At 59.5% G+C, this 452,568-nt stretch carries 421 protein-coding genes, 7 tRNA genes, 16 pseudogenes and 1 riboswitch (2 of these 445 only partly in view); of the genes and pseudogenes, 209 read left to right on the forward strand and 235 right to left on the reverse strand.

The window, feature by feature from the left end; all coding sequences use genetic code 11:
- A protein-coding gene (locus CGZ77_RS07245) for an acetyl-CoA hydrolase/transferase family protein (RefSeq protein WP_009426583.1) crosses the window boundary here: on the reverse strand, nt 1-1,091 show its 5' portion. The gene continues 433 nt to the left of window position 1, outside the view; 1,091 of the gene's 1,524 nt are visible here — the first part of the coding sequence; it begins with the start codon at nt 1,089-1,091; its stop codon lies beyond the left edge, outside the window.
- Nucleotides 1,092-1,369: 278 nt separating this feature from the next.
- Between CGZ77_RS07245 and CGZ77_RS07250 the strand changes: the two genes are divergently transcribed.
- The 3 genes from CGZ77_RS07250 to CGZ77_RS12680 all read left to right on the forward strand — a co-directional run bounded on the left by CGZ77_RS07250 (nt 1,370) and on the right by CGZ77_RS12680 (nt 11,471).
- Nucleotides 1,370-2,188, forward strand: coding sequence for an FKBP-type peptidyl-prolyl cis-trans isomerase (locus tag CGZ77_RS07250; protein ID WP_009426581.1), 819 nt, complete (start codon nt 1,370-1,372; stop codon nt 2,186-2,188).
- 109 nt (nt 2,189-2,297) lie between these two features.
- Nucleotides 2,298-3,335 carry a 2Fe-2S iron-sulfur cluster-binding protein gene (locus CGZ77_RS07255; RefSeq protein ID WP_009426580.1) on the forward strand — a complete coding sequence of 346 codons (1,038 nt, stop codon included), beginning with the start codon at nt 2,298-2,300 and terminating at the stop codon, nt 3,333-3,335.
- A 279-nt stretch (nt 3,336-3,614) separates the two neighbouring features.
- Entirely contained in the window at nt 3,615-11,471 is a 7,857-nt protein-coding gene (locus CGZ77_RS12680) for a YadA-like family protein (RefSeq protein WP_094031073.1), read from the forward strand.
- Nucleotides 11,472-11,866: 395 nt separating this feature from the next.
- Here the strand turns inward: CGZ77_RS12680 and CGZ77_RS07270 are convergent.
- The 10 genes from CGZ77_RS07270 to rfbD all read right to left on the reverse strand — a co-directional run bounded on the left by CGZ77_RS07270 (nt 11,867) and on the right by rfbD (nt 18,123).
- Nucleotides 11,867-11,956: transfer RNA gene (locus CGZ77_RS07270), tRNA-Ser, on the reverse strand.
- Between the two features lie 27 nt (nt 11,957-11,983).
- Nucleotides 11,984-12,074 (reverse strand) — tRNA-Ser (locus tag CGZ77_RS07275).
- A 59-nt stretch (nt 12,075-12,133) separates the two neighbouring features.
- Nucleotides 12,134-12,910 carry a peroxide stress protein YaaA gene (gene yaaA / locus CGZ77_RS07280; protein WP_009426576.1) on the reverse strand — a complete coding sequence of 259 codons (777 nt, stop codon included), beginning with the start codon at nt 12,908-12,910 and terminating at the stop codon, nt 12,134-12,136.
- 165 nt (nt 12,911-13,075) lie between these two features.
- Nucleotides 13,076-13,642, reverse strand: a complete 567-nt coding sequence (dcd, locus tag CGZ77_RS07285; RefSeq protein ID WP_009426575.1) for a dCTP deaminase — start codon at nt 13,640-13,642, stop codon at nt 13,076-13,078.
- An 80-nt stretch (nt 13,643-13,722) separates the two neighbouring features.
- Nucleotides 13,723-14,136 carry an MORN repeat protein gene (locus CGZ77_RS07290; RefSeq protein WP_009426574.1) on the reverse strand — a complete coding sequence of 138 codons (414 nt, stop codon included), beginning with the start codon at nt 14,134-14,136 and terminating at the stop codon, nt 13,723-13,725.
- Between the two features lie 73 nt (nt 14,137-14,209).
- A complete protein-coding gene (locus CGZ77_RS07295; RefSeq protein WP_036496303.1) occupies nt 14,210-15,109 on the reverse strand; it encodes a recombination-associated protein RdgC in 900 nt (299 codons plus the stop codon).
- 340 nt (nt 15,110-15,449) lie between these two features.
- A tRNA-Glu gene (locus CGZ77_RS07300) sits at nt 15,450-15,524 on the reverse strand.
- Between the two features lie 16 nt (nt 15,525-15,540).
- Nucleotides 15,541-15,617, reverse strand: a tRNA-Arg gene (locus CGZ77_RS07305).
- 193 nt (nt 15,618-15,810) lie between these two features.
- A complete protein-coding gene (locus CGZ77_RS07310; RefSeq protein WP_009426570.1) occupies nt 15,811-17,154 on the reverse strand; it encodes a deoxyguanosinetriphosphate triphosphohydrolase in 1,344 nt (447 codons plus the stop codon).
- A gap of 102 nt (nt 17,155-17,256) precedes the next feature.
- Nucleotides 17,257-18,123 carry a dTDP-4-dehydrorhamnose reductase gene (gene rfbD / locus CGZ77_RS07315; RefSeq protein ID WP_094031075.1) on the reverse strand — a complete coding sequence of 289 codons (867 nt, stop codon included), beginning with the start codon at nt 18,121-18,123 and terminating at the stop codon, nt 17,257-17,259.
- A gap of 234 nt (nt 18,124-18,357) precedes the next feature.
- On the opposite strand from rfbD, the gene CGZ77_RS07320 reads away from it, so the two are divergent.
- The 5 genes from CGZ77_RS07320 (at nt 18,358) to CGZ77_RS07340 (ending at nt 21,866) form a co-directional block, all read left to right on the forward strand.
- Nucleotides 18,358-18,588, forward strand: coding sequence for a YdcH family protein (locus CGZ77_RS07320; protein WP_009426567.1), 231 nt, complete (start codon nt 18,358-18,360; stop codon nt 18,586-18,588).
- A gap of 125 nt (nt 18,589-18,713) precedes the next feature.
- Nucleotides 18,714-19,565 carry a diaminopimelate epimerase gene (dapF, locus tag CGZ77_RS07325; protein WP_009426566.1) on the forward strand — a complete coding sequence of 284 codons (852 nt, stop codon included), beginning with the start codon at nt 18,714-18,716 and terminating at the stop codon, nt 19,563-19,565.
- 11 nt (nt 19,566-19,576) lie between these two features.
- Entirely contained in the window at nt 19,577-20,167 is a 591-nt protein-coding gene (locus CGZ77_RS07330) for a hypothetical protein (protein WP_009426565.1), read from the forward strand.
- 123 nt (nt 20,168-20,290) lie between these two features.
- Nucleotides 20,291-21,223, forward strand: a complete 933-nt coding sequence (gene cysK, locus CGZ77_RS07335) for a cysteine synthase A (protein WP_009426564.1) — start codon at nt 20,291-20,293, stop codon at nt 21,221-21,223.
- Between the two features lie 166 nt (nt 21,224-21,389).
- A complete protein-coding gene (locus tag CGZ77_RS07340; protein ID WP_009426563.1) occupies nt 21,390-21,866 on the forward strand; it encodes a hypothetical protein in 477 nt (158 codons plus the stop codon).
- A gap of 245 nt (nt 21,867-22,111) precedes the next feature.
- Here CGZ77_RS07340 and CGZ77_RS07345 read toward each other — a convergent pair whose 3' ends face one another.
- Nucleotides 22,112-23,107, reverse strand: coding sequence for a pentapeptide repeat-containing protein (locus CGZ77_RS07345; RefSeq protein ID WP_009426562.1), 996 nt, complete (start codon nt 23,105-23,107; stop codon nt 22,112-22,114).
- Between the two features lie 260 nt (nt 23,108-23,367).
- Nucleotides 23,368-25,578: a YccS family putative transporter gene (gene yccS / locus CGZ77_RS07350; protein ID WP_094031076.1), complete on the reverse strand. Its 2,211-nt coding sequence runs from the start codon at nt 25,576-25,578 to the stop codon at nt 23,368-23,370.
- A 291-nt stretch (nt 25,579-25,869) separates the two neighbouring features.
- On the opposite strand from yccS, the gene pyrB reads away from it, so the two are divergent.
- Together pyrB and pyrI are read left to right on the forward strand one after the other, a co-directional pair.
- Nucleotides 25,870-26,790, forward strand: a complete 921-nt coding sequence (gene pyrB / locus CGZ77_RS07355) for an aspartate carbamoyltransferase (protein ID WP_009426559.1) — start codon at nt 25,870-25,872, stop codon at nt 26,788-26,790.
- Nucleotides 26,791-26,800: 10 nt separating this feature from the next.
- Entirely contained in the window at nt 26,801-27,259 is a 459-nt protein-coding gene (gene pyrI, locus CGZ77_RS07360; protein ID WP_009426558.1) for an aspartate carbamoyltransferase regulatory subunit, read from the forward strand.
- A 754-nt stretch (nt 27,260-28,013) separates the two neighbouring features.
- Here pyrI and CGZ77_RS07365 read toward each other — a convergent pair.
- Together CGZ77_RS07365 and CGZ77_RS07370 are read right to left on the reverse strand one after the other, a co-directional pair.
- Nucleotides 28,014-28,241 (reverse strand): CsbD family protein, encoded by a 228-nt coding sequence (locus CGZ77_RS07365; RefSeq protein ID WP_009426554.1) that lies wholly within the window; start codon nt 28,239-28,241, stop codon nt 28,014-28,016.
- Nucleotides 28,242-28,410: 169 nt separating this feature from the next.
- Nucleotides 28,411-30,204 carry a Na/Pi cotransporter family protein gene (locus CGZ77_RS07370; RefSeq protein ID WP_036496300.1) on the reverse strand — a complete coding sequence of 598 codons (1,794 nt, stop codon included), beginning with the start codon at nt 30,202-30,204 and terminating at the stop codon, nt 28,411-28,413.
- A 204-nt stretch (nt 30,205-30,408) separates the two neighbouring features.
- On the opposite strand from CGZ77_RS07370, the gene CGZ77_RS07375 reads away from it, so the two are divergent.
- A complete protein-coding gene (locus tag CGZ77_RS07375; protein ID WP_036496298.1) occupies nt 30,409-30,852 on the forward strand; it encodes a four-helix bundle copper-binding protein in 444 nt (147 codons plus the stop codon).
- A gap of 121 nt (nt 30,853-30,973) precedes the next feature.
- Here CGZ77_RS07375 and CGZ77_RS07380 read toward each other — a convergent pair whose 3' ends face one another.
- From CGZ77_RS07380 to CGZ77_RS12080, 4 genes are all read right to left on the reverse strand, one after another.
- Nucleotides 30,974-31,234 carry a YhjD/YihY/BrkB family envelope integrity protein gene (locus CGZ77_RS07380; RefSeq protein WP_009426550.1) on the reverse strand — a complete coding sequence of 87 codons (261 nt, stop codon included), beginning with the start codon at nt 31,232-31,234 and terminating at the stop codon, nt 30,974-30,976.
- Between the two features lie 135 nt (nt 31,235-31,369).
- Nucleotides 31,370-31,528: a DUF1328 domain-containing protein gene (locus tag CGZ77_RS07385; protein WP_009426549.1), complete on the reverse strand. Its 159-nt coding sequence runs from the start codon at nt 31,526-31,528 to the stop codon at nt 31,370-31,372.
- Between the two features lie 72 nt (nt 31,529-31,600).
- Nucleotides 31,601-31,795: a CsbD family protein gene (locus CGZ77_RS07390; RefSeq protein WP_009426548.1), complete on the reverse strand. Its 195-nt coding sequence runs from the start codon at nt 31,793-31,795 to the stop codon at nt 31,601-31,603.
- A 187-nt stretch (nt 31,796-31,982) separates the two neighbouring features.
- Entirely contained in the window at nt 31,983-32,210 is a 228-nt protein-coding gene (locus CGZ77_RS12080) for a hypothetical protein (RefSeq protein WP_009426547.1), read from the reverse strand.
- A 126-nt stretch (nt 32,211-32,336) separates the two neighbouring features.
- On the opposite strand from CGZ77_RS12080, the gene CGZ77_RS07395 reads away from it, so the two are divergent.
- Nucleotides 32,337-33,551 carry a uracil-xanthine permease family protein gene (locus tag CGZ77_RS07395; RefSeq protein ID WP_009426546.1) on the forward strand — a complete coding sequence of 405 codons (1,215 nt, stop codon included), beginning with the start codon at nt 32,337-32,339 and terminating at the stop codon, nt 33,549-33,551.
- 103 nt (nt 33,552-33,654) lie between these two features.
- Here CGZ77_RS07395 and hflX read toward each other — a convergent pair whose 3' ends face one another.
- From hflX to CGZ77_RS07420, 5 genes are all read right to left on the reverse strand, one after another.
- Nucleotides 33,655-34,815 carry a GTPase HflX gene (hflX, locus tag CGZ77_RS07400; RefSeq protein ID WP_009426545.1) on the reverse strand — a complete coding sequence of 387 codons (1,161 nt, stop codon included), beginning with the start codon at nt 34,813-34,815 and terminating at the stop codon, nt 33,655-33,657.
- Between the two features lie 51 nt (nt 34,816-34,866).
- Entirely contained in the window at nt 34,867-35,100 is a 234-nt protein-coding gene (locus CGZ77_RS07405) for a hypothetical protein (RefSeq protein WP_009426544.1), read from the reverse strand.
- Between the two features lie 139 nt (nt 35,101-35,239).
- Nucleotides 35,240-36,595 carry a tRNA 5-hydroxyuridine modification protein YegQ gene (yegQ, locus tag CGZ77_RS07410; RefSeq protein ID WP_009426543.1) on the reverse strand — a complete coding sequence of 452 codons (1,356 nt, stop codon included), beginning with the start codon at nt 36,593-36,595 and terminating at the stop codon, nt 35,240-35,242.
- Nucleotides 36,596-36,815: 220 nt separating this feature from the next.
- Nucleotides 36,816-37,193 (reverse strand): hypothetical protein, encoded by a 378-nt coding sequence (locus tag CGZ77_RS07415; RefSeq protein ID WP_009426542.1) that lies wholly within the window; start codon nt 37,191-37,193, stop codon nt 36,816-36,818.
- A 139-nt stretch (nt 37,194-37,332) separates the two neighbouring features.
- Nucleotides 37,333-38,100: a ThiF family adenylyltransferase gene (locus CGZ77_RS07420; RefSeq protein ID WP_094031077.1), complete on the reverse strand. Its 768-nt coding sequence runs from the start codon at nt 38,098-38,100 to the stop codon at nt 37,333-37,335.
- Nucleotides 38,101-38,219: 119 nt separating this feature from the next.
- On the opposite strand from CGZ77_RS07420, the gene CGZ77_RS07425 reads away from it, so the two are divergent.
- Nucleotides 38,220-38,693: a universal stress protein gene (locus CGZ77_RS07425; protein ID WP_009426538.1), complete on the forward strand. Its 474-nt coding sequence runs from the start codon at nt 38,220-38,222 to the stop codon at nt 38,691-38,693.
- 335 nt (nt 38,694-39,028) lie between these two features.
- Nucleotides 39,029-39,844, forward strand: coding sequence for an undecaprenyl-diphosphate phosphatase (locus CGZ77_RS07430; protein ID WP_094031078.1), 816 nt, complete (start codon nt 39,029-39,031; stop codon nt 39,842-39,844).
- A 229-nt stretch (nt 39,845-40,073) separates the two neighbouring features.
- Here CGZ77_RS07430 and CGZ77_RS07435 read toward each other — a convergent pair whose 3' ends face one another.
- The 7 genes from CGZ77_RS07435 to rpe all read right to left on the reverse strand — a co-directional run bounded on the left by CGZ77_RS07435 (nt 40,074) and on the right by rpe (nt 48,137).
- Nucleotides 40,074-41,051 (reverse strand): tRNA-dihydrouridine synthase, encoded by a 978-nt coding sequence (locus tag CGZ77_RS07435; RefSeq protein ID WP_036496293.1) that lies wholly within the window; start codon nt 41,049-41,051, stop codon nt 40,074-40,076.
- 426 nt (nt 41,052-41,477) lie between these two features.
- The gene (locus tag CGZ77_RS07440; RefSeq protein ID WP_009426530.1) at nt 41,478-42,086 is read right to left on the reverse strand and encodes a hypothetical protein; all 609 of its coding nucleotides are present in this window, start codon (nt 42,084-42,086) and stop codon (nt 41,478-41,480) included.
- Between the two features lie 120 nt (nt 42,087-42,206).
- Nucleotides 42,207-43,745, reverse strand: a complete 1,539-nt coding sequence (purF, locus tag CGZ77_RS07445; RefSeq protein WP_094031079.1) for an amidophosphoribosyltransferase — start codon at nt 43,743-43,745, stop codon at nt 42,207-42,209.
- Nucleotides 43,746-43,763: 18 nt separating this feature from the next.
- Nucleotides 43,764-44,252, reverse strand: a complete 489-nt coding sequence (locus tag CGZ77_RS07450) for a CvpA family protein (RefSeq protein ID WP_009426528.1) — start codon at nt 44,250-44,252, stop codon at nt 43,764-43,766.
- A 70-nt stretch (nt 44,253-44,322) separates the two neighbouring features.
- Nucleotides 44,323-46,059, reverse strand: coding sequence for an SPOR domain-containing protein (locus CGZ77_RS07455; protein WP_094031080.1), 1,737 nt, complete (start codon nt 46,057-46,059; stop codon nt 44,323-44,325).
- Between the two features lie 18 nt (nt 46,060-46,077).
- On the reverse strand, nt 46,078-47,394 hold the full coding sequence (gene folC / locus CGZ77_RS07460; RefSeq protein ID WP_009426673.1) for a bifunctional tetrahydrofolate synthase/dihydrofolate synthase: 1,317 nt from the start codon (nt 47,392-47,394) through the stop codon (nt 46,078-46,080).
- A 62-nt stretch (nt 47,395-47,456) separates the two neighbouring features.
- Nucleotides 47,457-48,137 carry a ribulose-phosphate 3-epimerase gene (rpe, locus tag CGZ77_RS07465; protein ID WP_036496385.1) on the reverse strand — a complete coding sequence of 227 codons (681 nt, stop codon included), beginning with the start codon at nt 48,135-48,137 and terminating at the stop codon, nt 47,457-47,459.
- 246 nt (nt 48,138-48,383) lie between these two features.
- On the opposite strand from rpe, the gene CGZ77_RS07470 reads away from it, so the two are divergent.
- The gene (locus CGZ77_RS07470; protein WP_009426675.1) at nt 48,384-48,803 is read left to right on the forward strand and encodes a Spy/CpxP family protein refolding chaperone; all 420 of its coding nucleotides are present in this window, start codon (nt 48,384-48,386) and stop codon (nt 48,801-48,803) included.
- An 82-nt stretch (nt 48,804-48,885) separates the two neighbouring features.
- Here the strand turns inward: CGZ77_RS07470 and lipA are convergent, their stop codons facing one another.
- From lipA to CGZ77_RS07485, 3 genes are read right to left on the reverse strand one after another with little or no spacing between them, the layout of a single operon-like run.
- A complete protein-coding gene (gene lipA, locus CGZ77_RS07475; RefSeq protein ID WP_009426676.1) occupies nt 48,886-49,884 on the reverse strand; it encodes a lipoyl synthase in 999 nt (332 codons plus the stop codon).
- A gap of 24 nt (nt 49,885-49,908) precedes the next feature.
- Nucleotides 49,909-50,523, reverse strand: a complete 615-nt coding sequence (gene lipB / locus CGZ77_RS07480; protein WP_009426677.1) for a lipoyl(octanoyl) transferase LipB — start codon at nt 50,521-50,523, stop codon at nt 49,909-49,911.
- Nucleotides 50,523-50,792: a YbeD family protein gene (locus tag CGZ77_RS07485; RefSeq protein WP_036496371.1), complete on the reverse strand. Its 270-nt coding sequence runs from the start codon at nt 50,790-50,792 to the stop codon at nt 50,523-50,525. The genes lipB and CGZ77_RS07485 overlap by 1 nt, the downstream gene beginning before the upstream one ends.
- Before the next feature lie 195 nt (nt 50,793-50,987).
- Here CGZ77_RS07485 and lon point away from each other — a divergent pair, with 195 nt between their 5' ends.
- A complete protein-coding gene (gene lon / locus CGZ77_RS07490; protein WP_094031081.1) occupies nt 50,988-53,420 on the forward strand; it encodes an endopeptidase La in 2,433 nt (810 codons plus the stop codon).
- 191 nt (nt 53,421-53,611) lie between these two features.
- The gene (locus CGZ77_RS07495; protein ID WP_036496375.1) at nt 53,612-53,881 is read left to right on the forward strand and encodes an HU family DNA-binding protein; all 270 of its coding nucleotides are present in this window, start codon (nt 53,612-53,614) and stop codon (nt 53,879-53,881) included.
- A gap of 167 nt (nt 53,882-54,048) precedes the next feature.
- Here CGZ77_RS07495 and CGZ77_RS07500 read toward each other — a convergent pair whose 3' ends face one another.
- On the reverse strand, nt 54,049-54,291 hold the full coding sequence (locus tag CGZ77_RS07500) for a glutaredoxin family protein (protein WP_009426681.1): 243 nt from the start codon (nt 54,289-54,291) through the stop codon (nt 54,049-54,051).
- Nucleotides 54,292-54,435: 144 nt separating this feature from the next.
- Between CGZ77_RS07500 and CGZ77_RS07505 the strand changes: the two genes are divergently transcribed.
- From CGZ77_RS07505 to CGZ77_RS07535, 7 genes are all read left to right on the forward strand, one after another.
- The gene (locus CGZ77_RS07505) at nt 54,436-55,566 is read left to right on the forward strand and encodes a M14-type cytosolic carboxypeptidase (protein ID WP_036496388.1); all 1,131 of its coding nucleotides are present in this window, start codon (nt 54,436-54,438) and stop codon (nt 55,564-55,566) included.
- A 99-nt stretch (nt 55,567-55,665) separates the two neighbouring features.
- On the forward strand, nt 55,666-56,538 hold the full coding sequence (locus CGZ77_RS07510) for a DMT family transporter (RefSeq protein ID WP_009426683.1): 873 nt from the start codon (nt 55,666-55,668) through the stop codon (nt 56,536-56,538).
- 492 nt (nt 56,539-57,030) lie between these two features.
- Nucleotides 57,031-57,462, forward strand: coding sequence for an ester cyclase (locus CGZ77_RS07515; RefSeq protein WP_009426685.1), 432 nt, complete (start codon nt 57,031-57,033; stop codon nt 57,460-57,462).
- Nucleotides 57,463-57,617: 155 nt separating this feature from the next.
- A complete protein-coding gene (pheA, locus tag CGZ77_RS07520; RefSeq protein WP_009426687.1) occupies nt 57,618-58,700 on the forward strand; it encodes a prephenate dehydratase in 1,083 nt (360 codons plus the stop codon).
- A gap of 57 nt (nt 58,701-58,757) precedes the next feature.
- Nucleotides 58,758-59,396, forward strand: a complete 639-nt coding sequence (locus tag CGZ77_RS07525; RefSeq protein WP_009426688.1) for a TIGR00730 family Rossman fold protein — start codon at nt 58,758-58,760, stop codon at nt 59,394-59,396.
- Nucleotides 59,393-60,187: a hypothetical protein gene (locus tag CGZ77_RS07530; RefSeq protein ID WP_009426689.1), complete on the forward strand. Its 795-nt coding sequence runs from the start codon at nt 59,393-59,395 to the stop codon at nt 60,185-60,187. The genes CGZ77_RS07525 and CGZ77_RS07530 overlap by 4 nt, the downstream gene beginning before the upstream one ends.
- Before the next feature lie 146 nt (nt 60,188-60,333).
- Nucleotides 60,334-60,864: a hypothetical protein gene (locus CGZ77_RS07535; protein WP_009426690.1), complete on the forward strand. Its 531-nt coding sequence runs from the start codon at nt 60,334-60,336 to the stop codon at nt 60,862-60,864.
- A 240-nt stretch (nt 60,865-61,104) separates the two neighbouring features.
- On the opposite strand, the gene CGZ77_RS07540 is transcribed toward CGZ77_RS07535, so the two are convergent.
- Both CGZ77_RS07540 and CGZ77_RS07545 read right to left on the reverse strand, forming a co-directional pair.
- A complete protein-coding gene (locus tag CGZ77_RS07540; RefSeq protein ID WP_036496377.1) occupies nt 61,105-62,427 on the reverse strand; it encodes a paraquat-inducible protein A in 1,323 nt (440 codons plus the stop codon).
- A gap of 139 nt (nt 62,428-62,566) precedes the next feature.
- On the reverse strand, nt 62,567-62,953 hold the full coding sequence (locus CGZ77_RS07545) for an MAPEG family protein (RefSeq protein WP_009426693.1): 387 nt from the start codon (nt 62,951-62,953) through the stop codon (nt 62,567-62,569).
- Nucleotides 62,954-63,170: 217 nt separating this feature from the next.
- Here CGZ77_RS07545 and CGZ77_RS07550 point away from each other — a divergent pair, with 217 nt between their 5' ends.
- A complete protein-coding gene (locus CGZ77_RS07550) occupies nt 63,171-64,130 on the forward strand; it encodes a phosphatidate cytidylyltransferase (RefSeq protein ID WP_009426695.1) in 960 nt (319 codons plus the stop codon).
- Nucleotides 64,131-64,212: 82 nt separating this feature from the next.
- Here CGZ77_RS07550 and recB read toward each other — a convergent pair whose 3' ends face one another.
- Together recB and serS are read right to left on the reverse strand one after the other, a co-directional pair.
- Nucleotides 64,213-67,779 carry an exodeoxyribonuclease V subunit beta gene (gene recB / locus CGZ77_RS07555; protein WP_036496379.1) on the reverse strand — a complete coding sequence of 1,189 codons (3,567 nt, stop codon included), beginning with the start codon at nt 67,777-67,779 and terminating at the stop codon, nt 64,213-64,215.
- Between the two features lie 438 nt (nt 67,780-68,217).
- Complete coding sequence (gene serS / locus CGZ77_RS07560) at nt 68,218-69,510, reverse strand: serine--tRNA ligase (protein WP_009426157.1); 1,293 nt, start codon at nt 69,508-69,510, stop codon at nt 68,218-68,220.
- A 217-nt stretch (nt 69,511-69,727) separates the two neighbouring features.
- Between serS and CGZ77_RS07565 the strand changes: the two genes are divergently transcribed.
- Complete coding sequence (locus CGZ77_RS07565) at nt 69,728-70,309, forward strand: superoxide dismutase (protein WP_036496129.1); 582 nt, start codon at nt 69,728-69,730, stop codon at nt 70,307-70,309.
- Between the two features lie 248 nt (nt 70,310-70,557).
- Here CGZ77_RS07565 and CGZ77_RS07570 read toward each other — a convergent pair whose 3' ends face one another.
- On the reverse strand, nt 70,558-71,256 hold the full coding sequence (locus tag CGZ77_RS07570) for a 7-cyano-7-deazaguanine/7-aminomethyl-7-deazaguanine transporter (protein WP_009426153.1): 699 nt from the start codon (nt 71,254-71,256) through the stop codon (nt 70,558-70,560).
- Between the two features lie 10 nt (nt 71,257-71,266).
- Nucleotides 71,267-71,740 (reverse strand): preQ(1) synthase, encoded by a 474-nt coding sequence (queF, locus tag CGZ77_RS07575; protein WP_009426152.1) that lies wholly within the window; start codon nt 71,738-71,740, stop codon nt 71,267-71,269.
- Between the two features lie 5 nt (nt 71,741-71,745).
- Nucleotides 71,746-71,790: riboswitch (PreQ1 riboswitch) on the reverse strand.
- A 318-nt stretch (nt 71,791-72,108) separates the two neighbouring features.
- Between queF and CGZ77_RS12085 the strand changes: the two genes are divergently transcribed.
- The 3 genes from CGZ77_RS12085 (at nt 72,109) to trxA (ending at nt 74,591) form a co-directional block, all read left to right on the forward strand.
- The gene (locus CGZ77_RS12085; RefSeq protein ID WP_157058129.1) at nt 72,109-72,264 is read left to right on the forward strand and encodes a hypothetical protein; all 156 of its coding nucleotides are present in this window, start codon (nt 72,109-72,111) and stop codon (nt 72,262-72,264) included.
- Nucleotides 72,257-73,855: an isocitrate lyase gene (locus CGZ77_RS07580; protein WP_009426149.1), complete on the forward strand. Its 1,599-nt coding sequence runs from the start codon at nt 72,257-72,259 to the stop codon at nt 73,853-73,855. The genes CGZ77_RS12085 and CGZ77_RS07580 overlap by 8 nt, the downstream gene beginning before the upstream one ends.
- Nucleotides 73,856-74,261: 406 nt before the next feature.
- Entirely contained in the window at nt 74,262-74,591 is a 330-nt protein-coding gene (trxA, locus tag CGZ77_RS07585; protein ID WP_009426148.1) for a thioredoxin TrxA, read from the forward strand.
- 111 nt (nt 74,592-74,702) lie between these two features.
- On the opposite strand, the gene fabB is transcribed toward trxA, so the two are convergent.
- The 11 genes and pseudogenes from fabB to CGZ77_RS07640 form a co-directional block, all read right to left on the reverse strand.
- On the reverse strand, nt 74,703-75,917 hold the full coding sequence (gene fabB / locus CGZ77_RS07590; RefSeq protein ID WP_094031082.1) for a beta-ketoacyl-ACP synthase I: 1,215 nt from the start codon (nt 75,915-75,917) through the stop codon (nt 74,703-74,705).
- A 180-nt stretch (nt 75,918-76,097) separates the two neighbouring features.
- Nucleotides 76,098-76,622 carry a 3-hydroxyacyl-[acyl-carrier-protein] dehydratase FabA gene (fabA, locus tag CGZ77_RS07595; protein WP_009426145.1) on the reverse strand — a complete coding sequence of 175 codons (525 nt, stop codon included), beginning with the start codon at nt 76,620-76,622 and terminating at the stop codon, nt 76,098-76,100.
- A gap of 289 nt (nt 76,623-76,911) precedes the next feature.
- Nucleotides 76,912-77,772, reverse strand: a complete 861-nt coding sequence (locus CGZ77_RS07600; RefSeq protein ID WP_094031083.1) for a phosphoribosylaminoimidazolesuccinocarboxamide synthase — start codon at nt 77,770-77,772, stop codon at nt 76,912-76,914.
- Between the two features lie 73 nt (nt 77,773-77,845).
- Entirely contained in the window at nt 77,846-78,346 is a 501-nt protein-coding gene (locus CGZ77_RS07605; protein WP_009426143.1) for a DUF1841 family protein, read from the reverse strand.
- A 73-nt stretch (nt 78,347-78,419) separates the two neighbouring features.
- Nucleotides 78,420-78,878: a hypothetical protein gene (locus CGZ77_RS07610; RefSeq protein ID WP_009426142.1), complete on the reverse strand. Its 459-nt coding sequence runs from the start codon at nt 78,876-78,878 to the stop codon at nt 78,420-78,422.
- 147 nt (nt 78,879-79,025) lie between these two features.
- On the reverse strand, nt 79,026-80,027 hold the full coding sequence (gene holA, locus CGZ77_RS07615; protein WP_009426140.1) for a DNA polymerase III subunit delta: 1,002 nt from the start codon (nt 80,025-80,027) through the stop codon (nt 79,026-79,028).
- A 79-nt stretch (nt 80,028-80,106) separates the two neighbouring features.
- Nucleotides 80,107-80,574, reverse strand: coding sequence for an LPS assembly lipoprotein LptE (gene lptE, locus CGZ77_RS07620; RefSeq protein WP_009426139.1), 468 nt, complete (start codon nt 80,572-80,574; stop codon nt 80,107-80,109).
- Nucleotides 80,575-80,729: 155 nt separating this feature from the next.
- Nucleotides 80,730-80,936: pseudogene (locus CGZ77_RS07625) on the reverse strand (transposase); the annotation flags it as partial.
- 305 nt (nt 80,937-81,241) lie between these two features.
- Entirely contained in the window at nt 81,242-81,832 is a 591-nt protein-coding gene (locus CGZ77_RS07630) for an SMC-Scp complex subunit ScpB (RefSeq protein ID WP_009425098.1), read from the reverse strand.
- A complete protein-coding gene (gene recO, locus CGZ77_RS07635) occupies nt 81,829-82,635 on the reverse strand; it encodes a DNA repair protein RecO (RefSeq protein ID WP_009425097.1) in 807 nt (268 codons plus the stop codon). Before recO ends, CGZ77_RS07630 begins: the two co-directional genes overlap by 4 nt.
- 75 nt (nt 82,636-82,710) lie before the next feature.
- Nucleotides 82,711-83,418: a hypothetical protein gene (locus tag CGZ77_RS07640; protein ID WP_009425096.1), complete on the reverse strand. Its 708-nt coding sequence runs from the start codon at nt 83,416-83,418 to the stop codon at nt 82,711-82,713.
- Nucleotides 83,419-83,485: 67 nt separating this feature from the next.
- Between CGZ77_RS07640 and CGZ77_RS07645 the strand changes: the two genes are divergently transcribed.
- Nucleotides 83,486-83,734 carry a hypothetical protein gene (locus CGZ77_RS07645; RefSeq protein ID WP_036495453.1) on the forward strand — a complete coding sequence of 83 codons (249 nt, stop codon included), beginning with the start codon at nt 83,486-83,488 and terminating at the stop codon, nt 83,732-83,734.
- Between the two features lie 60 nt (nt 83,735-83,794).
- On the forward strand, nt 83,795-84,601 hold the full coding sequence (locus CGZ77_RS07650) for a basic amino acid ABC transporter substrate-binding protein (RefSeq protein WP_009425094.1): 807 nt from the start codon (nt 83,795-83,797) through the stop codon (nt 84,599-84,601).
- A gap of 137 nt (nt 84,602-84,738) precedes the next feature.
- Here the strand turns inward: CGZ77_RS07650 and CGZ77_RS07655 are convergent, their stop codons facing one another.
- Nucleotides 84,739-84,948 carry a hypothetical protein gene (locus tag CGZ77_RS07655; RefSeq protein ID WP_036495452.1) on the reverse strand — a complete coding sequence of 70 codons (210 nt, stop codon included), beginning with the start codon at nt 84,946-84,948 and terminating at the stop codon, nt 84,739-84,741.
- A gap of 194 nt (nt 84,949-85,142) precedes the next feature.
- Here CGZ77_RS07655 and nrdG point away from each other — a divergent pair, with 194 nt between their 5' ends.
- Both nrdG and nrdD read left to right on the forward strand, forming a co-directional pair.
- On the forward strand, nt 85,143-85,709 hold the full coding sequence (gene nrdG / locus CGZ77_RS07660) for an anaerobic ribonucleoside-triphosphate reductase activating protein (protein ID WP_009425092.1): 567 nt from the start codon (nt 85,143-85,145) through the stop codon (nt 85,707-85,709).
- A gap of 91 nt (nt 85,710-85,800) precedes the next feature.
- On the forward strand, nt 85,801-87,582 hold the full coding sequence (gene nrdD / locus CGZ77_RS07665; RefSeq protein ID WP_009425091.1) for an anaerobic ribonucleoside-triphosphate reductase: 1,782 nt from the start codon (nt 85,801-85,803) through the stop codon (nt 87,580-87,582).
- A gap of 237 nt (nt 87,583-87,819) precedes the next feature.
- On the opposite strand, the gene CGZ77_RS07670 is transcribed toward nrdD, so the two are convergent.
- The 5 genes from CGZ77_RS07670 to CGZ77_RS07690 form a co-directional block, all read right to left on the reverse strand.
- Nucleotides 87,820-88,932 (reverse strand): ABC transporter permease, encoded by a 1,113-nt coding sequence (locus CGZ77_RS07670; protein WP_009425090.1) that lies wholly within the window; start codon nt 88,930-88,932, stop codon nt 87,820-87,822.
- 64 nt (nt 88,933-88,996) lie between these two features.
- Complete coding sequence (locus CGZ77_RS07675) at nt 88,997-90,454, reverse strand: TrkH family potassium uptake protein (protein ID WP_009425089.1); 1,458 nt, start codon at nt 90,452-90,454, stop codon at nt 88,997-88,999.
- A gap of 196 nt (nt 90,455-90,650) precedes the next feature.
- Nucleotides 90,651-91,172 carry a hypothetical protein gene (locus CGZ77_RS07680; protein ID WP_009425088.1) on the reverse strand — a complete coding sequence of 174 codons (522 nt, stop codon included), beginning with the start codon at nt 91,170-91,172 and terminating at the stop codon, nt 90,651-90,653.
- A gap of 167 nt (nt 91,173-91,339) precedes the next feature.
- On the reverse strand, nt 91,340-92,734 hold the full coding sequence (gene trkA, locus CGZ77_RS07685; protein WP_009425087.1) for a Trk system potassium transporter TrkA: 1,395 nt from the start codon (nt 92,732-92,734) through the stop codon (nt 91,340-91,342).
- A 164-nt stretch (nt 92,735-92,898) separates the two neighbouring features.
- Nucleotides 92,899-93,771 (reverse strand): YicC/YloC family endoribonuclease, encoded by an 873-nt coding sequence (locus tag CGZ77_RS07690; protein ID WP_198344874.1) that lies wholly within the window; start codon nt 93,769-93,771, stop codon nt 92,899-92,901.
- 95 nt (nt 93,772-93,866) lie between these two features.
- Between CGZ77_RS07690 and rph the strand changes: the two genes are divergently transcribed.
- Nucleotides 93,867-94,595, forward strand: a complete 729-nt coding sequence (gene rph, locus CGZ77_RS07695; protein WP_009425085.1) for a ribonuclease PH — start codon at nt 93,867-93,869, stop codon at nt 94,593-94,595.
- A 353-nt stretch (nt 94,596-94,948) separates the two neighbouring features.
- Here the strand turns inward: rph and argC are convergent, their stop codons facing one another.
- Nucleotides 94,949-96,007 carry an N-acetyl-gamma-glutamyl-phosphate reductase gene (gene argC, locus CGZ77_RS07700; protein WP_009425083.1) on the reverse strand — a complete coding sequence of 353 codons (1,059 nt, stop codon included), beginning with the start codon at nt 96,005-96,007 and terminating at the stop codon, nt 94,949-94,951.
- A 129-nt stretch (nt 96,008-96,136) separates the two neighbouring features.
- Entirely contained in the window at nt 96,137-97,174 is a 1,038-nt protein-coding gene (gene adhP, locus CGZ77_RS07705; RefSeq protein ID WP_009425082.1) for an alcohol dehydrogenase AdhP, read from the reverse strand.
- Nucleotides 97,175-97,539: 365 nt separating this feature from the next.
- On the opposite strand from adhP, the gene dut reads away from it, so the two are divergent.
- A complete protein-coding gene (gene dut / locus CGZ77_RS07710; protein ID WP_094031085.1) occupies nt 97,540-97,992 on the forward strand; it encodes a dUTP diphosphatase in 453 nt (150 codons plus the stop codon).
- Nucleotides 97,993-98,055: 63 nt separating this feature from the next.
- Complete coding sequence (locus CGZ77_RS07715; protein WP_009425079.1) at nt 98,056-99,132, forward strand: AI-2E family transporter; 1,077 nt, start codon at nt 98,056-98,058, stop codon at nt 99,130-99,132.
- Nucleotides 99,133-99,213: 81 nt separating this feature from the next.
- Here the strand turns inward: CGZ77_RS07715 and mltB are convergent, their stop codons facing one another.
- The 4 genes from mltB to ilvE all read right to left on the reverse strand — a co-directional run bounded on the left by mltB (nt 99,214) and on the right by ilvE (nt 102,234).
- Nucleotides 99,214-100,293 carry a lytic murein transglycosylase B gene (gene mltB / locus CGZ77_RS07720; RefSeq protein WP_009425078.1) on the reverse strand — a complete coding sequence of 360 codons (1,080 nt, stop codon included), beginning with the start codon at nt 100,291-100,293 and terminating at the stop codon, nt 99,214-99,216.
- Complete coding sequence (locus tag CGZ77_RS07725; RefSeq protein WP_009425077.1) at nt 100,290-100,712, reverse strand: protein YgfX; 423 nt, start codon at nt 100,710-100,712, stop codon at nt 100,290-100,292. Before CGZ77_RS07725 ends, mltB begins: the two co-directional genes overlap by 4 nt.
- Nucleotides 100,713-100,716: 4 nt before the next feature.
- Nucleotides 100,717-101,076: a hypothetical protein gene (locus CGZ77_RS07730; RefSeq protein WP_009425076.1), complete on the reverse strand. Its 360-nt coding sequence runs from the start codon at nt 101,074-101,076 to the stop codon at nt 100,717-100,719.
- A 159-nt stretch (nt 101,077-101,235) separates the two neighbouring features.
- Nucleotides 101,236-102,234: a branched-chain-amino-acid transaminase gene (ilvE, locus tag CGZ77_RS07735; protein ID WP_036495451.1), complete on the reverse strand. Its 999-nt coding sequence runs from the start codon at nt 102,232-102,234 to the stop codon at nt 101,236-101,238.
- 232 nt (nt 102,235-102,466) lie between these two features.
- Between ilvE and CGZ77_RS07740 the strand changes: the two genes are divergently transcribed.
- The 13 genes from CGZ77_RS07740 to ylqF all read left to right on the forward strand — a co-directional run bounded on the left by CGZ77_RS07740 (nt 102,467) and on the right by ylqF (nt 113,130).
- Nucleotides 102,467-102,808, forward strand: a complete 342-nt coding sequence (locus tag CGZ77_RS07740; protein WP_009425074.1) for a lipopolysaccharide assembly LapA domain-containing protein — start codon at nt 102,467-102,469, stop codon at nt 102,806-102,808.
- A 7-nt stretch (nt 102,809-102,815) separates the two neighbouring features.
- Nucleotides 102,816-103,988, forward strand: coding sequence for a lipopolysaccharide assembly protein LapB (gene lapB, locus CGZ77_RS07745; protein ID WP_009425073.1), 1,173 nt, complete (start codon nt 102,816-102,818; stop codon nt 103,986-103,988).
- A 110-nt stretch (nt 103,989-104,098) separates the two neighbouring features.
- Nucleotides 104,099-104,584: a DMP19 family protein gene (locus CGZ77_RS07750; RefSeq protein ID WP_009425072.1), complete on the forward strand. Its 486-nt coding sequence runs from the start codon at nt 104,099-104,101 to the stop codon at nt 104,582-104,584.
- 67 nt (nt 104,585-104,651) lie between these two features.
- A complete protein-coding gene (locus CGZ77_RS07755) occupies nt 104,652-105,281 on the forward strand; it encodes a nuclear transport factor 2 family protein (protein ID WP_009425071.1) in 630 nt (209 codons plus the stop codon).
- 205 nt (nt 105,282-105,486) lie between these two features.
- Nucleotides 105,487-106,224, forward strand: coding sequence for an orotidine-5'-phosphate decarboxylase (gene pyrF / locus CGZ77_RS07760; RefSeq protein ID WP_009425070.1), 738 nt, complete (start codon nt 105,487-105,489; stop codon nt 106,222-106,224).
- A 95-nt stretch (nt 106,225-106,319) separates the two neighbouring features.
- Nucleotides 106,320-107,303 (forward strand): hypothetical protein, encoded by a 984-nt coding sequence (locus CGZ77_RS07765; protein ID WP_036495450.1) that lies wholly within the window; start codon nt 106,320-106,322, stop codon nt 107,301-107,303.
- Nucleotides 107,300-108,049, forward strand: coding sequence for a hypothetical protein (locus CGZ77_RS07770; RefSeq protein WP_009425067.1), 750 nt, complete (start codon nt 107,300-107,302; stop codon nt 108,047-108,049). The genes CGZ77_RS07765 and CGZ77_RS07770 overlap by 4 nt, the downstream gene beginning before the upstream one ends.
- A 137-nt stretch (nt 108,050-108,186) precedes the next feature.
- Nucleotides 108,187-109,128: a D-glycero-beta-D-manno-heptose-7-phosphate kinase gene (rfaE1, locus tag CGZ77_RS07775; RefSeq protein ID WP_094031086.1), complete on the forward strand. Its 942-nt coding sequence runs from the start codon at nt 108,187-108,189 to the stop codon at nt 109,126-109,128.
- 143 nt (nt 109,129-109,271) lie between these two features.
- Nucleotides 109,272-109,661: a hypothetical protein gene (locus CGZ77_RS07780; RefSeq protein ID WP_232304365.1), complete on the forward strand. Its 390-nt coding sequence runs from the start codon at nt 109,272-109,274 to the stop codon at nt 109,659-109,661.
- 181 nt (nt 109,662-109,842) lie between these two features.
- Nucleotides 109,843-110,292: a PTS IIA-like nitrogen regulatory protein PtsN gene (gene ptsN / locus CGZ77_RS07785; protein ID WP_009425064.1), complete on the forward strand. Its 450-nt coding sequence runs from the start codon at nt 109,843-109,845 to the stop codon at nt 110,290-110,292.
- Nucleotides 110,292-111,254 carry an HPr(Ser) kinase/phosphatase gene (hprK, locus tag CGZ77_RS07790; protein WP_036495449.1) on the forward strand — a complete coding sequence of 321 codons (963 nt, stop codon included), beginning with the start codon at nt 110,292-110,294 and terminating at the stop codon, nt 111,252-111,254. Before ptsN ends, hprK begins: the two co-directional genes overlap by 1 nt.
- Nucleotides 111,235-112,080, forward strand: a complete 846-nt coding sequence (gene rapZ / locus CGZ77_RS07795; protein WP_009425062.1) for an RNase adapter RapZ — start codon at nt 111,235-111,237, stop codon at nt 112,078-112,080. The genes hprK and rapZ overlap by 20 nt, the downstream gene beginning before the upstream one ends.
- Before the next feature lie 117 nt (nt 112,081-112,197).
- Complete coding sequence (ylqF, locus tag CGZ77_RS07800; RefSeq protein ID WP_009425061.1) at nt 112,198-113,130, forward strand: ribosome biogenesis GTPase YlqF; 933 nt, start codon at nt 112,198-112,200, stop codon at nt 113,128-113,130.
- Nucleotides 113,131-113,397: 267 nt separating this feature from the next.
- Here ylqF and CGZ77_RS07805 read toward each other — a convergent pair whose 3' ends face one another.
- Nucleotides 113,398-114,717: a murein hydrolase activator EnvC gene (locus tag CGZ77_RS07805; protein WP_009425059.1), complete on the reverse strand. Its 1,320-nt coding sequence runs from the start codon at nt 114,715-114,717 to the stop codon at nt 113,398-113,400.
- A gap of 158 nt (nt 114,718-114,875) precedes the next feature.
- Nucleotides 114,876-118,085, reverse strand: coding sequence for an exodeoxyribonuclease V subunit gamma (gene recC, locus CGZ77_RS07810; protein ID WP_094031087.1), 3,210 nt, complete (start codon nt 118,083-118,085; stop codon nt 114,876-114,878).
- Nucleotides 118,086-118,301: 216 nt separating this feature from the next.
- On the opposite strand from recC, the gene CGZ77_RS07815 reads away from it, so the two are divergent.
- Both CGZ77_RS07815 and CGZ77_RS07820 read left to right on the forward strand, forming a co-directional pair.
- The gene (locus tag CGZ77_RS07815) at nt 118,302-118,604 is read left to right on the forward strand and encodes a TM2 domain-containing protein (RefSeq protein ID WP_009425056.1); all 303 of its coding nucleotides are present in this window, start codon (nt 118,302-118,304) and stop codon (nt 118,602-118,604) included.
- A 76-nt stretch (nt 118,605-118,680) separates the two neighbouring features.
- A complete protein-coding gene (locus CGZ77_RS07820; protein WP_009425055.1) occupies nt 118,681-119,355 on the forward strand; it encodes a cytochrome b/b6 domain-containing protein in 675 nt (224 codons plus the stop codon).
- 92 nt (nt 119,356-119,447) lie between these two features.
- On the opposite strand, the gene CGZ77_RS07825 is transcribed toward CGZ77_RS07820, so the two are convergent.
- Nucleotides 119,448-120,539, reverse strand: a complete 1,092-nt coding sequence (locus CGZ77_RS07825; protein ID WP_009425054.1) for a hypothetical protein — start codon at nt 120,537-120,539, stop codon at nt 119,448-119,450.
- 167 nt (nt 120,540-120,706) lie between these two features.
- Between CGZ77_RS07825 and CGZ77_RS07830 the strand changes: the two genes are divergently transcribed.
- Nucleotides 120,707-122,446, forward strand: a complete 1,740-nt coding sequence (locus CGZ77_RS07830) for a potassium/proton antiporter (RefSeq protein WP_036495448.1) — start codon at nt 120,707-120,709, stop codon at nt 122,444-122,446.
- A gap of 322 nt (nt 122,447-122,768) precedes the next feature.
- On the opposite strand, the gene CGZ77_RS07835 is transcribed toward CGZ77_RS07830, so the two are convergent.
- Together CGZ77_RS07835 and ppx are read right to left on the reverse strand one after the other, a co-directional pair.
- Nucleotides 122,769-123,455, reverse strand: coding sequence for a DUF6348 family protein (locus tag CGZ77_RS07835; protein WP_009425051.1), 687 nt, complete (start codon nt 123,453-123,455; stop codon nt 122,769-122,771).
- Nucleotides 123,456-123,497: 42 nt separating this feature from the next.
- Nucleotides 123,498-125,003, reverse strand: coding sequence for an exopolyphosphatase (gene ppx, locus CGZ77_RS07840; RefSeq protein ID WP_009425050.1), 1,506 nt, complete (start codon nt 125,001-125,003; stop codon nt 123,498-123,500).
- Between the two features lie 341 nt (nt 125,004-125,344).
- Between ppx and CGZ77_RS07845 the strand changes: the two genes are divergently transcribed.
- From CGZ77_RS07845 to leuB, 8 genes are all read left to right on the forward strand, one after another.
- Nucleotides 125,345-126,241 (forward strand): BPSS1780 family membrane protein, encoded by an 897-nt coding sequence (locus tag CGZ77_RS07845; protein WP_009425048.1) that lies wholly within the window; start codon nt 125,345-125,347, stop codon nt 126,239-126,241.
- 232 nt (nt 126,242-126,473) lie between these two features.
- On the forward strand, nt 126,474-127,889 hold the full coding sequence (gene leuC, locus CGZ77_RS07850; protein WP_036495458.1) for a 3-isopropylmalate dehydratase large subunit: 1,416 nt from the start codon (nt 126,474-126,476) through the stop codon (nt 127,887-127,889).
- A gap of 441 nt (nt 127,890-128,330) precedes the next feature.
- Complete coding sequence (locus tag CGZ77_RS07855; protein WP_009425044.1) at nt 128,331-128,696, forward strand: VOC family protein; 366 nt, start codon at nt 128,331-128,333, stop codon at nt 128,694-128,696.
- A gap of 125 nt (nt 128,697-128,821) precedes the next feature.
- Nucleotides 128,822-129,043 (forward strand): hypothetical protein, encoded by a 222-nt coding sequence (locus CGZ77_RS07860; RefSeq protein ID WP_009425043.1) that lies wholly within the window; start codon nt 128,822-128,824, stop codon nt 129,041-129,043.
- Between the two features lie 76 nt (nt 129,044-129,119).
- Nucleotides 129,120-129,761, forward strand: coding sequence for a 3-isopropylmalate dehydratase small subunit (gene leuD, locus CGZ77_RS07865; protein ID WP_009425042.1), 642 nt, complete (start codon nt 129,120-129,122; stop codon nt 129,759-129,761).
- A gap of 256 nt (nt 129,762-130,017) precedes the next feature.
- A complete protein-coding gene (locus CGZ77_RS07870; RefSeq protein WP_009425040.1) occupies nt 130,018-130,464 on the forward strand; it encodes a YhcH/YjgK/YiaL family protein in 447 nt (148 codons plus the stop codon).
- A gap of 71 nt (nt 130,465-130,535) precedes the next feature.
- On the forward strand, nt 130,536-131,006 hold the full coding sequence (locus tag CGZ77_RS07875) for a hypothetical protein (protein WP_009425039.1): 471 nt from the start codon (nt 130,536-130,538) through the stop codon (nt 131,004-131,006).
- A gap of 51 nt (nt 131,007-131,057) precedes the next feature.
- Entirely contained in the window at nt 131,058-132,128 is a 1,071-nt protein-coding gene (gene leuB / locus CGZ77_RS07880) for a 3-isopropylmalate dehydrogenase (RefSeq protein ID WP_009425038.1), read from the forward strand.
- A 127-nt stretch (nt 132,129-132,255) separates the two neighbouring features.
- On the opposite strand, the gene CGZ77_RS07885 is transcribed toward leuB, so the two are convergent.
- Together CGZ77_RS07885 and CGZ77_RS07890 are read right to left on the reverse strand one after the other, a co-directional pair.
- A complete protein-coding gene (locus tag CGZ77_RS07885) occupies nt 132,256-132,723 on the reverse strand; it encodes a type IV pilin protein (RefSeq protein WP_009425037.1) in 468 nt (155 codons plus the stop codon).
- A gap of 73 nt (nt 132,724-132,796) precedes the next feature.
- Nucleotides 132,797-133,216 (reverse strand): type IV pilin protein, encoded by a 420-nt coding sequence (locus CGZ77_RS07890; RefSeq protein ID WP_009425036.1) that lies wholly within the window; start codon nt 133,214-133,216, stop codon nt 132,797-132,799.
- Nucleotides 133,217-133,513: 297 nt separating this feature from the next.
- On the opposite strand from CGZ77_RS07890, the gene CGZ77_RS07895 reads away from it, so the two are divergent.
- From CGZ77_RS07895 to CGZ77_RS07905, 3 genes are all read left to right on the forward strand, one after another.
- Nucleotides 133,514-134,689 (forward strand): efflux RND transporter periplasmic adaptor subunit, encoded by a 1,176-nt coding sequence (locus CGZ77_RS07895; protein WP_009425035.1) that lies wholly within the window; start codon nt 133,514-133,516, stop codon nt 134,687-134,689.
- 73 nt (nt 134,690-134,762) lie between these two features.
- Nucleotides 134,763-136,700, forward strand: coding sequence for a MacB family efflux pump subunit (locus CGZ77_RS07900; RefSeq protein WP_036495447.1), 1,938 nt, complete (start codon nt 134,763-134,765; stop codon nt 136,698-136,700).
- Between the two features lie 67 nt (nt 136,701-136,767).
- On the forward strand, nt 136,768-138,150 hold the full coding sequence (locus CGZ77_RS07905) for a TolC family protein (RefSeq protein ID WP_009425033.1): 1,383 nt from the start codon (nt 136,768-136,770) through the stop codon (nt 138,148-138,150).
- A gap of 217 nt (nt 138,151-138,367) precedes the next feature.
- Here CGZ77_RS07905 and murB read toward each other — a convergent pair whose 3' ends face one another.
- The 6 genes from murB to CGZ77_RS07940 form a co-directional block, all read right to left on the reverse strand.
- Nucleotides 138,368-139,387 carry a UDP-N-acetylmuramate dehydrogenase gene (gene murB, locus CGZ77_RS07910; protein ID WP_009425032.1) on the reverse strand — a complete coding sequence of 340 codons (1,020 nt, stop codon included), beginning with the start codon at nt 139,385-139,387 and terminating at the stop codon, nt 138,368-138,370.
- Nucleotides 139,384-140,766: an MATE family efflux transporter gene (locus CGZ77_RS07915; protein WP_009425031.1), complete on the reverse strand. Its 1,383-nt coding sequence runs from the start codon at nt 140,764-140,766 to the stop codon at nt 139,384-139,386. Before CGZ77_RS07915 ends, murB begins: the two co-directional genes overlap by 4 nt.
- 351 nt (nt 140,767-141,117) lie before the next feature.
- Entirely contained in the window at nt 141,118-143,685 is a 2,568-nt protein-coding gene (gene glnD, locus CGZ77_RS07925) for a [protein-PII] uridylyltransferase (RefSeq protein ID WP_094031089.1), read from the reverse strand.
- 293 nt (nt 143,686-143,978) lie between these two features.
- Entirely contained in the window at nt 143,979-144,716 is a 738-nt protein-coding gene (gene ubiE, locus CGZ77_RS07930; RefSeq protein ID WP_094031090.1) for a bifunctional demethylmenaquinone methyltransferase/2-methoxy-6-polyprenyl-1,4-benzoquinol methylase UbiE, read from the reverse strand.
- 39 nt (nt 144,717-144,755) lie between these two features.
- Entirely contained in the window at nt 144,756-145,184 is a 429-nt protein-coding gene (locus CGZ77_RS07935; protein WP_094031091.1) for a gamma-butyrobetaine hydroxylase-like domain-containing protein, read from the reverse strand.
- Between the two features lie 25 nt (nt 145,185-145,209).
- Nucleotides 145,210-146,133 (reverse strand): AEC family transporter, encoded by a 924-nt coding sequence (locus CGZ77_RS07940; protein WP_094031092.1) that lies wholly within the window; start codon nt 146,131-146,133, stop codon nt 145,210-145,212.
- Between the two features lie 363 nt (nt 146,134-146,496).
- Here CGZ77_RS07940 and nadE point away from each other — a divergent pair, with 363 nt between their 5' ends.
- The 4 genes from nadE (at nt 146,497) to rep (ending at nt 154,243) form a co-directional block, all read left to right on the forward strand.
- Nucleotides 146,497-147,291: an NAD(+) synthase gene (nadE, locus tag CGZ77_RS07950; protein ID WP_094031094.1), complete on the forward strand. Its 795-nt coding sequence runs from the start codon at nt 146,497-146,499 to the stop codon at nt 147,289-147,291.
- A gap of 242 nt (nt 147,292-147,533) precedes the next feature.
- Nucleotides 147,534-148,883, forward strand: coding sequence for a glutamate--cysteine ligase (gene gshA / locus CGZ77_RS07955; protein ID WP_094031095.1), 1,350 nt, complete (start codon nt 147,534-147,536; stop codon nt 148,881-148,883).
- A 214-nt stretch (nt 148,884-149,097) separates the two neighbouring features.
- The gene (gene rbbA / locus CGZ77_RS07960) at nt 149,098-152,097 is read left to right on the forward strand and encodes a ribosome-associated ATPase/putative transporter RbbA (protein WP_094031096.1); all 3,000 of its coding nucleotides are present in this window, start codon (nt 149,098-149,100) and stop codon (nt 152,095-152,097) included.
- A 133-nt stretch (nt 152,098-152,230) separates the two neighbouring features.
- Nucleotides 152,231-154,243, forward strand: a complete 2,013-nt coding sequence (gene rep / locus CGZ77_RS07965; protein ID WP_036495446.1) for a DNA helicase Rep — start codon at nt 152,231-152,233, stop codon at nt 154,241-154,243.
- A gap of 186 nt (nt 154,244-154,429) precedes the next feature.
- Here rep and CGZ77_RS07970 read toward each other — a convergent pair whose 3' ends face one another.
- A complete protein-coding gene (locus CGZ77_RS07970; protein WP_036495456.1) occupies nt 154,430-154,627 on the reverse strand; it encodes a zinc-finger domain-containing protein in 198 nt (65 codons plus the stop codon).
- Between the two features lie 147 nt (nt 154,628-154,774).
- On the opposite strand from CGZ77_RS07970, the gene queA reads away from it, so the two are divergent.
- From queA to CGZ77_RS07985, 3 genes are read left to right on the forward strand one after another with little or no spacing between them, the layout of a single operon-like run.
- On the forward strand, nt 154,775-155,815 hold the full coding sequence (gene queA, locus CGZ77_RS07975) for a tRNA preQ1(34) S-adenosylmethionine ribosyltransferase-isomerase QueA (RefSeq protein ID WP_094031097.1): 1,041 nt from the start codon (nt 154,775-154,777) through the stop codon (nt 155,813-155,815).
- 57 nt (nt 155,816-155,872) lie between these two features.
- Nucleotides 155,873-156,751 (forward strand): DMT family transporter, encoded by an 879-nt coding sequence (locus tag CGZ77_RS07980; RefSeq protein ID WP_009425016.1) that lies wholly within the window; start codon nt 155,873-155,875, stop codon nt 156,749-156,751.
- Between the two features lie 33 nt (nt 156,752-156,784).
- Nucleotides 156,785-157,144 (forward strand): STAS/SEC14 domain-containing protein, encoded by a 360-nt coding sequence (locus CGZ77_RS07985; RefSeq protein ID WP_009425015.1) that lies wholly within the window; start codon nt 156,785-156,787, stop codon nt 157,142-157,144.
- 79 nt (nt 157,145-157,223) lie between these two features.
- On the opposite strand, the gene CGZ77_RS07990 is transcribed toward CGZ77_RS07985, so the two are convergent.
- Nucleotides 157,224-157,976, reverse strand: coding sequence for an endonuclease/exonuclease/phosphatase family protein (locus CGZ77_RS07990; RefSeq protein ID WP_009425014.1), 753 nt, complete (start codon nt 157,974-157,976; stop codon nt 157,224-157,226).
- A gap of 170 nt (nt 157,977-158,146) precedes the next feature.
- Between CGZ77_RS07990 and tsaD the strand changes: the two genes are divergently transcribed.
- Nucleotides 158,147-159,214 (forward strand): tRNA (adenosine(37)-N6)-threonylcarbamoyltransferase complex transferase subunit TsaD, encoded by a 1,068-nt coding sequence (gene tsaD / locus CGZ77_RS07995; protein ID WP_009425012.1) that lies wholly within the window; start codon nt 158,147-158,149, stop codon nt 159,212-159,214.
- Here the strand turns inward: tsaD and CGZ77_RS12280 are convergent.
- Together CGZ77_RS12280 and CGZ77_RS08000 are read right to left on the reverse strand one after the other, a co-directional pair.
- Nucleotides 159,162-159,584, reverse strand: a complete 423-nt coding sequence (locus CGZ77_RS12280; protein ID WP_198344887.1) for a hypothetical protein — start codon at nt 159,582-159,584, stop codon at nt 159,162-159,164. The two genes, tsaD and CGZ77_RS12280, sit on opposite strands and share 53 nt — an antisense overlap.
- Before the next feature lie 25 nt (nt 159,585-159,609).
- Nucleotides 159,610-159,786: pseudogene (locus CGZ77_RS08000) on the reverse strand (IS1595 family transposase); the annotation flags it as partial.
- Between the two features lie 30 nt (nt 159,787-159,816).
- On the opposite strand from CGZ77_RS08000, the pseudogene CGZ77_RS08005 reads away from it, so the two are divergent.
- The 4 genes and pseudogenes from CGZ77_RS08005 to CGZ77_RS08025 all read left to right on the forward strand — a co-directional run.
- Nucleotides 159,817-160,028, forward strand: a pseudogene (locus tag CGZ77_RS08005) (IS1595 family transposase); the annotation flags it as partial.
- A 146-nt stretch (nt 160,029-160,174) separates the two neighbouring features.
- Nucleotides 160,175-160,537: a hypothetical protein gene (locus tag CGZ77_RS08010; protein ID WP_009425108.1), complete on the forward strand. Its 363-nt coding sequence runs from the start codon at nt 160,175-160,177 to the stop codon at nt 160,535-160,537.
- Between the two features lie 350 nt (nt 160,538-160,887).
- Nucleotides 160,888-161,277: a VOC family protein gene (locus CGZ77_RS08020; RefSeq protein WP_009425105.1), complete on the forward strand. Its 390-nt coding sequence runs from the start codon at nt 160,888-160,890 to the stop codon at nt 161,275-161,277.
- A 110-nt stretch (nt 161,278-161,387) separates the two neighbouring features.
- Nucleotides 161,388-161,894 carry a GNAT family N-acetyltransferase gene (locus CGZ77_RS08025; RefSeq protein WP_009425104.1) on the forward strand — a complete coding sequence of 169 codons (507 nt, stop codon included), beginning with the start codon at nt 161,388-161,390 and terminating at the stop codon, nt 161,892-161,894.
- A gap of 253 nt (nt 161,895-162,147) precedes the next feature.
- Here CGZ77_RS08025 and CGZ77_RS12635 read toward each other — a convergent pair whose 3' ends face one another.
- Together CGZ77_RS12635 and CGZ77_RS08035 are read right to left on the reverse strand one after the other, a co-directional pair.
- Nucleotides 162,148-163,473, reverse strand: coding sequence for a CAP domain-containing protein (locus CGZ77_RS12635; protein WP_094031098.1), 1,326 nt, complete (start codon nt 163,471-163,473; stop codon nt 162,148-162,150).
- A gap of 261 nt (nt 163,474-163,734) precedes the next feature.
- Nucleotides 163,735-164,985, reverse strand: a complete 1,251-nt coding sequence (locus tag CGZ77_RS08035; protein WP_094031219.1) for a D-alanyl-D-alanine carboxypeptidase family protein — start codon at nt 164,983-164,985, stop codon at nt 163,735-163,737.
- A 193-nt stretch (nt 164,986-165,178) separates the two neighbouring features.
- Here CGZ77_RS08035 and ilvA point away from each other — a divergent pair, with 193 nt between their 5' ends.
- Nucleotides 165,179-166,702 (forward strand): threonine ammonia-lyase, biosynthetic, encoded by a 1,524-nt coding sequence (ilvA, locus tag CGZ77_RS08040; RefSeq protein WP_009425100.1) that lies wholly within the window; start codon nt 165,179-165,181, stop codon nt 166,700-166,702.
- 77 nt (nt 166,703-166,779) lie between these two features.
- On the opposite strand, the gene orn is transcribed toward ilvA, so the two are convergent.
- From orn to CGZ77_RS08080, 9 genes are all read right to left on the reverse strand, one after another.
- Nucleotides 166,780-167,337, reverse strand: coding sequence for an oligoribonuclease (gene orn, locus CGZ77_RS08045; protein ID WP_036496338.1), 558 nt, complete (start codon nt 167,335-167,337; stop codon nt 166,780-166,782).
- 175 nt (nt 167,338-167,512) lie between these two features.
- Nucleotides 167,513-167,845, reverse strand: coding sequence for a hypothetical protein (locus CGZ77_RS08050; protein WP_009426612.1), 333 nt, complete (start codon nt 167,843-167,845; stop codon nt 167,513-167,515).
- Nucleotides 167,846-167,988: 143 nt separating this feature from the next.
- Nucleotides 167,989-168,384: a hypothetical protein gene (locus CGZ77_RS08055; RefSeq protein ID WP_198344888.1), complete on the reverse strand. Its 396-nt coding sequence runs from the start codon at nt 168,382-168,384 to the stop codon at nt 167,989-167,991.
- On the reverse strand, nt 168,341-168,835 hold the full coding sequence (locus tag CGZ77_RS12285; protein ID WP_198344875.1) for a hypothetical protein: 495 nt from the start codon (nt 168,833-168,835) through the stop codon (nt 168,341-168,343). The genes CGZ77_RS08055 and CGZ77_RS12285 overlap by 44 nt, the downstream gene beginning before the upstream one ends.
- Nucleotides 168,836-168,873: 38 nt before the next feature.
- Nucleotides 168,874-169,989: a rod shape-determining protein RodA gene (gene rodA / locus CGZ77_RS08060; protein ID WP_009425326.1), complete on the reverse strand. Its 1,116-nt coding sequence runs from the start codon at nt 169,987-169,989 to the stop codon at nt 168,874-168,876.
- A complete protein-coding gene (mrdA, locus tag CGZ77_RS08065; protein ID WP_009425327.1) occupies nt 169,986-172,076 on the reverse strand; it encodes a penicillin-binding protein 2 in 2,091 nt (696 codons plus the stop codon). Before mrdA ends, rodA begins: the two co-directional genes overlap by 4 nt.
- On the reverse strand, nt 172,073-172,573 hold the full coding sequence (gene mreD / locus CGZ77_RS08070) for a rod shape-determining protein MreD (RefSeq protein WP_009425328.1): 501 nt from the start codon (nt 172,571-172,573) through the stop codon (nt 172,073-172,075). Before mreD ends, mrdA begins: the two co-directional genes overlap by 4 nt.
- The gene (gene mreC, locus CGZ77_RS08075; RefSeq protein WP_009425329.1) at nt 172,570-173,445 is read right to left on the reverse strand and encodes a rod shape-determining protein MreC; all 876 of its coding nucleotides are present in this window, start codon (nt 173,443-173,445) and stop codon (nt 172,570-172,572) included. Before mreC ends, mreD begins: the two co-directional genes overlap by 4 nt.
- A 21-nt stretch (nt 173,446-173,466) precedes the next feature.
- A complete protein-coding gene (locus CGZ77_RS08080; protein ID WP_094031100.1) occupies nt 173,467-174,510 on the reverse strand; it encodes a rod shape-determining protein in 1,044 nt (347 codons plus the stop codon).
- A 241-nt stretch (nt 174,511-174,751) separates the two neighbouring features.
- Here CGZ77_RS08080 and gatC point away from each other — a divergent pair, with 241 nt between their 5' ends.
- The 4 genes from gatC (at nt 174,752) to CGZ77_RS08100 (ending at nt 178,606) form a co-directional block, all read left to right on the forward strand.
- Nucleotides 174,752-175,042 carry an Asp-tRNA(Asn)/Glu-tRNA(Gln) amidotransferase subunit GatC gene (gene gatC, locus CGZ77_RS08085; RefSeq protein WP_009425332.1) on the forward strand — a complete coding sequence of 97 codons (291 nt, stop codon included), beginning with the start codon at nt 174,752-174,754 and terminating at the stop codon, nt 175,040-175,042.
- A gap of 130 nt (nt 175,043-175,172) precedes the next feature.
- Nucleotides 175,173-176,624, forward strand: coding sequence for an Asp-tRNA(Asn)/Glu-tRNA(Gln) amidotransferase subunit GatA (gatA, locus tag CGZ77_RS08090; protein WP_009425334.1), 1,452 nt, complete (start codon nt 175,173-175,175; stop codon nt 176,622-176,624).
- Between the two features lie 76 nt (nt 176,625-176,700).
- Entirely contained in the window at nt 176,701-177,600 is a 900-nt protein-coding gene (locus CGZ77_RS08095) for a DUF535 family protein (protein WP_009425335.1), read from the forward strand.
- Nucleotides 177,601-177,973: 373 nt separating this feature from the next.
- Nucleotides 177,974-178,606, forward strand: a complete 633-nt coding sequence (locus CGZ77_RS08100; protein ID WP_009425338.1) for a trimeric intracellular cation channel family protein — start codon at nt 177,974-177,976, stop codon at nt 178,604-178,606.
- Nucleotides 178,607-179,099: 493 nt separating this feature from the next.
- On the opposite strand, the gene CGZ77_RS08105 is transcribed toward CGZ77_RS08100, so the two are convergent.
- From CGZ77_RS08105 to CGZ77_RS08185, 17 genes and pseudogenes are all read right to left on the reverse strand, one after another.
- Entirely contained in the window at nt 179,100-179,447 is a 348-nt protein-coding gene (locus tag CGZ77_RS08105; protein ID WP_036495555.1) for a hypothetical protein, read from the reverse strand.
- A 157-nt stretch (nt 179,448-179,604) separates the two neighbouring features.
- Nucleotides 179,605-179,916: a DNA-binding transcriptional regulator gene (locus CGZ77_RS08110; RefSeq protein ID WP_009425341.1), complete on the reverse strand. Its 312-nt coding sequence runs from the start codon at nt 179,914-179,916 to the stop codon at nt 179,605-179,607.
- The gene (locus tag CGZ77_RS08115) at nt 179,913-180,281 is read right to left on the reverse strand and encodes a type II toxin-antitoxin system RelE/ParE family toxin (protein WP_009425342.1); all 369 of its coding nucleotides are present in this window, start codon (nt 180,279-180,281) and stop codon (nt 179,913-179,915) included. The genes CGZ77_RS08110 and CGZ77_RS08115 overlap by 4 nt, the downstream gene beginning before the upstream one ends.
- Before the next feature lie 168 nt (nt 180,282-180,449).
- A complete protein-coding gene (locus CGZ77_RS08120; protein ID WP_232504831.1) occupies nt 180,450-182,183 on the reverse strand; it encodes a DUF927 domain-containing protein in 1,734 nt (577 codons plus the stop codon).
- A gap of 12 nt (nt 182,184-182,195) precedes the next feature.
- Nucleotides 182,196-183,260: a toprim domain-containing protein gene (locus CGZ77_RS08125; protein WP_009424860.1), complete on the reverse strand. Its 1,065-nt coding sequence runs from the start codon at nt 183,258-183,260 to the stop codon at nt 182,196-182,198.
- Nucleotides 183,257-183,511 (reverse strand): hypothetical protein, encoded by a 255-nt coding sequence (locus tag CGZ77_RS08130; RefSeq protein ID WP_009424861.1) that lies wholly within the window; start codon nt 183,509-183,511, stop codon nt 183,257-183,259. The genes CGZ77_RS08125 and CGZ77_RS08130 overlap by 4 nt, the downstream gene beginning before the upstream one ends.
- Nucleotides 183,512-183,660: 149 nt before the next feature.
- The gene (locus tag CGZ77_RS08135) at nt 183,661-183,933 is read right to left on the reverse strand and encodes a hypothetical protein (RefSeq protein WP_009424862.1); all 273 of its coding nucleotides are present in this window, start codon (nt 183,931-183,933) and stop codon (nt 183,661-183,663) included.
- A gap of 277 nt (nt 183,934-184,210) precedes the next feature.
- Complete coding sequence (locus CGZ77_RS08140; protein ID WP_009424864.1) at nt 184,211-184,879, reverse strand: KilA-N domain-containing protein; 669 nt, start codon at nt 184,877-184,879, stop codon at nt 184,211-184,213.
- Nucleotides 184,876-185,279 (reverse strand): annotated as a pseudogene (locus tag CGZ77_RS12795) (hypothetical protein). The gene CGZ77_RS08140 and the pseudogene CGZ77_RS12795 overlap by 4 nt, the downstream one beginning before the upstream one ends.
- Nucleotides 185,276-185,587 (reverse strand): hypothetical protein, encoded by a 312-nt coding sequence (locus tag CGZ77_RS08150; protein WP_009424866.1) that lies wholly within the window; start codon nt 185,585-185,587, stop codon nt 185,276-185,278. Before CGZ77_RS08150 ends, CGZ77_RS12795 begins: the two are co-directional and overlap by 4 nt.
- A gap of 41 nt (nt 185,588-185,628) precedes the next feature.
- Entirely contained in the window at nt 185,629-185,913 is a 285-nt protein-coding gene (locus CGZ77_RS08155) for a helix-turn-helix domain-containing protein (RefSeq protein ID WP_009424867.1), read from the reverse strand.
- Nucleotides 185,910-186,128 (reverse strand): AlpA family transcriptional regulator, encoded by a 219-nt coding sequence (locus tag CGZ77_RS08160; RefSeq protein ID WP_094031101.1) that lies wholly within the window; start codon nt 186,126-186,128, stop codon nt 185,910-185,912. The genes CGZ77_RS08155 and CGZ77_RS08160 overlap by 4 nt, the downstream gene beginning before the upstream one ends.
- A 120-nt stretch (nt 186,129-186,248) precedes the next feature.
- A complete protein-coding gene (locus CGZ77_RS08165; RefSeq protein WP_009424869.1) occupies nt 186,249-187,052 on the reverse strand; it encodes a hypothetical protein in 804 nt (267 codons plus the stop codon).
- A 184-nt stretch (nt 187,053-187,236) separates the two neighbouring features.
- The gene (locus CGZ77_RS08170; RefSeq protein ID WP_009424870.1) at nt 187,237-187,650 is read right to left on the reverse strand and encodes a type II toxin-antitoxin system VapC family toxin; all 414 of its coding nucleotides are present in this window, start codon (nt 187,648-187,650) and stop codon (nt 187,237-187,239) included.
- Entirely contained in the window at nt 187,650-187,904 is a 255-nt protein-coding gene (locus tag CGZ77_RS08175; protein WP_009424871.1) for a type II toxin-antitoxin system prevent-host-death family antitoxin, read from the reverse strand. Before CGZ77_RS08175 ends, CGZ77_RS08170 begins: the two co-directional genes overlap by 1 nt.
- Nucleotides 187,905-188,416: 512 nt before the next feature.
- A pseudogene (locus tag CGZ77_RS08180) lies at nt 188,417-189,264 on the reverse strand (tyrosine-type recombinase/integrase).
- Nucleotides 189,265-189,471: 207 nt separating this feature from the next.
- A tRNA-Leu gene (locus tag CGZ77_RS08185) sits at nt 189,472-189,556 on the reverse strand.
- A 194-nt stretch (nt 189,557-189,750) separates the two neighbouring features.
- On the opposite strand from CGZ77_RS08185, the gene CGZ77_RS08190 reads away from it, so the two are divergent.
- From CGZ77_RS08190 to tatC, 7 genes are all read left to right on the forward strand, one after another.
- The gene (locus CGZ77_RS08190) at nt 189,751-190,404 is read left to right on the forward strand and encodes a GAF domain-containing protein (protein ID WP_094031102.1); all 654 of its coding nucleotides are present in this window, start codon (nt 189,751-189,753) and stop codon (nt 190,402-190,404) included.
- Nucleotides 190,397-190,981 carry a GTP cyclohydrolase II gene (ribA, locus tag CGZ77_RS08195; RefSeq protein WP_009426701.1) on the forward strand — a complete coding sequence of 195 codons (585 nt, stop codon included), beginning with the start codon at nt 190,397-190,399 and terminating at the stop codon, nt 190,979-190,981. The genes CGZ77_RS08190 and ribA overlap by 8 nt, the downstream gene beginning before the upstream one ends.
- A gap of 495 nt (nt 190,982-191,476) precedes the next feature.
- Complete coding sequence (locus CGZ77_RS08200; RefSeq protein WP_036496400.1) at nt 191,477-192,955, forward strand: YdiU family protein; 1,479 nt, start codon at nt 191,477-191,479, stop codon at nt 192,953-192,955.
- Between the two features lie 138 nt (nt 192,956-193,093).
- Nucleotides 193,094-193,426 carry a histidine triad nucleotide-binding protein gene (locus CGZ77_RS08205; RefSeq protein ID WP_009426707.1) on the forward strand — a complete coding sequence of 111 codons (333 nt, stop codon included), beginning with the start codon at nt 193,094-193,096 and terminating at the stop codon, nt 193,424-193,426.
- Between the two features lie 38 nt (nt 193,427-193,464).
- Entirely contained in the window at nt 193,465-193,671 is a 207-nt protein-coding gene (tatA, locus tag CGZ77_RS08210) for a Sec-independent protein translocase subunit TatA (protein ID WP_009426708.1), read from the forward strand.
- A 3-nt stretch (nt 193,672-193,674) separates the two neighbouring features.
- The gene (gene tatB / locus CGZ77_RS08215) at nt 193,675-194,196 is read left to right on the forward strand and encodes a Sec-independent protein translocase protein TatB (RefSeq protein ID WP_009426714.1); all 522 of its coding nucleotides are present in this window, start codon (nt 193,675-193,677) and stop codon (nt 194,194-194,196) included.
- A complete protein-coding gene (tatC, locus tag CGZ77_RS08220) occupies nt 194,193-194,939 on the forward strand; it encodes a twin-arginine translocase subunit TatC (protein ID WP_009426715.1) in 747 nt (248 codons plus the stop codon). The genes tatB and tatC overlap by 4 nt, the downstream gene beginning before the upstream one ends.
- A gap of 224 nt (nt 194,940-195,163) precedes the next feature.
- On the opposite strand, the gene efp is transcribed toward tatC, so the two are convergent.
- Together efp and earP are read right to left on the reverse strand one after the other, a co-directional pair.
- On the reverse strand, nt 195,164-195,724 hold the full coding sequence (gene efp / locus CGZ77_RS08225) for an elongation factor P (protein ID WP_009426716.1): 561 nt from the start codon (nt 195,722-195,724) through the stop codon (nt 195,164-195,166).
- A 45-nt stretch (nt 195,725-195,769) separates the two neighbouring features.
- Complete coding sequence (gene earP / locus CGZ77_RS08230; protein WP_157697527.1) at nt 195,770-196,906, reverse strand: elongation factor P maturation arginine rhamnosyltransferase EarP; 1,137 nt, start codon at nt 196,904-196,906, stop codon at nt 195,770-195,772.
- Between the two features lie 606 nt (nt 196,907-197,512).
- Between earP and CGZ77_RS08235 the strand changes: the two genes are divergently transcribed.
- Nucleotides 197,513-197,588, forward strand: a tRNA-Thr gene (locus tag CGZ77_RS08235).
- Between the two features lie 59 nt (nt 197,589-197,647).
- On the opposite strand, the gene CGZ77_RS08240 is transcribed toward CGZ77_RS08235, so the two are convergent.
- From CGZ77_RS08240 to CGZ77_RS08250, 3 genes are all read right to left on the reverse strand, one after another.
- Nucleotides 197,648-198,106: a hypothetical protein gene (locus tag CGZ77_RS08240; protein ID WP_009426721.1), complete on the reverse strand. Its 459-nt coding sequence runs from the start codon at nt 198,104-198,106 to the stop codon at nt 197,648-197,650.
- A gap of 211 nt (nt 198,107-198,317) precedes the next feature.
- Nucleotides 198,318-199,487: an LD-carboxypeptidase gene (locus tag CGZ77_RS08245; protein WP_009426722.1), complete on the reverse strand. Its 1,170-nt coding sequence runs from the start codon at nt 199,485-199,487 to the stop codon at nt 198,318-198,320.
- 82 nt (nt 199,488-199,569) lie between these two features.
- Nucleotides 199,570-199,986: an HIT family protein gene (locus CGZ77_RS08250; protein WP_094031104.1), complete on the reverse strand. Its 417-nt coding sequence runs from the start codon at nt 199,984-199,986 to the stop codon at nt 199,570-199,572.
- Nucleotides 199,987-200,401: 415 nt separating this feature from the next.
- On the opposite strand from CGZ77_RS08250, the pseudogene CGZ77_RS12290 reads away from it, so the two are divergent.
- From CGZ77_RS12290 to CGZ77_RS12090, 5 genes and pseudogenes are all read left to right on the forward strand, one after another.
- Nucleotides 200,402-200,944 (forward strand): annotated as a pseudogene (locus tag CGZ77_RS12290) (TonB-dependent receptor plug domain-containing protein); the annotation flags it as partial.
- A 174-nt stretch (nt 200,945-201,118) separates the two neighbouring features.
- A pseudogene (locus tag CGZ77_RS12295) lies at nt 201,119-201,298 on the forward strand (hypothetical protein); the annotation flags it as partial.
- A 434-nt stretch (nt 201,299-201,732) separates the two neighbouring features.
- Nucleotides 201,733-201,942, forward strand: a pseudogene (locus CGZ77_RS08260) (transposase); the annotation flags it as partial.
- A 118-nt stretch (nt 201,943-202,060) separates the two neighbouring features.
- Nucleotides 202,061-202,741, forward strand: a complete 681-nt coding sequence (locus tag CGZ77_RS08265) for an IS1595 family transposase (RefSeq protein WP_094031106.1) — start codon at nt 202,061-202,063, stop codon at nt 202,739-202,741.
- Nucleotides 202,742-202,760: 19 nt separating this feature from the next.
- A complete protein-coding gene (locus CGZ77_RS12090; protein WP_157697529.1) occupies nt 202,761-203,336 on the forward strand; it encodes a hypothetical protein in 576 nt (191 codons plus the stop codon).
- Between the two features lie 311 nt (nt 203,337-203,647).
- Here CGZ77_RS12090 and CGZ77_RS08270 read toward each other — a convergent pair whose 3' ends face one another.
- The 5 genes from CGZ77_RS08270 to gdhA all read right to left on the reverse strand — a co-directional run bounded on the left by CGZ77_RS08270 (nt 203,648) and on the right by gdhA (nt 208,481).
- On the reverse strand, nt 203,648-204,145 hold the full coding sequence (locus tag CGZ77_RS08270) for a hypothetical protein (protein ID WP_009425915.1): 498 nt from the start codon (nt 204,143-204,145) through the stop codon (nt 203,648-203,650).
- A gap of 311 nt (nt 204,146-204,456) precedes the next feature.
- On the reverse strand, nt 204,457-205,674 hold the full coding sequence (locus CGZ77_RS08275) for an endoribonuclease L-PSP (protein ID WP_009425917.1): 1,218 nt from the start codon (nt 205,672-205,674) through the stop codon (nt 204,457-204,459).
- 27 nt (nt 205,675-205,701) lie between these two features.
- Nucleotides 205,702-206,193 (reverse strand): hypothetical protein, encoded by a 492-nt coding sequence (locus tag CGZ77_RS08280; RefSeq protein WP_009425918.1) that lies wholly within the window; start codon nt 206,191-206,193, stop codon nt 205,702-205,704.
- Between the two features lie 309 nt (nt 206,194-206,502).
- Nucleotides 206,503-206,865 carry an MliC family protein gene (locus CGZ77_RS08285; protein ID WP_009425919.1) on the reverse strand — a complete coding sequence of 121 codons (363 nt, stop codon included), beginning with the start codon at nt 206,863-206,865 and terminating at the stop codon, nt 206,503-206,505.
- A gap of 272 nt (nt 206,866-207,137) precedes the next feature.
- Nucleotides 207,138-208,481: an NADP-specific glutamate dehydrogenase gene (gdhA, locus tag CGZ77_RS08290; RefSeq protein ID WP_009425920.1), complete on the reverse strand. Its 1,344-nt coding sequence runs from the start codon at nt 208,479-208,481 to the stop codon at nt 207,138-207,140.
- 588 nt (nt 208,482-209,069) lie between these two features.
- Here gdhA and CGZ77_RS08295 point away from each other — a divergent pair.
- The 11 genes from CGZ77_RS08295 to xth all read left to right on the forward strand — a co-directional run bounded on the left by CGZ77_RS08295 (nt 209,070) and on the right by xth (nt 219,044).
- A complete protein-coding gene (locus CGZ77_RS08295) occupies nt 209,070-209,342 on the forward strand; it encodes an ACT domain-containing protein (RefSeq protein ID WP_009425922.1) in 273 nt (90 codons plus the stop codon).
- Nucleotides 209,343-209,510: 168 nt separating this feature from the next.
- Nucleotides 209,511-210,875: a PFL family protein gene (locus CGZ77_RS08300; protein WP_009425923.1), complete on the forward strand. Its 1,365-nt coding sequence runs from the start codon at nt 209,511-209,513 to the stop codon at nt 210,873-210,875.
- A gap of 180 nt (nt 210,876-211,055) precedes the next feature.
- A complete protein-coding gene (gene trpA, locus CGZ77_RS08305) occupies nt 211,056-211,847 on the forward strand; it encodes a tryptophan synthase subunit alpha (RefSeq protein ID WP_009425925.1) in 792 nt (263 codons plus the stop codon).
- Between the two features lie 158 nt (nt 211,848-212,005).
- Nucleotides 212,006-212,869: an acetyl-CoA carboxylase, carboxyltransferase subunit beta gene (gene accD / locus CGZ77_RS08310; protein WP_009425927.1), complete on the forward strand. Its 864-nt coding sequence runs from the start codon at nt 212,006-212,008 to the stop codon at nt 212,867-212,869.
- A gap of 210 nt (nt 212,870-213,079) precedes the next feature.
- Nucleotides 213,080-213,856, forward strand: coding sequence for a ferredoxin--NADP reductase (locus CGZ77_RS08315; RefSeq protein WP_009425928.1), 777 nt, complete (start codon nt 213,080-213,082; stop codon nt 213,854-213,856).
- A 203-nt stretch (nt 213,857-214,059) separates the two neighbouring features.
- Complete coding sequence (gene tig / locus CGZ77_RS08320) at nt 214,060-215,370, forward strand: trigger factor (protein WP_009425929.1); 1,311 nt, start codon at nt 214,060-214,062, stop codon at nt 215,368-215,370.
- Between the two features lie 81 nt (nt 215,371-215,451).
- Nucleotides 215,452-216,087, forward strand: coding sequence for an ATP-dependent Clp endopeptidase proteolytic subunit ClpP (gene clpP, locus CGZ77_RS08325; protein ID WP_009425930.1), 636 nt, complete (start codon nt 215,452-215,454; stop codon nt 216,085-216,087).
- A 75-nt stretch (nt 216,088-216,162) separates the two neighbouring features.
- A complete protein-coding gene (locus CGZ77_RS08330) occupies nt 216,163-216,777 on the forward strand; it encodes a lytic transglycosylase domain-containing protein (RefSeq protein ID WP_009425931.1) in 615 nt (204 codons plus the stop codon).
- Between the two features lie 52 nt (nt 216,778-216,829).
- Complete coding sequence (locus CGZ77_RS12095) at nt 216,830-217,489, forward strand: DUF4190 domain-containing protein (protein WP_009425932.1); 660 nt, start codon at nt 216,830-216,832, stop codon at nt 217,487-217,489.
- A gap of 311 nt (nt 217,490-217,800) precedes the next feature.
- The gene (locus CGZ77_RS08340) at nt 217,801-218,124 is read left to right on the forward strand and encodes a helix-turn-helix transcriptional regulator (RefSeq protein WP_051040418.1); all 324 of its coding nucleotides are present in this window, start codon (nt 217,801-217,803) and stop codon (nt 218,122-218,124) included.
- Between the two features lie 149 nt (nt 218,125-218,273).
- Complete coding sequence (xth, locus tag CGZ77_RS08345; RefSeq protein ID WP_009425935.1) at nt 218,274-219,044, forward strand: exodeoxyribonuclease III; 771 nt, start codon at nt 218,274-218,276, stop codon at nt 219,042-219,044.
- A 92-nt stretch (nt 219,045-219,136) separates the two neighbouring features.
- Here xth and CGZ77_RS08350 read toward each other — a convergent pair whose 3' ends face one another.
- Nucleotides 219,137-221,032 carry a TonB-dependent receptor domain-containing protein gene (locus CGZ77_RS08350; RefSeq protein ID WP_009425936.1) on the reverse strand — a complete coding sequence of 632 codons (1,896 nt, stop codon included), beginning with the start codon at nt 221,030-221,032 and terminating at the stop codon, nt 219,137-219,139.
- Nucleotides 221,033-221,093: 61 nt separating this feature from the next.
- Here CGZ77_RS08350 and CGZ77_RS12500 point away from each other — a divergent pair.
- From CGZ77_RS12500 to CGZ77_RS08365, 3 genes and pseudogenes are all read left to right on the forward strand, one after another.
- Nucleotides 221,094-222,018 (forward strand): annotated as a pseudogene (locus tag CGZ77_RS12500) (FecCD family ABC transporter permease).
- Nucleotides 222,019-222,381: 363 nt separating this feature from the next.
- Complete coding sequence (locus tag CGZ77_RS08360) at nt 222,382-223,185, forward strand: ABC transporter ATP-binding protein (protein WP_009425940.1); 804 nt, start codon at nt 222,382-222,384, stop codon at nt 223,183-223,185.
- Nucleotides 223,186-223,286: 101 nt separating this feature from the next.
- Nucleotides 223,287-223,916, forward strand: coding sequence for a bifunctional 2-polyprenyl-6-hydroxyphenol methylase/3-demethylubiquinol 3-O-methyltransferase UbiG (locus CGZ77_RS08365; protein ID WP_009425941.1), 630 nt, complete (start codon nt 223,287-223,289; stop codon nt 223,914-223,916).
- 369 nt (nt 223,917-224,285) lie between these two features.
- Here the strand turns inward: CGZ77_RS08365 and CGZ77_RS08370 are convergent, their stop codons facing one another.
- Nucleotides 224,286-225,254, reverse strand: a complete 969-nt coding sequence (locus CGZ77_RS08370) for an AraC family transcriptional regulator (protein WP_009425943.1) — start codon at nt 225,252-225,254, stop codon at nt 224,286-224,288.
- A gap of 233 nt (nt 225,255-225,487) precedes the next feature.
- Here CGZ77_RS08370 and CGZ77_RS08375 point away from each other — a divergent pair, with 233 nt between their 5' ends.
- The 5 genes from CGZ77_RS08375 to CGZ77_RS08400 all read left to right on the forward strand — a co-directional run bounded on the left by CGZ77_RS08375 (nt 225,488) and on the right by CGZ77_RS08400 (nt 231,424).
- Nucleotides 225,488-226,459 (forward strand): siderophore ABC transporter substrate-binding protein, encoded by a 972-nt coding sequence (locus CGZ77_RS08375; protein WP_036495944.1) that lies wholly within the window; start codon nt 225,488-225,490, stop codon nt 226,457-226,459.
- A 323-nt stretch (nt 226,460-226,782) separates the two neighbouring features.
- Nucleotides 226,783-227,106, forward strand: a complete 324-nt coding sequence (locus CGZ77_RS08385) for a cupin domain-containing protein (RefSeq protein WP_009425946.1) — start codon at nt 226,783-226,785, stop codon at nt 227,104-227,106.
- 135 nt (nt 227,107-227,241) lie between these two features.
- The gene (tdfF, locus tag CGZ77_RS08390) at nt 227,242-229,422 is read left to right on the forward strand and encodes a TonB-dependent iron piracy receptor TdfF (RefSeq protein ID WP_009425947.1); all 2,181 of its coding nucleotides are present in this window, start codon (nt 227,242-227,244) and stop codon (nt 229,420-229,422) included.
- Nucleotides 229,423-229,657: 235 nt separating this feature from the next.
- Nucleotides 229,658-230,008 (forward strand): cupin domain-containing protein, encoded by a 351-nt coding sequence (locus CGZ77_RS08395; protein ID WP_009425948.1) that lies wholly within the window; start codon nt 229,658-229,660, stop codon nt 230,006-230,008.
- 390 nt (nt 230,009-230,398) lie between these two features.
- Nucleotides 230,399-231,424 carry an ABC transporter substrate-binding protein gene (locus CGZ77_RS08400; RefSeq protein ID WP_094031108.1) on the forward strand — a complete coding sequence of 342 codons (1,026 nt, stop codon included), beginning with the start codon at nt 230,399-230,401 and terminating at the stop codon, nt 231,422-231,424.
- 221 nt (nt 231,425-231,645) lie between these two features.
- Here the strand turns inward: CGZ77_RS08400 and CGZ77_RS08405 are convergent, their stop codons facing one another.
- From CGZ77_RS08405 to CGZ77_RS08440, 8 genes are all read right to left on the reverse strand, one after another.
- Nucleotides 231,646-232,074 carry a molybdopterin-binding protein gene (locus CGZ77_RS08405; protein ID WP_009751874.1) on the reverse strand — a complete coding sequence of 143 codons (429 nt, stop codon included), beginning with the start codon at nt 232,072-232,074 and terminating at the stop codon, nt 231,646-231,648.
- A 168-nt stretch (nt 232,075-232,242) separates the two neighbouring features.
- Nucleotides 232,243-232,851, reverse strand: a complete 609-nt coding sequence (locus CGZ77_RS08410; protein WP_094031109.1) for a molybdenum cofactor guanylyltransferase — start codon at nt 232,849-232,851, stop codon at nt 232,243-232,245.
- A gap of 352 nt (nt 232,852-233,203) precedes the next feature.
- A complete protein-coding gene (locus CGZ77_RS08415) occupies nt 233,204-233,974 on the reverse strand; it encodes a hypothetical protein (protein WP_157058127.1) in 771 nt (256 codons plus the stop codon).
- 50 nt (nt 233,975-234,024) lie between these two features.
- Nucleotides 234,025-234,546 carry a molybdenum cofactor biosynthesis protein B gene (moaB, locus tag CGZ77_RS08420; protein WP_009751870.1) on the reverse strand — a complete coding sequence of 174 codons (522 nt, stop codon included), beginning with the start codon at nt 234,544-234,546 and terminating at the stop codon, nt 234,025-234,027.
- 3 nt (nt 234,547-234,549) lie between these two features.
- On the reverse strand, nt 234,550-235,536 hold the full coding sequence (gene moaA, locus CGZ77_RS08425) for a GTP 3',8-cyclase MoaA (protein ID WP_009751869.1): 987 nt from the start codon (nt 235,534-235,536) through the stop codon (nt 234,550-234,552).
- Between the two features lie 189 nt (nt 235,537-235,725).
- Nucleotides 235,726-236,955, reverse strand: coding sequence for a gephyrin-like molybdotransferase Glp (gene glp, locus CGZ77_RS08430; protein WP_009751868.1), 1,230 nt, complete (start codon nt 236,953-236,955; stop codon nt 235,726-235,728).
- 725 nt (nt 236,956-237,680) lie between these two features.
- Entirely contained in the window at nt 237,681-239,054 is a 1,374-nt protein-coding gene (locus tag CGZ77_RS08435; RefSeq protein ID WP_009751865.1) for a NarK family nitrate/nitrite MFS transporter, read from the reverse strand.
- 146 nt (nt 239,055-239,200) lie between these two features.
- Nucleotides 239,201-240,448, reverse strand: coding sequence for a nitrate/nitrite transporter (locus tag CGZ77_RS08440; RefSeq protein WP_036496118.1), 1,248 nt, complete (start codon nt 240,446-240,448; stop codon nt 239,201-239,203).
- A 511-nt stretch (nt 240,449-240,959) separates the two neighbouring features.
- Here CGZ77_RS08440 and moaC point away from each other — a divergent pair.
- The 3 genes from moaC to CGZ77_RS08455 are packed head-to-tail and all read left to right on the forward strand — an operon-like array spanning nt 240,960 to nt 242,107.
- Complete coding sequence (gene moaC / locus CGZ77_RS08445) at nt 240,960-241,433, forward strand: cyclic pyranopterin monophosphate synthase MoaC (RefSeq protein ID WP_009751862.1); 474 nt, start codon at nt 240,960-240,962, stop codon at nt 241,431-241,433.
- On the forward strand, nt 241,417-241,671 hold the full coding sequence (moaD, locus tag CGZ77_RS08450; protein ID WP_009751861.1) for a molybdopterin converting factor subunit 1: 255 nt from the start codon (nt 241,417-241,419) through the stop codon (nt 241,669-241,671). Before moaC ends, moaD begins: the two co-directional genes overlap by 17 nt.
- 1 nt (nt 241,672) lies before the next feature.
- On the forward strand, nt 241,673-242,107 hold the full coding sequence (locus tag CGZ77_RS08455) for a molybdenum cofactor biosynthesis protein MoaE (RefSeq protein ID WP_009751860.1): 435 nt from the start codon (nt 241,673-241,675) through the stop codon (nt 242,105-242,107).
- A 149-nt stretch (nt 242,108-242,256) separates the two neighbouring features.
- Here CGZ77_RS08455 and CGZ77_RS08460 read toward each other — a convergent pair.
- Both CGZ77_RS08460 and CGZ77_RS08465 read right to left on the reverse strand, forming a co-directional pair.
- Nucleotides 242,257-242,332 (reverse strand) — tRNA-Asn (locus CGZ77_RS08460).
- Nucleotides 242,333-242,423: 91 nt separating this feature from the next.
- The gene (locus CGZ77_RS08465; protein WP_036496115.1) at nt 242,424-242,963 is read right to left on the reverse strand and encodes a hypothetical protein; all 540 of its coding nucleotides are present in this window, start codon (nt 242,961-242,963) and stop codon (nt 242,424-242,426) included.
- A 157-nt stretch (nt 242,964-243,120) separates the two neighbouring features.
- Between CGZ77_RS08465 and CGZ77_RS08470 the strand changes: the two genes are divergently transcribed.
- The 4 genes from CGZ77_RS08470 (at nt 243,121) to CGZ77_RS08480 (ending at nt 246,178) form a co-directional block, all read left to right on the forward strand.
- Nucleotides 243,121-244,473: a DUF3482 domain-containing protein gene (locus tag CGZ77_RS08470; RefSeq protein ID WP_009751858.1), complete on the forward strand. Its 1,353-nt coding sequence runs from the start codon at nt 243,121-243,123 to the stop codon at nt 244,471-244,473.
- A gap of 209 nt (nt 244,474-244,682) precedes the next feature.
- Entirely contained in the window at nt 244,683-245,348 is a 666-nt protein-coding gene (locus CGZ77_RS08475; RefSeq protein WP_009751857.1) for a hypothetical protein, read from the forward strand.
- 178 nt (nt 245,349-245,526) lie between these two features.
- Nucleotides 245,527-245,667, forward strand: a complete 141-nt coding sequence (locus CGZ77_RS12100) for a hypothetical protein (RefSeq protein ID WP_009751855.1) — start codon at nt 245,527-245,529, stop codon at nt 245,665-245,667.
- Between the two features lie 10 nt (nt 245,668-245,677).
- Entirely contained in the window at nt 245,678-246,178 is a 501-nt protein-coding gene (locus CGZ77_RS08480; RefSeq protein ID WP_009751854.1) for a hypothetical protein, read from the forward strand.
- Between the two features lie 236 nt (nt 246,179-246,414).
- Here CGZ77_RS08480 and CGZ77_RS08485 read toward each other — a convergent pair whose 3' ends face one another.
- The 3 genes from CGZ77_RS08485 to CGZ77_RS08495 all read right to left on the reverse strand — a co-directional run bounded on the left by CGZ77_RS08485 (nt 246,415) and on the right by CGZ77_RS08495 (nt 247,964).
- Nucleotides 246,415-246,897, reverse strand: coding sequence for a hypothetical protein (locus CGZ77_RS08485; RefSeq protein WP_009751852.1), 483 nt, complete (start codon nt 246,895-246,897; stop codon nt 246,415-246,417).
- Between the two features lie 148 nt (nt 246,898-247,045).
- The gene (locus tag CGZ77_RS08490; RefSeq protein ID WP_009751851.1) at nt 247,046-247,405 is read right to left on the reverse strand and encodes a hypothetical protein; all 360 of its coding nucleotides are present in this window, start codon (nt 247,403-247,405) and stop codon (nt 247,046-247,048) included.
- Between the two features lie 130 nt (nt 247,406-247,535).
- Entirely contained in the window at nt 247,536-247,964 is a 429-nt protein-coding gene (locus CGZ77_RS08495) for a hypothetical protein (protein ID WP_009751850.1), read from the reverse strand.
- Between CGZ77_RS08495 and smpB the strand changes: the two genes are divergently transcribed.
- The 11 genes from smpB to CGZ77_RS08550 all read left to right on the forward strand — a co-directional run bounded on the left by smpB (nt 247,884) and on the right by CGZ77_RS08550 (nt 264,716).
- Complete coding sequence (gene smpB / locus CGZ77_RS08500) at nt 247,884-248,513, forward strand: SsrA-binding protein SmpB (RefSeq protein WP_255351473.1); 630 nt, start codon at nt 247,884-247,886, stop codon at nt 248,511-248,513. The genes CGZ77_RS08495 and smpB overlap by 81 nt on opposite strands.
- A 292-nt stretch (nt 248,514-248,805) precedes the next feature.
- A complete protein-coding gene (locus tag CGZ77_RS08505; RefSeq protein WP_094031111.1) occupies nt 248,806-250,458 on the forward strand; it encodes an electron transfer flavoprotein-ubiquinone oxidoreductase in 1,653 nt (550 codons plus the stop codon).
- 237 nt (nt 250,459-250,695) lie between these two features.
- Complete coding sequence (locus CGZ77_RS08510; protein WP_036496125.1) at nt 250,696-252,606, forward strand: type IV pili methyl-accepting chemotaxis transducer N-terminal domain-containing protein; 1,911 nt, start codon at nt 250,696-250,698, stop codon at nt 252,604-252,606.
- The gene (locus CGZ77_RS08515) at nt 252,603-253,274 is read left to right on the forward strand and encodes a response regulator transcription factor (protein WP_009751843.1); all 672 of its coding nucleotides are present in this window, start codon (nt 252,603-252,605) and stop codon (nt 253,272-253,274) included. The genes CGZ77_RS08510 and CGZ77_RS08515 overlap by 4 nt, the downstream gene beginning before the upstream one ends.
- Nucleotides 253,275-253,841: 567 nt before the next feature.
- The gene (locus tag CGZ77_RS08520; RefSeq protein WP_009751840.1) at nt 253,842-257,552 is read left to right on the forward strand and encodes a nitrate reductase subunit alpha; all 3,711 of its coding nucleotides are present in this window, start codon (nt 253,842-253,844) and stop codon (nt 257,550-257,552) included.
- Between the two features lie 81 nt (nt 257,553-257,633).
- Entirely contained in the window at nt 257,634-257,990 is a 357-nt protein-coding gene (locus tag CGZ77_RS08525) for a cupin domain-containing protein (RefSeq protein WP_009751839.1), read from the forward strand.
- A gap of 73 nt (nt 257,991-258,063) precedes the next feature.
- Entirely contained in the window at nt 258,064-259,635 is a 1,572-nt protein-coding gene (narH, locus tag CGZ77_RS08530) for a nitrate reductase subunit beta (RefSeq protein WP_094031112.1), read from the forward strand.
- On the forward strand, nt 259,635-260,288 hold the full coding sequence (narJ, locus tag CGZ77_RS08535) for a nitrate reductase molybdenum cofactor assembly chaperone (RefSeq protein ID WP_009751837.1): 654 nt from the start codon (nt 259,635-259,637) through the stop codon (nt 260,286-260,288). Before narH ends, narJ begins: the two co-directional genes overlap by 1 nt.
- 22 nt (nt 260,289-260,310) lie before the next feature.
- The gene (narI, locus tag CGZ77_RS08540) at nt 260,311-261,015 is read left to right on the forward strand and encodes a respiratory nitrate reductase subunit gamma (protein ID WP_009751836.1); all 705 of its coding nucleotides are present in this window, start codon (nt 260,311-260,313) and stop codon (nt 261,013-261,015) included.
- A gap of 409 nt (nt 261,016-261,424) precedes the next feature.
- Nucleotides 261,425-262,186 (forward strand): molybdate ABC transporter substrate-binding protein, encoded by a 762-nt coding sequence (modA, locus tag CGZ77_RS08545; protein ID WP_036496107.1) that lies wholly within the window; start codon nt 261,425-261,427, stop codon nt 262,184-262,186.
- 559 nt (nt 262,187-262,745) lie between these two features.
- Nucleotides 262,746-264,716 (forward strand): ABC transporter ATP-binding protein/permease, encoded by a 1,971-nt coding sequence (locus CGZ77_RS08550; protein ID WP_009751830.1) that lies wholly within the window; start codon nt 262,746-262,748, stop codon nt 264,714-264,716.
- 115 nt (nt 264,717-264,831) lie between these two features.
- Here the strand turns inward: CGZ77_RS08550 and CGZ77_RS12640 are convergent, their stop codons facing one another.
- Complete coding sequence (locus CGZ77_RS12640; RefSeq protein ID WP_255377816.1) at nt 264,832-264,963, reverse strand: hypothetical protein; 132 nt, start codon at nt 264,961-264,963, stop codon at nt 264,832-264,834.
- On the opposite strand from CGZ77_RS12640, the pseudogene CGZ77_RS08555 reads away from it, so the two are divergent.
- A pseudogene (locus tag CGZ77_RS08555) lies at nt 264,925-265,131 on the forward strand (transposase); the annotation flags it as partial. The gene CGZ77_RS12640 and the pseudogene CGZ77_RS08555 overlap by 39 nt on opposite strands.
- 20 nt (nt 265,132-265,151) lie before the next feature.
- On the opposite strand, the pseudogene cas1 reads toward CGZ77_RS08555, so the two are convergent.
- From cas1 to CGZ77_RS08575, 4 genes and pseudogenes are all read right to left on the reverse strand, one after another.
- Nucleotides 265,152-265,766, reverse strand: a pseudogene (gene cas1 / locus CGZ77_RS08560) (type II CRISPR-associated endonuclease Cas1); the annotation flags it as partial.
- 78 nt (nt 265,767-265,844) lie between these two features.
- Nucleotides 265,845-269,082: pseudogene (cas9, locus tag CGZ77_RS08565) on the reverse strand (type II CRISPR RNA-guided endonuclease Cas9).
- A 338-nt stretch (nt 269,083-269,420) separates the two neighbouring features.
- Entirely contained in the window at nt 269,421-270,764 is a 1,344-nt protein-coding gene (locus tag CGZ77_RS08570; RefSeq protein ID WP_009425955.1) for an NCS2 family permease, read from the reverse strand.
- Nucleotides 270,765-270,874: 110 nt separating this feature from the next.
- Nucleotides 270,875-271,861, reverse strand: coding sequence for an RluA family pseudouridine synthase (locus CGZ77_RS08575; protein WP_009425956.1), 987 nt, complete (start codon nt 271,859-271,861; stop codon nt 270,875-270,877).
- 466 nt (nt 271,862-272,327) lie between these two features.
- Here CGZ77_RS08575 and CGZ77_RS08580 point away from each other — a divergent pair, with 466 nt between their 5' ends.
- The 5 genes from CGZ77_RS08580 to CGZ77_RS12645 all read left to right on the forward strand — a co-directional run bounded on the left by CGZ77_RS08580 (nt 272,328) and on the right by CGZ77_RS12645 (nt 279,291).
- On the forward strand, nt 272,328-275,102 hold the full coding sequence (locus CGZ77_RS08580) for an Rne/Rng family ribonuclease (protein ID WP_094031113.1): 2,775 nt from the start codon (nt 272,328-272,330) through the stop codon (nt 275,100-275,102).
- 214 nt (nt 275,103-275,316) lie between these two features.
- Entirely contained in the window at nt 275,317-275,955 is a 639-nt protein-coding gene (locus CGZ77_RS08585) for a hypothetical protein (protein WP_009425961.1), read from the forward strand.
- A gap of 74 nt (nt 275,956-276,029) precedes the next feature.
- Nucleotides 276,030-276,509 carry a hypothetical protein gene (locus CGZ77_RS08590; protein WP_009425962.1) on the forward strand — a complete coding sequence of 160 codons (480 nt, stop codon included), beginning with the start codon at nt 276,030-276,032 and terminating at the stop codon, nt 276,507-276,509.
- Nucleotides 276,510-276,724: 215 nt separating this feature from the next.
- Nucleotides 276,725-278,917: a primosomal protein N' gene (locus tag CGZ77_RS08595; RefSeq protein WP_036495963.1), complete on the forward strand. Its 2,193-nt coding sequence runs from the start codon at nt 276,725-276,727 to the stop codon at nt 278,915-278,917.
- A 245-nt stretch (nt 278,918-279,162) separates the two neighbouring features.
- Nucleotides 279,163-279,291: a hypothetical protein gene (locus CGZ77_RS12645; RefSeq protein WP_255351469.1), complete on the forward strand. Its 129-nt coding sequence runs from the start codon at nt 279,163-279,165 to the stop codon at nt 279,289-279,291.
- 137 nt (nt 279,292-279,428) lie between these two features.
- On the opposite strand, the gene CGZ77_RS08600 is transcribed toward CGZ77_RS12645, so the two are convergent.
- Nucleotides 279,429-281,204 carry a tetratricopeptide repeat protein gene (locus CGZ77_RS08600; RefSeq protein ID WP_009425966.1) on the reverse strand — a complete coding sequence of 592 codons (1,776 nt, stop codon included), beginning with the start codon at nt 281,202-281,204 and terminating at the stop codon, nt 279,429-279,431.
- Between the two features lie 104 nt (nt 281,205-281,308).
- Nucleotides 281,309-281,734, reverse strand: coding sequence for a DUF5339 family protein (locus tag CGZ77_RS08605; RefSeq protein WP_009425967.1), 426 nt, complete (start codon nt 281,732-281,734; stop codon nt 281,309-281,311).
- A 184-nt stretch (nt 281,735-281,918) separates the two neighbouring features.
- Between CGZ77_RS08605 and ubiB the strand changes: the two genes are divergently transcribed.
- From ubiB to CGZ77_RS08625, 4 genes are all read left to right on the forward strand, one after another.
- The gene (gene ubiB, locus CGZ77_RS08610) at nt 281,919-283,430 is read left to right on the forward strand and encodes a ubiquinone biosynthesis regulatory protein kinase UbiB (RefSeq protein WP_036495966.1); all 1,512 of its coding nucleotides are present in this window, start codon (nt 281,919-281,921) and stop codon (nt 283,428-283,430) included.
- 58 nt (nt 283,431-283,488) lie between these two features.
- On the forward strand, nt 283,489-284,982 hold the full coding sequence (locus CGZ77_RS08615; RefSeq protein WP_036495968.1) for a YifB family Mg chelatase-like AAA ATPase: 1,494 nt from the start codon (nt 283,489-283,491) through the stop codon (nt 284,980-284,982).
- 151 nt (nt 284,983-285,133) lie between these two features.
- The gene (locus CGZ77_RS08620; protein WP_036495970.1) at nt 285,134-285,892 is read left to right on the forward strand and encodes an SPOR domain-containing protein; all 759 of its coding nucleotides are present in this window, start codon (nt 285,134-285,136) and stop codon (nt 285,890-285,892) included.
- A gap of 28 nt (nt 285,893-285,920) precedes the next feature.
- On the forward strand, nt 285,921-286,616 hold the full coding sequence (locus tag CGZ77_RS08625; RefSeq protein ID WP_009425972.1) for a thiol:disulfide interchange protein DsbA/DsbL: 696 nt from the start codon (nt 285,921-285,923) through the stop codon (nt 286,614-286,616).
- A 113-nt stretch (nt 286,617-286,729) separates the two neighbouring features.
- Here CGZ77_RS08625 and CGZ77_RS08630 read toward each other — a convergent pair.
- A pseudogene (locus tag CGZ77_RS08630) lies at nt 286,730-286,996 on the reverse strand (transposase); the annotation flags it as partial.
- A 79-nt stretch (nt 286,997-287,075) separates the two neighbouring features.
- Here CGZ77_RS08630 and CGZ77_RS12105 point away from each other — a divergent pair.
- The 5 genes from CGZ77_RS12105 to CGZ77_RS08660 all read left to right on the forward strand — a co-directional run bounded on the left by CGZ77_RS12105 (nt 287,076) and on the right by CGZ77_RS08660 (nt 291,567).
- Entirely contained in the window at nt 287,076-287,873 is a 798-nt protein-coding gene (locus CGZ77_RS12105) for a hypothetical protein (RefSeq protein WP_369830578.1), read from the forward strand.
- A gap of 246 nt (nt 287,874-288,119) precedes the next feature.
- On the forward strand, nt 288,120-289,100 hold the full coding sequence (locus CGZ77_RS08640) for a ribose-phosphate pyrophosphokinase (protein ID WP_094031220.1): 981 nt from the start codon (nt 288,120-288,122) through the stop codon (nt 289,098-289,100).
- 70 nt (nt 289,101-289,170) lie between these two features.
- A complete protein-coding gene (locus CGZ77_RS08645; RefSeq protein ID WP_036496134.1) occupies nt 289,171-289,743 on the forward strand; it encodes a 50S ribosomal protein L25/general stress protein Ctc in 573 nt (190 codons plus the stop codon).
- Nucleotides 289,744-290,180: 437 nt separating this feature from the next.
- On the forward strand, nt 290,181-291,077 hold the full coding sequence (gene hslO, locus CGZ77_RS08655; RefSeq protein ID WP_009426159.1) for an Hsp33 family molecular chaperone HslO: 897 nt from the start codon (nt 290,181-290,183) through the stop codon (nt 291,075-291,077).
- Between the two features lie 73 nt (nt 291,078-291,150).
- The gene (locus CGZ77_RS08660; RefSeq protein WP_009426158.1) at nt 291,151-291,567 is read left to right on the forward strand and encodes a hypothetical protein; all 417 of its coding nucleotides are present in this window, start codon (nt 291,151-291,153) and stop codon (nt 291,565-291,567) included.
- 577 nt (nt 291,568-292,144) lie between these two features.
- On the opposite strand, the gene pntB is transcribed toward CGZ77_RS08660, so the two are convergent.
- The 4 genes from pntB to CGZ77_RS08680 form a co-directional block, all read right to left on the reverse strand.
- Entirely contained in the window at nt 292,145-293,530 is a 1,386-nt protein-coding gene (gene pntB / locus CGZ77_RS08665) for a Re/Si-specific NAD(P)(+) transhydrogenase subunit beta (protein ID WP_009425301.1), read from the reverse strand.
- A gap of 71 nt (nt 293,531-293,601) precedes the next feature.
- Nucleotides 293,602-293,985, reverse strand: coding sequence for a VOC family protein (locus CGZ77_RS08670; protein WP_009425302.1), 384 nt, complete (start codon nt 293,983-293,985; stop codon nt 293,602-293,604).
- A 73-nt stretch (nt 293,986-294,058) separates the two neighbouring features.
- Nucleotides 294,059-294,679: a hypothetical protein gene (locus CGZ77_RS08675; protein ID WP_009425303.1), complete on the reverse strand. Its 621-nt coding sequence runs from the start codon at nt 294,677-294,679 to the stop codon at nt 294,059-294,061.
- Between the two features lie 71 nt (nt 294,680-294,750).
- A complete protein-coding gene (locus CGZ77_RS08680) occupies nt 294,751-296,292 on the reverse strand; it encodes a Re/Si-specific NAD(P)(+) transhydrogenase subunit alpha (protein WP_036495535.1) in 1,542 nt (513 codons plus the stop codon).
- A 193-nt stretch (nt 296,293-296,485) separates the two neighbouring features.
- Between CGZ77_RS08680 and gloA the strand changes: the two genes are divergently transcribed.
- Nucleotides 296,486-296,893 carry a lactoylglutathione lyase gene (gene gloA / locus CGZ77_RS08685; RefSeq protein ID WP_009425306.1) on the forward strand — a complete coding sequence of 136 codons (408 nt, stop codon included), beginning with the start codon at nt 296,486-296,488 and terminating at the stop codon, nt 296,891-296,893.
- 240 nt (nt 296,894-297,133) lie between these two features.
- Nucleotides 297,134-299,668, forward strand: coding sequence for a TonB-dependent receptor (locus CGZ77_RS08690; protein ID WP_009425307.1), 2,535 nt, complete (start codon nt 297,134-297,136; stop codon nt 299,666-299,668).
- 423 nt (nt 299,669-300,091) lie between these two features.
- Here CGZ77_RS08690 and CGZ77_RS08695 read toward each other — a convergent pair whose 3' ends face one another.
- The 6 genes and pseudogenes from CGZ77_RS08695 to CGZ77_RS08720 form a co-directional block, all read right to left on the reverse strand.
- Entirely contained in the window at nt 300,092-300,724 is a 633-nt protein-coding gene (locus CGZ77_RS08695; protein WP_009425309.1) for a glutathione S-transferase family protein, read from the reverse strand.
- A gap of 119 nt (nt 300,725-300,843) precedes the next feature.
- Nucleotides 300,844-301,548 (reverse strand): YafY family protein, encoded by a 705-nt coding sequence (locus CGZ77_RS08700; RefSeq protein ID WP_009425310.1) that lies wholly within the window; start codon nt 301,546-301,548, stop codon nt 300,844-300,846.
- A gap of 184 nt (nt 301,549-301,732) precedes the next feature.
- Nucleotides 301,733-302,794, reverse strand: coding sequence for a signal peptidase I (gene lepB, locus CGZ77_RS08705; protein ID WP_009425312.1), 1,062 nt, complete (start codon nt 302,792-302,794; stop codon nt 301,733-301,735).
- Nucleotides 302,795-302,867: 73 nt separating this feature from the next.
- Nucleotides 302,868-303,431 (reverse strand): annotated as a pseudogene (locus CGZ77_RS08710) (GTP pyrophosphokinase).
- A 79-nt stretch (nt 303,432-303,510) separates the two neighbouring features.
- The gene (lepA, locus tag CGZ77_RS08715; protein WP_009425314.1) at nt 303,511-305,304 is read right to left on the reverse strand and encodes a translation elongation factor 4; all 1,794 of its coding nucleotides are present in this window, start codon (nt 305,302-305,304) and stop codon (nt 303,511-303,513) included.
- A 181-nt stretch (nt 305,305-305,485) separates the two neighbouring features.
- Nucleotides 305,486-308,473 (reverse strand): efflux RND transporter permease subunit, encoded by a 2,988-nt coding sequence (locus tag CGZ77_RS08720; protein WP_304528799.1) that lies wholly within the window; start codon nt 308,471-308,473, stop codon nt 305,486-305,488.
- Between the two features lie 306 nt (nt 308,474-308,779).
- Between CGZ77_RS08720 and leuS the strand changes: the two genes are divergently transcribed.
- From leuS to CGZ77_RS08735, 3 genes are all read left to right on the forward strand, one after another.
- A complete protein-coding gene (gene leuS, locus CGZ77_RS08725) occupies nt 308,780-311,407 on the forward strand; it encodes a leucine--tRNA ligase (protein ID WP_094031117.1) in 2,628 nt (875 codons plus the stop codon).
- 86 nt (nt 311,408-311,493) lie between these two features.
- Nucleotides 311,494-312,072 (forward strand): acyltransferase, encoded by a 579-nt coding sequence (locus tag CGZ77_RS08730; protein ID WP_003770384.1) that lies wholly within the window; start codon nt 311,494-311,496, stop codon nt 312,070-312,072.
- A 39-nt stretch (nt 312,073-312,111) separates the two neighbouring features.
- Nucleotides 312,112-313,197, forward strand: coding sequence for a DegT/DnrJ/EryC1/StrS aminotransferase family protein (locus CGZ77_RS08735; protein WP_036495541.1), 1,086 nt, complete (start codon nt 312,112-312,114; stop codon nt 313,195-313,197).
- A 202-nt stretch (nt 313,198-313,399) separates the two neighbouring features.
- Here the strand turns inward: CGZ77_RS08735 and CGZ77_RS08740 are convergent, their stop codons facing one another.
- From CGZ77_RS08740 to CGZ77_RS08755, 4 genes are all read right to left on the reverse strand, one after another.
- Nucleotides 313,400-314,599, reverse strand: a complete 1,200-nt coding sequence (locus CGZ77_RS08740) for a sugar transporter (RefSeq protein WP_009425318.1) — start codon at nt 314,597-314,599, stop codon at nt 313,400-313,402.
- 381 nt (nt 314,600-314,980) lie between these two features.
- On the reverse strand, nt 314,981-316,276 hold the full coding sequence (locus tag CGZ77_RS08745) for an adenylosuccinate synthase (RefSeq protein ID WP_009425321.1): 1,296 nt from the start codon (nt 316,274-316,276) through the stop codon (nt 314,981-314,983).
- A gap of 141 nt (nt 316,277-316,417) precedes the next feature.
- The gene (locus tag CGZ77_RS08750) at nt 316,418-317,566 is read right to left on the reverse strand and encodes an ATP phosphoribosyltransferase regulatory subunit (protein ID WP_009425323.1); all 1,149 of its coding nucleotides are present in this window, start codon (nt 317,564-317,566) and stop codon (nt 316,418-316,420) included.
- Between the two features lie 309 nt (nt 317,567-317,875).
- On the reverse strand, nt 317,876-318,253 hold the full coding sequence (locus CGZ77_RS08755) for a hypothetical protein (protein WP_157058103.1): 378 nt from the start codon (nt 318,251-318,253) through the stop codon (nt 317,876-317,878).
- A gap of 166 nt (nt 318,254-318,419) precedes the next feature.
- Between CGZ77_RS08755 and CGZ77_RS08760 the strand changes: the two are divergent.
- A pseudogene (locus CGZ77_RS08760) lies at nt 318,420-318,662 on the forward strand (IS1595 family transposase); the annotation flags it as partial.
- 361 nt (nt 318,663-319,023) lie between these two features.
- Here CGZ77_RS08760 and CGZ77_RS08765 read toward each other — a convergent pair.
- The 4 genes from CGZ77_RS08765 to CGZ77_RS08780 form a co-directional block, all read right to left on the reverse strand.
- On the reverse strand, nt 319,024-319,299 hold the full coding sequence (locus tag CGZ77_RS08765; protein WP_009426831.1) for a hypothetical protein: 276 nt from the start codon (nt 319,297-319,299) through the stop codon (nt 319,024-319,026).
- Nucleotides 319,300-319,376: 77 nt separating this feature from the next.
- Nucleotides 319,377-319,895 carry a gluconokinase gene (locus CGZ77_RS08770; protein ID WP_009426832.1) on the reverse strand — a complete coding sequence of 173 codons (519 nt, stop codon included), beginning with the start codon at nt 319,893-319,895 and terminating at the stop codon, nt 319,377-319,379.
- Between the two features lie 9 nt (nt 319,896-319,904).
- Nucleotides 319,905-321,290, reverse strand: a complete 1,386-nt coding sequence (locus tag CGZ77_RS08775) for a GntP family permease (RefSeq protein WP_009426833.1) — start codon at nt 321,288-321,290, stop codon at nt 319,905-319,907.
- A 245-nt stretch (nt 321,291-321,535) separates the two neighbouring features.
- Nucleotides 321,536-322,945 (reverse strand): hypothetical protein, encoded by a 1,410-nt coding sequence (locus tag CGZ77_RS08780; protein ID WP_009426834.1) that lies wholly within the window; start codon nt 322,943-322,945, stop codon nt 321,536-321,538.
- A gap of 144 nt (nt 322,946-323,089) precedes the next feature.
- On the opposite strand from CGZ77_RS08780, the gene prmB reads away from it, so the two are divergent.
- The 9 genes from prmB to CGZ77_RS08820 all read left to right on the forward strand — a co-directional run bounded on the left by prmB (nt 323,090) and on the right by CGZ77_RS08820 (nt 331,788).
- Nucleotides 323,090-323,989 carry a 50S ribosomal protein L3 N(5)-glutamine methyltransferase gene (prmB, locus tag CGZ77_RS08785; RefSeq protein WP_009426835.1) on the forward strand — a complete coding sequence of 300 codons (900 nt, stop codon included), beginning with the start codon at nt 323,090-323,092 and terminating at the stop codon, nt 323,987-323,989.
- A gap of 423 nt (nt 323,990-324,412) precedes the next feature.
- Nucleotides 324,413-326,227, forward strand: a complete 1,815-nt coding sequence (locus CGZ77_RS08790) for a SurA N-terminal domain-containing protein (RefSeq protein ID WP_009426838.1) — start codon at nt 324,413-324,415, stop codon at nt 326,225-326,227.
- 120 nt (nt 326,228-326,347) lie between these two features.
- Nucleotides 326,348-326,911 carry a hypothetical protein gene (locus CGZ77_RS08795; protein WP_009426839.1) on the forward strand — a complete coding sequence of 188 codons (564 nt, stop codon included), beginning with the start codon at nt 326,348-326,350 and terminating at the stop codon, nt 326,909-326,911.
- A gap of 104 nt (nt 326,912-327,015) precedes the next feature.
- Entirely contained in the window at nt 327,016-327,963 is a 948-nt protein-coding gene (trxB, locus tag CGZ77_RS08800) for a thioredoxin-disulfide reductase (protein WP_009426840.1), read from the forward strand.
- 237 nt (nt 327,964-328,200) lie between these two features.
- Nucleotides 328,201-328,692 (forward strand): peptidylprolyl isomerase, encoded by a 492-nt coding sequence (locus CGZ77_RS08805; RefSeq protein ID WP_009426841.1) that lies wholly within the window; start codon nt 328,201-328,203, stop codon nt 328,690-328,692.
- Between the two features lie 112 nt (nt 328,693-328,804).
- The gene (gene recA, locus CGZ77_RS08810) at nt 328,805-329,854 is read left to right on the forward strand and encodes a recombinase RecA (RefSeq protein ID WP_009426842.1); all 1,050 of its coding nucleotides are present in this window, start codon (nt 328,805-328,807) and stop codon (nt 329,852-329,854) included.
- A 76-nt stretch (nt 329,855-329,930) separates the two neighbouring features.
- On the forward strand, nt 329,931-330,059 hold the full coding sequence (locus CGZ77_RS12650; RefSeq protein WP_009426843.1) for a hypothetical protein: 129 nt from the start codon (nt 329,931-329,933) through the stop codon (nt 330,057-330,059).
- Nucleotides 330,060-330,120: 61 nt separating this feature from the next.
- The gene (locus CGZ77_RS08815) at nt 330,121-330,882 is read left to right on the forward strand and encodes a glycosyltransferase family 2 protein (RefSeq protein WP_009426844.1); all 762 of its coding nucleotides are present in this window, start codon (nt 330,121-330,123) and stop codon (nt 330,880-330,882) included.
- Nucleotides 330,883-330,972: 90 nt separating this feature from the next.
- Nucleotides 330,973-331,788 (forward strand): sulfite exporter TauE/SafE family protein, encoded by an 816-nt coding sequence (locus tag CGZ77_RS08820; protein WP_094031118.1) that lies wholly within the window; start codon nt 330,973-330,975, stop codon nt 331,786-331,788.
- A gap of 167 nt (nt 331,789-331,955) precedes the next feature.
- On the opposite strand, the gene CGZ77_RS08825 is transcribed toward CGZ77_RS08820, so the two are convergent.
- The 13 genes from CGZ77_RS08825 to glyQ form a co-directional block, all read right to left on the reverse strand.
- A complete protein-coding gene (locus CGZ77_RS08825; RefSeq protein WP_094031119.1) occupies nt 331,956-332,324 on the reverse strand; it encodes a hypothetical protein in 369 nt (122 codons plus the stop codon).
- Nucleotides 332,325-332,443: 119 nt separating this feature from the next.
- On the reverse strand, nt 332,444-332,707 hold the full coding sequence (locus CGZ77_RS08830) for a hypothetical protein (protein WP_157697533.1): 264 nt from the start codon (nt 332,705-332,707) through the stop codon (nt 332,444-332,446).
- A gap of 365 nt (nt 332,708-333,072) precedes the next feature.
- Nucleotides 333,073-333,393 (reverse strand): hypothetical protein, encoded by a 321-nt coding sequence (locus CGZ77_RS08835; protein WP_094031121.1) that lies wholly within the window; start codon nt 333,391-333,393, stop codon nt 333,073-333,075.
- 85 nt (nt 333,394-333,478) lie between these two features.
- On the reverse strand, nt 333,479-334,543 hold the full coding sequence (rfbB, locus tag CGZ77_RS08840; RefSeq protein WP_094031122.1) for a dTDP-glucose 4,6-dehydratase: 1,065 nt from the start codon (nt 334,541-334,543) through the stop codon (nt 333,479-333,481).
- A 45-nt stretch (nt 334,544-334,588) separates the two neighbouring features.
- The gene (locus CGZ77_RS08845) at nt 334,589-335,662 is read right to left on the reverse strand and encodes a hypothetical protein (protein ID WP_094031123.1); all 1,074 of its coding nucleotides are present in this window, start codon (nt 335,660-335,662) and stop codon (nt 334,589-334,591) included.
- Nucleotides 335,659-336,747, reverse strand: coding sequence for a hypothetical protein (locus CGZ77_RS08850; RefSeq protein ID WP_232504833.1), 1,089 nt, complete (start codon nt 336,745-336,747; stop codon nt 335,659-335,661). Before CGZ77_RS08850 ends, CGZ77_RS08845 begins: the two co-directional genes overlap by 4 nt.
- Nucleotides 336,748-336,810: 63 nt before the next feature.
- A complete protein-coding gene (locus tag CGZ77_RS08855) occupies nt 336,811-337,836 on the reverse strand; it encodes a hypothetical protein (protein WP_094031124.1) in 1,026 nt (341 codons plus the stop codon).
- A complete protein-coding gene (locus CGZ77_RS08860; protein ID WP_094031125.1) occupies nt 337,837-338,916 on the reverse strand; it encodes a glycosyltransferase family 9 protein in 1,080 nt (359 codons plus the stop codon).
- Nucleotides 338,917-339,093: 177 nt separating this feature from the next.
- Entirely contained in the window at nt 339,094-339,582 is a 489-nt protein-coding gene (locus CGZ77_RS08865; RefSeq protein WP_009426857.1) for a GNAT family N-acetyltransferase, read from the reverse strand.
- Nucleotides 339,583-339,734: 152 nt separating this feature from the next.
- Nucleotides 339,735-341,795 (reverse strand): glycine--tRNA ligase subunit beta, encoded by a 2,061-nt coding sequence (gene glyS, locus CGZ77_RS08870; RefSeq protein ID WP_009426858.1) that lies wholly within the window; start codon nt 341,793-341,795, stop codon nt 339,735-339,737.
- Nucleotides 341,796-342,038: 243 nt separating this feature from the next.
- Entirely contained in the window at nt 342,039-343,886 is a 1,848-nt protein-coding gene (msbA, locus tag CGZ77_RS08875; protein ID WP_009426861.1) for a lipid A export permease/ATP-binding protein MsbA, read from the reverse strand.
- Between the two features lie 103 nt (nt 343,887-343,989).
- Nucleotides 343,990-344,976, reverse strand: a complete 987-nt coding sequence (gene rhuM, locus CGZ77_RS08880; protein WP_009426863.1) for a RhuM family protein — start codon at nt 344,974-344,976, stop codon at nt 343,990-343,992.
- 159 nt (nt 344,977-345,135) lie between these two features.
- Nucleotides 345,136-346,047: a glycine--tRNA ligase subunit alpha gene (gene glyQ / locus CGZ77_RS08885; protein WP_036496516.1), complete on the reverse strand. Its 912-nt coding sequence runs from the start codon at nt 346,045-346,047 to the stop codon at nt 345,136-345,138.
- 128 nt (nt 346,048-346,175) lie between these two features.
- On the opposite strand from glyQ, the gene CGZ77_RS08890 reads away from it, so the two are divergent.
- The 3 genes from CGZ77_RS08890 (at nt 346,176) to CGZ77_RS08900 (ending at nt 348,790) form a co-directional block, all read left to right on the forward strand.
- Nucleotides 346,176-346,832, forward strand: coding sequence for an OmpA family protein (locus tag CGZ77_RS08890; protein WP_009426865.1), 657 nt, complete (start codon nt 346,176-346,178; stop codon nt 346,830-346,832).
- Nucleotides 346,833-347,117: 285 nt separating this feature from the next.
- Entirely contained in the window at nt 347,118-347,813 is a 696-nt protein-coding gene (gene pgl, locus CGZ77_RS08895; RefSeq protein WP_009426866.1) for a 6-phosphogluconolactonase, read from the forward strand.
- A gap of 110 nt (nt 347,814-347,923) precedes the next feature.
- A complete protein-coding gene (locus CGZ77_RS08900; RefSeq protein WP_036496477.1) occupies nt 347,924-348,790 on the forward strand; it encodes an SIS domain-containing protein in 867 nt (288 codons plus the stop codon).
- 242 nt (nt 348,791-349,032) lie between these two features.
- Here the strand turns inward: CGZ77_RS08900 and CGZ77_RS08905 are convergent, their stop codons facing one another.
- The 9 genes from CGZ77_RS08905 to bfr (CGZ77_RS08945) form a co-directional block, all read right to left on the reverse strand.
- On the reverse strand, nt 349,033-351,267 hold the full coding sequence (locus CGZ77_RS08905) for a DNA internalization-related competence protein ComEC/Rec2 (RefSeq protein WP_009426868.1): 2,235 nt from the start codon (nt 351,265-351,267) through the stop codon (nt 349,033-349,035).
- 406 nt (nt 351,268-351,673) lie between these two features.
- Complete coding sequence (locus CGZ77_RS08910; protein WP_009426870.1) at nt 351,674-353,017, reverse strand: FAD-dependent oxidoreductase; 1,344 nt, start codon at nt 353,015-353,017, stop codon at nt 351,674-351,676.
- A gap of 275 nt (nt 353,018-353,292) precedes the next feature.
- Nucleotides 353,293-354,747: a hypothetical protein gene (locus tag CGZ77_RS08915; protein ID WP_051040457.1), complete on the reverse strand. Its 1,455-nt coding sequence runs from the start codon at nt 354,745-354,747 to the stop codon at nt 353,293-353,295.
- Between the two features lie 196 nt (nt 354,748-354,943).
- Nucleotides 354,944-356,812, reverse strand: coding sequence for a tetratricopeptide repeat protein (locus tag CGZ77_RS08920; RefSeq protein ID WP_009426874.1), 1,869 nt, complete (start codon nt 356,810-356,812; stop codon nt 354,944-354,946).
- A gap of 253 nt (nt 356,813-357,065) precedes the next feature.
- Nucleotides 357,066-359,834 carry a preprotein translocase subunit SecA gene (gene secA, locus CGZ77_RS08925; RefSeq protein WP_094031126.1) on the reverse strand — a complete coding sequence of 923 codons (2,769 nt, stop codon included), beginning with the start codon at nt 359,832-359,834 and terminating at the stop codon, nt 357,066-357,068.
- An 18-nt stretch (nt 359,835-359,852) separates the two neighbouring features.
- Nucleotides 359,853-360,050, reverse strand: a complete 198-nt coding sequence (locus CGZ77_RS08930) for a hypothetical protein (RefSeq protein ID WP_094031127.1) — start codon at nt 360,048-360,050, stop codon at nt 359,853-359,855.
- Nucleotides 360,047-360,721, reverse strand: coding sequence for a fumarylacetoacetate hydrolase family protein (locus CGZ77_RS08935; RefSeq protein ID WP_009426877.1), 675 nt, complete (start codon nt 360,719-360,721; stop codon nt 360,047-360,049). The genes CGZ77_RS08930 and CGZ77_RS08935 overlap by 4 nt, the downstream gene beginning before the upstream one ends.
- Nucleotides 360,722-360,949: 228 nt before the next feature.
- Complete coding sequence (bfr, locus tag CGZ77_RS08940; RefSeq protein ID WP_009426878.1) at nt 360,950-361,423, reverse strand: bacterioferritin; 474 nt, start codon at nt 361,421-361,423, stop codon at nt 360,950-360,952.
- Between the two features lie 30 nt (nt 361,424-361,453).
- The gene (bfr, locus tag CGZ77_RS08945) at nt 361,454-361,918 is read right to left on the reverse strand and encodes a bacterioferritin (protein ID WP_036496521.1); all 465 of its coding nucleotides are present in this window, start codon (nt 361,916-361,918) and stop codon (nt 361,454-361,456) included.
- 401 nt (nt 361,919-362,319) lie between these two features.
- On the opposite strand from bfr (CGZ77_RS08945), the gene typA reads away from it, so the two are divergent.
- Complete coding sequence (typA, locus tag CGZ77_RS08950) at nt 362,320-364,131, forward strand: translational GTPase TypA (protein WP_009426881.1); 1,812 nt, start codon at nt 362,320-362,322, stop codon at nt 364,129-364,131.
- Nucleotides 364,132-364,271: 140 nt separating this feature from the next.
- Here the strand turns inward: typA and prfH are convergent, their stop codons facing one another.
- From prfH to CGZ77_RS08980, 6 genes are all read right to left on the reverse strand, one after another.
- Nucleotides 364,272-364,886, reverse strand: coding sequence for a peptide chain release factor H (prfH, locus tag CGZ77_RS08955; protein ID WP_009426882.1), 615 nt, complete (start codon nt 364,884-364,886; stop codon nt 364,272-364,274).
- On the reverse strand, nt 364,883-365,269 hold the full coding sequence (locus CGZ77_RS08960; protein WP_009426883.1) for a hypothetical protein: 387 nt from the start codon (nt 365,267-365,269) through the stop codon (nt 364,883-364,885). Before CGZ77_RS08960 ends, prfH begins: the two co-directional genes overlap by 4 nt.
- Nucleotides 365,270-365,290: 21 nt before the next feature.
- Nucleotides 365,291-365,998, reverse strand: a complete 708-nt coding sequence (locus tag CGZ77_RS08965; protein ID WP_009426884.1) for a hypothetical protein — start codon at nt 365,996-365,998, stop codon at nt 365,291-365,293.
- Nucleotides 365,999-366,001: 3 nt separating this feature from the next.
- Nucleotides 366,002-367,117 (reverse strand): RNA ligase RtcB family protein, encoded by a 1,116-nt coding sequence (locus tag CGZ77_RS08970; RefSeq protein WP_009426885.1) that lies wholly within the window; start codon nt 367,115-367,117, stop codon nt 366,002-366,004.
- Nucleotides 367,118-367,482: 365 nt separating this feature from the next.
- Nucleotides 367,483-368,244 (reverse strand): hydroxyacylglutathione hydrolase, encoded by a 762-nt coding sequence (gene gloB / locus CGZ77_RS08975; protein WP_009426887.1) that lies wholly within the window; start codon nt 368,242-368,244, stop codon nt 367,483-367,485.
- 7 nt (nt 368,245-368,251) lie between these two features.
- Nucleotides 368,252-371,488, reverse strand: a complete 3,237-nt coding sequence (locus tag CGZ77_RS08980; RefSeq protein WP_094031128.1) for a DUF2339 domain-containing protein — start codon at nt 371,486-371,488, stop codon at nt 368,252-368,254.
- 204 nt (nt 371,489-371,692) lie between these two features.
- Here CGZ77_RS08980 and cls point away from each other — a divergent pair, with 204 nt between their 5' ends.
- The 11 genes from cls to CGZ77_RS09040 all read left to right on the forward strand — a co-directional run bounded on the left by cls (nt 371,693) and on the right by CGZ77_RS09040 (nt 380,369).
- Nucleotides 371,693-373,186: a cardiolipin synthase gene (gene cls / locus CGZ77_RS08985; protein WP_094031129.1), complete on the forward strand. Its 1,494-nt coding sequence runs from the start codon at nt 371,693-371,695 to the stop codon at nt 373,184-373,186.
- Between the two features lie 30 nt (nt 373,187-373,216).
- On the forward strand, nt 373,217-373,636 hold the full coding sequence (locus CGZ77_RS08990; protein ID WP_009426891.1) for an SUKH-3 domain-containing protein: 420 nt from the start codon (nt 373,217-373,219) through the stop codon (nt 373,634-373,636).
- A gap of 111 nt (nt 373,637-373,747) precedes the next feature.
- Entirely contained in the window at nt 373,748-374,332 is a 585-nt protein-coding gene (locus CGZ77_RS08995; RefSeq protein WP_009426892.1) for a class I SAM-dependent methyltransferase, read from the forward strand.
- Nucleotides 374,329-374,700 (forward strand): SirB2 family protein, encoded by a 372-nt coding sequence (locus CGZ77_RS09000; protein ID WP_009426893.1) that lies wholly within the window; start codon nt 374,329-374,331, stop codon nt 374,698-374,700. Before CGZ77_RS08995 ends, CGZ77_RS09000 begins: the two co-directional genes overlap by 4 nt.
- 102 nt (nt 374,701-374,802) lie before the next feature.
- Nucleotides 374,803-375,915 (forward strand): PilT/PilU family type 4a pilus ATPase, encoded by a 1,113-nt coding sequence (locus tag CGZ77_RS09005; protein WP_198344885.1) that lies wholly within the window; start codon nt 374,803-374,805, stop codon nt 375,913-375,915.
- Between the two features lie 96 nt (nt 375,916-376,011).
- Complete coding sequence (locus tag CGZ77_RS09010) at nt 376,012-376,329, forward strand: hypothetical protein (protein ID WP_009426895.1); 318 nt, start codon at nt 376,012-376,014, stop codon at nt 376,327-376,329.
- Nucleotides 376,329-376,538: a cbb3-type cytochrome oxidase assembly protein CcoS gene (ccoS, locus tag CGZ77_RS09015; protein ID WP_009426896.1), complete on the forward strand. Its 210-nt coding sequence runs from the start codon at nt 376,329-376,331 to the stop codon at nt 376,536-376,538. The genes CGZ77_RS09010 and ccoS overlap by 1 nt, the downstream gene beginning before the upstream one ends.
- The gene (locus tag CGZ77_RS09020) at nt 376,535-377,830 is read left to right on the forward strand and encodes an MFS transporter (RefSeq protein WP_009426897.1); all 1,296 of its coding nucleotides are present in this window, start codon (nt 376,535-376,537) and stop codon (nt 377,828-377,830) included. Before ccoS ends, CGZ77_RS09020 begins: the two co-directional genes overlap by 4 nt.
- Before the next feature lie 114 nt (nt 377,831-377,944).
- Nucleotides 377,945-378,295, forward strand: coding sequence for a YkvA family protein (locus CGZ77_RS09025; protein WP_009426898.1), 351 nt, complete (start codon nt 377,945-377,947; stop codon nt 378,293-378,295).
- A 385-nt stretch (nt 378,296-378,680) separates the two neighbouring features.
- A complete protein-coding gene (locus CGZ77_RS09035; RefSeq protein WP_009426900.1) occupies nt 378,681-379,619 on the forward strand; it encodes an iron ABC transporter permease in 939 nt (312 codons plus the stop codon).
- 21 nt (nt 379,620-379,640) lie between these two features.
- The gene (locus CGZ77_RS09040; protein ID WP_094031131.1) at nt 379,641-380,369 is read left to right on the forward strand and encodes an ABC transporter ATP-binding protein; all 729 of its coding nucleotides are present in this window, start codon (nt 379,641-379,643) and stop codon (nt 380,367-380,369) included.
- A gap of 160 nt (nt 380,370-380,529) precedes the next feature.
- Here CGZ77_RS09040 and CGZ77_RS09045 read toward each other — a convergent pair whose 3' ends face one another.
- Nucleotides 380,530-382,068 (reverse strand): OFA family MFS transporter, encoded by a 1,539-nt coding sequence (locus CGZ77_RS09045; protein WP_009426902.1) that lies wholly within the window; start codon nt 382,066-382,068, stop codon nt 380,530-380,532.
- A 219-nt stretch (nt 382,069-382,287) separates the two neighbouring features.
- Nucleotides 382,288-382,674 carry a helix-turn-helix domain-containing protein gene (locus tag CGZ77_RS09050; RefSeq protein ID WP_036496487.1) on the reverse strand — a complete coding sequence of 129 codons (387 nt, stop codon included), beginning with the start codon at nt 382,672-382,674 and terminating at the stop codon, nt 382,288-382,290.
- A 93-nt stretch (nt 382,675-382,767) separates the two neighbouring features.
- Between CGZ77_RS09050 and CGZ77_RS09055 the strand changes: the two genes are divergently transcribed.
- Nucleotides 382,768-383,322, forward strand: a complete 555-nt coding sequence (locus CGZ77_RS09055) for an NAD(P)H-dependent oxidoreductase (RefSeq protein WP_036496525.1) — start codon at nt 382,768-382,770, stop codon at nt 383,320-383,322.
- A gap of 81 nt (nt 383,323-383,403) precedes the next feature.
- Here CGZ77_RS09055 and CGZ77_RS09060 read toward each other — a convergent pair whose 3' ends face one another.
- The gene (locus tag CGZ77_RS09060) at nt 383,404-384,204 is read right to left on the reverse strand and encodes an NUDIX domain-containing protein (RefSeq protein WP_009426904.1); all 801 of its coding nucleotides are present in this window, start codon (nt 384,202-384,204) and stop codon (nt 383,404-383,406) included.
- A 301-nt stretch (nt 384,205-384,505) separates the two neighbouring features.
- Here CGZ77_RS09060 and CGZ77_RS09065 point away from each other — a divergent pair, with 301 nt between their 5' ends.
- The 3 genes from CGZ77_RS09065 to CGZ77_RS09075 are packed head-to-tail and all read left to right on the forward strand — an operon-like array spanning nt 384,506 to nt 386,887.
- Entirely contained in the window at nt 384,506-385,513 is a 1,008-nt protein-coding gene (locus CGZ77_RS09065; RefSeq protein ID WP_036496489.1) for a peptidase U32 family protein, read from the forward strand.
- A gap of 14 nt (nt 385,514-385,527) precedes the next feature.
- A complete protein-coding gene (locus tag CGZ77_RS09070; RefSeq protein ID WP_036496491.1) occupies nt 385,528-386,460 on the forward strand; it encodes a U32 family peptidase in 933 nt (310 codons plus the stop codon).
- A complete protein-coding gene (locus CGZ77_RS09075) occupies nt 386,447-386,887 on the forward strand; it encodes an SCP2 domain-containing protein (RefSeq protein WP_009426908.1) in 441 nt (146 codons plus the stop codon). The genes CGZ77_RS09070 and CGZ77_RS09075 overlap by 14 nt, the downstream gene beginning before the upstream one ends.
- Nucleotides 386,888-387,043: 156 nt before the next feature.
- Here the strand turns inward: CGZ77_RS09075 and CGZ77_RS09080 are convergent, their stop codons facing one another.
- The 3 genes from CGZ77_RS09080 to CGZ77_RS09090 all read right to left on the reverse strand — a co-directional run bounded on the left by CGZ77_RS09080 (nt 387,044) and on the right by CGZ77_RS09090 (nt 392,054).
- Nucleotides 387,044-389,566 (reverse strand): prolyl oligopeptidase family serine peptidase, encoded by a 2,523-nt coding sequence (locus tag CGZ77_RS09080; RefSeq protein WP_094031132.1) that lies wholly within the window; start codon nt 389,564-389,566, stop codon nt 387,044-387,046.
- A 123-nt stretch (nt 389,567-389,689) separates the two neighbouring features.
- Nucleotides 389,690-390,880: a porin gene (locus CGZ77_RS09085; protein ID WP_009426910.1), complete on the reverse strand. Its 1,191-nt coding sequence runs from the start codon at nt 390,878-390,880 to the stop codon at nt 389,690-389,692.
- 352 nt (nt 390,881-391,232) lie between these two features.
- Nucleotides 391,233-392,054: a CoA ester lyase gene (locus tag CGZ77_RS09090; protein WP_009426911.1), complete on the reverse strand. Its 822-nt coding sequence runs from the start codon at nt 392,052-392,054 to the stop codon at nt 391,233-391,235.
- Between the two features lie 185 nt (nt 392,055-392,239).
- Between CGZ77_RS09090 and CGZ77_RS09095 the strand changes: the two genes are divergently transcribed.
- Nucleotides 392,240-392,626, forward strand: a complete 387-nt coding sequence (locus CGZ77_RS09095) for a RidA family protein (protein ID WP_036496494.1) — start codon at nt 392,240-392,242, stop codon at nt 392,624-392,626.
- A 49-nt stretch (nt 392,627-392,675) separates the two neighbouring features.
- Here CGZ77_RS09095 and CGZ77_RS09100 read toward each other — a convergent pair whose 3' ends face one another.
- A complete protein-coding gene (locus tag CGZ77_RS09100) occupies nt 392,676-393,434 on the reverse strand; it encodes a TatD family hydrolase (RefSeq protein ID WP_009426913.1) in 759 nt (252 codons plus the stop codon).
- Between the two features lie 325 nt (nt 393,435-393,759).
- On the opposite strand from CGZ77_RS09100, the gene CGZ77_RS09105 reads away from it, so the two are divergent.
- Nucleotides 393,760-394,395, forward strand: a complete 636-nt coding sequence (locus CGZ77_RS09105; protein WP_009426914.1) for a glutathione S-transferase family protein — start codon at nt 393,760-393,762, stop codon at nt 394,393-394,395.
- Between the two features lie 202 nt (nt 394,396-394,597).
- Here CGZ77_RS09105 and CGZ77_RS09110 read toward each other — a convergent pair whose 3' ends face one another.
- The 4 genes from CGZ77_RS09110 to CGZ77_RS09125 all read right to left on the reverse strand — a co-directional run bounded on the left by CGZ77_RS09110 (nt 394,598) and on the right by CGZ77_RS09125 (nt 399,981).
- Nucleotides 394,598-395,500 (reverse strand): Dyp-type peroxidase, encoded by a 903-nt coding sequence (locus tag CGZ77_RS09110; protein WP_009426915.1) that lies wholly within the window; start codon nt 395,498-395,500, stop codon nt 394,598-394,600.
- Nucleotides 395,501-395,634: 134 nt separating this feature from the next.
- Complete coding sequence (dld, locus tag CGZ77_RS09115; protein ID WP_009426916.1) at nt 395,635-397,326, reverse strand: D-lactate dehydrogenase; 1,692 nt, start codon at nt 397,324-397,326, stop codon at nt 395,635-395,637.
- Nucleotides 397,327-397,412: 86 nt separating this feature from the next.
- Nucleotides 397,413-399,395 carry a transketolase gene (tkt, locus tag CGZ77_RS09120; RefSeq protein WP_009426917.1) on the reverse strand — a complete coding sequence of 661 codons (1,983 nt, stop codon included), beginning with the start codon at nt 399,393-399,395 and terminating at the stop codon, nt 397,413-397,415.
- Between the two features lie 139 nt (nt 399,396-399,534).
- The gene (locus tag CGZ77_RS09125; protein WP_009426918.1) at nt 399,535-399,981 is read right to left on the reverse strand and encodes a cytochrome c; all 447 of its coding nucleotides are present in this window, start codon (nt 399,979-399,981) and stop codon (nt 399,535-399,537) included.
- An 86-nt stretch (nt 399,982-400,067) separates the two neighbouring features.
- Between CGZ77_RS09125 and CGZ77_RS09130 the strand changes: the two genes are divergently transcribed.
- Nucleotides 400,068-400,817 carry an SDR family oxidoreductase gene (locus CGZ77_RS09130; protein WP_009426919.1) on the forward strand — a complete coding sequence of 250 codons (750 nt, stop codon included), beginning with the start codon at nt 400,068-400,070 and terminating at the stop codon, nt 400,815-400,817.
- Nucleotides 400,818-401,006: 189 nt separating this feature from the next.
- Nucleotides 401,007-401,294 carry a hypothetical protein gene (locus CGZ77_RS09135; protein WP_009426921.1) on the forward strand — a complete coding sequence of 96 codons (288 nt, stop codon included), beginning with the start codon at nt 401,007-401,009 and terminating at the stop codon, nt 401,292-401,294.
- Between the two features lie 64 nt (nt 401,295-401,358).
- Here CGZ77_RS09135 and CGZ77_RS09140 read toward each other — a convergent pair whose 3' ends face one another.
- Nucleotides 401,359-402,015 (reverse strand): MarC family protein, encoded by a 657-nt coding sequence (locus CGZ77_RS09140; RefSeq protein ID WP_094031133.1) that lies wholly within the window; start codon nt 402,013-402,015, stop codon nt 401,359-401,361.
- On the opposite strand from CGZ77_RS09140, the gene CGZ77_RS12110 reads away from it, so the two are divergent.
- The 6 genes from CGZ77_RS12110 (at nt 401,995) to CGZ77_RS09165 (ending at nt 408,447) form a co-directional block, all read left to right on the forward strand.
- On the forward strand, nt 401,995-402,171 hold the full coding sequence (locus CGZ77_RS12110) for a hypothetical protein (protein WP_157058145.1): 177 nt from the start codon (nt 401,995-401,997) through the stop codon (nt 402,169-402,171). The two genes, CGZ77_RS09140 and CGZ77_RS12110, sit on opposite strands and share 21 nt — an antisense overlap.
- Before the next feature lie 9 nt (nt 402,172-402,180).
- Complete coding sequence (locus tag CGZ77_RS09145) at nt 402,181-402,816, forward strand: alpha/beta hydrolase (protein WP_009426924.1); 636 nt, start codon at nt 402,181-402,183, stop codon at nt 402,814-402,816.
- 373 nt (nt 402,817-403,189) lie between these two features.
- A complete protein-coding gene (locus CGZ77_RS09150) occupies nt 403,190-404,821 on the forward strand; it encodes a Pycsar system effector family protein (protein ID WP_232304406.1) in 1,632 nt (543 codons plus the stop codon).
- A gap of 88 nt (nt 404,822-404,909) precedes the next feature.
- Nucleotides 404,910-406,649, forward strand: a complete 1,740-nt coding sequence (locus CGZ77_RS09155) for a bifunctional alpha/beta hydrolase/class I SAM-dependent methyltransferase (protein ID WP_094031222.1) — start codon at nt 404,910-404,912, stop codon at nt 406,647-406,649.
- 76 nt (nt 406,650-406,725) lie between these two features.
- A complete protein-coding gene (locus tag CGZ77_RS09160; protein WP_036496532.1) occupies nt 406,726-408,027 on the forward strand; it encodes a phosphatase PAP2/dual specificity phosphatase family protein in 1,302 nt (433 codons plus the stop codon).
- A gap of 39 nt (nt 408,028-408,066) precedes the next feature.
- Nucleotides 408,067-408,447, forward strand: a complete 381-nt coding sequence (locus CGZ77_RS09165) for a hypothetical protein (protein WP_009426930.1) — start codon at nt 408,067-408,069, stop codon at nt 408,445-408,447.
- 338 nt (nt 408,448-408,785) lie between these two features.
- On the opposite strand, the gene CGZ77_RS12655 is transcribed toward CGZ77_RS09165, so the two are convergent.
- Nucleotides 408,786-409,841 (reverse strand): HlyD family secretion protein, encoded by a 1,056-nt coding sequence (locus CGZ77_RS12655; RefSeq protein WP_036496503.1) that lies wholly within the window; start codon nt 409,839-409,841, stop codon nt 408,786-408,788.
- Nucleotides 409,842-410,040: 199 nt separating this feature from the next.
- On the opposite strand from CGZ77_RS12655, the gene CGZ77_RS09175 reads away from it, so the two are divergent.
- The 8 genes from CGZ77_RS09175 to CGZ77_RS09210 all read left to right on the forward strand — a co-directional run bounded on the left by CGZ77_RS09175 (nt 410,041) and on the right by CGZ77_RS09210 (nt 418,358).
- A complete protein-coding gene (locus tag CGZ77_RS09175) occupies nt 410,041-410,637 on the forward strand; it encodes a phospholipid-binding protein MlaC (RefSeq protein WP_009426934.1) in 597 nt (198 codons plus the stop codon).
- A gap of 154 nt (nt 410,638-410,791) precedes the next feature.
- Nucleotides 410,792-411,406 (forward strand): bacteriohemerythrin, encoded by a 615-nt coding sequence (locus CGZ77_RS09180; protein WP_036496534.1) that lies wholly within the window; start codon nt 410,792-410,794, stop codon nt 411,404-411,406.
- A gap of 382 nt (nt 411,407-411,788) precedes the next feature.
- The gene (locus CGZ77_RS09185; RefSeq protein ID WP_036496506.1) at nt 411,789-412,907 is read left to right on the forward strand and encodes an ABC transporter ATP-binding protein; all 1,119 of its coding nucleotides are present in this window, start codon (nt 411,789-411,791) and stop codon (nt 412,905-412,907) included.
- 13 nt (nt 412,908-412,920) lie between these two features.
- Entirely contained in the window at nt 412,921-413,895 is a 975-nt protein-coding gene (locus tag CGZ77_RS09190; RefSeq protein WP_094031134.1) for an ABC transporter permease subunit, read from the forward strand.
- Nucleotides 413,888-414,781, forward strand: coding sequence for an ABC transporter permease subunit (locus CGZ77_RS09195; protein WP_009426942.1), 894 nt, complete (start codon nt 413,888-413,890; stop codon nt 414,779-414,781). The genes CGZ77_RS09190 and CGZ77_RS09195 overlap by 8 nt, the downstream gene beginning before the upstream one ends.
- 384 nt (nt 414,782-415,165) lie before the next feature.
- On the forward strand, nt 415,166-416,011 hold the full coding sequence (gene ppk2, locus CGZ77_RS09200) for a polyphosphate kinase 2 (protein WP_051040459.1): 846 nt from the start codon (nt 415,166-415,168) through the stop codon (nt 416,009-416,011).
- A 121-nt stretch (nt 416,012-416,132) separates the two neighbouring features.
- On the forward strand, nt 416,133-416,747 hold the full coding sequence (locus tag CGZ77_RS09205; RefSeq protein ID WP_036496509.1) for a hypothetical protein: 615 nt from the start codon (nt 416,133-416,135) through the stop codon (nt 416,745-416,747).
- Between the two features lie 168 nt (nt 416,748-416,915).
- Nucleotides 416,916-418,358: an efflux transporter outer membrane subunit gene (locus CGZ77_RS09210; protein WP_009426947.1), complete on the forward strand. Its 1,443-nt coding sequence runs from the start codon at nt 416,916-416,918 to the stop codon at nt 418,356-418,358.
- Nucleotides 418,359-418,923: 565 nt separating this feature from the next.
- On the opposite strand, the gene CGZ77_RS09215 is transcribed toward CGZ77_RS09210, so the two are convergent.
- Nucleotides 418,924-419,994, reverse strand: a complete 1,071-nt coding sequence (locus CGZ77_RS09215; RefSeq protein ID WP_094031135.1) for a zinc ribbon domain-containing protein — start codon at nt 419,992-419,994, stop codon at nt 418,924-418,926.
- Nucleotides 419,995-420,288: 294 nt separating this feature from the next.
- Here CGZ77_RS09215 and dsbD point away from each other — a divergent pair, with 294 nt between their 5' ends.
- The gene (gene dsbD / locus CGZ77_RS09220; RefSeq protein WP_009426952.1) at nt 420,289-422,082 is read left to right on the forward strand and encodes a protein-disulfide reductase DsbD; all 1,794 of its coding nucleotides are present in this window, start codon (nt 420,289-420,291) and stop codon (nt 422,080-422,082) included.
- Between the two features lie 198 nt (nt 422,083-422,280).
- Here dsbD and nusB read toward each other — a convergent pair whose 3' ends face one another.
- The 4 genes from nusB to CGZ77_RS09240 all read right to left on the reverse strand — a co-directional run bounded on the left by nusB (nt 422,281) and on the right by CGZ77_RS09240 (nt 424,579).
- Entirely contained in the window at nt 422,281-422,712 is a 432-nt protein-coding gene (gene nusB / locus CGZ77_RS09225) for a transcription antitermination factor NusB (protein ID WP_009426953.1), read from the reverse strand.
- A 44-nt stretch (nt 422,713-422,756) separates the two neighbouring features.
- Nucleotides 422,757-423,224 carry a 6,7-dimethyl-8-ribityllumazine synthase gene (ribH, locus tag CGZ77_RS09230; protein ID WP_009426954.1) on the reverse strand — a complete coding sequence of 156 codons (468 nt, stop codon included), beginning with the start codon at nt 423,222-423,224 and terminating at the stop codon, nt 422,757-422,759.
- Between the two features lie 70 nt (nt 423,225-423,294).
- Nucleotides 423,295-423,612: a DUF2185 domain-containing protein gene (locus tag CGZ77_RS09235; RefSeq protein ID WP_036496511.1), complete on the reverse strand. Its 318-nt coding sequence runs from the start codon at nt 423,610-423,612 to the stop codon at nt 423,295-423,297.
- Between the two features lie 76 nt (nt 423,613-423,688).
- The gene (locus tag CGZ77_RS09240; protein WP_009426956.1) at nt 423,689-424,579 is read right to left on the reverse strand and encodes a DMT family transporter; all 891 of its coding nucleotides are present in this window, start codon (nt 424,577-424,579) and stop codon (nt 423,689-423,691) included.
- 153 nt (nt 424,580-424,732) lie between these two features.
- Between CGZ77_RS09240 and CGZ77_RS09245 the strand changes: the two genes are divergently transcribed.
- From CGZ77_RS09245 to CGZ77_RS09255, 3 genes are read left to right on the forward strand one after another with little or no spacing between them, the layout of a single operon-like run.
- The gene (locus CGZ77_RS09245) at nt 424,733-425,452 is read left to right on the forward strand and encodes an S-methyl-5'-thioinosine phosphorylase (protein ID WP_009426957.1); all 720 of its coding nucleotides are present in this window, start codon (nt 424,733-424,735) and stop codon (nt 425,450-425,452) included.
- Entirely contained in the window at nt 425,449-426,276 is an 828-nt protein-coding gene (locus CGZ77_RS09250; protein ID WP_009426958.1) for a ScpA family protein, read from the forward strand. The genes CGZ77_RS09245 and CGZ77_RS09250 overlap by 4 nt, the downstream gene beginning before the upstream one ends.
- 53 nt (nt 426,277-426,329) lie before the next feature.
- Nucleotides 426,330-426,662, forward strand: coding sequence for a hypothetical protein (locus tag CGZ77_RS09255; protein WP_009426959.1), 333 nt, complete (start codon nt 426,330-426,332; stop codon nt 426,660-426,662).
- A gap of 491 nt (nt 426,663-427,153) precedes the next feature.
- On the opposite strand, the gene CGZ77_RS09260 is transcribed toward CGZ77_RS09255, so the two are convergent.
- The 4 genes from CGZ77_RS09260 to CGZ77_RS09275 all read right to left on the reverse strand — a co-directional run bounded on the left by CGZ77_RS09260 (nt 427,154) and on the right by CGZ77_RS09275 (nt 431,116).
- Nucleotides 427,154-427,879: a hypothetical protein gene (locus tag CGZ77_RS09260; protein WP_094031136.1), complete on the reverse strand. Its 726-nt coding sequence runs from the start codon at nt 427,877-427,879 to the stop codon at nt 427,154-427,156.
- Complete coding sequence (locus CGZ77_RS09265; protein WP_009426961.1) at nt 427,876-428,454, reverse strand: hypothetical protein; 579 nt, start codon at nt 428,452-428,454, stop codon at nt 427,876-427,878. The genes CGZ77_RS09260 and CGZ77_RS09265 overlap by 4 nt, the downstream gene beginning before the upstream one ends.
- Entirely contained in the window at nt 428,451-429,488 is a 1,038-nt protein-coding gene (locus CGZ77_RS09270; RefSeq protein ID WP_094031137.1) for a Rieske 2Fe-2S domain-containing protein, read from the reverse strand. Before CGZ77_RS09270 ends, CGZ77_RS09265 begins: the two co-directional genes overlap by 4 nt.
- Before the next feature lie 65 nt (nt 429,489-429,553).
- On the reverse strand, nt 429,554-431,116 hold the full coding sequence (locus CGZ77_RS09275) for a GH3 auxin-responsive promoter family protein (protein WP_094031138.1): 1,563 nt from the start codon (nt 431,114-431,116) through the stop codon (nt 429,554-429,556).
- Between the two features lie 394 nt (nt 431,117-431,510).
- Between CGZ77_RS09275 and waaA the strand changes: the two genes are divergently transcribed.
- A complete protein-coding gene (gene waaA, locus CGZ77_RS09285; RefSeq protein WP_036495629.1) occupies nt 431,511-432,767 on the forward strand; it encodes a lipid IV(A) 3-deoxy-D-manno-octulosonic acid transferase in 1,257 nt (418 codons plus the stop codon).
- Between the two features lie 342 nt (nt 432,768-433,109).
- On the opposite strand, the gene CGZ77_RS09290 is transcribed toward waaA, so the two are convergent.
- From CGZ77_RS09290 to CGZ77_RS09310, 5 genes are read right to left on the reverse strand one after another with little or no spacing between them, the layout of a single operon-like run.
- Complete coding sequence (locus CGZ77_RS09290; RefSeq protein ID WP_009425454.1) at nt 433,110-433,856, reverse strand: peptidyl-prolyl cis-trans isomerase; 747 nt, start codon at nt 433,854-433,856, stop codon at nt 433,110-433,112.
- 16 nt (nt 433,857-433,872) lie between these two features.
- The gene (locus CGZ77_RS09295; RefSeq protein ID WP_094031139.1) at nt 433,873-434,745 is read right to left on the reverse strand and encodes a peptidyl-prolyl cis-trans isomerase; all 873 of its coding nucleotides are present in this window, start codon (nt 434,743-434,745) and stop codon (nt 433,873-433,875) included.
- A 21-nt stretch (nt 434,746-434,766) separates the two neighbouring features.
- Nucleotides 434,767-435,030, reverse strand: coding sequence for a BolA family transcriptional regulator (locus CGZ77_RS09300; RefSeq protein ID WP_009425452.1), 264 nt, complete (start codon nt 435,028-435,030; stop codon nt 434,767-434,769).
- A gap of 10 nt (nt 435,031-435,040) precedes the next feature.
- Nucleotides 435,041-435,337 carry a YciI family protein gene (locus CGZ77_RS09305; protein ID WP_009425451.1) on the reverse strand — a complete coding sequence of 99 codons (297 nt, stop codon included), beginning with the start codon at nt 435,335-435,337 and terminating at the stop codon, nt 435,041-435,043.
- Complete coding sequence (locus tag CGZ77_RS09310; RefSeq protein WP_036495635.1) at nt 435,330-435,881, reverse strand: septation protein A; 552 nt, start codon at nt 435,879-435,881, stop codon at nt 435,330-435,332. The genes CGZ77_RS09305 and CGZ77_RS09310 overlap by 8 nt, the downstream gene beginning before the upstream one ends.
- 261 nt (nt 435,882-436,142) lie before the next feature.
- Here CGZ77_RS09310 and CGZ77_RS09315 point away from each other — a divergent pair, with 261 nt between their 5' ends.
- The 7 genes from CGZ77_RS09315 to CGZ77_RS12115 all read left to right on the forward strand — a co-directional run bounded on the left by CGZ77_RS09315 (nt 436,143) and on the right by CGZ77_RS12115 (nt 443,002).
- Nucleotides 436,143-439,001 (forward strand): FimV/HubP family polar landmark protein, encoded by a 2,859-nt coding sequence (locus CGZ77_RS09315; protein ID WP_157697534.1) that lies wholly within the window; start codon nt 436,143-436,145, stop codon nt 438,999-439,001.
- 339 nt (nt 439,002-439,340) lie between these two features.
- Nucleotides 439,341-439,799, forward strand: coding sequence for a DoxX family protein (locus CGZ77_RS09320; protein WP_009425447.1), 459 nt, complete (start codon nt 439,341-439,343; stop codon nt 439,797-439,799).
- 140 nt (nt 439,800-439,939) lie between these two features.
- Complete coding sequence (locus CGZ77_RS09325; RefSeq protein ID WP_036495623.1) at nt 439,940-440,245, forward strand: periplasmic protein; 306 nt, start codon at nt 439,940-439,942, stop codon at nt 440,243-440,245.
- Nucleotides 440,246-440,365: 120 nt separating this feature from the next.
- Nucleotides 440,366-441,223, forward strand: a complete 858-nt coding sequence (locus tag CGZ77_RS09330; RefSeq protein ID WP_009425445.1) for a DUF692 domain-containing protein — start codon at nt 440,366-440,368, stop codon at nt 441,221-441,223.
- Complete coding sequence (locus CGZ77_RS09335) at nt 441,204-441,956, forward strand: putative DNA-binding domain-containing protein (protein WP_009425444.1); 753 nt, start codon at nt 441,204-441,206, stop codon at nt 441,954-441,956. The genes CGZ77_RS09330 and CGZ77_RS09335 overlap by 20 nt, the downstream gene beginning before the upstream one ends.
- The gene (locus tag CGZ77_RS09340) at nt 441,953-442,540 is read left to right on the forward strand and encodes a sigma-70 family RNA polymerase sigma factor (RefSeq protein WP_009425443.1); all 588 of its coding nucleotides are present in this window, start codon (nt 441,953-441,955) and stop codon (nt 442,538-442,540) included. Before CGZ77_RS09335 ends, CGZ77_RS09340 begins: the two co-directional genes overlap by 4 nt.
- 285 nt (nt 442,541-442,825) lie before the next feature.
- Nucleotides 442,826-443,002: a zf-HC2 domain-containing protein gene (locus CGZ77_RS12115; RefSeq protein WP_157058108.1), complete on the forward strand. Its 177-nt coding sequence runs from the start codon at nt 442,826-442,828 to the stop codon at nt 443,000-443,002.
- Between the two features lie 152 nt (nt 443,003-443,154).
- On the opposite strand, the pseudogene CGZ77_RS09345 reads toward CGZ77_RS12115, so the two are convergent.
- The 20 genes and pseudogenes from CGZ77_RS09345 to rplN all read right to left on the reverse strand — a co-directional run.
- Nucleotides 443,155-443,364 (reverse strand): annotated as a pseudogene (locus tag CGZ77_RS09345) (transporter associated domain-containing protein); the annotation flags it as partial.
- Nucleotides 443,365-443,549: 185 nt separating this feature from the next.
- Nucleotides 443,550-443,921, reverse strand: a complete 372-nt coding sequence (locus CGZ77_RS09350) for a hypothetical protein (RefSeq protein WP_009426101.1) — start codon at nt 443,919-443,921, stop codon at nt 443,550-443,552.
- Nucleotides 443,922-444,053: 132 nt separating this feature from the next.
- Nucleotides 444,054-444,428 carry a 50S ribosomal protein L17 gene (rplQ, locus tag CGZ77_RS09355; protein WP_083479445.1) on the reverse strand — a complete coding sequence of 125 codons (375 nt, stop codon included), beginning with the start codon at nt 444,426-444,428 and terminating at the stop codon, nt 444,054-444,056.
- Nucleotides 444,429-444,452: 24 nt separating this feature from the next.
- A complete protein-coding gene (gene rpoA, locus CGZ77_RS09360; protein WP_036496082.1) occupies nt 444,453-445,436 on the reverse strand; it encodes a DNA-directed RNA polymerase subunit alpha in 984 nt (327 codons plus the stop codon).
- 26 nt (nt 445,437-445,462) lie between these two features.
- Nucleotides 445,463-446,083, reverse strand: a complete 621-nt coding sequence (gene rpsD, locus CGZ77_RS09365) for a 30S ribosomal protein S4 (RefSeq protein WP_036496071.1) — start codon at nt 446,081-446,083, stop codon at nt 445,463-445,465.
- Between the two features lie 20 nt (nt 446,084-446,103).
- Entirely contained in the window at nt 446,104-446,499 is a 396-nt protein-coding gene (rpsK, locus tag CGZ77_RS09370) for a 30S ribosomal protein S11 (RefSeq protein ID WP_009426098.1), read from the reverse strand.
- Nucleotides 446,500-446,518: 19 nt separating this feature from the next.
- Complete coding sequence (gene rpsM, locus CGZ77_RS09375) at nt 446,519-446,881, reverse strand: 30S ribosomal protein S13 (protein WP_009426097.1); 363 nt, start codon at nt 446,879-446,881, stop codon at nt 446,519-446,521.
- 51 nt (nt 446,882-446,932) lie between these two features.
- The gene (gene rpmJ, locus CGZ77_RS09380; protein WP_003697674.1) at nt 446,933-447,046 is read right to left on the reverse strand and encodes a 50S ribosomal protein L36; all 114 of its coding nucleotides are present in this window, start codon (nt 447,044-447,046) and stop codon (nt 446,933-446,935) included.
- A gap of 20 nt (nt 447,047-447,066) precedes the next feature.
- Complete coding sequence (infA, locus tag CGZ77_RS09385; RefSeq protein WP_083479444.1) at nt 447,067-447,285, reverse strand: translation initiation factor IF-1; 219 nt, start codon at nt 447,283-447,285, stop codon at nt 447,067-447,069.
- A gap of 15 nt (nt 447,286-447,300) precedes the next feature.
- Nucleotides 447,301-448,581, reverse strand: a complete 1,281-nt coding sequence (gene secY, locus CGZ77_RS09390) for a preprotein translocase subunit SecY (RefSeq protein WP_009426096.1) — start codon at nt 448,579-448,581, stop codon at nt 447,301-447,303.
- Nucleotides 448,582-448,590: 9 nt separating this feature from the next.
- On the reverse strand, nt 448,591-449,022 hold the full coding sequence (gene rplO, locus CGZ77_RS09395; RefSeq protein WP_083479443.1) for a 50S ribosomal protein L15: 432 nt from the start codon (nt 449,020-449,022) through the stop codon (nt 448,591-448,593).
- On the reverse strand, nt 449,023-449,208 hold the full coding sequence (rpmD, locus tag CGZ77_RS09400; RefSeq protein ID WP_083479442.1) for a 50S ribosomal protein L30: 186 nt from the start codon (nt 449,206-449,208) through the stop codon (nt 449,023-449,025).
- A gap of 2 nt (nt 449,209-449,210) precedes the next feature.
- Nucleotides 449,211-449,723: a 30S ribosomal protein S5 gene (rpsE, locus tag CGZ77_RS09405; protein WP_009426094.1), complete on the reverse strand. Its 513-nt coding sequence runs from the start codon at nt 449,721-449,723 to the stop codon at nt 449,211-449,213.
- Nucleotides 449,724-449,753: 30 nt separating this feature from the next.
- Complete coding sequence (gene rplR / locus CGZ77_RS09410; protein WP_036496068.1) at nt 449,754-450,107, reverse strand: 50S ribosomal protein L18; 354 nt, start codon at nt 450,105-450,107, stop codon at nt 449,754-449,756.
- A gap of 9 nt (nt 450,108-450,116) precedes the next feature.
- Nucleotides 450,117-450,650 carry a 50S ribosomal protein L6 gene (gene rplF, locus CGZ77_RS09415; protein WP_009426093.1) on the reverse strand — a complete coding sequence of 178 codons (534 nt, stop codon included), beginning with the start codon at nt 450,648-450,650 and terminating at the stop codon, nt 450,117-450,119.
- 13 nt (nt 450,651-450,663) lie between these two features.
- On the reverse strand, nt 450,664-451,056 hold the full coding sequence (gene rpsH / locus CGZ77_RS09420; protein WP_009426092.1) for a 30S ribosomal protein S8: 393 nt from the start codon (nt 451,054-451,056) through the stop codon (nt 450,664-450,666).
- Nucleotides 451,057-451,069: 13 nt separating this feature from the next.
- Nucleotides 451,070-451,375, reverse strand: a complete 306-nt coding sequence (gene rpsN, locus CGZ77_RS09425; RefSeq protein ID WP_083479441.1) for a 30S ribosomal protein S14 — start codon at nt 451,373-451,375, stop codon at nt 451,070-451,072.
- 2 nt (nt 451,376-451,377) lie between these two features.
- Nucleotides 451,378-451,917 (reverse strand): 50S ribosomal protein L5, encoded by a 540-nt coding sequence (rplE, locus tag CGZ77_RS09430; protein ID WP_009426091.1) that lies wholly within the window; start codon nt 451,915-451,917, stop codon nt 451,378-451,380.
- Nucleotides 451,918-451,919: 2 nt separating this feature from the next.
- Nucleotides 451,920-452,255 (reverse strand): 50S ribosomal protein L24, encoded by a 336-nt coding sequence (gene rplX, locus CGZ77_RS09435; protein ID WP_009426090.1) that lies wholly within the window; start codon nt 452,253-452,255, stop codon nt 451,920-451,922.
- A gap of 11 nt (nt 452,256-452,266) precedes the next feature.
- On the reverse strand, nt 452,267-452,568 hold the 3' portion of the coding sequence (gene rplN / locus CGZ77_RS09440; protein WP_009426089.1) for a 50S ribosomal protein L14. The gene runs 67 nt beyond the window's last position; only the last 302 of its 369 coding nucleotides appear in the window; its start codon lies beyond the right edge, outside the window — the gene reads right to left on this strand; its stop codon occupies nt 452,267-452,269.

Raw genomic sequence — 452,568 nt, forward strand, 5'->3', positions numbered from 1 at the left:
GCGTTCATGCCGATGATGCCGAGGCGGCGGATCAGCTCGGGGTTGTTGGTGATTTCCTGCGGGCGCAGGATGATTTTGCTGCGCAGCGCGTCGATGTTGTTGTTGAAGCGCTCGAGTGCGTCGGGGCTGAACGACAGGGCGGTGGCGGATGCGGAAAGCATTTTGCCGCTCAGAATCAGGTCGAGCATGCCGTCCTGCAATACTTCGGTGTAGCCGACCAAATCATCGAAGGGGCTGTCCTGCAAACCGGCCAGTACGGCGTTGGCAACGTTGCCGACACCCGATTGCAGCGGCAGCAGGTTTTTCGGCAGGCGTCCCATTTTGACTTCGTGCGAGAAGAAGTCGATGATTTGCGCGGCAATGCTCTTGGACATTTCGTCCGGCTCGGCGAATTTGCTGTTGCGGTCGGAGGCGTCGGTCAGCACGATGCCGACGACTTTGTCCAAGTCGCAAGTCATATAGGGCGAGCCGATGCGCTGGCCGGCTTCGGTCAGCATCAGCGGCTGGCGATTGGGCGGCAGGCCGAGGCTGTCGTAGATGTCGGCCATGCCTTCGAGTTTGGCATTTTGCTGCGCGTTGACTTCAATGATGATTTTTTTCGCGTATTGCAGCCAGGTAACGTTGGTGCCGACTGCCAGCGAGGGGATCAGTTTGCCGTCGGCGGTGATGCCCGCCACTTCGATAACGGCCACGTCCATGTCGCCGAAAAAGCCGGCGCGAACCTGCGGCTCGATGTGCGACAGGTGCACGTCTATGTAATAGGCGTCGCCTGCGTTAATCTGGTTGCGCATGGTGGGATCGGACTGGAAGGGGCTGCGGAAAGAAACGGCCTCGGCGCGGGCAAGCACGCCGTCGCATTCGTCGGCAGTAGAGGCACCGGTAATCATGCGGATTTTGTAGGGTTGTCCGGCCTGGTGGGCTGCCTGTGCTTTTTCGGCGATGGCAGTGGGAACGGCTTTGGGGTAGCCCGCGCCTGTAAAGCCGCTGATGCCGACGGTCATGCCGTTTTCGATAAAGGCGGCCGCCTGTTCGGCGGAAATGATTTTTTGGCGCAAGCCTTCGTGTTGCACACGTTCTGCTGCTTGGGTCATGAGGTTTTCTCCTTCAAATACATATAAGAAACCGCCCGTAAGGCGCGGGGTTGGAACAAATCCGGCCGCACGCGGGCAGGCCGGATGCTTCGGAATATATAGTAAAGGTTTGCCAGTGTAAAGTTTCCGCAAACATATGCCGCGCAGCATGGTTCGGCTTTAAAAAAACGCAAAGACTGCCGCCCTCCGCAGCCGATTTTTTCAGACGGCCTTTCTTTTGCCGGACAAGCTTGTATAATCCGCCCTTTCGTTTTTTCCGTTTCCCGCAAAGGAACTTTATGAAGCACACTCTGAAACTGAGTCTGACCGTATTGGCCGCCGCCTGCGCGCTGGCCGCCTGCAAACAGGAAACCGGCGCTCCCGCCGCCTCCGCCGCGCAAAGCGCTTCCGCCGCCCAATCCGGCGCGAAAGATCCTGCGGCATTGGGTACGCCCGAGCAGCAGGCCAGCTACGCCATCGGTATGGACATCGGCCGCAACCTCAAAAACCTGAAAGACCAGGGCGTGAGCCTCGATTTGAAAATGTTCAGCGAAGCCGTGCAGACTGTCGTAGAAGGCAAAGAAACCCGCATCAGCCCGCAGCAGGCCGAAGAAGTGCTGGTGGCATTCATTCAGAAAGAACAGGAAAAAGCCCAGGCCGCCGCTCAGAAAGAAGCGCAGCCCGCCTTGGAAAAAGCCAAAGCATGGCTGGCCGAAAACGGCAAAAAAGAAGGCGTGAAAACCACAGCCTCCGGCCTGCAATATAAAGTAATCAAAGAAGGCACGGGCAAACAGCCCAAGCCCGATTCCATGGTCAGCGTCACCTACACCGGCAAGCTCACCGACGGCACTGTGTTCGACAGCAACGCCGATGCCAAAGAGCCGATGGCCTTCCCGCTGCCCGTGATGATCAAAGGCTGGCAGGAAGCCCTGCCGATGATGAAAGAGGGCGCGGAATACACCCTCTACATCCCGCCCGAACTGGGCTACGGCGATATGCCCCCGCCCAACTCCAAAATCCCGAAAAACGCCGTGCTGGTGTTTGACGTGAAACTGGCGGCCACCGGCGAAATGCCGAAAGACGCGATGGTCGGCATGCCGCCGCCGGAAAGCAGATAAAGGCCGTCTGAAAAAACGTCCGGCTCCGTGCCGCAAAAGGCCGTCTGAAAGCCCCGCCGCGCTTTCAGACGGCCTCCCTTATCCGTTTTTCCCCGCGCACCATAACAACATGAAACACAACATTACCCTGTCTCCCGACAACGAAACTTTTGAGGCGGACGACGGCGAAAGCATACTCGCTGCCGCCCGCCGGCAGGGCTTCAACCTGCCGCACTCCTGCCAGAACGGTATCTGCGGCCAATGCAAAGCCCGCGTCCTCTCCGGCCGCTTCGACCAGGCCGAACACGCCGAACAGGCGCTGCCCGCCGAAGAGGCCGCGCAAAACCACATCCTCATGTGCTGCTGCTTCGCCCAGAGCGACATCAGCCTCGAAGTGCCCGGCTACCGCAGCGGCAAAACCCCGCCCGTCAAAACCCTGCCCGCCCGCGTCGCTTCCGTCGACTACATCGGCGACACCGCTATCGTCCGCCTCGACATGCCGAAAAAGCCGCCCTTTGTTTTTCTTGCCGGGCAATACATCGACATCCTGCTCAAAGACGGCCGCAGCCGCAGCTACTCCCTCGCCAACAGCCCCTCGCAAACCGCGCAGCTCGAACTGCACATCCGCCGCCGCGAAGGCGGCCTGTTCAGCGGCCTGCTGTTCGGCAACGACCCCGCCGTCCGTGAGAAAACCGTCATGCGCGTGCGCGGGCCGCTGGGCACGTTCGCCTTGCAGGAAGACGACGGTTCCCCGCTCATCCTCCTGGCTACCGGCACCGGCTACGCCCCCGTGCAAAGCATCCTGCACCGCCTGGCCGAACAGCAGTCGCCGCGTCCCGTCCACCTCTACTGGGGCGGCCGCACCGAAAGCGAACTCTACTTTGCCCGCGAAGCCGCAGCGCTTATAGGCCGTCTGAAAAACGCCCGTTTCACTCCCGTCCTCTCCCGCGCACCCGAAAACCGGCAGGGCGCGCGCGGTTACGTCTGGCAGCAGGCGCTGGCCGACTATCCCGACCTGTCCGGGCATCAGGTATACGCCTGCGGCTCCCCCGCCATGATTGCCGACGCGCAGCGCGTGTTATGCGAAAAAGGCCGTCTAAAAAGAGAAGCCTTCTTCTCTGACGCTTTTTCGCCCGCGCAGGCCGATACTGCCGCAGAGGCCGTCTGAAAGCGCAGCTTCGGCAAAACCGAAACCGCACGCACGTTTTTTCAGACGGCCTCCAAACCGCATAAGGCCGTCTGAAAGCATTTCTGACGCGGTAAAAATTGCCCGTCCTATGCGCTGCACCGCCACGCCCAAACAGGTATAATGCCGCCAACCCAATGATTCGGCGGATAAATGCTGCGATAAGCGTTTGCATCGCCCTCCCGCAAAGAGGCCGTCTGAAAGCACGGCACCCGATGCGGCCGCCCCGAACCGTTCAAATACAGACAGAAGGAAACCGAAATGAACCGTATCTATAAAGTTATCTGGAATCACGAAACCGCCACATGGGTGGCCGCTTCCGAGCTGGCGCACGCCAAAGGCAAAAGCAAGTCCAAATCGGGCAGGTTGAAAACGCTGGCAGTTTTTGCGGCAGTAGGCCTGGCAACGGCTTCGCCATCTTTGGCGGCAATCACAGAAGGATCGGCAACAGGCACAGATGCCGTTGCCATCGGTACGAATTCTCAGGCATCAAGCGATTCTGCCGTGGCCGTCGGTATGAACGCCAAAGCCAACGGCAACCGTGCTGTAGCCGTCGGCAGCGGCGCTTCTGCTGCAAAAGATGATGCCACCGCTTTCGGCAACGCTGCCGAAGCATCAACGCAGAACTCGGTTGCCATCGGCAAAGCCGCCGCTGTGCGTGAAGCGAAGCCGGAAGAGCTGACAGCCGCCGGTGTCAATGCGCAGACGGCAGGCACAACCACAGGCAGCGGCTCGGTAGCCATCGGTGCGAACAGTAAAGCCTTCGGAACAAACGCCACCGCCGTCGGCCAGTCGTCCAATGCTTTGGGACAAAATTCATTTGCCGGAGGACAAGCCGCCAAAGCCTACGGCAAGTCGAGCACCGCCGTGGGCGACGGCGCGTCTGCCACCAATGACGCAGCCGTGTCTGTGGGTGCATTCTCCAAGGCCACGGCAGGCGGCGCGGCTGCATTCGGTTACAACGCCAATGCCGGTGCATTCGCCGCAGTAGCTGTCGGCCGTCAGGCAGAGGCGCTGAATAACGACGACATTTCGATAGGTGACGGCGCAGGTAAAGGCCGCAAAGACCAGGGTACGAGCTACGGCGGCACAGGTTTGTATTATGCAGACGGCCAACTTGCTGCCACTCCTGCCGCATCCATCGCCACCAACACCAATATCGCCGTCGGCAAAGACTCGGCCGTCAATTCGCTCGGTCTGCGCAATATCGCCATCGGCAACGCCGCCGGCACGTCGCACTTTGGTGAAGACAGCATCAGCATCGGCACAAACGCCAACAATTTCAAAGCCAACGGCGCGGCCGACGGCACCAAAACCGACACGCCCACCCGTGCGCGGCACACCATCGCCGTCGGCCAAAACGCGATGACCTACGGCGAAAACTCCATCGCCCTGGGCAACGGCGCGAAAACCACCAATTTCAAATACAACACCGGCGCGGCCACACCGTCCTACACCAGTGCCAGCCGGGCAATGGCCATCGGCGAATCCTCCGACGCCTCGGGTACGTTTGCCACCGCGTTCGGCTTCCAGGCCAAAACCGAGCGCAACGATTCCACCGCCATCGGCAAGCAGGCGAAAATCCTCGCCAATCCGGCGGGCAATGCCGCCACCCTCGGCAACCATCTGGCCATCGGCAACGAATCGCTGGTGGGTCAGAACGTCGGCAGCCATGCGACAGTGGTCGGCTATCAGGCGCAGGCCGTGGGCGCGGGCAACAACAAGCTGGCCGTCGGCACGCGGGCCGTTTCCAGCGGCACGATTGCCTCCGCCGTCGGCGTGGGCGCGAAGGCGCACGGCGACACCACTTCGGCCTACGGCTCTTACACGCAGGTGAGCGGCGGCTTCGACAGCATGGCTGCCGGATCGAGCGCGGCAGTGGTCAGCGGCAGCGGCAGCAGCACAGCCTCCTCGCAGGCCGCCATCGGCTCGGGCAGCATCACCGCCGCCAAAGGCGCAGTGTCCGTCGGCACGGGCACGATGGTGTTCGGCGAAAACTCCGCCTCCATTGGTGCGAACGGCGGCGGCAGTGCCGCGCGCATGGTTCAGGCTCTGGCCAACGGCAAGATGGACGACACCGTGTTCAGCATCATCGGCGGCAAAAACAACCAGTCGGTCGGCAACCGCAACCTGATCGGCAGCACGTCCAACAACAACACGGTGTTCGGCAACGACATCAAAGTCGGCGCGAGCGCGGCCAGCGTTACCAGTGGGGAAGTGGAAATCGACACCGCCGACGGCAAAGTCAAACACATCAACTACAAACCCGCGTTTACCAACACCAAAAACATCGACAGCGCGGTTGCCGTCGGCAACGCGGCCAAAGTGGGCGACAGCAACACCGTCGCCGTGGGCAAAGCGGCCGAAGCGGCGGGCTTGTCGTCCACCGCCATCGGAGAGACCGCAGCCGCCCTCAAACAAAACGGCATCGCCATCGGCAAAAACGCCAAAGCGGGCACGAGTGCCGCCACAGCAAGCAGCGACTCGGACGCCGTCGCCATCGGCACCGACAGCACGGCATACGAAAAAGACACCGTCGCCCTGGGTAACACCGCCAAAGCCACGGCGGACAGTGCCACCGCCTTGGGCAAAGGCGCGAAAGCCTCACAGGTTTACGCCACCGCCGTCGGCCTCGACACCGTCGCCGACGGCAACAGCGCGCTGGCGGCAGGCTCGGGTGCGGCGGCGCGGGCAAACAGCGCGACCGCCGTCGGCAACGACGCCCAAGCACTGGGCACCGACGCTTCGGCCTTCGGCCGCGACGCGCAGGCGGCAGAAGAACACACGGTTGCCGTCGGTTCGTCCACCCGCGCCGCCGCCGCCGGCGCAATCGCTGTCGGCAACGACGCGCAGGCCGCCGCCGCAGACGCGGCCGCCATCGGCAAACACAGCCGCGCTTCGTCCACCCGCGCCACCGCCGTCGGCAATTCCGCCAACGCGGCGGGCGTGTCGTCCGTTGCCGTCGGCGACAACGCCCAAGCCCAAAACGATTACGCCGTTTCCATCGGCGCGGGCTCGGCCGCTTCGGCCATCGCAGCCGCCGCCATCGGCAACGACGCCAAAGCCAAACAGTGGAGCTCGGTTGCCCTCGGTCGCGCCTCGGAAACCGCTGACGCAGTCGCCACCACCGCCGCCACAGTCGGCGGCATCAGCTACAACGGCTTCGCCGGCACCGCCCCCGAAGCCACCGTCAGCATCGGCAGCGACAGCGTCAAACGCACCCTCACCAACCTTGCCGCAGGCCGCATCGCTGCCGACTCCACCGACGCCATCAACGGTAGTCAGCTCTACGCCGTGGCCGACACTTTGGGCGGCAAGCTCACCCACTATTACAGCGTCAAATCCGCCGAAACAGGCGCAGGCAGCAACTACGACAACGACGGCGCGACCGGCAGCAACGCGCTGGCGGCGGGCGTGAAAGCCTCCGCCTCCGCCCTGAACACCGTCGCCGTCGGCTTCAACGCGCAGGCGGGCAAAGACGGCGCGGTATCCGTCGGCGCGGACACGCAGGCTTCCAACGCCTCCACCGCCCTGGGCAACAAAGCCACGGCGACGGGCGAAAATTCCACCGCACTGGGCTGGGGCGCGAATGCCGCCGGACGCGCCGACGTGTTCATCGGCAAACAGTCGGGCGCGGGTACGGAAAACGCCAATAATTTCAGCAATATCGGCATCGGCGAAGGCGCGGTAAAAAACGCAGGCAAAAACGCCTCGGTCACCAACATCGTCGGCATCGGTACGGGCGCAGCCGCAGGCATCGAAGGCAGCCACAACATCGCCATCGGCGCATACGCCAACGGCACGGGCAACGGAGCGGGCGCAGTCACCACCGACAACAACATCGCCATCGGCCAGCGGAGCGTGGCCAGCGGCGGCGGCTCGATTGCCGTCGGCAACAAGGCGCAGGCTTCCGTGCTCTCCGCCGTGGCCGTCGGCCTCAATGCCGCCGCCACCGGCGCGCAGGCCGTGGCCGTCGGCCGCAACACCCAAGCCGCAGGCGCGGGTTCGGTGGCCGTTGGCGGCTCGGCCAACGACGGCAAAGGCGCGGCCGCCAAGGGCTCGCAGTCGGTCGCCATCGGCCAGTTGAGCAACGCGTCGAACACCGGTGCCGCCGCCTTGGGCGTGAACGCGCAGGCCACTCATCAAAAAGGCGTCGCCCTCGGCTACGAATCCGAAACCGACACCAACGTTACCACCACTCAGGCCACAGTAAACGGCATCGCCTATTCGGGCTTTGCCGGTGCGGCCAATGCCAACGTCAGCATCGGCAAAAGCGGCTTCACCCGCACCCTCACCAACCTTGCCGCAGGCCGCATCTCCGCCACCAGCACCGACGCCGTCAACGGCAGCCAGCTCTACGCCGTGGCCGACACGCTGGGCGGCAAGCTCACCCACTATTACAGCGTCAATTCCACCGCCATGGGCGCGGGCAGCAACTACAACAACGACGGCGCAAGCGGCACGGACGCGCTGGCGGCGGGCGCGGGCGCGTCGGCCAAACAAATGAGTTCCGTCGCCATCGGCAAAAACGCCGTTGCGGACGGCGACAACAGCCAGTCCGACTCCGTCGCCATCGGCACAGCCGCGAAAGCCTCCGGCAACGCGTCGCTGGCCATCGGCCCGGGCGCATCCACTTCCGGCAGCGACAGCCTCGGCGGCATCGCCATCGGCGCGGCCGCCAGCTCGCAAAACGGCGGCCTGTCGCTGGGCAGCGGCGCGGATTCGGGCAACGGCACGGCACTGATCCCCGGCCTGCCCGTGCGTCTGAACAACAACGTGGCCTTGGGCGACAGTGCCACCGTTAAAAACGACACCAACTTCCGCGTCTCCTTGGGCTCGATGTCGATTGCAGGCGTGTCGGATTTGGGCACCGACCCCTACAAACCCTCGGCCAATGCAAACGTCAAAGGCATCGCCGAATCCGGCGTAACGCTGGGCGAAGTGTCCGTCGGCGGCGACAACCGCGCAGGCCAAGGCGAAATCCTCTACCGCCGCATCACCAACCTTGCCGCCGGTTCGGCCGACACCGACGCCGTCAACGTCAGCCAGCTCAAAGCCCTTGCCGACGCGCGCAGCAAAGTGGCCGGCAGCGGGCTGGCCAGCGTCAGCTCCGCCACCGACAGCGCGGGCGCGACCACCTACACCGTCAACGTCGCCCAAGCCGCCGCCCCCACCGTAACGCGCGGCAATGTTGCCGTTGCGGCGGCCGACGCGGGCAAAGTGATGACCGCAGGCGACGTGGCCGCCGCCATCAACAACTCCGAAAAAACCTCCTCGGTTGTTGCCGGATCGACCGCCGTTTCCGTCAGCGCGGGCAGCGAAGACGCCGCCGGCAACACGCAGTACACCGTCGATCTGGGCACGGCCGCCAAAGCCAGCCTGGGCAAGGCCGACAGCGCGCTGCAGAACATCCGCAGCGGCAGCCCCAACCTCAGCGTCGCCAAAAACGGCGACACCGTAACCGTTGGCATGAGCACAACCCCCGCCTTCACCAGCGTAACCACCGGCGACACCGTCCTCAACAGCGGCGGCCTCACCATCGCCCCCGCCGGCAAAACCCCCGTCGTCCTCAATTCAGACGGCCTCAACAACGGCGGCAACAAAATCACCAACGTCGCCGCCGGCAACATCAGTGCCGCCAGCACCGACGCCGTAAACGGCAGCCAGCTCTACGCCCTCGGCGAAAAACCGCTCACCTTCACCGGCGACAGCGGCAGCGTCCGCCGCAAACTCGGCGAAACCCTCGCCGTCAAAGGCGACGGCACCTATGTTTCCACCAAAGCCGAAAACGGCGGCGTCAACATCAGCGTATCCGAAAACGCCGTGCGCGACACCGCCCGCAAAGCGGTGGACGTGAAAGGCGAAGGCGTCATCACCGTTACCCCGAGCCAAGACAACACCGCCCACACCACCACCTACACCGTCAAATACGACGGCGGCAAAGCGGCGGCGGCCACCGACATCGCCTACACCGCCAACGGCGGCACGGCGCGTAAAACCAGCCTGGCCAAAGGCTTCAATTTCAGCAACGGCGCGAACACCACCGCCGAAGTCGGCGCGGACGGCGTGGTGAAATTCAACGCCGTAACCGGCAGCATCGCCATCACCGACGGCAAAGCGGCCGTAACCGCCGCCGACGCGGGCAAACTCGCCACCGCAGGCGACGTGGCCGAGGCCGTCAACAACGCCGCATGGAAGGTAACCGCCAAAGCCGACGGCGGCGAACTGGAAAGCGGTGCGAACGTCGAAAGCGTCAAAGCGGGCGACCAGGTCGGCCTGCAAGTGGGCAAAAACCTGAAACTGAAACAAAACGGCAAAAACTTCACCTACCTGCTGAACGACACCCTCACCGGCCTGAACAGCGCGTCCTTCGGCGGCGGCGCGGGCAAACCGGCTGCCGTAATCGACGGCACGGGCGTCAAAATCACCCCCGCAGGCGGCGGTAAATCCGTATCGCTCACTTCAGACGGCCTAGACAACGGCGGCAAGCAAATCACCAACGTTGCCAGCGGCGGCGACACCGACAGCAACGCCGCCAATATCGGCGATGTGAAAAAAGCCGCTGCCGCCGCGAAAAACACCGTATCGGCAGGCGACAGCAATGTCCTTGTCACCCCGACAACCCATGCAGACGGCCACACCGACTACGCCGTCAAACTGGCCGACAAAGTGGCGCTGGGCAACGGCAAAGTCTCGCTCGACGGCACAACGGGCAATATTGCCGCCGCAGGCAACGTCACGGCGGGCAACACCGTCACCGCCGGAACGGGCGCAAACGCCGTCACTCTTGACGGCACGAAAGCGCAGGTGAAAGCGGGCAGCGTCGTCGTCGACGGCAAAGCGGGCACCGTCACCGGCTTGGGCAACAAAACCTGGGTCAGCGGCAGCACGCAGCCCGTCAGCGGCCGCGCCGCCACCGAAGACCAGCTCAAAGCCGTCGACAACCAAGTGGCGCAAAACAAAACCGACATCGCCAACCTCAGCGGCAATATCGGCAAGGGTCTCAATTTCGCGGGCAACACCGGTTCGACGAACAAAAAACTCGGCCAAACCGTAAACATCGTCGGCGAGGGTAAAAAAGACGACAGCCGCTATTCGGGCGAAAACATCAAAACCATGGTGGACGCGCAAGGCAATCTGGTCGTCAAAACCGACAAAGACCTGAAAGCCGAAAGCCTCACCATCGGCAAAGACGGCCAAACCGGCCTCACCCTGTCCGCCGACAACGGCGCGGGACAAATCACCGTCAACGGCAAAGACGGCGCCAAAGCCAGCATCGGCACAGCCAAAGGCCAGGCCGTGCTCGGCAACACACAACAGGCCGACCGTCTGCGCTATGCCGACTCCGCCGGCACGCCGCGCGAACTGGCAACCATGGACGACGGCCTCAGCTACGGTGGCGACAACCTCGCCGACGACGGCACCATCGCCAAAAAACTCAACCAGCGCCTCGATATTGTCGGCGGAGCGGACAAAAACAAACTGTCCGACAACAACATCGGCGTCAACAAAGACAGCCAAGGCCGTCTGAAAGTGCAGCTGGCCAAAGAGCTGAACGGCCTGACTAGCGCGTCTTTTGCCGACGGCAGCGGCAACACCAACGTCGTCAACGGCGCGGGCCATACCGTGCGCGACAGCGCGGGCAACCAAACCGCCGTGAACGCGGGCGGCGTCACCGTTACCCCGTCAGGCGCGGGTAAAGCCCCTGTTTCGCTGACTGCGGGCGGACTGGACAACGGCGGCAACCAAATCAGCAACGTTGCCGCGGGCACGAAAGCCACCGACGCGGTGAATGTCGGCCAGCTCAATGCCAAACTCGGCGCGCTGACCGATGCCGCCAACCTGAACTTCAACGCCTTGGAGCGCAAAATCAACGATATCGGCGACAACGCCAATGCGGGCGTGGCCGGTGCGATTGCCCAAGGCTCGATTCCGCAGGTTACCCGCCCGGGCGCATCCGGCCTCGGCGTGGGCAGCGGCTACTACGGCGGTCAGTCTGCTCTGGCAGTCGGCATGTCCTCGATGAGCGACGGCGGCAACTGGATTGTGAAAGGCAATGTTTCCGTCAACACCCAAGGCCGCGTCGGCGCGGGCGCGGGCGCGCTGTACCAGTGGTAGGCGGAATGGGTTTTCAGACGGCCTGATGCCGTCTGAAAACTGCCCGCCCTCCATGCGGCGCATGGCAAAAGGCCGTCTGAAATGTTTCAGACGGCCTTTTTTGTTGCCGGTTGCAGGCGAAAAACCGTATTTTATAGTGAGCCAACACAAAAAGATATAGTGAGTCAAAATAAAAAAGATACAAGGCAGCAAGCCAAAGACAGTACAGATAGTACGGCGAGGCGCAGCAACGCTGTAGATTTTTTATTTTGGTTCACTATACAAGGCAGCAAGCCGTAGACAGTACAAGTAGTACGGCAAGGCGCAGCAACGCTGTAGATTTTTGTGTTGGCTCACTATATGCGGCATAAAAAACAGGCCGGACAAAATGTCCGGCCTGTTTTCAAATATTCTCTTGGCGGAAACGGTGGGATTCGAACCCACGAAGGACTTGCGCCCTTAGCGGATTTCGAGTCCGCTGCATTCAGCCTCTCTGCCACGTTTCCTGTTATGCAAACAAAAAATTTCAAGACTGGCGGAAGCGGTGAGATTCGAACTCACGGAGGGCTATCAACCCTCGACGGTTTTCAAGACCGTTGCATTAAACCGCTCTGCCACGCTTCCGTTTCTTGAAAGACGCGCATCATAGCCAAAGTGCGGGGTTTTGGCAAGCGTTTCAGCCTTTATTTTCGGGCATCGCGCAGGAAGACCCATTCGTTTTCCGACGAGGCGGCGGCGTTGTAGGCGTAGCCTTCGCTGTCGAAGTGTTTGAGCTGTTCGGGGTCGGTGATGCGGTGCTCTGCAGCGTGGCGCGCCATCAGGCCGCGCGCGCGTTTGGCGTGGAAGCTGATGATTTTGTACGCGCCGTTTTTTTCGTCTTTGAACACGGGGGTGATGATGCGGGCGGGCAGTCTGTCGGGCTGCACGGCTTTGAAGTATTCCTGCGAGGCGAGGTTGACGACGGTGTCGGCGTGTTGCGCGCGCAGGGTGTCGGCGAGCAGGGCTGTGATGCGGCCGCCCCAGTATTCGTAGAGGTTTTTGCCGCGCCGGTTGGCGAGGGGGGTGCCCATCTCGAGGCGGTAGGCTTGGATGAGGTCGAGCGGGCGCAGGAGGCCGTAGAGGCCGGAGAGGATGCGCAGATGCTGTTGCAGGTAGTCGAGGCTGTCGGGGGCGAGGGTGGCGGCGGCCAGTCCTTCGTAAACGTCGCCGTTAAAGAGGAAAACGGCCTGTTTGGCATTTTCGGGTGTGAACGGGATGTGCCAGACGGCGTTGCGTTCGGCGTTTAAGAGGGCGATTTTGTCGGAAACGTGCATCAGTTCGGCGATTTGCTGCGGGGCGAGTTGTTTTACTTCGTCCATCAGTTGCGCGGCCTGGTCGATCAGGGCGGGTTGGCTGTATTGCGGAACGGGCGCGGGGTCTTTTTCGTTGAGGTTTTTGGCGGGTGAGACAAGAAAGAGCATGGTGTTTCCGTTGATGGGTTTTCACTTTGTTGAAGCTTTGTTTTCAGACGGCCTTTATGCCGCGCTTTGCGGCCGTCTGAAAATTGTGCTTGGCGTTTCAGACGGCCTTTGAGCATCGGAGGCCGTTCCCGCCTACTCGGGAATGACGTTTCTGAAAATCGCGGGTCAGGTTTTCGGCAGGGTGACGCCGGTCTGCCCCATGTATTTGCCGTTGCGGTCTTTGTAGGAGGTTTCACAGACTTCGTCACTCTCGAAAAACAGTACCTGCGCCACGCCTTCGCCGGCGTAGATTTTGGCGGGCAGGGGGGTGGTGTTGGAAAATTCGAGGGTAACGTAGCCTTCCCATTCCGGCTCAAACGGCGTTACGTTCACGATGATGCCGCAGCGGGCGTAAGTCGATTTGCCCAGACACACGGTAAGCACGTTGCGCGGGATGCGGAAATATTCCACCGTACGGGCGAGGGCGAACGAATTGGGCGGGATGATGCAGCAGTCGTCTTCTACCGTGACGAAGTTTTTCGGGTCGAAGTTTTTCGGGTCGACGATAGTGCTGTTGATATTGGTGAAGATCTTGAATTCGTTGGCGCAACGGATGTCGTAGCCGTAGCTCGATGTGCCGTAGGAGATGATTTTTTTGCCGTCGGTTTCTTTCACCTGGTTCGGCTCGAAGGGTTCGATCATGCCGAACTCTTCGCTCATGCGGCGTATCCATTTGTCGGATTTGATGCTCATCTCGTTGTCCTGTCGGGTGGGGTTGTGCGGGGTCGGGTGTTTTCAGACGGCCTTTTGCGGCAAGGCCGTCTGAAAGCGGCTTATTTTTTCTTTTTCGGCAGCTTGGCTTCTTTCATGATGCCTTTGTCGTAGGTGAGGGTGAAGATATGGTCGCTGTCTTCGTATGCTTGGATAATGCCGTTGGCGCGGCCGTTTTGGAAGCTGCCTTCCATGCGCATGCCTTTAAAACGGGAGCTGTATGCGCCGAATGGTTCGAGGAAGACATTGTCAGCGCGGCTGACGGTGAATTTGCCTTTACCGTTGAATTTGCCGTGTTTAAACGTGCCTTCGTAGCGGTTGCCGTTGTCGCACGACCATACGCCTTGCCCCTGTGGCAAATCTTCTTTTACCGCGCCTTCGTAGCGGCAGCCTTTGCCCTGATAGGGATCAATCACTTTGGCGGCGGCGTGCGGCAGCAGCGCGGCCAGCAGGGCGGCGGCTAGAAATTTCGTCATATCCAATCCTTTCGTTCTCTTTTTATGTTTTCAGACGGCCTCTGTAACAAGAGGCCGTCTGAAAACGGCGGGCTTATTCCTGCCAACCACCCAGCAGGCCGACCAGCTCGTCCAGCATCGTGCCCAGCGATTCGGCCATCAAAACCTGCGACGCGAAGGCGAGGCTGGCGGCATCGTCGCCGTGGCTTTCCGCCTCTTCCTGCAAAACGTCGAGATATTGGATGCGTTTGAGCGTGAAATCCTGCGTCAGCACAAAAGCAATCTGTTCGCGCCATACCAAACCGAGCTGGGTGACGGTCTTGCCCATTTTCACATGCTGTACCACTTCGTCGGCGGTCAGATCCTGTTTCGATACTTTCACCACGGGCACAACATCGCCCGCGCCTTTGAGTTCGCAATCGCTGTCGAGCTCGAAGCCGCCGTCGCAATGCCCTTGCAGCAGCCATTGGGTCATCAGGCTCGAAGGCGACTGCTTGGTGTGCGGCAGCGAGGCTTCCAAGCCGCCCAAGGCTTCGCGCAGCTTGGTGAGTATGTTTTCCGCTTTGGAGGCGGAGGCGCTGTTCACCAAAAGATAGCCGTGCTTCGTGTCGAACACCGCCTGCGTGCGGCCGCTGCGGGTAAAGGCGCGTGGCAGCAGATCGTCGGTAATCTGCTTTTTTAATTCCTGTTTTTCCTTGCGGCCGACAGTGCGCGCTTCGTTATTCTGAATTTCGGCGACTTTCTCGTCCAAAATATCGCGGATAACGCCCGCGGGCAGCACTTTTTCCTCTTTTTTCAGCGCCACGCCCCAAGTGAAATCGGCGGGGAAAACCGCTTCCGGCGAAAACGGCACCGGCGCGGCGAAACCTTCGCTGAACCAGTCCAGCCCCTGACAGGGCGCGAACGGTAGTTCCGCCAGCTTGGCCGAGAGCATGTCCGCATCGGGCAGCTTGTTTTTGTCGAGCGGATAGAAACTGATCTGCTTAAACCACATAAAGCATTCCTTGCTGTAAAACCGCGGCATTATACATGAAACGCCCGCGCCGCCGAGGCCGTCTGAAAGCCCTTGCCGCGTGACGGAATGCGGTGTGTGGCAGAGTAGACGCGCTTTCAGACGGCCTCTGCTGCAACGGAGCGCCGCCTGCCCAAATGCCTGGCGGGAAAAGATGGGAGGCCGTCCCCGCCTGCGCGGGGATGACGTTTCTGAAAGCGGAGCTTCAACGAAGTCAGTAAAGCGTCAGGGTACAGAGGGCTTGTCTCAATGCATGTAAAAACGAAAATCTGACATACATAAAGAAAAAAACCCCCCGTTACAAAACGGAGGGTTTGAATATTGGCACGCCCACGGGGAATCGAACCCCGGTTACCGCCGTGAAAGGGCGATGTCCTAACCGCTAGACGATGGGCGCGGCGATTTGAGTTGTTTGGCGCACCCGGAGCGATTCGAACGCCCGACCCTCTGGTTCGTAGCCAGATACTCTATCCAACTGAGCTACGGGTGCGAGAAAAACGAGGATTATAGGGAGGCCGGCGGGTGGTGTCCAGCGTTTTTTGCCGGGAAAAACCGGGTTTGCGGCAGTTTGTTCAAAACACTGGAAATTATTTTTCAGACGGCCTGTGCTGTTTGCAGTTGCAGCGGCTTTGAGGCCGTCCCCGCCTTCGCGGGGATGACGTTTCTGAAAACTTCTGTCGGGGTCAGATCATGCCGATGCCGGAGAGTTCGCGTGCCATTTTGGCAGCGGCGTTGTCGGTCATGCCGCCGACGAAGTCGAGGATTTTCATGTAGGCGGTGTAGAGGGTGTCGTCGCGGCTGACGGGGTGGGCGTTTTTGAGCAGTTCGAGGGCGAGGCTCTGGCGGGTGCCGGCGCGGCCTTCGGTGAGGTATTGGCAGGCGGCGGGGACGAGCAGGCCGAGGATGGAGCCGAGGCAGGGGAAGGAGGCGATTTCGGTCATCAGTTTGCTTTGGTGGCGGAAGATGCGGGTGCGGGCGAGTTCTTTGGCGTTTTCGAGGGTGTCCTGCACTTCTGGGCTGCACAGGGCGAGGAGGTCGCGGCCTTTGAAGCTGCCGTTGAGGAGGTCGGCCTGGTGGGTGATGAAGGTTTGGGCGACGTCTTCGATGGCGCGGCCGATGGCGATGCCGCGCAGCATGGCGCAGCGCTGGCGGCTCGATTGGGCGTGGAAGGTGGGTTCGACGAAGGTAAGGCCGGAGAGGACGGTTTCGACTTCGGTGTCGCTGAGCAGTTCGAGGTCGACGGCGTCTTCGAGGTCGAGCAGGGCGTAGCAGATGTCGTCGGCGGCTTCCATCAGGTAGGAAAGGGGGTGACGCACCCAGTGGTCGCGGCCGTGGCTGACGAGGCCGAGGGTGTCGGCGACGCGGCGGATGTAGGGCAGCTCGGTTTGGTAGATGTTGAATTTTTTTGTGCCGTTGGGGTGTTGCGTGGTCCAGGGGTATTTGAGCAGCGCGCCGATGGTGGCGGCGGTGAGGCGCATGCCGCCTTTGCCGGGGTACATTTCGAGGCTGGCGAGGATGCGCAGGCTGTGGGCGTTGCCTTCGTAGGTTTGCACGTCGTTGCGCTCGGCAGGGCTGAGGTTTTGCAGGTAGGCGGCGTGTTGCGGGTTGCGGAACCAGTCGCGCAGGGCGTCTTCGCCGGTGTGGCCGAAAGGCGGGTTGCCGAGGTCGTGGGCGAGACAGGCGACTTGGACGACGGCGCCGATGTCGCTCGGGGTGTTGTTTGCGGGGAGGAAGCCGCCTGCCTGCATCATGACGCCGACGCGGTTGCCGATGCTGCGGCCGACGCTGGCGACTTCGACGCTGTGGGTGAGGCGGTTGTGGGTGAGGTCGTGTTCGGCGAAGGGGTGGACTTGGGTTTTGCGGCCGAGGCGGCGGAAGGCGCCGGAGAAGACGACGCGGTCGTAGTCGATGTGGAAGTCGGTGCGCAGGGCGTCGGCGCCTTCTTGGGTGGAGGGGGTGACGGTGGGGACGATTTCGCCGTCTTTGTTGCGGAAGCGTTGGGTGCTCAGAAGCTGCGGCCAGTTCATCTGTGTCATGTACGGGTTCTCCTTGTTTTTGATATGGTTTGAGGCCGTCTGGAAAGCCGCCGAGGCTTTTCAGACGGCCTTTGGGTGGCGTCCGGTTCGGGTTTATGCGCCGAAGTGCTGTTCCAAAACGGTGGCGGCGTGTTTGTGCCAGCTGCCGGGGATGAAGCCGAGGCTGCGGGCTTTGTCGCAGTTGAGCACGGAATAGAGCGGGGCGTTGCGCTCTTTGTGCAGCACAGACGAGGGAGTGGGAACAAGTGTGGGCATGACGAACGCGGGGTTGCGTTCGGCGGCGGTTTGCAAAACGGCTTGGGCGAAGGTGTAGTCGCTGAACGCTTTGCCGCCGCAGTAATGCAGCAGCCCCTGCGGGAAGCGCGGCAGTTGCAGCAGGCCGATAACGGTGTCGGCCAAATCGCCTGCGAAGGTGGGGCAGCCGGCGTTGTCGTCGGCCAGGGCGATTTCGCCGCCTTCGGCCGCGCGTTCGAGCAGGCCGGTGACGAAGTTGCGGCCGATGCCGCTGTATATCCACGAGCTGCGGACGACGACGGTGTCCGGTTCGGCCGCCAGCGCCAGCAATTCGCCCGCCAGTTTGGATTGGGCGTAGAGGTTTTTCGGATTGGGCGGATCGTCTTCGGTGTAGGGGATGCGGCTGTTGCCGCCGAAAACGTAATCGGTGGAGATGTGGACGAATTTCGCGCCCACGGCGTAGGCGGCCTGCGCCAGATTGCGCGTACCGGCGGCGTTGACGGCAAACACGCGCTCGGCGTTGTCTTCGGCTTTGGCCGCGCCGGTGTAGGCGGCGGTGTTGATAACGGCGTCGGGCTGGAAGTTTTCCGCCATGCTGAGCACGGCGTCGCGGTCGGTGATGTCGAGCGTTTTCGAGTCGGTGGCGATCAGTTCCCAATCTTCGGGCAGGCGGCTGCGGACGTATTGGCCGAGCTGGCCTTTCGAACCGGTAAGCAGGATGCGCATGGTTGTTCCTTTACGGTGGAATGTCGAAGGTGAAGCGGTTGCGCAGTTTACCTTGTCGGCGGCGGGTTTGAAAGACAAAAGGCCGTCTGAAAAAACGCCGTGCGGGCGTCTTGCGGTATGTCAAGCTGCGTTAAAATTTGTCTGCGGCGCGCGGAAGGTTTGTTATATAATCCGACCGAACCCGCAAAACGGGTTGTTCCCCCGTTAACCATCAATTAATTAAGAGGACGAGCTATGTTTCCCGAATACCGTGATCTGATTTCCAAACTGAAACAGGAAGACACCCATTTTGCCCGCCTGTTCGACGAGCACAACGAGCTGGATGACAAAATCTCCGGTTTGGAAAACGACCCCGTCGCCAGCGTGTCCGCGCAGGACGAAATCGACGCGCTGAAAATCAAAAAACTGGCGCTGAAAGACCAGCTTTTCGCTCTGCTGAAAAAAGCCGAAGCCGAAGGCAAATAAGCCGCGGTTTTGTCATATCAGGCCGTCTGAAAACGCTCCGCCGCCCCGCGGCAGCCGTTTTCAGACGGCCTTTTGTGCTACACTTGCCGCCTTTGGCAAACCGCAGCGCCACAGGACAAACGGACATGACCGCCCCTTTGAAATTCACCAAAATGCACGGCTTGGGCAACGACTTTATCGTGATCGACGGCATTTCGCAGCCCTTCGATCCCGCCGCCGCGCCGATTGCCGCGTGGGCGGACAGGCACACGGGCATCGGTTTTGACCAGCTTCTGCTGGTGGAAAAACCCTTGTCGCCCGCTGCCGATTTCCGCTACCGCATTTTCAATGCCGACGGCGGCGAAGTCGAGCAGTGCGGCAACGGCGCGCGCTGCTTTGCCCGTTTTGTTGCCGACCGCGGTCTGACCGGCAAGCGGGAAATCCGTGTGGAAACGGCGAAGGGCATTATCGTACCGAAGCTGGAAGACAACGGTTTGGTGACGGTGAACATGGGCAGGCCGCGTCTGAGGCCGTCTGAAATCCCGTTTCTGCCGCAGGAAGGCGAAGCGGACGACGCTTTGGAATACGCCGCGCAGATCGGCGGCGAAACGGTGCGTTTCGGCGTGGTGAACATGGGCAACCCGCACGCGGTTTTACAGACGGCCGATACGGCTTCCGCCCCCGTCTGCCGCATCGGCGCGGCTTTGGAACCGCATCCGCAGTTTCCCGAAAAGGCCAATATCGGTTTTATGCAGGTGCTCGACAGCCGCCATATCCGCCTGCGCGTGTTCGAGCGCGGCGTGGGCGAAACGCAGGCCTGCGGCACGGGCGCGTGCGCGGCGGTGGTGCAGGGCGTGCGTTTAGGACTGTTGGATGCGGGTGTGCCGGTGGAAGTGTCGCTGCCGGGCGGCAGGCTGTCGGTTTCGTGGGACGGCAGCGGCGATGTGATGATGACCGGACCGGCGCAAACGGTGTTTGACGGCGAACTGGTTTATTGAGAAAGCGGCCGATGAATATCCGTCCCGATTTGTGCTGTGCCGCGGCCTATGCCGCGCTTTTTGCCGCCGCCGTCTGGCAGAGCCGCCGTATCGGCTGGCTGCTGGCCGCCGTGTTCTGCTGGCTGGCGGCGGGCTTTGCCGGAATGTGGCTGCTGCCGCGTATGCTGGCGCCGTTCAGCACGGTGATGCTGTATGCGCCGCAGCTGTATATCGTGCCCGCCTGCCTGCTGTTCTTGGCCGCCAACGCCCGCCGCACGGATGAGGTGTCTTATTATACGGCCGGCAACCGGGCGCTGCCGGTGCGTTTTGCCGCTGCCGCCGTGGCGATGGGCTTGGGACACGCGCTGGTGACCGGACTGGTGTGGCTGCGCTATCCCGAAGGAATGACGCCGCGCGCCCTGCCGTTTCTGGCCGACCTTATCCTGCTGCAACCCGTTTACTGGCTGGGTATGCAGCTGCTGCTGATGGCGCTGTTTTCCCTGCACAACCGCATCGCCGCGCGCGCGCCGTCGGTGTTCGGCATACGCCAGATACAGGGCGGTATGCTGGTGGTGATGCTGGCGCAGGCGGTTTACGCGGTGTCGATGATGCGCTGGCGCTGAGGCGCAGTTCTTATAACTTTTAGTTTGCCGCGCCGTGCGGGGAAGTTATTTTGTTTTCAGACGGCCTTCTTTTAAGATGCCCGCCGTTCACGTCCAACCGTCCCTTCATCAAGGAAAAACACTATGAATATCGCAAAAAACATTACCGACCTGATCGGCAACACTCCGCTGGTCGAACTGAACCGCCTGGGCGAAGGGCTGCCCGGCCGCGTTGTCGCCAAACTCGAATTCTTCAACCCCGGCAGCAGCGTCAAAGACCGCATCGCCGAAGCCATGATCGAAGCGGCTGAAAAAGAAGGGAAAATCAACAAAAACACCACCATCGTCGAAGCCACCAGCGGCAACACCGGCATCGGCCTGGCCATGGTCTGTGCCGCGCGGGGCTACAAACTCGTCATCACCATGCCCGAAAGCATGAGCAAAGAGCGCAAAATGCTGCTGCGCGCCTTCGGTGCGGAACTGATTCTGACACCCGCCGCCGAAGGCATGGGCGGCGCCATCGCCCGCGCCAAAGCGCTGGTCGAAGAGCATCCCGACACCTACTTCATGCCCCGCCAGTTCGACAACCCCGCCAACGTCGAAATCCACCGCCAAACCACCGCCGAAGAAATCTGGCGCGATACCGACGGCCAAGTCGACATCTTCGTGGCCGGCGTCGGCACGGGCGGCACCGTTACCGGCGTGGGCGAAGTGCTCAAAGCGCGCAAACCAGGCGTGAAAATCGTTGCCGTCGAGCCCGATGCCTCGCCCGTATTGAGCGGCGGCGAAAAAGGCCCGCACCCGATTCAGGGCTTGGGTGCAGGCTTTATCCCCAGTATTCTCAACACCGGCATCTACGACGAAATCATCCGCGTCACCGGCGAAGAAGCCTTTGCCACCGCCCGCGCCTCTGCCGAAAAAGAAGGCATCCTCGTCGGCATCTCCTCCGGCGCCGCCATTTGGAGCGCCCTGCAACTGGCCGCCAAAGAAGAAAACCGCGGCAAACTGATCGTCGTGCTGATTCCTTCCTACGGCGAACGCTACCTCTCCACCCCCCTGTTCGCCGATTTGGTGTAAACGGGTTTCAACGACACGCGGGCAGCCGGTTGTTTCCGGTTGCCCGCGTTCGTTTGATAAAACTTGTAAAGAGCAGCCCGGTTATGGTATTTTCGCCGCCCTCAACCGGCCTGACGCCGCTGTACGAACTGCCGGAAAACCATCAAAAAAGGAGTTTGCGCCCGCCATGAAAAAATACCTTCCCCTCCTGCTGGCCTGCGCCGCACTGTCTGCCTGCGAAACCGTTTCCGTCCCCGTTATCGGCACAGGCACAAAACCCGCAGCCGTCCGCCCCCAACAGGGCGCCTACCGCCTCGCCCCGAACCACTGGGCAGACGTGGCGAAAATCCGCGACGAAGCCACCCGCCTGAGCGACCAGGTAGGTCAGGGCAAAATCACCAAAGTGCAGGCCGCGCAGCAGCTCAACCGCTTCCGCATCCGCCTGGTCGGCAACAACCCCGTCGACGACAGCATTTACGACGTCTACCTGCGCTCCGCCGTAGACAGCCAGCGCGGCGCCATCAGCAGCGCCCAGTCCAAGCAGTATATCGGCAACGCTCTCAAAGGCTGGCAGACCCGCTGGCCGCATATGCAGAACAAACCGGCCAACCCCGCCTTCGCCAACTTCCTGATGGAACTGATGGGCTTGCAGCCGCTGAAATAAATGTCCGCCCGACACGAAAAGGCCGTCTGAAAACTGTTCGGACGACCTTTTTCTTTTGGTTTTGACCTTGTTAAAACTGCGCTTTCAGACGGCCTTAACCATTACAGATAGTGGGTGCCGCCTAAGCGGCGCACGTGCTTCCTGCGATACCCGCAATACCAAGAGGCCGTCTGAAATCTTGGATTCGACTTTCAGACGGCCTCTTATTTGCTGCTTATTTGCCGTAGGCTTTGGCGAAGCCGAAACTATTTCATGCGGCAGCCTGTGGCTTCGGCGGCTTGGCAGATGCAGTCGTAAAACAGGCGGCTGGTTTCGGCGTCGTAGTGTTTGGGCGATAGGGTCGCCAATTGGTCGGCATGGAATACGCCGTAGGGGGTTTGCGGATGCGGGCGGCAGTCTTCCGCTTCGTCCAACAGGCGGTCGGCATGGGAGGTTTTTTGTTGCCGAATCAGGGCGACGAGAGCTTGGTAAAACGCTTGGGTTTGGCGGACGATGCAGTTGCGCGGCGAGGGTTTGGCTGTGCCGAAGTCGTAATTGGCGATGGTGCAGACCAGCAGTTCGGCTTGGCTGAAATCGACGTTTTCCAGTGAGGTTTGGGCGTCTTGCCTGTCCAACGAAAATTCGCCTTGGAAAGAGCAGGCTTTCAGGCTGCCTGAAAAGGTGCAGTTTTTCATCGGCGTGGCATCGAAATCGGCTTTGCGGATGTCGCCCTCGAAAGTGCAGTTTTCCAGCAGGCTGTTGAGAAAGCTCAGGCGGCTGGATTTTTTGATGCGGGTGAAGCGGCAGTTTTGCAGGGTGGCGCGGGCGAAGGCGATGTTTTTGGGGAAGGCGCAGCCGTCAAAATCGCAGTCGGCAAGCTGTGCGCTGAGTCCGCCGAAGTTGGCGGCGTTTTTGGCTTTGAAGGTGCTGCCGTTGAAGCGGACGTTGTCAAAGCGCATGGTTTCGTTGTCGTTTTGGTGGGCGACGGACACGTCCGACCACAGTGAGCCTGAAAAGTCGGCATCGCGCAAAATGCCGCTGTGCGGGATAAGAAGGCTGGCGGGGAATTGCTCTATCGGCGGCAGTTTGGCGGTTTCTTCTTTGCTGCGCTCGTCGCCAATCAGTTGGATGCCGCGAAAGTCCAGCAGTCCGTATTCGGTGCTGCCGAAGGGGGAGACGGTGAGGTTTTGCGTGGCGGTGAGGATTTGGCGGGTGTTGCCGAGGGCGTGCCAGCGTTTTTTGAGGGAGGCGGGGATGGGCATGAAGCGCTCCTTTTGAGATTGGAAATTCGGTTGCGGTGTGCAGGCTGCCTATCGCTTCAAATGCGCCGATTATCGTTGTTCAAAGCAAGCGTAGAGTTGTCTAAGCGATGCACGCGTTCCCTGTTGTTGGAAAGGCCGTTCCCGCCGGCACCCCTTCGGGACATAAACGCAGGAATGGCGTTTTTGAAACCTGAGGCCGTCTGAAAACCGGTGTCCGTAAGCGGAAACCGGTTTTCAGACGGCCTTTCGGCTTTCATATTTCAGACGGCCTCTGCCTTTGGAGCCGTCTGAACGGCGCTTTGTCCGCCGTCTTGGCCGTTTGTCGCGTCGGGGGCGGTTTCGGCACGTCCGTTAAGGGCGAGGTAGGCGGGTTCGAGGAGGTCGGCGGTGGCGGCGAGCTGCTGCCACAGGATGCTGCTTTGTTCGCCGCCTTCCTGCGGGCGCAGGTCTTTGATGGCGGCGCGGATGTCGGTGAGGCGTTGGCGGAAGGTGTCTTCGGGCAGTTCGGACATGTCTTCCATCAGGGCGCAGACTTGGGCGGCGGCGGGGAAGTAGCGTTGCAGGAAGGGTTGGTGTTCGGGGTCGCGGCGCAGGGTGTCGCGGTAGGCGCCCAGGGCAGAGATGTAGCCGATGAGGGAGTAGTTGATTTTGAGCAGGCGGAAGCCGTCGTGCAGGCGGCTGCCGTATTTTTTCGGTTCGCCCGACATGTCGGACAGGGTGCTGGAGAGGGTGGCGGCGCGTTCGTGGCTGAGGCGGCGGGCGGCGCGGTAGTCTACGTCTTCGCCGCCGCCGTGTTCGAGGCGTTCGAGCACGCTGCGCAGGTAGGCGGCGTCGGCGGCAACGGCGGCGGCACCGGTTTTGCCCAGTTGCAGGTAGTGCCAGTCGGGCCAGAGGTAGGAGACGGCCGCCCAGGCGAGCAGACAGCCGATAACGGTGTCGGCCATGCGCATGGGCAGGGCTTGGGTGATGTCGTAGCCGGCGATGGAGAAGCTGATGAGTGCCTGGATGGTGATGAAGAAGGTGGAATAGCTGTATTTGTTGACGCGGAAGAGGAAGAAGAGGGTGACGCCTGCGGTCATAACCATCAGCTTGGCTTCGAGCGACTGGGTGAAGTAGGGCAGGAGGGAGCCGACGAGCACGCCGCCGAGGGTGCCGGTGATGCGCTGTTTCAGACGGCTTTGGGTGGCGGAGTGGTTGGGCTGGCAGACGAAAACGGCGGTGAGCAGTATCCAGTAGCCGAAGTTGAGGTCGAGCATTTCGACGATGAGGCCGCACACGACGACTATCAGCGCCATGCGTACGGCGTGGCGGAAGGTGGCGGAGCGGGTGTTGAGCTGGGAGAGGATGCTTTGGGCGGCGTCTTTGAGTTTGGCCGAGTCGTGGTGGGCGATGCGCAGGTCGCCTGCGGCGGCTTCGGGCAGGCCGCTGTCGAGGTTGGCGATTTGGTAGTTGATGTTTTGCAGGTTGTCGGCCAGACGTTGCAGCAGGGGCATTTCGGGTGCGGTGGGGTGTTCGGCGGCGTAGTGGGCAGCAGACTGTTTGAGCCCTTTGCCGGCGCGGGCGAGGCGGGGGTCGGGGGTGTAGGTGCGGCCTTCGCGCAGGCTGTCGGCGATGTCGCGGCAGGCTTGGCCTTGCAGTTCCATCAGGCGCAGGAAGCGGAAAATCAGGTCGCTGTTTTTCAGTTTGTCGGCCATTTGGCGGTAGCTGATGTGGCTGGAGCTGGCGCGTTCGTGGATATCTTGGGCGGCGAAGTAGTAGCGCAGCATGCGGGTGGTGCGCGGGTGGCGGTGCTGGCCGCGCATGCGGTAGAAGAGGGCGCTGCGGCAGAGGTTGAAGGTGTGGATGATTTGGTTGTTTTTCATGGCCAGGGCGATTTGCCGCTCTTCGATACCGTCGGCTTCGTCGGGGTCGAAGAAGCAGGCTTTGGCGTCGAGATAGGCGCCCAGCGCGGTGTAGGCGTTGGCGACGCTCTCCTGTACGGGGCGGTGCGGCAGCAGGATGTGCAGGCCGAGGGTGATGAGACTGTAGAGCCCCGCGCCGCAGAGAATCATCAGCGGGTTGAGATACCAGGCCGAGGCGCTGTCGGGGTTGTAGGTGAGCGTGGTGTACACAGCCACGGCGAGCGTGCCGAAAGCGATGGTGCGGTAGCGCAGGCCGACGGCGCCTATCATGGTGAAGACGAAGGCCAAAAGCGCCATCACGGGCAGAAACAGCGCGGTGTTGCCCAGCGATGCCTGCACCGCCAGCGAAGAGGCGGCAAAGGCCGCCAGCGATACGGCGGTGTTTTTCAGACGGCCTGAGAGGGCGTTGTCCAAATCCACCAGTCCGCCCGCAATCACGCCCAACACCAACGGGATGGCGAGTTTTTCCAAATGGAAGCGGTAGACCAGCAGGGCGATGATGCCGACAGATAAAAGCGGCGGCAGGGTGGCGATGAATTTGCCGCTGACGGGCGGGGTTTTGAATTTCATGGCGGTGTTTTGGCGGTGTTTGTGCGGGCGAGATTGTACACCGCATCAGGCCGTCTGAAAGCAGGATTGAGGCCGTCTGAAACGGCGGAAAACGCGCTTTCAGACGGCCTCCCCTTATGCGATAATCGCGCCCGTTTTTTCTTCGGACACCGTTATGCAGAACCGCCCCGCCCGCCGCACCTTCCCCGCCGCCCGCAGCGGCTGTTCCGCTTTTCCCATCCCGCCCGCCCTGCGGGCTTTTTAGCGCTTGCGTGCCGCATGAAGGCCGCAAGTTCACGGAAAGGAAATCCTATGCCCAATCCGCTCTACCGCCAAAACATCATCTCCATTTCAGACCTCTCCACCGAACAGCTCGAACTGCTGCTTCAGACGGCCTTAAAACTCAAAGCCGAACCGCGCGGCGACCTGCTCGAAGGCAGGCTCATCGGCTCGTGTTTTTTCGAGCCGTCCACACGAACGCGGCTGTCATTTGAAACCTCCGTGCAGCGTTTGGGTGGCAAGGTGATCGGTTTTGCCGACGGCGCGAACACCAGCGCGAAAAAAGGCGAAACGCTGGCCGACACCGCGCGGATTATTTCCAGCTACACCGACGCGATTATCCAACGCCACCCCAAAGACGGCGCGGCGCGTGTGCTGGCCGAGTTTTCCAAAGTGCCCGTGATCAACGCGGGCGACGGCACCAACCAACACCCCAGCCAGACTTTGCTTGATTTGGTAACGATTTACGAAACCCAAGGCCGTCTGAACAATTTGAAAATCGCCATGGCGGGCGACTTGAAATACGGTCGTACCGTGCACTCGCTCTGCCAGGCCCTCAAACGCTGGGGCTGCGAATTTGCCTTTGTGTCGCCCCCCAGCCTTGCCATGCCCGAATACATCACCGAAGAGCTGGAGGCGCAAGGCTGCGCGTATCAGACATTTGGCAGTCTCGAAGAAGCCGTCGAATGGGCGGATATTCTTTACATGACCCGCGTACAGCGCGAACGCTTCGACGAACAAGAGTTCGCCAAAATCCAAGGCAAATTCAACCTCAACGCCGCCATGCTCGCCGGTGCCAAACCCAATCTGCGCGTTTTGCACCCCCTGCCGCGCGTCGACGAAATCCACCCCGACGTCGACGCCACACCGCACGCCTACTATTTCGAACAGGCCACCAACGGCGTGTACGCCCGCATGGCGATTCTGTCGCTGGTGTTAAACGAAGAAGTGTAAGGAGCAAAACATGGAACAGAAAAAACTCAGCGTCGAAGCCATCGAAAAAGGTACAGTCATCGACCACATCCCCGCCGGACTCGGTCTCACCATCCTGCGCCAGTTCAAATTATTGCACTACGGCAGCGCGGTAACCGTAGGCTTCAACCTGCCGAGCAAAACACAGGGCAGCAAAGACATCATCAAAATCGCCGGCGTTTCCTTCGACGATGCCGCCGCCAACCGCCTCGCCCTCTTTGCTCCCGAGGCGGTGGTAAACACCATCGAAAATTTCAAAGTGGTGGCCAAACGCCGTCTGCAACTGCCCGACGAAATCGCCGAAGTGTTCCGCTGCCCCAACGCCAACTGCGCCAGCCGCAGCGAGCCGGTGAAAAGCCGTTTTTATGTGAAAACGCAAAACGCGCAAACCAAGCTCAAATGCCACTATTGCGAAAAAACCTTCCCGCGCGGCGTGGTGTTGGAAGCGTAGGCTTGTCAGAACCGCAGCAGCAAAAAGGCCGTCTGAAAACCCTGAATCAGGGTTTTCAGACGGCCTTTAACAGACAACGCACACCGCAGGTCGGATTCTCGAATCCGACGGCCGGCCGCAAGGGCGTCATGGGGCGGCAGCGGCGTGACGGAACGTGAATTTTCCCCTTGCGGGGAAACGTCGGATACAAGTATCCGACCTACGGGATTCCTTTGAGGCCGTGTGAAACCTAAGGCAAAGGCCGTCTGAAAGCGCAGCTTCAACGAAGCCGCGTAGATCGGGCATTTATGCCCGACTCCCTCCCGTTCCATGTTTTTCAGGCATAAATGCCCGATCTGCCGAACTCTCGCCGCTGCGGCGACTTTTGCAGGGTATCGGCGAAATGCGGTTCTCCGAACCGCTACCCCCACCCCGACCCTTCCCCGCGCTTGGAGCGCAGGGGAGGGAGTCAGGTGTGCGGCGGGAATGACGGTTTCAGACGGCCTTTTGCCTGCCCGCACGGTTGTCCGCCAAACCACAAACCGCGTGCGTTACGGGACGGCAATCCTGCCGTCCGTCCGTAGGGTGTGTTGCTCGGCAACGCACGCGTTCCCTGCGATATCTGCCGTCTGTCCCGTTCGGTCTCCTGCAATCCGTCTGATCCGCTTCCGCTATACGCAAAGGCCGTCTGAAAGCGAAGTTCCAACGAAGTTAAATAAAAAAGGCCGTCTGAAAAACCCGAAAGAGAGTTTTCAGACGGCCTTTTTCAGACGGCCTAGAATTTGCTTTTGATGTCGTCAATCAGGCTTTCCGCTTTGGCCTTGGCTTCGTCGGCCAGGCGGCTTGTTTCGTCTTTGCCTTTTTGCAGCATTTCGGCGGCTTCTTCTTTTGCCTTGCCCGCGCCCTGTTGCAGCAGACCTTCGGCTTTCAGTTTGCCGTCGCCCAACACTTCGCCGGCGGCTTCTTTCAGTTTGCCGGTGATTTCGTCGAATTTGCCGTTCATATTGCTTTCCTTTTTTTGCGGTTAATCGGAGGCCGCAGTGTAGCCGTATGGCGGGAAAACGTCCGGCCGCCGCCGCCGCCGAAAGGCCGTCTGAACGCACCGGTCGGTGTCTGCAGCCTGTTTGAGCTCCGGTGCGGACATTTGTCGGACGGAAAACGGCAGGCCGTTTTCAGACGGCCTCCTGCGCCGCAAAGCCTTCGTCCGCCTGCGCCGTCTCTTCCGGCAGCGGGTTGCGCGAGGCGAGGATTTCGGCCAGGGCGCGGCCGATGCGGCGGGCGTAGGTGATGTCGTTGAGCAGCGAGGAGGCCTGCCAGCCGTTCAGTTCTTTGTTGCGCAGTTTCACCATCGCGCGGCCGCGCAGGGTTTCGAGCGTTTCGATATGGGCGTCGAGCTGGTGCGCCAGTTCGGCGCGGGCTTCTTCCGTGTCGGCGCCGTCGGTGCGGCGGAACAGCAGCAGGGTTTTGAAAACGTGGCGGCGCAGGCGCAGGTAGTCGCGGTTGGCGGGCGAGGCGCTGTCGGACAAATACTGCTGCATGTTTTTTTGCAGGTGCTGGCTCTCTTTCACTGTTTCGACGATCTGCCAAGCGGCGGTCTGTTCGGCGGCAAGCTGCCTTTGCTGCGTTTCGTCGGAGGGATCGAGCTTGCCGGCAAATTCGAGGATGCTGCTGAACAGCGGCTTGATCTGCCGCGCATACAGGCGGGGAACGTCGGCATCGAGCGGCGGCGCGGGGTCGGGAAGATTGCGGTCGTCGGCCGTTTCGTCATAGAGCAGCGGGGGCGGCAGGAAGAGGGCGTGGCAGACGGTTTCGACACCCGCTTTGTCGAGGTGGCGCACTTCTTTGCCCAGCGCCGCCAGCGCGGTATCGGGCGAGAGCAGCATATTGGCGTTGAGATACTGCGCTTCGAGCGCGGCCGTTTCTTCGGGCAGGCTGCCGGCGTCGGCCGCATCGGGCAGGCGGCGGGTGAGTTCGCGGGCGAGGCGGTCTTGGAATTTCCAGAACACGGCGATGCCCAGCACGTTGAACAGGGTGTGGAAGAGCGCCAGTTGCAGCAGCGCCCCCATGCCCAGCCATTGCCCGGCGAGGATAACGGCCTGCGTCAGCGGCAGCCACACGGCCAGCGACAGGGCGGCGGTGACGACGTTGAACAAAACGTGCGCCACCGCCAGCCGCCGCCCGCTGCAGTCGCTGCCGAGCATGCCGACCAGCGCGGTGGACACGCTGGTGCCGACGCACGAGCCGACGGCAACGGCAAAACCCTGCATCAGCGTGAGCTGTCCGCCCGACAAGGCCGCCAGCGCCAGCAGCAGCGTGGCGTGCGACGACTGCAAGACGACGGTGAGCAGAAAGCCGACAGTGAAAAAGAGCAGGGTTTCGGCCATGCCGCCTATCTGCGTGCCGGAAAAATCGATGTCCGCACCGAAAGCCTGAAAGCCGTCTTTGATTTCGTCCACGCCGAGGAAAATCAGCGCCACGCCCACCAGCACGCGGCCGAGGGCGCGGCTGCGGCCGCCGAAAAAGCCCAGAAGGATGCCGAACACCAGCATCGGCAGCGCGGCAGGCGACAGGCTGAGGTTCTGCCCCGCCAGCGCCAGCAGCCACACGCCGCCCGTTGCGCCGAGATTCGTGCCGAGAATGATGGCGATGCCGCCGGGCAGCGTAATCATGCCCGAGCTTAAAAACGCCATCGCCAAGAGCGCCACCAACGTGCTCGACTGCAAAATAAGCGTCGCACCCGTGCCGAAGAGCACGCCTTTGAGCGGCGTGGCCGTGGACTTGCGCATCCAACCTTCCAGCCGTCCGCCCGCCGCGTTGCGCAGCCCTTCTTCGATGTTCTGCATGCCGAATAAAAACAGCGCCAGCCCGTAACACAGGCGCAGCCACGGCGGGCTGTAGGCAAAGCTCGCCGCCAGCGCCAGCAGCAGCACGGCGAACAGAAAATATTTCTGAATCAGTTTGGCCATCCGTTTTCTCCTTGTGCTTTTATATGTTAGCGGCCGGCCGTTTCCGACAAGGCCGCATTCTAACCGAAAGGCCGTCTGAAAACAGGCGGCGCGGCCGTTTGCCGCCTGGCGCTGCAACATGTTAATATCGGCCGCAGCCAACGTTTCTTAACAAAAGGCTGTTTTCCGTTTAACCTTTCCTGCAAACCAAACAAGGAGAATGCTGTGAACCGACGCCAATTCATCGGCAGCACCGCCGCGGTTTCCCTCGCCGCCGCCGCTTCGCTGGCCAAAGCCCACGACCACCATGCCCACCACCACGCCGCACCCGCCGCCAATCCCTACGACGAAGCGCGTTTGGCTGCCGGCCACTGCCTTGCCGCAGGGCAGGTCTGCCTTGCGCACTGCATCGCCCTGCTCAATCAGGGCGACACAAGCATGAAAGACTGCTCCGTGGCCGTGAACCAGATGCTCGCCCTGTGCGGCGCGCTGCAAAACCTCGCCGCGCAGAAATCGCAGCTCGTGCCCGCGCTGGCCAAGCTGTGCGCCCAAGCCTGCAAACAGTGCGCCGCCGCCTGCAAAGCGCACGCGGGACACCACGCCGAATGCAAAGCGTGCTACGAATCCTGCACCACCTGCGTCAAAGCCTGCGAAAAAATCGCCGCCTGATGCGCGTGTGAAAACGAAAAAAGGCCGTCTGAAAACCCTGTTTTGGGTTTTCAGACGGCCTTTTTTCAGACGGCCTTTTTCAGGTTCTGCCCGATAGCCTGCCAATGTTCAAACCACGCTTTCAGACGGCCTCTTCCCGCGTGGCATCAAGCGAGGCGGCGAGCACTGCGCCGGAGAGCAGCATCGTCCACAGCAGATTGATCCACAGCAAAAAAAGCAGCACGGCGGCAAAGCGTCCGTACACCGCCGCATAGCCTGCGGCCAGCGTAGCGTTGTACCGGGCGAAGGCGTAGCCCGCGGCTTTGAGCAGCAGCGCGGCGGCAGCGGCGGCCGTCCAGGCGCGGCGGGAAACGGGCGCGGCGGGCACGAAGCGGTAGAGCATATAGCTGCTTTTGGACTCCGATTTAGCCCATCTCTTATCAAGAAATGAATAAAACAATGGCCATCTGAAAATTTCAGACGGCCATTGTGTTAGAGAATGCTTATTCATGAAGATTGCATTGCAATCGTTTTGCTTTTATTTCTTCCTACCAAAAATCAGTGACAACACCGATAAAATCAGGAAACCGACAAACAAGATTTTGGCAATACCTGCAGCACTACCTGCAATACCGCCAAAACCCAATACCGCTGCAATAATGGCGATTACGAAAAAAACCACTGCATAATGAAGCATAATTTTTCCTTTAGCAAATGTACAAACGGCCGGCAGAGCCGACCGTCTCCCTAAATCAAATCATTTAACGACTTAATCGTTCAACCAGTCATCAATCTCTTTTTCAGCTTCTTCCTTGGTGCGACCATAACGTTCTTGGATTTTACCAACCAACTGATCACGTTTGCCTTCAACGATATCCAAATCGTCATTGGTCAGTTCGCCCCATTTTTCTTTGGCTTTACCTTTAAGCTGTGTCCATTTACCTTTGAAAATATCTTCATTCATATTACACCATCCTTATCTTAATTGATTAATAGAAGGGTACTCACGGTCTTTTCATGACCGCTTGTGCCAAATCTTATCTGATAATTTCTTAATTGGCAAATTAAAAGCATGATATTTTTTGATAAAAAAGCAATTTATTGCGGTATTTTTTTAATTTTTACATATTTCAAATTTAAATTGAAGATTTTTAGTAAATTTTATTTACTAACAAGCAAGTCAGCCCTGCGGCGGTAAGCGGCACGCGGGCATGGGCGAAGGCGGCGCGGAAACGGCCAAGCCACAGGGCAGTGTTTTCAGACGGCCAAAACGGTCGGGGCATGGGCGGTGCTCCAAAACGGCGAGGGGCGATTGTATAGCGGCGGCCGTCTGAAAGCGAAGTTCCGGCAAAGGGCAAACGGGCGGCGGTTGTCGGCAACTTCATTCCTGCGTTTATGCCCCGAAGGGGTACCGGCGGAACGGCTTTTGCGTTCTGTAAAGGCGCTTAGCAAAGCCTGTGGCAAACCGTTATAATCTGCGCGTTTTGTGTAAAGAAAGCGTAATCATGCAATATCTGAAACAGGCGGTGGCGGGGGCGCAGATTCTCTTCGTCGCTTTCGGTGCGATGGTGCTCGTGCCGCTGCTCACCGGCCTCAACCCTTCTATGGCCTTGCTCGGCGCGGGCATCGGCACGCTGCTGTTCCAGCTTTGCACGCGGCGCAAGGTGCCGATTTTCCTCGGCTCGTCCTTCGCCTTTATCGCGCCGATTATTTACGCGATGCAGGAATGGGGCATGGGCGGCACGATGTTCGGCCTGTTTGCCGCCGGTTTTATGTATTTCGTGTTCGCCGCGCTGATTAAATGGCGCGGGCTGGACGCGGTGAACAAGCTGCTGCCGCCCGTGGTAATCGGGCCGGTGATTATGGTGATCGGCCTGTCGGTGGCGGCGGTGGCCAGCCAGATGGCGATGGGACAGGCAGGCGGCGGGCAGAAATACGACTATGTGCAGTCGCTGCTGCTTTCCGGCTTTACCTTTGCCGTGACCGTTGTCGTTGCCGTGTTCGGCAGCAAAATGATGAAGCTGATCCCGATTCTGATCGGCGTGGCGGCGGGCTATCTCGCGGCTTGGGCGCTGGGCATCGTCGATACCTCCGCCATTGCGCAGGCCGACTGGTTTACCGTACCCGAATTCCACCGCCCCGAAGTGAACTGGCAGGCGGCGTTGTTTATGCTGCCCGTGGCCGTCGCGCCCGCCATCGAGCACATCGGCGGCATCATGGCCATCGGCAAGGTAACGGGGCAGGACTACGCCGCCGACCCCGGACTGCACAAAACGCTGGCGGGCGACGGCTTGGGCGTGTGCGTGGCCGGCCTGATCGGCGGCCCGCCCGTCACCACCTACGGCGAAGTGACCGGCGCGGTGATGCTGACGAAAAACAGCAACCCCGCCATCATGACTTGGGCGGCGCTCTTTGCCGTCTGCATGGCCTTTTTCGGCAAATTCAACGCCTTCCTCGCCTCGATTCCGCTGCCGGTGATGGGCGGCGTGATGATTCTGCTGTTCGGCACCATCGCCTCGCTCGGCCTGAAAACGCTGATCGACGCGCAGGTGGATTTGATGAGACCGAAAAACCTGGTGATCGCCAGCTCGGTGCTGACCACGGGCGTCGGCGGCATGGTGTTCAAAGTCGGCAGCGTCAGCTTCGCCGGCGTCGGCCTGTGCGCCGTGCTGGCGATTGTGCTGAATCTGGTGCTGCCGGACAGGGCGGAGCAGGAATAAGCGGATCGGTATAAAAAGGCCGTCTGAAAAACCCGTTTCGGGCTTTCAGACGGCCTTTGAGGCCGTCTGAAAAAAGCGGGTTCGTTAGGGAAACGGCGGCGGTTTACGGCTTGTAAAGGCCGTCTGAAAGGGCGAGTTCGATCAGGGCTTGGCGCAGTCCGTCCAGCCCTGCGCCGGTTTTGACGGAAATATTGACGGCGATGGGGCGGCCTTGGGCATTACGCAAGATGCCTGTGGGGCGGGTGTCGGGCGGCAGGAGGTCGGTTTTATTGTAGACCAAGAGCTGAGGGATGTCGCCCGCGCCGATTTCGGCGAGGACGCGGTTGACGTCGTCGGTTTGCCGCTCGTGGTCGTCACGCGAGGCGTCGATAACGTGGATGATAAGGTCGGCGAGGGCGGTTTCTTCGAGGGTGGCGGAAAAGGCGGCGACAAGGCCGTGCGGCAGGTCGCGCACGAAGCCGACGGTGTCGGTGAGGATAACGCTGGCTTCGGGCGAGAGATAGAGGCGGCGGGCGGTGGTGTCGAGGGTGGCGAAGAGCTGGTCTTTGGCGAAAACGTCGGCTTTGGTGAGGCGGTTGAACAGGCTGGATTTGCCGGTGTTGGTGTAGCCGGCAAGGGCGAAGGTGGGCAGGCTGCCGCTTTGGCGGGCTTTGCGGCGGGTGGCGCGCCCCCGTTTGACGGCCTCGAGGCGTTTTTTCAGGGCGGTGATTTTTTGGCCGATGAGGCGGCGGTCGGTTTCGAGCTGGGTTTCGCCCGGCCCTTTGAGGCCGATGCCGCCTTTTTGGCTTTGCAGGTGGCCGTAGCCGCGCACGAGGCGGCCGGAAAGGTGGGTGAGTTGGGCGAGTTCGACCTGCAAACGGCCTTCCTGGCTTTGCGCGCGTTGGGCGAAGATGGCGAGGATGAGGCCGACGCGGTCGAGCACGCGGCATTGCAGGATTTTTTCGAGGTTGCGCTCCTGCGTGGGGCTGAGTTCGTGGTTGAAGACGGCCAGTTCGATGTTGTCGGCGGCGACGGCTGCGGCAAGTTCTTCGGCTTTGCCGGTGCCGACAAAGAGGGCGGTGTGGGCGCGGGCACGTTTGGCGGTTTCGCGGCGCACGAGTTCGCCGCCGGTGGCGCGGACGAGTTCTTCGGCTTCGTCGAGGGCAGCGCGGAAGGCGCGTTCGCGGGTTTCGTTGGCGCCGCTGTAGTCGGCTTCGAGCATGACGCCGACGAGCATGATGCGTTCGGGTTTGCCCAGGGTTTTGTCGGGTCTGCGTTCGGACATGGGGTTTCCTTTGTTTAGGCCGTCTGAACGGGTTTCAGACGGCCTTTGCCGTTATTGGAAGGCGGCATACGCGCCGATGGCGGCGAGCACGCTGATGCCTATCCAAAGCGTGAGCTTGACACTTGCCCACTGGTCTTCGTGCCAGCGGCCGAGCAGGGCGCTGAAGATATCGGGGGTGAACGAGAGTTTGATGCTGTCCCACAGCTCTTCCCAATCGCCAAAGAGCAGCAGAAACAGCAGGTAGGCGGTAACAAGACCCGCGGCGATGGCTGCATATAAGGCCATTTTTCTTCCTTCGGACGAAGATACGGATGCGGCGGATTATATACGGAATGCTCTGTTTGCCATGCCGAGGCCGTCTGAAAAGGTTTTCAGACGGCCTTTGCTTTCAGACGGCCTTTTGCCGTTGCGGACGGCGGCGCGGTTACGGGTTGATGATTCTGGCCACCAGCGCCTTGTCCTGCCCCTGCATTCCCGGAATCTGCACCTGGATGCCGTTACCCGGGGCGACGTCGGCCGCTTCGCCGCCGCGTTTCATCGCCTGCAAGATAATGGTTTGGTTGCCGGCGGGGTGGATGATTTCCAGCGTATCGCCGACGGCAAAGCGGTTTTTCACGTCTATCGTGGCCCAGCCGTCGGCGTCGATGGCGCTGACCTGGCCGACATACTGGCTTTGTTTCGACAGCGAATGGCCTTCGAGATAGTTTTGGTATTCCTGCGTTTGGTGGCGTTCGAGAAAGCCGGTGGTGTAGCCGCGGTTGGCCAGACCTTCGAGTTCGGCCAAGAGGCCGTAGTCGAAGGGGCGGCCGGCGACGGCGTCGTCGATGGCTTTGCGGTAGGCTTGGGCGACGCGGGCGACGTAGTAAACCGATTTGGTGCGTCCTTCCACTTTCAGGCTGTCCACGCCGATTTTCGCCAGCTCGGCCACCTGCTCGACGGCGCGCAGGTCTTTGGAATTCATAATATAGGTGCCGTGTTCGTCTTCCATAATCGGCATGTATTCGCCCGGGCGGTTGGACTCTTCGAGCAGGAAGATTTTGTCGGCTTTGGGGTGGCGTTTCTGGCCGTTGATGCCTTCAAAGGCCTGGTTGGCTTCTTCCTGCGCTTTGTTGAAGTCAAAGCCTTCGAGTAGTTTGGCGTCGCCCATGTCGTCGATTTGCGCGTCGTGGACTTTGTAGTCCCAGCGGCAGGAGTTGGTGCAGGTGCCTTGGTTGGGGTCGCGGTGGTTGAAGTAGCCCGAGAGCAGGCAGCGGCCGGAATAGGCGATGCACAGGGCGCCGTGCACGAAGACTTCCAGTTCGATGTCCGGGCATTGTTGGCGGATTTCGGCGATTTCTTCCATCGACAATTCGCGCGACAGAATAATGCGTTCGACGCCGATGTTCTGCCAGAATTTCACGCCCCAGTAGTTGGTGGTGTTGGCCTGCACGGAAAGATGGATCGGCATCTCCGGCCAGCGCTCGCGGGTAACCATAATCAGGCCGGGGTCGGCCATAATCAGGGCGTCGGGCTTCATGGCGACTAGGGGTTCCATGTCGGCGACAAAGGTTTTGAGCTTGGAGTTGTGCGGCAGGGTGTTGCAGGTGAGGAAGAATTTTTTGCCGCGACGGTGCGCTTCGGCGATGCCGTCTGAAAGCACGTCGAGCTTGGCAAATTCGTTGTTGCGCGCGCGCAGGGAGTAGCGCGGGCTGCCGGCGTAAACGGCGTCGGCGCCGTAGTCGAAGGCGGTGCGCATGCGCTCGGGGCCGCCGGCGGGCAGCAGGAGTTCGGGAGATTTCATGGTGTTTGTGCTGTGTTTGGCAAAGGGTTTGGAATGGTAAAACGGCTTTCAGGCTGCCTTGGTTATCGAAGGCAGCCTGAAAGGTTTGAAAACGTCTGAAAACAAGGATTTCAAGCGGGGCGGATTATCCGCGCTTTCGCCGGCGGCGGCAAGGTTCAGACGGCCTTTGAGGCCGTCTGAAACAGGGTTGTTTAAAAGGAAGGCGGGCTTTCAGACGGCCTCACCACCACCAGGGCCCCCACGGGCGCGGGCCGTACCACCAGTCGTCGTAGTAGCTGTAGCGGCGCAGGTCTGCCAGGCGCTGCTCGGCGGTGTAGGTCTGCCAGGCCATGCGGTAGCAGGCTTGGAACATTTTGTCTTCCACTTTGTCGATGTAGGCGAGGCGGAAGGCCTGTTTTTCTTTGGCGTTTGCACCGGTTTGCCCGTCGAACTGGCGGCGCATCAGGGCGGCGGTGCCGGGGTCGCACTGGGCGGCGAGGGCGACTTGCAGGTTTTGCCGGGCGCGGATTTGCGCGGCTTCGCGCTCGGCGCGCTGCTCGGGGGTGAGGGCGCAGGCGGCGAGGAGGACGAGTGCGGCGGCGGGGAGGATGGGTTTCATGCGGCTGCTCCTTTGCGGTTGGGTGGAAAAACGGCGGGCGGTTTGTGTTTTTGCTTTTAACTTCGTTGAAGCTGCGCTTTCAGACGGCCTGTTTCTGTGTGTCCATTATCGCGCTTTGCGCCTTGGCGGCAAAGGGTGTTTACGGTTTTTGTGACACGATGTGCTCGACAGCGGCTTGGGCGCAGTAGAGGCCGAAGGCGGCGGTCACCAGCATGCTGGCGCCGTAGCCCGCGCAGGAGAGTCCCTGCGGCGCGGTGTCGCAGGCGGCTGCGGTTTGCGGCGGAGTGGTGTTTTCGAGGGAATAGACGCAGGGGACGCGCATTTTCTGTTTGGGGTCGCGCGAAAAGCCGTAGCGGCGGCGCAGGGTGTAGCGCAGGTTGGCTAAGAGCGGGTCGTGGGTGACGGCGGAGAGGTCGGCAGTGCGGATGTGGGCGGGGTTGCGTTGTCCGCCCGCGCCGCCGCTCAATACGAAGGGCTGGCCGCTGTGCACGAAATGGGCGGCCATGGCGGCTTTGACGCGCACTTGGTCGATGGCGTCGATCACGAAGCCGAAAGGCCGTCTGAAAATCTCGTGCAGGTTTTCTTCGGTGACGAAGTCTTCGATTTCGCTGACGCGGCAGGCGGGGTTGATTTGGCCGATGCGTTCGGCCAGGGCGGTGGTTTTGGCTTTGCCGAAGTTGTCGGTAAGGGCGTGGAGCTGGCGGTTGACGTTGGACTCGGCGACGTTGTCCAAATCGATCAGGGTGAGCGCACCGACGCCGGAGCGGGCGAGGGCTTCCGCCGCCCACGAGCCGACGCCGCCGAGGCCGACGACGCAGACGTGCGCCTGCGTCAGGCGTTGCAGGGCGGGTTGGCCGTAGAGGCGGGCGATGCCGCCGAAGCGGCGGGAGGGTGGGGAATCGGTCATTGCGTGAGGTCAAATCAAAACGGAAAAAATGCGCATCTTGCGCGCGGGCTGGATTATACTGCGCGTCCTGCGGCCTGTCCGCAGGACAAAGTCCTATATCAACGTCAAGGAGAGTTTTTATGTATAAGCATCTGGTGGTAGCGGTAGACGGCAGCGAAACTTCTGCCAACGCCTTGAAACACGCATGCAGCGTGGCGGCTGCGGGCAAGGCCCGTCTGACTTTGGTACACGTTGCCAATCCCGCCGAATACATGGCGCTCGCGCCGGAGTTTTTGCAGCAGGACAGCTATGAGGAGGCTGCCATTGCCAACGGCAACGAGGTGCTTTCGGCCGCTTTGGAAATCACCAACGGCGCGGAAGCGGGCATTGCGGGCGTGAGCACGCACCTGCTTTTGGCGAACAAGGGCGCGCGCGAGATGGCGCAGGAGCTGGTGGATTATGCCGACCAGCAGGGCGCCGACCTTTTGGTTTTGGGTACGCACGGCCGCACGGGTCTGATGCACCTGTTGATGGGCAGCTTCGCGGAAACCGTGATGCGCCAGAGCCATCTGCCGCTTTTGATTATCCGCAGCGAGCCGACCGACGAGGAATAAGGCGCGGCGCCTGTCTGCCGTATCAAAGTTAAAGAGGCCGTCTGAAAACCGCCGCCGCGTGCGGAGGGTTTTCAGACGGCCTTTGTACGCCTAAGGATGTGCAGGCCATCCGTTTCAAAAGCCAGATGCCGACATATAGTGAAACAAAATAGGAAAGATACAAGGCAGCAAGCCGCAGACAGTACAAGTAGTACGGCAAGGCGCAGCAACGCCGTAGATTTTCGTGTTGGTTCACTATACTCTGAGGCCGTCTGAAAGGCGCGGCTGTCGTTTTCAGACGGCCTCTTTGCCGAAATCGGGTAGAATCCGCCCTTTTTTCCGTTTGCGAGTGTTGTATGTCAGATATTTTGAAAGCCGCGCTGTTCGGCATTGTGGAGGGCATTACCGAGTGGCTGCCCGTCAGTTCCACCGGCCATATGATTCTGCTGGACGAGTTTGTGCGGCTCGATGTGTCGCCCGAATTTTGGAAAATGTTCCTCGTCGTGATCCAGCTCGGCGCGATTGCGGCGGTGGCCGTTTTGTATTTCGACAAGCTGTGGCCGTTTGCGCGCGGCCTGCGCCTGAAACGCGAAGCCGTGCCGCTGTGGAGCAAAATCCTCCTCGCCTGCGTGCCCGCCGCCGTGGTCGGCCTGTCGCTGAACGACTGGATAGACAGCCATTTTTACAATCCGTGGACGGTGGCGGTGATGCTGATTGTGTTCGGCATCGCCTTTATCGTTGTCGAAAACCGCAACAAACACCACAAGCCGAAAACAAGCGATCTGGCGGGTATTTCCTACGCGCAGGCTTTGTGGGTGGGGTTGTTTCAAGTCATTGCCGCCGTGCTGCCCGGTACCAGCCGTTCGGGGGCGACAATTTTGGGCGGCATTGCCGTCGGCCTCAGCCGCGAAGTGGCGGCGGAATTTACCTTTTTTCTCGCCGTGCCCGTGATGTTCGGCGCGAGCCTGCTGAAAATCGCCAAACACGGCCTGTCGTTTACCGCGCACGAAGCGGGGATTTTGGCCTGCGGCATGATTGTCAGCTTCGTCGTCAGCATTCTCGCCATCAAATTCCTGATGGTCTATATCAAGCGGCACGATTTCAAAATCTTCGGCTGGTACAGAATCGTGCTCGGCGCGCTGGTGCTGCTGTATTTCGCCGCTTTGAAATAAGGCCGTCTGAAAAAGGCTTGAGGCCGTCTGAATGGTTTTCAGACGGCCTCTTTATGTTTGGCGGACTTAGGGTCTGTTTACAATTGGTATTGCGGCGGCTTTAACGCCATAAAACGGCATCTGCCGCGTTGAAAATACCCGCCTATGGGCAGCATAGGCTCGCATTTTCGCCTTGCATCTGCCGCTTTCTGACGCAAAATCCGCTACGCAAACCAATTGCAAACAGCCCCTAATCCTGCGCTTGAAAATCCGCCAGCGCCGCCTGCACCGCCGCCGCGTCTTTAAGCGTGCGCAAAACGGCAAACAGCCGCTCCGCCTGCGGCTCGGCCTGTTTCATCATGCCCAGCCACTGTTTCAGGCGGGCGACGGCGTATTTTTCGCTGCCGCCTGCCGCATCCAGACACAGGCCGACAAACAGCCGTATCCAGTTTAGCGTTTCGGCAAAGGGCATTTCCGCCGCCGCTTGGCCGTTTTCGTAAGCCTTAATCTGCCGCGCCAGCCCGGGGCGGATCACTGCGCCGCGCCCGATCATGATGCCGGTGCAGCCGCTTTCGCGTTTGATGTCGAGATAGTCTTGCAGCGTGAACACGTCGCCGTTGGCCGTGACGGGAATGTCCACCGCCGAGGCGATTTTCTTTACCCAGCCCCAATGCGCGGGCGGCTCGTAGCCTTCGACCTTGGTGCGGGCGTGGACGGTGAGGGCGCAGGCGCCGCCTTCTGCGATGGCCTGCGCGTTTTCCAGCGCCAGCGATTTGTCGTCGAAACCGAGGCGCATTTTGCCGGTGAGCGGGATGTGCGCGGGCAGGGCGCGGCGCAGGGTTTTGACGATGTGGTGCACGCGCTCGGGTTCTTTGAGCAGCACCGCGCCGCCCTGGTGTTTGTTGACCGTGGGCGCGGGGCAGCCGAAGTTGAGGTCGATTTTTTCCGCGCCGAAGCGCACGGCTTCCAGCGCGTTGGCCGCCATGTTGTCCGCGTCGCTGCCCAAAAGCTGGACGGTGCAGGGCACGCCCGAGGGGGTGCGGTTGCCGTGCGCCATTTCGGGCGCGTGTTTGAGCCAGGTGGCGCGGGAGTGGACGGTGTGCGTGATGCGGACGAACTCGCTGACGCATTCGTCGAAGCCGCCGATGCGGGTGAGCAGGTCGCGCATCGGCGCGTCGGCCAGCCCCTGCATGGGGGCGAGTATCAGGTAGCACGGATTGTCGGTCATGGCATTGGGCGGGAGTCGGAAAAAGGGGCGGATTATAGCCCGATTGGCGCACGGCCGCGCCGCAGGTTTGCCGCGCAGACCATGAAGCGGGTTGAGGCCGTTCCCGCCAGTGCGGAAATGATGTTTCCGAAAGTGGGAAACGGCGGCACCTGCCGCACCGCGCGGTATTTTCAGACGGCCTCAATCTGTTTTGTCTGCGGCACGGAGGTTTGGAACAGAGAGGGCTATGAGGCCGTCTGAAAACGGAAAATGGCGGTAGGCGCTGCGATACGCGGCATTTTTCAGACGGCCTCTGTCCGTCGGCGGAGCGGCGGGGACGTTCCCGTCTTTGTGATAGTGTCGTTTCTGAAAGCGGAGTTTCGACGAAGTGAAAAAGAGGCCGTCTGAAAGCGCTTGGCGGTTTCAGACGGCCTTTCGTGTTGCACTCTAGCGTGTGCGTTTGTAGAAAGCCATGTTCTGCTCGGCGGCGTCTTGCGCCAGCTCGCGGTTTTGGCGGTAGAGGTCTTTGTATTTTTCCTGGAGCTGTTCGTCGCTGAGGCCGTTGTCCTGTTCTTTGATTTGGATTTCGAAGAGTTCGATGTCGGTTTTGAATTTTTTAATCCATAGGTCGCGCAGGGCGGAGGTTTCTTTGTCCTGCACTTTCAGATCTTGCAGCTTGGCAACGGCGTCTTGGTAGACTTGGATGTTGCTGCGGTAGATTTCGACGGTGAGGCGGTTGCGACGGGCTTTGTCGGCGGTTTTGCGGATTTCTTCGACTTTGCGGCGCATGTCGTCGGAATCGAGATACAGCGAGCTTTGTGTGCCGATTTCTTCTATGGTTTTGAGCAGCAGCAGTGCGTCGGCTTTGAAGGCTGGGTCTTCCTGTTTGCCCGCGGATGCTGCGGACGGTGCGGAGGCGCCGTGCGGCGTGGCTTCTGTGGGGGCGGGCGACGAGGCCGGCGCAGCGGGAGCGGCGGGCGTGTCGGCCGGTTGCGGCTGGCAGGCGGCCAGGGCGATGGCGGAGAGTAAAGCGCTGAGGGGCAGGGCGGGTTTCATTTTTTGTTTTTTCTCTTTCTGTCGTTAGGTTGCGGGGGAAGGGAAATCCGGCATTGCGCCTTGACGAAGCCTGAGGCCGTCTGAAAAACGCGCTATGCCGGGGCTGGGGTTTCAGACGGCCTATTCTTCATTGCCGTCTTCGACGCGCACGCTGTGGTCGATCAGGCCGGAGCGGACGAAGGCGGCGGCGCCGGAGGATTTGCTGTCGGAGAGGCGTTGCAGATAGGCTTCGTCGATGTCGCCGGTGAGGTAGCGGCCGCTGAAACAGGAATCGTCGAAGCCTTCGATGGCGGGATTCATGCCGAGGATAACGTTTTCGAGGTCGGCAAGATTTTGGAAGACGCAGCCGTCGGCGCCGATTTCTGCGGCGATTTGGGCGGCGCTGCGGCCGTTGGCGATGAGTTCTTCGCGGGTGGGCATGTCGATGCCGTAGACGTTGGGGTAGCGCACTTCGGGGGCGGCGGAGGCGAAATAGACTTTTTTCGCGCCGGCGGCTTTGGCCATTTCGACGATTTCGCGGCTGGTGGTGCCGCGTACGATGGAGTCGTCGACAAGGAGGATGTTTTTGCCTTTGAATTCGCTGTCCATCGGGTTGAGTTTCTGGCGCACGGATTTTTTGCGCGTGGCCTGGCCGGGCATGATGAAGGTGCGGCCGATGTAGCGGTTTTTGATGAAGCCTTCGCGGTAGGGTTTGCCCAGGTGGGCGGCCAGCTCCATCGCGCTGGGGCGGCTGGTGTCGGGGATGGGCATGACGACGTCGATGTCGGCCGGGTCGATTTCGCTTTTCACTTTTTCGGCAAGGGCGACTCCCATGTTGACGCGCGCCTGGTAGACGGACACGCCGTCGATAACGGAATCTGGACGGGCGAAGTAGACGTATTCGAACAGGCAGGGGGCGAGCTTGGGTGCGCCGGCGCATTGGCGGCTGTAGAGCCTGCCGTCGTTGCTGATGAAGACGGCTTCGCCGGGGGCGATGTCGCGCACAAGTTCGTAGGCGAGGCTGTTGAACACGACGGATTCGGAGGCCACCGCCCAGTCGGTCTGCCCTTTTTCATTGATATTTCTGCCCAGGGCGAGCGGGCGGATGCCGAAGGGGTCGCGGAAGGCGAGCAGGCCGTAGCCGGCAATCAGGGCGACGACGCCATAGGCGCCGCGCACGAGTTTGTGCAGGCTGGATACGGCGTTGAAGATGTGGTCGGTGCTGAGGATGTGGCCGTCTGAAGCGGTGACTTCGCGGCGCAGTTCGTGTGCCAATACGTTAAGCAGCACTTCGGAGTCGGAGCCGGTATTGACGTGGCGCAGGTGTTTGTCGCACACGCTTTGGTAAAGCTCGTCGGTGTTGGTGAGGTTGCCGTTGTGCGCCAGCACGATGCCGAAGGGGGAGCTGACGTAAAACGGCTGCGCTTCGGCCGTGCTGCCCGCATTGCCTGCCGTGGGATAGCGGACGTGGCCGATGCCGGTGTTGCCGGTCAGCTCGCGCATGTTGCGGGTGCGGAACACTTCGCGCACCATGCCTTTGCCTTTGTGCATGTGGAAGGTCTGGCCTTCCAGCGTGGAGATTCCCGCCGCATCCTGCCCCCTGTGTTGGAGCATTTGCAGGCCGTCATACAATAATTGGTTTACCGGTTCGTGGGCCACCAGGCCGAAAACACCGCACATCGCTTCGTCTCCAAAAAGTTAGTATTTGATTTTGCCCGCCAGATAATCGGGCAGATAGGGCACGGCCAATTCGGCCGCGCTCTCGAAAAAGGGGGCGCTTTGCGCGCTGCGCCAATCCTCGCTCTGCGGCAGGTCGGTGAAGGCGCACACCAGTACCGCTAGGATCACCAGCACGCCGCCGCGCAGTGTGCCGTAGAACGTGCCGAGCAGGCGGTTGATGCCGCCCAGTCCCACCGTCTTTGCGCCGCCGGTCAGCAGCGGGCGCAGCAGCGACATCGCCAGCATCACGGCAATAAAGGCGGCGACAAAGCCGGCGGCCGTAGCCAGAACGGGCGGCTGTATCACCGACAAAACCGACGCGCCCAGCGGGGCGGCGGCGATTTTGGCAACGGCCAGCGCCAGCAGCCAGGTGATAAGCGACAAAAGTTCGCTGATGATGCCGCGCACGGTGGCGGACACCGCCGACAGGGCGATGACGGACAGGGCGAAAATATCGAATAGGGACATAGGGATAAATCGGAAAAACGGGGAAGAGGCCGTCTGAAAAGGCGCTTGGCTCTTTCAGACGGCCTCTCGGTCATTTGCCCAGCACCACCGCGCCGTCCAAACCCTGCATTCTGATGCGGGCCAGTGCTTTTTGCGCGGCTTCCTGATTGGGGAATGAGCCTGTACGGACGCGGTAGACTTTGCCGTTTGCGGTGTCCGCTTCGCTGATGGAGGCGCTGTATCCGGCGTCGGCCAGGCGCTGCTGGATTTTTTTCGCCTGCTCCTGCGAGCGGTAGGCGCCTGTTTGAATCATGGCGCGGCGGCCTTTTTGGTTTTCCAAAACTGCCTGCGGATCGGACTTGGCGGACTTGCCTTTGTTGTCGAGAGCCTGCTGCGCCCGGTTGTCGGCCTTTTTCGCCTCGGCCTGTTTTTTCTTCTGCTCGGCAATGCGTTTTTCTTCGGCTGCTTTTTTCGCTTCGGCCTGCTGCTTCTCGACTTCCTGACGTTTTTTCTGCTCGGCCAGGCGTTTTTCCTCAGCCTGTTTTTTGGCGTCCTGCTGCTTTTTCTGTTCGGCCAAACGTTTTTCTTCGGCGGCCTTTTTCGCTTCGGCCTGTTTTTTCAACTCGGCCTGACGTTTGGCTTCGGCCTGCTGTTTTTCGGCTTCCTGCCGTTTTTTCTGTTCGGCCAGGCGTTTTTCCTCAGCCGCCTTTTTCGCTTCGGCCTGTTTTTTCAACTCGGCCTGACGCTTGGCTTCGGCCTGCTGTTTTTCGGCTTCCTGCCGTTTTTTCTGTTCGGCCAGGCGTTTTTCCTCAGCCGCCTTTTTCGCTTCGGCTTGTTTTTTCAACTCGGCCTGACGCTTGGCTTCGGCCTGCTGTTTTTCGGCTTCCTGACGCTTTTTCTGCTCGGCAAGACGTTTCTCCTCAGTCTGTTTTTTGGCTTCCAGTTGCTTTTTCTGATCGGCCAGGCGTCTTTCTTCGGCCTGTTTTTGTTCTTCCCGGCGTTTTTTCAGTTCCGCCAAACGTTTTTCCTCGGCGGCCTGTTTGGCTTCTTCGCGTTTTTGCGTTTCGGCAAGGCGTTTTTCTTCGGCGGCTTTGCGTGCTTCGGCACGTTTTTTCAATTCCGCTTCTTTGCGCGCTTGGGCAAGCTCTTCCTGTTTCAGGCGGGCCTCGCGATCGGCGGCGCGTTTTTCTTCGGCGCGGCGTTTGCGCTCTTCTTTGCTGCGTTCTTCAGCCAGTTTTTGTTCCCGAACGGCTTTTTCTTCGGCGGCAATGCGCTCGGCTTCGGCGCGGCGTTCCGCTTCTTCGCGCTGTTTTTCCTGTGCCAGCCGTTTGGCTTCGGCGGCTTTCTCGGCTTCTTTGCGTTTGGCTTTTTCCGCTGCCTGTTTGTTGGTGTTGTTGATGGTAACGACGGGTTCGCTGCCGCGGTCGTAGCGGGCGGGTTCGGCTTTTTTGACGACGGTGCGCACCGAGCCGTCGGCATCGGTCTGTTCGACGGTTTCCTGCCCTTCTTTCAATTCGTATACGGGTTTGGCTTCTGCCGGTTTGGCTTCGGGGACGGGATCGGACGGCATCTCGAAAGTGTCGTTGGCCGAATCGTCCTGTTCGGCAGGTTCTTCGGGCTGGTCGGGCGGCAGCGTCAGGGGTTCGGGTTGGGGAGCGGCGGCAACGGTTGCGGGTTCGGCGGGAGCGTCTTCGCTGCCGCTGCCGACTGCCGCACCGAATACGATGCCTGCGACGACAACCATGGCCGATGCGCCGACCAGGCGGCGGCGGTTTTTGCGTTTGAGTTGCTCGTATTCGTTCATGCTGTCCAGTCGTTTGTCTGCCATTTTGCTTCCCGTTGTGTGTTATTCCGCTGCGTGGCGGCCTGTCGGTTTTTCGCTGAGGTTCATCACTTCGGCTACGGTGTGGAAGGAGCCGAAGGCGGCGATTCTATCATTTTCCGTACTGTCGGCAAACGCCGCGCGGTAGGCGTCGGCAACGCTGTCGAAGGTGCGGATTTCGGTGATGCCGTGCGCTTGAAGTTTGGCGGCAATGTCTTGGGCGCTCATGCCGCGCGGCAGGTGCAGGGGGGCGGCGTACCAGATGTCAAACTGGTCTTTGAGGATGTCGATGACGCCGTCTATGTCTTTGTCGGAGAGCATGGAAAATACGGCGGTGCGTTTTTGCGCGAAGGGCAGGCCGATCAGGCTTTGGCGCATGGCGCGGGCGGCGTGGGGATTGTGGCCGACGTCCCACACGGTGAGCGGGCGGCCGGGCAGCACTTGGAAGCGGCCGGGGTTTTCCGCCATCAATAGGCCGCGTTTGATGGCGCCGATGTCGATGGGCAGTTTGCCGTTGAGGCATTCGACGGCGGCGAGGGCGGCGGCAGCGTTGGCAAGCTGGTAGCCGCCGCGCAGGGCGGGCATGGGCAGGGCGTTGCGGTTGCGTTTGAGGCCGTCTGAAAACAGACTGCTGTTTTCGGGATGGAAGCGGAACGACCATTGCTGGTTTTCCAGTTTGACAAAGCCGAAGTCGCGCTTGGCGATAAGCAGGTCGGTGTTTGTTTGGCGTGCGTGTTCGATGAGGGACTGCGGCGGTGGGTTTTGGCTGATAACGGCGGGGCGGCCGTTGCGGAAGATGCCGGCTTTTTCGTAGCCGACCTGTTCGACGGTGTCGCCGAGAAAGGCCTGATGGTCGAGATCGATACTGGTAACGACGGCGACGTCGCCGTCAAAAACATTGACGGCGTCCAAGCGGCCGCCGAGGCCGACTTCGAGAATCATGATGTCGACCTGTTCGCGGATGAAGATGTCGATGGCGGCGAGGGTGTTGAATTCGAAATAGGTGAGGGAGATGTCGCCGCGTGCGGCTTCGATGCGCTCGAAGGATGCGGTGATGAGGCCGTCTGAAACGGGCTCGCCGTTGAGGGCGATGCGCTCGTTGTAGCGCAGCAGGTGGGGACTGGTGAGGGTGCCGGTTTTGAAACCGGCTTCTTTGTAAATGTGCGTGAGAAAGGCGCAGACCGAGCCTTTGCCGTTGGTGCCCGCCACGACGATGACGGGGCAGGCGGGGTTCAGCGCCATGCGCCGTTTCACTTCGCCGACGCGATCCAAGCCCATGTCTATCGGGCCGTTGCTGTGGGCGGTTTCCAAGTGGGCAAGCCATTCGGTGAGGGTTTTCATAATCTGCTTTCGTGTTTGATAAAAGGACGTCTGAAAAGCTTTGCTCAGGCGGCGGAAGTTTTTCAGACGGCCTTAGCCAGCTCTGCGCGCATGTCGTCGATAACGGCGCGGTAGTCGGGTTGGCCGAAAATGGCCGAACCGGCGACAAAGGTGTCTGCGCCTGCTGCGGCTATTTCGGCAATGTTGGCGGTTTTGACGCCGCCGTCCACTTCGATGGCGATGTGCCGCCCGCTGCGTTCGCGGTAGCGGTCGAGCAGGGCGCGGGTTTGACGGATTTTTTCCAGCGTGTGCGGGATAAAGCTCTGGCCGCCGAAGCCGGGGTTGACCGACATCAGCAGCACCATATCGAGGCGGTCGAGCACGTTTTCCAATACGGAAACGGAGGTAGCGGGGTTGAGTACCAGCCCGGCTTGGCAGCCGTGTTCGCGTATCAGGCTGAGGCTGCGGTCGACATGGCGGCTGGCTTCGGGGTGGAAGGTAATGATGCCGGCGCCCGCTTTGGCGAAGGCATGAATCAAATCGTCCACCGGTTCTACCATCAGGTGGATGTCTACCGGCACGGAGGCGTAAGGCTTGATGGCGGCGCAGACCATCGGGCCGAAGGTGAGGTTGGGCACGTAATGGTTGTCCATCACATCGAAATGGATCAGATCCGCTCCCGCTTCGATAACGCGGGAAACTTCTTCGCCCAAGCGGGCAAAATCGGCCGACAAAATGCTGGGAGCGATACGGAATTTGTACATGGGTTCCTCTGTTTTCGGGCACAGCCCGTTTAAAATTTTCAGACGGCATAAAAAGCGGTGCGATTGCATTTTTGCAACATAAAATTCTGCCACTCGGCATTTTGCGGGCACAATTGCCATAGTATTCAGTCAATCACGGTTTGTTTTACGCAAGTTTACGGCTATTATACCGCGATTGACGGGCTGCTCCTTTATATTTCCACCCTGATTTTCCCCGCCTGTCAGACCAAGCCGAGAAAGAACAAAGTGCTTACCTATCTATCACGCCGAACGCTCTGTGCCGCTGCCGTTTCCGGTTTTCTGTGCGGCCTCCCTCCCGCCGCTTTCGCGCTGAACATCCAAGATTTCCACACCAACTGCGACATCCGCCAACTCAATCTGTCCCGCGAACAATACGACGAGCTGCGTACCCTGCGCGGCGAATACAAGCAGGCGGCGGAACGCCTGGTTCAGGACAACCGCCGTTCCGAACGCAGCCGGCGCGACAGCCTGCTGAGGATTCTGTCCGCGCCGCAGTTCGACGAGCGTCAGGCGCACCGCTATGTTGTCGAACGTTACGAAGCCGGCTTGCAGTTTGCCGTTGACGAGATGGCCGTCCAGCATAAGTTTTACCAGTTGCTTAATCCCGCCCAGCAAAGGCTGTGGATTCAGAAGTGCCTGCACTGAACGGTTCGCGCCGATGAGGTCATTCCCAATCCGAACAAAAAGCCCGATTGTTATCGGGCTTTTCTGTATCTTGCACCTATCGTCAATGATGGCCGCAGGGTGTGGATTTGCTTTGTTCGCGTAGGGCTTCGGCGGCCTGTTCGTCGGCGTGGTAGCTGGAGCGCACCATCGCGCCGCAGGCGGCGTTTTGGAAACCTTTGCCGTAGGCTTCGCGCTCGAACTGTTTGAACATGTCGGGCGTAACGTAGCGCAAAACGGGCAGGTGGCCGTCTGAAGGCTGCAAATATTGGCCGATGGTAATCATTTCGACATTGTGTGCACGCATGTCGTCCATGATTTCGCGCACTTCGTCGTCGGTTTCGCCCAAGCCGACCATGATGCCCGATTTGGTGGGAACGCCGGGCTGCATTTCCTTGTAGCGGCGCAGCAGTTCGAGCGAGTGTTTGTAGTCCGCGCCCGGACGCGCCATTTTGTAGAGGCGCGGATGGGTTTCGAGGTTGTGGTTCATCACGTCGGGCGGGGTTTCGGCTAGGATTTTGAGGGCGATGTCGAGACGACCGCGGAAGTCGGGTACGAGAATCTCGATTTTGGTGTGCGGGCTGGTCTGGCGGATGGCGGTGATGCAGTCGGCAAAGTGTTGGGCACCGCCGTCGCGCAAGTCGTCGCGGTCGACGGAAGTAATGACGACGTAGCGCAAATTCATCGCGCGTACGGAGTTGGCGAGGTTTTGCGGCTCTTCGGGATCGAGCGGGTTGGGGCGGCCGTGGCCGACGGCACAGAAGGGGCAGCGGCGGGTGCACATGTCGCCCATAATCATGAAGGTAGCTGTGCCCTTGCTGAAACATTCGCTGATGTTGGGGCAGGCGGCTTCTTCGCAGACAGTGTGCATTTTCTGTTCGCGCAGGATGTCTTTAATCTCAAAGAATTTTTTCGGATTGGGTAGCTTGGCGCGTATCCATTCGGGCTTTTTCAGCTTCTGCTCGGGCTGGACGACTTTGATGGGAATGCGGGCGGTTTTCGCCGCACCGGTATGTTTGACGCCTTGTCGGTTGTCGAGGGGATTGGTGGTTTCGGTACTCATGGTGTGTCTTTCGTTTTTTGGTTTTCAGACGGCCTCAGCCGCCAGATTTTTGTTCAGCAGTGCGGTCAGTTTGCCGGCCACGTCGGCAAGGGCGGGGCAGGGGCTGACGAGGTCGGCGATTTGCGTCATTTGCAGTCCGGCATAACCGCAGGGATTGATATGGGCGAACGGAGCCAAGTCCATGTTCACATTGAGGGCGAGGCCGTGGTAAACCGAGCCGTTTTTGATGCGCAGGCCGAGGGAGGCGATTTTTTTGCCGTCTACATAAACGCCGGGGCGCTGCGGATCGGCAGCCGATTCGATGCCGTAGTCGGCGAGGGTGGCGATGATGCTGTTTTCCAAAGCGGAGACGATGTTGCGGACGCCGGTTTTGCGCCGTTTGAAATCGATCATGGTGTAGACGACGAGCTGGCCGGGGCCGTGGTAGGTAATCTGGCCGCCGCGGTCGATTTGGACGACGGGGATGTCTGCGGCATCCAGCAGGTGTTCGGCCTTGCCCGCCAGCCCCTGCGTGAAAACGGGGTTGTGTTCGACAACCCATAATTCGTCTTCCGTATCGGCGCTGCGGTTGCTGTTGAAAGCTTTCATGGCTTCAAAAACGGGCAAATAGTCGCGGCGGCCGAGTTCTACGGTTTTCATCACAACACCACTTTCACCAGCGGGTGCGCGGTCAGGCTGCGGTAGATGTTGTCGAGGTGTTCTTGGTTTTGCGCCTGCACGGTAACGGTGGCGGAGAGGTAGTTGCCGCCGCTGCTGGGGCGGCTTGTGATGTGCGCTTCGCCGGTGTCGGGCGCGTGTTCCTGCACGGCTTTGAGGATTTCGGGCAGGAAGTCGGGGTGTTGCGCGCCCATGACTTTGATGGGGAAGGCGCAGGGGAAATCGATGAGGTTTTCTGTTTGCGGCGTCATGGTTTTATCCTGGTTTGTTTTCAGACGGCCTGTGCGGGGTGCGGAGGCCGTCTGAAAAACAGCGGGGCGTATTCTAACGCAATCGGGGTGCAAAGTCTGCCGCGAGATAAGTTTCAGACGGCCTCTTTTCAAGTCTTGAAAAAAACGCCGCCAGCCCAATTTGGCGGCCTTGAATTTGGTAAAGGAAGAAAAACTATGGCTAAAACACAATTCTCAGAAGATTACCGCGCCTTGGCCCTGCTGCCGCTGCGCGATGTGGTGGTGTATCCGCATATGGTGCTGCCGCTGTTTGTCGGCCGTGCGAAATCGATTGCGGCTTTGGAAAAAGCAATGGAAAACGACGAGCCGGTTTTCCTTTTGGCGCAGAAAAACCCCAACGACGAAGAGCCGCAGGCCGCCGATCTGCACAAGATGGGCACGATTGCCAACATCCTGCAAGTATTGAAACTGCCGGACGGCACGGTGAAAGTACTGGTGGAAGGCATCAGCCGCGCCCGTGCACTGTCGGTGGAAAGTAACGGCGACTATTTCTTCGCCCAAGTGGAAGCTGCCGAAGAAGGCGTTTCCGAAGGCCGCGATATGGAAACCCTGCGCCGCACGCTGCTGAACGAGTTCGAGCAGTTTGCCAAGCTGAACAAGAAAATCCCCGCCGAAGTGCTGGGCACAATTTCGGGTATCGAAGACAACGGCCGTCTGACCGACACCGTGGCCGCGCATCTGCAACTGAAACTGGAATTGCGCCAGGAGGTGCTCAACCGCGTGGATGTGGCCGAAAGGATGGAATTCCTGCTCGGACAACTCGATGCCGAGCTGGACATTCTGCAAGTGGAAAAACGCATTCGCGGGCGCGTCAAACGCCAAATGGAGAAATCGCAGCGCGAGTATTACCTGAACGAGCAGGTCAAAGCCATCCATAAGGAATTGGGCGAGGAAGACGAGCGTGCTGAACTCGACAAAATCGAAACGCAGATACGCGAAGCGGGCATGAGCAAGGAAGCGGAAGAAAAAGCGCTTTCGGAGTTGAAAAAGTTGCGGATGATGCCGCCGATGTCGGCCGAGTCCACCGTGGTGCGCAACTATATAGATACACTGCTCGAATTGCCGTGGAAGAAAAAAACGCGCGTTATCAAAGATATTGCCAAAGCCGATTTGGTGTTGGATGCCGACCACTACGGTTTGGAAAAAGTGAAAGAGCGCATCTTGGAATACTTGGCCGTGCAAAAACGCAGCGACAAGCTCAAAGGGCCGATTTTGTGCCTCGTCGGCCCTCCGGGCGTGGGCAAAACCTCGCTCGGCCAGTCCATCGCCAAAGCCACCGGCCGCAAATACGTGCGCATGGCCTTGGGCGGCGTGCGTGACGAGAGCGAAATCCGCGGCCACCGCCGCACTTACATCGGCTCGATGCCTGGCAAAATCATCCAAGGCATGATTAAGGCCGGTGTGAAAAACCCGTTGTTCCTGCTCGACGAAATCGACAAACTCGGCAACGATTTCCGCGGCGATCCGTCCAGCGCGCTGCTGGAAGTGCTCGACCCCGAACAAAACAGCGCTTTCGCCGACCACTTTGTCGAAGTGGACTACGACTTGAGCGACGTGCTCTTCATCGCCACGTCCAACAGCATGAATATTCCGTCGGCGCTGCTCGACCGCATGGAAATCATCCGCCTGTCGGGCTACACCGAAGACGAAAAAGTCAGCATTGCCATGCAGTATCTCGTACCCAAACAGATGGAACGCAACGGCGTGCGCGAGGGCGAAATGGACATCCGCGAAGAAGCCGTGCGCGACATCGTGCGCTACTACACCCGCGAGGCGGGCGTGCGTTCGCTCGATCGCGAAATCGCCAAAATCTGCCGCAAAGGCGTGATGGCGGCGCAGCTGGCGGAAGATGCGGGCAAGGGTGCAGGCAAGCCCGAAGCCATTGTGGTGGACTCGCAAAACCTGAGCAGTTATCTAGGCGTGCGCCGCTTCGATTTCGGCGTCGCCGAAAGCGAAAACCGCATCGGCCAGGTAACCGGCCTTGCCTGGACGGAAGTCGGCGGCGAACTGCTCACCATCGAAGCCGTCGCCCTCAAAGGCAAAGGCAACATCGTGCGTACCGGCAAACTGGGCGACGTGATGCAGGAATCTATCACCGCCGCATGGAGCGTCGTCCGCTCCCGCGCCGAAGCCCTCGGCCTTGCACCCGACTTTTACGAAAAAAGCGACATCCACGTCCACGTTCCCGAAGGGGCGACGCCGAAAGACGGCCCGAGCGCGGGCATCGGCATGACGCTGGCGATGGTTTCCGCCTTCACCAATATCCCCGTGCGTGCCGACGTAGCCATGACCGGCGAAATCACCCTGCGCGGCGAGGTGCTGCCCATCGGCGGCTTGAAAGAAAAACTGCTGGCCGCTCTGCGCGGCGGTATCAAACATGTGCTGATTCCGCAGGGCAACGTGAAGGATTTGGAGGAAATTCCCGCCAATGTGAAGGAAGGTTTGGAAATCCATCCCGTCAAATGGATAGACGAAGTGCTGGAGCTGGGTTTGGAATACCGTCCCGAGCCTTTTAAAGCGGAAGCGGCGGCAGATGCTGCAACCAATGCTTCCGAGGCAAAGTCAAGCGTAAAAGCGCGCAAACACTGACGCAGGCGGCGTTTTGTTGCAAAACGCCGCAACGGCGGGCGATTAGGCCGGAAATGTCCGCCGTTTGTGCGTTTTGCCTTGACACGGCAAATTCAGCCTTGCTATAAAGGCGCGTCATATCCATCCGCATTCCGATGCCGTCCGGGTTTCGGAATTCTTCATTTTCTCAAAACGACAGAAAGGGACTTATCGTGAACAAGTCTGAATTGATCGAAGCAATGGCTCAAGAGGCCGACATTTCCAAGGGCGCCGCCGCCAAAGCTCTGGACGGTATGGTAAATGCCATTACCGAAGCCCTGAAAAAAGGCGACACCGTCACATTGGTCGGTTTCGGTTCTTTCTACGTCGGCGAACGCGCCGAGCGCCAAGGCCGCAATCCCAAAACCGGCGAGCCGCTCACCATCGCCGCTGCCAAAACTCCGAAATTCCGTGCCGGCAAATCCCTGAAAGACGCGCTGTAAACCATAGGCAGGATGCCCGAATCCAGACAAGAGGCCGTCTGAAAAACCCGGTTCCCAAAAACCGGTTTTTCAGACGGCCTTCTTTATGTCTGCCGTATTGGATCACATAAAACCCATGCCGCCCTGTCACAAAGGGCAGGGCGGTTTAACCCGTCGAAACCGCGCTTTCAGACGGCCTTTGCCGCCAGATGCGCGCGCAGCTTCGCTTCGTCCAAATGCCAGTGGCAGATTTCCGTTTCGCCGTCGAGCAGCACGGGCACAAGTTCGTTGTATTTCTTTTCCAACAGCGGATCGTCGTCGACATCGAAAATTTCCAAGGCGAAGCCGTATTCTTCCTGCAAAGGCTTGAGCGCGTCGCGCATGGCGTGGCACAGGCTGCAGTATTCGCGGAACATCAGGGTCAGTTTCATGGCGGTTTCCTGTTTTAACTTTATTGAAGCTGTGCTTTCAGACGGCCGCGATTATACAGGCCGCCTGAAAGGCCGAATATGGCGGCACAGCGCGGGAAAACCTATAATGCCGCCTTTTGCCAACCGCCCGACACGGGATATGCCATGCTGAAAATCTCCACCCGCTTCCACGCCGGTTCGGTCATTGTCAACGACCTGTCCGACCCGCAAAACATCCGCCTCGCCCTGCGTCCCGACAACGCCGCCGCCTTCGCCCAATGGTTTTATTTCCGATTGCAGGGCGCGGCCTACCAAAACTGCGTCATGCATTTTGAAAACGCCGCCTCCGCCGCCTATCCCGAAGGCTGGCAGGACTATCAGGCGCGCGCCTCCTACGACAGGCAAAACTGGTTCTGCGTGCCGACAAACTACGAAAACGGCGTGCTCACCATCAACCACACCCCCCTGTCCAACAGCGTCTACTACGCCTATTTCGAACCCTATTCCGGCGAGCAGCACCTCAACCTGCTGGGCGATGCGCAGGGCAGCGGCCTGTGCCAGATTGACGATCTGGGCAGCACCGTCGAAGGGCGCGACATCAACCTGCTCACCATCGGCAACCAGGTCGAAAGCGATTTGAAAATATGGATCACCGCCCGCCAGCACCCCGGTGAAACCATGGCTGAATGGTTTGTCGAAGGGCTGCTCGGCCGCCTGCTCGACCCGCAGGACCCCACCGCCCGCGCCCTGCTCGATCAGGCGACGTTTTACATCGTGCCCAATATGAATCCCGACGGCGCGGCACTGGGCAACCTGCGCACCAACGCCGCCGGCGCCAACCTCAACCGCGAATGGGCCGACCCTTCGGCCGAGCGCAGCCCCGAAGTGTTTTACGTGCGCGAAAAAATGCTGGAAACCGGCGTCGACCTCTTTCTCGACATCCACGGCGACGAAAGCCTGCCCTATATCTTCGTTGCCGGTACGGAAGGCGTGCCGACGTATAACGCGCGCATCGCCGGACTGGAAAACCGTTTCAAAGCCGCCTTCGCCGCCGCCAGCCCCGATTTCCAAGACGAGGAGGGCTATCCGAAAGCCGCGCCGGGCGAGGCTGATTTGAGTTGGGCGAACAACTGGGTCGGCAACCGCTTCCAATGCCTGTCGTACACGCTGGAAATGCCGTTCAAAGACAATGACAACCTGCCCGACGACGATTTCGGCTGGAACGGCCAACGCTCCCTGCGCCTGGGCGAGGCCGTACTCTCGGCGGTGCTGAACGTGCTGCCCGATTTGCGTTAAACATCAAAAAACCGCACGCTAGGCCATCTGAAAGCCGTCGGTATACTTTCAGAAACGTCATCCCCGCGAAGGCGGGAACGGCCTTATTCAGGAAAAAACATGCACTATCTCATCATCAGCATCTGTTGCAGCGTCGCCGTGTCCGTCCTGCTGAAAATGGCGCGCAAACAGAAAATCGACATCGGCCAGGCCGTCGGCGTCAACTACATTGCCGCCGTCGGCCTCACCGTCTGGTTTTTGCAGCCCGACACCGCCAACTGGCGGCAATACCTGCCGACCTGGTGGCTGTTTGCCGCGCTGGGCGTGCTGCTGCCCTCGGTGTTCGTCGCCATGGGGCGGGCGGTGGACGCGGCGGGCATCGTCAAATCCGACGCGGCGCAGCGGCTGTCGCTGTTTCTGCCCGTGCTGGCGTCGTTTGCATTGTTCGGCGAAAAATTGGGCGAAGGGCGGCTGATCGGTTTGGTGCTGGCCTTTGCCGCGCTTGCCTGCCTGCTGTGGAAACAGGAAGGCGGCAAAAAGGGCGCGTCGTGGCAGGGCGCGGGGCTGCTGCTGGCCGTTTGGGCGGGCTACGGCGTGATCGATATTCTGTTCAAACAGCTTGCCAAAAGCGGCACGGCTTTTGCGGGCAACCTGTTGGTGGCCTTCGCGCTGGCAGGCGTGCTGATGTTCGGCTGGCTTTTCGCGCAACGCACCAAATGGACGGGCACGGGCATAGTCGGCGGCCTGCTGCTGGGCTGCCTGAATTTCGGCAACATTCTGTCCTATATCCGCGCCCATCAGGCACTGGCCGACAGCCCGACGCTGGTATTCGCGGGCATGAATATCGGCGTTATCGTCTGCGGCACGCTGGCGGGCGCGCTGCTGTTCAAGGAAAAGATTTCCACCGTCAACGCGGCGGGCATCGCGCTGGCCGTCTGCGCCGTCGCCTGCCTGTTTTACTGGCCGCAGTTCTCGGCGCTGTTGGGCAGATAGGCCGTCTGAAACGCGTTAAGGCCGTCTGAAAAACACTTTTCAGACGGCCTCTGCCTTTGCAAAACCGTTTCCGTCCGACCCGTTTCAAAAAGACAGAAAGGCCGTCTGAAATGTGTCGAGGCCGTCTGAAAAATGTTTTTTCAGACGGCCTTCAAGTTTCCCCGCCGCACAACAGGCAGGCAAAAAAACGGTGTGGCGGTTTTGCCTGCCACACCCAAACACACACACATCAAGAGGAAAGGAAAGAAAAATTTATCCGGCGGTTGAAACGGCGTTGTTCGTCGGATGGGCGCATTATAGGGACTTTCGCCGTGCGGGCTTTGACGCAGGTCAAGGTTAGTCGCGGCAAAGTGCAAATTCACGGCGCGCGGGCGTTTATTCCTACGGTATGCCGTTTTTGCGCGGCCGGTTTTCCGACTACATCCGATTACAAAAGAGCGCTTTCGCGGTATGATGCGCGCCGACCGACAAAGGATAAGATAAGGAGAAACCATGAGCCAGATCGGCAACCATGCCTTCATGTGCAGATTCGCGGAGCTGCTGAACACCGCCTCGCCCAAGCTTGCCTGCGATCTGATTGCGCCCGATGCCGCCTTCGATTCCGTTATCACCGGCAAATCGCATATCGGCGCGGAAGGCTATCTGGAAATCCTCGCCGCGTTGAAAACCGGTTTTCCCGACGCGTATTGGGATTTGCAGGAAGTGGTGGGCGAGGGCAACGTGTTTGCCGCCCGCTTCAATATATCCGGCACGCATTCGGGCGTTTTTCAGGGCATAGCCCCCACGGGCAGGGAAGTGCGCATCTGCGCCACCAATATCTACCGCCTCAAACACGGAAAGCTGGTGCGCGAGTTCGACCAGTTCGACAACCTGTCGCTGATGTGGCAGATGGGCGTTTACCCGCCGATGCCCGGCGCGCGTTAGGCCGGCGCCGGCGCAAGAGGCCGTCTGAAACCTGCCGCAGGGCTCCGGCTCTGTCGGTCTTCGTTTTCAGACGGCCTTTTGTTTGTGGAGGCCGTCTGAAAATTTTTACGGTAGAATACGCCGCTTCGCGCAACCGTCCGAAAGGAGTTTTCCGAATGAATGCCGAACAGGAAAAACAGCTTTTGCCGCACCGCAACGCCATCGACGAAATCGACGACGCCGTGCTGGAACTGTTAAACCAACGCGCCGTCCACGCCCGCGCCATCGGCGAACTCAAAGGCACGGGCGTGGTATACCGCCCCGAGCGCGAAGCGCAGGTGCTGCGGCGGATCAAAGAATTGAACCGGGGGCCGCTGTCCGACGAAGGCGTGGCGCGGCTCTTTCGCGAAGTGATGAGCGAATGCCTCGCCGTCGAACGCCCGCTTACCGTCGCCTACCTCGGCCCGGAAGGCACCTTCACCCAGCAGGCCGCCGTCAAACACTTCGGCCACGCCGCCAACACCGTCGGCTGCGCTTCCGTCGACGAATGTATGCGCCAGGCCGAAGCCGACCAGGCTGACTACGCCGTCGTGCCGGTGGAAAACTCCACCGAAGGCTCGGTCGGCCGCACCCTCGATCTGCTCGTTTCCTCGCCGCTCAAAGCCTGCGGCGAAGTCGTTTTGCGCATCCACCACCAGCTGCTGCGCAAACGCGAAGGCTGGGAGGGCGCCGACACCGTCTACGCCCACGCGCAGGCGCTGGCGCAGTGCCACGACTGGCTGAACAAACACCTGCCGCCGCACATCCGCCGCGTCGCCGTGTCGAGCAACGCCGAAGCCGCCCGCATGGCGGCGGAAGACGGCGGCTCGCTGGCCATCGCCGGCGCCGCTGCCGCCGAACGCTACGGCCTCGTCGCCCTCGCCCGCAACATCGAAGACGAACCCGACAACACCACCCGCTTTCTTGTCCTCGGCAAACAGTCCACCTTCCCCAGCGGGCAGGACAAAACCTCGCTGCTCTTTTCCACGCCCAACCGCGCCGGTTCGGCCGCCGCCCTGCTTGCGCCGTTCAGCGAAGCGGGCATTTCCATGAGCAAATTCGAAAGCCGCCCGAGCAAAACCGGCCTGTGGGAATACGTTTTCTTCATCGACATCGAAGGCCACCGCGACGACGAACGCGTCCGCGCCGTGCTCGAACGCTTCGCCGAACGCAATGTTTTCGTCAAAATCATCGGCTCGTATCCCGTGGCCGTGCTATAGGGGCTGTTGGCATCCCAACCTTTCAGACGGCCTAAACCCGACAACACCATGAACCCAATGAACAACATTACCGTCTACTGCGGCTCGAACTACGGACAAATCTCCGACTACTTCCGCTCTGCCCGCGAGCTGGGCGCGCTGATTGCCCGCCGCGGCTCGCGCCTCGTTTACGGCGGCGGCCGCATCGGCCTGATGGGTGCGGTGGCTGATGCCGTGCTGGCAAACGGCGGTGCAGCCGTCGGTGTTATTCCCACCTTTCTGATAGAAAAAGAAATGGCGCACCGCGGCCTGACCGAACTCATCGAAACGCCCGATATGCCGACTCGCAAAAACAAAATGATCGAATTGGCCGACGCCTTTGTCGCACTCTCCGGCGGCATCGGCACATTTGAAGAACTGTTTGAAGTCCTCTCCCTCGCCCAACTGCGTCAGCACCAAAAACCCGTCGGCCTCGTCAACACCGCCGGTTTCTACGACCCGCTGCTGACCCTGCTCGAACGCGCCGCAGAACAAGGCTTTATGCCGCAGGCCAACCTCGGCCTGCTGTGCGTCGCCGACACCCCCGCCGCGCTGCTCGAACAAATGGCCGCGTGGCAGCCGCAGGCGGCGCAAAACGTCCGCAAATGGATAGAGCCCGACTGGCTGGCGCACGAAATGCCGTCTGAAAACCCCGCCGCAGGAGCGGCGCAGCCGTGAACGTCCCCGCCTCCTGCGCCATCCTCGGCCTCGGCTACCTCGGCCGCCCGCTGGCCGAAACCCTCTGGCAGCACGGCAGCCGCGTCTTCGCATGGAAAAAAACCGTCACCTCCGACGACATCAACCTGCCGATAGACCTGGCAAGCGGCGATATCGCCGACTTCTTGGCAAACGGCTTTCAGACGGCCTTTGCCCGCTGGCAGGACGCGCAAACCTGGGTCTGCCTGCTGCCGCCGTCGGCCTGCGCGCACGCGGGCGAAAACGCCTATGCCGACACCGTCCGCGCCTGGGCGCAGACCGCCGCGCAATACGGCGCGCAGCACCTGATATTCGCTTCCAGCATCGGCGTTTACGACGGCCACACCGGCAAGGTCGACGAAAACACCGCCCTCGTCAGCCGCCGCGGCCGCCTGCTTGCCCAAGCCGAAGAAGCCGTTTTGTCCGCCGCCGTGCCGCACCGCGACATCCTGCGCCTCGGCGGCCTTTATTGCGCCGAACGCCACCCGCTCGCCGCCGTCCTTGCCCGACGAAAAACCGTCGCCGCCGCCGAGCCCGCCAATATGCTGCACCGCAGCCGCGCCGTCGCCGCCCTGTTTCAGACGGCCTGCACCCCGAACGGCCGCCGTCTGCGCAATGCCGTCGAATACCCGCAGCCCGACAAACGGCAGTTTTACACCGCCGAGGCCGCCAAACTCGGCCTGAACCCGCCGCCCTTCGCCGCGGGCGGCGCAGGCAAAACCGTGCACACCCTGTACGGCGATTTCGCCGCCATCCTGAATGTGAACGGATAAAGAGGCCGTCTGAAATGCCGCCAGCCCCTTTTCAGACGGCCTCCGACAAACATTCCCGCCTGCCGTTCCCCGCAGCAAACGGCAGACGGCATAACAACCGATAAAAACAAGCCGCCTGTATTTTCAGACGGCCTTTGAAAGCAACCATGCCCCTGATTTCCCTTACCAACCGCATCATCCGCCAGAATCCCGCCGTGCGGGACACGCTGGCCGGTTACAACGGCCTGGTTTTCGCCGTGCGCGCCGGCAGCCTGCAACTGCGCGGCCGCTTCACCGCCGACGGCCGGCTGGAAGCGTGCGGCCGCCCCGCCGATGCCGTTCTGGTTTTGCGCCCAAGCCTGATAGACGCCGTTTTCGCCGGACGCCGCCCCGGTTTCGGCGACATCGCCGTCGAAGGCGATTTGCCGCTGGGTTTCAAGCTCCTTGCCGCCTTTTCCGGCCTGCGCCTGTCTGCCGCCGACCTGCGGCAGATACTGGCCGAAGCCGCCGCCTCGCCGTCCGCCGAACGCGCCGCTGCCGCCGTGAAACAGGCCGCCGGGCGTTTCGCCGCGCCGTGCCAGACGGCCGCTGTTTCCCGCACCGAGCTCGACGAAGCGGTGGCCGAAATCGCCCGCCTGCGCCGCGAGCTCGAATGTGTGCAGGCGCGTTTGCGCGGCTGGGAAGACAAGGGGAGATAGAGGCCGTCTGAAAGAAACCCAAAGGCCGTCTGAAAAGCAAAGCTGCTTTTTCAGACGGCCTTTTTGTGTGCGATTGCAGTCTGAGACTTTGGCAAGCATCCGCAAACGGCGTTATGCCCACGCGGGCGGGAATCTTTTTAGAACTGCGGCGATATAGGGGTTGGTCAAAATCTGCCGATCAGAAAAGATCCCCACCTGCGCGGGGATGACGGAGTTGTTTGTTTTCCGTCCTTCTGTTTTTCAGACGGCCTCAGAGGTTTTAGCCGTGTGCCTGCCGCAGGTTTCGCCCGCTTCGTATTTGTCCCACAACAGGCGCGGGTCGAAAAAGTGGGCGGACAGCATGGTAAGCAGGACGACGAGGCAGAAGTAGAGCGAGGCGGGGCCGGGGGTGACGCGGGCGATGGGGGTGTGGAAGGCGCTCATCAGGATGATGACGACGAAGATGTCGATCATCGACCAGCGGCCGATTTTTTCCGTGATGCGGTAAAGCAGCGACACTTTGGCGATATTGGCCGGCACGCCGCAGCGCACGCACAGCAGCAAAAAGGCCATGATGCAGATTTTCAGCACGGGAATCATGATGCTGGCGCTGAAAATAATCGCCGCGATGGCGCGGTCGCCGCTGTCCCACATAAAGAGGATGCCGCCCATGATGGTGCTGACTTCGGTGACGGTGGGGTTGGACGAAATCATGATGGGCAGGGTGTTGGCGGGGATGTAGAAAACGGCGGCGGCCAAGAGGAAGGCCAGCGACAGGCGCAGGCTGCCGGGGCGGCGGGCGAAGAGGGCGGTACCGCAGACGCGGCAGCGGCTTTCTTCCGACGGCCCGAACCAGCGGCAGCGGCTGCAACAGGTTTTGCCGCCGGTATCGTCATGGACGGTGGTGTGGCCGTGCAGGCGGTGGATTTGGTAGTAAACCCAGTGTTCGGGCACGGCCTGCGTGGTACGCAACAGCAGCAGCACCATCGGGAACATCAGCCAGAAGGCCGCGCCGAAGGCAACGTTTACCACGTCGCCCAGCTTGATGTAGGCCACCAGCGTGGAAATCAGGAACACGTCGGCCATCACCCATTCGCGCAGGCGCACCATGGTGCGCGTGGCGGCGATCAGGCCGGGCAGCGGGCGCTTGATCTGCAAAGCAGCGTAAACATACAGGCACAGCAGCAGAAACAGCAGCGGCAGGCCGAAGGTGAAGACAAACATTACTTCAGCGAGAAAGCCGAAATCCTGCAAAACCAGCACTTCGAGCATAAAGGGCAGGGTCAGGCGCTCGTTCACACCTATCATCGACACGGTCATGAACATACTGCCGTACACGCACAGCAGCAGCACCAGCGCGGCAGAGGCCAGTGCCAGCGGCGTGACGAAGGGGCGGTTTTCCACCCGCACCAGCTCGTGGCCGCAGCGCGGGCAGTCGGCCTGATGCCCCTGTTTGAGCTCCGGCACGGCGGTACGCAGGCCGCATTCGGGGCAGTCTACCGTGTGGGCGGGCAGGGTGATGCGGCGCAAAAAGGGGCGTTGCCGCCAGCGGCGCAGGTTTTTCGGAACGGAACGGGCGTGCATATCGGACGGAGGAAAAAGGAAAGGGGCGGATTATACGGATTTTGCGGGCAAAAGGCCGTCTGAAAGCAGCATCCGCTTTCAGACGGCCTTTGTGTTTTCAAACTCCGTTAAAGCGTTGTCCGCAAGATTCCAGACGGCCTTAGGCCGCCGCGACAAACAGCGCGAGCACGCAGACAAAGCCTGCCGCCCACATCATCGAGCGCAGGCGCGCTTCACCGGCGATGTAGCAGAGGGTGAACAGCACGCGGAACACGACAAACAGCACCGCCCAAATATTGACGACGGTTTGCGAAGCGTTGCCCGTGGCGTGGGCGATGATGACGGCGGCGGCAAAGGGGGCGAAGGCTTCGAAACCGTTTTTCTGCGCCGCATCGGCACGCGCCGCCGCGCCCCGGGTTTTGGCGAGAAAGGCGCGCGGGTCGCCGTTGTCGCGGGCAAAGTCAAAGCCCGCCGCTTTTTTGGCGTAGATGGCGCAGGCCAAAGGCAGCAGCGCGGCGGCGAGAACGCACCAGTAGGCAAGAGTCATGTTTGTTTCCTTATCTTCACAATCAAACGGGCGGGCATTATAGCCGCTAATCTGCGTAAAAAACAGGCAGCAAAAAAATCTTCCCCCGCATCAAGGGCAAAGGTGGTTTATCCACAAACTGTCCACGCCGTTTTTCAGCGCGGCGGTGGACAATGCGCCGTTTTTCCCGCGCCTGCTTCGGCTATAATCCGCCGCTTTTGTACAAGGGGACGACATCATGGCCGCACACGCCGCAGCCGCCGGGCTGGTTCCGCAGGCGGGTTATATTTTCGCCGCCGTTTTCGCCGTTTTGCTGCTCGCTTCGTTTGTCGGGCAGTGGCTCAAACGCAAAAAAGGCGCGGGCAATGCCGCCATCGCCAATCTGAACGCGCGCATCTATGCCTGGTGGCTGATGACGCTGGTGCTGCTGGCGGCTTTTTGGTTCGGCAAAACGGGGACGGTGGTGCTGTTTTTCCTCGTTTCCTTCGCCGCCCTGCGCGAATTCATGACGCTGATCTACCGCCGCCGCAGCGATTATTACAGCATGGCGGCCTGTTTTTATGTGCTGCTGCCCGTGCAGTATTACTTGGTGTGGAAGGAGTGGTACGGCCTGTTTGCCATTTTTATCCCGATATACGGCTTTCTGCTGCTGCCGATTATCGCGGGCATGAGCGGGCAGACCGACGATTTTCTGGCGCGTGCCGCGAAAACGCAGTGGATGGCGATGATCTGCATTTGCTGCCTGTCGCACGTGCCGGCGCTGATGTTTTTGCAGCTCGACGGTTTCGACAGCGGCAACAATATCCTGCTGCTGATGTTTCTGATTGCCGTGGTGCAGGCGTCCGACGTGTTGCAATACGTTTGGGGAAAACTCGTCGGCGGCGCGAAAATCATGCCCTCGCTCTCGCCCTCGAAAACCGTGTCCGGCACGGTGGGCGGCATCGCTTCGGCCACGCTGCTTGCCGCGCTGATGGCGCCGATTACGCCTTTCAACGGCTGGCAGGCGGCGGGACTCGGCCTCATCATCTGCCTGATGGGCTTTTTCGGCGGACTGGTGATGTCGGCCATCAAGCGCGACTACGGCGTCAAAGACTGGGGCAATATGATCAGCGGCCACGGCGGCATGCTCGACCGCGTCGACTCGGTCTGCTTCGCCGCGCCGGTGTTTTTCCATTTCGTGCGCTATTTTTGGAGCTGAACGGCGCCTGCCGTTTCGTGAAAAGGCCGTCTGAAAACAGGTTTCAGACGGCCTTCTTGCTTTCAGACGGCCTTTGGCAGGTTTACAGCCAGGGGGCGAGGTGTTCCGCAGCAATGTCCCACTGCCAGATGCCGTTGCGGTTTTCCGTGTTCAGGCCGCGCAGGAAAAGATAGCGGACGCGGACGGTTTGCACGGGACGGCCGCGCTGTTTGAGGTAGCGGGCGACGGCCAGCGCGTAAATCCAGGCTTGCAGGTAGTAGTGGTGTTCGGCCACGGCGGCATCGAGGGCGGCGGGGGCGTAGTCGTCGGGGTGGTTGCCGAGGTGGTTGGATTTGTAGTCGATCACGCAGGGTTGGCCGTCTGAAAGCAGGCAGGTCATGTCGATAAAGCCGTTGAGAAAGCCTTGCAGGGTGTCGAAGTCGAGATGTTCTGCGGCGGCAAGGCAGGCGGAGGGCAGGCCGGCGGCGGCGAGGCTTGTTTTCAGACGGCCTAAGTCGAAGCGGTCGAAGTGCATGACGAAGCCCATTTCGGCGAGGCGGTTTGCGGCGGGCAGGATGGCGAGGGTGTCGCCCGCACCAAGATCGGCGGCGGCGGCGTGGTCGGCGGCGGCGCAGGCGGTTTCCAGCCATTGCTCGGGGAAGCCGTAGCGCTCGAGGGTGTCGGCAATGCGGGTGCTTTGTTCGGCGGCGGGGCGGGAAAAGTCGTGCTGTTCGAGGATTTCGTGCAGGCAGACGCCCGCTTCCGTGCCGCGAGGGAAGTGGAAAAGGTCGAGCATTCCGCTTTCGTCCGACGCGGGGGCGGCGGGCGGCGCGGCGGCCGATTCGGCCTGATCGAGGGCGGGTTGGAGTTCGTCGCCTGCGGCGCGGTGATGGGACAGGCGGCGGGTGAGGCCGGTGAAGCTGGTAAAACGGACGAGTTCGAAGCGGCGCGACGGGTATTCGGCGGCGCGGTAGGTGTGCGTGCCGCGGCCGCGGCTGTCGGCGGCGGCGCTGACGGGCGCGCCTTCGTGCCAGAGGATGCCGCTGTCGGCGGGGGCGCTTTCTATCCAGCGCAGCCAGTTGCGGCGCAGCATGGCGCTTTGGCCGTCTTTTTCTTCTTCGTAGGCCGTCTGAACGGCGGCGCGGCTGCTGTCGGGCGAACCTTCGAGCAGGTAGGCAAAGGTGTTGCGCGGCGTGCTGCGGCAGCGGGCGGCGTAGACGGTGAGCTGCTCTTCGGCGCGGGTGAGGGCGACGTAGAGCAGGCGCAGGCGCTCGCCCAAATCTTCGTCGGCCAGTTGGTTTTGGTCGGCTTCGTCGAGCTGGCTCAGTTCGAGAAGTTCGCTGCCGTCTGCGCGGTGGAGGATGTGCCAGTTGCCGGCGGCGGCTTCGCTCGTGTCCCACGAGAAGGGGCAGAAAACGAAAGGATATTGCAAACCCTTTGAGGCGTGGATGGTGACGATTTTGACGAGGGCTTCGTCGCTTTCCAGGCGCAGCAGGTGGTGTTCGGCGGCACTGTCGTCCTGCATCGTCTGCAAGAGCCATTGGTGGAGCGAGGCAGGGGTGTGTCCGGCTTCGTCTTCGGCGGCGAGCAGTTCGGCCAGCTGCCAGAAGTTGGTGAGGCTGCGTTCGTTGCCCTCCCGCAGCAGGCGCGTTTCGATGCCGTGTTGCGCGGCAAAGGCGGCCAGGGCGGCAAAAATGCCCTGCCGCTGCCAGGTTTCGCGGTCGGCTGCGGCGGCTGCGGTGTGTTCGGACAGACGCGCTTCGCTGCTGTTCAGCTCGGCGATTTGCGCGGCGGTGTGGCCGAACAGCACGCTGCCGAGCACGAAGCGCAGCAGGCCGGTGCGCTGCGGTTCGAGCCAGAAGGCCAACAGGGCGGCGAGGGCTTGGGCTTCGGCGCTTTTGAAAACGGATTCGCGCTGCACGGAAACGGAGGCGATGCCGCGTGCGGACAGGGCGCGTTTGACGAGCTGCCCCTGGTTGTGGCTGTGGACGAGGACGGCGATATGGCCGGGCTGCACGGGTGCGCCGCGGTATTTCAGACGGCCTTGTGCGCCCGCGTTGATGAGGGCGGCGGCTTCGGCGGCGCAGTAGTCGGCGGCGCGTTGGCGCAGGAGGGCTTTGTCGGGCGCGTCTTCGCCTTTCTCGTGCAGCCAGCGGATGTTGAGGGCGGCCTGTGGCGGGCTGAGGCGGCTGTCGGCGCGGGCGGCTTCGACTTCGGGATAGCCGATGCGCTCGAGCACGAAGGGACGGTTTTTTTGTGTGAACAGGCGTGCCGTCGCCTCGGTCAGGCGGCTGTGGCTGCGGAAGTTGCGCGCCAGCGTGTAGTGCTGCGGCGTGTCGGCGGCGGCCTGCAGATAGGCGTAGATGTCGGCGCCGCGAAAGGCGTAAATCGCCTGCTTGGGGTCGCCGACGAGAAACAGCGGCCGCTGCCGTTTGATAAAGATGCGGCGGAAGATTTCGTATTGCAGCGGGTCGGTGTCTTGGAATTCGTCGATGAGGGCGACCGGCCAGTTGTGCGCCACGGTGTCGGCCAGCGTTTCGGCGTGCGTGCCTGCGGTGAGGGCGTGGTAGACGTCGAGCAGCAGCTCGTCGGGGCTGCGGCCGGTGCGCGTGCGGCGTTTTTCGGCGGCGCTTTCGCGCACGTATTGCAGAAAGTCCAGTTGCAGGGCGATCAGCGCCTGATGTTCGGCGGCCAGCAGGTTTTCTGCGGCTTGGTGGGCGCCGTGCAGCAGGGTGAGGTCGGCAAGGTCGGCGGCGGCGGGGTTTTGCCCTTTTTTGACGGCGGCTTCGAGGTATTCGGGGGCGAAAACGCTGATGCCTTTGGTATTAGCCAGCAGCTGCGCCAGTTTTTCAGACGGCATCTCTTCGCTTTCGGCCAGCGCGGCCAGTTCGGCGAATTTGGTTTCGTAAAGCGCTTTTTTGAATTTGCTGCCGCTTAATGACGGATGCACGCGCCAGAAGGTGGCGGTGAGCTCGGGGAGTTTTCCGCGTAGTGTGCGCCATGCCGATTGCGCCTGTTTTTCTGCTTCGGGCAGGATGTTGTCGTCAGGCCGTCTGAACGTGAGGGCGGGGCGGGCGAGGTAGGGCGAGAGTTCGTCCAACAGCGCGTCGGGCAGGAGTTTGGCGCGGAAGACGAGGCGGGCGAGGCGCCCATTACCGGCGACGCGCAGCCGCCAAAAGTCCTGTGCGTAGGTGTACAGTTCGCGTTTGCCGTTTTCGTCGAGTTCGGTGTCGAAGGGGACTTGGCAGAGGAAGGCGTAGTCGCCGAGCAGGCGGCGGCAGAAGCCGTGGATGGTGTAGATGGCGGCGCTGTCGAACTGCGACAGGGCGGCTTTCAGGCGCAGTTGCAGGCGCTCGCGCGGCTCTTGTTCCAGCGCGCGTTGCAGCAGGCCGCTCATGAATTCGTCGGCCGCTTCGGGCAAATCCGTTCCCTGCAAACGGCGCAGGGCTTCGTCCAGCCGCGCACGCAGGCGGGTTTTCAATTCGGCGGTGGCGGCTTTGGTGAAAGTTACCACCAGCACTTTGTCTACCGGCATTTTTTCCAGCAGGATCAGGCGGGCAAACAGGGCGGCGATGCCGTAGGTTTTGCCTGTACCGGCCGAGGCTTCGATCAGGGAGGTGCCGGAAATCGGAATGTCGAGGGGGGAGAAGGGAAGGGCGGTTGGGTTCATGGCGCGCTAGGATTTGGATGGAGGCCGTCTGAAAAGCGAAATGTGTTTTTTCAGACGGCCTTTATAGTGAAACAACACGGAAAGATACAAGGCAGCAAGCCGCAGACAGTATGAAAAATACGGGGCTGGTTTTCTTGGTATTTCCAATGCCGTAGAAAACCGCCCTCTTTGGGCTAGGGCGTGTTGACATTCAACATTTTGGCAGCTTTTCCGTCCTAAAACGGCATCTGCTTCGTTAAAAACACTCGCCAATGGGCGGCATTGGATCGTGTTTTCGCCTTGCATCTGCCATTTTATGCCGAAAAATCCGCTTCAAAAGTTGAATGTCAACACGCCCTAAGGCGCAGCAACGCCGTAGATTTTCGTGTTGGTTCACTATTACGATGCTTTTGAGGCCGTCTGAAACCCTGTTTCAGACGGCCTCCTGCGATGCCCGGCTCAAACGGACAGCTTGTCCGCGCCGCCGAGATACGGGCGCAGGGCGGCGGGGATGTTGATGCTGCCGTCGGCGTTTTGGTGGTTTTCCAATACGGCGACGAGGGTGCGGCCGACGGCGAGGCCGGAGCCGTTGAGGGTGTGGACGAGGCGGTTTTTGCCGTTTTCGTCTTTGAAACGCGCTTTCATGCGGCGGGCTTGGAAGTCTTCGCAGTTGGAGCAGCTGGAGATTTCGCGGTAGGTATTTTGCGCGGGCACCCACACTTCCAAGTCGTAGGTTTTGGCCGCGCCGAAGCCCATGTCGCCGGTGCACAGGGTAATCACGCGGTAGGGCAGTTCGAGTGATTTGAGGATGTTTTCGGCGTGGCCGACCATTTCTTCCAGCGCGTCGTAGGAGGTTTCGGGGCGGACGATTTGTACCATTTCTACTTTGTCAAACTGGTGCTGGCGGATAAGGCCGCGCGTGTCTTTGCCGTGCGAACCCGCTTCGCTGCGGAAACAGGGCGAGTGGGCGGTGAGTTTTTGCGGCAGATCCTGTTCGGCCAAAATGCTGTCGGCCACGGTGTTGGTGAGCGTTACTTCGGCGGTGGGAATCAGGTATTGCGTGGTTTTGCTCTCGTCGCCGCCACGGGTAACGTGAAACAGGTCTTCACCGAATTTGGGCAGCTGGCCTGTGCCGAACAGGGCGGTGTCGTTGACGATGTAGGGGGTGTAGTGTTCGGTGTAGCCGTGCTGCTGCGTGTGGGTGTCGAGCATGAATTGGGCGAGGGCGCGGTGCAGGCGGGCGATTTGGCCTTTCATCACGGTAAAGCGTGCGCCGGAAAGTTTCGCGCCGCCTTCAAAATCCAGCCCCAAGGGTTCGCCCAAATCAACGTGGTCTTTGATTTCAAAGTCGAATTGGCGCGGTTCGCCGACACGGCGCACTTCGACGTTTTCGCTTTCGTCGCGACCGACGGGCACGCTCTCGTGCGGCAGGTTGGGAATCGCCATCAGCCAGGCATCCAGTTCGGCCTGCACGGCTTCCAAATCGGCGGCGGCCTGCTCCAAATCGGTTTTGATTTGCGCGACTTGGTTCATTGCCGCCTGCGCTTCGTCGTGTTTGCCCTGCCCTTTGAGCGCGCCGATTTTTTTGGAAATGCTGTTGCGCGAGGCTTGCAGCTCTTCGGTTTTGACCTGCAGATCTTTGCGGCGGTTTTCGAGGGTTTCAAAACGCGCGGTGTCAAAAGCAAAGCCGCGTTGGGCGAGGCGGGCGGCAACGGCGGCGGTGTCGCCGCGCAGAAGTTGGATGTCGAGCATGGTTCGGGCTTTCTTCGGATAAACAAAACGGGGCGCATTGTAAACGATTTTAAAGGGCGGAAAAACGGCGCGGCCCGGCTTTCAGACGGCCTCTGCCGTAAACGGCGCCTATGGCGGGCGGAGAAAAATCCAATCGGTGCGGCGCATGGTGTCGGGTAGAATCGCCAAGCCGTTTTCAGACGGCCTTATCCATAAAACACATAACAGGAGTATCAAAATGGAACACAAACTGCCCGAACTGCCGTATGCCTTGGACGCGCTCGAACCGCATCTGTCCAAAGAAACTTTGGAATACCACTACGGCAAACACCACCAAACCTACATCACCAATCTGAACAACCAAATCAAAGGCACGGAGTTTGAAAACGCCACGCTGGAAGAAATCGTGAAAAAAGCGTCCGGCGGCGTGTTCAACAACGCGGCGCAAACCTGGAACCACACTTTCTACTGGCTCGGTTTCACCCCCAAAGGCCAGGGCAAACCCTCGGGCGGGCTGGCCGCCGCAATCGACGCCAAATGGGGCAGCTTCGAAGCCTTCCAAAAAGCCTTCGACACCTGCGCCGCCGGCACGTTCGGTTCGGGCTGGGCATGGCTGGTGAAAACCCCGTTGGGCGAGTTGGACTTGGTGTCCACTTCCAACGCCGCCACGCCGCTCAACAGCGACAATGTGCCGCTTTTGACCTGCGACGTGTGGGAGCACGCCTACTACATCGACTACCGCAACAGCCGCCCCAACTATCTGAACGGCTTCTGGGAAATCGTCAACTGGGACGAGGTTGCCCGCCGCTTCTCCGCCTGATTTTGGCTTTGCACTTGGGCGTGTCGCTAATCAACCCGCCCTAAGGACAAAGAGGCCGTCTGAAAACCCGAAACAGGGTTTTCAGACGGCCTCTTTCTGCTTTGGCCTGCTTTTGTCGGCTGAGTCCGTCTGAAAGCGGGATGGAGGCAGGTTTGGCGGGAGAGAAAACAAAAGGCAGGCCGTCCGAACAGACAAAAGGCCGTCTGAAAAGCCCTTTGCTTTTTCAGACGGCCTCTGTGCCGCAGCCGCTACTGCGCCTGATGCGCGGGAGACGGGGCGGGTTCTTCCACTTTTTCCAACGTGGTCAGGCGTTTGGTGAGGATGTTCAGAATCACGCCGTAGGCAGGCAGGAAGAAGAGGGTGCAGATGGCGAGTTTGAACAAGTAGTCGACAAAGGCGATGTGCGGCCAATGTTCGGCCATATAGGCGTCGCTGCCGGCGTAGAAGGCGATGGAAAAGAATAGCACGGTATCGATGGCGTTGCCGAGGAAGGTGGAGGCGGTGGGCGCAATCCACCACGATTTCAGGCGGCGCAGTTTGTTGAACACAAAGATGTCGAGTATCTGGCCGACGGCATAGGCGGCGAAGCTTGCCAGAGCGATGCGGAAGACGAAGCCGTTAAACTGCGCCAGCGCCGCCCAGCCCGTCCAGCTGCCGTCTTGGAAGACGACGGAGAAGACGTAGGAGAGGATAAGGGCGGGGAACATGACGAAGAAAATGATGCGCCGCGCCAGCCGCTGGCCGAAGATGCGCACGGTCAGGTCGGTGGCAAGAAAGATAAAGGGGAAGGTAAACGCGCCCCAGGTGGAGTGCACCTGATAGCCGTTGGGCAGGGTGACGGTGAAGGGGAACTGCACCAGATAATTGCTCGATGCGATAACGGCAATATGGAAAACGACGAGCCAGCGCAGGGCTTTTTGCTGTTGTTGCGGGGTAAATTCGTACATGCCGGTCTCCTCAGTCCATATCGTGTCGCATCAGGCGTTCGCGCGCGGTTTGTTCGAAAGGCGTGCCGGGGCGTCCCCAGTTGGCGAAGGGGTGGATGGCGATGCCGCCGCGCGGGGTGAAGATGCCGTGCACTTCGATGTAGCGCGGCTGCATCAGGGCAATCAGGTCTTTCATGATGATGTTGACGCAGTCTTCATGAAAATCGCCGTGGTTGCGGAAGCTGAAAAGATAAAGTTTCAGCGATTTGCTTTCCACCATTTTGATGTCGGGAATGTAGCGGATAACGATGGTGGCGAAATCGGGCTGGCCGGTCATCGGGCAGAGGCTGGTGAATTCGGGACAGACGAATTTGACAAAATAATCGTTGCCGGGATGTTTGTTGTCGAACGCTTCCAAAACTTCGGGAGCATATTGGCTTTGATACTGCGTATGGCCGTTGCCCAACAGGCTGAGGCCGTGCAGTTCTTCTGAAGAACGGGACATTGAAGGTTTCCTTAGTTTTTTATTGTGGGGGGATTGCGAACCACAGTTTGCGAAAAGGCGAGGATTGTAAGGCAAAGCGGCGAAAGCGCAAAAGAAAATCGCGTTTTGTCGTGCAATGCCGGGCTTTTTCGCCTCTACACCATCGTTTTCAGACGGCCTTTATGTTTAATACTACAAAAGATTACAAAAATACGAATGTTTTATTCGTTTTAAATCAAAATGTTTTTTCGCAGACTGCTTCCAGTAATATCTAAATAGCCACTAAATTTCTTAAAACGGCCTTTGTCGGGCATAAAATCCGCGCAAAACGGCGTGTGCGGCGAAAAAATTTTAAAAAGCAGCCTGATTTTTGCCTGCAAGGCGGCTGTTTGAGGCAGAAAATCCGTTTGCGGCGCTTGGCAAGCAGCGTAAACGCAGGTAAATTCCCGTTCACGCCAGCCGACTACATGGAACTACAAATGCAGCAGGCGGCGGATTATCCGAAAAATCAGATGAGAAAAAAAGGAGCATTGCAAAATGGCTAAGTATCAGGAAGAAATCAAAGCGGCAGAACAAACCAAACAGGCAAACGGCAGCGGCTGGGCAGCCATCACGCCCGAATACGTTGCCCGTATGCGTCTGCAAAACCGTTTCAAAACCGGTTTGGACATCGCCAAATACACGGCCGACATCATGCGCCGCGATATGGCCGAATACGACGCAAACCCGGCCAATTACACCCAATCTTTGGGCTGCTGGCACGGCTTTGTCGGCCAACAGAAGCTGATTGCAGTGAAAAAACACCACCAAACGCCCAACAAACGCTATCTCTACCTTTCCGGCTGGATGGTTGCCGGTATGCGCTCCGAGTTCGGCCCGCTGCCCGACCAGTCCATGCACGAAAAAACCTCCGTGCCCGCGCTGATTGAAGAGCTCTACACCTTCCTGAAACAGGCCGACGCCCGCGAGCTTGACCTGCTGTTTACCGCGCTCGACGAAGCCCGCGCCGCAGGCGACACCGCCAAGGCCGCCGACATCCAAAACCAAATCGACAATTTCCAAACCCACGTCGTGCCGATTATCGCCGATATCGACGCCGGTTTCGGCAATGCGGAAGCCACCTACCTGCTGGCGAAAAAAATGATCGAAGCGGGCGCGTGCTGCATCCAGATTGAAAATCAAGTGTCCGACGAAAAACAATGCGGCCACCAAGATGGTAAAGTGACCGTGCCGCACGTCGACTTCCTCGCCAAAATCAACGCAGTGCGCTACGCGTTCTTGGAATTGGGCGTGGACAACGGCGTGATTGTTGCGCGCACCGACTCCCTCGGCGCGGGTCTGACCAAGCAAATCGCCTTCTCCAGCCAACCGGGCGATTTGGGCGACCAATACAACAGCTTCCTCGAAGGCGAAGAAATCACCGACCTGAGCCAAGTGAAAGCAGGCGACGTTATCGTCAACACCAACGGCAAAACCATCAAGCCCACCCGCCTGCCGAGCAACCTGTTCCAGTTCAAAAAAGGCACCGGTGTCGACCGCGTGGTACTCGACTGCATCACCTCCCTGCAAAACGGCGCCGACCTTTTGTGGATCGAAACCGAAAAACCGCATATCGGCCAGATTAAGGAAATGATCGACCGCGTGCGCCAGGTCATTCCCAACGCCAAGCTGGTGTACAACAACAGCCCGTCGTTCAACTGGACGCTGAATTTCCGCCAGCAGGTGTTCGACGCTTGGAAAGAAGCCGGCAAAGACGTATCGGCTTACGACCGCGCCAAACTGATGTCCGCCGACTACGACGACACCGAGCTGGCCAAAGAAGCCGACGAGCGCATCCGCACCTTCCAGCGCGACGCCTCCGCCCAGGCCGGCATCTTCCACCACCTGATTACCCTGCCGACCTACCACACCGCAGCCCTGTCCACCGACAATCTGGCCAAAGGCTACTTCGGTGACGAAGCCATGCTGGCCTATGTCAAAGGCGTGCAGCGTCAGGAAATCCGCCAGGGCATCGCCACCGTGAAACATCAGAACATGGCGGGCTCCGACATCGGCGACAATCACAAAGAATACTTTGCCGGCGAAGCCGCTTTGAAAGCGGGCGGCAAAGACAACACCATGAACCAGTTCCACTGATTCGTGACGCCACAGGGTTTTCAGACGGCCGCAAAGGCCGCAGCAGAAAAAAGCCGTTAGGCCGTCTGAAAACCGACCGTCTTTGTCCGTGCGCATTTGAGTCGAGCGGACAGAGTGCAGGCTCAGCCTGTATGTTTGTGAAGCGTAAATCTCTGATTTGAGGTATTCGGCAACCCCGCAAGGGTTGCCGCTTTTTGCATTTGCGGTCAGGCGAAATCCGCTTTTGCTCCGTCGGTGCAAGGAGTTCAAAAACGTCATTCCCGCGTAGGCGGGAACGGCCTTTGCCGCCCGAGGCCGGGTATCGCCTCCATACCGCAAAACTATCATGCCGCGCCGCACTTGAAATCGGCATGCTTAGCCACTATTCTGTCCGCCGTATTTTTCCAACCCTTAAAAAGGACAAAAAATGAGTAGCGAATTGATCGTACATGCCACCGATGCCAGCTTCGAACAGGACGTATTGAAATCCGACGTGCCCGTATTGCTTGACTTCTGGGCGCCTTGGTGCGGCCCGTGCAAAATGATTGCGCCGATACTCGACGATTTGGCCGCCGAATTTGCAGGCCGTCTGAAAATCGTCAAAATCAACATCGACGAAAACGAACAAACCCCCGCCCAATTCGGCGTACGCGGCATCCCGACTTTGATGGTGTTCAAAGACGGCAAAAACGTCGCCACCAAAGTCGGCGCTTTGGCAAAAGGCCAACTGACTGCATTTGTCAACGCTTCGATTTGAGTAATACGGTAAAAGTTTAAAAAAGAAACGGTATGCCATCAGGCATACCGTTTTTGCTTTTGAGGCCGTCTGAAAAGCCGCATTTCGTGACTAATGCGGCTTTTGCTGCGCTTATTCCACCCTGCTGAACACCAGCGTGGCATTGGTGCCGCCGAAGCCGAAGCTGTTGGACATTACGGCCTTGAGTTTCAGGCTGCGGTTTTCGCGGACGATGGGCAGGCCGGCGGCGTGTTCGTCGAGGGTTTCGATGTTGGCGCTGGCGCAGACGAAGTCGTTTTGCATCATCAGGATGGAGTAGATGGCTTCGTTGGAGCCGGCGGCGCCGAGGGCGTGGCCGGAGAGGGATTTGGTGGAGCTGATCAGCGGCACGTCTTGGCCGGCGAAGGCTTCGCGGATGGCGGCGAGTTCTTTGGTGTCGCCGACGGGGGTGGAGGTGCCGTGGGCGTTGATGTAGTCGACGCTGCCGCCGTGTTGGGCGAGTGCCATCTGCATGCAGCGCACGGCGCCTTCGCCGGAGGGCTGCACCATGTCGCAGCCGTCGGAGGTGGCGCCGTAGCCGGTGAGTTCGCACAGGATGTTGGCGCCGCGCGCTTTGGCGTGTTCGTATTCTTCCATCACCAAGATGCTGCCGCCGCCGGAGATGACGAAGCCGTCGCGGTGGGCGTCGTAGGCGCGGCTGGCGCGTTCGGGGGTGTCGTTGTATTTGGTGGAGAGCGCGCCCATGGCGTCGAACAGGCTGCTCATCGCCCAGTGGACTTCTTCGCCGCCGCCGGCGAAAACGATGTCTTGTTTGCCCAACTGGATAAGCTCGGCTGCATGGCCGATGCAGTGGGCGGAGGTGGAGCAGGCGGAGCTGATGGAGTAGTTTACGCCTTTGATTTTAAACGGCGTGGCCAGGCAGGCGGCAACGGTGGATGCCATGGTTTTGGTTACGCCGTAGGGGCCGACGCGTTTGACGCCGCTTGCGCGCAGGATGTCGGCGGCTTCCACTTGCGATGCCGACGATGCGCCGCCGCTGCCGGCGACGATGCCGGTGCGGATGTTGGAAACCTGCTCTTCGGTGAGGCCGGCGTTGGCGATGGCTTCCTGCATGGCGATGTAGGCGTAGGCGGGGGCGTTGCCCATAAAGCGCAGGATTTTGCGGTCGATGTGGTCTTTGGGGTCGATTTTGATGTTGCCGGCCACGTGGGAGCGCATGCCCATTTCGCGGTAGCTTTCGTCAAACGAAATGCCGGATTTCAGGTTTTGCAGGGCGGCGAGGACTTCGCGGCAGTTGTTGCCGAGGCTGGATACGATGCCGATGCCGGTTACGACGACGCGTTTCATGGTTCAAACTCCGGTGGGGTGGCAGCCTGAAAGGTTTTCAGACGGCCTGGGTTGGTGTGGGCGGCTTGCGGGTGGTTTTCAGGCTGCTTCGGCTTTGTTTGGGACGGAGGCCGTCTGAAAAGCGGTTTTTTGTGTTTTCAGGCTGCCTGTTTGGGATTGGGGGCAGCCTGAAAGGGCGGTTTAGAAGTCGTCGGTGGTGGTGAACAGGCCGACGCGCAGGCCGTTGCCTTCGTAGATGGTGCGGCCGTCCACGCTCATTTCGGCGTCGGCAATGCCCAGCACCAGTTTGCTGTTCATCACGCGCTTGATGTGGATGTGGTAGCGCACGGTTTTGTGTTTGGGCAGCACCTGGCCGCTGAATTTCACTTCGCCGCAGCCGAGCGCGCGGCCGCGCCCGGGAGCGCCCGTCCAGCCGAGAAAGAAGCCGACCAGCTGCCACATGGCGTCCAAACCGAGGCAGCCGGGCATCACGGGGTCGCCCTGAAAATGGCAGTCGAAGAACCACAAGTGGGGGTTGATGTCGAGTTCGGCGATGATTTCGCCCTTGCCGTATTTGCCGCCGGTGTTGTTGATTTCGACGATGCGGTCGATCATCAGCATATCGGGCAGCGGCAGCTGGGCGTTGCCCGCGCCAAACAGTTCGCCGCGCCCGCAGGCGAGCAGTTCTTCTTTGGTGTAGCTGGATTGGGGGGTGAAGGTGGTCATGGGGTTCCTTTGCGTCGGATGTTGTGATTTGAGTTTAGAGACTAAGCTCTAAAAGACGCGCATTCTATTGCAGCACGGTCAATCCCGCAATGTGCTGCCGGTGTATTTAGCAGAATTTACATGAGGCGGCGCGCGGGGCGGGCGAAAAATGCGAAACGCCTCCCGTGCAGGGAGGCGTTTCGCGTATCCAAAGCCTGTCGGCTCTTTGGAATGTGTGTTTTCAGACGGCCTCGGAGGATAAGGCCGTTCCCGCCTATGCGGGAATGACGTTTCTGAAAAACGGTGCGGTTTACTCGGTGAGCAGGCGCAGGGCTTCGCGGTATTTGGCGGCGGTTTTTCCGATGATGTCGGCGGGCACCTGAGGCGCGGGCGGCTGTTTGTCCCAACCGCTTTGTTCCAGCCAGTCGCGCACAAACTGTTTGTCGAAGGAGGGCGGGTTGCTGCCGGGGCGGTAGTGTTCTTTCGGCCAGAAGCGGCTGGAATCGGGGGTGAGCACTTCGTCCATCAGGGTGAGCGTGCCGTTTTCGTCGAGGCCGAACTCGAATTTGGTGTCGCAGATGATGATGCCGCGCGTTTCGGCGTAGGCGGCGGCTTCCGTATAGAGGGCGACGGCTTTGTCGCGCACTTGGGCGGCGAGTTCTTTGCCGATGATTTTTTCGCATTCGGCGAAGCTGATGTTTTCGTCGTGGCCGCCGACTTCGGCTTTGGTGGACGGGGTGAACAGCACTTCGGGCAGTTTGTCGGCTTCGCGCAGTCCATCGGGCAGGCGGATGCCGCAGACGGTGCCGTTTTTTTGGTATTCCTTCCAGCCGCTGCCGGCCAGATAGCCGCGCACGATGGCTTCGATTTTCACGGGCGTGAGGCGTTTGGCAACGACGGCGCGTTGTTCGACGGCGCGGGCTTCGTTTTCGGGCAGAACGTCGTAAACGGTGTCGCCGGTGAAGTGGTTGGGCATGATGTGCTTGAGTTTTTCAAACCAGAAGTTGGAAATCTGCGTAAGGATTTCGCCTTTGCCGGGGATGGGTTCGGGCAGGATAACGTCGAAGGCGGACAGGCGGTCGGTGGCGACCATCAGCATACGCTTGTCGTCGATTTCGTAGAGGTCGCGGACTTTGCCGGAGTAGGTTTTTTTCAGGCTGATGTTGTTCATGCTGCTCTTTCGGGTTGCGTTGAAGGGTGGAAGGCCGTCTGAAAAAAGGGTTTCAGACGGCCTTTACAGGATTTCAGCGGCCGCTGATTTTGTCGGACAGCGGCACTTCGTGCGGGTTGATGCGGGCGTTTTCTTCCTGGCCGAGGCCGACGAGGCGGCGCAGGCGGGTGATGTAGGCGTTGACGTCCAAGCCTTTGCCGTAGCGCTGTGCTTCCCACACGGTTTCGGCCAGCGCTTCCATCATTTGGTGTTCGGCGGCGACCCAGTCGCCGTTGTGTTTGGCGGTGAGGCTTTGGTGGATGGCGCGGATGCCGGGCGGTTGGTCGATGGCGGCCTGCTCTTGGATGGAGAGGTGCAGCGAGAGATGGAGGAAGGGGTTTTCGCGGCCGTTTTCCGGTTTCCATTCGGTGTCGAGGTAGTTTTCGACGTGTTCGAGGTATTCGGCGTATTCCTGATGGGCTTCGATGATGCGCAGGGCTTTTTGCTGCAAACCGTCGAGGGCGAGGGGATTGAGCCGTTCTTTCCATACGTTGGCGAAGAAGCGGCGCACGTCGTGGGTGTTTACGTCGTACATGGTCTGCTGTGGGCTTTTTGCGGTTTGAGGCCGTCTGAAAACCGGAAATCCGTTTTCAGACGGCCTATGTGGTTTAGCGGAAGCGGCCGCCTTTACCCTTGCCTTTTCCTTTGCGCTGCTGCGCCTGCATTTCCTGCATGGCTTTGATTTGCGCCTGACGGTTTTTGGCGTTGAAGGGCGAGGTTTCTTTGAAGAATTTGTGCGCTTCTTCGGGCGGGCAGTTGTTGTTGGCCATGCAGTAGATGAGCACGGCGTCTTTCTGCGCCTGGCCGCCGCTGTTGTACATGCGGCGCAGGTCGGCGGGATTGATGCGGCCGCTTTCGGGGTCGATGTTGAAGGATTTGAGGCGGTCGGCAAACTGTTTGCGCTGGCGTTTCACCGCCCACACGGCGAGCAGGGCAATGATAGCGGCGGCAAGCAGCACGCTTAACACGGCCACCCACCAGCGCACGCCGAAGAGGATGAGGATGCCGGTGATGACGGCGGCGATGATGGAGATGCGGATGGCGGGTTTGACAAACATCGGGTTCATGGCGTTTCTCTTTATTGGTGTTTTGCAAAGGGCGGATTGTAAACCGAAACTGACATTCGGCGCATCTTTCTTAACGCGGCGCGAAGCGGTTTGCCATGCGTTTCAGACGGCCTCAGCCGGTGCGGCGATGGCGGGCATCAATGCGCTCTAAGCGGCTAAAGCGCAAACCGTCTGGCGGAAGGCCGCCCAGGCGTCGCCCGTTTCCGCGCCTTTGATGATGCGGTCGGTGCGGGCGCATTCCTGTAAGGCGGCGATGAGGCGGGTGATGCCGATGCGGCGGGCAGCCTGCGGCGCGAGGGTTTGCTTGTCGCCCCACAGGCGCAGGCTGCCGCGCACGGCCTGCACGCTCTGCCCCTGTTTCAGGGCGGCGGTGAGGCGGATGAGGGTGCGGATGTCTTCAGCCAGCACCCACAGCAGCAAAACAGGTTCTTCGCCTTCGGCTGCCAAACCTTCGAGCAGCCTGACGGTGCGCGCGGCGTCGCCGCCCATCCATGCGGCCGACAGTTGGAAAACGTCGAAACGGGCGACGTTGGCCACGGCCTGTTCCGCTTCGGCCATACCGACGGTGTGTCCCGGCGGATAGAGCAGGGCGAGTTTGTCGATTTCCTGTTTGGCGGCCAAAAGGTTGCCTTCGACGCGTTCGGCGAACAGGGCGAGGGCGTCGGCTTCGATGTCGAGATTTTGCGCTTTCAGACGGCCTTTGATCCACGCGGGCAGGGTGTGGCCGGACACGGCTTTGGCTTCGTAGACGCTGCCGTGTTTGGCGAGGGCGGCAAACCATTTGGCCTGCGTCTGCGCTTTTTCCAGCTTGGGCAGCAGAACGAGGGTAACGGTGTCCTCGGGCAGGTTTTCCGCCAGCTTTTGCAGGGTGTCGCCGCCCGCTTTGCCCGGTTTGCCGTTCGGAATGTGGATTTCCAGCAGTTTCAAATCGGCGAAGAGGCCGATGCTGTTGGCGGACGACAGGATTTCGTCCCAGTCGGCGGCGGTTTCCGGCGTGTATGACTCGCGGTTGAGATAGCCCTGTTTTTTCGCGGCGGCGCGCAGGGTGTCGAGGGCTTCGACGCGCAGCAGGTCTTCTTCGCCGTGGATAAGGCAGAGGGGCGGCAGGGGGGTGTCGGGGGTGAGGGTTTCGATGTTTTGTACGGGCATGGCGCAAATCGGATGTGCTTTCAGACGGCCTCCGAAGAAAGAAGGCCGTCTGAAAAACGGGAAAAACGGAAAATGGCGCTCAATGGGGCAGGAAGGAGAGGCGGCGGACGATCTGCTGCGCCGCGTCTTCGGCCATTTCGTTGCGGATCATGGTTTCCTCTTCCTGTTTGCCCAGCACTTCGCTGTCGGCATATTCGAGGGTGCGGCGCACTTCCACCACAATGGGCGTGCCTTCAGCCTTGCCGTTGCGGTAAACCTGCGCCTGCGCTTTGAGCGCCAGGCGGTATTCGCTGACGAGGGCGGCGCGGGTGATGGTGAGTACGTCTTTCTGTGTTTCGACGTTTTCCACTTTCAACACGGCCTGCGCGGCGGCGGCGGAAGCGGGCGTGCCATCGGAGCGGCGCAGGGCGTTTTCCAGCGGGCGTTGCAGCTCTGCGCCTTCGATGTGCCAGGTTTGGTAGGGCAGGCGGTCGTAGGTTTGCGTGCCTTTGAGGTGGAAGCCGCAGGCGGCGGGAAGCAGGGCGGCGGCGAGCAGGAGTTTTTTCATCGTTGTTCCTCGGCGGCGGCACAAAGGCCGTCTGAAAGCGGAGGCCGTCTGAAAACAGGCGACGTTGCGGTATGCGCGTTTGCGGGTATGGCGGCGGGAGGCCGTTGCCGCCTATGCGGGATGGGGTTTCTGAAAGGGGCTGTACTAGATAAGCCCTAAATTTCACACCACCGACGCAGCACTTTAAGCTGCTCGGAGGGTGTGCCAAAGTTAAAACGGAACTCGCATTCTTTCAAGAAAAGCGGGAAAGATTTACGGTCGATTCCATTGTATTTGCGCAGTACGCGCTTTGCCTGATTCCAGAAATTTTCAATGCCGTTGATATGGTTCTGTCTGTCGGCAAACAGCTTGCTGTGATTAATATCGGCGGCCGAACGGGCAGTAACTTCGAGTACAAAAAACTGAAGCAGTTTCTTTTGAATACTCTTTTTTAGTTTACAACGGGTTATCTTCATTTTTGCAGTCTGACATGACTGCTTATCTAGTACAGCCCCTTCTGAAAAAGCGGACGGGGTTTGCGGGTCGGGCGCAGCAGCCGTTTCAGACGGCCTGCGGCGCAAGGCGGCATTCTACCGCAGAATGCGGCGGGCGGCTGAGGCCGTTTCCGCCTGCGGAATGGCGTTTCTGAAAGCGAAACTAAAACGGGGGCGGACAGGGAAAAGCGGTTTCAGGCGTCTTCCGTTTCTTCTTCCGCACCGTTATCCGCACCGGCCGCCTGCGGCAGTTCGGGCAGGACGAGTTCGCCCAGCTCGGTAAGCGGCGGGAGCTGTTCGAGGGAATCGAGCTGCAAGTCGGCGAGGAAGGCGGGCGTGGTTGCCCACAGGGCGGGGCGGCCGACGGTGTCGCGCTGGCCGATGGTTTCTATCCAGCCGCGGTCGAGCAGGGTCTGCATCACATTTTGCGAAACGGCAACGCCGCGTATGCCTTCGATGTCGCCGCGCGTGACGGGCTGCTGGTAGGCGATGATGGCCAGGGTTTCCATCACGGCGCGGGAGTAGCGCGGGCTGCGCGTTTCCTGCAAAGCGCCCAGCCGCGCGAAGGCGGCGGGGGCGATTTGGAAACGCCAGCCCTCGCCGCTGTGAACCAGTTGCAGGGCGCGGTTCTGCCAGCGGGCTTTGAGGCTGCCGAGCACGTCGATGAGTTTGTCCTGCGACAGGGGCGGGTCGCACAGTTTGCGCAGGGCTTTTTCGCCGAGCGGTTCGGACTGGGTGAGCAGGGCGGCTTCGATGAGGGCGTCGGGCGGGAGGGTGTCGGTCATGGCTGTGTGTCGGTGTCGGCGGTTTTTTCAGACGGCCTTTCGGGCTGCGGGAGGCCGTCTGAAAAGGCGGTTTGGAAGGTTTGCAGCTGTTGCAGGACGCGGCGCGACTGTATGCCTTCGGGCAGGCGGAAGTCGAGCAGCAGACGGGTGATTTTCAGCGCCTGCTGCTGTGCGGCGCCGCTGTCGAACACGCCTTCGCGCAGCTGCAATAGGGCGCTGCCTGCGGCGGTGACGGCGGTTTTGCCGTCGGCGCGGGTGTCGGGCGGAACGGGCTGCGGCGGCTGTTCGGGTTCGATAAGGTAGTGCGCCTGTGCGCTGACGGGCTTGCCGCCGATGTCGTATTCGAGATCGGGCGCGTAGCCCAGTTCGCTTAAAAGCTGCCACTCGAAGCGGCGCAGGGCGGCGGTGTGGGCGGCTTGGGTGCAGACGGCGGCAAGGGCTTGGTCGAGGGCGTCGTAGAGGCGCGGGTGCGGGTCTTCGCGGGCGGTGAGTTTGAGGACGAGTTCGTTGAGGTAGAGGCCGCTGAACAGGGCGCGCCCCTGCGGCTGCGGGCGGCCGCCCAGCCATTCGGCGCGGTGCAGGGTTTTGAGTTCGGCGCTGCCGTACCACGATACGCTGACGGGCACGAAGGGAACGAGTACGCCGCGCAGCTCGCTCTGGCGTTTGCGCGCGCTGCGGGCAATCAGGGCGACGCGGCCGTAGCGGCGGCTGTACATTTCGAGCCGCAGGCTGCTTTCGCGCCACGGGGCGGCTGAGAGCAGGAAGGCGGGTTCGTGGTTGATGCGGCTGTTTTTGTCGGACATGGTGGGGAATGCGAGAGGCCGTCTGAAAAAGCGCTGCCGGTTTGGGCAGGCGCTTTTTCAGACGGCCTTTGCCGTTTATTTTTTGCTGTATTTGACGTCGTATTTCAATTCGGTCAGCACGTTTTTCAGGTTGTAGTCGAGGATGTCTTTCACCAAATCGGGCATTTCGCTCTGCACGGCCTGATAAAGCTGCTGGTTGAGATTGGCGGCCTGGCGGGTGATGGCGGTGCGTACCAGGCCGTTGACGGCGTCGGTCAGGTGCGGCATCAGGCGGTGCAGCAGGCGCTCCACCAGCTCCTGTTCCGAAAGGCAGAACACGGGGCGGGAGGCGGGCACGCCCTGCGGGTCGAGAACGTTGACGCTGACGGGGATGTCCTGCGGGCTGAATGCAGCGATGGTTTCGCCGTCTTTTTCGCCCTCTGTGTCGCTTTGCGCCTGCGGCGCGGCATGATGTTTCGGGTTGAACCAGACGGTTTGTCTGTCGAGTACGTTTTGCGTTTTGACATTGCCCTGCAGGGCATTTTGCGCGTTCAGCCAGTCTTCTTCGAGCAGCACGGTGGCGTCGGTTTCCGTCAGCTCGCCCGCCAGCGCCGCGTTGTGGCGGTTTTGCCAGTTTTTCAGATAGTTTTGCAGGATTTGCTTTTTGTATTCGGCATGCGCACGGTGGTTTTTCGGCGCGGCATTCTGCACGGGCGCGGCGGCTTCGCCGGCAGGAGCGGGTTTGCCGCGTTTGGCGCGCATCTGCTCCAGTTTTCTTTCCCATTCGGGCTGATTGTTCGACATGGTTATCTTCGGCGGTACGGCTTATAATGCGCGCCATTTTAACAGAAAACCGCGAAAGGTTCGGACGATGGCAGACATCGAACAGCGTTTGGAATATTTGGAAGAAGCCAACGAGGCGCTGCGTATGCAGAACCGCGTTTTGGCCGTGGCCTTCAAAGGCCTGCTGCGCGGCCTGCCGGCGGAAACGGCGCAAAACGTGGTCGAATCCGTGCAGCTTGCCTTTGAAGACGAACTCGACCGCCTGGCCTACGAAGACAGCCCGCATGTGGATTTGTTCCACGATGTGACTTATGCCTTTTTCCGTGAAAAAGAGTAAATTCGTGATAAACTCGCGCCCTAATCAGAAAACGACCGAAAAATCGAAAGGAACCGGATTATGAAACCCGCAAAAACCAAACTTTTCGCAGCCGTGCTGGCCTGCGCGGCTCTGCTGGCCGGCTGCGGCGGCAGCCAGACTCAAGACCAAAGCCAGGCTTCCGCCACCGCAGGCGGGCAGGATGCCGGCAAAGTCTACCGCGTTGCTACCAACGCCGAATTTGCCCCGTTTGAGTTTATGGACAGCAATAACAATATCCAAGGTTTCGACATCGACCTGATGAACGCCATGGCCAAAGAAGGCGGCTTTAAAGTCGAATACAAACACCAGCCGTGGGACAGCCTGTTTGCCGCGCTGGGCAACGGCGACGTGGACATCCTTGCCTCCGCCGTCACCATCACCGACGAGCGCAAGCAGGCGATGGATTTCTCCGATCCTTATTACAAAATCACCCAAGTGATTCTTGTGCCGCAGGGCAAAAACATCAAATCGGCGGAAGACTTGAAAAACGTCAACAAAGTCGGCGTGGTGACCGGCAACACAGGCGACTTGGCCGCAGGCAAAATCCTCGGCGCCGACAGCAGCAAAATCGCCCGCTTCGAGAACATTACCCTCGTTACCAAAGAGCTGGAAAACGGCGGCCTCGACGCCGTGATCAGCGACAGCGCGGTGGTGGCCAACTATGTGAAAAACAACGGCAGCAAAGGCTTCACTATGGTTTCCGTGCCCGATTTCACTGAAGAAAACTACGGTTTTGCCGTGCGCAAGGGCGATACGCAGACCCAAGCCATGCTCAACGGCGCACTGAAAAAAGTGCGCGAATCGGGCGAGTACGATCAGATTTCTGCCAAATACTTCGCCAAATAAACGGGTTTTCCAAACATCAAAAGGCCGGATGCAACGCATTCCGGCCTTTTTTCTGTGCGGCAGATACGGATTCGGGGATTCGTGCCAGGAGGCCGTCTGAAACCTTTTCAGACGGCCTCCGCCAGCATTTCGCGGGCTTAACGCCCGAACAGCTCCGCCACCATCTTCGCCTCCTCCTCCGTATAGCCCGCGCCGTTGAGTTTGGCGGCGAGGACGAATTCTCCGGTCAAGCCCTGATCGGCGCAGGTTTCCCGCCAGATACGCAGGCGCTCCTTATCGTCGACCTTGTTTTTCAGACGGCCTATCGCGCGTGCGGCCTGTGCCGCCTGTTCTGTTTTTTTGTCCATATCTGTTTTCCGTGTCATTCGGATGCGCCGACACCGCTTTCAGACGGCCGCAAACTCTTTATCAATAAAAATAAGCAAATTATAAAATTTACAATCGCTATGGTTGCACCTGCCGATGATGCCGACTAGAATACTACATATAGTATTCAAATAAGCAAATTCATACTATATATAGTATTTTAAGGACAACCGTTATGCAGACCCTGAAATTCACCATCGAGCAAATCGTATGGCAGGAAGTGCCGGGCGAAGTGTCGCTGGCGTTTCTGTTTTCAGGCTGCCAGCTGCGCTGCAAGGGCTGCCATAGCGCGGATACTTGGAAAGTGGGCTTGGGGCAGGAATTGACTGTTGAATACCTTAAAGGCCGTCTGAAACGCTATACGGGCTTGATCAGCTGCGTATTGTTTATGGGTGGCGAATGGGTGCCCGATATGCTGGAAAAAATGCTGCAAACCGTGGCGGCGGCGGGCTTGAAAACGTGTTTGTACACCGGCTTGGAGCGCGAGGAGCTGGAAGCGGTTTCAGACGGCATCATCCCGCTTTTGACCTATCTGAAAACCGGCCGCTGGGTGATGGAATTGGGCGGCTTGGACAGCCCGACGACCAACCAGAAATTTACCGATTTGCGCACAGGCGAGGTGCTCAACCATTTGTTCGTTAAAGACAAACCCGCGCCCAACAAAGTGATTCCGATTGCCGCCCCCGCGGCGGCAGCGGCAGGCTTGGCGGAGAACCGCGAAGCCCTTCTTCAGACGGCCTGAACCGTCTGTTTTCCCCCGTTTTGAGGCTGCCGTCTGAAACCCGCAAAGGCAGCCTGAAAACCATTCCAACCCAACTTTAGGAGGATTTAACATGATTCGGCTGCATCCCGAACAGTTAAACGGCAAACTGCAGTTCATGCACGACTATATTTCCGCCCACAACGCGGCCGACGGCTCGAAGATGGACGCCAACGCCAACGTTACGCAGAAAAACATCGCCACGATGGAAGCGGAAATCATGAAAGACTTTTTCGTGCAGATGAACCGCGCCCAAGTATCGCGCAAAATCGCCGAGATTTTCGACGAAGACACCGCGCGCGAATACATCCGCCAAATCGAGGCGCACGAAATCTATGTGCACGACGAAACCAGCCTGAAACCCTATTGCGTGTCGGTAACGCTGTATCCGTTTTTGCTCGACGGCCTAAGTAAGCTCGGCGGCGAATCGAAAGCGCCCAAGCATCTGGCGTCGTTCTGCGGCTCGTTTATCAATCTGGTGTTTGCCATCAGCGCCCAGTTTGCCGGCGCGGTCGCCACCGTGGAATTTCTCACTTATTTCGACTACTTCGCCCGCAAAGACTACGGCGAAAATTATCTTGAAACCCACGCCGCCGAAGTCTCCAACCATCTGCAGCAAGTGGTGTACAGCATCAACCAGCCCGCCGCCGCACGCGGCTATCAGAGCGTGTTTTGGAATATTTCGCTGTACGATCAATACTATTTCGACGCCATGTTCGGTGATTTCGTCTTCCCCGATTTTGAAAAACCGGTGTGGGAAAGCGTGGCCAAGCTGCAAAACTTTTTCCTGAAATGGTTTAACCAAGAGCGCACCAAAGCCGTATTGACTTTCCCCGTGGTAACCGCCGCCATGCTCACCGACGGCGGCAAGTGCAAAGACGGCGTGTTTGCCGACCAAATGGCTAAGGAATTGGCAGAAGGCAACTCGTTTTTCGTGTATCTGTCGGACAACCCCGATTCGCTCGCGTCCTGCTGCCGTCTGCGCAACGCCATCGAAGACCGCACGTTTAGCTACACGCTCGGCGCGGGCGGCGTGGCCACCGGCTCGATTAACGTGATTACCATCAATATGAACCGCTTGGAACAAGACGGCCGCGATTTGGCTGCCGAAGTCGCCAAAATCCACAAATACCAATACGCCTACCGCAAGCTGATGGAAGAATACCAGGCCGCCGGTATGCTGCCCGTGTACGACGCAGGCTTTATCACGCTGGACAAACAGTTCCTGACCATCGGCATCAACGGCATGGCCGAAGCCGCCGAAGCCAACGGCATCACCGTGGGCTACAACGACGACTATATTCAGTTTGTCCAAAGCCGTCTGAAAGTGATTTTCGACGCCAACCAAGCCGCCAGCCGCCACTACGGCGTGAAATTCAACACCGAATTTGTGCCCGCCGAAAATCTCGGCGTGAAAAACGCCAAATGGGATAAAGCCGACGGCTACAAAGTCAGCCGCGACTGCTACAACTCCTATTTCTACGTGGTGGAAGACGAGCAAATCAACGCGCTCGACAAATTCCTGCTGCACGGCAAAGAGCTGGTGGACTGGCTCGACGGCGGCTCGGCGCTGCACCTGAATCTCGACGAAGCCCTGCCCGAAGCCGGCTACCGCTCGTTGCTCGACATTGCCGCACGCACCGGCTGCAACTACTTCTGCGTCAACGTGCGCATCACCATCTGCAACGACTGCGGCCATATCGACAAACGCACCCTGCAAGCCTGCAGCGGCTGCGGCTCGCACGACATCGACTACGGCACCCGCGTCATCGGTTATCTCAAACGCGTTTCCGCTTTCAGCAGCGGCCGGCGCAAAGAGCACGCGCTCAGGCATTACCACCGCGAAGCGGCTTAGACACATAATGCAGGCAAAAGGCCGTCTGAAAATCCAAAACACGGGTTTTCAGACGGCCTTTTTTGCCCCTGACGGAGCGGGCGGGTAAGACGGCAGGTTTTGGGACGGTTTTATAAAGCTTGCAGGCCGGTTAGACGGCCTTTTGCCTTTTGGCGGCCGTCTGAAAAAGCGCGGGAGCAGATTTCAGACGGCCTTTCTTTCAGGCTGCGAATGTTTCCGAAAAAACGGCGGACGGGGTCAGCCCTGCTGTTCCAGCATTTTGCGGAAACGCAGCAGCGCCAGGGCGAGGAAGGCGGTGCCGATCAGTGCCATCACCAGCATCTGGCTCCACACGGTTTCGATGCCCGCGCCGCGGAAGACGATGTTTTGCGAGAATTTCATAAACTGGGTGAGCGGCCAGTATTCGCTGGCGATTTGCGCCGCGCGGGGCATATTGTCGCGCGGCGACGAGCCGCCTGCGAAAAGGTTCATCACGATGTAGACGGGCAGAATCAGCATGCCGAACTGCCCCATGGTCGGGGCGAAGGTGGAAATCATGATGCCCAGGGCGGCGGCGGAAAACATAAAAAGCGCCATGCCCGCCGCGTAGAGCAGGAGCGAGCCCTGTATCGGCACGCCGATGCCCAAATGGACGACAAACCACAGCGAGCCGAGGGCGGCAAGCATAATCACCGTGCCGTTGGCGAAGATTTTGCCCATCATCAGCTCGAAAGCGCTGACGGGCATCACCAGCAGATGTTCGATGGTGCCGCGTTCGCGCTCGCGGATCACGGCCGCACCCGCCAGCAGCATCAGCAGCATCAGCGCCATCGTGCCGATTTGCGAGGTGGGCATAAACCATGAGCTTTCGCCGTTGGGGTTGAATTCGGCGGTGATAACGGGCTTGACGATCACCGGCAGTTCGCGTCCGGCAAAGGCGTTGGTTTCGCGGCTGAAAATCTGCGACAGATAAGACGCGCCGACGCCCGCCTGCGTGACGGCGGTGGCATCGATAAGGAGCTGCGCCGAGGGGCTGCGTCCCAAGAGTACGTCGCGCTCGAAATGCGGCGGGATTTCGAGGATGAAGGTGTATTCACCCTTGTCCATCGCTTCGGCGGAATCTTCGCGCCGCACGTCGCGCACGGTTTTGAAATAGGGCGGCTGCACGGCATCGCGGATGCGCATCGACAGCGCGGAGCGGTCGAGGTCGATCACGGCGACGGAAGCGTTTTTCACATCGGTGCTCACCTGCGCCATCTGGTAGATGGTGGCGGTGAAGATGTAGGCGATGAGCAGCATCAGCACGGGATCGGTGAGGACGCTGCGGAATTCTTTCAGCGTTAGGGTAAGGATATTTTTCAGGGTGCGCACGGTTTTCTCCCTTTCAGACGGCCTTTTCAGACGGCCTTTTGCCGAAACTCCGCTTTCAGGCGGCCTATTTGCGCCAGTAGTCGGGTGTGAACAGAATGAAAACGGTGAAGATTTCCAGCCGCCCCAAGAGCATCACGGCGCAGCAGATCCATTTTTGCAGGTCGCTGAGGGCGGCATAGTTGTAGGCCGGACCGACGGTGCCCAAGCCGGGGCCTGCGTTGGTGATGCAGGCGATGGCGGCGGAGAGGGCGGTCACCAAATCCATGCCGCTTGCCATCAGGCCGAGGGTGGCGGCGACGACGGTCATGAAATAAACGAAGATAAAGGCCATCACGGCCATCGCCGTGCGGTCGGACACGGAGCGTTTGTTGAGTTTGACGGTGCGCACGGCGTTGGGGTGCAGCAGCAGCGACACTTCGCGCAGGCTGAATTTGGCAAGGACGAGGGCGCGGGCGAGTTTGATGCCGCCACCCATCGAGCCGGTGTTGGCCAGCACGTTGGCGAGAAAAAACATCCACAGGGTGACAAACAGCGGCCACACGGCAAAATCGGTGTTGGCAAAGCCGCTCGCCAGTCCGGTGGAAATGAAGTTGAAGCCGACGTAGCGCAGCGCTTCGGGCAGGGAATAGAAGCCTTTGTACCACATATACAGGCTGGCGGCGGCGATGCTGGCGGCCAGCACGACAAGCATGATGCGCGATTCTTCGTCGCGCCAGTAGGGGCGCGGCGATTTTTCCTGTGCGGCGGCGAAGTGGTTGGCGAAATTAATGGCGCCCAGCACGGTGGCGGCGGCGATAACGGCTTCGATGGCGGGCGATTTGTAGAAGGCGATGCTGGCGTCGTGGGTGGAAAAGCCGCCCAGCGAGAAGGCCGACATGGCATGACACACCGCGTCGAACCAGCCCATGCCCGCCCATTTGAGCGCCATGCAGGTGATGAGGGTGAAGGCGAGGTAGACCAGCCACAGGCGTTTGGCCGTCTGCGAAATGCGCGGCGCCATTTTGCTGTCTTTGTCGATGCCGGGGATTTCGGCTTTGAAAAGCTGTGTGCCGCCGACGCCGAGCATGGGCAGGATGGCGACGGCCAGCACGATGATGCCCATGCCGCCGAACCAGTTCATCATGTGTCGCCAGAAGTTCACCGACGGGGCGAGGGTGTCGAGGCTGGAAATAACCGTTGCGCCCGTGGTGGTGAGGCCGCTCATGGCTTCGAAAAAGGCGTCGGTGTAGCTGGCAGACGGGTAGTGGAAATAAAAGGGCAGGGCGGAGATGGCGGCGAAGCCGAGCCAGAGCAGGAAAACGAGGGTGAAGCCGTCGCGCGGGCGCAGCTCGCGGTGGTGCTTGCGCGTCGACGCCCACACGGCCACCGAGCCGGCCAGCGTTACCAGCGAAGTGCTGGCGAAAGCGGGGAAGGCGGAATCGTGGTAGAGGTAGGACACCAGCGTCGGAATCAGCAGCAGCAGCGCGTAGAGCGCGGCCAGCTTGGAGAGGACGTGGATAATCGGGGCGATTTTGTAATACATGGTGTTTGTGTTGCCGTTTTGTTGTTGGCCGCGCGGCAGCGGCGTTTTGGAAGCGGTATTTCGGTTTTCAGACGGCCTTTTGCGGCTTGTAGGCCGTCTGAAAAGGGGTTTGCGGCGTGGCGGAGAACGTGTGCGCCGCCTTGGGGCGGTACACCCTACCGGGTTGCCGCCTTTGGTTTTGGCTTTTCAGACGGCCTCAATAAACATAAAGTCTGCCCGATGCCCAGCCGCAGGGCAGGTGTCCGGTGTTGAGAACGGCGAGCAGGTCGAGATGGAGGGAAACGGCCGCCCCGCTTTTCGTGTGTTCTGCGGCCGCGTATTCCAAGAATGCACCCAAAACGATGGCATAGAGGGCGTCGCAGATGTCCTGTGTTTTCAGTTTGCAGCGTTTGGCCGCCGCTTCCCACTGCGGCCTGCGGGCATGGAAAAACGCGGCGGCGGCCGGGCCGAGGCGGTTGGCCTGTGCGCCGAGCACGGCCGGCACTTCGTTTAGCGCTTCACGCTGCACGCCTTCCCACAATTCGTCGTCCAGCCGTTTTCCGGCTTTGGACAAGGTGTCGGCCCGCACGCAGTCAAACGGGGCGAAGGCGGCATCTGTGTCAAACGGCAGGCCGGCCTGTGTCAGCCAGCGGCCGGTATCCGGCATTTTGTCGGCGGCGAAATGGTCAAAAAGCGCGGCGGCCTGCGGTTCGGGGCGGATGGGTTTGAGTGGTTTCATAAACGGAAATCTTTGTGTCCGGCGGTTTGAGGCCGTCTGAAAACGGGCTTGGGGAGGCGTTGTTCTTACTGTGCTGTGTGTGATGCGGCAGAAACCGCGTGCGCGGCTGCGCCGCACACCTTGTTTGTCGGTTTTTAACTTCGTTGAAGCTACGCTTTCAGACGGCCTCAACCGAAGAAGCCGACTTTCACCTGTATCAGTTTTTCCAACTCGCGCAGGACGCGGCGGCGGGAGACGAAGAAGATAAGGTGGTCGCCGTCCTGCATTTTCACGTCGTCTTTGTGCCCCATCACCACTTCGTCGCCGCGCACGAGGCCGGCGATGTGGCAGCCGGGCGGCCATTTGATGTCGGACACGCGGCGGCCGACGAGGGCGGAGGTGTCTTTCGTGCCGTGGACGACGACCTCGATGGCCTCGGCGTGGCCGCGCCGCAGCGGGTGCACCGCCGCCACGTCACCCGGGCGGATGTGGGTGAGGATGTTGCCGATGGTGATCATGTGCGGCGAAACGACGATGTCGATCTGGTTGCCTTCGAGCAGGTCGACATAGCGCGAGCGGTTGATGATGGTGATCACGCGCTTGGCGCCGAGGTCTTTGGCCAGCAGGCTGGCCATGATGTTGTTTTCGTCGTCGTTGGTGAGGGCGAGGAAGACGTCGATTTCGTCGATGTATTCGTGTGAAAGCAGGTTTTCGTCGGTGGCCGAGCCTTGCAGCACGAGGCTGGTGTCGAGGTGTTCGGCCAGCCATTCGGCGCGCTGCGGGTTGTGTTCGATGATTTTGATGTCGTAGGTTTTTTCGATTTGTTTGGCCAAGCGGTAGCCGATGTTGCCGCCGCCGGCGATCATCACGCGGCGGGTGCGTTGTTCGAGCGGGCGCAATTCGCGCATCACGGTTTTGACGTGGCGGCTGTCGGCGAGGAAAAACACTTCGTCGCCTTCGATAACGACGGTTTCGGCGGTGGGGACGATGAGGCGGTTGTTGCGGTAGATGGCGCAGATTTGGCAGTCGACGCCTTCGGGCAGGTGTTCGCCGATGGTAGCGATGGGGCGGTTGACGAGCAGGCCGCCGTTGTGCGCCTGGACAACGGCCATGCGGGCTTTGTCGTCGGCAAAACGCAAGACCTGCAAGGCGCTGGTGTAGCTCAACAGGGCGGACAGGCGTTCGGTCACGAGTTGTTCGGGGTGGATGGAGTCGGTAACGGCGAAGGCTTCGAGCACGCTGTTGTCTTCGTCGCCGCCGTATTCGAGGTAGTCGGCCAGGCGCACGCGGGCGATGCGGTTGGGGATGTTGAAGAGGTCGGCGGCGATGCGGCAGGCGGCCAGGTTGGTTTCGTCGTGCCGCGTCAGCGCCAGCAGCATGTCGCTGTCGCCCGCGCCCGCCGCCGCCAGCAGGCTGGGCGAAGCGCCGTTGCCGACGATGGTCTGCACGTCCAGCTGCGTGCCGATGTGGCGCAGGGCGTTTTCGTCGGTGTCGATGATGGTGACGTCGTTGTTGGGCATGGCGGCGAGGTTTTGCGCGATGGTCGAGCCGACCTGGCCGCTGCCGAGGATGAGGATTTTCACGTTGTCTGCCGGTTTGCGGGAAAGGCGGCATTTTAAACCAAATCCCGCGCCGACACCCGCTTGCGGGATGCCGCAAAACGTTTCGGCTCCGCCTGAAGATGCGTTTTCAGACGGCCTCTTAATATGGAGGCCGTCTGAAAACGGGTTTAGGCCGTCTGAAACGGCTATTCGATATTCTGTACCTGTTCGCGCATCTGCTCGATCAGCACTTTCAGCTCCACCGAAGCCTGCGTGCATTCGGCGGCTATCGCCTTGCTGCCGATGGTGTTGGCTTCGCGGTTGAGTTCCTGCATCAGAAAATCCAGCCGCTTGCCGATGCTGCCTTTGGCTTCGGTAACGATGCGGCGCACTTCGCCGATATGCGTTTTCAGGCGGCTGAATTCCTCATCCACATCCGCTTTCTGCATGAACAGGGCAAATTCCTGTTTCAGACGGTCTTCGTCGATATTGGCCACCGCCTCCGCCAGCCGCGCACGGGCTTTGTCCAAATGCACCTGCACCAGCGAAGGAAACTGCCCCGCCAGCGCATCGACGATGCCGTCCATCGCCGAAAGCCGCTCCAGAATATGCGCTTTGAGCTTTTCGCCCTCGCGCGCACGGGCGGCGGAGAACTCGGCCAGCGCGTCGTCCAACAGCGACTGCACGGCCAGAACAAAGGTTTCTTCGTCTTCCGACTGCGCCGCCAGCACGCCGGGGAAGTGCAGAATGTCGGCCACCGTCAGCTTGCCCAAACCGCCGAACTCACCGCGCCATTTGTCGTTCAAGGCCGCCAATTCGGCCGCCAGCGCATGGTTGACCGACAAAGCCGCCGCGCCCGCCGCGGCCGTCTGAACCTGAATGCGGCACTCGATTTTGCCGCGCGCAGCCGCCGCTGCGATTTTCTCGCGCAGGCTGCCTTCCAAATGCCGCAGATCGTCGGGCATTTTGAACTGCACGTCGAGATAGCGGTGGTTTACCGCGCGGATGTCGAGATTGATGCGCTTGCTGCCGCATTCGCCGGCGGCGTTGGCAAAGCCCGTCATGCTGTGGATGGTCATGTTTTTACTCCGTTTCGTTAAAGACGAGTGAAATCGGGCGGCAATATAGCACATTTGCCCGTGCTATAATTTGCATTTTTTAACAGAGGGAAACCATGCAAACCTATGCCCGCACCGGCCGCGCCGCCGACCAACTGCGCCCCCTGCGCATCACCCCGCACTTTCTCCCGCACGCCGACGGCTCGGCGCTGATCGAATGCGGCAGCACCCGCGTTATCTGCACCGCCAGCATCGACGAAAACGTGCCGCCCTTTTTGCGCGGCAAAGGCCAAGGCTGGGTTACCGCCGAATACGGCATGCTGCCCGCCTCCACCGCCTCGCGCATGCGCCGCGAAGCCGCCGCGGGCAAACAGAGCGGCCGCACGCAGGAAATCCAGCGCCTGATCGGCCGCTCCCTGCGCGCCGCCGTTAACATGGAAAAACTCGGCGAGCGGCAGATTCTGATCGACTGCGACGTGATTCAGGCCGACGGCGGCACGCGCACCGCCTCGATTACCGGCGCCTACGTCGCCCTCGCGCTGGCCGTGCGCAAACTGCTTTCAGACGGCCGTATCGCCGAAAACCCGCTGGTGTCGCAAATCGCCGCCGTGTCTGCCGGCATCGTCGGCGGCGTGCCGCTTTTGGATTTGGACTATCCCGAAGACTCCGGCTGCGACAGCGATGTGAACATCGTGATGAACGCCGACGGCGGCATCATCGAAATCCAGGGCACGGCCGAGGGCGCGGCTTTCTCGTTTGACGAACTGGCCGAACTCGTGCGCCTGGCGCAAAAAGGCATAGTCACACTGGCCGCCGAGCAGAACAGGGCGCTGGCGGCCGTCTGAAAACAACGCTTCGGCAAAGTTATAGTGAGCCAAAATAGAAAAGATACAAGGCAGCAAGCCGCAGACAGTACAGGTAGTACGGGGCAGGTTTTCTTGGCATTTCCAATGCCTTAGAAAACCGCCCTCTTTGAGCTAAGGCGCAGCAACGCCGTAGATTTTTTATTTTGGCTCACTATAAAACACCGCCCCGACAAAACCGCCCGCACGGCTAATCCGCATCGCGGGCGGTTTGCGTAAAACAAGCGGCGGGCTTGGTAAAAAGGCCGTCTGAAAACCGAAAAAGGGGTTTTCAGACGGCCTTTGCACTCTTGCCGCGTACGGACGGGAACGGTTTGTACGGTGAGGTCGGTGCTTTACGGCAAGAGGGCGGTGCGCGGCAGGCCGGTGTCTTCGGCGAAGCCGAACATCACGTTCATATTCTGCACCGCCTGCCCGGCCGCGCCTTTGACGAGGTTGTCCTGCACGCTCATCAGTATCCACAAGTCGCCGCTGTCGGGCGCTTTCTGCGCAGCGATGCGGCAGACGTTGGCGCCGCGTACGCTGCGGGTTTCGGGCGTGCTGCCTGCGGGCATCACGTCGGCGAAGGGGCTGGCGCGGTAGGCGTTTTCCAGCAGCGTTTGCGGGTCGGCGCCGCTTTTCAGGTGGACGTAAAGCGTGGCATGCATGCCGCGTATCATCGGCGTAAGGTGCGGCACGAACACCAGGCCGTCGGCTACGCCGCTTTGCAGGGCGGACAGGGTTTGCCGGATTTCGGGCAGGTGGCGGTGTCCGGCCACGCCGTAGGCTTTGAAATTGCCGCCCGCCTCGCAAAAGAGCGTGCCCACGGCCGCTTTGCGCCCCGCGCCCGACACGCCCGATTTGCAGTCGGCAATCAGCGGCATGCCCTCGCGCAGCGCGCCCGCCTGCAGCAGGGGAACGAGTGCCAGCGACACGCAGGTGGGATAGCAGCCGGGGTTGGCGACCAGGCGCGCTTGGGCGACGGCGTCGCGATTGAGTTCGGTCAGCCCGTACACGGCCTGCGCCGCCCAGGAGGGGCTTTCGTGTTTCATGCCGTACCATTTTTCCCATTCGGCCAGGTCTTTCAGGCGGAAGTCGGCCGACAGGTCGATCACGCGCACGCCGCTCTCGAGCAGGGCTGGTGCTTCCTTCATCGCCACGCCGTTGGGGGTGGCGAAAAACACCGCGTCGCATTCGGTCAGCGGCGCGTCTTCGGGGGCGGCAAAGCTCAGGCCGTCGTACACGCCGCGCAGGTTGGGGAAATAGTCGGCCAGTTTCACTCCCGTCTCGCTGCGGCTGGTGACCGCCGCCACTTCGGCGTAAGGGTGTGCCGCCAACAGGCGCAGCAATTCGACGCCGGTGTAACCCGTTGCGCCGACGATGCCGATTTTGATTTTTTTCTGTGTGTGGTTCATTGCCGTGTCCTTTGCAGAGTGGGGAAGGGGCGCAGTGTAAACCCATTCTTTACATGGGAAAAGGCCGTCTGAAAAGCCATGCGGCGGGTTTTCAGACGGCCTCTGAGCCTTTGGGCTGTGCTTTACGCTTTATACGGTGCAGCCGCAGCTTTTCATATCTATCACCATGCGGCCTTGGATTTTGCCGTCGCGCATTTCTTGGAAGATGTCGTTGGTTTCGTCCAAGCGGCGGGTTTGCACCACGGGAACGACCAGCCCTTCCGCGCCGAAGCGGAAGGCTTCGGCCAAATCTTCGCGCGTGCCCACCAGCGAGCCGACCACTTCGATGCCGTCGAGCACCATGCGCGGAATCGACAGATCCATGGTTTCGGGCGGCAGGCCGACGGCGACGACGCGCCCGCCCGCGCGCACGGCGTCCACGGCGGAATTGAAGGCGGCGCGGGACACGGCGGTAACGACCGCCGCATGGGCGCCGCCGGTTTTTTCCTGTATGACTTTGGCCGCGTCTTCCTTGGCGGCATTGACGGTGATATCGGCGCCGACTTCTTTGGCAAGCGCCAGTTTGTCGTCGTTAACATCGACGGCGATAACGTGTGCGCCGAACACTTTTTTCGCATACTGCACGGCCAGATTGCCCAAGCCGCCCGCGCCGTACATGGCGATCCACTGGCCGGGACGCACGCCCGAGACTTTGGTGGCCTTGTAGGTGGTGACACCGGCGCAGGTAATGCTGCTGGCCTGCGCGGGATCGAGGCCTTCGGGCACTTTCACCGCGTAATCGGCGTCGACGATGCAGTGCGTCGCCATCGCGCCGTCGGCGGTGTAGCCTGCATTCAAAACGGTGCGGCACAGGGTTTCGCGGCCGGAAACGCAGTATTCGCACGAGCCGCAGCTTTTGAAGAGCCAGGCGATGCTGACGCGGTCGCCCGCTTTGAGCTTGGTAACGCCCGGCGCCACTTCCTTCACGATGCCGATGCCTTCATGGCCGAGCACGCGGCCGGGTTTTTCGCCGTAATCGCCGGCGGCAACGTGCAGGTCGGTGTGGCACACGCCGCAAAATTCCACTTCCACCAGCGCTTCGCCGTATTCCAGCGCGCGGATTTCCTTTTCGACGATGTCTACGTTGCCGTTGCTGTTTTGGGTGACGACTGCTGCTTTCATTTTCATGTTTCTTCTCCTTGTGGTCGGTTGGAAAGGAAGGGCGAGTATTACCGGCTCGGCGGCGGAGGGTCAAGCAATGGATTTTTGCCAAATCATTGAAACGGTTAAATTTGTTATGGTATAGCAAGTTTGAATGGTGGAAATGTCGGTGTTTTAAAGTATGAAAAAATCTGTTTATGAATGATTTAACGTGTAGGCGTTTTTTCAATGAAGAATCGTCATGTGTAAATTTTCTTTACATTTTACCGCAAAACGGGCAAAGGCCGTCTGAATATCCTGTTTCAGACGGCCTTTACGCCTTTGTCGCGCCGTTTGTGGAAACGGCGGCCGCTCCGTATAATCCGCGTCCTTTGTATTCAGGAAACATTGCCATGCAGACCGAAGTCGAACTGAAAATCCTCAACCCGAAAATGGCGGACGCCCTGCCGGCCTATGCCACGCCCGGTTCGGCCGGTTTGGACTTGCGCGCCAGCATTGATGCGGCAATTACCGTCGCCCCCGGCGAAACCGTGCTGATCCCCACCGGCATCGCCGTCCACCTTGCCAATCCCGCCTACGCCGCCATGATTCTGCCGCGCTCGGGTTTGGGACACAAACACGGCATCGTGCTGGGCAATCTGGTCGGCCTGATCGATTCGGACTACCAGGGCGAATTGAAAGTGTCGCTGTGGAACCGCAGCGGCGTAGCGTTTGTTATCGAACCGATGGAGCGCATTGCCCAGATGGTGATCGTGCCGGTGGTGCAGGCGGAGTTTAAAGTGGTGGACGAATTTGCCGCCAGCGAGCGCGGCGAAGGAGGCTTCGGCAGCACGGGTAAAGCCTGATTTTCAGACGACCTCTGTGTTTTCAGACGGCCTATTTTCCCAAAATACCGCCACGGTCACGCCATGCAGACTCCGCTTTTCCCCACACCCTCCGCCGCCAAGCTGCGCAACGCCTCTTACATCCTGATGGGGCTGGCGCTTTGGGCGGTGCTTTATTTCCATTTCCTGCCGCTCTTGCTGGCGGTGCTGCTCACCTACGTCTTTATTGCCAAAACCAACGGCCTGCTGCTGTGGCTGCGCCGCCGCCTGCTCTCGCGCGGCCATTTCCTGCACAAAGTTCTCACCGCGCACAACATCAACCTGATTTCCGCCACCCTCGCCATCGGCATGGTCTGCCTGATGATTTTCCTGCTGTCGCTGGGCGTGTACCACCTGATACACGGCGGCCATATCACAGTAATGCTGGGCAAGCTGGCGGCGATTTTGGAAGATACGAAAAACAGCAAAGAGCTGCCCGCCGCCCTCTTGAACATGCTGCCGAACAACATTGCCGAAATCAAAGCGCAGGGCATCCGCCTGATTAACGAATACAGTGCCGCGCTCACGCGCATCAGCAAAAACAGCATCACATCCTTTGTGTACATCCTGATCGGCATCATCATCGGCGCGATGCTCAGTTTCCACCGCCTCAACATGCGCCGCAGCCGCCGCAAAATGCCGATCTTCAAGGCCGAACTCGTGCAGCGGATACGCAATTTCGAAACCAGCTTCGAGCGCGTGTTTATCGCCCAGGCGAAAATCTCGCTGGTGGACACGCTGCTGACCGCGGTTTACCTCTATCTGATCCTGCCGCTTTTCGGTGTGGATCTGCCTTTCCGTTTCACCGTGCTGGTGATCGCCTTTGTCGTCGGCCTCATCCCTGTGGCGGGCAACCTGATTTCCAACACCGTTATCATCATCCTGAGCCTGGGCACCTCGCTTTACGTCGCCGCCGCCTCGCTGGTGTTTCTCGTCGTGATCCACAAGCTCGAATATTTTTTGAACGCCAAAATCATCGGCTCGGAAATCGAATCGAGCGCGTGGGAACTTTTGGTGGCGATGGTCGTGTTCGAGCGCATCTTCGGCGTCGGCGGCATCGTCGTCGCGCCGGTTTACTACGCCTATCTGAAAAACGAGTTGAAGCGGCAGGCTTTAATCTGATTTGCCGACCGCAAACGTAAAGAGGCCGTCTGAAAAATGTTTTTCAGACGGCCTTTTCGCACGGCGCGGGGCACAGGGCGTTTACAGATTGCTCGCGCCGATGCCGTTGGCGATGTCGCGCACGGCGGTGACATACATGCGGCTGTGGTTGTACTGCCAGACGGTGTAGAAATTGTTCAGGCCGATGTAATACTGGTACAGGCCGGGCGACACTTCCAGGCGGTAGAGCACGGCGCGTTCGTGATCGGGCAGCGGCTCTTGGATGTCCACGCCCATTTTGCGCAGTTGGCCGACGGTGTATTTCAGCTCGGTTTTCTCTTCGATTACAGCCAGAAGCTGCGGCGTCGGCTCGAGCAGCACGGGCACAATCATTTTGCCGCCCGTTTTCCAGCCGTGCGCTTTCAGGTAATTGGCCACCGAGGCGGCAACGTCGGGCACGCTGCCCCAAATGTCGCGGCGGCCGTCTCGGTCGTAGTCCACCGCCCATTTGCGGTAGCTCGAAGGCATGAACTGCGGCATGCCCATCGCGCCCGCGTAGCTGCCGGCAAACCAAAACGGGTCTTGGTTTTCCTCTTTGCTCATCAGCAGCATTTCGTGCAGCTCTTTTTGGAAGAAATCGGCGCGGCGCGGGTAGTCGAAAGCAAGGGTGGAGAGCGAGTCGGCCAGACGGAAGCTGCCCATATTGCGGCCGTAGTTGGTTTCGATGCCGACGATGGCGACGATGATTTCGGCAGGTACGCCGTATTCGCGCGCCACTTGGTCGATGACCTGGCGGTGTTTCATATAGAAGTTGCGGCCGTCTGAAATCTTGGCCGCGCCCGCGTTGCCTTTTTGGAACTCGTACCACGGGCGCGAGGTACCCGGGCGGCTCATGATGTTGATAATGTTGCTTTTATAAACGGCATTGTTGAAAAAGGCCTGCAAATCGGCGCGGCTGTAACGGCCGTTTTCCGCTTCGCGGGCGATGAAGCGCTGCACGTTGTCGTTGCCGTTGAAGCCCACCTGCGACACGGGCGCGGCGTTTGGGTCGAAAGGCAGGGCGGTGCTTGGCGGCAGGGGGGCGACGGTTTGCGGCGCGGCGCGGCTGTCGGCGGGCTGTTCGGTCGTGCACGCGGCAAGCAGCAGCGCGGCGGCAAGAAGGGGGTAGCGTTTTTTTATCATCGGGTTTCCTGTTTTGGCTGCCCGTAGCGCGCCCACACGCTCAGGCGGCGGTAGGCTTCGCTCTCGGCGGCATCGGCGGGCAGGCATTGGCGGAAGGTTTTTCCGCCCGCGCGCCATTTTAAAAAGCAGACATAGGGGTGGATGAGGCTGTCGTCGAGCAACTCGGCTTCCTGCACTTCGCCGCGCAGCAGCAGCGAGGCGCGGCCGCGGGTGTCGATGCGGATTTCCCGCACAGCCTGCCGGTTTGGCGACGCGCTGCGCAGGCCGTGCGCGAGGGACAGCGCCAAGGCCGCCAATCCGGCTATGCGTATGGCGCCGTCGAAACAGGCGGCACAGAGTGCGAACGAGGCGGCGTGCGCCAAGAGGACGGCGGCAGGCCAAAGGCGCGACGGGCGGATGCGGACGGTAAAAGCCTGCACGGCGCTACATCATGTTGTCCACCACCGGCTCGACTTTGATGCTTTCGTCGTCAAGGTCGAACACGGAATCGTGGATTTCGACATCGAAAAATTCCCAAAAAGCCTGCAAGCCCATGTCTTGCGGCCAGTCTTTTTTCTCCACTTCCCAAGCAGAAATCTCGGCTTCGAAGATTTGGCGGTAGCGCTCGTCGAAATAGGCCACCACCGCCTCGGGCGCGTCGAACTCGGGCACGAGGAACACCGAGCAGTTGCTGCGCATCTGTTCCAAAGTGAGTTCGGGCAGGTTGTCGTCGGTGGATTTGAGCCAGTCGAGAAAGCGCTGGGTCGGTTTGAGCACCACGGCGGTGCGGTCTACGAAATACATGGTTTTCCTTTCGGCGAAGGCTGCGGATTGTAATGGATAACAGGCCGTCTGAAAACGCAGGCGGCGGCGTGCCGCAGGGGTTTCAGACGGTCTTATGCGGACGAAAGGCCGTCTGAAAAACCGGCCATGCGGCTTTCAGACGGCCTCTTGGCTGCGGACTCAGCACACCCGCAGCAGCCAGCCGTGTTTGTCTTCGGCCAAGCCGTATTGGATATCGGTCACCGCCTTGCGCAGCGCGTAGCCGCGTTCCGTGTTCTGCACGGGCACTTCTTCGCCGCCGATAACGAAGGAGGTGACGGGCGAAACAACGGCGGCCGTGCCGGTAAGTACGGCTTCGGCGCCGTTTTCCACCGCCGCGCGCAATTCGTCCACCGTGAAATTGCGCTCGCTGACGGTGTATCCCGCATCGCGGGCGACGGTGAGCACGGTGTCGCGGGTAACGCCGTGCAGAAATTCGTCGGTCAGCGGCTTGGTGATTAATTCTTTGTCTTTAATCAGAATAAAGTTGGACGCGCCGGTTTCCTGAACGTCGCCGCCCGGGCAGAACAGCACCTGGCTGGCGCCGTGTTCGGCTTTGGCTTTGAGCACCCAGGGCATGGCCGAGGCATAGTTGCCGCCGCATTTGACGCGCCCCATATGCGGCGCGCAGCGGATGTGTTCGGTTTCCACCAGGATTTTTACGGGCGAACCGGCTTTGAAATAGTCGCCGACGGGCGAGGCGAGAATGTAGAGCAGCGCGGTTTCGGAAGGCGCACCCGCTTTGCCGATAACGGGATCGGTGCCGATCAGGGTGGGGCGCAGGTAGAGCGCGGCGGGGGCATCGGGGATTTCGTCGGCGGCACGTTTCACCAGTTCGACCAGTGCGGCAAGAAAGGCGTCGGCATCGGGTTTGGGTAGATGGAGGATTTCCGCGCTCTGGCGCATGCGTTCGATATTGGCCTGCGGGCGGAAAAGGACGGTTTTGCCGTCTGCCTGACGGAAGGCTTTCAAGCCCTCGAAACACTCGCTGCCGTAATGCAGCGCGTGCGCGCCGGGTGCGAGGGATAGGTCTTGCGAACTCTGCCAAACCGTCGGCTGCCAGGCTTGGTTTTTGTAGGCGATAACGGGCATTTGGGCGTGGAAAACGCTGCCGAATATGGCGGGAACGGGTCTGCTCATGATGTGGAATACTCTCAACCGGGTTTTAAAAAACGTAAAGATACGCTCCCGCACGCGGGTTTGGCAAGACGCTCCGCAGCGCGGCGGATGCGGCGCAAAACGCCGTGCAATATGCAAACGCGGGCTAAATCGTTTACACTAGCGCCTGTTTTGCGGCCTGCTTTTATAGTGAGGCCGTCTGAAAAACGGTTTTACAAACCGCCCGTGCGCGGCGCGGTTTACGGAGCGATAAATGAAAGCAGTTTCCCTGATTGTCAAAGTTTTGATTTTGCTGGTGTTCGCCGTTTTGGCGGTGATTAACGTCCAAAGCGTGCAGTTTCATTACCTGCCCGGCCAGGCTGTTGAATGGCCGCTGATTGTGGTGCTGTTCGGCGCCTTTTTAATCGGCGCGCTGTTCGGCCTCTTTGCCCTTTTCGGCCGCCTTTTGGTGCTGCGTTCGGAAAACGGCCGCCTGCGCGCCGAGGTGAAAAAGGCCGCCCGCCTGAACAACACCGACATCGCCGCCCCCGCCGCCGCGCCCGTTCCGGCTGCCGTGCCCGCGCCCGCCGGCGGGGCGGCAGACAAAAAAGACTGAGGCGCAGATGGAAAACGAACTCTCCGCCTGGTGGCTGCTGTTCGCCCTCGTTCCCTTCCTCTGTTTCGCCCTCGGTTGGCTGGCCGCCCGCATCGACATGAAAACCGTGCTGAAACAGGCCAAAAGCATTCCCGCCGGTTTTTATTCCGCCCTTGATGCGCTGGTGGACAGAAACAGCGGCAAGGCTGCACGCGAGTTGGCCGAAGTGGCCGATATGCAGCCGCAGTCTTATGAGCTGAGCCTCACCCTCGGCAAGCTCTACCGCTCGCGCGGCGAAAACGACAAAGCCATCCGCCTGCTGCAAAGCCTGTCCGAAGCGCCCGACACCGTCGGCGACAAAAAAGAGCGCGCCCTCTTCGAGCTGGGGCAGACCTACCAGAGCGCCGGGCTGGTCGACCGCGCCGAACAGATTTTCCTCGCCCTCGAAGACGGCAACATGGCCAAAGGCGCGCGCGAGCACCTGCTGCACATCTACCAGCAGGACAGGGACTGGGAGCAGGCCGTCGATACCGCCCGCAAACTCAGCCGCGACGAGCAGACCTACCAGTTTGAAATCGCCCAGTTCCATTGCGAAATGGCGCAGGCCGCCCTGTTCCGTTCCGATTACGACGCAGCCCGCCGCCACATTCAGACGGCCTTGTCCGCCAACGGCAAATGCAGCCGCGCCAACATCATCCTCGGCGATCTCGAACAGAAACTCGGCAACCACGCCGCCGCCGCCGAAGCCTACGGCGCCATCGAAAAGCAAAACCACGCCTATCTGGGCATGGCCGGCGAGCGCATCTACGACGCCTACGACGCACAAAACCGCGCCGAAGAAGGCCTGGCCGTCTTAATCGGCTACATGAAAACCTTCCCCCATCTCGACCTGCTCAACGTCGTTTACGACAAATCCCTGCTGCTTTACGGCGAGCAGAAAGCCAACGAAATCCTGGCCGAACTCGTGCGCGCCAAGCCCGACCTCAACGGCGTCTACCGCCTGCTCGGCCTGCAAATTTCCGGCCTCAACCCCGCTTGGAAAGCCGATGCCGACATGATGCGCGGCGTCGTCGGCCGCCAGTTGCAGAAAAACTGGATGTACCGCTGCCGCAACTGCCACTTCAAATCGCAAGTCTTCTTCTGGCACTGCCCCGCCTGCAACAAATGGGAAACCTTCACCCCCAACCGCATCGAAGTCTGAACCCGTTTTCGGAAACGCCATGCCCGCCCGTGTGGGTAATGGCGTGTCCGCAAGCAGAATGTCAACGAAGCAGACAAAACATATCCGATTCGCCTGAGGCCGTCTGAAACATGAACATCCCGCCGATTCCCGTCGACACCGAAGCTGCCGCCTTCCTCTACACCCTCGCCGACCATTGTTTCGCCTGGCTCGAACAGCACGGCGAAGACGCCATCGGCCGCCTCACCGACGAACAAAACACCCTGCTGGCCTACGTCTACCTCGACAGCCAGATGGAAGAAGGCGGCTTCATCCGCCTGATAGCGGGCGGCTACGGCGGCTACATCTTCGACAACCCGCTCACCGACAGCCTGCGCCGCTGGAAAATCAAAGCCACAGCGCGCGTTCTCGACGCCGCCGCCGCGCTCTACGCCGAACACGGCGCCGCCATCGAAGAAGCGGCGGAACACGGAGCCGACGACGATACCCTGCGCAAACGCTTCCCCCACTTTGAAGAAGTCGACGGTGACTATTACGACGCAGCCGAAACCGACCTCGAAACCGCCGCCGCCTACGTCCGCAGCCATTGGGACAAGTTTTCCGTCCTGCCCGACTGAGCTTTCAGAAACGTCATTTCCGCGAAACGAAAACCCAAAGTCCAAGCGCAACCGCCAGAGAAAACCCATGACCCGCACTGCCGTCCTCCTCCTCGCCCTGCTGGCCGCCGCCCCCACGGTTGCCGACACGCAAACCGACCCCGCAGCCGCCCTGCAAACCCGACAAAACCCCGACAGCGAAGCCCTGCACAACGAACTGCGCGCCCTGCGCGACGCCATGCAGCAGGCCCTCAACCGACGCGACCTCGACACCCTGCTTGCCCACGTCGCCGACGACGTCGTCTTTACCACCATGAACGGCGACCGCGTCCACGGCAAAGACGGCATCCGCGCTTACTACGACAAAATGCTCGGCGGCGCGAATCCCGTCGTACAAAGCATAGAAGCCGAATTCAAGGTAGAGCAGCTCTCCCACCTCTACCACGGCAACACCGCCGTCGCCTTCGGCAGCAGCAGCGACCGCTACCGCCTGACGGGCGGCGAAACCTGGACGGTCGAACCCAAATGGAGTGCCACCCTCGTGCGGCAGGACGGCCGCTGGCTCATCGCCGACTTCCACTACTCCGTCAACATGTTCGACAACCCCGTCCTCGCCGCCCAGCGCAAAGTCCTCCTCGGAGGCGGCGCGGCCGCCGCACTGGCCGCCGCTGCGGCAGGCTTCCTGCTCGGACGGCGCGGCCGCAAAAAGGCCGTCTGAAACGCAGCCCGACCCTCTTTCAGACGGCCTCCACCGTAGGGCGTATGGCGCAGCCACGCACGCGGCCTATGCCGGAAAACAAACAACAGGCCGTCTGAAAATGCAGCCCCAACCCTCTTTCAGACGGCCTCCATGTAGGGTACACCGGCAAGCGAATAACAGGCCGTCTGAACCTCCAAAAAACCCGCCAAACAAGGAATTCCCCGTGAACCCCCTGATTACCGACCCCGCACCCGCACCAAGCCGCACGCCCGTTATCGTTGCCCTCGATTTTGCCACCGAAGCCGAAACCGTCGCCTTCGTCCGCCGCCTCGATCCGACGCTGTGCCAACTGAAAATCGGCAAAGAACTCTTCACCGCCACCGGCCGCAGGCTGGCGGAAAACCTGGTCAACCAAGGCTACAAGCTCTTTCTCGACCTCAAATACCACGACATCCCGAATACCGTCGCCCAAGCCTGCAAAGCCGCCGCCGACATGGGCGTGTGGATGGTCGACATGCACGCCTCGGGCGGGCGGCGGATGATGGAAGCCGCCGCCGAAGCCCTCGCCAACCGCAGTACCAAACCCCTGCTGATCGGCGTCACCGTCCTCACCAGCATGGAAGAGGCCGACCTGGCCGAAACCGGCATCACCGTCCCCGTCGAACAGCATGTGTTGCGGCTGGCCGCGCTGGCCGAAGATTCCGGCCTCGACGGCGTCGTCTGCTCCGCCCGCGAAGCCGCCGCCCTGCGCTGTGCGCGCGGCGCGGATTTCGTCCTCGTCACCCCCGGCATCCGCCCCAATCCCGACGGCAACAGCGACGACCAGCGCCGCATCATGACACCCGCCCAAGCCCTTGCCGCCGGTTCGACCTATCTGGTGATGGGACGACCGATCACCCAAGCCGCCGCCCCCGCCGCCGTGCTGCGCGACATCAACAGCCGGGTGCAGGAGGCCGTCTGAAAGCGGAATTGCAACGGAGCCAGAGCATATACAGGCCGCCTTTCAGAAACGTTATCCCCGCGAAGGCGGGAACGGCCTGAATCAACGGAGATTTTGTGAACCGCCCCGCCCGCATGATTTTGCTGCTGCTAACCGCCGTTTTCGCCCTGGCCTCGTTTCAGACGACCAACGGTTTTTTCAGCGACCGCCGCATGGCGCGCAAAATGCTGCGCGACACCGTCGACGCCCTGCGCCTGCGTCTGCCCGCGCCCGACGATCCCGATTTGGTCGCAGCCATGCCGCGCGGCCTGACTGGGCTGCGCGACGGTTTTCTTTATTATCCCGAACGCAATGCCTACAAATACACCTTCACTGGCAACGCGCCGCAGCATTTGGAGCGGCGCAGCATCTGGCTGGCGCCGCGCGAGGGCCGCTGGCTGTGCTGGGCGGGCGTCAAAGACAGCGTGGCGGCGGCGGACTGTGGCGACCGCGAAATCGTCAAAGGATTGAAAGAAGAAGAGCATTTTCAGGCGCAGACGCGGGCGCATTTGTATTCCGACTGGTGCAACAGAGCCCTGCCGCCGCCCGATTGGGAAAACGCGCCCGTTTATGTGGTGTACAGCCCGCAACAGAGCGTATGGGAAAACGGCAAACCGAAATGGCCGCAGGCACGCGTGCACGCCGAACATTTCGCGGGCGCGCATCTGGTGCTGTTTGCGGCGGACAAACAGACGGACTGGCTGCTCGATCTGCCCGAGCGGCCGAAAAGCCTGACCCTGATCGGCGCGGCGGCAGACAGCCAGCTCACCGTCAACCCCGCGCCCGCAGACGGGCAGGGCGTCTATCTCTTCAGCTACGAAACAACCAAAAAAGCCTGCGAAAAGATCGGGGGCGGCCGCTACGACACGCCGGCCGAATATTACGAAAACGAAACCTGGCAGGAGCAGGCGGTGGCGCACCTGTTCCGCAACAAAGCCGTGCGCCCGCTGCTGACCGTGCTTGACGAAGCGCGTCCCGAAGCGGTGTTGGATGCGGCGGAACAAAAAGGCCGTCTGAAAAACGGCGGATCGGCTGCGGCAGACGGAAAACCGGGAGAATGACGATGCCCTTATTTTTCGGCGGGGCGATAGGGCTGATTGTCTTTACGCTCGGGCTTGTTATCCTGTTGCTGGCCGCCCGCTTTGTTTTTTCTGCGTCGGCGTGGGGCATCACATCCTTGGGCACTGTGTTCAGACGGCCTCCGTCCGCCCGCCATCCGCTGATGTGGCTTTATGCCGCCATGCTCGGCTATCTGCTGTTCGGCGTGCTGTATGCCGACTTTGCCGCCGTGCCCGCGCTGGTTGCACACAGGTGGCACGACGCTTACGCCCTGCGTACCCTGAACAACACACTGCTTTTCGCCGTGCTGGCCGCCGCCAACCTGCCGCTGCTGCCCCTGCTGCGGCGCAAGGCGGAGCAGGACAGCGTCTGGCTCGGCACGGTCTGGTGCGTGTGGCGGGTATTGTGGGGCGTGTTTTTCGCCGCGCTGCTTCTGTCGCTGCTCGCGAAAAATTCCGTTTTCGGCGGTTACTACGCCGCGTTTGCCGACGCGCCGTGGCCGTGGCGGCAAAGCGTTTTGACCCTGCTCGAAGCCGACGGCGCGCACACCGCCCGCCTGTTGGCTCAGCCGCAACTGCGCAACGGCCTAACCGCATGGGCGGACGGCCTGCTGATGTCGGCCGCCAACCTGCCGTTTTTCCTGCTTTACGCGGAAACCCTGCCGCCTTCGCACGACGCGGCAAAAACCGGCCGCCACCGCATCGACATTCTGGCACGGCGGCGCAGGCCGTCTGAAAAGCCCGAATAACCGCCAAACCAAGCTTTCAGACGGCCTCTGCCGTAGGGTGTGGCGCAGCCGCGCACGCGGTTTACGTTGGCAAACAAGACAACAGGCCGTCTGAAATGCAGCCCCAACGAAGTCAAAACACAACAAGGAGTGGATTTATGAACACCGCAACCCTGAAAACCCGCCTGCAACAGGCGCGCGTGCTGATAGCGGGCGACGTGATGCTCGACCGCTACTGGTTCGGCGACGCCGCCCGCATCTCGCCCGAAGCGCCTGTTCCCGTGGCGAAAATCGAGCGCACCGAATACCGCGCGGGCGGCGCGGCCAACGTCGCCCGCAACGTCGCCGCGCTGGGCGGACAGGCCGTGCTGCTGTCGGTGATCGGCGACGACGAAGCGGGCGACAGTCTGGAAAAACTGATGGAAGAATGCGGCGTGAAAAGCGCCCTGATGCGCGACAAAACCATCTCCACCACCGTCAAAACCCGCGTCGTCGCCCGCAACCAGCAGCTCTTGCGCATCGACTTCGAAGATGCGCCCGCGCACGAAGTGCTCGACAGCGTGCAGCAGGCCTTCCGCGACCGACTCTCGGGTTGTGACGTCGTTATCCTCTCCGACTACGGCAAAGGCGGCCTCACGCACGTTGCCTCCTTTATCGAATGGGCGCGGCAGGCAGGCAAACCCGTGCTCGTCGACCCCAAAGGCGGCGACTATGCCAAATACGCCGGTGCCACGCTGCTCACGCCCAACCGCGCCGAATTGCGCGAAGTGACGGGAAGCTGGCAGGGCGAAGACGACTTGGCCGAAAAAGCGCAAACCCTGCGCCGCAACCTCGGCCTCGAAGCGCTGCTGCTCACCCGCAGCGAAGAGGGCATGACCCTGTTCCGCGACGGCGGCGCATACCACCGGCCGACGCGCGCGCGCGAAGTGTTCGACGTTTCCGGTGCGGGCGACACCGTTATCGCCACGGTGGGCTTGGCGGCGGCCGCGGGCTTGGAGCTGACCGAAGCTGTGCGCCTGGCCAACGCGGCGGCGGGCGTGGTGGTCGGCAAGCTGGGCACAGCGGTGTGCACGTTTGACGAACTGGCGCAATCATTGTAAAGTAGCGTAATAACTTGGTATGTTCATGTTGCGAAAGCCTATGTTTTGTTTAAGAATTTTCAAGAATAGGCAAGGCGCGGCAGAAAATTGCCTTATAACACAACTGCTTTGAAATTTTTTAAGGGGACAACATGGCCGTGAGCATGACCCGCCTGGAACTGAACTGGGACGACAGCGAAAGCCGCAACAAACTCGACATTACCTCCGTGCAGGCGGTTGCCGCCGTGTGGCTGGCCGATACTAAAGCCAGCCGCCATGCCGCCATGGACATAGAAACCGTGGTTGACGAGCCTTTCTCTTTCGCCTTCAATGGCTTGGATGCGGCCACCGTTATCGGGCTGTTCGACGAAATCGCCCGCCAGTTTCCGACCGTCCGCTTTTACGTGCGCGGCATCGGCGAAGATTTCAGCAATATGTGGCTGCGCGAGTATTTCGGCGGCGCCACCGTGTTTGCCGCAGGCCCCTTCGATCACAAAGTGTCGGAACATTTGAGCAACAAGGGCAAAAGCTGGTTCAGCCGCTGGCTCAAGTAAAGCCGCAAAAAGGCCGTCTGAAAGCGTTTTTTGCAGGCGTTTTTCTGCCCGCAGCCGTTTTCAGACGGCCTGATTCCTTGCGCTGCGCCGTCTGTCCGGCCATGCAAACCCTCTGCCGCTGATTGAGATTGCCGCCTTGTGGCGGTACAATCCGCGGCGTTTTATTTTGTAAAGAAATATTATGAACCTGATTGGCGACATCCTTCCTTTAACGCATATCCTGCTCGATTCCGATGCGGGCAGCAAAAAACGCCTGTTCGAACAGGCCGGACAACTGCTGGAAAACGAAGCGGGCGTGCCGCGTTCGGAAGTGTTCGACTGCCTGTTTGCCCGCGAAAAACTCGGTTCGACCGGACTGGGGCAGGGCGTGGCCGTGCCGCACGGCCGTTTGGCCTCGCTGCAAAAAGCCGCCGGCGTGTTTATCCGCACCAAAGAGCCCGTTCCCTTCGATGCGCCCGACGGCAAACCGGTGTCGCTGGCCGTTGTTCTGCTCGTGCCCGAAGACGCGGCTTCCACGCATTTGGAAGTGCTCTCGAAGCTGGCCGGACGGTTTTCCGACAAAAGCGTGCGCGAGCGCCTGATGCAGGCGCAGGATGCCGCCGAAGTGCAGCGCATACTGACGGAGGAATGATGCCCAGCATTTCCGTGCGCCGTCTGTATCAGGACAACCGCGACAAGCTGCGGCTGGCTTGGGCGGCCGGCGCGGCCGGTGCGGACAACCGCATCGGCGTCGAGGCCGACAAGCCCGTGCTGGCGCTGGTCGGCCATCTCAATTTCATCCATCCCAACCAGGTGCAGGTACTCGGCGTGGCCGAGGTCGACTACCTCTCGCGCATGGAATCGGGCGATCTGGCCTACAATTTTGAGCAGCTTTTCGAGCTGCCCATGTCGCTGGTGATTGTGGCCAACGATTTGGACGTGCCGCAAATCCTGCGCGACTACTGCCACACCAACAACGTCCCCCTGCTCACGTCCAGCCTGGAAAGCCCGTATCTGATGGACGTGCTGCGCATCTACCTGCAACGCACGCTGGCCGTGTCCACCGTCAAACACGGCGTGTTTCTCGACGTTTTCGAAATCGGCGTGCTGCTTACCGGCCAGTCAGGCCTCGGCAAAAGCGAGCTGGCATTGGAGCTGATTTCGCGCGGACACAGCCTGGTGGCCGACGATGCCGTCGAGCTGCACCGCACCGGCCCCGAGCTGCTCGAAGGAAGTTGCCCGCCCATGCTGCGCGACTTTCTCGAAGTGCGCGGGCTGGGCATACTCAATATCCGCCACATCTTCGGCGAAACTTCCATCCGGCCGAAAAAAACCCTCAACCTCATCATCAACCTCGTGCCCGCCGACGACGACTACATGAAACAGATCGACCGCCTGAGCATACGCACCGAGACCGAAACCATCCTCAACGTTACCGTCCGCTCCGTCACCCTGCCCGTGGCGGCCGGACGCAACCTCGCCGTCCTTGTCGAAGCCGCCGTACGCAACTACATCCTGCAACTGCGCGGCAAAGACAGCATGCGCGAATTTCTCGAACGCCACCAAAACATCATGAAAGAGCAGGGCATGCAGCATGAAGATCATCCTGATTAGCGGCCTTTCCGGCTCCGGCAAATCCGTCGCCCTCAAACAACTCGAAGACGCAGGCTACTACTGCGTCGACAACATGCCGATGGAAATGCTGCCCCAGCTCGTGCTGCACCACATCCGCGGCGGCGGCGTCGAAAATCTTGCCGTCAGCGTCGACATCCGCTCCCGCATCAAAATGAGCGAAGTCGAAAAACAGCTCGACTATCTCGCCAAACAGGGGCATCAGGCCGAAATCCTCTTTCTCGAAGCCGACGAAGCCACCCTCGTGCGCCGCTTCTCCGAAACCCGCCGCAGCCACCCCCTCTCCTCCCTCAACCAAGCCCTCACCGAAAGCCTGCGCCAAGAGCGGCAGACCCTCGCCCCGCTGCGCGAAAAAGCCTACTGCATCGACACCTCCAAAATGAACGCCCAGCAGCTGCGCCACACCGTGCGCCGCTGGCTCGGCGCCGAACACAGAGGCATGATGCTCGTGTTCGAATCATTCGGCTTCAAATACGGCACGCCCACCAACGCCGACTTCATCTTCGACATGCGCAGCCTGCCCAACCCCTACTACGACCCCGCCCTGCGCCCCTTCAACGGCATGCAGCCCGAAATCCGCGCCTACCTCGACGCCGAACCGCTCGCAGGCGAAATGGCCGCCGACATCGCCGCCTTTCTCGAACGCTGGCTGCCGCGCATGCAGATAGAAAGCCGCAGCTACGTCACCGTCGCCCTCGGCTGCACCGGCGGACAGCACCGCTCCGTCTACATCGCCGAACGCCTGGCCGACCGTTTCCGCGGCCGCTACCCCGTCCTTGTCCGCCACCGCCAGCTCGACACACAATAAAACGCCCGTGCAGACTGCCCGAAAAGGCCGTCTGAAACCCCGTTTCCCTTCCGACAAACAGGCCGTCTGAAACCCGCAACCCTTTCAGACGGCCTCCACACAAAAAGGCACAGCAACATGGCAATCCAATGGTATCCCGGCCACATGCACAAGGCCAAAAAAGCCATCGCCGAACGCCTCAAAAGCGTCGACATGGTGATCGAAGTCCTCGACGCCCGCATGCCCGCATCCGGCGAAAACCCCCTGCTCGGCCAACTCTCCGCCGGCAAACCCAAACTCAAAATCCTCAACAAACAAGACCTCGCCGACCCCGAACGCACCCGAATCTGGCTCGACGATTTCAACAGCCGTCCCGACACCCGCGCCATCGCCCTCGACGCCTCCGACCGCCAAGCCGCGCAGAAGCTCATCGCCGCCAGCCGCGCCCTCGTTCCCAACAGAGGCGGCATCGACAAACCCCTGCGCGTCCTTATTTGCGGCATCCCCAACGTCGGCAAATCCACCCTCATCAACGGCATGCTCGGCAAGAAATCCGCCAAAACCGGCAACGAACCCGGCATCACCAAAGCCGAACAGCGCCTCTTCCTCGCCGACGACTTCTGGCTCTACGACACCCCCGGAATGCTGTGGCCGAAAATCATCGTCGAAGAAGCAGGCTACAACCTCGCCGCAGGCGGCGCCGTCGGCCGCAACGCCCTGGACGAAGAAATCGTCGCCCTCGAACTTCTCGACTACCTGCGCCGCCACTACCTCCCCCTGTTGCAGGAGCGCTATCAGGCCGACAAAAACGAAAGCAGCCACTGGCGCGACGACCAATGGCTCGAATGGATAGGCCGCAAACGCGGCGCCCTCCTCCCCGGCGGCCGCATCAACCACCAAAAAGCCGCCGAAAACACCCTCACCGACTTCCGCGACGGCCACATCGGCCGCATCACCCTCGAAACCCCGCACCAATGGGCGCAATGGCTCAAAACCGCCCGTCAAAAAGAAGCCGAACTCAAAGCACAGCGCGAAGCGAAAAAAGCCGAACGCAAAGGGAAGGCCGTCTGAAAATACGGTTCCGACAAACCGACACCTGCTTTTTTCAGACGGCCTCAGCACATCAGAGGCCGTCTGAAACGCATAAATTGTCCATTCTCCCGCTCAGGCGGGAATTTTTTCGGCAGCTGCACCGGCTGTTCTGCGGACACAAACGGCAAAAGGCCGTCTGAAAGCGCAGCTTCAACGGAGTTAAAACCGTATTTCAGACGGCCTTTTGCGTTTTAGCTTCGTTGAAACCGTACTTCGGAAACGCCATTCCCGCACGGGCGGAGTAGCTCAACGCAGCCAGGAGGCGGGGTTCATGGCGCTTTGGCGGTAGCGGATTTCGAAATACAGGCCTTCTTCGCCCGAGGCAGTGCTGCCGCTGGTGCCGACGGTGCTGCCGCTTTTGACGCTGCTGCCTGCGGCGGCGGCGAGGGAGGAGAGGCCGGTGTAGATGCTGGTGTAGCCGTCGCCGTGGTCGATGACGACGGTGTTGCCGTAGCTGCCGAGGCTGCCGGCGAAGGCGACTGTGCCGTCGGCGACGCTGCGCACGGGGGCGGGGGCGGTGGCGAAGAAGAGGCCGCGCCAGACGCCGCCTTCGGGGCGCGGGCGGCCGAAGTGTCCGGTGATGCTGCCGCCGACGGGGCGGGGCAGGCTGCCCTGTAAGCGTGAGAAGCCGCTGCTGCCGGCATATTCGCCTTGCAGGGCGCGGTCTTCGGCGGTGAGGGTGGAAACGGGAGCGGCGGGTTTGTTTTTTTCTTCGGATGCGGCGGGCGGGGCGGGTTTGTTTTCGGGTTTGCCGTCGGCGGGTGCGGGTTTGCCCTGTTTGCGCACTTTGGCGGCCTGTTTTTCCGCTGCCAGGCGCTCGCGGGCGGCTTTGGCGCGGGCGGCGGCTTCCTGTTTGCGTTTGGCGGCGTTGCGGCGGGCGATTTCGGCTATGAGGTAGTTGAGGCGGGCTTCGTCGGTTTTGAGGCGGGCGAGGTTTTGGCTCTGTTTGTCGATTTCGGCGGCGAGGCGGCTGTTTTCGCGTTCGGCGGCGGAACGGGTTTTGCCGAGTTTGCCGAGGGCGGCCTGTTTTTCGGCTTTGAGTTTGTCGAGTTTGTCCAGTTCGGCGTCGATTTCGGCTTCGCGCTGTTGCAGCTCCTGCTGCTGGCGGGCGAGGTCGGCGACGACTTTTTGGTTGGCGAGGCCGATTTGGCGGGCGTATTCGAGGTAGCGGGCTTTGCGGCCGGGTTCGGCGTTTTTGAGGAAGAGGATGACGGCGTTGCTGCGGCGGTTTTTGTATTGGCCGCCGAGCAGGCGGGCGAGCTGGGCTTTGCCGGAGGCAATTTCGGTTTTGAGGCCGTCGAGTTCGTTTTGCAGGGTTTGCAGTTTCTGCCAGGTGTCGCGCTGGCGGCGGGTGAGGGCGGCGAGTTCCTGCTGCGCTTTGGCCAGGGCGGTGCGGGTTTTGTCGAGGGTCTGCTGCGTCTGCTGCCGTGCCTGCTGTTTTTTTTGCAGGTCGTTCTGCGTGTCGCTGATGGCTTGGCGGATGCTGTCGAGACCGCCGTCTTCGGGAGCGGCACTGAGGGCGGCAGAGAAGAGGAGGGTACAGAGGAGCAGGGGGCGCAGGTTCATGAAGCGGGTTGTCCGGCGGTTGGAAAGCGGTGGATTATAGCGGAATTTTTCTGCGGGGCGGGGCGGGACGTCGGCCTTGACGCCGATGTGTTTTCAGACGGCCTCATGCATTTGTCGGCTTTGCCGCCGCCGTGTTTCTACTGTGGGAGCTTCGTCTTTCAGACGGCCTCTTTGGTGTCGGACAGGGCAGCGAGCAGGGGGGCGGCGAGGTTTTCCGCCAGCAGCCAGAAGAGTTCGCCGTCGACGGGAGGAGTATCGTCGCGGCCGAAGACTTGGGCGACTTCGGCGTAGTCGCACTGGCCGGTGCTTTTTTTGCCGCCGAAGTAGGCGGTGGCGGCGGCTTTGTAGGCGGACAGGCGCCGCTCTTCTTCTGTTTTTTTGCCGTCGGGCAACAGGGCTTCGGCGGCGGCGAGGGTGGTTTTGGCAAAGAAGGGCAGGGGGCGGCTTTGGCCGGTGCGCCACCAGGCGAGCCAGGCGGCAAGCAGGGTGCGCGCCTGTTGCTGCGGGATGGGGGGGAGAGTGGTGATTTGGTCGGGCTGCACCCAGTGGCTGCACAGGTCGGCGGCGCTGTCGGGGCGCACGGCGTTGTAGATGAGGTGTTCGAGTAGGAGGACGGTTTTTTCGGGGGCGTTGGGGGCGTGGTCGAGGAAGCGGATGCGGCCGTCGCGGTGCAGGCTGTCGAGGCTGCCGTAGAGGGTGAGGCCGTCTGAAACGAAGGTGTAGGGGGCGGCTGGTAGGGGCGGGCTGGCGATGAGGTCGGAGTCGAGGGATTTGGCGGCGGTTTCGCAGCGTTCGCGCCAGAGTGTGCCGATTTCGCCTGCGGGCAGCAGGGAGCGGGCTTCGAGGACTTGGGCGGTGTCGGCGAAGTCGCGGCGGTTGAGGCGGGCGTCGAGGTAGGCGGCGGCGGTGTCGCGCGGGCGCGGCGGCTCGAAGGGTTCGGCGGTTTCCCATGCGCCGCCGAGATAGGGCGCCTGCCAGTCGAGTGTGTGCGAGAGCCAGTGTTTGACGGGGTTGCGCCAGAAGTCGAGAAAGGCTGCGTGGCCGACTTCGGTGGAAATGCCGGCGCCGCCGTCTGCGTTTTCCGATTCAGTGCCGCAGAAGGGGGCGGGTTTGGCGGGCGGGGCGGACAGGGCGGCGGCGTAGTCGGCGCGGGTAGAGCTGAGTCTGCCGCCGTCGAAGTAGCGGGTGGAGAAGGCTTGCAGGGGGTGGTTTTCGACGAGGGCGGCGTTTAACTCTTCCACGCTTTGCCCGGTCATGTCGGCGAGGCAGTCGGCCAGTTCGCCGACGAGGGCGGAGGGGGCGAGGGCTTCGTTGGTGCGGATGTCGCGGCCGACGTAGGAGAGATAGAGGTGTTCGCGGGCGCTGATGAGGGCTTCGAGGAAGAGGTAGCGGTCGTCGTCGCGGCGGGCGCGGTCGCCTTTGCGCGGGTGGCGGGCGATGAGGTCGAAGGCGGCGGCGCGGGTATCGCGCGGGAATTTGCCGTCGTCGAGGCCGATGAGGCACAGGACTTTGAAGGGCAGGGAGCGCATGGGCACCATGCCGCAGAAGGTGATGCCGCCGCGCAGGAAGCCGGCGTCGCTGCGGCTGCCGAGAAAATTCGACAGGTGCAGGCTTGCAATGCTGCCGGAGAGTTCGCCGATAAAGCCGGCGAGGGCGGCTTCCTGCTGCCAGCGGGCGAGTGCCTGCGCGAGCTGCTGGGCGGCGGCGCGGTCTGCTTCGGACGGTTCGCATATGTCTTCGGCAAGGCTGCGGATACGCTCCGCCCATCCTGCGATGTCTGCGGGCCGCTGCCAGATGGCGTGCCAGTGTTTCAGACGGCCTATGAAGGCGGCGAAGCGGGCGTAAACGGCGGTGTGGCTGGGGTCGGCGTGCCACGGGCTGACGCCCTGCCACAGGCTGCCGTTGTCGGGCAGCATCCAGCCGAGGGCGATTCTGTCCAGCCCCTGCTGCCAGGTGAACAGGGCACTGCCGCCACCGCGCATGGTTTCGTCGGCGCCCCAGCGGATGTTGAGGCGTTCGGCGGTGTCGCGCAGCAGCGGCAGGTCTTCGAGGGTGAGGCCGAAGCGGGCGAGGACGGTTTCGTTTTCCAAGAGGGCGAAGATTTTGTCGGCTTCGAAGCGGCTGTCGAAGATGTCGGCCAGCTGTTCGAGCGCCGCCAGCAGCGGGCGGCGGCGGCCGAGTTTGACGTCGGACACGGAATAGGGCAGCGGCTGTCGGCTTTCGCGGCCGAACACGGCTTCGAGGAAGGGGGCGTAGGGTTCGATGTCGGGGGTGAGGACGGCGATGTCGTGCGGCTGCCAGTCGGGATGTTCGGCCAGCAGGGCGAGCAGGTGTTCTTTGAGGATTTGCAGTTCGCGCAGGGGGCTGTGGGCGGCAACGATGCGGATGCTGTCGTCGGCGCGGGCGCTTCCGTCGGGCAGGGCGAGGGTTTGCAGGCCGTATTGCAGGCGGTGCAGGAGGCCGTCTGAAAGGGCTTCGTCGCGGTAGACGGAAAGGTCGGCGGCCAATTCGCTGTCGGCCAGGGCGTTGAAAAAGTCACGCCCCTGTTTGCCCAACGAGGCGAGCAGGGGGTGGCCTGCGGCGGCGGGATCGGCATCGTTCTGTTGCAGCATCTGCGCCGGTTCGATGATGTTGCCCCAGTATTCGGCCGAGGGGTTGAGGGCGAAGATGTGCACTTCGCAGTGTTGTGCGAGTTCCTGTAAGAGTTGCAGGTACATCGGCGCGAGGGTGGCGATGCCGAACACGCACAGGCGATCGGGCAGCACGCCTGCGGGCGGCGCGGCAAGGGCGGCGCTCAGGCGGCGGCGCATTTCGACGCGGTGCGGCGCGCTTTGGCGGCCGTCGTCGAGAAAGCGCCACAATTCGGCCTGCCAGGCTTCGTCGCCGCCCAGCCCGATCGGTTTGCCGCGCTGCCAGGCGTCTATCCAGTCGGGACGGTAGACAAGGTATTGGTCGAAAATGTCGGCGATCTGCCCGGCAAGCCGGTAGGCCGCCGTTTCGCCGCCCGCAAGATAGCCCGACAGCACCTGTTTGGCCGACGCCAGCTCGGGGGCATTGAGGCCGTCTGAAACAAACAGACCCAATAGCCGCCAGCGCATCACTTCGGTGTCGAAGGGGCTCAGTTCGGGAATGCCGGGCAGCAGGTCGCGCATCAGCCGCCAGGCGAAACCGGCAGGCAGGGAGAAGCGGATGTTGGCCGCGATGCCGTCCTGCTTCGCCAGATAGCGGGCGACAAAGCGGCGCATGCCCTGGCTCTGCACCATCACTTCCTCCGCCGCCAACGCCTGCGGCAGCGGGCGGCTCTGCTGCACTTTGTGCATCATGGCGGCCAAATCTTCGAGGCGGTTGGACTGGTAGAGGTTAAGCATGGCAATCTTTCGCAGACAGGAAAGCCGCGCATTATATAGAGAGCGGCGGCCGATGGCAGCGGGAGGCCGTCTGAAAGCGCGTTTTGCGCTGCAAATGATAATTTATGCAAACTTTATGGCGGTTTGTTATAATCCGCCGCCGCAGATTTTGATATTTGTTTATGTGCAAACCGGTTTTCCGGTTTGTTTTGACTGACCTGTAATGGAGAGAAAACCATGTCTGAAAACACCCCGCAACAACCCGCACCGCAACAGAGCGCTCCCGCCGGCACCGACAAACGCATCATCGCTTCCGTTTTGGCCTTTTTCCTCGGCGGCCTGGGCGTGCACAAGTTCTACCTCGGCGTGAACAAAGTCGGCGTTATCTACCTGCTTATCAGCATTTTGGGGTCGTTTGCGTTCGGTATCGGCCCGCTGGTTGTCTTCGTGTTCTGCATCATCGACATCGTAAAATACATGAAATGCACGCCCGAAGAGTTCGAGCAGACCTACGTTATCGGCAAGAAAGAATGGTTCTGAGCGCGCGAGCCGCAGCCAAGCCCATTCGCAACAGCCCGTCCGACGGGCTGTTTTTCCGTTTCGGGAGGAACAAAACATGATTAAGGACACGCGGCAGAGCATCAAAATCTGGGATCTGCCCACCCGCCTGTTCCATTGGACGCTGGCCGCCGCGCTGGCCTTTATGTTTTTCAGCGCCAAAAGCGGCGGCCTGTGGCTGGTGTGGCATCTGCGCTGCGGCCTGCTGGTGGCGGCGCTGATTATCTTCCGCCTGTGCTGGGGGCTGTGGGGCAGCGACACCGCGCGTTTTGCCCGCTTTGTGCGCCCGCGCGCTGTGCCCGCCTATTTGCGCGGGCAGTGGGACGAAAACCGCCATCCCGGCCACAACCCGCTCGGCGGCCTGATGGTGGTGTTGATGCTGGCCGCCGTGCTGTTTCAGACGGCCACCGGCCTCTTCGCCGCCGACGGCAACACCTTTATCAGCAACGGCTATCTCAACGGCTGGATCGGCGCGGACGCGGGCGAAACCGTGCGCGCCGTCCATATCCGCTTCCCCCGCCTGCTCGCCGCGCTGGCGGTGCTGCACATTGCGGCGGTGCTGTTTTACCGCGTGGCGAAAAAACGCAATCTCGTCACGCCGATGATTACCGGCCGCCAAACGCAGGCATCTGCCGACGCGGTGCGGCCGCGTTTTGCCGGACGCTCGGCCTTTTGCGCCGCCGCCCTGATGGCGGCGGCAAGCGTGGCGCTGGTGTGGCTGCTGCGCCGTTAGCCGTGCGTTAAACGACACGGCAAAAGGCCGTCTGAAAGCAGGATTTGCTTTTCAGACGGCCTTTTTGTTACGGCAGGCAAAACGGATAAGCCTTACAAAGCCCCCGCTTCGATATACGGCACGCGGCCGTCGAGATCGGGCGGTTCGCCGAGGGAAACGGCAAACAGGCGGCCGCCTGCGGCGATGTGCGGATAGGCCGCCAGCTCGGGCAGCAGGGGATCGTTTTCGTGCAGGCCGCCGACCATATAGTGCCAGCCGCGCCGCCTGCCCGCGCGGTAGAGCGCACGCAGCAGCAGGCGGAAAACGGCGGGGTCGTCGTTTTCCACGGCAAGGGCGGCGATGTAGCCGTGGCGCATCTGTCCGCCTTCAGGCGGCAGCGGCGGCAGGCGCAGCAGGCGGGCGGCGGCGTTGTACAGCGGTTTGCCGATGCGCCATGCGCCGTTGTAGCGCTCGACGTGGATTTGGCGGAAGGCGTGCTGATCCCAGCCCGCCAGCGCGCCGACGAGACGGTTTTGTTTGAAGGCCAGCAGGAAATCGCCGATGTCCAGCCCTTTCAGACGGCCTTGTGCCAAATCTTCGGCGCGATAGTGCGGGGCAAACTGCCGCCGCGCGTGTTCGCGGTTGAGAAAGGCAAACAGCGCCTCGGCATCCTGCGGCCTGCCCGCGCGGATTTCGATGCCGGGCATATCGAGGGCGCGGCGCGGCAGGGTCAGGCCGATCACGGGGGTGTGCACCATGCCCAGCGGCGTGTAGCGCGGCATGCCCGCGCGGTTGGCGGCGATGGTGGAGAGCGCGGCGGCGTTGTCGTGCAGAATCATGGTGATTTCGGCGGCCAGCGGTTCGGCCGCCATTTTTTCCGCCAGCACGCGGTAGCCGCGGTAGAGGTGCAGGCCGTTGCGGTGGCATTTGTCGATGCGCAAATCGGCCAGATAGCCGGTGTCGCACAGTGTGCCGTTGAGGTAGGCAGGCCGTCTGAAACGGCTGCCGAGCATGACGATTCTGCCGTCGGCATCACAGCCTTTGTAAATCTGCGCCCTTTCGCCCTGAACGGCCGCGGCGGCGAAATAGGAGGGTTCGCGGCGGAAGCTGACGCTGATGCCGCCTTCCATGACGTTGCGTGCGAGCAGGGCGCGCAGTTCGGCGTCGTCGGCGGGCGTAACGGGGGAAAAAACGATTCTGCTCATGATGGGGCCGTCTGAAAAAAGGGCGTGTGCGAAAGGGCGGCATTATAGGCCGTCTGAAAGCGTTTCAGACGGCCTTCTGCCGCGTAAAACGCGCCGCCTGTGTTAAAATCCGCCGTGTTTTTCCGCCGATTTTTCCTTCTGTTTTCCTATCGAGAAAGCCCGCCTCCGTGGACGCCGTCAATACCCTGTTTCTGATTATTGCCCTGCTGCTGTTTATCAGCGTTGTCGCTTCGCGCGTATCGACCCGTTTCGGTATGCCGCTGCTTTTGGTGTTTCTCGGCGTCGGCATGCTGGCGGGCGACGAAGGGCCGGGCGGCATCGGTTTCGACAGCTTCGCCGGCGCGAATATGATCGGGCAGATGGCGCTGGCGGTGATTCTGCTCGACGGCGGCCTGCGTACGCGCTTCGACAGCTTCCGCCTGGCGCTGAAACCGGCGGCGGTGCTCGCCAGCTGGGGCGTGGTGGCGACGGTGGGTCTTTTGGGCGCATTTGCCACGTTTTTCCTCGGTACCGACTGGAAAATGGGGCTGCTGATGGCGGCCATCGTCGGCTCGACCGACGCGGCGGCGGTGTTTTCCCTGATGCGCAGCAGCGGCGTGCGCCTCAATTCGCGTATTCTGGCGACGCTGGAACTCGAGAGCGGCTGCAACGACCCGATGGCGATTCTGCTGGTGAGTGCGCTGATCGGGCTGATTATGAACCCGGCCGAAACGGGGGCGGCGCAAATGCTCACCCTGTTGGCCAAACAACTCGGACTGGGGCTGCTCTTCGGCTATCTGGCGGGCAAGGTGCTGGCGCGGATTTTGGAGCGCATCAGCCTGGCCGAAGGGCTGTACGCGATACTCATCGCCTCGGGCGGCCTTTTGGTGTTTGCCACCACCAACCTTTTGGGCGGTAGCGGCTTTCTCGCCGTGTATCTGGCGGGCGTGTTCATCGGCAACTCGCGCAACAGCTCCACCGAGCACGTTTTGAATGTGATGGACGGCCTGGCCTGGCTGGCGCAGGCGTCGATGTTTCTGGTACTCGGGCTGCTGGTCAGCCCGGCACGGCTGTTGGAAAACTGGACGAATGCGCTGGTGATCGCCGCCTTCCTGATTCTGGTGGCACGGCCGCTTGCCGTGTGGACGTCGCTGAAATTCTTCCGCTACAACCCGCGCGAAGTGGCCTATATCAGCTGGGTGGGGCTGCGCGGCGCCGTGCCGGTGACGCTGGCCATCACGCCGCTGATGGCCGGCGTGCCCGATGCGCTGAAACTGTTCGACGTGGCTTTTGCCGTGGTGATTCTGTCGCTGCTGATACAGGGCACGACCATCCCCTTTTTCGCCCGCCTGCTCAAAGTCGTGCTGCCGCCCAAGCCCGAGCCGCTGGCGCAGCGGGAAATCTGGCTGGCCGACAAACTGGCGGTGTCTTTGCAGTCGTTTAAAGTGGAAGCGGGATCGGACGCGGAAAACAGCCACCCTTCGGCCATGACGCGCGACCGCTTTTCAGACGGCCAAATCTTCGCCCTGCTGCGCGGCGACCAAACCGTTGCCGTGCTGCCCAGCACGCAGATGCAGGCGGGCGACGTGGTGTGGTTTATCCTCGACGAAAAACTGGGCGACGATTTTGCCAAACAGTTTGCCGCCGCCGCAGGCGAAGAACAGAGCTTTTTCGGCGCGTTCAACCTCAACCCCGAAGCCGTGGTGGGCGATTTGGCCGAAGTGTACGGCCTGCCCGTCGGCGAACACGAACGCGGCCTGCGCTTGGACGATCTGTTCCGCGAACGTTTCGGCGACATGCCCGTGGCGGGCGACCGCATCAATCTGAACGGCTTTGAAATCACGGTGAAGGAACTCGACAACAAAGCCCGCATCCGCCTGCTCGGTTTGAAAATGCCGCAGGAAGGCGCGGCGGCGCACGCGGCTTAGACGCGCAGATAAAGCAAAGAGGCCGTCTGAAAGCAAAGCTTTCAGACGGCCTTCTTTTCAGCGGCAGGTAGCACGCGGTTTTCCCAAACCGCCTGATCACAAACCGCGTGCGTCGCAGAGCGACACACCCTACAACCGTTTTTTCAGACGGCCTCCCGCTTTCAGGCGGCCTTTTGGTTTAACAACAGGTAGGGTGTGTTGCGCAGCAACGCACGCGGTTTCGGGTTTTCAGACGGCCTTTTGTGGTGCGCGGCGGATGAGGGCTGAAAAGTGTCGGATACAAGTATCCGACCTACAAGACTTTCAGACGGCCTCAACGCTTTCAGACGGCCTCTTGCGGCATCAGTATGATGAATTGGCGCAGGCTGTAGAAGTGTTCGCGGTGCGGCCAGTCGAGGCGGGCGAGGGCGGTTTCGGCGAAGGCTTGGTTTTCGTTGTCGATGAGAAATTCGACGCAGTCGGTCTGTCCCGCGCTCTGGCTGTAATAGAAGCGGACGAAGTGGATGCGTTTGTCGGGGCGGGCGCGGCGCAGGGCTTCGCGGATGGCGTTTTGCAGGGCGTCGGCGGGCAGATCGGGTTTGTCGCCCGCGTATTTGGTGACGGTGTTGCCGGTGTAGGCGTCGAAGAAGATGCCGTTGAGCGTCAGGCTTTGCGCTTTGCTGCGGCGGCGGTTGAAGGCGTCGAGGATGGTGTGCAGGGCGCTTTCCTGGAAGTTTTCCCAGTTGCCGCTGAGGGCTTCTTCGACGGTGGCGCCGACATCGCCGTAGGCTTCGTAGAGCAGGCGGCCGTCGGGCAGGGCGGTTTCGACGTCGAGGCGGGTGACGACGGCGTTGTCGTGGCGTTGGCTGACGTAGGCGAGGGTGTCGAAGGAGGCGGGAACGGCGAAATCGGGGATGAGTTTGCCGTCTTCTTCGCGCACTTGGTGGCCGTGGGCGGTAAGGGCGGCGTGGAGGATTTGGTTGAGGGTGTAGTCGTCGCTGTCTTGTGTGTCGGGGATTTGGTCGGTCATGGCGGTTTTCGTCGGTTTGCGGGGTGTTTCAGACGGCCTTTTTCAGACGGCCTGTACTTCGAAACGGATTTGGGTTTTCGCCCATTGCTCGCTTTCGTCGTTCAGGGCGCCGGCGGTGAGGGGGTTTTCGTCCAGCCATTGTTGGGCGATGCGCAGGACGATGGTGTTGTTTTCGGGGCTGCTCAGGCGGGTGTGGCGGGGCAGTTCGAAGGGGAGGCGGGCGCGGTTGAAGAGGACGGACAGGCGCAGGGCGAAGAGGGCGTACCACATGATGTTGCCGCCTTGGATTTGGTCGGCGACTTTGCGCACGTCGCCGCGCTGGCCGAGGGCGAGGGCGGCGAGGATGTTTTGTTCTTTGCGCGAGAAGCCGGGCATGTCGGCTTGGGCGAGGATGTAGGCGGTGTGTTTGTGGTAGGCGGTGTGGGCGATGTCGGTGCCGATTTCGTGCAGTGCGGCCGCCCAGCGCAGGTATTGCCGCCAGTGTTTGAGCTCCTGCACGGAGACGTTTTGCGCGAGGCTTTCGAGCAGGTGGTCGGCGGTGCGGGCGACGCGTCCGGCCTGGCTGCGGGAGACGTGGTAGCGTTCCTGGAAGCGGACAACGGTTTGTTCGCGCATGTCTTCGTTGAGGCTGCGGCCGATGAGGTCGTAGAAAACGCCGTCGCGCAGGGCGGCGTCGGTGACGTTCATGGTTTCGACGCCGAGTTCTTCGAATACGGCAATCATCACGGCCAGGCCGCCGGCGAAGACTTCGACGCGCTCGGCTTTGAGTCCTTCGAGTCTGGCTTTTTTGACGCTGCCGGCTTCGGCGATACGCTGCGCGAGTTTTTTCATGCCGGCGTAGGTGATGGTTTCTTCGGTGTTGCCGGTTTCGGCGGCGAGAACGTCGCGGATGGATTTGGCCGAGCCGGAGGTGCCGACGGCGAAGTCCCAGCCGGTGCGCTTGTATTTTTGCGCGATGCGCTGGATTTCGGCGCGGGCGGCGGTGACGGCCGTCTGAAAGTCTTTTTCGCCGGTTTTGTTTTTGAAAAAACGCATGGTGTAGGTAACGCAGCCCAGGGGCAGACTTTCGGCGCAGGCGGGCTGGGCTTCCGAGCCGATGACGAATTCCGTCGAGCCGCCGCCGATGTCGACGACGAGCATGCGGTCGCCGTTGGGCGGCAGGGTGTGGATGACGCCGGTGTAGATGAGGCGGGCTTCTTCGCGCCCGGCGATGACTTCGATGGGAAAGCCCAGCGCGGCTTCGGCCTGCGGGATAAAGGCGGCGATGTTTTTGGCGACGCGGAAGGTGTTGGTGGCAACGGCGCGGACTTGCTCGGGGGCGAAACCGCGCAAGCGTTCGCCGAATTTGGCGAGGCAGGCGAGGGCGCGCTGCTGCGAGGCTTCGTCGAGGTTTTTCTGTTCGTCCAAACCTGCGGCAAAGCGCACCATTTCTTTAATGGAGTCGACGACTTGGAGCTGGCCGTTGTCGTTTTGGCAGATTTGCAGGCGGAAGCTGTTGGAACCGAGATCGACGGAAGCGAGCATTTGCGGGGCGTTGGGGCTGTTCATGCGGGGAGGGGGCGGAAAAACGGAAAGGCGGCATTGTAGTCAGGCCGTCTGAAAACCGCAATTTCAGACGGCCTCGGGCTGTGGCGGAACAAGAAGCCGTCTGAAATTGCGGTTTTGATTTGTTTTGCGGCCGTCTGAAAAAACGGAATCGTGGTTTTTCAGACGGCCTTTCTCTTGCACAAGCGTTCAAAAGCCGTCTGCCTTCGAGTATGCAGGTGTGTTGTTTCTAAAAAACAGGCAGGCAGAAAAAAATCGCCTGCGGCGGCGGCTTTGGTTAAAATATGTCAGCTTTATTAACTGTATCAACCGTTTTGTCCGAGCAATTTTTAACAGGAGTATTTATGAATCCCTACGAACCTTCTTCCCAGACGCCCGAAACGCCGTTTTCCCCGCCACCCGCCAAGCAGCCGCCGCTGCTTTTGGCCGAACCGCGCAAAGTGGCGTGGGGCGAGGGCGCTGCCTGGATCAGTCAGGCGTGGCGGATATTCAGGCTGCGCCCGTGGATGTGGCTGGGCATGATGTTTGTGATGGGACTGATCAGCATGCTGGTGCAGCTTGTTCCCTTTATCGGCGGCCTGATCGGCGCGCTGATTCCGTTTTTCTTCACCGGCGGCCTGATGCTTTCATGCGATGCGCTGGAAGAGGGCGGCGAATTGCAGTTTGATTATCTGTTTTCCGGTTTCAAATACAAATTCGGCGAACTGGCGGTGCTGACGCTGCTTTATATCGCCTTTATCATCGTCGGCCTGATTGTGGTCGGCATTCTGTTTGCCATATTTGTCGGCGGTTTCAACCCCGGCGAGTTTGCCGCCGCCATCAATTCCGGCTCGGGCGATGCGGGTGACGCGCTTCTGGTTATCCTGTTTATGCTGATTATTATGATGCTGTATATCCCGCTGGTGATGATGGTTTGGTTTGCGCCCGCGCTGATTGTGCTGCACGACGTGCGGCCGTTCGAGTCGATGAAAATGAGCTTCAAAGCCTGCCTGCACAATATCGGCGCGTTTATCGTCAACGCGCTGGTGTGGTCGGGTATGGCCTTGGCTGCGGCTTTGGCTGTTGTCTTGGTCGGCCTGCCCTTCGGCTTGCTTTCCAACAGCGCCGAACCGGCCTATTTCGTGGTCGGCCTGATGACGCTGCTGATGATTCCGCTGTGGCTTGTTTTTGCCTGCATGATGCAGATCGGTTACTACACCGCCTACCGCAGCATTTGGACAGACCCGCCGCTGAAACGTTAAACACACCATCCGAACATGCCGTTCTGTTTTTCAGACGGCATGTTTTTTGCGGCGGCGGCAGGCCGTCTGAAAGCCTGTTTCAGACGGCTTGATAAGACAATTTGTCTAAAAATAAAATAAAAATCCGAATCAGGCTCTCCATTTTGAAAATTTTTAGACATTTTGCTTGCGCCATGCTCTGTTCGCCGCTACCATAGCCGCCGTTTTTCCCTATGAACACAAGAAAAAAACCATGAACACCCAAGCACAAACCCTTTACGACAAACTCTGGAACAGCCACGTCGTACGCGAAGAAGAAGACGGCACCGTGCTGCTCTACATCGACCGCCATCTGGTGCACGAAGTTACCAGCCCGCAAGCCTTTGAAGGCTTGAAAATGGCCGGCCGCAAGCTGTGGCGCATCGACAGCGTGGTTTCCACCGCCGACCACAACACCCCCACCGGCGATTGGGACAAAGGCATCCAAGACCCGATTTCCAAGCTGCAAGTGGACACTTTGGACAAAAACATCAAAGAATTCGGCGCGCTTGCTTATTTCCCGTTTATGGACAAAGGCCAGGGCATCGTGCATGTAATGGGCCCCGAACAAGGCGCGACGCTGCCGGGTATGACCGTAGTATGCGGCGATTCGCACACCAGCACCCACGGCGCATTCGGCGCATTGGCGCACGGCATCGGCACTTCCGAAGTGGAACACACCATGGCCACCCAGTGCATTACTGCCAAAAAGTCCAAATCCATGCTGATTAAGGTTGAAGGCCGTCTGAAAGCCAACGTTACCGCCAAAGACATCGCCCTTTACATCATCGGCCAAATCGGCACCGCCGGCGGCACGGGTTACGCCATCGAGTTTGGCGGCGAAGCCATCCGCAGCCTGTCGATGGAAGGCCGCATGACCCTGTGCAATATGGCCATCGAAGCGGGCGCGCGCTCGGGCATGGTGGCAGTCGACCAAACCACCATCGACTATGTACACGGCAAACCTTTTGCGCCCAAAGGCGAAGCGTGGGACAAAGCAGTCGAATACTGGCGCACGCTGGTATCCGACGAGGGCGCGGTGTTCGACAAAACCTACACCTTCCGCGCCGAAGACATCGAGCCGCAGGTAACTTGGGGCACTTCGCCCGAAATGGTGCTCGACATCAGCGGCAAAGTGCCCAACCCCGCCGACGAAGCCGACCCCGTCAAACGCAGCGGCATGGAGCGCGCGCTCGAATACATGGGCTTGGAAGCGGGCACGCCGCTGGCCGAAATCCCTGTGGACATCGTGTTCATCGGTTCGTGCACCAACAGCCGCATCGAAGACTTGCGCGAAGCCGCCGCCGTGGCCAAAGGCCGCAAAAAAGCGGATAACGTCTCGCGCGTGCTGATTGTCCCCGGCTCGGGCTTGGTCAAACGCCAGGCCGAAGCCGAAGGCTTGGACAAAATCTTTACCGATGCCGGTTTTGAATGGCGCGAACCCGGCTGCTCGATGTGCTTGGCGATGAACGCCGACCGCCTTACCCCCGGACAGCGCTGCGCGTCCACCTCCAACCGCAACTTCGAAGGCCGCCAAGGCAACGGCGGGCGCACCCATCTCGTCAGCCCTGCAATGGCGGCGGCGGCAGCGGTGAGCGGACATTTTGTCGATGTGCGGCAGATGGGCTAAACCTTCCCCACGCCGCAAGCGCACCTCCCTAACCCTCCCCCGCAAGCGGGAGAAGGGACAAGGTTTCAGACGGCCTTAAGGCAGCCTGAAAAAGCAACAGGCCGTCTGAAAACCCTTGCCGGCCTTTGATTTGCGTCATTCCCGCGCAGGCGGGAATCCGGTTTCGGTTGCGCCGCCGTGCTTTTCCGCAAGGCTATCCACTGCTTTCAGACGGCCTCTAAGGCAGCCTAAAAGCGGCAAACATAGTGCCAAACGGGGAAACGGGCAGTTCGCAAAAACCGCTTGCCTGCCGCGCAACCGTTTCCCACGCCGAAAGCGCCCTTTCCTAACCCTCCCCTGCGAGCGGGAGAGGGAACAAGGTTTCAGACGGCCTCAAGGCGGCCTGAAAACCCCAAAAACCGGGTTAGCAAACCGTTAATCAAATTTAAGAAAGGAAAAAATATGTCCGGCAACCCCGTTGGCTGGTTCGGCATCCACGCGCAGGATATGGCGTGGGCGAAAGCGTTTTACGAAGGCGTGTTCGGCTTGCCTTTGCAGGAAATCGCCGGAGGCCGTTTCTACCTCTTTGGCGCAGACTGGCAGCGTTACGGCGTCAGCGGCATGATCTGGCAGGATGCAGGCGCCAATCCCGCCGCATACGGCGGCTGCACGCTGTTTTTCAGCTGCGAAGACTGCGAAGCGGCGGCGCAAACCGCCCTCGCGCACGGCGGCAAACTGCCGCAGGAAAAATTCCCCATCGCCAACGGTTTCGCCGCCTTTGTGGCAGACAGCGAAGGCAACCGCATCGGCCTGCATTCGCAGAAATAAGCGCCGTGTAAACGCCGCCCGCCGTCCCGCCCCGCGGTTTGCGCCGGCCGCGTTTGCCGATATAATCGGCGGCACATGGTTTCGGCCGTGTGTCTGTTTGACCAACCCCATATAAGGAAAGCAATATGAAAAAAGTATTCGCACTGGCACTCGTATCCTTCGGCTTGGCCGCCTGCTCCAGCACCTGGCACGGCATGAAGAAAGACACCAGCAACAACGTTGAAAAAACCGAAAACGGCCTGGAAAGAGGCTGGGACAAAACCAAAGAAGCCGTCCGCAAAGGCGGCAACGCCGTCGGCCGCGGCATGAGCCACGTCGGCGAGAAAATCGAAAACGCCACCGAATAAACGGCGTACCCGGGCAGCCTGAAACGCTTTCAGGCTGCCTGAAAACCAAAAAAACCGAACAGACCGCAGGAACACCATGAAATCGTTTACCACCCTCACCGCACTCGTCGCCCCGCTCGACCGCGCCAACGTCGACACCGACGCCATCATCCCCAAACAATTCCTCAAATCCATCAAACGCAGCGGCTTCGGTCCCAATGCCTTTGACGAATGGCGTTATCTCGATCACGGCGAGCCGGGCATGGACAACAGCAAACGCCCGCTCAACCCCGATTTTTCGCTCAACCAACCACGCTACCAAGGCGCGCAGGTTTTGCTCACGCGCAAAAACTTCGGCTGCGGCTCTTCGCGCGAACACGCCCCTTGGGCGCTAGACGACTACGGTTTCCGCGCCGTTATCGCTCCCAGCTTTGCCGACATTTTCTTCAACAACTGCTACAAAAACGGCCTGCTGCCCATCGTGTTGAGTGAAGAAAGCGTCGAACAATTATTTCGCGAAACCGAAGCCAACGAAGGCTACCGCCTCGACATCGACTTGGAAAAACAAACTGTTACCACCCCGTCGGGCGAATCTTTCCCTTTCGACATCACCGAACACCGCAAACACTGCCTGCTCAACGGCCTCGACGAAATCGGCCTCACGCTGCAACACGCCGACGAAATCAAACATTTTGAAGCGAAGCGCCGCCAAAGCCAGCCCTGGCTGTTTAACGGCTGAACACGCAAAAGGCCGTCTGAAACCCGCCTCAGACGGCCTTTGCCTGCCTGAGGCCGTCTGAAAAACCATCCCGACCTTCCCGCCCCCACCATGTGCCAACACCACGAAACCCTCGTCAGACAATCCCGCCACCGCTAAGAGCGGCTGCTGTTTGCCATCGCCGCCATCCGCCAAAACCGCCACGGCGATTTGTTTTGGGCGAAAAAAAACCGAAACCGTAACCAAACAGGCCGTCTGAAACCCACCGGCACAACACATGATTACCGACACCATCGCCAACGCCGCCCGTTACGCCGCGCTGCATCCCGATTTTCCCGACGCCGTCCGCCTGCTGCAAAACACGGATTTCGCCGCGCTGCCCGACGGGCAACACGACACCGGCAATCCCAACATCCGCCTGTTTATCGGCAGCGAACCCATGCGCACGCGCGAAGCGGCCCAACCCGAAGCGCACCTGCGCCACATTGACATCCAAGTGCCGCTCAGCGGCACGGAAACCTACGGCTGGGCGGACAGAGGCCGTCTGAAAAACGGCACAGGCTACGACGAAGCGCGCGACATCGAATTTTTCGACTGCCCCTGCGAAACCTGGCTCGACATCCGTGTTGGCGAGTTCGCCCTGTTTTTCCCCGCCGACGGCCATGCGCCGCTGGTCGGCAGCGAAGCCGCCATCCGCAAAGCCGTGTTCAAAATCCGACTGTAAGTTTAAATGTCCCGACAAACATGCCCGACTCACACTAAATATATAAACATTTAATTTAAAATGAGAAACTTATGATTATCGGCGTGATTGATTGCCTGTCTACGGAAGCCACATATAGAAATCCCCAACCTGATATTGACCAATACAAACAAGTTTGTCAGATTGTGGATGCTTTTCAAAATGACTGCCTCCAGCCTGATGTCTTACATGTTGTCCCGCCTTCGATGGCTAATTTTTACGGAGGCACGAAAGTAAGCTTCACTTTGGATTACAAACACAGCTACTATCCATGGATTAACACCAATATCATTGAAGCATTAGAAGATTTAATGAATCTTTTACCTTTTCACAAAGCCGTACTCTATGCTGAAAATGCCAGTTGCGTTATAGAATGGCATCTGGTTGACGATATGAAAGAAAACCTATCAAACACCATCAGTGAGTCTTCCAAATATGCACATATCTGCAGAGTAGCGCATGGCAGGATTGATGAGTTACCCCCTTGCCGCCCTACCGATAAAGACAAATTATTTATTGCTTGAAATGCTTCAAAGCCAATCTGCATCAATATTTACCCACCTAGGAAACCCCTTATGACTTACCAAATCGCCATTCTGCCCGGCGACGGCATCGGCCCCGAAATCACCGCCCAAACCGTGCGCGTGCTCGACAAACTGATTGCAGGCGGCCTCGACGCCGCCTACGCCTACGCCCCGCTCGGCGGCGCGGCCTACGACGAATACGGCCATCCCTATCCCGAGTTCACCCAAAAGCTGTGCCGCGCCGCCGATGCCGTGCTGCTCGGCGCGGTCGGCGGGCCGCAGTACGACAATCTCGATCGCCCCCTGCGCCCCGAGCGCGGCCTGTTGGCCATCCGTAAGGATTTGAACCTGTTTGCCAACCTGCGCCCCGCCGTGCTGTATAAAGAGCTGGCCAACGCCTCCACGCTCAAGCCCGAAGTGGTGGCCGGTTTGGACATCCTGATTGTGCGCGAGCTGACCGGCGATATTTATTTCGGCGAACCGCGCGGCATCCGCGCGCTGGAAAACGGCGAGCGCGAAGGCTACAACACCATGCGCTACAGCGAGGGCGAAATCCGCCGCATCGCCAAGATTGCCTTTGAAGCCGCGCAAAAACGCGGAAAGAAACTCTGCTCGGTAGATAAAGCCAATGTGCTGGAAACCACCGAATTGTGGAAGGAAATCTTCAACGACGTCGCCAAAGACTATCCCGACGTAACGCTCACCCACATGTACGTGGACAACGCCGCCATGCAGCTGGTGCGCGCGCCCAAGCAGTTTGACGTGATCGCCACCGGCAATATTTTCGGCGACATTTTGAGCGACCAAGCCTCGATGCTTACCGGCTCCATCGGCATGCTGCCCTCGGCTTCGCTCAACGAAAGCGGCAAAGGTCTGTACGAGCCCTCGCACGGCTCCGCGCCCGATATCGCCGGTCAAAACAAAGCCAACCCGCTGGCCACCATCCTGTCGCTGGCGATGCTGCTGCGCTACAGCCTGAACGACGAAAAGCGCGCCCGCCAAGTGGAAAACGCCGTGCAAAAAGTTTTGCAGCAGGGCATCCGTACCGCCGATATTTTTGAAGAAGGCTGCAAACTGGTTTCCTGCTCGCAAATGGGTGACGCGGTATTGGCAGCGTTATAAAGCCGTCTGAAAAGCCGGGATGCCGTCTGAACGCTTTTCAGACGGCCTCTTGCTTATCCCTTGCAGCCGGAATAAAACAGCGGCCGGACATTCTTTGTCCGGCCGCTGTTTTTCGGGTTCAGACGGCCTATTCGTAAACCGTGCAATCCTTATCCGTGCCGTTGGCATTGGAGAAATAGGGCGAAGTATCGGAACAGGACGAATTGCTGCTCTCGCAGATGGTGAGGATATGGTCTTGGTTGATACGCAGGACACGCGGCTCGTTGTCTTTGTCCAAGGCCACGGCTTTGACGGTGAAGCTGTCGGTCAGCGCACCGCGGGCGTCGCCCTGCATTTTGAAGCAGAAATGTCCGTTGCGGGTGAAGGGGATGTCTGTCCAGGTGGTGGAATCGGCTTTAAACGAGCGGTTGCGCGCATAAAACTGTTCGAGCGCGCGGGCGTTGTCGAATAAAACGGCGGAAGCCTGTTTCATGCGGGCATTTTTGACGTGGCGTTGGTAGGAAGGGTAGGCGATGGCAGCCAATACGGCCAATATGGCTGCAGCAACCATGACTTCTATAAGGGTAAAGCCGGAAAAGGAAAAATGCCGCTTCATGGTCGGACTCCTGGTTGGGAATGCAGATGAAGCGGCAGTATTCGGCAAACTGGGGATTTTGTAAAGATAGGAATCAGTACATTTCGCAGTCTTTGTCGGCACCCGCCCCGGTGCAGACGGTGACAATGCCGTCGTCGTTAAGCTGCATATAGCGCTTTTCGTTGGCATTGTTGGCTTTGGGCGTGGCGGTAAGCAGGTAATGGCCGACATCGGGATCGGTCATGTTTTGATTGTCGTCATTGTAGACGTAGGTGATCTCGAAATATTTGTTGTCGTTTTTCAAATCATTGAATTTGTTGAACGTGCGGTTGCGCGCGTAGAAACGCTCCAAGCGCTGGGCATTGTTGAGCAGATCGCCGCGCGCGTTTTCCAAACGGGTTTTGCGGATAAAGTTGTCGTAGGACGGATAGGCGATGGCGGCAAGAATGGCGATGATGGCAATGGCAATCATCAGCTCGATCAGGGTAAAGCCGCGTTGGTTGTGATGTTTCATGGTATTCCGTTCTGTAATGTGTGCCGCCTGACGGGCGGCGGATTATTGTGGAAAGACGGTCGGATTATAGCGGATTTTTCCGCCTTATGCGGTTGTCACGGCTGATTTGCCGCAGGCTTGTGTAAAATCGTTCTTTTTCATGTAAACGGCAAAGCAAAAAACCGTTTTCCAATCAAATATCTGAATTCCGTTCTGCCGTCTCCCCCCGCTTGGCGCCCATGGGGCTTTACAGTAAACTCGCCGCCGTTTGTGCGTTGAAGACGCATTGTTCCCCGATTTCCGAAAGAGAATCAGCCGATGAAAAAAGCCTTGAAGTGGGGCGCCGCCCTGATTGCCGCCGCAGCCGCTGCCTTTGCGGCCTGGTCGTATTTCCAACCCAAAAACGAAGTGAACTACCTCACCGAGCCGGTAACGCGCGGCGACATCAGCCAAACCGTGTCGGCCACGGGCGAGATTTCTCCGTCGAATCTGGTGTCTGTGGGCGCGCAGGCTTCGGGGCAGATTAAAAAGCTGTACGTAACGCTGGGGCAGCAGATTAAAAAAGGCGACTTGGTGGCGGAAATCAATTCGACCACGCAGGTGAACGCGCTGAACACGGAAAAATCCAAGCTGGAAACCTATCAGGCCAAGCTGGTTTCGGCGCAGATTGCCTTGAACACCGCCGAGAAAAAATACAAACGCGAAGCCGCGCTGTGGAAAGAAGAGGCCACGTCCAAAGAAAACCTCGAAAGCGCGCAAGATACCTTAGCCGCCGCCAAAGCAACGGTGGCCGAACTCAAAGCCTCGATTAATCAAACCAAAATCTCCATCAACACCGCCGAATCGGATTTGGGCTACACGCGCATTACCGCGCCGATGGACGGCACAGTCGTCGCCGTGCCGGTGGAAGAAGGCCAAACAGTGAACGCGGTGCAGTCCACCCCCACCATCATCCAGCTTGCCAATCTGCAAACCATGCTCAACAAAATGCAGATTGCCGAGGGCGACATCACCAAAGTCAAAGCGGGGCAGGACATTTCGTTTACCATTTTGTCCGAGCCGGACAACCCGATTAAAGCCAAGCTCGAAAGCGTTGATCCCGGCCTGACCACCATGTCGCTGGGCAGCTACACCACCAGCACCGACACCACTTCCAGCGCGATTTACTACTACGCCCGCGCACTTGTGCCCAATGAAGACGGCAAACTCTCCATCGGCATGACCACACAAAACACCATCGAAATCAGCGGCGTGAAAAATGTGCTGACTGTGCCGACGATGGCCGTGAAAAAACAGGGCGGCAAATCTTATGTGCGCGTGTTGGGCAAAGACGGCAACGCCGTGCAGAAAGAAGTGAGCGTCGGCCTCAAAGACGGCACGCGCACCGAAATCAAAAGCGGCGTGAGCGAGGGCGAGCAGGTGATTCTTTCCGAAATCAGCGCGGCCGAGCAGGCGCAAAACAGCGAACGCGCCATGATGGGCCCGCCGCGATAAAGCGTGAAAAGGCCGTCTGAAAGCCTTTCAGACGGCCTTGAATCTCTCAAACCATGCTTTATCAGGAAACACCATGAGCTTGATCGAATGTAAAAACATCAACCGCTACTTCGGCAGCGGCGAAAACCGCGTTCATGTTTTGAAAAACGTGAGCCTTTCCATCGAAAAAGGCGATTTCGTCGCCATCATCGGCCAGTCCGGCTCGGGCAAGTCCACGCTGATGAACATCTTGGGCTGCCTCGACACCGCCACATCGGGTTCGTATCAGATCGACGGCATCGAAACCTCGAAAATGAATCCCGACGAACTGGCGGGGCTGCGGCGCGAACGCTTCGGCTTTATCTTCCAGCGTTACAACCTCTTGGGCTCGCTGACCGCCCGCGACAACGTCGCCCTGCCCGCCGTGTATATGGGCGCGGCGCACAAAGAGCGTTCCGAACGCGCCGAAAAACTGCTGCACGATTTGGGTTTGCAAAGCAAAGAAAACAACAAACCCAACGAACTCTCCGGCGGCCAGCAGCAGCGCGTGTCCATCGCCCGCGCCCTGATGAACGGCGGCGAAATCATCTTCGCCGACGAACCCACCGGCGCGCTCGACACCGCCAGCGGCAAAAACGTGATGGAAATCATCCACAAGCTGCACCAAGACGGGCATACCGTGATTATGGTAACGCACGACCCCGGCATCGCCGCCAACGCCAACCGCGTGATCGAAATCCGCGACGGCGAAATCATTTCCGACACCGTGAAAAACCCCGACATCCCGCCCAGCAGCGTCGAGCGCGTGAAAGAAAACGCCTCGTGGTCGTTTTATTACGATCAGTTTATGGAAGCCTTCAAAATGTCGGTGCAGGCGATTACCGCGCACAAAATGCGCTCACTGCTCACCATGCTCGGCATCATCATCGGCATCGCCTCGGTGGTGTCCGTAGTGGCCTTGGGCAACGGCTCGCAGCAGAAAATCCTTCAAGACATCAACTCGATGGGCACCAACACCGTGAGCATTTTCCCCGGGCGCGGCTTCGGCGACCGGCGCAGCAGCCGAATCAAAACGCTCACGATTGCCGACGCGCAGGCCATCGCCAAACAAGGCTACGTGGCCTCCGTAACCCCGCAAACCTCATCGAGCGGCACACTCACCTACCGCAACACCGACCTCACCGCCATGCTCTACGGCGTGGGCGACCAGTATTTCGACGTGCGCGGCCTCAAACTCGCCTCGGGTCGGCTGTTTGACGAAGACGACATCAAACAGGACGCGCAAGTGGCTGTGGTGGACGACAACGTTAAAACCAAACTCTTCGGCGACGGCGTTGACCCGCTGGGCAAAACCATCCTGTTCAAAAAACGCCCGCTCACTGTGATCGGCGTGCTGCAAAAAGAAGAAAACAACTTCGGCAGCTCCGACTCGCTGATGGTGTGGTCGCCCTACACCACCGTGATGCACCAGATTACCGGCGAAACCTACGCCAGCTCGATTACCGTGAAAATCAAAGACGACGTGAGCAGCCAAGTGGCCGAAAAAAGCCTGACCGAGCTTTTGAAAGCGCGGCACGGCACGGAAGACTTCTTCATGAACAACAGCGACAGCATCAAGCAGATGGTGGAAAAAACCACCGGCACGATGAAGCTTTTGATTTCCAGCATCGCCGTGATTTCGCTGGTGGTCGGCGGTATCGGCGTGATGAACATCATGCTCGTGTCCGTAACCGAGCGCACCAAAGAAATCGGCGTGCGCATGGCCATCGGCGCAAGGCGCAGCAACATCTTGCAGCAGTTTCTGATTGAAGCCGTGCTCATCTGCCTCATCGGCGGCCTCATCGGCGTGGGCATTTCGCTGGCTATTGGTGTGTTGTTCAACCAGTTTGTAACCGACTTCCCGATGACCTTCTCTACCCTCTCGATCGTCGGCGCAGTGGTCTGCTCCACCGCCATCGGCGTGGCCTTCGGCTTTATGCCCGCCAACCGCGCCTCCAAACTCAACCCGATCGACGCGCTGGCGCAGGATTAAACTTTTTCAGACGGCCTTTTGGGTTTGAATATCAAAAGGCCGTCTGAAACTTAAACGGAATCACATTATGCAAACCAAACCCCTCTTTCAGACGACCTCCGTCCTCATCCTTGCCGCTGTATTGAGCGGCTGCGCCGTGCACAGCACCGAGCAGGCACTCACGCTTGAATCCACGGGCAAAGTGATGTCTGCTGCCGAAGCCGCTGAGCGTTACGACGTAAACGGGAACTGGTGGGAAATCTACCAAAGCCCGCAGCTTAACGCGCTGACCGAGCAGGCTCTGGCCAATAATATCGACCTGAAACAGGCCGCCATCAGCGTCAACAAAGCCCTGTATCAGGCCAATATTCTCGGCGCGGACTTAGTGCCCAAATTCAGCGGCGCACTCAACGCCTCCACCTCGAAAAACCTCAAAACCGGCGATCGCGGCAGCACCTACGGCAGCCAGCTCGGTTTGAGCTACGAGCTGGATTTGTGGCGCAAACTCAGTGCCACCGCCGACGCGCAAGTGTGGGAATATCAGGCCACGCAGCAGGATATGGCCAACACGCGGCTCACGCTGGTGAACAATGTAGCCGACGCTTATTTCAACATCGCCTACCTCAACGAAGCCATGACGCTGGCCGAAAAATCCGTCAAGCAATATCAGGAAATCGCCCGCATTACCGATGCCAAATTCCGCCTCGGCCGCGCCGATTCCAGCGAGCCGACGCAGGCGCGCCAATCGCTGCTTTCCGCGCAAAACAGCCTGATTTCGCTGAAAAACAGCCGCGAGGCGCAAATCCAAACTCTGCGCAACCTGCTGAATTTGAAACCAAACGAAACCATCGCCGCCGATCCCGCCGCCTACCGCCTTCCGGGCGTCAAAGGCGTGGATTTGAACGTGCCCATCACCGTATTGGCCAACCGCCCCGATTTGCGCGCCGCCGAATACCGAGTGCAGTCTTCCCTGCAATCGCTCACCGCGCAAAAACGAAGCTGGTATCCGAGCATCACACTGGGCGCGACTTTGAGCACATCGTCAAACCAAGCCAAAAGCGCGTTCAACGTCCCCATGCTGGGCGGCACGGTGGCGGTCAACCTGCCGTTTCTCAACTGGAACACCTTGAAATGGAACGACAAAACCGCACAGGCCAATTTCGACAACGCCCGTCTGTCGTTTGAAAAAGCCCTCACCACCGCACTCAACGAAGTCAACACCAATTATCTGGCCTACCAAAACGCCCAAGCCCAGCTTGCCAACCAAGAGCAGCGTTACACACTCGACCGCAAAAACAGCCGCTACTACCAAGTGCGCTACCAACACGGCAAAAACGAGCTCAAAGACTGGCTCACTGCACTCAACAGCGAATACGGCACGGCGCAAAACGTGCTGAACCAGCGTTACGAAACCCTGAAATACGAAAACATGGTCTATAAAGCCATGGCCGGACGCTACACGCCCAAATAGGCCGTCTGAAAACGGAGAAAACACCAAAGGCCGTCTGAAAACAGGTTTCAGACGGCCTTTTTGCCGCAGGGCAGGGCGCTTGTATAGTGAGTCAAAATAAAAAAGATACAAGGCAGCAAGCCGAAGACAGTACAGGTAGTACGGCAAGGCGCAGCAACGCCGTAGATTTTTTATTTTGGCTCACTATATAGTGAAACGGGTTCAGGCCGTCTGAATATCAAACCCAGCCCGGCTCGGCTTCCAGTTCGACGCCGAAACGTGCCCGAACCTGCCCGCGCACTTCGTCGGCGAGGGCGGCAACGTCGGCTGCGGTGGCGCGGCCGGTGTTCACCAAAACCAGCGCCTGTTTGCCGTGCACCGCCGCACCGCCGACGGTGCGGCCTTTCAGACCGCATTGGTCGATAAGCCAGCCTGCCGCAAGCTTTACCGAGCCGTCGCCCTGCGGGTAGCGCGGCATATCGGGGAAGGCGGCGGCAAGACGGTCGGCTTGTTCTGCCGCAACGACGGGGTTTTTGAAGAAGCTGCCGACATTGCCCTGCACCTGCGGGTCGGGCAGCTTGGCGCGGCGGATGCGGCAGACGGCTTGTGAAATGTCGGCGGCGCAAGGGCTGCGGCCGCCGCAGATTTCCGCCAACACGGCGGCCAGGTCGCCGTAGCCCGTTTTCGCCTCGAAGCGTTCGGACAGGGCGAAGGTGACGGCGGTAATGACGTAGCGGCCGAGACCTTCCTGCTTGAACAGGCTGTCGCGGTAGGCGAAGCGGCATTGCGCATTGTCCAGCGTGACGAAGCGGCCGGTGTCGAGATCGAAACAGCGCACCGAGCGGATCAGGTCTTTCACTTCGACGCCGTAGGCGCCGATGTTCTGCACGGGCGCGGCGCCGACCGTGCCGGGTATCAGGCTGAGGTTTTCCAGCCCGTTCAGGCCGAGGGCGACAGTGTGCCGCACGAAGTCGTGCCAGATTTCGCCCGCCTGCGCTTCGACAAGCACGGTGCCGTCGGAACGGGCGGTTTCGCGGATGCCTTTTGCCGCCATTTTCACCACCAGGCCGGGATAGTCGCCGCGCAGCAGGATGTTGCTGCCGCCACCCAGCCACAGCACCTTGGCGCGGTTAAAGCAGGGCAGGGCGCACACGTCGGGCAGGGCGGCGGCATCGTCCAGCTCGACAAAAAAACGCGCCCGTGCGTTCAGGCCGAAGGTGTTGAAGGGGCGCAAATCGACGTTTTCGAGTATTTTCATAGCAACAGGCCTTTATCGTTCGACAGGTTTTTGCTGTGTTTTTCCAAGAGCCACACAAGCAGCACGGCGGCGGCGGCCAGCGATACGATCAGCGCCGTCCAGAAGCCGTAAATCTTCATGCCGGCAAGATTGGCCAGCAGCCAGCCGGGCAGCAGGCCGAAGCCCCAAAAGGCAATGCCGTGTACCAGCATCGGCGCTTTGGTGATTTTGTAGCCGCGCAGGGCGTAGGAAGAAATGCACTGGGTGAAATCAAAAAGCTGGAACAGCGCGGCAAACAGCAGCACGGAAGCGGCCAACGACAGCACGGCGGCATCGTCGGTGTACATCGACGCCAGCGGTGCGCGCAGCAGCATCAGCAGGCTCATCGTGCACAGCGCCAAGCCCAGTCCGAGCACGATGCCGACGCCGGAAATATAACGCGCCCGCCGCCGCTGCCGCCTGCCCAGCGCAAAGCCGACGCGCACGGTAACCGCCGCGCCCAAAGCCTGCGGAATCATGTAGATAATCCCCGTCAGGCTGATCACGACCTGCTGCGCGGCCACATAGTCTTCGCCGAATTTGGCAATCAGGAACATGATGAAGGTAAACAGGCTGGCTTCGAGAAAATACGACAGCCCCGACGGCCAGCCCAGCTGCCAAAACTGTTTCTGCGCTGCCCAATCGGGCTTGGAAAAGCCGCCCGCCATGCCGAAGCGGCGGAAATAATCCGCTTTTTTCACATAAAGCCACAAAGCCGCCGCCTGAAACCAGCAAACCAGCATCGTCGCCAGCCCGCAGCCCGCGCCGCCCAATTCGGGCATGCCGAATTTCCCGTAAACAAACATATAGTTGAGCGGAACATTCAGCGCCAGAGCCGCCCAACTGATCCACATCAGCGCCTGCGTTTTATTCAGGCTCGACGTGTAGGCGTGCAGGGCGCGGTGCAGCATCATCGCCGGCATCGCAGGCGCAGTGAACCACATATACTGCGCCAGCATTTTCTCCACCCGCGGCGGCAGGTCGAGATAGGCCAGAAAGGGCGGAACCGCCGCCAGCAGCAGCACCATGCCCGCCATTCCGAGAAACAGGCCGAACCACAAACCCTGCCGCCCCGTTTCGCCGACTTCGGCATATTTTCCTGCGCCGTTGAGCTGCGACACAATCGGATTGAGCGCCGCCATCACGCCCATCCAGGTGATGAACACCGTGGCAAAGGCCGAGCTGCCCAGCGCCACCGCCGCCAGGTCTTCCTTGCCCGCGCCGCCCGCCATCACCGTATCGACGAAGCCCAGCCCCACCGCCGCAATCTGCGCCAGCATCATCGGCCAGGCCAGCACGGCCAGCGCTTTGGCTTCCTTAAAGAAAACGGCGGGGGAGTAACGGTTTGCATCGAGCAGCATAAAGATTCCAAAGTTTCAGACGGCATCAGGGGTGTAGTGACATTCGGCTTGCGAGACGGTTTTTTGAGTAAAAAATGCCCGAATGCAAGGAAAAAAGCACAGCAAGGTGGACACCTGCGGGCATTTTTAAGGCCGTCTGAAAAACAAAACGGTTGCGGAAAAAACACAAGCCGGAGGCATCCGGCAGGGCGCGCATTTTAGCAAACAATGGCTGGCGCGGTATGGCAAAGACAGAGGCCGTCTGAAAGCCTGCGGTGTTTTTTCAGACGGCCTCCGTCCGCCGCCATGGCAAACGCAAAAAGGCGGAGTGGTTTTCAGACGGCCTGCAAAAGATTTGGAGCAGAACGGCTTTCAGACGGCCAACACGCCGCGCAAATCTTTTTTCAGCGCCACTTGGCGGTTCGGGTCGGCCAGCTGCGGCGCGTAGAGCAGGAAGCTGTCTTCGGCGCGCTCGTCGGAGGTGTTGATTTTGGCGTAACGCAGGCTGATGGCGTGACGGTTGAAGATGTCGGCGGTGTCGGCGAGCAGGCCGGGGCGGTTGACGGCGGTGAGGGTGAGGGTATACCAGCCGGGCTGTTCTTCTTCCGCCTGGATGTCGATCAGCGGGGCGATGGGCAGGTGGCGGGCGCGGCGGCTGGGAATGCGCCCGGCAGCGGGTGCGGGCGCAGGGCTGCCGTGGAGGAAGGCTGTGAGATCGTGCATCAGCGCGGCTTCGATGCGGCCGCGGTCGGCATCTGTGCTGCCTTCGGGCGGGCGCACGGCGAAGGTGTCGAGGACAAAATCGTGGTCGGTAACAAAGGCACGCGCAGCGGCGATGTCGAGATTGTGGCGGGCGAGGATGCGGCACAGACCCGAGAAAATGCCGTGTGCGTTGGGCAGATAGGCGGCGATTTGCAGCATGCCGGGGTCGGCGGGGTGGGGGCGGATACGGGCAAAGGGGGCTTCGGGATCGGCGGCGACGGCGGCGGTGTGCCAGAGGATTTCGCTTTCCTGATGGCGCACGAAATAGGCTTCGCCGAGGGCTTTCCACAGGCGGCGGCGCTGTTTTTCGTCGTATCCGGCTTGGGCGAGGGCGGCTGCGGCGGCACTTTGGCGGCGGCCGGTAACGGCTTCGCGGCTATCGGGATTTCCGGAGAGATGGCGGGAGGCCGTCTGAAAAAGAGTGTGTAAGAGACCCGCTTTCCACGAGTTCCACAGTTTGGGGTTGGTGCCGCGGATGTCGGCAACGGTGAGCAGATACAGGGCGGACAGGCGTTCGGCCGTCTGAACGCGGCGGCAGAAGCGGGCGACGACTTCGGGGTCTTGGATGTCTTCTTTCTGCGCGGTAAGCGACATTAAAAGATGGTTTTCCACCAGCCAGCAGAGCAGTTCGGCATCTTCAGACGACATGAAGTGGTCAGCGGCAAAACGGCGGGCGTCGGCCACGCCTTCGCGGGAGTGGTCGCCGCCGCGTCCTTTGGCGATGTCGTGGAAGAGGGTGGCGAGATAGAGAACGTAGGGCTTGGCAAACGCGTGCATCAGGGAAGAGGCGAAAGGCAGCTCGTGCAGGTGCTGCTCCATCGCCAGCCGCCGCATATTGCGCAGGACGGTGAGGATGTGGTCGTCGACGGGGTAGATGTGGAAGAGGTCGTGCTGCAACAGGCCCACGATGTTTTCCCACGCGGGCAGGTAGCGGCCAAGCACGCCGTAGAGGTTGAGAAAACGCATGGTGTGGGTGAGGCCGCTGCCGTAGCGGAAAAAGCCGATAAAGCGGCGGCGGTTGGTTTCGTCGGCGTAAAACGCGGCATCGATATGGCGCGTGGCCGCCCACCAGGCGCGCAGGGTTTTCGGCGCCAATTCGCTCAAATCGCTGCGCGTCTGCAAAATCTCCACGGCGCGGAAAATGTGTTCGGGCTGCCTGCCGAACAGGTTTTTGTCGCGCACGGCCAGCTGGTTGCCGATTTGGTAATAGTCGGCGTCGATGTCGCGCACGATACGCGGCAGCGGCGAATACACGCGGCCGCGCAGCATCGGCAGGATAATGCCGTTGAGCTGCTTTACTGCCTTGGCGGCGCGGTAAAAGCCGCTCATCAGCCGCTCGTTTTTTTTCAGACGGCCTCTGCCGGGCGCATCGGGCATACCGTCCGCCAAACGGTTTTGCAGATCGAAAACCAGCCGGTCTTCCTCGCGCCCGGCCGCCAAGTGCAGATCGATGCGGATGGCAGCCAGATTGCGGTGGCTGCGTACCAGAAGCGCGGCTTCGGCGCGCGTGAGGATGCGGCGGCGGAGCAGGGCGGCGATGCCGGCGTCCAGCCCCTGCGCTTTGGCCAGCCACAGCATGGTATGGATGTCGCGCAGCCCGCCGGGACAGGTTTTCACATTCGGTTCGAGCAGCGCGCCCGCCCCCTGCTGTTTGTTGTGCCGCTGGCGCATTTCCAAAAGTTTGCCTTCGACAAAGGCCGCCGGATTGCGCTGCGCCTCCAAAGCGGCAGTGAATTGTTCCGCCAAATCTTTGTTGCCGCAGAGAAAACGCGCTTCGAGAAAGGCGGTGTCGGCGGTCAGATCGTCGCGCGCGGCCGCGCAAAGTTCCGCCACCGTGCCCGATTTCACGGCAGGTGCCAAACCGATGTCCCACCAAGCCTGTACCAGAGCGGCTATCCGCTCCTGTTGCGCTCCGTCCGGCGCCTCGGCGCAAACCAGCACCAAATCGGTGTCGGAAAACGGATAAACCTCGCCTCGCCCGTAACCGCCTGCCGCCAACAGACAACTACCGCCGTCGGGAAAAAAATGCGCCCACACGCCGCAAACCGCCTGATCGACAGCCAAAGCCCAACGGCTGAAAAATTCTTCGGGACGCCGCCACAGCGCATAGGCATCGGCGGCCTGCTGTTGCTGCCGCCGCAGCCGGGCAGCCGTATCGGAAACAAAATCGGGGTTCATCACGAGAAAGAAGCAAAACAAAGCGGCCTGCCGCCGCAGAAATCAAAATTGCGGAAGCAGGCCTTTTACAAGCGAGGCTTCAATGAAGAGACGTGTCGGGTTTATCGTGAAAGGGGATATTCAAAAAAGCAGCCTTACTCATGCTGCTTTAACGTATACTATAAAAATTTAACATAATATCAATTATGCGAAATTAAACTTACAGCATACAAACCTGTTTTAACCGATTCTTCCGTTTTCACTTCGTTAAAGCGTGCTTTCAGACGGCCTGACAACCGCAGCGCTTGTCACAATCAGAATTTCACGCCTTTGTGTAAGGCAACGATGCCTGCGCTCATGTTGTGGTAATCGACGCTGTCGAAGCCCGCGTCGAGCATCATCTGTTTGAGCGTTTCCTGATCGGGATGCATACGGATGGACTCGGCGAGGTATTGGTAGCTGTCGGCGTCTTTGGCGATGAGTTTGCCCATCAGCGGCAGCAGTTTGAACGAGTACACGTCGTACGCGCCCTCCAGCGGCTTGTAAACCTTGGAAAACTCGAGCACCAAAAGCGTGCCGCCGGGTTTGATCACGCGGTACATTTCTTTGAGCGCGGCGTCTTTGTGGGTCATGTTGCGCAGGCCGAAAGCGACGGACACGAGGTTGAAATAGTTGTCGGGAAACGGCAGCTTCTCCGCGTCGGCCAGCGACACGGGCAGAATCAGGCCTTCGTTGAGCAGGCGGTCGCGGCCGACGGTGAGCATGGAGGAGTTGATGTCGGTGAGCCACACTTCGCCCTCTTTGCCTACGCGTTTCGCCCAGCCGCGCGACAAATCGCCCGTGCCGCCGGCGATGTCGAGCACTTTGTCGCCTTTTTTCAGGCGCGCGGTGTGGATGGTGAAGTGTTTCCACACGCGGTGCAGGCCGCCGGACATCACGTCGTTCATGATGTCGTAGTTTTTGGCGACGGAGTGGAACACTTCGGCCACTTTGCCGGCTTTTTCGTTTTCGTTGACGGTGGAGAAACCGAAGTGGGTTTTTTGCTCGCTCATGGGTGTTTTTCTTTCTGTGACAGGGGTTTCAGACGGCCTTCAATGCCCACCGCAGCTTCCGCCGCCGCAGCCGTGTCCGCCTTTCTTTTTCGGCACGGGGGCGTCGGCGGCGGACGGTGTGCGCGAGGCACCGGCGGCTTCGAGGCGGGCGAGGTAGTCGCGCCACATTGTATCGTATCCGTGTGCCAGTTTATACAGATAGTCCCAGTCGTAGAGGCCGCTGTCGTGGCCGTCTGAAAAGACGATTTTCAGGGCGTAGTGGCCGACGGGTTCGAGGTCGTTAATCAGGACGCCGAGTTTGCCGGTCTGCAAAACTTCCTGGCCGGGGGCGTGGCCGCGCACTTGCGCGCTGGGGGAATAGACGCGCAGGTATTCGGCGGGCAGTTCGCGCGTTTGGCCGCCGTAAACGAGGGCGAGGACGGCGCGGTCGGGGCGCAGGCGGATTTCTTCGGGAACGGGGTTTTGCATATTGTCGGTTCTTTGTGTTTAGGGTTTAACGGCCGAACAGCAGCACCAGCGAGATGCTGGCGAAAGACAGCACGGTGGTCAGCAGCATGATGGCGGCGCCGCGCTGTTCGTGGCCGTATTGGCTGTGGACGATGGCCACCATGCTCGCCATCGGCACGCAGGAAAGCAGCGCACCGGCAAACAGCGTGTCCCTGCCCGCACCCAAAAGCAGCAGGAACAACACGGTCAGCAGCGGGAACACGGCCAATTTCAGCAGGGTCAAGATCAGGATGTCGGCCAGTTTGCCGCCGAGTTTCAGGCCGACGAGGCTGCCGCCGATAACAAACAGGGCAACAGGCGCGGCGCCTGCGGCAAGGACGGACGAGGTTTTCAGCAGCGCCCCGGGCAGCGGCAGCCAGCCTAAGGCAAACGGCAGCGCGGCAAACTGGGCGAGGATAATCGGGTTTTTCAACAGGTTTTTCGCTACGGGCAGCAGCGTTTTCAGACGGCCTCCGCCCTGCCCGCCCGCCGAGTCGGCCAACAGGAAAAACAGTGGAATCAGAAACATATTTTCCACCAGCACGTTCATGGCGAAATACGGCGCGGCCGCCTCGCCGATCACCATCGCCAGCAGCGGATAGCCGATGAAGCCGGTGTTGGAAAACGATACGGAAAAACCACCCAGCGCCGAAAGCGTGCCGTCGCCGCCGCGCAGGCGCACCACAAGCGCGCCGAGGGCAAACAGCGCCAGCGTCGCGCCGCCGTAGCCCAAAAGATACGCCGCGTCAAACACTTCGCGGAACGGTTTGCCCGCGATGGCGAAAAACACCAGCGCGGGCAGGCCGATTTTCATCACGAATTTCGCCGCGCCGCGCAACTCCTCGAAACGGAACACGCCGCCGCGCACTGCCGCCCAGCCCAGGCCGATAATCAGGAAAATCGGCGCGGTGATATTGAAAACTTCCAGCATGGCGGTCTCGGTTCGTGCGGTGAAAACGGAAAGCGCGGATTCTAGCAGAAGCGGCAGGCCGTCTGAAACCGTCCTGCCCCGCTTTCGGATTGTAAAGCCCGCAGGCGCGGGTTATAGTGCCGCCCGTTTTCCCGCCCTCCCCTGCCCCTAGGGTCTGTTGACAATCAGCCTTGCGGCGGTGTTTTTGGTAAAAATCCGCGCCTGCCGCGTCAAAAATGCTCGCAAGATGTCCAATCTTGCTGTGCTTTTTTCCTTGCATCCGCGAATTTTTCCTCAAAAAACCGCTTCGCAAGCTGAATGTCAACAGCCCCTAGGGCGTGTTGATTGTCAACACGCCCTAGGCCGTCTGAAAAAGGATTTTCCATGCAAACACAAGCCGTAGCCGGACACATTGTCCGCTGGCTACAGGACTACGCCGCCTCCGCCCGCGCCAAAGGCTTTGCCGTCGGCATTTCCGGCGGCGTCGATTCCGCCGTCGTCTCCGCCCTCGCCGCCCGCAGCGGCCTCAACGTTCTGCTGCTGGAAATGCCCATCCGCCAGCAGGCCGACCAGGTCAGCCGCGCGCAGGAGCATATCGCGCGCCTGCAAAGCGCGTTTGCCAACGTCAAAAGCCTGCGCGCCGACCTCACGCCCACGTTTAACCTGTTTGCCGACACCGTCAACGTAGACGAAGCCGAATACCCCGCCAAGCAGCTCGCCCTTGCCAACAGCCGCGCCCGCCTGCGTATGCTCACCCTCTATTACTACGCGCAAATCAACGGCCTGCTCGTGGCGGGTACGGGCAACAAAATCGAAGATTTCGGCGTCGGCTTCTTCACCAAATACGGCGACGGCGGCGTCGACCTCAGCCCGATAGCCGGCCTCACCAAAACGCAGGTGTACGAACTGGCTGACCACCTTGACATCCTGCCCGCCATCCGCCAAGCCGTGCCGACCGACGGCCTGTGGGACACCGAGCGCACCGACGAAGCGCAGATGGGCGCGAGTTATCCCGAACTCGAACGCGCCATGGCCGCCGCCGAAGCGGGCAAAACGCGCGACGATTTTTCCGGCCGCGAGCAGGAAGTGTTCGACATCTACACCCGCCTCAACCGCGCCGCCCAGCACAAAATCCGCCCGATACCCGTGTGCGAAATCCCGCCGCAAATGCTGGCCTGAGTTTCAGAAACGTCATTCCCGCGTTATGTCCCGAAGGGGTATAGGCGGCAACGGCCTTTCTGACGGACACACGACAGGCCGTCTGAAAACCGCAAACAGCGTTTTAAACTCCGCCGAAACCGCCTTTTCAGACGGTCTGCAAAGAACTTCGGGCAATAAGGATAAAAACGGGCGTTACTTGTACAGGCCGTCTGAAAACCCTATCATGCGCGGATTTTCAATCCAGCAGACAGGTAAACGAAATGCCCCTAGCCGTGATGTCCGAAACATATCTGAGCGAACTCCAGGCCTTCGAGCGCAAAATCCTGGCCAAACAGCCGCAGATCGAAGCCTGGTTCCGCGCCAAATGGAAAGAGCACACCCCGCCCTTTTACGGCTCGGTCGACATCCGCAACGCCGGTTACAAAATGGCCTCCATCGACATGAACCTTTTCCCCGGCGGCTTCAACAACCTCAACCCCCAATTCGTCCAACTCGCCGCCCATGCCGCCCAAGACGCAGTGGAGCGCGCCTGCCCGCAGGCCAAATCCGTGCTCATCGTGCCCGAAAACCACACCCGCAACACCTTCTACCTGCAAAACGTCCATGCCCTCAGCACCATCCTGCGCACCGCAGGCTTTGAAGTGCGCCTAGGCAGCCTCAACCCCGAAATCACCGCACCCACGGAATTCACCACCGCCCTCGGCGACACCATCACCCTCGAGCCGCTGCAACGCACGCGCGGCCGCGTCCATCTGGCCGACGGCTTCTCGCCCTGCCTCATCCTGCTCAACAACGATCTCTCTGCCGGCGTGCCCGACATCCTCAAAGACATCAGCCAAACCGTGCTGCCGCCGCTGCACGGCGGTTGGACGACGCGGCGCAAAACCGCCCATTTCGCCGCCTACAACCACATCGCCGCCGAGTTTGCCGAACTGGTGGGGCTCGACGAATGGCAGATCAATCCCTACTTCGAGCAGATTTCCGGCCTCAACTTCCAAGAGCGCGAGGGCGAAGACGCGCTGGCTGAGGCTGTGGACAGAATGTTGGCGAAAATACAGGCGAAATACGACGAAAAAGGCATCACCGACCAACCTTTTGTGATCGTCAAAGCCGACGCGGGTACTTACGGCATGGGCGTGATGAGCGTCAAATCCGCCGACGAAGTGCGCGGCCTCAACCGCAAAAACCGCAACAAAATGGCGAAAATCAAAGAAGGCCTGGAAGTGAGCGAGGTCATTGTGCAGGAAGGCATTTACACCTACGAAACCGTCAACGGCTCGGTGTCCGAACCCGTGGTGTACATGATCGACCGCTTCGTCGTCGGCGGTTTTTTCCGCGTCCACGAAGGCCGCGCCGCCGACGAAAACCTCAACGCCACCGGTATGTCCTTCGTCCAGCTCAACCACATCATCCCCGTTGCCGAAGACGGCGGCGCGCAGGAGCAGGACGACGAGCCGAACAAGCGCGTGTTCGAGCAGTGGCAGGAATTGGGCGTGCCGCAAACCAACGCCGCCGACCCCGACTGCGGCTGCAACCGCCTCTATGTCTACGGCGTGATGGCGCGCCTGTCGCTCTTGGCCGCCGCTGTCGAGCTCGAACAAACCGCCTGATGCCGCAAAAGCGGCAGAGGCCGTCTGAAAACCCTCCCGCGTTTTCAGACGGCCTTTTTCCTTTGCCGCGCCGCCTTTTGCTGCCGAAGCGGCGCGGCGGTTGGCTCGGCGCGTTTTTTTCGCTATAAAGGCCGTTTTCAGCGCACGCCGCCTTTTTCAGACGGCCTCAAACAGGCCGCTGCCCTTTCTGAAAAATCCCCTGTAAAGTTTTCCCATGAACGCCGTTTCCATTTCCCGTCTCTCCCACCGTTTCGGCAAAACCCAAGCCCTCGACGATGTGTCGCTCGACATTCCGCGCGGCGCCACCGTCGGCCTGATCGGGCCGGACGGCGTGGGCAAATCGACGCTGCTCTCGCTGATTGCGGGCGTGCGCGTGATTCAGGGCGGGCGGGTGGAAGTGCTCGGCGGCGATATGGCCGACAAAAACGTGCGGCTGCACATGTCGCACCGCGTGGCCTTTATGCCGCAGGGTTTGGGGCGCAATCTTTATCCCACGCTCACCGTGGCCGAAAACATCGATTTCCATGCGCGGATGTTCGGCCTGAACGCCAAACAGCGGCAGGAGCGCATCCGTCGGCTCACCGAGGCCACGGGGCTGCTGCCGTTTGTGGATCGTGCGGCGGGCAAGCTCTCGGGCGGGATGAAGCAGAAGGCCAGCCTGTGCTGCGCACTGGTGCACAGCCCCGATTTGCTGATTCTCGACGAGCCGACCACAGGCGTTGACCCGCTCTCGCGCCGCCAGTTTTGGGCTTTGGTGGACGACTTGCGGCAGGAACACGCGGGCATGACGGTGATTGTCGCCACCGCCTATATCGAAGAGGCGCAGCAGTTTGAACGGCTCTTGGCGATGGATGCGGGGCGGCTGCTGGAAAACAAGCCCACCGCCGAGGTGCTGCGCGAATACGGCACGGACAACCTCGAAGAAGCCTATATCAAAATGCTGCCGCCGGAAAAACAGCAGGGCTCGGGCGGCTTGGAACTCACGCCTTTCGTGCCCGTGCCCGACGCGCCGCCCGCGATGGAGGCGCACGGCCTGACCAAGCGTTTCGGCAGTTTCACCGCCGTGGACCATGTGAGTTTCACCATCCAAAAGGGCGAGATTTTCGGCTTTTTGGGCAGCAACGGCTGCGGCAAGTCCACCACCATGAAAATGCTCACCGGACTGTTGGAAGCCACCGAGGGCACGGCAGAGATTTTGGGGCGGCCGGCCAGCGCTGGCGGCATCGAAACCAAAATGCGCGTCGGTTATATGTCGCAGGCGTTTTCGTTGTATGAAGAATTGAGCGTGCGGCAAAACCTGCAACTGCACGCCGAGCTTTACGATATGGGCGGCAGGGGCGCGGCGGCGGTGGCCGAAGCACTCGAACAGTTCGACCTCGCCGACGTGGCCGACACCGCGCCCGCCTCGCTGCCTTTGGGCATCCGCCAACGCCTGCAACTGGCCGCCGCCTGCCTGCACCACCCCGAAATCCTGATTCTCGACGAGCCGACATCGGGCGTTGATCCCGCCGCCCGCGATATGTTCTGGCGGCATCTGCTGAAACTGTCGCGGCAGGACAAAATCACCATTTTCGTGTCCACCCACTTTATGAACGAGGCCGAGCGCTGCGACCGTATTTCCTTTATGCACAAAGGCCGCGTGCTGGCCGTCGGCGCGCCGCAGGAGCTGGTGCAACGCCGCCGTGCCCCCGATTTGGAAGAGGCGTTTGTGCGGTATCTGATTGATGCGGAAGCGGAGGAAAACGGCGGGAAGGCGGTTTCAGACGGCCTTCTTGAAAGGCCGTCTGAAACTGTCGAACCCGCGCGGCAAAGCGTTTCTGCCGAAACGCCACCCCCACCCCGGCCCTCCCCCGCGCAGGCGCAGGGGCGGGAGAGTGAAGCGGCAGGCGTTTCAGACGGCCTTTCAGAAGGCAGAAGGCCGTCTGAAAACGTCGAACACACCGCCAATCTGCCCCCTCTCCCGCTCGCGGGGGAGGGTTGGGGTGGGGGCAAACCGCCTGCCGATTCCCTGTACGGTGTTTCAGACGGCCTCAAAGCCGAAAGGCCGTCTGAAAACCCCGCTCCGCAGTTCGACACATCCTCCTTCGCCTACTGGTTTTCCATGGTGCGCACCTTTGCCGTGCGCGAGGCCAAAGAGCTGCTGCGCGACCGCATCAGGCTGTTTTTCGCCGTGTTCGGCCCGCTGATTATGATGGCGGCGGTATCGTGGGGCGTGTCGTTTGACGTGCAGAACCTCAAATTCGCCGTGTACGACCGCGACCAGACGGCACAAAGCCGCCAGCTCACCGAGTATTTTTCCGGCTCGCGCTACTTTATCGAACAGCCGCCGATACAGTCGGAAGCCGAAATCGACACCGTGCTCCAAAGCTCGAAGGCGGTGCTGGTGATCGACATTCCGAGCGGCTTCGGCCGCGATTTGGAACGGGGGCAAAAGCCCGAAGTGGGCTTTTACATAGACGGCGCGATGCCGTTCAACGCCACCAATATACGCGGCTACATCGGCAGCCTGATGGCGGCCTACACCAAAGACCGCATCGCGGCAACAGGGCTGCCCGTACCGCTCGATCCCCCCGCCGCCGTCGAGCCGCGTTTTCTCTACAACCAGGATTTCGACAGCATCAACGCCGTTTCGCCCGGCGTGATGATGATGGTGCTGATGATGATTCCGGCGATGATGGCGGCGGTGGGCGTGGTGCGCGAGCGCGAAACCGGTTCGATCGCCAATTTCTACGCCTCGCCCGCCTCGACGGCGCAATACCTGATCGGCAAACAGCTGCCCTATATTGCCGTGGGCATGGTGAATTTCGCCGCCTCGTTCCTGATGATGGTCTTGTGGTTCGGCGTGCCGCTCAAAGGCAGCTTTGCCGCGCTGGCGGCGGGCACGCTGCTGATGGTGGCCGCGTCCACCGCGCTGGGGCTGCTGGTGTCGTGTTTTGTGAAATCGCAGCTGGCGGCGCTGTTTGCCACGTCCATCATCGCCATGATTCCCACCATGAACTATTCGGGCTTTCTCTACCCGATGTCCACCCTCTCCGGCGGCGGCTACGCGATGGGCAAAATCTTCCCCGCCTCGTGGTATCTCACCGTCAGCCTCGGCACTTTCGCCAAAGGCCTCGGCCTGCGCGACCTGCTGCCGCAATACGCCGCCATCGCCGCCTTCGCCGCAGGCTGCATCGCCCTGTCCTGCCTGCTGTTGAAAAAACAGGAAAAATAGCCTTGTCCCTCTTTCAGACGGCCTCCCGCGACAAAAAGGCCGTCTGAAAGGTTTTCAGACGGCCTCCGCCGCAGCCGCTATAATCCGCCCCCTTCCCCATCCCGTTTCCCGACCTTTCAGACGGCCTCACACCATGCAGCTCAACCCCCAGCAACAGGAAGCCGTGCGCTATCTCGGCGGCCCCCTCTTCGTCCTCGCCGGCGCAGGCAGCGGCAAAACCCGCGTCATCACCGAAAAAATCGCCCACATGATACGCAACGCGGGCTACTCCCCCCGCCACATCGCCGCCATCACCTTCACCAACAAAGCCGCGCGCGAAATGCAGGAGCGCATTGCCGCCATGCTCGGCCGCCGCGAAACGCGCGGCCTCACCGTCTCCACCTTCCACTCCCTGGGCATGAAAATCCTGCGCGAAGAAGCCGCACACGCCGGTTTGAAAAAAAACTTCTCCATCCTCGACGCCTCCGACAGCGCGAAAATCATCGGCGAACTGCTCGGCAGCAGCGGCCGCGAACAAATCTTCGCCGCCCAACACCAAATCTCCCTGTGGAAAAACGACCTGCAAACCCCCGAACAGGCCGTGCAGGCCGCCGACAACAACTGGGAAAAACAAATTGCCCGGCTTTACGCCTCATACGCGCAAACCCTGCACAGCTACCAGGCCGTCGACTTCGACGACCTCATCCGCCTGCCCGCCCTGCTGCTGCGCGACTCCGACGACATCCGCCTGCGCTGGCAAAACCGCCTGCGCTACCTGCTCATCGACGAATGTCAGGATACCAACACCTGCCAATACGCCCTCATGCGCCTGCTCTGCGGCGCCGAAGGCATGTTTACCGCCGTCGGCGACGACGACCAGTCCATCTACGCCTGGCGCGGCGCCGACATGGAAAACCTGCGCCGCCTGCAAACCGACTACCCGCAAATCAAAATCGTCAAACTCGAACAAAACTACCGCTCCACCGCCCGCATCCTCAAAGTCGCCAACCAAGTCATACAAAACAACCCCAAACTCTTCCCCAAAACCCTGTGGTCGCACTACGGAATGGGCGACATCGTCACCGTCGCCGCCTGCCAAAACGAACAACACGAAGCCGAATGGGTCGCCGGCGAAATCGCCCGCCGCAAAACCATAGCCGAAGGCCGTCTGAAATACGCCGACTTCGCCATCCTCTACCGCGGCAACCACCAGGCACGCGTCTTCGAAGAAGCCCTGCGCGCCGCCCGCATCCCCTACCGCCTCTCCGGCGGCCAAAGCTTCTTCGACAAAGCCGAAATCAAAGATATCCTCTCCTACATCCGCCTCATCGCCAACCGCGAAGACGACCCCGCCTTCCTGCGCGCCGCCACCACCCCCAAACGCGGCATCGGCGACACCACCTTAGGCCGTCTGAACGACTACGCCAAATCCCATGCCGCCTGCCTTAGCGACGCCGCCAAAAGCCCCGCCGCCCTCGAACCCATGCCCGAACGCAACCGCCAAAGCCTCGCCGCCTTCACCGACCTTATCGACACCTACCGCCGCCGCGCCGCAAACGAAGACGCCGGCGCACTCATGCAGAACCTGCTCACCGACATCGGCTACGAAGCCCACCTATTGGGCAGCGAAGAAGGCAAAGCCGGCGAAATCAAATGGCGCAACGTGCAGGATTTGTGCCGCTGGCTGGCAAAAAAAGGCCAAGAAGGCGGCAAAAACCTCCTCGAACTGGCGCAAACCCTCGCCCTCATGACCCTGCTCGACGGCCGCGAAGACGAAGAAAGCGACGCCGTCAAAATGTCCACCCTCCACGCCTCAAAAGGACTCGAATACCCCGTCGTCTACCTCGTCGGCTGCGAAGAGGGCCTGTTTCCCCACGCCGACAGCGTCGAAGAAGGCAACATCGAAGAAGAACGCCGCCTCATGTACGTCGGCATCACCCGCGCCAAACAAACCCTCACCCTCACCCACTGCACCAAACGCAAACGCCAGGGCACATGGCAGTTTCCCGAACCCAGCCGCTTCATCGCCGAAATGCCGCAGGAAGATTTGCGCATCATCGGCCGCAAAGGCGGCGCCCCCCTCGTCAGCAAAGAAGAAGGCCGCAGCCGCCTCGCCGGCCTCAGCGCCATGCTCGCCGAAAAAAGCGCGGGCAAAAAAGGCATCTAGGCCGTCTGAAAGCACCGAAACGGTTTTTTAACTTCGTTGAAACTTCGCTTTCAGAAACGTCATTCCCTCGTAGGCGGGAACATCCTCAAAAGCAGCCTGCAAACAAAAGGCCGTCTGAAACCTACGGAACAGGTTTCAGACGGCCTTTTGCATCCGCACGGGCGCTGATTTTGTTTTCAGACGGCCTCAGGAATGATGGTGGCCGATTTCGCCGTCGAGTTTGTAAATCGTGCCGCAGTAGGGGCATTCGATTTCGGAATTCGATTGGATGGCAAGGAAGACGCGCGGGTGGCCGTTCCAGGTTTCGTGGCGCGGGCCGCTGCAATGCAGCGGCAGCTCGTGCGGTTTGATAACGACGGTGTCGTAGTGGGGCGTGGTGTTCATGGCATATCCTTTTTTCGGCGTTTTGTCGGCAATGTGTTCAGACGGCCGCCATTTTACGGCATCGCCGCGCGATAACAAAGTGGGCGGCAGCGCGACCCTGCAGCGCTTTGGCGATATAATCGCGCCTTTTTTCAGACGGCCTCCACCATGCAGCTTTCCGACTTCGATTTCGACCTGCCCGAACACCTGATTGCCCAGCAGCCGCCTGCCGAGCGCGGCGCCAGCCGCCTGCTGGCGGCTTTGCCCGGCGAGCCTCTGCGCGACGAGACCTTTGCCTTCCTGTCGCAGCTGGTGTCGGCGGGCGATGTACTGGTGTTCAACAATACCAAAGTGATGAAGGCGCGGCTGTTCGGGCAGAAGGAGAGCGGCGGGCGCATCGAGGCGCTGATCGAGCGCGTGCTTGACGCTCATACTGCGCTGGCACACATCCGCGCGTCGAAGTCGCCCAAGTCAGGCACACGGCTGCTGTTTGACGGCGGCCTGACGGCGCAAATGGTCGAACGCGCGGGCGAATTGTTTGTGCTGCGCTTTGACGGGGAAGAGAGCGTGTACGCGCTGCTCGAACGCCACGGCAAACTTCCGCTGCCGCCCTATATCGAGCGTGCTGCCGACGCAGCCGACGATACGCGTTACCAAACCGTATATGCCAAGCATCAGGGCGCGGTGGCCGCGCCAACGGCGGGTCTGCATTTTACCGACGCCCTGCTGGCCGCGCTGAAAGACAAGGGAGCGACACTGGCGGAGGTGACGCTGCACGTCGGCGCGGGCACGTTCCAACCGGTGCGTGTCGAAAACATTGCCGATCACAAAATGCACAGCGAATGGTACGAAGTGCCGCAGGCAACGGCCGATGCGGTGGCTGCGGCCAAGGCGCGCGGTGCGAAAGTGTGGGCGGTGGGCACGACCTCGATGCGCGCGCTGGAATCGGCGGCGCGGGAGACAGGCCGTCTGAAAGCCGGATGCGGCGACACCGACATTTTCATCACGCCGGGCTACCGCTTCCGCGTTGCCGACCGCCTGATTACTAATTTCCATCTGCCCAAATCAACGCTGCTGATGTTGGTGAGCGCCTTTGCAGGCACGGAAGAAATCCGCCGCATCTACCGCCACGCCGTTGAGCAGAAATACCGTTTTTTCAGCTACGGCGATGCGATGGTGCTGGGTTTGCAAGAACATGAGGCCGTCTGAAAACCCCAAAACACCGGTTTCAGGCTTTCAGACGGCCTCCCACCCCGGAACAATGCCATGACACACCCCGCTACACGCAGCAAAGAGCGGCAGGAGCTTTTGGGCTCGGCCTGGATGATCGCCGCCGCGCTGTTTTTCACCCTGATGAACCTCTGCATCAAAGCCGCCCATCAGCAATTCGCCATGGGCAGCGGCGAACTCGTGTTCTGGCGCATGGTGTTTGCCGCCGCCGTGCTCGGCGCAACGGCGAAAATGCAGGGTAAAACCTTCGCCACGCCCCATTGGAAAAGCCATCTCAACCGCAGCGTCAGCGGCACGGTAGGCATGACCTGCGGCTTTTACGCCGTGATGCGCCTGCCGCTGGCAACGGGCGTGACGCTGGCCTATACCTCGTCGATATTTCTGGCCGTGCTGTCGGTTGTCGTGTTGCGCGAACGCATTTCCGCCTACACCTTCGCCGTGCTGCTGACGGGCTTTGCCGGCGTGGTGCTGCTTTTGAAACCCTCTTTCGCCGCCGGACAGGAATGGGCGGCGGCCGTGGGGCTGTTCGGCGGACTGGCGGCGGGCTGGGCGTATATGCAGGTGCGCGAACTCTCGCTGTTGGGCGAACCGGCCTGGCGCGTGGTGTTTTACCTGTCGCTGGTCGGCATGGCGATGGGCGCCGCGCTGGCCACGCTCACGGGCTGGCACAGCATTTCGCTGCAATCCGCGCCCTATCTCATCGGCATCGGTGCGTCGGCCGTGCTGGCGCAGCTGGCGCTGACGCACGCCTACGCCGTCGGCCGCAAATTCACCGTCGCCGCGCTGGCCTATCTCACCGTGGTGTTTTCCACGCTGGCGGGCATTTTCCTGTTCGGCGAGCAAATCGGCTGGCAGGAATGGCTGGGCATCGGTATCATTGCCGCAAGCGGCATCCTGAGCGGCTTGAAGAAATAATCCCGACAACCAGAGAAAAGAAAGGCTGAAACCATGATTTCCATCCGCGAACAACACTACGGCTTGAACGTCGCCCTCTACAACGAGTTCACCCTTGCCGATTTCCGCGAACTGGAAGAGGCCGTCAAGGCCTCCCTCACCCGCGTCCACCGTCCCGACCTGCTGCTCGATCTCTCCATGCTCAAAGACTTCACCATCGACATGGCTTGGGAGCAGCTCAAATTCGTCAGCAGCCACGATCAGGATTTCGGCCGCATCGCCGTGGTGGTGGACGACATCTGGATCAAATTCGCCGCCCACGTCTCCGACCTCATCACCCGCACCCACCCCAAATATTTCGACACCGCCGCAAAAGCCCAAGCCTGGCTGCTGGAAGCCGGAGAGGCCGTCTGAAACCCGCCGGATAAAAAACGAAACCGCCTGCCCGTATCAAAAAACGGGGCAGGCGGTTTTTTCAGACGGCCTAACCATATCAGCGCGGGCGCACGGTGGCCGACAGCGGCAGATGGTCGGACAGATAAAGCCAAGGCTCGCCGCTGTGCAGCCTGGCATCGAGGATTTCGAGGTGGCGGGTGTAGATGCGGTCGAGACTGAACACGGGCAGGCGGGCGGGAAAGGTTTTGGGCAGGCTGCCGCGTTTGTCGAGGAACACTTCCGTCAGACCGAGGGCGCGGCCGATATTCAGCGGCGATTTGTGCCGCCAGTCGTTGAAGTCGCCCGCCAGTATCAGCGGTGCGTCGGGGCTGATGTAGGTGGTGACGTATTCGAAGATGGCGACGTATTGTTTGACGCGGTCGCGCTCCAAAAGGTTGAGGTGGGCGCAGAGGCAGACGATGGGCACGTCCCAGCCTTCGGGCAGGATTTCGCAGTGCAGCACGCCGCGTTTTTCCAAACGGTTGACCGTAATGTTCAGATTGCGCCGCTCCCGTATCGGCAGGCGGCTGAGGATGGCGTTGCCGTGGTGTTTTTGCGGGAAAACGGCATTGCGCCCGTAGCTGGTGTGGAAATCGAGGCGCTCGGCGATGATGTCGTGCTGCGGCACGGCGGGAAAATCGGGCAGTTTCGCCTCGCGCGCCAGATGCAGCCCCTGCACTTCCTGCAAAAACAAAATGTCGGATTTCAGGCTGTCGAGCGCCGCCGCCATGTCCGCAATCTGCACTTTGCGGTTCAGCGGCGACATGCCTTTGTGGATGTTGTAGGTGGAAACGGTAATCGGCAGGGTCATAGCGGTTCGCCATCGGAGGAATGACGCATTATTAAGGCTGCAGCTGCCTTATTCAAGCGCCGGGGTGCATTTTCGCTGTTTCAGACGGCCTCAAACGGGACAGGCCGTCTGAAAGCCCGAACCGCCCGCTTTGCGTTAAAATGCGCCCCTTTTTTATCGGACACCCGCCCATGTTGGTACTCGGCATCGAATCATCCTGCGACGAAACCGGCGTCGCCCTCTACTGCACCGAACGCGGCCTGCTCGCCCACGCCCTGCACACACAGATGGCGATGCACGCCGAATACGGCGGCGTCGTGCCCGAACTGGCCAGCCGCGACCACATCCGCCGCCTCGTCCCCCTCACCCGCGCCTGCCTCGCCCAAGCGGGCAAAACCTACGCCGACATCGACGCCGTCGCCTACACCCAAGGCCCCGGCCTCGGCGGTGCCCTGCTGGCCGGTTCGTCCTACGCCAACGCCCTGGCCTTCGCGCTGGGCAAACCCGTTATCCCCGTCCATCATCTCGAAGGCCACCTGCTCTCGCCGCTTCTGGCCGACGACAAACCCGAATTTCCCTTCGTCGCCCTGCTTGTCTCCGGCGGCCACACCCAATTTATGGCCGTGCGCGGCATCGGCGACTACACCCTCCTGGGCGAAAGCCTCGACGACGCGGCGGGCGAAGCCTTCGACAAAACCGCCAAACTGCTCGGCCTGCCCTACCCCGGCGGCGCGAAACTGGCCGAACTGGCCGAACAGGGGCGCGACGGGGCATTTGAGTTCCCCCGCCCCATGATCCATTCCAACGATCTGCAAATGAGCTTCTCCGGCCTGAAAACCGCCGTGCTCACCGCCGTGGAAAAAGTGCGCGCCGGACACGGCGGCCGAGTGCCCGAACAAACGCGCAACGACATCTGCCGCGCCTTCCAAGACGCCGTTGTCGACGTATTGTCCGCCAAAGCACAAAAAGCCCTGCTCGACACAGGCTTCCGCACCCTCGTCGTCGCCGGCGGCGTCGGCGCAAACAAACAACTGCGCCAGCGCCTGAGTACCCTCACCGTCCGCCCCCCTGCCAAAGGCCGTCTGAAACCGCCTGCCGAAGCCGTCAAAACCTACTTCCCGCCCCTCGAATACTGCACCGACAACGGCGCCATGATCGCCTTCGCCGGCGCCATGCGCGTCCAAGAAGCACAGCCCGCCGCCGCCTTCAACGCCAAACCGCGCTGGCCGCTGACGGACATCGTGCGGGAGGCCGTCTGAAACCGAAAATCCCGCAGCACACCAAACTCCCTCCCCTATGCCCAAGTGTACAGACCGGGCACAAAGGTAACACCTGTGCGGGGACATGGTTAACAGTTTTTCGGGCAGTTTGGCAGAAGTCGTTCAGGTCAATCCGGCCGAGGCGGTAGAAGCAGAAACAGACTTCGTACACACCGTCTTCGCTTTGTACCGGACGGCAGGCTACGGCTTGTCCGACCAGCCCTTTGCCGATGCGTACCTGCCGACCCGGCAGGCTGATGTGGCCGTTGGTGTCCGTTTTGCGCACCAAGTCTCCCGGCAGGTATTCGACCGGTGCCAAGTGTTCGGGAAATTCCCTCGGGCTGCTGCGGTAGCTGTCTACTATACACATATGACGCTGCCGCAGAATAGGTATCGGCTTCCAGTGAAAGATGATGGCTGATGACTTCGCGAATCTTGCGGTAAAACAGCACTGCCGAATTAGGGTGGATGCCCAATAAATCAGCTGCTGAACGGGCAGTAACTTCGAGTACAAAAAACTGAAGCAGTTTCTTTTGAATACTCTTTTTTAGTTTACAACGGGTTATCTTCATTTTTGCAGTCTAACATGACTGCTTATCTAGTACAGCCCCAATGAGTTTGCTCGTGGAGCGCAACATATTAACGGTATTGAGTCGTTTTGGAGTTATGAGAAACACCGTCTGATACACAACATGGTGTAGCAAAACATACGTTTTACTTGCATCTGAAAGAAACTGAATTTCGCTTCAATCACAGGCATGATGATTTGTACAAAGTACTGCTGAAAATGTTGCGGAATGATCCTTTAAAATGATTTTTGCTTCCTAAGCCCCTTATAAGTAATCAGTTGCCAAAATTTAGCCAAGATTTCCGCCTACACGGGAATGACAACAGTTGTATAGATTTAAGATTGAGCAAAGATTTCAGGCTGCCCAACCCCGCCAACCAAAAGGAATCCCCATGCCTCGCCGCATCATCGCGCTTATTTTCCTCGCCCTTTCCATTGTGTTTGTAGAACAAGCCTTGACCAACCATGCCTTTCAAGATTGGCTGTTTGCCCGCCATCATAATATCCTAAGCTGGTATATCCGCCCGCTGCTGCTGGTTCCCATTATGCTGGCGGCGTGGTGGCGCAGTTGGGCGGGGCTGGCGGCGGGTATTTTCGCGCTGCTCACCAGCATGGCATGGTTTCCCGCGCCCGCGGTTGCCGATGCCAACGTCGCCCGTTTTCTTGCCGATGAAATCGCCTTTTTGCGCGGCGGTTGGACGCTGCAAACAGAGGGCTATACACGCTTGCCGTGCTGGCGTATTTCACGCTGCTGATTAGCGCGGCTTGGCAGCGCAGCGGCAAAGGCTTGGCGGCGGTGTTAGCCGCAGCGGCGTTGAGCAAGGTGGCGTTTAGCTTAATGGGAAGCGGCGCATCTGCCCGCGCGTTGATTGCGCCTGCGTTGCTGGGCTTAGTGATTGGGCTGGCGGCGGTGTGGCGATTGTGGCGAGCGTGGCAGAAATAAGGCAGCCTGAAAATGGGTTGGGCGTTTTCAGCAAGCGTAGCGTGGGTCATGCGTAGGGTATGTCGCCCCTGCGACGCACGCGTTCTATGCAACATCCGCCACCCGCTCCAAAGGCCGTCTGAAAGGTTCAGACGGCCTTTTGTGTAAGCAAAGGAATCCGCCATGAATTTCAACAAACTGATACCCGAACTGTCCGTTTTCGACATCGCGCAAACCAAAGATTTCTACGAGAAACTGGGGTTCCAAACCGAATACGAGCGCCCGAGCGAAAACTTTGTTTTCATGTCGTTTAACGAGAGCCAGTTTATGTTTGAGCAAATCCACGAAAAAGGCTGGAACACGGGCGAATTGGCCTATCCGCTGGGGCGCGGCATCAATTTTTCCATCGCCGCCGCCGATGTCGAAGCGCTCTACGAAACGGTGAAACAAGCCGGCATCGAAACCTACCGGCCGCTGACCAAAAGAACCTATTTAGTCAACGGCATCGCAGAAGAGCAAATCGAGTTTCTGATTCAAGACCCAAACGGGTATTTGTTGAGGTTTACCAATTAGGCAAGGTATGGGACGGATTCGAGCATCCGGCCTGCACAGCAATCCTTTCAGAAACGCCATCCCCGCGCAGGCGGGGACGGCTTCAAAGCTACCTGTACGAAAGCAAACCCATGAACATCACCCTGCGTATCCCCGCCGAACACGACGCGGCCGCCGTTACCGCCCTGTTGGACGAACTCACCGCCGCAGGCAGCGACACCGACGGCTTTTGGCACGGCGCCGACACCTTCGTCTATGCCGACTGGCTCGCCGCCTGCCGCGAAGCCGCACACGGGCGCGGTCTGCCCGAAGGTTTTGTGCCGTATGTCCAATATGTTATGTTCGCCGATAACGGGCAGGCCGTCGGCTTTTTAAACCTGCGCCTGCGGCTGAACGATTTTCTGCGCCAGATCGGCGGCCATATCGGCTACTGCGTCCACCCCGCGCAGCGCGGCAAAGGCATTGCCAAACAAGCCCTGCACCAAGCCGTAAGCGAAGCCCGCCGCCACAGCATCGGGCGCCTGCTGGTTACCTGCCGCAGCAGCAACCCCGCCAGCCGCCGCGTTATCCTTGCCAACGGCGGCACGCTGGAAGACATCCGCGACGGAATCGAGCGCTATTGGATAGAAACCAAATAGGCCGTCTGAAAGCGCCAATCCGCTTTTCAGACGGCCTGCACGGTTTTCCGCAACCGGCCAAGCCGCGTGTACCGCTCCAAGGCGATACACGCGTTTTTGCCGTTCATTAAAACCGTGTCCGTTGTTTGGCGCGGATGACGGATTCCGACGCCGTGTATGCTGCGGTGCTGTATGCGCTGCCGTTATTTGCAAGGGAAAAGGCCGTCTGAAAACCGGATTTTTTGTTTTCAGACGGCCTGTTGTTTCCGGCGGTTTATTGTACGAGCAGGGCGGTTTCGCCGGTGTTGCCGTAGAGGGGTTTGACGCGGACGCCGCTGCCGCGTTTGCCGCTGACGGAGACGATGAGGCCGTCGTATTCGCCGGTGTAGGTGGTGATTTCGGCGTCGCCGTATTCGCGGAAGCTGATGCGGCTGCAATCGGGGCGGCAGGTTTGGGCGGGCCAGCGCAGGTAGTAGCTGCGGCCGGATTCGACGGCGAGGTTTTCGCCGCCTTTGAGGTTGAAGTAGGGGTAGTCGGGTTTGCGGGTGCGGAAGCTCCATTCGGCCGTGTGTTCTTTGATGTCGCCGTCGTTTTCCCAGTCGAACAGGCGGTAGCGGAAGACGGCGCGGTAGGCGGTGTCGTAGGCGAGGGGGTCGAGGGGGAAGAGGGCGAACTGGTAGGGGGTCAGGCGTTTGTTGGGGTCGGTTTCGGCGGTGAGCAGGCGGGTGTTGCCGATTTTTTCTTTGCCTTTGAAGAGTTCGAAGGAGATCATTTGGGGTTCTTCGCCGCCTTCGGCGAAGGCGATGCTGACGGGGTTGCCGCTGTATTCGCGGTCGGGCAGGGGGTTGGGGGTTTCGTTGGAGAAGACGGGGGCGGCGAGTTTGCCGACGGGGTAGACGGTGTAGTCGGGGATGTTAAGTTTGAGTTCGTCGTGGTAGAAGACGGCGCCGTTGCGGCAGAGGCCGGAGTAGTAGGAGCGGCTTTCGTCGACCTCTTCTTCGCTGCGGTTGAGGCGGCACAGGCGTTCGGCGTCGCGCCGCCCTTGGTTGATGACGAGGGCGTGGCGGTTGTTGTGTGTCGAGTAGGCGATGCCGGCTTCGTCGGCTACGGGGTCGAGCAGAGAGAAGCGGTGATAGATGGCGGTCATGAGGCCGTCGATGTATTGGTGTTGCAGGGCTTGCTCGCCCATGGGGGCGGCGTGTTCGCCGGTGCTGAGGTTTTCCTGTACGCCAAGGTAGAGGTAGCCGGTTTTTTCCACGCGTTCGTCGAGTTCTTTGCCGGTGTAGAGGGGGCTGTCGGCGTGGTTTTCGTCGTGCATGTCTTCGGGGTAGTCGTTGAGGTAGCGGGCGTGTTTGGCGGCGGAGCGGGTGAGTGCGTCGGAGCGGGAGAAGGGGTCAAGCCCGGCTTCGCGGCGCAGCAGGTTGAGGTAGCCGAGGGCGTCGAGGCGGGCGTGGGGTTTGCCGTCGTGTCCGCTTTGGGCGGACAGGGTGGGCGGCGGCGGACGTTTGGTGAGGATTGCGGCAGCATACATGAGGGCGGCCAGCAGGGCGATCCAGATGATGAGGGCTTTGAGGGAGCCGGGGATGGAGGGAGCGCGCATATTATTCGAGGATGTAGAGACCGACGGCCAGGGTGGCGACGGTGAGGCAGAAGAGGAGGATGACGGAGATGACGAATCGTTTCATGGGAAATCCTTGGGGCTGCCGGCCAATCGGCGCTGCGGTAGTTTGGGTTTGGTTTGTTTGTTTTGCGGGGCTTTAAGCGGGTTCGGAAATGACGCAACGCCCGGGCTTTCAGACGGCCTCGGGCGGATACGGGGCTGCGGCGGTATGCGGATACCGCCGCAGTGTCTGTGTGCGGCTTATTCGTCGGCAAACATGTTTTTAAACCACAGTTTGATGCCGTCCCACAGGCGGCCGAAGAAGCCGGCTTCTTCCACGGCTTCGAGGGCGACGACGGGTTTTTCAGCCAGCACTTTGCCCTCGTAGGTGATTTTCAGCTTGCCCAGCACCTGGCCTTTTTCCACGGGCGCGATGACGGGTTGGACGGTTTCCAGCACGGTTTTCACTTTTGCACCTTCGCCGTGCGGGATGGTGACGTAAACGGGCTCGGCAAAGCCGGTGTCGACGGTGTCTTTCTGCCCTTTGTAAATCTGCACGGGGGCGACGGCTTTTCCGGCGTCGTAGGCTTTGGGCGTGTCGAAGGCCTGCAGCGCCCAGTTGAGCAGCTTGCTGCTTTCGCCGGCACGCGATTCGATACTGTCGGCGCCGACAACGACGGAGACGACGCGGCGGCCGTTGCGTTTGCTCGATGCGATGAGGTTGTAGCCTGCGGTGTTGGTGTGGCCGGTTTTCAAACCGTCGACGTTCGGGTCGCGGTAGAGCAGGAGGTTGCGGTTGGGCTGCTCGATGTTGTTGTATTTGAAGGACTGCATCGAGTAGATGGGATAGTACTTGGGATAATCTTTGATGATGGCGGCGGAGAGAATGGCAAGGTCGCGCACGGTGGTGATGTGGCCGTCGCCCGGCAGGCCGGTGGCGTTCATGAAATGGGTGTTGTTCATGCCCAGGCGCTTGGCTTCGGCGTTCATCTGTTCGGCAAAACCCGCTTCGCTGCCGCCGAGCGCTTCGGCCAGCGTGATGGCGGCGTCGTTGCCCGACTGGACGATCAGGCCTTTGAGCAGGTCGCCCACCGACACGGGTTTGCCCATGTTGAGGAACATGCGCGAGCCTTCGGCGCGCCAGGCGGTTTCAGACGGCGTGAGCATGTCCTGCGCTTTGAGTTTGCCGCTTTCGAGGGCTTGGAAGGCGAGATAGGCGGTCATAAGCTTGGTGAGCGAGGCGGGCTCGACGGGTTTGTCCAAGTCTTTGCCGGTGAGAATCTGGCCGCTCTGCAAATCTTGCACGAGGTAGGCGGCGGCGGCAATTTCGGGTGCGGACGAGGGCTGCGGCTTGGGCTCGGGCGGCAGAATGTCGGGTTCGGATGCGGCCTGTTCGACGGGCGCGGCGGCCGCGGGTTTGCTCGATTTGTGGCGGTGTTTGGCGGCATAGGCCGTCTGAAAAGAGAGCGAGGCACAGAGTGCCAGCACGGTGAGGGATACGGTTTTTTTCATAATGATGCGGCAGGAAGGGCGGAGGGATTGGAAGGCTGCGGCAGGCCGTCTGAAAAGAGGGGGCGGCGCGCCGCGCGGAATGTGCGTAAAAAAAAGGCGCATTATACCCACGAGCCCCGCGTTTGCTAACTTTTTCTTGCGTTCGCCCTGACGCGCGGGTATGGTTTTACCTTTCGTAAAATAACTTAACATCATGAGCACCCTGCCGCATTCCGACTACCTCACCCGCATCCTCACTTCCTCCGTTTACGACGTCGCCGCCGAAACCCCGCTCGAACCCGCCCGCAGCCTGTCGGGCCGTCTGAACAACACCGTCCTGCTCAAACGCGAAGATTTACAACCCGTGTTTTCCTTCAAAATCCGCGGCGCCTACAACAAAATGGCCGCGCTCGGCGAAGAAGAACGCGCCCGCGGCGTCATTACCGCCAGCGCGGGCAACCACGCCCAGGGCGTCGCCCTCTCCGCGCGCAAACTCGGCTGCGAAGCCACCATCGTCATGCCCGAAACCACGCCGCAAATCAAAGTCGACGCCGTGCGCGCCCTCGGCGGCAAAGTCGTCCTCAAAGGCACGTCCTACAACGACGCCTACGACCACGCAACAGAGCTTGTCGCCCAAAGCGGCCTCACCTACATCCCCCCCTTCGACGACCCCGACGTGATCGCGGGGCAGGGTACCATCGGCATGGAAATCGTCCGCCAGCACCCGCAGCCCGTCCATGCCGTGTTCGTTCCCGTCGGCGGCGGCGGGCTGGCGGCGGGCATTGCCGCCTTTATCAAACACGTCCGCCCCGAAATCAAAGTCATCGGCGTCGAAACCCGCGACGCCTGCGCCATGAAAAAATCCATAGACGCAGGAGAGCGCGTCGAACTCAAAGACGTCGGCCTCTTCGCCGACGGCACGGCGGTGAAACTCGTCGGCGAACAAACCTTCGCCCTCTGCCGCGACCTGCTCGACGAAATCATCCTCGTCGACACCGACGACATCTGCGCCGCCGTCAAAGACATCTACGACGACACCCGCAGCATCACCGAACCCTCAGGCGCCCTCGCCCTGGCCGGCCTCAAAGCCTACACCGCCCGCGAAGGCTGCACAGGACAGACCCTGATTGCCGTCAACAGCGGCGCCAATATGAACTTCCACCGCCTGCGCCACGTCTCCGAGCGCAGCGAACTGGGCGAAGGCAACGAAGGCATCTTTGCCGTGTCCATCCCCGAAGAGCCCGGCAGCTTCCTCAAATTCGTCGACCTGCTGGGCAACCGCAGCGTCACCGAATTCAACTACCGCTACGGCGACGCTGCCACCGCCCACATCTTCGTCGGCATCCAAACCACCGGCGCCGCCGACCGCGCCGCCATCGCCGCAGAACTGGCCGCCGCAGGCTTCCCCGCTACCGACCTCACCGACGACGAAACCGCCAAAATCCACATCCGCTACATGGTCGGCGGCCGCAGCCCGAACGTGCGCCACGAACACCTCGTCAGCTTCGAATTTCCCGAACGCCCCGGCGCCCTGCGCCACTTCCTCAGCCACATCAAAAGCGGCTGGAACATCACCCTTTTCCACTACCGCAACCACGGCGCCGACTACGGCCGCATCCTCGTCGCCATCGACGTGCCGCCCGAGGACAACGCCGCCTTCGCCGCCTTCTTGAACAGCGTCGGCTACCCCTACGAAGACCAGACCGGCAACGCCGCCTACCGCCTGTTCCTCGGCTGAGCCTGCGGCGCGAACCGCACAAAGGCCGTCTGAAAAACCTGCTTCGCAGGTTTTTCAGACGGCCTTTTCAGACGGCCTCAATCCCGCGTCGGCAGCGCTAAAAAATGGTCGCGGTAGTAGCGCATTTCTTCGATGCTCTCGAGAATGTCGTCCAGCGCTTTGTGCGAGCCGCGTTTGACCACGCCTTTGGCGACGGCAGGGTGCCAGCGTTTGGCCAGTTCTTTGAGGGTAGAGACGTCGAGATTGCGGTAGTGGAAATAGGCTTCGAGGCGCGGCATGTATTTCTGCATGAACCGGCGGTCTTGGTGCACCGAGTTGCCGCACATCGGCGAGGCTTTTTCGGGTATCCAGGCGGCGATGAAGTCGAGCAGTTTTTGTTCGACTTCGGCTTCGGTGAGCTGCGATTGGCGCACGCGCTCGGTGAGGCCGGTGCGGCCGTGGGTGGCGGTGTTCCATTCGTCCATGGCGTTGAGAATCTCGTCGCTTTGGTGGATGACGTACACTTCGGATTGCGCCAATACGTTCAAATCGCTGTCGGTGATGATGACGGCGACTTCGATGATGCGCTCTTTTTCGGGGTCGAGCCCGGTCATTTCCATGTCGAGCCAGCAGAGGTTGTTTGCGTTTCGGGTCATTTCAGACGGCCTTCGGTCAGTGAAAAAAACGGGCGGCATTATAGCGGAGGCGGAGGACAAGAGGCCTTCTGAAAAGAGGCCGTCTGAAAAAAGTTCAGACGGCCTTTAATTGCGTTAAAGCTGTGCTTTCAGACGGCCTGTGCGCATTTTGCGGCGGGCGTTCCGTCTGCCTGTTTCAATCTGCCTGTTGCGGGGGCAGGGCGGTGAAGCCGAGTTGTTCGGCGCGGCCGCGGTCGGCGGCGGGGATGGTGTAGACGTTGATGCTGCCGGTTGCGCCGCCGCAGACGGCGGGGAAGGCGACGCCCCGCATTTGGTCTTTGCGCTCGGCGTATACGGGGATGCCATCGAGCAGGCGGCGCATTTGCCGTGTGTCTATACCGCCGCCTTGGCATTGGCGGGATTCGTCGGAGCGGTAGACTTCTATGGTGCCGTTTTCAGACGGCCTGCCGCTTGTGGCGCAGGCGGCGCAGAGGAGGGCGGACAGTAGGACGGAAAGGGCGGGTTTCACGATGGTTTTTCCTTTTTCGGAGGGACGGTTTCGGCTGTGTCGGTAATCGGCGTTTTGGCGGCAGCCGTGTCGAAAACGCCAAACGGGTTTTCAGACGGCCTGTCGGCGGAGGCCGTCTGAAAACGCGGTTAGTGCTTGTTTTGTTAATCGCTTTGCGCCAGATAGTCGAGGATGTCGCGGCGGAAAGCGGATTTTTTGCCGAGGCCGGACAGTTTTTCGTGCAGGAGGGCGCGGATTGTGTCGGAGCGGTAGCCGCGTTCGGCAATGGCGAACAATGCCCATGATGCGTTGCCGCGCGTGCCTGCAGCCAGTTGTTTGAGCAGGAAGCTTTCGATGTACGGCCGCTGCGGCAGGTAGGCGGCGGCAAAAATCAGGGGAAAAATAAGGGCGGCGGCGGGGGCGGCAAAGTATGGGCGGACGGCGTTTTCAAAGCGGGCGTAGTCGGACGGGCTGAAGATTTGCCTTCTGAACAGATGGGTTAGGGCGCGTTGACATTCAGCTTGCGAAGCGGTTTTTTGAGGAAAAATTCGCGCCTGCAAGGAAAAAAGCGCAGCAAGATTGAATATCTTGCGAGCATTTTTGACGCGGCAGGCGTGGATTTTTACCAAAAATACCGCCGCAAGGCTGATTGTCAACGCGCCCTAGAGCAATCAGGCTTTCGGCTTTGACGGTGGTTTTTTCGCCGCTTTGCAGGATGGCGGCGAGGGTGCCGCCGATTTTGCCGGTTTGCGCCGGTGTCAGGGCGGTTTGCATTTGGCCAGTGACGAAAACGGCAGCGGCTCTGGTTTTGGCGTATTGGCCGTCCAGCAGCCGGTATACGGTATCTTCGATTTGCGCGTAGGGGAGGTGTTGCAGGGCGCGGGCGGCGGCGTAGCGGAGGGTAAGGCCGGTGGCGGGGTCGGCAATCAGACCGGCCAGCTGCGCGGCGTTTTGCCCGCGGCACAGCAGGTAGGCTTGGTGTTCTTCGTCTTGCTGCCGTTGTCTGTCCATGGTTGTGCTTTCCGTTTCGGAGGCCGTCTGAAAGGGTTTCAGACGGCCTTTTTGTCTTTTTTCTGGTTGGCGATGCCCATCAGGAGGGCGAGTATGGTCATGATGGAGAGGGTGGCGGTGCCTCCGTAGCTGACGAGGGGGAGGGGGACGCCGACGACGGGGAGGATGCCGCTGACCATGCCCATGTTGACGAAGGCGTAGCAAAAGAAGGTCATGGTGAGGGCGCCGGCGAGGGTGCGGCTGTACAGGTTGGGGGCTTGTGCGGCGATGTAGAGGCCGCGCGCGAGGATGATGAGGTAGACGGCCAGGAGCAGGAGGTTGCCGATGAGACCGAATTCTTCGCCGTATACGGCGAAGATGAAGTCGGTGGTGGATTCGGGGATGTAGTCGAGGTGGGTTTGCGTGCCGTTGAGCCAGCCTTTGCCCCACACGCCTCCCGAGCCGATGGCGATCATGGATTGGATGATGTGGTAGCCGTCGCCCAGCGGGTCTTTGGTGGGGTCGAGCAGGGTGAGGACACGGGTTTTCTGGTAGTCGTGCATGACGTAGTTCCACATCAGGGGCAGGGCGGCGACGGCGGCAACGAGGGCGGCAAGGATGACTTTCCAGGGCAGGCCGGCGAAGAAGACGACGAAGAGGCCGGAAGCCATGATGAGGGTGGCGGTGCCCAGGTCGGGTTGTTTCAAAATCAGGAAAACGGGGACGATGACGATGATCAGGGCGGTAAGGTAGTGGTGCCAGCGCAGGTTGCCGGCGTTGCGTTGCAGATACCAGGCAACCATCATGGGCAGGGCGATTTTCATGATTTCGGAGGGCTGGATGCGGACGCCGAGGTTGAGCCAGCGGGTTGAGCCGTTGACGGTGACGCCGAAGAAGTGGACACCGACGAGCATGAGCACGCCGAGCAGGTAGGCGGGCAGGGCGAATTTGGCGAGGGTTTGCGGTTTGGTGCGGGCGATGAGCCAGATGAGGGCGAAACCGATGACGGTGTGCATGGTTTTGCTTTCTAGGCGGCCGATGTCCTGCCCGTCGGCGGAGTAGAGCAAAAAGAGGCTCATGACGTAGATGATGAGCATGGCGTAAAACAGCCAGGGGTCGATGGGCTGCCAGATGAGGCGTTTGGCCTTGGCGATGATGTTTTCGTTCGGGTTCATGGCTTGGGCTCGGAGGCGGCGGGGGCGGGGAGGCCGTCTGAAACGGGTGCGGAGGCGGGTGTCTGCGCGGCTTCGGGCTGTGCGGCGCGGAAGGCGCGGGTAACGGGGTTTTCAGACGGCCTCCGTACTGCGCCGCCGGCCAGCAGGGGGTTGGCAACGGTGGTTTTGCCGCTGTTGTCGACGGGGATTTCGCGGTCGCCGCCGGCTTTGAGGGTGAGCAGGTAGTAGTCGGACAGGGCGCGGGCCAGCGGGGCGGCGTTCGCGCCCCAGCCGCCGTTTTCGAGGATGACGGCGATGGCGATTTTGGGTTTGTCCAGCGGGGCGAAGGCGATGAACCAGGCGTGGTCGCGGTGCTGCACGGCGAGGGCGGCGGCGTTGTAGGATTTGCCTTGGGCGATCTGCACGACTTGGGCGGTGCCGGTTTTGCCGCCCATGCTGTATTTGAGCCCCGCGCCGACTTTGCGGGCGGTGCCGCCCGGTTGCAGCACTTTGGCCATGGCGGCTTTGATGTAGTTGAAGTGTGCCTGTTTGAAGGGCAGGGTGCGGACGGGTTTGGGGTCGATGAGGGTGATTTGCTGTTTGTTGTGGTCGAGCAGTTCTTTGACGAGGTGGGGGCGGTATACCGTGCCGTTGTTGGCAAGGGTGGCGGTGGCGTGCGCCATTTGCAGGGGGGTGTAGGCGTTGTAGCCCTGGCCGATGCTGATGGGCACCATTTCGGCGACGTTCCATTTGCGCCGCGCGGGGGGGAGTTTGGCGAAGCGTTTTTCCTTCCATTCGGGCGAGGGTAGTACGCCTCTGTATTCGTGCGGCAGGTCGATGCCGGTTTGTTGGCCGAGGCCGAACTGGGACAGGTAGGGGTGGGCTTTTTCGATGCCCAGCTCGAAGCCGAGGCGGTAGAAGAAGGTGTCGGAGGAGACCTGTATCGCTTTCATCAGGTTGGCCGAGCCGTGGCCGCTGCGTACGGAGTCGCGGAACATGTGTTTGGTGCCGGGGATGCTCCAAGCGCCGGGGGCGGGGACGACGGTGCCGGGGCCGATTTTGCCGCTTTCGAGCAGGGTCATGCCCATGAAGGGTTTGAAGGTGGAACCGGGCGGGTAGAGACCCTGGGTTACGCGGTTGATCATCGGCTTTTGCCAGTCTTCGTTGAGGGCTTTCCAGCTTTCGCTGTCGATGCCGTCGATAAAGAGGTTGGGGTCGAAGGAGGGGTTGGAGACGAAGGCGATGACGCCGCCGGTTTGCGGGTCGATGGCGACCATCGCGCCGCGTTTGCCTTTCATCAGGCGCATGGCGTACTGCTGCAAACGGATGTCCATCGCCAGTTTCAGCGTCTGGCCGTTTTGCGGCGGCACGGTTTTGATGGTGCGGATGATGTTGCCGTAGGCGTCTTTTTCCACTTCGCGGTAGCCGGGGATGCCCAGCAGCTGGCGCTCGTAATAGCTTTCGAGGCCGGATTTGCCGATGTGGGTGCTGCCGCGGTAGAGCGGGGTGAGCTTTTCTTCGGCCAGCCGCGCCTGGTCTTTGTCGCTGATGCGGCCGATGTAGCCGAGAAAGTGGGCGGTTTGTTCGCCGTAGGGGTATTCGCGGAAGGTGCGGGCGTTGATTTCGACTCCGGGCAGGGTGTAGAGGCGGGCGGCGATGCGCGAGGCTTCGTCGGGCGTGAGTTTGAGTTTCAGCGGGATTTTTTCGTAGGAGCGGAATTCGCTGCGGAATTTTTTGAAGCGCTTGAGATCGGTTTCGCTGATGTCGGCCATGGTTTTTAAGACGGCCACGGTGTCGTCGAGTTTGCCTTCGATGCGGTTGGGGACGATTTCCAGCGAGTAGGCGGGGTAGTTGTGTGCCAAAACCACGCCGTTGGCATCGACGATTTCGCCGCGTATCGGCGGCGTGGGAATCAGGGAGATGCGGTTGGAGGCGGCCTGGGCGGTGAATTCGCCGTGCTTTTGCACCTGCAGGTAGGCAAAACGCGCCGCCAGCGCGCCGAAAAGCAGCACGATGAAGGCGAATGCGGCGAACAGGCGGATGCGGAAGTCGCGCTGTACGGCGGCGGCATCGTTGCGGGCGGCGGGATAGGGGCGGAAGATCTTCATCGGCGGCGGGAGAAATGCAGAAGTGCCAGCATCAGTTTGTTGAGCATCGGCCAGGCCAGTGCGCCGACGACGGGGGCGAGCAGGCCGGGCAGGCCGGTGAGGCGGTGGTCGGCAATCAGATGCAGGAGGATGAGGACGATGTGGCTGCCTGCCAGTGCCAGCAGCACGGCGACGGACTGGAAGGCATAGCTTTGCAGGACGATGAAGCGCTGGTATTTTTGGATGAAGAATACCATCAGGATGTAGGCCAGCGCGTGGCGGCCGAGCGGCGCGGCGATGCCGATGTCGATCAGCAGGCCGCAGACAAAGGCGGTGACGATGCCGACGGACTGCGGGCGGTTGAGCGCCCAGTAGAGCAGGGTGAGGGCGGTGGCTTCCGGCAGCCAGAAGGAGAGGTGTGCGGGAAAGGGAATCAGGTCAAACAAGAGCGAGACGGCAAAGGTCGCGCCGATCAGGCGTTTGGGAATCCGGTTGTAGAAATCGTCGAAATCGGTCATGGGCGGGGGGCGGATGCCGCCGCTTCGGAGGCCGTCTGAACACTCAGGGGCTCGGTTTGCGGCAGAACCAGTACGTATTTGCTGCTGCGCACGGCGGCGGGAACGGACAGCGCGGCGCGGTAATAGGGTGTGCCTGAGGAGCGCTCGGCGCTTTCCACTTTGGCTACGGGAATGCCGGCCGGATAAACGGAATCAAGGCCGGAGGTGACCAGAAGGTCGCCCGCCTGCAAATCGGCGTCAACGGGAAAATAGCGCAGGGAAACACGGTTGCCGTCGCCGTAGACCAGGCTGCGTACGCCGGTACGCTCAACTGTGACGGGAACGACCGATTGGGCGTGGGTGAGCAGGGTCAGTTCGGCGCCGAACGGGTGCACGGCGGTGAGCTGGCCGATCAGGCCGTTTTGGTCGACCACCGCATCGCCCGCCTGCAAACCGTCGCTGCTGCCTTTGTTGATAACCAGCTTGTCGGCAAGCGGATTTTTGCCGTTGGACACCACTTCCGCCGCCGTGCCGTTTCCCAATGCGGCGTTTTTCAGGCCGTTGATCCGTCGCAGCTCCGCCAGCTCGCGCCGTTCGGCGCCGCTTTGCCGCAGCATGGCGGACAGGCGCATGTTTTCCGTTTGCAGGCGGCTGTTGGCGGCAATCAGCGACTGCTGCGAGTGCAGGAAAGTGCTGCCGTATTCGTACAGTTCGACCGGTTTGTCGGCCAGCCACTGCAAAGGTTTGAGCGCGGTGGAAAGATAGGATTTGAGCTGCTGCACGGCGGCGTAGCGGCCGTCCAAAACCATCAGCGCAATGCTGGCAATCGACAAGATAACCAGCCGGTTGACGGGGCGGTTGCGGTTGCGTGTGAAGCTCAGGGATTTGGACATGGCGCCGGCGCAGTTTCGGGTTTAGGGGTTGGCGACGAAGATGGAATTCAGACGGCCTACCAGATCAAGGGCGCGGCCGGTGCCGCGGGCGACGCAGGTGAGCGGGTCTTCGGCAATCATCACCGGCAGGCCGGTTTCTTCGGCCAGCAGTCTGTCCAAACCTTTGAGCAGCGCGCCGCCGCCGGTGAGCACCAGGCCGCGTTCGGCGATGTCGGCGCCCAGCTCGGGCGGGGTTTGTTCCAGTGCGGTTTTTACCGATTGGACGATTTGGTTGACCGGCTCGGTAATCGCTTCGAGCACTTCGTTGGAAGAGATAGTAAAGGAGCGCGGGATGCCCTCGGCGACGTTGTGGCCTTTGACTTCGATCTCCTTCACCTCCATGCCGGGGAAGGCCGTGCCGATGTCTTTTTTGATGCTTTCGGCGGTGGCCTCGCCGATTAACATGCCGTAGTTGCGGCGCACATAATTGATGATGGCTTCGTCGAAAGCGTCGCCGCCGACGCGCACAGAGTGTGAGTACACCACACCGGAGAGCGACATTACGCCCACTTCGGTGGTGCCGCCGCCGATGTCCACCACCATTGAGCCGGTCGGCTCTTCGATGGGCAGACCCGCGCCGATGGCTGCGGCCATCGGTTCTTCAATCAGATAAACCGCCGATGCGCCCGCCGCTTCGGCCGAGTCGCGGATGGCTTTGCGCTCTACCTGCGTCGAGCCGCAGGGTACGCAGATAACGATGCGCGGCGTGGCGGCAAAGCGGCTGTGCGTCACTTTTTTGATGAAGTGTTTGAGCATTTTTTCGGTGACGGTAAAGTCGGCGATCACGCCGTCTTTCATCGGACGGATAGCTTGGATGCTGCCGGGTGTGCGGCCGAGCATTTTTTTCGCGTCCGTGCCGACTGCCAGCACCGCGCTGCGGCCGGTGTTCGGGTCGATCTGCATCGCCACCACGGAAGGCTCGTCCAGAACAATGCCTTTGCCTTTGGTGTAGATCAGCGTGTTGGCCGTGCCCAGGTCGATGGCCAGATCGTTGGAGAAATAACGGGTGATGAAACGGGGAAACATAGGGGTTCCTGCAATGGTAAACGGAGGGTGTCGATACGTTTTCAGACGGCCTGAATCCGGCGGCTGTTTACATTTGGTTTGTGAAGCGGGTTGTAAACAGCATCTTGCGGTGAGGCCGTCTGAACGGGGGAAATTAGTTATTCCGGCAGCGCGTTTCGGTTATAATCCGCGCCGCTTGGTGGAAAGCGCGCTATGATACCCTAAATTGTCAATATTGCTAATTATCTTTAAGGAAATTTTCATGTCCCTGAGCCTGTCCGATGTAGAGAAAATCGCCCGCCTGTCGCGGCTGAGTCTGGACGAAAACGAAAAACAGCAGATGCTCGGCGATCTGAACGGCATCTTCGATCTGGTCGGAAAAATGCAGGCCGTCGATACCGAAGGCGTCGAACCCATGACCCACCCGCACGACCTCGCCCTGCGCCTGCGCGACGATAAAGTTACCGAAACCGACCGCGCCGCCGAATACCAAACCTGTGCGCCCGAGGTGCGAAACCGTCTCTACATCGTGCCGCAGGTTATCGAAGAATAAGCGTTCAGACGGCCTCATGCCTGACTTGAAGGCCGTCTGAAAATATCACATCAGCTTGGCGCGCCCTGTTTCCATTATTTTTCAGCAACACAGATTGCAGGCCGTCTGAACCGCATTTCCCGGAAAAAACATGACCCCCTACACCCTCAAACAAGCCTCCGAATTATTACAGTCCAAACAAATTTCCGCCGTCGAACTGGCGGGCGAATACCTGAAAGCCATCGCCGCGCACAACACCGCCATCAACGGCTACATCACGCTTGACGAAGAAAAAACTCTCGCCGAAGCCCGCGCCGCCGATGCGCGCATTGCCGCAGGCAATGCCACCGCGCTTACCGGCGTACCCGTCGCCTACAAAGACATCTTCTGCCAAACCGGCTGGCGCAGCGCCTGTGCCAGCAAAATGCTTGATAACTTTATCTCACCCTACACCGCCACAGTGGTGCAAAACCTGCTCGACCAAGGCATGGTTACGCTCGGCCGCACCAATATGGACGAATTTGCCATGGGTTCGGCCAACGAAAATTCCTACTACGGCGCAACCCGCAACCCGTGGAACACCGCCCATGTGCCCGGCGGCTCGTCCGGCGGCTCGGCAGCCGTGATTGCCGCCCGCCTTGCCCCCGCCAGCTTAGGCTCCGACACCGGCGGCTCCATCCGCCAGCCCGCCTCCCATTGCGGCATTACCGGCTTGAAACCCACCTACGGCACCGTTTCCCGCTTCGGCATGATTGCCTACGCCTCCAGTCTCGACCAGGCCGGCCCGATGGCGCAAACCGCCGAAGACTGCGCCATCCTGCTCAACGCCATGGCAGGCTTTGACGAACGCGATTCCACCAGCCTCGAACGCGAAAACGAAGACTACACCCGCGACCTAAACCGCCCGCTCAAAGGCCTGAAAATCGGCCTGCCCAAAGAATACTTCGGCGACGGCTGCGAAGCAGACGTCAAAACCGCCCTGCAAAACACCATCGACCTGCTGCGCGGCATGGGCGCGGAAACAGTAGAAGTGTCCCTGCCGCAAACCGCCCTGTCCATCCCCGCCTATTACGTGCTCGCCTCCGCCGAAGCCAGCACCAATCTCTCGCGCTACGACGGCGTGCGCTACGGCCACCGCGCCGCCGAGTTTGCCAATCTCGAAGAAATGTACGCCAACACCCGCGCCGAAGGCTTCGGCAGCGAAGTCAAACGCCGCATCATGATCGGCACTTATGTACTGAGCCACGGCTACTACGATGCCTACTACATCAAAGCGCAAAAACTGCGCCGCCTCGTCGCCAACGACTTTCAGACGGCCTTTGCCGGCTGCGACCTTATCTTAGGCCCCACCGCCCCCAGCTCCGCCCCACAAATCGGCAGCCACGGCGGCGACCCCGTACAAGCCTACCTTTCCGACATCTACACCATCGCCGTCAACCTCGCCGGCCTGCCCGCCCTCAGCCTGCCCGCCGGTTTCTGCCGCAACGGCCTGCCCATCGGCGTACAGCTTATCGGCAACCACTTTTCCGAAGCCCGCCTGCTCAACGCCGCCCACCAAATCCAATTGGTAAGCGACTGGCACAGCAAAGTGCCGAAGCTGTAAAAGCGCAGGCAAAAGGCCGTCTGAAAACCCAAAACAGGCTTTCAGACGGCCTCATTAATCCAAACCCAACCCGATCATGTCCAAAGTGTTCACTTTCCCCGACTACCGCGCCGTGTACAACTTCGCGCCCAAATACCGCACGCAGCATTTCAAATACGCCCTGCGCATGCTGCTGCACCGCCGCCAAATCCGCGCGCTGGAAGCCTTTGTCAACAGCCGTCCCGATTATCAGGCATTGTTTGCCAAGCGGCCGCAGGATGCTTACCCGCTGGTGCACGCCTTTATCGACAAGCGTTTTAATGCCGACGGTCGGCTGGCGGCCATGCGGCACGACATCGCCGCCGCCTGCCGCCTGTTTCCCGAACCTATGCTGGCCAAGCTCGACAATATCGGTACCGACATTCCCCTCGTCCGCATTTCAGACGGCCTCTTGCTGGTGCTCAACCGCAACGGCATCTGCGCCGATGAGGGCCTTTGGGCGGTAACGCTCACCGACGGCGCAGGCAGCCGCCTCTATAACGCCACCTTTGCCCTGCTGCCAGAAGGTCTGGTGGCCGCTTCGGTGCAGGGGCCGGCGGGCGACGAAGCCAAAGACACCGTGCGCCGCCTCACCAAGCAGCTTCACGGCCTGCGCCCGCAGGGGCTCATAAGCTCCGCCCTGCAATACCTCGCCGCCGCGCTCGGCCTGCCTGCGTTGGGCATCGCTCACGACCACCAAGTCAAATTGCGCTGGAAACTGAAAAAACGCGTGAAAATGAACTACGACCACTTCTGGCAGGAAAGCGGCGCAATATTGGGCGACGACGGCTACTGGCACCTGCCCGCCGCGCCGCAGCGCAAACAAATGGACGAAATCGAAAGCAAAAAACGCTCGATGTACCGCAAACGTTACCAAATGCTCGATCAGACCGAAGCCGAAATACAGGCGTTTTTCAGACGGCCTCAAAACAATCAGGCAGACGGAAAGGCCGTCTGAAAAAAAACCGTCAAGCCATTCAAAAAAGGAAGAAAACATGACCCGCGCCCTGCGCCGCATCATATCGAACGGTTAAAAAACAAACGCCGCCGCGACTTTCACTTTGCAGGCATACCGCTTGGCGCACACGTTGCCACGCCTGCCCGCTGCTCCTGTTGGATGTGCGGCAACCCGCGCCGCTTTTACGGCAACGGCCGCGCCGCATTAACCGTTCAGCAGCTTCGCCAAGCTGAGTCAGCGGCGCAAAATGAGGAAGATTTTTTCTTGGCAGCCTGAACACAAATACAACAAACCAAAGGCCGTCTGAAAGATACCAAACCTTTCAGACGGCCTCCCGTCAATCCCATAACCCGTCTTACCACACATCAAAACCATGACTCCCACCGATCTTATCAATATCACCGGTACCGCCGCCTTCGCCATCTCGGGCTACCTCGTCGGCTACGGCAAGCGGCTGGACGTACTTGGCGTTGTGATTACCGCGCTTTTGACCGCTGTGGGCGGCGGCATGATGCGCGACGCGCTGGTCGGCCATATTCCGCAGGTGTTTTTGCGTACCGACGCGCTGATTGTGGTGTTTGCCGCGCTGGCCGCCGCCTGGCTGTTCCGTCTCGAACGCCACCGCCGTGCCGCGCTGAACGCCGCCTTTATCGTCGCCGACTCCATCGGCCTGGCCGCGTTCAGCATCACCGGCGCACAAGCCGGCGTGGCTTTGCATCTGAACATGTTCGGCGTGGTGGTGCTCGCTTTCGTTACCGCCGTCGGCGGCGGTATAGCCCGCGATATTCTGGTGAATAAAGTGCCGATGGTTCTTCGCTCCGACCTTTATGGTAGTGTCGCCATCCTAATCGGCATACTGGTTTACCTGCTCGCCCAGGCAGGCTGGATTAATGTGCTGACCCTTAACGCGCTCTTTATCGGCGGCTGCCTGCTGCGGCTGACGGCCTACCGTTTCCACTGGCAGCTGCCCGGTTTCCAAAACCGCCGCGGCGCGGCAAGTAGTTAGGCCAACCAAGGTTTTATGTATCAGGCGTTTGGTTTACGGCATTAGATGGCGTTAGACGTAAAAAAACGGGTTGATGGAGAGACTAGAATTATGTTCATAATTAATTGATTTTTAAAAGTCAAAAAATCATCTGTAACCAAAATACCCCCAAAAATACCCCCATTTTGCAAAGGTCAGACATTTTTAGGGGGATTTGCTGCCCCCGCTTTTGGCGGTTTGCCCGCTTGCCGGATTTTTGACTACTGGGCAGGTTTTGGCAAGGCAGCCTGAAAAAAACATATATATAAACGCAAAATGCAAAATTTAGTGGGTATGTGGGTATTAACATTGTTAGTTAATGTTTCTACTGTGAAAAGTGCATACCCACTTACATAAATTTACGGGGTATGCAATGGGTAGGTGGGTATGCGGGTATCTTAAATTGTTGATTTTAAATTCATACCCACCATACCCACCGCATACCCACGTTAAGATAGGCCAGTGGGTATGGTTTTTATATTTTAAATAAATAACTTAAACCATTCATACCCACCATACCCACTAAAAACGCGTTTTTCTCGCGCGTATAGCGTTTTTGAAATTCAACAATCGGCGCGTTTTTCGCCTGATTGTTTCCTGTTTGTTGATGATTGGGCAGGCGGGTTTGGCCGTCCGAATCGGTCGGCGGCGGTTTCCTGACGCACAGATGCCCCGCTTTATGGCCGTGCAGGGCGGCAAATTCCGCCTGTTTGGGGTGCGGGTAAGGGGTAGCCGTCTGAAAGGGGAAAGGCGCAGATTTGGCCGTTTGGGGGCGATCGGCGGGTTTGGCCGTCTGAATAAAGTAGGTTTTTGTAGGTTGCAAAAAAAGCCGCTTTGCTTGGCGGCTGGTGTTTTTTTGGCTGCTTTTCTTTGGGCGGTATCTTGAATTTGGCGGGGCGGTTTTCTTGAATGGTGGCAAAAAGCCGCCTTTGCGGCGGCTTGGTGTTTGGGGCAAATCGGCGGCTGCCCGGGCGGGCTGCCTACATGATGGCTTCAATGCCTTTGTTTTTTACCAGTGTCAGCAGCTTTAAGGCCGCGCCGCTGGGTTTCTTGATGCCCCGCTCCCAGTCGGAAACTTGGTTTTTCCCTACGTTCAGATGAATGGCAAAGGCGGCCTGTGTCAGGTCTTCATGTTCGCGGATGGCGCGGATTTGTTCGCCTGTCAGCGGTTCGGCTTTGGTCAGGCACGATTTGTCAAAACGCCTCATTTGCGTATCGCCGATTACGCCCGCTTGGTGCAGGCCTTGCGCGGTGTCGTGTATGGCTGCGAAAACTTCGCTTTTGTATTTCATGGTTCTATCTCCGTTAGTGTGCTGTTTTCAATGGCTGCCGCTATCTGCGTATCGGTCATTGCAAGCATGATTTCGGCGGCGGCTTTTAATTCGGCCAGTTCTTCGCGGCTGATGTTTGCGCGGTTGTTCTTGGCAAATGCCAGCATGAAGAAGGCTTTGTCGCCCTTTCTGAAAATAATCAGACTCCGATAACCGCCGTTTCTACCCTGTCCTTTTCGGGCTATGCGCTGCTTGATTACGCCGCCGCCCAAATCGGCGTCTATCAGGCCGTTATCTGCCCTTTCGGCGGCTTCGCGCAAGTCTGCGTCTGTAATTCCTTGTTTGGCGGCAAATCGGGTTATGTATCTGTTTTTGAATATCCGCATGCTGTTCTTTCTGTAATGCTGGGCATTATATCGGCGTTGTCTGTTTCCGTCTAATCCGATGCATTGCCGTGTATTCGGGCGGTAAAAAACACAGGGGCGGGAATGGGGCGGCTGTTAGTTTTTGTTATTGTCGCAAAAAAGCCACCATGCGGCGGCTGTTGCGGTTTTTCAGACGGCCTTTACTCTTGGCTGTCGGAATCGGGCGGCTCTGCGCCAAGTAGGACGTAGAAGCGGCCTTTGCTGAATTTTTTGAATTGCCAGCGTTTGCCGTCGGACGGCTTGGACAGCCACCCGATGCCGTGCAGTACGGTGCAGGCTTTTTTTGGTGTCTTTGCCCTGTAGGATTTCGCCTTCAAACACGGCAGGAATAATCCAATATTCTGCTTTTTCGTTCGGCTCGCCTTCGCGTCTGTATCCTGCGTGATCGCGGTTGGTGTATTCGCTGTGCCAGTCGGCAAAGCGCATGCCGTGGGCGTGTTGCTGCATAAAGGCGGCCATGCTGCGGATGATTTGGCGGTCTTCATGCTTGCCTACGTCGTTGGCGGCAAACCAGTCTTCAAAGCATTGCTTGATGCCTGCGGTGCCGATGCCTGCGGCAAGGCCGGTGATTTCGGCGGACAATTCCAGCGCGGCAGCGGCAAGGGCAAAGCGGCGGGCAACGCGGGCGGCCTGGCCGTCTAAATCGGGCAGGGTGGAAAGAAAGGCGGCCTGTGCGGCGCGGACGGTATCGGCGCTTAAGGTCTGCAGCTTGGCTAACCATGCGCGGGCGGCGGTGCCGTGGTATTGCGCTGCGGCCTGTTGCAGGTGGTCGGACAGGGTGGCGCCGTTGGCAAAGCCGTGCAGGGTGTCGTAGATGCCGTAGCGGGCGGCAGCGGAGACGCTCGGCAGGCGGACGGCCTGCCCTGCTTCCCACGGCTCGCCTGCGCGTTCCATGTATGCCTGCATGGAATATTCGCCGGTGGAAAACAGCAGGATGAGCCATTCCTGATCGGGGCGGTTGCCGCCGTCTTTGGCGCCCTGTGCTTTGCTGGTGCCGTTGATTACGCTGTAGGCGGTTTTGCTGACGGTTTTGGGGCCGGCTTCGCCGATTTCGTCGAGAACAAGGAAACCGTCGTTGCGCTCAAGGGCAAAATTGGAAAATCCCAAATCGGTGCCGCGCCATGTTTTTTTCAGCGTCTGCGGCTGGCCCCATACCGAAAGGCCGACAAGGGCGGCGGTGGTTTTGCCGTCGGATGAGTCGCCGCAGATGTGGAAACCGCCGCCTGCTTCGTGCAGGATGTGCAGCAGCGGGGCGGACAGCGATGTGCCCAGCGCCAGCAGCAGGCGGCTGTTGCCTGCGGCATAGCGGGCGATGTTGTCCTGCCAGTCTTTCAGGCCGCCTGCTTCGGTGTAGGCTTGGCCGCCGGTGCCGTTGTAAATCACTTTTTCGCTTGTCTGGTTTACGATTTCGCCGTTTGGCAGAATGTAGGCGCTACCCTGCCAGCCTGCTTTGTCGGCCACGGTGTAGGGCGTGGTGGCGCCGCCGGTCTGCAGATAGTCGGCCAGCAGTTCGCGCTTGCGTCTGCCGCTTAGGATGGTGATTCCGCAGCCTTGCAGGCGCTGCCAGCTTTGCGGGGTGCCGATGTCGGCGCAGGCAAGGGCGGCGGTGCGCCGTGTGTGGGCGTCGCGCCAGCGGATGATGCGGTAGTGGCCGCCCGCCGCGTCGATGCCCCGCCCGATGATGTCGATTTGGTCGGACAGGCGCAGGGGCGGCTTTTCGATAATGCGGCCGTCTTTGTCGGTTTCGGTGTGGATGTAATACACGCCGCTGCTTTTGCACTCAAAGTAGGGGCGGGCGGCTACGGGTTCAAAGTCGGCGGCGGGATAGTTTGCTGCGGTTTGGGGCTGGTGTTGTGCGGTCATGGTGTTCTCCTTTCAGACGGCCTTTGCGGCCTGTTTGGCGTTCAGATCGTTCAGTGCGTCGAATCCTGCGGTTTCACTCTGCCAGATGCCGCCGCCGATGCCTGCGCGGGCGGCGCGGCGGGTCAGGGCTTCGGCGGCTTTGCGGCCTGTTCGGCTGTGGTCGTTGTCGGCGGCTATCAGCAGGGTTTGCGTTTCAGACGACCATTGCAGGGCGTGCAGGCCGTGGGCGGACAGGGCGGCAAGGGCGGGGATGCCGAAAAGCTGCCAAGCGGCAAGGGCGGTTTCTATGCCTTCGGCGGCGATGATGCGGCCTTGCGTATCGGGGCTGCCCAAATGCACGGCTGCGCCTGTGAATGCGCCCGCGTATCGGGCGGTCATTTTCTTGGCGGGCAACGGCTCGCCCGTATCGGGATGGATGCCCGCGAACTTGCAGAATCCGCCGCGCCTGTCGGCCTGTAAGTAGGTTTTGTGCAGCCCTTGCAATGTGCCGCATGGCGTTTTTACTGCGGCCAGCAGGGCGGGATACTGCCCGATGCAGACAGGGGCGGCGGTATGGCCGTCGGTGCAGCGCGTTACCCAATAGGGCAGGGATGGATGGCAACGCAAATCGCGGCTTTGGCCGATTAGGCCGTCTGAAAGGCCGCGCCCTTTGAGATACAGGGCGGCGGGCGTGCCGTCTATCGGGGCGGCGGCGTTGAAAAGGCGGATTAGTTCGGGCTGTTTGTCCCGCTCGGGTTTCGGTTCGGGGCTTTCAGGCTGCCTTGCGTTGGGCGGGTTTTCAGACGGCCTCTGCCCCATGCCAAGCAGTGCGGCCACTTGGCGGGCGGCTTCGGGAAATGTCCAACCATACACCAGCATGGGCAAATCAAAGCCGCTGCCGTGGCCGCATTGGTTGCAGATGTAGCCGCCGCTGCCCTTGTGGTCGGTGTAGCGGTAGCGGTCTGTTCCGCCGCAATGCGGGCAAGGCTGGTGTTTGCGGGTATTCAGCAGGCGGGCGGGAATGCTCAGCGCGGCATGGATGTCAGGCCAGCGGCCATGCGCGGCGGCTTTGAGGTCGGACAGGTCAAAGGCGGTCATTTGGCGGCCTCCGTGCGGGTTTCAGACGGCCTTTCATGCGTGCGTGCGGGCAGTTGTCCGCCCTGAAAGAAAAAGCGCGGCAGGGTTTGGCTGATACGGCTTTCCTGTACGGGGTTTTTTGCGGCACAGACGTCGATAGCGGCCTGCGCCAGCTCGCGGGATGGGAATGCGCCAAGCGATGCCCAAGCGTGGGTAAAGGCTTCGCCGGCGCGTGGTGTCGGATTGGGTAGGGATACGATGGCGATAAACATAGCTTGCCTTTCGGTGCGGCAAACCTGCCATAAGGCGCAGATGCGCGATAATGGCTCTGTATTGCGTTTTGGCGGGCTTGCCGGTGTAGGAATGGGTGTCCCGCCCTGCAAAACGCGCTGTGCGGCGCTTCACGGGGCGGGAATGGGGATTAGCTTTGTTGGTCGCCGATTTCGCAGATTTGGGCGGACAGCCATTGCCCGCCGATGTTGTCGGCTTCCGTGGCAAGATCGGCCAGCATGGCGATGTTTTGATGCACGCCTAAGCTGCTTCCCGTTTTGTTGAATGCTTGGAGATTGTCGGCAATGATGCCCGCATGGGTGGCAAAGTTGCCAAGCTGCAGCAGGGCGTTAGCAATTTGGCAGTAAAGCTCGTGCGGGATGGTGATGGTTTTTTCGGGGGATGTTTGGGTAGATGATTTCATGATGTTGTACCTTTTCGAGATTTGAGAATGCCCGTTAGGGGGCGGGTGCTCTCTCCGGCGTACAAACCGGCCTGCGCCTTACGGTTGGCAGACACCCGCACAGCTTGACGGCTCGCCCGATGGTTTCAGGCTGCCTTTTGACTGGATGCAGGAATTTTTTACACCGCGAACGGGCGCAAAAAAATCAGCTTTACCGCGCTGATTGCGGTGTACATTAGGAGAGAGAACCGCAATTCTGCTTCTCTGTATCGGTTTTGTCAATGCTGTGGGCAGCCTTTCAGGCTGCCTGAATGGCGCTTCTTTGCGGGGCGGCCATGGCAAACAGCACGGCTTTGCGCTCTTGGTAGGGCATGCCCTGCCCGATTAGGGCGGCGTTGCGGCCTACCAAGCGGGCAAGCAGGGCAAGGGCGGGTTTATCCAAGGTGTCGCGCTGCAAGGGGGCAAACTGCCCCGTCAGGGCGGCATTGCACAGCAGGGCTTCATTGCTGTAGTGGTGCGGCTTGGTGTCCTTGCCTTCGGCCTTGCGTGTTGCCTGCAGGATTTCGGCCATTACCTGCTGCCCGATGCTGCTTGCTTGGCGCGCGCCCTGCCAGTCTTTGCCGTCGCGTATCAGGGTTTCTATCTGCTCGTCGCACCAGATGGCAAAATCAACGTCGCACCAGCGGGCGAAAGCAACGGCCAGCTTCGGATGCAGCCACGTGCCTTGCTGCGTTAGGTCGTTGCCGCCTTTTCGGGTTTTTATGAAGTGAGATTTTCTCACTTCGGCTATTTGCCTTTTCTCGGCTTCGCGCTTGCACAATGCGGCGATGTAGCGATCTGTTTCAGGCAGCCTTAACCAGTCAATGGGGCGCTTGCCAAACAGGGCGGCGATTTCGGTAGCGTTAAACCACGCTTCGCGGCTGGCGTGCAGGGCAAGGCCGTTGTAATCGAGTGTCAGGGTATTCATGCGCTTTTCTTCGTTGCTGCCGGCTCGCTGAAAATATCAGCAAGGCCGCGCGTTTCCACTTTGACGGCCATGTTTGCGGACAAGTCCACGCGGTCGCCGTATTTCTTGGGGGCAAGGCGGGCGACCAGCCATTTGCGGGCGTCTATCCGCGCTTTGGCTTTGGCTACTGCGGCGGCTTCCGGCTCGCAGGCGTCGGCAATCTCGATGATTTCATCTGCCAGCATGTCGGCCTGTATCTCGCGCGCGCGTATCTCTCCGAAAATTCCGCACTTTCGGCAAGCCAGCGGTAAACGGTGGACTGCGCCGGCATGGATTTGCTGCGGCAGATTTGCGCCATGCTCTGCCCTGCGGCCAGCATTTCGCAGATGCGCCCGATAATGTTGGCTCTATCGGTCTTCATGGCTGCTTCTCCGTGTTTTCGGGGGTGGGGCCGATACCGCGTTTCTGCGCTTCCTGTGCCAGCAGGTTGAAAATCGCGCTGGGCGTTTTGCGCTTGGCTTCCAGTATCAGATAAACGGCTTCAGGATGCTGCGCCAACACTTGGGCAACAGCGGCCTTTGCCGCGTGCTTGCTGGGGAAGTAGCCTAATGGTGTAAAGGTGTAATTCAGGCTGCCGGCGCCGCTTGGCAGGGCGTAGGCGGCAAGGCAGGGTTTCGGGGCGGGCGGGGTGCGTTTTTCGGTTTGCATGGGCTTGACTTTCGATTGCATGGGGTTATTTTTCAAAAACGGGTCTGCATGGGATTGAAGTTTCAAACGGCCAGCGTGTAGATGCCGCGTTTGATGGTCTTGCCGTGCTTGTTCTTGGTTGGCTCCATGCGGCAGACAACGGGAAAGCCTGCCGCCCTGATTTCTTTGATGCGTGCGGTAAAGGCCATGATGCCCATCTGGGCGGCCTGATAGTGGGTAAAGCTCTGCCCGCTTTGCAGGATGGCCAGCAGCTCGGCGCATTGGCTGTTGGGTTTGAACGGGTTACAATGGCGGCTCGCTTTCTCTGCCGCGCCTGAAATGCCTTGTGTGTTTCGGGCGTTTTTCATTGGGCGGCCTCCCGTGTTGCGGCCAGCTCGGCCATGTAGGCGGCCACTTCGTCGGCAGGCCAGCGGGTGGCGTTGGCCGATACCTTGACGGGTTTGGGGAAGTTCGGGCGGTAGTGGCGGCTTTTCGGGTTATTCCAGTTCCAAATCGTCGAAGTGGAAACGCTGAAAGCCTGCGCAAGGCCGTTGGCGTCGATAAAGCTTGGTATGGTTTGCATAATCTGCCTTTCCGCCGTGTTGGGAGTGGTTGGATGATGGGCAAATTAAAAACCGCCCACTAGGGGCGGTCTATGCAGTAGCGCGCTGATTTCAGGAAATACCGCGCTGATTTCGGTAAATCAGCATGCTGATTTCTGTTTTTCCCATTGCGTTATCCATGAAGCGGCGGTTTTTTCCGTAGGTATATCGGGGGCGGGGATTTCCTGATTTGCCGCCATGCTTTGAATCTTGCGGATAGCGTCGGCCTTGCCGCCGCGCGGCTCCAAAATACGGGGATTTTTATCCAGCCATGCGAAAACAGCGGCAATTGTGCCGGCCTTTTCGTAGGGGCTTTGTTTAGCTTTGGCGGCGCGGCGGGCTTGCTCACGAACGGCTTGCTTCTCTATCTCTTGCATTGCCGCCATGTCGATAATCTCTTTCCGTCTAAGGACTGTTTGAAAATAATCGTCTTTCGTGTAAATCAGCAGCCAAAAGGCATTTAATGCAATCTCTTTTGCGTACCCTTTTAAAAAAAGCGTCCATTCGCGACGCGACAAAGGAAAATTTTCTCCGCAGGTATCGTCTATAATTTCGTCGTCGAAGCAGTCGATAACTTCGTTGATTTTTTCATACACCAACACGGCGCAAAGCTCGTAAAAGCTAGGGTCCTCAAATTTTTCTGCATCAATCCAGTCGAAGTCGTGTTTTGCAACGTAACAATCAAGCGCATCTAAGCGGTCAAATCTTCCCTCATAACTATCATCGGAATTTTCAGCTTCATAGGCTGCTATACAGTCATCAACAGCTCTTGCAATGTAGTCGATTTCTGCTTGGCTTCTATTTTTCCAAATGTGTCTAATTCCTGAAATCAACACAAAAATTTCAGGAATATCCGAACTTACGTTAAATGGGTCTTTTTCGATTTCCGCAAGCGGTCTCAACATTTTTCAGGCTGCCTTTACTCAATATTCTCAACAATCCAAGTCTGCAACAGCGGGCTGCCGACAATCAGGCGGCCTTGCGCGTCTGTGCTTAACCATTCCTTGCGCTTCATGCGCCCTGCCGGCGCTATTCGCAATTAGCCACGGGATGGCTAATTGTGGCTAACGGCTCGGGTGTTTTCATGCTTTACCCCAAAGGGTTGATCAGCCGCACGCCCGTGCGTTCAAAATCCGCAATGTTGCGGGTAACCAGTATCAAACGGTGCTGCTTGGCTGTTGCCGCTATCCATGCGTCGTTCTCCGGCGCCTTGTCGGGGATGTGCAGGGTGGCGCAAACGGCAGCGGTATCGGCGTCTGCGGGCAGGATGCGCCCCCCGAAAATCTCCTTTATCCCATCAAACCATGCCCGCAGCCTTGCGCCCTGCGCCTTGTCTTTGCGCTCCATGCCCAAAACGCCCCGCTCCAGCTCCATCAAAACAACGGCGCTAGTGTACAGGTTGTCTTGCCTCTGCCCTGCCAGCCATGCAGCTAAGCCCGCGTTTGCCGTGCCGCGCGGGATTTTCCGCATTTCGCTAATGATGTTGGTGTCCAGCAAATACATTAATCCAGCTCCACAGGGCGGCGCTGCGCGGTGCTGCGCGGTGGAATTTCCAGCTCTATATCTGCGGTATCGGGCAGGGCGGCAAGGACGTCCAGCATGCTTTGCGCTCGCCCCGTCAGTCGCAGATATTCCGCATGGCTCAACAAAACCAAATCAGGCCTGCCCCTGTTGGTTATCAGCACGGGGGCGGCATGGGCGGCTTTTTGCGCTTGGTTGGTGCGCTGGTTAAATTCCCTACTGCTGTAAATCTTCATGATGCAGCCTTTCTGTATTGATGTTTATACGGGATTATAACGCATTGGGTCGGATTGCACGGCATGGAATGAAAAATACCGGTGAAAATACGGATTTATCCGCAGTCCAGTGATAGCGAATAGCACAACTTGCAAAGGCGGTTCCGTTTGCTGGCGCTGTGCTGCGTTTCTAGGCGGGTTAAAGCGCTTGGGAATGGGGGTAAGTAGCCATCAAGGGTAAAACGCCAGCATTTCGCAATACAGGCGCATTTGTGAAAGTGTGGTTTTCAGGCAGCCTGAAGATTCATACCCACCATACCCACCATACCCACCGCATACCCACCAAAAAATCAGTTAGTGGGTATGGTTTTTATCTTTTAAATAAATAACTTAAACCAATCATACCCACATACCCACCAAAATCGCATTTTCTCGCGCGTATAGCGTTTTTTCAGGCTGGCAGAAAAAAACGCCGGTATTGCGGGCGCCGGCGCTTAAGTTTTACCAAGTTTTCATATGGATACAGCCTTGATTCATGTAGGCTTTTTGGCCTCTTCATAGTGCCGGCGCAGAAAATCCGCATACCACTGCATCATCTCCCGCCGCTCGTCCATGTAGTCGGAGCGGTTGTAGGCTGCCCTGATTCGGTTTTCGTCTATGTGGGAAAGCTGCCGTTCGATGGCGTCGAGGTTGTAACCCTGCTCGTTCAACACGCTGCTTGCAAGGCTGCGGAAGCCGTGGGGCGTGGCGATGCCCTTGTAGCCAAGCCGTTCCATGATGCGGGTTAGCGTCATGCAGAAAGCCTTTCAGGGCGCGGGCGGGGTTGCGGTCTGTGATTTCCAGCATGGCCGCATAGTCGTAAACCGCGCCGATCCAATCCCTGATTTTTTCTGCCGTGTTGATTGCCCCGCGTGCCAAGATGCGGCCTAGCAGGTCTTTGATGTCGGCCACTTTCAGGCCGTCTATCGGCTCGTTTCCGATGTGCGGGAAAACGTCTTTTTCAAAATAGGCCAGCAGGCGGGCGGCGTGGTTTGGCTTCCAGCGGTGCAGATTGTCGGCATGCCAGCGGCGGGCAAGGGCTTCAAACGTGTTTTGCAGCGCCGCCCGCCGCTCTGCTTTGTCCTGTTGTTTGGCGGCGGCGGGGTCAATGCCCTTAGCCAAGTCCGTCCGCGCCTGTTCGGCGGCTTGGCGGGCTTCCAGCAGGGAAACAGCGGGATATTTGCCGATGGTGAGTCTTCTCTTTCCCGTCGATACGGTACTTCAGCCGCCATAGCTTGCCGCCCGCAGGGGTAACGGCCAAATGCAGACCGCCGCCGTCTGCCAGTTTGTAGGGTTTGGCGGCGGGCTTGGTGTTCCTGATTTGGCGGTCGTTTAAGGGCATTTGGGGGGTATTTTGAGATACCCCCAAATATACCCCCTGAATTTGGTTGATTCAATCGGGCGGGATTGGACGGCGTTAGACAATTAAAGCGGGAAAATAGGAGGGGGAAATAGGCGCAAAGCCTTATGGGTCGGGCGTTTGGTTGATGGCGTTAGACGGCGTTAGACGTAAAAAAACAGCCCGAAGGATTGGGCTGTTTTTGTATGTTGGTGCGGATGGAGAGACTCGAACTCTCACGTTTCTCAACGCCAGAACCTAAATCTGGTGCGTCTACCAATTTCGCCACATCCGCATGAAACGAAGCGGCGGATTATACGGAAACAACGGGTTTTTGCAAGGGCGGCGCGGACGGCAATCGCGGCCATAGCGGGTGTCGGCTTGAAAATCCGGCAAAACGGATTATATTGGCCGACATTCGATACAGGCCGTCTGAACGGTTTCAGACGGCCTTTCTATTTATATTTGCTTGACGAGAAAGGTCGGACGATGTCGGACACATTGGTTCGGGATTACCTGCAAACGCAGGGTTTGCGGCTTTCTGCCGACGAGGTGCGCATGGCGCATCTGGCGGCGCAGGCGGTGGTAGGAATGGGGCAGGCGGAGATCGACCGCTCCGTGCTGTGGGGCGGCGTGGTGCCGTCGGACTATCTGCCGCAGGATGAAACCACGGAAAATTTGTTGAAACAGGTATTTATGGCGCTCGATTCCGCTTGGGATCGTTCGGGCGCGCGTTCGGCGGCGGTGTATCTGCGGCTGCGGGAAGCGGGCGTGCTGCTGGGTTTGGCGCGGCGCGGCGAAGCGGCGGAAGGGCTGCTGCCGCTGGACGAAGAAACCGGCTGGCGGCATCTGGCGAGCCGTTCGGCGCAGAGCGGCTGGCTGAATCTGGCCGACGATGTGGCGCGCTGGTTGGAATTTGACGAGCTGCGCGGCGCGGCGCATGCGGATTCGGGCAGCCAGATGGCCTTGCCGGTCACGCTGGAAAACGGCACGGTTTTGGGCGTGGTTTATGTCGAAGCGGCGGAGAAAAACGCTTTCGACGCGGCGGCGCAAACGGTATGGGTCGGCCTGACGCTGGCACTGGCCGAGCCTTTGCGGCAGCTCGCAGGCGAAGACGAAGCGCAGGAGGACGGCCATGGCTAAGCTGGCATTTGTCGCCTCCTGCCGCCTGCCGACCGAGTGGGGCGTGTTCGTCATGCACGGTTTTGAAGACGAAAACGGTCAGGAACACGTGGCACTGACGATGGGCGACGTTTCAGACGGCCTGCCCGTTCTGGCGCGCGTGCACTCCGAATGCCTGACCGGCGACGCGCTGTTTTCGCGCAAATGCGACTGCGGGCCGCAGTTGCAGGCGGCCATGCAGGCCGTGCAGCGCGAAGGGCGCGGCTGCATCGCCTATCTGCGGCAGGAAGGGCGCGGCATCGGCCTGATTAACAAAATCCGTGCCTACCGTTTGCAGGATGAGGGCATGGACACGGTGGAGGCCAACCTTGCCCTCGGCCTGCCCGTCGACGCCCGCGATTTCCGCCTCGCCCAACAGATTTTCGCCCATCTGGGCATCAAGGGCGTGCGCCTCTTAACCAATAATCCCGACAAGGTTCGGACGCTGCGCGAAGCGGGCATCAACGTTGCCGAACGCGTGCCGCTGCATGTGGGCGAAAATACGGAAAACGAGCGTTATCTGCAAACCAAGGCCGAGAAGCTGGGGCATTTGTTTTAAAAGACATGGGGCTTTGAGGCCGTCTGAAACCCCTTTTCCTGTTTTCAGACGGCCTTAAAGGCTGCACACGGAATCCTTTAAACAACAGAAAGAAAAACAAAATGGTCTCATTTTGCCGGTCTGCACCGTTTTCGTGCTGCACCTGCATACCTGTTTCAGCGAAGCGCAACATCTGAACCGCTGGCAGGGTTGGCAGGTTATTCTGATGTTTGCGCTGACGGGCACGCTGTTTATCTATAAGTGAAACAAAATAGAAAATCTACGGCGTTGCTGCGCCTTGCCGTATTACTCATACTGTCTTCGGCTTGCTGCCTTGTATCTTTCCTATTTTGTTTCACTATACTTCGTCAGCCGCACGGCTCTGCTCAAAGGCGCGGTGCAGCTTGTGCTGATAGCGGGCGGTATTGCTGTGTTGTTTGCCTGAATGGAGGCCGTCTGAAAGCACCACCGCAGCCTTTTCAGACGGCCTCAACATCCCCGCCCAAAGGAAAACCCATGTCCCACACCCTGCCGCTGCGTCCCCTGCCGCTGGCCGAACTGCCCGACGTGATGTATGCCGCCGTGCGTCCCGAGCCGTTGAACGAGCCCTATTGGGTGGCGACCAATCCCGACCTGCTGGCCGATTTCGGCCTGGCGGCGCAGGATTTTCAGACGGCCGCCAACCTTGCCTACCTGTCGGGCAGCGCCGACGGCTATTCCCCGCCGCCCGTCGCCACTGCCTACGCAGGCCACCAGTTCGGCGTCTACACCCCCAAACTCGGCGACGGCCGCGCCCTGCTGATCGGCGAAGCCAACGACCGCCACGGCCGCCTCTGGCAGTGGCAGCTCAAAGGTGCGGGCAAAACCCCGTATTCCCGCTTTGCCGACGGCCGCGCCGTGTTGCGTTCGAGCGTGCGCGAATACCTGTGTTCCGAAGCCATGCACGGCCTCGGCATCCCCACCACCCGCGCCCTCGCCCTGTGCGGCAGCGCCGACCCCGTCTACCGCGAACGGCAGGAAAACGCCGCCGTCCTCACCCGCCTCGCCCCCGACTTTCTGCGCTTCGGCCATTTCGAATACCTGTTTTACACCGGCCGCAGCGGAGGACTGCAACAGCTTGCCGACTACCTCATCCGCCGCCACTACCCCGACTGCACCGACGCCGCAAGCCCCTACGCCATCCTGTTGCAAACCATCATCCGCCGCACCGCCGACCTTGTCGCCGCCTGGCAGGGCGTCGGCTTCTGCCACGGCGTGATGAACACCGACAATATGTCCGTCCTCGGCCTCACCATCGACTACGGCCCCTTCGCCTTCCTCGACGCTTACGACCGCCGCCATGTCGCCAACCGCTCCGACAAAGCCGGACGCTACGCCTACCACGCCCAGCCCTACGCCGCCCACTGGAACGCCGCCGCCCTAGCTGCCTGCTTCGCCCCGCTGCTCGCAGGCGGCGAAAACGAAGCCGACGCGCTGGTGCAGCAGTGGCCGCAGCATTTTCAGACGGCCTATCTCGCCGTAATGCGGCGCAAACTCGGCCTACAAAACGGGCACGCGGGCGATGCCGCTTTGGCAGAAGACCTCTTCGCCGCCCTGCACGGCAAAGACATAGATTTCACACTTTTCTTCCGCCGCCTGTCCCTGCTGACCGAAGCGCACGCCGACGCCTTCCCCGAGCCGCTGCTCAACCTGTGCGGCGGCAGCCTGCCGCCCGACCTTGCCCTGTGGATCGGCCGCTACCGCCAACGCCTGCGCGCGGAAAACAGCCGCCGCGACGAACGCGCCACGCGCATGAACCGCGCCAACCCGCTCTACATCCTGCGCAACCATTTGGCGCAACAGGCCGTCGCGGCGGCGGAAGCGGGCGACTTCGCCCCCATCGAACGCCTGCGCCGCTGTCTGGCCAATCCTTACGACGAACAGCCCGAATTTGCCGACTTCGCCGAAGCCCCGCCCGCAGGCACGCCGCCGCCCGCCCTGTTCTGTTCGAGCTAACGTATGAGGCCGTCTGAAAGCCGTTTCAGACGGCCTCATTCTTAATTTATACGCAACGGCCTTTATCGTTTGTATTACAATCCGCGCTTTGCCGCAGGCATCAGGCCGTCTGAAAACGCCTGCCGACAGGAGAACGATATGACCGACTGCATTTTCTGCAAAATCGCCGACAAGCAAATCCCCGCCGCTGTGGTGTACGAAGACGAAGAAACCCTGTGTTTCAAAGACATCCGCCCCGCCGCGCCCGTGCACCTGCTGCTGATTCCCAAAGAGCATTTCGACTCGCTCGCGCACGCCGAAAGCCGCCACGAAGCCCTGCTGGGCAGAATGATGCTGAAAGTGCCGCAAATCGCCGCCGAACACGGCCTTGCCAACGGCTTCAAAACGCAGATCAACACCGGACGCGGCGGCGGTCAGGAAGTGTTCCACCTGCACATCCATATCATGGGCACGCCCGCACAGGCCGTCTGAACAGCCCCAACCAAACGTTATATATAAAGGAAAAACTCATGCCCGGTTTCAGCAGCCTCAGCCACTGGCTCTTATTGTTACTCATCGTCGTGCTGGTGTTCGGCACGAAAAAACTGCGCAACGTCGGCAAAGACCTCGGCGGCGCGGTGCACGACTTCAAAAAAGGACTGAACGAAGGCACCGACGGCGAAGGCAAGGACGAAGCCGCTGCCAAGTCCGCCGCCGACAACGACAAATCCGCCTAAACCATGTTCGATCTCGGTTTCAGCGAACTGCTGCTCACCGGCATCGTCGCCCTCGTCGTCCTCGGGCCCGAACGTCTGCCGAAAGCGGCGCGCACCGCCGGAAAATGGCTGGGCAAACTGCAAGGCTTCGTCGCCGACATGAAAGGCGAACTCAACCGCCAAATCGAACAGGCCGAGCTGGCGGAAGTCAAAGACAACTTCGTCTCCGCCGTGCGCGAAGTACGTGACGGCCTGCAAAGCCCGCAATACGGCGAAAGGCCGTCTGAAAACCCCGAAGCGGACGATGGCCTGCCCGCTTGGGAGCGCCTGCCGCCGCAGCGTACCCCCGCCGATTTCGGCCTCGACGGCAACGGCCGTCCGCTTGATGCGGGAGGCGCTTTTTACGACTGCGCCGTGCCCGTGCACATGGTGACCCTGCGCCGCCAGGCGATGAACCGCCGCCGCGACCTGCGCCCGCGCCACCGCCCGCAGCCGCAGTTGCGCGTGCGCCGCCAAAGAGGCCGTCTGAAAGGAGCAGGGCAATGAGCGCGCAGACGCAAACCCTGATGGAACACCTGATCGAGCTGCGCCGCCGCCTGATGTGGATCATGCTGGCGCTTTTGGCCGCCTTCTTCGCCACCGTTCCCTTCGCCCAGCAGCTTTACACCTTCGTCGCCCAACCGTTGATGGCCACCCTGCCGCAGGGCTCGCAGATGATTGCCACCGACGTGATCGCGCCGTTTTTCGTGCCGGTGAAAGTGGCGCTGATGACCGCCTTCCTCGCCACCCTGCCGCACACGCTCTACCAAATCTGGGCTTTCGTCGCCCCCGCTCTCTACCGCAGCGAAAAACGCCTGATTCTGCCGCTGGTGCTCTCCAGTCTCATCCTCTTCGCCTGCGGCATGGCCTTCGCCTATTTCGCCGTTTTCCCCATCGTGTTCAAATTCCTCGCCGGCGTCACGCCGCAGGGCGTGAGCATGGCCACCGACATCGACAAATACCTGTCTTTCGTGCTCGGCATGTTCGTCGCCTTCGGCGCAACTTTTGAAGTGCCCATCGTCGTCGTCCTGCTGCACCGCATGGGCGTGGTGTCGCTGGAACAAATGCGCGGCGCACGGCCTTACGTTATCGTCGGCGCGTTTGCCGTCGCCGCCGTCATCACCCCGCCCGACGTCCTGTCGCAGGTGCTGATGGCCGTGCCCATGGTGCTGCTCTACGAACTCGGCCTGCTGGCCGCCCGCCTGTTCAAACCCGTGCACGACAGCGGCGAAGCGGACGGGGAAGAATAAGGCCGTCTGAAAACGCAGCTTGACAATAGTTAAGACGGTTTTCAGACGGCCTTTAGCAGCTTGATAGTGAAGCAAAATATCCGCCCGCGGCGGCAGCGTCGGACGGTATTCGGAAGACGCGGCGGGCATTCGCAGGCGTGTCGTTGAGGCCGTCTGAAAAAGAGAGAGGCCGTCTGAAACGCTTTCAGACGGCCTTTTGAACTGAACGGCTTTGGCGAGGCGGCTTAGGCGCGTTTGCGGAATTCGCCGGTGCGGGTGTCGATTTCCACTTTGTCGCCGTTTTCGATGTAGGACATCACCTGGATTTCGGTGCCGCCGACGAGACGTGCGGTTTTCATCACTTTGCCCGAAGTGTCGCCTTTGACGGCGGGCTCGGTGTATTCCACTTCGCGCACGATGATGGTGGGCAGCTCGACGGAAATGGGGTTGCCTTCGTAGAAGGTCACTTCGCACACGTCTTCCATGCCGTCGACGATGAATTTCAGCGCGTCGCCGATGTTGTCGGCTTCGATTTCGTATTGGTTGAACTCGTCGTCCATAAACACATACATCGGGTCGGCGAAGTAGCTGTATGTGCAGTTTTTGCGCGCCAGAATCACGACGTCGAATTTGTCGTCGGCTTTGTAAATGGTTTCGGAAGCCGCGCCGGTGAGCAGGTTTTTCAGCTTCATGCTCACTTTGGCGGAGGAGCGGCCGCCTTTGATGTATTCGGTTTTCTGTACCACCATCGGGTCGTTGCCGACCATAAATACGTTGCCGGCGCGCAGTTCTTGTGCGGTTTTCATGCTGTTTCCAATTCTGTAAAGGTTTAAAAATCAAAGCGGCGCATTTTAGCGGTGTTTGACGAAGTTTGCCAGTTTTTCCGCAGCCGTTTCTTGGGCAAACAGGTGCTGCCGCCAGGCTTCGGCGGCCTGCGTCCAGCCGTTGTCGCGCCCGGCCAAAAGCCGCCAGTGCGCCAGCCGTTCGGCGTCGTTCAGACGGCCTCTGCCGTTCAGCTCGTCCGACAGGGCGCGGTGGGCGGCGGCGGTGTCTGCGGGGAACAGCGGGTAGGGCAGGCGCCAGAAGGCGTCGAGTTTGTCCAAATGCGCCATTTCGTCCTGCGGGTAGATGTGCCAGAAAAACGGTTTGCCCGACAGCTGCGCGCGCACGAAGCTGTCTTCGCCGCGCACAATCAGGCCGTCTGCAAGATACAGCAGCGTGTCGAAATCGTCCTGCGGCACGAAGGGCAGGCGCACCAGCGTGACGCAGGCCGTCTGAAAAACGCTGCCCGCTTCTTTCAGGCTGTCGCGCGGCAGGACGCCCGCTTCTTTCAGGCTGTCGGTAATCTGCGTGCCCGCCAGCAGCAGGGTGAGCGGCTCGCCCGCCGCCTGCCACATACGCAGCCAGTGCGCCCAAACGGGGCTGCGGTAGCCGAACAGAAGCCACTCGGGCGCGGTTTTCGGTGTCAGACCGAGAGAGCGTCTGAACGCGGCGAGAGCGGCCGTATCGGGCGCGGCATAGTCTTTTTCCCGCAGCAGGCCGCCGCCGCGCCCGTCAAAACCCATCAGCCAGAAGAATTTTTCCGTGCCGTCGGCCTGCGGCGAGGGTTTGCCGTGCATCGCCGCCGCCCATTCCTCCGCGCTGAGGTATTCCCAGTTCAGCCACAACGATTTACGCGCCCGTATGCCCTGTCTGACGCGCCCGGGCAGCTCGCAGCCGAAGGTTTCGATCACCACGTCCGCGCCCTGCCATTGCGGCAAATCCCCGCCTTCGCGCCACAAACGCATTTCCATTCCCCGGTAAACGCAGGGCAGCGCGGGCAGGTCGGGACACAGGGCGCGCAGCGCGGCTTCGTCGTCCGTCCACAGCGTCACGCGCCAGCCCGGTTCGTTTTGCAGAATGCGCGCCAGCCGCAGGCTGACGCCGATGTCGCCGAAATTGTCGATAACGGTGCAGAAAATATGGCAGTCGGCGGCGGGGTAGGGCATGGCGGTATCCGTAAAATCCAATCGGATGCGGGTTTTACGCCGATCCGCCGTTTTGTCAAGCCCGAAAAGGCGTACAAAATGCCGTTTATCCACACGGCCGTCTGAAAAACGACGGGCTGTAAAGAAATTTTAAATTTCGCTCTTGACAAGCCTTAAAATCATTTAATTTGATGATTTAAAACAAATTTTATAATTGACTATTTTTTATGCAGTTTAAGGGAAAATCCCGATTCGACGGCAAAAACCGCTTCCGCCCACAAAATACCCACAAAGTTATCCACAGCTTTTGTGGGCAACTCGGCGAAGCCTTGTTTTATCGCGGATTTGCTAGAGACTGTCGGCATTCTGCCTCTAGGCGAAGAGGCGGATGAGGCAGACCCTAAGGCCGTCTGAAACAGCGTGCGGCGGCATTTCCTCAGCCCGCCGCCGCTTTTTCAGACGGCCTTTGTGCCTGTCGGACGGATGCCGCGCCGCCCTGCGGCCGCTGCGCTTCGGGAGCGGGTTTTTTATATAGAAAAAACATTGCGATGATATGAAACCCCGTTTTTCCTGCGTGAAAACGCTTGCCTGCAGGCGGCCGATGCCGGATAATGCGCGCTTCTTTCAGCCGGTGTAGCTCAGTTGGTAGAGCACCTGACTTGTAATCAGGGGGTCGCGAGTTCGAATCCTGCCGCCGGCACCAAATTAAAACAGCCCGACTTTTCAGTCGGGCTGTTTTGCGTCTGCCGCAGATGCGGCGGCTTATTTTGTTTCGACGGCTTTGCCGTTGCGGTAAACCTGTTGGTTCAGCAGTTCGCCGCTGCGGGCATAGACGGCGCGGCTGCCGTTGTCGGGATGGGCGTCGGCGTCAAACAGGGCGCTGCGGGGGAGTTCCATCGGGTCGGTGCGTTTTTGGTCTTCGGTGTAAAAATCCTGCACCAGATAGACGCTGCCGCGTTTGCCGATCAGCCGGCGGTAGTAGCCGCCTTTGACCGGGCTGTCGGCGGTTTTGCCGTCGGCGGAGAAGTGGGCGACGGTTTTTTCTCCCGCATCGGCCGCGTCGGGCAGGGCGGTTTTGCCGCCGATGGGGATGTTGACCGATGTGCCGAGGCCGAGGTGGCGGCCGAAGCCGCCGATGCCTAGGCTGAGGGATGTGCCGTTTGTGTCCGAGCAGGCGGAGAGTGCGGCGGCGGTGGCGAGTAAAAAGGCAAGTTGTTTCATGGAGTTCTCCCGTTGGGTTGGAAACGGCGGCAGTATAGCGGAAACTCCGCGCCGCTGCGGCGGTTTGTTCGGGCAGAGGAAAAACGGTGCCGACTGTTTTCAGAAACGTTATTCCCGCGTTTATGCCCCGAAGGGGTATAGGCGCGAACGGCCTCAAAAAAAGCGGCAGTATGTTTCCCTGCCGCTTTGGCGTTCGGACAATGCCCGCAGGCTATTCCGAATCGGCTTTTTCTTCGATAACGCTTTGTGTGATACCCGTGTCAAAGGCGGTTTGCGGCATCAGGTTGTCGAGGCTGAGGCTGTTTTTGTCCAGTGTGGGGTAGCCGGAGAAGGCGACGGTGTAACCGCCGTTGCCGTCGCTGCGGATTTTGGCGTGCGCGCCGAGCGGGAAGGTGGTTTTGTCGGCGATGTGTCCGAAGGGGAAGCCGGTCAGCACGGGGATTTTCGCAGCACGGGAAACGGCGGCGGTGACGGCGCTCAAATCGTAGCTGCCATCGTACACGTCGCGGATGGAGCCCATGCGGAAATCGCCCAATACAACGGCCTGCTGTTTCTGCAAAACGCCCGCCAGAAGCAGGGTTTGCAGCATCCGTTCGATGCGGTAGGGCTGCTCGCCCACGTCTTCGATAAACAGAATGCCGCCTTTGATGTCGGGCATATAGGGGCTGCCGGCCAGTGCGGACAGGACGCTGAGGTTGCCGCCCCAAAACATGCCTTCGATGTGCAGGTCGCGCCGCTGCACGGCGGGCACGGATACGGTGTAGTCGGGGTTGGTGGTGCAGCGGATAAACGAATCCATCGTGTAGCTGCTCGGCACGGGTTTGCCGAACTCGCTGTACACCATCGGGCCGGCGAAGCTCAGCCATCCGCCCTGCGCCAGCAGCGCCAGTTGCAGGGCGCAAACGTCGCTGAAACCGAAAAACAGCGTGCCGTGTTCGCGCATTCTCGCGCCCAGCGAGGCAAAGTCGATATGCGGCAGCAGGCGGTGCGCGCCGTAGCCGCCGCGCATGCCCATCAGCACCTTGGGTGTGGCCGCGCGGCCTGCCGCCACGTCCTGCACGTCGGCAATGCGTTCGGCGTCGCTGCCCGCAAAGCGCTGGAAGCGGCGGAAGGCCGCTTCTTGGTTGGTAACGGCAAAACCCGCGTATTGCAGCAGATTGATACCCGCCTGCGCGCGGGCGGGTTCGGGCGCGAAGCCCGAAGAAGCGATAATACGTAACACGTTGTTTCCTGATGTTTTCGGTTGTTTGCTTTGCGGCTGCGGCCGCACTTGCGCGGCATTCTGCCCCGCAGGCGTGCCCGCGCAGGCCTGCAACAAGCCCGCGCCCGCCACGGCGGCCGAACCGCGCAGCAGGCTGCGGCGTGAAATCTGCCAAGTCATTTTTCTATCCTTTCAGACGGCATCAAAAAAACAGATTTGCAAAATCAAAACGCGGCGTTTTGGCTGCGTTGCAACTTTGCTTTCAGACGGCCTCAATGCGTGCCAGCTGTTCGCGCACCTGCCGCGGCCAGTCTTCGGGCAGCACAACGGCGCTTTCGCGCTGTGCCGCCGCCCACACCGGCGCGGGAAAATTCGCATCGCCGGCAAAACGCGCAATCACATGCCAATGCAGGTGCGGCACGACATTGCCCAGGCTCGCCAAATTGATTTTCGCCGGGCGGAACACCTCGCGCATCGCCGCTTCCACGCGGTACACGGCCGCCATCAGCTCGTCGCGGTCGGCAGGCGTAAGATCGGTCATCTCCGCCACATGATCGTGCCAAATCACGCGGCAGAACGCCGGCGCATTGGCCTCGCCGTGCACCGCAATCACCCGCAGCCTGTCGTTTTGCCACAGCACGTCTTCGTTTTCGGCCGTGCAGATAGGGCATTGTTCCATCGCCAAACTCCGCAAAATAAAAGGCCGCATTGTAACGGAAACCGCCCGCGCCGACTTTTCAGACGGCCTCTGCGCTTCCCTCCTTTACCTGATTTGACGGAGAGGCGGGCAAACCCGTCCCGCTTTCCGTTCTGCCGAACAGGTTTCCCTGCATGCGGTGCGCAAGGCGTAGAGAGGCCGTCTGAAAACCAATATTTCAGACGACCTCTCATACACTTGCAAATACATCTGTTCGTCTTCCCGCCGTGTTTTTTCAGACGGCCTCCCCGCATCAAAAAGTGCCAAACAGTCGCGCGTGCTTTATCGAAACCGTTTTGTTCTGTTGCACTGAGTTAAATTATGTATAATCCTAATCTTCAAACAAAAATCAAACTGATTTGCATAATTTTAGAATCATTCTGCAAGGACTTCCGTCATGAATAAAACCCGTCTCAAAACCCTCGCCGCCTGCATCGCCGTACTCGGCACGCCTGCCGCCTTCGCCGACAACACCGCCGCCGACGCCGCAGAATCCTCCGCCCTCGAAACCGTTATCGTCAAAGGCAACAAAAACAAACACCAAACCGGCCGCGACCGCGTTTACACCCGCGAAGTGGTGAATCTTTACAAAGGCAAGGAAGAAGTCGAAACCTTCAAAGGCAACACCGTATCCGACCTTTTAAGCGGCATGGTCGGCGTGTACAGCGGCGACGCGCGCAACAGCGGCGCCATTGATCCCAACATACGCGGCGTGCAGGGGCAGGGACGCATTCCCGTAACCGTGGACGGCACCGAGCAGGCGATTACCGTGTGGCGCGGCTACGCGGGCGCGAACAACCGCAACTATGTCGACCCCAACATCATCAGCAGCGTCTATGTCGAAAAAGGCCCGTCGTTTAACCGGGGCATCAAAAGCGGCATCGGCGGCTCGGTGGCCATGAAAACCATCGACGCCGACGATATTGTCCCCGAAGGCCAAAACAACGCCGCCACCGTCAACGACGTACTCAACGCAGGCTTCACCGTCCAAGGCAACGGCGTAGCGAAAGACTTCGTAACCCACGGCGACACCGTCAACTTCGCCAACGGCCAAGGCACAGTCGCCAAAGTCGAAAGCAAAGACGGCGTAACCAAAGTCAGCTTCGACACCCCGATGCAGTACGTCGACAACAGCGGCAAAGCCAGCACCGACCCGACCAACACCGTCAGCCTCGTCGGCAAAGACAGCGGCAAACCCGTACAGCTCAAAAACGTCGCCAAAGGCGTAGCCGACACCGACGCAGTGAACGTCAGCCAGCTCAAAGGCGCGGCATCGGCACTGGGCGGCGGCTCGTCCATCGACAAAGACGGCAACTTCACCGCACCGAGCTACACCCTTGTGGACGGCAAACCGTCTGACGGCAAAACCAAAGCCTACAACAACGTAGGCGACGCCCTGAGTGCCCTGAACACAGCGGCCACCAGCCCGCTGACCTTTGCGGGAGACAGCGGCACGAACGTCGAACGCAAACTGGGCAGCACCGTGAACGTCAAAGGCGGAGTAACCGACGCTTCCAAACTGAGCGACAACAACATCGGCGTAGTAGCCAACGGCACAGACGGGTTGAACGTCAAACTGGCCAAAGAGCTCAAAGGCCTGACCAGTGCCGAATTTGCCAACGCGGCGGGCGACGTAACCGCCATCGGCGGCAACGGCGTTACCATCACGCCGAAAGCTGCGGGCAAGAAACCGGTGAGCCTGACTTCAAACGGCCTCAACAACGGCGGCAAATTAATCACAGCAAGCTGTTTGCCGACAGACAGAACCATATCAACGGCATTGAAAATTTCTGGAATCAGGCAAAGCGCGTACTGCGCAAATACAATGGAATCGACCGTAAATCTTTCCCGCTTTTCTTGAAAGAATGCGAGTTCCGTTTTAACTTTGGCACACCCTCCGAGCAGCTTAAAGTGCTGCGCCGGTGGTGTGAAATTTAGGGCTTATCTAGTACAGCCCCAAAAAGAGAGCCGCAAGAATTTCTTAATCAATTGAGGGACGATAAATGATAAGGGGCTTAGGAAGAAAAATCACCAAAAACAGTGATAAGCTTCTGAAATGAAATTAAAAAACAAGTATCAAAAGTTCAGCAAAATTTCCGAACCGCAATTTCGTCAAATCCTGCGGCTGTTTGCTTTGGATTTGACCGCCTCCGATACTGCCGGGCTAACCGGTATCGGCGTCCGAAGCATCAATACGCCCTTTCTGAAACTGCGCCGGCGTCTGGCTGTCGAAAGCGGGCGGCAAACCCCTTTTGACGGCGTTGTGGAACTTGACGAATCTTACTTTGGCGCAAAGCGCATCCGTGGCAAACGCGGGCGCGGTGCCGGTGGCAAAACCATCGTTTTCGGCGTACTCAAACGGGGCGGCAAGGTCTATACGGAAATCGTTCCTGATGCGTCCGAAGCCAAACTGCAAAAGGTAATACGCGGGCACATTTCTGTTGGGAGTGTCATCAATACCGATGGCCGGCGTGGTTATCACGGCTTGGTTGATATGGGTTTTGCAAAGCATTTCAGGGTGCGTCACGGGCAGAATGAATTTGCCCGCGGAGCGCGGCATATCACCGGTATCGAGTCGTTTTGGAGTGATGCAAAACAGCGTCTGATACAATTTCACGGCGTAGCACGACATACGTTTTACCTGCACTTGAAAGAAACCGAATTCCGCTTTAATCACAGGCATGATGATTTGTACAAAGTGCTGCTGAAAATGCTGCGAAAAGATCCTTTGAAATGATTTTTGCTTCCTAAGCCCCATGATAAACAAAGACGATTTAGTATTTTTTGAAGAAAATGGCTTTGAAGTTTGTTTGGAAAAAAAGAAATCAAAATTAACCATACATGATATAGAAAGAGACGTTTTTTCTTTTTTAGAAGACTATCCAGATATGGGTTTTTATTTCGCAAAATTTCCAGACCAAACATTTGATATTTCAATAAATAACTTGGATTATTCTTTATTTGGAAAATGTTGGTCCGGGTATTTCCTGACAGATGAAAAAGGGTGTGTCGTATTGTTTCAAAATAAAGAAAAACATTTTTCCGATAGTGATTTTATATATACAAACAACTCATTACCTTACTTTCTAAAATCTTATTCGCTTTTTATGTCAGGAATATTTTTATTAAAGGCAAATAGGGAAATTTTTTTAGAAATGAGCAGCGAGGTATCTTCTTCATTAGTTGAAAAAATAAGTTTATTTGACAAACCAGCGGCGGAAGAAACAAATTTTTGGGGAATAATAAGTTATTTAATTGATGATTGCGGGATTAAAATCAACATTCCTGTAAGCAAATATATTGAAAGCGATAGGTTTCAACCTAATTCATAAAATGAAAAAAAATGCAGACTGGGCTGTCAAATCCAAAGTAAGCGAGCGTAGTCCGCATAGGTAGGGCGTGTAGCTCTGCCGCGCACACCGTTTCAGGCAGCCTGAAACGCCCGATTCCATTCTTTCAGACGGCATCAAAGGCAGCCTGAAACCGAAGCCGCGTAGGTCGGGCATTTATGCCCGACAACCCACCGCCTGCAATGTCGGGCATAAATGCCCAACCTACTGCCAAATCCCTTTCCAGTCTGCCTTTCAGACGGCCTCAGGAAAAGGCCATCTGAAAAGGTTTCGGTTTCGTTCGTACCCCGCTTTCAGACGGCCCCAAGCGCCCTTACGCCGAATGTTCTGCCTGCCGCCGCTGCGGCGGAGTCGGCCGACGGCGGCGGTACCAAATCCAGATAGGTTTCGGCGCATTTGAAGCCGAAGCCGACGTAGGCGCGGTTGAGGGCTTCGTATTTGACGTCGGCTTCGGTGCGGCCGCCGCGGCTGAGGGCGGTGTTGAGGTGGCCGAGGTGGGCGGCGGCGTGGCCGATTTCGGCGAGGGCGAGGATGTAGGCGGTTTGGCCTTCGTCGAGGTCGCCGACTTCTTCGACCAGGTGGGACATAACGCGGAACCAGCGTTTGGTGCCCAGGTCGATGTCCAATTCGCCGCTGCCGAATTTGCGGTAGTCGCGCAAGGCGTTTTCGACTTGGAAGCGGGTGCGCGGGTGGATGGCTGGTTTGAGGCTTTCAGCGTGGTCGATCACGCGGTTGTAGTAGTCGTAGAGTTCGTCGAGGGTGTAGTCGGGGATGTCGTAAAGGTGGGTCATGTTTCGGGTTCCTTTTTTGGTAATGGGGCGAAGGCAGCCTGAAAACGTCGGCGGCGTTTCGCGGGACAAGCGGCTGCCGTTTCTTCCACTCTTGCGCTTGCTTGGGGGCGGGTTGTGGAGGGGGTGGCATTTCGCAGAAATGCGGTGGCAGATATGGCTGCAATGCCAAGCGCCCCCACCCCGACCCTCCCCCGCAAGCGGGAGAGGGGGCAAACGGCTGCCGGTGTTTTGCCTGTGGCAGATGCTGTTTTAAGCCGTCAGGCAGCCTGAAAGCCTTTTCAGGCTGCCTTTGGCTTTTTCAGGCTGTCTTTTCAGACGGCCTTGCGGATGTGGGCGACGGCTTCGAGTTCGACCAGCAAATCGTCGCGGCAGACGTCGCCGATGGTGTAAACCACGGGTACGCCGGGGAGTTGGCGCTCGCACACGGCGCGCACGGTTTCGTAGTCGGCGGCGTGTTTGACGTAGGCGCGCACAGCGGCGAGCTCGCCCAAGGTGGCACCGTAGCCGGGGAAGCCGGAGGTGGCGAAGTTGTCGGCGCTGATCAGGGTGGCGATGTTGAGCAGGGTTTCTTCGGTCTGCTTGGCGGTGTTGCCGATGTGTTGGGTTTCGGAGGCGGTGATGGAGGCGGTGCCGGAAACATAAACGTCGGCGGTGCCGTCGTAGATAACGGCCATGGCGCGGGCGAATTTGGGGCTTTCGGGGCTGTAATGGCGGGCGTAGTCGAAAGCGGGGGTTTGGCGGGGGTTTTCCAGCGGTAGGGTGTACACGTCGCGGCGCTCGGTCAGGATGGCGGTGGTGCCCAGGGCGATGTCTTCGCCGCCCATGCCGATGCCGGTGGATGCGGGATAAACGTCGAAGGCGGGTTGGGTTTTCAGGCTGCTTTCAAGGAAGCGGGTGTCGCCGAAGACGTCGGTGCGGGCGCGGTTGAGTTCTTTGTAGCGCTGCTCATGGTCGGCGGCGCGGCTGTCGGGGGCGACGATGCTGCCCATGTAAAACCAGGTGCGGAACACTTGGTCGAGGCGGGCGCCGCCTTGTTTGAGCAGGGCAAGGTTTTCTTCGAGCACGGCGCGGGTGTCGGCATAAGAATTTTCGCGCGGGGCGCGGCCGTTTTGGAAGGCGTCGGCGTGGGTATGGACGAAAGTAATACCGTTGTGGGACACGGTGGTCAGCTGCGGGCTGATGCGCCGCACTTGGGCGTCGGCGGTGGAAACGGCGGCGATTTCGGCGGTGAGCAGGCTGCCGTCGGCGGGGGCTTGGGCAACGTAGGCGGTCAGCGGCAGACTGTCGCCAAAGTTTTGTGCAAACAGCACGGCCACTTCGTCCAGGCGTTCGGCGTCGCGCAGAAAGACGGTTTGGCGCACGATTTTGCGGCCGCTGCCTTTGAACTGGCGGCGGATTTGTTCGGCAATATCGGCGGCCTGCGCGGCGTAAGTTTCGCCCTGCTGCGGCACGATGGCGGCGTAGGAATAAGGGGTGAAGCGCTCGGCTTCGTCGGCTTCAAAGTAGGTTTCCAGCGGTAAGGCACTCATGATTTTCTCCTTGTGCGGCGGCAGTTTTCAGGCTGCCACGGCTTCGTCGTTAAAAGCAAAATTCGGTTTCAGGCTGCTGTCGGCCAGCGCCAGAAATTCGTCCACGCCCTTGAAGGCGAAATTGACGTAGGCGGTTTGCAGCTTCACATATTCGGCATCGGCACGGGTGCGGCTGCCCCGGCTGAGCGCCATGTTCACATGCCCCATATGCGATGCGGCGTGCGCCACTTCGGCGGCGGCAAGGATGTAGGCGGACTGCACGGGCGTCATGTCGCCCACTTCTTCGGCGAGCTTAGTGAGTTTTTTAAACCACAGCTTCGCGCCTTCGTCGGTGCCCAATTCGCCCGCCACAAAGCGGCGCAGATGGTCGATGGCCTGGCGCACCGTCGGCAGCGCACGTTTGTGGGCAAAGGCGCTGTGCGCTTCGATAATGTCGATGCCTTGCGACAGGCGGCGGTAGAGTTCCGAGAGCGGCGTGCTGTCGGATACGGTGAAGAGGATGTTTGTGGCGTGGGGCATGGGGTTTCTTCCTTTTTTTGGTTTGCAACGGCGGCCATCATAGTTCCCTGCCAAACGGGCGGCTAAGAATTTTTCGGAATATTCTTTTTCTTTTGAAAGGCATAAGCAATCGGCAAAAAGGAATAAGGCCGTCTGAAAGCATGGTTTCAACGAAATAAAACGGGCAGACGGTGGTTTAACCACGCCGAAACCGTGCTTTCAGACGGCCTTTTTCTGCCGCAATAAAAAAAGCCCGGTTTTCTGCAAAACCGGGCTTTTGTTTGTTTTCAGACGGCCTTTTTGTCTGTCAGGCCGTCTGAAAATGTGCCGTTACGAGCGGCAGGTGGTGTTGACTTTGTTGCCGTAGGGATCGGTGAATTCGAAGTAGGCTTCGCCGCCTTTCTGATGCCATTCCGCGCCTTTGCCGAACAGACCTTCGGTGGCGGTGTAGCGTTCGCCCGAGGCGGCGACGGCGGAATTAAGGACGGCCTGTTTGTCGTCGAGGCGCAATTCGATTTGGCTGTTGCTCAGGCTGCGTACCTGTACGGAGAGGCCGTTTTCGCAGCTGAAACGTGCACCGGCGCCGTTTTGTTCGGGCGCGCTGCCGGCAGAATCGGGGCGTGCGCCTTCGGGAGAGGCGCAGGCGGCGATAACGAGTGCGGCGGCAAGGGCTGCGAGGGATTTTGCTTTCATGTATTCACTCCTGTGGGTTGTTTTTTAACAAATGCAGCAAAACTGCCGCGCCATGTTAATGGCGCCTCCTGCGGGCGGGCAAGTCTGTTTAACGCGAATTTACGCGTATTTATGGCTGTGCAAACGGGCGGCGGACGCGCTTTGGCGCCTGTTTTTTTCCGCACGCGGAACGCGGAAAAAGCCGCGCGGCGGACGAATCCTGCGCACGGCTTTCTGCTTGGTGTTTTGTCCGCTCCGACTGCGTCGGCGCGGCGTTTTCAGACGGCCTCAAATTAAACGATGCCCTGCGCCAGCATGGCGTCGGCCACTTTTTTGAAACCGGCGATGTTGGCGCCGTTGACATAGTTGGTGTAGCCGTTTTCCGTGCCGTTGGCGACGCAGTTTTCGTGGATGTTGGCCATGATGTCGAACAGGCGGCCGTCCACTTTTTCGCGCGGCCAGGAGAGGCGGATGTGGTTTTGGCTCATTTCCAAACCCGAGGTGGCGACGCCGCCCGCGTTGGAGGCTTTGCCCGGCGCGTAGAGGATTTTCGCTTTCAGGAAGGCTTCGACGGCTTCGAGGGTGGAGGGCATATTCGCGCCTTCGGCTACGCACTGCACGCCGTTGGCCAGCAGGGTGGCGGCGTCTTTGCCGTCCAATTCGTTTTGCGTCGCGCACGGCAGGGCGATGTCGCACTTCACGCCCCACGGTTTCTGCCCTTCGAAATACTGCAAGCCCTGCTCCTGCGCGTAGGTTTTCACGCGTTCGCGGCGCACTTCTTTCAATTCGATCAGAGCGGCCAGCTGCGCTTCGGTCATGCCGCTGTCGGGGAAGAGTACGAAGCCGTTGGAATCGGACACGGTGAGCACTTTCGCGCCGAGCTGGATGGCTTTTTCGCAGGCGTATTGCGCCACGTTGCCGCTGCCGGAAATCACGACGCGTTTGCCCTCAAAGCCGTCGCCCTTGGTTTGCAGCATGGATTGGGCGAAATACACCGTGCCGTAGCCGGTGGCTTCGGGGCGGATAAGGCTGCCGCCCCAAGTAAGCCCCTTGCCGGTGAGCACCGAAGTAAATTCGTTGCGCAGTTTTTTGTACTGGCCGAACAGGAAACCGATTTCGCGGCCACCCACGCCGATGTCGCCTGCGGGCACGTCGGTGTCCGCGCCGATGTGGCGGTAGAGCTCGTTCATAAAGGCCTGGCAGAAGCGCATCACTTCGCCGTCGGATTTGCCTTTGGGATCAAAGTCCGAGCCGCCTTTGCCGCCGCCCATCGGCAGCGTGGTGAGCGCGTTTTTGAAGACTTGTTCGAAGGCCAGGAATTTGAGCACGCCCAAATCGACGGTGGGATGGAAGCGCAGGCCGCCTTTGTAGGGGCCGATGGCGGAACTCATCTGCACGCGGTAGCCGCGGTTGACCCGCACCTGCCCTTGGTCGTCCACCCACGACACGCGGAACATAATCACGCGTTCGGGTTCGACGATGCGCTCCAAAAGGCCGTGGCGGGTGTATTGCGGGTTTTTCGCCAAAAAGGGTTGCAGGCTCATAAACACTTCTTCCACCGCCTGATGGAAGGGCGCCTGGTTCGGGTCGCGTTGTTTGATTTGTTGGAACAGGGTGTCGAGATTGGTTTGGCTCATGGTGTTTCCTTTGCAGAACGGTTAAGAGATTAAGGGAAAGACTTGCGGCGCAGTCTAGCAATAATTGTCTACAATCTTCAACCGTTTTTTACGCGCAACTCGGGCGCAAGCCAAGTGCCAAAATTGAAAAATTGTCTACAATTTATCCGTCGGATTCCGTTTTAAAAACATTCGCGCAATAAAAAAGCGCAAACATCGTTTTTTAAGACAGATTTATGCCGAAAAACCGAAAATGTAAAAAATGTCAGCCTGCCCTGCTAGGGGCTGTTGACATTCAGATTGCGAGACGGTTTTTTGAGTAAAAAATGCCCGAATGCAAGGAAAAAAGCGCAGCAAGGTTGGACACCTTGCGAGCATTTTTGACGCGGCAGGCGGGTATTTTTTGCCAAAAACACCGCCGCAAGGCTGATTGTCAACAGACCCTAAGGCTTCCGCTCCCCGCACAGCCGCGCTTTCAGACGGCCTTAACACCGATTTGCCTTTTCCTCAGTCAGGCGATAGAGTTCGCCCCTTGCCCGAAGGCGCGGCACCCCTGCCCGCCCTTTCAGACGGCCTCATCCGCCCATCCGTTATATAAGGAAACCCCAAATGTCCCATTCCGTTCTCACCGTTATCGGCAAAGACCGCATCGGCATCGTGTACGACGTTGCCAAACTCTTGGCCGAACACCAAATCAACATCCTCAACATCAGCCAACAGCTGATGGACGACTACTTCACCATGATTATCCTGATGGACACCGAAAAATGCCCGCAAAGCCGCGCCGAAATGCTCGACGTATTCGCCGAAGCAGGGCAACGCCTGTCGCTGGACATTCGGATGCAAAACGAAGAGCTGTTTGCCGCCATGCACCGGATTTAGCAGACAAAAGGCCGTCTGAATACGCATTCAGACGGCCTACAAATAAGGTCGGGCATTTATGCCCGACAAACACCGACAGACTTCAAAAACATCGGGCATGAATGCCCGACCTACTGAAAGCAGTTTTCAGACGGCCTCCGGTTCAACCCCATTCAACAGAAAGTCTCCATGAAAACCCAATTCCAATCTTCCGAAATCCTCGAAACCGTACGCATGGTTGCCGACCAGAATTTCGACGTGCGCACACTCACCATCGGCATCGACCTGCACGACTGCATCTCGCCCGATCTCGACACGCTCAACCAAAACATCTACAACAAAATCACGCGCGTGGGCAAAGACCTAGTAGCCACAGCGCAATTTTTGTCGGCCAAATACGGCGTGCCGATTGTCAACCAGCGCATTTCGGTTACACCGATTGCCCAAATCGCGGCGGCCACAGGGGCGGACAGCTACGTTTCCATCGCCCAAACGCTGGATAAAGCCGCCAAAGCCATCGGCGTGTCATTTATCGGCGGCTTTTCCACGCTTGCGCCCAAAGGGCTTACGCCGTCGGGCGAAACCCTGATCCGCTCGATACCCGAAGCGATGCGCACCACCGACATCGTGTGCAGCTCGGTCGCCATCGGCAGCACCCGCGCCGGCATCAATATGGACGCGGTACGGCTGATGGGCGAAACCATCAAACACACCGCCGAGATTACGCCCGAAGGCTTCGGCTGCGCCAAAATCGTGGTGTTTTGCAACGCGGTGGACGACAACCCCTTTATGGCCGGCGCGTTCCACGGCGCGGGCGAAGGCGATGTGATGCTCAACGTGGGCGTATCCGGCCCGGGCGTGGTTCAGGCTGCTTTGGAAAACTGCCCGCCAGACGCGGATTTGACTGCCATCGCCGAAACGGTGAAAAAAACCGCCTTTAAAATCACCCGCGTGGGCGAACTCATCGGCCAGGAAGCGGCCAAGCGGCTGGGCATTCCTTTCGGCATTTTGGACTTGTCGCTCGCCCCCACGCCTGCCGTGGGCGATTCGGTCGCCCGCATTTTGGAAGCGATGGGCTTGAGCGTATGCGGCACGCACGGCACTACCGCTGCGCTCGCGCTCTTAAACGACGCGGTGAAAAAAGGCGGCATGATGGCCAGCAGCGCGGTGGGCGGCCTCTCCGGCGCGTTTATCCCCGTGTCCGAAGACGAAGGCATGATTGCCGCCGCCGAATCGGGCGTGCTCACGCTCGATAAATTGGAAGCCATGACCGCCGTCTGCTCCGTCGGCCTCGACATGGTCGCCGTACCCGGCCACACCAGCGCCGCCGCCATCAGCGGCATCATCGCCGACGAAGCCGCCATCGGCATGATCAACAGCAAAACCACCGCCGTACGCATCATCCCCGTGCCCGGCAAAGACGTGGGCGACTCGGTGGAATTCGGCGGCCTCTTGGGCTATGCGCCGATCATGCCGGTGAAAGACGGCTCGTGCGAAGTGTTCGTCAAACGCGGCGGGCGGATACCCGCGCCGGTGCAGAGTTTGAAAAACTGATTTTCAGATAGTCTTCCCCCGCAAGCGGGAAAGGGCACAAGGTTTCAGACGGCCTTTAAGGCCGTCTGAAAACAAAGCTCCCGACGGCAGCAAACCGCAGCCGCCCGCAAAGCCGTTTTCAGACGGCCTGAAATATAGTAAAAAGCCGCCCTTCCGAAACCCTCCGCGAAAGCCCGCGCCATGAACAGAATCACCGCCGCCTTTGAGCGCCTGAACGGCAAAAAAGCCCTTATCCCCTACATCACCGCCGGCGACCCCTCGCCCGCCGTCACGCTCGAACTGATGCACAGCCTCGCCGCCGCCGGTGCGGACATCATCGAGCTGGGCGTACCCTTTTCCGACCCGATGGCCGACGGCCCGGTTATCCAGCGTGCCGCCGAACGCGCCCTCGCGCAGGGCGTGTCGCTCACCGGCGTGCTCGACATCGTGCGCCGCTTCCGCGAAAGCGACAAAAACACCCCCGTCGTGCTGATGGGCTATCTCAACCCCGTGCACAAAATGGGTTACGCCGAATTCGCCCGCGCCGCCGCCGAAGCGGGCGTCGACGGCGTGCTGACGGTAGACAGCCCCATCGAAACCGTCACCCCCCTACAAACCGCGCTCAAAGCGCACGGCTTGGAAACCATCTTCCTCATCGCCCCCACCACCGCCGAAGAGCGCGTTAAAGAAATCGCCAAACTGGCGGGCGGCTTCGTGTATTACGTTTCCCTCAAAGGCGTCACCGGCTCGGCCGCGCTCGACACCGCCGACGTCGCCGAAAAACTCGCCGTCCTGCGCCGCCACATCAGCCTGCCCGTCGGCGTCGGCTTCGGCATTTCCGACGCACAAAGCGCGCAGCAGATTGCTGCCGTGGCCGACGCCGTTATCGTCGGCAGCCGCATTGTCAGGGAAATCGAGGCCAACCCCGGCTGCGAAGCCGAAGCCGTCGGCGCCCTGGTGCAGGAGTTGAAAGCGGCGGTTAAGGCCGTCTGAAACGCACAAAGGCCGTCTGAAAGCCCGCAAACCCGCTTTCAGAAACGTCATTCCCGCACAGGCGGGAACGGCCTTGCCTAACAGGGCGTCTTTGGCTACCATCCGCGCCTTTCCCCAACTGACAAACGGTCTGACAGGCCGTCTGAAACGGAGTCCACATGAGCTGGCTAGACAAAATCCTCCCGCCGAAAATCAAACGCGAAGGCAAAAGCGAATCGGCCGTGCCCGAAGGCCTGTGGCACAAATGCCCCGCCTGCGCCGCCACGGTGTACACCACCGATCTGGTGCAGAACGACAAAGTCTGCCCCAAATGCGGCCACCACAACGCCATGGGCGCGCGCGAGCGGCTGAACCTGCTGCTGGACGAAGAAGGCCGCGAGGAAATCGGCGCCGACGTGAAGCCCACCGACATCCTCAAATTCAAAGACAGCAAAAAATACCCCGAACGCCTCAGCGCCGCCAAAAAAACCACCGGCGAAGACGACGCGATAGTGGTGATGAAAGGCCGTCTGAACGGCCTGCCCGTTGTCGTTGCCGCCTTCGAATTCCGCTTTATCGGCGGCTCGATGGGCTCGGTGGTCGGTGAGCGCTTCGTTCAGGGCGTACGCCGCGCCGCCGCCGACGGCTGCTCCTTTATCTGCGTGTCCGCATCGGGCGGCGCGCGCATGCAGGAGGGACTGAACTCGCTGATGCAGATGACCAAAACCAGCGCCGCCCTGCACCTGCTCACAGAAAAAGGCCTGCCCTTCATCTCCGTGCTCACCGACCCGACCATGGGCGGCGTGTCGGCCAGCTTCGCCTTTTTGGGCGACATCGTGATGGCCGAACCGGGCGCGCTGATCGGTTTCGCCGGCCCGCGCGTTATCGAACAGACCGTGCGCGAAACCCTGCCCGAAGGTTTCCAGCGTGCCGAATTTTTGCTGGAAAAAGGCGCAATCGACCAAATCACCGACCGCCGCGAAATGAAAGCGCGTCTGGCCGAACTGATTACCCTGCTGCGCCGCGAACCCTCCGCCGCATAAGCGCGTCCGCCGCACGAAAAGGCCGTCTGAAAACCCTTTCAGACGGCCTTTTGCCTGACGGGCACGGCAGCAAAGCGGCATGGAGGTCGTCTGAAACCCCATCCCGCGCTTCCAAGAACGTCATTCCCGCGTTTATGCCCCGCAGGGGTACTGGGGAACGGCCTTTCTGTATAATCCGCCCGTCACCAACATACACGTCAGGAGCTTGCCATGGCCGCCTCCCCCGAAGCCAAATTCACCGAAGAAACCGTCTTGTGGGTCAAACACCATACGCCCAAACTCATCACCTTCGCTATCAGCCGTCCCGAATCCTACCGCTTTGCCGCCGGGCAATTCTCCCGCCTCGGCTTCTACGACGGCGAAGGCTATATCTGGCGCGCCTATTCCGTAGTGTCTGCCGAATACGCCGACACGCTGGAATATTTCGCCGTACTGATACAGGGCGGGCCGATGTCGGCCAGATTCGCCCGAATGAAAGCGGGCGACACCATCCTGCTCGACAAAGCCGCCACCGGCTTCCTGCTGCCCGAACGCTTCGCCGACGGCCGAGAACTCGTCATGCTGTGCACCGGCTCGGGCATCGCCCCCTTCCTCTCCATCCTCGAACAGCCCGAAGTCTGGCAGCGCTTCGACCGCCTCGTGCTGACGCATTCCGTGTCCCACGCCGACGAGCTGATTTTCAACGGCCGCATCGCCGCCCTACGCGAACACCCGCTGGTGGGCGAACACGCCGCCCGCCTCACCTTCATCCCCGTGCTCACCCGCGAAACCAGCGGCGCCAGGCTCTACAAACGCCTGCCCGAGCTGCTGAAAAACGGAGAACTCGCCGAAGCCGCCGGTTTCCCCTTCACCCAAGAAAACACCCGCTTCATGCTCTGCGGCAACCCCGAAATGGTGAAAGACACCTTCCAAGCCCTGCTGGGCATGGGGTTTTCCATGCACCGCAACCGCATCCCCGGCCAGATTCTGATGGAAAACGGCTTCTAAACCTGCACTCTCCCGATACCGTCCGAACCGCTTTCAGACGGCCTCCCGCACTGCGCCGGGCGCAAGGCGGCGCGTGCCAAGAAAACCAAAACTATGCTAAACTCGCGCCTTTATTTTCGCCCCGCAAACGCGCGAAGGCACATCATTCCGGGCGGACTTCCCCCGTCCAAACCGATCAACCGAAAACAATTTAAGGGTTTACGATGAGCGTAACTTTAGAAAAACTGGAAAACTTGGAACGCAGAGCGGTTCTGTCCCTGCCTTGGGCCGACATCAACGCCGAATGCGACAAGCGCCTGAAACAGACCGCGCGCCGCGCCCGCATCGACGGCTTCCGTCCCGGCAAAGCGCCGCTGGGCATGATTCAGTCCATGTACGGCGCAAGCATCCAAAACGACGTGATGAACGAGCTGGCGCAGAAAGTGTTTTTCGACACAGCCGTAGCCGAAGGCTGGAAAATCGCCGGCATGCCGCGCCTTGAAGGCGTCGAAGGCCAAGACGACAAAGAAAACTTCCTGTTTTCCGGCGTATTCGAAGTATTCCCCGAAGTGAAAATCGGCGACCTGTCGGCACAGGAAGTGGAAAAAGTCACCGCCGCCGTTACCGACGCCGAAGTAGACAAAACCATCGACATCCTGCGCCAGCAGCGCACCCGCTTCAACCACACCGACCGCGCCGCGCAAAACGGCGACCGCGTCATCATCGACTTTGCCGGCAAAATCGGCGGCGAACCCTTCGCCGGCGGCTCGGCCGAAAACTACGCTTTCGTACTGGGTCAGGGACAGATGCTGCCCGAATTCGAAGCAGGCGTGGAAGGCCTGAAAGAAGGCGAAAGCAAAGACGTGGAAGTCAACTTCCCCGAGGACTACCACGGCAAAGAAGTTGCCGGCAAAACCGCCGTCTTCACCATCACCGTGCGCAACGTCGCCGAGCCCGTGCTGCCCGAAATCGACGAACAATTCGCCAAAGCGCTGGGCATCGCCGACGGCAGCATCGACACCATGCGTGCCGAAGTGAAGAAAAACGTAGAACGCGAAGTGAAACGCCGCATCGACAGTCAGAACAAAGAAGCCGCGATGGATGCCCTGCTCGCCGTTTCCGACCTGCTCGTCCCCAACGCGCTGGTAAACGACGAAGCCGCCCGCATGGCCGCCGAAATGAAACAGAACTTCATCAACCAGGGCATGGCCGACGCGAAAAACCTCGACCTGCCCCTCGACATGTTCAAAGAGCAGGCCGAACGCCGCGTGAAACTCGGCCTGATTTTGGCCGAAGTGGTGCAGGCCAACGGCCTCGAACCGAAGCCCGAGCAGATTGACGCCGTTGTCGCCGATTTTGCCGACAGCTACGAAGATCCGCAGGAAGTCATCGACTGGTACCACGCCGACAAGAGCCGCCTCGAAGGCCCGACCTCGCTGGCCGTCGAAGCCAACGTCACCGACTTCGTGCTGGGCAAAGCCAAAGTCAGCGAAAAAGTCCTGTCTTTCGACGAAGTCATGGGCAACCGCGCCTGAGGCCGTCTGAAAGTCCGTTCCTAACCCGAAAGCACCGAAGCCGCACCGCTTTGGTGCTTTTTCAAAACAGAAAGGCAAACCATGTTTCCCGAAATAGGCAACAACACCCTCATCCCCACCGTAATCGAACAGAGCGGACGCGGCGAGCGCGCCTTCGACATCTACTCCCGCCTGCTCAAAGAGCGCATCATCTTCCTCGTCGGCCCCGTCAACGACGACACCGCCAACCTCGTCGTCGCGCAAATGCTGTTCCTCGAAAGCGAAAACCCCGACAAAGACATCTTCTTATATATCAACTCCCCCGGCGGCTCGGTCACCGCGGGCATGTCCGTTTTCGACACCATGAACTTCATCAAGCCCGATGTCTCCACCCTCTGCCTCGGTCAGGCCGCCAGCATGGGCGCGTTCCTCCTGTCTGCCGGCGCGAAAGGCAAGCGCTTCGCCCTGCCCAACAGCCGCATCATGATCCACCAGCCCCTTATCAGCGGCGGACTGGGCGGACAAGCCTCCGACATCGAAATCCACGCCCGCGAGCTGATTAAAATCAAGCAGAAACTGAACGAATTTCTTGCCAAACACACCGGCCAGCCGCTGGAAAAAATCGAGCGCGACACCGACCGCGACAACTTCATGTCCGCCGACGCCGCCCAAGAATACGGCCTGATCGACCAAGTCATCGCCACCCGCGAAGACGCCGCCAAAGCCGCGTCCAAATAAACGCGCACGGCAAAAAGGCCGTCTGAAACTTCGGATTAAAAGTTTTCAGACGGCCTCCCGCCCCCACCACCGCCTATGAACAGACACGCCCCCGACACCCTGCGCCGACGCCTGCTGCTGGCCGGCAGCGCCGCCCTCCTCGCCCCGCGCGCCCTCCTGGCAGGCGCCCAGCGCGAAGAAACCCTGTCCGACGACGTCGCCTCCGTCATGCGCACCTCCGTCAACAACGTCAACCCCGCCCGCCTCGTCTTCGCCAACCCGCGCGACGGCGAACGCTGGCTGGCCGACATGTCCGGCCGCCTCGCCCGCTTTCTGCCCGACGAAGCCGCCCGCCGCCGCATCCTCATCAACGTCCAGTACGAAACCACCCGCGCCGGCCTCGACACCCAGCTCATCCTCGGCCTGATCGAAGTCGAAAGCGGCTTCCGCCAATACGCCATCAGCAACGTCGGCGCCAAAGGCCTGATGCAGGTCATGCCCTTCTGGCAGCGCTACATCGGCAAACCCGACCACAACCTCTTCGACATCCGCACCAACCTGCGCTACGGCTGCACCATCCTGCGCCACTACAACAACATCGAAAACGGCAACATCACCCGCGCACTCGCCCGCTTCAACGGCAGCCTCGGCAGCAGCAAATACTCCAACGCCGTTATCGGCGCCTGGCGCAACCGCTGGCAATGGGCATAAAACCGATCCCAACCGCACACTTTATTTCTTTATTTTTCAGAGGACAGACCGAATGAACGACTTCACCAACCCCAACCAACCAACGCCCGAACAAAACCCCCGCTACTACCAAGCGCCGCCCAAGCCGAACAACGGCACCAACGGACTCGCCATTGCCTCACTCGTCTGCGCCCTGTTCGGCTGGTTCATCCCCATCATCCTCGCCATCGCCGCCGTTACCTGCGGCCACATCGCCCGCAGCCAAATCCGCCGCAACGGCCAAGGCGGCGCAGGCATCGCGCTGGCCGGCCTCATCATGGGCTACATCCAAATCGCCATCATGGGACTCGGCATCGCCGCCGCCATCGCCCTGCCCGCCTACCAAGACTACGTCGTCCGCGCCAGAATGGTCAAAGCCGACGCCTACATCGCCCCCATACGCAGCGAACTGGAAAAGCGTGCCGCCGCAGCAAACGACGAAGAAGCTGAGCCCGCCCCCATCGAAACGGCCGAACCCGGCATGTCGGAATACTGGCAGGAAGTCTACATCGACAAAGGCGTCCTCTACGCCCGACTGAGCAACGCATCCTTCTGGCCCGGTTCGCTGAACGGCAACACCATCGTCTTCACGCCGCAAACCGAAAACGGCCGCACCGTATGGCACTGCGCCTTCGCCAAAGAAGCCCGCAACAGCTACCTGCCGCGCGCCTGCAACACCGACAACCCGCAATAAAGCGCAGGCCGTCTGAAAGCGCCGAATCCTTTTCAGACGGCCTGACCGCAGCGCACAACCCGAATCAAATCTTGTCGCAACCGACAACCTTACCCGCCAAACAGCACCGCAAAAACAGCAAATAAAGGCCGTCTGAAAAGGATTCGGCGCTTTCAGACGGCCTTTGCCGTTTTCCCGCCGTTTATTGATACCATCAATTTCTCATATCAAAAAATAAATTGCGCTGATACGCAATCACAAATAAAATCCCCTCCATGAATATCCACCTGCAACGACTCAATCCCACCGCAACAGGCGGCCAAAGCGATCCGATGCGCAATGCCGAACACGTTGCCGAAATGCTCAAACTGATGGCGCACCCCCACCGCCTGATGATTCTCTGCCTGCTGGCCGAAAGCGAGCGCAACGTCACCGAGCTGGTCGAAGCCATCGGCGTCAACCAAACCGCCGTCTCCAACCATCTCTCCAAACTGCGCAGCGCCGGCATCATCGACTACACCCGCTACCACCGCGTACTGCAATACCGCCTCTGCTCGCCCGAAGCGCGCACCATCCTCGACGTCGTCGGCGGCCTCTGCCTCAACCGCTGTCCGCATGCCGAAGCGGAAAACGCCGCCGCAACGCCTGCCGAATAAACTCCTCCAAGCCGTTTCAGACGGCCTTTTTTATAGTGGAACAAAATAGAAAAGATACAAGGCAGCAAGCCGCAGGCAGTATGAGTAATACGACAAGGCGCAGCAACGCCGTAGATTTTCTATTTTGTTTCACTATATTGGAAAGATGCATGAAAACCGCCACCTGGAACGTCAACTCCCTCAACGTCCGCCTGCCGCAGGTACAAAACTGGCTGGCCGAACACCAGCCCGACATCCTCGCTTTGCAGGAACTCAAACTCGACCAAGACAAATTCCCTGCCGCCGCGCTCAAAATGATGGGCTGGCACGCCGTATGGAGCGGTCAGAAAACCTACAACGGCGTCGCCATCATCAGCCGCCACGAACCGCAAGACGTACACACCGGCCTGCCCGCGCTGCCCGACGACCCGCAGCGGCGCGTCATCGCCGCCACCATCAACGGCGTGCGCGTCATCAACGCCTACTGCGTCAACGGCGAAGCCCCCGACAGCCCAAAATTCCAATATAAAAAAGAATGGTTTGCTTCACTCACCGAATTTGTGCGCGGCGAAATCGCCCGCCACGAAAAACTCATCCTGCTCGGCGACTTCAACATCGCCCCCGCCGACCAAGACTGTTACGACCCCGAAAAATGGCGCGACAAAATCCTCTGCACCGATGAAGAGCGCGGCTGGTTCCAAACCCTGCTCGATTTGGGACTGACCGACGCGCTGCGCCAAGTCCGTCCCGAAGGCGCGTGTTACACCTGGTTCGACTATCGCGGCGCAATGTTCCAGCGCGGCTTGGGGCTGCGCATCGACCACCTCCTGATTACCCCCGCACTTGCCGCCGCATTGCAAAACGTACAAGTCGATCTCGACGCCCGCGCCCAAGAACGCCCTAGCGACCATGCGCCCGTATGGGCGGAATTTGCTTTGTAAACATAGAATTGGAAAACCCATCCTGTCTGCTATCCGCAACACAAAGGCCGTCTGAAAAACTTTTCAGACGGCCTTTGTGTTGCCGTTAAAGATCAGAACGAATAACGCATACTCATGTAATAGCTTCGGCGGCGCTCGTTGTAGGTGCGGGCGGTGCCGGCGGTGCGCAGGACGGTTTTGTCGAACAGGTTGTTCACGCCTGCACGCACGCTGATGCGCTCTTTCCAGTTATAACCGACGTTGAAGCCGAAAACGCCGTAGCTGCCGAGCTCGTATTTGCTGACGACGCTTTGGCCGTTGGTGTAGATCACGTCCATAAAGCGCACGGGGTTGCTGCGGGTTTGCTGGCGGCCGTAGTAGGTGTACACGGCGTTTGCGTCCCATGCGGGGGTGATTTGCCAGTTAAGCGTGCTGTTGATGGTGTATTTGGGCACGATGGAGACGGGGTTGTCGTGGCGTTTTTCTTTGTTGCGGCTCATGTAGGTGAAGTTGGTCGACCAGGTGAGCTTGTCGCGCACGAGCGGCAGGGTAACGTTGCCTTCCAGGCCGGCGAGTACCGCGCTGCCGCCGTTGCCCCAGCGGTAAACGGGGGTGGTGGTGTAGTTGCGGTAAACGGGGGTGCCGCCGGGGGTGTTGTCGGAGCGGATTTCACGGTCGTAGCCGCCTGCGGGGCCGTTGACGGTGCCGACGTAGTTGCCTTCGTCAACAATGCGGTTTTTGTAGTTGTTGTGGAAGAAGGCCAGTGAGGCGAGGTAGCCGTCTTTTTTGAACTCGAAACCGATTTCCTTGTTCAGGCTGGTTTCGGGTTTGATGTTGCTGTTGCCCAAGAAGTAGCAGGCGCGTCCCCAGTCGTAGCCGCCGGGGTTGGCGTTTTTGTAGGGGTCGGCCGCTGTGCCCGAGCCGCTGGTGGCGTTTTGGGCGTTGGGGTTGTTCCAGTGGTTGTGGCTGTCGATGGGGCAGCCGTTGCTGGCGTTGATCAGCAGGTAGTTTTCCTGGGTCTGGTACAGGTTGGGCGCTTTGAATGCACGGGCGATGCCGCCTTTGATTTTCCAGTTGCCGTTCACTGCGTGCGAGAAGTTGAACGAGGGGGAAAATACCGAGCCGAAGGCGGTGTTATAGTCCCAGCGCAGGCCGGGAATGAGGTAGGTTCGGCCTTCGTTGAGCGAGATGTTGTCTTCGGCATAAAGCGCGTAATTGTTCTGCGAGGCTTTGCCGCTGCGGCCGTTGGCGGCCAGCCACGGGATTTGGCCGTAGGCGCGGGCGGTGGCGGTCATGGAGAGGGAGTCGTCGAGCACGGAGCGGTTGGCTTCCGCGCCGACGGTTACGGTGTGGCGGCCGAAGGGCAGGTCGGCTTTGGTGCCGAAGCGGTAGTTTTTCAGCACGCTGTCGGCAAAGCCGCTGGTGCTGTTGTAGGCGCCTTCGGTGCTGCCGAGCAGGCCCTCGGGCAGGTGGCTGTTGACGGTTTTGTCAAAGCCCACATAGCTCTCGGTTTCGCCCCAATCCCAAATGCCGTTGTGGGTCAGCGTGTAGCTTTGGCGGTAGATTTTGGCGGTTTCCGTGCCCAGCAGCAGGGGCGCGACTTTTTGCACGGCGGGTACAAGTACGTTGCTGTTTTGCGTGTCGCCGTTGTAGATATTGCCCTGGCGGCTGTATGTGGCATCGAACATTAAGCGTTGCTCGGGCGTGATGTTCCAAGTTAAGCGGCCGGCGATGTCGCGGTTGCGCACGCCTTCGCGGCCGGCGGAGAGGGCGGTGCGCGAGGATTTGACGCTGTCGTTGATGTCGAACGCATCGGGATTGGTTTTGTTCAGGCTGCCGTAGAGGCGGAAGCCCAGTTTGTCTTGGATAATCGGGCCGCTGAGCGCGAAGTTGGCGCGGCGGGTGTTGCCCTGCTGCGTGCCGCTGGCGGGTTGGTCGTAAAACAGGCCGACGCTGCCGTGCAGCTCTTTGCTCACGCCTTTGGTGCGGATATTGACCACGCCGCCCATCGCGCCCGAGCCGTAGCGGGCGGCGGCCGCCGTGTTTTCCCTGTCGTGGGGGCGTTATCCCGTGCCGCTCGATGCCGTATGGCAGACCCTGACCGGCCAAAACACCGACGAAACCTACCAAAACATCATCTTCAACCTGCGCCTGCCGCGCATTGCCGCCGCCATGCTGGTGGGCATGGCGCTGTCGCTGGCGGGCGCGGTGTATCAGGGCATTTTCCGCAACCCGCTGGTGTCGCCCGATTTGCTCGGCGTATCCTCCGGCGCGTGCGTCGGCGCGGCGGCGGCGGTAATTGCCGGCGGCGGCATGCTTGCCATGCAGGGCGCGGCTTTCGGCGGCGGCCTTGACCCTGACCCTGCCGCGCCTGATCGGCCGCGACTCGGCGGTGGTGCTGGTGCTCGCGGGCATTGTCGTATCCGGCTTTATGGGCGCGACGCTCGGCGTGGTCAAATATCTGGCCGACCCCGAAACCGAGTTGGCCGAAATCGTCTATTGGCAGATGGGCAGCCTGGCCAAAGCGCAAACCGAGCAACTGCTGTGGCTTGCCCCCGTGATGCTGCTGCCCGCGCTGCTGTTGCTGCTGATGCGCTGGCGGATTAACGTACTGTCGCTGGGCGAGCGCGAAGCGCGGCTGGTGGGCGCGGACACGCGCAAAGAGCGGCTGCTGATGATTGTGTGCGCCACGCTGCTCACCGCCTCGGCCGTGTGCATCAGCGGCACCATCGGCTGGCTCGGACTGGTCGTGCCGCATCTGGCGCGGATGCTCGCGGGCGACAACAATCTGCGCAGCCTGCCGCTGTCGCTGCTGGTCGGCGCGCTGTTTCTGCTGTTGGCCGACACGCTGGCGCGCAACCTTTATACGCATATACGCAGGAAATCCCGCTGGGCATCCTCACCGGCTTTATCGGCGCCCCGTTTTTCGCCTGGGTGCTGGTGCGACAGAAACCGGCGGATTAGGCCGTCTGAAAAGCAAAAACCGCAGCCGTAGGTCGGATTCTCGAATCCGACACGCCGTTAAAACAACAGGCAGCCTGAAAGAATTGTCGGATACAAGCATCCGACCGACGCAAACCTGCCTTTTCAGACGGCATCAAAGGCCGTTTGAAACAGTTAATCCCGCAGCAATCAAGCTCCCTCTCCTGCGCCCGCGCGGGGGAGGGTTGGGGATGGGGTGGCAGTTCGCAGAACTGCTTGGGCTGTCGAACTGCAAACGTTTGCCCAGCCGCAACCACCCCCACCCTGACCCTCCCCCGCAAGCGGGAGAGGGAATAACAGCAGCCCCAAAAGGCCGTCTGAAACCCCGTTCAGACGGTCTCCCCAAAAAAAGCAGCCTGAAACCCAAACCCGAAAAATGCTCCAAATCCAAAACATCCACTACGCCTATCACGCCCGCGCCGTGCTCCAAGGCGTGAATCTCGAGCTGCCTGCCGGCACGCTGCTCTCGCTGCTCGGGCGCAACGGCGCGGGCAAATCCACCCTGCTCAACTGCATCAGCGGCCTGTTTAAGCCGCAGCAGGGCCGCGCGCTGCTCGACGGGCGCGACACCGCCCAACTCAACCCGCGCGAAACCGCCCGCAGCATCGCCTACGTTTCGCAAAACGCCCCGCAAACCTACCGCTACACCGTACTCGATTACGTTTTGCTCGGCCGCGCCGCCCGCCTGCCGCTGTATGCCAAGCCAGCCGAAGCCGATTACGCCGTCGCCGAAGCCGCGCTCGAAAAGCTCGGCATCACGCATTTGGCACAGAAAATCTATATGGAAACCAGCGGCGGCGAAAAACAGCTCGCCAACATCGCCCGCGCCCTTGCCCAAGAGCCGCGCGTAATTCTGTTTGAAGAACCCACCTCCGCCCTCGACTACGGCAACGCCGCCGCCATCCTCAGCCTGATGGCCGACTTGGCCGAAGCGGGCTACACCGTTGTCAACACCACCCACAACCCCGAACACCCGCTGCTCTTGCACGGTCGCCACCCGCAAAGCCAAACCGCCCTGCTGTTGGCCGACGGCACCGTGCAAAGCGGCAACACCGCCGACATCCTGACCCAAGACGCGCTGCAGGAACTCTACCAAACCGACCTGCGCCTGCTCGACATCCCCGGCTGGAGCCGCCGCGTCTGCGCCCTTGCCCCGCTGCCGCCGAAAACAGGACAATAAAGGTTTTCAGGCTGCCTTCCAGACAGCATAAAGGCAGCCTGAAAAGGCCGTCTGAAAAACCTTTCAGGCTGCCGCCGAAACCATCCGGAAAGGAGAGAGCCATGCCCCAAACCGAACGCCAAGCCTTTTGGAACCAACGTTATCAAACCGACGATTATGCCTACGGCACCAGCCCCAACGTCTTTTTCAAAGAACAGCTCGACAAACTGCCCGCAGGCAGCATCCTGTTGCCCGCCGACGGCGAAGGCCGCAACGGCGTGTACGCCGCCGAACGCGGCTGGCAGGTTAGCGCCTTCGATTTGAGCCGCGAAGGGAAACGCAAAGCCGAAGCCCTGGCTGCCCAACGCGGCGTGTCCCTGCGCTACCTTGTCGGCACGCTGGACGACACCGGTTTTCAGGCTGCCTCCTTTGACGCGCTGGCACTGATATTCGCCCACTTTCCCGCAGAGCAAAAATCCGCACTGCACCGCCGCCTGCTGAACCTCGTCAAACCCGGCGGCACGGTTATCCTCGAACTGTTCGCCAAAACCCATTTTGCCTTGGCAAGGCAGAATCCCGCGCTTGGCGCCCCCCCAAGTCCCGACATGATGTCTTCTGCCGATGAAATCCGCCGCGACTTTTCAGGCTGCGATATCCTGCTGCTGGAAGAAACCCAAACCGAACTGCACGAAGGCCGTTACCACAACGGTCTCAGCAGCGTCGTCCGCTTTGTCGGCCGCAAAATGTGCTAAGCAGCCTGAAAAGTCGGATACAAGCATCCGACCTACGGGGATTAAGGCAGCCTGAAAATGGTGAAGGGTGGTTTTCAGGCTGCCTTTGGTTTACGGGGGGAATGGGCGGATTGGACTGGACGCAAGGTGTGCGTGCAGTGTGGTAGGGTGGGCACTCGTTGCCCACGCGTTCCGTATCCCAAGCTTAGTTTGAAACCGCGTGGGCATAAATCCCACATCCTACTTACGTATCTGTTTAGTATGTTATGTGTGCGTTTATAGCGGATTAAAATAAGAATATTACAGAGTTGGCTCGTTTTTCTACGCTATCTGCAGTATTTGTGGCTAACCGTTTTGTTCCGTTCTTATTTTAATTCGCTATGTATTCCGTCATTTTTTACGAACAGACCTTTTCACATCCGAAGGCAAAAATCCGTAATGCCGTCTGAATGCTTCGTTGAACCGTCCCGCGTGGCGGTAGCCGCAAAAGTGCATGGCGGCTTGGACGGTGCTGCCCGATTCGATGAGGGCGAGCGCGTGTTCCAGCCGCAGGCGGCGCAGGCATCCGGCGACGGTTTCACCGGTTTGCGCTTTGAAATAGCGTTTCAGGTAGCATTCGTTCAGCCCGACTCGGCGGGCGATTTCGGCGATGGTCAGCGGGCGGGTGAATTCGTGTTGCAGGATGTCGGCGGCTTCGTCTATGCGCCGGCGGCGGTAGCCGTTGTCGTGGCGGCGGAAGGTGAAGCGCAATAATCGGGCGGAGAGTTCCAGCGCGGCGGCTTCGTCGGCGAGTAGGCCGAAGCCGTCCGATTCGAACGGGCGTTGCAGCAGGGGGCAGGCCGCCGCCGTCAGTGCCGCCGCGTTTTGCGCCAGCCGTTGCAGGGCGAATCGGCCTATCGTTTGCGGCGAAAACAGGCGTTCGTCCAGCAAGCCTTCGTCGTGCCAGCGGCGCAGTTTTTCCAGCGAAAAATCCAAATGCAGCGCGCACATGCCGCCGTTGTCGGGCAGCAGGGTTTCGGACACGTCCGCCAGTTCGCCGCGTACCAGCCAGATTTCGCCGGCAGACGGGCGGTATTCCCTGCCGCCCATTTGTAACCGGTTCTGCCCCGACACCATGACGAACAGGGCGCAGTTGTGGCTGAAATTGTGGATTTCGGTGGGAAACGCACCCGTTCCACCGCCGCGCATCCGCGACAGGGTGATGCCCGAGTCGAAGCGGTTGATGCACATTTCCAGATGCAAACCAGGCTGTTTTGCCTGCGCCATGAGCGCGCTGTCGGAACAGCCGTCCAACGCCCAGCCGGATTTGTCGGAGCGGACATAGGTTTGGTACTGGCGGTAGATGGCGGCGGTGTTCATGCTTGGATAGGAACGGGTTGTCTGATAAGTGGATTAAATAGGAATTATTGCCAATAATCAAGCGCAGGGATTGGTTGAAACGGGAAAGGCCGTCTGAAAGGGTGTTTCAGACGGCCTTTCCCGTTTCGGGAATTTGTTTTGCCGTATCGGGAATTTTGCGTTTTGCGGCATGGTTTCTGCGGATTGTTTGCCTAATAATAAGCATTCACATCCGCATAAAGGAACCACACACCGTGAAACCGCGTTTTTATTGGGCAGCCTGCGCCGTCCTGCTGGCCGCCTGTTCGCCCGAACCTGCCGCCGAAAAAACTGTATCCGCCGCATCCCAAGCCGCATCTGCCGCCACGCTGACCGTGCCGACCGCGCGGGGCGATGCCGTTGTGCCGAAGAATCCCGAACGCGTTGCCGTGTACGACTGGGCGGCGTTGGATACGCTGACCGAATTGGGCGTGAACGTGGGCGCAACCACCGCGCCGGTGCGCGTGGACTATTTGCAGCCTGCATTTGACAAGGCGGCAACGGTGGGGACGCTGTTCGAGCCCGATTACGAAGCCCTGCACCGCTACAATCCGCAGCTTGTCATTACCGGCGGGCCGGGCGCGGAAGCGTATGAACAGTTGGCGAAAAACGCGACCACCATAGACCTGACGGTGGACAACGGCAATATCCGCACCAGCGGCGAGAAGCAGATGGAAACCCTGGCGCGGATTTTCGGCAAAGAAGCGCGCGCGGCGGAATTGAAGGCGCAGATTGACGCGCTGTTCGCCCAAACGCGCGAAGCCGCCAAAGGCAAAGGGCGCGGGCTGGTGCTGTCGGTTACGGGCAACAAGGTGTCCGCCTTCGGCACGCAGTCGCGGTTGGCAAGTTGGATACACGGCGACATCGGCCTGCCGCCCGTGGACGAATCTTTACGCAACGAGGGGCACGGGCAGCCCGTTTCCTTCGAATACATCAAAGAGAAAAACCCCGACTGGATTTTCATCATCGACCGTACCGTCGCCATCGGGCAGGAAGGGCCGGCGGCTGTCGAAGTGTTGGATAACGCGCTGGTACGCGGCACGAACGCTTGGAAGCGCAAGCAAATCATCGTCATGCCTGCCGCGAACTATATCGTTGCCGGCGGCGCGCGGCAGTTGATACAGGCGGCGGAACAGTTGAAGGCGGCGTTTGAAAAGGCCGAACCCGTTTCGGCGGGGAAAGAATAGGGAGGCGTCTGAAAACTCCTCCACTTTCTTCGGAAACTTCGTTTTCAGACGACCTTTTGGAGCACCACAGGCACACGCATCGAGCGGCTGAATCAAAGATTCAGACCGATGGCAGTCCGCACGCGAGTTTATGCGGCAAACAGCGAGACTACGGCAACCCGTCCCCTCTCCCCGTGGGAGAGGGTTAGGGAGAGGGCAGTAAGCCGCAGGCTTGCATCAAAGCCGATAACACTTCCGTTACAACCCCGCCCACTGAAAGCAGCCTGCAACGAAACCAAAACGACAAACCGCATCGTAAACCACCCAACCCATAGGAGAACCCCATGCAAAACGAAACCATCAACCTGAAACAGCACCTTGCCGCCATCAAAGAATACTGGCAGCCCGAAATCATCAACCGCCACGGGTTCCAATTCCGCCTGGTCAAACTTTTGGGCGATTACGGCTGGCACACGCACGGATACAGCGACAAAGTGCTGTTTGCCGTGGAGGGCGATATGGCGGTGGACTTCGCCGACGGCGGCAGCATGACGATACGCGAGGGCGAGATGGCGGTCGTGCCGAAGTCGGTGTCGCACCGCCCGCGTTCGGAAAACGGCTGCTCGGTGGTGCTGATTGAGTTGCCCGACCCGTCCGAGGCCGTCTGAAAACGAAGTTTCCGAAGGAAGCTGAGTTTCTGCGAAGCTAAAACGAAGTTTCTGCGAAGCTAAAAGCAGCCTGCACCTTCAATCAATATGCCGAAAATACAACCCCACCGCACACCAACACACAAAGGAAACCCCATGACACGCTTCAAATACTCCCTGCTTTTTGCCGCCCTGCTGCCCGTGTACGCGCAGGCCGATGTTTCTGTTTCAGACGACCCCAAACCGCAGGAAAGCACCGAATTGCCGGCCATCACCGTTACCGCCGACCGCACCGCGAGTTCCAACGACGGCTACACCGTCTCCGGCACGCACACCCCGCTCGGGCTGCCCATGACCCTGCGCGAAATCCCGCAGAGCGTCAGCGTCATCACATCGCAACAAATGCGCGACCAAAACATCAAAACGCTCGACCGCGCCCTGTTGCAGGCGACCGGCACCAGCCGCCAGATTTACGGCTCCGACCGTGCGGGCTACAACTACCTGTTCGCGCGCGGCAGCCGCATCGCCAACTACCAAATCAACGGCATCCCCGTTGCCGATGCGCTGGCCGATACGGGCAATGCCAACACCGCCGCCTATGAGCGCGTGGAAGTCGTGCGCGGCGCGGCGGGGCTGCTGGACGGCACGGGCGAGCCTTCCGCCACCGTCAATCTGGTACGCAAACGCCCGACCCGCAATCCCTTGTTTGAAGTCCGCGCCGAAGCGGGCAACCGCAAACATTTCGGGCTGGGCGCGGACGTATCGGGCAGCATGAACGCCGAAGGCACGCTGCGCGGCCGCCTGGTTTCCACCTTCGGACGCGGCGACTCGTGGCGGCAGCGCGAACGCAGCCACGATGCCGAACTCTACGGCATTTTGGAATACGACATCGCACCGCAAACCCGCGTCCACGCAGGCATGGACTACCAGCAGGCGAAAGAAACCGCCGACGCGCCGCTCAGCTACGCCGTGTACGACAGCCAAGGTTATGCCACCGCCTTCGGCCCGAAAGACAACCCCGCCACAAATTGGGCGAACAGCCGCCACCGTGCGCTCAATCTGTTCGCCGGCATCGAACACCGCTTCAACCAAGACTGGAAACTCAAAGCCGAATACGACTACACCCGCAGCCGCTTCCGCCAGCCCTACGGCGTAGCAGGCGTGCTTTCCATCGACCACAACACCGCCGCCACCGACCTGATTCCCGGCTACTGGCACGCCGACCCGCGCACCCACAGTGCCAGCGTGTCATTGACCGGCAAATACCGCCTGTTCGGCCGCGAACACGATTTAATCGCGGGAATCAACGGCTACAAATACGCCAGCAACAAATACGGCGAACGCAGCATCATCCCCAACGCCATCCCCAACGCCTACGAATTTTCCCGCACGGGTGCCTACCCGCAGCCATCATCGTTTGCCCAAACCATTCCGCAATACGGCACCAGGCGGCAAATCGGCGGCTATCTCGCCACCCGCTTCCGCGCCGCCGACAACCTTTCGCTGATTTTGGGCGGACGATACACCCGTTACCGCACCGGTGGCAGCTACGACAGCCACACCGGCGGCATGCCCACCATCCGCGCCAACCGTTTCACCCCCTACACAGGCATCGTGTTCGACCTGACCGACAACCTGTCGCTTTACGGCTCGTACAGCAGCCTGTTCGTCCCGCAATCGCAAAAAGACGAACACGGCAGCTACCTGAAACCCGTAACCGGCAACAATCTGGAAGCCGGCATCAAAGGCGAATGGCTTGAAGGCCGTTTGAACGCGTCCGCCTCCGTGTACCGCGCCCGTAAAAACAACCTCGCCACCGCAGCAGGACGCGACCCGAGCGGCAACACCTACTACCGCGCCGCCAACCAAGCCAAAACCCACGGCTGGGAAATCGAAGTCGGCGGCCGCATCACGCCCGAATGGCAGATACAGGCAGGTTACAGCCAAAGCAAAACCCGCGACCAAGACGGCAGCCGCCTGAACCCCGACAGCGTGCCCGAACGCAGCTTCAAACTCTTCACCGCCTACCACTTCGCCCCCGAAGCCCCCAGCGGCTGGACAGTCGGCGCAGGCGTGCGCTGGCAGAGCGAAACCCACACCGACCCTGCCACGCTCCGCATCCCCAATCCCGCCGCCAAAGCCCGCGCCGCCGCTAACAGCCGCCAAAAAGCCTACGCCGTCGCCGACATCATGGCGCGTTACCGCTTCAATCCGCGCGCCGAACTGTCGCTGAACGTGGACAACCTGTTCAACAAACACTACCGCACCCAGCCCGACCGCCACAGCTACGGCGCACTGCGGACAGTGAACGCGGCGTTTACCTATCGGTTTAAATAAGGTCGTCTGAAAACGAAGTTTCCGAAGGAAGCTGAGTTTCTGCGAAGTTAAAAGCAGCCTGCATATTGGGAATGCTGCCAAAGCAAACCCGAGGTTTGCCGCCACCTCCCTAACCCTCTCCCACAGGGAGAGGGAATTGGTTGCTGAAAATACAACCACTGCGGAATTGCCGCCCATTTGCCACTTTCAGGCAGCCCGAAACAGAATTTTTACCTGCAACCAAAGGAAAACCATCATGAAAAACATCAAAATCCAACTTTTCGCCATCCTCATCAGCCTCTCTGCCGCAGCAGCACCCGCAGCAGAAACCGCCCAAGGCACGGGCAAAGTCTTTGAAGGTGAAAACTACACCGTCATCCGCGAAACCCTGCCCAAAGGCAAGGAAATCCCCCGCCACAACCACCCCGGCCACACCCTGCTGGTTACCCAAACCAAAGGCCGCTCGGTATTTTTGTTTGACGGCGGGAAAAGGCAGGAATTGCGGCCGGGCAGCGTCCTGAAGGCGGACGGCAGCGAATACGTCGCCATCAAAATAACCGCGGACAGCGAGTTTGTGATTGTGCTGGTGAAGGACGGGGCAAGGTAACGATATAAATGGTTTACTGCCCGAGACCTTTGCAAAACCTCAGATTTGAGCGCATCTCAAAAATAACATCGCATCATGCGCAGAGAATATTGAAATATTTTCAAGCATTAGAAAAGCGCATTGCGAAGAAATAGGCCAAAGATGAGGATTTTGCAAAGGTCTCAGGCAGCCTGAAGACGGGAAGGATGGTTTTCAGGCTGCCTTTGGTTTACGGGAGGAATGGGCGGACGGTGTGGTAGGGTGGGCACTTGTTGCCCACGCGTTCCGTATCCCAAGGTGGTTTGAAACCGCGTGGGCATAAATGCCCACCCTACGCGAAACCAACCTTTCAGGCTGCCTTTAAATCAGCCCAAACCCCATCCCCGCAACCTCAAAACAAGGAATCCCGCCATGTTACGACACCCCGTCAAAACCCTTGCCGCCGTCTTGATCGGCGCCACACTCGCCCTTGCGCCCGCCGACGCCCGCAGCGTGCGCGATATCAAAGGCAATGCCGTCGAGATTCCCGACCAAGTCAACCGCATTGCCGATTTGTGGCCGGCCAACAACCAAGTCGTGCTGCTGTTGGGCGGCGCGGACAAACTCGTCGGCACGGTCGAAGCCATCCACAAGCGCCCGTGGTTTGTCAAAGTCTATCCGCGCATCAAACAAGTGCCCTCGCTTAGCAACGGCTCGAGCGTGCAGAGCGAAGCCCTGCTCGCCGCCCGACCCGATGTGGTGCTGCTCTCCCAGCCCGCCATGCAGCAGCAGGTGAAGCAGGCCGGGCTGAAAACCGTGCTGGTCAATTTCCAAACTTATGACGGCCTGAAAAAAACCGTCAGCATCACCGCCGACGTCATCGGCGGCAAAGCACCGCAGATTGCCAAGCAGTACAACGCCGAGCTGGACGCCAATATCCGCCTGGTTTCCGAGCGCACCAAAGCCATTCCCGCCGCGCAAAAACTGCTGGTGCTGCATCTGTCCGACGGCAAAAACCTGCGCAAAATCGACGGCGGCCGCTCCATCGTCGGCGACTGGATCCGCATCGCCGGCGGCCGCGCCGCGCTGCCGGACACCGCCAATCTGGTCGAAGTGCCGATGGAAGAAATCGTCAAAGCCAACCCCGACATCATTATTATCGGCGGCCGCAACGCTGCAGAAGCCATCGCCAAAATCCGCAAAGACCCGGCATGGCAGAGCATTAAAGCGTTGAAAAACAATCGCCTGCACGCCAACCCCGGCGGCACTTTCGGCTGGGACCGCTACAGTGCCGAAGGCGCGCTGCAGGTGCTGTGGGCGGGTAAGCTGTTCCACCCCGAGCGCTTCCGCGACCTTGACCTGGCCGCCAAAACCCAGGCGTTTTACCAAAAATACTACCGCTACAATTTGAGCAAAAGCGACGCACAGCGGATTGTGGACGGTTTGGATCCGCAGTAGTCCGTTCGGGTAAAAGGTTTTCAGGCTGCTTTTCCGTGCGGGAAGACAGCCTGAAACTTTTGCCAAACCCGCAGACTGCTCCAAGCGGCACCATTCCCGCGCAGGCGGGAATGACGTTGCTTAGGGGGGCGCAATCAGCGTGTTGGCAAACTCAAAAATAAAAAAGGCCGTCTGAACCCGCAATCTGGTTCAGACGGCCTTTTCTTTTCAGATAAACCGCTTTAGGCCGGTACGCCCAAAATCACGCTGCCGGCTTTAAACAGCGCGGTGGCGGTTTGGCCGACCTGCAAATCCAGGCCGTCGGAGCTTTCGATGGTGATGCCCGCGATGATGAAGACGCCGCTGCCGAGGTCGATTTCCACCAAGGAATACACTGCGCCGCGGCTGATGTTGCTGATGGTACCGGTCAGGCGGTTGCGGGCGGAGAGTCTGATATGGGCGGCGTCGGTGGCGATGATAACGCTGGTGGATTTGATCAGGGCGACAACGGGTTTGCCTTCTTTGAGTTCGAGATATTCGCGGCTGTCGCAGGTAATGGTGGCGGCCAGTTCCTGGCCGCCATTCAGGGCGACGATGACTTCGTCGTTAACTGCGCCGTGTTTGATGGCTTTTACGGTGCCGACAAGCTGGTTACGCGCGCTGGTTTTCATGTGGAGTCCTTTATCGATATTTATATGAAATCATTAAAAAATATTTTACTTAAAACGGTCTTGGCGCCGCCTTGGCAAAAACGGGCGCCATCTTAGCCGAAGTGTGATTTTTTGTAAATTTGACCGAAAGAATTAGGGTCTATTTCAGCCCAAACGGCGGCGGCGCTTTCAGGCTGCCTGTTGCGCCTGCCACGCAGCCAGCGCGGCGGCAAATTCGGCAGGGGTGTTGAAATTGGCATAGGGCTGCCACGCCTCGGGCATGGCGGTGTCGCGGGCTTGAATTTGCGCCACCCAGCGCATTACGCGGCGGCTGCCGCCCTCGAGATAAGCGGCCAGGCCGTCTGAAAGGCACGACGGCCAGTAGGCCAAGAGCGGATAGGCGGTTTCGGGCGAGCGCAGCATCAATACGGTATCGCTGTGCGCCGCGCCCGCAGCGTTCAGACGGCCGATCATCGGTTCGGGCTTAATCAAAGTGTCGCAGGTCATTACAAAAATGCCCGCCAAACCCTGCCGCTGCGCTTGTTGCAGCGCCGACAACACGGCCGACAGCGGCCCTTGTTTGTCAGGCAAAGCATCGGGCAGGCGCACGGCGCGGGCAGGCGCGGGCAAACCGCTGCCGTCGTCGGCCAGCCACAGCAGGCGCTCGGGCGCGGTGTGCGCGGCAAGATAGTCGAGCAGCGTGCCGCCTGCTACGGGCAACAGGGCTTTGGGGCTGCCCATGCGCGAGCTTTGGCCGCCGCAGAGGATGAGGAGCGGGAGTTTTTCGGTGTCGGGCATGGTTTTTAGTGAAACGGGTTTTCAGGCTGCTTTGCGGCCGTCTGAAAAAGCAGCTTGAAAGCGGGAAACAAAAGTTTCAGCCGGTAGCTTGGGTCGAGACCCAACGGTTTTTGAAGCATAAGAAATGTTGGGTTTGACAACCCAAGCTACGCCGTCTGAAAACAATCAAAGCAGCCTGAAAACGGGTTTACGAGAGATGTAGGTCGGGCATTCATGCCCGACATTTGCTGGTTTTATTGTCCGTTTCTTGTCGGGCATAAATGCCCGACCTGAGGCTTAGGGTTTCAGGCTGCTTTAGACTGCGTTGGGTTGGGTAAGCTAAACTGTGCTTACGTAAATAGCAGTTACACGATTAATTAAAAAAAACTTCAAAGCGATCTACATCCCCACTAAAAGAAGGCTCTATTAACAAAGTAAGCTTTTTTCCTTTCCAGTAATAAGAATAGTCTCCGCTATATACGCCAATAGTTTTGGGCTTCAACCACGGTTTCCCGACAATCATGCTGTGCCTATATTCTTGTTCAGGCTGTGGAAGCATGCTGGGGAACTTATCCTGTGTCGATAAAATGGAACCAGGCAGTATCTCTCCTTGCGCTATCGGATTAACCGTCAGCCACAGCTTACCATTCTCCAACTTTTTGATAAGCACACCGATGTTTTTGCTTAATTTTGAGTATCTTGGAAGTTTGTGGGACTGCACCCTATCCCAAAACGAACTGCGTTTTTCATCTCTGAGATCGGTTACATAGATTCCCCAGGCATTCTCCAGCGCATCCGGCGGACTTTCAAACAGGCACGCGCTGTCTAAATTGCTGTAGAGCTGATACAGCAAATGCTCTGTGCTGCTTACCAAGGCGATATTTTTACAGCTGTGGGAAACTGCTGCCGCAGACCTGCCTTTTGCATCAGCCGCATGCGTGGCGAATAACAAAACCACAAACAGCGAATATATTTTCATGCTGTATTTTGTCATTACACAGACTCCAATTGATTGGTTTGAAAAAGAAAGCGCGGTTTCAGAACTGGTAGCTTGGGTCGAGACCCAACAGGTTTGGGAAGAAACGTAGGTCGGGCATTCATGCCCGACATTTGCCGGTTTTATTGTCCGTTTCTTGTCGGGCATAAATGCCCGACCTACGGCTGAAAATAATTAAAGCAGCCTGAAAACCTACCCTACTTACCCCACGTATTAAACACGCGCGTGAAGCCGCAGCTGTTGATGCGGGGGTCGAGTTGGGGGGCGATGACTTGTTCCCAGGCGGTGCGGCAGGCACCGGGGGAGCCGGGCAGGCAGAAAATCAGGGTGCGGTTGGCGATGCCGGCGATGGCGCGGGATTGGATGGTGGAAAGGCCGATTTCCTGCATGGAGACGGCGCGGAAGACTTCGCCGAAACCGGGGATGGCGCGGTCGAACAGGATTTCTACGGCGTCGGGCGTGATGTCGCGCTCGAACATGCCGGTGCCGCCGGTGATGAGCAAGACTTCGACGGCGGGGTCGGCGATGGCGGCGGAGGCGGCGGCGCGGATGTCGTATTTTTCGTCGCGGCAGATTTGGCGGCCTTGCAAAACGTGGCCGCTGCTTTGCAGGGCTTCGGCCAGATAGTCGCCGCTTTTGTCGTCGGCGGCTTTGCGGGTGTCGCTGGCGGTAAGGATGCGGATGTTTAGGGGGCGGAATTCGGGTGCGGCTTTGTGCATGGTTTAGCCTCCGGTCATGGACAGGTTGGTAATCAGGCCGACTTTTTTGTCGTGCAGGTAGTGGTGTTCGGGTTTTTGGGCGACGGTGTCGTACAGGTAGCGTTGCAGGCCGTCTGAATCTTGGTTTTTCAGGTAGTCGCGCAGGTCGTAGGCGATGCCGCCAAACAGGCACAGGTGCATTTTGCCTTGGGCGGTAACGCGCAGGCGGTTGCAGCTTTTGCAGAAGTCTTCGCTGTATGGGGCGATGAAGCCGATGCTGCCGGCAAAATCGCGGTGGAAGTATTCGCGGGCGGGGCCGGCGTGCGGCAGGCGCGGCATAAGCTGCCAGCCCTGCTCTTGCAGGCCGCGCTCGATTTTGGCGGCGGAAAGATGCTGGCTGTTGAAGAAACCGAGATTGTCACCGGTTTGCATCAGCTCGATAAAGCGCAGGGTTACAGGGCGGTGTTTAACAAAATCGAGCGCGTCGGCCAGGGTGCGTTCGGCGTAGCGGCGCAGCAATAGGGTGTTGATTTTTACGCCGTAAAAACCGCTCTCAAGGATGGCATCGAGGTCGCGCAGGATGTTGCTGCACTCGCGTTTGCCGGTAATTTCGTAAAACACTTCGGGGTCGAAGCTGTCGATGCTGATGTTGAGTTTGTCGAGACCGGCCGCGCGGTAGGCGGGAAAGAGTTTGCCAAGTCTAAATGCATTGGTAGTCAGGGCGACGTTTTCGATTTCGGGCGCGGCTTTGCAGGCGGCGATGATGTCGGCCAGGTCGCGGCGCAGGGTCGGCTCGCCGCCGGTGATGCGGATTTTGCGCGTGCCGCAGCGGGCAAAGGTGTTGACCAGCGTTTCGATTTCGGCGAGCGACATTTCGTCGGGCTTGGCTTTGCCCTGGTAGCCGTCGGGCAGGCAGTAGGTGCAGCGGTAGTTGCACAGGTCGGTAACGGACAGGCGCAAATAGCTCAGACGGCGGTTGAAGGGGTCGGTAAGCGGGGCGGTGTTGTTCATGGCGTGTCTCGGGGTGTGCGGGTGGGGTGGTTTGGGGTTTTCAGGCTGCTTTTTTTGTTTTTCAGACGGCCTTTTGCCGTTCTGCAAGCGGCTGTCGGATACAGGTATCCGAGCTACGGCTTTCAGGCTGCCCTGCCCTGTTTGGCAAAGCAGCCTGAAAGCCGGCGTATTGTAACCGCTCGGGCTGCTTTATAAAAACGCGCCGTCAAAGGGCTGAACGGTTACGCTTTCGCCTGCTTCCAAAGAGCCGCTTTCGGCGGGGATGACCAGATAGGCGTTGGCGCGGGAGACTTGCAGGATGCGGTGCGAGTCTTGGCTGCCGCAGGGACGGGCGTGCCATGTGCCATCGGTCTGGCGCTCGATGATGCCGCGCTGGATGTCGGTGCGGCTGTGGTTTTTGGTAACGGGCTCGCTCAATACGGCGTTAAAGCGCAGCGGTTGGGGAATGTCGGCCGCGCCGCAAATCTGCCACAGCGCGGCTTTAAGGAAGATGTCGAAGCCGACAAAGCCGGAAACGGGGTTGCCCGGCATTCCGAAAAACCAGGTTTTCATCATGCGGCCGAAGACGAAGGGTTTGCCGGGTTTGAGGGCGACTTTGTAGTGGTGGACGCTGCCGACGCGCTCGACGGCAGTGCGCATAAAGTCGTAATCGCCCACGGACACGCCGCCGGTGGTGATGAGTACGTCGGCGGTGCGGATGACTTCGTCGAACACGTGCAATACGTCTTCCAAATCGTCGCCCACCTGTTTGAAGTCGATGATTTCGACGGGCAGTTGCGAGAGACGGGCGGCGAGCATGGCGCGGTTGCTGTCGTAGATTTGGTCGGTGCGGCCGTTGTTGGGTTCGCCCGGCTCGCACAACTCGTCGCCGCTGGATAGCAGGGCGACGCGGATTTTGCGGCGCACGGGCACTTCGGCGTAGCCCAGCGCGGAGAGCAGCATCACGTCGGCTTCGCGCAGGATGCGTCCGGCGGTGAGTACGGTATCGCCTGCGGCGACTTCTTCGCCTTTGCGGCGGATGTTTGCGCCTTCGGCAACGTCTTTTTCAATGCGGATGCGGCCGTCTGAAAGGCTGACGTTTTCTTGGACAATCACGGTATTGCAGTCGTCGGGTACTACCGCGCCGGTCATAATCCGCACGCACGCGCCTTCCAAGAGGCAGCCTGAAAAGGCTTGTCCGGCCACCGATTCGCCTGTTACGTCCCATTCGCTGCCTGCGGCGGAAGCGGATTGCAGGGCGTAGCCGTCCATCGCGGAAATGTCGGCGGGCGGCAGATTAACAGGCGCGGTGATGTCTTCGGCGAGAATGCGGCCGACGGCGGCCACGGCGGGCACGGTTTCGGTTTCGACGGCAAGGGGGTGATCGGCGATTTTGTCGTGTATCAGGGTTTGCAGTTCGTGTACGGAAGTGAGTGCCATGATGGTGCTCCTTGGGGTTTGGTAATGGGTTTCAGGCCGGCTTTCTCGTGCGGCGGAAAAAGGCTGCCTGAAAAGCATCGGGCGGCTTTTTGGGGTTCAGACGGCCTTCAGGCGGCTTTTGTGCAGTCTGGCCGTCTGAAAACGGTGTTTTTTACTGTTGCATCATTCCCGCGCAGTCGCCGTAGGTCGGATTCTTGAATCCGACAAACATCCGCAATGACGGCTCTGATGCTTTCCCCTGCGGGGAAACGTCGGATTCAAGAATCCGACCTACGGTTTTCAGGCTGCTTTTGCGACGGTTCAGGCCGTCTGAAAAGCTGGTCGTGCAGCCTGAAAACGGTGTTGTCGCCGCTTCCGTCATTCCTGCGCCGGCGGGAATCTGGTTTGGGTTTCGGCAGCGGGTTTTCTCCAAGCGTTTCCGCATATCGGCCAAGATTCCCGCCTGCGCGGGAATGACGGCAGAAGGTAGGTTGGGTTGCCAAACCCAACTTGTTCAAACGTCAGAATATTGCCGCTGCATTTCCTTCCCCGCAAGCGGGAGAGAGAGCTTGGTTGCCGGCGGGTTTTAAGATTTCAGGCTGCCCTGTCATCGGGCAGGTTGGGTTGCCAAACCCAACATCTGCAAAAGTTTGGGCTGTCGGATTCGAGAATCCGACCTACGGGGTTTCAGGCTGCCTTTGTGGCGGTTCAGGCCGTCTGAAAGCGGTTTCAGACGGCCTTGTCGGTCAGCATTTGGCTTCGGCGTTTTTACGCAGATAGTACCACCAGTTGATGGCGGCGCAGACGGCGTAGAGGGCGATAAACGAATAGAGCGCGGCGTTGACGCTGCCGGTCATTTCGATGGATGTGCCGTAGCTTTTGGGGATGAAGAAGCCGCCGTAGCCTGCAAATGCGGCGGTGAAACCAATCACGGCTGCGGCTTCGCGGATGGCGTCTTTCTGCGCGGTTTCGTGGTCGGTTTCGCCCGCATCGGCGCGTTTTTTGTGGTAGATGTTGAAGATAATCGGGATTTGCATAAAGGTCGAGCCGTTGCCCAAGCCTGCCAGTGCAAACAGCAGGATGAAGCAGGCGAAGAAGCCCCAGAAGCTGCCGCCGTTGCCGGATGCGTCGGGCAGGAAGGAGAGTACGCCGAACACGCCGAGTATCATGCCGAGGAAGACGATGTTGGTAATCTTCGCGCCGCCAACTTTATCGGAAACCCAGCCGCCGAGCGGGCGCACGGCCGCGCCGATCAACGGGCCTAAAAAGGCGTATTGCAGGGGCATGCCGGGGAACAGGGTTTTGGTAAGCAGCGGAAAGCCTGCGGAAAAGCCGAGGAAGGAGCCGAAGCAGCCGAGATAGAGGATGCACATCAGCCAGTTGTGTTTGCGCTTGAAGATGCTGGCCTGGTCTTTGAAGCTGGCTTTTGCGCTGGCCAGATCGTTCATGCCGAACCAGGCGGCGATGGAGGAGGCGAGGATAAAGGGCACCCAGACGAAGCCGGCATTTTGCAGCCAGATTTGTTTGCCGCTGTCGGCCAATACTTGCGGGTTACCGCCGAGTGCGCCGAATATGCCTGCGGTGATGACGAGGGGGACGACAAACTGGACGGCGGATACGCCGAGGTTGCCCAAGCCTGCGTTCAACCCCAGTGCGGTGCCTTTTTCGGCGCGGGGGAAGAAGAAGCTGATGTTGGCCATGCTGGATGAGAAGTTGCCGCCGCCGAAGCCGCACAGCAGGGCAAGGATGATCATGGTGCTGTAACTGGTGGTGGGGTCTTGCACGGCGAAGCCGAGGCCGACGGCGGGCAGGAGCAGGCTGGCGGTGGAGATGGCCGTCCAGCGGCGGCCGCCGAAAATGGGCACCATAAAGGAGTAGATGGCGCGCAGGGTGGAGCCGGAAAGGGCGGGCACGGCGGCGAGCCAGAAGAGTTGGTTTTTGGTGAACTGGAAGCCGATGTTGGGCAGGTTGAGTGTGGCGACGCTCCATACCTGCCACATGGCAAAGGCAAGGAACAGGGCGGGGATGGAAATCCACAAATTGCGTTTGGCAATTTTTTTGCCGGTAGTGCGCCAGAATTCGGGATCTTCCGGCCGCCAGTCTTGAATAGGCTGGGACATAAGGTGCTCCTGTGCAGTAAAAGGGATAAGCGGTAGTGAAACGAAAAACCATCTTGCAACGGCGGCGTGTGCCAACCGTTTGCGTTTACTTAGCAAAACAGGCAGCCTGAAAAAGATCGGATATTTTTCAGGCTGCCTTGTGCCGTTTATTGGCCACGGTTGGGCTTAAATGAGAAGTGCATCCACACCAGCGACACGCATACGGTGCCGTAAAGCAGCATAAAGGCGGTGGAGCGGATGCCGGTGTAATCGAGCAGGATGCCGAACATAATCGGCAGCAGAAAGCCGCCCAAGCCGCCCGCCAGGCCGACCACGCCGGAGACTGCGCCAATGTTGTCGGGGTAGTCGTTGGCCACGAATTTGAACACCGAAGCCTTGCCCACCGCCATCGCAATTCCGGCGGTAAACATCAGTATTGTGAACACGGCCACATTCAGCCCGATATGGAAACTTTTCGCCCCCTGCGTGGTGGCGACCACAAAATCGGTTTGCGGGTAAGACAAAATAAAGAAACACACCCACAACACCCACATCACATACCAAGTAACTTTATACGCGCCGTATTTGTCGGACAGCCAGCCGCCCAGCGCGCGCAACACGCCGCCCGGCAGCGAGAAGCAGGCCGCCAACAGCGCGGCGGTTTGCAGGCTCATGCCGTATTCGCCAATGTAGTAGTGGGTCATCCACAGCGCGAGGCCGACGTAGCCGCCGAACACCACCGAGTAATACTGGCTGTAGCGCAGCACACCCGGGTCTTTCATCAACGCGAGCTGTTCTTTGATGCTCACTTTGGAATCGGTGAGGTGTTTGGGGTCGTGGTAGCTGGTAAACCAAAACAACACCGCCGTTGCCAGCATCAGCGCGGCATACACGTTGGGTACGATTTTCCACGCCGCTGCAGCCGCGCCTGCCGCTGCCGACCATGCGATTAACTGCGGCGCAATCAGCTTGGTGAGCGCACTGCCCGCGTTGCCCGCGCCAAAGATACCCATCGCCAAACCCTGCTGCTCTTTGGAAAACCAGCGGGCGACATAGGGCGTACCCACCGAAAACGAGCCGCCCGCCAAACCCATCACCAAGCCGATGGCGAGAAACTGCCAGTATTCGGTGGCATACTGCATCAGAAAAATAAACGGCACGCTCACCAGCATCAGCACAAACAGCACGATGCGGCCGCCGAATTTGTCGGTGAGAATCCCCAGCGGCACGCGCACCAGCGAGCCGGAAAGCACGGGGATGGCGGTAAGGATGCCGAACTGCGCTTCGCTCAAACCGAGCTGCTTCTGAATCGGCACGCCGATAACCGCCAGCATGATCCAAATCATAAAACACACGGTAAACGACACCGTGCTCGACACCAATACCGAATAGCGTTTGTAATTTTCGGATTTCATTTCCGCGTTCCTTTGCCTGCACGCAGCAGGAATATTTGAAAAATCATTATCTTGTCCGCACACATCGGGCTTTTCAGACGGCCTGAACCGGCGCGGAACCATAGCATTATTCTTATGCGGCGGCCTGCAAAAAAACAGTTCCACTAATACTGAAACGCGGCCATCTCAAAAAGAAGTGGACAGGCCGACTTTCGCAGGTAGGCAAAACTCAGCCGTTTTCCAAGTGCTGCCTAATCCTAAAGTATTAGTTTGAATGTCGGGCAACCCTGCCGCCGCCGCGCCCATACGGCCGCCAACGGCGAAAATGCCCGCGAAAACAAAGTAAAAGGCCGTCTGAAAAGCGGAAAACCCGTTTTCAGACGGCCTTGCATAATGCCGCCAAAGCCTGCATGATGCGGCTGTTTATAGTGAACCGATACGAAAATCTACGACGTTTGCGCCTTGCCGCTTGATATCTTTCCGTATCGTTTCACTATACATATACCGTTTAACCGATTCAGGAAAGCAAACCATGTCTCTCACCCATCTTGACGAACAAGGCAAAACCCGCATGGTCGATGTCGGCGACAAAGCCGTAACCCGCCGCGTGGCCGTAGCGGGCGGACGGGTCGTGTTCCCGCCCGCAGTGTACGCCCAAATCCAACAATCCAACGGCCAAACCGCCAAAGGCGCGATTACCGAAGTCGCCCGCGTCGCCGGCATCATGGCCGCCAAAAACACCGCATCAATGATTCCGATGTGCCACCCGATGATGCTCGAACGCTGCAAACTGGAGCTTGAATACGACGACGCGGCCCACAGCCTGAACATCACCGCCGAAGTGGCCGTAACCCACAAAACCGGCGTTGAAATGGAAGCCCTTACCGCCGTTACCGTGGCCGCGCTCACCGTGTACGACATGACCAAAGCCCTCAGCCACGACATCGAAATCCAAGACGTGCGCCTGTTGCACAAAGCCGGAGGCAAACATGACTTCAGCCGCTGAAATCCAAGTTTTATACTTTGCCGCCCTGCGCGAAGCGGCCAAACGCGAGGGCGAAACCCTTACCCTAGCCGAAGGCGACACCGCCGCCGCCATTTACGAGCGGCTGGCCGCGCAATACGGCTTTGCTCTGCCGCAAGAGCGTTTGCGCTGCGCCGTCAACCACCAATTCGCCGCATGGGACACCGCCCTCAAAGCGGGCGACACGCTGGCCTTTATCCCGCCCGTGGCCGGAGGCTGAAATGTTTGATTTGACCGAATCCCCCATCGATGCCGCCTCCCTGCGAAATCGTCTGCTCGGTAACGAAAACTGCGGCGCGTTCAACTGCTTCGAGGGCTGGGTGCGCCGCCAAAACGAAGGCAGCCGCGTCGATTATCTGGTGTACAGTGTGTACCGCGAACTCGCGCTCAACGCGGGCAACGAAGTCATCGCCGAAGCCAAACGCCGCTTCGCCATCGCCGATGCCGTCTGCGTGCACCGCCACGGCCGCTTGGAAGTGGGCGACATGGCCGTGTGGGTAGGCGTGGCCGCCGGACACCGCGACGCAGGCTTCACCGCCTGCCGCTTCATCATCGATACGGTAAAAGCCCAAGTGCCGATTTGGAAAGAAGAGTTTTACACCGGCCAAACCCAAAGCGCATGGCTGGCCAATCCCGAATCGCACGGAGCGGGCTGACTGTGTTTGACTTATCCTGCATCAATACCGATACCGGCGCAAACAAAAAGAGGCCGTCTGAAACTTTCAGACGGCCTTTTATCTATTTGCTTTCTGTTGATAAACCACAAAGAAAAACCACCTAAACGCTTGTTTAGGTGGCTGGAATTTGGCTCCCCGACCTGGGCTCGAACCAGGGACCTGCGGATTAACAGTCCGTCGCTCTACCGACTGAGCTATCGGGGAAGAAGTGCGCATTATAGCGGCTGTTTGGATTCTGTCAAACACTTGCCGGTAGAAATTTTACGAAATTTGTCTAAATGCATAATTCAGCTTGTTATTTAATTTTTCCAACTCGGCAGAAATAGCGCGGCAGCGGGCGGTTGTCGGCGGACTGGGCGGCAAATTCGGCGGCGAGGCGGCGGTATCCGCTTTCGTCCTGCGGCTTGTAGCGGGCGGCTTCTGCCAGCAGGGCGAAGCAGCGGGCGGCGGTTTCGGCCTGTTGTTCCATATTGAGGGCGGCGAAGGTGGCGATGCGCTCGGGCGGCGGGCAGCGGTAGGCGCGGCGGCGGGCGTAGCCGCCCTGTGCGGACAGTATCAGACCGCCGAGCCAGGTGTGGAAACCGTGCTGCCACTGCCAGACATGGGTCAGCTCGTGTATCAGCCACAAAAGATAGCCGCCGCCTGCCTGCGTGTAGTCGGGCAGGTAGTGGCGGCGCGGGAAATAGATGCGGCCGTCGGGCGATACGGCGGCAGACAGGTCGGGCAACAGGGGAAAACCGCAGCGGATGCGGATAGCGGCATAGTCGAGATGGCTGCCGAAAAAGAGGCGTGCGGCGCGGATTTCGTTGTCGGTGAGGCTTCTGGCGGCGGCCATGGTTTGCTCCGTGTGTTTTGTGTTTTCAGACGGCCTGTCCGCCCGATGCCGCCGATATTTGGCGCAATGCCGCTTATTCAAGCCTTCCTGCGGCGGGCGTTGCCAAGCGCGGCGCTTTTTCCGACAATGCCGCCCTTTGAGGCCGTCTGAAAACGCCATGACCGAACACACTCCGCTTTCCCTTGCCGTTGTCGGACACACCAACACCGGCAAAACCTCCCTCCTGCGCACGCTGCTGCGCGACAGCGCCTTCGGCGAAGTGGCCAACGCCTCGGCCACCACCCGCCATGTCGAACGCGCCGCCGTTGCCGACGGCGGCGACACCCTCCTCTATCTCTACGACACCCCCGGCCTCGAAGACGCGGGCGGCGTGCTCGACTGGCTGGAAACCCACACCTCCGCGCGCGCCGACGGCATCGAGCGCCTGCAACGGTTTCTCGCCTCGCCCGAAGCCGCCGCCGAATTCTCGCAGGAAGCCAAGGTCCTGCGCCAGCTTCTGCAAAGCGATGCCGCACTTTATGTTATCGATGCACGCGAACCCGTGCTGGGCAAATACAAAGACGAACTCACCATCCTCTCCTGGTGCGCCAAGCCCGTGATGCCCGTTTTCAACTTCACCGCAGAACGCGACACCGCCGCCTGGAACGACATGCTCGCCCGCCGCAACCTCCATGTCACCTGCGGCTTCGACACCGTCGCCTTCGATTTCGAAGGCGAGATGCGCCTGTGGCAGAGCCTCGCCACCATGCTGCCCGGCAACAACATCCTCACCCGGCTTGTCCAAATGCGCCGCCGCGAATGGCAGAGCCTCGACAAACAAGCCAGAGAAGAAATCGCCGGATTCCTGCTCGATGCCGCCGCCTACAAACAGGAAACCGGCGAACACGACGACCCCGCCCCCGTTTTGCACACCATGCAGGAAGCTGTCCGCCGCCTCGAAAGCGGATTCCAACAGCGCCTCCTGCACCTCTACCGCTTCTACCACAGCGAAACCGAAAGCGGCGGCTGGGCGCTCAAAGCCTTCCGCCAAGACCCCTTCGACAGCGCCCTGCTCAAAGAATACGGCATCCGCACCGGCACGGGTGCCGCCGCAGGCGCCGCCATCGGCTTAGGCATCGACATCGCCACCCTCGGCGGCTCGCTCGGACTGGGCACCGCCATCGGCAGCCTGCTCGGCGGCGTTCTGCCCAACATGAACGACATCTCCGACAAACTCAGCGGCCGCCAAACCCTGCACACCGACCCCGAAACCCTCACCCTGCTCGCCGCCCGCGCCCTCGACCTGCTGCACGCCCTGCAAACACGCGGCCACGCGGCGCAGACACCCGTTTCCCCAAAAAGCGGCAAAACCCCCTGGCCGCCGCGCAAACTGCCGCCCGAGCTGCAAAAAGCCCGCAGCCGCCCGCGCTGGTCGTCGCTCAACACCGGAGCCCCCGAAGCCAGCCGCGAAGAAAGAAGCGAAGCGGCAAAAACCCTGGCCGAACGCCTGCGGCACCAAGAGGCCGTCTGAAAACGAAAAGGCCGTCTGAAAACGCCCCCGCCGCACGCAGAAAACATTTCAGACGGCCTCCCGCCTGTTTGGCAAAACAAAAAACACACCCTATCTGCCATCGGCGCAGCCCGAAGCAAAGGCCGTCTGAAACATACTTTTCAGACGGCCTTTTTGACAAAACCCGTGCCGCCGCCGACAATGCCCGCCCCCAAACGAGAGAAAACCACATGAAACCGAAACAACTGACCGCCGCAGCCCTTATCACCGCAGCAGCCTGCGCCCAAGCCGCCGAACTGCCGCAAAACGCCGAGCTGCAATACAGCGGCCCCTACGGCGTACCCGCCACCATGACCTTCACCCGCAGCGGCAACGCCTACAAAATCGTCTCCGTTATCAAAGTCCCCCTCTACAACTTCCGCTTCGAAAGCGGCGGCACCGTCAGCGGCAACGCCCTGCACCCCTCCTACTACAAAGACATCCGCAAAGGCAAAACCTATGCCGAAGCCAAATTCGGCGGCGGCAAAATCACCTACGGCAAAGCGGGCGGACAGCAAACCGAAAACACCGCCGGCCAAATCCTCGACCTCTTCGCCCTCGCCTGGCAGCTGGCCGCCACCGACGGCAAACTGCCCGCCGGTATCAAAATCACCAACGGCAAACGCATCTACAACATCGGTGGCCTGAACAAAACCGGCTCGGCGCAATACGCTTTTTCGGGCGGCAAAACCACCGTCGAAAACTACACCGTCAAACGCGGCGACGACACCGTCAACTACTCCTTCGCCCCCGCCTTCGGCAACATCCCCGCCAAAATCAGCTACATCGACAACGGCACCACCTACAACCTCAAACTCACTGGCCTGAAAATCAACGGCCAAACCGTTAAACCTTAGGGGCTGTTGACACTCAGCTTGCGAGACGGTTTTTTGAGTAAAAAATGGCCGAATGCAAGGAAAAAAGCACAGCAAGGTTGGACACCTTGCGAGCATTTTTGACGCGGCAGGCGGATATTTTTTACCAAAAACACCGCCGCAAGGCTGATTGTCAACAGCCCCTAAACCGCCGTTTTGCATGCAGGAGCAAGACGGCAAGGCGCAGCCGAACCCCGTACACATGGCAGAAGGCCGTCTGAAAACCGAACAAGGGCTTTCAGACGGCCTTAACACAGAACCGGCCTGCATGCAGGTTGCGTTTGCTGTGAATTTCAAATGAAGGAAAATTGATGGGTTACCATGTCAGAATTATTAATACTGCAAAGGATACTGCTGCATCAGCGAAAATGCTTAACCGGCCTCAGGCATTGGCCGCATGGCTGCGGAAAAATTTCGATTTTTACGCCGATACCGACGATAGCGGCCAACAGTATTTTTACCGTGCCGACGATCAAGAACGTACTTTGTTTTACGAAGTGTGTGATGAAGGAAACAGAGAACTATTGGCTATCGGTCCGGATGATACGTTGCTGTCCCTGATGATCGACATCGCCCGTTTGCTGGGCGACGGCTCAAGAGTGGTAGGAGATGAGGGCGAAACCTACGTCAGCCCTGTTCGTTCCTACACCCATCCGGATGATGCCGCCACGCTTGCTGCTATATACGGACATAACAGTCTTGGCCGGAAACTGTTTGATTTCCTGCTCAGTATTTGGATTCCATTGCTACTGTGGCTGATTGTGTTACTACTGTGGCTGATTGTGTTTTTGTTCAAACTTTGGAAAGAATAGCCCGCATGCCGTAGAGAGTCGCCCCGCGACGCATGTGGTTTGGGTTTTGCGGGAAACCGTGCGGGCAGACACTTAAAAGGCCGTCTGAAAGCAAAGCTGCAACGAAGTTGAACAGCAGGTTTGGCGTATTTCAGACGGCCTTTGGCACGGCAGGTATCACATGGAACGCGTGCGTCGCGGGGTGCACACCCTACGCATGACCCGCGCTGCGCTTGCTGTGCCGTTGCTTTTTCGGCTTATTTCGATATTGCCATTTCGATAACTTGGCCGACATAGTTGTTTTCCAAATCAAGCGGTGCGCTCGGTCTCTGTGTTGATTTTTTCAATTCGTCGTACGCATAAAAAATCATTATTTCTTTGCCCACGGCAAACAGCCTTCTGTCCGATTTATTGTTCATATACATACTTTCGTCCCTTATCGCCCCGCTGCTGTCGACAAAACGAAAACTGTTCGGTACGCGCCTTATTTCCATTCCCGCTTCGTACAGCGACAAGATGGTGCCGGAAACGGTTTCGGTAATGATTTTTCCGCAATCAACGCTGTGCCACCATTCGTCCGATGCAAACAAACCCTTGTCTTTTTTGATTCCGAACGGATTGTCTTGATTTAATGACAACGCTCTTACCTCTTCAATAAATTCCTTTTTACGCTTGGTTTCCATTTCTTTTTTAAAATCATAAATCAAGCGCATATTTTCGCCCAAATTCAGATAAGCCATTTTTGCATCTCCAATGGTTTGAAATTTGAAAACTGCCGACCGATGCCCGACAAAACAGCAAGCCGCAGCAAGCCGTAGTGCGGGTCATGTGTGGGGTGCGTCGCCCCTACGCATCACCCGCGCTGCGCTTGCCCGCAGTGATGATGCGTCAATTACAAATGCCCAAGGATTTGCCTTTGGCAGTGCAATCCGACGGGCTGATGATTGCATACCCTTTCTGTTTGAGGCACTTGTATATAGCGTTTCTTCGTATATCCACCTGCTCGTCAGACATATCGGGATATCGAACATTTACATCTAATGTTCCGTTGTTTAATTTTCTTACTCCGCAATCTAAAACGTCTTTCTTTCTTTTGACTATGTCGGTGTGTCCCATGCTGCCGTATTTCTGAATGCCCTGTATTACCGTGTAATTATTATAAACATCAGGGCTGTATTTGGAGACGACACGTATGGGGATACAGGCGCTAACAAGCAAAACAGCTGGCAATATTGATTTTTGCATCATGACTTTCCGAATTTAAAAAGTAATTCCATAGCAAACGCAGCCGCAAGGCCGATTGTTAACAGGCTCTATAAGGCCGTCTGAAAAAACAGAAAAGCTTTTTTCAGACGGCCTTCTGCCGTATCCGCAACAGTCAGTAAGCCGAAAACGGCACGCTGTACACCTTGCCGTCTACCGCCACGTCGGCCGAGAAATCGTGCCGCGCTTCGGTGCACAGCGGCAGGCGCACGCCGGCGGCCGACCATCTGCCCGCCGCGTCGCGCCGCAAATCGTAGCGGTTGAAACCCATGTCCATATCGCGCATGGAAAAGCTCACCGACACTTCGCGCGCGCCGTCCGCCCCGTCGAGCACAATGTCAAACGGCTTTTGCAAAGCGGCGGCGGGCGCGAAACGCAGCACCGCGCCGCCGGGCAGCGTGCAGCCCGCCGCGATGTCGCAGGCCGCAACCTCCACGGCGGCAGGCTGCCGCTGCGTCCACCAATGCAGAGCCGCCAGCTTCACGGCGGCAAACGCCAACAGCAACACGGCGGCCGTAATCCATTTGCCCTGCGCGCGCATCATCCGTCTCCACAAAAAAGCGCGATTATAGCGGCAACGTTGACGGGGCGCGGCGCAAAACGCTTTCTGCTACAATGCCGCCCTGCCAAAAACAAGGGTCGCCCAATGAGCATCGCCAACAACAGAAAAGCCTATCACGACTACTTTATCGAAGACGAAATCGAAGCCGGTCTGGTACTCGACGGCTGGGAAGTCAAAGCCGTGCGCGCCGGACGCGTCCAGCTCAAAGAAAGCTACATCCACTGGAAAAAAGACGCCTTCTACCTCGTCGGCAGCCACATCACCGCCCTGCCCACCGCCTCCACCCACGTCAAACCCGATCCCGTCCGGCCGCGCAAGCTGCTGCTCAAACAGGGCGAAATCAACAAGCTCATCGGCAAGGTCGAGCGCAGCGGCTACACCCTCGTGCCGCTGAACCTGCACTACAAACGCGGCTACATCAAAATGGACATCGGCCTGGCCAAAGGCAAAAAGCAGCACGACAAACGGCAAAGCCTGAAAGAAGCCGACTGGAAACGCGAGAAACAGCGTCTGATGAAAAACACACGCTGACCTTCAGACGGCCTCAATCCCCTTTCAGACGGCCTCAACCTTTTTTTAGATTTCAGACGGCCTAGGGGCTGTTTACAATTGGTTTGCGAAGCGGATTTTGCGTCAGAAAACGGCAGATGCAAGGCGCAAACCGCAGCAAGGTTGGACACCTTGCGAGGATTTGCAACGCGGCAGATGCCGTTTTATGGCGTGAAAGCAGCCGCAATACCAAATGTAAACAGCCCCTCAGGCCGTCTGAATCTTTTCCGCCGCAAACCATAACAACAAAACACACAATTTAGGAACAAACCGCATGGACACCATCGAACGCGACAGCATGTTTTACGACGTGCTCATCGTCGGCGCGGGCCCCGCCGGACTCTCCGCCGCCATCCGCCTCAAACAGCTTGCCGCCGAACACGGCCGCGACATCGGCGTCTGCATCGTCGAAAAAGGCTCGGAAGTGGGCGCGAACATCCTCTCCGGCGCCGTTCTCGACCCCAAAGCCCTCAACGAACTCATCCCCGACTGGCAGGAGCGCGGCGCACCCGTCAGCCGCAGCGTCAGCGAAGACCGCGTCCTCTTCCTCACCGAAAAACGCGCCTTCAAGCTGCCCACCGCCCCCAGCTTCCGCAACAAAGGCAACTACATCATCAGCCTCGGCCTGCTCACCCGCTGGCTGGCCGAACAGGCCGAAGCCCTCGGCGTCGAAATCTACCCCGGCTTTGCCGCCTCCGAAATCCTCTACCACCCCGACGGCTCGGTCAAAGGCATCGCCACCGGCGACATGGGCGTCGGCAAAGACGGGCAGCCCACCGGCAACTTCCAGAGCGGCATGGAGCTTTACGCCAGGCAAACCCTGTTTGCCGAAGGCTGCCGCGGCTCGCTCACCAAACAACTCATCCGCCGCTTCAACCTCGACCAAAACAGCCAGCCGCCCACCTACGGCCTCGGCATCAAAGAAATCTGGGAAATCCAAGCCGAAAACGCCCGCCCCGGCCTCGTTGTCCACAGCACAGGCTGGCCGCTCGACAGCAAAACCTACGGCGGCTCCTTCCTATACCACCTCGACGGCAACAAAGTCGCCGTCGGCTTCGTCGTCGGCCTCGACTACCAAAACCCCTACCTCTCCCCCTTTGAAGAATTCCAACGCTTCAAAACCCACCCCGCCATCGCCCCCACCTTCGCGGGCGGCCGCCGCATCGCCTACGGCGCGCGCGCCCTCAGCGAAGGCGGCCTGCAAAGCCTGCCCAAACTCACCGCCCCCGGCGCCGCCATCGTCGGCGACGCCGCAGGCTTTCTCAACGTCCCCCGCATCAAAGGCATCCACTGCGCCATCAAATCCGCCATGCTTGCCGCCGAAGCCGTCTTCCCCCTACTCGATAACGAAGGCGAAAACGCGCAAAACGGCAAAGAAGCCGCCGCCTACCAAGACCTGTTCGAACAAAGCTGGCTCTACCGCGAACTCTACGCCGCCCGCAACATCCGCCCCTCCTTCAAATGGGGCATGTGGCCGGCCTTCGTCTACACCGGCCTCGAACAATACATCCTAAAAGGCCGCGCCCCGTGGACGCTCAAACACCACGGCACCGACCACGGCAGCCTGAAAAAAGCCGCTGCCTGCCGCCCCATCGCCTACCCCAAACCCGACGGCGTCCTCACCTTCGACCGCCTCAGCAGCGTCTTCCTCGCCAACGTCAGCCACGAAGAAGACCAACCCTCCCACCTCCTCCTGCGCGACCCGCAGACGATGATCAACGTCAACTACAAAGAATACGCCTCGCCCGAAACCCGCTACTGCCCCGCAGGCGTATACGAAATCCACGAAGAAAACGGCAGCCCCCGCCTGCACATCAACGCCGCCAACTGCATCCACTGCAAAACCTGCGACATCAAAGACCCGACGCAGAACATCACCTGGATCTGCCCCGAAGGCGGCGGCGGGCCGAACTACGGCGATATGTAGCAAGCCGTGCAAGCCCGATGCGGTTGTCCCAAAGCAAAAAGAAGGCCGTCTGAAAGCCCTTTTCGGTTTGAACTTCGTTGAAGCTTCGCTTTCAGACGGCCTCCTTCCTGCCAAAACCGTTTTGTACGGTTTTCCTCAAACAAGGGCTTTCAAAAAACAGCAAAACGGCTGAAAATGCCCGCCCTTTTCCGTATCCGTTCCAAAACGTTTCCCAAACAACAGCAGCCCGACCCTTTCATGTTCCATTTCAAAAGCCTCACCTTCCGCCTCAAATTCTTCACCCTGCTGTGGATTGCCGTATCGGTGGCGTCGATTGTGTTCACACTGTACCTGTCGCTGTGGCTGGAGGGCAATGCGGCGGCGATTAACGATTTGGGCAGCCTGCGCTTTCAGAGCTACCGTTTGGCTCTGTTGGCCGAAGAAGGTGTGCCGCAGCGGGAAATCGACAACCGTATCCGCCGGTTTGACGAGGTGCTTGCCGCCGTGCGGCGCGGCGACCCGCAGCGGCCGCTGTCGCTGCCCGACAATCCCGAAGTGATGGCGCGGATGGCGGCTTTGGAACAACAATGGCAGCAGGCGGTCAAACCTGTGTTTCAGACGGCCTCTTCGGGGAAAAAAATCGGTTCGGTGCAGCTTGATGCTTTTTTGCACACGGTGGACGACACGGTTATCGCCGTGGAGAAAACCAGTGCCGCCTACATCACTTGGCTGCGCTTTTTCCAAAGCGGGCTGCTTGCGCTGGTATTGATCAGCTCGGCGGTGATGATGTGGCTGACGCAGCTGTGGATTATCGCGCCGCTGCAGGAGCTTTTGCGCGGGGTGCAGTCGGTGCGCGACGGCCATTTCGGCGTGCAGGTACCCGGTGGCGATGCGGCCGGTTCGGCCGAGTTTGCCGAGGTCAACGGCGGCTTCAACCAGATGAGTACGCACCTGCACCGGCTCTACAGCGGGCTGGAGCAGGAAGTGGCGGACAAAACGCAGGATTTGGAGCGCAAAAACTTTATCCTCGGCACGCTGTATGCGTTTTCATCCGCGCTGGGCAAATCGCAGAGCGCGTCGGAAGCGGCCGAAGTGTTTTTGGAGCGGCTGATGAAAATCGCCGAAGCCGACGCGGGCAGCGTGCGTTTGGCCGACCCGCGCCGCCAGCGCATGGATTTGGCCGCGCACATCGGCCTGCCCAAAGCCCTGCGTAACGCCGAAGCCTGCTCGAAAATCGGCGACTGCTTCTGCGGCCGCGCCATTGCCGCCGACGGTGCGCGCACCATCCGCTTTTACGACACGCGCCCCGAAAGCACTCTTTCAGACGGCCAATACGACTACGAATGCCGCCGCCACGGGTTTGCCGATTTGCGCGTGCTGCCCATCCGCTACAAAGGCCAAGACATCGGCATCGTTACCCTCTACTACCGCCGCACGCAACAAATCAGCGATACGGTGGACGAGCTTTTGGAACTTTTGTGCAGCCAGTTCGGCGCGGCCGTGAGCAACACGCGCCTGAGCGAAGAGAGCCGCCAGCTTGCCGTGTTGCAGGAACGCAACCTAATTGCCCAAGGCCTGCACGACAGCATCGCGCAGACGCTGGCCTTTCTCAACCTGCAAATGCAGGTGTTGGGCAGGGCACTCGATTCGGGCAAACGCGAGCGCATCGACGACAGTATGCAACTGATTCAAAGCGGCGTGCAGGAGTGTTATGAAGACGTGCGCGAATTGCTGTTAAACTTCCGTACCAAAATCGGCCGCCGCGACTTTGCCGAAGCCGTGGACGAATTGGCCGCGCGTTTCCGCCGCCAAACCGGCGTTGCCGTGAATATCGACTGGGTAAGCGACCAGGGGCTGCCGCTTTCCAGCGACCAGCAGCTGCAATGCATCTTTATCTTGCAGGAGAGCCTGTCCAACATCCGCAAACACGCCCGCGCCGACCGCGTGGACATCACCATCGACAACGGCCGCGATTTTGCCATGACCATTACCGACAACGGCATCGGCTTTGATGCCGAGCATCTGGAAAACCTGCCCGGCAACCACGTCGGCCTCAACATCATGCAGGAGCGCGCCGGACGCATCAGAGCACAACTGACACTCACATCACAACCCGGGCAAACCCGCATCCGCCTGCTGCTGCCTGCACAAGAAAGACATCCCGCATGAGCGACACCAAAAAAATCAGCATCGTTTTAATCGACGACCACACCATTTTCCGCAGCGGCATCAAATCCCTGCTCTCGCACGAAGACGATTTTGAAATCATCGGCGAAGCCGCAGACGGCCTCTCCGGCGTGAAAATCGTCCAGCAGCTCGCGCCCGACGTAGTTCTGCTCGACCTCGATATGCCGGTGATGAATGGCCGCGAAGCTCTCGCCCAAATCCTCAGCGTGCGCCCCGAACAATGCGTCGTGATGCTCACCGTATCCGAAGACGGCGAAGACCTGCTCGAATGTATCCGCATGGGCGCAAACGGTTTTCTGTTGAAAAACATCAACGCCGACTTCCTCACCGAGTCCATCCGCAACGCCGCCGAGGGCAACAACGTCTTCTCGCCTGAAATGGTGTCCAACATGGTGCAGTCGCTCATCCGCCCCAACAAACCCGCCGAAGAAAACCGCCTCGAAGAGCTGACCTCGCGCGAACTTGACGTATTGGGCTGCCTCGCCGCCGGCCACAGCAACAAAATCATCGCCCGCAACCTCGACTTGGCCGAATCCACCGTCAAAGTGTACGTGCAAAACATCCTACGCAAGCTCGAACTCACCAGCCGCGTGCAGGCCGCCGTCTATGCCGTGCAGCACAACGTACCGCTGCCCGATTTCGACGAATAAGGCCGTCTGAAAGACAGTCTGACCGGGCCGCTTGGGCCGGAAAAGGCTGCGTTGCCTGCGCTTTTTCAGGCTGTCCGGTTTTCGTTTTTTTTGCTACCCCAAATCCCGACTACCCCGTGTGCGGCAGTAAGGCCGTCTGAAACGGACAAACCGGTTTTCAGACGGCCTTTTTTGCCCAAAGGCCGTCTGAATCTGTCGTTTGAAGCGAAAACATGGAACGCAAGCCGCCGACACCCCGGCTGTCGGGGCTGAACGTTTTTTATTCCAGACGGCGTATTAGCCCCACACAATCATTAAGTTACCAATAACAGCAGACAGTTTCAGACGGCCTGCGTCTGCCAATCCCATCCTAACTATCTAATCCAAACTAGTTCGAAATAACTAGGCATCAATACGTCAAACAGCATGGTCGGACTCTACTTCGCACCTTGCCCGACTTCTATTTCGACCCATTTTTTTCACTTGGCGTTTCCCTTACCATTTGCTTCATAACGGATACCGCGTTTTCAGGCTGCCTGAAAGCGCGGCAGACAAAACCGAATCTGCATAACCAACAGGAATACACCAATGAGCCTTTTCTTAGACCGCCTGACCTTTTTCAAGCGCAAGCGCGAGCCTTTTTCCGACGGCCACGGCATTTTGATTGAGGAAGACCGCACATGGGAGAACGCCTACCGCAGCCGCTGGGCGCACGACCGCATCGCCCGCTCCACCCACGGCGTGAACTGTACCGGTTCGTGTTCGTGGAAGATTTACGTCAAAAACGGCATCATCACCTGGGAAACCCAGCAGACCGACTATCCGCGCACCCGCCCCGATCTGCCCAACCACGAGCCCCGTGGCTGTCCGCGCGGGGCGTCTTACAGCTGGTATGTGTATTCGGCGCAGCGCATCAAATATCCGATGATGCGCGGCGCGCTGGCCGAACTGTGGCGCGAGGCGCGCAAAACCAAAGACCCGATCGAGGCGTGGACGTGGATTGTGGAAGACCCCGAGCGTTCCAAGTCCTACAAATCGCAGCGCGGTTTGGGCGGCTTTGTGCGCTCCAACTGGGACGAAGCCTATGAAATGGTGGCCGCCGCCAACTGCTACACCATCAAGAAATACGGCCCCGACCGCATTATCGGCTTCTCGCCGATTCCGGCGATGTCGATGATCAGCTATGCCTCGGGCGCACGCTATCTCGGCCTGATCGGCGGCGTGCCGCTGTCGTTTTACGACTGGTACTGCGACCTGCCGCCCGCCAGCCCGCAGACTTGGGGCGAGCAGACCGACGTGGCCGAGTCGGCCGACTGGTACAACTCCAACTATCTCTTGGTATGGGGCTCGAACCTGCCGATGACGCGCACGCCCGACGCGCACTTTTATACCGAAGTGCGCTACAAAGGCACGAAAACCGTGGCGGTGTCGTCCGACTTCGGCGAAATGGCGAAGTTCAGCGACATCTGGCTGGCACCGCGCCAGGGCACGGATGCCGCGCTTTCGATGGCGATGGGGCATGTGATTTTGCAGGAATTCCACATCAACAAGCCTTCGGACTATTTCCAAGACTACTGCCGCCGCCTCACCGACATGCCGGTGCTGGTGCGCCTGCAATGCGACGGCGAACACTACAAACCCGAATACACCCTGCGCGCTTCGCAGCTCGACAACAATTTCGGCGAAGAGAAAAACCCCGACTGGAAAGTGCTGGTGTGGGACGAAACGTCCGACACGCTGGCCGTGCCCAACGGCTGCATCGGCTTCCGCTGGGACGGCAGCAAAAAATGGAATCTGGAAACCAAAGCGCAGGGGCGCGACAACGTGCACGCCGCGCTGAGCCTGAAAGAGCGTTCAGACGACATCGTGCGCGTGGGTTTCGACTACTTCGGCGGCGAATACGACGAAGACAAGGTGTACCGCAAAGTGCCGGTCAAACACGTGAGATTGGCCGACGGCAGCATTGCACCGGTGGCCACCGTGTTCGACCTCTTGGTGGCGCAATACGGCGTAAACAACGGCCTGGACGACGAAGCCGCCGCCAAAGATTATTTCGACGACAAGCCCTACACCCCGAAATGGCAGGAAAAACACACCGGCGTGCCTGCCGAGCGTGTGATTCAGGTTGCCCGCGAGTTCGGCCAGAACGCGCACGACACCAAAGGCCGCTCGATGGTGATTGTCGGCGCGGGCATCAACCACTGGTACTACCTCGACATGAACTACCGGGGCATCATCAACATGCTGATGATGTGCGGCACCATCGGCAAATCCGGCGGCGGCTGGTGCCACTACGTCGGCCAGGAAAAACTGCGCCCGCAGTCCGGCTGGACGCCGCTCACCTTCGGCCTCGACTGGCACCGCCCCGCCCGCCAGATGGCCGGCACTTCCTTCTTCTACAACCACACCGGCCAATACCGCCACGAAACCGTGTCTGCCGACGAACTCCTGTCGCCCGACGCTTCAGACGACATGCGCCGCCTGACCATGATCGACTACAACGCCAAAGCCGAGCGCATGGGCTGGACGCCCTCCGCGCCGCAGTTGGAAACCAACCCGCTGGACGTTACCGACGCGGCCGAAGCGGCGGGCATGAATCCGGTGGATTATGTGGTCAAAGGCTTAAAAGAAGGCAGCCTGAATATGTCTTGCGACGACCCGGAAAACCCGAAAAACTGGCCGCGCAATATGTTTATCTGGCGCTCCAATATTTTGGGTTCGTCCGGCAAAGGCCACGAATATTTCCTGAAATACCTGCTGGGCACGCAAAACGGCCTGATGAGCGACGAAGAAGACTGCCTCAAGCCGTCTGAAGTCAAACAACGCGCACCGGTGGAAGGCAAGCTCGATCTGTTCACGCTGTTGGATTTCCGCATGAACACTACTTGTCTCTACGCCGACGTGATTTTCCCCACCGCCACCTGGTACGAGAAAAACGACCTCAACACCTCGGACATGCACCCCTTTATCCACCCCTTTACCGAGGCGGTGCAACCCCTGTGGCAGAGCCGCTCCGACTGGGAAATCTACAAAGGCCTGGCGAAAAAATTCAGCGAATTGGCCAAAGACTATCTGGGCGTGCGCAAAGACATCGTACTCACGCCGCTAATGCACGACAGCCCGCAGGAACTCGGCCAACCTTTCGACCCGAAAGACTGGAAACTGGGCGAATGCGAGCCGATTCCCGGCAAAACCATGCCCGCGATGACGGTAGTCGAGCGTGATTACGGCGCCATCTATGAAAAATACACCTCCATCGGCCCCTTGCTGGAAAAGGTCAACAACAACGGCAAAGGCATGGCTTGGGACACCAAGCACGAAGTCGAATACCTGCGCAAACTCAACGGCGTGCGCGCCGATGGCGTGGGCAAAGGCCAGCCGAAAATCGAAACCGCCATCGACGCCGCCGAGATGATTCTGACCCTCGCCCCCGAAACCAACGGCCATGTGGCGAAAAAAGCATGGCAGGCGCTGGGCAATATTACCGGCCGCGACCACACCCATCTGATCAACGCCAGCGAGCACACCCACATCGCCTTCCGCGACATCGTCGCCCAGCCGCGCAAAATCGTTACCTCGCCGATTTGGTCGGGCGTGGAAAGCGAAACCGTGTGCTACACCGCCGGTTACACCAACGTGCACGAGCTGATTCCGTGGCGCACCCTGACCGGCCGCCAGCAGTTTTACCAGGACCACAAATGGATGCGCGATTTCGGCGTGAGCTTCTGCGCCTACCGCCCCGCCGTGGACACCAAAACCACCAAAAAACTGTTGGGGAAAATGCCCAACGGCAACCCGGAAATCACGCTCAACTTCCTCACGCCGCACCAAAAATGGGGCATCCACAGCACCTACTCGGAAAACCTGCGCATGCTCACGCTCTCACGCGGCGGCCCGCACGTGTGGATTTCCGAAATCGACGCCCAAAAAGCCGGCTTAGTGGACAACGACTGGGTGGAAGTGTTCAACACCAACGGCGCGATCGCCTGCCGCGTGATTGTGAGCCAGCGCATTCCCGAAACCATGATTCTGATGTACCACGCACAGGAAAAACTGGTGCACACCCCGGGCGCGGAAACCACCAAAAAACGCGGCGGCATCCACAATTCCGTAACCAAAGCGGTGTTGAACCCCACGCACATGATCGGTGGCTACGCCCAATTGGCCTACAGCTTCAACTACTACGGCACCGTCGGTTCCAATCGCGACGAGTGGGTGATTGTGCGCAAGATGAAAGACATCGACTGGATGGACGAACCGGCCGAAGAGAGCGAAAAAGCCGAGCCGAACGCCCTGTAATTTCAGCTTCTGCCTTTCAGGCTGCCTTAACAAAGCAGTCTGAAAGGCAGCCTGAAAACGCCGAATAAAGGAGTAAACATCATGCACATCCCGCAAATCATCCGTTTTGCCGACTACCTCAAAGACGGCGGCACCGAATCCGTGCGCACCGTGCTGCACCACGACCACCACAACAACATGGTGCTGTGGCAGATACCGCCCGGCACCAGCCTGCCCGCCCACCGCCATCCGCACGGCGTGGACATCTGGATCGTGCTGCAAGGCGAAGCCGAGCTGCTCGACGACGAAAACAGCGGCCGCACCATCCGTGCGGGCGAAAGCGTCATCGTCGGCCTGCACCAGATACACGGCGCGCGCAACAGGGCGGATGCCAAAGAGGACTGCATCCTTGTTTCCGTTATCAGCCCCCGCGCAGGCTTTGAAGCCGCACCGAAGTAGCACACCAAACCTTTTCAGACGGCCTTAAAGGCAGCCTGAAAACACAGAACACAAAACCACAAGGAACACCCATATGAAAATCAGAGCGCAAGTCGGCATGGTACTCAACCTCGACAAATGTATCGGCTGCCACACCTGCTCCGTAACCTGCAAAAACGTTTGGACAAGCCGCGACGGCGTGGAATACGCCTGGTTCAACAACGTCGAAACCAAGCCCGGCATCGGTTTTCCGAAAAACTGGGAAGACCAGGAAAAATGGAAGGGCGGCTGGGTGCGCAAACCCAACGGCAAACTCGTACCCAAGCAGGGCGGCCGTCTGAAAATCCTGTCCAATATTTTCTCCAACCCCAACCTGCCGCAAATCGACGACTACTACGAGCCGTTCACTTACGACTACGAGCACCTGCAAAACGCACCGCGCATGAAAACCCCGCCCACCGCGCGGCCGATTTCCGTGCTTACCGGCAAGAAAATGGACAAAGTCGAATGGGGCCCCAACTGGGAAGACGATTTGGCGGGCGAATTTGAAAAACGCGCCAAAGACACCCTGTTTGAAGGCATCCAAAAAGAAATGATGGGCGCGTTTGAGCAGACCTTTATGATGTACCTGCCGCGCCTGTGCGAACACTGCCTGAATCCCACCTGCGTCGCCTCCTGCCCCTCCGGCAGCATCTACAAACGCGAAGACGACGGCATCGTACTGATCGACCAAGACAAATGTCGCGGCTGGCGTATGTGCATTTCAGGCTGCCCCTACAAAAAAATCTACTACAACTGGGTGAGCGGCAAGGCCGAAAAATGTATTTTCTGCTACCCGCGCATCGAAGCGGGCGAGCCGACCATCTGCTCGGAAACCTGCGTCGGCCGTATCCGCTACTTGGGCGTGCTGCTGTATGACGCCGACAAAATCCAGGAAGCCGCCAGCGTAGAAGATCCGCAGGATCTGTACGAAGCCCAGCTTGGCGTGTTCCTGAATCCGCACGACCCCGAAATCGAGCGCGAAGCCTTGAAACAGGGCATCAGCCAAAACTGGCTCGATGCGGCGAAAAAATCGCCGGTGTACAAAATGGCGATGGAATGGAAAATCGCCTTCCCGCTGCACCCCGAATACCGCACGCTGCCGATGGTGTGGTACATCCCGCCCTTGTCGCCGATCCAGTCGGCCATTGAAAACGGCTTTGTCGGCGAAAACGGCATCATCCCCAGCGTCGATGAAATGCGCATCCCGCTGCGCTATCTGGCCAACCTGCTGACCGCAGGCAAAGTCGAACCCATCAAAGAAGCCCTCGAACGCATGATCGCCATGCGCCGCTTCAAACGCGGCCAGATAGTCGAAGGCGAAACACTGGAACAAACCCTCGACGGCACCGGCCTCACCCCCGAAATGGTCGAAGACATGTACCAGATTCTCGCCATCGCCAACTACGAAGACCGCTTCGTCATCCCCACCTCGCACAAAGAAATGGTGGAAAACAGCTTTGAAGACAAAGCCAGCTGCGGATTCAGCTTCGGCAACGGCTGCTCCGGCGACAACGGCGACGGCCTCACCCAGGAAAACCTGTTCGGCAAACGCAAAGGTACGCCGATTATCTTCTTCGACCGCCGCAAAGACCTCCAGAAAAACCGCGAAGAAGGAGTACGCTGATGGCCGCCAACCCGATGGTTTACAAATGGCTGTCGGCTTTGATGTGTTACCCCGAAGCCGACCTTATCGAAGCGTTGCCGGAGTTTCAGACGGCCTTAAACGAATGGCCGGAGCTTGAGCCGCACAAAACCGCGTTGCAGGCCTTGCTCGACCATTTGGGCAGCCGCAGCCTGCGCGAATTGCAGGAAGACTACGTCCTCGTGTTCGACCGCACCCGCCAGCACGCGCTCTATATCTTCGAGCACGTTTACGGCGAAGACCGCGACCGTGGCAGCGCGATGGTTGATCTGCTCGAAGAATACCGCCGCTACGGCTTCGAGCTGGGCGACGACGAACTGCCCGACTACCTGCCCGCGCTGTTGGAATTTTTCGCCCACATCCCGCCCGAAGACGCGGAAAAACTCTTGGGCGACGCGGTGCACGTCATCAACCACATCGGCAAAAACCTGACGACCTACGGCTCACCCTACGCCGCGCTGCTTCAGACGGCCGTATCCCTCAGCCCCGTCGAGCCGCAGCCTTTAACCGAGCCGCCCGTGCGCGACATGGACGAAGCGATGGAAACCTTCGGCCCCGACGTGCAGGGCATCGAGCCGCTGCTCAAACCGAGCGTGCAGACCGTACAGTTCTACCCCAACGGCCGCCCCGCCTAAGGCCGCCTGAAAAGGAAAAATCATGAACGACCTCAACACATTCCACCAGTTTTTCTTCGGCGTTTACCCCTACATCTGTCTGGCCGTGTTCTTCCTCGGCAGCCTGATGCGTTTCGACCGCGAGCAATACACTTGGAAAAGCGATTCCAGCGAAATGCTCTACCGCGGCCAGCTGCGCTTGGGCAGCGTCTTGTTTCACGTCGGCGTGCTCGCCGTATTCGGCGGCCACCTGTTCGGCCTGCTCACCCCGCTGTGGTTTTGGGATGCCATCGGCGTGAGCCACAGCGCAAAACAAGTGTTCGCCATGACCATGGGCGGCATCTTCGGCACCACCGCCCTGATCGGCCTGATTATCCTGATCAAACGCCGCTTCAAAATCGACCGCATCAGCATCAACAGCACCTGGCGCGACAAGCTGGTTCTGATCTGGATTCTGATTACCCTGCTCTTGGGTCTGTCCACCATCGTCGTCAGCATGGGGCATCTGGACGGTCACGAAATGGTCAAACTCATGCAGTGGGCGCAGCACATCGTAACCTTCCGGGGCGGCGCGGCCGGCTACATCAAAGACGCGAACTTCCTGTTCAAACTGCACATCTTCATGGGCATGACCTTCTTCTTCATCTTCCCGTTCACCCGCATGGTGCACGTATGGAGCGGCTTTGCCAGCGCGTTCTACCTTATCCGCCCGTGGCAGCTCGTACGCCGCCGCAACGGCACACGCTGATAGCGCATGGAAACAGGCAGCCTGAAAACGCCAAACACGCAATCCTACTTTCGGATTAGTCCTTCGGTACGGTTTTCAGGCTGCCCCGATTTCCTATAATCGCGCCCGCAAAGGCAGCCTGAAAAACCGCAATACCCGCCAAAACGGCCGTCCTGCAATCCGCAAGACGGCCGTTTTGTTTCACCTGCAATGCTCTCAAAGCAGCCTGAAACGGCCAATCCGGCCGCAGCCGTACTCCCTCCCCTGCGCCCCAAGCGCGGGGGAGGGTTGGGGGTGGCGGTTTGCAAAACCGCTTTGCCAGTTTTCGAGAAACAGCAAACGCCCCCCCTAACCCTCCCCCGCAAGCGGGAGAGGTAACGACATTTTCAGGCTGCCCCATCATCCCAACCACCCAAGGAAAAACCAAAACATGAAACTCCGCAACACCGCCCTGATCGCCGCCTTGATTGTCAGCGCCCCCGCATTCGCCGACGACCTTACCGTCTCCGCCGCTGCCAGCTTGAAAGAAGCCTTTCAGGAAATCAACGCTGCCTACCAGAAAAAACACCCCGGCACCAATATCAAACTGAACACCGCCGCATCCGGCGTACTGCTGCAGCAGCTTGCCCAAGGCGCACCGGTTGACGTATTGGCCACCGCCGACCAAACCACCATGGACAAAGCCCAAGACCAGCAGCTGATCGACAAAGCCAGCCGCCACACTTTCGTGCTGAATGATTTGGTCGTCGTCCAACCCAAAGACAGCCGTCTCAAAATCAAAACCCTTAACGATCTGAAAGCCGCTACCGTCAGCCGCATTGCCGTCGGCAATCCCGAAAGCGTACCCGCCGGCCGCTACACCAAAGGCGCGCTGGAAAAAGCCGGTCTCTACGGCACCCTGCAGCCCAAAATCGTCTCCACCCAGAACGTACGCCAAGCGCTTGACTACGTAGCCCGCGGCGAAACCGAGGCCGGCTTCGTGTACCGCACCGACGCCGTATTGGCCAAAGACAAAGTCAACATCTCCTTCGCCGTCGCCCTCGAAACCCCCGTTTCCTACGCCATCGCCCCCACCGCCGCAGCCAAAAACAAAGCGGCCAGAAGCTATGTCGATTTCGTCTTGTCCCCCACAGGCCAAAACATCCTGAAAAAATACGGCTTCAGCTCCGCCAAAGGCTTCAAAGCCAAATAAACGGCAAGGCCGTCTGAACGGCAAAAGCAGCCTGAAAACGGGTAAACGGTTTTCAGGCTGCTTTCAGACGGCCTTTTGTCTCAGGTTGGATTTTTGAATCCGACTACCCCAAAAGCGACGCAGAAAAATGTCGGATACAAGTATCCGACCTACAAACTTTAACCGTAGGTCGGATTCTCGAATCCGACATTCAGGCCGTCTGAAACCGCCCATTCCTCCATGCATCTGACTCCCTCCCCTGCGTCCCAAGCGCGGGGAAGGGTTGGGGAGGGGGTGGCAGTCCGCAGAACTGCTTTTGTGCCGTTTCTGCAAAAGTGGCCGCAGCGGCGCAAGCCCCCACCCTAGCCCTTCCCCGCAAGCGGGAGAGGGGACAAAGTTTCAGACGGCCTTAAAGCAGCAGACGTAGGTCGGATACTTGTATCCGACACCTTTATCCTTTCAGACGGCCGCAAGGCAGCCTGAAACACCAAAGGCCGTCTGAAAAAGCAGCCTGAAAACAAACCCGCCGTCTGCCTGTTTCAGACAGCCTCCGATTATCTGTCTGATGAAATCCGCAACCATGAATCCTTCTACCCCCCAAAAAAACGAACGCAGCACGGCCGCCGCTCTCACGCAGTTTGTGCTGTGGGTCAATCTGGCTTTTTTTGTCGTCAGCGGCATTTTGGCCTTGGTCGATTACGGTTTTGCCGCCGTGTCTGCGCTTGTGCCGCCCGCGCCTGCCGAGGCGGTGCAGGCGGCGGAGGATGCCGCGCCGTGGTGGAAGCTGTGGGCGGCGTGCAACGCGGGGGCGGCGGGCTTTGCGCTACTGTCGCTGGCTTTGGGACGCTTTGCCTTTTTCCGCCGGCTGGGCTGGTTTGTGCGCGATTACTGGCTGCGTAAAAACGCGCTGTCGGCGGTGTTCTGGCTGGCGGTAATGACGGGCTTCGGTTTTGCCGTGGTGGCCATCAATGTGCAGATCAACAATTGGAGCAAAACCTTTTACGACACGCTCAACGCGCTCGAAGCGGCCAAACTCTACGCACTCATCAGCCAGTATCTGATTTACATCGCCATTTTTATTTTCTGCTCGGTATCGCGCGCCTGGCTGCGTAAGTTTCTGATTATCCGCTGGCGCGCGCATCTGACGGATTACTTTTTAAACCAATGGTTTGCACGCGGCGCGTATTACCGCATTGCGCTCAGGCAGTCCACCGACAACCCCGACCAGCGCATCGCCGACGACATCAATATTTTCGTCTCGCGCAGCATCGAATTGTTTGTGTCGCTCCTAACCAATCTGGCGCAGCTATATTCCTTTATCGCCATTTTGTGGAACTTGTCGGGCACGCACACATTCCATCTGTTCGGCCGCGACATCACGATAACAGGCTATCTGGTGTGGATTGCCGCTGCCTATACGCTCTTGGGCAGCCTGTTCACGCAGGTAATCGGCAAAAAGCTGCACAAGCTCAATTACGACCAGCAGAAATTCGAGGCCGACTTCCGCGCTTCGCTGGTGCGCAAACACGACCACGCCGAGCAGATTGCGCTTTATAAAGGCGAAGCGCGCGAGCAGGCCGGCCTGCGGCAGGAATTTGGCGCGATTGTCGGCAACTGGCGGAATCTGATAGCCAAAGAGCTGCATCTGGGGCTGTTTACCACCGGCTACGACCGCTTTTCGCTGATGCTGCCGGTGCTTGCGTCGGTGCCGCTGTTTTTGGCGAAAAAAATCACCCTGGGCGGCCTGATGCAGATACGCAGCGCGTTTACGGCGGTGTTCAACTCATTGAGCTGGTTTGTGTTTGCCTACTCGATTCTGCCCGAGTGGAGCGCCACGCTGCTGCGTTTGAGCCAGTTTCGCGAAAACATCGCCTTTGAGCAGGGCGAAGAGAAAACCGCGCCTGAAGCCGAAACCACCGCGCTTGAGGGCTTGAGCCTGTTTACTCCCGAAGGCGTGCCGGTATTGGAAAATATCCGCGCCCAAATCACGCCCGGGCGCTGGACGCAGCTTGCCGGCGACAGCGGCTTGGGCAAATCCACGCTGCTGCGCACCATCGGCGGCCTGTGGCCGTATTACGGCGGCGCGTGGACGCAGGCGGCAGGCAAAACCCTGCTGCTGCCGCAGAAAACCTATATCGGCAAAGGCACGCTAGCCGAAATCTTGAGCTATCCGGCCGAAGCACCCGTTTCAGACGGCCTGTGCCGCGAGGTGCTGACAAAAACCGGCCTGGCCAAATGGGCGGGCAGCCTGCACGAAACGCGCAACTGGGCGCAAACCCTCTCCGCCGGAGAGCAGCAGCGCATCGCCTTTGCCCGCGCCCTGCTGATCCGCCCCGATTATCTCTATCTCGACGAAAACACCTCCGCGCTCGACACCGCTTCCGCCCACGCCCTGTTGGCGCTGCTCAAAACCGAGTTGCCGAATACTACGGTGGTGATGGTCAGCCATCAGCCGGAATTGGCGGAGTTTTATGATGAGGTGCTGGATTTGCGGGCATTCCGTGCCGTGAGGCCGTCTGAAAGCACAGCTTCGGCACAGCCAAAACGGTGAGGCCGTCTGAAAACACAGCTTCGGAGCAGCCAAAACGGTTAGGCCGTCTGAAAACGCCGCCCGACATTGTCGGGCGGCGTTTTCAGACGGCCTTTGCGTATGCGGCGGACGCGCTTTATTTCACGCCGAAGTTGGGCAGTACCAGGGCGCATTTGACGCGCTCGCCGCGCCGGTTGCGCCTGCTGCGTCCGGCGATTCTGCCGCCGGAATTAATCACAGCAAGCTGTTTGCCGACAGACAGAACCATATCAACGGCATTGAAAATTTCTGGAATCAGGCAAAGCGCGTACTGCGCAAATACAATGGAATCGACCGTAAATCTTTCCCGCTTTTCTTGAAAGAATGCGAGTTCCGTTTTAACTTTGGCACACCCTCCGAGCAGCTTAAAGTGCTGCGTCGGTGGTGTGAAATTTAGGGCTTATCTAGTACAGCCCCTTTGTGAAACAGGCCGAGCGCGGGCAGCCATCCGTATAGAGTCAGGCTGCGGGCGATGGCAGCGCGTAACACGGCGTAGCTATAGTTGAGATGTGCGTTGACGGCATTGCTGTCACTGCGGGTAAATGTTTCGCCGAACATGGCTTGGAAATACAGTGCGGCTGCTTGGGCTTCGCGGTTGCCGGTGTCGCCTGATTTGACTTCCAAAGCCAGGCCGCGCAGGTGTTTGGCGGCGATGTCGTTGCCGGTTTCGTCGGCGGCAAAGGCTTGGTTGAGGATTTTTTGTTTGACGATGTGCTGCCAAAGCTGTTTTTTGAGCGGCACGCTGATGCCCAGTTGCAGCTTGAGGGTTTTGAGCTGGCGGTGGTATTGCGAATAAGGCAGCCACTGGCCGCAGGGCAGGAACTGCTCGTCGCAGGTCAGCAGGGTCGCGCCGTGTTCGGCCAATGCGGAGAGCAAGGGGGCTGTGATAACGGTTTCACGGTGTTCGATTACGATGACGGCGATGTCTTCGATGGGGACAGTATAGGATTCGCCGCTTTGTTGGATAAGGATTTGTTTGCGCTGCAATGAGAGCTTGCCGCTGTTTGAGATAAGCAGGCTGCGCCAGGTCATGATGTTCCCCTTTGTCATTTTTGGTTGGTATAAACAAAATGCCCCTGTTTCAGACGACCTGAAACAGGGGCGTTGCTTTTAACGCACGGGCGGGCGTTTTTTCAGACGGCATGGTCTGATGGTTTTGCCCAATTCGTCGACTTGGTATTTTTGGAAAGATAAGGCGGTTTTGACACCGATACGGTACACACCGTCTTTGCCTTTGGATTTTTCCAAATCGTGCACACGTAGACTAATGTTTCCAGTTGACCGATCCAATCCTGCGAAATAGCCGAAATAAGTTTCTTTTTTAAGACTAGCGAGAACCAAATCATTCGGATAAAGCGCAAATTTAAACGTAAAACTAGTATCCATTTCCTGCCAGTTTGCTTCATCAGTATGAGCAATCACTGCCTTGTTCGGCAAAATCCCTTTTGCCGCCTGCCAGGTGTAGATCGGCATCAGATAATATTTTCCTCCTTTTTCAAACACATCTACGCGCACCATCGTTGCATTGTCTGCCACGCCGTTGCCTTCGCGCACGATTACGCCCGATTTCTGCACATCTTCCACACGCACGGCCTTAACCTGCTGGGTAGGATTGCCTGCTTTGTCGCGTTTGAAAAACGGCGCGGCAAAGGCTTTGGCCGGATCGCCGCCGTGTGCGTTCAGACGGCCTAACAGGTCTTCGTAAAGCTGCGGCTCGCGCTCGCGGTTGACCATGTTTTCCAGCAGCTTGGGCGTCAACTGCGTCAGCGGTACGCGCAATACGCTCTTGCCTTCGCTCAAGCGTTTGGCCGATTTGATGGTTTCCATATGCCCCTGCCCGCTCATTTTCCGGCTCGGAGCGCGCGATACAAACAGTGGCGTTACGGCTTCGTGTACAGCTTCGGGGCGCGAAGAGAGTTTGTCGGCCAAGAGCGCGCGCAGTTTTTCCGGCGTATCGGCTTCTTCATTGTTTTCAGACGGCGTATCGGGCTTGCCGAACACGCGCATCATCACTTCTTGGCGGAAAAAATCCCACGGCTGCGGAAAATGCAGGCGCGACACTTCGCCGGTGGTTTTATCCACCATTTCGCCGTCAAATACATTCATCTCTTTTTGGCGCACATAATTCGTGATTTTCTGCTGCATCGCTACGGTGGAGCAGGCCACGACGACCGCATCGAGCGCGTGGTGGCGGTCGTTACTTTCGCGCACTTTTTTCAGCCCCCACATGCCGCGCAACAGGTTGGTAATCTGGCCGTTGGAAGCAAACACGCGGTTTTTATCCTCGCCGGTAAGCAGCATATTTTGCGCGATAAAGTTGCACAAAAAGCGGTTTACATAACGCGTGTCATTCAAATTGCGCTCTTTAAAATCCTTTTCATCAAGTTTCTGCATCAAAATCCGCTGTTTTTTGCTGCGCGGGAAACGGCAGTGTTCCACCCGCGCGGTAAATTCGCGCCAGCGTTTTTCATCGCCGCCGAGCCACTCGAAAGGCGTTTGGTTGCGCTTGTTTTGGTTTTCGCCGGCCAACACCAAGACTTTATTGTTGAAACTGTCGTCCCAAGTGCGCGAAAACGGCAGCGCGTGGTCGATTTCGACATAGCCTTTTTCGTTCAGACGGCGTAAATCTATCGCCTTGCCCGAATAGAGGCATTGGCCTTGCTGCTGCTCGTAAAGGCGCATTTTCAGGATGTCTTTGGCTTTGGGTTCGCCGACAAAATTAGGAAAATATTCGCGGAACTTGGCGATAGAGCGTTCGCGGTCTTTGCGGTTTTCCTCTTGGCGTTTTTCGATTTTCTTGCGGTCTAGAAACGATTTGCCCACTTCGCGCGCCGTTTCGATGTGGACACGCGCTGGCGAACCGTAGCGGCGCACCACGGCGTTAACCACCTTGCGTGCCTGCGACAGCGCGCGCAGCACCACCGGATTGCGGATTTCGTCGGCGGATACGGGCGGCAGAAACTGCGCCTGCTTGTCGTCTTTTATGCCGTAATGGTCGCCGTAGATTTCCGCACAGGCTTCGTCGTAACGTTTGCCCTGCTCCATCAGCGGCAGGATTTTCCGCAGGGCTTTGAGCGAGAGCTGCACAAATTTGTCGAAGCTCACATATTCGAGCAGCGCGTCGAGCTGTTCGTCCGGCAGCTTGCCTTTCAGACGGCCTCTGATGTCCTCATCGGTTTTGAATAGCGAAAACGCCTCGCCGATTTCGTCCTGCAATTCGGGCGATAAGGCCAGCGGCGATTTTTTTGTTTTTCAAACCGGCCTTCTCCAACGCGCCGCTGATGGAGTGGTAGGCCTTCATTTCCATCAGCGTTGCAGATTCAGCGTTGTCCTTGCTGTAGCGGAGCCCTTTGAAAAACGCAGTATCGTCGAGTTCCAACAATCTGCGTACCTGCGCGTAAGTCAGTTTGGTTTTTTTATACGGCTCGTCCATCAGCTTGGCACGCTCGGAATCAGTCAGCGGCCGCTCGCTGCCCTGATCCAAAATCCGCAGATTGTTGAGCTTGGTCAGCCAGACAAAGCGTTCGGCCGAATAGGTATTTTTAGCGGCCTTGTATTCTTCAGGTTCAAACGTACAGCGGCCGAGCATTTTTTGCACCGCATCGCCCGAAAGCGCGGCGCGTTGCGTCATCAGCAAATCTTCCACGCCTGTCAAAAGGCCGTCTGAAATATAAGGATTGCCGTATTCTTTTTGTTTTTCAAACAGCAAAACCAATTCCGCCTGCACATCCTTGCGGTTGAACGTGTGCGAATAATCGCCGCGCTGGTTGCGGATATGGCCGCTTTCTTTTTCAAATTTGTTTACCGCCAATTCCGCCGGCGTGCGGAAATCTCCGCCCTGCAAGGCTTCGCTGTTGGCCGCCACACCCGACAGCAGCGCGCCCAATTCCTTATCGCTGCTGTTCCGTTCGTTTTTACGCTGCGACAAATAGCCGCGATGCTTCACCATATGCAGCAACACTGCCGCCCACTCCAAAGGCATCAGTTTGCGGCTTAACGCATCCACGCGAAGCTGCCACGGATTGACGGGCAGATTTTCGACCAAACCGTGCGCGTCAAAATCGGCCGCCTGCAACATGCCCTCGCGTTTGAGCAAACGCCGCGCCCGCAGCATACGGTGCGCCCGCCTGCGGATCATGCGCCGCACGCTGCGCGCCAGCCGCCGCGCCGCCGCAGGCGATTCGCCCGTTTTCGGCACTTCGGCACGGTCAAACGTACGCACACCCACGTCAATCAAACGGTAAGGCAGGACGTCTGAATCGGTTTCGACCACCGCCCAACCTACCGAGGCGATGCCGATGTCCAAGCCCAAAATGTAATTCAATGGTTTCAAAGTAAATGGCGCCATAATGTGTCTCGCTTAGTTATTAATGAAAATTAACACAATATATTATTAACAGGGTTTGTGTAAATCTTTTCTTGACATTTCCGACACCGCAAACTAAGATTTCGCCTATTGTTGCACAGCGAAATGAGAGACGTTGCTACAATAAGGCCGTCTGAAAAGATGTGCCGTAACGCTCTGCCCCTTAAAACTCCGGTTTTAAGGGGCATCGTTTTTTGTTTGTCGAATCCCTTCCCCCTGTCGGCAAAAGGCCGTCTGAAAACCCCTTTCGGGTTTTCAGACGGCCTTTTGCCATTCGGGCGTTTTCAGAAACGTCGTTCCCGCGAAGGCGGGAGCGGCCTTTACACGCCCAAGAACCAGAATTTCGCCGCCCACAAAACGGCGACCAGCCACACCATCGGCGGTACGTCTTTGGCACGGCCGCACAGGAGTTTGATGGCGGCGTAGCTGATAAAGCCCATGGCGATGCCGTCGGCGATGGAGTAGGTGAAGGGCATGAAGACGATGGTGACGAAGGCGGGGGCGGCTTCGGTCATGTCTTCCCAGTCGATTTCCAGCACCGAGCGCAGCATGTGGATGCCGATATAAAGCAGGGCGGGGGCGGTGGCGAAGGCGGGGACGGTTTGCGCCAGCGGCGAGAACCACAGGCAGGCGAGCATCAGGACGCCGACGGTTACGGCGGTGAGGCCGGTGCGCCCGCCCGCTGCCACGCCCGCCGCGCTTTCGACATAGGGGGTGACGGACGACGTACCCATCGCCGCGCCGGCGACGATGGCGGTGGAGTCGGCCAAGAGGGCGCGTTTGAGGCGCGGCAGCTTGCCGTCTACCAAAAGGCCGGCGCGGTGCGTCGTGCCGATGAGGGTGCCGGTGCTGTCGAAGAGGTCGACTAGAAAGAACACGAAGATAACGGCGACCATGCTGCCGTGGAACAGGCCGTTAAAGTCCATTTGCAGCAGGGTGGGTTGGATGCTGGGGATGGCGGAAACAATGCCTTTGAATTCGGCCTGCCCGAGGGCGATGCCGAGCAGGGTGACGGCGAGAATGCCGATGATGATGGCACCGCGCACGCGGAAATAGTCGAGAAAAATGATAAGAAAAAAGCCGAGCATGGCCAGCAGCACCGGCCAGTTGGGGCTTTTGCCGCCGTTTTCGCCGAGGATGTAAACGTCGCTCATTTTGACCAGGGTGGCGTCGCTGGACACGATGACACCGGCGTTTTTCAGGGCGATAAGGGCGAGGAACAGGCCGATACCGGCGGCGATGGCCATTTTCAGGCTCATCGGCAGGGCGTTGACCAGCATTTCGCGCAGTTTGAAAAAGCTGAACAATAAGAAGATGATGCCCGACACGAACACGGCAGCCAAAGCCACCTGCCAGGGCACGCCCATGCCTTTGACGACGGCGTAGGTGAAGTAGGCGTTCAGCCCCATGCCGGGGGCGAGGGCGATGGGGTAGTTGGCCGCCAGCCCCATCACGAAGCAGCCGATGGCGGCGGAGATGCAGGTGGCGACGAACACCGCGCCGAAGTCCATGCCCGCCTGCGACAGGGTGAGCGGGTTGACGATGACGATGTAGCACATGGTCAGGAAGGTGGTGATGCCCGCCATGATTTCCGTGCGTACGCCGGTGTTGTGTGCGGAAAGCCCGAAGAGGCGTTCGAGCAGGCTGTTTGCCGGTTTGTCCATAGTTTTAAGAAAATTTAAGTTGGGTAAAAAGGGGCGGCATTATAAACGAATTGTGTACAAAGACAGGCCGTCTGAAAGGTTTTCAGACGGCCTCTTTACAATCTTGTCGGCTATTTCCGACAACCGTGTTCCAACATCGTCACAAACTGCGCCAAATCCTGCGGCAACGGTGCTTTGAGTACGAGTTTTTCGCCCGTGAGCGGGTGGTCGATGTGCAGCTCGCTGGCGTGCAGAAACATCCGTTTCAGGCCGAGTTTTTGTAGGCGGCGGTTGGCCTGATAGTCGCCGTAGCGTTCGTCGCCCGCAATCGGGCAGCCTTGCGACTGCATATGGACGCGGATTTGGTGGGTGCGGCCGGTTTTGAGCGTGGCTTCAACCAGCGTGAGCCGCGACAGGCCGACCTGGTGCAGCAGGCCGTCTGAAAAGCGGTTGAGAACGCGGAATACGGTGTGCGCGCTTTGGCCTTCTTCGCTCACGCGCACCATTTTTTCGCCCTGCGCGCCGGTGTATTTCAAAAGCGGCAGTTTCACATGAAAGCGGTCGTTTGCAAGACCGCCGACGCCGAGGGCGAAATAGGTTTTTTTCGGGTGGTTGCTGCGGATGGCTTCGTGCAGCTTCACCAATGCGCTGCGTTTTTTGGCAATCATCAGCAGGCCGCTGGTATCTTTGTCGAGGCGGTGGACGAGTTCCAGATAGCGCGCCTCGGGTCGGGCGCGGCGCAGCTGCTCGATTACGCCGAAGCTCACGCCGCTGCCGCCGTGCACCGCCACGCCCGCCGGTTTGTCGATGACCAAGAGCGCGTCGTCTTCGTAAACGGTGTCAAACTCACGCGCGGGCGCGTCCTGCCCCTTTTCAGACGGCCTCTCCTTTTCAGCCGTGCGCACCGGCGGAATGCGGACAATGTCGCCCGCCGCAATGCGGCTGTCGGGCTTGCAGCGTTTTTTGTTCAGCCGCACTTCACCCGCGCGGATAATGCGGTGGATATGGCTCTTGGGTACGCCTTTGAGGATTTTTATCAGATAGTTGTCAAGGCGTTGCCCCGCTTCGTTTTCGCCCACGGCGGCCCGGCTGACTGAATTTTTGCTTATCGGCTGCATTTTCTCTTATAATCTGCGCCGTTTTGCCCGAGGGCAAAACGTATTAAAAAAGCGATTCTATTAATTAAAAACGTACTCTGCAAAGCATTTCCTTCCCGCCCGTGCAAGACAGCGGCGCGAAGGCCGTGATTAAGTTCGGATCACACTGCCGACCCGTTTTGGCATAAGACGACAGGCTCCCGCCGCGCCGCACAAAACACCGCAAACAGGCAGACGACAAGATAACAAGAAGACGCCGGCTCCGTCCGGCGGCAGACCCTCCGATGCCGCACCGACACGGTGCGCGCTGCGCCGGTTTTACCGGCGCCGTTCTTTAACCGCCTTCTTTCATCCACCCGAAAGCCGCACCGGCCGTTTTCAGACGGCCTCATCCGCTGCGGCACACCGTCCGAAAACTGATTACGCGCTTCGTGGGTACCAACAAGGCAGGCCGTCTGAAACACGCCCGCCCGCAAGGTCAATCATCATGAAACGTATGTTGTTTAACGCCACGCAGGCCGAAGAGCTGCGCGTGGCCATCGTCGACGGGCAGAACCTGCTCGATCTCGACATCGAAACGCTGGGCAAAGAACAGCGCAAAGGCAATATCTACAAAGGCGTCATCACCCGCATCGAGCCCTCGCTCGAAGCGTGCTTTGTCGATTACGGCACCGACCGCCACGGCTTTCTGCCCTTCAAAGAAGTTTCCCGCTCCTATTTCCAAGACTACGAAGGCGGCAAAGCCCGCATCCAAGACGTGCTCAAAGAAGGCATGCAGGTCATCGTACAGGTGGAAAAAGACGAACGCGGCAACAAAGGCGCGGCGCTCACCACCTTCATCTCACTGGCCGGCCGCTATCTGGTCTTGATGCCCAACAACCCGCGCGGCGGCGGCGTCTCCCGCCGCATCGAAGGCGAAGAGCGGCAGGAACTCAAAGACGCAATGGCCGAACTCAACGTGCCGCGCGGCATGAGCCTTATCGCCCGCACCGCCGGCATCGGCCGCAGCGTCGAAGAGCTGCAATGGGATTTCGACTACCTGCTCAAACTGTGGCACGCCATCGAAGAAGCAGGCAACGCCCACCAAGAACCCTACCTGCTCTTTATGGAAAGCTCGCTGCTCATCCGCGCCATCCGCGACTACTTCCGCCCCGACATCGGCGAAATCCTGGTCGACAACGCCGAAGTGCACGCCGAAATTTCCGAATTCATGTCCTACGTCATGCCGGCCAACACAGGCCGTCTGAAACTCTATCAGGACCACACCCCCCTCTTCTCCCGCTTCCAAATCGAGCACCAAATCGAAAGCGCCTTCTCGCGCAGCGTCAGCCTGCCCTCCGGCGGCGCCATCGTCATCGACCACACCGAAGCCCTCGTTTCCATCGACGTCAACTCCGCCCGCGCCACCCGCGGCGCCGACATCGAAGACACCGCCTTCAAAACCAATATGGAAGCGGCCGAAGAAGTCGCCCGCCAAATGCGCCTGCGCGACCTCGGCGGCCTGGTCGTCATCGACTTCATCGACATGGAAAACCCCAAACACCAGCGCGACGTCGAAAACACCCTGCGCGACGCCCTGAAAAAAGACCGCGCCCGCGTGCAGATGGGCAAACTCTCCCGCTTCGGCCTGCTCGAACTCTCCCGCCAGCGCCTCAAACCTGCCCTCGGCGAATCCAGCCACACCGCCTGCCCGCGCTGCGCCGGCACCGGCGTCATCCGCGGCATCGAATCCACCGCCCTGCACGTGCTGCGCATCATTCAGGAAGAAGCGATGAAGGACAACACCGGCGAAGTGCACGCCCAAGTACCCGTCGACGTCGCCACCTTCCTGTTAAACGAAAAACGCGCCGAACTCTTCGCCATGGAAGAGCGCCTCGACGTCAGCGTCATGCTGATTCCCAACATCCGTCTGGAAAACCCGCACTACGAAATCAGCCGCATCCGCACCGACGACATCGAAGAAGACGGCGAACCGAGCTACAAACAGGTTTCCGTACCCAAAGCCGACGAAAACGCCAAACCCTTCGGCGGCGAGCGCGTCAAAGCCGCCCGCCCCGAGCCCGCCGTCAAAGGCGTGAAACACACCCAGCCCGCCCCCGTTGCCGCCGAAGAGCCAAGCAGCTGGTGGGACAAATTCAAAAGCTGGTTCAAAGGACTCTTCGGCGACACCCCCGCCGCCGAGCCGCAGCCGCAGGAGCGCAAACGCACCTCCGGCAGCCGCCGCCCGCAAAACCGCCGCCGCAGCGGCAACCGCAGCCAGACGGCACGCAGCGCGCAGGCCAAAGCACAGGACGAAGGCGAAACCGACGGCGAAACAGGCGACAGCGGCAGCGACAAAGCCGACAAAAACGGCCGCAGCGGCAAACGCGGCAGCGGCGCAAACAGCCGCAATGCCGACAACCGCCGCAGCGAAAGCGCACCCGCCGAAACCGAAAGCGAAACCCCGCGCGGCGAAAATGCCGCCGCAGGCGAAAAACGCGACAGCCGCAAACGCGGCAAACGCGGCGGCGAAGCCGAATCCGTAACGGAAAACGCACCCGCCGCCCTGATGCAGGCACAGGACGAAAGGCCGTCTGAAAACGCCGCAGCACCGCAGGACAACGCAGCAGACAGCGGACAAAACGGCAACGCGTCCGCACAAAGCGACAACCGCCGCAACCCGCGCGGCCGCAACCAAGAGCGCGGCAGCCGCAACCGCAACGGCCAAAACGGCAGCCGCCGCAACGAGAAAAAACGCAACATCCCCTCCGCCGCCAAAATCGAGCAGTATCTGATGATCGACGAAGCCGCAGGCCGCGTACTCGATGCCGTGGCGCACGTTTTCGGCGAAACCCGCCCCGCCGCCCCCCTGCCGCAGAACAGCAGCGACAAACCGCTGGTCATCACCATCCCCGCGCCGCAGGACGACGCACCCGCCGCCGTCGCTGTTGCGGACGAAGCCGCCGTAATCGGCAGCAGCAGCGAAAAAGTCGCCGAAGCCGTCGCCCTCATCGTCGGCGAAAGCCACGCTGCGGACGAAACCGCCGGCAACCCCGCACCGCAAAACGGTACAAGCGCAGCAGCGCCCGCCGCCGCATCGGAAATCCCCGCCGCGCCGCAAGGCATGGTGCTGGTGCAGACCGACGCCGCCGCACTGGCCGCAGCCGCAGCCGCCCAAACACCGGCCGCACCGCAGGGCAAACGCCGCGCCGACCTGCCCCGCCCCGCCGCAGCCGCCCCGGCCGCAGCCGAACTGACACAGGTCGAAACCTGCGCCGAATAAGCGCGGCGCAATCCGGACAGCGGCAGCCGTTTTCAGACGGCCTGCCGCTGTTTTGCCAAAAGCCCGCCGCACAGACAAAGACAAAACCCGTTTTCCGCCGTGCAGCCGCACCCGTTTCAACTCCGTTGAAACCGCGCTTTCAGAAACATCATTCCCGCAGCGGCAGGCACAGGCCGTCTGAAACCCACTTTTCCACCCACTGCAAGGAGCAATCATGAGCCTCACCTACGACACCGACGGTTTCCCCACCTATTACAGCAAAGCCCCCGTCCTCATCCTGCGCGACCCGCTGGCCGCCTTCCTCGGCGCGTCCGAAAGCGGCCTGATTACCTACCGCTACCTCGATGCGGTAAAACTGGCCGGACACTCCTGCCCCACCGTCGCCGGCGCCTACCTGATGGTGTACCGCGGCCTCAAAGCCCTCTACGGCGGCGACATTCCCGAGCGCGGCGGCATCGAAGTGCAGATGCAGGGCGCGCGCGACGAAGGCACGACCGGCGTGATCGCCGCCGTCGCCACCCTGCTCACCGGCGCGGCCTCCGAACAAGGCTTCGGCGGCATCGGCATGCACCGCCGCTTCTCCCGCCGCAACCTGCTCTCATTCGACGGCAACATCGACGGCGTCCTCTCCCTGCGCCGCCGCGACACCGGATCGGCCGTGGAAGTGTCCTACCACGCCGGCCTCGTCCCCTTCGCCCCCGAAATGGCCGACATCATGCCCAAAGCCGTCTCCGGCACCGCCACCGCCGACGAGCTGCGCCTGTTCCAAGAAATGTGGCAGGGGCGCACCAAAGCCATACTGTTCGACAACGCCGACAACCCCGAACTGATCGAAACCCGCCCCCTGCCCTGATTTGCTGACGCACAAAGGCCGTCTGAAAGCAGAAAAACGCTTTCAGACGGCCTCCCGCCGCTCGAACAAACAATATGCAAAACATCCGCTTTACCAAAGAAGACGGCATCGCTTCTTCCGTCGAACCCGTTTTCCTGCCGCCGCTGAACGCCGCCGCCGAGTTGTGGGTCTACAGCGAAAGCAGCCGTTATGCCGGTTTCTCGCCGCGCCAGAGGCGGATTTTCGCCGACTTCCTCGCTCTGCCCGACCAAGGCGCGGCGCTGCGGCGGCAACTGGCCGCGCTCTATCGCGAACAAATCCGCGCGGGCCGCATTATTCCCCGCGCGTCCGACCGCCCCGAACCCGCATACACCGCCTGCATCTTCCCCGCCCACGGCCGCTGCGCCGACGACTATCTCTACATCATCGGCGAAACCAACTGGCGCATTGCCGAGAGCGACTGCTGTTTTGAAACGGAATACCTCTTTGTCAACAACCGTCTGGCCGCCGTCGGCGAGATGAGCGGCGATTACGCCCTTTTCCCGATTGCAGCGGAATATAGTGAGCCAACATAAAAATCTACTGCATCAAAAATGCCAAGCAAACCTGTACTGTCTTCGGCTTGCTGCCTTGTATCTTTTTGTGCTGACTCACTATAGTAGGTCGGGCATTTATGCCCGACGTGCAAACCGGTAACGGAAAATGTCGGGCATAAATGCCCGACCTACGCATAAAAAGGCCGTCTGAAAAACTATTTTCAGACGGCCTCAACCCCAAACTACCCACGCCCATGATTTACCACCGCATTGCCCTTAATGTGCCCCTTTCAGACGGCCTTTTGACCTATTCCCATCCCGAAGCCCTGCCGCCCGGCACGCGCGTGGCCGTGCCGTTTCGCGGGCGCGTGATGGTGGGGATTGTGTGGGAAGCCGGTATTGCGCCCGATTTTGACCCGGCCAAGATTTTGCCCGTTCAGACGGCCTTTACCGCCGAAATGCCGCTGCCCGAAGACTGGCGCGGCCTGATTGCGTTTGCCTCGCGCTATTACCACTATCCGCTCGGCCAAACCGCTTCGCTCGCGCTGCCGCAGGGTTTGAAAGAGCCGAAGGCCGTGGAGATGCCGCAGCCGCCGCTGTTTTACGCGTTAAACGAAGCGGGCAGGGCGCAGCAGCCGCCGAGGGCGCGTTTTCACAAAAAAGCCGCGTTGTGGCAGGCTTTGGCCGATTCAGACGGCCTGACGATGGCGCAGCTCAAACGTATCAACGCGCAGGCGGCCAAGCTGGTGGACGAATGGTTGGCGCAGGGTTGGATAGACGCACATACGGCGGGCAAACCCGTGTTGGTGCCGTACCACGGGCAGGCTTCGCACTCTGAAAAAACGCTCAACCCCGACCAGCTCGCCGCCTCGCAGGCGGTTCAGACGGCCTTCGGGCAGTTTCAGCCCTTTTTGCTTTACGGCATCACCGGCAGCGGCAAAACCGAAGTGTATTTTGATGTGATGGAAAAAGTGTTGGCATCGGGGCGGCAGGTGTTGTTTTTACTGCCCGAAATCAACCTCACGCCGCAGCTTTTGGCGCGCGTGGAGGCGCGGTTTGCCGACGTGCCCACCGCCGTATTGCACAGCCAAACCGCCGCCGGACGGCGCACGCAGGATTACCTTCGCGCGATGGCAAATCAGGCCAAGCTGGTCATCGGCACGCGGCTGGCGGTGTTCACGCCGCTGGCCGATGTCGGGTTGATTGTGGTGGACGAAGAACACGATAGCTCGTTCAAACAAGACAACGAATTGCGCTACCACGCCCGCGATTTGGCCGTGTGGCGGGCGAAGCAGAGCGGTTGCCCGATTATGCTCGGCAGCGCGACGCCGAGTTTGGAGAGCTGGCACAAAGCCCAAAGCGGCGCGTATCGATTATTGGAACTCGCCCGCCGCGCCAACCCCGCCGCGCGGCCGCCGCAGGTGGAAATCCTCAACGTAGGCCGTCTGAAACTCGACAACGGCTTCTCACCGCAAGCCCTAAACCTGCTCAAACAGAATTTTGCAGCAGGCGGCATGTCGCTGGTGTACCTCAACCGGCGCGGCTATTCGCCCGCGCTGTTTTGCGGCGACTGCGGCCACACTTTCGGCTGCCCCAACTGCTCGGCCAAAATGGTATTGCACCAACGCGCCCGCCAACTACGCTGCCACCATTGCGACCACCGCACCGCCATCCCGTTCAAATGCCCCGACTGCGGCAACCAAGACCTGACCGCCGTCGGGCAGGGCACGCAGCGCGTCGAAGAAACCCTGTGTGCCTTTCTGCCGCAGGCATCGGTAGTTCGCGTCGACAGGGACAGCACCGCCCGCAAAAACGACTGGGACGAACTCTACCGCCGCATCGGCGAAGGCGGCATCGACATTCTCGTCGGCACGCAAATGCTCGCCAAAGGCCACGATTTCGCGCGGCTCAACCTCGTTATCGTGCTCAACGCCGACGGCAGCCTTTACAGCGCAGACTTCCGCGCCCCCGAACGCCTGTTTGCCGAACTCATGCAGGTATCCGGCCGCGCCGGCCGCGCCGACATACCCGGCGGCGTCCTTATCCAAACCCAAATCCCCGACCATGCCGTATTTTCCGCCGTCAAAGCGCAGGACTACCGCCTGTTTGCCGATGCCGAGCTGGCCGAGCGGCAGCAGTTTGCCATGCCGCCCTTCGGCTTTCAGACGGCCATCCGCGCCGACGCGCCCGACATCGCCGCCGCCACCGAATTTCTCAACCGCATCCGCGACCGCCTCGCCCCCGCGCTGCCCCAAAGCGTCAGCCAGTTTGGCGCAGCCCCCATGCTGATGGTGCGCCTGGCCGAACGCGAACGCGCCCAGCTTTTCCTCGAATCGGCCTCGCGCAAAGACCTGCACCACGCCGTATCGCTGTGGATACAGGCTCTGCAGCAGGAGCGCGATCACAAAATCAGATGGTCGGCCGATGTCGACCCGCAGGAGATGTGAGGCTGTCTGAAAGGCAAACGGCGGGAATGCGGATACCAAAAGGCCGTCTGAAAGCGGTTGCCCCTTGGCGGAAAAGCGCTTTTCGGCTTGGCCTTGATGGCAGACGGCAGTATCATTGCGCCTGTTGTTTATAGTGAACCAACACAAAAATCTACGGCGTTGCTGCGGCTTGCTGCCTTGTATCTTTTTGTGTTGGCTTAACTATATCGGCAAACCATTACGGCAAAAGGAGGCAGCGGATTCAGATGAAGAAATCGAAAAACGAACCGAAACGCAACGGCGGCCGCGATAATCCGGCAGGCAGCAGACAGCGGCAGAACCGCCCGTCGCAGCAGGACGAAAAGCGCATCAGCGCACCCGATGCGCAAGATTGAAACGCACGGCAAAAGCCGTTCCCGCCTTCGCGGGAATGACGTTTCTGAAACGCGCAGGCATATCCCGTTTGCAGCAAAAAAGGCCGTCTGAAAACCCCGAAATCGGGTTTTCAGACGGCCTTTTTGCCGTAGCAGTTCTACTGCTTGCATTTGGCTTCTTCGATGTCTTTCAGATACGGATCGGCCTCGCTTCTGCCCTGCTCCGACGCTTTGCGCAGCCAGTATTCGGCCTGTTGCAAATCTTTCGGCAGGGTCAGGAAACCGTTTTTGTAGGCCAAGCCCAAAATCAGGCGGCTGTCGGCGTCGCCCGCTTCGGCGGCGTCGCGTAGCAGTTCGGCGGCTTTGGCATCGTCTTTTTCCACACCCTCGCCCGCCACACTCATGGCGGCGAGTTTTTTCTTGGCGCGCACATAGCCGTGCCGCGATGCTTTGTCCAGCCAGTAGGCGGCCTGTTTCGCGTCTTTGGGCAGGATGCTGCCGCGCAGGTACATAAAGCCCAGTTCGTGCTGCGCCAGCACGGAGAATGAGGTTTCCTGTGCGGCGGCTTTGCGCAGCCATTCGACCGCCTGCGCGTCGTCTTTGGCCACGCCGTCGCCGGCGCGGTAGGCAACGGCAAGGTTGTATTGCGCGTCGGCGCGTCCCTGTTCGGCGGCTTTGCGGTACCACTTGACGGCCTGCGCCATGTCTTTGGGCACGCCTTTGCCCTGGCGGTAGCGCAGCGCCAGATCGTATTGGGCCTGCGCCTGTCCCAGCTGCGCCGCTTTTTCCAGCCAGTAAACGGCTTTGCCGTCGTCTTTTTCGACAACGAATCCGTCACGGTAGGTGGTGCTGAGCAGCCGCGCGGCGCGGGCGTTGCCCTTCTCGGCGGCACGGGTCAGCCATTTGACGGCCTCTTCTTTGTCCTGCTTCACGCCGCTGCCTGTCAGGTAGCGGCCGCCCAGCACGGTTTGCGCCAAAGTATCGCCCCGTTCGGCAACCTGTGTCAGCATATCGATGCCGCGTTTTTCGTCTTTATCGACGCCTTCGCCCGAAAAATAGCGGATGGACAAAGCCCCCAGCGCGCGGACGTGTCCCTGCGCGGCGGCTTTTTCATACCACTGCACCGCCTGTTTCCAGTCTTGTTTCACGCCTTTGCCTTGCGCGTAAATCGTGCCGATGTTGTATTGGGCGGTGGCATCGTTTTGCGCGGCGGCTTTTTTGTACCATTTGAGCGATTCGGCCGGGTTCTGCGCCACACCGCGTCCCGCTCCGTACATAAAGCCCAAATTGTTCTGCGCCGCCGCATTGCCCTGCTTGGCGGCTTTTTCATACCAGGCGAAGGCCTGTTTGTCGTCCTGCGCCACGCCCCTGCCGTCAAAATAAAGCGTGCCGAGGGCAGACTGCGACAAGGCATCTCCCTGCTCCGCGGCTTTGCGGTACCAGAGGGCGGCCTGCGCCTCATCCCGCGCCACGCCTTTGCCTTCTTCGTAGGCCAAGCCTATATTCCGCTGCGACACGGCATAGCCTTTTTCGGCGGCGCGGCGTATCCATTTTGTGCCTTCGGCAAGGTCTTTGGCGAGGCCGCCGCGTCCTTCGTAATACATCACGCCGAGGTTGTTCATGCCTCTGAGGCTGCCGTTTTCGGCGGCTTTTTTGTCCCAAAACAGTGCTTTTTGTTCGTCTTTTTCCACGCCGCGCCCGAGGTAGTAGGCTTTGCCCAGCAGCGCCTGCGCTTCGGCGTCGCCCGCTTCGGCCAGCGGCAGCAGCGCTTTCACGGCTGCTTCGCCGCGTCCGGCATCAATGTCGGCTTCGGCCTGTTTCAGACGGCCTTCTCCGCTGCCCGCCTTCGTTTGCGGCGGCGGCAGATGCGCGGCGGCAGGCAGGGAGGCAGACAGGAAAACGGCGGCAATCAGGGCGGATATCGGTTTTTTCATAGCGGGTGTTCCTTATCAAGGTGCAAAATTAACAAACGGCCAACCTTAAAAGGCCGTCTGAAAACCGGTTTTCGGTTTTTCAGACGGCCTTTCGTATGCCCGGCTTACTGGGCGGCTTCTTTTGCTTCGGAAGCGGCTTCTTTTGCATCGTCAGCAGCTTCTTTGGCATCTGCTGCGGCTTCTTTGGCATCTTCGGCCGCTTCGGAAGCGGCTTCGGCTTTATCTTCCTCAGTTTGTACGGCTTCGCCTTTCAGACCTTTCAGGGATTCCTGGCAGTAGGCCTCCTGCTGGTCGGCCGGCAGGTTTTTCATCGCTTCCATGCCTGTGGCAAAGGTTTTTTTCGCATCTTCGCGCTGCGCTTCGGGCAGACCCTGCAACATATCGTTAAACGCTTTTTCGTATTGTGCGCAGGCAGAGCCGCCCTCGGCGGCAGGCGCCGCGCCGGATGCGGCGTTGTCGGACGAATTGCCGCCGCAGGCAGCCAGGGCGAATGCGGTAATCAGCAAGGCGGGAAGGGAAGTTGCTTTCATGCTTGTCTCTCTTTTATGTTTGATTAATGGGAGGACGTATTGTTAAGGCATTTTCCCGCAGCGTCAAGTTTTGTCATATTTTCGCGCCGCGCCGCCCTTTTCAGACGGCCTTTTTGCCGTTTCTCACCCCGCCCCTGCTATGCCTTATAATCGCGCCCTGTTTTTTCCACCGGAAACGCCCGCTATGAAATGGCTCAAACGCAGTAAAACCCTTTGGCAGACCATCCGCCGCTACGGCCTGGCCGATTTGATTGTCCCGCTGGCGCGGGAAGGCTGGCAGCGCCGCCTGCTGCGCCTGCTGCCCCAAGCCGGGTCGGCGCAGGACGAGCCTTTGCCGGTGCGCCTGCGGCTGGCTTTGGAGAGCTTGGGGCCGGTGTTCGTCAAATTCGGCCAGGTGCTCTCCACCCGTCCCGACCTGATTCCGCACGCCTACGCGGTGGAGCTAGCCAAACTGCAGGACAAAGTGCCGCCGTTTGATGCCGAGCTGTCGCGCCGCCAGATTGAAAAGGCTTTGGGCAGGCCGGTGGGCGAAATTTACGCCGAATTTGAAACCGTGCCCGTCGCCAGCGCGTCAGTGGCGCAGGTGCACAGGGCGCGGCTTTACAGCGGCGAAGAAGTGGCGGTGAAAGTGCTGCGGCCGGGCATCCGCTCCGTTATCGAACAGGATTTGGCGCTGCTGCGTTTCTGCGCCGGCTGGGCGGAACGGCTCTTTGCCGACGGCAAACGCCTGCGCCCGCGCGAAGTGGTGGACGAGTTCGACAAATATCTGCACGACGAACTCGATCTGATGCGCGAAGCGGCCAACGCCAGCCAGCTCGGGCGCAATTTCAAAGACAGCGCCATGCTTATCGTGCCCAAAGTGTTTTACGACTACTGCGCGCGCGAAGTATTGACCATCGAATGGATGGACGGCACGCCCGTATCCGACATTGCCGCGCTCAAAGCGCAAGGCATCGACTTGCACAAACTCGCCGATTACGGCGTGGAAATTTTCTTCACGCAAGTTTTCCGCGACGGCTTTTTCCATGCCGACATGCACCCGGGCAACATCTTAGTAGCCGCCGACAACCGCTACATCGCGCTCGATTTCGGCATCGTCGGCACGCTCACCGACTACGACAAACGCTATCTGGCCATCAATTTCCTCGCCTTTTTCAACCGCGACTACCACCGCGTCGCCACCGCCCACATCGAATCGGGCTGGGTGCCGCCCGACACCCGCGCCGAAGAGCTTGAAGCGGCCGTGCGCTCGGTGTGCGAACCGATTTTCAACAAACCGATTTCGCAGATTTCCTTCGGCCTCGTACTGATGCGCCTGTTTGAAGTCAGCCGCCGCTTCCACGTCGAAATCCAGCCGCAGCTTGTGTTGCTGCAAAAAACCCTGCTCAACATCGAAGGACTCGGCCGCCAACTCGACCCCGATTTGGATTTGTGGAAAACCGCCAAGCCCTTCCTCAGCAAATGGATGAACGAACAAATCGGCCCCAAAGCCCTGTGGCGCAACCTGAAAAACGAAGCCCCCGACTGGGCGCAAATCCTGCCCGCCCTGCCGCGCAAAGTCGCCGCGCTGGTGGACGAAAACCGCCAAAAAGAAATGCGCGACGCCTACCTGCATCTGGTGAAAATCCAACACCGCCAAAGCCTGTGGCTCGCCGCCATCGCTATTGCGCTGCTGCTGATGCTGCTGTTCAAATAAACGCAGGCCGTCTGAAAGCATTCAGACGGCCTCCTGCCGACATTAAAAAGGAAAGCGCATGACATTCGCCGTCGTCCACAGCCGCGCCCTCGAAGGCATGAACGCCCCGCCCGTGGAAGTGGAAACCCATCTGGCCAACGGCCTGCCGCAGTTCAACATCGTCGGCCTGCCCGACACCGAAGTGAAGGAAAGCCGCGACCGCGTGCGCGCCGCCCTTATCCAAAGCGGCTTCGAGTTTCCCGCCAAAAAAATCACCGTCAACCTCGCCCCCGCCGACCTGCCCAAAGAATCCGGCCGCTTCGACCTGCCGATCGCCGTCGGCATTCTCGCCGCCTCCGGCCAGATTTCCCCCGAAAAACTGCCGCATTGCGAATTTGCCGGCGAACTCGCCCTCTCCGGCCTGCTGCGGCCGATACGCGGCGCACCGGCCATGGCCTGGCAGGCCAAACAGGCAAAACGCGCCTTCATCATGCCGTCTGAAAACGCCGCGCAGGCCGCCGTGATGCAGGGCGTGGAAGCCTACGGCGCGGACAGCCTCGCCGCCGTTGCCGCCCACCTCAACGGCATCGAAACCCTGCCCCGCGCCGAAGCCGCAGAAGTAAGGCCGTCTGAAAATGCCGTCCTGCCCGACTTGCGCGACGTCAAAGGCCAGCACACCGCCCGCCTTGCCCTCGAAATCGCCGCCGCAGGCGGCCACAGCCTGCTGATGATGGGCCCGCCCGGCACCGGCAAATCCATGCTCGCCCAACGCCTGCCCTCCATCCTGCCGCCGCTCACCGACGACGAACTGATAGAAGTGTGGACGCTGCAATCGCTGCTGCCGCACCACGCGCAAAAACACAGCCGCAGCCGCCCCTACAAAAGCCCGCACCACTCCGCCAGCGCCGTCGCCCTTGTCGGCGGCGGCTCCGATCCCCGCCCCGGCGAAATCTCGCTGGCACACAAAGGCGTGCTGTTTCTCGACGAACTGCCCGAGTTCGACCGCAAAGTGCTCGAAGCCCTGCGCGAGCCCCTCGAAAGCGGCGAAATCCACATCTCCCGCGCCGCCCGCCAGGCCGTGTTCCCCGCCGACTTCCAACTTATCGCCGCCATGAACCCCTGCCCCTGCGGCTACCACGGCCACCCCGTCAAACCCTGCCGCTGCACGCCCGACGCCATCCTGCGCTACCGCAGCAAAATCTCCGGCCCGCTCATCGACCGCATCGACCTCGTCATCGAAGTTCCCGCCCTCCCCGCCGACGAACTCGTCAGCGCCAAAGCGGGCGAACCCAGCGCGGCGGTTTTAGAACGCGTCCTCGCCGCCCGCGAACGCCAAAACGCGCGGCAGGGCAAGCTCAACCGCGCCCTCTCCCCCACCGAGCTGGACACCGCCGCCGGCATATCCGCCGAAGCCAGGGAAACCCTCGGCGGCATACTGGAAAAACTCTCCCTCTCCGCCCGCAGCTTCCACCGCATCATGCGCACCGCCCGCACCATCGCCGACCTCGCGGGCGACACCGAAGTGGCGCGCGGCCACATCCTGCGCGCCGTAGGCTTCCGCCGCTCCATGTAAAAACCGTAGAGGCCGTCTGAAAGCGCAGCTTCAACGAAGTTAAAACAAGCGCAACAGGCCGTCTGAATATTTGCTAGAATACGCCGCCGTTTGCCGCATCCCCTTTCAGACGGCCTCTACACATCGAAACAAAAAAGGTAGTTTGCACTTTATGAAAACAGAGAAACCCTACGGTAAAGGCCTTACCGGCTTCATTATCGGCCTGCTTTTGGCCACCCTGATTATCGGCGGCGTGGTTTACGTACTCGAAACCGGCCGCAAACGCGATTTCAAAGACCCCGTGGTAGAAAAAGAACTGCCGCCGCCCGAAATCCTCACACCAAAAAAACCGGCCGAACCTGTGCCGCCGCCCCAGCCGCTTCCCGCCTCCGAGCCGCAGAGCATCAGCGCGAGCGAGCCCAAAGAAATCCCCGCTTCCGAGCCCAAAGCGCAGGACGACACCGAACCCTCCGACATCATCGGCATCCCCGACGCCCTGCCGCCGCACAAAACCGACAAACCCAAACCCGAACGCAAAAAAACCGACAAACCGCAGGCCAAGCCCACGCCCGAGCAAATCCTCAACGGCAAAGCAGGCAAAAACCAGGCCAAAACCGACCGCGAAGCCGAGCGCAAAAAAGCCCAAGACGCCCTCAACGGCCATGCCGGCAAAAGCGAAGCGCAAAGCGGCGGCAGCGGCAAAGGCCGCATCATCGTCCAGGCCGGCTCCTACGGCAGCCGCGACAAAGCCGAAGTGCAGCGTGCCAAACTTGCCATGGCCGGCGTAGACGCCCACGTCGCCGAAGCCACAGTACAGGGCAAAACCATGTACCGCGTGCAAACCGCCCCGCTGACCGCCGATGCCGCCGCCAACACCCGCCAAACCCTGCAACAGAAAGGCATAGACAGCTTCGCCCGTCCCGCCCGCTAACCCACCGACACACAAGGAAACAAACACCATGAAACTGCAACGAACCCTCCTGGCCGCCGCCCTCGCCCTCGACCTTGCCGCCGCCCACGCCGAAGTGAAAGAAGGCACCGACTACACCGTCCTGAAAAAACCCCTGCCGCAGCAGCAGCAAGACAAAATCGAAGTGGCGGAATTTTTCGGCTACTTCTGCGTCCACTGCTTCCACCTCGAACCCGTTTTGCAGAAACACAGCAAAAAATGGAGCAGCGACACCTACATCCGCCCCATCCACGTCGTCTGGCAGCCCGAAATGGAAGGCATGGCGCGCATCGCCGCCGCCGTCAACAGCAGCGGCATGAAATACCAGGCCAACCTGCCCGTGTTCAAAGCCATTTACGAACAGCGCCTCAACCTGTCCGACCCCGCCGCCTTCAAACAATGGGCAGCCGCGCAAACCTCCTTCGACGGCGCGAAACTCACCGCCGCCTACGACTCCTTCGGCAACCAGGCGCAAGCCAAACAAATGGCCGAGCTGACCGAACAAATGGGCATCGACGGCACACCCACCTTCATCGTCGGCGGCAAATACCAAGTTATCTTTACCGGCGGCGACTGGGACGCCTCGATGAAAAAAGTGGAAGAAATCATCGACAAAGTACGCAAAGAACGCGGCATGAAAGCCCCCGCCCCGCAGGCCGCCGTCCGCAGCAAAGGCGCGGCACTGGCCAAAGCGGCCAACAAATAAAGCCGACGCCTGCGGCAAAAAGGCCGTCTGAAAACCCGTTTGCGGTTTTCAGACGGCCTTTTTGCATAGTGTGAAAAAACAGCGCTTTCAGACGGGGCGGCAGTTTTATATAGTCAAACAAAATAAAAAATATCCAACAAAGCCTGCTCAAAAGACAAACAGCCGGACATCACTTCCCCCAGATGCCGTTTGATATTCGCCCACACCTTTTCTATCGGGTTCAACTCAGGCGAATATGGCGGCAGCGGCAGAATGATGTGTCCCTCCCTCTGTGCCATTTCACGCAGTACCGCCATCCTGTGAAAACGGGCGTTATCCATAATAATGACCGAAGGCTCTTTAAGTTCCTTCAACAGAAACTGCCCAAACCACGCTTCAAATCAAGGCATAGGCATACGGGCGGTAATAGAAAGTATCAAAACCCGTTTCATCCAAGTAAACCTTTGGCATTTCTGAATATTGTTCCAGCTGCTCAACAACGGCGGCAACACCGTTACCGGCGTAGGTTCCGCACTGAACCTCTACCCTGCGACCGCGCCCAAAACAGCCGGACTGCTCGACCTCTCCAACCTGAGTGCCGACCAGAAAGCCAGCGCGGCCACCGCAGGCGATCTGGCCAACATGGGCTGGGTAGTCAGCTCCGACAAAACCACCGGCAACGAAAGCCAGGCATTCAGCGGCCAGGTTAAAAACGCAGGCGAAGTCGAATTTGTCGGCACCGGTGCGGCCAAAGTAACGGCCAAAACCGAAAACGGCAAACACACCGTAACCGTAGGCGTAGACAGCGCCAGCATTGCCGACAGCATTGCCCAGCCCGTCGTCTACACCAAAACCGACGGCAGCAAAGCCTACAAACGCGGCAACAAATTCTACGACGCGCAAACCGGCGGCAACGAAATCAAACCCGCCGACGTCATCGCCTCCATGAACAACGCCGCCGGCAGCACCACCGCCCCGATGACCCTCGCCAACGTCAAAGACAACCTCAAAGACGCAGCCAACGGCAAAGCGGTCAGCACACCGACAGACGGTGCCCGTTCCGACCTGACCAAAGACGGCAAAGGTAGCAACGCCGCCACCGTCAACGACGTACTCAACGCAGGCTTCACCGTCCAAGGCAACGGCGTAGCGAAAGACTTCGTAACCCACGGCGACACCGTCAACTTCGCCAACGGCCAAGGCACAGTCGCCAAAGTCGAAAGCAAAGACGGCGTAACCAAAGTCAGCTTCGACACCCCGATGCAGTACGTTGGTTAAGGCACCGGATTCTGAATCCGGCATGCGTAGGTTCGAGTCCTACATCCCCAGCCAGATACAAAAGCGTGTGATTCGTCCCACGCTTTTGTTTTTGCAGGTTGTCGGTAAAGATATTTTGTGTAATTTTTTGTTTGGCTGCGTTGTTTTTGGTGCGTATAATGCCGCCGCGCCCGCAACCAAACATAAAGGAAGCCCGCGATGTTTCCTAAATTGCACATGACCCACCCCATTCCAAGCGAGGAAGATATGGCTGACAGTTTGATGGTCTTTACCGGCAACGCCAATCCGAAATTGGCTGCCGACGTGGTAAAACATCTCGATATTTCCATCGGTAACGCATCGGTAAGCAAATTTTCAGACGGCGAAGTGGCCGTCGAACTTTTGGAAAACGTGCGCGGCCGCGATGTGTTTATACTCCAGCCGACCTGTGCACCGACCAACGACAACCTGATGGAAATCCTCACCATGGCCGACGCCCTCAAACGCGCGTCCGCCGGCAGGATTACCGCCGCCATTCCCTATTTCGGCTATGCCCGCCAAGATCGCCGCCCCCGCTCCGCGCGCGTGCCGATTTCCGCCAAGCTGGTGGCCAATATGCTGCACAGCGCAGGCATCGACCGCATTCTGACCGTCGATCTTCATGCCGACCAGATTCAGGGCTTTTTCGATATTCCCGTAGACAATATTTACGCCACCCCGATACTCTTGAACGACGTGCAGCGCCAAAACATCGAAAACCTGACCGTTGTCAGCCCCGATGTCGGCGGTGTGGTACGCGCCCGTGCCATGGCCAAAGCCCTGAATGCCGATTTGGCCATCATCGATAAACGCCGTCCGAAGGCCAATGTGGCCGAAGTGATGAACATCATCGGCGAAATCCAAGACCGCACCTGCCTGATTGTCGACGACATGATCGACACCGCCAACACCTTGTGCAAAGCCGCTTCCGCCCTGAAAGAGCGCGGCGCGTCGCGCGTGCTGGCCTATGCCACCCATCCGGTTTTTTCCGGCGAGGCGGCCGAGCGCATCGCTTCGTCCGACATCGACCAAATTGTCGTGACCGACACTATTCCCCTGTCTGATGCCGCACTGCGCTGTGGCCGCGTCCGCCAGGTTTCGATTGCCGGACTCTTGGCCGAAACTGTGCGCCGCATCAGCAACGAAGAATCCGTCTCATATCTTTTCAACGAAGATGTGCTGACCAACGGCGGCATGCTGCTGCCGTAAACCCATGCCGTCTGAAACTGGTCGCGGTGGAAGACGGCTTTATTTCTTTAATCCAAAAAGGACTTTTATCATGTCATACGAAGTACAAGCTACCGTTCGCGAAGCACATGGCACAGGTGCGAGCCGCCGCCTGCGTCGCGAAGGCCAAGTTCCCGCCGTGCTCTACGGCGACAACCAGGAAGCCGTTGCCATCGCCGTAGACCACAAAACCATGTTCTACGCGCTGGAAAAAGAATCCTTCCATACCAGCCTGATCAAGCTGGCCGTAGACGGCAAAACCCAAGACGTTATCGTGCGCGATTTCCAAATCCATCCCTTCCGACGCCAAGTGCTGCACATCGATTTCCAAGCGGTCGATGTCAACAAACCGCTGAAAATGCGCCTGCCGATCACCGTTATCAACGCGGAAAAATCCAAAGCCGTCAAACTGCAAAGCGGCCGCGTTTCCCTGCTGGCCAGCAGCGTGGAAGTTATCGTCGATCCGAAAAACATTCCTTCCTATTTGGAACTGGACTGCGGCGAAGTGGTTGCCGGCGACATCCTGCACCTGTCCGACATCAAATATCCCGAAGGCGTCACCAGCGTTGCCCTGAAACGCGACTCCAATCTGGCCGTTGCCACCGTTACCGGTAAAAAAGGCTGATTCCGCCATCGGATACGCCCGTCCCGCCCGCGCCCGCCGCAGGCGGGATTTTTCATGCCCTAGGGTGTGTTGACAATCAGTCTTGCGGCGGTATTTTTGGTAAAAATCCACGCCTGCCGCGTCAAAAATGCTCGCAAGATGTCCAATCTTACTGCGCTTTTTTCCTTGCAGGCGCGAATTTTTCCTCAAAAAACCGCTTCGCAAACTGAATGTCAACACACTCTAGAACCCGATCGGCCTCCGCCCATTTCCCCGACGAAAACAATCTCCGCCCGCCCCTTGATTTTTCTCCGCCCCACAGCCATATGGCGCGGGTTCGCGGCGGCAAGGCTTTGCCCGATGTCGGAATCCCCGTTTTTGCGGACAGCAGCCTGTCCGTGTGCCGGCCGCATCAGGCTGTCTGAAACCGCCGCCTCACCATCCGAAGAAAGACAAACATGAAAACACCATCCCAAGATTTGAGAACCCGCTTTATTTTCGACGATATGCCCGTGCGCGGCCTGCATGTGCGGCTGGAAAACGTCTGGCAGCACATCGTCGGCCGAAAACACTATCCCGCCGCCGTGCGCCGCGCCCTCGGCGAACTCCTTGCCGCAGGCGCCCTCCTGTCGAGCAACCTGAAAATCGAAGGCACGCTCACCGTCCAAGTGCAGGGACAAGGCCGTCTGAAAATGCTGGTAGTCGAAGCCACCTCCGAACAAACCTGCCGCGCCACCGCCCGCTGGGACGAAACCGCCGCCATCGGCGATAACGAAAACCTGCGCGAGCTGCTCGGCGAAAACGGCGTATTCGTCATCACCCTGCAACCGCAGGAAGGCGAACCCTGGCAGGGCGTTGTTCCCCTCGAAGGCGGCAGCATCGCCGAAATGCTCACCGGCTACATGCTGCGATCCGAACAGCTCGAAACCCACATTACCCTCGCGGCCGATAACCACACCACCGCCGGTCTGCTCCTGCAACGCCTGCCCGAAGAAGAACTCGACCAAGAAGCATGGGCGCACGTCACCGCGCTTGCCGACACCGTACAGCCGCGCGAACTGCTCGAATTGGATGCGCAACACCTCCTCTACCGCCTGTTCCATGAAACCCCGCCTCGCGTCTTCGAGCCCGATACCCTCGAATTCGCCTGCACCTGTTCGCGCGGCAAAGTCAGCGACATGCTGCTGATGCTCGGCGGCGAAGAAGTCGGCTCGGTAGTGGCCGAGCAGGGCAGCATCGAAATCGACTGCGACTTCTGCAACGAAAAATACGTTTTCGACGAAACCGACGTCAACGCCCTGTTCGGCGCCGACATCGTCAAAGCCGTTACCGGAGAACAGCACCGCCTGCAATAAACCGCAAAGGCCGTCTGAAAGCGGAAAAACCGCGTTCAGACGGCCTCATTCTTATCCGAAACAGGATTCCTTCATGGCGAAAAAACACCGCCCCGCCGCCTTCTCGCCGCCGCTCTTTCCCCTACACACCCTGGCCGACGACGCCACCCTGCGCCACATCAGCCGCGCCGACTACGGCATGGATGCCGAACAGCATTTCACCGCCCTCAAACAAGTCCTCGACAACCAAAACGGCTACCTCGCCGACGGCCAGCACTGGCATCCCGCCGAAGTGATCGAGCTGACGTCCTATTCTGCCGAACACCCCGCCGCCTTCACCCTGTGCCACCTTATCATCCTGCAAAACCTGATACACGGCAGCGGCTGTTTCTTCGACGTTTACGGACAGACCGAATACGCCGACCGCTGCGCCGCACTGCCGACCCTCCTGCAACACCTGCTTGCCGAAGCCTGCCAAACGGCGCGCGAACACGGCGCAATCGACGGTTGATGCAAAGGCAAAAGGCCGTCTGAAAAACCTGCGAAGCAGGTTTTTCAGACGGCCAAATTCAGACGGCCAAATTCAGACGGCCAAATTCAGACGGCCAAATTCAGACGGCCAAATTCAGACGGCCAAATTCAGACGGCCAAATTGAGACGTCTAATTTCAGACGGCCACTTTCAGACGGCCACTTTCAGACGGCCACTTTCAGACGGCCACTTTCAGACGGCCACTTTCAGACGGCCACTTTCAGACGGCCACTTTCAGACGGCCACTTTCAGACGGCCACTTTCAGACGGCCTCTCGGCTGCATCGGCATTTCACTCCTTCCCTGCACCAAAGCGCGGGGGAGGGTTGGGGTGGGGGTGGCGGTTTGCAAAACCGCTTAGCTGCAAACCTTACCGATTCTGTCGGAACGTTGGAAACCGTGCATCGCGGGGCGGCACATTCCCCGCTGTCGAAAATAAAAAGGCCGTCTGAAACGGTGTTCAGACGGCCTTTTGCCATTGGCGGCTGCACGGGAAACGCGTTTGCAGAAACGCCATTCCCGCATTTATGCCCCGAAGGGGTATAGGCAGGGACGGCCTTATTTTTTCAGATCGGCCAGAATTTCGTCGACGGTTTTTTTCGCGTCGCCGAAGCACATAACGCTGTTTTCGTTGAAGAACAGCGGGTTTTGCACGCCTGCGTAGCCGGTGTTCATCGAGCGTTTGAAGACGACGACTTCTTTCGCCTTCCACACTTCCAGCACGGGCATGCCGGCGATGGGCGAGTTGGGGTCGGTTTGCGCGGCGGGGTTGACGGTGTCGTTCGCGCCGATGACCAGCACCACGTCGGTTTCGGGGAAGTCGTCGTTGATTTCGTCCATTTCCAGCACGATGTCGTAGGGTACTTTGGCTTCGGCCAGGAGCACGTTCATGTGGCCGGGCAGGCGTCCGGCGACGGGGTGGATGCCGAAGCGTACTTCCGTGCCGTTTTTGCGCAGGAGCTCGGTGATTTCGGCAACGGGATACTGCGCCTGCGCCACGGCCATGCCGTAGCCCGGGGTGATGATGACGCTTTTGGCTTCTTTGAGCATTTCGGCCACTTGCGCGGGTGAGGCTTCGCGGTATTCGCCGACTTCGCCGCCGCCATCTGCCGCCGCGCCGCCGTCTGTGCCGAAGCCGCCGGCGATGACGGAGATAAAGGAGCGGTTCATCGCTTTGCACATGATGTAGGACAGAATCGCGCCGCTGCTGCCGACCAGTGCGCCGGTAACAATCAACAGGTCGTTGGAGAGCATGAAACCAGCCGCCGCCGCCGCCCAGCCCGAATACGAGTTGAGCATGGACACGACCACGGGCATGTCGGCACCGCCGATGGAGGCGACCAGATGCCAGCCGAAGGCGAAGGCGATCAGGGTCATGAGTATCAGGGCGAAGGCACCGCCGCCGTTGGACACGAACACCAGCAGCAGGATAAAGGAGACAATCAGCGCGGCGAGGTTGAGCTTGTGTTTGTGCGGCAGTTTCAGCGGCGCGCTGCTGATTTTGCCGTTGAGTTTGCCGAAGGCCACCAGCGAGCCGGTGAAGGTGACCGCGCCGATAAAGATGCCGAGGAAGACTTCGACCAGATGGATGGTTTCCATATCGGCGGAGACGCTGCCCGGTTCGATGTAGCTGTTGAAGCCGACCAGCACGGCGGCAAGGCCGACGAAGCTGTGCAGGAGGGCGATCAGTTCGGGCATTTCGGTCATTTCGACTTTTTTCGCCTTATAGATGCCGACGGCGGCACCGATCAGCATGGCGATAATGATCCAGCCGAAGCCGTGCGTGTCTTCGGCGAAGACGGTGGCAATCAGGGCGGCAGCCATGCCGGCGATACCGGCGTAGCAGCCCTGTTTGGCGGTTTCCTGTTTGGACAGTCCCGCCAGGGAAAAGACGAACAGCACGGCGGCAACGATGTAGGCCGCTGTAACGATTCCTTGGGACATGGTGGTTCTCCTTAATGGGGCGGATGGTAAAAAACGGGGGCAAGAGGGCGGGAGGCCGTCTGAAAACGGGTTTATGCGCGCGAGTGCAGGCCGATGCGGTTGCCTTCGCTGTCTTCGATAAAGGCGGCGTATCCGTTGGCGATGGGGTATTTGCCCTGCAGCAGTTTGCCGCCGGCGGCAACGGCGGCCTGCGCGGTGGCTTCGCAGTCGGCGCACTCGAAGAAAACGGTGGTGCCGCCGTGGCCTGTTGCGGTGTCGGCGGGGTCGTGCCAGAGCATGCCGCTGGTGCCGTGGCTCTGCCAGTTGGCGGGGAAAATGAAGAAGCGGTTGGCGCCCTCGGCTGCGCCCGCCTGTTGCAGGGTGAAGGCGAAGACGGTTTCGTAAAAGCGTTTGGCGCGGTCGAGGTCGGCGGCGCGGATACCGAACCAGGCGACGGGGTTTTGCGGGGTGTTCATGGGTTTCCTTTCGCGGTGGGGTTTTCAGACGGCCTTGACGGAGCGGAGGCCGTCTGAAAACGGGTTTCGGGTTTCAGACGGCCTGAACGGCGCTGCTTTCCGCTGCCGCCTGTTCGTGGAACGCCCGTGCCTGGCGCTCGGCCTGTCTGCCCAAGTCGTCGAGCATAAAGCCGACGTATTCGGGAAAAATATAGGCGGAGCCGAGTTTGGCTTGTGCGGCTTCGGTGGCGGGCATCAGGCTGGGGATGGGGGTGGTCTGGTCGATTTCGCCGTCCCATCCGATGATGAAACGCTTTTCTTCATAGCGGATGGGGACAATCGGGCATTCGCGCTCGTGCCGCACGATGCACAGGGCTTGGCGGGTGAACACGTCGTACAGCCAGCCGTCGCCCCGGTCGGTGGAAAACAGCAGAAAGGCCGACGGCTCGGCGGTTTCGAAACCGGTGGCGGTAACGTAGTCTTCGCCGCGCCGGACGTGCTCTTCAAGGGTGTAACACTCTTCGGTCAGCGGGGTGCGGCCGTAACGTTCGCCTGCGGCATGGCAGGCTTGGGCATGCGACCAGTTTTGGTAGCCGGCCGCTTTGGCGGCGGCGCCGAGCAGTGCGGACATCTGCCCGCCCTGTTTGGACTGCTGTTTTTTGGCCTGTGCGCGCAGGTGTTCCAGGGTTTCGCCGGTGGTGTGGATGTATTTCATGTTTTGCTTTCGGTTTTCCTTAGAGGCCGTCTGAAAGCCTTTTTTCTTTCAGACGGCCTTTTTCAGACGGCCTATCCTTTGCGGAACATATTGAGCATGCGGCGGGTGACGAAGAAGCCGCCGAAGATGTTGACGCTGGCAATCAGCACGGCAAAGAAGGCGAGGAAAGAGACAAAGCCGTTGCCCTGGCCGATTTGCAGCAGCGCGCCGACGACGATGATGCCGCTGATGGCGTTGGTGACCGACATCAGCGGGGTGTGCAGCGAGTGGCTGACGTTCCACACGACGTAGTAGCCGATGATGCAGGCGAGGATGAAGACGATGAAATGGTTGAGGAAGGCGGCGGGGGCAATCGCGCCCACCCACAGCACCAGCACGGCGGCAATCACGGCGGGGGCGAGTTTTTTCCACGCGGGCACGGGCTTGGGCTCGGGCTTGGCGGCGGGGCTTTCAGACGGCCTCTGCGCCTGCTGCGGCGCGGCGGACACCTGAATCGGCGGCGGCGGGAAGGTGATTTCGCCGTCGCGGGTAACGGTCATGTTGCGGATAATGACGTCTTCAAAATCCAACGTGATTTCGCCGTCTTTGTTCGGGCTGAGCAGCTTGGTGAGGTTGACGAGGTTGGTGGCATAAAGCTGGGACGACTGTCCGGCCAGGCGGTTGGCCATGTCGGTGTAGCCGATGATTTTGACGCCGTTGTCGGTGACGAAGAGTTCGCCCGGGCGGGTCAGCTCGCAGTTGCCGCCGGTGGCCGCGGCCAGGTCGACAATCACCGAACCGGGTTTCATGCTTTCTACCATTGCGGCGGTTATCAGCTTGGGCGCGGGTTTGCCGGGGATGGCGGCGGTGGTGATGATGATGTCGACCTCTTTGGCCTGCTCGGCAAACAGCTTCATTTCGGCGGCGATAAATTCGTCGCTCATCACTTTGGCGTAGCCGTCGCCGCTGCCGCCGCTTTCCTGCGGGAAATCGAGTTTCAGGAACTTGCCGCCCATCGATTCGATTTGTTCGGCCACTTCGAGGCGGGTGTCAAACGCGCGCACCACCGCGCCCAGCGAGTTGGCCGTGCCGATAGCCGCCAAACCCGCCACGCCCGCGCCGATAACCAAAACCTGCGCGGGCGGCACTTTGCCGGCGGCGGTAATCTGGCCGGTGAAGAAGCGGCCGAAGGCGTTGGCCGCTTCGATTACGGCACGGTAGCCCGAAATATTGGCCATCGACGAGAGGGCGTCGAGCGACTGGGCGCGGGAGATGCGCGGCACCATGTCCATCGCCAGTACGTTGATTTTCTTGTCGGCCAGTTTCTGCACCAGCTCGGGATTCTGCGCCGGCCAAATGAAGCTGACGAGCGTCTGCCCTTCTTTCAGACGGCCTGTCTCTTTGCCGTTGGGAGCGTTCACTTTGTAAATCAGCGGACATTTCCACACTTCGGCGGCGCTGCCGGTTTGCGCGCCTGCGGCTTCGTAGGCCGCGTCGTCAAAACTCGCGCCCAAGCCCGCGCCGGTTTCCACCAGCACGTCGAAGCCGAGCTTTTTCAGCCCGGCCACGGTATCGGGGGTGCAGGCGGTTCGGGTTTCGCCTGCCAGGGTTTCTTTCGGGATGCCGATTTTCATCATTCGCTCCTTACGGTTGGCGGTTTAATCAAAAAAACTGTACGGCGGATCGCCGTTAACGTTGTTTAACCTTATAACCGAAACGCTTCCCCCCCGCAACCGTTTTGCCGCTTTTGCACGCAGTTTGCCACCCGCAGCCGCGCTGCCTTACAATCGGCCGTCTGAAAAACCACAACGAAAAAGGAACACGAAAATGCGCCTGCTCCACACCATGCTGCGCGTCGGCGATTTGCAAAAATCGCTCGATTTCTACCAAAACGTCCTCGGCATGAAGCTGCTGCGGAAAAACGACTACCCCGAAGGCCGCTTCACGCTGGCCTTTGTCGGCTACGGCGAAGAGGCCGACAGCACCGTGCTCGAACTGACCCACAACTGGGACACGTCTGCCTACGATTTGGGCAACGCCTACGGCCACATCGCCATAGAGGTAGACGACGCCTACGCCGCCTGCGAAAAGGTCAAAGCCAAGGGCGGCAGGGTCACACGCGAGGCCGGGCCGATGATGCACGGCACAACGGTAATCGCCTTCGCCGAAGACCCCGACGGCTACAAAATCGAGTTTATCCAGAAAAACAGCGGCCGCGATTCGGTGCAATACTGATTTGATTCCGCCTGTGCGGCAGGAGGCCGTCTGAAAGCGCAGCTTCGGCGTTTCGCTTTCAGACGGCCTTTTCGCTGCACCGGCCAAAGGTTCTTCCCTCCGAGATGCCTGTTTTTCAGACGGCCTGTTGTCCCCGCCGCCGCACATGTTTGCCGCCGCTTAACCTTTGTATTGACCGCTTAACCAAAATTAACTTAAAATTGTTATGGTATAACAAGGTTAAGAAAGTGCAAACACGCCATGTTCCATCAAAAAATCATCGTCTTATCCCTTCTCTCACTTCACGCCCTCGCCCGCGCCGAAACGGCCGACGATACCGGCACGCTGGACGAAGTCCGCGTCAGCGGCAAACGCAAACCCGTGCAAACCCTGCCTTTAACCGGCGGCCGCAAGGCCAGCGACGTCGTTATCGACGGCGAAAAATTCCACGCGCGTTCGGCCACTTTGGGCAACGCTCTGGCAAGCGAGCGCGGTGTGCACAGCAATCCTTTCGGCGGCGGCGCGAGTGCGCCGGTGATACGCGGTCAGGAAGGCGTGCGGGTGAAAATGCTGCAAAACGGTTCGGACGTTATCGATATGTCGGCCATCTCGCCCGATCACGCGGTGGCCGCCGATACGCTGCTGGCCAAGCAGGTTGAGCTGGTGCGCGGCACGCCGACGCTGCTGTACGCTTCGGCTTCGCCCGCCGGCGTAGTGAACGTGGCCGACGGCCGCATTCCCGAAAAGCAGCCTGAAAACGGCATCGAGGGTGAAATGCTGGTGCGTGCCGACTCGGCAAGCAAAGAACGTGCGGCCACGGCGGGTGTTACGCTGGGCTTGGGCAGACATTTCGCACTGCGGCTGGAAGGTTTGAGCCGCAAATCCGATTTGTACAAAGTGCCGGGCGTGAAGCTGGAAGAAACGGTTTTCAGGCTGCCCGATTCCAACAACAAATCCCACGTCGGCACGGTCGGCCTGTCGTATGTGGGCAGCAAAGGCTATCTCGGCGCGGCTTACAGCTACCGCAAAGACGATTACGGCGTAGTCGGCCACAACCATATGTTCGACCCGTGCAGCGCGCACATTTTCGACCCCGAGAGCGAGAAAACGCTGAAAAACCGCTACTACCTGCTGATGTATCCGCACCTGATGGACGACAGCGACCTCAACGAAAGCCTGCATTTCCACTGCGGCACGCCCTACGACGAAAACAAGCCGCACAGCCACGACAACGTTTACGGCCACAAACACGACCACAGCAGCCCCGGGCCGCAAATCGCCCTGTTTTCCAAACGCCTCGACCTGCGCGGCGAATGGCGCCAACCCTTTGCCGGATTCGACAAATTCAAAATCAGCGCGGCGCGCGCCGAATACCACCACGACGAACTGAACGACGGCAAGTTCTACACCGACCCCTTCTACCCCGAAAGCGAACAGAAACGCCGCGCCAAAACCGCCGCCAAGCGCAAAGGCCGCCCCGACACCGTGTTCGACAACAAAGGCTTCAACGCCCGCCTCGAAGCCTACCACGCGCCCGTGGCAGGCCGTCTGAAAGGCGTGTTCGGCGCACAATACCAAACCCAAAAAAGCAGCGCCGTCCGCCTGATGGAAGACCGCGACGTCGAAAAAAACCGTTTCGCCCTTGTGCCCAACACCAACAGGCAATTCAGCCTGTTTGCCCTCGAGCAGCTCAAACTCGGCAACCTCACCCTCGAAGCAGGCGCGCGCTGGGAGCGGCAGACCGTTCCCGTCCACTACGACACCGACGCGCTCGAGCGGTTTATCAAACGCCGCGAAAGCAAAACCTTCCGCGCCGAACGCCCCGACTTGAGCGCGTACCGGCAAAAAGCCCTTTCCTATTCCGGCACCGTATTGTGGGATTTCCACCCCGGCTACCGCCTCTCGCTCACCGCCTCGCACAACGAACGCCTGCCCGCCCCGATGGAGCTGTACTACCACGGCAAACACCTGGCCACCAACTCCTTCGAGCACGGCAACAAAAACCTCAAAACCGAGCGTTCCAACAACTTTGAAATCGGCATCGCCCACCACGGCACGCGCCTGCACTACAAAATCAGCGCCTACCACAACCGCTTTGCCAACTACATCCACAACGAAAACCTGCACCGCAGCGGCAACCTCTTCATCCGCCGCTACAACCAGGCCGCCGCCCGCTTCAGCGGCCTCGAAGGCGAAATCGGCTTCCACATCACGCCCAAACACGAATTCACCCTGTTTGGCGACTACGTCAGAGGCCGTCTGAAAAAACTGCCCGCCATCACCGGCGAAAAAATCTACAGCCAACGCGAAGACTGCACCGACGAAGACGGCGACCCGACCTACTGCGTACTGGGCACCGACACCCTGCCGCGCCCCGACCGCCACGCCGCCCGCGTGCCGCCCGCAAGGCTGGGTTTCCGCCTCGAGAGCGCTTTTGACAAACATTGGACGGCCAACCTCGAATACACCCGCGTCTTCGCCCAACGCCGCACCTCGCAGGGCATGTTCAGCAAAACCTACCCCAAAGTCGATATGGACGACGAAGACATCAGCGACGAAGAAAAAGCGCACTCCGGCCGCCTGTATGCCGTACCCGTGCCCGAAGACTCCACGCGCGGCTACCACCTGGTCAACGCCGGCATCCGCTACAAAAACCGCATCGGCAAAGCCGACTACACCCTCTCGCTCGACGGCAACAACCTGCTGAACCAAAAAATCTACATCCACAACTCCTACCTGCCCTATGTGCCGCAGATGGGGCGCAACTTTGTGTTTGGTGTGAACGTGAAGTTTTGAGGCCGTCTGAACGCAAGCAATATCAAAGGCCGTCTGAAAACAGCTTGGCGCTTTCAGACGGCCTTTTCGATTTTGCCAAGACCGTGTTTTCAATTTGGCTTTAAGGCCGTTCCCGCCTTCGCGGGAATGACGTTTCCGAAATTTATCGGCACAACAGAATCCCCCCACCGGTACCCTTCGGGGCGCGCTGGGGTGGGGGTCTGGCACCGTTACAGCTTGCACGGCAGCATATGCAGTTCTGCGAACTACCTCCCCCTCCCAACCCTCCCCGCGCTTGGGCGCAGGGGAGGGAGTTTGGTGCACGGGGGATTTTCGGTTTCAGAAACGTCATTCCCTCCCCTGCGCTTGGGTGCAGATAAAGGAGAAAAAGGCCGTCTGAAACCCTAAAACGGGCTCTCAGACGGCCTTTGGGTATGACGCGCTTTACGGGTTGTTCATTTGCGCCAGTTTTTCCTGTACCCAAGCCATGGTTTCGCCGAAGGCGGCGCGCTCGGTGTGGCGGTTGATGTATTGCTCGAACACGTCGCAGGCGAGGCCGGGTACGGGCATGACGCGGGTGAATTGTGCCAGCAGCATGGCGTAATAAATGTCGAGTGCGGAAAAACGGTTGCCGACGATAAACTCGCGTGCGGCCAAATGTCGGCGCAGCGTGCCGAAGGCGGTGTCGAAGTCGCCGTAGCCGATGGTGTTGCGCCGCTCTTCGCTGCTTTGAATTTGGTTACGGCGGTCGAAGGCGGCGTATTCCAGTTGCAGGGCGAAGCAGAGCCAGCGGTAGTATTCGCCGCGCGCCAGCGTGCCTGCGGCGGGAATCAGGTTCTTTTCGGGAAACTGCTCGGCTAGAAAGGTAACGATGGCGGCGGTTTCGGTGATAACCGTATCGCCCGCTTTGAGCGCGGGCACTTTGCCCATCGGATTGACGGCGAGGTATTCGGCGGATTTCATCGCTTCGCCGAAGGGCAGCAATACGGTGTCAAAGGCTGCGCCGCATTCTTTGAGCATCCAAACTACGATGGTGCCGCGCGATTGGGGGTAGGTGTAGAGGGTGAGCTTGTTCATGGGGTTTCCTTTGTTGTGGGTAACGGGGCGAGTATAGGCGCGGCGGTTGACAGCTTTTGTCAGCAGCGTTTCAGACGGCCTTTTTGCAGCGGCAGGCCGTCTGAAAGCCCGTGGTTCCTTCAAATTTCAAACGCCGACAAATCCAGCCCTTCGCGTTTGAGCCATTGGCGCAGCAGCACCATGCGCTCGGCGGGGAACGCGCTGCCCGTAGCGGGGCGGGCGATGCGGTCGGTGCGGAAATGGCGGAAATCCTGCCGCATTTCGCACCATGCCGCCAGCACGCGGGCATCGTCGAAATAGCCCACGGCCAGCGGCCATACCGTGCGGCGGGTGGCGTTTTTCGCGGCATCGGTGTAATCGAACGAGAGCGCGAGGTTGCCGCGCATGGCGGCGCGAATCAGCGCGAGGGTTTCGCTTTCGACGGGGGAGGCCGTCTGAATGCGGCTGAGTGGGTAAAGCGACTGGCTGTCGATGCGTTCGCGCAGCTTGGGCGGCAGCGCGGCATGGATTTTCGCCAGCGAGGAGCGGGCGTGTTGCGCCATTTCGCCGTCGGCATTGGCCGCCGCCCAACGCATTCCGAACACGAGTGCCTCGATTTCCGCTTCGTCAAACATCAAAGGCGGCAGGCCGAAATCGCCGCGCAACACAAAGCCCAAACCCGCTTCGCCGCGTATGTCCGCACCCTGTGTGCACAAATCGGCAATATCGCGGTACACCGTGCGCGCGCTCACGTTCAGACGGCCTGCCAGCGTTTCGGCGGTAACGGGATGGCGGCGGCGGCGCAGCAGATCGAGCAGGGCAAGGAGGCGTTGGCTTTTGTTCATATTTGGTTTTCCGGTCGGAGGGCGGGCGGTTCAAATAGAGAAAGGCCGTCTGAAACGCGCTGCGCGGCGGCGGGTTTCAGACGGCCTTAGGGTCTGTTGACGATCAGCCTTGCGGCGGTGTTTGGGCAAAAATACCCGCAAGCCGAATGTCAACAGACCCTGCCGTTGATGAAAACAAAGCGGCTTAGCGGATGCCGCTGCCGATGCGTCCCAATTCGCCCAAATTCATCCAGATAAAGAAGGCCTTGCCGACGATGAGTTTGTCGTCCACAAAACCCCAGTAGCGGGAATCGGCGCTGTGGTCGCGGTTGTCGCCCATCATAAAGTAGCTGCCCTGCGGCACGGTGCAGGTGAAGCCGCTGCCGTCTTCTTCGTAACGGCAGTTTTGGTGCTGAATGTCGGTTTGCGCTTTTTTCCCCTGCGAATCGGCGGTGAAGACGTAGTTGCCGAGAGATTCGGTGCTGACGGAAGGCACGCCGTCGGCTTTGAGCACGTCGAAGTTCCGTCCGGAAAAATCGGCAGCAAAGCGGCGGGCTTCGACGGTTTGCTGCGGATTGTCGTCGTGCGGGTAGGCGTAGGCGCCCGCTTCGGTGTCGGTTTCGACGATGCTGCCGTTGACTTTGAGCACTTTGTCTTTGTATTCGACGGTATCGCCCGGCAGGCCGACGGCGCGTTTGATGTAGTTGACGGAGGGTTCGAGCGGATAGTTGAACACCACCACGTCGCCGCGCTCCACTTTGCCCGTGTCAATCAGAACGTTGTTGACAATCGGCGTGCGGATGCCGTAGGCGAATTTGTTGACGAGGATAAAGTCGCCTTTTACCAGCCCCGGGCGCATGGAGCTGGACGGGATTTGGAAAGGCTCGGCCACGAAGGTGCGCAGCACGAAAACGGCGAGGATGATGGGGAAAAAGCCCGCCATATAGTCGCGGAAGTGGTTTTCGTCGTCGAGCGAGCCGGTGAGGATTTTCTGGCCTTTTTCGTCGGTCTGCACCTGCCGCGTCGGCTTGAACGAGAGCTTGCGCCACAGCCACACGGCGCCGGTAAAGGCGACAAAAATCAGCAAAACGGCGGTGAAGCTGAGTTTGACCGCCAGCACGCCGAACACGCCGACCATCATTAAGAGGTAGCCCCATTGCAGGCCGTCGCCCCACTCGCCTTTTTCGTTGCGCTCTTTGCTGCTGAGGGAAAACAGGCCGATGCCCGCGATCAGGGCGGCAACGGCGAGATAGACAAATTGGTTCATGATGTTTTTTCCTTGTTGTTTGTGATTGTTTTCAGACGGCCTTTTCAAGCGTTGAGGCCGTCTGAAAGGTATTTCAGACAGGGACGAACTGCCGTTTGTAAGCAATGTGGTTGCGGATGTTTTCGGCGGCGTCTTTTTCGTCCCAGATTTGCAGTTCCCACGGGTAGCAATCATCGGGTTCAAAATAAATGTGTACGCCGATGCAGCCGTTTTCGTCGCGCAGATACCGGTTTTTCAGGCTGTATTTTCCAGTCGTCCAGCCGCTGCATGATTTCGGCGACGCTCTCCGACGGCAGAATCACGCGCGCGCCGAAGATGTCGTTCAGGATATTGTTGACGGGATATTGGTTTTCACGCTCGGTGTAGCGGCGGATTTTGTCGGCGATGCTTTCGGCGGTTTTGACGCGGTAGAAAAAGTCTATGCCGCGCGTGTCGGCGAATGCCAAGTAGTCGTTAATCGCTTCGTGCAGGTTGAGACGGTAGGACAAAATATGTTCGGCCGGCACATGGGCAAGCGTGCGGCTGAGATTGAGCTTGGCGACTTTGCCGGTTTCAAAATAATCCTGCGAATATTGGGCGTGGATGCGGTTGATTTCGCGGATTGGCGTTCGGTTTTTTGCAGGTTGGTTTCTTGCATGGTTTTGCCTTTCAGGCCGTCTGAAAACGGCTTTTACAGCTTTCAGACGGCCTTTTATCAACCTAGGCCGTCTGAAACCCTACTTATCCCCCACCTGCAAAATCGCCAAAAACGCGCTCTGCGGAATCTCCACATTCCCCACCTGTTTCATGCGTTTTTTACCTGCCTTTTGTTTTTCCAACAGTTTTTTCTTACGGGTAATGTCGCCGCCGTAGCATTTGGCGAGTACGTTTTTGCGCAGGGCTTTGACGTTTTCGCGGGCGATAATCTGCCCGCCGATGGCAGCCTGAACGGCGATGTCAAACATTTGGCGCGGGATGAGTTCGCGCATTTTGCTGGCGAGTTCGCGCCCGCGCTGCACGGCGGTTTGGCGGTGGACAATCAGGCTGAGTGCGTCCACTTTGTCGCCGTTTACCATAATGTCCAGCTTCACCAAATCGGCAGGCTGAAATTCTTTGAACTCGTAGTCCAGCGAGGCATAGCCGCGCGAGGTGGATTTGAGTTTGTCAAAAAAGTCCATCACCACTTCGTTCATCGGCAGGTCATAAGTGAGCATCACCTGCCGCCCGAGGTACTGCATATTGCGCTGCACGCCGCGTTTTTGGTTGCACAGGGTCATCACGTTGCCCACATAGTCCTGCGGCACGAGGATGGTGGCGGTGATAATCGGCTCCATAATGGTTTCGATGGTGCCGATGTCGGGCAGTTTGGACGGGTTTTCCACGTCTATTTTTTCGCCGTTTTTGAGCAAGACTTCATACACCACGGTGGGCGCGGTGGTAATCAAATCCATGTCAAACTCGCGCTCCAAGCGCTCTTGCACGATTTCCAGATGCAGCAGCCCCAAAAAGCCGCAGCGGAAACCAAAGCCCAAAGCCTGCGACACTTCGGGTTCAAATTTCAGCGAGGCATCATTGAGTTGCAGTTTTTCCAGCGCATCGCGCAGGGCTTCGTAGTCGTGGCTTTCCACGGGATAGAGACCGGCAAACACTTGGCTTTGCACTTCTTTAAAGCCTGCCAGCGGCTCGGCGGCGGGGTTGTTGGCAAGGGTAACGGTGTCGCCCACTTTCGCCTGCCCCAGCTCTTTCACGCCGGTAATCAGAAAGCCCACTTCGCCCGCTTTGAGTTCTTGTTTTTGCACGGATTTTGGTGTAAACACGCCGAGCTGTTCCACTTGGCTTTCGGCTTTGGTGGACATGAAGCGCACTTTGTCTTTGAGCTTGATGGTGCCGTTTTTCACCCGAATCAGCATCACCACGCCAACGTAGTTGTCAAACCACGAATCAATAATCACAGCCTGCAAAGGCGCGTTTTCATCGCCTTCGGGCGCGGGGATTTTGGCGACGATTTCTTCCAGTACGTCTTCCACGCCGATACCGCTTTTGGCGGAACACTGCACCGCGCCCACGGCATCGATGCCGATGATGTCTTCGATTTCCTGCGACACGCGGTCGGGGTCGGCGGCGGGCAGGTCGATTTTGTTCAATACGGGCACGACTTCCACGCCCAAATCAATCGCCGTGTAGCAGTTGGCCACGGTTTGCGCTTCCACGCCCTGCGACGCGTCCACTACGAGCAACGCGCCTTCGCAGGCGGAAAGGCTGCGCGAGACTTCGTAGGAGAAGTCCACGTGTCCGGGGGTGTCGATGAGATTTAGGAGGTAGGTTTCGCCGTTTTTGGCTTTGTAGTTAAGCGCGGCGGTTTGCGCTTTGATGGTGATGCCGCGTTCTTTTTCAATATCCATGCTGTCCAGCACCTGGGTGCTCATTTCGCGCTGTTCCAAGCCGCCGCAGTATTGGATAAAGCGGTCGGCAAGGGTGGATTTTCCGTGGTCGATGTGGGCGATGATGGAGAAATTTCGGATGTTTTTCATGGCAGCGTTTTATTTAAGTTTGGAGGCCGTCTGAAAGCCTTTCAGACGGCCTGAATCTTCAAAAATGCAAACAGCCGCGCATTCTAGCGGAAAACGGCCTGTTCTGCGCACTCAAAGCAGAGTGAGGCCGTCTGAAAGGTTTTCAGACGGCCTCTGCCCCGTCGATGCCTGCGGCGTGGATTCAGACGGCCTTGTCCGTTTTCGCGGGACGTTTGATCCAAACGAAAAACAGCGGCACGAACAGCAGCCCGAGCACGGTGGAGGCGGCGGTGCCGCCGAGCACCGCCGTGCCGATGGCGATGCGTCCGCCCGCCCCCGCGCCCGTACCCAGCGCCAACGGCAGCACGCCGAGGCCGAAGGCGAGCGAGGTCATGACGATGGGACGCAGGCGCAGGCGGGCGGCTGCGACGGCAGCCTGCATGGGCGTTTCCCCCTGCCGCACGAGCTGCATGGCGAATTCCACAATCAGGATGGCATTTTTGGCGGCAAGGCCGACGGTGGTGAGCAGGCCGACTTGGAAGAAAACGTCGTTGTCCAGCCCGCGCAGGGCGGTGGCGGAAAGTGCGCCAAGCACGCCCAAGCCTGCGGCAAGGATAACGGCAAACGGGATGCGCCAGCTTTCGTACAGAGCGGCCAGACACAGGAAAACGAACAGGACAGACAGAGCATACAGCGCGGGTGCCTGCGAGCCGGCCTGTTGTTCCTGCAAAGACGCGCCCGTCCATTCGTAGCCGAAGCCTGCGGGCAGTTTGGCCATCAGGTTTTGCACTTCCTTCATCGCGCTGCCCGAGCTTTGTCCGGGCTGCACGCCGGCCTGCATGTCCATGGCGAGGCTGCCGTTGAAGCGTATCAGCTGCGGCGGCGCGGTTTCCCAACGCACGCTGCTGAATGCCGACAGCGGAATCATCTCGCCCGCACCGTTGCGTACCTGCCAGAGGCCGATGTCCTGCGGCTGCATACGGTAAGGCGCGTCGGCCTGAACGTATACGCGTTTGACGCGGCCTTTGTCGACGAAATCGTTGACATAGCTGCCGCCCAGCGCCTGGTTGAGCAACTGGTTGACGGCGGCGGGGGCGATCTGCATGGAGGCGGCCAGGTCGTTGTCGATATCGACGACAAGCTGCGGGCGCGGGTCTTGGTTTTTGGCGCGCACTTTGCGCAGATAGGGGCTGTCAGCGGCCGCTTCGATAAATTGGTCTTTGGCGGCGACGAGTTTGTCGTAGCCCGCGCCGTTCATGTCCTTGATAACGAAGCTGATGCCGTTGCCCGAACCCAGTCCGCGCACGACGGGCGGCTGGCTGACGACGATGCGCGCACCCGAGCGGCCGCCCGTTTCTTTGCCGTAGCGCGTTTCCAGCGCGGCGGCGCTCTGGTCGGGGCGGCGGCGCTCGTCCCACGGCTTGAGTTTGAGGAACATGGCGGCATTGCCCTGGCTGCCGCCGTTGCCGGTGATGGCGAGAAAACTGTCGATTTCGGGCTGCTTGGCAAAGTATTGCGTCAGGTCGGCCACGGTTTTCTGCACCGATTTGTCGGTTGCGCCCACCGGCAGCGTGATGTCTACGGTGAGAAAACCCTGGTCTTCGTCGGGCAGGAAGGCCGTGGGCAGGTGTGCAAACAAAAAGGTGCAGGCAGCCAACACGGCCAAAAAGGCGGCAAACATGATTCTGCCGTGTGCAAACAGGCGGTTTACCGTCCGCCCGTAGCGCTCCGAGAGGCTGTCGAAGCCTTTGTTGAAGGCGCGGAACAGGCCGCCGGCGGGTTTGTCGTGCGGACGGGCTTTGAGAAATTGGGCGCACATCGCAGGCGAGAGCGTCAGCGCCACCAACACCGAAAAGCCCATCGCCGCAATCAGCGTTACCGAAAACTGGCGGTAAATCACACCGGTCGATCCGGGAAAGAACGCCATCGGCACAAACACGGCCGACAGCACCATGCCCACGCCCACCAGCGCCGAAGAAATCTCGTCCATCGATTTTTCTGTGGCCGCTTTCGCATCCAAACTCTCTTCGTGCATCAGCCGCTCGACGTTTTCCACCACCACGATGGCATCGTCCACCAGCAGGCCGATGGCCAGCACCAGCGCAAACATCGTCAGCATGTTCACCGAATAGCCCAAAAGCGAGAGTACGCCCAGCGTACCCGCCAACACCACAGGCACGGCCTCGCCCAGCGTGTGCAGCACTTCCTGTAACGAGGCTTTGACAAACGGAATGCTGTCTTGCGCGGTATCCGCTTTCAAACCGTAGGGAAACAGCGGCTCCATCTCGCGGATTTTCGCCTCCACGGCCGTGGCGACGTCGAGCGCGTTTGCGCCGTCGGCCATCACAATGCCCAGCGCACCCGCCACTTTGCCGTTGAGCATCGAATTGACGTCGTAGCCGTCGGCGCCCAATTCCACCCGCGCCACGTCTTTGAGGCGCACCACCATGCCGTCCGTGCCGCTGCGCAGAATGATGTTTTCAAACTGGGCGGCGTCGGTAAAGCGCCCGCGCGCCTGCACCGGCACGTTCAAATCCTGCCCGGGAACGGAAGGAAGCTGGCCGAGCTGGCCGGCCGACACCTGCGTGTTCTGCGTCTGGATGGCCGACACCACGTCGGAAGGCATCATCGCCAAAGCGGCCAGCTTGTGCGGATCGAGCCAGATACGCATCGCGTGCTGGTTGCCGTAGAGCGAGATTTCGCCCACACCGTCCACCCGCGAGAGCACATCCATCACATTGCTCGCCAGATAATCGGTCACTTCCACGCGCGAAACGTGCTGATCCGTGGCAAACGTCCATGTGACCAGATTGTCCTGCCCGCCCTTGGTGACCGACACGCCGCGGTTCTGCACGTCCTGCGGCAGGCGCGACAGCACACCCTGCAAGGCGTTCTGCACCTGCACCTGCGCCACGTCGGTGTCCGTGCCCGGCAGGAAAGTGAGCGTCGTGCGCGATTTGCCCGACGAATCGGCGGTGGAACTCATATAAATCAGCCCGTCCAAACCCTTCATCTGCTGCTCGACTATCTGCGTCACCGAGTCGTTCACCGTTGCCGCCGACGCGCCGCTGTATCTGGCGCTCACCGAAATCTGCGGCGGCGCGATGTGCGGATACTGCTCCAAAGGCAGCGTGCGTGCCGCCAGCACGCCTGCCAGCACGACAAAAATCGCCAAAACCCACGCAAACACGGGGCGGTTGATAAAAAAAACGGGCCATAGGAAAACCAATCGTAACGGTGGAAAAACGCGCCGGCGCGAAAACGCGGGCGAAAAAAGGCCGCCAGCATAAAGCAGGCGGCAGCGGCGAACCTTAAGCCAAACTTAAGCAGGTGTAAAAACCTTCGTCAAAGGCCGTCTGAAAACCGCCCTGCCCTCTTTCAGACGGCCTTTTCACACCCCCGCAACGCATCTTTCAGACGGCCTCATCCTATAAACAAAGGCCGTCTGAAAACGGTATAATCCGCGCCTTAAATTTTTTACCGAAAGACATCCGCCATGCAAGAGCACTACCACCCCTCCGCCGTCGAACCCGCCGCCCGCCGAAAATGGAGCGATGCGGGTATTTTTCATGCTGTCGAAGACGCGTCGAAACCGAAATATTATTGTTTGTCGATGTTTCCCTATCCCAGCGGCAAGCTGCATATGGGGCATGTACGCAATTACACCATCGGCGACGTGTTGAGCCGTTTCAAGCTGTTAAACGGTTTTAATGTGATGCAGCCGATGGGCTGGGACGCTTTCGGGATGCCGGCTGAAAATGCGGCGATGAAAAACGGCGTTGCGCCTGCGGCGTGGACTTACGACAACATCGCTTATATGAAAAAGCAGCTGCAAAGCCTCGGTTTTGCCATCGACTGGCCGCGCGAGGTGGCGACCTGCAAGCCGGATTACTACCGCTGGGAGCAGTGGCTGTTTACGCGTTTGTTTGAAAAGGGCATCGTGTACCGCAAGCTCGGCACGGTGAACTGGGATCCGGTCGATCAAACGGTATTGGCCAACGAGCAGGTGATCGACGGGCGCGGCTGGCGCAGCGGCGCGTTGGTGGAAAAACGCGAAATCCCGATGTATTACTTCCGCATCACGGATTACGCCGAGGAGCTTTTGGCTGATTTGGACAAGCTCGAACACTGGCCGGAGCAGGTGAAAACCATGCAGCGCAACTGGATCGGCAAATCGCGCGGCATGAATGTGCGCTTTGCGGTTTCAGACGACAGCAAAGCCGGTTTGAGCGGCGATTACGCCGAGTTTTTGCAGGTTTACACCACCCGCCCCGACACGCTGATGGGCGCGACTTATGTGGCCGTGGCCGCCGAGCATCCGCTGGCTGCCGCCGCTGCCGAGGGCAATGCCGAATTGCAAAACTTCATCGCCGAATGCAAAGCCGGCAGCGTGGCCGAAGCGGATATGGCAACGATGGAGAAAAAAGGCCTGCCCACCGGCCGCTTTGTGATTAATCCGCTCAACGGCGACAAACTCGAAGTGTGGATTGCCAACTATGTATTGTGGGGCTACGGCGACGGCGCGGTGATGGCGGTTCCGGCGCACGACGAACGCGATTTCGAGTTCGCCACCAAATACAATCTGCCGAAAAAACAAGTCATTGCCGTCGGCGACAACGCATTCGACGCAAACCAATGGCAAGAATGGTACGGCGACAAAGAAAACGGCGTCTTGGTCAACAGCGGCGACTTGGACGGTATGAATTTTCAGACGGCCTTCGATGCCATCGCCGCCAAGCTGCAAAGCCAAGACGCGGGTGAACCGAAAACCCAATACCGCCTGCGCGACTGGGGCATTTCGCGCCAACGCTACTGGGGCTGCCCGATTCCCATCGTCCATTGCGAACAATGCGGCGACGTGCCCGTGCCTGCCGAGCAGCTGCCCGTGGTATTGCCGGAAAACGTCGTGCCCGACGGCATGGGTTCGCCGCTGGCCAAAATGCCCGAATTTTACGAAACCGCCTGCCCCAAATGCGGCGGCGCGGCCAAACGCGAAACCGACACCATGGATACCTTCATGGAATCGAGCTGGTATTTCTTCCGCTACATGTCGCCCAAGTTCGCAGAAGGCATGGTATCGACTGAAGCCGCGAAATATTGGGGCGCTGTCGACCAATACATCGGCGGTATCGAACACGCGATTCTGCACCTCTTATACGCGCGTTTCTTCACCAAACTGATGCGCGACGAAGGCCTGGTGAAAGTGGACGAGCCGTTTGAACGCCTGCTCACGCAGGGCATGGTCGTCTGCGAAACCTACTACCGCGAAAATGCCAACGGCAGCAAAGACTGGATCAACCCCGCCGATGTCGAACTGACTTTCGACGACAAAGGCCGCCCCGTTTCCGCCGTCCTCAAAGCCGACGGCCTGCCCGTCGTCATCAGCGGCACGGAAAAAATGTCCAAGTCCAAAAACAACGGCGTCGATCCGCAAGAGCTGATTAATGCCTACGGCGCAGACACCGCCCGCCTGTTTATGATGTTTGCCGCGCCGCCCGAACAGTCGCTCGAATGGAGCGACAGCGGCGTAGAAGGCGCGCACCGCTTCCTGCGCCGTCTGTGGCGCACTGTGTACGAACACGTTTCCCACGGCACCGTGCCCGCCTTTTCAGACGGCCACGACAGCCTGAATAAAGAGTTGAAAGAACTGCGCCACAAGCTGCACGCCACCATTGCCAAAGTTTCCGACGACTACGGCCGCCGCCAGCAGTTCAACACCGCCGTCGCCGCCGTGATGGAACTGCTCAACCAATACGACAAAACCGACACCGGCAGCGAACAAGGCCGCGCCGTCGCCCAAGAAGTATTGGAAACCGCCGTACGCCTGTTGTGGCCCATCGTGCCGCACATCTGCGAAACCCTGTGGAGCGAATTGAATAGCGCGAAACTGTGGGAAGCAGGCTGGCCGACAGTCGACGAAGCCGCCTTGGTCAAATCCGAAATCGAAGTCATGGTTCAAGTCAACGGCAAACTGCGCGGCAAAATCACCGTCGCCGCCGACGCCTCCAAAGCCGACCTCGAAGCCGCCGCACTCGCCACCGAAGGCGCGGTGAAATTCATGGAAGGCAAACCCGCCAAGAAAATCATCGTCGTGCCGGGCAGACTGGTGAACATCGTGGTGTAAAGCCCGTCGGCACAATAAAGGCCGTCTGAAAAGCGGATTTGGGTTTTTCAGACGGCCTCAATCAATCAAAACGAAGGAACCGGAAAATGGACTACACCGTCCACCCCACCGCCATTATCGACGAAGGAGCGCAAATCGGCGCGGGCAGCCGCGTTTGGCATTTCGCCCACATCTGCGGCGGCGCGAAAATCGGCAAAAACTGCTCGTTCGGCCAAAACGTGTTCGTCGGCAACAATGTAACCATCGGCGACGACTGCAAAATCCAAAACAACGTTTCCGTGTATGACAACGTTCACTTGGAAAACGGCGTGTTTTGCGGCCCCAGCATGGTGTTCACCAATGTCTACAACCCCCGCTCGCTGATTGAGCGCAAAAGCGAATACCGCGACACTTTGGTCAAAACCGGCGCGACGCTGGGCGCGAACTGCACCATCGTCTGCGGTATCACCATAGGCAGGTTTGCCTTTATCGGTGCAGGCGCGGTGGTCAATAAAGACGTGCCCGACTACGCCCTGATGGTCGGCGTGCCCGCCCGCCAAATCGGCTGGATGAGCGAATACGGCGAACAGCTCGAACAACTGCCGCTCACAGGCAGCGGCAAAGCCGTTTGCCCGCACAGCGGCGAAACGTATATCCTTTCAGACGGCCTCCTCAGCAAAGCCTGAGGCCGTCTGAAAAATGCCCTACCCACCATGAGAAACACCATGCAATTCATCGACCTCGCCGCCCAGCAGGCGCGCATCAAACCCCAAATCGACGCAAACATACAAAAAGTCCTCTCGCACGGCCAATATATTTTGGGGCCCGAAGTGGCCGAACTGGAAGACAAACTCAAAGCCTACTGCGGCGCGAAACACTGCATCGGCGTCGCCAACGGCACCGACGCGCTGCAAATCGCCCTGATGGCTTTAGGCGTAGGCGCGGGCGACGAAGTGATTACCCCCGGGTTTACCTACATCGCCACCGCCGAAACCATCGCCCTGCTCGGCGCAAAACCGGTTTACGTCGATATCGTCGAACAAACCTACAACCTCGACCCCGCCAAGCTCGAAGCCGCGATTACCCCGCGCACCAAAGCCATCGTGCCCGTATCGCTCTACGGCCAGTGTGCCGATTTCGATGCGGTTAACACCATCGCCGCCCGCCACAACCTGCCCGTCATCGAAGACGCGGCGCAGAGTTTCGGCGCATCTTACAAAGGCCGCAAATCAGGCAGCCTGACCACTGTTTCCTGCACCAGCTTCTTCCCCAGCAAACCTTTGGGCTGCTACGGCGACGGCGGCGCGGTTTTTACTGACGACGACAATCTGGCCGCCGTCATCCGCCAAATCGCGCGCCACGGCCAAGACCGCCGCTACCACCATATCCGCGTCGGCGTAAACAGCCGTCTGGACACGCTGCAAGCTGCCATCCTGTTGCCCAAACTGGCGATTCTGGAGGAAGAAATCGGCCTGCGCGGGCAGGTTGCCGCCGTTTACGCGCAGGAACTGGATAAAGCCGGCATCGCCGCACCGTTTATCGAAAGCCACAATATCAGCGCGTATGCCCAATACACCGTGCGCGTGAAAAACCGCGATGCCGTTCAGACGGCCTTGAAAGCGGCAGGCATCCCGACCGCCGTGCACTACCCGATTCCGCTCAACAAGCAGCCCGCCGTCGTATCCGATGCCGTGCTGCCTGTGGGCGATTTGGTGGCCGAAGAAGTATTGAGCCTGCCGATGCACCCGTATATGACGGAGGAACAGGTGCGGCAGGTAGTCGGCGCGCTGCATCAGGCTGTGAAACGGTAAACCCCGCAGGCATTAAGCGGCACGATTGAGGCCGTCTGAAACACCGTTTTACGGGCTTTCAGACGGTCTCAAACCGTTTTTGTGCAGGACGTGCACACAACGGCGAACGCGTTTTTTTGGGTTTTGTCGGAAACCGTGCGGGGGCGCGAAAGGCCGTCTGAAAGCCCCCAATCCGTTTTCCAGCTCCGTTGAAACCGCACTTTCAGACGGCCTCCGCGTCCGTTTTCCCCTGCGGCGCGTCGGCGAAGTCGGGCTGTTTCACCAACACCAGCGCCAGAAGCAGGGCGAGGGCGGCGAGGCTGCCGCCTGCGTAGCCGATGTTGTTCAGGCCGAACCATTGGGCGGCGTAGCGGCCGAACAGGGCGCCGCCGCCTATGCCGACGTTGAACAGCGAGGAGTAGATGGAGCTGGCGACGTCGGTGGCGTCGGCGGCAAAGTGCAGCACGCGCGAAATCATGGCGAGGCTCAGGGCGGTAATCACGATGCCCCAGAAGAAGCACAGCGCCATCAGCAGCCAGGCGGGGGCAGACAGGGGCAGCAGCAGGAACATGGCGGCGGCCGTGGCGGCGGTGCCTGCGGCGAAGAAAACGCGGGCATTGCGGCTGAAATACCGTCCGAAAAGATACGATCCGGCAAAGCCCGCTGCGCCGTATACCAGGAGCAGCAGGGTGGCCTGCTGCGGGGCGAAACGCGCGCTTTGCAGGGCGAAGGGTTCGATGTAGCTGTATGCGGTGAAATGGGCGGTGATCATCAGGATGGTGAAGGCGTAGAGCAGCATCAGGCTTTTGCGTTTGGCCAGCACGGGCAGGCTGTCGAGCGAGCCGGTGTTGGCGCTGGGCAGCCTGGGCAGGCTTTTCGCCAGCACGAGGGCGACGGGCACGGCGGCCAGGCCGATAAGCAGGAAGCTGAGCCGCCAGCCGTAGGCGTTGCCCGCCAGCCGCCCCAGCGGGATGCCGAGCACCATCGCCAGCACGGTGCCGGTGCTCAAAATGCCGAGCGCCTGGTTGCCCTTGCCCTGCGGTGCGACGCGCACGGCCAGCGCGGCGGTAATCGACCAGAACAGGGCGTGGGTCAGGGCGACGGCGACGCGCGAGGCGAGCAGCACGGCGAAACTCTGTGCAAAATACGACAGCACGTGGGCGGCGGAGAACACGGCAAACAGCACGAGCAGCAGGCCGCGCCGTTCGGTGTTGCGGGTAGCGAGCATCAGCGGCAGCGACATCAGGGCGACGACCCAGGCGTAGACGGTAATCATGATGCCGGTGTCGGCGGGTTTCATGGCAAAACCGGCACCGATGTCGCTGAGCAGGGCGACGGGGATGAATTCGGTGGTGTTGAAGATAAAGGCGGCGCAGGCAAGGGCGAAGACGCTGAGCCAGCGGGCGGATTCGCTGTTGGGCATGGGGGCTTTCGGGGTTGGGTGTATGGTGTGATTTCAGACGGCCTAAAACAACAAACGGCGTCATTCCCGCGCAGGCGGGAATCTTTCAGGAATTTCGGCAACGGATTGTTTTGTCGGAAATCGGCGGATCTCAAACAAGATTCCCGCCTGCGCGGGAATGACGTTGTTGGCAGACCGTCCGAACGTTTGGCAAATATGGCGGCGCGGCGTGTTCATACCACGCGAAAGGCCGTCTGAAAGCCTGTTTTCGCGCTTTCAGACGGCCTCTTGCCTTTATAGTGAAACAACATGGAAAGATACAAGGCAGCAAGCCGCAGACAGTACAAGTAGTACGACAAGGCGCAGCAACGCCGTAGATTTCCGTGTTGACTCACTATACATTCAGGCAAACGGGTGTTGCAGCAGAATAGTCTGCTCGCGGTCGGGGCCGGTGGAGATGATGGCGACGGGTGCGCCGCACACCTCTTCGATGCGTTTGAGATAGCGGCGGGCGTTTTCCGGCAGCGCGTCGTATTCGGTCACGCCGAAGGTAGATTCCGTCCAGCCGGGCAGGGTTTCGTACACGGGCACGCATTTGGCGACGGCGTCCGCGCCGAAGGGCAGGATGTCGGTGCGATTGCCTTCAAATTCGTAGCCGACGCAGATTTTGATTTCTTCGATGCCGTCCATCACGTCGAGCTTGGTGATGCACATGCCGGTGATGCCGTTGATTTGGATGGAGCGTTTGAGGGCGGCGGCGTCGAACCAGCCGCAGCGGCGCGGACGGCCGGTGACCGAGCCGAACTCGTGGCCGCGCTCGGCCAAACCCTCACCCACTTCGTCGAAGAGCTCGGTCGGGAACGGACCCGAGCCGACGCGGGTGGTGTAGGCTTTGACGATGCCCAGCACGTAGTCGAGCATATGCGGCGGCACACCCGCGCCGGGGGCGGCGGCGCCGGCAGAGCAGTTGGACGAGGTGACGAAGGGATAAGTGCCGTAGTCGATATCGAGCAGCGTGCCCTGCGCGCCTTCAAACAGCAGGTGTTCGCCGCGCGCGTTTTTTTCGTAGAGCGTGCGGGCGACGTCGTGAATCATCGGCAGGATGCGGTCTTTGAAGCCTTCGATTTTCGCCATGATGTCTTCGTAGGAGACGGGCGCGGCGCCGTGCAGGTGTTGCAGCTGGATGTTGTAGAGTTCGACGTTGGCGCGGACTTTTTCCGCCAGTTTGCCGCAGTCGAAAAGGTCGACGGCGCGTACGGCGCGGCGGGCAACTTTGTCTTCGTAGGCCGGGCCGATGCCGCGGCCGGTGGTGCCGATTTTCTGGTCGCCCTTCGAGGCTTCGCGCGCTTGGTCGAGGGCGATGTGGTAGGGCAGGATAAGGGTGGCGGTGGGGGCGATTTTCAGACGGCCTTCGACGTTTTTCACGCCGGCGGCGGTGAGCTCGTCGATTTCGCCCAACAGGGCTTCGGGTGAAACGACGACGCCCGAGCCGATAAAGCAGTCGAGTTTTTCGTGCAGGATGCCGCTGGGTATCAGGCGGAGGATGGTTTTTTTGCCGCCGACGACGAGGGTGTGCCCGGCGTTGTGGCCGCCCTGGAAGCGGACGACGCCGCTGCTCTGCTCGGCCAGCCAGTCTACGATTTTGCCTTTGCCTTCGTCGCCCCACTGCGAGCCGACGACTACTACGTTTTGTGCCATATTGTGTTTGCCTTAAATGAGGGGAAAACGGGAGGCCGTCTGAAAAAGGCGGCCGCTGGAAATGTGCTGCTTGCTTGGCTTTTCAGACGGCCTGATGCTGCGTGCTTGGAGGCCGTCTGAAAACGCCGTATCGGGTCTGCCCTATTCCGTGACCGTCCACACGCCGTTTTGTTTTTGCAGGCGGCGCGTGCTGCCGCTGCTGCTGTTGGAGGGCAGACCGTAGTCGATAACGACGGTTTCACCCGCCGCGCGCAACTGTGCGACAGCTTCGGCGGCTTCGGCCGCGTCGGCCAGGGCGACGGAAATAGCGGGACGGCGCTCGTTTTGCGGCAGGCGTCCGAGGAATTTGCGCAAATCGAAGCTGAAACCGGTGGCGGGGCGGGCGCGGCCGAAGTGGACGCCCAAGCCGTCGTAACGGCCGCCGCGAGCTACCGCATCATGGCCGCCGCTGCCGTAGGCGGCGTAGAGCAGGCCGCTGTGGTAGTTGTCGACGCGCAGCTCGGCCAAATCGATGTGGACGCGCTGCTGCGGGAAGGCGGCGCACACGGCTTCGAGTTCGTCGAGGGCGCGGCTGACGGCGGAGAGTTCGGGCAGTTTCTGCCGCGCGGCGGCGAGGATTTCGCGGCCGCCGTAGAGCGCGGGCAAGAGGGCGAGGGCTTTCTGCCACATGCCGTCGAGCCGCCATTCTTTCAGACGGCCTGCGACGGCGGCGCCGTCTTTGTCCTGCATCAGCTCGAGCAGGGTTTCCGACTGCTGCGCGTCCAGCCCTGCGGCGGCGGAGAGGGCGCGGAAAACGCCGATGTGGCCGAGCGAGAGCAAAACGTCGCCGAAATCGGCGGTATTCAGGCTGTCGAGCATCAGGCCGATGATTTCGATGTCGGCTTCGATGCCGCCGTAGCCGTAAAGCTCCGCGCCCACCTGCAAAGGTTCGCGGGTGTTTAAAAAGCCTTCGGGGCGGGCGTGCAGCACCGAGCCTGCGTAGCACAGACGGTTGATGCCTTGGTTGGACGAGAGGAGGTGGGCGTCGATGCGGGCGACCTGCGGCGTGATGTCGGCGCGGATGCCGAGCTGGCGGCCGCTGATTTGGTCGGTGACGCGGACGGTTTTGAGAGAAAGGCCGGAGTCGATATGGGTGAGCAGCGAGCGGCTGTATTCCATCAGCGGCGGATGCACGAGTTCGTAGCCGTGCGAGCGGAACAGGGCGAGGATTTTTTCTTTCGCGCTTTCAAGCTGCCGCGCCCCGGTGGGCAGGATGTCGGCGACGTATTCGGGTAGCTGCCAAGACTGCATAGTAGTGGACGACGCATAAAAAAAGCGGCCGTAAGACCTGCGTCTGCGTTGTTTTTAAAGCCGCACTTTAACATAAAAAAACAGCTTGTGCAGTTTGCTTTTCCATCGTTAAGCGGGGCAGACAGGGGCGGGACTGAGGCCGTCTGAAAGGCGGGAAACGGGCTTTTTAAACGGCCTCAAACCGCCCTGCCCCGCTACCGTTTCGGCGGCGGCGCGGAATGGGCAAACCGGGCCGCCCGCAGCATGCGGGCATCGCGAAAACGGTTGAGGTCGTCTGAAAACGCGGCTTCAACGAAGTTAAAACCCTTTTCAGACGGCCTGTTTTCTTTGGCTGACGGTCTGCTTAATACATTGAGATACTAGACTGCGCCCGGCCTCACGTTCTGCCTCGCGTTTTTTCATTTCATTACGGAAACTGCGCCGAGCGTCCGCTTCCCATTTTTTGCTGCCGAAATATTCTTCGGACTGTTTTTTCTTGGCCTGCTTGCCGGGCTTTTTGTTCTGCGCCGCATTGTCGCGGACGCTTGTTTTGCGCGGGGGCGACTGCACAAACGCTTTGGTTTGCTGCGCCCTTTCGTTCAAATACCGGGAACGCTCCGCCCCGTTTTCCACCACTCCCGATTCACGGAAGGACGCCCCTTCCGTTTGGCTGATACCCCTGCCGAATTCATAAACTTCTTCCGCCACAACAACTGCCGGCGCAGCCAGCAAAGCCGAAACAAGAGAAACCCGTAAGATTTTGTATTTTTTATTTTTTTATCCATAATCAATGTTGCAATGAAATTAAAAAAACTTCCGAATAGACATAAACAAAGGGGCTGTACTAGATAAGCAGTCATGTTAGACTGCAAAAATGAAGATAACCCGTTGTAAACTAAAAAAGAGTATTCAAAAGAAACTGCTTCAGTTTTTTGTACTCGAAGTTACTGCCCGTTCGGCAGCTGATTTATTGGGCATCCACCCCAATTCGGCAGTGCTGTTTTACCGCAAGATTCGCGAAGTCATCAGCCATCATCTTTCATTGGAAGCCGATACGGTTTTTGGCGGCTCAATTGAGTTGGACGAGAGTTATTTTGGCGGACACCGCAAAGGCCGGCCACCGTTTTTCAGACGGCCACCGTTTTTCAGACGGCCACCGTTTTTCAGACGGCCACCGTTTTTCAGACGGCCACCGTTTTTCAGACGGCCACCGTTTTTCAGACGGCCACCGTTTTGCTTTCAGGCCGTTTGCCCCTTTGCCGCCGCTCCCTGATTCCCTCCCCCGCCCGCGCGGGGGAGGGCTAGGGTGGGGACTTGCGCCGCTGCGGCAACTTTTGCGGGAACTGCGGCAGTAAAAGCATTTCTGCGAAATGCCACCCCCTCCCCAACCCTCCCCCGCGTGAGCGCAGGGGAGGGGGCGAAGCGGCACATGGCGGCGGGTTTCGGGCTGTTTTTACAGTTTCAGCCGCCGCCGTTTTTCAGACGGCCTTTCCGTCTGCGTCAGCTTCGGACAGGTCTTGAACAAACAGCAGGATGTTTTCTTTGCTGACGCGGGGCAGGACGACGAGGTTGCCGATGCGGATATAGGGGTTGCCGCTTTCGGCTTCGATGTCCTGTCGCAGGCGCGCCGGATCGTAAAAGGTGAAACGGGTTTCGCGGCCGTTGATGATGAGTGGAAAATCGGACAAAACGCCTTTGGCTTCGGCTTCGAGCTGTGCCAGTTCGTCGAACCGGTCGGGAAAGGGGGTGTTCACGGGCGGACTCCTGATAAAAGGCCGTCTGAAAGCCGTTTGTGCCACGGTTTTTCAGACGGCCTTTTTTGTGTGCGGCGTCAGACGAGGTTTTCGCGGCCGAGCCAGTCGGCGATGGCGGCTGCGGCTTCGGCGGGGGTGCCGCCGTTGACGATTTTGACGCCGTATTCGTCTGCCGAGAGCTCTTCGAGTATTTCCAGTTGCGAATCGAGCATGCCCGCTTTCATGTAGTGGCCTTTGCGCGCGGTCATGCGGCGCAGGTTGACATCGTGCGGCGGGGCGAGGTGGATGAAGGCGACGCGGCCTTCGGCGCCGCGCAGGATGTCGCGGTAGATGTGTTTGAGGGCGGAGCAGGTGACGACGGAGTAGGCCGCGTCCGCCTGCGCCTGTGCGTCCATCCAGCCGCGCAGGCTTTCGAGCCAGGGGGCGCGGTCGGCGTCGGTCAGCGGGATGCCTGCGCCCATTTTGTCGCGGTTGGCCTGGGTGTGGAAGTCGTCGCCTTCGGCGTAGGGGCAGCCTCGGAGCTGTTTTTGCAGGGCTTGGGCGGCGGTGGTTTTGCCGCTGCCGCACACGCCCATGATGACAAAGTGTACCGTCATGTCTGCTCCTTAAAACACGGCGAAGGCGGCTGCGGACAGGGCGAAGCCGATGGCGGCGATCAGGGTTTGGTTGACCGTCCAGGTTTTCAGGGTGGTGGGCACGTCCATGTCGAGCAGTTTGCCGACCAGCCAGAAGCCCGAGTCGTTGAAGTGGCTGCATCCGACCGATCCTGCGGCAGTGGCGAGGACGACGCAGGCAAGCTGCCAGTCGTTAAAGCCTGCGGCGGCCACGGCGGGCGCCATCAGGGCGGCGGCGGTGGTGAGGGCGACGGTGGCCGAGCCTTGGGCGATACGCAGGGCAAGGGCGACGAGGAAGCAGCCGAGCAAAACGGGGATGCCGAGGTCGGCCATGCTGTCGGCCAGCGCTTTGCCGATGCCCGAGGCGCGCAATACGCCGCCGAACATGCCGCCCGCGCCGGTGATGAGGATGACGGAGCAGACGGGGCCGAGTGCGCCGTCTATGGTTTTTTCCAGAGCCGAAGCCTGTTCGCCGCGTTTGCGGCCGAGCACGATCATGGCGGCCAGCACGGAAATCAGCAGGGCGACGGGGGTCGAACCGATCATTTGCAGCATCTGTACCCAGGTTTCGCCCGCATCAACCGCTTTTTTGCTGATGAGGGTGGCCAAGCCGGTGTTGAGGAAAATCAGCACCATGGGAATCAGCAGGATGCCGATAACGGTGGACGCGGGGGCGGGGGTTTTGGGTTGGTCGTTGTCCTGCGCGCCGCCGCTGAGGAAGTCTGGCACGGGCACATGGATGGTGCGGCCGAGTACTTTGCCCAGCAGATAGCCGCTGAAATACCAGGAAATGACGGCGACGGGCAGGCCGACCATCAGCACCTGTCCGATGTTCGCGCCGTAAAACTCGGCGGCGGCAATCGGGCCGGGGTGCGGCGGCAGGAAGACGTGCATCACGGAGAACGCGCCGATGGAGGCCATGGCGTAGGGCAGCACTTCGGCTTTCATGCGCCGCGCGGTGGCGAAAACGATGGGCAGCATTACCATCAGCCCGGCGTCGAAGAAAATGGGGAAACCGAAAATCAGCGAGGCGACGCCCAGCGCGAAGGGCGCGCGTTTTTCGCCGAAGGCGCGCACCAGCGCGTCGGCCAGCGACTGCGCGCCGCCCGAGGTTTCCACCAGCCGCCCGAGCATCGCGCCCAGGCCGACCAGCAGGGCGACGCCGCCGAGCGTGCCGCCGAAGTTTTTCACCAGCACGTCGTTGACGATGTGGTTGACCGGCAAACCGGTGGCCAGCGCGGTGAGCAGGCTGACGATAATCAGGGTCAGCAGGGCGTGGATGCGGAATTTGACGATGAGCAGCAAAATCAGCAATACCGCGCCCGCGGCAATGCCCAGGAGCGTGCCTGCTCCCAGTGTTTGCGACCAGTTTTCCATTGTGAAGCTACCTTTTTTAAGTGATTGGATAGGATGTTGGAGAAAGGGTTTGAAAATAATATTGCCGGAATTTTCGCAACGATAACACAAAGCGGCGCAAATTGAAGCAAAAGCGGCACGATGTTTACACATCGGACGGGTTGGCTACGGCCGCCGCATCAGTGGTGCCGCGTTTGGAAGGCCATCTGAAAGTGCGGTTTCGGCTGTGTCGAATCTGCGCTTTCAGACGGCCTTTACAGCCCGGTTCAGCGTTTGGCGCAGCCGGCGGATTGTTTGTGTTTTTTCGTGTAAGTGGCGCACGGGGAGGCGGGATAGGCATTTCCTGCCCGGGTGTCGGCGCTGTTGCCGTGGCGGCTCTTACGCCGTTCGGCGAGTGCGTCGGCATATTCTTTCATGCTGACGGTTTGCGCGGGATCGGGGCGGAAGGTGAATTTCGGTTTGCCGAAGTTGTACATTCTGAGCGTCATGTCGATATTGAAGGCGTTTTCTTTGCCGTTGATCTGCGTGTAGCGGCGCTGGCCGACAAAGCGGCCTTTGCTGTCGAGATAGATGTCGACCTGCCAGATCATGTCTTCGACCGGCGCCATCCGGCCGTATTTGTCTTTGAGACGGCGGTAGCGTTCGACTTCGGAGCGCACGGATTCGCTGTCGGTATCGGCGTCTTCCGGCAGCATCCAGCCTTCGGCAAAGATGCGGTTCAGCTGCGCAGCCTGTTCGTGCACGGCTTTGTAGCCTTCGGCGGAAATGCCCGTTTCGGGGGCTTCTTTTTCCAAACGGGTAAGTTCGGCGGAGAAGTGTTTGTAGAGGTTGGCGGTGTAGGCGTTGACAAAGGCTTTGTCTTCGCGGTAGCCGATGCGGTAGGCAGCGCCGATGCTGCGGCCGTAGGCGTCGAGCGGCAGGGCGGTGTAAGTGCCTTCGGGCATATCGGCGTAGCTGCGGTAGGCGGCGGCAAACAGGGCTTTGGCCGCTGATTTAACGGGCAGTTTCGCCCATTCGTTTGTATCGTCGATGTCTTGCAGCGTGAAGCGCATCGGCAGGGTTTGCAGGCGCTTGGCGGTTTTTTCGCCAACCGTCAGCGACATGGCGGTGGCAACCGATTCGGGCAGCTCGACAATGGCCGACATGTCTTTTGTGTCCAGCAGCACGGGCATGCGGATGTTCAGGCTTTCGTTGCGGCCTTTGACGGCGATTTCGGGCACGATTTCGATTTTCCCCGCCGCCATGTCCACCGCGCCTTCGGCTTTCAGACGGCTTTTGTCGAAATAGGAATGGGCGGCGGGCGAGGCGGCCAGCGGGTCGGTGATTTGGGAGATGGCGCGGTAGGCCAGGCTGCCCGGTTGGAGGTTGGCCGCTTCGGCCATGACGACCCAAACGTGCTCGTCTTCGGGCACTTTGCCGTCGGCAAGCAGTTTTTCCAGTGTTTCCCGCTTTTTGGCCGTGTCTTCGGTGATTTTTTGCGCCGTTTTGGGGGCAAGTCCGTCTTTTTGGCCGGTGAGCGACACGCGCGCTTCGGCGGAAAAATTGTAGCTGTAGTCTTTCGACAGGCTGCGCTCCATGGAATACGCCACCATTTCCTGCGGCGTTTTGCCGCCGGTGCTGCTGCATCCGCTCAGGCCGAGGGCGGCCAGCGCGGCGGCGAGAAACAGGGGTTTCATCGGTTTTCCTTTAAACAATCAAACAAAATTTTACGGATTATGCAAAATGTAAAGCCCCTTGTCCAGCGGCGGGCTGAGGCCGTCTGAAACCCGCCGCGGCGGCCTTGCGGTATAATCCGCGCCTTTTTTAACGCGAGGCCAACCATGTTCACCCAAGCCGCCGAACACCTTTTCACCGTGCGCGACCTGCTGCGTTTCGCCGTCAGCCGCTTTAACGAAGCGGGGCTTTTTTTCGGCCACGGTAGTGACAACGCCCACGACGAGGCCGCCTATCTGATTCTGCACACGCTCAATCTGCCGCTGGACGTGCTCGAACCCTATCTCGATGCGCGTCTGACGCCGTCTGAAAAAGAGGAGCTCCTCGGCCTGATGGAACGGCGCGTGAAAGAGCGTCTGCCCGTGTCCTATCTGACGCACCACGCGCGGCAGGGCGATTTTGATTTTTACGTCGACGAGCGCGTGATTGTGCCGCGCTCCTTTATTGCCGAACTGCTGGGCGAGCCGCTGCGGCCGTGGATCGAATACGACGAACTCGTCCACAACGTGCTCGATTTGTGTACCGGCAGCGGCTGTCTGGCCGTTCAGGCGGCCTTCCATTATCCCGACGCCGTGGTCGACGCCGCCGACATCAGCCTCGACGCGCTGGAAGTGGCCGCCGTCAATGTGGAAGACTACGGCCTCGAAGAGCGCGTCAACCTGATACACACCGACCTGTTCGAGGGCTTGGACGGCACATACGACCTGATTGTCTCCAACCCGCCCTACGTCGACGCCGAATCCGTCGCCGAACTGCCGCCCGAATACCTGCACGAGCCGGAACTTTCGCTCGGCAGCGGCGAAGACGGCCTCGACGCCACGCGGCAAATCCTGCTGCACGCCGCCAAATTCCTCAACCCGCACGGCGTGCTGCTGGTGGAAATCGGCCACAACCGCGCCGAACTCGAAGCCGCCTATCCCGAGCTGCCCTTCACCTGGCTGGAAACGAGTGGCGGCGACGGCTTCGTCTTCCTGCTTACCCGCGAACAGCTTTTGGGCGGGTACTAGGGTCTGTTGACAATCGGCGTTGCGGCGGTGTTTTTGGCAAAAAATACCCGCCTGCCTCGTCAAAAATGCCCGCAAGGTGTCCAAACTTGCTGTGCTTTTTTCCTTGCATTCGGGCATTTTTTACTCAAAAAACCGTCCCGCAAGTTGAATGCCAACAGACCCTAGGCTGCTTTTAGACGGCCTTTGCCCGATTGAGGCCGTCTGAAAACCGGAGCGGAGCAGGGCAGGGTGAACCTGTCCGGGCGGACTTTTTGAAATTTTCTCTGATTGATGCAGCCCAAAAGCCGCCGCCGCCCGCCCGGGCAAAAGGCCGTCTGAAAGCCCGAAACAGGCTTTTCAGACGGCCTTTTCCCGTGTTTCTGGCGCAGGCGAAATCGGTTACAATGGCGCCCTTTTTTTACCTACACAACCGGCATTCACACCATGTTTTCCACCGTAGAAAAATACCGCGGCCCGGCCAAAATCCTGCTGGGTCTGATTGCGCTCACCTTCGTCGGCTTCGGCGCGGGCGGCATCATCGCCGCAGGATCGGACTATATCGTCAAAGTCGGCGGCGAAAAAATCAGCACCCAAAGCGTGCAGCAGGCGCAGCGCGACGAAAAACTGGGCAGCCCGCAAGACGCCCTGACCGTGCTGACCGAACGCGCCTTCCTCACTGAGGGCGCGAAAATGATGGGCATCGCCGTGTCCGACGCGCAGCTGAAACAGGTGATCGTCGACGATCCGGGCTTCCACGACGAAAACGGCCGCTTCAACGAAGCGAAATTCCGCAGCTTTCTGCAACAGAGCGGCATGAACGAAGAACAGTTCCTCAACACCCTGCGCCGCCAGTTCCAGCTGCAAAACCTCGTCAATCTCGCCGCCAACGGCAACATCGTCACCGACGCGCAATACACGCGTTACGCCGAAACCGTGCTGGCCGACCGCACCGTGCGCACCGTGATACTCGACCCGAAAAACTTCGCCGCGCAAGTGAAGGCCGACGATGCCGCGCTCAAAGCCTATTACGACAAAGACAAAAGCAAATACGTCCGCCCGCAGGCTGTGAAATTCCAATACATCGAACTTTCCGCCGACGCGCTGGCCGACAAACAGACCGTGGGCGAAGACGAAGTGAAAAAAGCCTTCGACGAGCGGCAGAAAGCCGCCGAAGCGCAACGCGAAGTGTCGCACATCATGTTTAAAGCCGCCGCAGCGGACAAAGCCGCCGTGAAGGCCGAAGCGGAAAAAGTGCTGGCCGAAGCCAAAGCCGCGCCCGACACCTTCGCAGAACTGGCGCGCAAATACTCGCAGGACGAAGGCACGGCGCAGACAGGCGGCAGCCTCGGCGCAATCGGCAAAGACACGCCGCTGCCCGAAGCCTTCAAAGCCGCCGTTGCCAAACTCGGCAAAGGCGCGACAGAGCTGGTGGAAACCGACGAAGGCTTCCACATCGTGCACATCGACAACGTCCGCGGCTCGGAAAGCTTCGACGAAGCCAAAGCGCAGATCGAAGCCGATCTGAAACGGCAGAAAGCGCGGCAGACGCTGGCGAAAACACGCGAAATCCTGCAACAGGCCGCCTTCGATTCGCCCGACAGCCTGAAAGCCGCCGCCGAGAAAACCGGCCTGCCGGTAAAAGAAGGCGGCGACTGGCTGACCAAAGACAAAGCGCAGCAGGCGCAGCTGCCCGCCGATTTGGTGGAAGCCCTGTTCGGCGACGAAGTGTTCAAGAAAAAACACAATTCCGACCCGATCGCCGTGGGCGAAGGTTACTGGGTGGTACGCGCAAGCGAAACCCGCGAAGAGAGCACGCCCTCGTTTGAGCAGGCAAAAGAAGAAGTGCGCGCCGCCTACCTCAACAGCGAATCGGCCAAAGCCGCGCAGGAGCAGGGCAAAAAACTGCTGGCCGAGCTGCAAAAAGGCGGCAAACCCGAGCTGGCCTGGTCGCCCGTCGAAACCCTGAGCGCCGCCGACGCCCGCATGCGTCTGCCGCCGCAGGCACTCGCCGCACTGGCCAAAGCCCGCCCGGCAGAGGGCAAACCGGCCTACGCCCTGCTCGAAGGCCTGCCCGTGCCCGTGCTGATGGAAGTGCAGTCGGTGACCGTGCCGCAGGCAAGCGCGGAGGAGAAAAACCTCGTCCGCAAACAAATCGCGCAGCAGAGCGCCATCCGCATGTATTCGAGCCTGCTGGACTATCTGAAAAGCAAAATCAAGCTGAAACAGGGACACCAGAAACTCGAATCGTCGGGACAATAGCGCCTGAGGCCGTCTGAAAGCGCCGCATCTGCCGCGCCCGTTTTCAGACGGCCTTGATTTCCCCGCCGCCGCGCCCTATATGGAGGCGCACATTCCCATAACTCACGACAAGGAACCCGTATGAAAACCCGCTACATCCTTCCCGCCCTTGCCGCCCTCTCCCTCGCCGCCTGCGGCAACGACAGGCAGGCCGAACTCGAACAGCAGCTCAAAGACCAGCAGCAGCAAATCGCCCAATTGCAGGCGCAGGCCGCTTCCGCCGCCGACCAAACCGTCTACCGGCTCAACCCCGACGCGGTAAACGAAACCCTGTCGGCCGAAGCGCAGGAAAAAGGCAAAAACGGCGAAACCGTTACCGGCAGCGACGGCCAGCAGTATGTTTACGACCATTCCAGCGGCAACTGGCTGCTGCAAAGCCTGGTCGGCGCGGCCGCAGGCGCGTTTATCGGCAACGCGCTGGCCAACCGGTTCAGCCGCGCCCCCGTCACCCCCGCCACGCAGCAGGTACGCAGCCGCTACGAGCAGCAATACAAAGGCAAACGCCCCAACGTGCCGTCCTCCCTGCGTCCGAGCCGCCCCGCAGGACAACAGGCCGGCGCCTACCGCCCCACTGACCGCGCCCAGCCCAACTACCGCCCGCAGCGCCGCAGCGGCGGATTCTTCGGCGGCCGCCGCCGCAGATAAACGTTCAGACGGCCTCAAAGCGTTTTTTACACATTGAGGCCGTCTGAAAGAGAAACCGCCTTTTCAGGCGGCCTCCGTCATGCAGGTGCAACGAAAGGAAACCCATGTCCCAACACCACAAACTCATCATCCTCGGCTCCGGCCCCGCAGGCTACACCGCCGCCGTTTACGCCGCCCGCGCCAACCTCAAGCCCGTCATCATCACCGGCATCGAACAGGGCGGCCAGCTCATGACCACCACCGAAGTGGACAACTGGCCGGCCGATGCCGAAGGCGTGCAGGGCCCCGAGCTGATGGCGCGTTTCCAAACCCACGCCGAGCGTTTCGGTACGGAAATGGTTTTCGACCAAATCCACACCGTCGATTTGCAAAACCGTCCGTTCACCCTCACCGGCGACACAGGCACATACACCTGCGACGCGCTCATCATCGCCACCGGCGCATCGGCCAAATACCTCGGCCTGCCCAGTGAAGAAGCCTTTGCCGGACGCGGCGTATCCGCCTGCGCCACCTGCGACGGATTCTTTTACAAACAGCAGCACGTCGCCGTGGTCGGCGGCGGCAACACCGCCGTAGAAGAAGCCCTTTACCTTGCCAACATCGCCGACACCGTTACCCTTATCCACCGCCGCAGCAGCTTCCGCGCCGAAAAAATCATGGTCGACAAACTCATGCAGCGCGTGGCAGAAGGCAAAATCATTCTGAAAACCGATGCCGTGTTGGAAGAAATCCTCGGCGACGACAGCGGCGTAACCGGCGCGCGCATCAAGTTTCACAACGGTGCGAGCGAAGACATCGCCGTCAAAGGCGTGTTCATCGCCATCGGCCACAAGCCCAACACCGACATCTTCAAAGGCCAACTCGACATGGACGAAACCGGCTATCTCAAAACGCGCGGCGGCAGCGGCGGCGATGTCGGCGCAACCAACATCGAAGGCGTATGGGCAGCGGGCGACGTGAAAGACCACACCTACCGCCAAGCCATCACCAGCGCGGCCTCCGGCTGCCAGGCCGCCCTCGACGCAGAACGCTGGCTCGACAGGCAACATTAGGGTGTGTTGACAATCAGCGTTTTGGCGGCTTTTCCGCCATAAAACGGCATCTGCCGCGTTGCAAATCCTCGCAAGGTGTCCAACCTTGCTGCGGTTTGTGCCTTGCATCTGCTGTTTTCTGACGCAAAACCCGCTTCGCAAACCAATTGTCAACAGCCCCTAATCCGTACAGGCCGTCTGAAAGCCCGAAAGCCTTTTCAGACAGCCTCCACCCACCATCCGCATAAAGGAAATCCCATGATCAAACTGACCACCAACAAAGGCGTCATCACCCTCGAACTCGATCACGAAAAAGCGCCGCTTACCGCCGCCAACTTCGAACAGTATGTGAAAGACGGCTTTTACGACGGCGTAATCTTCCACCGCGTCATTCCCGGCTTCATGATCCAAGGCGGCGGCATGAACCCCGACATGGGCGAAAAAGCCACCCGCGACCCCATCGAAAACGAAGCGCAAAACGGCCTTTCCAACGACAAATACACCATCGCCATGGCGCGGACCCAGGCGCCGCACTCGGCCTCGGCGCAGTTTTTCATCAACACCAAAGACAACGGCTTCCTCAACCACACCTCGCCCAGCCTGCACGGCTGGGGATACGCCGTTTTCGGCAAAGTGACCGACGGCTTCGACGTGGTGGACGCCATCGAGAAAGTCGCCACCAAAAGCCACGGCTACCATGACGACGTGCCCGTAGAGCCCGTTATCATCGAAAAAGCCGAAATCGTATAAACGGCTTGTCGCCGCAGGAGGCCGTCTGAAAGGGCGAAACGCTTTCAGACGGCCTCCCCTTATGCGATAATCCGCGCGTTTATTTTCACTGTTTCCCAAACACGAGAACATCATGGCAGAAGACAAAAGCAAAGCCCTCGCCGCCGCCCTGGCGCAGATTGAAAAACAGTTCGGCAAAGGCTCCATCATGAAAATGGACGGCAGCAGCCCCGACGAAGATCTGCAGGTTATTTCCACCGGCTCGCTCGGCCTCGATCTGGCACTGGGCGTCGGCGGCCTGCCGCGCGGCCGCATCGTCGAAATTTTCGGCCCGGAATCTTCCGGCAAAACCACCCTGTGCCTGGAAACCATCGCCCAATGCCAAAAAGCGGGCGGCGTATGCGCCTTTATCGACGCCGAAAACGCTTTCGATCCCGTTTATGCCCGCGCCCTCGGCGTCAAAGTCGAAGACCTGCTGGTCTCCCAGCCCGACACCGGCGAACAGGCGCTGGAAATCTGCGATATGCTGGTGCGCTCCGGCGGCGTGGACATGGTTGTCATCGACTCGGTTGCCGCCCTCGTGCCCAAAGCCGAAATCGAAGGCGAAATGGGCGACAGCCACGTCGGCCTGCAAGCACGCCTGATGAGCCAGGCGCTGCGCAAACTCACCGGCCACATCAAAAAAACCAATACCCTCGTCGTTTTCATCAACCAAATCCGCATGAAAATCGGCGTCATGTTCGGCAACCCCGAAACCACCACCGGCGGCAACGCGCTCAAATTCTATTCCTCCGTGCGCATCGACATCCGCGGCAGCACGCAGATTAAAAAAGGCGACGAAAGCCCCATCGGCAAAGAAACCAAAGTCAAAGTCATCAAAAACAAAGTCGCGCCCCCCTTCCGCACTGCCGAGTTCGACATCCTCTACGGCGAAGGCATCAGCTGGGAAGGCGAGCTGATCGACATCGGCAGCAAACTCGGCGTCATCGAAAAATCCGGCGCCTGGTACAGCTACAACGGAGCGAAAATCGGCCAGGGCAAAGACAACGTCCGCATCTGGCTGAAAGAAAATCCCGAAGTCGCGGGTGAAATCGAAGCGAAAATCCGCGAAAAAGCCGGTGTGAACATCCAAATCACCGAAGGCACGCGCGACGAAACCGACGGCGACGAGCCCGAGGAATAATCCCGGCCAAACCCGCACATGCCGTCTGAAAACATAAAAATGCCTTTCAGACGGCCTGCCGCAACAAGGAAACACCATGCAAAACTTCCTCTTCACCTTCACCGCCGTCACCGTCGGCGCGTTCATCGCCGCAGGCATCTACTTCTTCGTCGGCGCGGTCAGAGAAGGCCGCGAAGAGCGCGAACGCAACCGCATCAGCCAATAAACGACAGGCCGTCCGAAACCCCTCCGCGTTTCAGACGGCCTTTTGCACACAAGGACACGACATGGCCGACATCAGCGTTTTAATCCTGGCGAAAAACGAAGAAAAAAACATCCGCGCCTGTATCGAAAGCTGCCCCTTCGCCGCCGAAACCATCGTTATCGACGATTTCAGCGACGATGCCACCGCGCAAATCGCCGAAGAGTGCGGCGCGAAAGTCATCCGCCGCGCCCTGAACGGCGACTGGGGCGCACAAAAAACCTTTGCCGTACAGCAGGCATCCTGCCCGTGGATTTTCATCATCGACGCCGACGAACGCTGCACGCCCGAGTTGGCCGCCGAAATCTGCCGTGCCACCGATGCCGGAGAACAAACCGCCTACCGCGTCATCCGTACCAACCACTTCGGCGGCCGCCCCGTCCTGCACGGCCCGCTCAGCCCCGACCGCGTCACCCGCCTGCTGCCGCGTGAAGGCGTGCGCGTCGAAGGACTGGTGCACGAAAAAACCGTCCACCCCTATCCCGAAAAAGACCTCGCTGCCCCCATGCTGCACTACACCTACGAAGGCTGGGATCAGTATCTGGCGAAAATGAACCGCTATTCCGCCCTTTCTGCCGAGCGCTATCTGCGCGAAGGCCGCCGCCCGCGCCCCTTCGCCGACCTCTGGCTGCGCCCGCAGACGGCCTTCGTCAAAATGTATTTCCTCAAACTCGGCTTTCTCGACGGCGCATTGGGCTACGCGCTGGCGAAAAACTACGCCAATTACACCCTCAACAAATACATCAAACTGCAGGAAATGTATGTGCGGCAGACAAGCCGCTCCTGAATACTCATGCCGTCTGAAAGCCCCGTCGGGTTCGAGATCCGTTGAAACCCCGCTTTCAGACGGCCTTTTTGCCAACAGAAAGAAGCAACCATGTGGACACCCGAAACCATCATCATCCTGCTGGCCGTCGGCTCGCTGGCCGGCATCATCGCCGGTATGTTCGGCGTCGGCGGCGGCACCATACTCGTGCCGCTGGTATTGTGGATTTTGCAGATGCAGGGCTTGGAGCAGTCGGCCTACGCCCAGCACACCGCCATCGGCACATCCTTTGCCGTGATGGTGTTCACCTCCTTCTCCAGCGCCCTGTCGCAGCACAAAAAAGGCGCGGTTGACTGGCGGATTCTGCAAAGCATGATTCCCGGTGTCCTGGCCGGCGTTGCCGCAGGCGCGCTGATTGCCCGCTACCTGCCGAGCAAAGGTTTGCAGATTTTCTTCACCGTCTTTATCGGCATCATCGCCGTGCGCGCCCTGATGGGCATCAAACCCTCGCCAAGCCGCCACCTGCCCGGGCGCGGCGGCCTCTTTGGCATGGGCGGACTCTTCGGCATCCTGTCGAGCTGGATCGGCATCGGCGGCGGCTCGCTCACCGTGCCCTACCTCACCTTCTGCAACGTCCCCGTCCACCGCGCCGTCGGCACTTCCGCCGCATTGGGCTGGCCGATTGCCGTGGCGGGCGCGGCGGGCTACTGGTACGCCGGAGCGGGCAGCCCCGGCCTGCCCCCCGCCTCGGCCGGTTTCATCTACCTGCCCGCCGTCGCCGTGCTGGCCGCCGCCACACTGGTGTCCGCCCCCCTCGGCGTGAAAATCTCGCACAAACTGCCCGCCGCGCAGCTGAAAAAAGGCTTCGGCATCCTGTTGCTGCTGATTACCCTGCGCATGGCTTGGAAAATCGTACACAACTGGTAGGGCGCTGTTGCCGCGGATGGCGGGCGCGCCTTGTCCTCACGCAATGCAAAAGGCCGTCTGAAAAGGGTTTCCCCGTTTTCAGACGGCCTTTTATAGTGAGTCAAAATAGAAAAGATACAAGGAAGCAAGCAGGTAGTACGGCAAGGTGCAGCAACGCCGCATATTTTTTATTTTGGCTCATCTGCATAAACAATAAACGATACGTCTCTGTTATGCGGCAAAACCGTTATGTCGGGCATTTCTTTGGAAAACGGCAGCCCGTGTTCTGCAATCAGCGCGGAGTAATGGCGGATCAGCGCGATGCTGTTGTCGGATATGTTCAGGTAAATATAGTTTTGGGTGATTTCCAGCGTATCGTCGTCAGCGTTGGCATTTTTTGCAATATGCAAAACGGCGGGCTTTGCTGCGTTTTTAAAAGAAAATTCAGCGGGATAGGATGTGCCGTGTTCGGCGGCAGACGGGATTTGCGCCAAGAAAGACGGGGCGCAAAACAGTTCAAACGCGCTGTAAGCAAAGGATAGTTTTAGGGCAATCATAACTGTTTTCCTGAATGGGTTCGGGTTTCAGTCTGCCTGTTCTTGTGCGCAAGAGGCAGCCTGAAAATGGAAAATAGGTGTTTCAGGCTGCTTTTTGAACTGTGTATGCGGCTTGCTGTTTATTCTGTTTCTTCATCTGTGAAAATATCAGCTGAAACCCTGCGCACGCGCTTATCTTTTAATCGGTTATTGGATGCTTTGATTTCTTTTAGATATTCCGCCAATCCTTCTTTCCCGAAAATATCTGCAAAACTGCGCAGCATGATAAACAAATCAAATTCGTAGCCGCCGTATTTGGTATCGGGCGAAGCGTATTCGCCAAGATAAAACACATCCCAATATTTCTTTGGCAAGATCAATATTGGAGCAAAGTAAGGTTTCAAAAAAATAGTATCGTTCTTCTCCAAGAATGATGAGCTCTCTGAGTTTGTGAAAGTCCTCTTTATTCAAATAAGGTGCAAGTTCTGATGGTTTTAATTGCCCATAGAGGTGGGTTAATTCGTTATGGAGGTGGATAAATCCGTCTATTTTTTGTTTGAGTAAATTGATTTTGTCCATGTTGTTTTTTCTGTGTTTTCAGGCTGCCTTTGCGCTTTAAGGTAGCCTGAAAAGCGGGGCGGCGGGGTGGCTATGCCGAGGGCGGCGGCGAGGGGGGGGTGAAGCGTTTGCTGTTCATGATGTTTCCTTTGTCGGGAGGATTGGCGGATTTCAGACGGCCTTTGGGTTTGAGGCCGTCTGAAAAGGCAGGTTAGGGAAAATGCCGCATGGGGCTGAAGTCGGCTTTCCGGATGTCGATTTCGTACAGGCTGCCGCCGGGGAGGGCGTACAGGGTGGCAAGGACGGGGATGCCGTCGCTGTCGTTTGTCAGGTATTCGGCAACGGCTATGGAAACTTGTTCCGCAGCAGACGGGTTGGTGTCGATGAAACGCAGGCTGCCCATGCCGCCGTCGTTCAGGGGCAGAACTTGGCCGCCGTGGCGGAAGGTCAGGCGGTGGGGCGGGCGGATGCGTGCAATCAGGATGTCGAACAGGCATTGTTCCCGTTCGGTCAGGGGGCGGGGTTGCGGCACAGGTTTCCCGGTTTTTGTGTTTGAGGCCGTCTGAAAGCGTTTTAACTTTGTTGAAGTTTCGCTTTCAGACGGCCTCTTTGCCGGTTTACGCGCCTTTGCCCAGCCGTTGCAGGCGGTAGCTGCCGTTGAGGACGTTTTGCCACCAGTCGCGGTTTTCCAGATACCAGGCGACGGTTTTGCGGATGCCGGTGTCGAAGGTTTCCTGCGGCTGCCAGCCGAGTTCGCGGCCGATTTTGGCGGCGTCGATGGCGTAGCGGGCGTCGTGGCCGGGGCGGTCTTTGACGAAGGTGATGAGGTCTTCGTATTTCGCCACGCCGGCGGGTTTTTGCGGCGCGAGTTCTTCCAGCAGGGCGCAGACGGTGCGTACGACTTCGAGATTGGTTTTTTCGTTGTGACCGCCGATGTTGTAGGTTTCGCCAACTTTTCCTTGGGTAACAACCTGATACAGGGCGCGGGCATGGTCTTCGACATACAGCCAGTCACGGATTTGGCTGCCGTCGCCGTACACGGGCAGGGGTTTGCCGGAGAGGGCGTTGAGGATGATGTGGGGGATGAGTTTTTCGGGGAAGTGGCAGGGGCCGTAGTTGTTGGAGCAGTTGGTGATCAGAGTGGGCAGGCCGTAGGTGCGCTGCCAGGCGCGCACGAGATGGTCGCTGCTGGCTTTGCTGGCGGAGTAGGGGCTGGACGGGGCGTAGGGGGTGGTTTCGGTGAAGAGGTCGCTGGTGCCGTGCAGGTCGCCATAGACTTCGTCGGTGGAGATGTGGTGGAAGCGGAAGGCAGCGCGCTGGTTTTCAGGCTGCTTTTCGAAATAGGCGCGGGCAGCTTCGAGCAGGGTGAAGGTGCCGATGATATTGGTGTGGATAAATTCGCCTGCGCTGTCGATGCTGCGGTCAACATGGCTTTCGGCGGCCAGGTGCATCACGGCGCGGGGTTGGTGTTTGGCGAAGATGCGCTCGAGCGCGGTGCGGTCGCAGATATCGGCGTGCTCGAAGGTGTAGCGCGGGTTGTCGGCCACGGCGGCAAGGGACTGCAGGTTGCCGGCGTAGGTGAGTTTGTCGAGATTGACGACGCGCTCGTCGGTGTTTTGGATCAGGTGGCGGATAAGGGCGGAGCCGATAAAGCCGGCGCCGCCGGTGATGAGAAGGGTCATGGGGATTTCCTGTGTTTTCGGGTAGATGGGCTTTCAGACGGCCTGTCAGGACGCGGGTAGGGTAATCGGCAGGTGGGGGGCGATTTGCAGAATATAGCGAACCCAGTTGGCAAAGCTGTATTTTTCCCGTATGGCGGGGTCGGTGTCCCGGTAGGGTGTGGCGAGGAATTCGTCGATGCCGTCGAAGGTTTTTCCGTCCCAAATAAAGATGTTGTCGGGATGGTAGAAATCATATTTGGCGGTGTCGGGGTTGGTGGTAATCAGTTTTTTGCGGTAGCCGAGTGCTTCGAATGGTCGGAAGGACAGGCCGCTGTGTATGGGCGGCTTGAAGTCTATCAGGACGCGGCTGTTTTGTTCGCGGCTGATGTTTTCGGCGAAGGTCAGGCTTTGCATGGTGGCACGGACGTTTTTGGGGTACAGGGTGTCGTGCCGTCGAAAATCAGATTCGGATAAATAGCGGATGGTAAAGTCGAGTTTCAGGTTGCTGGCCTCGGCATAACGGGCGAAAGCGGCAACGGCTTCATGACGTTGCAATTCCGGCAGGTGTGAGCCGAGAAAGTAGACATCGGAAACAGTGTCTGCCGCAGTCTGTTCCGGCGGAAAATAGAAGTTGGTGGCGGGATACACTTTACCGGAGTATGCGGCTATATCGGCCGGGTCGAAGACGTATACGCGGTCGTAGAGGAAAAATGTTTGCCAAATATCGGGAAAACGGCTGAGGGCATCGCTTTGATAGGCGACGGTAAGGCCGCGGGTTTTAGCTTTGATTTCGCCGATGAGATCGGGCGGATAAATCTGTCCGCCGAGGATGAGGGTATGGTCAAAATGGGGATGGCCGGCAATTTGTCCGCGTATGCGGCGGCAGATGTTGTCGAAATGCTGCCCACGAAAATCTTCTACCAGCCTTTGTTTGGCGTTTTTTTGTCTCAGGATGTTTTTTTTGAAAAAAACGGCTGCGCGTGCGGCAGAGGACGGATAGCGGAAGGGAGGGAAGGTATGGTCGTAGCTGATGTCGACAACAGCAAATCCGGCTTTTTCCAGCTCGCTGACAATCAGTTGGTAAATGCCGTTTACCTGCCACGAACCGATCAGTATGGTAGGTTTGTCGGTTTGTTTCATGTTTTTATCCCAGGTAATAGTGGCAGGCCGATGCTTTGGTTGGGTTGGATATCGAATGCCCAGCGCAGCCAGTTGCCGAAGCTGTATTTCTGTTGCAAATCTTCCAGTGGCGGGTGGTAGGGGCGTTGCAGGAAAGCTTTCAGTTCTTCGGTATTGTTGCCGTTCCAGACAAAAATATTGTCGGGATGGTAGAAATCGTAATGGATGACGGTGGGGTTGGTGGTAATCAGCTTTTTGCCGTAGCCCAATGCCTCAAAGACGCGCAGCGACAGGCCGTGGTGTTTGGTGTGGAGAAAATCCACCAATACCCCCGCTTTTTGTGCGGTTAGTAGGTTGTCGCGGTAGGGCAGGGCTTCGTCCATAGTCAAATAGCGGATGCCGTCCAAACCCAGTTCGAGCTTGGCTTGAGCGGTGTCTTTGGCAGCGATGCGGAAATCGGTGGGTAGGCCGAGTTCTTCTGCCACACGATAAAACGCGCGGATGTCGGCAACACGCTCTTTGTGGTGTGTACCGATGAAAAACAGACTGCCGTTGTTTTCTCTGCTGTTGGGATAGGCGTCAAACCAAAAGCTGGTGGCGGGAACGAGCCTGTCGGCGTATTCGGGGCGGCGGCCGATGTCGTAGGGGTCGAAAAAGATGAATTTGTCGAAGAATTTGATTTTGTAGAATTCGTGTTCGAGAAATTCCAGAGTTTCCCAGTTGTAATGTACCATCAGGCGACTTTTGTCGCGCAGTGTCTGTATGAATTTGCTGGGGAATACGCCCGGCCAGAACATCAGGCAGTAGTCGGCCCTGCCTTCGATTTGATCCAAGCGGCGGGAAAATTCGGGTAGGTAGGGAGCGAACAATTTTTCCTTTTTGTATTCGCGCCGACGCAGGATATTGCGGAAAAACAGTTTTTTCACACGCTCCCAAATATTGCGGTAGGCGAATTTTTTTTCTTCGACAAAAATGAGTTCGGTTACTTCAAAGCCGTGAAAACGCAGGTTTTCGGCGATAACTTGGTGGATGCCGAAGATGGGCGGCATGGCGAGGATGACGGTTTTGGCTTTCATGGCGGTGTCGGCGTGATGGAAGGGCGGCATTGTATGTGATTCGTTGTCTGCGGGGTAGGGTTGATAATTACCGTTTTGGCAGCCTTGCCAAACTCACGCGGCGGGCAGACTGATTTTGATGTGCGGTTCAATGTCCAACACATAGCGCACCCAGTTGCCGAAGCTGTATTTTTGGTAGATTTCCTGCGGCAGTTCGTGATACGGCCGCGCGATGAACGCTTGCAGGCCGTCGAGGCTGCCGCCGCGCCAGATAAAAATGTTGTCGGGGTGGTAGAAATCGTATTTTTCGATTTCGGCGTTGGTGGTAATCAGTTTTTTGCGGTAGCCGAGGGCTTCAAAGGTGCGCAGCGACAGGCCGCTGTGGGTGCTGATAACGAAATCGACCAACACGCTGCTGCGGCGGGCGCGCTCGAGGTTGTCGGCAAAGGGGACATCGTCGGCAAAGTAAACGCCGTCAAAGGGGTAATCCTGAGCGGCTTCGGGCTGGTTTGGGTTGACGATGTGAAAATCGAGCTGCCAGCCGGCCTGCTGCGCGTACCGGCAAAAGCGGCGGATGGCGTCGAGGCGGTCGGCGCGGTGCGAGCCGACAAAGTAAAACCGTGGCGCGGCGGGATTGTAGGGCGCAAGGCCGCTTAGGTCGTGGTCGAAATAAAAACTGGTGGCGGGCAGCAGGCGGGAATCAGCGCGGATGTCGGCGGGGTCAAACGCATAATAGCGGTCAAACAGGCCGATTTGCGCTTGGGCGGCGGCAAAGCGTGCCACGCCGTCCCATTGGTAGTTCACCATCACGCGGCTGCGGCGGCGCACTTCGCGCAGAAAGCTGTCGGGGTAGATGTCGGCGCGGATAAACAGCGCGTAGTCAAACTGCGGATGCGCATTCCAAGCCGTCTGAATCTGGCGGCGTTTGAGCCCGACCATCAATTCTTTTTTGGCCTGACGGTTGCCCAGCAGTTTTTTAAGCTGTACCGCCGTGCGGACGCGCCAATTCGGGTAACGGAAATCGAGCGAATCAAGGGCGAAGTTGACCACCTCGAAGCCGTGGTATTCGAGGCAGGCGGCTACGGTTTGCGACATGGCGGCATCGTTAATCATGCCCAGCAATACGGTGGGTTTGCCCATTCAGACGGCCTCCTGCGCGGTAAAACGTGCCAGCGGCGCGGCCAGCATTTCGGGCGCGATTTCGTCGATATGCGCTTCAAAGCGCACAATCTCGGCGCGCGGCGAATTGGGATGCCAGTTGGCGAAATTCTGCGCGTCGTTTTGATATAGGCCGATGATGTTTTTATCCAAACCGGCGGCGATGTGAATCAGCGCGGTATCGGGCGAAATCACGGTGTGCGCGTGGCGGATGAGTTCGGCGGAATCCTGCACTGTGGCGGTATCGGCGTAGAGAAAACAGTTGCGCCGCCCCGCAATCAGGCGCGACAGCAGCGGAGTGGCATCAGGATAAGTAAGCAGTACAAAGCGCGTATCGGGAAAATGCGCGGCAAAATAATCGAGCATTTCGCGGATACGCGCTTCGCTGAAACGGCGGCGGTTGGCCGCGCCGAAAAAGTTTACCGCCACATAATTGCCCAGCACGTTTTGCCGCAAAAACGCGCCCACGGCGGCGGCGCTTTCAGGCTGCTCGGGCAAATCGTAGCGCGTGTCGATGTGTTGGAAACCGCAAATCTGCAAAGCCTCGCGGTAAATCTCGCTGAAATGCTGTTTTTTATCGGCGATGTTGCGGTTGAAAATGTGGTAGTTTTCTTTGGCAAAGCCGATGTTGTAGGGCGCGCTGATGCTGCGGATTAAAACCAAATCGCGGTTGCGCACCAATACGGTGGGATCGATAACGACATCATATTGCCCTGCAATCGAGCGGCCGGTTTCCCGATACGAGCGGCTGCTTTTGGCTTGGACAATATGCACCGCGTCGATATGCGGATTGGCGTCAAACAGGCTGCGGTTGGCCTCGGTGCAGACCACGCCGATGCGGATGTGCGGCGCGGCTTTTTTGATTTCGCGAAAGGTAAACGAGCTGACGATGTAGTCGCCGATTTTGCCGTCTTGGCGCAAAAACAGAATGCCGCCGACAGATTCGGGCGCAAGCGGCTTTTCAGACGGCCCCGGCGCACGGTCGAGCAGCGCCTTGCCCGCACGGATGCGCAAGGTTTGCAGGCGTTTTTTGATGGCTTTGAACAGGGTTTTTGCGCTCATTGTTTGGGGGTCTTTTTCGGGTGGACGGCCTAGCCGTTCCGTCATTCCCGCGCAGGCGGGAATCTTTTTCGGCTGCTGCGAGTGGTTTTATCCGCCGTTGCCCGTGGTTCGGAGCAGATTTCCGCCTGCGCGGGAATGACGGCGGTTGGGGTTTCAGACTGCTTTTCAGACGGCCTTTTACCGAATCGTTTTGCTGTAAATATATTGCAGCCCCTTTGTGCCCATAAAGGTTCGCCCCGTATCGGCAAATCCGCAGCTTTGGTACAGGTCGATGGCGGCGCGGTTGGCGTGGTGTACGCCGAACACGATTTCGTCGCAGTCGGGCAATATGCTGCGGATGAGCGGCGCCAATTTATCGTCAGCCAGCGCCGCGCGGGCGCAGCCTTGGCCCTGATATGCGGGGTTGACCGACATCGAGCGCAGCAATACGGCGCGGGGGTTGGCGCTGTAAGTAAGGCGGTCGCTGCCTTTATCAAGGATGAAAAATCCGATGGGGCGGTTTTGGCACAAAATGGTTACGGCCAAACAGTCGGGCGCGGCGAACCGGCCGTTTTGCAGCCGCTCTTGGGGCGAAACCGAGTATTGTGCTTGCTCTCCGTGCAGACGGTAGTCCAAATCGGCGGCGTGTGCGGGGTCGTACGGCACAAGGGTAACGGTTTGGGGCATGGCGTGTTTTCCTGTTTGGCGGGCACTTGGCTTGTTTTCAGGCTGCTTTGAGGCCGTCTGAAAGCAAGGTGTCGGATACAAATATCCGACTTGCGGCTGTTGCAATAAAGGCAGCCTGAAAACCGCAAAAGCCGTTTTCAGGCTGCTTTTGTTTACTCGCCCAGCAGCGCGATATCCGCCACGGCGTTCATCTGTTGCGACAACTGGTTGAGCAGGTTCAGGCGGTTTTGTTTTACGGCGGCATCGTCGGCCATCACCATTACGCCGTCGAAGAAGGCATCGACCTGCGGTTTGACGGCGGCCAGCTCGGACAAGGCCGTCTGAAAGTCCTGACGCGCCAGCGCGGCTTCGATTTTGGGCTGCATGGCCTGTGCGGCGGCGTGGAGGGCGCGCTCTTCGTCTTGCTGCAACAGGGCTTCGTTTACCGCGCCCAATTCTGCATCGGCTTTTTTCAGCAGGTTTTGCACGCGCTTGTTGGCGGCGGCGAGCGCGGCGGCTTCGGGCAGGGCTTTGAAGGCGGCGACGGCGTCAAGCTTGGCGGCCAAATCGTTCAGACGGCCGGGGCGCTTGGCCAGCATGGCGGCGACGATGTCTTGCGGATAATCGTTTTGCAGCAACACGGCCAGCCGCGCCTGCATGAAGTCGGCCACTTCGGCGGGGGTTTTGTCGTTTAACAGGCCTTGCGGGAAGCTGGCAAAGGCCGTCTGAATCAAATCGTTTACGTCCAAGCCGTACTGCATCAGCATACGCAAGATACCCAGCGCAGCGCGGCGCAGGGCGTAGGGGTCTTTGTCGCCGGTGGGAATCAGGCCGATGCCCCAGATGCCGACCAGGGTTTCGAGTTTGTCGGCCAGCGCAACGGCGGTGGCGACGGGGCTTTCGGGCAGCGCGTCGCCGGCAAAACGCGGGCGATAGTGCTGCTCGATGGCATCGGCGATGGCGGCGTTTTCGCCATCGAGGCGGGCGTAGTATTTGCCCATTGTGCCTTGCAGCTCGGGGAACTCGCCCACCATTTCGGTAACGAGGTCGGCTTTGGCGAGGCGGGCGGCGCGTTCGGCTTCGGCGCGGTTGGCGCCCAATTGGTCGGCGGTGTGGGCGGCGATGCTTTGCAGCCGCTCGATGCGCTCGGCCTGCGAGCCGATTTTGTTGTGGTACACCACGTTTGAGAGCTTGGGCAAACGGCTTTCGAGCGTGTTTTTCTGGTCTTGTTTGTAGAAAAATTCGGCGTCAGACAGGCGCGCGCGCAAAACGCGTTCGTTGCCGTGGATGATGTGCGAGGGGTCGGCAGCTTCGAGATTGGACACCAGCAAAAAGCGGTTCATCAATTTGCCGTTTGCGTCCAAAAGCGGGAAATATTTTTGGTTTTGCTGCATGGTGAGAATCAGGCATTCCTGCGGCACTTCGAGAAAATGCGCTTCAAAACCGGCTTCCAGCACCACCGGCCATTCCACCAGCGCGGTAACTTCGTCGAGCAGGGCTTCGTCGGCGGCTGCCGTGGCATTCAGACGGCCTGCGTGTTGGTTTAAGGCCGTCTGGATCGCGGCTTTTCGGGTAGCGAATGAGGCGATGACTTTGCCCTGCTCGCGCATTTGCTCGGCGTATGAGTCGGCGTTTTGAATCGTAATCAGGCCGTCTGAAAGGAAGCGGTGTCCCACAGTGGTATTGCCGCTTTGCAAACCCAATACATTGGCGGGCACGACGTTTGCGCCGTGCAGAATCACCAGGCCGTGCACGGGGCGCACGAAGGTGTGCGTGCTGCTGCCCCAGCGCATCACTTTGGGAATCGGCAGCTTTTTCACCGCCTGATTGATGATGTCTTCCAAAAGCTCAGAGAGCGGCTTGCCCGCTTGGGTGAACTCGTGGGCGTACACGTCCTGCTTGCCGTCGTGGATGATTTTCAGGCTGCCGATGTCGGCGCCGCAGGAGCGGGCGAAGCCTTCAAGCGCTTTGGTCGGTGCGCCGTCTTTCATCGCGTTGGCGACGGCGGGGCCTTTTTTCACAACGTGTTGGTCGTCCTGCACGGCTTTGACGTTTGACACCTGCACGGCCAAACGGCGCGGCGAGGCGTAGGCGGTATATTGCACATTACCTTGAATCAGTTGCGCTTTTTCCAAGCCTTCGGCCACAGCGGCGGCGAAATGGTTGCCCAGATTGTTGAGGGCTTTGGGCGGGAGTTCTTCGGTAAGGAGTTCGATTAAGAGGGTTTGGGTCATTTTTTGCTTTCTGTTTTCCGGCCGTGCGGGCGGCGGGGTTTTGCTGTTTTGACGGGTTCGGATGATGCGTTCAGACGGCCTTTGCGGTGCGAAGGCCGTCTGAAAAGACGGTTTGCCCTTGCGTTTTGAGCCGCGTGCGTGGCAGAGCCACACACCCTACGCAGGCCGTCTGAAAAGGGTTTTGCGTGCTGCGTTTGTTTTTCAGACGGCCTTTGAAGGGCAGGTTATGAGACCGTCTGAAAGTCATTCCGGCGCGGGCATTTTGCGGCTGAGGGCAGCGTAGTAGCCTTGTTTTTCCAGCAGTTCGGCATGGCTGCCCTGTTCGATGATGCGGCCGCCGTCCATGACGATGATGCGGTCGGCCTGTTCGACGGTGGACAGGCGGTGGGCGACGATGATGCTGGTGCGGTTGCTCATCAGGCGTTCGAGTGCCTGTTGCACGAGGCGTTCGGATTCGTTGTCGAGTGCGCTGGTGGCTTCGTCAAGCAGCAGTATGGGGGCGTCTTTCAGGATGGCGCGGGCGATGGAGACGCGCTGGCGCTGGCCGCCGGAGAGCTGGTTGCCGTTGGCGCCGACGGGGGTGTGCCAGCCCTGCGGCTGCCGTTGCGCGAAGTCCCACAGGTTGGCGGCTTTGAGGGCGGTTTCCACTTCGGCTTCCGTGGCGTCGGGGCGGCCGTAAAGCACGTTATTATACAAGGTATCGTCAAACAGAAATACGTCTTGGGAGACGAGGGCGAACTGGCGGCGCAGGCTCTCGAGGGTGAGTTCTTCTATGTCGGTGCCGTCGAGGAGGATGCGGCCGGATTCGGCTTCGACAAAGCGGGGCAGGAGGTTGACGGCGGTGGTTTTGCCGCTGCCGGAGCTGCCGACGAGGGCGGTTTTTTCGCCGGGTGCGATGTCGAGGCAGAAGTCGTCGAGGGCTTTTTTGTCCTGTCCGGCGTAGCGCACGTTGATGTGGTCGAATTTCAGACGGCCTTGGGCGCGGTCTATGGTTTTGCTGCCGCCGTCGGCTTCGTCGGGGATGTCGAGAAATTCGCAGACGTTGTCGGCGGCGATAAACATGGCCTGCATGGGGATGCCGACATTGGCGAGGTTTTTGATCGGGGCGACCATTTGCAGCATGGCGATGATGAAGGCCATGAATTCGCCGATGGTGGTGGTGCCGCTGCGGCTCTGCCACAGGGCGATGAAGATGACGACGGCCAGCGCGACGGAGGCGATGAATTCGCTGACGGGCGAGCGGGCGGAGGAGGCTTGGGCGATTTTTTTGTTGATGCGTACGATGTTGTCGTTTACGGCGGCGAAGCGGTCAAGCGCGTTTTGGTAGCCGCCGAACATTTTGACGATGCGGTGTCCCTGATGCAGCTCGTTGATGACGGAGGTCAGCTCGGAGAGGGTGAGCTGGGCACCGATTTGCGGGGCTTTCAGGCGTTTACGGTAATAGGAAGAGAGCCAAAGCAGCAGGGGAAACATCAACACCACCACCAGGCTGAGCTGCCAGTTGAGATAGAGCAGCACGAACACCAGGCCGGCGACAATCAGGCTGTCGCGGCAGACGGTAACGAACACGCCCGATGCGTTGGAAACGGCGATGCCCGCCTGCACGAGAAAACGGCCGGACAGGTTGCCCGAAGGTTCTTCCTGCTGCACTTTCGACGACAGTTTCAGCATTTTGGCGAACATATCGCGGCGCAGGTGCGCTATTGCTTCCACGCCCACCCACGAGAGCAGGTAGTCGCTGACAAAGCGCCCCAGCCCGCGCAGGGTAACAAGAAAAATCAGAAACGCAGGCACCGCCCAAACTTTGTATTCCGAGCCCCAGATAAAATGGTTCATCCGGTTTTTCAAATCCGCAAGCGCCGCATACCAGTGACCGGCTTCGCCTGCTGCGGGCGCGGCTTCGGGCGCGACAAAACCTTGGTTGACAAGGGGCGCGATAAAGGCGGCCAGATAGCTTTCCGTGCCAGCAACGACGACGATGGCGAGAAATGCCCAGAAAATACGCATTTTGTAGGGCAGCATATAGCCGAGCAGCCGTCTGAGATTCTGTGTGTCTTGCTTGTTGAACAGGCTGAAAGATTTTTCGGTCATGGGGCGGAATGCTCTGTTTGGATTGGCAGGCAGCGGCTGCGGTTTTACGGTAACGGCGTTTTCAGACGGCCTTTGGCGGCAGGCTGAGGCCGTCTGAAAAGCGTCAGGCTGCCTGAAGCATGTGCATGATCAGGCGGATAAGCGTGTCTTTTTGTTTGGGGTCGGACTCGGCCACCAGCAGCGTGAGTGCAGCCAGGCCGGTGTCGTTGATGACGGTTTCGCCGCGCGTGTTAAACAAACGCCCGTTGCGGTGCAGGAAATCGGCAAACAAAAATGCGCCGCTGCGTTTGTTGCCGTCTGAAAACGGATGGTTTTTGACGACGAAATACAGAAGGTGCGCGGCTTTGCTTTCGATGCTGGGATACGCGGGTTCGCCAAATACCGTTTGCTCGAGATTACCGAGTAGGGCTTCAAGGCCGCCGTCGCGCTCGCGGGCGAACAGTTCGGTGGCTTCACCGCGCGTGATTAACTGCTGCTTGAACTGTGCCAGCGCGGCGCGGGCTTCGCCGACAGTGGGCAGCGTGCCGCCCGCCTGGGCTTTGGGTTCGCTCAACAAGCCTTCGTCGTATTGCTGCAGCCAGAGAAAGGTTTGTGCATAGCGGCCGATAATATCAACCAGCCCGCGCCCGCTTTCGACGGTCAGCTCGGGCGAAGCGGCGGTTTTGCGGATAAGGGCGACGGCCTGCTCCAGCTCGGCGGCGTTTTGCTGCAAACGGCTTTGGTTGAGCGCGTAGCCTTTGAGCAGGTAGTCTTTCAGGCGGGCGGTTGCCCAGCGGCGGAAGGCCACGCCCTGCGGGGATTTCACCCGATAGCCGACAGAGATGATCATATCCAAGTTGTAATGATCAATCTCGCGTTTCACCGAGCGCGAGCCTTCTTGGCGAACTATCCGGAATTTCCGGATAGTTGGTTCTTTCTCCAATTCGCCTTCGGCAAAAGTATTGCCGATATGCTCGTTTATGGTGCGGACGTCTTTACCAAAAAGCTGCGCCATCTGCGCCTGCGACAGCCACACGGTTTCTTGGCCGAAACGCACTTCCACCTGCGTTTGGCCGTCTGAAGTCTGATAGATTTCGATGGGATTGTTCATGGTTCCAGCTTTTTTCAGGCAGCCTGAAAGCCGTTCGGGAAAATCCGCCGTTTAGAAACACCGGCAGCCAAAACAGCCGCGCCGTTTTATGCTTTCAGACGGCCTTGCTGCACATCAAAGGCCGTCTGAAAGCGCAGCTTCAACGAAGTTAAAACCCTTTCAGGCTGCTTTTTCCTGCGTTTTCAACAACGGGAAACCGAGCTTCTCGCGCCCTTCCACATATTTTTGCGCCACGCTGCGGCTTAGGGCACGGATGCGGCCGATGTAGGTGGCGCGTTCGGTTACGGAAATCGCGCCGCGCGCGTCCAGCAGGTTAAAGGTATGGCCGGCTTTGAGCACCAGCTCGTAAGCAGGCAGGGCAAGCGATGCGTCTTCCAGCGCAAGCAGGCGTTTGGCTTGAGCTTCGTAGCCGTTGAATTGGTCAAGCAGCCAGGCGGCGTCGCTGTATTCGAAGTTGTAGGTGGATTGTTCGACTTCGTTTTGGTGGTACACGTCGCCGTAGGTAAGTTTGTCGCCTGTGGGCGTAATCGTCCAAACCAAGTCGTACACGTTTTCCACGCCTTGCAGATACATGGCCAGGCGTTCGATGCCGTAGGTGATTTCGCCGAGCACGGGGGCGCAGTCGATGCCGCCTACTTGCTGGAAATAGGTGAACTGGGTTACTTCCATGCCGTTGAGCCATACTTCCCAGCCCAAGCCCCATGCGCCGAGTGTGGGGTTTTCCCAGTCGTCTTCAACGAAGCGGATGTCGTGCACGGTGGGGTCGATGCCCAGCTCTTTCAGGCTGCCCAGATACAAATCTTGGATGTCGGCGGGCGCGGGTTTGAGCGCGACTTGGAACTGGTAATAGTGTTGCAGGCGATTGGGGTTGTCGCCGTAGCGGCCGTCTTTGGGGCGGCGGCTGGGCTGCACATAGGCAACGTTCCACGGCTCGGGGCCGAGCGCGCGCAGGCAGGTAGCAGGGTGGGATGTGCCCGCGCCCACTTCCATGTCAAAAGGCTGAATGATGGCGCAGCCTTGGGCGGCCCAATAGTTTTGTAGTTTGAAGATGATTTGTTGGAAAGTCAGCATGGCGGAAAGTTGTGTGATTCGCAGAAAAGCGGGCATTTTACTGTTTAGGCGGGGCTTTGGATAGCTTGGTGCGGACATTGCCTTTATAATGGCGAAAATTTTTGTTTGTCTTTTGTAAAAGGAATGTGATGAGCAGCAATCAGCAGAAAGAACAGAAAATCGGTTTGTGGCTGGTCGGCGGCGCGGCGGGTTTGTCGGTGCTGACCGTTTTGTTTTTGTCAGTGTGGGGTTGGGAAACCGGCCGCATAGAAGGCTCGCCCGATTACGGCCGCGCCGCGTCGGAAGCGTCCGCACCGGCACAGATGCCGCAGGAACTTGAGGGAAGCGCCCCCGTTTTGGGCAGCGGTATCCCCGATGCCGTGGCGGTTGAAGAAACCGTTATCGAAATTTCCGCACCGCAAACCGAAGCGGCCGCTTCGGCCGCACCTGCCGCCGGGGCAGCGCCGCAGGACGGGCAGGACGAAGCGAAAATCGTCACGGCCAACGGCGCGGTGAAATTCTACTTTGCCAGCGGCAAGGACGATGTCGCACCGGGCGCGCAGCAGGCGTTGAAAGACGTGCTGGTGGCCGCGCTGGCGGGTAAAAAAGTAGTGGTGTCCGGCTATCACGACAACACCGGCAACGCCGCCTTCAACGAAGAATTGTCCAAACGCCGCGCACTGGCCGTGCGCTCCGTGCTGCAAGGCTTCGGCGTACCCGAGAAACAAATCGAGCTGCGCAAACCGGCCGATGCCGACGCAGGCATCGGAGCGGAGGCGCGCCGCGTCGAAGTGTTCGTCGAATAATTCCCGCACGGAAAAGGCCGTCTGAAAGCGCCGCGCCGGCGAGAGGCTTTCAGACGGCCTTTCGTTCCCCGCGCATGCGCAACGGGCGCGGCGGATGTGTTTTAACTTCGTTGAAACCCCGCTTTCAGACGGCCTGCGCTTTAAACGTCGAGGCCGTCTGAAAACGGCAAAAGCGGTGTTCAGACGGCCTTTATCGTAGGAGGCGACCGCACCTTTTGCGTCATCAGCGCTGTCTGCAAGCTTTCGGACGCGATGCCCGCACCGTCCAAATAAAAGGAAAACCCGATGAATGCTTCTTTCCACACCTTCCCCACCGCCGAAGCCGCCGCCCGCGCCCTGTCAAAAGCCGTGGCGCAAGATTTGCGCGCGGCTCTGGCGGCAAAAGGAAACGCCGTGCTGGCCGTATCGGGCGGACGCTCGCCCCTTGCCTTTTTCCGTGCCCTGTCGCAGGAAGATTTGGACTGGAAAAACGTTGCCGTCACGCTGGCCGACGAGCGCCTTGTGCCCACTGCCCATGCCGACAGCAACACGCGTCTGGTGCGGGAAAACCTGCTGCAAAACCGCGCCACCGAAGCGCAGTGGATAGCGCTGGTGGCCGACGGCGACACCGTGCCGCCGCCCGCCGAAGCCGTGGCGGCCGCGCTGCGTCTTTACCGCCGCGCCGACGTGCTGGTGCTCGGCATGGGCGGCGACGGCCACACCGCCTCGCTGTTTCCCGACGCGCCGCAGCTTTCAGACGGCCTCTCGCCCGATTACCCGCAGCCGCTGCTGCACGTTTCCCCGCCTGCCGCGCCGCATGAGCGTATTTCGCTGGCGCTGGCGGAAATCGCCCGTGTGCCGCGCGTCTATCTGGCGATTGCCGGTGCGGACAAGCTGGCGGTGTACCGCCGCGCCGAGGCCGAAGCTTCGGCGGCTCTCCCCGTCGGACTTGCCGCAGCGGCCGCGCCTTCCTTCGCCGTGTATTATGCGGCCGATGTCTGAGCCGCCGTTTGCGCGAACCATGTTTCAATTTTATTCAAACCCCGTTTTCAGACGGCCTCAGGCCGTCTGAAAACGGCAATAAACCAAAAGGGAAAACAAAGGAAAATAAAGTGTTGAACCAAATCAGCCTGTCGCTCTCCGCCCTGTCGGGTGCGGAGCGCAAAGTTGCCGAATGTGCGCTGGCCGACCCCAAATGGTTTGTCCATGCGGCCGTGGCCGACATCGCCCGCCGCTCGGGCGTCAGCCAGCCCACCGTGATCCGCTTCTGCCGCAGCATGGGTTTCAAAGGGCTGCCCGAATTCAAAATCGCCCTGTCCGCCGACATGGGCAACGAGGGTATGCCCTTCGTTCACGAAGAGCTCAACGCGCAGGACGACATGGCCGCCGTGATGGAAAAAGTGCTCGGCAATACTGCCGCCGCCATCTTGGGCGCGCGCCGCTTTCTTGACGAAGCCGAGTTGGAACGCGCCGTGTCGCTCTTGGTGCACGCGCGGCGCATCGAGTTTTACGGCGTCGGCAATTCCGGCATCGTCGCGCAGGACGCGCAGCACAAATTCTTCCGCTTCGGCATCTCCACCGTCGCCTATTCCGACCTGCACATCCAGCTGATGGCGGCGGCCGTGTTGAGCGATCAGGACGTGGTAGTGGTGATTTCCAAATCGGGCACGCCCTCCGGCCTGCTTGACGTGGCGGCGGCCGCCAAAGCCAACGGCGCCGCCGTGATCGCCGTCACCCGCGCCGGTTCGCCGCTAGCCGAATTGGCCGACTGCGTGCTCAACGTGTTCACACAGGAAGACAGCGAACGCTACACACCGATGGTGTCGCGCCTGCTGCAACTGACCGTCATCGACATCCTCGCCATCGGCCTCGCCCTGCGCCTGGGCGAAACCGCCAGCCTGCAACTGGAAAAAGGCAAACGCAGCCTGCAAGGGCGGCATGTGGACGCGGGCAGGGGCAAAAGTCAAGAGGCCGTCTGAAAACGCCGAAACGAAAAAGGCCGTCTGAAAACCCCGTTTCGGGTTTTCAGACGGCCTATTGTTGTGCACGGCGGATTCGATGCTTTCAGACGGCCTGCGGCTTGTTTTTTGAGGCCGTTCCCGCCTTCGCGGGAATGACGTTTCTGAAACCCGTCGGAACAACAGCGTTCCCTCTCCCGCGCTTGCGGCGCAGGGGAGGGAGTTTGGTGCGCGCGGGGTTTTCGGTTCCAACCGCCGCACGTTCAGTCGGCAAACGGTTTCTGCTGCCAGTAAAAGCGTTTGGGCTGCCATTGGCGTGCGCTCAGGGTTTGGCCGCCGCTGTCGAACAGCCATGCGCCTTGTCGGTCGGTGCGCAGCAGGTGTGCGCCGTGGGCGGACAGGCGGGTTTGCACTTCGCGGGCGGGGTGGCCGTAGGGATTGCCGAAGCCTGCCGAGGCGACGGCGTAATCGGGCGATACGGCGTTGACAAACGCGCCCGACGACGAGCCTTTGCTGCCGTGGTGTCCCAACACCAACACCTGCGAGCGCAGGGCGTCGCCGTAGCGGCGTACCAGTTCGGCCTCACCGCGCGTGTCCAAGTCGCCCGTTACCAGCACCGCCGTTTCCCCCGCCAGCACGCGCAGCACGCAGCTTTGACCGTTGTCGCCCGCGCCGCCCGCGCCCGTGTCCAAAAGCTCGAAGCGCACGCCGTCCCATTCCCATGCCGTTTCCTCGCGGCAGCTTTGCGCCTGCGGGTAAAACTCCGGCTGTCCGGCCAGCACGGCGCGCGGGCGCAGGGCGGCTGTGAGCAGCGGCGCGCCGCCGTCGTGGTCGGCATCGTGGTGCGACAAAAGCAGCACGTCCGGCCGCCGCACGCCGAGCGCGCGCAGGACGGGCAGGGTCTGCATCTGCGCCGCACCCTCCGTGCCCGTATCGAACAGGAGGACGTGCGAGGCCGTCTGAAAATACACCGACAAACCCTGTCCGACATCGATCACGACGGTTTTCAGACGGCCTTGTTCGGGCGGCGCGGGGCGGTAGAAGACAAAGCCCGCCAGCACCAGCGCCGCCCACGGCCGCAAGCCCGCGCCGCGCGGCAGCAGCCACACGCAGGCCGCCGCAGCCGCCAGCGCGGACAGCGGCCACGGCGCGGCGGCCACGCCCCATTCGGGCGCGTAATCCGCCAGCCAAGCCAGCGTCTGCAAAGTCTGTTCGCCCAGCCATGATGCCGCGTATTGCAGCGGGTAAAACGGCAGCAGCGACGCCGCCAACGCCAGCGGCACCAGCACCCAGGAAAACCACGGAATCATCGGCGCGTTTGCCAGCGGCGAGGCAAGGGGCAGGGCGGCAAACAGCCAGCCCGTTGCCACCGACGAGGCCAGCGTCGCCGCCCACTGCCCGCGCAGGGCGGCAAGCGGCCAAGAACGCCTGCCCGTGCGCCACGAGTCCGCCCACAGCAGAGACGCCACCAAACCGAAGGACAGCCAGCTTCCCACCGCGAGTGCCGCCGAGGGGTCGAGCAGCAAAACCAAAGCCAGCGCAAACCACCAGCCGCGCCAGGCCGAAGCCGCGCCGCCCGCCGCCCACGCGGCCGCCACCGCCGCCACCATCAGCAGCGAGCGCAGCGTCGGCACGGCAAAACCCGCCAGCGCCGTGTAAAACAAGGCCGCCGCCACGCCCGCCGCCAGCAGCCAAACCTTCGGCCGGCGCGGCGCAACGGGCAGTACGAGCAGCAGCCTTTTTGCCAGCCATGCCGCCAGCAGCGCCACCATCGACACGTGCAGCCCCGACACGCTTACCAGATGGTTCAGCCCCAGCGGGCGGAAAGCCTGCCACCATTCGCCGCGCAACGCGTCCTGTTCGCCGACGGCCAACGCCCGCATCAGTGCCGCGCCGTCGGCCGTTTCCTGCGGCATCCGCCGCCAGCTTGCGCTGACGGCTGCGCGCAGGCGCAGGAGGCCGTCTGAAAGGCCGTCTGCAAACCCCAGCGCCTGCCGATCGGCACCCGCCGTCGCCAGCGCGTCGATGCCGTTGGCCAGCGCCCATGCCTCGCGGCCGAAACCGCGCGCGTTGTTCTCGCCGACGGGGGCGCGCATCCGCAGGTTCAGCCGCCACACGCTGCCTGCAGGCCAGTCGCGGCGGCGGTAGTCGGCCAGCTGCACGCGGTAGCTTCGTCCGTCGTCCGCCACCGCTTCGGCGCTAAAGCGCACCCGCCGCCCGTCGTCCTGCGCCAGCCCCGTCACGCGCACCGCCGCCGCCAGCGTCTCGCCCTGTTTTTCAGACGGCCACCGCTGCGCCAACGCCAGCTCCGTGCGCCACACGCCGTAAGCCGCGCCGACAAGCAGCAGCAAAAGCAGCAAACCCGCGCGTTTCCACCGCAGCAGAGCCGCCGCCGCGCAGCAGAAAGCCGCCGCCCACGCAGCGGGCGGCGGCACAAAGGGCAGGGCGAACGACAGCAGTACGCCGGTGGCGAAAGCGGGCAGTAGGTAAAAGGGCACGGCGGCTCCTGTCGGCTTGGCTTGATGGTTGGGAAAAGGCCGTTCCTGCCTGTGCGTAAATGAGGTTTCCGGAACGGTGGCGGGATAAATTTTCCGATAGCGGCACGTTTCGGGATGCCGGTGTTGTTGAGGCCGTCTGAAAGCGCGGATCGGGTTTTCAGACGGCCTTTGTGGGTGTGTGCCACATCAGGCGCGCGTTCTTTGCCGTTTGAGAGGCCGTCTGAAACCGTCCCAAAGCCGTTTCGGCTTTGCCGAAGCTGTGCTTTCGGAAACGCCGTCACCGCGTTTGTGTCCCGAGGGAGTGTCGGCGGGAGCGGCTTTTGGGGTTTTCAGACGGCCTTTGAGGTTCTGAAACTGCGTGCGTCGCGGGCGGCACACCCTGCGCCATACGGGTCGGGCCGGTTTTTTAACAGTCCGCAAACAAATCATTCAGCCCTTCGGAGATGGTCGGGTGGGTGAAGATTTGGTTTTTCAGGTAGGCGGCGGGGACGCGGAAATCCATTGCCATTTTGATTTGGTTGATGATTTCGTGCGCTTCGGCGCAGAACAGGGTTACGCCGAGGATTTCGCCGCTGTGCGCGTCCACCACGGCTTTGAGCAGGCCGTCGGTTTGGTTGAGCACTTTGGCTTTCGTGATCGCGTCGGCTTTCAGTTTCAACACTTTCACGTCGCGCCCCGACTGCTGCGCGGCGGTTTCGGTTAGGCCGATGTGGGCGAGCGGCGGCTCGGTGAAGGTGGCGGTCGGGAACGGGGCGCGGTCGGCGCGGTGGCGTTTGCCGTCGCCGAAAAGCTGTTCGCGCACGATGCGGTAGTCGTCCAGCGAGATGTAGGTGAACATCGGGCTGCCCGCCACGTCGCCCATCGCCCAAATGTAGTCTTTGCCCTGCACGCGCAGGTAGTCGTCAACGAGAATGAAGCCGCGCGGATCGGTTTCGATGCCCGCGTTCGCCAGTCCCAGGCCCTGCGTGTTCGGCACGCGGCCTACGCCCACCAGCACCGCATCGGCGGTAAATTCGCCTTGCGAGGTGATGACGCTGGTGTCCGCCGCGTTGTCGCGGATGTCTTCTATCTTCACGCTTTGTAACACTTTGATTCCCTTGCTGTTTAACACGCGCAGCATTTCTTCGGCGATATCGCGGTCTTCGCGCGGCAGGAAGGTGTCGCCGCCGTCGAGAATCGTGATTTCGCTGCCGAAAGCGCGGAACATAAAGGCGAATTCCAGGCCGATGTAGCCGCCGCCGATGATGACGAGGCGGCGCGGATGCTCGTTCAGCGCGAGCACGCCGGTGCTGTCGAGCACGCGCGGGCTGTCTTCGCCTGCCACGCCCAAACGGCGCGGTGTTGCGCCGGTGTTGATGAAAATGCGTTCGGCGGTGATCGTTTGTTCGCTGCCGTCTGCGCCAGTGAGTTTGACCGTGCGATCGTCGATAAACTCGGCGCGGGCGTTGATGACGGTAACGTTGTCCAGATTGTCCAATTTGGCGAAATTGGCGGCACGCAGTTTGGGAATCAGGGTGTTTTTCGCGTTCATCGCCGCGTCAAACACGGCGGCTTTGTCGGCGTTATGCCCGCGCTGCTCGCCTTCGACAATCAGTTTTTTGCTGGGAATGCAGCCGATGTTGATGCAGGTGCCGCCGTACATCTGCGCCGACTGCTCGACCAACACGACCTGCTGCCCGTGTTTCGCCAAATCCGCCGCCAGCGTTTTGCCTGCCTTGCCGAAGCCGATGATGAGGTTTTGTGTGTGCATAATGTTGTCTCCGTTGAATAAAAATGATGGGTCTGTTGGGATGTCCGGCTGAAAACTGCAGCCGGTTTTTGCAGGTTTTGTAGCGCCCTGCGGCGCACGTGTTCTTTGCCGTTTGATAGGTCGTCTGAAATCTTCCCGATGCCGTTTCGGCTTTGCCGAAGCTGCGCTTTTAGAAACGCCATCTCCGCGTTTTTGCCTCGAAGGGGTGCCGGAGGGAGCGGCTTTGGGTTTTCAGACGGCCTGCGTTTGTTTTTCAGCAAGCGATGGCAGGCTTTTCAATCCGCTTCTTCGTCGTATTCCTCCTGCGTGGCCAGACGGATGCCGCTTTTTTGCAACTCGGCAAGGAGGGCGGGGGGCGGGTTGAGGTTTTCGAGGCCGGTGATGCGTTTGAGATGGGGCAGGCGGGGGAGGTCTGCGGCGGCGGCTTGGGTGATGGGGAGCATTTGGTCGCAGCCGGGGTCGTAATACGGCCACAGTTCGGCGTAAAGCGGGGAGCAGCCGTCTTCGATATGGAGTTCTTCTACGGTGGCGAGCATCTCGGGCGGGATGTCGAGCCGGGTGAAGTAGTCGAGGATTTCGGGCACGGGGGCGTAGCCGTCGGTGTCGCGGCTGATGACGCGCGTTTCGCAGTCTGCGGCGAAGCGGTCGAAGTTGAGGCGGGGGGCGAGGGTGTTTTGCCGGTACATCAGTTCGTCGATTACGGCGAGTTTGAGGGCGGTGTCGCGGAACGGGGTTTGCGGCGGCGCGGCTTTGGCGGCTTTGGCGGGTTTGGACGGTTTGGCGGCAGGCAGTAGGCCGCGCAGGGCGGCGGCGGCGGGGGTGTCGGGGGCGGCTTCGGCGAGCAGGCGGATGTTTTCGCGTACGGGGCGGCTGCGTTTGAGCCATTTGATGAGGCCGGGTCGGGTGTCGGCGGTGTCATCCGCGCCGTTTTCCGTCAAATCGAATTCTTCCAACACTTGCTGTTGCAGGATTTCGGTTTGCGCGGCATCGCATTGCGGCAGGGCAGCTTTCAGGATGGCGGCGGCGTTTTGGTAGGGGTAGCTGTCGGTGTCGCCGTCGCCGAACATTTGGCTGAGGCAGTAGTCCTGCCGGTTTTGCGCGCCAAGGGCAAGCAGGGCGGCGAAGGCGGCGATGGGGTCGGGGGCTTGTTCGAGGTAGCTTTCAAAGAAGCTGCTGTATTGTTCGGGAAAGCGTTGCAGGTAGGGGCGGACGAGGGCGGCGGCAGGAATGAAATTTTCAGGCTGGTCGTGGGTGCTGTGGTGGAAGTAGAGGTCGAGCAGGCTGCCGAGCCAGTTTGCGGCGCGGCTTTCGGGCGGCAGCGGGGCGGCGGTGGCAGCGGCGAGGTGTTCGGCAAGTTGCGCGCCATATTGGGCGAGGACTTCGCCGGTTTGGCGGGTGTTGTCATAGCGTTCGGCGATGAATTTGCGTTGGGCAAACAGGGCGGCGAATTCGTCCAAGCCCTGCCATTGTTGCCACTGCTGCGCGGCGGCCTGTTGGAGGATGGGGAACAGGAAGGTGTAGTAGTGGCGCAAATCGGCTATCGGGTGCTGCTCGAAGTATTTGAGCCATTCGCGGCGCACGGCTTTGCGGGATGCGGGGTCTTGTTGGAGTTGGGCGAGGTTGCGGCCGAGCATGGAGGCCAGGGGGTTGGGCTCGGGCGGGGGTGTGCCGCTGTGGCCGTCTGAAAGTTTGGCGGCGGGGTTGGTTTTTTTGCGGAAGAAGGAGAACATGGCGGGCTGGCTTTTTGCGTGAGGTGGTAAAGTCGGGCGGGGTGGTTCGGGCGGCTTTGGGCTGTATGGCGGGAAACGCGTGCGGTGTGGCAGATTTATCCGGCAGCGCATCCAGACCGCGTGCGTCGCTTGCGCCACACCCTGACTTAGCGGCGGAGGCCGTCTGAAAAACGTTTTTCAGACGGCCTTTGCTGTTTCAGACGGCCTTTTTCTTTTTTGCGGGGGCGGGTTTGCTTTTGCCGGTTTCGGCGGCGGGTTTGTCGGAGATGCCGAGGCGGCGCAGGGTGTCGTTCAGGACATGGGTGTTGCCGCCGGCGGCACGCCCTTGTTTGAAGGTTTCGCGGGCTTCGTCTTTGCGGCCGAGTGTCCACAGGACTTCGCCCAGGTGGGCGGCAACTTCGGCTTCGGGGTGTTCTTTGAAGGCGTATTGCAGGTAGGGTAGGGCGGCTTCGGGGTCGCCTTTGAGGAAGTAGGCCCAGCCGAGGCTGTCGTTAATGGCGGGCTCTTCGGGCAGTTGTTCGAAGGCGGCGCTGATGAGGGGGAAGGCTTCTTCGATTTGGGGGGCGGGCAGGGTGAGCAGGGTGTAGCCGAGGGCGTTTTGCGCGTTGGGGTTGCCGGGGGAGAGCTCGAGGTAGCGGCGCAGGTCGGCGACGGCTTTGGCGGGTTGGCCGAGGCGGTCGCTGTAGATCATGGCGCGCTGGTAGAGGATGCTGCCGAGCATTTCGGCATTGCCGGGCTGTTTGGCTGTGCGCTCGTAGAGGCGGTTGAGTTCGGCGAGCGCCTGTTTGGCGTTGCTGCTGTGGCCGAGGACGACGAGTTCAAGACCGGTGAGGTGACCCGTGTCGAAGAAGCGGCCCTGGCGGGCGGTCATGCTGCGGGCGCGGCGGACTTCGGCGGCGGCCTGCGGCCATTTTTGTTCTTCGGCATAAAGCGAGGCGGCAAGAACGGCTTTGTCGAAGGCGTAGTCGGGGGAGTGGATTTTGTCGAGCCAGCCATGTGCTTCGGTGTAGCGTTTGTTATCGGCGTTGCGCATGACGGCGATGACGGCGGCACGACTTTGCTGCTCCTGTGTGCCGGTTTGGTAGGCTTTGGTGAGGTAGGTGAGGATTTCGTCGAGCGGGGCTTGGCGTCCGGCGGACAGGAGGGCGGCTTGGATGTAGAGGTCGGCGTTGGGGCGTTTGTCGATGAGTTCGCGCAGGAGTTTGCCGGCCTCTTCTTTTTTGTTGGCGAAGATGAGGGCTTCGACTTGGAGTTCCTGCCAGACGGGGGAGAGTTTGGCGGTGTCGGTTTCGGCGAAGAAGCGGTTGATGATGTCGGGTTTGCGCTGACCGATCAGGCGCATGGTGAGGTAGGTGGGGGGGAGGATGTCGCTGTCGAGCGCGGCCAGGCGCTGCAGTGCCTGCACGGAGGCGTCGGTTTTGTCGTTGAGGGCGCTGAGGATGGCGTCGGCGATGACGGCGTCCGGTTTGTCGGGATAGGCTTTGGCGCGGTTGTGGACGGGTTCTTCCATGAGTTTGGCCACGGCGGGGTTTTGTGCGGCGGTTTGGGCGGTGAGCAGGAAGATGCGGCTGCGCTGGCTTTCGTCGGCGCCTTCGAGGGCGGCGTCGAAGCCGTCGCGGGCGTTGGCATAGTGGCCGCGCACCATGTCGCGCATCCAGGTGATGCGTTTGAGGGCGGGGCCGGGGACGGGTTCGATTTTCAGCCAGCGCTGGTAGATTTGTTCGGCCTGTTCGTAAGCGCCGAGGCCGACGGCCATGTCCATTGCGCGTTCGGCTACTTCGGGGTCGCGGGTGCGTTCGAGCATGACGAGATAGGTACCCAGGGCGGTGGCGGGGTCGCCTTTGTGCAGGGCGATTTCGGCGCCGAAGAGGGTGAAGGCGTCGTTGGTACGTTTGACGACGGCTTCGCGGCGGGCGGCTTCAGCGGCGTCGATGGTGATGTGGCGGTGGCTGCCGACTTTGGTAACGGGGCGGCTGCCTGTACCGGCGGCATGGAGCGCGGGAGCGGCGAGTGTCAGCAGGAGGGCGAGGGCGGCGGGGCGCAGGCGGGATTTTTTGTCGGACATGGTGTTCTCGGTGGATGCAAAGGGGCGGGGTGGTGGTGCGGGCTTTGCCGCAGCGGTGTTTTAACTTCGTTGAAACTTCGCTTTCAGACGGCCTGTAACGGGAAAGGAGCTACTTTAACATACGGCGGAATGAATTTTATAGTGATTGGCTTGCAGAGAGCGGTTTGCCGTTTGCGGCGGGCGGATGTGAAAACTGCGCCGGAAAGTGCAAAGGTACTTTCCGGCGCAGTTTGCGGTTGCTGCGGATGCGGCGTCAGTCGAGCTTGCCGTGGCAGTGTTTGTATTTCAGGCCGCTGCCGCAGGGGCAGGGGTCGTTGCGGTGGACGACGATACCGCGCGCGGCCAGCGCTTCGGGGGTGTAGCTGCTGCTGTCGGCATTCGGATCGAAGGCTTCGGCGGCCAGCCCGCTGCGTGACTGCGACAGCACTTCTTCCATATCGGGCGCGTCGGCTTGGAAGGCGTGGGCGTTCAGATCGGCCAAGTCGGCAGGTTCGCTCTCCTGCGCCAGCGGCTCGTCCATACGAACCTGTACGGAAGCCAGTATCGAGGCGATTTGGTATTTAATGCCGTTCCACAGGTTTTGGAACATTTCGAAGGCTTCGCGTTTGTATTCCTGCTTGGGGTTTTTCTGGGCGTAGCCGCGCAGGTGGATACCGTGGCGCAGGTAGTCCATGGCAGAGAGGTGGTCGCGCCACTGGGTATCGATGACTTGCAGCATGACGTTGCGCTCGTACTGGCGCATTTCGTTTTCGTCGACGAGGGCGGTTTTGTCGCTGTAATCCTGTTCCATTTGCGAGAGCAGACGCTCTTTCACGTCTTGGTTGTCGAGCGTGTTGTCTTCTTTCAGCCAGCCCTGAATGTCGGCGTGCAGGCGGAAATCGGCAGCGAGTCGGGCTTCCAGGCCGGGCAGATCCCATTGTTCTTCCATGCTGTCGGGCGGCATATGGGTATCGACCAGCGAGGAAACGGTTTCGGTGCGGAATTCTTTGCCCAGATCGCTGATGCTGTCGGATGCGAGGATGTCGTTGCGCTGGAAGTAGATGACTTTGCGCTGGTCGTTGGCGATGTCGTCGTATTCCAAAACCTGTTTGCGCATATCGAAGTTGCGTCCTTCGACTTTGCGCTGCGCGCCTTCGATCTGGCGGGTAAGCATGCCCGCTTCGATGGCTACGCCGCGCTCGGGTGCGAGGCGGTTGAGGATGGCGGCGGCGCGGTCGAGGGCGAAGAGGCGCAGGAGCGGGTCTTCAAACGAGAGGTAGAAGCGGCTGGAACCGGGGTCGCCCTGACGTCCGGCGCGGCCGCGCAGCTGGTTGTCGATGCGGCGGCTTTCGTGGCGTTCGGTGCCGATGATGTGCAGGCCGCCCGCTTCCATGACTTTGTCGTGTTCTTCCTGCCAGCCGTTTTCCAAGGCGGAAATTTTGGCGGCTTTTTCTTCTTCGCTCAGGCTCTCGTCGGCTCGAATGGCGTCGGACTGGTGTTTGACGTTGCCGCCGAGCACGATGTCGGTACCGCGTCCGGCCATATTGGTGGCGACGGTAATCGCGCCGACTTTGCCCGCCTGCGCCACAATCAGCGCTTCGCGCTGGTGTTCTTTGGCGTTCAGAACGTTGTGCGGAATGCCCTGTTGGCGCAGCAGGGTGGAAACGAGTTCGGAATTTTCGATGCTGGTGGTGCCGACGAGTACGGGTTGGCCGCGGTTGAAGCATTCGATGATGTCTTTGACGACGGCTTCGTATTTCTCTTCCGACGAGCGGAAAATCTGGTCGTTGAAGTCTTTGCGCTGAATCGGGCGGTTGGTCGGGATGATGACGGTTTCCAGATTGTAGATACTTTGGAATTCGAAGGCTTCGGTGTCGGCCGTGCCGGTCATGCCGGAGAGTTTGGTGTAGAGGCGGAAGTAGTTTTGGAAGGTAATCGAAGCGAGGGTTTGGTTTTCGCGTTTGATTTCCACGCCTTCTTTGGCTTCGACAGCCTGATGCAGGCCGTCCGACCAGCGGCGGCCGGACATCAGACGGCCTGTGAATTCGTCGACGATGACGATTTCGCCGTCCTGAATCACATAGTGCTGGTCTTTGTGGAACAGGGAATGCGCGCGCAGGGCGGCCATCAGGTGGTGCATCAGGGAGATATTGGATACGGCGTAGAGCGAATCGCCTTCGGCCAGCAGACCCATGCGCGTCAGGATGGTTTCGGCGTGTTCGTGGCCGGTTTCGCTGAGCAGGACGCTGTGGTTTTTCTCGTCAACCCAGTAATCGCCTTCGCCTTCTTCGGTTTCCTGACGGAACAGCTGCGGGGGGACTTGGTTCATGATTTCGTACAGGCTGACGTTGTCGTCGGCCTGGCCGGAGATAATCAGCGGCGTGCGTGCTTCGTCGATGAGGATGGAGTCCACTTCGTCCACGACGGCGAAATTCAGTTCGCGTTGCACTTTGTCGTATTGGTTGACGACCATATTGTCGCGCAGGTAGTCGAAACCGAACTCGTTGTTGGTGCCGTAGGTGATGTCGGCGCCGTATGCAGTTTGGCGTTGGAAGGGGTCGAGATCGCTGATGATGACGCCGACTTCGAGGCCGAGGAAGTTGTAGAGCGGGCGCATGGTTGCCGCGTCGCGCTGTGCCAGGTAGTCGTTGACGGTGACGACGTGCACGCCTTTGCCCGAAAGGGCGTTCAGATACACGGGCAGGGTGGCCACCAGGGTTTTGCCCTCACCGGTACGCATTTCGGCGATTTTGCCGTAGTGCAGCACCATGCCGCCGATCAGCTGGACGTCGAAATGGCGCATGCCGAGCACGCGCCTGGAAGCTTCGCGGCAGACGGCGAAGGCTTCGGGCAGAATGTCGTCCAAATTTGCGCCATCGGCGATGCGCTGTTTGAATTCGGCGGTTTTGCCTTGCAGCGCGGCATCGTCGAGCGCCTGGATGCCTGCTTCCAATTCGTTGATTTTTGCTACGGTTTTCCGGTATTGCTTCAGCAGACGGTCATTGCGGCTGCCGAATACTTTTTTCGCTAGTTGGGTAAGCATGGATTTCTGAACCTGTTTTTAGAGGCGGTAACGGCGCATTTTAACACAGGCCGTCTGAAATAAATAATCCGCCCGCATGGGGTGCGGGCGGTTACGGATGCTTTGTTTTTCGTGGAAACGGGGCTTGGTTGGCCTGCGGCGGTGTTTCGCTTTCAGACGGCCTTTTCCGTTTTGCGGCGTGAGGCCGTCTGAAAGGTTCAGACGGCCTTTTGTCATTTTGTTTGTTCCGTTGCGGCTGGGGCGACGGTAAACGCGGCCTGTATCAGTCCAGCCAGTTCCAGTTCGAGTCTGTCGCCGCCGTTCAGACGGCCGACGCCCGCCGGTGTGCCGGTAAACACCAGATCGCCGCGGCGCAGGCCGTAGGTTTGTGCGAGATGGCAGAGAATTTCGGGCAGGCTGTAAATCATCAGGGTCGTGTCGCCCTGCTGGCGCAGGATGCCGTTTTGCCGGAAGGAGAAGCGGGTGTGCAGCGGGTCGGGCAGGCGGCTGGCAGGCAGGAAGTCCGATACGCAGGCCGCGCCTTTGAAGCCTTTGGCTTTTGTCCACGGCAGGCCTTTGCTTTTCGCTTCGGCTTGTATGTCGCGGGCGGTGAGGTCGAGGCCGACGGCGTAGCCTTCGATCAGGGTGAGGGCGTCGTTTTCGTTTAAGTTGTCGGCGTTGCTGCCGATCAGCAGCACCAGCTCGGCTTCGTAATGCACGTCGGCGCTGTATGCGGGCAGGCGGATTTGCGCGCCGCTGCGCAGGAGGGCGGAATTGGGTTTGAGGAAAACCAGCGGTTCGGTCGGGGTTTCGTTTTGCAGCTCGGCGATGTGGTCTACATAGTTGCGGCCGATGCAGTAGATGTTGTTGGAGCGGACGGAGCGGGAGTCGAGCAGGATGTCGGTCATGGCGTTTCCTTTTGTTTGCGGACGGGGCGGAAGGTTTGTTTCAGACGGTCTTTTATCGGGCGCTTTGCTTTTTCAGACGGCCTGAGGCCGTCTGAAAAGGCGTGTGGCGGGCGGATTGTAGCGTGTTTGCCGGACAAAAAAACGGCATACCGTTTTTGCGGTATGCCGTGGCAGGGTGCAGGGTTGCTGCTTGTTTGGCAGTGGTTTGCAGCGGCGGTTTGTTCCGCCTTAGTCCTCTTGCGCCCCGAGTTGGAGGTAGTTGGCCAAACCTGTTTTGGCGATGAGTTCCTGCTGGGTTTCGAGCCAGTCGATGTGCTCTTCGTTGATGTTTTTGTGTTTTTCCAGCAATGCGCGGCTGACGTAGTCCTGATGCTCTTCGCACACGGCGATGGCGGCGGAGAGTGCGGCGTGTTTTTCGTTTTCTTTCGCCAGGTCGCATTTGATGATTTCTTCGGTGTTTTCGCCGATGAGCAGCTTGCCCAGCTCTTGCAGGTTGGGCAGGCCTTCAAGCAGGAGGATGCGCTCGATCAGGTCGTCGGCCGATTTCATTTCGCGGATCGACTGTTTGTAGAAGTGTTCCGACAGTTCTTCCAAACCCCAGTTTTTCAGGATGCGGGCGTGGAGGAAATATTGGTTGATGGTTACCAGCAGGAGGCCGAGGTTTTTATTCAGCTCGCGGATAACGGTGCGTTCGCCTTGCATGTTTCTTTCCTTGTTCGGTTGCCGAGGGCTTTACAGCTGGCTTTGGGTGTAGTTTTCCAAGCCCATCAGGTCGATCAGGCGCAGCTGCTGTTCCAGCCAGTGGGCGTGGTCTTCTTCGGTGTCGGCAAGCTGTTTGACCATGATGTCGCGGGTAACGTAGTCCTGTTTTTCCTCGCACAGTTTGATGCCTTTTTTCAGAGCGGCGCGCACTTCGAATTCGGTGTTCAGGTCGGCTTTGAGCATGGAGGGCAGGTCGCTGCCGATATTGAGTGCGGAAGGCACCATTTTCGGTGTGCCGCCCAGCATCAGGATGCGGCGGATAAACTGTTCGGCGTGCTCGGTTTCTTCAACCATTTCGTGGCCGAGGCGCTCGAAAAGTTTGTTGTAGCCCCATTCGGCATACATGCGGGAATGGATGAAGTATTGGTCGCGCGCGGCCAATTCGCCCGCCAGAAGTTCGTTCATATAGTCGATGACTGCTTTGTCGCCTTGCATAATTTTGTTTCCTTGTTTGTTCGGATTAAAAAAAACGGTGTGGTTTGGGTTTGGCAGAAGGTTTGTGTTCCGCCTTGTTTCGGGCGGCGTTTTTTTGAATGGGCGCATTCTAGCAGCGCCAAAACGCAATGCAACTTTCCTTTTAAAATACAAACAATTATCAAGAGAAAGGCAAAGGGATGAAGAAGGCCGTCTGAAAGTATTGTTTTGTTTCCTTTGGGGTTTTAATCCGTTTGATTTTAATAAAAGCTCTCAATAAATTTTGTTATTTACATAGTTTAACCAAATACAAAAAAGCGCCCGCGCAACAGCCTTTTGCGCACGGTAAAAATCCGACCCTGCGGCGGCAAAGTGCTATAATCCGCCGCTTTTCCATTCCGTAAACAAAAGTACAAGAACCCATGAAACAAATCCGCAACATCGCCATCATCGCCCACGTTGACCACGGCAAAACCACGCTGGTTGACCAGCTCTTGCGCCAGTCCGGCACCTTCCGCGCCAACCAGCAGGTGGACGAGCGCGTGATGGACAGCAACGATCTCGAAAAAGAACGCGGCATTACCATTCTCGCCAAAAACACCGCCATCGAATACGAAGGCTACCACATCAACATCGTCGATACCCCCGGACACGCCGACTTCGGCGGCGAAGTGGAGCGCGTATTGGGCATGGTCGACTGCGTGGTTTTGCTGGTTGACGCCCAAGAAGGCCCGATGCCGCAAACCCGCTTCGTAACCAAAAAAGCGCTGGCACTGGGCTTAAAACCGATTGTTGTGATTAACAAAATCGACAAACCCACCGCCCGCGCCTCGTGGGTAATCGACCAGACATTTGATTTGTTTGACAATCTCGGCGCCACCGAAGAGCAGCTTGATTTTCCGATTGTTTATGCCTCCGGCCTTTCCGGTTTTGCCAAGCTCGACGAAAACGACGACAGCAGCGACATGCGCCCGCTGTTCGACACCATCCTGAAACACACCCCCGCCCCCAGCGGCGATGCCGACGCCCCCCTGCAACTGCAAATCTCCCAGCTCGACTACGATAACTACACCGGCCGCCTCGGCATCGGCCGCATTCTCAACGGCCGCATCAAGCCCGGCCAGGTCGTCGCCGTGATGAACCACGAAACCCAAGTCGCACAAGGCCGCATCAACCAGTTGCTCGGCTTTAAAGGCCTGGAGCGCGTGCCGCTGGAAGAAGCCGAAGCCGGCGACATCGTAATTATTTCCGGCATCGAAGACATCGGCATCGGCGTAACCATTGCCGACCGCGACAACCCCGTCGGCCTGCCGATGCTGAGCGTGGACGAACCCACCCTGACCATGGACTTTATGGTCAACACCAGCCCGCTGGCCGGCACCGAAGGCAAATTCGTAACCAGCCGCCAAATCCGCGACCGCCTGCAAAAAGAGCTGCTCACCAACGTCGCCCTGCGCGTGGAAGACACCGCCGATGCCGACGTATTCCGCGTATCCGGCCGGGGCGAGCTGCACCTCACCATCCTGCTGGAAAACATGCGCCGCGAAGGCTACGAACTGGCCGTCGGCAAACCGCGCGTCGTGTTCCGCGAAATCGACGGCCAAAAATGCGAGCCCTATGAAAACCTGACCGTTGACGTACCCGACGACAACCAGGGCGCAGTGATGGAAGAACTCGGCCGCCGCCGTGGCGAGCTCACCAATATGGAAAGCGACGGCAACGGCCGCACCCGCCTCGAATACCACATTCCCGCCCGCGGCCTGATCGGCTTCCAAGGCGAATTTATGACCATGACGCGCGGCGTCGGCCTGATGAGCCATGTGTTCGACGATTACGCGCCCGTGAAACCCGATATGCCCGGCCGCCACAACGGCGTACTGATTTCCCAAGAGCAAGGCGAAGCCGTCGCTTATGCCTTATGGAATTTGGAAGACCGCGGCCGTATGTTCGTGTCGCCCAACGATAAAATCTACGAAGGCATGATTATCGGCATCCACAGCCGCGACAACGATTTGGTGGTTAACCCGCTCAAAGGTAAAAAACTCACCAATATCCGCGCCAGCGGCACCGACGAAGCCGTTCGCCTCACCACGCCCATCAAACTCACGCTGGAGAGCGCGGTGGAGTTTATCGACGACGACGAACTGGTGGAAATCACGCCGCAGTCCATCCGCCTGCGCAAACGCTACCTGAGCGAAATCGAACGCCGCCGCCACTTTAAAAAACTGGACTAATCCGTCGGCAAAAAGGCCGTCTGAAAGCGCAGCATCTGCCCTCTTTCAGACGGCCTTCCGACTGGCAAACGGCAAAAGGCCGTCTGAAAACCCTGACTAGAGGTTTTCAGACGGCCTTTTTTGCTGCGGAATCGGAATCCTCAGCCTTCGGCAAAATTCCGGCCGCGAAAAACGCGCTGCGGATTGCCGCGTTCGACGCGGTAAAGCGTTTGGTGTGCCTCGCGTCCGTGTTGCGCCAGCTCGGTTTGCCGCTTCTCGGCCAGCTTCAGGGCGATGAGTTCCAGCGCGCGTTTTTTATTGGCGTGCTGGCTGCGCCCGTTCTCCACGCGCACGCTGATGCCGCTGGCGGTGTGCGTGGCGCGCACGGCCGACTCGGTTTTGTTGACATGCTGGCCGCCCTTGCCGCCCGCGCGGCAGGTTTGGAAGACAATGCCGCTTTCAGACGGCCTCTCCGGCAAATCGGGCAGCCTGAACACGCCGATATACCAGTTTTTGCGCGGATGGCGCGGCCGCACGGGGCTGTCGCACACCCATTGCAGCGTGCCCTGCCAGCGCCGCGCGGTTTCGTCGGCAAGGCAGCCTGAAAGGCGGACAAGGGCGGAGAGAATGCCGTGCTTGTCGGCGGTTTCTTCCAACACTTCGGCCTGCACGCCGGCCTGCCCGGCTTCGCGCAGGATTTGCGCCAGCACGAAACGGGCAAAGATACGGCACTCGGCCGGGCCTTGGGCAGTGGAAATTTGCAGAATAACAGTCATGGTTTTCTCCTTTCAGACGGCCTCTGTGTGATGCGGATAACCGGTTGCACGAAAACATATTCCAGCCATTCTTCCGACGGCGGCAGGGCGAAGCCTTGCAGTGTCAGCAGGCCGTTTGAAAAACGGTATGCCGCAACTGCTTCTAGCGGCTCAATGCGGCTTTCGGCAATCGTGCGCGAACATTCGGTTTTCGCATGGTAGGCGCGGCCGTGAAACTGCTGCCAGTCGGAAATTTCGATCACGACCTTTGGCACGAAGGCCTGCAAATCGGTGCGGTAGATTTCCGCGAAATGCAGCGTGATGTGTTTGCCGCCGATCTGCATGTTCTCCAACAGGCAGTCGGCGGTTTCCACATTCTGCGGACGGATAAGGGACGCGCTCATTTCTTGTTCCTTTCAGAAACGTCATTCCCGCGCAGGTCGAGACGGCCTTTTCATCTTCGGGCGGAAGGAATATTTTTCGTCAAAACCCTTGTTGCCGATTTTGGCTTGGTCGGGCACGGGCGGGCTGGTTTCCGCTTCGCTTTTCAGTTGCGACAGGTATTCGACGATTTTCTGCCAGACAAAATCGGGGTCGAGATACACGCCCAGGGCGGAGAGCTGCGGGTTGGCGGCGTAGGCGGTTTTTCTGCCGACATCGCCTATCTTTTCATCGCAGACAAAATAGGCCAGCAGCAGCGGAATATCATGGTATGGCCGCAGACGTGCATCATCATCGCGCCTGACTTCCTTCGGCACGAATGCCTGACGAACTGCTTCGCTGCGGTGTTCCCAGATGTTGTAACCGATCAGACAGTATTCCTGCCCGCCACGAAAGCGGAGAAATTTGTTCAGATAGCCGTTGCGGTTTTTAATGTCGGCAGACTCGATATCCGCCGCGCCGTACACGCGTTCGCCGCTGTTGAACAAGGCCGTCTGAATATTGCCCACATACAGCCACGACACGACGACGCACGCGCCAAGCTCTTTTTCCCATTCGGGCAGCGGCGCGGGCAGCGATTTGGGCGCGGGCAAATCTTTGCGTGCGCGGCGGTCGAACACCAAAATCGGATCGACGCCGTATTTGGCGACCTTGAAATCGTAGAAGTCTTTAAATTTGCTGATGATCTTCATGCTTTATTCTCCTGCGGTTTTGTAGGTCAAAACCGGTTTGAAGCGTGCCACCGGTTCAATCAGGCCGCGGGTCTGCATGGCGGCGATGATGCTGTCGATGTTTTTGTAGGCCTGCGGCGCTTCTTCGTACACCAGCTCTTTGCTGCCGCACACCACAACGCTGCCGAAGGCGGTGCGGCGCAGGCTGTCGGTGCTGTATTTGTGCGACAGGCGGCCTTTGCATTCGCCGCGCCGCCATTTGCGGCCGGCGCCGTGGGCGAGCGAGTTGAGCGCGGCTTCGGTATCGGCAGCAGGCGCAACAAGATAGCTGTAATCGCCGCGCGAGCCGGGTATCAGCACCAGGCCCTGATCGGCGGGCGTGGCGCCTTTGCGGTGCAGCCAGCCGCTTTCGCCGCCGAACTCGGCTGCTTCGAGAAAATTGTGGTGCACGTCGAGCAGGCATCGGCCGCTGCTGTTGAGATGGTGCAGGATGCGTTCGGCAATCAGCAGGCGGTTGGCGCGGGCAAAGGCGAGCGCGTGGCGCTGTTCGGCCAGATAGCTTTGTGCGTCGCCGCTGTTGTCGTCCAAGCCTTGGTGGCCGTGGGCTTCGACGTGGCGGCGCAGGATGTCGCCGCCCAGCCCGCGCGAGCCGCTGTGCACCAAGAGCTGCAGCGCGTCGGCACGGAAGTGTTCCGGCAGCAGGCCGGGGCGGTAAACGGTATCGACGGTTTGCAGTTCGGCAAAGTGGTTGCCGCCGCCGATGGTGCCTAAGGCCGTCTGAAAAGGATGGTTCGGCAAAATTTCGTCGATGCGCGCCTGCCATTCTTCGCTTAAAGGCGCGTCGATGCTGCCGAGCCGCTTGGCCAGTTTGGCGGGCTTGGCTTTGGCGGCAGGGATGTCGGTTTGCCAAAAGGCCATGCCGCAGCCGATGTCGCCGCCGATTAGGGCGGGGTAGAAACGGCCGACGCTGAAAAAGGCCGCGCCTATCGGGTAACCGCGGCCGGCGTGCAGATCGGGCATGCCGGCGACGCGGCGCATGGCGGGAAGGCGGGCGGTGGTTTCGAGCTGGCGCACGGCATTGCCTTCGATCCAGGTGTCGGATGCGGCAATAAGGGAGATTTGGGGATTTTGTGTGCCCATGTGATGCTTTCTTTACAGGCAAACCGCGCCGCCGCGCACGAATAAAACGCGCGTATGGAAAACAAGGCCGTTTCAGTGTTCAGACGGCCTGAAATCCAAACGGCGGAATCGGTTTGCTAAATGGGAGAAAGCAGCCCGGGCGGGCAACGGAATTGGAAGGCGTTACTCAGACGCGCGGGCTGCAAAGGGTGATTGAGCGGGATGTGATGGGTGCCATGGTTGCTCCTTTCTTTGCAGGGGGTTGGTGAAAGGGCGCGATTATAGGCAGGCGGCGCGGTGCGGGCAATGTTCGGCGGCGGCTTTCGCGGCGGGCGTGGCGGAATATAAACAGAGGCCGTTCCCGCGAAGGCGGAAACGGCCTTTTATCAAAACCCGTTTTTCAATTCGCGCAGGGCAATGAAAACGGCGGTTTCATCGTGCAGCTCGCGGCCGCAGAGTTCGGCGGTGCGGCGGCGGACGGCGGCTTCGCCGGTACGCAGGAAGGGGTTGATGCGCCGCTCGCGGGCGAGGGTGACGGGCAGGGTGGGGGTGTGGGCGGCCTCTTTGCGGGCGCAGGCGGTGTCGGGATTGTCGGGCTCGATGTGGGCGGCGAAGGCGAGGTTGGCGGCGGTGTATTCGTGGGCGGGGTAGACGAGGGTGTCGGGCGGCAGGGCGGCGAGGCGGCGGCAGGAGGCGGCGAGCTGTTCGGGCGTGCCGGTGAAGACGCGGCCGCAGCCGGCGGAGAAGAGGGTGTCGCCGCAGAACACGTGCAGGCGGCCTGCGTCGTGCAGCAGGTAGGCGAGGTGGCGGTCGGTGTGGCCGGGGATGTGCCACACGTCGGCGCGCCGTCCGGCAAAACGGATGATGCTGCCTTCGCCGACGGTTTCGTCCGCTTCGGCGATGTCGCCGTTGCCGCAGACGGTGCAGGCGGGGAAGCGGCGTTTGAGTCCGGCGATGCCGCCGGTGTGGTCGCGGTGGTGGTGGGTGATCCAGATTTGCGCGAGATTAAGGCCGTGCGCGTGCAGATAATCGAGCACGGGCGCGGCTTCGGCGGGATCGACGCAGGCGGCGTTTCGGCCGTCTGAAAGCAGCCAGACGTAGTTGTCGGACAGGGCGGGGATGGGGGTGATGTTTAGGGGTTTGTTCATGGGATTCCTAATGTTTGTCTTTCGGCGGCACGGGCGCGAACCAGCCGACCAGAAGCAGCAGCAGGCCGACGATGATAAAGGAGGCGATGCGTTCGATGCCGCCGCTGTTGCCCAGCTCGACGAGGAAGAGTTTCACCACCACCGCGCCCATCAGCGCCGCGCCGCCTATCCAGCGGCCGCGGCTGCCGCTGCGGTTGCCCGCCACCATCAGCACGATGGCCGCGCCCGCCCACACGACGGACAAACTCGCCTGCAGGCCGACGGAGCGCAGCAGATCGGCCAGATTCCAGCCGATGCCGCCGTAGAAATGCCAAACGCGCATCACGCCCGCGCTGAGGGTGAAAAAGGCAAGGGCAGACAGGGCGTATGCGGCAAAACGGCGCACTTCGCCGCTCCATGCACCGTGCGGCAGCGTGCAAAAGCCGAACCACAGCAGGCCGGCGGCGGCCAGTTCCGTCGGGTTGAACAGCGGCAGATACGGCAGGGGCGCGGGGCGGTGGGGCGCGGCGGTGTTGATCCACAGCAGCCATGCAGCGGCGGCAAAGATACACAGGGCGCGGCCGAAACGGCGGTAAACGGCGGGATGCCGTCTGAAAAGCGGCAGCGCGTCTTGCTCTGCCGCCAGCCAATAGGCCGCAGGCACGGCCAGCCACGACAGTTGCAGCCACGCGCCCGACAGGAACAATGAGGCCGTCTGAAAGGCCAGTTTCTGCCACAGCAGGGCAAACAGGAACAGCGCGGCGGCGTGCAGGGAAGCGGGTACGCCGCGTCTGCCGGTTTCTTCGGCATTTTCGTCGTCAAAGCCGAGCAGCCAAAAGGTCAGCGCGGTTCGCGCCGCCAGTATCGGCCATGCGACGAGCGGTGCGGCGCGGAAGTTTTCCGGCAGCAGCGCGGCGGCGAAGAAAAAGGCGGGCGCAAGCAGAACGTATTGCGCCTCGCGCCAGCGCAGATAGCGGGCGGCGACGGCAAAGGGCAGCAGCAACAGCAGCGGATGCAGCCGGTGCGCGATGTTTTCAGACGGCCACAAAACACCGCGCCAGGCCGCGTCGGCCAGCAGCAGCGCAACGGCAAACACCGCCGCGCCCGACCAAGACGCCTGCTCTGACTCGCGCCATTGCGGCCGCGACAAAAGCCATGCGGCGGCGGCCGTCAGCGCGGCGGCTGTCAGATATTGCGCCGCTTCGAGCGGCGGCAGCGCCGCGTGTGCCGCGTCGGTTTTCAGTAGGGCGAAAACCGTGCAGCAGAACGGTTTGGCGAGATAAATCAGGGGCAGCGCCAGTGCACACAGCAGCGAGAACACGGCGAACACGGTTTGCCGCTGTCGGTATTGGCAGACCGCCCACAGCAGCGACAGCAGCGCGTAGGACAGCAGCAGCGTCTTGGCCGACGAAAACCACAGCAGCGGCAGCAGCGAGGCATAGAACAGCGCGGCGGCCAGCGCAACCGTCTGCCAGCCGTGCTCCCATGCGGCCGAACCCTCGCGGCGGTACAACGCCCACAACAGATAAACCAGTCCGCCGCCGCCCGCCGCCAGCAGCGTCGATAAGGGCGAACCGGCAATCAGGCCGTCTGAAACGGCGGGAAACAGGCGGTAGGAAGCAAGCTGGGCGGCGGCAGCGAGCAGATACACCGCCAAAGCCGCCAAACGCAGATGCGGCAGCCGCTGGCGCAGGCCGAAGTAATACGTCAGCGCCGCTTCCAGCGTCCACAGCGAGGCCGTGTCCGCGCCGTCGAAAAACAGCGGCACGGCCAGCGTGGCAAAAGCGAGCGCGAGCGCGGAAAACGCCTGCCGCAGCAGTGCCAAACCGCCGCCCTGCACCGTCAGCGCGGCGCAGGCGTATGCGGCGGCAAAGCCCAACGCCGACCAGCCCGCGCCGTGCGGCCAATGTTTCACCATATGCCATTGCAGGGTGAAGGCCGCGCCCGCCGTGCCGAACAGCAGCACATGGTCGATCAGGTGCACGCGCATACCGTGTGCGGCGATGCGATCGGCAATTTCGCCAAAGGAGGCGTTGTCGGCCAAGGGCGGCACATCGTCTTCCTCGTTTTCCAGCAGACGGCGGCGGGCGAAAAACACCGCCACCAGCGTATAAAGCAGCCCGTGGTAAAGCAAAAACGGCTCGGTCGTGGCAAACAGCGCGGGCGCGTAATCCCTCGCGCCCCACGCGGCGGCAATCAGAAACGTGCCGGCAAAACCGGTGAGGTTCAACGGCCGCCAAGCCTTAAACCAGGCGATAAAGGCCACGCCGCCGTTGAGCAGCGCCAGATAGGAAAACAGCACCAGATAACGCCCGCTGCCGTCGGATACCAGCAGCGGCGCGGCCAAACCGCCAACCAGCGCCACCTGCGCCATCGCCTGCGCGTTTTGTTTCACCGCCGAGGCCGCCATTACCGCCACCAGCAAAACCATCAGCGCGAATACCAAAGGCGCGGGCAGCAGCGGATGCAGTTTCAAAGCCGCCAGCGCGGTGAGATACATCACCGCCAAACCGAAGCCCTGCAACACCAAAGCATAATCGCGGCGTCGCGCCTGCAATTTCCATCCCGCCAGCGCGGCAGCCAAACCCGCGCCCGCCACCGTCAGATAACGCAGCCCCACCGGCACATGGACGCGCTCCGAAGCATAGCGCAGTAGAAAGGCCAGGCCGAGAAACAGCACTACCACGCCCGTTTTCAACAGCGGATTGCTGCGGACAAACCATGATGCCAAAGCATGGTTTTCATACCATGCGGTTTGGTCTGCCGTTTCGTTTTCAGACGGCCTCTGCGCTTGGGAGGCCGTCTGAAAGGCGGGTTGCGCCGTTTGCTGCGGCACGCGGGCGGCTGCGGCCTGCGTCGGTGCGCCGTGCATCGTGCCGTCCTGCCGCTGCGCACGCAATCGGGCGAGGGCGGAAACGTCTGCGCGGGCATGGCGCGGCGGCAGGGCAGGGGAGGGCGGTGTTTCGTTTTCTGCCATCTCTGCCTGCGCGCAGGCCGTCTGAACATAAGCGGTTTGCGTCTGCGGGATTTCGCAAATGTCTGCCGACGGGTTTTCAGACGGCCTGATCTGCGCTTCGAGCAGGCGCACGCGACGGCGCAAATCTTCGATTTCCTGCTGCAGCGCCTGCGTGCCGCCGCTTTCGCGCCGCGCCCTTTGGGCAGTGTGCACGGCGTAGCCCAGCGCGGCGCCGAGCAGAAAGCCCGACAGCGGCGCACCGTTGACGATGCCGACAATCAGGGCAAGGACGAAAAGCAGATACGGCATGGAAAATCTCCTGCGGATGCGGACAACGGCCGATTGTATAGGCGCGGCGGCGTGTCGGCAAAGAGGCCGTCTGAAAACGCAGTCCGGCGCGGCCAAATGCCGCTGCGGCCGCCCGCCGCGCCTTTCAGACGGCCTCTCTTGGCTCTGCCGCACGCGCCGCTATAATCGCCCGCCTGTTTGACTGTCTGCCGCACGGAGGCCGCTTTGTCCGTTTTGCAAAACATCACTTGGGGCGAGATTTTCCTTGCCGCCCACACCTGCGCCGCGCTCGCCTGCATGGTACGCGTGCTTTATAAGCAGCGTAATGTCGGTTCGGTGTTCGCCTGGCTCATCATCCTGTTTCTCTTTCCGATTTTCGGCACGCTGGCCTATCTGATGCTCGGCGAACCCAGATTGGGCGCGGCGCGCGCCAAGCGCAGCGGCGAGATGAACCGCTTTTACCGCGGTTTCGCCGAAAAATATCTGGCCGACCGCTACCTCGACATCGCTGGGCAGGTGAGGCCGCGCTACCACGGCATCGGCCGCATCACCGAGCGCGTCACCGGCCTGGGTGCGACGCAGGGCAACGCGATGGAGCTGCTCTCCACCACCGACGAAATCGTCGATGCCATGTTGGCCGACATCGAAGCGGCGCAGCATTCCTGCCTGCTGGCCTTCTATATTATCGAGCCGCAGGGGCGCATCGAAGAGCTGATGAGCGCCGTGGCGCGGGCGGCACAGCGCGGCGTCGATTGCGCCGTTTTGGCCGACGCGGTGGGCAGCCTCGGCTTTTTCGACAGCCGCTGGGCGCAAACCCTGCGCGACGCGGGAGTGGAAGTACACGCCTCGCTGCCCGTCGGCCTGCTACGCACCTTCTTCACGCGCAGCGATTTGCGCAACCACCGCAAAATCCTCGTCACGGACGGCAAAGTCGGCTACACGGGCAGCTACAACCTCGTCGACCCGCGTTTTTTCAAACAGGATTCGGGCGTCGGCGAATGGGTGGACGTGATGATGCGCTGCACCGGGCCGCTGGTGCTGGAAATGTCGGCCGTGTTCTTTGCCGATCTGGCGGTGGAAGACGACGAAAACCTGCAAGGCATACAGCAATACATCGCCCTGCACGAAGACCGCATCCCGACGCTTTTGCCGGAAAACGTGGCGCAGGGCGGCATCGTGGCGCAGGTGATCCCCTCCGCGCCCGACCAGAGCGACCGCGTGATTTACGAAACCATTGTCAGCGCCGTCCACTCCGCTACCCGCCGCGTCACCATCACCACGCCGTATTTCGTACCCGACGAGCCGCTGCTTACCGCCCTCACCACTGCCGCCAAGCGCGGCGTGGCCGTAACCCTCATTCTGCCGGCGCAGGTCGATTCCCTGCTCGTGCGCTACGCCTCGCGCGCCTACTACCCGATGCTGCTGGCCGCGGGCGTGGACATCGCCCTCTTCGAAGGCGGCCTGCTGCACGCCAAAACCATGGTAATCGATGACGATTACGCCCTCTTCGGCACGGTCAACATGGACATGCGTAGCTTCTTCCTCAATCTGGAAATCAGCCTCGCCATCTACGACCGCCCCACCACCGCCCGCATCGCCGCTCTGCAACAGGGCTATTTGGCCGACAGCCGCCGCATCAGCGCCGAAGTGTGGGAAAAACGCCCCAAATGGTGGGGGCTGGTGGAAAACACCGTCAGACTGATGAGCCCGCTGCTGTGAGGCCGTCTGAAAAGCGGAAAAGGAAACATCATGGGGCGTTTTGACAAAAAAACCATGCAAACCCTGCGGAGGACGGGTTGGCATCCCAACCGGCACACTGATACCGCCGCCGTTGCTGCCCAAGCCGCCGCCTGCGGCTATGTTGTCGGCGAAAAGCCCGCTACTTTCCTGTGCGAGTTCGACGGCCTGTCCCTCGAATTTTCCGAGCGGGATTTTCTCTTTGAATTCCGCGCCCGCACGGAATGCCTGACGCGCGAAAGGCTGGCCTATATCGCGGGCAGCATCGGGGAAGAAGGGCCGGAAGTTGGTGAAACGCCCGATGTGGCGCCGGTTGTCGGGATGTACGGCATCTGCCACGTCACCGGCATCACCTGTCTTTTGGGCGGGTGCGCCGACGAGGGCGTGGAATTTGTCTGCTGCAGGGGCAACCCGTTCAAGCATCTGCTGTAAACGCTCTTCAGACGGCCTCCCGGGTGCAAAGGCCGTCTGAAAGCCGCCTGTTGGCAGAGGCAGCATTACCTTTTATACTGCCCGCGTTTTTTGCCCGCCAAATCCCCGCCCATGCTGCCCAACGCCCTGACATTCGCCCGCAGCCTGCTCGAAGGCCGTCTGAAAGCAGGCGGCCGCGCCCTCGACGGCACGGCGGGCAACGGACACGACACGCTGCTTCTTGCACGGCTGATCGGGGAAACGGGCAGGGTTTGGGCGTTCGACATACAAAGGCAGGCGCTGGACGCCACCGAAGGCCGTCTGAAAGCGGCAGGGGCAGACAAACAGGTGGTGCTGATACACGACGGCCACGAGCGTTTGGCAGACTATATAAAAGAGCCGCTCGATGCCGCCGTGTTCAATTTCGGCTACCTGCCGGGCGGCGACAAAAACATCACCACCCGCGCCGAATCGAGCATTGCCGCGCTCGAAGCCGCGCTGGGGCTGCTGGCCGAAGGCGGCATTTTGGCGGCGGTGCTCTACGGCGGCCATCCGGCGGGTGCGCAGGAGAGCGCGGCGGTGCAGGAATGGGCGGCCGCCCTGCCGCAGGAGCGCTTTGCCGTGTTGCGCTACGCCTTTGCCAACCAGCGCAATTCGCCGCCGGTTTTGCTGGCGGTGGAAAAAAATTCCAAACAAAAACAAGGGACACAACCATGATTTACATTTGGGCGAAAAAAGGCCATCTGTTTTTTGTCGCCATGACCGTGCTGCTGTTCAACCTGCGCTACTGGATGCGCTTTGCCAAGCCGGAAAAACCGCTGCCGGGCGTGCTCAAAGTGCTGCCGCATCTGAACGACACCACGCTGCTTTTCACCGGCCTTTGGATCATGACCCTCGCCCACTGGACGCCCTTCGGCAACGCCAACTGGCTGGGCGTGAAGCTGCTTTTGGTGGTGGGCTACGTCTTCATCGGCATGGCGGCGCTCAAATCGCAGCCGCGTTCGGCCAAAGCCTGGTTTTTCTACGCCCTGAGCATGGGCGTGGTCGGCATCATCTACTATCTGGCCACCTACAAACCGTTTTAAAGCGCAAAAGGCCGTCTGAAAGCGGTTGTTCAGACGGCCTTTTGCAAGGACCAACCGACATTACGGGAATAACAAAATATGAATACACAAAACGCCGCCCCGATGGGCATCAAAGACACCATTTTCGGCTGGATGCGCTATATGTACGAACAAAAAGCGTCCGATCTCTTCATCACCGCCGAATTTCCGCCCGCCGTCAAACTCGACGGCAAACTCACGCCGATAGCCGACAAGCCGCTCACCGCCGGCATGTGCGGCGCCATCGCCCAGGCGCTGATGACCGAAAAGCAGCGCGAAGAATTTGAAAACACCAAAGAATGCAACTTTGCCGTCAGCCTCGACGGCGTGGCGCGTTTCCGCGTCAACGCCATGATCCAGCGCGGCGCCGTTGCCCTCGTTATCCGCATCATCAACAGCGTCATTCCGAAAATGGACGACCTCAAACTGCCCGAAGTGCTGAAAAAAGTGGCGATGCAGAAACGCGGGCTGGTGATTTTCGTCGGCGGCACAGGCTCGGGCAAATCCACCTCGCTGGCGGCGATGATCGACTACCGCAACGAAAACAGCTACGGCCACATCATCACCATCGAAGACCCCATCGAATACGTCCACCCGCACAAAAACTGCATCATCACCCAGCGCGAAGTGGGCGTGGACACCGACAACTGGTTTGCCGCCCTGAAAAACACCCTGCGCCAGGCGCCCGACGTGATCCTCATCGGCGAGATCCGCGACCAGGAAACCATGGAATACGCGCTGGCCTTCGCCGAAACCGGCCACCTCTGCATGGCCACGCTGCACGCCAACAGTTCCAACCAGGCACTCGACCGCATCATCAACTTCTTCCCCGAAGAAAAACGCACCCAGCTTCTGACCGACCTGTCGCTCAATTTGCAGGCCTTCGTCTCCCAGCGCCTCGTGCCCAAGGAAAACGGCAAAGGCCGTGTGGCGGCGGTGGAAGTGCTGCTGCAATCGCCGCTGATTTCCGACCTTATCCTGCGCGGCGAAGTGCACGGCATCAAGGAAATCATGAAAAAATCCACCGACATCGGCATGCAGACCTTTGACCAGGCGCTGTACGAACTCTTCGAAAGCGGCCAGATTTCCTACGCCGAAGCGATTAAAAACGCCGATTCCGCCAACGACCTGCGTCTGGCCATCCAGCTCAAAAGCCGCAGGGGGCAGAACGCCGGCATCGACTTCGAGCTGCTGTAAGACAGACAGGCCGTCTGAAAAGCGCCGACAGGCTTTCAGACGGCCTTTTTCCCATCCCCTTTTCAGACGGCCGTCCGCGCCGACCCTTCCCCGACCATGCACTATTTCAGCCTCCACAGCGAAGACCAAACCCATATCGGCTTTTTCGTCATGACCGGCGATGAAGAACACGAAAGCCCGCCGCAGTCCGGACAATTCCTTGTCAAACTGCAAAGCGAAACCCCGCCGCCTGCTGCCGCAGAACGCGCCCTCGCCCCCTTCCAAGACAGCGAAGCCGCAGGCATCTGGCGGCTGGAAAAAGACCGCGTCGGCCTCTACGCCGCCGACGGCACACCCGCTGGGCGCATCCGCGGCGAATACCTCAGCCTCGGCGGACAAACCTTTATCCTTGAAGACCTTGCCGGAACATTCTGATGGAAAGCATGTACATCCTCGTGCCGCTGAGCCTGATTCTCGGCGCGCTGATTATTTATTTCTTCTGGTGGTCGGGCAAAAGCGGCCAGTTCGACGACCTCGAAGGCCCTGCCCACCGCATCCTGATGGACGACGACAGCTACCGCGAACCCGAAAGGCCGTCTGAAACGCAGAGGCCGTCTGAAACAAGAGGGGAGGGCGGCAGATGAACGCCAAAAACAGCAGTTTCTCCTTTGCCAAAAGCCGCCGCTTCGCCCCGCTGTTCGGCACACAGTTTCTCGGCGCATTGAACGACAATCTGTTCAAAACCGCCCTCTTTGTCATGATCAGCTACCACGGCCTCGGCGCCAACGCCATTCTGCCGCCCGCGCAAATGCTCAACCTCGGCTCGCTGCTCTTCATCCTGCCGTATTTCCTGTTCTCCTCCGTCTCCGGCCAACTGAGCACCCGCTACGACAAAGCCCGCTTCGCACGCATCATCAAACTTTTGGAAATCCTCATCATGGCCGTTGCCGCCTACGGCTTTCACATCCAATCCGCGCCCCTGCTGCTGGCCATGCTCTTTTGCATGGGCGCGCAATCCACCCTGTTCGGCCCCCTCAAATACGCCATCCTGCCCGACTATCTCAACGACAAAGAACTGATGATGGGCAACAGCCTGATCGAATCGGGCACCTTCCTCGCCATCCTCCTCGGCCAAATCCTCGGCACGGTACTTGCCGGCGCGCCGCACGCGCTGGTGATGGCGCTGGTCGTGCTGATTGCCGCCGGCGGCACGGTCACAGCCTTTTTCATGCCCTACGTCGGCGCGAAAAACCCGCAGCAGCACATCGCCCCGAACATCGTCCGCAGCACCAAACAGCTCCTCAAAGACACCTTCGCGCAAAAAGAACTCTACACCGCCATCATCGGCATCTCCTGGTTCTGGCTCATCGGCGCGGTGTACACCACCCAGCTGCCCACCTTCACGCAGAAACACCTCGGCGGCAACGACAACGTCTTCAACCTCATGCTCGCCCTCTTTTCCGTCGGCATCGCCGCAGGCTCGGTGCTGTGTAGCAAAATCAGCGGCCACCGCCTGCACCTGCGCCTCGTTTCCGCCGGCACCGTCGGCCTCACAGTTTTCGGCGTCCTGCTCGTCTGGCTTACCCACGGCCAACACTACGACAGCACGCAACTCGAAGGCATCTTCTCCTTCCTCACCCGCGCCAACGCCTATCCCGTCATGGCCTGCATGATTGCCATCGGCTTTTTCGGCGGCTTTTTTTCCGTGCCCCTCTACACTTGGCTGCAAACCGCCAGCAGCGACGAATTCCGCGCCAACGCCGTCGCCGCCAACAACATCGTCAACGGCCTGTTTATGGTGGCCGCCGCTATTTTCAGCGCCGTGCTGCTCTTTCTGTTCGACAGCATCGGCCTGCTTTATCTCGCCGTCGCCCTCGGCAACCTCGGCCTGCTGGCCTATCTGACAAAACTCGACCGCCGTTTCCTGCGCGGATAAACCGCTTACTAAACTTTTCAGACGGCCTGCTTGATACAGGCCGTCTGAAAAACCATATGGTCGTCTGAAAACCGCTTCCGCAACCGCAAGCACAACCGAGAAAGGCCGTCTGAAATGACCGACTACATCCCCACCTTCCGCCGCCGCAAACTCAACGAACCGGGCTTTCTGAAAAAACTCGCCCGCCACGCCGCCGACCTCGGCGCGCCCGTCGTGCGCCAGTTTTACGCCCTCTACTACCTCTACCGCTCGCCGCAAACCCCGGCCAAAGCCAAACTCATCATCGCCGCCGCGCTGCTGTATTTCGTCAGCCCCATCGACAGTATCCCCGACCTGCTCCTGCCCTTGGGTTTTACCGACGACGTCGCCGTCCTCACGCTGGCCTATGCGCAAATCAAAGCCTACCTCACCGAAGACATCCTCAGCCGCGCCCAAACCGCCGCCGACGAACTGCTGCGCCGCTGAATCCGTGCCAAAAGGCTGTTCCCGCCTTCGCGGGCATGACGTTTCTGAAACGCTTTCAGACGGCCTCCTGCCTTTCGGCGGCGGATTTTGATTTCGCCATACCCCGCCCGCGCCGCAAACCCGAAAGGCCGTCTGAAAAACATTTTTCAGACGGCCTTTCGGGTTTTCACTTCGTCGAAGCCGCGCTTTCAGAAACGTCATGCCCGCGAAGGCGGGAACGGCCTTTTGGCGTCCGCGCCGCCCGTGCGCGTGGCGCAAACGGATACGGAATGATAAAATTTCGCACCAAGCGGGCAGACTGTTTCAGACGGCCTGCCCGTTTTTCTAACGCAGCTCCAACGAAGCCAAAACCTCCTTCCCTTTTTCCCATTTTCACAAGCAAACCATGAAACCCCGCACCATCATTCTTGCCCTTCTCTTTACCGCCGCCGCCGTTTATTTCTGCTGCGGCATCGGCTTTGGCGGCTGGGCATCGCCGCTGGAAATGGACGATACCGTCCGCCAAATCCGCCTGCCGCGCATCTATACCGCGCTCTTGGTCGGCGCGGGGCTGGCCGCTTCGGGCGCGGCTTTGCAGGCTTTGTTTGAAAACCCGCTGGCCGATCCCAGCCTGATCGGTACGTCGGGCGGCGCGGCTTTGGGCGTGATTTCGGTGATTGCGCTCGGCGGCGGCGCGGTGAGCGTGCCGGTGGCCGCGTTTGGCGGCGCGCTGGGCGTGTGCCTGCTGATTTTGGCCGTGCACCGCTTGGTGGGCGGCGGAACGCTGGGGCTGCTGGTGTTGGGTTTCGTATTGAGCGCGTTTGCAGGCGCGGCGGTGAGCATGATTATGTTTCTGGCCGACGACCAAACGCTCCGCAGCGCAACCAACTGGCTGGCGGGCAGCCTGTCGGAAGCGGGCTTTGCCTCGCCTGCGCTGGCTCTGTGTTCGATGCTGCCGGGCTTTGCGCTGCTGCTTTTGGCCGGGCGGCGGCTCGATGTGTTGATGACGGGCGAGGACACGGCGGTGAGCATGGGCGTATCGGTCGGCCGCGTGCGTGTGCAAACCGTCATCGGCGCGGCGCTGATGACCGGCGGCGCGGTGTCGCTGGCGGGCGTGATCGGCTTTCTCGGCATGATGATTCCCAACGTGCTCACGCAGGCCGTCGGCGGCGGACGCAGCCGCCTTACCGCGCTGTCGGCCTGGGTGGGCGCGGTGTTTCTGATGATAGTGGACGGCATCTCGCGCTGGCTTACCTATCCCGTCGATTTGCCCGTGGGCATCGTGATTGCCCTGCTCGGCGGGCCGTTTTTCATGTACCTCTTTATCCGCCCCATCCAACGCTAATTTTCAGACGGCCTCATTACCATGAAAACCACATTCCAAGTCCGCAACCTTCACGTTGCCGTAAAAGGCAAAACCCTGCTCTCCATCGACGCGCTCGATTTCCCCGCCGGACTGACCACCGCCGTTATCGGCCCCAACGGCGCGGGCAAATCCAGCCTGCTGCGCGCCCTTATCGGCCAAACCGGCCAAGGCGAAATCCTGCTGCACGGCGCACCCGCCGCCCCGCAAGTGCGCCTGGGACGCGCCGCCTGGGTCGGCCAACACGGCCGCTACAATATGCCCATGAGCGTGCGCGGCTACATCGCGCTGGCAGCCTACGCTAAAAAAGGCCGTCTGAACGACAAAGCCGCCGCCGCGCTCTTGGATTATTTCGATTTGGCCGGGCTGGCCGACAAACGCATCGGCCGTCTCTCCGGCGGCGAGCAGCAACGCGCCAACATCATCCGCGCCCTGTTGCAGGACGCACCCGTATTGCTGCTCGACGAACCGTGCAACCACCTCGACATCCGCCACCAACACCGCCTGATGCAGCATCTGGAGCAGCAAAAAACCGCCATGAGTGCCATCATGGTGTTGCACGATCTCAACCTCGCCGCCCGTTATGCCGACCATATCGTATTGATGAACAAAGGCAAAGTTGTCGAATCGGGCGACACCGCCGCCGTGATGCGTCCCGAACTGCTCGAAGCTGTGTACGGCTGGCCGATACGCCGCTGCGAAGACGAACACGGGCTGTATTTCAGAAGCTGATTTTTTATACTCTGCCGCAGCGGCAGAGACGCAGAAAGGCCGTCTGAAAACCTCAAAAAGGATTTTCAGACGGCCTTTTGCTGCTTGGGACGAATCCGCGCTTTCGCTTCGTTGAAACTGCGCTTTCGGAAACGTCGTTCCCGCGAAGGCGGGAACGGCTTCAGCCGAACAGCCCGGCCACTTTCACGCCCGTCATAACGATGCCGTAGGCCAGCGGCACGCAGACAATCAGCCAGCGCAGCTTCACGCGGCCGCCGCTGTGGGCGATTTCCTCCGCCGCCTGCGCCGCTTCTTCAAACGCGCTTTCGGCGGGCACTTGGTGCGGGATGCGGTAGCGGCTGCCGTCGGCATGGTGTTTTTCGTTAACCGGCCGCACGAGCAGGTTGCAGACAAGGCCGGCAATCAGCAGGGCGGCCATGATGTACATGGTGACGCTGTATGCCTGCGCGGGCGGCACGCCGCCGTCGATCTGGCTTTGGCGGATGTAGTTCACCAGCACCGGGCCGAGCACGGCGGCGGTCGACCAGGCCAAGAGCACGCGCCCGTGTATCGCGCCCACTTCCAGCGTGCCGAACAGGTCTTTGATGTAAACGGGCATGGCCGCGAAGCCGCCGCCGTACATGGAAATGATGATGCAGAAGCCGATGATGAACAGCGTTTTGCTGCCGCTTTCGCCCAGCGCGGGGATGGCGAAATAGAGCAGGGCGCCGAGGATGAAAAACAGGTTGTAGGTGGGCTTGCGGCCGAGGCGGTCGGAAATGCTCGACCAGAAAAAGCGTCCGCCCATATTGAACAGGCTCAGCAGGCCGACAAAGCCCGCCGCCGCCGCCGCACCCACCGCCGCGCCTTCGCCGACGGAGTGCACGGAAAACATTTCCTGAATCATTACCGAAGCCTGTCCGAGCACGCCGATGCCGGCGGTGACGTTCAGGCACAGTATCCAAAACAGCAGGTAAAACTGCGGCGTTTTCACTGCCTGCGCGGCGGTAACGTGGTTGGCGCTCACCAGCTTTTTCGCCGCTTTGGGCACAAAACCCGCCGGTTTCCAGTCGGACGCGGGCACGCGGATAGCGAACACGCCGAACATCATAAACACGAAATAAAACGCGCCGAGTACGAGAAAAGTCTCCGCCACGCCGACGGACGAGGGCGTTTTGAAAAAGTCCATCAGCGCTACCGAGAGCGGCGAGGCCAGCATCGCTCCGCCGCCGAAGCCCATAATCGCCAGCCCTGTTGCCATGCCCGGCTTGTCGGGAAACCATTTCATCAGCGTCGAAACGGGGCCGATGTAGCCCAAGCCCAGCCCCACGCCGCCGAGTACGCCGTTGCCCAGATAGAGCAGCCACAGATTGTGTTCGCGCACGCCGATGGCGGAAACGAGAAAGCCCAGCCCGAAGCAGATAGCGGCGACAAACATCGCCTTGCGCGGGCCGACGCGTTCCATCCAGGTGCCGAACAGCGCGGCCGACGCGCCCAGCACCGCCAGCGCGATGCTGAACACCCAGCCGACGGTGGCCAGCGACCAGTCGCCGGGCGCGGATTCACTGATGCCGAGGATTTTGGTGAGCGGCGCGTTGAATACGGAATAGGCGTAAATCTGGCCGATGGAAAGGTGAACCGCCAGCGCGGCGGGCGGCACCAGCCAGCGGTTGAAACCCGCGGGGGCGACGGTGCGCGATTTGTCGAGGAAGGAAGCCATGTTTGAGGAGTGTGTGTGTTGGTTGTCGGGAAGAGGCCGTCTGAAAGCTGCGTTTGAACTTCGTTGAAGCTGCGCTTTCAGAAACGTCATTCCCGCCGAGGCGGGAACGGCCTTTATTCTAATCGCTTACGCCGCTCGGCATGATGAAATATCTTGCACTGCAAAATGACCGGAATTTGTATACAAACTGTGCACCCGCAGCGGCGGGGCAGGGCGGCCTTATTCCGTTTCCCCGATAAAGCTGCCGCGCTCGACCACCGCGCGGTTGCCCCATTCGGTGAGCGCGGCGAGCACGGGCAGGAAGCTTGCGCCGAACGGCGTGAGCGCGTATTCGGTTTTCAGCGGCGGCCTGCTGCCGAACACTTGGCGCGATACCAGCCCGTCGCGCTCGAGCTGTTTCAGGCTGCGGCTCAACACGGCTTCCGTGGCGTCGCGCAGATGCGCGTGCAGCTCGCCGAAGCGTTTGGCGCCGTCCTGCAAGTGGTAGAGGATAACGGCCTTCCATTTGCCGCCGACCAAATCCATTGTCACACTCAGCGTGCAGGGATAGGTTTTGCCGTTGAAACCGAAGGCGCCGCTTCTGCATTCCGTTTTTGTGTGTTCCATTTTTCCCAACTATACAAAAGGATAGTTATTGAACCGACTGCGGCCGCTGCCTACAATCCGCGCCGTTTCCAACGCAAACCGAAAGGACAAACCGTGGCACTCGTTATTTTAGCCCATCCCGATTTTCAAAAATCCGTCGCCAACAAGGCCGTTATCGAGCACCTCAAAGCCGCGCGTCCCGGCGACGAAATCCGCGACATCGCCGCGCTCTATCCCGATTACCGCATCGACGCCGCAGCCGAGCAGCAGGCTTTGACGCGCCATCAAACCGTTGTTTTCCAATACCCGATGTACTGGTACAACATGCCCGCGATTTTGAAACAATACTTCGACAGCGTGTTTACCTACGGCTTTGCCTACGGCACGGGCGGCGACAAACTCAAAGGCCGCCACTTCGTGCCGAGCATCACCATCGGCTCGCCCGAAGAAGACTACCGCGCCGACGGCATCGCCCATTTCCGTGTCGGCGAGTTGTGCAAAAACATCGAACAAACAGCCTACTACGCGCAGATGAACTATATCGATCCCTTTTATTTCCACGGCACGTCGCCTGCGCTGTATACGCCCGAACAGGTGGCGGCCAAAGCGCAAAGCTGCGCGGGAGATTTGGTGTCGCTGCTGTCCGAACTGGACAAAAAGGCCGTTTGAAAACAAAGCTCCGATAAGGTGCAACCATATAGGCAGAGACCGTCTGAAACGCTTTCAGACGGCCTTTTGTTTTCAGTGCCGCTACGGCTGCTCCTCTGCGGCCACCGCCTGCGCCCCTGCCGCCAGCCAGTCTGCGCCGTATTGAGCCGCCGTGTCCGCGTCGGTGCTGACAACCAGCGGTACGGGCGTGCCTGCGTGCAGGGTATCGAGCAAGGTTTGCGCGTCGGCATGCGTGCCGACGTGCCAGACAATCACGTCGGCCACATCCAGCAAACGGGCAAAATCGGCCGCATTATCCACCGCCAGCCACAGGCTTTCGGCAGCGCTCGGGCGGCCGTCTGAAAGGTATTCGGCGGCGGTCAGCAGCAGGTTTTTGTCCTCTGCCGCCGCACGGGTTGGCGGCACGGCGCGGTATGCGCCTGCGGCGTTTGCGCCGTAAAACCCGTCTTTCAGACGGCCTGTCAGCGCGGTGGGCACGGACAGGGCTTTGAGCAAAGCGCCGTTGGCGGGCAGCATGGGCGACACGGTAAAATCTCCCGCCTTCTGCCACGCCCAGCTCTGGCCTTCTTTGGCCTGTATACCGCCCGCCCAGCCGTCGGCGGGCACGCGGAAAAAGTGCAGGCGCACGCGGGCGTGTTCGTAGGAATGGATTTTCACCAGCCAGGGCAGGGCGCGGCGGATGTCTATGCCCAGCTCTTCGGCAAACTCGCGTTTGAGCGCATCCGCCGCGCTCTCGCCCGCTTCGACCTTGCCGCCGGCAAATTCCCAGTAGCCCGCGTAAGGTTTGCCTGCGGGGCGGGAGGAGAGGAGGAATTCGCCGTTTTCGTTGAAAACGATGCCGGCGGCAACTTCGAGCAGGGGGCGGGTGTCTGTTGCGCTCATGGTTTGTCCTTGTGTTTGAACATGGGTTTATCCGTCTGTATCTGCAGAGTTTTTTGCAGATTTTCGGCTTTGGTTTGCCGTGTTGGAGGCCGTCTGAAAGATTTTCAGGCGGCCTTTGCGCTTGCCAAGCGCGGTAAATATTGTAAAAATAAATAAACGCGATAAATAAATTAATCAGCAAATGATGAAATTTTATGCATTTGCTTGTGATAAGGGTTTTCACGGCGGATTTGTTAAGCGATTTTAACAAAATTCCTGCCGCTTTTCTTTGGCTGACATTGGTTTTTACAAGGAACACGGTATGAGAAAAATTCCCGAGCTGGTTTGCCCCGCCGGCAATCTGCCCGCCATGAAAACGGCGGTGGACAACGGCGCGGACGCGGTTTACATGGGTCTGAAAGACGCGACCAACGCGCGCAATTTCCCCGGCCTGAATTTCGACATGAAATCGGCGCGCGAGGGGGTGGAATACGCCCACGCGCGCGGACGGCAGGTGCTGATGGCCATCAACACCTTCGCCCAGGCGGGGCAGGTGGAGCGTTGGCAGGCGGCGGTGGACACGGCGGTTTTGCTCGGCGCAGACGCAGTGATTGTCGCCGATCCCGCCGTGATGGCCTATGCCGCCAACCGCTATCCCGATTTGCGCCTGCATATGTCGGTGCAGGGTTCGGCTACCAACTACGAAGCCATCAACCTGATGAAGGATTTGTTCAACGTGCGCCGCGTCGTGCTGCCGCGCGTGCTGACCATCGACCAGGTGAAACACGTTATCGACCACACCGACGTCGAAATCGAAGTGTTCGGCTTCGGCAGCCTGTGCGTGATGGTGGAAGGCCGCTGCATTTTGTCGAGCTACGCCACGGGCGAGTCGCCGAATATGCAGGGCGTGTGCTCGCCCGCCAAAGCCGTGCGCTGGGAGCAGCTGCCCGACCGTATGGACGTTCGCCTCAACCGCATCCTGATCGACCGCTACAACCCGAACGAACCGGCAGGCTACCCCACGCTGTGCAAAGGCCGCTTCGAGGTCAACGACGAAACCTATTACGCGCTGGAAGAGCCGACCAGCCTCAATATTCTGGAAATGCTGCCCGAAATCATCAAAATCGGCGTGGCCGCCGTGAAAATCGAAGGCCGCCAGCGCAGCCCGATGTACACCGCGCAAGTCACCAAATCCCTGCGTCAGGCGCTCGATGCCGCCGCTGCCGATCCCGCCCGTTTCAGAATCAACCCCGCGTGGGACAGCGCGTTAAGCAAAGTGTCCGAAGGCCACCAAACCACCCTCGGCGCATACAGCCGCCCGTGGAAATAAAGGAACAGACAACGATGAACCCGATGAAACTCTCCCTCGGCCCCATCCTTTTTTTCTGGCAGAAAGAAGCCCTGCTCGAATTTTACGCCGGCCTGCTCGACGCCCCGATCGACACCGTCTATCTCGGCGAAGTCGTCTGCTCGCGCCGCCAGAAAATGCGTTTTGCCGACTGGTACGGCCTGGCCGAAGACCTGGCCGACAGCGGCAAAGAAGTCATCCTCTCCTCGCAGGTGCTGCTCGAAAGCGAATCCGACCTCAAACGCCTGCGCAAAATCACCGGCCAGGACAAATTCAAAGTCGAAGCCAACGACATGGGCGCGGTGAAACTCGCACGCGAACACGGCATCCCTATCGTCGCCGGCGCCAGCCTCAACATCTACAACGAAAGCACCCTGCGCCTTTTCAAAAGCCTCGGCGCCTTCCGCTGGATACCCCAGCCCGAATTGAACCGCGATAAAGTCGCCGCCGTGGCCGCCGCCGCCGTTTCAGACGGCCTCGAAACCGAACTCTTCGCCTGGGGCAAAATGCCGCTTGCCTACTCCTCGCGCTGCTTTACCGCCCGCCATTACAACCTCAACAAAGACAGCTGCGAATTCCGCTGCCTCGACTACGAACACGGCATGACCATGAACACCCGCGAAGGCCAGCCCTTCCTCACCATCAACGGCATCCAAACCATGTCCTACGGCTGCCAAAACCTGCTGCCGCACCACCGCGATTTGCAAAAAATCGGCATCGACATCCTGCGCCTGTCGCCGCAGATGCACGGCATGGCCGACATCATCCGCCTGCACCGCGACGTGCTCGACGGCCAAACCGACCTGGCCGACGCCATGAAAGAACTCGACGCCCTGTCCACCGGCACACTGGTCGACGGCTACTGGCGCGGCCAGGCCGGCATCGCCGCCGTACAGAGCATCAGGGAGGAAAACCATGCCGTTGCCTGACATCACCCTGCCCGCGTGGGCGGGAAAAATCGGCGGCGTCCTCCCCGCCGCCCCGCCGCGCTTCGCCCTTGTCGCCACCCTCAACATCATGCTGAAAAAAGGGCTGCTGCCCGCCGACATGAGCCTGTTTGACGGGCGAAAATTCGAAATCGACGTACTCGACGCGGGCGTCAAAGTCCGTTTCAGCGCCAACGGCGAAAAATTCACCGCCGGAGGCTTCGACGGCACACCCGACCTGCGCCTGGCCGCCAACGGCATCGACTTCATGCGCATGATGCTGCGCGAAGAAGACCCCGACACCCTGTTCTTCAACCGCAAACTGCAAATCGAAGGCGACACCGAACTCGGCCTGATTACCAAAAACCTGCTCGACAGCGTCGAATGGCCGTTCGGCGAATGGTTTTTGCAACGGGGAACGGGGACTTAGATTTCCGGCCGCCGTTTGGCATAAGAGGCCGTCTGAAAGCCTGTTTGGTGCTTTCAGACGGCCTTATTGCATTTTCCGGCCATGCGTTCCGACGCCTACAAAAACGGCCTGAAACCGTTTGCTGCGGTTTCAGGCCGTCTGAAAGCAAGGGATACTTTATTTCTTTTCCTGCGCCTGAGGCTCTTTGTCGGGAACGGGCGGCAGTGACTTCACGCCCATTTCGTGCAGGATAAAGGCGAATTTTTCCTTCATCTCGCGCTTGGTTTCCGCACGGGTGTTGTCACCGTGGCCGTGGCGCTCGGCGGCATTCAGAAATACCGGCCGCATGCACGACTGCTTCTCCTGCAGGATGGCGGCGAATTTGTAGGAATGCGACGGTACCACGCGGTCGTCGCGTTTGGACGTCATTACCATGGTGGAGGGGTAGCAGACGCCGTCGCGCACGTTGTGATACGGCGAGTAGGACAGCAGTTTCTGGTACATCGCTTTGCTGTCTTCAGCCATACCGTATTCGTTGATCCAGTAGTCGGTGCGGTACATTTTGTCATGGCGCAGCATATCGAGCACGCCGACTTCGGGAATGGCGACACGGAACAGGTCGGGACGCTGAACCATGGTCGCACCGACCAACAAACCGCCGTTGGAACCGCCGGAAATCGACAGGTAGTCTTTGGAGGTATAGCCTTCCTTAATCAGGAATTCACCGGCGGCGATAAAGTCGTCAAAAACGTTTTGTTTGTTGAGCTGCTTGCCCGCGTCGTGCCATTTGGAACCGTACTCCTTGCCGCCGCGCAGGCCGGCGGTGGCGTAAACGCCGCCGTTCTGCATCCAGGCTGCGGCTGCGGTGGTGAAGTTGCCCTGGTAGGCATCAACGTTGAAACCGCCGTAACCGTAGAGAATGGTCGGGTTTTTGCCGTCGAGTTTCAGCCCTTTTTTGTGGCTGATCACGATGGGCACCATGGTGCCGTCTTTGGACGGATAGGATACGGTGCGCATTTCGTATTTGTCGGCATCAAAAGGAATGGTATCGCGGCGTTTGACGCCGAAGAATTTGTCTTCTTCAACGTTGTAGCGGTAGGTGGTGGCCGGCGTTACCTTGTTTTGGTAGTAGAACCACACATAGCGCTTGTAGTCTTTTTCGTTGGCCGCGAGCGTGCCTTTGGGGCGGTTGTCTTCGGCGTCTTTGTCGCCGGAGTCGTAGGCGGTCAGGCTGCTGATGTTGCCGCCGGCAACCGGGGTGATGTCGCGGACGAATTTGCCGTTTTCGTCAAACAGTGCCAGCGAATCGTAACCGGCAGAGTAATACTGCATCAGATAGTGGCCGCTTTGGTACACGCCGGCAGTCAGGCGGTGGTTCTCGCGCGCGGGAATCACCACTTCGCGTTTTCTCTGCGGGCTGCGGATGTCGATTTTCAGAAGTTCGCCAAATTCAGAATTATCTTCGGAAATCACATAGATATAATTGCCATCCAGGCGGACGAACTTGGCGGCGGTATAGTTGGTAAACGCATCCGCTTTGTTGATTTTGTCGTACATCTTGCGGTTGTGGATCTGAATCCAGCGGCCGGTTTTCAAATCCTTCAGCAGCAGGGTGTTGCTGATGCTGCCCAAAGAGCCCTGCACCATCAGATAGCGGTCGTCTTCAATCCAGAAGCTGTCGGGCGTCATGTCGTAGTCCGACGCCTTCATAATAATCGGGTCGTTGAACTCGTTTTTGTCCATCCGGTGCAGCATCAGATCCGTCCAGCCGCCGTGGGAGCGGACATAATACAGATTGTTGTTGTCTTTCCACTCCAGCGGGTAGCCATACGTGCCGCCGGCATCCACCACATGGATATTGGTGGTGATGTGGCGGGTTTTCAGGGTTTCGGTATCGAGCACATACAGCTCTTTGTGGTCGGTATCCGAAGCGCCGTCGCGGGTGGCGTAGGCGAAATATTTGCCGTTGCTGTTGAGTGCGTAGTTGGCAATCTGGGTGTAGCCGTCTTTGGAGAGTTCTTTTTCGTCGAGAATGACTTGGGATTTGCCGTCGGCGCCTTTTTTGCTCAGGCGGAAATAGCCGTCGGGGTAGCGGGCGTAATGGAGCTTGCCGTATTCGCGGTCGTAGTCGAAATACAGGTATTCGTAGTCCATCAGCTTGTCGATGCGTTTGCCGATTTCTTGGATATAGGGGATTTTGTTCAGATAGTTGTGGGTGGCTTCGTTTTGCGCGTTCACCCATTTATCCACTTCGCCCTGCTCGTTGCGCACGGTTTCCATGCCGGTGCGGCGTTTGTCGAGTTCGGGGTCTTCCCAGTTGGTGCCGAAGAGGTTGCGCTTGCGGTCTTCGCTGGTTTCGTAGCGGTGTTCGGGTTCGATGCGGTCAACATCTTCCAACCAGCGGTATTTGTCGACGTGGGTGTCGCCGTAGTAGCGGTCGATGCCGTCGTCGCGTTTGAGCTTGCGGATTTCGGGGTCGACGGTTTCGTTGCGGCTGTTGGTGCGCAGGCCGGGATCGCCGTATTCGCCGGTTTCAAAGCGGTCGGTTTCATCTTGGCTGGTGCGGGTTTCGGGATAGCCGTATTCTGCGGCGTAGAGGTTGGCGGGATGTTCGCGGGTGTCGGCGGCTGAGGCCGTCTGAACAATCTGCGGGGCGGTCAGCGCCAGCGCCAGCAGCAGGGACAGTTTTGTTTTTTTCATGGTGTTCTCCGGTGTTCCTATCGCAGGCTGCGGGCGTGCGCCACAGTGTGCAAACAGGCCGTCTTGATGGTGTTCAGACGGCCTGCCTGCGTTTGCAGCCGGTGCGGGTCTATGCGGTGGCGGTTAGAAAGTCAGGGAAATGCCGCCGGTGAATTCGTTGCGGCGGCGTTTGGAGAACTCGCCGTCGTCGACGTAGTTTTTCACCGTTTCCACATCGGCGCGGCCGTAGAGGGTGACGTTTTCGCGCAGGTCGTAGTCGGCTTTCAGGTAGGCTTTGCGGCGCTTGATTTTCGGGAAGACGTATTCTTCGTTGGCGGCGATGAAGTCGGGCTGGTTCCATGCGGCGTTGGTGTTGAACGCGCCCAGCGAGCCTGCGGTTTTCTTGGTGTTTTTCACGCCGTAGCCTGCCGCCATTTTGAAGCGCGGTGTGAAGGCGTATTCGGCTTTCAGGCCGTAATAGCGCGAGCGGGCTTGTCCCAGTGTGGCGATGTCGATTTTCTCTTTTTCATAGCCGATGTCGCCGGCGATGGTGAAATCGCGGTATTTGTATTCGATCGAACCTGCGGCGGCGTGTTTCTTTTTCGATGCCCATTTGACGTTGTCGGCGGAATTGCGTTTGCTTTGGGTGTAGCCCGCGCCGAAGCGGATGCTGTGGTCGGGAGCGATGCGCAGGCGGTAGGTGGCGGAAATGCCGTTGCCTTGGATTTCGTTGACGTTGTCGGTTTTGCGTACGTCGTCCTGCGAGGGGAAGAGGTGGTAGGCGCTGACCTGCAATTCGGGCACGCCGGTGTAGTCGGCGCGGATGGAGGAATTGCCGAAATATTCGAGCGGGTAGTAGGTGCCGGTGCGGGTGACGTAGCCGGAGTGCAGGAACTGTTTGCCGAAGGAGATGCTGCCGACGTTGCGCAGGTCGAGGGCGACGTTGGCGGCGGTGAGGTTCAGGTCGTCTTTATAGTAGCCCAGCTGTACCGTGCCGGTGGCGCGCCAGTCCTGGTTGATGCGCTGCTGGCCACGGAACTGCAGCCAGGATGAACCGCGCTCGAAGCCGAGGCGGGAGCGGCGGTCGGATGTTTCGATGTCGTGGTTGGTTTGGGCGTTTTCCCATTGCCTCAGGTCGTAGTTGTAGTAGTAGCGCGAAGAATCGTGCGTGTAAGTGAAACGGTTGTGCCGTTTGCTGAATTGGGCGGTGACGTTGCCGCCGATGTCGAGTGTCAGGCCGTCTTTGCTGTACACGTTGTAGGCAGCGTGTGCGGACAAAGGTGTGGTAACCGCGGCAGCGGCGATGAGGCAGGCATAAAGTTTGGTATGTTTCATCAAGATAATCCTCTGGTTTGTGATTCCGATTCACTTGTACTGTTAAGGTATTGCCGTTTTTTGCAAACCCGGCGCAAATATATCCGCAAGATTTGGTAAAACACAATAAGAAATTGCAAAATTTACATAGAAAACCGCCGTATATTGCCGCATGATAACTTTTATTAATCGGTATTAACAAAACAGGCAATTATGAATGGTTTATGGAATTTTATGTAAAACATGGTCTTAATCCGTCTGTGTATGAAAAAAGCCGTCTGAAAAACCGGTGCGCCGTGCGGCGGCGGGTTTTTCCAGACGGCCTTTGGCGTTGTGTTTTTCAGACGGCCTCAGGGTTGATTGCCAACAGCCCCTACATCCTGCCGAGCAGCTTTTTCGCCCGCGCGATAACGGGCGCGTCCACCATCCGTCCGTCTACCTGAAACACCGCCGACGGGTTGCGTTCGGCTTCGGCCAGCACTTTTTCGGCGAAGGCGGTTTCCTCTGGCGCGGGCAGCATCATCAGCTTGGTAACGGCCACCTGCCTGGGGTGGACGCACAGCATGCCGCCGAAGCCCATGTCGCGCCAGAAACGGGTAAAGGTGCGCAGGCCGTCGTTGTCGGCAAGATCGGGGAATACGGTTTCTATCGGCGGGTGCAGGCCGTTGAGGCGGCTGTGCAGCAGAAGCTCGATGCGCAGATGGTTGAAAAAGGTGTCGGCGGCGGGGGTGCCGTGCGTCAGCCCCAATTCGCCGCACAAATCGAGGCAGCCGTAGGAAAGCGCGTGCAGCCCCTGCGCGAAGGCCAGCTGCGGCAGGTTGAGCATGCCTTTGGCCGTTTCGATGGCGGCGATAACCGGTTTGCCGCATTCGTGGTGCACCGCCGTGATGTCGGCGGGGCGCTCGGTTTTCGGCAGCACCACGCCCTTTACCGCGTCCAGCTGCGAGAGCGCGGCCAAATCGGCGGCAAAGCGGGGAGAGGAGGGCGCGTTGATACGCAGCCACACCGGACGGGCGGCGGGGTCGGCGCAATAGGCTTCCATATGGCGCACGGCATCGGCTTTTTCGTTTTCGGCCACCGCGTCTTCCCAGTCCACCACCACCTCGTCCGCACCGATGCCGAAGGCTTTGGGTATCCGCTCGGGCTTGTTGCCGGGAACGAACAGAAAGATTTTCGGTAGGGGCTGGTCCAGCATGGGCTTTCCTTTGTTGCGCGGAGCGTGCCGCCGCGTTTTGGCTTGGTTGGGGCTTTGTTTTCAGAAACGTCGTTCCCGCGTTGATGCCCGAAAGGGGTGCAGGCGGGAGCGGCCTGACGGCCGCTGTCTCGGTTTCGGTTAAAAAATGTTACTATACGCTACTTTTATGCGAAAGGACTTTAACGATGGCCAAACAAATCATCCACACCGACCAAGCCCCCGCCGCTATCGGCGCATACAGCCAGGCCGTGCGCGCGGGCGACACCGTTTACCTGAGCGGCCAGATTCCGCTCGATCCCGCCACCATGACCGTCACCGGCGGCGGCGATTTCCGCGCCGAGGCGCATCAGGTGTTCAAAAACCTGCGTGCCGTGGCCGAAGCGGCGGGCGGCTCGCTCGACCAAATCGTCAAACTCAACGCCTACCTCACCGACTTGGACAATTTTGCCGTGTTCAACGAAGTGATGGCCGAATATTTCGCCCAACCCTTCCCCGCCCGCGCCGCCGTCGGCGTGGCCGCGCTGCCCAAGGGCGTACAGGTGGAGGCCGAAGCGGTGCTGGTGCTGGCGTAAACAGCTGCCCGCAAGGATCGGAGGCCGTCTGAAAGCCCGTTTGGCAGTTTCAGACGGCCTTTGGGTTTTCCAGCAGCTGCGACGCATTGTTTTCCGCAGCCTCGGCAAGTTCCGTCAGGCCGATGCCGCGCAGGGTGCAGACGGTTTGGGCGATGGTGCGGATGTTGGCGGGGGTGTTGGCGGCGTCTTTGAGCATAAACGGGCTGTCGGTTTCCAAAACCAGCGAGGAGAGGGGCAGTTCGGCGGCGGCGCGGCGGGCTTTTTTGGCCGAAGGATTTAGCAGCAGCGAGCCGATGCCGATTTTCAAGCCTTGGCGGATAAAGGCGTGCGCTTCTTCGAGGCTGCCGGAAAAGGCGTGGACGGCGCCACGCCGTATGCCGTGTTTTTGCAACAGGCACAGCAGATCCGCGCCCGCGCGGACGTTGTGCAGCAGCACGGCGCGGCCGTGTTGCGCGGCCAGATCGAGTTGGGCGGACAGGATGGCGCGCTGCGTCTGCCGTGCGGCATCGTCGGCTGCGTGCCGGTAGTCCAAACCCGCTTCGCCGACGAGGGCGTGCGCGTGGCGGCTCAGCAGGGCGTCGAGCTGCGATATGTCCGCCGCGCCGTGGCTGTCGGCAAACCAGGGATGGATGCCGATGGCGGGGACGATGGCGGGTGCGGCCAGCGCGAGCACGCTCTGCCAGTCGCCACGGCCGGTGGCGGGCACGAAAAAGCGCGTGACGCCCGCCGCGGCGGCCTGCGCCAGCACGGCGGGAAGCCTGGCGGCCAGTCGGGAATCGGCAAGGTGGGCGTGGGTGTCGGTGAACATGGTTTCGCTATGGGTTGGCGGAGGCCGTCTGAACTGAGGAACGGAGCTTTCAGACGGCTTCTTGCATCTGAATAAGGCCGTCTGAAAACAGGCGGGTCGGCTGGGCATATTTGTCCTGCGCTTGGGAAAGGGCAGGGCAACGGTATGCGGAGGCCGTCTGAAAACAAATGGGGCGGCTTGGGCGCATTTGCCCGCTGTTTGAAGCCGATGCCTGTGTGTAAAAAGGCGGTGTGGCGGAACGGTATTTTCCCGAAAACGAAATCTGCGGGCAATGCCGACGTCCTGTCTGCTATCATCGCCGCTTTCCCACCACACACAGGAGCGCATGATGCCTAACCCCGAACTCACCCTTTACACCACTCCCTTTTCGCGCGGCACCTATGCCGTGTGGATGCTCAAAGAATGCGCCGCGCCGTGCACTATTGTGCCGCTGTCCTCCGCCAAGCTGCACGAAGCGGACTATCTGGCCGTCAATCCCTTGGGCAAAGTACCCGCACTCAAAGCCGGCGGCACCATACTCACCGAAACCATTGCCATCATCACCTATCTGGCCGAGCAGTTTCCCGAGAAAAACCTGATTCCCGCCGCCGGAAGCATCGAGCGCGGCGAATACTACCGCTGGCTGTGCTTCAGCATCCAGCTCGAATACGCCTGCATGGACAAATTCTTCGACCGCCCGTCGGACCATCCGAGATTCCACACCGGCATCGGCTACGGCAGCTTCGAGGAAGCCTTCGGCGTGCTGCGCAAGCATTTGTCCGAACACGACTATATTGTCGGCGGCCGCTTTAGCGCACTCGATTTGTACTATGCCGCCCTCCTGCTGCACTTTTCCCGCAACATGCAGGTGCTCGATGCCGATCCGGTGTTCGCCGCCTATATCGAACGCCACACCGCACGTCCCGCTTTCGCCGAAACCATGGCCTGGGCGCAGCAGACGGCGGCACAGTTGGGCGAATAGGCAGCCCGAATACCCTAAAGCAGCCTGAAAAGCGGTTTTACCGCGTTCGGGCTGCTTTTTATGTTTTCAGACGGCCTTATCCAAAACAAAAGGCCGTCTGAAAAGCGGAAGCGGCTTTCAGACGGCCTTCTGTATCTGAATGAGGCCGTCTGAAAACCCGTTTTGATGTTTTTCAGACGGCCTTTCGGGCTTTTTGCGCGTTTTACAAATCGGCCAGCCGCTCGATGCTCGGGGCGTAGTAGTAGGCGCTGCGTACGGCTGCGGACATGTGTTTCAGCAGCAGGTCGATTTTGCCGTCTTTGTCGCCGAACATGAATTTGAGCTGTTCGTCGATGTTGTGCAGGGTGGCGCAGTAGGCGATGAATTGCAGGCCGTGTTCGCCGCTGATGTAGCCGAAGGGCAGGCTGCGGCGGACGATTTTGAGGCCGGCGCCGTTTTCTTTGATGTTGGTGCGGCCGAGGTGGGAGTCGGGCAGGCGGTCGGCGCGGGCAAATTCGATGTTGTCGGCTTTGCTGCGGCCGACGGCCTGCTCTTGTTCGGCGACGCTGATGCCGCTCCATTTTTTGAGATCGTGCAGGTATTTTTGCAGGACGATGTAGCTGCCGCCCGCGTCGGGTTGGTCTTGGGCGATGGTGCCGATAGCGGCGATTTTTTCTTCGCCGTGCGGGTTTTCCGTGCCGTCGACAAAGCCGTCGAGGCCGCGCTCTTCGGGCATGCGGAAGCCGTGGGTTTCGTTTTCGATGCGGATGCTGTTGCCGAATGCGGCGGCAACCTGTTCGGCCAGCAGGTAGTTGAGGCCGGTGTGTTCGGACTGGATGTGGATCATGAGGTCGCACTGGGTGGCGGGACAGAGGCCGTTACCCAGGGGCATGAATGGGCGGATTTCGCGGCCTTCGTTTTCGTGGCCGAGGCTGTGCCAGAAATCGGCGCCGAAGGCGATGGTCATGCCGAGTTTGTGGTCGGGGAAGCGGCTGCGGCAGTCGTCGAGGGCGGCGAGGGCTTGGCGGCAGGCGGCTTTGGTCTGTTCTTTGTCGAGCACGTCCGCTTCTATATAGATGGCGGCGGTGATGGTGTCGGGGATGATGGCGGTTTGCGGGGTGCCCATATTGGTTTCCTTTTGCTTGGGTTTGTGGAAGCGGCGGCCGTCCCCGCCTTCGCGGGGATGACGTTTCTGAAAAAGGGGTTTTCCGTTTTCAGACGGCCTTTGGTTTGGCGGTGGAAAAAGGCCGTCTGAAAGCCTTACTCTGCCCAGTTTTTCTTTTTCGAGGTGTGGCCGATGCCGGGGTTGAAGCTGTTGGTGGGGTCGAGTTTGCGGTAGAAGGCTTTGAGTTCGGGCTTGGCTTCGTAGAGGTGGCCGACGTTGTGTTCGGCGGGGTATTGCGCGCCGCGTTTGTCCAAGAGGTGCAGCATTTCGTGTTCCAGTGCCATGCAGTCGTGGCCTTTTTTGACGATGTAGTCTTGATGGAAAACGTGGCACATAAAGTGGCCGTAGTAGAGCTTGTGGCTGATTTTGCTGTTGATTTCGTCGGGCAGGGTTTCAAACCAGTCTCTGTCGTCGCGGCGCAGGGCGATGTCGAGGGCGACGATGTCTTCGACTTCTTTATCGTGTACGGCTCGGTAGCGCACGGCGGCGGAGGCGGCGGCAAAGCGGTGCAGCATGGCGGCTTGGGTTTCTTCGGCGTTGCACTCGAAATATGCGCCGCTGTGGTTGGCGAAGTAATTTTTCAGAAACGCGCGGGCTTCTTCCACGCCTGCACCGCCCATTTTGAGAATCAGGTGGTGCTCATAGCGGTCGCGGTAGTCGCGCAGGGATTGCGGCAGGTGCTGCGGCATGAAGCGGCTGGCAAACTGCATGGCTTTGTCGGTGAAGTGTTTGGGCAGAAACGGGATTTTTTTGCCGATGCGGTCGGCGCGGGCTTTGAGGTCGAACAGTTTGGGCAGTTGGTGGGTGCCGAATTTTTTGATGGCGTAGAAGGTGTCTTTGCCATATACGGCGGCGATGTCGAACGCGTCGCGGTGGATGTATTCGCCGGAAACGGGCAGGCTCTGGAACTCGGAGAGTGCGGCGCGGCGGATGTCGGTGAGTTCGTTGATGTCGTTGGTGCCGATGTAGAACACGGCGGTATGGTTTTCCTGCGGGAAGGTGTCGAGGCGCACGGCAAACACCATCAGTTTGCCCGCGCAGCCGCTGGCTTCGTAGTGGCGGGCGGGGTCGGCGTTGAAGCGGGCGGCGGTGGGCGCGTCCACTTGGCGCACATGGTCGCAATAGGCGTGGTCGTGGCCTTTGCCGGCGTTGGGGTCGATGTCTTTTTGCTGGTAGTGCCAGCCTTGCAGGTTGTTTAAAATTTCTTCGGGCGTGCTGCCCAAATCGATGCCGAGGTGGTTGACGAGGTTCAGACGGCCTTCGCTGTCGATTTCGGCAAACAGTGCCATTTCGGTGTAGGCCGGGCCGCGCTGCACCAATGCGCCGCCGGAGTTGTTGCACACGCCGCCGAGTACCGATGCGCCGATGCACGACGAGCCGATAACGGAATGCGGCTCGCGCCCGAGCGGCTTGAGCAGCATCTCAAGCCGGTTGAGCGTGGCGCCGGGCAGGCAGACGACTTGTTCGTTGCCGTTAATCGGCTGGATGATGTCGATGCGCATGGTGTTGACGATGACGATGTCGCGGTCGTAATCGTGGCCGCTGGGAGTCGAGCCGCCGGTGAGGCCGGTGTTGGCAGCCTGGGTGATGACTATCACGTCGGCGGCGACGCATTCCTGCAAAATCTGCCACATTTCCAGCAGCGTGCCCGGCCGCACCACCGCCAGCGCCTGCCCTTCGCCGAAGCGGTAGCCCTGGCGGTATTGTTCGGTTTTGGCAGGGTCGGTGATGATGTGTTTTTGGCCGACGATGCGGGTGAGGTTTTCGATTAACTGCGTGGCGTTCATGATTTTTCCTGTGTTGAGGCCGTCTGAAAAGGTTCAGACGGCCTGTTGCTGCTTTGTTTAAACGGATTCGGACGTTTCAGACGGCCTCAGAGAACGGATTTCACCGTAGCAACCAGGTTTTCCGTGGTAAAGCCGAACAGTTTGAACAACTCGTCGGCAGGGGCGGATTCGCCGAAGCGGTCGAGGCCGAGTACTGCGCCGTTGGTGCCGACGTATTTGTACCAGCCGTCGGACACGCCTGCTTCTACGGCGACTTTGGGCAGGTTGTCGGGCAATACGGCGGCGCGGTAAGCCGCGTCTTGGCGGTCGAACACATTGGTTGAGGGCATGGACACCACGCGCACGGCGATGCCTTCGGCGGCGAGGGTGGCTTGCGCGTTCAGGGCCAATTCAACTTCCGAGCCGGTGGCGATAATCACGGCTTTGGCTTCGCCTGCCGCTTCGGAAACGACATAGCCGCCGCGTTTGATGTTTTCAAGCTGTTCGCTGCTGCGCGGCAGGAATTTCAGGTTTTGGCGGCTGAAAACCAGCGTGCTGGGGCGGTCGGCGGCTTTGGCGGCTTCGGCCCAGGCTACCAGCGATTCGGCGGTGTCGCACGGCCGCCATACGTCCATGTTGGGAATCAGGCGCAGGGTGGCGGTTTGCTCGATTGGCTGGTGGGTCGGGCCGTCTTCGCCCAGGCCGATGGAGTCGTGGGTGAACACGAAGATGGGGTTGATTCTCATCAGCGCGGCCATACGCAGGGCGTTGCGCTGGTATTCGCTGAACATGAGGAAGGTCGCGCCGAAGGGGCGCACGCCGCCGTGCAGCGACAGGCCGTTCATGATCGCGCCCATGCCGAACTCGCGCACGCCGTAGTGGATGTAGTTGCCGCCGCCGTTGCGGGTTACGGATACGCTGTTTGACCAGTCGGTGAGGTTGGACGGGGTCAAGTCGGCCGAGCCGCCCACCAGTTCGGGCAACTCTTTGGCAAGGATTTCGATGCTGTTTTGGCTGGCTTTGCGCGTGGCGATGGTTTCGCCTTTGGCGCAGACTTCCTGCAAGGCCGTCTGAACGTAGGCATCGAAGTTGTCGGGCAGTTTGCGCTCCATACGGCGCACGAACTCGGCGGCCTCGGCGGGGAATTTGGCTTGGTATTGTGCAAACAATTCGTTCCACGCGGCTTCGAGTTTCGCGCCTTTTTCTTTGGCGCTCCAAGCATCGTAGATTTCCTGCGGGATTTCAAACGCGCCGTAGTTCCAGCCCAAATGTCGGCGCGTGGCTTCGATTTCGTCCGCACCCAAAGGCGCGCCGTGGGTTTTGTGGCTGCCTTCTTTGTTGGCACTGCCCTTACCAATCAGGGTTTTGCAGCAAATCAGCGAGGGCTTGCCGCTTTCGGCGCGGGCGGCTTCGATGGCCGTCTGAATCGCGGCAGTGTCGTGGCCGTTGACGTTGGGCACGACGTGCCAGCCGTAGCTCTCGAAACGCGCAGGGATGTTTTCGGTGAACCAGCCGTCGACTTTGCCGTCGATGGAGATGTTGTTGTCGTCGTAAAGCACAATCAGTTTGCCCAAGCCGAGCGTGCCGGCCAGCGAACAGGCTTCGTGCGACACACCCTCCATCATGCAGCCGTCGCCCATGAAGACATAAGTGTAGTGGTCGACGATGTTCAGGCCGTCTTTATTGAACTCGGCGGCGAGGATTTTTTCTGCCAAAGCCATGCCCACGGCGTTGGCAATGCCTTGTCCGAGCGGGCCGGTGGTGGTTTCCACGCCGTCGGTGTAGCCGTATTCGGGGTGGCCGGGGGTTTTGCTGTGCAGCTGGCGGAAGTTTTTCAAATCGTCGATGCCGAGGTTGTAGCCGGTAAGGTGCAGCAGGCTGTAAAGCAGCATCGAGGCGTGGCCGTTGGAGAGGATAAAGCGGTCGCGGTTATAGAATTTGGGATTGGCCGGGTTGTGGTTGAGAAACTGCGTCCACAATACTTCGGCCATTTCGGCCATGCCCATCGGCGCGCCCGGATGGCCTGAATTGGCTTTTTGAACTGCGTCGGCGGAGAGGAAACGGATTGCGTTTGCCAGAGGGGAAGTCATCGGAATACCTTTGTTTTTGCGGCGTGGAAAGGGCGCGATTATCCGCGTTTTCAGACGGCCTTTCAAGGATAGGAGGCCGTCTGAAAACGCAGCTCCAACGAAGTGAAAACGGCTTTCAGACGGCCTCTGTTTCGGATTTTTATTTCGGACGGCGGTAGCTGTCGTGGCAGGATTTGCAGCTTGCGCCGGCGGCGGAATAGGCGGCTTTGATATCGTCCAGACTGCCGCCCTGCGCTTTGGCGTTCAACTCGGCCACGGCGGCGAGAAAGGCATCCTGCTCGCGCTTGAAGGCCTCGGGCTGCTGCCACACGGCGGGCAGGGCGTCGCCGTTGCCCTGCGGGTCGTTTTGGAAGTGCTCGAAAGGTTTTTGCGCGGCATCGGCGAAGGCGGCGGCATAGGCTTGGAATTTGGCGGCGTTGTAGGTTTCGTCGCCCTTCACCATTTTGCCCATGGCCGAGAATTCGGGCATCATCCGTTTGAAGGCGGCGCTGCGCTCCTGCGAGGCCGGCCCTTTCGGTTCGCCCGCAGGCTGTCCGCCGCAGGCGGCGAGCAGGAGCAGCAGGGCGGCCGCTTTGAGTGGGTTCATGTTTGTTCCTTAATTATTTGATGTTTTTAGGGGCGCGCATGATACCTGAAAATCCGATTTAAATTGTTTATGAAGGAGTTGGGAAAATGGCGGTTTTGATTACCGGCGCGTCGGCCGGATTCGGCGAGGCGATGTGCGCGGCGTTTGTGCGCGCGGGTTATAAAGTGATCGGGGCGGCGCGCCGTCTGCCGCGTTTGCAGGCGATACGGGAGAGTTTGGGCGCGGATTTTTATCCGCTGCAAATGGATTTGGCCGACAGATCTTCGATAGCCGCCGCGCTGGCGCAGCTGCCGCCCGAATTTGCCGAAATCGACTGCCTGATTAACAACGGCGGCCTTGCCCTCGGCCTCGACGCCGCGCACGAAGCGGATTTTGCCGACTGGGAAACCATGGTTGAAACCAACATCCTTGGCCTGGCCTATCTGACGCGGCAGGTGCTGCCGCAGATGGTGGCGCGGCGCGGCGGCTATATCATCAATATCGGCTCGATTGCGGGCACGTATCCCTATCCCGGCGGCAATGTCTACGGCGCGACCAAGGCTTTCGTGCGCCAGTTTTCGCTGAACCTGCGGGCGGATTTGCAGGGCACGGGCGTGCGCGTGAGCAATATCGAACCGGGGCTGTGCGGCGGTACGGAGTTTTCCAATGTGCGCTTCAAGGGCGATAACGTGCGGGCAGAGCAGGTGTACGCGGGCACGCAGTATGTCAACGCGCAGGACATCGCCGACACGGCGCTCTGGCTCTACACGCGCCCGCCGCACATGAATGTGAACGCCATCGAAATCATGCCGACGGCGCAGGCTTTCGGCGCGCTGCCGGTGTGGCGGGAAGGGTAGGGTTTTAACAATCGACACTCAGGGCATCAGGCCGTCTGAAAAGCCGTTTGGTGCTTTCAGACGGCCTCTTTGGTTCGGAAAGCGCAAACGTTTACGCGCGGGCATGACAAGGCCGTCTGAAAAAAGCCGCGCTTTGGCCGCGTCTGCCGCTGCCGTATAATCGCGCTTTTTTCAGACGGCCTCAACGATATGAGCAAAGAACTTCTCGGACTGTTTTTCCTGCCTGCGGGCGTGTTTGCCATGTGTGCCGCCGGTTTGTGGCAGATGTATGTGGTGATGAATGAGAGCTACACGCTCAACCGCTTCCAAGACCGCCGTTTGGTGTGGGTGGTGGCGGCGATGTTTTTCAGCTTCAGCCTTGCCGTTTATGTGTTCTGCCCGAACGCGCGCAAAAAGGGCATTGTGTTTTTCCTGCTCGGCGGCATCGGGCTGGCGATGTATGTGCTGGCGCGGCTGTGGCTGCCGTGGAAGGCATGAAGCATGGTGTGCAAAAAGGCCGTCTGAACGTTTTCAGACGGCCTTTTCCTTTGCGGATGCGCGTTCAGTTGAGCAGGGGAAACGCGCCTTTCAAGCCTGCAATCAGCATCTGCGTGCCGATAACGGCCAGTATCAGACCCATCATCCGCGTCACCACGTTCATCACGTTTTTGCCCAAGAGGCGGGTGATTTTCGGCGCGAAGACAAAAAGGGTGTAGGTAATCAGACAGAGCAGCGAGAAGGCGGCCACCACCACCACGGTGCCCGAGAGCGAGTCGCCCGCCGAGAGGTTCATGGAGGTGGCAATCGTGCCCGGCCCGGCCAGAAGCGGCGTGCCCAGCGGCGAAATGGCCACGTTCATTTTTTCCTCGTAACACATGCCAGAAGAGGGCGCGGCGTCGGCCTGACCCGGCTGGCGGTGCATCGGCGAGCGGTTGCCCTGCACCATATGAAAGCCGATCAGAAAGACGAGGATGCCGCCGGCGATACGCAGCGCGGGCAGGGTGATGCCGAACATTTCGAAGATAAAGCGTCCGGCAAAGGCGAATACGGCCACGATGGTAAAGGCAATCAGCAGCCCTTTGCGTGCCACAGCCCGCGCCGTGCGGCGGTCGTCGCCGTCGGTGAGGCTGAGGTAGACCGGCAGGCTGGACACGGGGTTCATGATGGCGAAAAAGGCCATAAAGGAAAGGCCGAACTGATGCAGATAGTTTTCAAACATGGCAGACGGGTGTGCGTGAAAAAAACGGCGGATTATACCGTTTATCCGCCGCAGCGGGCGCGCGGCAAAACGGCGGCAGGCCGTCTGAAAGCCGCCGCCGCGCCCGATGGACAAACCCGCGCCGCCGCCCGTACAATCCCGCGCCCCGAACGATAAGGAACAGACATGACCCCTCCCGAAACCATCGCCATCCCCGGCCCGGCCGGCGTTCTCGAAACCATCTACCTGCCCGCGCAGGGGGCGGAGCAGGGCGTGGCCGTGATCAACCATCCCAATCCCCTGCAGGGCGGCACGAATACCAACAAAGTGATTCAGACGGCCGCCAAGGCGCTGGCGAAGCTGGGTTTCCACTGCTACCTGCCCAATCTGCGCGGCGTCGGCGGCAGCGGCGGCGGACACGATTACGGGCGCGGCGAAACCGACGACTGCTGCGCCGTTGTCTCGTTTGCCCGCAGCCGCCATCCGCAGGCGGCCAAGCTGGCGATTGCCGGTTTTTCCTTCGGCGGCTATGTCGCCCTGTTTGCCGCGCAAAAATGCCCGCCCGACCTGCTGCTGCTGATGGGGCCGGCCGTGCGCCATTACGAGCGCGAACGCGAACCCGACGCGCCGCATCCCGAACGCACGCTGCTGATACACGGCGAAACCGACGAAGTCGTCGCCCTGCAGCAGTCGCTCGACTGGGCGGCGCCGCAGGACATTCCCGTGGTCGTGCTGCCGCAGGCCGGACATTTTTTCCACGGCAAACTGATCCAGCTGCGCGATGCCGTGCTGCGCTTCGCACCTGCCGTGTTAAGCCGCTGAACAGGAGTTGGGTGCATCAGAAGCCGTCTGAAAGGCATAAAGCCTTTTTCAGACGGCCTTTTTTGCGCCTGCTCCTTTTGAGGCCGTCTGAAAGGGCGTCTTTGCTTTTTGCCTACACTGTCCTGCAATAAGTAAATTATTCCCAACAAAGCCGGGAGTAATGTCGTAATCATTTAGAATCGGCCGCACAGTTATGTTGTTACAGCCCCAAATTATTTCCCACAAATCATTTTGGAGAATCTGTATGAATACCGAATATCAGGACAACGCATTCCCCGCAGACAACGCCGTCAGCCCGCCCGGCGCAACAGTCGAAACCCCCGCCGCCGACATTCCCGAAACGGCGGATCTGCCGCCGCCCGCGCAGGATGAGATGCAGGAAGAGCCGTCTGAAAAGGCGGCCAAGCGCAAAAAAAGCAGGAAAAAAGCCAAAGCCGCCGATAATCCCGAAGCGCTTATGGGCACCAATAAAGGCGTGGAAACCATGTTCCGCAACGCCGTGCGTTCGGAAATGGAGCTTCTGGCGCTGGCGGCCACCAAAGCCAATATCATGATTTCCCTCAACGGTTTTATCGTTTCCGCGCTGATGATTTCCGGCGCGTTCATCTTCTCGTCTTCCCCCGAATTTCTGATTCCCGCCAGCACCTTTATGGTAACCGCCGCCGCGTCGATCGTGTTTGCGCTCTTGTCGGCCTCGCCCGAGCGCATCGGCCGTTTGCGCGCCATGCGCGAGTGGGTGAAAGACCTGTTCCGCCGCCGCGCGTCGCTGCGCGATTTCAAAACGCGCGTGTGGCGCGCCGAAACGCGCTTTTTCAGCGGCGAACCCAACGTGCTGATTTACGAAGACCGCGTGAAAATCCCGCGTGAAGAGCACTGGCAGAAAATGCAGGACGTGATGAACGACCGCAAACAGGTTTACCAAAAAATGAGCGACCACCTTTACTGGCTCGGCCTCTTGGCGGACAAACAGTTCAAATACATCAATCTCTCCTACGCCGTATTCCGCTGGGGGCTGCTCGCTTCGCTGGCGGCGTTTATCGGCGTGAAAACCATCCCTTCGCTCTCCGCCGCGCAGCAGAACGATTTGGCCGAACTGCGCACCATGGGCATCAATATGTTCAACGGCGTGTACGAGCCTTCCGCCGCCCAGCAGCTGCCCGACGGCCGCATCATGGTGGCCGAAGACGAACCCAACCACGCTTTCAGCATCTTAAGTATCGACAAAAACGGCAATTTCGTCGAAGACGAAGCGCTGGACACCCGCATCGTCAAAGGCTTCAAACGCAAGCTCAACGACCTCGAAGCCATGACCCGCGACGACGAAGGCTTTATGTACGCCATGACCTCGCACTCGCGCAACCGCAAAGGCCAGCGCTCGCCCGACCGCGAACACCTGATGCGCTTCAAAGTGCAGGGCGGCGAGATTGTCGGCCTCACCAGCTACGACGGCTTAACCGACGTGCTGGAGCAAGACCGCAATCTGCACGATTTGATCCGCGAACGCACCAGCGCGGAAATTTCCTTCGACGAAATCAACATCGAAGGCTTGGCGTTCGACCCCGTAAAAAAACGGCTGGTGTTGGGCTTCCGCGATCCCGAGTTCAACAACATGGCCTTGATCGCCTTTATCGCCAATCCGAAGGAAGTGATGGAGAAAAACGCCAAACCCGAGTTTGACGAAGTGGCCGTTCTCGATATCGACGGCGGCGGCATCCGCTCGCTCAACTACGATCCCGTGCTCAAAGCCTTTATCATCGCCAACGAAGTCAAAGGCGACACCGGCGAAAAATCCTCGACATTGTGGAAATGGAGCGGCAAACCGACGGACGAACCGCAGAAAATCAACCTGCCCAACCTGCACCACATGACCAACGTCGAAGCCGTCGATTCGGTGAACATCAACGGCCAGCAGCGTCTCCTGCTGATGTCCGACGAGGGCGACGCCAAGAAAAAAATGACCGCCAAATACATGCTGGTCGATTACAACCAGATCGGCCGCGACTGATGCGGCAGAAAGGCCGTCTGAAACTTCGCTTTCAGACGGCTTCCGTATGCCCGTATACTCTTTCTTTTCCGACAGGAGCCTTATTGCCATGGAACAGCACAACACCTTCACCACCCAAGACGGCACAGAGCTTTTCTACCGCTACCGCCCCGCCAAAAACGGCAGCAGCGGCAAAGCCGTCGTTTTGTTCCACAGAGGACACGAACACTCCGGCCGCATGATGTTTCTGGCCGACGAATTGGGTTTGGACGACTTTGCCTTTTTCGCCTGGGACGCGCGCGGCCATGGCCAAAGCCCCGGCGAACGCGGCGACAGCCCGGGCATCGGCACATCGGTAGCCGACGTTGACGACTTCATCCGCCACATCGGCACGCAATACGGCATCGCACCCGAAAACATCTGCATCATCGCCCAAAGCGTGGGCGCGGTGCTCGTGTCGGCCTGGCTGCACGACTACGCACCGAAAATCCGCTGCGCCGTGCTCGCCTCGCCCGCGTTCAAAGTCAAGCTTTATGTTCCCCTCGCCCGCAGCGGCCTCAAACTCATGCACAAATGGCGCGGCAATTTCTTTGTCAACAGCTACGTCAAATCGCATTACCTCACCCACAACAAAGCACGACAGCAAAGTTACGACAGCGACCCCCTCATTGCCCGCGCCATCTCCGTACGTATTCTGTTGGGGCTTTACGAAGCGTCCGAGCGCGTCGTTGCCGACGCACAGGCCGTTACCACGCCGGTACAGCTTCTGATTTCCGGCAGCGATTGGGTGGTGCACCACAAGCCGCAGCACGATTTTTACAACCGCCTCGGCAGCCACATCAAAGAACGCCACATCCTCAAAGGCTTCTACCACGACACACTAGGCGAAAAAAACCGCGAAACCGCGTTTAAAGAAATCCGCCGCTTTATCCGCGAACGCTTCGACGCACCGCCCGACATCCCCGACCGCACCCGCGACCACCTGTACAGCGAAAGCCGCCGCGAAGCCGACGAACTGTCCACACCGCTGCCCGCCCTCTCGCTGCGCGGCCTCTACTGGCGCGCCTACCGCGCCATGCTCGATTTGGGCGCGCGCTGGAGCGAAGGGCTCAAAATCGGCAAAGCCACCGGCTACGACTCCGGCAGCACGCTCGACTACGTTTACCGCAACAGCCCGCAAGGCAGCAACATCATCGGCATCACGGCCGACAAACACTACCTTAACGCCGTAGGCTGGCGGGGCATCCGCCAACGCAAAACCAACATCGGCAAAGCCGTTCAGACGGCCTTTGCCATCTTGCGCGGCGCAGGCAAACCCGTACACGTACTCGACATTGCTTCCGGCCACGGCCGCTATGTGCTCGATGCACTCTCCGCCGATGCCCTGCCCGACTCCGTGCGCTTGCGCGACTACAGCCTGCTCAATGTCGAAGCCGGCCGCCGCCTTATCGCCGAACGCGGCCTGCAAGACACCGTCAGCTTCGATCAGCTCGACGCGTTCGACCGCGCCAACTACCAAAACCTCACGCCGCGCCCCACGCTGGGCATCGTCTCCGGCCTGCACGAGCTTTTCCCCGACAACGACCTCGTTATGCGCTCGCTGCGCGGTTTCGGCGACGCACTCGAAGACGGCGGCTGCCTCATCTACACCGGCCAGCCCTGGCACCCGCAGCTCGAAATGATCGCCCGCGCCCTCACCAGCCACAAAGACGGCAGCCCCAACTGGGTGATGCGCCGCCGCAGCCAGCAGGAAACGGATCAGCTTGTCGAAGCCGCCGGTTTTGAAAAAATCCGCCAATGGACTGACGACGACGGCATCTTCACCGTCAGCCTCGCCGTAAAAAAATAAGCCGTGTCGCCGGTGTAAAAAGGCCGTCTGAAAACCCCATTTGTCCTTTCAGACGGCCTCAAACCTCGAAATCATCATGAAACCCGCCTTCCAAACCTCCGCCGCCAAGCTCGCCCTCGCCGGCATTCTGTTTTACACCGGCTACGGCCTGGCAAACTTTCTCGCCTCACGCCGCGCGTTTGTGCCCGAAATCGTGTTTGACTGGGAGCGGGGCATTCCGTTTTGGGCGTGGACGATTGTGCCGTATTGGTCGCTCAACCTGATGTATGCGGCGGCGTTTTTCCTGTGCCGCACCACGCGGGAGCAAAACCGCTATCTCGCGCAATTGGCGGCGGCGCAGATTGCGGCGGTAGGCTGTTTTTTACTGTTTCCCCTTCGGTTTTCATGGCCGAAGCCGCCTTCAGACGGCCTTTTCGGTGTTCTGTTTGCCTCGCTGGCCTCGTTTGACCAACCCTACAACCAAGCCCCGTCGCTGCACATCGCGCTTACCCTGATTGTCGGCGCATTTTATTGGCACAGGTTTCCCAAAATCCGCCTGCCGCTGGCGTGCTGGCAGAGCCTGATTGCGCTGTCGGTACTCGCCACCTACCAGCACCATTTCATCGACATCCCCACCGGCGCGCTGCTGGGTACGCTGGTGTTGTGGGCATGGCCGTATCGGGGGCAAAGCCCGTTCAGACGGCCTGATGCCGCAGGCCGTCTGAGAGACCGCCGCATCCGCGAACGGCAGCTCGGCGGCCTCTATCTCATTGGCGCTGCTGCCGCCGCCCTGCCCGCCTTATCCGGCGGCGCGTGGCTGTGGACGCTGTGGATAAGCGCGGCACTGCTGTTGTGCGCTTTCGCCTATTTTTCAGGCAATCCCGCCGCGTTGCAAAAACAGCCCTCCGGCAAATTTTCGCCCGCCGCCGCATGGCTGCTTCTGCCCTATCTTATCGGCGTGCGGCTCAACATGGCCTTCTGGCTGCGCGGCCGGGCGCGTTCGACGGAAATTTCAGACGGCATCCATATCGGCAGCCTGCTCGACGCACCGCATTTTCCCGCCGTACTCGACCTTTGCGCCGAATATCCCGCCCGCCACCGCGCCGCTTATCTCACGCTGCCGCTGTCAGACCTTGTTACGCCGTCTGAATCCGAACTCGTCCAAGCTGCCGAAACCGTCGAAAGCCTGCGCCGCCAACACGGCCGCGTATTGGTCTGCTGCGCGTTAGGCTACGGCCGCAGTGCCGCCGCCGCGCTGACCTGGCTCACCGCCTACGGCGGCCGCACACCCGAACAGGCCGCCGCGCTGCTGCAGGCTGCCCGCCCCCAAGCCCTTATCCGCCCCGATGCCGTTCAAGCCGCCGCAGCGGCCGCAGGCCGTCTGAAAAAGGCCGTCTGAACCGTTTTCAGACGGCCTCAATCCGGAGAAAGAACCGATATGCACGACGATAGCGCCGTTTCCCTCATTACCGCCCGCCTGCTCGCCACCGCTTCCTACACCGCCGCCGCCAACGCGCTGATTGCGGCGCTGTCCGCCTTTTACGGCGGCGGCTGGTTTGCCGTGCAGGCCGCTTTGGCCGCGGCGCTAGTCTTCTGCCATGTCCGCACCGCCTTTGACTGCCGCGTGTTTGCAGATTTCGCGCAAGGCCGCTACACGCCCGAAACCTTCGACCAAACCCTGCGCGAAACCGGCCTGCGCCGCCGCGTTTCAGACGGCCGCAGCATGGCGCACCGCGCGGCGGGCGCATTGTCGCTGTGGCGCACAACCCTGTACCTCACGGCAGCGCAGCTGGCCGTTCTGGCGGTACAGGCCGTCTGAAACCTGTCGGAACAACAGAGTCCCCTCTCCCGCTTGTACCCCTTCGGGGCATAAACGAAACGGCGAGGGCTGGGGTAGGGAGTTGCGCCGCTGCGGCAACTTCTGCGGAGCGGCGGAATAAAAGCAGTTCTGCGAACTGCCACCCCCACCCCAACCCTCCCCCGCGCTTGGGGCGCAGGGGAGGGAGTCAGGTATGCAGTGGGATTTTCGGTTTCAGACGGCCTTTTTGCTTGCCTGCACGGTTTCCCGCGCGGCACACGCCTGATAAAACGGTAGAGGCCGTCTGAAAGCTCCGCTGCGGGGTTTCAGACGGCCTCAACGCGCAGGCGCGTGCAGTTTTATTGCGGCAGTTTCACGGCCAGATCCTGCGGCCAGGCGGCGGTTTCGTCGGTTTTGACGAAGCCGTTGCCGGTCATGCCGCCTTTGAGCAGGCGGTTGTGGCGCAGGGCGGTGTCGGCGGGGATTTTCAGTTTCACTTTGAACATCAGTTTGGCGCGTTCGTTTTCGGTTTCCACCGACTTGGGCGTGAACTGGGCTTCGGCGGCGATGAATGAGATTTTGGCGGGGAAGACGGCGTCGATGCCGTCGAGGCGGATACGTGCTTCGCCGCCGACTTTCAGGCGGCTCATGGCAGCGGCGGGCAGGAAGATGTTCATCGAGACGTCGGCGGGGTCGAGCAGGCTGGCGATTTTCGAGCCGGCGGCAACGACGCTGCCGACTTCGGCGATTCTGTATTCCAGCCGTCCGTCTATCGGTGCGCGGATGTTCATGTCGTCGTTGGCCGAACCGGCGGCCTTCACGGCGGCGGCGGCCTGTTGCGCGGCGGCCTGTGCTTCGCTTTCGGCAGCACGGCTTTGGGCGACGGCGGCCTGTGCTTCGGCGCGGGCGGCTTCGGCGGCTTTGACGGCGGCCGAAGCGCGTTCGTAATCAGCATGGCGGCGTTCGGTTTCGGCGGGGGAGACGAGTCCGTCGGCCTGCATTTTGCGCGCGTTGTCCCATTCCATTTTGGCGACGCGCTGCTGTTGGCGGGCGGCTTCGCTGTTGGCTTCGGCTTTGGTTACGGTGCGCAGGGTTTGTTCTTGGGCGGCGCGGGCGCGGCGGACGCTGCCTTGGCGCAGTCGTTCGGCGGCCTGTGCTTCTTCGAGGCGGCTGCTGCTGGTTTCGGAGGAGAGTTCGGCGAGGATGTCGCCCGCTTTGATGTCGGTGCCTTCGTCAAAGGGCATGGCGCGGACGCGGCCGGGGTAGAGGGTGGCGACGTCGAGGCGGTTGAGTTCGAGGCGGCCGTTGGATTGGGCGATGCCTTGGGGCAGGGCGTCGCTCTGCCGGTGGTGATAGAGATAGGCGCCTGCGGCGAGGGCGGCGGCCAGGGCGGTCAGTAGGGCGGTTTTTTTCACGGGATGCGTCCATGCGCGGCAAAGGAAGCGCCGATAATATAACCGCCGCCGCAGCGGGGCAAGGCCGTCTGAAAGGCGGGATTGCCGTTTTTAACTTCGTTGAAGCTGCGTTTTCAGACGGCTTTTGCGCGGCGCGGCGCGGGCTGGTAGAGTATGCGGCGTTCCGGGTGTGCCCGGAAAACGGAAGAAAGGATAGCTTATGTTTGCATACCGTTATGCAGTATGCGCCGTTCTGGCCGCGGCGCCCGCCGTGCAGGCGGCGGAAAACCATCCCGCGCAGCAGCAGGTGCGCCGCAATATCGAGGATGTGTTGGGCATTGTGAAAAACGCGTCGCTGGACGAGCAGCAGAGAATCCGCCGCGTGGAGCAGTATGCCGACCGCTTTTTGGATTACGAGCGGCTCTCGGCAATGGCCGTCGGCCAGCCGTGGCGGCAGTTTGACGCGCGGCAGAAGCAGGAGTTTGTCCGTGCGTTTAAAGACATGCTGATCAGGATGTATGCCCGTTCGGCGATGATGGGCGCGCGCCGCGCCGAGGTGAAGGTGCTGCCGAAAATAACGGAACGCGGCGGCAAAACCGACGTTTATTCCGAAATCCGCACGCCCGAGGGCAAAAGATACGAGGTGGCCTACCAGCTCTATCCGAGCGGCGGGGTGTACAAACTCTACAATATCCAGGTGGACGGTGTGGGCATCGTTACCGTCTACCGCAACCAGTTCGGCGAGCTGATCGCGCAAAAGGGCATCGACGGCATGATCGAAACGGTGAAAAACAAGGGTTTGAAACGGGCGGATTAGCCGTGTTTCCCAAGAGGCCGTCTGAAATCCGGAAACCGGGTTTCAGACGGCCTCTTTAATTGCGCGGACGCATTGTTTGACCTGGATTAAGGGCGTTTTGCGCCATGCCGCTAGAATGGCGCGTTTTGAAAAACAACAACAACGGGAAAACGCCATGAACTTTTTCGACTGGACGTCGGATTTGGACACCGGCATCGGACAGGTGGACGAGCAGCACAAAATCCTTGTGCGCTGCCTGAACGAACTTTACGAAGCCAACCAAAACAAAGACACCGCCGCCGAAGGGCGGATTATCGGCGACCTGATACGCTACACCGTCGAACATTTCGCCGACGAAGAAAAACTGATGGACGACGCGGGTTACCCATTGAGCCGCCAGCACAAGCAGATACACCGCCGCTTCGTCGACAAAGTGGGCGAAATGCAGACCGCACACAGCCGCGGCGGAGACATCGGGCAGGAGCTGCTCGATCTGCTGCAATCCTGGCTGTTCACCCACATCAGCCACCACGACCGCGGCTTTATCCCCGTCGTGCAGAAATATCTGGCGCAGCGGCAGAAGGAGCAGGACGAATTGGCCGCCGAACGTGCCGTCAACGCCGCATTCGCCCAACCGCGCCGCCACGCCCATGCCGCGTTCGCCACCCTCGCCGACGACGCGCCCGCGCCCGATAAGGCTGCCGCCGCAGAAGGGCAGGGCGGCCGCGAAGACACCGACCTGTTCGCCAAAGCGCGCCGGAACATTCAGAACCTGAAAATCTGGCGCTGAAAACGGATGCAAGAGGCCGTCTGAAAGCGGGTAAACCGGCTTTCAGACGGCCTCAGTCTGCCGCGCTGTTGCTTTTCGGCTCACAAGGCGGCAATATCCGCAGCTTTGGCCGAATCCGTTTGCCCCCGCGCAAGGCCGCCCATATAATACGCCGCTTTTTTATAGCGAAACAAAACAGAAAATCTACGGCGTTGCTGCGCCTTGCCGTACTACTTGTACTGTCTGCGGCTTGCTGCCTTGTATCTTTCCCATTTTGTTTCACTATATTTCCGCAGCCGGACAATGCCGAACGGACAACCGCTTCACCCCCGCATTGCCGGTTTACACATCCACCTTTCGAGTTCCGTTCCAGCCGGTATCGAGTTTCTTTGGAGCATTCAAGATGACCACAGAATCCGCCGCCCAGCCCTATCTGCAAATCAGGGGGCTGGTGAAAAAATTCGGTGAAAACTTCGCCGTCAACCACATCAGCCTCAACATCGAACAGCACGAAATCTTCGCCCTGCTCGGCAGCTCCGGCTCGGGCAAATCCACCCTGCTGCGCATGCTGGCCGGCATGGAAACGCCCTCGGAGGGCAGCATCATCCTCGACGGACAGGACATCACCGCGCTCGCCCCCTACGAGCGCCCCATCAATATGATGTTCCAAAGTTACGCCCTGTTCCCGCACATGACCGTGGAGCAGAACATCGCCTTCGGCCTGAAACAGGACAAAGTGCCGCCCGCCGAAATCCAAGAGCGCGTCGACGAAATGCTGCGCCTCGTGCAGATGACGAAATACGCCAAACGCAAGCCGCACCAGCTCTCCGGCGGCCAGCAGCAGCGCGTCGCCCTGGCGCGCTCGCTGGCCAAACGCCCCAAACTGCTGCTGCTGGACGAACCGCTGGGCGCACTCGACAAAAAACTGCGCCAGCAAACCCAGCTCGAACTGGTGAACACGCTGGAAAAAGTGGGCGTAACCTGCATCATGGTAACGCACGACCAGGAAGAAGCCATGACCATGGCCACCCGCGTGGCGATTATGTCCGACGGCGAACTGCAACAGGTCGACACGCCCAGCAATATCTACGACTACCCCAACAGCCGCTTCACCGCCGAATTCATCGGCGAAACCAACATTTTCGAGGGCAAAGTGGCGCACAAAGACGACGCGCATGCCCTGATCGACTGCCCCGAGCTGCCGAGCAAGGTCTACACCGACCAGAAATTCGAGGCCGAAACGGGGCAGACCATCTGGGTGAGCATCCGCCCCGAAGACATCGACCTGCACAAGGAAAAACCGGCGCACCGCGACACGCACAACTGGGCGAAGGGCACGGTGAAAGACATCGCCTACCTCGGCAGCTACGCCATCTACCACGTGCAGACCGACAGCGGCCGCATCGTCAAAAGCCAGGTGCCCGCGCCCTACTGGTATGTGCGCAACCTCACGCCGCCGACCTGGGGCGACGAGGTGTATCTCGACTGGCCGGAAAACCAGCCCACCCCGCTGACCCGCTAGGAGGCCGTCTGAAATGTCCGTCAATATCAAACGCCGCCTGCGCCCGGGGGGCAAATTCGTCATCGGCGTGCCCTATGTCTGGCTGCTGCTGCTGTTTCTCGTGCCCTTCTTTATTGTCCTGAAAATCAGCTTTGCCGAGCAGGACATCAAGATTCCGCCCTATACCGACCTGTTTGTCACCGACCCCGAAACCGGCAAACAAGCCCTGCACATCGTCACGCAGAACTACAAGGAAATCTTCCAAAACTTCGGCGGCACGCTGTCGCAGATGTTCGGCCTCTCGTCCGCCGACGGCAACAGCAATATGTATCTGCGCACTTATTGGTCGTCGGTGAAAACCGCCTGCCTCACCACGCTGATCTGCCTGCTTGTCGGCTATCCGATGGCCTACGCCATTTCGCGCGCCAAACCGGCCTACCGCAACGGCCTGCTTCTGGCCATCATGCTGCCGTTTTGGACGTCTTTCCTGCTGCGCGTCTACGCCTGGATGGGGCTGCTCAGCTCCAACGGCATCATCAACCACCTGCTGATGAAATACGGCATCATCAGCGAGCCGCTCGATATGTTTTACAACGCCTTCTCGCTGCAACTGGTGATGGTATACGCCTATCTGCCCTTTATGATTCTGCCGCTCTACACCCAGCTCATCAAACTCGACCACCGCCTGCTCGAAGCCGCATCCGATTTGGGCGCGGGGCCGGTGAAGGCGTTTTTCTCGATCACCCTGCCGCTGTCGAAAGCGGGCATTATCGCCGGTTCGATGCTGGTGTTCGTGCCCGCCGTCGGTGAGTTCGTCATCCCCGATCTGGTCGGCGGATCGGACAACCTGATGATAGGCAAAGTGCTGTGGATGACCTTCTTCGAGCAGAACAACTGGCCGCTGGCTTCCGCGCTGGCCGTCGTCATGGTATTGCTGCTGGTCTTCCCCATCACGCTCTACCACCGCTACGAAACCCGCCAGCTGGAAGAAGGAGGCAAAAATGGCTAAACGGCAAAACACCTCTTGGTTTCTGCGTGCCATGCTCTTCCTCGGCCTGGCCTTCCTCTACATCCCCCTGATTGTGTTGGTGGTGTATTCCTTCAACGAATCCAAGCTGGTCACCATTTGGGGCGGCTTCTCCACCAAATGGTACGCCAAGCTGCTGGACAACGACCAAATCCTCGAAGCCGCCTGGCTGTCGCTGCGCATCGCCGTCGCCTCCTCGCTGGCCGCCGTCGTCCTCGGCACGCTGGCGGGCTACGCACTCGCCCGCATCAAGCGTTTTCGCGGCAGCACCCTGTTTGCCGGCATGGTGTCCGCACCGATGGTGATGCCCGACGTCATCACCGGCCTGTCCATGCTGCTGCTCATCATCCAAGTGCAGGGCATGATTCAGGAAATATTCGGCCGCCAAGACTGGCTGGGCAACGGCTTCTTCACCATCTTCCTCGGCCACACCACCCTGTGCATGGCCTACATCACCGTCCTCATCCGCGCCCGCCTGAGCGAACTCGACCAGTCGCTGGAAGAAGCGGCGATGGACTTGGGCGCGCGGCCGCTCAAAATCTTCTTCGTCATCACCCTGCCGCTGATCGCCCCCGCCATCGCCTCGGGCTTTTTGCTCGGCATCACCCTGTCGCTCGATGATTTGGTGATTACCTCCTTCCTGTCCGGCCCCGGCTCGTCTACCCTGCCGCAGGTCATCTTCTCGCGCATCAAACTCGGCCTCGACCCGCAGATGAACGTTTTGGCCACCATCATCATCGGCGTTGTCGGCACACTCGTCATCGTCCTCAATTGGTACATGATGCGCCACGCCACCCGCCGCGAACGCGAGGCCGCCGAAGCCGAGAGGCAGGAAAAACTGGCACTCGAACAGGCCATCCACCACTAAACCTCCTTGGCGGCACGCCGCCGCAAACGGCACAGAGGCCGTCTGAAAGCCCGATAAGGACTTTTCAGACGGCCTCTTTTTGCAACGGAGTCCGCGCCCAAACGCCGCTTAACCTGTGCCCCAAGTTCGCCTGTACCGGCAAATATAGTGAGTCAAAATAAAAAAGATACAAGGCAGCAAGCCGAAGACAGTACAGATAGTACGGCAAGGCGCAGCAACGCCGTAGATTTTTTATTTTGGCTCACTATAAAGGCCGTCTGAAACCCCGTCCCCATCTTTCAGACGGCCTCCTGCCGCTTGGGAGCAAAGCGCGGATATGCTATCTTCCGCCCCTTCCGGCGCAACCGCATACCCGCCGCAACCACCCGACAAAGGAGCATAAACATGAACGGCAAAACCAAGAAAAAAGCAAAAATCAGCCTGAAAAAATACCTGAAAGAACTCAAACACCTGCACGGCGAACTCGTCGCTCTGCAACGCTGGGTGCAGCACGAAGGACTCAAAGTCTGCATCATCTTCGAAGGCCGCGACGGCGCGGGCAAAGGCGGCACCATCAAAGCCCTCACCGAACGCGTCAGCCCCCGCATCTTCCGCACTGTTGCCCTGCCCACCCCCACCGAGCGCGAAAAAAGCCAAATCTACCTGCAACGCTACGTCCCCCACCTGCCTGCCGCCGGCGAAGTCGTCATCTTCGACCGCAGCTGGTACAACAGAGCCGGCGTCGAGCGCGTGATGGGCTTTTGCAGCGAAGACGACTGCCGCCAATTCCTCGCCATCATGCCCTTCTTTGAAAAAGCCCTCACCGACAGCGGCATCATCCTCCTCAAATACTGGCTGGAAATCGACATGGCCGAGCAGGAACGCCGTCTGAAAAACCGCATCGCCGACCCGCGCAAAATCTGGAAACTCTCACCGATGGACATCGAATCCTACCACCGCTGGTACGACTACTCGCAGGCGCGCGACGACATGCTCGCCGCCACCGACACCTCCTGGGCACCATGGTTCGTCGCCGACAGCAACGACAAACGCACCGCCCGCCTCAACATCATCCGCCACCTCCTCGCGCAAATACCCTACCGCCACCTGCCCGCCCCCGACGTCTCCTTCCCCCCGCGCGACAAAGCGGGAGACTACCGCGAACCCGAACGCAGCTGCCGCATGGTCGACGACTACTACGGCACACAGGCGCAGCGCGCCGCCGCGCAGGAAGACGGAGAGGCCGTCTGAAACAGCGTGAGAAGATTTCAGACGGCCTCCCAAATGCTAAAGAACACGTGCGTGGCAGAGCCACACACCTTACGGCATACGGGCTACGCTTGTTCCATTTAGGCAAATGCAAGGAGAAGTCATGCTAAAAAGAATTCAAAAGATTGAAGACCGAGTTTATTCAGTAAAACTGCGTGACAACCTTTATTCATTAGTGCAGCACAGACGCGAATATTTTTACGAGTTTTTTGATATATTTTTTACCGAACCAGAAAAAAATATATTTTTACCTACTGATTTAAATAATTTAAATATTTTAATGACACTCTGCTGCGCTCACAGCAGGCTAAAGGACTTCTTCTTGCGGGTAGAGAAAAATGTCATTCCTAATCGCAGACCTATGCAAGATAAATTTTTGAGTTCTACCCATATGATGATGGTTCATTTGGCTAACGGTACAAAAGGGAAAAAACCTTCGGAAGTTTCTTTGATAAAAGTTCCAGATGTATTGAAATTTCTTTCATATGAAGTAATCATTCAAGAGTTGGACGAAGACAGGGATAAAGAAGCCATATGCCTGTACGAATTTTCTGGCATGTGGGGTAATTCTGAAAAGCTAAAAAATAAACTTATCCGTTATGTGGAAACCGGAGTTCTTTGGGGAGAAGATAAAGAATTTTTCTTTCCAAACTCTGAACCTTTTAAAAAGGAGAAGCCTGTTATTTATCCGTTTTCAGAGTTGATGGGAATACGGTAATTGAAATAGATAGCAAGCGTAGCTTGGGTTGTTAAACCCAATACCTTTCAACAAGCGCAGCCCGCATACCGCAGGGCATACTGTCCCTAAACACACGCGTTCTTCAAGCCGAAAGGCCGTCTGAAACCTGTTCGGACGGCCTACCCGATATCCGAAAGGAAACCCGCCATGCCCACGTTTAAATCCCAACCGTTTGCCGCCGCGCTCTGCACCGCTCTTCTGCTTTGCGCCTGCCGCAATACCGATATCGCTGCCGACAGCGGCATCCGTCTGCCCGAGCAATTCGGCCAAAACCAAGCCGCGCGCGGCAGCGCCGACATTGGCGCTTGGTGGCGGCAGTGGCGCGATCCCGTGCTCGACAGTCTGATAGAGCGTGCGTTGGCGCAGAATTTCGACATCAAAATCGCGCAAAGCCGTCTGAAAGAAGCGCGCGCCCAAGCCCGTTTGGCGCAGGCCGACTTGGGGCCTGCGGCGGGCTTGTCCGCCCAAGCAGCCGCAAGCCGTGGCCGCGTTGACAACCCGCTCGATAATCCTCTGCGCGCGCGTCTGCCGCAGCAGGCAGCAGACGACAGCTTCAAAACGCAAAGCAGCCTTGCGGCGGCAGGCTTCTCCGCTTCGTGGGAACCCGACATCTTCGGCCAAAAGCGCAGCGATGCCGATGCCGCCCGCCATGCCGCCGACGGATACCGCGAAGCCGTCTACGGCGCACGTCTTCTGGCTGCCGCCGACACTGCCGACCATTACTTCCAAGCCCGCGCCGCACAAGGCCGTCTGAAAACCGCCGAGCGCAGCACCGCCGCCCTGCAAAAACTGCTCCGATACGTCAGCGCCCGCTTCGCTGCAGGCCACGTCAGCGCCTACGAAGTCGAGCAAACCCGCGCCGCCCTCGCTTCGGCGCAGGCCAAACAAAGCACCATCGCCGCCGAATACGCCGCCCATGTCCGCGCCATCGCCGTGCTTACCGGACAAGTGCCGCAGAATTTCGTTTTGCCCGACAGCAGCGCCGACGTGCTGGCCGACCAACCCGACGCCCCGTCCGGCCAAACCCCCCAGGGGCTGCTCGAACGCCGTCCCGACCTGCGCGCCGCCGCCGCCGAAGTGCGCGCCTACGCGGCAAAACTTGCCTCTGCCAAAGCCGACCTGCTGCCGCGTTTTTCCATCCGCTTCCTCGGCCAAAGCGGCCGCATCGACCTCGACAGCACCGATCTCAAAGGCTGGAACAGCCTCGTTTCCGTCGGCATCCGACTGCCCCTGTTCACCAACGGCCGAATCAGTGCCAACATACAGGCCGCCGACGCCCGCCTGCAAAGCGCCCTGCTGCGCTACGACCGAACCCTCCTTACCGCGCTGGGCGAAGTCGACACCGCCTATCAGGGACAATCCGCCCTGACGCGGCAGAACGCCCTCCTGCAAACCGCCCTCGGCCGCTCCGAACAACAGGCCGCCGATGCGCAACGGCTGTTCCGCTACGGCAACATCACCCTCGACAGCGCCCTAAAAGCCGAACTGGCCGCGCAGGAAGCGCGCGAAAACCTGATCCGCTCGCAACTGGCACGCGCACAAGCCGCCCTCGGCCTCTACAAATCCCTCGGCGGCGGCTGGTCGGAGTAGGGCGTAGGCCGGGGGAATGTATACGGGGCGGTAACGATTTATCTGCGGCCGTCTGAAAACGGCTTGAAAGCTTCATGCAGCCGAAATGTAAAAGGCCGTCTGAAAAATGTTTTCAGACGGCCTTTTTATCGTTTTTCAGACGGCTCCGCGGTTTGGAAATAATGTCTGTCTGCGCGGTTTGGCGGAGCAGGGTAGGCATATAGAGGCTGTCTGAAAGCGGAACGGGGTTTTATAGTGAGCCAAAATAGAAAAGATACAAGGCAGCAAGCCGCAGACAGTATGGGTAATACGGCAAGGCGCAGCAACGCCGTATATTTTTTATTTTGGCTCACTATAGCTGAGCGAACCTGCGCCTTCAGGCAACCTTTTCGTCTTGACTGGCGTGTGGGACAAGTCGGAAGCCGCGAAACCGAAAGCCTGATTTTGTAAGGCTGTAAGACAAATCAAAGACATCATTTGAGCACGGGAAATAGGGTTAAATCGCAAATGTAATTGCAACTTTCCAAGTATCGAAAAATAAAAAGGTTATCTGAAATTTTTCAGACAGCCTTAGCTGTAGAAAACCTTAGCACTTGTCCTGATCCGCATCTGCTCCGGCGGCGGGGGCGCCGCAGTGGAAGCAGTAGCGGTTGAAGACGCTTTTGCGGGTTTCGCATTGTTTGCAGCGGTCGAAGATATCGATGCCGCAATGCGGGCAGAAGTCCATTTCGGGGTGTTGGAAATCCAGCGTGCGATCGCAGCCGGGGCAGATGCTTTTGGCGATGCGCTGTTGGGCGAGGTCGTAGTCGAGACGGCGGCTGCGTTCGGGTGCGGGTTGGGCTTCTTCGGTGCGTTTGCGTTCGAGGTAGCGGCTCATGGCGGTGATGGCGTAGCGGCCGATCAGGACGGTGGCAAAGATGCCGACGGCGTAGCGCACGTAGCCGCCGTAGCTGGGCAGGTAGGGGACGAGTTCGACGAAGAAGGCGAAGAGGGCGAAGTAGATGAAGCCCCAGACAAACGGCCACCAGCGAGACCGGCGTTTTTTGGCAAACAGCCAGCCGGCGGCCAGGAGCAGTGGCAGGGTGAGGACGAGGCGGTAGAGGAAGACGGTGAGTTCGGTGCGGCGGTCGTCGGCGTCTTTGGTTTTCTGCGCCCGCTCTTCCAATTCGTTCAGACGGCCTTCGTTGCGCGCGGCCTGTTGTTCGTTGTCGAGCAGGCGGCGGCGCAGGGTGTTGTGCTGTTGTTCCAGCTTCTGCTCTTTGGCTTTGAGGCCGTCGATTTTGCGCGTGCGCGCGAGCACTTCGGGATTTTGTTCGGACTGTTCGGTGGCGGAGCGGGTAGCCAGCCAGTTATCGAGGCTCTGCTGCTCGGCGGCGGTTTGTGCCCGCTGTTTGTCGAGCTCCAGCGCGACTTGGCCGATTTCGTCGTCGAGTTTGCCGTTTCCCGCCGCCAGCCGGTCTTTTTCCTCGCGCAGGGGGCGGGCACCGATGTCGTCCATGTAGTTTTCCAGCGTGCGGCTTTCGACGGTCATCGGCAAATCGCCGATGATTTTGCTGCCCAGGCCGATGAGGAAGGAGGCGAAAATCAGGGCAATCAGCCACAAGCCGCGGCGGAACCATTTTTCGGGCAGGCGGCTGCCCGCGGATTTGCTGCTCATGGTGCTTTCCTTTGTGGGACGGGGAGGGCGGCAGTATAGCCGCGCTTTCAGACGGCCTCAAAGGGCTTGGCGCAAAAGCGTTGGCGAAAGGCCGTCTGAAACGTTTGCCGCGCCGCGCCGCCGTGTGCCGTTTCCACCTGAAAATGCGGTTTTTATGCGGGTTGGCACGCAAACCGCGGCGGATAATGCCCGGCTTCTGCGCCTGCGCAAACTTTTCTGCCGCAGCGTTTGACAGCGTGGCGGGAAATGTCTATAAACCGCCCGCCGTTTCCGTTTCACCGAAAGCCATATCTTATGAAAAAACTGCTTTTCTTTTTTGCCGCCCTGTTTTCGCTCGGCAGCGTGTTTGCCGTCGACCCGTCGCAGCTGCTGCCGCCTGAGGAAGCCTTTGTGCCGCAGGTGCAGGCCACGGACAAGGGTGTGGAAATCGGCTTCAAAATCGCCGACGGCTACTATCTCTACCGCGACAAAATCAATATCGCCGCCGAACCGCAAACAGCCTTCGCCGCGCCCGTTTATTCACCGGGCAAGGAGAAGGAAGACGAATTTTTCGGCAAACAGACGGTTTACTACCATCAGGCCGCCGTTTCCTACGCCTACACCGCCAAACCGCAGGGCAGCTACAAGCTGACCCTGATGTATCAGGGCTGCGCCGACGCGGGCGTGTGCTATCCGCCGACGGAAACCTCGTTCGACATCAAAGGAGCGGGGCTGTATCAGGTGAACGCGCCCGCAGCGGAAAAACCGTCCGCCCGCTTCACCGAGCCTGCGGCCGCAACGCAGACGGAGGGACAGTCCGCCCCCGCCAAAACGCCCGACAGCAGCCGCTTCAAACTTTCGTGGGACACTTTGAACGCCAATCTGTTGGCGTTTTTTCTCGCGGGTCTCGGCCTGAGCTTCACCGCCTGCATGTATCCGCTGATTCCCATCGTGTCCAGCATCGTCGTCGGCGACAAAAACGCTTCCAAAGGCCGCGCCCTCGCGCTGACGCTGGTGTACACGCAGGGCTTGGCGCTGACCTACACGCTGGTCGGCGTGATTGCGGGCACGACGGGCGCGCTGCTGACCGTGTGGCTGCAACAGCCCGCTGTCGTCCTCGCCGCCGCCGCGCTGATGGTGGTGCTGGCGCTGTCGATGTTCGGCCTCTTCAACATCCAACTGCCTAATGCCGTGCAGAGCTATTTCCAAAACCAGAGCAACAAGCTCTCGGGCGGCAAAATCGCCGGCGTGTTCGGCATGGGCATGCTCTCCGCCCTGATTGTCGGCCCCTGCGTCGCGCCGCCGCTGGCCTTTGCGCTGGGCTATATCGGCCAGACGGGCGACGCGGTGCTCGGCGGCCTCGCCCTTTATGCCCTCGCGCTGGGCACGGGCGTGCCGCTGGTAATCATCGGCACCTTCGGCGGCCACGTCCTGCCCAAGGCGGGCGACTGGATGAACGGCGTCAAATACGCCTTCGGCTTTATCCTGCTGGCCGTTGCCGTTTACCTTGCCTCGTCCTTCCTGCCCTATGCCGCCGCAGCCGCGCTGTACACCGCGCTGCTGCTCGCGCCCGCGCTGCTGCTGCTGGCGAAGCTGGGCGGCATGAGCGGCCGTCTGAAAACCTTTGCCGCCGTTTTGTCCGCCCTCCTGCTGGCGGGCGGCGCATGGTTCGGCCTGCAAAGCTGGCGCGGCGAAAGCACCGCCCTGCATGCCTTTTTAACCCTGCATCCCGCCGCCGTTTCAGACGGCCTCCACCGCAAATACGCCGATGCGGACGAGCTGAAAGCCGCGCTGGCCGACGCGTTAGCCGCCGACCCGTCCACGCCCGTCATTCTCGATTTCTATGCCGACTGGTGCGTGTCGTGCAAGGAAATGGAGGCACACACGCTCAACACCGAACAGGTGCGCGCCGCCGTGCCGATGGAGCGTTTTTTCCAGGCCGACGTCACCGCCAACAATCCCGGCCATCAGGCTCTGCTGAAAGAATACGGCCTGTTCGGCCCGCCGGGCGTGTTCGTCGTCAAGGCTGACGGCAGCCGCAGCGAGGCGCTGTTGGGCTTCGCCAAGCCCGACGAGTTTGTCGCCTGGTATCGCAAACACGCACAGTAGGCGCGGGATTCATAAAAGGCCGTCTGAAAGTCCTGTTTCGGGGTTTTCAGACGGCCTTACGGTTGGAAAACCGCGTGCGTTGCCGCGTACCCTGCCTGTTATCCGATGGGGCTTATCCGCCGCAACCGTATCGGCAGACAAAAAGGCCGTCTGAAAGCCCGATGGGTTTTCAGACGGCCTTTTGTGCCGCTTGCGGCGTCAGTTGCGTTTCGGATCGTTCGGCCGCAGCTGGGCGGCGAGTTTGTCGAGGATGCCGTTGACGAATTTGTGGCTGTCGGTGCCGCCGTAGGTTTTGGTGACTTCGATGGCTTCGTTGATGATCACGGGGTATGGCGTTTCCGGCATGGCGGAAAGTTCGTGGCAGGCCATCAGCAAAACGGCGCGTTCGACGGAGTTGACGTCTTTTTCGTCGCGGTCGAGCAGGGGGCGGATGATCTGCATATATTCGCCGCTGTTGGCGTGCGCGCCGAAGAAGAGGGCGGTGAAGAGTTCGCCGTCGGCGCGGCGGAAGTCGGAGGCTTCGCGGATGTTTTGCGCGACTTCGGGCGCGGACGTGCCGTTGACGGCGGCCTGGTAAAGCGCCTGCACGGTAAATTCGCGGGCACGGCGGCGGGGGCTGCTGGGTTTCATGGGGTATCCTTTTGCGGGCGGGATTCGGACGGTTTCAGACGGCCTCAGTCGTCCTGTTCGCCGAGGAAGAAGTTGATGAGGTTGCCGCATTCGACGGCAACGACGGCGGCGTCTTCGGCTTTTTCGACGATTCGCGCGTGCGCCTGTTCGTCGTTTTCGGTGGTGAGCACGGCGTTGGCAACGGGGATGCTGTAATCGAGGGTGGTGCGGGTGATGCCGGCGGCCGATTCGTTGGATACCAGCTCGAAGTGGTAGGTTTCGCCGCGGATAACGCAGCCCAGGGCGATGAGGGCGTCAAACTGCTGCGTGCCGGCCATCGATTGCAGCACCAGCGGGATTTCCAGCGCGCCGGGCACGGTGGTGACGGTGATGTTGTCGTCCTGCACGCCGAGGGTTTTGAGTTTGGCGACGGCGGCTGCGAGCATGGCGGAGCCGACTTCGTTGGTGAAACGGGCTTGGACGATGCCGATGCGCAGTTGGCTGCCGTCGAGATTCGGTTCGATGATGTTCATGGAGTTTTCCTTTTTAAAAATAGTTTCAGACGGCCTGATGAAGCACAGAGGCCGTCTGAAAAACGGGGATTCAGTTTTGCGGCTGCCAGCCTTCGGCGGGAACGTAGGCTTCGCCGTCCCATTCCCACGCGCCTTCGCGTTCTGCGGGCAGGGGTCGGATTTCGGGGCAGGCGGCGAGGATGTCGGCAAGCGGGCAGACGGCGAAATTTTCGGGGTCGGCGGCGTATTCGTCGCTTTCGTCGCCGCTGAAAAAGCGCCAGCCGCTGTCGTTGTCGAAAACGGGCGCTTCGCGGTAGAAGAAACCGGCGCTGCCGCCGTTTTCGGTGATTTCTTTCGAGGCGACGCACAACTCGAGCGCGGCGGACAGGGCTTGGGCAAAGGGGTTCATCGGGATGCTGCGGCTTTCAGACGGCCTTGAAAAAGGCGCGATTCTACACGAAATGGGCGGCACGCGCCCGCCGCGTTTAGCGCGCCGTTTTCAGCGAACCGAGGTAGATGGAAAAGAGGGTGAGAGCGGCGCCGCACCACTGCACGGCGGCTATCGGTTTGCCCAGCAAAAAACAGTCGATCAGCAGCGCGGCCACGGGTTCGGAGAGCAGCAGCAGGCCGGTGAGCGAGAGCGACAGAAGCGGGATGGCGTAGGCAATCAGCCCCCAGGCGAAACACTGCATTACCACGCCGTAAACCAATACCAGCAGGATGTCGCGCGGCGTTTCGGGATAGAGCCGCCCCCAGTCGAACACCAGCGCGGGCAGGGTGAGCGCCAGCACGCCGCCCGCGCTCACCAGCATCATCACGGGAGACAGCGGCGCGGCTTCGGTCTGCTGGGTTTTGCGCACGAACACCATCGACAGCGCCAGCATTGCGCCCGAAACAATGCCGCTGACAAAGCCCCAGGCCGCTTTGGCGTTGCTGCCCGATTCGGGCGCGGCAATCATCGCCACGCCGCACACGGCCAACAGCAGCCCGGCCGTCTGAATGCGGCCGAGGCGCTCGTTGAAAAAGAAAAAGCCGATGGCGGTGAGGAAAAAGATTTGCAGGCTGTTGAGCAGGGTGGAGATGCCCGGGCCGACGGCGTAGATGCTTTCGTGCCACAGCGCCAGATCGAAACCCAGCGCCGCGCCGGAAATCAGGGCATAGCGTACCGCCGCGCGGCTTTGCGGCAGCTTCTGGCCGAAGCGGCGGGCGAGCAGCCAAAATACGAAGCCCGCCACCAAGAGCCGCCACCAGGCCACGGCATACGCGCCCACGGGCACGAAGCGGACAATCAGGCTGCCCAGTCCGAAAACCACGCAGCCGAGCACCAAAAGCGGCGCGGCGTGTCCGTTATCGTGATTGGAAAGAGACGGTGTCATGGCTAAGCTCCGCAGGATTGTTGTGGCGCGGGAGTATAGCGGAAAAGGCAGACGCAGTTGGCGGCCGTCTGAAAACCCGCCGGCCGCGTTTTTCAGACGGCCTTTGCGCTCTTCGTTTACAATGCCGCCTTTTTTATTCCGACGGACTTTGCCATGTTAGCCGTTATCGGAGGCAGCGGCCTCTCACGCATTCCCGAACTCGAAACCGCAGGGCGGCGCATCGTGCGCACGCCCTACGGCCTGCCTTCCGCGCCGCTGCTTATCGGCCGCGCACTCGGGCGCGACATCGTCTTTCTCGCCCGCCACGGCCTCAACCACACCCTCGCGCCGCACGAAATCAACTATCGTGCCAACATCTGGGCGCTGCACTCGCTCGGCGTTTCCGGCATCGTTGCCGTGTCCGCCGTCACCTCGCTTCATCCCGATCTGCCCGCAGGCACGCTGGTTCTGCCCCACGATCTGATCGACTACACCTGCGGCCGCGCCGCCACCTTTTTTGAAAACGACGCGTGCGGCGTGGTGCACACCGATTTCACCGAACCCTACGATGCCGCCCTGCGCGCCACCCTGCTCGATTTGGCCGCCGAAAGCGGCGAAGACATCGTGCCGCAGGCCGTGTACGGCTGCCTGCAAGGGCCGCGCACGCCCACCCTCGCCGAGATGCGCCGTCTGAAAAACGACGGCGTCGACGTGTTCGGCATGACCGGCATGCCCGAAGCCGTGCTCTCGCGCGAACTCGGCCTGCCCTACGCCCATTTGTGCGGCGCGGTGTCCTGTGCGGACGGCGCCTCCGACGAAACGCGCAACGCCGTCTCGCGCCAAACCATCGCCAAAATCCGCCGCCTGCTGGCCGGCGGCGGAGAGCGGCCGTGAACGCCGAAGCCGTGCAGAGGCCGTCTGAAAGCGCCGTCGCCTGGATATTCGGCCAGCCAGTCAGCGACGTGCCGCAGGATTTGTTCATCCCGCCCGACGCGCTGAAAATCGTCCTCGGCAGCTTCCAGGGGCCGCTCGATCTGCTGCTCTACCTTATCCGCAAACAAAACATCGACGTGCTCGACGTCCCGATGGTGCGGATTACCGAGCAATACCTGCACTACATCGCGCAAATCGAAGCGCAGCGTTTCGATTTGGCCGCCGAATACCTGCTGATGGCCGCCGTGCTCATCGAAATCAAATCGCGCCTGCTCCTGCCCGCGCCGCCTGAGGCCGAAGACGAAGAAGCCGCCGACCCCCGCGCCGAACTCGTCCGCCGCCTCTTGGCCTACGAACAAATGAAACTCGCCGCGCAGGGCTTGGACGCGCTGCCGCGTGCCGGACGCGATTTTGCCTGGGCGTATCTGCCGCTGGAAATCGCCGTCGAAACCCGTCTGCCCGAAGTTCAGACGGCCGACCTCACCCAAGCCTGGCTCGCCATCCTCTCCCGCGCCAGCCACAACAAAAGCCATCAGGTCGTGCGCGAAGCCCTGTCCGTGCGCGCGCAGATGAGCGACATCCTGCGCCGCCTGCAACACGCCCCCTGCCGCTTCTCCGAGATGCTGCGCCCCGAACAAGGCGCGGCCTACGTCGTCGTCAGCTTCATCGCCCTGCTCGAACTGGCCAAAGAAGGGCTGGTGCGCCTCAGCCAGCCGCAGGACTACGGCGAAATCGAAATCGCCCTGAACGACGGCGCAGGCGAAGAAGGCTTTCAGACCGACTAGGAGGCCGTCTGAAAGCCCGTTTGACAAACCGTATAGATAGAAAAGACATCACCATGAACACACTCCCCTTCCAAACCGACATCGCCGAACGCATGCTTGCGGGCACGGAGGGCGAAACCATCCACCCCGACGCCCGCTTTTTTCAGACGGCCAACGGCTACTGGATCGCCTGGCACGACGGCCAAGCCGCCGTCCTGCCGCCCGACGCAGCCGAGGGCGAACCCTGCTTCTGGGTCGAAGGCGCGCAGGATTTGGCCGAAGTCGCCGCGCTGGCGGAAAACGGAGATTTCGACGCAGCCGAAGACTTCGACGGCAGCGAAGACGAATGGCACGAAGCCCACGCCTGCGGCTGCGGCTGCGCCCACGGCGGGCACGAACACGGCTGACGCGGAGTCTGCTCCCGCCTACGCAGAAAGGCCGTCTGAAAAAACCGAAACAGGGTTTTCAGACGGCCTTTAACAAGCAACGCACACCGTAGGTCGGATTCTTGAATCCGACGGCCGGCCGCAAGGGCGGCATGGGGCGGCAGCGGCGTGATGGAACGCGGATTTTCCCCTTGCGGGGAAACGTCGGATACGAGTATCCGACCTACAATCAGGCTGCGCGGGAATGACGTTGCTGAAACCTGTCGGAACAACAGCGTTCCCTCTCCCGCTCGCGGGGGAGGGCTAGGGTGGGGGCTCTCACCGCTGCGGTGACTTTTGCGGGCGGCGGTACAAAAGCAGTCCTGCGGCCTGCCACCCCCACCCCAACCCTCCCCCGCGCTTGGGAGCGCAGGGGAGGGCGCGGATTGCCGTTGCCCCGAAGGCCGTCTGGAAAAGCCAAAACCGGCTTTCAGACGGCCTTTTCGTTGTCTGCACAGGCGGGTTGCGGTTGTTTACAAAGCGCCCTGCGCCAGTCCGTCGAGGAAGCCGCGCAGGGCGAAGGAGCGCAGGTTGTCGGTTTCGAGCAGGGTGAGGCAGACGAGTTCTTCGCCTTCGGCGTGGCGGGGGTTGCGGCGGCGGAAGTAGGCGGCTTCGGGGTGGGCGGCGGTTTTTTCGTTCAGCCATTCGCTTTTCAGGTGGCCTTGCGATTGCGGGTAGCGCACGAGGCCGCTTTCGGCGTGGTAGTGCGCGCCGAAGCGGTCGGCGGCGAGGCGGTCGATGAGCTCCTGCACGTCGGGCGGGGTGGGGTGGCGGCGGTTGGGGTAGTAGGTTTTGCTGAATACGTTGAGGTAGCGGTAGGTGCGGTCGCCTTTGACGATTAAGAGCCAGTAGAGCGGGGCGTCGGGCATTTGCGCTTTCAGACGGCCTGCCAGGGCGCACCAGGCCAGCGGCAGGGTTTGTTCGCCCCAATAGCGGTGGTCGATAACGGTGTCGCCGGAGAAAACGGCGCGGGCGGCTCGGCCGTTGTCGGTGAAGGGGATGGTTTTGAGGGTGGTGAAGCCGCGTATTTGTCCGTCGGTGTCTTCGAGCAGCAGGATATGGTCTTTTTCGCCGAGGTCGCGGCGGAAGAGTTCGGGCGTGGTGCCTCCGTAGTAGCGCCCGTAGAGGGCGTAGAGTGCGGCGGTTTGTTGCGCGGACAGGGTTTGCGGGGCGAGGGTGCGGGTGGTGAGTTTGTTCATGGCAGTTTGCGGGTCAGACGGATCAGCCAGAAGGCGAGGGCGGCGACGAGGAGGGCGGTGGCGGTTTGGTTGGCCAGATGCGGCGTTTCCCAGCCGATAAACCATACTTCGGCGTGCGGGTGGTGGCGGTGGAAGGCGGCGATGTAGGCGGCGAAACAGGTTTCGGCGGCGAACATGGCGGCGAGCACGGCAAGGTGGGCGGCGAGCGGGCGCGGGGTTTCGCGGCGGCACAGCCAGGCGGCGGGCAGGAGGATGGCGATGCTGAGCAGGTCGTGGGCGATGCCGTAGGCGTACTGCCAGCGGTTGAGGCCGTACATCAAAACGATTTCGGCGAGGGCGCGGGCGAGCATGGGCAGCCAGAAAAGGAGGTAGGCGGCTTTCAGACGGCCTGAAACGTGGCGGGAGCAGAAAACGAAGGGCGGCAGCACCAGCCAGAACAGGACGGTTGCGCCCAGCCACAGGGCTTTGGGCAGGGCGATTTGCCCGCCCGCTGCGGCGAAATGATTCTGCCAGACATAAAACATCAGCGAGGCGGCGAGCATGGCGAGGGAGGCCGTCTGAAAGGCGCGTTTCACAAATGCAGCTCCTGTTCGCGCACGATGCCTGCGGCTTCGGGTTCTCCGCCTGCGGCGAGGGTTTGCCGCCATGAGGTGATTTCGGGCATCAGGAGGTCGGCGGCGCTGTTGCAGAATCGCGCGCGGCCGCCGAAGCGGTCGATATTGTCGCGCTGCTGTTTCATCATGGCGACGTCCTGGCCGATGATGAAGTGCGACAGCGGCTCGAAAACGAGGCGGATAAGCGGGTTCAGACGGCCGAATTTGTAGCTGACGACGGTGTGCACTTCGGTGGTGTCCTCGTCCAGCGGCGTGCAGGAGGAGGTGACGATGTAGTGTTTGCCGTCGGAGAAGCGGTAGTCGACGCGCGAGGTGGCGGGGGAGATGAAGCGGTCGGTGTGCGACATTTCGGTATCGCTGTTTTGCAGCAGCTTCCACACCAGGCTTTTTTCGCGCGGCTCGTTTGCGTATTCGATTTGCGCGCCGTCGGCATTGCGCCGCAGCAGGGCACGCACGGGTTTGCCGGTGGGGGCGCGGAACCAGGAGTTGTGCACATACACCGCGTGCGGGCAGTCGAGGAAGTTTTCCAAGCACCAGTCGACGGGCGCGGCAAAGCGGGTTTTCATGCGGAAGGTGGTGTAGCCCGCCTCGTCCAGGCAGGCGAAGGGCAGCGGCGCGGGCGCGGCGGGCGTGCCGATACACAGCCAGACATAGCCGTCCTGCGCGGTGCAGTGTACGGCGGGCACGCGCACGTCGGGCGTGGCGCAGCCGCACAGGGCGGGAATCTCCGCCAGCCTGCCTTCGCCGTCGAACGACCAGCCGTGGTAGGCGCAGCGCAGGCAGCCGTTTTCCACTTTGCCGATCGACAGCGGCACGTTGCGGTGCGGGCAGCAGTCGACAAGCGCGGCATAGCGGCCGCCGCCCTGATGGAAAACGGCGTAGTGCCGCCCGAAAAGCCGCACGGCCTGCGGCTTTTTGCGCACGTCTTTTTCGCGCGCGGCGATGTACCAGTAATTGTGCAGGCCGTTGGCGGCGGGAGTGTCGGGAGTGTTCATGAGTTGTTCCTTTTTTCTTTGTTTTCTATGCGTTTTGAGGCCGTCTGAAAGCCTGACCGGCCTTTTCAGACGGCCTCTCCGCCTTCCGCCGCGGGCGGCAGCAGCAGCGGGATTTTGCGCACGGCAAAGCGCTGTTCCTCGCGGAAAAAACGCGCCGCGTAAGCCTGCGGGTCGGCGCAGAAGTGCACCCGCAGGGCGGCGAGCTGGCCGGTGCGGCGGGCGTAGGCGTATTGCGGGTTGGCGGCCAGCGCCTCGTCCAGCCGCGCCGCCAGAGCATGGTTTTGCATCGTTTCGGCATCGGCCGACAATAGGCGGTAATACGGCGGATTGTCCTGCACGCCCTGCAACAGGGCGCGTTGCGCCAAATCGGGCGACACGGTTTCCATGGCGGTGCGGACAAAGGCTTCGTTGAGCTTTTCGCCGCACAAATCACAGGACAGGCTGCCGCGTCCGACAAATTCGATTTCGGGTACGCCGCCGTGCAGTGCGTGCACGCGCACATAATCGCCCGTGTCGTAGCGGTACAGCCCGCCCTGGGTGGTGACAATCAGGCGGTAATTGCCGCCTGCGCGCGTCTGCCAGGCGGGCACGATGCCGTCGGCGCCGGCAAATTCGTAGAAATGGCTGTCTATGGCTAGAAGCGTGGGGAGGCCGTCTGAAAGGCCGTTGGCGTTTTCAGACGGCCTTTCAGACGGCCTTCCGTGCGGGGCAAAGGGAATGCTGCCCGCAAACTCCGTCGCCAGCAGCCCTTTGCCTTCGACAAACACATGGGGAAACAGCCGCCGCAGCGTATCGGCGGGCGCGGCGGCGGTGTGGCTTGTCCAGCAGCTGACGGTGTCGAGGCGCGGCCAGATGGCGCGGGTGTCGGGCGTGTCGCGCGACAGGGCGCGGGAGAGCAGGGCGCGGCGGCGCGGGTCGGTGATGTGCGGCAGAATGTCGTCCTGATGCGTCTGCATGGCCTGCACAAAAAGCAGCAGCATGGTCGGACTCCACACGGAAACAAAGCTCAAATCCGCCGCGCCCAGCAGCAGGCGCGCGCAGGCAAGCTGCCATTCCTGCGCGCTTTGCGCCGACAGCAGCTCGGGCAGAAACAGCACGCGCGGCAGCAGCGCGGCAGCGGTTTCGCGGCCGAAATAGTCCAAATCGCTGCCGCTGCCGATGGGGATGCCGCCTGAGGTGTGCGTGCGGCCGCGCGCGGCGGGGCTGACGATAAAAAACAGCCTGCCCGCAAAGGCCGCAGGCCGCCGCCGCCGCACATCCGCCAGCCAGGGCAGTACGGCGCGGCGGAAGGCGGCATAGAGGCTTTCGGTATAGAGAATGAGTTTCGCGCCGCCCGTGCTGCCGCCCGTTTCCTCGAAGCAGACGGGGTTTTCCGTGGTGAGCACGCCCGCTTCGCCCGCCGCGGCGCGTTCTATCAGGCTGCGCAAGCCCTCATAATCCGATACGGGCACGGCGCGGGCGAAATCTTCGTAGCCGCCGATGCGGGAAAAACCGTGCCGCCGTCCGAAAAGGCTGCCGCCGCCCGATTGCACGATGTCGCGCAAAACGGCGCGCTGCGCCTCCTGCGGTTGCAATAAGGCCGTCTGAAAACGGGAAAGGGCGGCGGAAAGGGCGGGCAGTGTGGGCATAAGAGGCCGTCTGAAAAAAGCGGGAGACTACAATAAAGCGCGCCCCTCTGAAAGGGGCGCGGCAGGACGGTAAATTAAAAACACGATAATTCAACGCATTGAACAGAGCGCCGAAAATAGCGCTTGCGCCCCCTGCGCGGATTTGGTTTAATCCGCGCTTCGCTGAGAAGCACGGGTGATTAGCTCAGTTGGTTCCAACTTCAATAGTGGGAAGCGGTCGATGTGTTTGGCAATCATGGCTTGTGCGGTTTGCCGGAAGAAGGTGCTCATGGAAAATCCCCTAAATGTCTTGGTGGTAATTTAGGGGATTTTGGGGGGATTTTGCAAAGGTCTCAGCGTGGCTTCAACGAAGTTAAAAGCTACAATACGCTTTTGTTCAGACGGCCTCTTCCTAATGTTGCTCTCCTTTCTCTACCGCAGCCTGTGGCGCATCGCGCCGCCGCTGATCCGCCGCTATCTGCGCCGCCGCGCGCGCAAAAATCCCGCCTATCTCGAACATTGGGGCGAGCGCTTCGGCGTGCCGCATCCCGCGCCTGTGCGGAATCCGATTTGGCTGCACGCGGTGTCGGTCGGCGAAACCCGCGCCGCCGCGCCGCTGCTGGCCGCGCTGCGCCGCCGTTTTCCCGACGCGCCGCTGCTGCTGACACAAATGACGCCCACCGGCCGCGCCGCCGCCGAAAGCCTGTATCCCGACGCGCAATGCCGCTATCTGCCTTACGACAAGCCCGAATACGTCGCGCAGTTTCTTGCCGAACACCGGCCGCGTTTGGGCATTCTGATGGAAACGGAAATCTGGCCGCACTTGGCCGCCGCCTGCGCCGCGCAAGGCGTTCCCCTGTTTCTCGCCAACGCCCGCCTGTCGGAAAAATCGCTGCGCGGCTACCAAAAAGCCGCTTCCCTTATCCGCCCCGCCATGCAGTCGCTCGCGGGCTGCTACGCGCAGAGTGAGGCCGATGCAGGCCGTCTGAAAAGCCTCGGTGCGGCTGCTCCCGTGGTGTGCGGCAACACCAAATACGACATCGCGCCGCCGACCGGGCAGCTCGCTTTGGGCGCACAGTTCCGCGCACTGGCGGGCGGGCGCAAGGTGCTGGTGTGCGGCAGCACGCGTTTTTACCACGGCGAAGACGAAGCGGCTTTGCTGCTGCGCGCGTGGCGGGAATACCGCGGCGATGCGCTGCTGGTTGTCGTGCCGCGCCATCCCGAACGCTTCGACGACGCGTTTCAGACGGCCTTATCGCTCGGTTTCCGTACGCAGCGGCGCAGCAGCGGACAGGCCATAGCTGCCGACACGCAGGTGTGGATAGGCGACAGCATGGGCGAGCTTTACGCCTATTACGCGATGGCCGACGCGGTATTTGTCGGCGGCAGCCTGGTGGACAGCGGCTGTCAAAACCCCATCGAGCCGATGGCTTGCGGCAAGCCCGTGATGTTTGGTTTTTCCACCTACAACTTCGCCGCCGTCTGCGCCGAGGCGCTGGCGGCAGGCGCGGCGCATCAGGTGGCGGACGCGGAAGAATGGCTGGACACGGCGCGGCAGTGGCTGGACGGTGAATCCGGACGCGCGCCCTTCGCCGCCCGTGCCGCCGGCTTTGTCGCGCGGCATCGGGGGGCGAGCGAAAAAATAGCGGAGCTGGTGGCGGAGGCCGTCTGAATCTGAAAGGGCAAGAGGCCGTCTGAAAGGGAATGTTCAGACGGCCTCTTGCTGTTTTGGCAGGACGTCGTACGGCGTCGTACGCGGGTTTTAGGGCGGATGGGGCGCTTGTGTTGTCGGGACGTGGGTTTCAGACGGCCTTTGTGCGGATGGCAGGCATCGCATGGAACGTGTGCACCGCTTGGGCTGGAACCTCCTGCGTATGGTTTCAGACGGCCTTTTGTCGTTTTGGCAGGACGTCGCGCGGTGATGTGCACGGGTTTGGTGTTTTGCGGGAAAGCGTGCGGGGAAACAAGGCCGTCTGAAAAACGGGTTTCAGACGGCCTTTTGCCTGCGGCAGATTTACATTTCGATGCCGTGTTCTTTGAGCAGGGCGGCGATTTTTTCCTGCGTTTTTCGCTGTTTGAGCAGGGCGGCGATTTGGTCTTTGAGCTGGTCGAAAGGAGGGGCGTCGGCGGCCTGTTCGACGGCGGCGATTTTCAGCAGGTAGAAGCCGCCTTGGAAGGGGACGGGCTTGCGGCTGATTTCGCCGCGCTGCATGGGGGCGGCTGCGGCGGCCAGTTCGGGCGGCAGTTCGGCCAGGGCGACGGGTTTGGCAAGCTGCGCCTGCGCGGGGTTGGGGTGGCGCTCCATCAGTTTTTCGAAGCTGAGACCTTTGAGCAGCAGCTGTTGGGCGGCGAGGGCTTCGGCTTCGGTGGGGAAACCGACCTGTTGCAGCTTGACGGCGCGGGTCTGTTCGGCGTAGGCGGCACGCAGTTCGGCGTCGTCTACGGTGACGGTGGCGGCGAGGTGGTCGGCGTATTGGTCGGCGTAAAATCGGGCTTCGGCGTTTTGCCAGCGGGCGCGGACTTCGGGTTGTTTGTCGAGTCCGGCTTTGAGGGCTTCGGCTTTGAGGACTTCGTCGGCGGCCAGGCTTTTTTCGATTTGGGCGCGGATGTCGGCAGGGGGCTCGCCCGCGCCTTCGGGCGCCATTTCGGTCATTTGTTTGAGGAGGACGTCGATGCGGGCGCCGTCGATTTTGGGGGCGGCCGCGGCGGCGATGCCGGCGGCGGCCAGGGCGATGAAGGTGAGCAGCGGTTTGTGTTTCATGGTGTGTCCTGTGGGTTTATTTGGCCGGGGTGATGGTGGCTTTTTGGTAGAGGCTGCCGACGGCGTTTTCGAGTTTCTGCTGCATCATGTTTTGGGTGATGCCGGCTTTGACTTGGTCGAAGGCGGGAATCTGCATGGGGCGGCGGTCGTTGATGTAGAAGACGCCGTATACGCCGTTGCCGTTGACGGGTGTGGCGGTGAACTGGCCTTTTTTCAGGTCTTTGACGGCGGCGTAAACGGGCGGCGCGGCTTTTTCGAGGTCTTTGAGGGCGTCGTATTCGCTGTTGATGCCTCCGTTTTGTTTGGCTGCGGGGTCGGCGGAGTATTTGCGGGCGGTGTCGGCGAAGGGTTTTTTCGCTTTCAGGTCTTTAACAGCTTGTTCGGCATCCGCTTTTTTCGGGGTCATGATTTCGCCGAGTTGGATTTGTTCGCTGCCTTTGTAGTAGGCCTGCATTTCGTCGTAGGTTTTGCGGGCGTCAGCTTCGCTGACGGGCTGTGTTTGGACGATGTGGGCGGCGAAGGCTTGGTTGAGCAGCTCGTTTTGGAAGTCTTCCCATTGTTGTTTGAAGCCGGCTTTTTTGTCGTCGCCGGCTTTTTGCGCGGCTTTGCGGGCGTTTTCGGAGGCGGTTTTGAATTCGGCGCTCTGGTCGAGTTTCAGACGGCGTGCTTCTTGGGCAACCAATATGCGGGTGACGGTGTCGCCGAGCAGTTCGTCGCGGATTTCGGGGCCGTCGGGGACTTTGGGGTTTTGTGCGCGGATGAGTTTGACCTGGCGGTCGATTTCGCTGCTGTCGATTTTGGTGCCGTTTACCGTTACCAGGGTTTGCGCGGCCAGGCTGCCGGAGAGGGCGGTGATGAGCAGTGCTTGGGCAATGTGGGTTTTTTTCATGGTTTTCTCGCTTTGGGTGGGTCAGTTGAAAAATTCGTCGGGGGTGAGGGCGCGGATGGCGAGGGCGTGGATGCGGCCGGCTTTGAAGAGGGCGTCGAGCGGTTCTTTGACCATGCGCTGGCGTTGAAGGCGGGGCAGGCTTTCGAAAGCGGCGCTGACAATAAGGACGCGGTAGTGGCCGCCGCCTGTGTTGCCGGCGTGCCCCGCGTGGAGGTGGCTTTCGTCGGCAAATTCGAATACGTCGGGATGCAGGTGCTGCAAGGCCGTCTGAATTTCCTGTTCCATGCCCGCTCCGTTATTTGAAAACGGCCTTGTAGGGCTTGATGAGCATTTCGGCGTAAACGCCCGCTTCGACGTAGGGGTCTTGTTCCGCCCATTCCTGCGCGGCATCGAGCGAATCGAAGGCGGCGATAATCAGGCTGCCGGAAACGCTGTCGGGATCGTCGGGCATGGGATTGGGGCCGGCGGTGAGCAGGCGGCCTTCGGCTTGGAGCTGTTCCAGCCGCGCCAGATGGGCGGGGCGGGCTTGGGCGCGGGCTTCGCGCACGTCTTCGTCGTCGGTGGCCAAGAGCATGTAGTATTGTTCAGTCATTTTTTTGTTCCTGCGTGAGGTGGCGGCTCAGGTAGATGCCCTGCGCCAGAAAGAAAAGAAACATCAGGGTGGTGGAACCGAAGAATTTGTAGTTGTTCCAAACGGCTTCGCGTTCGGCGGTAAAGGGGTAGGCGACGGCGAGGTTGATGGCGCCCATCGCGGCCAGAAAGGCAATCCATGCGGCTGTGAGCTTTTTCCATACCGCGTCGGGCAGCTCGATTTCCTTGCCCAAGAGGGCGCGCAGGCCGTTTTTCTTCATCAGCGCCGCTGCCGCCATCGCCGCCGCGCCGCACCAAAAGAGCAGGGTGGGTTTCCACATGATGAAGGTGCGGTCGCCCGTGAGGATGGTTGCGCCGCCGAAGACGACTATCAGCAGCAGGCTCAGCCACTGCATGGTTTCGAGACGGCGGAATTTCCACCATAAAAACGCCGCCTGGGCGATGCCTGCGGCAACGGCGACGGCTGTCGCCCAAATAATGTTTTTGGTGAGGATGTAGGTCAGGAAAAAAAGAATGACGGCAATCAGGTCGGTTGCTGCTTTCATGTGCAAAAACGGCGGCAAAATGAAAACCGCCATCATACAGACCCGCGCTTCTTTTTGCACCTGTTTTGGCCGCCGCCGAAACGGAAAAACGGCCGTTCGACAAAGATACGTGTGCAAACAATCGCATGATAGCCACATGAAAAAGGCATAAGCGTCATTTTTACCGTGTTAAATTTGGCAAGAATGTGCAATCAAAGCTATGATACGCGGCTGTAAAAGCCACGCGGCCGCAATCGCGCCGCAGTCAAAGAGGGATGAATTTTGAAAGCGAACAGTAAAATTAAGCTGATAGCGTTGTCCGTATCGCTGTTGGCATCATCGGGAGCCCCGGCCGCGCTGGGCGGGCTGCGCGTCAATTCCGGTTTGGGCGAACCGTTTTCCGGCACCGTCACCATCACCGGCAAAGAAGCCAAAGAGCTGCTCAAAGGCACCAAGCCCGCCTTTTCAGACGGCCGTCTGAAAGCCAACGTGCGCAAATCGGGCAACGATGCCGTGGTCAGCCTCAGCTCCGCTGCCGCGATCAAAGATCCCGTTATCGTCTTCCAAATGAGCGTCAAAGGCCAGTCGCGCCAGTACACCGCCGTGCTTGACCCCGCCAGCCCGAAAGCGAAAGCCGCCGTGGCGGCGCAGGCGAAAAAGGACGAGAAAAAAGAAGAGGCGGCCAAGCCCGCACGCGAAGAGCAAAGCAAAGCGAAAGAAGAAGCCGCAGCCAAGAAAGAGAAGGCTGCCGAGGCTGCCAAAGCACAGAAGCCGTCTGAAAAACCGGCCGAGCCCAAGCAGGCCGAAGCGAAAACGGCAGAACCCGGCCGCCACACCGTTCAGTCGAACGAAACCCTCTTTATCATTGCCGACCAGCTGCGGCCGGACAATATGTCGCCCGATCAGGCCGTGCGTGCCCTGATTAAAGCCAATCCGAAAAAACTCGGCGGCAATCCCAACCGCCTCCTTGCCGGTACGGTGCTGACCCTGCCTGCCGGTTTCAAACCGTCTTCGGCCATGTCCGCCGTGCCGTCTGAAAATGCCGAAGCGGCAAAAGCACCTGTCGAAAAAGCCAAACCCCAACCGGAAGCGCCCAAGCCGGAAGCTGCGCCCGAAGCGGCCAAACCCGAGCCCGAAACCGTCCCCGACGAAGCGGAAAACAGCGCAATGCCGCCGCAGGAACAGGATGCGCAGACTTCCGAACCTGCTCCCGCCCCTGTCGGCGAAGACACGCAAAACGAGCAGCCCGCCGCTCCCGCGCAGACGCAAGAGCCTGTTGAAGAAGAAGGCGAGGGCGGAAGCTTCCTGTGGAAATGGGTGCTGGCAGGCGGCCTCGGTCTGACCGTTCTGCTGCTGCTGGCCAAGCTGCTGCTCGGCCGTAAATCCGCGTCGAAAACCGCTGCGGCGGAAGACGAAGAATCGCCTTTCGACCAGCAGGACGGCATCCGCCTGCACCAGCCTGTTGCCAAACCCGAAAAACCGAAAGCGCCGATTACCAAAAACCAGGCAGCGGAAAACGAATTTATCGACGACGATATCGAAGACGATATCGTATTCTTCGACAACGCCGAGAGCGGCCCGATCGAAAGCGCGGCCGATTTTGATCTGAACCTCGGCGCACTCGATCTCGATCAGCAGCAGGTTGGTATCATGAGCAGCGCGGTGACCGACGACGAAGAAACCCGCCGCCGCGCCAATGCCGACTGGGACAGCATCGAGTCGACCGAAAGCGTGTTCGAGCCCGACGAATTTGCAGTCAAAAAAACCGAGCCCGCGCCGCAGCCTGCCGCGCCTGCGCCCGCAGCGGCCGAACCTGCCGCAGTAGCAGTAGAAGAAGTTGTTTTTGCAGAACCCGCAGCAGACATCGCCGCGCCGCAGGCTTTCGAACCCGAGGCCGAAGCGTTTGCGGTGCAAACCGCAGCGGCAGAGGAAGAGCCCGCCGCCGTTTCTTGGGCGACTGCCGAATTTGCCCGCCCCGAAACCGCGCTTGAAGCCGAGCCGCCCGCATTTGCCGCCGAACCCGTTGCCGATGTTGGCGTCACCGTAGAAGAAACCGTTTCTTGGGCGGGTACGGGCGGCATCGCAGCTGAAGAAGAGCCTTTGGCGTTTGCCGTTGAAGAGTTTGCCGTCGAGCCGCAGGCTGCGGCAGAGCCCGCACCCGCTGCGTTTGTTGGGGAAACGGTTCAGACGGCCTCAGCCGACGAAGCCGCGCCGCTGGATTTCGATTTCGAAAGCGTGGCAATCGCGCCTGCTGCCGAAGTGCCGGAAACTATTGAAACACCTGTTGCCGAACCCGAGCCGTTTGCTGCCGCCGAGCCCGCTTTGGATTTTGCGCCGCCAAGCGAAACGCTTGAAGCCGCGTTCCCGAATGAAGCGGCGGAGGCTGTGGAAACCGTTGTCGTTGAAGAACCTGCGCTTGCGTTCGATATGCAGGAAGTGTCGTTTGACGCGGTTGAAGCGCCTGCCGAGCCTGTTCAGACGGCCGATCAGCCCGCAGCGGATCTGTCGGACTTCGGCCTTGTCGATACTGCGGAAACTATCGCACCCGCGGCCGACCTGTCGGGATTCGATGTTGCGGAAACCGTGGAAACCGTTGCGCCCGCAGCCGATTTGCCCGATTTCGGCCTAGTTGAAACCGTGAAAGCCGCGGCACCTGTCGGCGATTTTGCCGCGTTTGCCGAGCCCGAACCTGCGGCGGAAGTTGCTCTGCAGATCGAGCCGGAAGCCGTCGGTGTGGCCGAAGCCGAGCCTTTGGCCGATCCGTTTGCCGCTGCCGAATTGGCGGCCGAACCCGTTGCCGAAGCGCCGCAGGCTCCCGCCGGCGATTGGCAGGACGATGCGGAAATCGGCTTGGCCGACACGGTTACTTTCGACGACGCCCAGCTTGAAAGCGCCGACGATCTGGTTATCGACTGGGGCAGCCTGGATGCCGCACAAGCCGCCAGCGAAGACAAGCCCGCGTTTGTTTCCGAGTCTGTCGGCATGACCGCGCCCTTGGAAGCCAAATACGAATTGGCCGAGATGTATATCGAAATCGGCGACCCCGATGCGGCGCGCGAAACGCTGTACGAGCTGATTGAAGAGTCCTCCGGCGAAATCCAGGCCAAATCGAAAGCGCTGCTGGCCGGTATCGGCGGCTGATGCCTTTGCCCGAATGAATAAGCAAGCCCGAACGCAATGTTCGGGCTTTTTTTGTTTGGGGCGGATACGGTTTGGTGACGCGCTCGTTTGCCGTTTTGCGGGCAAGAGGCCGTCTGAAAATCTGTCATGCTGCCGTTTGTTGTGGTTTGAACGGCGGCATTTTTATTTTGTTTTTGTTTTGCTGTTTGTCCGTCTGTTTTCCTGTGGGCAGGAAATCAAACAATATTTCTTTTTATTCATTTGCTTGATTTCTTGTTGTAAAAAATTTGCTGATGTGCCGTAAGGATTCGGCGGTATGGCCGTCTACTCGTGTATGATGTGACGAAAAGGATATTTGCAATGAAACAAACTTGTTTGTGCCGCAGTACGCAGGGATTGGGGCAGGGCGTTGCGCTGCTGGCGCTGCGTCTGTTTGCCGCCTACGAGTTCGGAGAAGCGGGCTTGGAAAAATGGCGCGGCGAAAACTGGTTTGCCGACATCCGCGAGGCGTTTCCGTTTCCTTTCGATCTGCTGCCTGCCGGTTTGAGCTGGAATCTGGCGATGGGTGCGGAGCTGCTGGTGCCGCTGCTGCTGGTGTTCGGCCTGTTTACGCGCTTGGGAGCGGCGGCTTTGATGGTGCTGACGGCGGTGGCTTGGTATGCGGTGCACGCGGGCAACGGCTACAACGTCTGCGACAACGGTTACAAAATGGCTGTGGTTTATCTGATTCTGCTGCTGCCGCTGCTGTTGCAGGGTGCGGGCAGGTTCTCGCTCGATGCGCTGCTGGCGCGGCGCAGGCAGGCGGCAGACAAGCCGTAAAGAATACAGGCCGTCTGAAAAGGGGCGCAAAGCGGTTGCACTTCGTTGAGGCTTCTTTCAGACGGCCTGCACAGGCTGCCGGCCTTCTCCGGCATACGTTCGCTTTTTTCGTTTTTAATTTTTATTTCAGGAGTATGACCATGAAAAAAACTTCTTCTTTGGCCGCTTTGGCCGGTGCATTGGCATTGTTGGGCAGCCAGGCTGCCGTGGCGCACGACGGCCACGCGGTTCAGGGTGAGGCGGCTGTGAAAACCGCTGCCAAAAAATCTGCCGAAGGCGCTTGCGGCGAAGGCAAATGCGGCGCTGCGGCAACTGCTAAAAGCAAAGCCGCCGAAGGCAAGTGCGGCGAGGGCAAATGCGGTGCCGCGAAAAAACAGGCGAAAAAGCCGGTGAAAGCCAAAGCCGCCGAAGGCAAGTGCGGCGAAGGCAAATGTGGCAGCAAATAAGCTGACGGAGGCCGTCTGAAAGATGGAAACGGCCTTTCAGACGGCCTCAATCCGAGTATGTTTATCCCAAGCCGCCGTAAGCGGTTTGCAGTAAGCATGTTTGACAGTCAGGAGACCAAAATGAATGTTTTGCAAGGCGCCGGACTCGGCTACAAGCGCAGCATGGCGGTGGATTTCCGCCACCGTCTGCCCGATATCGACGGCATCAACTTCATCGAAGCCGCCCCCGAAAACTGGCTGCGGATGGGCGGCGCGGCGCGGCGCGATTTCGACAGCGTGGCCGAACGTTTTCCGCTTGCCTGCCACGGCCTGTCGCTTTCGCTGGGCGGCCGCAATCCGCTGCGTATGGATTTTCTCAAACAGATTAAAGACTTTATCCGCCGCTACCGCATCGGCTTTTTTTCCGAGCACCTGAGCTATTGCGACCACAACGGCTTTGTTTACGACCTGCTGCCGCTGCCCTTCACCTGGGAAACGGTGCGCCACACCGCCGCGCGCATCCGCACCGTGCAGGACGTGCTGGAAATGCGTATTGCCATAGAAAACACCTCCTATTACGCGCACAGCCCGCTGGCGGAAATGAGCGAAGTCGAGTTTCTCAACGCCGTTGCCCGCGAGGCCGACTGCGACATCCATCTCGATGTGAACAATATTTACGTCAACGCCGTCAATCACGGCCTGCTCGCGCCGCGCGACTACATCGCCCAAGTGGACGCCGGCCGCGTCACCTATATGCACATGGCCGGACACGACCGCGAGGCCGCCGACCTGCTGATCGACACCCACGGCCAGCCCGTGTGCGACGATGTGTGGGACTTGTTCGCCGACGTCTGCCGCCGCCTGCCGCGCAGTGTGCCGACCCTGCTCGAACGCGACAACAACCTGCCGCCCTTCGCCGAACTCGAAGCCGAAGTCGCCCGCATTGCCGCTATCCAACAGCAAACCGAAAGGGAGCGCCGTGAACACCAAGCCGCATGAGAGGCCGTCTGAAAACCCCGCCGCCGCCTTCCAGGCCGCCTTCGCCGACCACGCCCGCGACGCCGCCCTGCCGCCGCCCGCAGGCATCGCCCCCGAGCGTCTGGCCGTTTACCGCCGCCTGCTGCTCAACAACCTGCGCGGCTTTCTCGAACTCTGTTTCAGCGGCAGCAGCGCCCTTATCGCCCCCGAAATGTGGCAGCGCCTGCAGGAACGCTTCCTAATCGAAGCACGGCCGCAGTCGCCGTTTTTCAACGATATTCCCAAACAGTTTCTCGACTACCTTGCCGCCAAGCCTGCGGAAGAAAGGCCGTCTGAAAACATCCTGCACATGATGGCCTTTGAAACCGACCTGCTGCACGCCGAAACCGCCGAACAGAAAGAGCCGCTGTCCGCATGGGACGCCGACACCGTCCTGCAATGGGCGGCGGGCGCGCGCCTGAAAGACTACCCCTGCGACTTCGTCTCCTCCGAGCTGGAAACCATCGACGAAGACACGCCCGCCGCCGTCCTCACTTGGCGCGACCCGAGCGGCACGGTATATTACCGCGCCCTCGACGGCGCCGACCGCTTCCTGCTCGCCCACTTCCAAGAAGCGCAAAGCGACACCGTCTCCTCCCTCGCCGCCAAACTGGCCGCATTTTCAGACGGCCTTGACAGCGCAACCCTCAACGGCCTGATTGCCGAATGGGTGGAAGCCGGCGTCTTACTTCCCGTGTCCGAACCCCCTTTATGACCCGAACCGACCCGCAAAACTTCGGCGGCGAACTCGCCGCCATGCGCCCCGACATCCTGCGCTTTGCCACCGTCCAGCTGCGCGACAAAACCCTGGCTGAAGACCTCGTTCAGGAAACCCTTGCCGCCGCCTGGGACAAACAAAGCCAGTTCGGCGGCAAGTCCGGCCTCAAAACCTGGGTGATGGCGATTTTGAAAAACAAAATCACCGACCACTTCCGCAGCAGCCGCGCCACCCTCAGCCTCGACAGTCTGCAGGAAGAAAACGAAGCCATCGACCAAGCCTACCGCGCCTGCTTCGATGCAGACGGCCACTGGCTCGAATCCGCCAGCCCCGCTGCCTGGCACGAACCCGAAAGCAGCATCGAACAGCAGGACTTCTTCCGCATACTCGAACACTGCATGGACGGCCTGCCCGCCGACACCGCCCGCATCTTCTACCTACGCGAAGTGATGGGCATGGACGTCGACGAAATCTGCCGCGAGTTTGCCATCAGCAAAGACAACTGCTACGTCATCCTCCACCGCGCCCGCAACGGCCTGCGCCGCTGCCTGCAAATGCGCTGGTTCGACCTGCCCGCGTAAATATTTATAGCGAGTCAAAATGAAAAGAACGGCAGCAAGCCGCAGACAGTACAAGCAGTACGGCCAGGCGCAGCAACGCCGTAGGTTTTTTATTTTGACTCGCTAGGGGCTGTTGACATTCAGCTTGCGAGACGGTTTTTTGAGTAAAAAATGCCCGAATGCAAGGAAAAAAGCGCAGCAAGGTTGGACACCTTGCGAGCATTTTTGACGCGGCAGGCGGGTATTTTTTGCCAAAAACACCGCCGCAAGGCTGATTGTCAACAGACCCTAATAAAGGAAAAACCGATGCTCAAATGCCGCCAAGCCTGCCGTCTGCTCTCTGAGGCGCAAGACCGCCGCCTCACCCGCCGCGAACGCCTCGCCCTCGCCTACCATCTGTTTATCTGCGTCCACTGCCGCCGCTACCGCAAACAGCTCGCCTTTCTGCGCAACAATCTGAAAAGGTGGCAGAACAGGGATTAGGGCGTGCGGCAATCGGTTTGCGGGCGCGTTCCGCATCCGTGTTGCCGCAAAAAGGCCGTCTGAAAAACCTGCGAAGCAGGTTTTTCAGACGGCCTTTTTCAGACGGCCTTGCAAATCCGAACGGCCTTGGCGGGTGATGCCAAGGCCGTTTGTCAGTTTGGTTCTTTTTTTGTTGCCGTTTTGATTTTCACCGCCATCAGGGTGTGCAGGCGGCGGGGGTCGGCGCGGGCGACGGTGAAGAGCAGGGGGGGCAGGGCGATTTTGTCGCCGCGCACGGGCAGGCGGCCGAGTTCGCGGATGACGAGGCCGCCTATGCTGTCGGCTTCTTCGCCGGAATAATCGGTGCCGAAGTAGGTGTTTATGTACCCGGGTTTGTTATCGTTTGTACTAGGGCGTGTTGACAATCAACACGCCCTAATGTCTGATCCAATTATTAGCCTTAGCCAAATAGCGCTCTTGCACCTTATAGCCAACTATTTGAAGCCTATATTTTTCTTAGTTCAATAGGTTTATTTCTGGCTAATCATATTTGAATAAGCGTACCTCGCTATTTTCTCTGCTTCAATTCTTCACGTTCTTTCGGCGTCAAAATCCAAACTTCCTTCACCTGTCCCTGCCGATCAAAAAATACTCCCACAGGTTGCCCCACATGAGCCGGCAACTTGTTTTTGGTAATAAACCGATTATACGTATCTTTAATCCGAATACTGCCCAAAGTTTCTGCTTCAGTTCTGTTGTTATCAACAATCCCCAAAGTTAGGATTTGTGTCCACGTCCACCCGTCACCTGCCAGCACGACATTCGGATAATCAACCTTTTTCAGCACAGCCAAACGTATATCCTTCGGCAAAAATCTACCGGCCAAAGCTATTTGTGAGCTGAGCAATAACGCACATACTAATAAAATTGTTTTTTTCATAGGATTACCCGTTTTGTTAAATCATAGGGAAGGAATTATAGCCAATTTCTCCATCAGCATGCTGAAAGTTTATATGATATGCAATGAATTCATAGAAAATAAAACCGATCCCAAAGGATCGGTTTTTCTCACTTATTCAGCGGCCGTTTCTGCTTTGTCCACCAACTCAATCAGAGCAAGCGGAGCATTATCACCCTTACGGAAACCGCATTTCAAAATACGCAAGTATCCGCCATTACGGTTGGCAAATCTTGAACCCAAATCATCAAATAATTTAACTACAACATCTCGATCGCGGGTACGGTCGAATGCCAAGCGACGATTAGCTAAAGACGGTTCCTTACCTAAAGTAATCAGCGGCTCTACTACACGGCGTAGCTCTTTTGCTTTCGGCAAAGTCGTCACAATAGTTTCATGGGTAAGCAACGAATTAGCCATGTTGCGCAACATAGCAGCACGGTGGCTGCTAGTACGATTTAATTTACGGTTTCCATTACGATGACGCATGTCATTTTCCTTTAATATTTAAACTTACGGCTTTTCTAAGCCCACAGGAGGCCAAGAGTCGAGTTTTGATCCCAATGTCAAACCTTTTGAAGCCAATACCTCTTTAATTTCATTCAAAGATTTTCTACCCAAATTTGGCGTTTTCAACAATTCTGTTTCAGTCCGTTGAATCAAATCACCAATATAATAGATATCCTCTGCCTTCAAACAATTTGCCGAACGTACTGTCAGCTCCAAATCATCAACTGGGCGCAACAATATGGGATCAATCGGAGGAGTTTTTTCCTCAACTTCCTCCATAGCAGTACCCTGCAAATCAGCAAAAATCGACATCTGATCAATGAGGATACGTGCTGCACTGCGAACAGCCTCTTCAGGCTCTAAGGAGCCATCCGTTTCAATATCTAAAATTAAACGATCCAGATCGGTTCTCTGTTCAACTCGCGCAGATTCAACTTCGAAACTAACTCGGCTAATAGGTGAAAAACTAGCATCCAAGTAAATAGCTCCGATGCTGTTATCGCCTCGAACTGCGCGAAGACCAGAGGCAGGTTGATAACCACGACCCCGTTCCACTTTGATTTCCATTTCAATACTGCCATTATCAGCCAAATGACAGATCACATGATCAGGATTGATAATTTGGACATCATGAGGCAACTCAATATCACGAGCTAAAACTGCACCTACTCCTGATTTTTTTAACTTTAAGCGAACCTCATCACGCCCATACAACCTGAAAACAACACCCTTAATATTCAACAATATATCAACAGCATCTTCTTGGATACCGTCTAATGTTGAATATTCGTGCAGCACACCTGCAATAGAAACCTCTGTCGGAGCAAACCCGTCCATGGATGACAGTAAGACACGGCGCAAAGCATTACCAAGAGTATGACCAAAACCACGCTCAAAGGGCTGCATAGATACTCTTGCTCTCGTTGCCGAAATAGTATCCACATCAATATGCCGTGGTTTTAAGAATTCGGAAGTGCTATTTTGCATTAAACTGTCCCTCATTAGGCTAGCTTCTATTTAGAATAAAACTCTACTACTAGCTGCTCATTAATATCACTAGTCAACTCAGAACGATCTGGCCTAGTTTTAAAAATACCTTCCATCTTTGCTGTATCTACAGATACCCAATTTGGAAAACCTATTTGCCCAGCCAAATTTAAAGCTTCTTGAATTCGAACCTGTTTCTTTGCTTTCTCTCGAATAGAAACTATATCACCAGCGCGTACTTGGTATGAAGGGATATTAACAAGTTGTCCATTTACAACAACTGCTTTATGGGAAACAAGTTGACGCGCCTCAGCTCTAGTTGAGCCAAAACCCATTCTGTAAACAACATTATCTAAACGAGATTCCAATAATTGGAGCAGCAGCTCACCAGTAGAACCTCTTTGACGATCTGCTTCGGCAAAATAACGTCTAAATTGGCGCTCCAAAACCCCATACATACGACGAATTTTCTGTTTCTCGCGCAGTTGCAAACCATAACCCGACAGCCGCGGTTTTTTTGCACCATGTTGACCCGGAATAGTATCAATTTTACATTTCGATTCTAGCGAACGACGTGCACTTTTTAAAAATAAATCAGTACCTTCTCTGCGAGAAAGCTTACATTTAGGGCCTATATAACGTGCCATATCTTAAATAACTCCAAATATTAAATTCTGCGTTTCTTCGGTGGACGACAACCATTATGCGGTAAAGGTGTCACATCCGTTATACTAGTAATTTTAAAACCAAGAGCATTAAGGGCACGAACAGAAGACTCACGGCCAGGGCCAGGACCTTTAATACGAACCTCTAAATTTTTTACGCCATACTCTTGTGCAATCTTACCAGCAGATTCAGCGGCAACCTGAGCTGCAAAAGGAGTACTTTTACGAGATCCCTTAAAACCTGCTCCACCAGAAGTTGCCCAAGATAACGCATTTCCTTGGCGATCCGTAATAGTAATAATGGTATTATTAAAAGAGGCATGAACATGAACAATGCCTTCATTAACAGTCTTACGTATTTTTCTACGTACTCTTGCTGCTGTATTTGCTTTAGCCATTAAATAAAGTCCTTAAAAATTACTTCTTACCTGCAATTGCTTTACGCGGCCCTTTTCGAGTACGGGCATTTGTTTTAGTCCGTTGTCCCCTACAAGGTAATCCGCGACGATGTCGAAAACCACGGTAACACCCCATATCCATTAATCGTTTAATAGACATTGTTACTTCACGGCGCAAATCACCCTCAACCTCATACTTAGCAACCTGCTCCCTCAAAGATTCCAGTTGAGCCTCATCAAGATCTTTGACTTTAATATCAAACGATACACCAGCTGCTTCACAAATTGACTTAGCACGAGTAGCGCCAATACCATAAATTGCTTGCAAACCAATCACAATATGTGCGTTATTAGGGATGTTAACCCCTGCTATACGAGCCATAAATATTCCTTTATCTATAAGATTTTTTTAAATTAAATCTTAAATTTAAACCTATCCTTGGCGTTGTTTATGCCTTGGATCAGTACAAATAACACGAACCACTCGATTGCGCCGAATAATTTTACAATTCCGGCAAATTTTTTTAACAGAAGGCTGTACGCGCATTTTTGTTTCCTTTAAATAAATTACCTAGCCCTAAATACGATACGTGCACGGGATAAATCATAAGGCGTAAGTTCGACAGTCACCTTATCTCCTGGAGAAATACGGATATAATGCATACGCATTTTTCCTGAAATATATCCCAAAACCACATGCCCATTCTCCAGCTTTACTTTAAAAGTAGCATTTGGGAGTGTTTCTAAAATCTCCCCCTGCATTTGTATTGTATCTTCTTTTGCCATTTCATTTACCAACTATTAATTCAAATTCTTTGTACGATTTATCAGATTCTCATACTGCTGAACCATTCCATATGAAAATACTTGAACATTAAAATCCATTGTTACAACAACAAGAATCAGAAGTGATGTACCACCTAACGCAAATGAAATATTAAAAAAAGATATAAAAAACTCAGGAATTAAACAGACTGTCGTAATATAAATTGCTCCCCACAATGTCAATCTATTTACCACAGATTCAAGATAAAATGCCGTCTGAGCACCAGGACGAATCCCTGGAACAAATGCACCACCTTTTTTCAAATTTTCAGCCATTTCTTTAGGACTAAATACTAAAGCAGTATAAAAATAACAGAAAAAGATTACAGCTGATGCAAATAGCGCTATATATCCAATAGTACCATGTTGAAAACTCAAAGCAAATTTCTGAAGTTCAGAATGATTATTTCCCAACCAATTAACTATAGTAGCAGGAAAAAGAATGACACTTGAAGCAAAAATAGGAGGTATCACACCAGCCATATTTAGCTTAAATGGTAAGTAAGCTCCTTTTCCCCCATCTAGAATTTGTCTTCTAGCATAATGGATAGGAACTTTTCTTAATGCAGATTCAAAAAATACAACTATATATATCAATAAAATAGCTGCAAATAGAATAAACAAAACCGAAAGTAACTTACCAGAAACGATCATACTCCATAATTGACTTAGTCCTGACGGAATGCCGGCACAAATACCTGCTGTAATAATTAACGAGATCCCATTCCCGATTCCACGCTCTGTAATTTGTTCTCCTAACCACATCAGGAACATAGTACCAGTTACCAAACAGATTAGAGTCAACAAATAAAACTCAACCTGAGAAATAACAACTACTCCCTGCTGAAAAACAAACGTTGCAGCCACAGCTCCTTGAAAAAGAGCAAGAATAACAGCAGCAAATCTCGTATACCTTGTAATTTGCCTTCGTCCTAAATCTCCTTCTTTTTTCAAAGCTTTCAAAGAAGGTAGAATTTCCGAGGCCAACTGCACAATAATAGAAGCAGAAATATAGGGCATAATTCCAATGGCAAAAATACTAAATCTCTCTAACGAACCACCAGAAAATACATTTAGCATACCCAAAATTCCATTACCCTGATCTTTATAAACTTCTGCAAGAGCAGAGGTATTCACTCCAGGTACTGGAATATGTGCACCAATTCTAAAGACTATTAAAGCCGCCAATAGAAACAGCAATCTATTTTTTAATTCAATAGATTTAAATAGCTTCAAAATTAGCTGTCTATTTACCACTATACTATCCTATTCTACCCGTCCACCAACAGCTTCAATAGCTTGTTTGGCACCTATCGTTGATTTTAAGCCTTTAACTATTACAGGCTTTTTAATTAAACCATTTGCAATGATCTTTACACTCTGCGCATGAGAAGAAATTATTCCAATTCTCTTCAGAAAGAGCAAATCAACCTGCTCAACATCAAGTGATTGCAATAAACTCAAAGAAATTTGCTCGGTCAGTTTAGCAGATAGTGATTTAAAACCACGCTTTGGCAAACGCCGTTGTAATGGCATCTGACCACCCTCAAAACCTATTTTATGAAATCCTCCAGATCTACTTTTTTGACCCTTATGACCTCGACCAGCTGTTTTGCCTAATCCACTGCCAATACCTCGACCTACTCGTCGTTTTGCATGAGTAGACCCTAATACAGGACGTATCGAATTTAAATACATTTAATACTCCACTTTTAAAAGATAACTAATCTTATTAATCATTCCAATATTCTCAGGTGTATTTAAAACTTCAACACTATGATGCCTATGTCGGAGTCCCAAACCTTTAGCACATGCACGATGTGTAGATATTGTACCAATTAAACTTTTTATTAATGTTACTTTTATTTTTCTAACTTCAGCCATTATTACTTAACCTCCAAAAAGTCTTCCACAGATAAACCTCTTTTAGCAGCAATCTCTGACGGAGTATACAACTTCTCCAAACCATTAAAGGTGGCCCGAACAATATTATATGGATTTGTAGAGCCATGAACTTTAGCTGAAATATTATGTATCCCCAGTGCATCAAATATCAAACGCATCGGACCACCAGCCTTTACGCCGCTACCATCTTTAGCAGGCTGCATAAAAACACGAGTAGCTCCATGCTTACCAATAACCTCATGATAAATAGTACCATTTTTAATAGGTACTCTTATCATTGAGCGACGAGCCTGATCCATAGCTTTTTGAACAGCGACAGGGACTTCCTTGGATTTACCTTTACCCATTCCAATTCTGCCATCTCCATCTCCAACCACTGTTAAGGCAGAAAAAGCCATGATTCGACCACCTTTAACCACTTTAGTGACACGATTCACAGAAATCATCTTTTCTATAAGACCATCACCACGATCTTCTATTTCATGTTTTGCCATATCTTTAGATATCTCCAACTTATATCATATTTAAAAAGCTAAGCCATTTTGACGCGCCGCCTCAGCCAGAGCTTTAATACGACCATGATATTGAAACCCAGAACGATCAAAGGCAACTCGGTCGATACCAATCAACTTTGCTTTCTCTGCAATACGCTTCCCAACCACAGTCGCCGCTGCAATATTTCCAGTAGATTCTAACTGATTTCTGACATCAGCTTCTAAAGTGGAAGCTGATGCCAATACACAGCTACCATCATTACTGATTATTTGAGCATAAATATGCTCATTAGTCCGTAATACACATAAACGTACCATTCCTAACTCAGAAATACGGATACGCGTCTTTCTTGCGCGACGAAGTCTAGCTATATTCTTATTCATTTTAGATCCTTATTTCTTTTTTGCCTCTTTCATAACTACAACTTCACCAGCGTAGCGAACACCCTTCCCTTTATAAGGTTCTGGGGAACGAAAAGCTCGTATTTCAGATGCCACCTGACCAACAGCCTGCTTATCAGCACCAAATAATACTATTTCTGTTTGTGATGGGGTTTGCACTGTTACTCCGCTAGGCATTTGATATACAACGGGATGCGAGAAACCCAATGATAAATTTAGGATATTACCCTGTGCTTGCGCTCTGTAACCCACACCGATTAGTTGAAGCCTTCTCTCAAATCCATCAGCAACACCCTTAACCATATTGGCTACCAAAGCACGAATAGTTCCAGATAGCGAATTTGCTTCTCTACTATCATCATTAGGAACAATAAGAAGCTGGCTATCAGAAAATACAACAGCCACTTTACGATGCAAAGGTAAAGTCAATTGACCATTTTTACCTTTAACCAGCAAAACCTCTGCCTCAATCTTTACGTCAACCCCAGCAGGAACAAATACTGGGTTTTTTGCTATACGCGACATCTTTCTTAACCTCCTAAGCCACTACACATAATAGCTCGCCACCAACACCTTCCGATCGAGCCTTTCTATCGGTCATAACACCTTTAGAGGTACTTAAAATAGCAATTCCCAAACCATTCATCACAGTAGGAATAGCAGCAGATGGCTTATAGACTCGTAAACCAGGTCGAGAAACTCGTTTTATTTGCTCAATAACAGGACGGCCTAGATAGTACTTTAATTCGATTGTCAATAAAGGCTTATTATCAGCAGAAACGATAAAACTTTCAATGTATCCCTCATCCTTTAAAACTGAAGCTATCGCTTTTTTTAGTTTGGATGATGGCATTTCTACAACTGCCTTCCCCGCGCGCTGCGCATTACGAATACGCGTCAGCATATCTGAAATAGGATCATGCATACTCATTTTAATGTCTCCATTACCAGCTAGCTTTTATTACACCAGGAATTTCACCACGCATGGCAATTTCACGAATTTTTATACGACCCAAACCAAACTTGCGGAATGTTCCACGGGGCCGACCAGTTAACGCACAACGCCGCCTTTGGCGAACGGGTAATGCATTTCTAGGTATACTTTGTAATTTCAAACGTGCCTCAAATCGCTCAGCATCTGTTGCAGTTGCATCATTGATAATGGAAAAAATAGCAGCGCGCTTTTTCTCATACCGCTTGGCAAGAGCGAGTCTTTTTACTTCTCTATTAATAAGAGCTTTCTTAGCCATAATTATCCCTTAAATGGAAATTTGAACAATGCCAGCAATGCTTTGGCCTCTTCATCTGTTTTAGCAGAAGTGGTAATAGTGATATTAAGACCCCTTATGGCATCAATTTTGTCATACTCTATCTCTGGAAATATGATTTGCTCACGAACTCCCATATTGTAATTACCACGACCGTCAAAAGATTTATTACTTACACCACGAAAATCTCTAACACGAGGCAAGGCTATAGTAATTAAGCGATCTAAAAACTCAAACATCCTTTCACGGCGCAGAGTTACTTTACATCCAACTGGGTAATTATCTCGAATCTTAAATCCTGCAATGGATTTACGAGCTACCGTAACAACAGGCTTTTGCCCAGAAATTTTCTCCAAATCGGAAACAGCGTGCTCCATAACCTTCTTATCAGCAACAGCTTCCCCAACTCCCATATTTAAAGTAATTTTTTCAATACGAGGAACCTCCATGACAGTTTTGTAGCCAAACTGCCTAACCAACTCAGGCACCACAACACTATTATAAAAATCTTTTAAACGAGCCATTATTAATCCTCTAAAGTATTAACCGCAACACCGCTAGATTTAAATACCCGAATACGCTGCACTACTCCATTCTCATTTTTAAGAACTTTAATACCGACGCGATCAGCTTTATTTGTGCTCGGATTTAAAATGGCAACATTAGATATATCTAGCGATAAATTCTTAACAACGATACCACCCTCAATACCTCTAGAAGGATTAGGCTTTATATGCCTCTTCACAAGATTGATACCATCTACCGCAATTCTTGACCCTTTAACATAAGATACTACACCAATCTTACCCTTATCTTTGCCAGCAAGAATGATGACACGGTCGCCTTTAATAATTTTATTCACGCACAATTCCTTTACAGAACTTCGGGAGCCAAAGAAACAATTTTCATAAATCTCTCAGTACGCAACTCTCGCGTAACTGGCCCAAAAATACGTGTTCCCATAGGCTCAAGCTTATTATTTAATAATACAGCCGCATTATTATCAAATTTTATTAACGCGCCATCAGCTCGACGAACACCTTTTGCGACTCGAACTACAACAGCATTATAAACATCACCCTTCTTAACGCGACCGCGCGGAGTTGCATCTTTCACAGCAACTTTAATAACATCACCAACACTTGCGTAGCGCCGTTTTGACCCGCCCAACACTT

The organism is Neisseria sp. KEM232, from assembly GCF_002237445.1.
Lineage (GTDB): Bacteria > Pseudomonadota > Gammaproteobacteria > Burkholderiales > Neisseriaceae > Neisseria.

Coding starts and splice junctions, on each gene's coding strand:
- CGZ77_RS07250 (WP_009426581.1), top strand. CDS start 1,370: ATGAAGCACACTCTGAAACTGAGTCTGACCGTATTGGCCGCCGCCTGC.
- CGZ77_RS07255 (WP_009426580.1), top strand. CDS start 2,298: ATGAAACACAACATTACCCTGTCTCCCGACAACGAAACTTTTGAGGCG.
- CGZ77_RS12680 (WP_094031073.1), top strand. CDS start 3,615: ATGAACCGTATCTATAAAGTTATCTGGAATCACGAAACCGCCACATGG.
- yaaA (WP_009426576.1), bottom strand. CDS start 12,910: ATGCTCTTTCTTGTCTCACCCGCCAAAAACCTCAACGAAAAAGACCCC.
- dcd (WP_009426575.1), bottom strand. CDS start 13,642: ATGAGCATCAAATCCGACAAATGGATACGCCGCATGAGCGAAGAGTTC.
- CGZ77_RS07290 (WP_009426574.1), bottom strand. CDS start 14,136: ATGACGAAATTTCTAGCCGCCGCCCTGCTGGCCGCGCTGCTGCCGCAC.
- CGZ77_RS07295 (WP_036496303.1), bottom strand. CDS start 15,109: ATGTGGTTTAAGCAGATCAGTTTCTATCCGCTCGACAAAAACAAGCTG.
- CGZ77_RS07310 (WP_009426570.1), bottom strand. CDS start 17,154: ATGAACTGGCCGCAGCTTCTGAGCACCCAACGCTTCCGCAACAAAGAC.
- rfbD (WP_094031075.1), bottom strand. CDS start 18,123: ATGCGCATCCTGCTTACCGGTTCGAAAGGCCAGCTCGGCCAATACGTC.
- CGZ77_RS07320 (WP_009426567.1), top strand. CDS start 18,358: ATGTTTCCCGAATACCGTGATCTGATTTCCAAACTGAAACAGGAAGAC.
- dapF (WP_009426566.1), top strand. CDS start 18,714: ATGACCGCCCCTTTGAAATTCACCAAAATGCACGGCTTGGGCAACGAC.
- CGZ77_RS07330 (WP_009426565.1), top strand. CDS start 19,577: ATGAATATCCGTCCCGATTTGTGCTGTGCCGCGGCCTATGCCGCGCTT.
- cysK (WP_009426564.1), top strand. CDS start 20,291: ATGAATATCGCAAAAAACATTACCGACCTGATCGGCAACACTCCGCTG.
- CGZ77_RS07340 (WP_009426563.1), top strand. CDS start 21,390: ATGAAAAAATACCTTCCCCTCCTGCTGGCCTGCGCCGCACTGTCTGCC.
- CGZ77_RS07345 (WP_009426562.1), bottom strand. CDS start 23,107: ATGCCCATCCCCGCCTCCCTCAAAAAACGCTGGCACGCCCTCGGCAAC.
- yccS (WP_094031076.1), bottom strand. CDS start 25,578: ATGAAATTCAAAACCCCGCCCGTCAGCGGCAAATTCATCGCCACCCTG.
- pyrB (WP_009426559.1), top strand. CDS start 25,870: ATGCCCAATCCGCTCTACCGCCAAAACATCATCTCCATTTCAGACCTC.
- pyrI (WP_009426558.1), top strand. CDS start 26,801: ATGGAACAGAAAAAACTCAGCGTCGAAGCCATCGAAAAAGGTACAGTC.
- CGZ77_RS07365 (WP_009426554.1), bottom strand. CDS start 28,241: ATGAACGGCAAATTCGACGAAATCACCGGCAAACTGAAAGAAGCCGCC.
- CGZ77_RS07370 (WP_036496300.1), bottom strand. CDS start 30,204: ATGGCCAAACTGATTCAGAAATATTTTCTGTTCGCCGTGCTGCTGCTG.
- CGZ77_RS07380 (WP_009426550.1), bottom strand. CDS start 31,234: ATGCTCTACCGCTTCGTGCCCGCCGCGCCCGTTTCCCGCCGCGCCTGG.
- CGZ77_RS07385 (WP_009426549.1), bottom strand. CDS start 31,528: ATGCTTCATTATGCAGTGGTTTTTTTCGTAATCGCCATTATTGCAGCG.
- CGZ77_RS07390 (WP_009426548.1), bottom strand. CDS start 31,795: ATGAATGAAGATATTTTCAAAGGTAAATGGACACAGCTTAAAGGTAAA.
- CGZ77_RS07395 (WP_009426546.1), top strand. CDS start 32,337: ATGCAATATCTGAAACAGGCGGTGGCGGGGGCGCAGATTCTCTTCGTC.
- hflX (WP_009426545.1), bottom strand. CDS start 34,815: ATGTCCGAACGCAGACCCGACAAAACCCTGGGCAAACCCGAACGCATC.
- CGZ77_RS07405 (WP_009426544.1), bottom strand. CDS start 35,100: ATGGCCTTATATGCAGCCATCGCCGCGGGTCTTGTTACCGCCTACCTG.
- yegQ (WP_009426543.1), bottom strand. CDS start 36,595: ATGAAATCTCCCGAACTCCTGCTGCCCGCCGGCGGCCCCGAGCGCATG.
- CGZ77_RS07415 (WP_009426542.1), bottom strand. CDS start 37,193: ATGAAACCCATCCTCCCCGCCGCCGCACTCGTCCTCCTCGCCGCCTGC.
- CGZ77_RS07420 (WP_094031077.1), bottom strand. CDS start 38,100: ATGACCGATTCCCCACCCTCCCGCCGCTTCGGCGGCATCGCCCGCCTC.
- CGZ77_RS07425 (WP_009426538.1), top strand. CDS start 38,220: ATGTATAAGCATCTGGTGGTAGCGGTAGACGGCAGCGAAACTTCTGCC.
- CGZ77_RS07430 (WP_094031078.1), top strand. CDS start 39,029: ATGTCAGATATTTTGAAAGCCGCGCTGTTCGGCATTGTGGAGGGCATT.
- CGZ77_RS07435 (WP_036496293.1), bottom strand. CDS start 41,051: ATGACCGACAATCCGTGCTACCTGATACTCGCCCCCATGCAGGGGCTG.
- CGZ77_RS07440 (WP_009426530.1), bottom strand. CDS start 42,086: ATGAAACCCGCCCTGCCCCTCAGCGCTTTACTCTCCGCCATCGCCCTG.
- purF (WP_094031079.1), bottom strand. CDS start 43,745: ATGTGCGGTGTTTTCGGCCTGGTGGCCCACGAACCGGTAAACCAATTA.
- CGZ77_RS07450 (WP_009426528.1), bottom strand. CDS start 44,252: ATGTCCCTATTCGATATTTTCGCCCTGTCCGTCATCGCCCTGTCGGCG.
- CGZ77_RS07455 (WP_094031080.1), bottom strand. CDS start 46,059: ATGGCAGACAAACGACTGGACAGCATGAACGAATACGAGCAACTCAAA.
- folC (WP_009426673.1), bottom strand. CDS start 47,394: ATGAAAACCCTCACCGAATGGCTTGCCCACTTGGAAACCGCCCACAGC.
- rpe (WP_036496385.1), bottom strand. CDS start 48,137: ATGTACAAATTCCGTATCGCTCCCAGCATTTTGTCGGCCGATTTTGCC.
- lipA (WP_009426676.1), bottom strand. CDS start 49,884: ATGAGTACCGAAACCACCAATCCCCTCGACAACCGACAAGGCGTCAAA.
- lipB (WP_009426677.1), bottom strand. CDS start 50,523: ATGAAAACCGTAGAACTCGGCCGCCGCGACTATTTGCCCGTTTTTGAA.
- CGZ77_RS07485 (WP_036496371.1), bottom strand. CDS start 50,792: ATGACGCCGCAAACAGAAAACCTCATCGATTTCCCCTGCGCCTTCCCC.
- lon (WP_094031081.1), top strand. CDS start 50,988: ATGGCTAAAACACAATTCTCAGAAGATTACCGCGCCTTGGCCCTGCTG.
- CGZ77_RS07500 (WP_009426681.1), bottom strand. CDS start 54,291: ATGAAACTGACCCTGATGTTCCGCGAATACTGCAGCCTGTGCCACGCC.
- CGZ77_RS07505 (WP_036496388.1), top strand. CDS start 54,436: ATGCTGAAAATCTCCACCCGCTTCCACGCCGGTTCGGTCATTGTCAAC.
- CGZ77_RS07510 (WP_009426683.1), top strand. CDS start 55,666: ATGCACTATCTCATCATCAGCATCTGTTGCAGCGTCGCCGTGTCCGTC.
- CGZ77_RS07515 (WP_009426685.1), top strand. CDS start 57,031: ATGAGCCAGATCGGCAACCATGCCTTCATGTGCAGATTCGCGGAGCTG.
- pheA (WP_009426687.1), top strand. CDS start 57,618: ATGAATGCCGAACAGGAAAAACAGCTTTTGCCGCACCGCAACGCCATC.
- CGZ77_RS07525 (WP_009426688.1), top strand. CDS start 58,758: ATGAACAACATTACCGTCTACTGCGGCTCGAACTACGGACAAATCTCC.
- CGZ77_RS07535 (WP_009426690.1), top strand. CDS start 60,334: ATGCCCCTGATTTCCCTTACCAACCGCATCATCCGCCAGAATCCCGCC.
- CGZ77_RS07540 (WP_036496377.1), bottom strand. CDS start 62,427: ATGCACGCCCGTTCCGTTCCGAAAAACCTGCGCCGCTGGCGGCAACGC.
- CGZ77_RS07545 (WP_009426693.1), bottom strand. CDS start 62,953: ATGACTCTTGCCTACTGGTGCGTTCTCGCCGCCGCGCTGCTGCCTTTG.
- CGZ77_RS07550 (WP_009426695.1), top strand. CDS start 63,171: ATGGCCGCACACGCCGCAGCCGCCGGGCTGGTTCCGCAGGCGGGTTAT.
- recB (WP_036496379.1), bottom strand. CDS start 67,779: ATGAACCCAACCGCCCTTCCCTTCTCCCCCCTCGACATTCCGATTTCC.
- serS (WP_009426157.1), bottom strand. CDS start 69,510: ATGCTCGACATCCAACTTCTGCGCGGCGACACCGCCGCCGTTGCCGCC.
- CGZ77_RS07565 (WP_036496129.1), top strand. CDS start 69,728: ATGGAACACAAACTGCCCGAACTGCCGTATGCCTTGGACGCGCTCGAA.
- CGZ77_RS07570 (WP_009426153.1), bottom strand. CDS start 71,256: ATGTACGAATTTACCCCGCAACAACAGCAAAAAGCCCTGCGCTGGCTC.
- queF (WP_009426152.1), bottom strand. CDS start 71,740: ATGTCCCGTTCTTCAGAAGAACTGCACGGCCTCAGCCTGTTGGGCAAC.
- CGZ77_RS07580 (WP_009426149.1), top strand. CDS start 72,257: ATGGCTAAGTATCAGGAAGAAATCAAAGCGGCAGAACAAACCAAACAG.
- trxA (WP_009426148.1), top strand. CDS start 74,262: ATGAGTAGCGAATTGATCGTACATGCCACCGATGCCAGCTTCGAACAG.
- fabB (WP_094031082.1), bottom strand. CDS start 75,917: ATGAAACGCGTCGTCGTAACCGGCATCGGCATCGTATCCAGCCTCGGC.
- fabA (WP_009426145.1), bottom strand. CDS start 76,622: ATGACCACCTTCACCCCCCAATCCAGCTACACCAAAGAAGAACTGCTC.
- CGZ77_RS07600 (WP_094031083.1), bottom strand. CDS start 77,772: ATGAACAACATCAGCCTGAAAAAAACCTACTCCGGCAAAGTCCGCGAC.
- CGZ77_RS07605 (WP_009426143.1), bottom strand. CDS start 78,346: ATGTACGACGTAAACACCCACGACGTGCGCCGCTTCTTCGCCAACGTA.
- CGZ77_RS07610 (WP_009426142.1), bottom strand. CDS start 78,878: ATGAACCCGATGTTTGTCAAACCCGCCATCCGCATCTCCATCATCGCC.
- holA (WP_009426140.1), bottom strand. CDS start 80,027: ATGCCCGTACAAAACATCGAAACCCTCACCCCCGACACCCCCCTGCCG.
- lptE (WP_009426139.1), bottom strand. CDS start 80,574: ATGAAAAAACTCCTGCTCGCCGCCGCCCTGCTTCCCGCCGCCTGCGGC.
- CGZ77_RS07630 (WP_009425098.1), bottom strand. CDS start 81,832: ATGACCGACACCCTCCCGCCCGACGCCCTCATCGAAGCCGCCCTGCTC.
- recO (WP_009425097.1), bottom strand. CDS start 82,635: ATGTCCGACAAAAACAGCCGCATCAACCACGAACCCGCCTTCCTGCTC.
- CGZ77_RS07640 (WP_009425096.1), bottom strand. CDS start 83,418: ATGTCGAACAATCAGCCCGAATGGGAAAGAAAACTGGAGCAGATGCGC.
- CGZ77_RS07645 (WP_036495453.1), top strand. CDS start 83,486: ATGGCAGACATCGAACAGCGTTTGGAATATTTGGAAGAAGCCAACGAG.
- CGZ77_RS07650 (WP_009425094.1), top strand. CDS start 83,795: ATGAAACCCGCAAAAACCAAACTTTTCGCAGCCGTGCTGGCCTGCGCG.
- CGZ77_RS07655 (WP_036495452.1), bottom strand. CDS start 84,948: ATGGACAAAAAAACAGAACAGGCGGCACAGGCCGCACGCGCGATAGGC.
- nrdG (WP_009425092.1), top strand. CDS start 85,143: ATGCAGACCCTGAAATTCACCATCGAGCAAATCGTATGGCAGGAAGTG.
- nrdD (WP_009425091.1), top strand. CDS start 85,801: ATGATTCGGCTGCATCCCGAACAGTTAAACGGCAAACTGCAGTTCATG.
- CGZ77_RS07675 (WP_009425089.1), bottom strand. CDS start 90,454: ATGTATTACAAAATCGCCCCGATTATCCACGTCCTCTCCAAGCTGGCC.
- CGZ77_RS07680 (WP_009425088.1), bottom strand. CDS start 91,172: ATGAAACCACTCAAACCCATCCGCCCCGAACCGCAGGCCGCCGCGCTT.
- CGZ77_RS07690 (WP_198344874.1), bottom strand. CDS start 93,771: ATGACCATCCACAGCATGACGGGCTTTGCCAACGCCGCCGGCGAATGC.
- rph (WP_009425085.1), top strand. CDS start 93,867: ATGCAAACCTATGCCCGCACCGGCCGCGCCGCCGACCAACTGCGCCCC.
- argC (WP_009425083.1), bottom strand. CDS start 96,007: ATGAACCACACACAGAAAAAAATCAAAATCGGCATCGTCGGCGCAACG.
- adhP (WP_009425082.1), bottom strand. CDS start 97,174: ATGAAAATGAAAGCAGCAGTCGTCACCCAAAACAGCAACGGCAACGTA.
- dut (WP_094031085.1), top strand. CDS start 97,540: ATGCAGACCGAAGTCGAACTGAAAATCCTCAACCCGAAAATGGCGGAC.
- CGZ77_RS07715 (WP_009425079.1), top strand. CDS start 98,056: ATGCAGACTCCGCTTTTCCCCACACCCTCCGCCGCCAAGCTGCGCAAC.
- mltB (WP_009425078.1), bottom strand. CDS start 100,293: ATGATAAAAAAACGCTACCCCCTTCTTGCCGCCGCGCTGCTGCTTGCC.
- CGZ77_RS07730 (WP_009425076.1), bottom strand. CDS start 101,076: ATGTATTTCGTAGACCGCACCGCCGTGGTGCTCAAACCGACCCAGCGC.
- ilvE (WP_036495451.1), bottom strand. CDS start 102,234: ATGAGCAGACCCGTTCCCGCCATATTCGGCAGCGTTTTCCACGCCCAA.
- CGZ77_RS07740 (WP_009425074.1), top strand. CDS start 102,467: ATGAAAGCAGTTTCCCTGATTGTCAAAGTTTTGATTTTGCTGGTGTTC.
- lapB (WP_009425073.1), top strand. CDS start 102,816: ATGGAAAACGAACTCTCCGCCTGGTGGCTGCTGTTCGCCCTCGTTCCC.
- CGZ77_RS07750 (WP_009425072.1), top strand. CDS start 104,099: ATGAACATCCCGCCGATTCCCGTCGACACCGAAGCTGCCGCCTTCCTC.
- CGZ77_RS07755 (WP_009425071.1), top strand. CDS start 104,652: ATGACCCGCACTGCCGTCCTCCTCCTCGCCCTGCTGGCCGCCGCCCCC.
- CGZ77_RS07770 (WP_009425067.1), top strand. CDS start 107,300: ATGACGATGCCCTTATTTTTCGGCGGGGCGATAGGGCTGATTGTCTTT.
- rfaE1 (WP_094031086.1), top strand. CDS start 108,187: ATGAACACCGCAACCCTGAAAACCCGCCTGCAACAGGCGCGCGTGCTG.
- CGZ77_RS07780 (WP_232304365.1), top strand. CDS start 109,272: ATGACCCGCCTGGAACTGAACTGGGACGACAGCGAAAGCCGCAACAAA.
- ptsN (WP_009425064.1), top strand. CDS start 109,843: ATGAACCTGATTGGCGACATCCTTCCTTTAACGCATATCCTGCTCGAT.
- hprK (WP_036495449.1), top strand. CDS start 110,292: ATGCCCAGCATTTCCGTGCGCCGTCTGTATCAGGACAACCGCGACAAG.
- rapZ (WP_009425062.1), top strand. CDS start 111,235: ATGAAGATCATCCTGATTAGCGGCCTTTCCGGCTCCGGCAAATCCGTC.
- ylqF (WP_009425061.1), top strand. CDS start 112,198: ATGGCAATCCAATGGTATCCCGGCCACATGCACAAGGCCAAAAAAGCC.
- CGZ77_RS07805 (WP_009425059.1), bottom strand. CDS start 114,717: ATGAACCTGCGCCCCCTGCTCCTCTGTACCCTCCTCTTCTCTGCCGCC.
- recC (WP_094031087.1), bottom strand. CDS start 118,085: ATGCTTAACCTCTACCAGTCCAACCGCCTCGAAGATTTGGCCGCCATG.
- CGZ77_RS07815 (WP_009425056.1), top strand. CDS start 118,302: ATGTCTGAAAACACCCCGCAACAACCCGCACCGCAACAGAGCGCTCCC.
- CGZ77_RS07820 (WP_009425055.1), top strand. CDS start 118,681: ATGATTAAGGACACGCGGCAGAGCATCAAAATCTGGGATCTGCCCACC.
- CGZ77_RS07825 (WP_009425054.1), bottom strand. CDS start 120,539: ATGAGCAGAATCGTTTTTTCCCCCGTTACGCCCGCCGACGACGCCGAA.
- CGZ77_RS07835 (WP_009425051.1), bottom strand. CDS start 123,455: ATGACCGACCAAATCCCCGACACACAAGACAGCGACGACTACACCCTC.
- ppx (WP_009425050.1), bottom strand. CDS start 125,003: ATGAACAGCCCCAACGCCCCGCAAATGCTCGCTTCCGTCGATCTCGGT.
- CGZ77_RS07845 (WP_009425048.1), top strand. CDS start 125,345: ATGAATCCCTACGAACCTTCTTCCCAGACGCCCGAAACGCCGTTTTCC.
- leuC (WP_036495458.1), top strand. CDS start 126,474: ATGAACACCCAAGCACAAACCCTTTACGACAAACTCTGGAACAGCCAC.
- CGZ77_RS07855 (WP_009425044.1), top strand. CDS start 128,331: ATGTCCGGCAACCCCGTTGGCTGGTTCGGCATCCACGCGCAGGATATG.
- CGZ77_RS07860 (WP_009425043.1), top strand. CDS start 128,822: ATGAAAAAAGTATTCGCACTGGCACTCGTATCCTTCGGCTTGGCCGCC.
- leuD (WP_009425042.1), top strand. CDS start 129,120: ATGAAATCGTTTACCACCCTCACCGCACTCGTCGCCCCGCTCGACCGC.
- CGZ77_RS07870 (WP_009425040.1), top strand. CDS start 130,018: ATGATTACCGACACCATCGCCAACGCCGCCCGTTACGCCGCGCTGCAT.
- CGZ77_RS07875 (WP_009425039.1), top strand. CDS start 130,536: ATGATTATCGGCGTGATTGATTGCCTGTCTACGGAAGCCACATATAGA.
- leuB (WP_009425038.1), top strand. CDS start 131,058: ATGACTTACCAAATCGCCATTCTGCCCGGCGACGGCATCGGCCCCGAA.
- CGZ77_RS07885 (WP_009425037.1), bottom strand. CDS start 132,723: ATGAAGCGGCATTTTTCCTTTTCCGGCTTTACCCTTATAGAAGTCATG.
- CGZ77_RS07890 (WP_009425036.1), bottom strand. CDS start 133,216: ATGAAACATCACAACCAACGCGGCTTTACCCTGATCGAGCTGATGATT.
- CGZ77_RS07895 (WP_009425035.1), top strand. CDS start 133,514: ATGAAAAAAGCCTTGAAGTGGGGCGCCGCCCTGATTGCCGCCGCAGCC.
- CGZ77_RS07900 (WP_036495447.1), top strand. CDS start 134,763: ATGAGCTTGATCGAATGTAAAAACATCAACCGCTACTTCGGCAGCGGC.
- CGZ77_RS07905 (WP_009425033.1), top strand. CDS start 136,768: ATGCAAACCAAACCCCTCTTTCAGACGACCTCCGTCCTCATCCTTGCC.
- murB (WP_009425032.1), bottom strand. CDS start 139,387: ATGAAAATACTCGAAAACGTCGATTTGCGCCCCTTCAACACCTTCGGC.
- CGZ77_RS07915 (WP_009425031.1), bottom strand. CDS start 140,766: ATGCTGCTCGATGCAAACCGTTACTCCCCCGCCGTTTTCTTTAAGGAA.
- glnD (WP_094031089.1), bottom strand. CDS start 143,685: ATGAACCCCGATTTTGTTTCCGATACGGCTGCCCGGCTGCGGCGGCAG.
- ubiE (WP_094031090.1), bottom strand. CDS start 144,716: ATGAGCGAGCAAAAAACCCACTTCGGTTTCTCCACCGTCAACGAAAAC.
- CGZ77_RS07935 (WP_094031091.1), bottom strand. CDS start 145,184: ATGCAAAACCCCGTTCCCGAAGAAATCCGCCTGCGCCCCGACCGCGCC.
- CGZ77_RS07940 (WP_094031092.1), bottom strand. CDS start 146,133: ATGCTGGAAGTTTTCAATATCACCGCGCCGATTTTCCTGATTATCGGC.
- nadE (WP_094031094.1), top strand. CDS start 146,497: ATGCAAACACAAGCCGTAGCCGGACACATTGTCCGCTGGCTACAGGAC.
- gshA (WP_094031095.1), top strand. CDS start 147,534: ATGCCCCTAGCCGTGATGTCCGAAACATATCTGAGCGAACTCCAGGCC.
- rbbA (WP_094031096.1), top strand. CDS start 149,098: ATGAACGCCGTTTCCATTTCCCGTCTCTCCCACCGTTTCGGCAAAACC.
- rep (WP_036495446.1), top strand. CDS start 152,231: ATGCAGCTCAACCCCCAGCAACAGGAAGCCGTGCGCTATCTCGGCGGC.
- CGZ77_RS07970 (WP_036495456.1), bottom strand. CDS start 154,627: ATGAACACCACGCCCCACTACGACACCGTCGTTATCAAACCGCACGAG.
- queA (WP_094031097.1), top strand. CDS start 154,775: ATGCAGCTTTCCGACTTCGATTTCGACCTGCCCGAACACCTGATTGCC.
- CGZ77_RS07980 (WP_009425016.1), top strand. CDS start 155,873: ATGACACACCCCGCTACACGCAGCAAAGAGCGGCAGGAGCTTTTGGGC.
- CGZ77_RS07985 (WP_009425015.1), top strand. CDS start 156,785: ATGATTTCCATCCGCGAACAACACTACGGCTTGAACGTCGCCCTCTAC.
- CGZ77_RS07990 (WP_009425014.1), bottom strand. CDS start 157,976: ATGACCCTGCCGATTACCGTTTCCACCTACAACATCCACAAAGGCATG.
- tsaD (WP_009425012.1), top strand. CDS start 158,147: ATGTTGGTACTCGGCATCGAATCATCCTGCGACGAAACCGGCGTCGCC.
- CGZ77_RS12280 (WP_198344887.1), bottom strand. CDS start 159,584: ATGTGTATAGTAGACAGCTACCGCAGCAGCCCGAGGGAATTTCCCGAA.
- CGZ77_RS08010 (WP_009425108.1), top strand. CDS start 160,175: ATGCCTCGCCGCATCATCGCGCTTATTTTCCTCGCCCTTTCCATTGTG.
- CGZ77_RS08020 (WP_009425105.1), top strand. CDS start 160,888: ATGAATTTCAACAAACTGATACCCGAACTGTCCGTTTTCGACATCGCG.
- CGZ77_RS08025 (WP_009425104.1), top strand. CDS start 161,388: ATGAACATCACCCTGCGTATCCCCGCCGAACACGACGCGGCCGCCGTT.
- CGZ77_RS12635 (WP_094031098.1), bottom strand. CDS start 163,473: ATGCGCGCTCCCTCCATCCCCGGCTCCCTCAAAGCCCTCATCATCTGG.
- CGZ77_RS08035 (WP_094031219.1), bottom strand. CDS start 164,985: ATGAAAAAAACCGTATCCCTCACCGTGCTGGCACTCTGTGCCTCGCTC.
- ilvA (WP_009425100.1), top strand. CDS start 165,179: ATGAGCACCCTGCCGCATTCCGACTACCTCACCCGCATCCTCACTTCC.
- orn (WP_036496338.1), bottom strand. CDS start 167,337: ATGACCCGAAACGCAAACAACCTCTGCTGGCTCGACATGGAAATGACC.
- CGZ77_RS12285 (WP_198344875.1), bottom strand. CDS start 168,835: ATGGACAGACAACGGCAGCAAGACGAAGAACACCAAGCCTACCTGCTG.
- rodA (WP_009425326.1), bottom strand. CDS start 169,989: ATGAACCCGAACGAAAACATCATCGCCAAGGCCAAACGCCTCATCTGG.
- mrdA (WP_009425327.1), bottom strand. CDS start 172,076: ATGAAGATCTTCCGCCCCTATCCCGCCGCCCGCAACGATGCCGCCGCC.
- mreD (WP_009425328.1), bottom strand. CDS start 172,573: ATGACCGATTTCGACGATTTCTACAACCGGATTCCCAAACGCCTGATC.
- mreC (WP_009425329.1), bottom strand. CDS start 173,445: ATGTCCAAATCCCTGAGCTTCACACGCAACCGCAACCGCCCCGTCAAC.
- CGZ77_RS08080 (WP_094031100.1), bottom strand. CDS start 174,510: ATGTTTCCCCGTTTCATCACCCGTTATTTCTCCAACGATCTGGCCATC.
- gatC (WP_009425332.1), top strand. CDS start 174,752: ATGTCCCTGAGCCTGTCCGATGTAGAGAAAATCGCCCGCCTGTCGCGG.
- gatA (WP_009425334.1), top strand. CDS start 175,173: ATGACCCCCTACACCCTCAAACAAGCCTCCGAATTATTACAGTCCAAA.
- CGZ77_RS08095 (WP_009425335.1), top strand. CDS start 176,701: ATGTCCAAAGTGTTCACTTTCCCCGACTACCGCGCCGTGTACAACTTC.
- CGZ77_RS08100 (WP_009425338.1), top strand. CDS start 177,974: ATGACTCCCACCGATCTTATCAATATCACCGGTACCGCCGCCTTCGCC.
- CGZ77_RS08110 (WP_009425341.1), bottom strand. CDS start 179,916: ATGAAATACAAAAGCGAAGTTTTCGCAGCCATACACGACACCGCGCAA.
- CGZ77_RS08115 (WP_009425342.1), bottom strand. CDS start 180,281: ATGCGGATATTCAAAAACAGATACATAACCCGATTTGCCGCCAAACAA.
- CGZ77_RS08120 (WP_232504831.1), bottom strand. CDS start 182,183: ATGACCGCACAACACCAGCCCCAAACCGCAGCAAACTATCCCGCCGCC.
- CGZ77_RS08125 (WP_009424860.1), bottom strand. CDS start 183,260: ATGACCGCCTTTGACCTGTCCGACCTCAAAGCCGCCGCGCATGGCCGC.
- CGZ77_RS08130 (WP_009424861.1), bottom strand. CDS start 183,511: ATGTTTATCGCCATCGTATCCCTACCCAATCCGACACCACGCGCCGGC.
- CGZ77_RS08135 (WP_009424862.1), bottom strand. CDS start 183,933: ATGAAATCATCTACCCAAACATCCCCCGAAAAAACCATCACCATCCCG.
- CGZ77_RS08140 (WP_009424864.1), bottom strand. CDS start 184,879: ATGAATACCCTGACACTCGATTACAACGGCCTTGCCCTGCACGCCAGC.
- CGZ77_RS08150 (WP_009424866.1), bottom strand. CDS start 185,587: ATGCAATCGAAAGTCAAGCCCATGCAAACCGAAAAACGCACCCCGCCC.
- CGZ77_RS08155 (WP_009424867.1), bottom strand. CDS start 185,913: ATGAAAAACGCCCGAAACACACAAGGCATTTCAGGCGCGGCAGAGAAA.
- CGZ77_RS08160 (WP_094031101.1), bottom strand. CDS start 186,128: ATGCAAACCATACCAAGCTTTATCGACGCCAACGGCCTTGCGCAGGCT.
- CGZ77_RS08165 (WP_009424869.1), bottom strand. CDS start 187,052: ATGTTGAGACCGCTTGCGGAAATCGAAAAAGACCCATTTAACGTAAGT.
- CGZ77_RS08170 (WP_009424870.1), bottom strand. CDS start 187,650: ATGTATTTGCTGGACACCAACATCATTAGCGAAATGCGGAAAATCCCG.
- CGZ77_RS08175 (WP_009424871.1), bottom strand. CDS start 187,904: ATGAAGATTTACAGCAGTAGGGAATTTAACCAGCGCACCAACCAAGCG.
- CGZ77_RS08190 (WP_094031102.1), top strand. CDS start 189,751: ATGTCGGACACATTGGTTCGGGATTACCTGCAAACGCAGGGTTTGCGG.
- ribA (WP_009426701.1), top strand. CDS start 190,397: ATGGCTAAGCTGGCATTTGTCGCCTCCTGCCGCCTGCCGACCGAGTGG.
- CGZ77_RS08200 (WP_036496400.1), top strand. CDS start 191,477: ATGTCCCACACCCTGCCGCTGCGTCCCCTGCCGCTGGCCGAACTGCCC.
- CGZ77_RS08205 (WP_009426707.1), top strand. CDS start 193,094: ATGACCGACTGCATTTTCTGCAAAATCGCCGACAAGCAAATCCCCGCC.
- tatA (WP_009426708.1), top strand. CDS start 193,465: ATGCCCGGTTTCAGCAGCCTCAGCCACTGGCTCTTATTGTTACTCATC.
- tatB (WP_009426714.1), top strand. CDS start 193,675: ATGTTCGATCTCGGTTTCAGCGAACTGCTGCTCACCGGCATCGTCGCC.
- tatC (WP_009426715.1), top strand. CDS start 194,193: ATGAGCGCGCAGACGCAAACCCTGATGGAACACCTGATCGAGCTGCGC.
- efp (WP_009426716.1), bottom strand. CDS start 195,724: ATGAAAACCGCACAAGAACTGCGCGCCGGCAACGTATTTATGGTCGGC.
- earP (WP_157697527.1), bottom strand. CDS start 196,906: ATGCCCTACCCCGCCGCCGACTGCCATATTTTCTGCACCGTTATCGAC.
- CGZ77_RS08240 (WP_009426721.1), bottom strand. CDS start 198,106: ATGAAACAACTTGCCTTTTTACTCGCCACCGCCGCCGCACTCTCCGCC.
- CGZ77_RS08245 (WP_009426722.1), bottom strand. CDS start 199,487: ATGACTTGGCAGATTTCACGCCGCAGCCTGCTGCGCGGTTCGGCCGCC.
- CGZ77_RS08250 (WP_094031104.1), bottom strand. CDS start 199,986: ATGGAACAATGCCCTATCTGCACGGCCGAAAACGAAGACGTGCTGTGG.
- CGZ77_RS08265 (WP_094031106.1), top strand. CDS start 202,061: ATGAAATTAAAAAACAAGTATCAAAAGTTCAGCAAAATTTCCGAACCG.
- CGZ77_RS12090 (WP_157697529.1), top strand. CDS start 202,761: ATGATAAACAAAGACGATTTAGTATTTTTTGAAGAAAATGGCTTTGAA.
- CGZ77_RS08270 (WP_009425915.1), bottom strand. CDS start 204,145: ATGACCCACCTTTACGACATCCCCGACTACACCCTCGACGAACTCTAC.
- CGZ77_RS08275 (WP_009425917.1), bottom strand. CDS start 205,674: ATGAGTGCCTTACCGCTGGAAACCTACTTTGAAGCCGACGAAGCCGAG.
- CGZ77_RS08280 (WP_009425918.1), bottom strand. CDS start 206,193: ATGCCCCACGCCACAAACATCCTCTTCACCGTATCCGACAGCACGCCG.
- CGZ77_RS08285 (WP_009425919.1), bottom strand. CDS start 206,865: ATGAAAGCAAAATCCCTCGCAGCCCTTGCCGCCGCACTCGTTATCGCC.
- gdhA (WP_009425920.1), bottom strand. CDS start 208,481: ATGAGCCAAACCAATCTCGACACCCTGTTCCAACAAATCAAACAACGC.
- CGZ77_RS08295 (WP_009425922.1), top strand. CDS start 209,070: ATGTCCCATTCCGTTCTCACCGTTATCGGCAAAGACCGCATCGGCATC.
- CGZ77_RS08300 (WP_009425923.1), top strand. CDS start 209,511: ATGAAAACCCAATTCCAATCTTCCGAAATCCTCGAAACCGTACGCATG.
- trpA (WP_009425925.1), top strand. CDS start 211,056: ATGAACAGAATCACCGCCGCCTTTGAGCGCCTGAACGGCAAAAAAGCC.
- accD (WP_009425927.1), top strand. CDS start 212,006: ATGAGCTGGCTAGACAAAATCCTCCCGCCGAAAATCAAACGCGAAGGC.
- CGZ77_RS08315 (WP_009425928.1), top strand. CDS start 213,080: ATGGCCGCCTCCCCCGAAGCCAAATTCACCGAAGAAACCGTCTTGTGG.
- tig (WP_009425929.1), top strand. CDS start 214,060: ATGAGCGTAACTTTAGAAAAACTGGAAAACTTGGAACGCAGAGCGGTT.
- clpP (WP_009425930.1), top strand. CDS start 215,452: ATGTTTCCCGAAATAGGCAACAACACCCTCATCCCCACCGTAATCGAA.
- CGZ77_RS08330 (WP_009425931.1), top strand. CDS start 216,163: ATGAACAGACACGCCCCCGACACCCTGCGCCGACGCCTGCTGCTGGCC.
- CGZ77_RS12095 (WP_009425932.1), top strand. CDS start 216,830: ATGAACGACTTCACCAACCCCAACCAACCAACGCCCGAACAAAACCCC.
- CGZ77_RS08340 (WP_051040418.1), top strand. CDS start 217,801: ATGCGCAATGCCGAACACGTTGCCGAAATGCTCAAACTGATGGCGCAC.
- xth (WP_009425935.1), top strand. CDS start 218,274: ATGAAAACCGCCACCTGGAACGTCAACTCCCTCAACGTCCGCCTGCCG.
- CGZ77_RS08350 (WP_009425936.1), bottom strand. CDS start 221,032: ATGGGCGGCGTGGTCAATATCCGCACCAAAGGCGTGAGCAAAGAGCTG.
- CGZ77_RS08360 (WP_009425940.1), top strand. CDS start 222,382: ATGCTCCAAATCCAAAACATCCACTACGCCTATCACGCCCGCGCCGTG.
- CGZ77_RS08365 (WP_009425941.1), top strand. CDS start 223,287: ATGCCCCAAACCGAACGCCAAGCCTTTTGGAACCAACGTTATCAAACC.
- CGZ77_RS08370 (WP_009425943.1), bottom strand. CDS start 225,254: ATGAACACCGCCGCCATCTACCGCCAGTACCAAACCTATGTCCGCTCC.
- CGZ77_RS08385 (WP_009425946.1), top strand. CDS start 226,783: ATGCAAAACGAAACCATCAACCTGAAACAGCACCTTGCCGCCATCAAA.
- tdfF (WP_009425947.1), top strand. CDS start 227,242: ATGACACGCTTCAAATACTCCCTGCTTTTTGCCGCCCTGCTGCCCGTG.
- CGZ77_RS08395 (WP_009425948.1), top strand. CDS start 229,658: ATGAAAAACATCAAAATCCAACTTTTCGCCATCCTCATCAGCCTCTCT.
- CGZ77_RS08400 (WP_094031108.1), top strand. CDS start 230,399: ATGTTACGACACCCCGTCAAAACCCTTGCCGCCGTCTTGATCGGCGCC.
- CGZ77_RS08405 (WP_009751874.1), bottom strand. CDS start 232,074: ATGAAAACCAGCGCGCGTAACCAGCTTGTCGGCACCGTAAAAGCCATC.
- CGZ77_RS08410 (WP_094031109.1), bottom strand. CDS start 232,851: ATGCCCGACACCGAAAAACTCCCGCTCCTCATCCTCTGCGGCGGCCAA.
- CGZ77_RS08415 (WP_157058127.1), bottom strand. CDS start 233,974: ATGCCCGACAAGAAACGGACAATAAAACCGGCAAATGTCGGGCATGAA.
- moaB (WP_009751870.1), bottom strand. CDS start 234,546: ATGCACAAAGCCGCACCCGAATTCCGCCCCCTAAACATCCGCATCCTT.
- moaA (WP_009751869.1), bottom strand. CDS start 235,536: ATGAACAACACCGCCCCGCTTACCGACCCCTTCAACCGCCGTCTGAGC.
- glp (WP_009751868.1), bottom strand. CDS start 236,955: ATGGCACTCACTTCCGTACACGAACTGCAAACCCTGATACACGACAAA.
- CGZ77_RS08435 (WP_009751865.1), bottom strand. CDS start 239,054: ATGTCCCAGCCTATTCAAGACTGGCGGCCGGAAGATCCCGAATTCTGG.
- CGZ77_RS08440 (WP_036496118.1), bottom strand. CDS start 240,448: ATGAAATCCGAAAATTACAAACGCTATTCGGTATTGGTGTCGAGCACG.
- moaC (WP_009751862.1), top strand. CDS start 240,960: ATGTCTCTCACCCATCTTGACGAACAAGGCAAAACCCGCATGGTCGAT.
- moaD (WP_009751861.1), top strand. CDS start 241,417: ATGACTTCAGCCGCTGAAATCCAAGTTTTATACTTTGCCGCCCTGCGC.
- CGZ77_RS08455 (WP_009751860.1), top strand. CDS start 241,673: ATGTTTGATTTGACCGAATCCCCCATCGATGCCGCCTCCCTGCGAAAT.
- CGZ77_RS08465 (WP_036496115.1), bottom strand. CDS start 242,963: ATGGCCGCCGCCAGAAGCCTCACCGACAACGAAATCCGCGCCGCACGC.
- CGZ77_RS08470 (WP_009751858.1), top strand. CDS start 243,121: ATGACCGAACACACTCCGCTTTCCCTTGCCGTTGTCGGACACACCAAC.
- CGZ77_RS08475 (WP_009751857.1), top strand. CDS start 244,683: ATGAAACCGAAACAACTGACCGCCGCAGCCCTTATCACCGCAGCAGCC.
- CGZ77_RS12100 (WP_009751855.1), top strand. CDS start 245,527: ATGCAGGAGCAAGACGGCAAGGCGCAGCCGAACCCCGTACACATGGCA.
- CGZ77_RS08480 (WP_009751854.1), top strand. CDS start 245,678: ATGGGTTACCATGTCAGAATTATTAATACTGCAAAGGATACTGCTGCA.
- CGZ77_RS08485 (WP_009751852.1), bottom strand. CDS start 246,897: ATGGCTTATCTGAATTTGGGCGAAAATATGCGCTTGATTTATGATTTT.
- CGZ77_RS08490 (WP_009751851.1), bottom strand. CDS start 247,405: ATGATGCAAAAATCAATATTGCCAGCTGTTTTGCTTGTTAGCGCCTGT.
- smpB (WP_255351473.1), top strand. CDS start 247,884: ATGCAGAGCCGCCAGCTTCACGGCGGCAAACGCCAACAGCAACACGGC.
- CGZ77_RS08495 (WP_009751850.1), bottom strand. CDS start 247,964: ATGATGCGCGCGCAGGGCAAATGGATTACGGCCGCCGTGTTGCTGTTG.
- CGZ77_RS08505 (WP_094031111.1), top strand. CDS start 248,806: ATGGACACCATCGAACGCGACAGCATGTTTTACGACGTGCTCATCGTC.
- CGZ77_RS08510 (WP_036496125.1), top strand. CDS start 250,696: ATGTTCCATTTCAAAAGCCTCACCTTCCGCCTCAAATTCTTCACCCTG.
- CGZ77_RS08515 (WP_009751843.1), top strand. CDS start 252,603: ATGAGCGACACCAAAAAAATCAGCATCGTTTTAATCGACGACCACACC.
- CGZ77_RS08520 (WP_009751840.1), top strand. CDS start 253,842: ATGAGCCTTTTCTTAGACCGCCTGACCTTTTTCAAGCGCAAGCGCGAG.
- CGZ77_RS08525 (WP_009751839.1), top strand. CDS start 257,634: ATGCACATCCCGCAAATCATCCGTTTTGCCGACTACCTCAAAGACGGC.
- narH (WP_094031112.1), top strand. CDS start 258,064: ATGAAAATCAGAGCGCAAGTCGGCATGGTACTCAACCTCGACAAATGT.
- narJ (WP_009751837.1), top strand. CDS start 259,635: ATGGCCGCCAACCCGATGGTTTACAAATGGCTGTCGGCTTTGATGTGT.
- narI (WP_009751836.1), top strand. CDS start 260,311: ATGAACGACCTCAACACATTCCACCAGTTTTTCTTCGGCGTTTACCCC.
- modA (WP_036496107.1), top strand. CDS start 261,425: ATGAAACTCCGCAACACCGCCCTGATCGCCGCCTTGATTGTCAGCGCC.
- CGZ77_RS08550 (WP_009751830.1), top strand. CDS start 262,746: ATGAATCCTTCTACCCCCCAAAAAAACGAACGCAGCACGGCCGCCGCT.
- CGZ77_RS12640 (WP_255377816.1), bottom strand. CDS start 264,963: ATGGTTCTGTCTGTCGGCAAACAGCTTGCTGTGATTAATTCCGGCGGC.
- CGZ77_RS08570 (WP_009425955.1), bottom strand. CDS start 270,764: ATGGACAAACCGGCAAACAGCCTGCTCGAACGCCTCTTCGGGCTTTCC.
- CGZ77_RS08575 (WP_009425956.1), bottom strand. CDS start 271,861: ATGCAGCCGATAAGCAAAAATTCAGTCAGCCGGGCCGCCGTGGGCGAA.
- CGZ77_RS08580 (WP_094031113.1), top strand. CDS start 272,328: ATGAAACGTATGTTGTTTAACGCCACGCAGGCCGAAGAGCTGCGCGTG.
- CGZ77_RS08585 (WP_009425961.1), top strand. CDS start 275,317: ATGAGCCTCACCTACGACACCGACGGTTTCCCCACCTATTACAGCAAA.
- CGZ77_RS08590 (WP_009425962.1), top strand. CDS start 276,030: ATGCAAAACATCCGCTTTACCAAAGAAGACGGCATCGCTTCTTCCGTC.
- CGZ77_RS08595 (WP_036495963.1), top strand. CDS start 276,725: ATGATTTACCACCGCATTGCCCTTAATGTGCCCCTTTCAGACGGCCTT.
- CGZ77_RS12645 (WP_255351469.1), top strand. CDS start 279,163: ATGAAGAAATCGAAAAACGAACCGAAACGCAACGGCGGCCGCGATAAT.
- CGZ77_RS08600 (WP_009425966.1), bottom strand. CDS start 281,204: ATGAAAAAACCGATATCCGCCCTGATTGCCGCCGTTTTCCTGTCTGCC.
- CGZ77_RS08605 (WP_009425967.1), bottom strand. CDS start 281,734: ATGAAAGCAACTTCCCTTCCCGCCTTGCTGATTACCGCATTCGCCCTG.
- ubiB (WP_036495966.1), top strand. CDS start 281,919: ATGAAATGGCTCAAACGCAGTAAAACCCTTTGGCAGACCATCCGCCGC.
- CGZ77_RS08615 (WP_036495968.1), top strand. CDS start 283,489: ATGACATTCGCCGTCGTCCACAGCCGCGCCCTCGAAGGCATGAACGCC.
- CGZ77_RS08620 (WP_036495970.1), top strand. CDS start 285,134: ATGAAAACAGAGAAACCCTACGGTAAAGGCCTTACCGGCTTCATTATC.
- CGZ77_RS08625 (WP_009425972.1), top strand. CDS start 285,921: ATGAAACTGCAACGAACCCTCCTGGCCGCCGCCCTCGCCCTCGACCTT.
- CGZ77_RS08640 (WP_094031220.1), top strand. CDS start 288,120: ATGGCTGACAGTTTGATGGTCTTTACCGGCAACGCCAATCCGAAATTG.
- CGZ77_RS08645 (WP_036496134.1), top strand. CDS start 289,171: ATGTCATACGAAGTACAAGCTACCGTTCGCGAAGCACATGGCACAGGT.
- hslO (WP_009426159.1), top strand. CDS start 290,181: ATGAAAACACCATCCCAAGATTTGAGAACCCGCTTTATTTTCGACGAT.
- CGZ77_RS08660 (WP_009426158.1), top strand. CDS start 291,151: ATGGCGAAAAAACACCGCCCCGCCGCCTTCTCGCCGCCGCTCTTTCCC.
- pntB (WP_009425301.1), bottom strand. CDS start 293,530: ATGTCCCAAGGAATCGTTACAGCGGCCTACATCGTTGCCGCCGTGCTG.
- CGZ77_RS08670 (WP_009425302.1), bottom strand. CDS start 293,985: ATGAACACCCCGCAAAACCCCGTCGCCTGGTTCGGTATCCGCGCCGCC.
- CGZ77_RS08675 (WP_009425303.1), bottom strand. CDS start 294,679: ATGAAATACATCCACACCACCGGCGAAACCCTGGAACACCTGCGCGCA.
- CGZ77_RS08680 (WP_036495535.1), bottom strand. CDS start 296,292: ATGAAAATCGGCATCCCGAAAGAAACCCTGGCAGGCGAAACCCGAACC.
- gloA (WP_009425306.1), top strand. CDS start 296,486: ATGCGCCTGCTCCACACCATGCTGCGCGTCGGCGATTTGCAAAAATCG.
- CGZ77_RS08690 (WP_009425307.1), top strand. CDS start 297,134: ATGTTCCATCAAAAAATCATCGTCTTATCCCTTCTCTCACTTCACGCC.
- CGZ77_RS08695 (WP_009425309.1), bottom strand. CDS start 300,724: ATGAACAAGCTCACCCTCTACACCTACCCCCAATCGCGCGGCACCATC.
- CGZ77_RS08700 (WP_009425310.1), bottom strand. CDS start 301,548: ATGAACAAAAGCCAACGCCTCCTTGCCCTGCTCGATCTGCTGCGCCGC.
- lepB (WP_009425312.1), bottom strand. CDS start 302,794: ATGAACCAATTTGTCTATCTCGCCGTTGCCGCCCTGATCGCGGGCATC.
- lepA (WP_009425314.1), bottom strand. CDS start 305,304: ATGAAAAACATCCGAAATTTCTCCATCATCGCCCACATCGACCACGGA.
- leuS (WP_094031117.1), top strand. CDS start 308,780: ATGCAAGAGCACTACCACCCCTCCGCCGTCGAACCCGCCGCCCGCCGA.
- CGZ77_RS08730 (WP_003770384.1), top strand. CDS start 311,494: ATGGACTACACCGTCCACCCCACCGCCATTATCGACGAAGGAGCGCAA.
- CGZ77_RS08735 (WP_036495541.1), top strand. CDS start 312,112: ATGCAATTCATCGACCTCGCCGCCCAGCAGGCGCGCATCAAACCCCAA.
- CGZ77_RS08740 (WP_009425318.1), bottom strand. CDS start 314,599: ATGCCCAACAGCGAATCCGCCCGCTGGCTCAGCGTCTTCGCCCTTGCC.
- CGZ77_RS08745 (WP_009425321.1), bottom strand. CDS start 316,276: ATGGCACAAAACGTAGTAGTCGTCGGCTCGCAGTGGGGCGACGAAGGC.
- CGZ77_RS08750 (WP_009425323.1), bottom strand. CDS start 317,566: ATGCAGTCTTGGCAGCTACCCGAATACGTCGCCGACATCCTGCCCACC.
- CGZ77_RS08770 (WP_009426832.1), bottom strand. CDS start 319,895: ATGACGGTACACTTTGTCATCATGGGCGTGTGCGGCAGCGGCAAAACC.
- CGZ77_RS08775 (WP_009426833.1), bottom strand. CDS start 321,290: ATGGAAAACTGGTCGCAAACACTGGGAGCAGGCACGCTCCTGGGCATT.
- CGZ77_RS08780 (WP_009426834.1), bottom strand. CDS start 322,945: ATGAAACCCCTGTTTCTCGCCGCCGCGCTGGCCGCCCTCGGCCTGAGC.
- prmB (WP_009426835.1), top strand. CDS start 323,090: ATGTTCACCCAAGCCGCCGAACACCTTTTCACCGTGCGCGACCTGCTG.
- CGZ77_RS08790 (WP_009426838.1), top strand. CDS start 324,413: ATGTTTTCCACCGTAGAAAAATACCGCGGCCCGGCCAAAATCCTGCTG.
- CGZ77_RS08795 (WP_009426839.1), top strand. CDS start 326,348: ATGAAAACCCGCTACATCCTTCCCGCCCTTGCCGCCCTCTCCCTCGCC.
- trxB (WP_009426840.1), top strand. CDS start 327,016: ATGTCCCAACACCACAAACTCATCATCCTCGGCTCCGGCCCCGCAGGC.
- CGZ77_RS08805 (WP_009426841.1), top strand. CDS start 328,201: ATGATCAAACTGACCACCAACAAAGGCGTCATCACCCTCGAACTCGAT.
- recA (WP_009426842.1), top strand. CDS start 328,805: ATGGCAGAAGACAAAAGCAAAGCCCTCGCCGCCGCCCTGGCGCAGATT.
- CGZ77_RS12650 (WP_009426843.1), top strand. CDS start 329,931: ATGCAAAACTTCCTCTTCACCTTCACCGCCGTCACCGTCGGCGCGTTC.
- CGZ77_RS08815 (WP_009426844.1), top strand. CDS start 330,121: ATGGCCGACATCAGCGTTTTAATCCTGGCGAAAAACGAAGAAAAAAAC.
- CGZ77_RS08820 (WP_094031118.1), top strand. CDS start 330,973: ATGTGGACACCCGAAACCATCATCATCCTGCTGGCCGTCGGCTCGCTG.
- CGZ77_RS08825 (WP_094031119.1), bottom strand. CDS start 332,324: ATGATTGCCCTAAAACTATCCTTTGCTTACAGCGCGTTTGAACTGTTT.
- rfbB (WP_094031122.1), bottom strand. CDS start 334,543: ATGACCCTTCTCATCACCGGCGGCGCCGGCTTTATCGGCTCCGCCCTT.
- CGZ77_RS08845 (WP_094031123.1), bottom strand. CDS start 335,662: ATGAAACAAACCGACAAACCTACCATACTGATCGGTTCGTGGCAGGTA.
- CGZ77_RS08850 (WP_232504833.1), bottom strand. CDS start 336,747: ATGCCGCCCTTCCATCACGCCGACACCGCCATGAAAGCCAAAACCGTC.
- CGZ77_RS08855 (WP_094031124.1), bottom strand. CDS start 337,836: ATGGGCAAACCCACCGTATTGCTGGGCATGATTAACGATGCCGCCATG.
- CGZ77_RS08860 (WP_094031125.1), bottom strand. CDS start 338,916: ATGAGCGCAAAAACCCTGTTCAAAGCCATCAAAAAACGCCTGCAAACC.
- CGZ77_RS08865 (WP_009426857.1), bottom strand. CDS start 339,582: ATGCCCCAAACCGTTACCCTTGTGCCGTACGACCCCGCACACGCCGCC.
- glyS (WP_009426858.1), bottom strand. CDS start 341,795: ATGACCCAAACCCTCTTAATCGAACTCCTTACCGAAGAACTCCCGCCC.
- msbA (WP_009426861.1), bottom strand. CDS start 343,886: ATGACCGAAAAATCTTTCAGCCTGTTCAACAAGCAAGACACACAGAAT.
- rhuM (WP_009426863.1), bottom strand. CDS start 344,976: ATGAACAATCCCATCGAAATCTATCAGACTTCAGACGGCCAAACGCAG.
- glyQ (WP_036496516.1), bottom strand. CDS start 346,047: ATGCTGACTTTCCAACAAATCATCTTCAAACTACAAAACTATTGGGCC.
- CGZ77_RS08890 (WP_009426865.1), top strand. CDS start 346,176: ATGAGCAGCAATCAGCAGAAAGAACAGAAAATCGGTTTGTGGCTGGTC.
- pgl (WP_009426866.1), top strand. CDS start 347,118: ATGAATGCTTCTTTCCACACCTTCCCCACCGCCGAAGCCGCCGCCCGC.
- CGZ77_RS08910 (WP_009426870.1), bottom strand. CDS start 353,017: ATGCACACACAAAACCTCATCATCGGCTTCGGCAAGGCAGGCAAAACG.
- CGZ77_RS08915 (WP_051040457.1), bottom strand. CDS start 354,747: ATGTTCTCCTTCTTCCGCAAAAAAACCAACCCCGCCGCCAAACTTTCA.
- CGZ77_RS08920 (WP_009426874.1), bottom strand. CDS start 356,812: ATGTCCGACAAAAAATCCCGCCTGCGCCCCGCCGCCCTCGCCCTCCTG.
- secA (WP_094031126.1), bottom strand. CDS start 359,834: ATGCTTACCCAACTAGCGAAAAAAGTATTCGGCAGCCGCAATGACCGT.
- CGZ77_RS08930 (WP_094031127.1), bottom strand. CDS start 360,050: ATGACAAAAGGCCGTCTGAACCTTTCAGACGGCCTCACGCCGCAAAAC.
- CGZ77_RS08935 (WP_009426877.1), bottom strand. CDS start 360,721: ATGACCGACATCCTGCTCGACTCCCGCTCCGTCCGCTCCAACAACATC.
- bfr (WP_009426878.1), bottom strand. CDS start 361,423: ATGCAAGGCGAACGCACCGTTATCCGCGAGCTGAATAAAAACCTCGGC.
- bfr (WP_036496521.1), bottom strand. CDS start 361,918: ATGCAAGGCGACAAAGCAGTCATCGACTATATGAACGAACTTCTGGCG.
- typA (WP_009426881.1), top strand. CDS start 362,320: ATGAAACAAATCCGCAACATCGCCATCATCGCCCACGTTGACCACGGC.
- prfH (WP_009426882.1), bottom strand. CDS start 364,886: ATGACTGTTATTCTGCAAATTTCCACTGCCCAAGGCCCGGCCGAGTGC.
- CGZ77_RS08960 (WP_009426883.1), bottom strand. CDS start 365,269: ATGAGCGCGTCCCTTATCCGTCCGCAGAATGTGGAAACCGCCGACTGC.
- CGZ77_RS08965 (WP_009426884.1), bottom strand. CDS start 365,998: ATGAAGATCATCAGCAAATTTAAAGACTTCTACGATTTCAAGGTCGCC.
- CGZ77_RS08970 (WP_009426885.1), bottom strand. CDS start 367,117: ATGGGCACACAAAATCCCCAAATCTCCCTTATTGCCGCATCCGACACC.
- gloB (WP_009426887.1), bottom strand. CDS start 368,244: ATGAACAAACCCCTAAACATCACCCCCATCCCCGCCCTGTCCGACAAC.
- CGZ77_RS08980 (WP_094031128.1), bottom strand. CDS start 371,488: ATGCCGTATCTGCTTTTCGTCCTTGCCCTGATTGTCGGCATCGTCAAC.
- CGZ77_RS08990 (WP_009426891.1), top strand. CDS start 373,217: ATGGGGCGTTTTGACAAAAAAACCATGCAAACCCTGCGGAGGACGGGT.
- CGZ77_RS08995 (WP_009426892.1), top strand. CDS start 373,748: ATGCTGCCCAACGCCCTGACATTCGCCCGCAGCCTGCTCGAAGGCCGT.
- CGZ77_RS09000 (WP_009426893.1), top strand. CDS start 374,329: ATGATTTACATTTGGGCGAAAAAAGGCCATCTGTTTTTTGTCGCCATG.
- CGZ77_RS09005 (WP_198344885.1), top strand. CDS start 374,803: ATGGGCATCAAAGACACCATTTTCGGCTGGATGCGCTATATGTACGAA.
- CGZ77_RS09010 (WP_009426895.1), top strand. CDS start 376,012: ATGCACTATTTCAGCCTCCACAGCGAAGACCAAACCCATATCGGCTTT.
- ccoS (WP_009426896.1), top strand. CDS start 376,329: ATGGAAAGCATGTACATCCTCGTGCCGCTGAGCCTGATTCTCGGCGCG.
- CGZ77_RS09020 (WP_009426897.1), top strand. CDS start 376,535: ATGAACGCCAAAAACAGCAGTTTCTCCTTTGCCAAAAGCCGCCGCTTC.
- CGZ77_RS09025 (WP_009426898.1), top strand. CDS start 377,945: ATGACCGACTACATCCCCACCTTCCGCCGCCGCAAACTCAACGAACCG.
- CGZ77_RS09035 (WP_009426900.1), top strand. CDS start 378,681: ATGAAACCCCGCACCATCATTCTTGCCCTTCTCTTTACCGCCGCCGCC.
- CGZ77_RS09040 (WP_094031131.1), top strand. CDS start 379,641: ATGAAAACCACATTCCAAGTCCGCAACCTTCACGTTGCCGTAAAAGGC.
- CGZ77_RS09045 (WP_009426902.1), bottom strand. CDS start 382,068: ATGGCTTCCTTCCTCGACAAATCGCGCACCGTCGCCCCCGCGGGTTTC.
- CGZ77_RS09050 (WP_036496487.1), bottom strand. CDS start 382,674: ATGGAACACACAAAAACGGAATGCAGAAGCGGCGCCTTCGGTTTCAAC.
- CGZ77_RS09060 (WP_009426904.1), bottom strand. CDS start 384,204: ATGAGCGCAACAGACACCCGCCCCCTGCTCGAAGTTGCCGCCGGCATC.
- CGZ77_RS09065 (WP_036496489.1), top strand. CDS start 384,506: ATGAGAAAAATTCCCGAGCTGGTTTGCCCCGCCGGCAATCTGCCCGCC.
- CGZ77_RS09070 (WP_036496491.1), top strand. CDS start 385,528: ATGAACCCGATGAAACTCTCCCTCGGCCCCATCCTTTTTTTCTGGCAG.
- CGZ77_RS09075 (WP_009426908.1), top strand. CDS start 386,447: ATGCCGTTGCCTGACATCACCCTGCCCGCGTGGGCGGGAAAAATCGGC.
- CGZ77_RS09080 (WP_094031132.1), bottom strand. CDS start 389,566: ATGAAAAAAACAAAACTGTCCCTGCTGCTGGCGCTGGCGCTGACCGCC.
- CGZ77_RS09085 (WP_009426910.1), bottom strand. CDS start 390,880: ATGAAACATACCAAACTTTATGCCTGCCTCATCGCCGCTGCCGCGGTT.
- CGZ77_RS09090 (WP_009426911.1), bottom strand. CDS start 392,054: ATGCTGGACCAGCCCCTACCGAAAATCTTTCTGTTCGTTCCCGGCAAC.
- CGZ77_RS09095 (WP_036496494.1), top strand. CDS start 392,240: ATGGCCAAACAAATCATCCACACCGACCAAGCCCCCGCCGCTATCGGC.
- CGZ77_RS09100 (WP_009426913.1), bottom strand. CDS start 393,434: ATGTTCACCGACACCCACGCCCACCTTGCCGATTCCCGACTGGCCGCC.
- CGZ77_RS09105 (WP_009426914.1), top strand. CDS start 393,760: ATGATGCCTAACCCCGAACTCACCCTTTACACCACTCCCTTTTCGCGC.
- CGZ77_RS09110 (WP_009426915.1), bottom strand. CDS start 395,500: ATGGGCACCCCGCAAACCGCCATCATCCCCGACACCATCACCGCCGCC.
- dld (WP_009426916.1), bottom strand. CDS start 397,326: ATGAACGCCACGCAGTTAATCGAAAACCTCACCCGCATCGTCGGCCAA.
- tkt (WP_009426917.1), bottom strand. CDS start 399,395: ATGACTTCCCCTCTGGCAAACGCAATCCGTTTCCTCTCCGCCGACGCA.
- CGZ77_RS09125 (WP_009426918.1), bottom strand. CDS start 399,981: ATGAACCCACTCAAAGCGGCCGCCCTGCTGCTCCTGCTCGCCGCCTGC.
- CGZ77_RS09130 (WP_009426919.1), top strand. CDS start 400,068: ATGGCGGTTTTGATTACCGGCGCGTCGGCCGGATTCGGCGAGGCGATG.
- CGZ77_RS09135 (WP_009426921.1), top strand. CDS start 401,007: ATGAGCAAAGAACTTCTCGGACTGTTTTTCCTGCCTGCGGGCGTGTTT.
- CGZ77_RS12110 (WP_157058145.1), top strand. CDS start 401,995: ATGCAGATAGTTTTCAAACATGGCAGACGGGTGTGCGTGAAAAAAACG.
- CGZ77_RS09140 (WP_094031133.1), bottom strand. CDS start 402,015: ATGTTTGAAAACTATCTGCATCAGTTCGGCCTTTCCTTTATGGCCTTT.
- CGZ77_RS09145 (WP_009426924.1), top strand. CDS start 402,181: ATGACCCCTCCCGAAACCATCGCCATCCCCGGCCCGGCCGGCGTTCTC.
- CGZ77_RS09150 (WP_232304406.1), top strand. CDS start 403,190: ATGCAGGAAGAGCCGTCTGAAAAGGCGGCCAAGCGCAAAAAAAGCAGG.
- CGZ77_RS09155 (WP_094031222.1), top strand. CDS start 404,910: ATGGAACAGCACAACACCTTCACCACCCAAGACGGCACAGAGCTTTTC.
- CGZ77_RS09160 (WP_036496532.1), top strand. CDS start 406,726: ATGAAACCCGCCTTCCAAACCTCCGCCGCCAAGCTCGCCCTCGCCGGC.
- CGZ77_RS09165 (WP_009426930.1), top strand. CDS start 408,067: ATGCACGACGATAGCGCCGTTTCCCTCATTACCGCCCGCCTGCTCGCC.
- CGZ77_RS09175 (WP_009426934.1), top strand. CDS start 410,041: ATGTTTGCATACCGTTATGCAGTATGCGCCGTTCTGGCCGCGGCGCCC.
- CGZ77_RS09180 (WP_036496534.1), top strand. CDS start 410,792: ATGAACTTTTTCGACTGGACGTCGGATTTGGACACCGGCATCGGACAG.
- CGZ77_RS09185 (WP_036496506.1), top strand. CDS start 411,789: ATGACCACAGAATCCGCCGCCCAGCCCTATCTGCAAATCAGGGGGCTG.
- CGZ77_RS09190 (WP_094031134.1), top strand. CDS start 412,921: ATGTCCGTCAATATCAAACGCCGCCTGCGCCCGGGGGGCAAATTCGTC.
- CGZ77_RS09195 (WP_009426942.1), top strand. CDS start 413,888: ATGGCTAAACGGCAAAACACCTCTTGGTTTCTGCGTGCCATGCTCTTC.
- ppk2 (WP_051040459.1), top strand. CDS start 415,166: ATGAACGGCAAAACCAAGAAAAAAGCAAAAATCAGCCTGAAAAAATAC.
- CGZ77_RS09205 (WP_036496509.1), top strand. CDS start 416,133: ATGCTAAAAAGAATTCAAAAGATTGAAGACCGAGTTTATTCAGTAAAA.
- CGZ77_RS09210 (WP_009426947.1), top strand. CDS start 416,916: ATGCCCACGTTTAAATCCCAACCGTTTGCCGCCGCGCTCTGCACCGCT.
- CGZ77_RS09215 (WP_094031135.1), bottom strand. CDS start 419,994: ATGAGCAGCAAATCCGCGGGCAGCCGCCTGCCCGAAAAATGGTTCCGC.
- dsbD (WP_009426952.1), top strand. CDS start 420,289: ATGAAAAAACTGCTTTTCTTTTTTGCCGCCCTGTTTTCGCTCGGCAGC.
- nusB (WP_009426953.1), bottom strand. CDS start 422,712: ATGAAACCCAGCAGCCCCCGCCGCCGTGCCCGCGAATTTACCGTGCAG.
- ribH (WP_009426954.1), bottom strand. CDS start 423,224: ATGAACATCATCGAACCGAATCTCGACGGCAGCCAACTGCGCATCGGC.
- CGZ77_RS09235 (WP_036496511.1), bottom strand. CDS start 423,612: ATGAACCCCTTTGCCCAAGCCCTGTCCGCCGCGCTCGAGTTGTGCGTC.
- CGZ77_RS09240 (WP_009426956.1), bottom strand. CDS start 424,579: ATGACACCGTCTCTTTCCAATCACGATAACGGACACGCCGCGCCGCTT.
- CGZ77_RS09245 (WP_009426957.1), top strand. CDS start 424,733: ATGTTAGCCGTTATCGGAGGCAGCGGCCTCTCACGCATTCCCGAACTC.
- CGZ77_RS09255 (WP_009426959.1), top strand. CDS start 426,330: ATGAACACACTCCCCTTCCAAACCGACATCGCCGAACGCATGCTTGCG.
- CGZ77_RS09260 (WP_094031136.1), bottom strand. CDS start 427,879: ATGAACAAACTCACCACCCGCACCCTCGCCCCGCAAACCCTGTCCGCG.
- CGZ77_RS09270 (WP_094031137.1), bottom strand. CDS start 429,488: ATGAACACTCCCGACACTCCCGCCGCCAACGGCCTGCACAATTACTGG.
- CGZ77_RS09275 (WP_094031138.1), bottom strand. CDS start 431,116: ATGCCCACACTGCCCGCCCTTTCCGCCGCCCTTTCCCGTTTTCAGACG.
- waaA (WP_036495629.1), top strand. CDS start 431,511: ATGTTGCTCTCCTTTCTCTACCGCAGCCTGTGGCGCATCGCGCCGCCG.
- CGZ77_RS09290 (WP_009425454.1), bottom strand. CDS start 433,856: ATGAAACACAAACCGCTGCTCACCTTCATCGCCCTGGCCGCCGCCGGC.
- CGZ77_RS09295 (WP_094031139.1), bottom strand. CDS start 434,745: ATGAAAAAAACCCACATTGCCCAAGCACTGCTCATCACCGCCCTCTCC.
- CGZ77_RS09300 (WP_009425452.1), bottom strand. CDS start 435,030: ATGGAACAGGAAATTCAGACGGCCTTGCAGCACCTGCATCCCGACGTA.
- CGZ77_RS09305 (WP_009425451.1), bottom strand. CDS start 435,337: ATGACTGAACAATACTACATGCTCTTGGCCACCGACGACGAAGACGTG.
- CGZ77_RS09310 (WP_036495635.1), bottom strand. CDS start 435,881: ATGAAAGCAGCAACCGACCTGATTGCCGTCATTCTTTTTTTCCTGACC.
- CGZ77_RS09320 (WP_009425447.1), top strand. CDS start 439,341: ATGAAACAAACTTGTTTGTGCCGCAGTACGCAGGGATTGGGGCAGGGC.
- CGZ77_RS09325 (WP_036495623.1), top strand. CDS start 439,940: ATGAAAAAAACTTCTTCTTTGGCCGCTTTGGCCGGTGCATTGGCATTG.
- CGZ77_RS09330 (WP_009425445.1), top strand. CDS start 440,366: ATGAATGTTTTGCAAGGCGCCGGACTCGGCTACAAGCGCAGCATGGCG.
- CGZ77_RS09340 (WP_009425443.1), top strand. CDS start 441,953: ATGACCCGAACCGACCCGCAAAACTTCGGCGGCGAACTCGCCGCCATG.
- CGZ77_RS12115 (WP_157058108.1), top strand. CDS start 442,826: ATGCTCAAATGCCGCCAAGCCTGCCGTCTGCTCTCTGAGGCGCAAGAC.
- CGZ77_RS09350 (WP_009426101.1), bottom strand. CDS start 443,921: ATGAAAAAAACAATTTTATTAGTATGTGCGTTATTGCTCAGCTCACAA.
- rplQ (WP_083479445.1), bottom strand. CDS start 444,428: ATGCGTCATCGTAATGGAAACCGTAAATTAAATCGTACTAGCAGCCAC.
- rpoA (WP_036496082.1), bottom strand. CDS start 445,436: ATGCAAAATAGCACTTCCGAATTCTTAAAACCACGGCATATTGATGTG.
- rpsD (WP_036496071.1), bottom strand. CDS start 446,083: ATGGCACGTTATATAGGCCCTAAATGTAAGCTTTCTCGCAGAGAAGGT.
- rpsK (WP_009426098.1), bottom strand. CDS start 446,499: ATGGCTAAAGCAAATACAGCAGCAAGAGTACGTAGAAAAATACGTAAG.
- rpsM (WP_009426097.1), bottom strand. CDS start 446,881: ATGGCTCGTATAGCAGGGGTTAACATCCCTAATAACGCACATATTGTG.
- rpmJ (WP_003697674.1), bottom strand. CDS start 447,046: ATGCGCGTACAGCCTTCTGTTAAAAAAATTTGCCGGAATTGTAAAATT.
- infA (WP_083479444.1), bottom strand. CDS start 447,285: ATGGCAAAAGAAGATACAATACAAATGCAGGGGGAGATTTTAGAAACA.
- rplO (WP_083479443.1), bottom strand. CDS start 449,022: ATGTATTTAAATTCGATACGTCCTGTATTAGGGTCTACTCATGCAAAA.
- rpmD (WP_083479442.1), bottom strand. CDS start 449,208: ATGGCTGAAGTTAGAAAAATAAAAGTAACATTAATAAAAAGTTTAATT.
- rpsE (WP_009426094.1), bottom strand. CDS start 449,723: ATGGCAAAACATGAAATAGAAGATCGTGGTGATGGTCTTATAGAAAAG.
- rplR (WP_036496068.1), bottom strand. CDS start 450,107: ATGAATAAGAATATAGCTAGACTTCGTCGCGCAAGAAAGACGCGTATC.
- rplF (WP_009426093.1), bottom strand. CDS start 450,650: ATGTCGCGTATAGCAAAAAACCCAGTATTTGTTCCTGCTGGGGTTGAC.
- rpsH (WP_009426092.1), bottom strand. CDS start 451,056: ATGAGTATGCATGATCCTATTTCAGATATGCTGACGCGTATTCGTAAT.
- rpsN (WP_083479441.1), bottom strand. CDS start 451,375: ATGGCTAAGAAAGCTCTTATTAATAGAGAAGTAAAAAGACTCGCTCTT.
- rplE (WP_009426091.1), bottom strand. CDS start 451,917: ATGGCTCGTTTAAAAGATTTTTATAATAGTGTTGTGGTGCCTGAGTTG.